Annotated in this window: 435 protein-coding genes, 11 tRNA genes, 2 pseudogenes and 1 riboswitch (2 of these 449 cut by a window edge); of the genes and pseudogenes, 253 read left to right on the top strand and 195 right to left on the bottom strand. The window is 38.9% G+C overall.

Features of this window, described 5'->3' with window-relative positions:
• From TSP02S_RS10385 to TSP02S_RS10365, 5 genes are all read right to left on the bottom strand, one after another.
• A protein-coding gene (locus TSP02S_RS10385; RefSeq protein WP_041084431.1) for an alpha/beta hydrolase family protein crosses the window boundary here: on the bottom strand, positions 1–733 show its 5' portion. The gene continues 170 nt to the left of window position 1, outside the view; 733 of the gene's 903 nt are visible here — the first part of the coding sequence; its start codon is at positions 731–733; its stop codon lies beyond the left edge, outside the window.
• Between the two features lie 25 nt (positions 734–758).
• Positions 759–1,217: an MOSC domain-containing protein gene (locus tag TSP02S_RS10380; protein WP_041083865.1), complete on the bottom strand. Its 459-nt coding sequence runs from the start codon at positions 1,215–1,217 to the stop codon at positions 759–761.
• Positions 1,198–1,677: a cyclic pyranopterin monophosphate synthase MoaC gene (gene moaC, locus TSP02S_RS10375; RefSeq protein WP_041083863.1), complete on the bottom strand. Its 480-nt coding sequence runs from the start codon at positions 1,675–1,677 to the stop codon at positions 1,198–1,200. The genes TSP02S_RS10380 and moaC overlap by 20 nt, the downstream gene beginning before the upstream one ends.
• A 2-nt stretch (positions 1,678–1,679) precedes the next feature.
• Positions 1,680–2,609: a GTP 3',8-cyclase MoaA gene (moaA, locus tag TSP02S_RS10370; RefSeq protein ID WP_041083861.1), complete on the bottom strand. Its 930-nt coding sequence runs from the start codon at positions 2,607–2,609 to the stop codon at positions 1,680–1,682.
• 177 nt (positions 2,610–2,786) lie between these two features.
• Entirely contained in the window at positions 2,787–4,232 is a 1,446-nt protein-coding gene (locus TSP02S_RS10365) for a potassium/proton antiporter (RefSeq protein WP_052465445.1), read from the bottom strand.
• Positions 4,233–4,675: 443 nt separating this feature from the next.
• On the opposite strand from TSP02S_RS10365, the gene TSP02S_RS10360 reads away from it, so the two are divergent.
• Both TSP02S_RS10360 and TSP02S_RS10355 read left to right on the top strand, forming a co-directional pair.
• Complete coding sequence (locus TSP02S_RS10360; protein WP_041083859.1) at positions 4,676–5,818, top strand: MFS transporter; 1,143 nt, start codon at positions 4,676–4,678, stop codon at positions 5,816–5,818.
• 37 nt (positions 5,819–5,855) lie between these two features.
• The gene (locus TSP02S_RS10355; protein ID WP_041083857.1) at positions 5,856–7,778 is read left to right on the top strand and encodes an outer membrane protein assembly factor BamB family protein; all 1,923 of its coding nucleotides are present in this window, start codon (positions 5,856–5,858) and stop codon (positions 7,776–7,778) included.
• On the opposite strand, the gene TSP02S_RS10350 is transcribed toward TSP02S_RS10355, so the two are convergent.
• The 4 genes from TSP02S_RS10350 to TSP02S_RS10335 form a co-directional block, all read right to left on the bottom strand.
• Positions 7,749–9,110, bottom strand: coding sequence for a TrkH family potassium uptake protein (locus TSP02S_RS10350; RefSeq protein ID WP_232503714.1), 1,362 nt, complete (start codon positions 9,108–9,110; stop codon positions 7,749–7,751). The two genes, TSP02S_RS10355 and TSP02S_RS10350, sit on opposite strands and share 30 nt — an antisense overlap.
• A 127-nt stretch (positions 9,111–9,237) precedes the next feature.
• A complete protein-coding gene (locus tag TSP02S_RS10345) occupies positions 9,238–9,897 on the bottom strand; it encodes an NAD-binding protein (protein ID WP_041083853.1) in 660 nt (219 codons plus the stop codon).
• The gene (locus tag TSP02S_RS10340; protein WP_041083851.1) at positions 9,894–10,325 is read right to left on the bottom strand and encodes a potassium channel family protein; all 432 of its coding nucleotides are present in this window, start codon (positions 10,323–10,325) and stop codon (positions 9,894–9,896) included. Before TSP02S_RS10340 ends, TSP02S_RS10345 begins: the two co-directional genes overlap by 4 nt.
• Positions 10,309–10,923, bottom strand: a complete 615-nt coding sequence (locus TSP02S_RS10335) for a response regulator (RefSeq protein WP_041083850.1) — start codon at positions 10,921–10,923, stop codon at positions 10,309–10,311. Before TSP02S_RS10335 ends, TSP02S_RS10340 begins: the two co-directional genes overlap by 17 nt.
• 160 nt (positions 10,924–11,083) lie before the next feature.
• On the opposite strand from TSP02S_RS10335, the gene TSP02S_RS10330 reads away from it, so the two are divergent.
• The 5 genes from TSP02S_RS10330 (at position 11,084) to TSP02S_RS10310 (ending at position 17,414) form a co-directional block, all read left to right on the top strand.
• Positions 11,084–11,782 carry a GntR family transcriptional regulator gene (locus TSP02S_RS10330; protein ID WP_041083848.1) on the top strand — a complete coding sequence of 233 codons (699 nt, stop codon included), beginning with the start codon at positions 11,084–11,086 and terminating at the stop codon, positions 11,780–11,782.
• Positions 11,783–11,905: 123 nt separating this feature from the next.
• Positions 11,906–12,685: a cyclase family protein gene (locus tag TSP02S_RS10325; RefSeq protein ID WP_232503713.1), complete on the top strand. Its 780-nt coding sequence runs from the start codon at positions 11,906–11,908 to the stop codon at positions 12,683–12,685.
• 18 nt (positions 12,686–12,703) lie between these two features.
• The gene (locus TSP02S_RS10320; RefSeq protein ID WP_041083846.1) at positions 12,704–14,644 is read left to right on the top strand and encodes a sodium:solute symporter family transporter; all 1,941 of its coding nucleotides are present in this window, start codon (positions 12,704–12,706) and stop codon (positions 14,642–14,644) included.
• A gap of 5 nt (positions 14,645–14,649) precedes the next feature.
• The gene (locus tag TSP02S_RS10315; protein WP_041083844.1) at positions 14,650–15,897 is read left to right on the top strand and encodes a LeuA family protein; all 1,248 of its coding nucleotides are present in this window, start codon (positions 14,650–14,652) and stop codon (positions 15,895–15,897) included.
• A gap of 266 nt (positions 15,898–16,163) precedes the next feature.
• A complete protein-coding gene (locus TSP02S_RS10310; protein ID WP_041083842.1) occupies positions 16,164–17,414 on the top strand; it encodes a Glu/Leu/Phe/Val family dehydrogenase in 1,251 nt (416 codons plus the stop codon).
• Between the two features lie 24 nt (positions 17,415–17,438).
• Here the strand turns inward: TSP02S_RS10310 and TSP02S_RS10305 are convergent, their stop codons facing one another.
• From TSP02S_RS10305 to TSP02S_RS10285, 5 genes are read right to left on the bottom strand one after another with little or no spacing between them, the layout of a single operon-like run.
• Positions 17,439–17,759, bottom strand: coding sequence for a hypothetical protein (locus TSP02S_RS10305; RefSeq protein WP_041083840.1), 321 nt, complete (start codon positions 17,757–17,759; stop codon positions 17,439–17,441).
• Positions 17,732–18,538 carry a 2-amino-4-hydroxy-6-hydroxymethyldihydropteridine diphosphokinase gene (gene folK / locus TSP02S_RS10300; protein WP_041083838.1) on the bottom strand — a complete coding sequence of 269 codons (807 nt, stop codon included), beginning with the start codon at positions 18,536–18,538 and terminating at the stop codon, positions 17,732–17,734. Before folK ends, TSP02S_RS10305 begins: the two co-directional genes overlap by 28 nt.
• Positions 18,535–19,917 (bottom strand): pyruvate carboxylase subunit B, encoded by a 1,383-nt coding sequence (locus TSP02S_RS10295; RefSeq protein ID WP_041083836.1) that lies wholly within the window; start codon positions 19,915–19,917, stop codon positions 18,535–18,537. Before TSP02S_RS10295 ends, folK begins: the two co-directional genes overlap by 4 nt.
• Before the next feature lie 4 nt (positions 19,918–19,921).
• The gene (locus TSP02S_RS10290; RefSeq protein WP_041083834.1) at positions 19,922–21,001 is read right to left on the bottom strand and encodes a M20/M25/M40 family metallo-hydrolase; all 1,080 of its coding nucleotides are present in this window, start codon (positions 20,999–21,001) and stop codon (positions 19,922–19,924) included.
• 9 nt (positions 21,002–21,010) lie between these two features.
• On the bottom strand, positions 21,011–21,643 hold the full coding sequence (locus TSP02S_RS10285; protein ID WP_144380769.1) for a lactate utilization protein: 633 nt from the start codon (positions 21,641–21,643) through the stop codon (positions 21,011–21,013).
• Between the two features lie 234 nt (positions 21,644–21,877).
• Here TSP02S_RS10285 and TSP02S_RS10280 point away from each other — a divergent pair, with 234 nt between their 5' ends.
• From TSP02S_RS10280 to TSP02S_RS10195, 18 genes are all read left to right on the top strand, one after another.
• Complete coding sequence (locus TSP02S_RS10280) at positions 21,878–22,549, top strand: helix-turn-helix transcriptional regulator (RefSeq protein ID WP_041083832.1); 672 nt, start codon at positions 21,878–21,880, stop codon at positions 22,547–22,549.
• A 7-nt stretch (positions 22,550–22,556) separates the two neighbouring features.
• On the top strand, positions 22,557–22,940 hold the full coding sequence (locus TSP02S_RS10275) for a RidA family protein (RefSeq protein WP_041083830.1): 384 nt from the start codon (positions 22,557–22,559) through the stop codon (positions 22,938–22,940).
• A 6-nt stretch (positions 22,941–22,946) separates the two neighbouring features.
• Positions 22,947–23,381 (top strand): DUF6917 domain-containing protein, encoded by a 435-nt coding sequence (locus tag TSP02S_RS10270; protein ID WP_041083828.1) that lies wholly within the window; start codon positions 22,947–22,949, stop codon positions 23,379–23,381.
• 16 nt (positions 23,382–23,397) lie between these two features.
• On the top strand, positions 23,398–24,852 hold the full coding sequence (locus tag TSP02S_RS10265) for a hypothetical protein (RefSeq protein ID WP_041083826.1): 1,455 nt from the start codon (positions 23,398–23,400) through the stop codon (positions 24,850–24,852).
• A gap of 16 nt (positions 24,853–24,868) precedes the next feature.
• Positions 24,869–26,059, top strand: a complete 1,191-nt coding sequence (locus TSP02S_RS10260) for an NAD(P)/FAD-dependent oxidoreductase (protein ID WP_052465444.1) — start codon at positions 24,869–24,871, stop codon at positions 26,057–26,059.
• A gap of 41 nt (positions 26,060–26,100) precedes the next feature.
• Positions 26,101–27,108, top strand: a complete 1,008-nt coding sequence (locus TSP02S_RS10255) for a TAXI family TRAP transporter solute-binding subunit (RefSeq protein ID WP_041083824.1) — start codon at positions 26,101–26,103, stop codon at positions 27,106–27,108.
• Positions 27,109–27,127: 19 nt separating this feature from the next.
• Positions 27,128–29,014 (top strand): TRAP transporter permease, encoded by a 1,887-nt coding sequence (locus TSP02S_RS10250; protein ID WP_041083822.1) that lies wholly within the window; start codon positions 27,128–27,130, stop codon positions 29,012–29,014.
• 16 nt (positions 29,015–29,030) lie between these two features.
• Positions 29,031–29,753, top strand: coding sequence for an aspartate/glutamate racemase family protein (locus TSP02S_RS10245; RefSeq protein ID WP_041083820.1), 723 nt, complete (start codon positions 29,031–29,033; stop codon positions 29,751–29,753).
• A 5-nt stretch (positions 29,754–29,758) separates the two neighbouring features.
• Positions 29,759–30,091, top strand: coding sequence for a (2Fe-2S)-binding protein (locus tag TSP02S_RS10240; protein WP_041083818.1), 333 nt, complete (start codon positions 29,759–29,761; stop codon positions 30,089–30,091).
• On the top strand, positions 30,081–31,733 hold the full coding sequence (locus TSP02S_RS10235) for an FAD-dependent oxidoreductase (RefSeq protein ID WP_070104629.1): 1,653 nt from the start codon (positions 30,081–30,083) through the stop codon (positions 31,731–31,733). Before TSP02S_RS10240 ends, TSP02S_RS10235 begins: the two co-directional genes overlap by 11 nt.
• Positions 31,726–32,007 (top strand): (2Fe-2S)-binding protein, encoded by a 282-nt coding sequence (locus tag TSP02S_RS11070; RefSeq protein ID WP_041083816.1) that lies wholly within the window; start codon positions 31,726–31,728, stop codon positions 32,005–32,007. Before TSP02S_RS10235 ends, TSP02S_RS11070 begins: the two co-directional genes overlap by 8 nt.
• 4 nt (positions 32,008–32,011) lie before the next feature.
• A complete protein-coding gene (locus TSP02S_RS10225; protein ID WP_041083814.1) occupies positions 32,012–33,304 on the top strand; it encodes an FAD-dependent oxidoreductase in 1,293 nt (430 codons plus the stop codon).
• Positions 33,305–33,319: 15 nt separating this feature from the next.
• Positions 33,320–34,696 (top strand): transporter permease, encoded by a 1,377-nt coding sequence (locus tag TSP02S_RS10220; RefSeq protein WP_041083812.1) that lies wholly within the window; start codon positions 33,320–33,322, stop codon positions 34,694–34,696.
• A 75-nt stretch (positions 34,697–34,771) separates the two neighbouring features.
• Positions 34,772–35,680: a diaminopimelate dehydrogenase gene (locus tag TSP02S_RS10215; protein ID WP_041083810.1), complete on the top strand. Its 909-nt coding sequence runs from the start codon at positions 34,772–34,774 to the stop codon at positions 35,678–35,680.
• A 29-nt stretch (positions 35,681–35,709) separates the two neighbouring features.
• Positions 35,710–36,546 carry a diaminopimelate epimerase gene (gene dapF / locus TSP02S_RS10210; protein WP_041084425.1) on the top strand — a complete coding sequence of 279 codons (837 nt, stop codon included), beginning with the start codon at positions 35,710–35,712 and terminating at the stop codon, positions 36,544–36,546.
• Positions 36,547–36,555: 9 nt separating this feature from the next.
• Positions 36,556–36,786 carry a hypothetical protein gene (locus tag TSP02S_RS10205; RefSeq protein ID WP_041083808.1) on the top strand — a complete coding sequence of 77 codons (231 nt, stop codon included), beginning with the start codon at positions 36,556–36,558 and terminating at the stop codon, positions 36,784–36,786.
• Entirely contained in the window at positions 36,783–38,561 is a 1,779-nt protein-coding gene (locus TSP02S_RS10200; RefSeq protein ID WP_041083805.1) for a cobalamin B12-binding domain-containing protein, read from the top strand. Before TSP02S_RS10205 ends, TSP02S_RS10200 begins: the two co-directional genes overlap by 4 nt.
• Entirely contained in the window at positions 38,555–39,433 is an 879-nt protein-coding gene (locus tag TSP02S_RS10195) for a hypothetical protein (protein ID WP_041083803.1), read from the top strand. Before TSP02S_RS10200 ends, TSP02S_RS10195 begins: the two co-directional genes overlap by 7 nt.
• Before the next feature lie 14 nt (positions 39,434–39,447).
• On the opposite strand, the gene TSP02S_RS10190 is transcribed toward TSP02S_RS10195, so the two are convergent.
• Positions 39,448–40,557: an MFS transporter gene (locus tag TSP02S_RS10190; RefSeq protein WP_041083801.1), complete on the bottom strand. Its 1,110-nt coding sequence runs from the start codon at positions 40,555–40,557 to the stop codon at positions 39,448–39,450.
• 98 nt (positions 40,558–40,655) lie between these two features.
• On the opposite strand from TSP02S_RS10190, the gene TSP02S_RS10185 reads away from it, so the two are divergent.
• The gene (locus tag TSP02S_RS10185; protein ID WP_041083799.1) at positions 40,656–41,111 is read left to right on the top strand and encodes a flavodoxin domain-containing protein; all 456 of its coding nucleotides are present in this window, start codon (positions 40,656–40,658) and stop codon (positions 41,109–41,111) included.
• On the opposite strand, the gene TSP02S_RS11065 is transcribed toward TSP02S_RS10185, so the two are convergent.
• Entirely contained in the window at positions 41,108–41,275 is a 168-nt protein-coding gene (locus TSP02S_RS11065; protein WP_171816344.1) for a hypothetical protein, read from the bottom strand. The two genes, TSP02S_RS10185 and TSP02S_RS11065, sit on opposite strands and share 4 nt — an antisense overlap.
• A 183-nt stretch (positions 41,276–41,458) precedes the next feature.
• On the opposite strand from TSP02S_RS11065, the gene TSP02S_RS10180 reads away from it, so the two are divergent.
• Positions 41,459–42,706 (top strand): hypothetical protein, encoded by a 1,248-nt coding sequence (locus TSP02S_RS10180; protein ID WP_041083797.1) that lies wholly within the window; start codon positions 41,459–41,461, stop codon positions 42,704–42,706.
• 17 nt (positions 42,707–42,723) lie between these two features.
• Here TSP02S_RS10180 and TSP02S_RS10175 read toward each other — a convergent pair whose 3' ends face one another.
• Positions 42,724–43,209: an adenosine-specific kinase gene (locus tag TSP02S_RS10175; RefSeq protein ID WP_041083795.1), complete on the bottom strand. Its 486-nt coding sequence runs from the start codon at positions 43,207–43,209 to the stop codon at positions 42,724–42,726.
• 108 nt (positions 43,210–43,317) lie between these two features.
• Between TSP02S_RS10175 and TSP02S_RS10170 the strand changes: the two genes are divergently transcribed.
• A complete protein-coding gene (locus TSP02S_RS10170) occupies positions 43,318–43,911 on the top strand; it encodes a GNAT family N-acetyltransferase (protein ID WP_052465443.1) in 594 nt (197 codons plus the stop codon).
• Between the two features lie 61 nt (positions 43,912–43,972).
• Here TSP02S_RS10170 and TSP02S_RS10815 read toward each other — a convergent pair whose 3' ends face one another.
• A complete protein-coding gene (locus TSP02S_RS10815) occupies positions 43,973–45,007 on the bottom strand; it encodes an HD-GYP domain-containing protein (RefSeq protein WP_232503712.1) in 1,035 nt (344 codons plus the stop codon).
• Between the two features lie 290 nt (positions 45,008–45,297).
• Here TSP02S_RS10815 and TSP02S_RS10160 point away from each other — a divergent pair, with 290 nt between their 5' ends.
• Entirely contained in the window at positions 45,298–46,125 is an 828-nt protein-coding gene (locus tag TSP02S_RS10160) for a tyrosine-type recombinase/integrase (protein WP_041083792.1), read from the top strand.
• A gap of 9 nt (positions 46,126–46,134) precedes the next feature.
• Here TSP02S_RS10160 and TSP02S_RS10155 read toward each other — a convergent pair whose 3' ends face one another.
• From TSP02S_RS10155 to TSP02S_RS10125, 7 genes are all read right to left on the bottom strand, one after another.
• The gene (locus TSP02S_RS10155; RefSeq protein WP_041083790.1) at positions 46,135–47,040 is read right to left on the bottom strand and encodes a dihydrodipicolinate synthase family protein; all 906 of its coding nucleotides are present in this window, start codon (positions 47,038–47,040) and stop codon (positions 46,135–46,137) included.
• Positions 47,041–47,100: 60 nt separating this feature from the next.
• Positions 47,101–48,267, bottom strand: a complete 1,167-nt coding sequence (locus tag TSP02S_RS10150; RefSeq protein WP_041083788.1) for a pyridoxal phosphate-dependent aminotransferase — start codon at positions 48,265–48,267, stop codon at positions 47,101–47,103.
• A complete protein-coding gene (locus tag TSP02S_RS10145) occupies positions 48,236–48,919 on the bottom strand; it encodes an amino acid ABC transporter permease (protein ID WP_052465441.1) in 684 nt (227 codons plus the stop codon). Before TSP02S_RS10145 ends, TSP02S_RS10150 begins: the two co-directional genes overlap by 32 nt.
• Before the next feature lie 15 nt (positions 48,920–48,934).
• Positions 48,935–49,546, bottom strand: a complete 612-nt coding sequence (locus TSP02S_RS10140) for an amino acid ABC transporter permease (RefSeq protein WP_198407752.1) — start codon at positions 49,544–49,546, stop codon at positions 48,935–48,937.
• A 71-nt stretch (positions 49,547–49,617) separates the two neighbouring features.
• A complete protein-coding gene (locus tag TSP02S_RS10135; RefSeq protein WP_041083785.1) occupies positions 49,618–50,361 on the bottom strand; it encodes an amino acid ABC transporter ATP-binding protein in 744 nt (247 codons plus the stop codon).
• A gap of 46 nt (positions 50,362–50,407) precedes the next feature.
• Positions 50,408–51,199: an ABC transporter substrate-binding protein gene (locus TSP02S_RS10130; RefSeq protein ID WP_041083783.1), complete on the bottom strand. Its 792-nt coding sequence runs from the start codon at positions 51,197–51,199 to the stop codon at positions 50,408–50,410.
• Positions 51,200–51,355: 156 nt separating this feature from the next.
• Positions 51,356–52,780 (bottom strand): L-fucose/L-arabinose isomerase family protein, encoded by a 1,425-nt coding sequence (locus tag TSP02S_RS10125; protein WP_232503711.1) that lies wholly within the window; start codon positions 52,778–52,780, stop codon positions 51,356–51,358.
• 229 nt (positions 52,781–53,009) lie between these two features.
• Between TSP02S_RS10125 and TSP02S_RS10120 the strand changes: the two genes are divergently transcribed.
• Positions 53,010–54,023, top strand: coding sequence for a LacI family DNA-binding transcriptional regulator (locus TSP02S_RS10120; protein ID WP_232503710.1), 1,014 nt, complete (start codon positions 53,010–53,012; stop codon positions 54,021–54,023).
• 6 nt (positions 54,024–54,029) lie between these two features.
• On the opposite strand, the gene TSP02S_RS10115 is transcribed toward TSP02S_RS10120, so the two are convergent.
• Genes TSP02S_RS10115 through dnaK form a run of 3 tightly spaced genes read right to left on the bottom strand, consistent with a single transcriptional unit; the run spans position 54,030 to position 58,546 of the window.
• Positions 54,030–56,258, bottom strand: coding sequence for an ATP-dependent Clp protease ATP-binding subunit (locus tag TSP02S_RS10115; protein ID WP_041083781.1), 2,229 nt, complete (start codon positions 56,256–56,258; stop codon positions 54,030–54,032).
• A 44-nt stretch (positions 56,259–56,302) separates the two neighbouring features.
• The gene (locus TSP02S_RS10110) at positions 56,303–56,746 is read right to left on the bottom strand and encodes an Hsp20/alpha crystallin family protein (protein ID WP_041083779.1); all 444 of its coding nucleotides are present in this window, start codon (positions 56,744–56,746) and stop codon (positions 56,303–56,305) included.
• Positions 56,747–56,770: 24 nt separating this feature from the next.
• Entirely contained in the window at positions 56,771–58,546 is a 1,776-nt protein-coding gene (dnaK, locus tag TSP02S_RS10105; RefSeq protein ID WP_041083777.1) for a molecular chaperone DnaK, read from the bottom strand.
• A gap of 318 nt (positions 58,547–58,864) precedes the next feature.
• Between dnaK and TSP02S_RS10100 the strand changes: the two genes are divergently transcribed.
• The 4 genes from TSP02S_RS10100 to recG are packed head-to-tail and all read left to right on the top strand — an operon-like array spanning position 58,865 to position 62,501.
• Positions 58,865–59,497 (top strand): MBL fold metallo-hydrolase, encoded by a 633-nt coding sequence (locus tag TSP02S_RS10100; protein ID WP_041083775.1) that lies wholly within the window; start codon positions 58,865–58,867, stop codon positions 59,495–59,497.
• Between the two features lie 13 nt (positions 59,498–59,510).
• Complete coding sequence (hpt, locus tag TSP02S_RS10095) at positions 59,511–60,023, top strand: hypoxanthine phosphoribosyltransferase (RefSeq protein ID WP_041083773.1); 513 nt, start codon at positions 59,511–59,513, stop codon at positions 60,021–60,023.
• On the top strand, positions 60,020–60,175 hold the full coding sequence (locus TSP02S_RS11060; RefSeq protein WP_171816343.1) for a hypothetical protein: 156 nt from the start codon (positions 60,020–60,022) through the stop codon (positions 60,173–60,175). The genes hpt and TSP02S_RS11060 overlap by 4 nt, the downstream gene beginning before the upstream one ends.
• Positions 60,156–62,501: an ATP-dependent DNA helicase RecG gene (gene recG, locus TSP02S_RS10090; protein ID WP_041083771.1), complete on the top strand. Its 2,346-nt coding sequence runs from the start codon at positions 60,156–60,158 to the stop codon at positions 62,499–62,501. Before TSP02S_RS11060 ends, recG begins: the two co-directional genes overlap by 20 nt.
• Position 62,502: 1 nt before the next feature.
• Here recG and TSP02S_RS10085 read toward each other — a convergent pair.
• Positions 62,503–62,577: transfer RNA gene (locus TSP02S_RS10085), tRNA-Val, on the bottom strand.
• A 65-nt stretch (positions 62,578–62,642) separates the two neighbouring features.
• Between TSP02S_RS10085 and TSP02S_RS10080 the strand changes: the two genes are divergently transcribed.
• Genes TSP02S_RS10080 through TSP02S_RS10040 form a run of 9 tightly spaced genes read left to right on the top strand, consistent with a single transcriptional unit; the run spans position 62,643 to position 71,608 of the window.
• Positions 62,643–63,653, top strand: a complete 1,011-nt coding sequence (locus tag TSP02S_RS10080) for a glycosyltransferase family 4 protein (RefSeq protein ID WP_041083769.1) — start codon at positions 62,643–62,645, stop codon at positions 63,651–63,653.
• Entirely contained in the window at positions 63,650–64,663 is a 1,014-nt protein-coding gene (locus TSP02S_RS10075) for a lysylphosphatidylglycerol synthase transmembrane domain-containing protein (RefSeq protein ID WP_041083767.1), read from the top strand. The genes TSP02S_RS10080 and TSP02S_RS10075 overlap by 4 nt, the downstream gene beginning before the upstream one ends.
• A gap of 58 nt (positions 64,664–64,721) precedes the next feature.
• Entirely contained in the window at positions 64,722–65,807 is a 1,086-nt protein-coding gene (locus tag TSP02S_RS10070; protein WP_408645539.1) for a tetratricopeptide repeat protein, read from the top strand.
• A complete protein-coding gene (locus tag TSP02S_RS10065) occupies positions 65,792–66,514 on the top strand; it encodes a prepilin peptidase (protein WP_041083763.1) in 723 nt (240 codons plus the stop codon). Before TSP02S_RS10070 ends, TSP02S_RS10065 begins: the two co-directional genes overlap by 16 nt.
• Before the next feature lie 5 nt (positions 66,515–66,519).
• Positions 66,520–66,978, top strand: a complete 459-nt coding sequence (locus TSP02S_RS10060; RefSeq protein WP_041084419.1) for a lytic transglycosylase domain-containing protein — start codon at positions 66,520–66,522, stop codon at positions 66,976–66,978.
• Between the two features lie 4 nt (positions 66,979–66,982).
• The gene (locus TSP02S_RS10055; protein ID WP_041083761.1) at positions 66,983–68,512 is read left to right on the top strand and encodes a bifunctional ADP-dependent NAD(P)H-hydrate dehydratase/NAD(P)H-hydrate epimerase; all 1,530 of its coding nucleotides are present in this window, start codon (positions 66,983–66,985) and stop codon (positions 68,510–68,512) included.
• Positions 68,509–69,645 carry a tetratricopeptide repeat protein gene (locus TSP02S_RS10050; protein ID WP_041083759.1) on the top strand — a complete coding sequence of 379 codons (1,137 nt, stop codon included), beginning with the start codon at positions 68,509–68,511 and terminating at the stop codon, positions 69,643–69,645. The genes TSP02S_RS10055 and TSP02S_RS10050 overlap by 4 nt, the downstream gene beginning before the upstream one ends.
• Before the next feature lie 14 nt (positions 69,646–69,659).
• Positions 69,660–70,589, top strand: a complete 930-nt coding sequence (gene trmB / locus TSP02S_RS10045) for a tRNA (guanosine(46)-N7)-methyltransferase TrmB (protein WP_041083757.1) — start codon at positions 69,660–69,662, stop codon at positions 70,587–70,589.
• A complete protein-coding gene (locus TSP02S_RS10040) occupies positions 70,586–71,608 on the top strand; it encodes an NAD(P)H-dependent glycerol-3-phosphate dehydrogenase (protein ID WP_041083755.1) in 1,023 nt (340 codons plus the stop codon). Before trmB ends, TSP02S_RS10040 begins: the two co-directional genes overlap by 4 nt.
• A 70-nt stretch (positions 71,609–71,678) precedes the next feature.
• On the opposite strand, the gene TSP02S_RS10035 is transcribed toward TSP02S_RS10040, so the two are convergent.
• The 11 genes from TSP02S_RS10035 to TSP02S_RS09985 all read right to left on the bottom strand — a co-directional run bounded on the left by TSP02S_RS10035 (position 71,679) and on the right by TSP02S_RS09985 (position 81,294).
• On the bottom strand, positions 71,679–72,203 hold the full coding sequence (locus TSP02S_RS10035) for a hypothetical protein (RefSeq protein ID WP_041083753.1): 525 nt from the start codon (positions 72,201–72,203) through the stop codon (positions 71,679–71,681).
• Positions 72,204–72,389: 186 nt separating this feature from the next.
• On the bottom strand, positions 72,390–73,214 hold the full coding sequence (locus tag TSP02S_RS10030; RefSeq protein WP_232503709.1) for a MurR/RpiR family transcriptional regulator: 825 nt from the start codon (positions 73,212–73,214) through the stop codon (positions 72,390–72,392).
• Positions 73,215–73,218: 4 nt separating this feature from the next.
• On the bottom strand, positions 73,219–74,100 hold the full coding sequence (locus TSP02S_RS10025; protein ID WP_041083751.1) for an ROK family protein: 882 nt from the start codon (positions 74,098–74,100) through the stop codon (positions 73,219–73,221).
• Entirely contained in the window at positions 74,097–74,876 is a 780-nt protein-coding gene (locus tag TSP02S_RS10020; RefSeq protein WP_171816342.1) for a carbohydrate ABC transporter permease, read from the bottom strand. Before TSP02S_RS10020 ends, TSP02S_RS10025 begins: the two co-directional genes overlap by 4 nt.
• A 41-nt stretch (positions 74,877–74,917) precedes the next feature.
• The gene (locus TSP02S_RS10015) at positions 74,918–75,580 is read right to left on the bottom strand and encodes a carbohydrate ABC transporter permease (protein ID WP_171816341.1); all 663 of its coding nucleotides are present in this window, start codon (positions 75,578–75,580) and stop codon (positions 74,918–74,920) included.
• 267 nt (positions 75,581–75,847) lie between these two features.
• Entirely contained in the window at positions 75,848–77,140 is a 1,293-nt protein-coding gene (locus tag TSP02S_RS10010) for an ABC transporter substrate-binding protein (protein ID WP_041083746.1), read from the bottom strand.
• Positions 77,137–77,820, bottom strand: coding sequence for an N-acetylmannosamine-6-phosphate 2-epimerase (locus TSP02S_RS10005; RefSeq protein ID WP_041083745.1), 684 nt, complete (start codon positions 77,818–77,820; stop codon positions 77,137–77,139). The genes TSP02S_RS10010 and TSP02S_RS10005 overlap by 4 nt, the downstream gene beginning before the upstream one ends.
• A 187-nt stretch (positions 77,821–78,007) precedes the next feature.
• On the bottom strand, positions 78,008–79,264 hold the full coding sequence (locus tag TSP02S_RS10000) for a sensor domain-containing diguanylate cyclase (protein ID WP_041083743.1): 1,257 nt from the start codon (positions 79,262–79,264) through the stop codon (positions 78,008–78,010).
• 121 nt (positions 79,265–79,385) lie between these two features.
• The gene (locus TSP02S_RS09995; RefSeq protein ID WP_052465438.1) at positions 79,386–80,219 is read right to left on the bottom strand and encodes a methyl-accepting chemotaxis protein; all 834 of its coding nucleotides are present in this window, start codon (positions 80,217–80,219) and stop codon (positions 79,386–79,388) included.
• Between the two features lie 4 nt (positions 80,220–80,223).
• Positions 80,224–80,982 carry an oxygen-binding di-iron domain-containing protein gene (locus tag TSP02S_RS09990; protein ID WP_408645550.1) on the bottom strand — a complete coding sequence of 253 codons (759 nt, stop codon included), beginning with the start codon at positions 80,980–80,982 and terminating at the stop codon, positions 80,224–80,226.
• A gap of 236 nt (positions 80,983–81,218) precedes the next feature.
• A tRNA-Met gene (locus tag TSP02S_RS09985) sits at positions 81,219–81,294 on the bottom strand.
• 52 nt (positions 81,295–81,346) lie between these two features.
• Here TSP02S_RS09985 and TSP02S_RS10995 point away from each other — a divergent pair.
• From TSP02S_RS10995 to TSP02S_RS09970, 3 genes are read left to right on the top strand one after another with little or no spacing between them, the layout of a single operon-like run.
• Complete coding sequence (locus TSP02S_RS10995; RefSeq protein ID WP_144380768.1) at positions 81,347–81,535, top strand: hypothetical protein; 189 nt, start codon at positions 81,347–81,349, stop codon at positions 81,533–81,535.
• A 36-nt stretch (positions 81,536–81,571) separates the two neighbouring features.
• Positions 81,572–83,017 (top strand): TldD/PmbA family protein, encoded by a 1,446-nt coding sequence (locus TSP02S_RS09975; protein ID WP_041083737.1) that lies wholly within the window; start codon positions 81,572–81,574, stop codon positions 83,015–83,017.
• Positions 83,014–84,345 carry a TldD/PmbA family protein gene (locus TSP02S_RS09970; RefSeq protein WP_041083735.1) on the top strand — a complete coding sequence of 444 codons (1,332 nt, stop codon included), beginning with the start codon at positions 83,014–83,016 and terminating at the stop codon, positions 84,343–84,345. The genes TSP02S_RS09975 and TSP02S_RS09970 overlap by 4 nt, the downstream gene beginning before the upstream one ends.
• A gap of 30 nt (positions 84,346–84,375) precedes the next feature.
• On the opposite strand, the gene TSP02S_RS09965 is transcribed toward TSP02S_RS09970, so the two are convergent.
• Together TSP02S_RS09965 and TSP02S_RS09960 are read right to left on the bottom strand one after the other, a co-directional pair.
• Positions 84,376–86,130, bottom strand: coding sequence for an NAD+ synthase (locus TSP02S_RS09965; protein ID WP_041083733.1), 1,755 nt, complete (start codon positions 86,128–86,130; stop codon positions 84,376–84,378).
• Positions 86,127–87,380: an iron-containing alcohol dehydrogenase gene (locus TSP02S_RS09960; RefSeq protein ID WP_041084417.1), complete on the bottom strand. Its 1,254-nt coding sequence runs from the start codon at positions 87,378–87,380 to the stop codon at positions 86,127–86,129. The genes TSP02S_RS09965 and TSP02S_RS09960 overlap by 4 nt, the downstream gene beginning before the upstream one ends.
• 118 nt (positions 87,381–87,498) lie before the next feature.
• Between TSP02S_RS09960 and TSP02S_RS09955 the strand changes: the two genes are divergently transcribed.
• From TSP02S_RS09955 to pgsW, 6 genes are read left to right on the top strand one after another with little or no spacing between them, the layout of a single operon-like run.
• The gene (locus TSP02S_RS09955; protein ID WP_041083731.1) at positions 87,499–87,942 is read left to right on the top strand and encodes a MarR family winged helix-turn-helix transcriptional regulator; all 444 of its coding nucleotides are present in this window, start codon (positions 87,499–87,501) and stop codon (positions 87,940–87,942) included.
• Positions 87,935–89,680 carry an ABC transporter ATP-binding protein gene (locus TSP02S_RS09950; RefSeq protein ID WP_041083730.1) on the top strand — a complete coding sequence of 582 codons (1,746 nt, stop codon included), beginning with the start codon at positions 87,935–87,937 and terminating at the stop codon, positions 89,678–89,680. The genes TSP02S_RS09955 and TSP02S_RS09950 overlap by 8 nt, the downstream gene beginning before the upstream one ends.
• Positions 89,670–91,550 carry an ABC transporter ATP-binding protein gene (locus tag TSP02S_RS09945; protein WP_052465437.1) on the top strand — a complete coding sequence of 627 codons (1,881 nt, stop codon included), beginning with the start codon at positions 89,670–89,672 and terminating at the stop codon, positions 91,548–91,550. Before TSP02S_RS09950 ends, TSP02S_RS09945 begins: the two co-directional genes overlap by 11 nt.
• A gap of 44 nt (positions 91,551–91,594) precedes the next feature.
• Complete coding sequence (gene pgsB / locus TSP02S_RS09940; RefSeq protein ID WP_041083728.1) at positions 91,595–92,746, top strand: poly-gamma-glutamate synthase PgsB; 1,152 nt, start codon at positions 91,595–91,597, stop codon at positions 92,744–92,746.
• Positions 92,725–93,150, top strand: a complete 426-nt coding sequence (gene pgsC / locus TSP02S_RS09935; RefSeq protein ID WP_041083726.1) for a poly-gamma-glutamate biosynthesis protein PgsC — start codon at positions 92,725–92,727, stop codon at positions 93,148–93,150. Before pgsB ends, pgsC begins: the two co-directional genes overlap by 22 nt.
• Positions 93,147–94,106, top strand: coding sequence for a poly-gamma-glutamate system protein (gene pgsW, locus TSP02S_RS09930; protein ID WP_041083724.1), 960 nt, complete (start codon positions 93,147–93,149; stop codon positions 94,104–94,106). Before pgsC ends, pgsW begins: the two co-directional genes overlap by 4 nt.
• A gap of 1 nt (position 94,107) precedes the next feature.
• On the opposite strand, the gene TSP02S_RS09925 is transcribed toward pgsW, so the two are convergent.
• The 6 genes from TSP02S_RS09925 to ggt are packed head-to-tail and all read right to left on the bottom strand — an operon-like array spanning position 94,108 to position 100,012.
• Positions 94,108–95,184 (bottom strand): succinylglutamate desuccinylase/aspartoacylase family protein, encoded by a 1,077-nt coding sequence (locus TSP02S_RS09925; RefSeq protein ID WP_041083722.1) that lies wholly within the window; start codon positions 95,182–95,184, stop codon positions 94,108–94,110.
• Between the two features lie 11 nt (positions 95,185–95,195).
• The gene (locus tag TSP02S_RS11055) at positions 95,196–95,342 is read right to left on the bottom strand and encodes a hypothetical protein (protein ID WP_171816288.1); all 147 of its coding nucleotides are present in this window, start codon (positions 95,340–95,342) and stop codon (positions 95,196–95,198) included.
• A 4-nt stretch (positions 95,343–95,346) separates the two neighbouring features.
• Entirely contained in the window at positions 95,347–96,669 is a 1,323-nt protein-coding gene (locus TSP02S_RS09920; protein WP_052465436.1) for a TRAP transporter large permease subunit, read from the bottom strand.
• A 20-nt stretch (positions 96,670–96,689) separates the two neighbouring features.
• Positions 96,690–97,733, bottom strand: a complete 1,044-nt coding sequence (locus TSP02S_RS09915; protein ID WP_232503708.1) for a M14 family metallopeptidase — start codon at positions 97,731–97,733, stop codon at positions 96,690–96,692.
• Positions 97,730–98,281 carry a DUF6305 family protein gene (locus TSP02S_RS09910; protein WP_041083720.1) on the bottom strand — a complete coding sequence of 184 codons (552 nt, stop codon included), beginning with the start codon at positions 98,279–98,281 and terminating at the stop codon, positions 97,730–97,732. Before TSP02S_RS09910 ends, TSP02S_RS09915 begins: the two co-directional genes overlap by 4 nt.
• A 9-nt stretch (positions 98,282–98,290) precedes the next feature.
• Positions 98,291–100,012, bottom strand: coding sequence for a gamma-glutamyltransferase (gene ggt / locus TSP02S_RS09905; RefSeq protein ID WP_052465434.1), 1,722 nt, complete (start codon positions 100,010–100,012; stop codon positions 98,291–98,293).
• A 410-nt stretch (positions 100,013–100,422) separates the two neighbouring features.
• Here ggt and TSP02S_RS09900 point away from each other — a divergent pair, with 410 nt between their 5' ends.
• Genes TSP02S_RS09900 through pyrE form a run of 5 tightly spaced genes read left to right on the top strand, consistent with a single transcriptional unit; the run spans position 100,423 to position 104,151 of the window.
• Entirely contained in the window at positions 100,423–101,553 is a 1,131-nt protein-coding gene (locus TSP02S_RS09900; protein ID WP_041083719.1) for a dihydroorotase, read from the top strand.
• Positions 101,516–102,169 (top strand): iron-sulfur cluster-binding protein, encoded by a 654-nt coding sequence (locus TSP02S_RS09895; RefSeq protein WP_041083717.1) that lies wholly within the window; start codon positions 101,516–101,518, stop codon positions 102,167–102,169. Before TSP02S_RS09900 ends, TSP02S_RS09895 begins: the two co-directional genes overlap by 38 nt.
• Complete coding sequence (locus TSP02S_RS09890) at positions 102,160–102,987, top strand: tRNA-dihydrouridine synthase (protein WP_041083716.1); 828 nt, start codon at positions 102,160–102,162, stop codon at positions 102,985–102,987. The genes TSP02S_RS09895 and TSP02S_RS09890 overlap by 10 nt, the downstream gene beginning before the upstream one ends.
• Positions 102,984–103,592 (top strand): orotidine-5'-phosphate decarboxylase, encoded by a 609-nt coding sequence (gene pyrF, locus TSP02S_RS09885; RefSeq protein WP_041083715.1) that lies wholly within the window; start codon positions 102,984–102,986, stop codon positions 103,590–103,592. Before TSP02S_RS09890 ends, pyrF begins: the two co-directional genes overlap by 4 nt.
• Positions 103,585–104,151 (top strand): orotate phosphoribosyltransferase, encoded by a 567-nt coding sequence (gene pyrE / locus TSP02S_RS09880; RefSeq protein ID WP_041083714.1) that lies wholly within the window; start codon positions 103,585–103,587, stop codon positions 104,149–104,151. The genes pyrF and pyrE overlap by 8 nt, the downstream gene beginning before the upstream one ends.
• A gap of 100 nt (positions 104,152–104,251) precedes the next feature.
• Here pyrE and nadE read toward each other — a convergent pair whose 3' ends face one another.
• Together nadE and TSP02S_RS09870 are read right to left on the bottom strand one after the other, a co-directional pair.
• Positions 104,252–105,103 carry an NAD(+) synthase gene (gene nadE / locus TSP02S_RS09875; RefSeq protein WP_041083713.1) on the bottom strand — a complete coding sequence of 284 codons (852 nt, stop codon included), beginning with the start codon at positions 105,101–105,103 and terminating at the stop codon, positions 104,252–104,254.
• A gap of 31 nt (positions 105,104–105,134) precedes the next feature.
• Entirely contained in the window at positions 105,135–105,992 is an 858-nt protein-coding gene (locus tag TSP02S_RS09870) for a DUF4382 domain-containing protein (RefSeq protein WP_041083712.1), read from the bottom strand.
• A gap of 258 nt (positions 105,993–106,250) precedes the next feature.
• Here TSP02S_RS09870 and TSP02S_RS09865 point away from each other — a divergent pair, with 258 nt between their 5' ends.
• Genes TSP02S_RS09865 through TSP02S_RS09855 form a run of 3 tightly spaced genes read left to right on the top strand, consistent with a single transcriptional unit; the run spans position 106,251 to position 108,705 of the window.
• Positions 106,251–106,769, top strand: coding sequence for a hypothetical protein (locus TSP02S_RS09865; RefSeq protein ID WP_041083711.1), 519 nt, complete (start codon positions 106,251–106,253; stop codon positions 106,767–106,769).
• Complete coding sequence (locus TSP02S_RS09860) at positions 106,766–107,437, top strand: response regulator transcription factor (RefSeq protein WP_041083710.1); 672 nt, start codon at positions 106,766–106,768, stop codon at positions 107,435–107,437. Before TSP02S_RS09865 ends, TSP02S_RS09860 begins: the two co-directional genes overlap by 4 nt.
• A 5-nt stretch (positions 107,438–107,442) precedes the next feature.
• On the top strand, positions 107,443–108,705 hold the full coding sequence (locus TSP02S_RS09855; protein ID WP_041083709.1) for a sensor histidine kinase: 1,263 nt from the start codon (positions 107,443–107,445) through the stop codon (positions 108,703–108,705).
• A 66-nt stretch (positions 108,706–108,771) separates the two neighbouring features.
• Here TSP02S_RS09855 and TSP02S_RS11240 read toward each other — a convergent pair whose 3' ends face one another.
• The 3 genes and pseudogenes from TSP02S_RS11240 to TSP02S_RS10880 all read right to left on the bottom strand — a co-directional run bounded on the left by TSP02S_RS11240 (position 108,772) and on the right by TSP02S_RS10880 (position 113,084).
• Complete coding sequence (locus TSP02S_RS11240) at positions 108,772–109,032, bottom strand: flagellin (RefSeq protein WP_408645549.1); 261 nt, start codon at positions 109,030–109,032, stop codon at positions 108,772–108,774.
• Between the two features lie 810 nt (positions 109,033–109,842).
• Positions 109,843–110,322: pseudogene (locus tag TSP02S_RS11235) on the bottom strand (flagellin N-terminal helical domain-containing protein); the annotation flags it as partial.
• Positions 110,323–110,492: 170 nt separating this feature from the next.
• Positions 110,493–113,084, bottom strand: a complete 2,592-nt coding sequence (locus TSP02S_RS10880) for a glycosyltransferase (RefSeq protein WP_070104627.1) — start codon at positions 113,082–113,084, stop codon at positions 110,493–110,495.
• Between the two features lie 170 nt (positions 113,085–113,254).
• Here TSP02S_RS10880 and TSP02S_RS09840 point away from each other — a divergent pair, with 170 nt between their 5' ends.
• Both TSP02S_RS09840 and abc-f read left to right on the top strand, forming a co-directional pair.
• Positions 113,255–114,436: an ATPase gene (locus TSP02S_RS09840; RefSeq protein ID WP_232503706.1), complete on the top strand. Its 1,182-nt coding sequence runs from the start codon at positions 113,255–113,257 to the stop codon at positions 114,434–114,436.
• A gap of 123 nt (positions 114,437–114,559) precedes the next feature.
• On the top strand, positions 114,560–116,302 hold the full coding sequence (abc-f, locus tag TSP02S_RS09835) for a ribosomal protection-like ABC-F family protein (RefSeq protein ID WP_041083703.1): 1,743 nt from the start codon (positions 114,560–114,562) through the stop codon (positions 116,300–116,302).
• Between the two features lie 4 nt (positions 116,303–116,306).
• Here the strand turns inward: abc-f and TSP02S_RS10810 are convergent, their stop codons facing one another.
• From TSP02S_RS10810 to TSP02S_RS09820, 3 genes are all read right to left on the bottom strand, one after another.
• Positions 116,307–117,260, bottom strand: a complete 954-nt coding sequence (locus TSP02S_RS10810; RefSeq protein WP_052465433.1) for an HD-GYP domain-containing protein — start codon at positions 117,258–117,260, stop codon at positions 116,307–116,309.
• A 258-nt stretch (positions 117,261–117,518) separates the two neighbouring features.
• Positions 117,519–118,706, bottom strand: coding sequence for a dihydropteroate synthase (gene folP / locus TSP02S_RS09825; protein WP_082026021.1), 1,188 nt, complete (start codon positions 118,704–118,706; stop codon positions 117,519–117,521).
• Positions 118,703–119,203, bottom strand: a complete 501-nt coding sequence (locus TSP02S_RS09820; RefSeq protein WP_232503705.1) for an NUDIX hydrolase — start codon at positions 119,201–119,203, stop codon at positions 118,703–118,705. The genes folP and TSP02S_RS09820 overlap by 4 nt, the downstream gene beginning before the upstream one ends.
• Positions 119,204–119,410: 207 nt before the next feature.
• Here TSP02S_RS09820 and TSP02S_RS09815 point away from each other — a divergent pair, with 207 nt between their 5' ends.
• From TSP02S_RS09815 to TSP02S_RS09700, 24 genes are all read left to right on the top strand, one after another.
• Entirely contained in the window at positions 119,411–120,490 is a 1,080-nt protein-coding gene (locus TSP02S_RS09815; RefSeq protein WP_041083699.1) for an NAD/NADP-dependent octopine/nopaline dehydrogenase family protein, read from the top strand.
• Positions 120,487–122,112 carry a cobalamin B12-binding domain-containing protein gene (locus TSP02S_RS09810; RefSeq protein WP_041083697.1) on the top strand — a complete coding sequence of 542 codons (1,626 nt, stop codon included), beginning with the start codon at positions 120,487–120,489 and terminating at the stop codon, positions 122,110–122,112. The genes TSP02S_RS09815 and TSP02S_RS09810 overlap by 4 nt, the downstream gene beginning before the upstream one ends.
• 5 nt (positions 122,113–122,117) lie before the next feature.
• Complete coding sequence (locus TSP02S_RS09805; RefSeq protein ID WP_041083695.1) at positions 122,118–123,032, top strand: D-alanine--D-alanine ligase family protein; 915 nt, start codon at positions 122,118–122,120, stop codon at positions 123,030–123,032.
• Positions 123,022–123,705, top strand: a complete 684-nt coding sequence (locus TSP02S_RS09800; RefSeq protein ID WP_041083694.1) for a ribonuclease HII — start codon at positions 123,022–123,024, stop codon at positions 123,703–123,705. The genes TSP02S_RS09805 and TSP02S_RS09800 overlap by 11 nt, the downstream gene beginning before the upstream one ends.
• A gap of 57 nt (positions 123,706–123,762) precedes the next feature.
• Positions 123,763–123,963 (top strand): 50S ribosomal protein L28, encoded by a 201-nt coding sequence (rpmB, locus tag TSP02S_RS09795; protein WP_041083692.1) that lies wholly within the window; start codon positions 123,763–123,765, stop codon positions 123,961–123,963.
• A 109-nt stretch (positions 123,964–124,072) separates the two neighbouring features.
• On the top strand, positions 124,073–124,585 hold the full coding sequence (locus TSP02S_RS09790) for an adenine phosphoribosyltransferase (protein ID WP_041083690.1): 513 nt from the start codon (positions 124,073–124,075) through the stop codon (positions 124,583–124,585).
• 12 nt (positions 124,586–124,597) lie between these two features.
• A complete protein-coding gene (locus tag TSP02S_RS09785) occupies positions 124,598–125,953 on the top strand; it encodes a glucose-6-phosphate isomerase (RefSeq protein ID WP_144380767.1) in 1,356 nt (451 codons plus the stop codon).
• A gap of 32 nt (positions 125,954–125,985) precedes the next feature.
• Entirely contained in the window at positions 125,986–126,183 is a 198-nt protein-coding gene (locus TSP02S_RS09780) for a hypothetical protein (protein WP_232503704.1), read from the top strand.
• Positions 126,180–126,752 carry a dephospho-CoA kinase gene (gene coaE, locus TSP02S_RS09775; RefSeq protein ID WP_041083684.1) on the top strand — a complete coding sequence of 191 codons (573 nt, stop codon included), beginning with the start codon at positions 126,180–126,182 and terminating at the stop codon, positions 126,750–126,752. The genes TSP02S_RS09780 and coaE overlap by 4 nt, the downstream gene beginning before the upstream one ends.
• Before the next feature lie 23 nt (positions 126,753–126,775).
• Positions 126,776–128,032 (top strand): ABC transporter substrate-binding protein, encoded by a 1,257-nt coding sequence (locus TSP02S_RS09770; protein ID WP_041083683.1) that lies wholly within the window; start codon positions 126,776–126,778, stop codon positions 128,030–128,032.
• Between the two features lie 43 nt (positions 128,033–128,075).
• The gene (kdd, locus tag TSP02S_RS09765; RefSeq protein WP_041083681.1) at positions 128,076–129,107 is read left to right on the top strand and encodes an L-erythro-3,5-diaminohexanoate dehydrogenase; all 1,032 of its coding nucleotides are present in this window, start codon (positions 128,076–128,078) and stop codon (positions 129,105–129,107) included.
• 8 nt (positions 129,108–129,115) lie between these two features.
• Positions 129,116–129,652, top strand: coding sequence for a hypothetical protein (locus TSP02S_RS09760; RefSeq protein WP_041083679.1), 537 nt, complete (start codon positions 129,116–129,118; stop codon positions 129,650–129,652).
• A gap of 33 nt (positions 129,653–129,685) precedes the next feature.
• Positions 129,686–129,775 (top strand) — tRNA-Ser (locus TSP02S_RS09755).
• A 19-nt stretch (positions 129,776–129,794) separates the two neighbouring features.
• Positions 129,795–130,640, top strand: a complete 846-nt coding sequence (panC, locus tag TSP02S_RS09750) for a pantoate--beta-alanine ligase (protein WP_041083677.1) — start codon at positions 129,795–129,797, stop codon at positions 130,638–130,640.
• A gap of 34 nt (positions 130,641–130,674) precedes the next feature.
• Positions 130,675–131,163, top strand: coding sequence for a DUF5317 domain-containing protein (locus tag TSP02S_RS09745; RefSeq protein ID WP_232503703.1), 489 nt, complete (start codon positions 130,675–130,677; stop codon positions 131,161–131,163).
• 143 nt (positions 131,164–131,306) lie between these two features.
• Positions 131,307–132,353 (top strand): sugar ABC transporter substrate-binding protein, encoded by a 1,047-nt coding sequence (locus tag TSP02S_RS09740; RefSeq protein ID WP_052465431.1) that lies wholly within the window; start codon positions 131,307–131,309, stop codon positions 132,351–132,353.
• A gap of 45 nt (positions 132,354–132,398) precedes the next feature.
• Positions 132,399–133,895 (top strand): sugar ABC transporter ATP-binding protein, encoded by a 1,497-nt coding sequence (locus TSP02S_RS09735; protein ID WP_041083676.1) that lies wholly within the window; start codon positions 132,399–132,401, stop codon positions 133,893–133,895.
• Positions 133,892–134,914, top strand: a complete 1,023-nt coding sequence (locus TSP02S_RS09730; protein WP_041083675.1) for an ABC transporter permease — start codon at positions 133,892–133,894, stop codon at positions 134,912–134,914. The genes TSP02S_RS09735 and TSP02S_RS09730 overlap by 4 nt, the downstream gene beginning before the upstream one ends.
• A gap of 16 nt (positions 134,915–134,930) precedes the next feature.
• Positions 134,931–136,133, top strand: coding sequence for an S-methyl-5-thioribose kinase (gene mtnK, locus TSP02S_RS09725; RefSeq protein ID WP_041083674.1), 1,203 nt, complete (start codon positions 134,931–134,933; stop codon positions 136,131–136,133).
• A gap of 14 nt (positions 136,134–136,147) precedes the next feature.
• Positions 136,148–137,185 (top strand): S-methyl-5-thioribose-1-phosphate isomerase, encoded by a 1,038-nt coding sequence (gene mtnA, locus TSP02S_RS09720; RefSeq protein WP_041083673.1) that lies wholly within the window; start codon positions 136,148–136,150, stop codon positions 137,183–137,185.
• A 16-nt stretch (positions 137,186–137,201) separates the two neighbouring features.
• Positions 137,202–138,113 carry a transketolase gene (locus TSP02S_RS09715; protein WP_041083672.1) on the top strand — a complete coding sequence of 304 codons (912 nt, stop codon included), beginning with the start codon at positions 137,202–137,204 and terminating at the stop codon, positions 138,111–138,113.
• Positions 138,110–139,111 (top strand): transketolase family protein, encoded by a 1,002-nt coding sequence (locus tag TSP02S_RS09710; RefSeq protein ID WP_041083671.1) that lies wholly within the window; start codon positions 138,110–138,112, stop codon positions 139,109–139,111. The genes TSP02S_RS09715 and TSP02S_RS09710 overlap by 4 nt, the downstream gene beginning before the upstream one ends.
• A gap of 14 nt (positions 139,112–139,125) precedes the next feature.
• Positions 139,126–140,274, top strand: a complete 1,149-nt coding sequence (locus TSP02S_RS09705; protein WP_041083670.1) for a RuBisCO large subunit C-terminal-like domain-containing protein — start codon at positions 139,126–139,128, stop codon at positions 140,272–140,274.
• A gap of 48 nt (positions 140,275–140,322) precedes the next feature.
• Complete coding sequence (locus TSP02S_RS09700; RefSeq protein WP_041083669.1) at positions 140,323–141,249, top strand: sugar-binding transcriptional regulator; 927 nt, start codon at positions 140,323–140,325, stop codon at positions 141,247–141,249.
• 281 nt (positions 141,250–141,530) lie between these two features.
• Here TSP02S_RS09700 and TSP02S_RS09695 read toward each other — a convergent pair whose 3' ends face one another.
• Genes TSP02S_RS09695 through nagZ form a run of 6 tightly spaced genes read right to left on the bottom strand, consistent with a single transcriptional unit; the run spans position 141,531 to position 148,031 of the window.
• Complete coding sequence (locus TSP02S_RS09695; protein WP_041083668.1) at positions 141,531–142,358, bottom strand: ABC transporter permease; 828 nt, start codon at positions 142,356–142,358, stop codon at positions 141,531–141,533.
• 9 nt (positions 142,359–142,367) lie between these two features.
• A complete protein-coding gene (locus tag TSP02S_RS09690) occupies positions 142,368–143,321 on the bottom strand; it encodes an ABC transporter permease (protein WP_041083667.1) in 954 nt (317 codons plus the stop codon).
• A complete protein-coding gene (locus tag TSP02S_RS09685) occupies positions 143,318–144,811 on the bottom strand; it encodes an ABC transporter substrate-binding protein (protein ID WP_041083666.1) in 1,494 nt (497 codons plus the stop codon). Before TSP02S_RS09685 ends, TSP02S_RS09690 begins: the two co-directional genes overlap by 4 nt.
• A 22-nt stretch (positions 144,812–144,833) precedes the next feature.
• Complete coding sequence (locus TSP02S_RS09680) at positions 144,834–145,583, bottom strand: GntR family transcriptional regulator (RefSeq protein ID WP_041083665.1); 750 nt, start codon at positions 145,581–145,583, stop codon at positions 144,834–144,836.
• A gap of 43 nt (positions 145,584–145,626) precedes the next feature.
• On the bottom strand, positions 145,627–146,529 hold the full coding sequence (gene murQ, locus TSP02S_RS09675) for an N-acetylmuramic acid 6-phosphate etherase (protein WP_041083664.1): 903 nt from the start codon (positions 146,527–146,529) through the stop codon (positions 145,627–145,629).
• On the bottom strand, positions 146,526–148,031 hold the full coding sequence (gene nagZ / locus TSP02S_RS09670; RefSeq protein ID WP_041083663.1) for a beta-N-acetylhexosaminidase: 1,506 nt from the start codon (positions 148,029–148,031) through the stop codon (positions 146,526–146,528). The genes murQ and nagZ overlap by 4 nt, the downstream gene beginning before the upstream one ends.
• Before the next feature lie 112 nt (positions 148,032–148,143).
• Here nagZ and TSP02S_RS09665 point away from each other — a divergent pair, with 112 nt between their 5' ends.
• From TSP02S_RS09665 to TSP02S_RS09655, 3 genes are read left to right on the top strand one after another with little or no spacing between them, the layout of a single operon-like run.
• Positions 148,144–148,944 (top strand): electron transfer flavoprotein subunit beta/FixA family protein, encoded by an 801-nt coding sequence (locus TSP02S_RS09665; RefSeq protein ID WP_041083662.1) that lies wholly within the window; start codon positions 148,144–148,146, stop codon positions 148,942–148,944.
• Positions 148,941–149,891: an electron transfer flavoprotein subunit alpha/FixB family protein gene (locus TSP02S_RS09660; RefSeq protein ID WP_041083661.1), complete on the top strand. Its 951-nt coding sequence runs from the start codon at positions 148,941–148,943 to the stop codon at positions 149,889–149,891. The genes TSP02S_RS09665 and TSP02S_RS09660 overlap by 4 nt, the downstream gene beginning before the upstream one ends.
• Positions 149,884–151,284, top strand: a complete 1,401-nt coding sequence (locus TSP02S_RS09655) for an FAD-binding oxidoreductase (RefSeq protein WP_041083660.1) — start codon at positions 149,884–149,886, stop codon at positions 151,282–151,284. Before TSP02S_RS09660 ends, TSP02S_RS09655 begins: the two co-directional genes overlap by 8 nt.
• Here the strand turns inward: TSP02S_RS09655 and TSP02S_RS09650 are convergent, their stop codons facing one another.
• From TSP02S_RS09650 to TSP02S_RS09595, 12 genes are all read right to left on the bottom strand, one after another.
• The gene (locus TSP02S_RS09650; RefSeq protein ID WP_232503702.1) at positions 151,285–152,130 is read right to left on the bottom strand and encodes a DMT family transporter; all 846 of its coding nucleotides are present in this window, start codon (positions 152,128–152,130) and stop codon (positions 151,285–151,287) included.
• A gap of 180 nt (positions 152,131–152,310) precedes the next feature.
• Positions 152,311–154,314 carry a methyl-accepting chemotaxis protein gene (locus TSP02S_RS09645; RefSeq protein WP_041083658.1) on the bottom strand — a complete coding sequence of 668 codons (2,004 nt, stop codon included), beginning with the start codon at positions 154,312–154,314 and terminating at the stop codon, positions 152,311–152,313.
• 186 nt (positions 154,315–154,500) lie between these two features.
• Complete coding sequence (locus tag TSP02S_RS09640; protein WP_041084399.1) at positions 154,501–155,340, bottom strand: carbohydrate ABC transporter permease; 840 nt, start codon at positions 155,338–155,340, stop codon at positions 154,501–154,503.
• A gap of 13 nt (positions 155,341–155,353) precedes the next feature.
• Positions 155,354–156,223, bottom strand: a complete 870-nt coding sequence (locus TSP02S_RS09635) for a carbohydrate ABC transporter permease (protein WP_041083657.1) — start codon at positions 156,221–156,223, stop codon at positions 155,354–155,356.
• A gap of 47 nt (positions 156,224–156,270) precedes the next feature.
• Positions 156,271–157,569 (bottom strand): ABC transporter substrate-binding protein, encoded by a 1,299-nt coding sequence (locus TSP02S_RS09630; RefSeq protein ID WP_041083656.1) that lies wholly within the window; start codon positions 157,567–157,569, stop codon positions 156,271–156,273.
• Positions 157,570–157,830: 261 nt separating this feature from the next.
• The gene (locus TSP02S_RS09625) at positions 157,831–159,582 is read right to left on the bottom strand and encodes an NADH-dependent [FeFe] hydrogenase, group A6 (protein ID WP_041083655.1); all 1,752 of its coding nucleotides are present in this window, start codon (positions 159,580–159,582) and stop codon (positions 157,831–157,833) included.
• An 84-nt stretch (positions 159,583–159,666) separates the two neighbouring features.
• Positions 159,667–160,038: a 50S ribosomal protein L20 gene (gene rplT / locus TSP02S_RS09620; RefSeq protein ID WP_041083654.1), complete on the bottom strand. Its 372-nt coding sequence runs from the start codon at positions 160,036–160,038 to the stop codon at positions 159,667–159,669.
• 16 nt (positions 160,039–160,054) lie between these two features.
• Entirely contained in the window at positions 160,055–160,252 is a 198-nt protein-coding gene (rpmI, locus tag TSP02S_RS09615) for a 50S ribosomal protein L35 (RefSeq protein WP_041083653.1), read from the bottom strand.
• Positions 160,253–160,264: 12 nt separating this feature from the next.
• Positions 160,265–160,816: a translation initiation factor IF-3 gene (gene infC / locus TSP02S_RS09610; protein WP_082026019.1), complete on the bottom strand. Its 552-nt coding sequence runs from the start codon at positions 160,814–160,816 to the stop codon at positions 160,265–160,267.
• Between the two features lie 82 nt (positions 160,817–160,898).
• Positions 160,899–160,974, bottom strand: a tRNA-Lys gene (locus TSP02S_RS09605).
• A gap of 8 nt (positions 160,975–160,982) precedes the next feature.
• A tRNA-Arg gene (locus TSP02S_RS09600) sits at positions 160,983–161,057 on the bottom strand.
• Positions 161,058–161,180: 123 nt separating this feature from the next.
• Positions 161,181–163,034, bottom strand: a complete 1,854-nt coding sequence (locus TSP02S_RS09595; protein ID WP_041083652.1) for an ABC transporter substrate-binding protein — start codon at positions 163,032–163,034, stop codon at positions 161,181–161,183.
• Positions 163,035–163,157: 123 nt separating this feature from the next.
• Here TSP02S_RS09595 and TSP02S_RS09590 point away from each other — a divergent pair, with 123 nt between their 5' ends.
• Together TSP02S_RS09590 and TSP02S_RS09585 are read left to right on the top strand one after the other, a co-directional pair.
• Positions 163,158–163,943: an SAM hydrolase/SAM-dependent halogenase family protein gene (locus TSP02S_RS09590; RefSeq protein WP_041083651.1), complete on the top strand. Its 786-nt coding sequence runs from the start codon at positions 163,158–163,160 to the stop codon at positions 163,941–163,943.
• Complete coding sequence (locus tag TSP02S_RS09585) at positions 163,940–166,570, top strand: CBS domain-containing protein (protein ID WP_041083650.1); 2,631 nt, start codon at positions 163,940–163,942, stop codon at positions 166,568–166,570. The genes TSP02S_RS09590 and TSP02S_RS09585 overlap by 4 nt, the downstream gene beginning before the upstream one ends.
• Here TSP02S_RS09585 and kamE read toward each other — a convergent pair.
• Both kamE and kamD read right to left on the bottom strand, forming a co-directional pair.
• The gene (gene kamE, locus TSP02S_RS09580) at positions 166,533–167,279 is read right to left on the bottom strand and encodes a lysine 5,6-aminomutase subunit beta (protein ID WP_041083649.1); all 747 of its coding nucleotides are present in this window, start codon (positions 167,277–167,279) and stop codon (positions 166,533–166,535) included. The two genes, TSP02S_RS09585 and kamE, sit on opposite strands and share 38 nt — an antisense overlap.
• Positions 167,276–168,841, bottom strand: a complete 1,566-nt coding sequence (gene kamD / locus TSP02S_RS09575; RefSeq protein WP_041083648.1) for a lysine 5,6-aminomutase subunit alpha — start codon at positions 168,839–168,841, stop codon at positions 167,276–167,278. The genes kamE and kamD overlap by 4 nt, the downstream gene beginning before the upstream one ends.
• Positions 168,842–169,494: 653 nt before the next feature.
• On the opposite strand from kamD, the gene TSP02S_RS09570 reads away from it, so the two are divergent.
• The gene (locus tag TSP02S_RS09570; RefSeq protein WP_041083647.1) at positions 169,495–170,754 is read left to right on the top strand and encodes a metal-dependent hydrolase family protein; all 1,260 of its coding nucleotides are present in this window, start codon (positions 169,495–169,497) and stop codon (positions 170,752–170,754) included.
• On the opposite strand, the gene TSP02S_RS09565 is transcribed toward TSP02S_RS09570, so the two are convergent.
• The 5 genes from TSP02S_RS09565 to TSP02S_RS09545 are packed head-to-tail and all read right to left on the bottom strand — an operon-like array spanning position 170,751 to position 176,621.
• The gene (locus TSP02S_RS09565; protein WP_041083646.1) at positions 170,751–171,386 is read right to left on the bottom strand and encodes a HEAT repeat domain-containing protein; all 636 of its coding nucleotides are present in this window, start codon (positions 171,384–171,386) and stop codon (positions 170,751–170,753) included. The genes TSP02S_RS09570 and TSP02S_RS09565 overlap by 4 nt on opposite strands.
• Positions 171,377–173,932 (bottom strand): AAA family ATPase, encoded by a 2,556-nt coding sequence (locus TSP02S_RS09560; RefSeq protein ID WP_041083645.1) that lies wholly within the window; start codon positions 173,930–173,932, stop codon positions 171,377–171,379. The genes TSP02S_RS09565 and TSP02S_RS09560 overlap by 10 nt, the downstream gene beginning before the upstream one ends.
• The gene (locus TSP02S_RS09555) at positions 173,907–175,025 is read right to left on the bottom strand and encodes a metallophosphoesterase family protein (RefSeq protein WP_041083644.1); all 1,119 of its coding nucleotides are present in this window, start codon (positions 175,023–175,025) and stop codon (positions 173,907–173,909) included. Before TSP02S_RS09555 ends, TSP02S_RS09560 begins: the two co-directional genes overlap by 26 nt.
• The gene (gene panB / locus TSP02S_RS09550; protein WP_041083643.1) at positions 175,022–175,819 is read right to left on the bottom strand and encodes a 3-methyl-2-oxobutanoate hydroxymethyltransferase; all 798 of its coding nucleotides are present in this window, start codon (positions 175,817–175,819) and stop codon (positions 175,022–175,024) included. The genes TSP02S_RS09555 and panB overlap by 4 nt, the downstream gene beginning before the upstream one ends.
• 4 nt (positions 175,820–175,823) lie before the next feature.
• A complete protein-coding gene (locus tag TSP02S_RS09545) occupies positions 175,824–176,621 on the bottom strand; it encodes a Rossmann-like and DUF2520 domain-containing protein (RefSeq protein WP_041083642.1) in 798 nt (265 codons plus the stop codon).
• 76 nt (positions 176,622–176,697) lie between these two features.
• Between TSP02S_RS09545 and TSP02S_RS09540 the strand changes: the two genes are divergently transcribed.
• From TSP02S_RS09540 to TSP02S_RS09515, 6 genes are all read left to right on the top strand, one after another.
• Positions 176,698–177,600: a TIGR00269 family protein gene (locus tag TSP02S_RS09540; protein WP_041083641.1), complete on the top strand. Its 903-nt coding sequence runs from the start codon at positions 176,698–176,700 to the stop codon at positions 177,598–177,600.
• Entirely contained in the window at positions 177,575–178,669 is a 1,095-nt protein-coding gene (locus TSP02S_RS09535) for an FtsW/RodA/SpoVE family cell cycle protein (RefSeq protein WP_052465429.1), read from the top strand. Before TSP02S_RS09540 ends, TSP02S_RS09535 begins: the two co-directional genes overlap by 26 nt.
• Entirely contained in the window at positions 178,663–179,286 is a 624-nt protein-coding gene (locus TSP02S_RS09530) for a hypothetical protein (RefSeq protein WP_082026015.1), read from the top strand. The genes TSP02S_RS09535 and TSP02S_RS09530 overlap by 7 nt, the downstream gene beginning before the upstream one ends.
• Before the next feature lie 258 nt (positions 179,287–179,544).
• Positions 179,545–180,594, top strand: coding sequence for an ROK family transcriptional regulator (locus TSP02S_RS09525; protein WP_041083640.1), 1,050 nt, complete (start codon positions 179,545–179,547; stop codon positions 180,592–180,594).
• Between the two features lie 2 nt (positions 180,595–180,596).
• Positions 180,597–181,151 (top strand): glycoside hydrolase family 3 N-terminal domain-containing protein, encoded by a 555-nt coding sequence (locus tag TSP02S_RS09520; protein ID WP_052465427.1) that lies wholly within the window; start codon positions 180,597–180,599, stop codon positions 181,149–181,151.
• A complete protein-coding gene (locus TSP02S_RS09515) occupies positions 181,123–181,377 on the top strand; it encodes a hypothetical protein (RefSeq protein ID WP_041083639.1) in 255 nt (84 codons plus the stop codon). The genes TSP02S_RS09520 and TSP02S_RS09515 overlap by 29 nt, the downstream gene beginning before the upstream one ends.
• Before the next feature lie 167 nt (positions 181,378–181,544).
• Here the strand turns inward: TSP02S_RS09515 and TSP02S_RS09510 are convergent, their stop codons facing one another.
• Positions 181,545–182,231: an MjaI family restriction endonuclease gene (locus tag TSP02S_RS09510; protein WP_041083638.1), complete on the bottom strand. Its 687-nt coding sequence runs from the start codon at positions 182,229–182,231 to the stop codon at positions 181,545–181,547.
• A gap of 3 nt (positions 182,232–182,234) precedes the next feature.
• The gene (locus TSP02S_RS09505; protein ID WP_232503701.1) at positions 182,235–183,518 is read right to left on the bottom strand and encodes a DNA methyltransferase; all 1,284 of its coding nucleotides are present in this window, start codon (positions 183,516–183,518) and stop codon (positions 182,235–182,237) included.
• 451 nt (positions 183,519–183,969) lie between these two features.
• On the opposite strand from TSP02S_RS09505, the gene TSP02S_RS09500 reads away from it, so the two are divergent.
• The 6 genes from TSP02S_RS09500 to TSP02S_RS09475 all read left to right on the top strand — a co-directional run bounded on the left by TSP02S_RS09500 (position 183,970) and on the right by TSP02S_RS09475 (position 188,433).
• Positions 183,970–184,137 (top strand): hypothetical protein, encoded by a 168-nt coding sequence (locus TSP02S_RS09500; protein ID WP_171816339.1) that lies wholly within the window; start codon positions 183,970–183,972, stop codon positions 184,135–184,137.
• 76 nt (positions 184,138–184,213) lie between these two features.
• Positions 184,214–185,176 carry a cytochrome b5-like heme/steroid binding domain-containing protein gene (locus tag TSP02S_RS11075; protein ID WP_052465426.1) on the top strand — a complete coding sequence of 321 codons (963 nt, stop codon included), beginning with the start codon at positions 184,214–184,216 and terminating at the stop codon, positions 185,174–185,176.
• 62 nt (positions 185,177–185,238) lie between these two features.
• Complete coding sequence (locus TSP02S_RS09490; RefSeq protein WP_232503700.1) at positions 185,239–185,535, top strand: hypothetical protein; 297 nt, start codon at positions 185,239–185,241, stop codon at positions 185,533–185,535.
• 230 nt (positions 185,536–185,765) lie between these two features.
• Positions 185,766–186,605, top strand: coding sequence for a sulfide/dihydroorotate dehydrogenase-like FAD/NAD-binding protein (locus tag TSP02S_RS09485; protein ID WP_041083636.1), 840 nt, complete (start codon positions 185,766–185,768; stop codon positions 186,603–186,605).
• Positions 186,606–186,628: 23 nt separating this feature from the next.
• Entirely contained in the window at positions 186,629–188,011 is a 1,383-nt protein-coding gene (gene gltA / locus TSP02S_RS09480) for an NADPH-dependent glutamate synthase (RefSeq protein ID WP_041084383.1), read from the top strand.
• Between the two features lie 8 nt (positions 188,012–188,019).
• Positions 188,020–188,433 carry a molybdopterin-binding domain-containing protein gene (locus TSP02S_RS09475; RefSeq protein WP_232503699.1) on the top strand — a complete coding sequence of 138 codons (414 nt, stop codon included), beginning with the start codon at positions 188,020–188,022 and terminating at the stop codon, positions 188,431–188,433.
• 16 nt (positions 188,434–188,449) lie between these two features.
• On the opposite strand, the gene TSP02S_RS09470 is transcribed toward TSP02S_RS09475, so the two are convergent.
• A complete protein-coding gene (locus TSP02S_RS09470) occupies positions 188,450–189,607 on the bottom strand; it encodes an amidohydrolase (RefSeq protein WP_041083634.1) in 1,158 nt (385 codons plus the stop codon).
• A gap of 167 nt (positions 189,608–189,774) precedes the next feature.
• Between TSP02S_RS09470 and TSP02S_RS10800 the strand changes: the two genes are divergently transcribed.
• The 5 genes from TSP02S_RS10800 (at position 189,775) to fabD (ending at position 195,280) form a co-directional block, all read left to right on the top strand.
• A complete protein-coding gene (locus TSP02S_RS10800) occupies positions 189,775–191,502 on the top strand; it encodes a sensor domain-containing diguanylate cyclase (protein WP_082026013.1) in 1,728 nt (575 codons plus the stop codon).
• A gap of 296 nt (positions 191,503–191,798) precedes the next feature.
• Positions 191,799–193,025, top strand: a complete 1,227-nt coding sequence (fabF, locus tag TSP02S_RS09460) for a beta-ketoacyl-ACP synthase II (protein ID WP_041083633.1) — start codon at positions 191,799–191,801, stop codon at positions 193,023–193,025.
• Positions 193,022–193,444, top strand: coding sequence for a 3-hydroxyacyl-ACP dehydratase FabZ (fabZ, locus tag TSP02S_RS09455; protein WP_041083632.1), 423 nt, complete (start codon positions 193,022–193,024; stop codon positions 193,442–193,444). Before fabF ends, fabZ begins: the two co-directional genes overlap by 4 nt.
• A complete protein-coding gene (gene fabK, locus TSP02S_RS09450; protein WP_041083631.1) occupies positions 193,434–194,372 on the top strand; it encodes an enoyl-[acyl-carrier-protein] reductase FabK in 939 nt (312 codons plus the stop codon). The genes fabZ and fabK overlap by 11 nt, the downstream gene beginning before the upstream one ends.
• A complete protein-coding gene (fabD, locus tag TSP02S_RS09445) occupies positions 194,369–195,280 on the top strand; it encodes an ACP S-malonyltransferase (protein ID WP_041083630.1) in 912 nt (303 codons plus the stop codon). Before fabK ends, fabD begins: the two co-directional genes overlap by 4 nt.
• Here fabD and TSP02S_RS09440 read toward each other — a convergent pair.
• Positions 195,277–196,536, bottom strand: a complete 1,260-nt coding sequence (locus TSP02S_RS09440) for a ClC family H(+)/Cl(-) exchange transporter (protein WP_171816338.1) — start codon at positions 196,534–196,536, stop codon at positions 195,277–195,279. The genes fabD and TSP02S_RS09440 overlap by 4 nt on opposite strands.
• 474 nt (positions 196,537–197,010) lie before the next feature.
• Between TSP02S_RS09440 and TSP02S_RS09435 the strand changes: the two genes are divergently transcribed.
• From TSP02S_RS09435 to TSP02S_RS09380, 13 genes and pseudogenes are all read left to right on the top strand, one after another.
• On the top strand, positions 197,011–198,027 hold the full coding sequence (locus TSP02S_RS09435) for a sugar ABC transporter substrate-binding protein (RefSeq protein WP_041083629.1): 1,017 nt from the start codon (positions 197,011–197,013) through the stop codon (positions 198,025–198,027).
• A 56-nt stretch (positions 198,028–198,083) separates the two neighbouring features.
• Positions 198,084–199,580: a sugar ABC transporter ATP-binding protein gene (locus tag TSP02S_RS09430; RefSeq protein ID WP_041083628.1), complete on the top strand. Its 1,497-nt coding sequence runs from the start codon at positions 198,084–198,086 to the stop codon at positions 199,578–199,580.
• Positions 199,581–199,598: 18 nt separating this feature from the next.
• The gene (locus tag TSP02S_RS09425) at positions 199,599–200,612 is read left to right on the top strand and encodes an ABC transporter permease (RefSeq protein ID WP_052465422.1); all 1,014 of its coding nucleotides are present in this window, start codon (positions 199,599–199,601) and stop codon (positions 200,610–200,612) included.
• A 2-nt stretch (positions 200,613–200,614) separates the two neighbouring features.
• Positions 200,615–201,484: a sugar phosphate isomerase/epimerase family protein gene (locus TSP02S_RS09420; protein WP_041083627.1), complete on the top strand. Its 870-nt coding sequence runs from the start codon at positions 200,615–200,617 to the stop codon at positions 201,482–201,484.
• A gap of 15 nt (positions 201,485–201,499) precedes the next feature.
• A complete protein-coding gene (locus TSP02S_RS09415; protein WP_041083626.1) occupies positions 201,500–202,477 on the top strand; it encodes a sugar phosphate isomerase/epimerase family protein in 978 nt (325 codons plus the stop codon).
• Positions 202,478–202,501: 24 nt separating this feature from the next.
• Positions 202,502–203,503 (top strand): LacI family DNA-binding transcriptional regulator, encoded by a 1,002-nt coding sequence (locus tag TSP02S_RS09410; protein ID WP_041083625.1) that lies wholly within the window; start codon positions 202,502–202,504, stop codon positions 203,501–203,503.
• Complete coding sequence (locus TSP02S_RS09405) at positions 203,500–204,129, top strand: PIG-L deacetylase family protein (protein WP_041083624.1); 630 nt, start codon at positions 203,500–203,502, stop codon at positions 204,127–204,129. The genes TSP02S_RS09410 and TSP02S_RS09405 overlap by 4 nt, the downstream gene beginning before the upstream one ends.
• A 13-nt stretch (positions 204,130–204,142) precedes the next feature.
• Entirely contained in the window at positions 204,143–205,180 is a 1,038-nt protein-coding gene (locus TSP02S_RS09400) for a Gfo/Idh/MocA family protein (RefSeq protein WP_041083623.1), read from the top strand.
• A pseudogene (locus TSP02S_RS11230) lies at positions 205,173–205,670 on the top strand (ATP-binding cassette domain-containing protein); the annotation flags it as partial. The gene TSP02S_RS09400 and the pseudogene TSP02S_RS11230, both read left to right, overlap by 8 nt.
• Positions 205,665–206,684, top strand: a complete 1,020-nt coding sequence (locus tag TSP02S_RS09395) for a sugar ABC transporter ATP-binding protein (protein ID WP_408645548.1) — start codon at positions 205,665–205,667, stop codon at positions 206,682–206,684. The pseudogene TSP02S_RS11230 and the gene TSP02S_RS09395, both read left to right, overlap by 6 nt.
• A gap of 13 nt (positions 206,685–206,697) precedes the next feature.
• Positions 206,698–207,627 (top strand): ABC transporter permease, encoded by a 930-nt coding sequence (locus tag TSP02S_RS09390; protein WP_041084378.1) that lies wholly within the window; start codon positions 206,698–206,700, stop codon positions 207,625–207,627.
• Positions 207,628–207,663: 36 nt separating this feature from the next.
• Positions 207,664–208,611: a substrate-binding domain-containing protein gene (locus TSP02S_RS09385; protein WP_041083621.1), complete on the top strand. Its 948-nt coding sequence runs from the start codon at positions 207,664–207,666 to the stop codon at positions 208,609–208,611.
• 48 nt (positions 208,612–208,659) lie between these two features.
• A complete protein-coding gene (locus TSP02S_RS09380) occupies positions 208,660–209,577 on the top strand; it encodes a sugar phosphate isomerase/epimerase family protein (protein ID WP_041083620.1) in 918 nt (305 codons plus the stop codon).
• Positions 209,578–209,583: 6 nt separating this feature from the next.
• Here TSP02S_RS09380 and lepA read toward each other — a convergent pair whose 3' ends face one another.
• On the bottom strand, positions 209,584–211,398 hold the full coding sequence (gene lepA / locus TSP02S_RS09375) for a translation elongation factor 4 (protein WP_041083619.1): 1,815 nt from the start codon (positions 211,396–211,398) through the stop codon (positions 209,584–209,586).
• Between the two features lies 1 nt (position 211,399).
• Positions 211,400–212,392 carry a P1 family peptidase gene (locus TSP02S_RS09370; RefSeq protein ID WP_052465421.1) on the bottom strand — a complete coding sequence of 331 codons (993 nt, stop codon included), beginning with the start codon at positions 212,390–212,392 and terminating at the stop codon, positions 211,400–211,402.
• A 43-nt stretch (positions 212,393–212,435) separates the two neighbouring features.
• Between TSP02S_RS09370 and TSP02S_RS09365 the strand changes: the two genes are divergently transcribed.
• Complete coding sequence (locus TSP02S_RS09365; RefSeq protein ID WP_041083618.1) at positions 212,436–212,867, top strand: methylated-DNA--[protein]-cysteine S-methyltransferase; 432 nt, start codon at positions 212,436–212,438, stop codon at positions 212,865–212,867.
• Positions 212,864–214,780, top strand: coding sequence for a transglycosylase domain-containing protein (locus TSP02S_RS09360; protein ID WP_041083617.1), 1,917 nt, complete (start codon positions 212,864–212,866; stop codon positions 214,778–214,780). Before TSP02S_RS09365 ends, TSP02S_RS09360 begins: the two co-directional genes overlap by 4 nt.
• Here TSP02S_RS09360 and TSP02S_RS09355 read toward each other — a convergent pair whose 3' ends face one another.
• The 15 genes from TSP02S_RS09355 to TSP02S_RS09285 all read right to left on the bottom strand — a co-directional run bounded on the left by TSP02S_RS09355 (position 214,781) and on the right by TSP02S_RS09285 (position 229,890).
• Positions 214,781–215,632, bottom strand: coding sequence for an SDH family Clp fold serine proteinase (locus TSP02S_RS09355; RefSeq protein ID WP_041083616.1), 852 nt, complete (start codon positions 215,630–215,632; stop codon positions 214,781–214,783).
• A gap of 4 nt (positions 215,633–215,636) precedes the next feature.
• Positions 215,637–216,752: a M24 family metallopeptidase gene (locus TSP02S_RS09350; protein WP_041083615.1), complete on the bottom strand. Its 1,116-nt coding sequence runs from the start codon at positions 216,750–216,752 to the stop codon at positions 215,637–215,639.
• Positions 216,753–216,794: 42 nt separating this feature from the next.
• Entirely contained in the window at positions 216,795–217,640 is an 846-nt protein-coding gene (locus TSP02S_RS09345; RefSeq protein ID WP_041083614.1) for a carbohydrate ABC transporter permease, read from the bottom strand.
• Complete coding sequence (locus TSP02S_RS09340; RefSeq protein ID WP_052465419.1) at positions 217,633–218,484, bottom strand: carbohydrate ABC transporter permease; 852 nt, start codon at positions 218,482–218,484, stop codon at positions 217,633–217,635. Before TSP02S_RS09340 ends, TSP02S_RS09345 begins: the two co-directional genes overlap by 8 nt.
• A gap of 78 nt (positions 218,485–218,562) precedes the next feature.
• Positions 218,563–219,855 carry an ABC transporter substrate-binding protein gene (locus TSP02S_RS09335; protein ID WP_041083612.1) on the bottom strand — a complete coding sequence of 431 codons (1,293 nt, stop codon included), beginning with the start codon at positions 219,853–219,855 and terminating at the stop codon, positions 218,563–218,565.
• A gap of 29 nt (positions 219,856–219,884) precedes the next feature.
• Positions 219,885–222,038: a beta-galactosidase gene (locus tag TSP02S_RS09330; RefSeq protein ID WP_041083611.1), complete on the bottom strand. Its 2,154-nt coding sequence runs from the start codon at positions 222,036–222,038 to the stop codon at positions 219,885–219,887.
• 5 nt (positions 222,039–222,043) lie between these two features.
• Entirely contained in the window at positions 222,044–222,832 is a 789-nt protein-coding gene (locus TSP02S_RS09325) for a sugar isomerase domain-containing protein (protein ID WP_408645538.1), read from the bottom strand.
• Positions 222,825–223,709, bottom strand: a complete 885-nt coding sequence (locus tag TSP02S_RS09320) for an ROK family protein (protein WP_041083609.1) — start codon at positions 223,707–223,709, stop codon at positions 222,825–222,827. The genes TSP02S_RS09325 and TSP02S_RS09320 overlap by 8 nt, the downstream gene beginning before the upstream one ends.
• Positions 223,710–223,713: 4 nt before the next feature.
• On the bottom strand, positions 223,714–224,436 hold the full coding sequence (locus tag TSP02S_RS09315; protein ID WP_232503808.1) for a GntR family transcriptional regulator: 723 nt from the start codon (positions 224,434–224,436) through the stop codon (positions 223,714–223,716).
• A 380-nt stretch (positions 224,437–224,816) separates the two neighbouring features.
• Entirely contained in the window at positions 224,817–225,020 is a 204-nt protein-coding gene (locus tag TSP02S_RS09310; RefSeq protein ID WP_041083607.1) for a heavy-metal-associated domain-containing protein, read from the bottom strand.
• Between the two features lie 14 nt (positions 225,021–225,034).
• Positions 225,035–227,158, bottom strand: a complete 2,124-nt coding sequence (locus TSP02S_RS09305; RefSeq protein ID WP_041083606.1) for a heavy metal translocating P-type ATPase — start codon at positions 227,156–227,158, stop codon at positions 225,035–225,037.
• Positions 227,159–227,163: 5 nt separating this feature from the next.
• Complete coding sequence (locus tag TSP02S_RS09300; protein WP_052465418.1) at positions 227,164–227,397, bottom strand: DUF1858 domain-containing protein; 234 nt, start codon at positions 227,395–227,397, stop codon at positions 227,164–227,166.
• Positions 227,372–228,568 (bottom strand): DUF438 domain-containing protein, encoded by a 1,197-nt coding sequence (locus TSP02S_RS09295; protein ID WP_041083605.1) that lies wholly within the window; start codon positions 228,566–228,568, stop codon positions 227,372–227,374. Before TSP02S_RS09295 ends, TSP02S_RS09300 begins: the two co-directional genes overlap by 26 nt.
• Before the next feature lie 226 nt (positions 228,569–228,794).
• Positions 228,795–228,869: transfer RNA gene (locus TSP02S_RS09290), tRNA-Glu, on the bottom strand.
• A gap of 67 nt (positions 228,870–228,936) precedes the next feature.
• Complete coding sequence (locus tag TSP02S_RS09285; RefSeq protein WP_041083604.1) at positions 228,937–229,890, bottom strand: hypothetical protein; 954 nt, start codon at positions 229,888–229,890, stop codon at positions 228,937–228,939.
• Between the two features lie 69 nt (positions 229,891–229,959).
• Here TSP02S_RS09285 and TSP02S_RS09280 point away from each other — a divergent pair, with 69 nt between their 5' ends.
• Complete coding sequence (locus TSP02S_RS09280) at positions 229,960–230,853, top strand: D-alanine--D-alanine ligase (protein ID WP_041083603.1); 894 nt, start codon at positions 229,960–229,962, stop codon at positions 230,851–230,853.
• A complete protein-coding gene (locus TSP02S_RS09275) occupies positions 230,854–231,891 on the top strand; it encodes a hypothetical protein (RefSeq protein WP_041083602.1) in 1,038 nt (345 codons plus the stop codon).
• On the opposite strand, the gene TSP02S_RS09270 is transcribed toward TSP02S_RS09275, so the two are convergent.
• Genes TSP02S_RS09270 through TSP02S_RS09260 form a run of 3 tightly spaced genes read right to left on the bottom strand, consistent with a single transcriptional unit; the run spans position 231,875 to position 234,907 of the window.
• Positions 231,875–232,669 (bottom strand): DUF4895 domain-containing protein, encoded by a 795-nt coding sequence (locus TSP02S_RS09270; protein WP_041083601.1) that lies wholly within the window; start codon positions 232,667–232,669, stop codon positions 231,875–231,877. The genes TSP02S_RS09275 and TSP02S_RS09270 overlap by 17 nt on opposite strands.
• Positions 232,666–233,853 carry a vWA domain-containing protein gene (locus TSP02S_RS09265; protein WP_041083600.1) on the bottom strand — a complete coding sequence of 396 codons (1,188 nt, stop codon included), beginning with the start codon at positions 233,851–233,853 and terminating at the stop codon, positions 232,666–232,668. The genes TSP02S_RS09270 and TSP02S_RS09265 overlap by 4 nt, the downstream gene beginning before the upstream one ends.
• A complete protein-coding gene (locus TSP02S_RS09260) occupies positions 233,843–234,907 on the bottom strand; it encodes an AAA family ATPase (protein ID WP_041083599.1) in 1,065 nt (354 codons plus the stop codon). Before TSP02S_RS09260 ends, TSP02S_RS09265 begins: the two co-directional genes overlap by 11 nt.
• A 147-nt stretch (positions 234,908–235,054) precedes the next feature.
• Between TSP02S_RS09260 and rlmN the strand changes: the two genes are divergently transcribed.
• The 11 genes from rlmN (at position 235,055) to TSP02S_RS09205 (ending at position 248,346) form a co-directional block, all read left to right on the top strand.
• Complete coding sequence (gene rlmN, locus TSP02S_RS09255; RefSeq protein WP_041083598.1) at positions 235,055–236,062, top strand: 23S rRNA (adenine(2503)-C(2))-methyltransferase RlmN; 1,008 nt, start codon at positions 235,055–235,057, stop codon at positions 236,060–236,062.
• Positions 236,026–236,556 carry a PASTA domain-containing protein gene (locus TSP02S_RS09250; protein ID WP_041083597.1) on the top strand — a complete coding sequence of 177 codons (531 nt, stop codon included), beginning with the start codon at positions 236,026–236,028 and terminating at the stop codon, positions 236,554–236,556. The genes rlmN and TSP02S_RS09250 overlap by 37 nt, the downstream gene beginning before the upstream one ends.
• Positions 236,546–237,421 carry a ribosome small subunit-dependent GTPase A gene (rsgA, locus tag TSP02S_RS09245; protein ID WP_041084372.1) on the top strand — a complete coding sequence of 292 codons (876 nt, stop codon included), beginning with the start codon at positions 236,546–236,548 and terminating at the stop codon, positions 237,419–237,421. The genes TSP02S_RS09250 and rsgA overlap by 11 nt, the downstream gene beginning before the upstream one ends.
• Complete coding sequence (gene rpe, locus TSP02S_RS09240) at positions 237,415–238,065, top strand: ribulose-phosphate 3-epimerase (protein ID WP_041083596.1); 651 nt, start codon at positions 237,415–237,417, stop codon at positions 238,063–238,065. Before rsgA ends, rpe begins: the two co-directional genes overlap by 7 nt.
• Complete coding sequence (gene rdgB, locus TSP02S_RS09235; RefSeq protein WP_041083595.1) at positions 238,056–238,640, top strand: RdgB/HAM1 family non-canonical purine NTP pyrophosphatase; 585 nt, start codon at positions 238,056–238,058, stop codon at positions 238,638–238,640. Before rpe ends, rdgB begins: the two co-directional genes overlap by 10 nt.
• A gap of 14 nt (positions 238,641–238,654) precedes the next feature.
• Positions 238,655–241,102 (top strand): leucine--tRNA ligase, encoded by a 2,448-nt coding sequence (gene leuS / locus TSP02S_RS09230; protein ID WP_041083594.1) that lies wholly within the window; start codon positions 238,655–238,657, stop codon positions 241,100–241,102.
• A 171-nt stretch (positions 241,103–241,273) separates the two neighbouring features.
• A complete protein-coding gene (locus TSP02S_RS09225) occupies positions 241,274–242,023 on the top strand; it encodes a PDC sensor domain-containing protein (protein ID WP_041083593.1) in 750 nt (249 codons plus the stop codon).
• A 114-nt stretch (positions 242,024–242,137) separates the two neighbouring features.
• Positions 242,138–243,220 carry a methyl-accepting chemotaxis protein gene (locus TSP02S_RS09220; RefSeq protein ID WP_041083592.1) on the top strand — a complete coding sequence of 361 codons (1,083 nt, stop codon included), beginning with the start codon at positions 242,138–242,140 and terminating at the stop codon, positions 243,218–243,220.
• Positions 243,221–243,244: 24 nt separating this feature from the next.
• Positions 243,245–245,821, top strand: a complete 2,577-nt coding sequence (locus TSP02S_RS09215; protein ID WP_232503697.1) for a tetratricopeptide repeat-containing glycosyltransferase family 2 protein — start codon at positions 243,245–243,247, stop codon at positions 245,819–245,821.
• Between the two features lie 132 nt (positions 245,822–245,953).
• Entirely contained in the window at positions 245,954–246,313 is a 360-nt protein-coding gene (locus tag TSP02S_RS09210) for an ArsR/SmtB family transcription factor (protein ID WP_041083591.1), read from the top strand.
• The gene (locus tag TSP02S_RS09205; protein ID WP_041083590.1) at positions 246,310–248,346 is read left to right on the top strand and encodes a heavy metal translocating P-type ATPase; all 2,037 of its coding nucleotides are present in this window, start codon (positions 246,310–246,312) and stop codon (positions 248,344–248,346) included. Before TSP02S_RS09210 ends, TSP02S_RS09205 begins: the two co-directional genes overlap by 4 nt.
• A 9-nt stretch (positions 248,347–248,355) precedes the next feature.
• Here the strand turns inward: TSP02S_RS09205 and bgaS are convergent, their stop codons facing one another.
• The 4 genes from bgaS to TSP02S_RS10875 are packed head-to-tail and all read right to left on the bottom strand — an operon-like array spanning position 248,356 to position 253,924.
• Positions 248,356–249,825 carry a beta-galactosidase BgaS gene (bgaS, locus tag TSP02S_RS09200; RefSeq protein ID WP_041083589.1) on the bottom strand — a complete coding sequence of 490 codons (1,470 nt, stop codon included), beginning with the start codon at positions 249,823–249,825 and terminating at the stop codon, positions 248,356–248,358.
• Between the two features lie 4 nt (positions 249,826–249,829).
• A complete protein-coding gene (locus TSP02S_RS09195; protein ID WP_041084367.1) occupies positions 249,830–251,104 on the bottom strand; it encodes an MFS transporter in 1,275 nt (424 codons plus the stop codon).
• A gap of 37 nt (positions 251,105–251,141) precedes the next feature.
• Positions 251,142–251,972 carry a DMT family transporter gene (locus tag TSP02S_RS09190; RefSeq protein WP_232503696.1) on the bottom strand — a complete coding sequence of 277 codons (831 nt, stop codon included), beginning with the start codon at positions 251,970–251,972 and terminating at the stop codon, positions 251,142–251,144.
• Complete coding sequence (locus TSP02S_RS10875; protein WP_070104626.1) at positions 251,969–253,924, bottom strand: HD domain-containing phosphohydrolase; 1,956 nt, start codon at positions 253,922–253,924, stop codon at positions 251,969–251,971. The genes TSP02S_RS09190 and TSP02S_RS10875 overlap by 4 nt, the downstream gene beginning before the upstream one ends.
• A gap of 118 nt (positions 253,925–254,042) precedes the next feature.
• On the opposite strand from TSP02S_RS10875, the gene TSP02S_RS09180 reads away from it, so the two are divergent.
• A complete protein-coding gene (locus TSP02S_RS09180; RefSeq protein WP_041083587.1) occupies positions 254,043–254,279 on the top strand; it encodes a S4 domain-containing protein in 237 nt (78 codons plus the stop codon).
• Here the strand turns inward: TSP02S_RS09180 and TSP02S_RS09175 are convergent.
• Genes TSP02S_RS09175 through TSP02S_RS09125 form a run of 11 tightly spaced genes read right to left on the bottom strand, consistent with a single transcriptional unit; the run spans position 254,256 to position 265,231 of the window.
• Positions 254,256–254,969, bottom strand: coding sequence for a biotin--[acetyl-CoA-carboxylase] ligase (locus tag TSP02S_RS09175; RefSeq protein ID WP_041084363.1), 714 nt, complete (start codon positions 254,967–254,969; stop codon positions 254,256–254,258). The two genes, TSP02S_RS09180 and TSP02S_RS09175, sit on opposite strands and share 24 nt — an antisense overlap.
• The gene (locus tag TSP02S_RS09170) at positions 254,969–255,598 is read right to left on the bottom strand and encodes a hypothetical protein (RefSeq protein ID WP_041083586.1); all 630 of its coding nucleotides are present in this window, start codon (positions 255,596–255,598) and stop codon (positions 254,969–254,971) included. Before TSP02S_RS09170 ends, TSP02S_RS09175 begins: the two co-directional genes overlap by 1 nt.
• Positions 255,558–256,844, bottom strand: a complete 1,287-nt coding sequence (locus TSP02S_RS09165) for a glycosyltransferase family 4 protein (RefSeq protein ID WP_052465417.1) — start codon at positions 256,842–256,844, stop codon at positions 255,558–255,560. Before TSP02S_RS09165 ends, TSP02S_RS09170 begins: the two co-directional genes overlap by 41 nt.
• Positions 256,822–259,152 (bottom strand): efflux RND transporter permease subunit, encoded by a 2,331-nt coding sequence (locus TSP02S_RS09160; RefSeq protein ID WP_041083585.1) that lies wholly within the window; start codon positions 259,150–259,152, stop codon positions 256,822–256,824. The genes TSP02S_RS09165 and TSP02S_RS09160 overlap by 23 nt, the downstream gene beginning before the upstream one ends.
• On the bottom strand, positions 259,128–259,595 hold the full coding sequence (locus tag TSP02S_RS09155; protein ID WP_041083584.1) for a hypothetical protein: 468 nt from the start codon (positions 259,593–259,595) through the stop codon (positions 259,128–259,130). The genes TSP02S_RS09160 and TSP02S_RS09155 overlap by 25 nt, the downstream gene beginning before the upstream one ends.
• A complete protein-coding gene (locus TSP02S_RS09150) occupies positions 259,592–260,188 on the bottom strand; it encodes a hypothetical protein (RefSeq protein ID WP_041083583.1) in 597 nt (198 codons plus the stop codon). Before TSP02S_RS09150 ends, TSP02S_RS09155 begins: the two co-directional genes overlap by 4 nt.
• Positions 260,185–261,396 carry a S41 family peptidase gene (locus tag TSP02S_RS09145; protein ID WP_041083582.1) on the bottom strand — a complete coding sequence of 404 codons (1,212 nt, stop codon included), beginning with the start codon at positions 261,394–261,396 and terminating at the stop codon, positions 260,185–260,187. Before TSP02S_RS09145 ends, TSP02S_RS09150 begins: the two co-directional genes overlap by 4 nt.
• A 12-nt stretch (positions 261,397–261,408) precedes the next feature.
• Positions 261,409–262,182, bottom strand: a complete 774-nt coding sequence (locus TSP02S_RS09140; RefSeq protein WP_041083581.1) for a tRNA (adenine-N1)-methyltransferase — start codon at positions 262,180–262,182, stop codon at positions 261,409–261,411.
• The gene (locus tag TSP02S_RS09135) at positions 262,179–262,637 is read right to left on the bottom strand and encodes a GerMN domain-containing protein (protein WP_041083580.1); all 459 of its coding nucleotides are present in this window, start codon (positions 262,635–262,637) and stop codon (positions 262,179–262,181) included. Before TSP02S_RS09135 ends, TSP02S_RS09140 begins: the two co-directional genes overlap by 4 nt.
• The gene (locus TSP02S_RS09130) at positions 262,638–263,552 is read right to left on the bottom strand and encodes a DUF4941 domain-containing protein (RefSeq protein ID WP_232503807.1); all 915 of its coding nucleotides are present in this window, start codon (positions 263,550–263,552) and stop codon (positions 262,638–262,640) included.
• A gap of 5 nt (positions 263,553–263,557) precedes the next feature.
• Complete coding sequence (locus tag TSP02S_RS09125) at positions 263,558–265,231, bottom strand: nucleoside kinase (protein ID WP_408645537.1); 1,674 nt, start codon at positions 265,229–265,231, stop codon at positions 263,558–263,560.
• 61 nt (positions 265,232–265,292) lie between these two features.
• Here TSP02S_RS09125 and TSP02S_RS09120 point away from each other — a divergent pair.
• Positions 265,293–265,368, top strand: a tRNA-Gln gene (locus TSP02S_RS09120).
• Between the two features lie 41 nt (positions 265,369–265,409).
• On the opposite strand, the gene TSP02S_RS09115 is transcribed toward TSP02S_RS09120, so the two are convergent.
• The 10 genes from TSP02S_RS09115 to TSP02S_RS09070 are packed head-to-tail and all read right to left on the bottom strand — an operon-like array spanning position 265,410 to position 273,446.
• Positions 265,410–267,011 carry a SurA N-terminal domain-containing protein gene (locus TSP02S_RS09115; protein WP_041083578.1) on the bottom strand — a complete coding sequence of 534 codons (1,602 nt, stop codon included), beginning with the start codon at positions 267,009–267,011 and terminating at the stop codon, positions 265,410–265,412.
• The gene (lysS, locus tag TSP02S_RS09110; protein ID WP_041083577.1) at positions 267,008–268,507 is read right to left on the bottom strand and encodes a lysine--tRNA ligase; all 1,500 of its coding nucleotides are present in this window, start codon (positions 268,505–268,507) and stop codon (positions 267,008–267,010) included. Before lysS ends, TSP02S_RS09115 begins: the two co-directional genes overlap by 4 nt.
• 9 nt (positions 268,508–268,516) lie before the next feature.
• Positions 268,517–269,008 (bottom strand): transcription elongation factor GreA, encoded by a 492-nt coding sequence (gene greA, locus TSP02S_RS09105; protein ID WP_041083576.1) that lies wholly within the window; start codon positions 269,006–269,008, stop codon positions 268,517–268,519.
• Positions 269,005–269,472 carry a transcriptional regulator NrdR gene (nrdR, locus tag TSP02S_RS09100; protein WP_041083575.1) on the bottom strand — a complete coding sequence of 156 codons (468 nt, stop codon included), beginning with the start codon at positions 269,470–269,472 and terminating at the stop codon, positions 269,005–269,007. Before nrdR ends, greA begins: the two co-directional genes overlap by 4 nt.
• On the bottom strand, positions 269,469–270,398 hold the full coding sequence (gene whiA / locus TSP02S_RS09095) for a DNA-binding protein WhiA (RefSeq protein ID WP_041083574.1): 930 nt from the start codon (positions 270,396–270,398) through the stop codon (positions 269,469–269,471). The genes nrdR and whiA overlap by 4 nt, the downstream gene beginning before the upstream one ends.
• Entirely contained in the window at positions 270,395–271,348 is a 954-nt protein-coding gene (locus TSP02S_RS09090; RefSeq protein WP_041083573.1) for a gluconeogenesis factor YvcK family protein, read from the bottom strand. The genes whiA and TSP02S_RS09090 overlap by 4 nt, the downstream gene beginning before the upstream one ends.
• The gene (gene rapZ / locus TSP02S_RS09085; RefSeq protein WP_041083572.1) at positions 271,345–272,181 is read right to left on the bottom strand and encodes an RNase adapter RapZ; all 837 of its coding nucleotides are present in this window, start codon (positions 272,179–272,181) and stop codon (positions 271,345–271,347) included. Before rapZ ends, TSP02S_RS09090 begins: the two co-directional genes overlap by 4 nt.
• On the bottom strand, positions 272,178–272,948 hold the full coding sequence (gene murI, locus TSP02S_RS09080; RefSeq protein ID WP_041083571.1) for a glutamate racemase: 771 nt from the start codon (positions 272,946–272,948) through the stop codon (positions 272,178–272,180). The genes rapZ and murI overlap by 4 nt, the downstream gene beginning before the upstream one ends.
• Complete coding sequence (locus TSP02S_RS09075) at positions 272,945–273,214, bottom strand: hypothetical protein (RefSeq protein WP_171816337.1); 270 nt, start codon at positions 273,212–273,214, stop codon at positions 272,945–272,947. The genes murI and TSP02S_RS09075 overlap by 4 nt, the downstream gene beginning before the upstream one ends.
• Positions 273,192–273,446 carry a hypothetical protein gene (locus TSP02S_RS09070; RefSeq protein ID WP_041083569.1) on the bottom strand — a complete coding sequence of 85 codons (255 nt, stop codon included), beginning with the start codon at positions 273,444–273,446 and terminating at the stop codon, positions 273,192–273,194. Before TSP02S_RS09070 ends, TSP02S_RS09075 begins: the two co-directional genes overlap by 23 nt.
• Before the next feature lie 91 nt (positions 273,447–273,537).
• Here TSP02S_RS09070 and hutH point away from each other — a divergent pair, with 91 nt between their 5' ends.
• From hutH to ispF, 7 genes are all read left to right on the top strand, one after another.
• Positions 273,538–275,052 (top strand): histidine ammonia-lyase, encoded by a 1,515-nt coding sequence (gene hutH, locus TSP02S_RS09065; protein ID WP_052465416.1) that lies wholly within the window; start codon positions 273,538–273,540, stop codon positions 275,050–275,052.
• A complete protein-coding gene (locus TSP02S_RS09060; RefSeq protein WP_041083568.1) occupies positions 275,045–276,277 on the top strand; it encodes a TM0106 family RecB-like putative nuclease in 1,233 nt (410 codons plus the stop codon). Before hutH ends, TSP02S_RS09060 begins: the two co-directional genes overlap by 8 nt.
• Before the next feature lie 75 nt (positions 276,278–276,352).
• Positions 276,353–277,801 (top strand): radical SAM protein, encoded by a 1,449-nt coding sequence (locus tag TSP02S_RS09055; RefSeq protein WP_041083567.1) that lies wholly within the window; start codon positions 276,353–276,355, stop codon positions 277,799–277,801.
• 42 nt (positions 277,802–277,843) lie between these two features.
• The gene (locus TSP02S_RS09050; protein ID WP_041083566.1) at positions 277,844–278,401 is read left to right on the top strand and encodes a TetR/AcrR family transcriptional regulator; all 558 of its coding nucleotides are present in this window, start codon (positions 277,844–277,846) and stop codon (positions 278,399–278,401) included.
• Between the two features lie 34 nt (positions 278,402–278,435).
• A tRNA-Ala gene (locus TSP02S_RS09045) sits at positions 278,436–278,511 on the top strand.
• Between the two features lie 57 nt (positions 278,512–278,568).
• A complete protein-coding gene (dnaB, locus tag TSP02S_RS09040; protein ID WP_144380761.1) occupies positions 278,569–279,924 on the top strand; it encodes a replicative DNA helicase in 1,356 nt (451 codons plus the stop codon).
• Positions 279,921–280,403: a 2-C-methyl-D-erythritol 2,4-cyclodiphosphate synthase gene (ispF, locus tag TSP02S_RS09035; RefSeq protein ID WP_052465415.1), complete on the top strand. Its 483-nt coding sequence runs from the start codon at positions 279,921–279,923 to the stop codon at positions 280,401–280,403. Before dnaB ends, ispF begins: the two co-directional genes overlap by 4 nt.
• On the opposite strand, the gene TSP02S_RS09030 is transcribed toward ispF, so the two are convergent.
• Genes TSP02S_RS09030 through TSP02S_RS09020 form a run of 3 tightly spaced genes read right to left on the bottom strand, consistent with a single transcriptional unit; the run spans position 280,383 to position 282,767 of the window.
• Positions 280,383–281,102: a hypothetical protein gene (locus TSP02S_RS09030; RefSeq protein ID WP_070104625.1), complete on the bottom strand. Its 720-nt coding sequence runs from the start codon at positions 281,100–281,102 to the stop codon at positions 280,383–280,385. The genes ispF and TSP02S_RS09030 overlap by 21 nt on opposite strands.
• Positions 281,086–281,889: a Cof-type HAD-IIB family hydrolase gene (locus TSP02S_RS09025; RefSeq protein ID WP_041083565.1), complete on the bottom strand. Its 804-nt coding sequence runs from the start codon at positions 281,887–281,889 to the stop codon at positions 281,086–281,088. The genes TSP02S_RS09030 and TSP02S_RS09025 overlap by 17 nt, the downstream gene beginning before the upstream one ends.
• A complete protein-coding gene (locus tag TSP02S_RS09020) occupies positions 281,886–282,767 on the bottom strand; it encodes a phospholipase D-like domain-containing protein (RefSeq protein ID WP_041084349.1) in 882 nt (293 codons plus the stop codon). Before TSP02S_RS09020 ends, TSP02S_RS09025 begins: the two co-directional genes overlap by 4 nt.
• A gap of 27 nt (positions 282,768–282,794) precedes the next feature.
• Here TSP02S_RS09020 and TSP02S_RS09015 point away from each other — a divergent pair, with 27 nt between their 5' ends.
• Genes TSP02S_RS09015 through TSP02S_RS08995 form a run of 5 tightly spaced genes read left to right on the top strand, consistent with a single transcriptional unit; the run spans position 282,795 to position 286,947 of the window.
• Positions 282,795–283,409 (top strand): MBL fold metallo-hydrolase, encoded by a 615-nt coding sequence (locus TSP02S_RS09015; protein WP_052465413.1) that lies wholly within the window; start codon positions 282,795–282,797, stop codon positions 283,407–283,409.
• Complete coding sequence (locus TSP02S_RS09010; RefSeq protein ID WP_041083564.1) at positions 283,406–283,882, top strand: DUF3242 domain-containing protein; 477 nt, start codon at positions 283,406–283,408, stop codon at positions 283,880–283,882. Before TSP02S_RS09015 ends, TSP02S_RS09010 begins: the two co-directional genes overlap by 4 nt.
• Positions 283,876–284,583, top strand: a complete 708-nt coding sequence (locus tag TSP02S_RS09005; RefSeq protein WP_041083563.1) for a glycerophosphodiester phosphodiesterase family protein — start codon at positions 283,876–283,878, stop codon at positions 284,581–284,583. Before TSP02S_RS09010 ends, TSP02S_RS09005 begins: the two co-directional genes overlap by 7 nt.
• 33 nt (positions 284,584–284,616) lie before the next feature.
• Complete coding sequence (locus tag TSP02S_RS09000; RefSeq protein ID WP_041083562.1) at positions 284,617–285,867, top strand: hypothetical protein; 1,251 nt, start codon at positions 284,617–284,619, stop codon at positions 285,865–285,867.
• 12 nt (positions 285,868–285,879) lie between these two features.
• Positions 285,880–286,947, top strand: coding sequence for a glucose-1-phosphate thymidylyltransferase (locus TSP02S_RS08995; RefSeq protein WP_041083561.1), 1,068 nt, complete (start codon positions 285,880–285,882; stop codon positions 286,945–286,947).
• A gap of 28 nt (positions 286,948–286,975) precedes the next feature.
• Here the strand turns inward: TSP02S_RS08995 and secF are convergent, their stop codons facing one another.
• The 10 genes from secF to TSP02S_RS08945 all read right to left on the bottom strand — a co-directional run bounded on the left by secF (position 286,976) and on the right by TSP02S_RS08945 (position 299,191).
• A complete protein-coding gene (gene secF / locus TSP02S_RS08990) occupies positions 286,976–287,872 on the bottom strand; it encodes a protein translocase subunit SecF (protein ID WP_041083560.1) in 897 nt (298 codons plus the stop codon).
• Positions 287,869–289,296, bottom strand: a complete 1,428-nt coding sequence (gene secD, locus TSP02S_RS08985; RefSeq protein ID WP_041083559.1) for a protein translocase subunit SecD — start codon at positions 289,294–289,296, stop codon at positions 287,869–287,871. Before secD ends, secF begins: the two co-directional genes overlap by 4 nt.
• A 15-nt stretch (positions 289,297–289,311) precedes the next feature.
• Positions 289,312–289,692, bottom strand: a complete 381-nt coding sequence (yajC, locus tag TSP02S_RS08980; protein ID WP_052465412.1) for a preprotein translocase subunit YajC — start codon at positions 289,690–289,692, stop codon at positions 289,312–289,314.
• 1 nt (position 289,693) lies between these two features.
• Entirely contained in the window at positions 289,694–290,194 is a 501-nt protein-coding gene (locus tag TSP02S_RS08975; protein ID WP_041083558.1) for a hypothetical protein, read from the bottom strand.
• Positions 290,195–290,205: 11 nt separating this feature from the next.
• A complete protein-coding gene (locus tag TSP02S_RS08970; RefSeq protein WP_171816336.1) occupies positions 290,206–291,345 on the bottom strand; it encodes an NAD(P)/FAD-dependent oxidoreductase in 1,140 nt (379 codons plus the stop codon).
• Positions 291,335–293,134, bottom strand: coding sequence for an FAD-dependent oxidoreductase (locus tag TSP02S_RS08965; RefSeq protein ID WP_041083556.1), 1,800 nt, complete (start codon positions 293,132–293,134; stop codon positions 291,335–291,337). The genes TSP02S_RS08970 and TSP02S_RS08965 overlap by 11 nt, the downstream gene beginning before the upstream one ends.
• The gene (locus tag TSP02S_RS08960; protein WP_408645536.1) at positions 293,128–293,436 is read right to left on the bottom strand and encodes a (2Fe-2S)-binding protein; all 309 of its coding nucleotides are present in this window, start codon (positions 293,434–293,436) and stop codon (positions 293,128–293,130) included. The genes TSP02S_RS08965 and TSP02S_RS08960 overlap by 7 nt, the downstream gene beginning before the upstream one ends.
• 47 nt (positions 293,437–293,483) lie before the next feature.
• Positions 293,484–294,839 (bottom strand): dihydrolipoyl dehydrogenase, encoded by a 1,356-nt coding sequence (gene lpdA / locus TSP02S_RS08955; RefSeq protein ID WP_041083554.1) that lies wholly within the window; start codon positions 294,837–294,839, stop codon positions 293,484–293,486.
• Between the two features lie 120 nt (positions 294,840–294,959).
• Positions 294,960–295,310, bottom strand: coding sequence for a zinc ribbon domain-containing protein (locus tag TSP02S_RS11225; RefSeq protein ID WP_041083553.1), 351 nt, complete (start codon positions 295,308–295,310; stop codon positions 294,960–294,962).
• Positions 295,311–295,480: 170 nt separating this feature from the next.
• Positions 295,481–299,191, bottom strand: a complete 3,711-nt coding sequence (locus tag TSP02S_RS08945) for a thrombospondin type 3 repeat-containing protein (RefSeq protein ID WP_041083552.1) — start codon at positions 299,189–299,191, stop codon at positions 295,481–295,483.
• A gap of 166 nt (positions 299,192–299,357) precedes the next feature.
• On the opposite strand from TSP02S_RS08945, the gene TSP02S_RS08940 reads away from it, so the two are divergent.
• Positions 299,358–301,094, top strand: a complete 1,737-nt coding sequence (locus TSP02S_RS08940) for a methyl-accepting chemotaxis protein (RefSeq protein ID WP_052465411.1) — start codon at positions 299,358–299,360, stop codon at positions 301,092–301,094.
• Positions 301,095–301,163: 69 nt separating this feature from the next.
• Here TSP02S_RS08940 and TSP02S_RS08935 read toward each other — a convergent pair whose 3' ends face one another.
• The 3 genes from TSP02S_RS08935 to cobO all read right to left on the bottom strand — a co-directional run bounded on the left by TSP02S_RS08935 (position 301,164) and on the right by cobO (position 305,546).
• Positions 301,164–302,867, bottom strand: coding sequence for a S8 family serine peptidase (locus tag TSP02S_RS08935; protein WP_052465410.1), 1,704 nt, complete (start codon positions 302,865–302,867; stop codon positions 301,164–301,166).
• Positions 302,868–302,884: 17 nt separating this feature from the next.
• Positions 302,885–304,738, bottom strand: coding sequence for a fibronectin type III domain-containing protein (locus TSP02S_RS08930; RefSeq protein ID WP_041083550.1), 1,854 nt, complete (start codon positions 304,736–304,738; stop codon positions 302,885–302,887).
• Between the two features lie 298 nt (positions 304,739–305,036).
• The gene (cobO, locus tag TSP02S_RS08925) at positions 305,037–305,546 is read right to left on the bottom strand and encodes a cob(I)yrinic acid a,c-diamide adenosyltransferase (protein WP_041083549.1); all 510 of its coding nucleotides are present in this window, start codon (positions 305,544–305,546) and stop codon (positions 305,037–305,039) included.
• 91 nt (positions 305,547–305,637) lie between these two features.
• Positions 305,638–305,804, bottom strand: a riboswitch (cobalamin riboswitch).
• 98 nt (positions 305,805–305,902) lie between these two features.
• Between cobO and TSP02S_RS10795 the strand changes: the two genes are divergently transcribed.
• Both TSP02S_RS10795 and TSP02S_RS08905 read left to right on the top strand, forming a co-directional pair.
• Positions 305,903–306,511, top strand: coding sequence for a nucleoside deaminase (locus tag TSP02S_RS10795; RefSeq protein WP_052465409.1), 609 nt, complete (start codon positions 305,903–305,905; stop codon positions 306,509–306,511).
• 531 nt (positions 306,512–307,042) lie between these two features.
• Positions 307,043–307,798: an acyltransferase gene (locus tag TSP02S_RS08905; RefSeq protein ID WP_082025999.1), complete on the top strand. Its 756-nt coding sequence runs from the start codon at positions 307,043–307,045 to the stop codon at positions 307,796–307,798.
• A gap of 126 nt (positions 307,799–307,924) precedes the next feature.
• Here the strand turns inward: TSP02S_RS08905 and TSP02S_RS08900 are convergent, their stop codons facing one another.
• A complete protein-coding gene (locus TSP02S_RS08900; RefSeq protein ID WP_193789908.1) occupies positions 307,925–308,152 on the bottom strand; it encodes an MBL fold metallo-hydrolase in 228 nt (75 codons plus the stop codon).
• Between the two features lie 95 nt (positions 308,153–308,247).
• Between TSP02S_RS08900 and TSP02S_RS08895 the strand changes: the two genes are divergently transcribed.
• From TSP02S_RS08895 to TSP02S_RS08855, 9 genes are all read left to right on the top strand, one after another.
• Positions 308,248–309,273, top strand: a complete 1,026-nt coding sequence (locus tag TSP02S_RS08895; protein WP_041083540.1) for an ABC transporter substrate-binding protein — start codon at positions 308,248–308,250, stop codon at positions 309,271–309,273.
• Position 309,274: 1 nt separating this feature from the next.
• Positions 309,275–310,096: an ABC transporter permease gene (locus TSP02S_RS08890; protein WP_041083538.1), complete on the top strand. Its 822-nt coding sequence runs from the start codon at positions 309,275–309,277 to the stop codon at positions 310,094–310,096.
• A complete protein-coding gene (locus TSP02S_RS08885; RefSeq protein WP_041083536.1) occupies positions 310,093–310,872 on the top strand; it encodes an ABC transporter permease in 780 nt (259 codons plus the stop codon). The genes TSP02S_RS08890 and TSP02S_RS08885 overlap by 4 nt, the downstream gene beginning before the upstream one ends.
• A gap of 9 nt (positions 310,873–310,881) precedes the next feature.
• Positions 310,882–311,955 (top strand): ABC transporter ATP-binding protein, encoded by a 1,074-nt coding sequence (locus tag TSP02S_RS08880; protein WP_041083534.1) that lies wholly within the window; start codon positions 310,882–310,884, stop codon positions 311,953–311,955.
• Entirely contained in the window at positions 311,952–312,701 is a 750-nt protein-coding gene (locus tag TSP02S_RS08875; RefSeq protein ID WP_041083532.1) for a nucleoside phosphorylase, read from the top strand. Before TSP02S_RS08880 ends, TSP02S_RS08875 begins: the two co-directional genes overlap by 4 nt.
• A gap of 52 nt (positions 312,702–312,753) precedes the next feature.
• Positions 312,754–314,337 (top strand): adenine deaminase C-terminal domain-containing protein, encoded by a 1,584-nt coding sequence (locus TSP02S_RS08870; RefSeq protein ID WP_041083530.1) that lies wholly within the window; start codon positions 312,754–312,756, stop codon positions 314,335–314,337.
• Positions 314,338–314,554: 217 nt separating this feature from the next.
• Positions 314,555–315,868, top strand: a complete 1,314-nt coding sequence (locus TSP02S_RS08865) for a transglutaminase-like domain-containing protein (protein WP_041083528.1) — start codon at positions 314,555–314,557, stop codon at positions 315,866–315,868.
• A 15-nt stretch (positions 315,869–315,883) separates the two neighbouring features.
• Positions 315,884–316,918, top strand: a complete 1,035-nt coding sequence (locus TSP02S_RS08860) for an L-Ala-D/L-Glu epimerase (protein WP_041083526.1) — start codon at positions 315,884–315,886, stop codon at positions 316,916–316,918.
• A gap of 4 nt (positions 316,919–316,922) precedes the next feature.
• On the top strand, positions 316,923–318,284 hold the full coding sequence (locus TSP02S_RS08855) for an amidase (RefSeq protein ID WP_041083524.1): 1,362 nt from the start codon (positions 316,923–316,925) through the stop codon (positions 318,282–318,284).
• On the opposite strand, the gene TSP02S_RS08850 is transcribed toward TSP02S_RS08855, so the two are convergent.
• The 6 genes from TSP02S_RS08850 to TSP02S_RS08825 are packed head-to-tail and all read right to left on the bottom strand — an operon-like array spanning position 318,252 to position 325,637.
• A complete protein-coding gene (locus TSP02S_RS08850) occupies positions 318,252–319,223 on the bottom strand; it encodes an ABC transporter ATP-binding protein (RefSeq protein ID WP_041083522.1) in 972 nt (323 codons plus the stop codon). The two genes, TSP02S_RS08855 and TSP02S_RS08850, sit on opposite strands and share 33 nt — an antisense overlap.
• Positions 319,207–320,202, bottom strand: coding sequence for an ABC transporter ATP-binding protein (locus TSP02S_RS08845; protein WP_041083520.1), 996 nt, complete (start codon positions 320,200–320,202; stop codon positions 319,207–319,209). The genes TSP02S_RS08850 and TSP02S_RS08845 overlap by 17 nt, the downstream gene beginning before the upstream one ends.
• A gap of 9 nt (positions 320,203–320,211) precedes the next feature.
• Complete coding sequence (locus tag TSP02S_RS08840) at positions 320,212–321,129, bottom strand: ABC transporter permease (protein WP_041084337.1); 918 nt, start codon at positions 321,127–321,129, stop codon at positions 320,212–320,214.
• Positions 321,130–321,142: 13 nt separating this feature from the next.
• Positions 321,143–322,129, bottom strand: a complete 987-nt coding sequence (locus TSP02S_RS08835; protein WP_041083518.1) for an ABC transporter permease — start codon at positions 322,127–322,129, stop codon at positions 321,143–321,145.
• Between the two features lie 11 nt (positions 322,130–322,140).
• Entirely contained in the window at positions 322,141–323,499 is a 1,359-nt protein-coding gene (locus tag TSP02S_RS08830; RefSeq protein WP_041083516.1) for a M14 family zinc carboxypeptidase, read from the bottom strand.
• Between the two features lie 44 nt (positions 323,500–323,543).
• Complete coding sequence (locus tag TSP02S_RS08825; protein ID WP_041083514.1) at positions 323,544–325,637, bottom strand: peptide ABC transporter substrate-binding protein; 2,094 nt, start codon at positions 325,635–325,637, stop codon at positions 323,544–323,546.
• Between the two features lie 97 nt (positions 325,638–325,734).
• Here TSP02S_RS08825 and TSP02S_RS11190 point away from each other — a divergent pair, with 97 nt between their 5' ends.
• Both TSP02S_RS11190 and speB read left to right on the top strand, forming a co-directional pair.
• The gene (locus TSP02S_RS11190; protein ID WP_041083512.1) at positions 325,735–327,279 is read left to right on the top strand and encodes an AAA family ATPase; all 1,545 of its coding nucleotides are present in this window, start codon (positions 325,735–325,737) and stop codon (positions 327,277–327,279) included.
• Positions 327,276–328,139, top strand: coding sequence for an agmatinase (gene speB, locus TSP02S_RS08815; protein WP_052465408.1), 864 nt, complete (start codon positions 327,276–327,278; stop codon positions 328,137–328,139). The genes TSP02S_RS11190 and speB overlap by 4 nt, the downstream gene beginning before the upstream one ends.
• Here the strand turns inward: speB and TSP02S_RS08810 are convergent, their stop codons facing one another.
• Positions 328,140–329,723, bottom strand: coding sequence for an N-acyl-D-amino-acid deacylase family protein (locus TSP02S_RS08810; protein ID WP_041083510.1), 1,584 nt, complete (start codon positions 329,721–329,723; stop codon positions 328,140–328,142). It lies immediately after the preceding gene.
• A gap of 100 nt (positions 329,724–329,823) precedes the next feature.
• Here TSP02S_RS08810 and TSP02S_RS08805 point away from each other — a divergent pair, with 100 nt between their 5' ends.
• The 8 genes from TSP02S_RS08805 (at position 329,824) to TSP02S_RS08770 (ending at position 338,011) form a co-directional block, all read left to right on the top strand.
• Complete coding sequence (locus tag TSP02S_RS08805; protein WP_041083509.1) at positions 329,824–330,537, top strand: gamma-glutamyl-gamma-aminobutyrate hydrolase family protein; 714 nt, start codon at positions 329,824–329,826, stop codon at positions 330,535–330,537.
• A 6-nt stretch (positions 330,538–330,543) separates the two neighbouring features.
• Positions 330,544–331,359, top strand: a complete 816-nt coding sequence (locus TSP02S_RS08800; protein WP_041083507.1) for a M55 family metallopeptidase — start codon at positions 330,544–330,546, stop codon at positions 331,357–331,359.
• 112 nt (positions 331,360–331,471) lie between these two features.
• A complete protein-coding gene (locus TSP02S_RS08795; protein WP_041083505.1) occupies positions 331,472–332,404 on the top strand; it encodes a TAXI family TRAP transporter solute-binding subunit in 933 nt (310 codons plus the stop codon).
• Positions 332,405–332,410: 6 nt separating this feature from the next.
• Positions 332,411–332,881 (top strand): DUF1850 domain-containing protein, encoded by a 471-nt coding sequence (locus TSP02S_RS08790; protein ID WP_052465407.1) that lies wholly within the window; start codon positions 332,411–332,413, stop codon positions 332,879–332,881.
• A 12-nt stretch (positions 332,882–332,893) separates the two neighbouring features.
• Complete coding sequence (locus TSP02S_RS08785; protein ID WP_232503694.1) at positions 332,894–334,870, top strand: TRAP transporter permease; 1,977 nt, start codon at positions 332,894–332,896, stop codon at positions 334,868–334,870.
• Positions 334,871–334,955: 85 nt separating this feature from the next.
• Positions 334,956–335,918, top strand: a complete 963-nt coding sequence (locus tag TSP02S_RS08780) for a hypothetical protein (protein WP_052465406.1) — start codon at positions 334,956–334,958, stop codon at positions 335,916–335,918.
• 81 nt (positions 335,919–335,999) lie between these two features.
• On the top strand, positions 336,000–336,953 hold the full coding sequence (locus tag TSP02S_RS08775) for an outer membrane protein assembly factor BamD (protein ID WP_041083503.1): 954 nt from the start codon (positions 336,000–336,002) through the stop codon (positions 336,951–336,953).
• Positions 336,953–338,011 carry a hypothetical protein gene (locus TSP02S_RS08770; protein WP_041083501.1) on the top strand — a complete coding sequence of 353 codons (1,059 nt, stop codon included), beginning with the start codon at positions 336,953–336,955 and terminating at the stop codon, positions 338,009–338,011. The genes TSP02S_RS08775 and TSP02S_RS08770 overlap by 1 nt, the downstream gene beginning before the upstream one ends.
• A 34-nt stretch (positions 338,012–338,045) precedes the next feature.
• On the opposite strand, the gene TSP02S_RS08765 is transcribed toward TSP02S_RS08770, so the two are convergent.
• Positions 338,046–339,401, bottom strand: coding sequence for an aminopeptidase (locus tag TSP02S_RS08765; protein ID WP_041083499.1), 1,356 nt, complete (start codon positions 339,399–339,401; stop codon positions 338,046–338,048).
• A 252-nt stretch (positions 339,402–339,653) separates the two neighbouring features.
• Here TSP02S_RS08765 and TSP02S_RS08760 point away from each other — a divergent pair, with 252 nt between their 5' ends.
• On the top strand, positions 339,654–340,952 hold the full coding sequence (locus TSP02S_RS08760; protein WP_041083497.1) for an alkaline phosphatase: 1,299 nt from the start codon (positions 339,654–339,656) through the stop codon (positions 340,950–340,952).
• Positions 340,953–340,975: 23 nt separating this feature from the next.
• On the opposite strand, the gene TSP02S_RS08755 is transcribed toward TSP02S_RS08760, so the two are convergent.
• The 3 genes from TSP02S_RS08755 to TSP02S_RS08745 are packed head-to-tail and all read right to left on the bottom strand — an operon-like array spanning position 340,976 to position 341,926.
• Complete coding sequence (locus TSP02S_RS08755; RefSeq protein WP_041083495.1) at positions 340,976–341,194, bottom strand: DUF5320 domain-containing protein; 219 nt, start codon at positions 341,192–341,194, stop codon at positions 340,976–340,978.
• A 1-nt stretch (position 341,195) separates the two neighbouring features.
• On the bottom strand, positions 341,196–341,555 hold the full coding sequence (locus tag TSP02S_RS08750) for a PadR family transcriptional regulator (RefSeq protein WP_052465405.1): 360 nt from the start codon (positions 341,553–341,555) through the stop codon (positions 341,196–341,198).
• Positions 341,552–341,926 (bottom strand): NifB/NifX family molybdenum-iron cluster-binding protein, encoded by a 375-nt coding sequence (locus tag TSP02S_RS08745; RefSeq protein WP_052465404.1) that lies wholly within the window; start codon positions 341,924–341,926, stop codon positions 341,552–341,554. The genes TSP02S_RS08750 and TSP02S_RS08745 overlap by 4 nt, the downstream gene beginning before the upstream one ends.
• Positions 341,927–342,104: 178 nt before the next feature.
• On the opposite strand from TSP02S_RS08745, the gene TSP02S_RS08740 reads away from it, so the two are divergent.
• From TSP02S_RS08740 to TSP02S_RS11145, 19 genes are all read left to right on the top strand, one after another.
• Complete coding sequence (locus TSP02S_RS08740; protein WP_041083493.1) at positions 342,105–342,911, top strand: flagellin; 807 nt, start codon at positions 342,105–342,107, stop codon at positions 342,909–342,911.
• A gap of 481 nt (positions 342,912–343,392) precedes the next feature.
• A complete protein-coding gene (locus TSP02S_RS08735) occupies positions 343,393–344,652 on the top strand; it encodes an argininosuccinate synthase (protein WP_041083492.1) in 1,260 nt (419 codons plus the stop codon).
• Positions 344,645–345,841: an argininosuccinate lyase gene (gene argH / locus TSP02S_RS08730; RefSeq protein WP_041083490.1), complete on the top strand. Its 1,197-nt coding sequence runs from the start codon at positions 344,645–344,647 to the stop codon at positions 345,839–345,841. Before TSP02S_RS08735 ends, argH begins: the two co-directional genes overlap by 8 nt.
• Positions 345,838–346,863, top strand: a complete 1,026-nt coding sequence (gene argC / locus TSP02S_RS08725) for an N-acetyl-gamma-glutamyl-phosphate reductase (protein ID WP_041083488.1) — start codon at positions 345,838–345,840, stop codon at positions 346,861–346,863. The genes argH and argC overlap by 4 nt, the downstream gene beginning before the upstream one ends.
• A gap of 13 nt (positions 346,864–346,876) precedes the next feature.
• Positions 346,877–348,076: a bifunctional glutamate N-acetyltransferase/amino-acid acetyltransferase ArgJ gene (gene argJ / locus TSP02S_RS08720; RefSeq protein ID WP_144380759.1), complete on the top strand. Its 1,200-nt coding sequence runs from the start codon at positions 346,877–346,879 to the stop codon at positions 348,074–348,076.
• The gene (argB, locus tag TSP02S_RS08715) at positions 348,073–348,912 is read left to right on the top strand and encodes an acetylglutamate kinase (RefSeq protein WP_041083485.1); all 840 of its coding nucleotides are present in this window, start codon (positions 348,073–348,075) and stop codon (positions 348,910–348,912) included. Before argJ ends, argB begins: the two co-directional genes overlap by 4 nt.
• Before the next feature lie 12 nt (positions 348,913–348,924).
• Entirely contained in the window at positions 348,925–350,100 is a 1,176-nt protein-coding gene (locus TSP02S_RS08710; RefSeq protein ID WP_041083483.1) for an acetylornithine transaminase, read from the top strand.
• Entirely contained in the window at positions 350,093–351,265 is a 1,173-nt protein-coding gene (gene carA / locus TSP02S_RS08705; RefSeq protein ID WP_041083481.1) for a glutamine-hydrolyzing carbamoyl-phosphate synthase small subunit, read from the top strand. The genes TSP02S_RS08710 and carA overlap by 8 nt, the downstream gene beginning before the upstream one ends.
• 4 nt (positions 351,266–351,269) lie before the next feature.
• Positions 351,270–354,581, top strand: a complete 3,312-nt coding sequence (gene carB / locus TSP02S_RS08700) for a carbamoyl-phosphate synthase large subunit (RefSeq protein WP_041083480.1) — start codon at positions 351,270–351,272, stop codon at positions 354,579–354,581.
• 88 nt (positions 354,582–354,669) lie between these two features.
• Positions 354,670–357,597, top strand: a complete 2,928-nt coding sequence (gene recJ, locus TSP02S_RS08695; protein WP_041083479.1) for a single-stranded-DNA-specific exonuclease RecJ — start codon at positions 354,670–354,672, stop codon at positions 357,595–357,597.
• Positions 357,597–358,241: a Holliday junction resolvase RuvX gene (gene ruvX, locus TSP02S_RS10870; protein ID WP_070104624.1), complete on the top strand. Its 645-nt coding sequence runs from the start codon at positions 357,597–357,599 to the stop codon at positions 358,239–358,241. Before recJ ends, ruvX begins: the two co-directional genes overlap by 1 nt.
• A tRNA-Arg gene (locus TSP02S_RS08690) sits at positions 358,232–358,308 on the top strand. Before ruvX ends, TSP02S_RS08690 begins: the two co-directional genes overlap by 10 nt.
• A 51-nt stretch (positions 358,309–358,359) precedes the next feature.
• Entirely contained in the window at positions 358,360–359,370 is a 1,011-nt protein-coding gene (gene mreB / locus TSP02S_RS08685) for a rod shape-determining protein (RefSeq protein ID WP_041083477.1), read from the top strand.
• Between the two features lie 4 nt (positions 359,371–359,374).
• Positions 359,375–360,124, top strand: coding sequence for a flagellar hook-basal body protein (locus tag TSP02S_RS08680; protein WP_041083475.1), 750 nt, complete (start codon positions 359,375–359,377; stop codon positions 360,122–360,124).
• Positions 360,125–360,140: 16 nt separating this feature from the next.
• On the top strand, positions 360,141–360,926 hold the full coding sequence (gene flgG / locus TSP02S_RS08675) for a flagellar basal-body rod protein FlgG (protein WP_041083473.1): 786 nt from the start codon (positions 360,141–360,143) through the stop codon (positions 360,924–360,926).
• Positions 360,927–360,986: 60 nt separating this feature from the next.
• Positions 360,987–361,652: a flagellar basal body P-ring formation chaperone FlgA gene (flgA, locus tag TSP02S_RS08670; RefSeq protein WP_041083471.1), complete on the top strand. Its 666-nt coding sequence runs from the start codon at positions 360,987–360,989 to the stop codon at positions 361,650–361,652.
• A gap of 4 nt (positions 361,653–361,656) precedes the next feature.
• The gene (locus tag TSP02S_RS08665) at positions 361,657–362,250 is read left to right on the top strand and encodes a flagellar basal body L-ring protein FlgH (RefSeq protein WP_041083469.1); all 594 of its coding nucleotides are present in this window, start codon (positions 361,657–361,659) and stop codon (positions 362,248–362,250) included.
• A 9-nt stretch (positions 362,251–362,259) separates the two neighbouring features.
• Positions 362,260–363,258 (top strand): flagellar basal body P-ring protein FlgI, encoded by a 999-nt coding sequence (locus TSP02S_RS08660; protein ID WP_041083468.1) that lies wholly within the window; start codon positions 362,260–362,262, stop codon positions 363,256–363,258.
• Positions 363,259–363,519 (top strand): rod-binding protein, encoded by a 261-nt coding sequence (locus TSP02S_RS11145; RefSeq protein WP_232503693.1) that lies wholly within the window; start codon positions 363,259–363,261, stop codon positions 363,517–363,519.
• Here TSP02S_RS11145 and prfA read toward each other — a convergent pair.
• From prfA to TSP02S_RS08625, 6 genes are read right to left on the bottom strand one after another with little or no spacing between them, the layout of a single operon-like run.
• Complete coding sequence (gene prfA / locus TSP02S_RS08650) at positions 363,513–364,577, bottom strand: peptide chain release factor 1 (RefSeq protein ID WP_082025992.1); 1,065 nt, start codon at positions 364,575–364,577, stop codon at positions 363,513–363,515. The two genes, TSP02S_RS11145 and prfA, sit on opposite strands and share 7 nt — an antisense overlap.
• A complete protein-coding gene (locus TSP02S_RS08645; protein WP_041083467.1) occupies positions 364,574–365,632 on the bottom strand; it encodes a type IV pilus twitching motility protein PilT in 1,059 nt (352 codons plus the stop codon). Before TSP02S_RS08645 ends, prfA begins: the two co-directional genes overlap by 4 nt.
• 4 nt (positions 365,633–365,636) lie before the next feature.
• Complete coding sequence (ileS, locus tag TSP02S_RS08640) at positions 365,637–368,372, bottom strand: isoleucine--tRNA ligase (protein WP_041083465.1); 2,736 nt, start codon at positions 368,370–368,372, stop codon at positions 365,637–365,639.
• Between the two features lie 12 nt (positions 368,373–368,384).
• Positions 368,385–368,744 (bottom strand): response regulator, encoded by a 360-nt coding sequence (locus tag TSP02S_RS08635; protein WP_041083463.1) that lies wholly within the window; start codon positions 368,742–368,744, stop codon positions 368,385–368,387.
• Between the two features lie 2 nt (positions 368,745–368,746).
• Entirely contained in the window at positions 368,747–371,386 is a 2,640-nt protein-coding gene (locus TSP02S_RS08630; RefSeq protein ID WP_232503692.1) for a sensor histidine kinase, read from the bottom strand.
• Positions 371,383–371,835 (bottom strand): Mut7-C RNAse domain-containing protein, encoded by a 453-nt coding sequence (locus TSP02S_RS08625; RefSeq protein WP_041083462.1) that lies wholly within the window; start codon positions 371,833–371,835, stop codon positions 371,383–371,385. The genes TSP02S_RS08630 and TSP02S_RS08625 overlap by 4 nt, the downstream gene beginning before the upstream one ends.
• Before the next feature lie 202 nt (positions 371,836–372,037).
• On the opposite strand from TSP02S_RS08625, the gene TSP02S_RS08620 reads away from it, so the two are divergent.
• From TSP02S_RS08620 to TSP02S_RS08600, 5 genes are all read left to right on the top strand, one after another.
• On the top strand, positions 372,038–373,276 hold the full coding sequence (locus TSP02S_RS08620) for an ABC transporter substrate-binding protein (protein ID WP_041083460.1): 1,239 nt from the start codon (positions 372,038–372,040) through the stop codon (positions 373,274–373,276).
• Between the two features lie 46 nt (positions 373,277–373,322).
• Complete coding sequence (locus TSP02S_RS08615; protein WP_041083458.1) at positions 373,323–374,222, top strand: carbohydrate ABC transporter permease; 900 nt, start codon at positions 373,323–373,325, stop codon at positions 374,220–374,222.
• A complete protein-coding gene (locus TSP02S_RS08610) occupies positions 374,219–375,046 on the top strand; it encodes a carbohydrate ABC transporter permease (protein ID WP_041083456.1) in 828 nt (275 codons plus the stop codon). Before TSP02S_RS08615 ends, TSP02S_RS08610 begins: the two co-directional genes overlap by 4 nt.
• A gap of 10 nt (positions 375,047–375,056) precedes the next feature.
• A complete protein-coding gene (locus tag TSP02S_RS08605) occupies positions 375,057–376,211 on the top strand; it encodes an exo-beta-N-acetylmuramidase NamZ family protein (RefSeq protein WP_041083455.1) in 1,155 nt (384 codons plus the stop codon).
• 107 nt (positions 376,212–376,318) lie between these two features.
• Positions 376,319–377,389: a DUF362 domain-containing protein gene (locus TSP02S_RS08600; protein WP_041083453.1), complete on the top strand. Its 1,071-nt coding sequence runs from the start codon at positions 376,319–376,321 to the stop codon at positions 377,387–377,389.
• Positions 377,390–377,394: 5 nt separating this feature from the next.
• On the opposite strand, the gene TSP02S_RS08595 is transcribed toward TSP02S_RS08600, so the two are convergent.
• The 6 genes from TSP02S_RS08595 to TSP02S_RS08570 all read right to left on the bottom strand — a co-directional run bounded on the left by TSP02S_RS08595 (position 377,395) and on the right by TSP02S_RS08570 (position 382,179).
• Entirely contained in the window at positions 377,395–377,613 is a 219-nt protein-coding gene (locus TSP02S_RS08595; RefSeq protein ID WP_041083450.1) for a hypothetical protein, read from the bottom strand.
• Between the two features lie 180 nt (positions 377,614–377,793).
• Positions 377,794–378,945 (bottom strand): beta-aspartyl-peptidase, encoded by a 1,152-nt coding sequence (iadA, locus tag TSP02S_RS08590; RefSeq protein WP_041083449.1) that lies wholly within the window; start codon positions 378,943–378,945, stop codon positions 377,794–377,796.
• A gap of 9 nt (positions 378,946–378,954) precedes the next feature.
• On the bottom strand, positions 378,955–379,167 hold the full coding sequence (locus TSP02S_RS08585) for a hypothetical protein (protein ID WP_041083447.1): 213 nt from the start codon (positions 379,165–379,167) through the stop codon (positions 378,955–378,957).
• A gap of 44 nt (positions 379,168–379,211) precedes the next feature.
• Entirely contained in the window at positions 379,212–380,042 is an 831-nt protein-coding gene (locus TSP02S_RS08580; protein ID WP_041083445.1) for a carbohydrate ABC transporter permease, read from the bottom strand.
• Complete coding sequence (locus tag TSP02S_RS08575) at positions 380,039–380,917, bottom strand: carbohydrate ABC transporter permease (RefSeq protein WP_232503691.1); 879 nt, start codon at positions 380,915–380,917, stop codon at positions 380,039–380,041. Before TSP02S_RS08575 ends, TSP02S_RS08580 begins: the two co-directional genes overlap by 4 nt.
• Positions 380,917–382,179 carry an ABC transporter substrate-binding protein gene (locus TSP02S_RS08570; RefSeq protein ID WP_041083443.1) on the bottom strand — a complete coding sequence of 421 codons (1,263 nt, stop codon included), beginning with the start codon at positions 382,177–382,179 and terminating at the stop codon, positions 380,917–380,919. The genes TSP02S_RS08575 and TSP02S_RS08570 overlap by 1 nt, the downstream gene beginning before the upstream one ends.
• Positions 382,180–382,298: 119 nt before the next feature.
• Between TSP02S_RS08570 and TSP02S_RS10790 the strand changes: the two genes are divergently transcribed.
• Complete coding sequence (locus TSP02S_RS10790; protein WP_082025989.1) at positions 382,299–384,722, top strand: HD domain-containing phosphohydrolase; 2,424 nt, start codon at positions 382,299–382,301, stop codon at positions 384,720–384,722.
• 51 nt (positions 384,723–384,773) lie between these two features.
• The gene (locus TSP02S_RS08560; protein WP_041083441.1) at positions 384,774–385,346 is read left to right on the top strand and encodes a hypothetical protein; all 573 of its coding nucleotides are present in this window, start codon (positions 384,774–384,776) and stop codon (positions 385,344–385,346) included.
• A 23-nt stretch (positions 385,347–385,369) separates the two neighbouring features.
• Here the strand turns inward: TSP02S_RS08560 and TSP02S_RS08555 are convergent, their stop codons facing one another.
• On the bottom strand, positions 385,370–386,251 hold the full coding sequence (locus TSP02S_RS08555; RefSeq protein WP_082025987.1) for a DUF4438 domain-containing protein: 882 nt from the start codon (positions 386,249–386,251) through the stop codon (positions 385,370–385,372).
• Positions 386,252–386,343: 92 nt separating this feature from the next.
• Here TSP02S_RS08555 and TSP02S_RS08550 point away from each other — a divergent pair, with 92 nt between their 5' ends.
• The 7 genes from TSP02S_RS08550 to TSP02S_RS08520 all read left to right on the top strand — a co-directional run bounded on the left by TSP02S_RS08550 (position 386,344) and on the right by TSP02S_RS08520 (position 391,225).
• Positions 386,344–387,000 carry an endonuclease III domain-containing protein gene (locus TSP02S_RS08550; protein ID WP_041083440.1) on the top strand — a complete coding sequence of 219 codons (657 nt, stop codon included), beginning with the start codon at positions 386,344–386,346 and terminating at the stop codon, positions 386,998–387,000.
• Between the two features lie 58 nt (positions 387,001–387,058).
• Positions 387,059–388,225 (top strand): hypothetical protein, encoded by a 1,167-nt coding sequence (locus tag TSP02S_RS10785; protein WP_052465402.1) that lies wholly within the window; start codon positions 387,059–387,061, stop codon positions 388,223–388,225.
• Positions 388,226–388,247: 22 nt separating this feature from the next.
• Positions 388,248–388,658 (top strand): HupA family protein, encoded by a 411-nt coding sequence (locus tag TSP02S_RS08540; protein WP_144380758.1) that lies wholly within the window; start codon positions 388,248–388,250, stop codon positions 388,656–388,658.
• 462 nt (positions 388,659–389,120) lie between these two features.
• Positions 389,121–389,211, top strand: a tRNA-Ser gene (locus tag TSP02S_RS08535).
• A gap of 45 nt (positions 389,212–389,256) precedes the next feature.
• Entirely contained in the window at positions 389,257–389,703 is a 447-nt protein-coding gene (gene rimP, locus TSP02S_RS08530; protein WP_041083436.1) for a ribosome maturation factor RimP, read from the top strand.
• A gap of 12 nt (positions 389,704–389,715) precedes the next feature.
• A complete protein-coding gene (gene nusA / locus TSP02S_RS08525) occupies positions 389,716–390,750 on the top strand; it encodes a transcription termination factor NusA (RefSeq protein ID WP_041083434.1) in 1,035 nt (344 codons plus the stop codon).
• A 16-nt stretch (positions 390,751–390,766) separates the two neighbouring features.
• A complete protein-coding gene (locus TSP02S_RS08520; RefSeq protein ID WP_232503805.1) occupies positions 390,767–391,225 on the top strand; it encodes a Fur family transcriptional regulator in 459 nt (152 codons plus the stop codon).
• Here the strand turns inward: TSP02S_RS08520 and TSP02S_RS08515 are convergent.
• From TSP02S_RS08515 to TSP02S_RS08500, 4 genes are all read right to left on the bottom strand, one after another.
• Complete coding sequence (locus TSP02S_RS08515; protein WP_041083430.1) at positions 391,165–392,451, bottom strand: ComEC/Rec2 family competence protein; 1,287 nt, start codon at positions 392,449–392,451, stop codon at positions 391,165–391,167. The two genes, TSP02S_RS08520 and TSP02S_RS08515, sit on opposite strands and share 61 nt — an antisense overlap.
• Positions 392,448–393,656 (bottom strand): 2,3-bisphosphoglycerate-independent phosphoglycerate mutase, encoded by a 1,209-nt coding sequence (locus tag TSP02S_RS08510; protein ID WP_041083428.1) that lies wholly within the window; start codon positions 393,654–393,656, stop codon positions 392,448–392,450. The genes TSP02S_RS08515 and TSP02S_RS08510 overlap by 4 nt, the downstream gene beginning before the upstream one ends.
• Before the next feature lie 4 nt (positions 393,657–393,660).
• The gene (locus TSP02S_RS08505; protein ID WP_232503689.1) at positions 393,661–395,178 is read right to left on the bottom strand and encodes a tetratricopeptide repeat protein; all 1,518 of its coding nucleotides are present in this window, start codon (positions 395,176–395,178) and stop codon (positions 393,661–393,663) included.
• A 76-nt stretch (positions 395,179–395,254) separates the two neighbouring features.
• Entirely contained in the window at positions 395,255–396,049 is a 795-nt protein-coding gene (locus TSP02S_RS08500; protein ID WP_052465400.1) for a GTPase, read from the bottom strand.
• A gap of 80 nt (positions 396,050–396,129) precedes the next feature.
• Here TSP02S_RS08500 and glgD point away from each other — a divergent pair, with 80 nt between their 5' ends.
• Genes glgD through ackA form a run of 13 tightly spaced genes read left to right on the top strand, consistent with a single transcriptional unit; the run spans position 396,130 to position 407,406 of the window.
• On the top strand, positions 396,130–397,236 hold the full coding sequence (glgD, locus tag TSP02S_RS08495) for a glucose-1-phosphate adenylyltransferase subunit GlgD (RefSeq protein ID WP_041083424.1): 1,107 nt from the start codon (positions 396,130–396,132) through the stop codon (positions 397,234–397,236).
• 10 nt (positions 397,237–397,246) lie between these two features.
• Positions 397,247–398,509 (top strand): glucose-1-phosphate adenylyltransferase, encoded by a 1,263-nt coding sequence (locus TSP02S_RS08490; protein ID WP_041083422.1) that lies wholly within the window; start codon positions 397,247–397,249, stop codon positions 398,507–398,509.
• Positions 398,510–398,554: 45 nt separating this feature from the next.
• Positions 398,555–399,556 carry a DUF4899 domain-containing protein gene (locus TSP02S_RS08485; protein WP_232503688.1) on the top strand — a complete coding sequence of 334 codons (1,002 nt, stop codon included), beginning with the start codon at positions 398,555–398,557 and terminating at the stop codon, positions 399,554–399,556.
• Between the two features lie 6 nt (positions 399,557–399,562).
• Positions 399,563–399,847, top strand: coding sequence for a hypothetical protein (locus TSP02S_RS08480; RefSeq protein WP_144380756.1), 285 nt, complete (start codon positions 399,563–399,565; stop codon positions 399,845–399,847).
• Positions 399,844–400,749 carry a radical SAM protein gene (locus TSP02S_RS08475; RefSeq protein WP_041083417.1) on the top strand — a complete coding sequence of 302 codons (906 nt, stop codon included), beginning with the start codon at positions 399,844–399,846 and terminating at the stop codon, positions 400,747–400,749. Before TSP02S_RS08480 ends, TSP02S_RS08475 begins: the two co-directional genes overlap by 4 nt.
• Positions 400,750–400,751: 2 nt before the next feature.
• Positions 400,752–402,059: an electron transport complex subunit RsxC gene (rsxC, locus tag TSP02S_RS08470; protein ID WP_041084308.1), complete on the top strand. Its 1,308-nt coding sequence runs from the start codon at positions 400,752–400,754 to the stop codon at positions 402,057–402,059.
• Positions 402,056–403,030 carry an RnfABCDGE type electron transport complex subunit D gene (locus TSP02S_RS08465; RefSeq protein ID WP_041083415.1) on the top strand — a complete coding sequence of 325 codons (975 nt, stop codon included), beginning with the start codon at positions 402,056–402,058 and terminating at the stop codon, positions 403,028–403,030. The genes rsxC and TSP02S_RS08465 overlap by 4 nt, the downstream gene beginning before the upstream one ends.
• Positions 403,027–403,695 carry an RnfABCDGE type electron transport complex subunit G gene (locus TSP02S_RS08460; RefSeq protein ID WP_041083413.1) on the top strand — a complete coding sequence of 223 codons (669 nt, stop codon included), beginning with the start codon at positions 403,027–403,029 and terminating at the stop codon, positions 403,693–403,695. Before TSP02S_RS08465 ends, TSP02S_RS08460 begins: the two co-directional genes overlap by 4 nt.
• Positions 403,695–404,303, top strand: a complete 609-nt coding sequence (gene rsxE / locus TSP02S_RS08455; RefSeq protein ID WP_041083411.1) for an electron transport complex subunit RsxE — start codon at positions 403,695–403,697, stop codon at positions 404,301–404,303. The genes TSP02S_RS08460 and rsxE overlap by 1 nt, the downstream gene beginning before the upstream one ends.
• Complete coding sequence (locus tag TSP02S_RS08450; protein ID WP_041083410.1) at positions 404,300–404,875, top strand: electron transport complex protein RnfA; 576 nt, start codon at positions 404,300–404,302, stop codon at positions 404,873–404,875. The genes rsxE and TSP02S_RS08450 overlap by 4 nt, the downstream gene beginning before the upstream one ends.
• Positions 404,876–404,884: 9 nt before the next feature.
• Positions 404,885–405,172, top strand: coding sequence for an RnfABCDGE type electron transport complex subunit B (locus TSP02S_RS08445; protein ID WP_041083408.1), 288 nt, complete (start codon positions 404,885–404,887; stop codon positions 405,170–405,172).
• Positions 405,159–406,175 carry a DNA-processing protein DprA gene (gene dprA, locus TSP02S_RS08440; protein WP_041083406.1) on the top strand — a complete coding sequence of 339 codons (1,017 nt, stop codon included), beginning with the start codon at positions 405,159–405,161 and terminating at the stop codon, positions 406,173–406,175. The genes TSP02S_RS08445 and dprA overlap by 14 nt, the downstream gene beginning before the upstream one ends.
• 13 nt (positions 406,176–406,188) lie before the next feature.
• Entirely contained in the window at positions 406,189–407,406 is a 1,218-nt protein-coding gene (gene ackA, locus TSP02S_RS08435; protein WP_041083404.1) for an acetate kinase, read from the top strand.
• Here the strand turns inward: ackA and TSP02S_RS08430 are convergent.
• From TSP02S_RS08430 to aspC, 4 genes are read right to left on the bottom strand one after another with little or no spacing between them, the layout of a single operon-like run.
• Positions 407,393–408,079: a tRNA1(Val) (adenine(37)-N6)-methyltransferase gene (locus tag TSP02S_RS08430; RefSeq protein WP_041083403.1), complete on the bottom strand. Its 687-nt coding sequence runs from the start codon at positions 408,077–408,079 to the stop codon at positions 407,393–407,395. The genes ackA and TSP02S_RS08430 overlap by 14 nt on opposite strands.
• The gene (locus TSP02S_RS08425; RefSeq protein ID WP_041083401.1) at positions 408,051–409,625 is read right to left on the bottom strand and encodes a hypothetical protein; all 1,575 of its coding nucleotides are present in this window, start codon (positions 409,623–409,625) and stop codon (positions 408,051–408,053) included. Before TSP02S_RS08425 ends, TSP02S_RS08430 begins: the two co-directional genes overlap by 29 nt.
• A complete protein-coding gene (locus TSP02S_RS08420; RefSeq protein ID WP_041083400.1) occupies positions 409,618–411,348 on the bottom strand; it encodes an ABC transporter ATP-binding protein in 1,731 nt (576 codons plus the stop codon). The genes TSP02S_RS08425 and TSP02S_RS08420 overlap by 8 nt, the downstream gene beginning before the upstream one ends.
• A 6-nt stretch (positions 411,349–411,354) precedes the next feature.
• A complete protein-coding gene (gene aspC, locus TSP02S_RS08415; RefSeq protein ID WP_041083398.1) occupies positions 411,355–412,494 on the bottom strand; it encodes an aspartate aminotransferase in 1,140 nt (379 codons plus the stop codon).
• A gap of 57 nt (positions 412,495–412,551) precedes the next feature.
• Between aspC and TSP02S_RS08410 the strand changes: the two genes are divergently transcribed.
• The gene (locus TSP02S_RS08410) at positions 412,552–413,265 is read left to right on the top strand and encodes a hypothetical protein (protein WP_041083396.1); all 714 of its coding nucleotides are present in this window, start codon (positions 412,552–412,554) and stop codon (positions 413,263–413,265) included.
• On the opposite strand, the gene TSP02S_RS08405 is transcribed toward TSP02S_RS08410, so the two are convergent.
• Both TSP02S_RS08405 and TSP02S_RS08400 read right to left on the bottom strand, forming a co-directional pair.
• Positions 413,262–413,930, bottom strand: coding sequence for a thioredoxin family protein (locus TSP02S_RS08405; protein WP_041083394.1), 669 nt, complete (start codon positions 413,928–413,930; stop codon positions 413,262–413,264). The genes TSP02S_RS08410 and TSP02S_RS08405 overlap by 4 nt on opposite strands.
• A 12-nt stretch (positions 413,931–413,942) precedes the next feature.
• Positions 413,943–414,593, bottom strand: a complete 651-nt coding sequence (locus TSP02S_RS08400; protein WP_041083392.1) for a cytochrome c biogenesis CcdA family protein — start codon at positions 414,591–414,593, stop codon at positions 413,943–413,945.
• A gap of 140 nt (positions 414,594–414,733) precedes the next feature.
• On the opposite strand from TSP02S_RS08400, the gene TSP02S_RS08395 reads away from it, so the two are divergent.
• Positions 414,734–415,939 carry an S-layer homology domain-containing protein gene (locus tag TSP02S_RS08395; RefSeq protein ID WP_041083390.1) on the top strand — a complete coding sequence of 402 codons (1,206 nt, stop codon included), beginning with the start codon at positions 414,734–414,736 and terminating at the stop codon, positions 415,937–415,939.
• A gap of 124 nt (positions 415,940–416,063) precedes the next feature.
• Positions 416,064–416,705 (top strand): CBS domain-containing protein, encoded by a 642-nt coding sequence (locus tag TSP02S_RS08390; protein WP_041083388.1) that lies wholly within the window; start codon positions 416,064–416,066, stop codon positions 416,703–416,705.
• Between the two features lie 22 nt (positions 416,706–416,727).
• Here TSP02S_RS08390 and TSP02S_RS08385 read toward each other — a convergent pair whose 3' ends face one another.
• Genes TSP02S_RS08385 through obgE form a run of 6 tightly spaced genes read right to left on the bottom strand, consistent with a single transcriptional unit; the run spans position 416,728 to position 423,468 of the window.
• Complete coding sequence (locus tag TSP02S_RS08385) at positions 416,728–418,554, bottom strand: PEGA domain-containing protein (RefSeq protein WP_052465398.1); 1,827 nt, start codon at positions 418,552–418,554, stop codon at positions 416,728–416,730.
• 12 nt (positions 418,555–418,566) lie between these two features.
• Complete coding sequence (locus TSP02S_RS08380) at positions 418,567–419,214, bottom strand: hypothetical protein (RefSeq protein WP_041083386.1); 648 nt, start codon at positions 419,212–419,214, stop codon at positions 418,567–418,569.
• Positions 419,215–419,252: 38 nt separating this feature from the next.
• Entirely contained in the window at positions 419,253–420,623 is a 1,371-nt protein-coding gene (locus TSP02S_RS08375) for a Do family serine endopeptidase (RefSeq protein WP_041083384.1), read from the bottom strand.
• Entirely contained in the window at positions 420,620–421,555 is a 936-nt protein-coding gene (locus TSP02S_RS08370; protein ID WP_041083383.1) for a tRNA dihydrouridine synthase, read from the bottom strand. Before TSP02S_RS08370 ends, TSP02S_RS08375 begins: the two co-directional genes overlap by 4 nt.
• A gap of 28 nt (positions 421,556–421,583) precedes the next feature.
• Positions 421,584–422,177 carry a nicotinate (nicotinamide) nucleotide adenylyltransferase gene (gene nadD, locus TSP02S_RS08365; protein ID WP_052465500.1) on the bottom strand — a complete coding sequence of 198 codons (594 nt, stop codon included), beginning with the start codon at positions 422,175–422,177 and terminating at the stop codon, positions 421,584–421,586.
• Positions 422,161–423,468 carry a GTPase ObgE gene (obgE, locus tag TSP02S_RS08360; RefSeq protein WP_041084304.1) on the bottom strand — a complete coding sequence of 436 codons (1,308 nt, stop codon included), beginning with the start codon at positions 423,466–423,468 and terminating at the stop codon, positions 422,161–422,163. Before obgE ends, nadD begins: the two co-directional genes overlap by 17 nt.
• 76 nt (positions 423,469–423,544) lie before the next feature.
• Between obgE and murB the strand changes: the two genes are divergently transcribed.
• The 9 genes from murB (at position 423,545) to tsaD (ending at position 435,374) form a co-directional block, all read left to right on the top strand.
• The gene (gene murB / locus TSP02S_RS08355) at positions 423,545–424,399 is read left to right on the top strand and encodes a UDP-N-acetylmuramate dehydrogenase (protein ID WP_041084302.1); all 855 of its coding nucleotides are present in this window, start codon (positions 423,545–423,547) and stop codon (positions 424,397–424,399) included.
• Positions 424,396–424,980, top strand: a complete 585-nt coding sequence (locus TSP02S_RS08350) for an IMPACT family protein (protein ID WP_232503687.1) — start codon at positions 424,396–424,398, stop codon at positions 424,978–424,980. Before murB ends, TSP02S_RS08350 begins: the two co-directional genes overlap by 4 nt.
• Positions 424,977–425,525 carry a tetratricopeptide repeat protein gene (locus TSP02S_RS10780; protein ID WP_052465397.1) on the top strand — a complete coding sequence of 183 codons (549 nt, stop codon included), beginning with the start codon at positions 424,977–424,979 and terminating at the stop codon, positions 425,523–425,525. Before TSP02S_RS08350 ends, TSP02S_RS10780 begins: the two co-directional genes overlap by 4 nt.
• On the top strand, positions 425,522–426,832 hold the full coding sequence (locus TSP02S_RS08340) for a phosphoglucosamine mutase (RefSeq protein ID WP_041083380.1): 1,311 nt from the start codon (positions 425,522–425,524) through the stop codon (positions 426,830–426,832). Before TSP02S_RS10780 ends, TSP02S_RS08340 begins: the two co-directional genes overlap by 4 nt.
• A 6-nt stretch (positions 426,833–426,838) precedes the next feature.
• On the top strand, positions 426,839–430,978 hold the full coding sequence (locus TSP02S_RS08335) for an acyl-CoA dehydratase activase (protein WP_041083378.1): 4,140 nt from the start codon (positions 426,839–426,841) through the stop codon (positions 430,976–430,978).
• Between the two features lie 7 nt (positions 430,979–430,985).
• Positions 430,986–431,936 (top strand): DNA polymerase III subunit delta, encoded by a 951-nt coding sequence (gene holA / locus TSP02S_RS08330; RefSeq protein WP_041083376.1) that lies wholly within the window; start codon positions 430,986–430,988, stop codon positions 431,934–431,936.
• The gene (locus tag TSP02S_RS08325) at positions 431,933–433,087 is read left to right on the top strand and encodes a TIGR04013 family B12-binding domain/radical SAM domain-containing protein (RefSeq protein WP_041083374.1); all 1,155 of its coding nucleotides are present in this window, start codon (positions 431,933–431,935) and stop codon (positions 433,085–433,087) included. The genes holA and TSP02S_RS08325 overlap by 4 nt, the downstream gene beginning before the upstream one ends.
• An 80-nt stretch (positions 433,088–433,167) precedes the next feature.
• Entirely contained in the window at positions 433,168–434,382 is a 1,215-nt protein-coding gene (gene clpX / locus TSP02S_RS08320; protein ID WP_041083372.1) for an ATP-dependent Clp protease ATP-binding subunit ClpX, read from the top strand.
• Positions 434,382–435,374 (top strand): tRNA (adenosine(37)-N6)-threonylcarbamoyltransferase complex transferase subunit TsaD, encoded by a 993-nt coding sequence (tsaD, locus tag TSP02S_RS08315; protein WP_052465396.1) that lies wholly within the window; start codon positions 434,382–434,384, stop codon positions 435,372–435,374. Before clpX ends, tsaD begins: the two co-directional genes overlap by 1 nt.
• On the opposite strand, the gene TSP02S_RS08310 is transcribed toward tsaD, so the two are convergent.
• Both TSP02S_RS08310 and TSP02S_RS08305 read right to left on the bottom strand, forming a co-directional pair.
• Positions 435,340–435,597, bottom strand: a complete 258-nt coding sequence (locus TSP02S_RS08310) for a DUF370 domain-containing protein (RefSeq protein ID WP_041083371.1) — start codon at positions 435,595–435,597, stop codon at positions 435,340–435,342. The genes tsaD and TSP02S_RS08310 overlap by 35 nt on opposite strands.
• Positions 435,598–435,611: 14 nt before the next feature.
• Positions 435,612–436,073 carry a flavin reductase family protein gene (locus TSP02S_RS08305; RefSeq protein ID WP_070104622.1) on the bottom strand — a complete coding sequence of 154 codons (462 nt, stop codon included), beginning with the start codon at positions 436,071–436,073 and terminating at the stop codon, positions 435,612–435,614.
• 49 nt (positions 436,074–436,122) lie between these two features.
• Between TSP02S_RS08305 and TSP02S_RS08300 the strand changes: the two genes are divergently transcribed.
• The 8 genes from TSP02S_RS08300 to TSP02S_RS08265 all read left to right on the top strand — a co-directional run bounded on the left by TSP02S_RS08300 (position 436,123) and on the right by TSP02S_RS08265 (position 442,459).
• Complete coding sequence (locus tag TSP02S_RS08300; RefSeq protein WP_041083369.1) at positions 436,123–437,034, top strand: ABC transporter ATP-binding protein; 912 nt, start codon at positions 436,123–436,125, stop codon at positions 437,032–437,034.
• A gap of 9 nt (positions 437,035–437,043) precedes the next feature.
• Positions 437,044–438,216, top strand: a complete 1,173-nt coding sequence (locus TSP02S_RS08295) for an ABC transporter permease (RefSeq protein WP_041083367.1) — start codon at positions 437,044–437,046, stop codon at positions 438,214–438,216.
• On the top strand, positions 438,209–439,261 hold the full coding sequence (locus TSP02S_RS08290) for an ABC transporter permease (protein WP_041083365.1): 1,053 nt from the start codon (positions 438,209–438,211) through the stop codon (positions 439,259–439,261). Before TSP02S_RS08295 ends, TSP02S_RS08290 begins: the two co-directional genes overlap by 8 nt.
• A gap of 13 nt (positions 439,262–439,274) precedes the next feature.
• Positions 439,275–439,469, top strand: a complete 195-nt coding sequence (locus TSP02S_RS08285) for a DUF6485 family protein (protein WP_082025985.1) — start codon at positions 439,275–439,277, stop codon at positions 439,467–439,469.
• A 50-nt stretch (positions 439,470–439,519) separates the two neighbouring features.
• Complete coding sequence (locus TSP02S_RS10775; RefSeq protein WP_171816334.1) at positions 439,520–440,665, top strand: HD-GYP domain-containing protein; 1,146 nt, start codon at positions 439,520–439,522, stop codon at positions 440,663–440,665.
• 258 nt (positions 440,666–440,923) lie between these two features.
• Positions 440,924–441,001 (top strand) — tRNA-Asp (locus tag TSP02S_RS08275).
• A gap of 52 nt (positions 441,002–441,053) precedes the next feature.
• Positions 441,054–441,596 (top strand): hypothetical protein, encoded by a 543-nt coding sequence (locus TSP02S_RS08270; protein WP_041083361.1) that lies wholly within the window; start codon positions 441,054–441,056, stop codon positions 441,594–441,596.
• Positions 441,597–441,601: 5 nt separating this feature from the next.
• The gene (locus TSP02S_RS08265) at positions 441,602–442,459 is read left to right on the top strand and encodes a hypothetical protein (protein WP_041083359.1); all 858 of its coding nucleotides are present in this window, start codon (positions 441,602–441,604) and stop codon (positions 442,457–442,459) included.
• On the opposite strand, the gene TSP02S_RS08260 is transcribed toward TSP02S_RS08265, so the two are convergent.
• Genes TSP02S_RS08260 through TSP02S_RS08250 form a run of 3 tightly spaced genes read right to left on the bottom strand, consistent with a single transcriptional unit; the run spans position 442,453 to position 445,849 of the window.
• The gene (locus tag TSP02S_RS08260; RefSeq protein WP_041083357.1) at positions 442,453–443,721 is read right to left on the bottom strand and encodes a clostripain-related cysteine peptidase; all 1,269 of its coding nucleotides are present in this window, start codon (positions 443,719–443,721) and stop codon (positions 442,453–442,455) included. The genes TSP02S_RS08265 and TSP02S_RS08260 overlap by 7 nt on opposite strands.
• A complete protein-coding gene (locus TSP02S_RS08255; protein ID WP_041083355.1) occupies positions 443,718–444,740 on the bottom strand; it encodes a D-cysteine desulfhydrase family protein in 1,023 nt (340 codons plus the stop codon). Before TSP02S_RS08255 ends, TSP02S_RS08260 begins: the two co-directional genes overlap by 4 nt.
• Positions 444,740–445,849 carry an alanyl-tRNA editing protein gene (locus tag TSP02S_RS08250; protein WP_041083353.1) on the bottom strand — a complete coding sequence of 370 codons (1,110 nt, stop codon included), beginning with the start codon at positions 445,847–445,849 and terminating at the stop codon, positions 444,740–444,742. Before TSP02S_RS08250 ends, TSP02S_RS08255 begins: the two co-directional genes overlap by 1 nt.
• Positions 445,850–445,909: 60 nt before the next feature.
• On the opposite strand from TSP02S_RS08250, the gene TSP02S_RS08245 reads away from it, so the two are divergent.
• The 3 genes from TSP02S_RS08245 to TSP02S_RS08235 are packed head-to-tail and all read left to right on the top strand — an operon-like array spanning position 445,910 to position 448,976.
• Positions 445,910–447,070 carry a DUF401 family protein gene (locus TSP02S_RS08245; protein ID WP_041083351.1) on the top strand — a complete coding sequence of 387 codons (1,161 nt, stop codon included), beginning with the start codon at positions 445,910–445,912 and terminating at the stop codon, positions 447,068–447,070.
• A gap of 14 nt (positions 447,071–447,084) precedes the next feature.
• Positions 447,085–447,762, top strand: a complete 678-nt coding sequence (locus tag TSP02S_RS08240) for a DUF47 domain-containing protein (RefSeq protein ID WP_041083350.1) — start codon at positions 447,085–447,087, stop codon at positions 447,760–447,762.
• Positions 447,763–447,773: 11 nt separating this feature from the next.
• On the top strand, positions 447,774–448,976 hold the full coding sequence (locus tag TSP02S_RS08235) for an inorganic phosphate transporter (protein ID WP_041083348.1): 1,203 nt from the start codon (positions 447,774–447,776) through the stop codon (positions 448,974–448,976).
• On the opposite strand, the gene TSP02S_RS08230 is transcribed toward TSP02S_RS08235, so the two are convergent.
• Genes TSP02S_RS08230 through TSP02S_RS08220 form a run of 3 tightly spaced genes read right to left on the bottom strand, consistent with a single transcriptional unit; the run spans position 448,969 to position 451,645 of the window.
• A complete protein-coding gene (locus tag TSP02S_RS08230; RefSeq protein WP_041083346.1) occupies positions 448,969–449,289 on the bottom strand; it encodes a hypothetical protein in 321 nt (106 codons plus the stop codon). The two genes, TSP02S_RS08235 and TSP02S_RS08230, sit on opposite strands and share 8 nt — an antisense overlap.
• Positions 449,286–451,214 (bottom strand): ferrous iron transport protein B, encoded by a 1,929-nt coding sequence (gene feoB, locus TSP02S_RS08225; protein WP_041083344.1) that lies wholly within the window; start codon positions 451,212–451,214, stop codon positions 449,286–449,288. The genes TSP02S_RS08230 and feoB overlap by 4 nt, the downstream gene beginning before the upstream one ends.
• Positions 451,214–451,645, bottom strand: a complete 432-nt coding sequence (locus tag TSP02S_RS08220; RefSeq protein ID WP_041083342.1) for a FeoA family protein — start codon at positions 451,643–451,645, stop codon at positions 451,214–451,216. The genes feoB and TSP02S_RS08220 overlap by 1 nt, the downstream gene beginning before the upstream one ends.
• Before the next feature lie 129 nt (positions 451,646–451,774).
• Between TSP02S_RS08220 and uvrC the strand changes: the two genes are divergently transcribed.
• From uvrC to fusA, 10 genes are all read left to right on the top strand, one after another.
• Positions 451,775–453,451, top strand: a complete 1,677-nt coding sequence (gene uvrC / locus TSP02S_RS08215; RefSeq protein WP_052465393.1) for an excinuclease ABC subunit UvrC — start codon at positions 451,775–451,777, stop codon at positions 453,449–453,451.
• Between the two features lie 9 nt (positions 453,452–453,460).
• Positions 453,461–453,913 (top strand): hypothetical protein, encoded by a 453-nt coding sequence (locus TSP02S_RS08210; RefSeq protein ID WP_041083340.1) that lies wholly within the window; start codon positions 453,461–453,463, stop codon positions 453,911–453,913.
• Positions 453,910–455,199: a nucleotidyltransferase gene (locus TSP02S_RS08205; protein ID WP_041083338.1), complete on the top strand. Its 1,290-nt coding sequence runs from the start codon at positions 453,910–453,912 to the stop codon at positions 455,197–455,199. Before TSP02S_RS08210 ends, TSP02S_RS08205 begins: the two co-directional genes overlap by 4 nt.
• A 68-nt stretch (positions 455,200–455,267) precedes the next feature.
• Positions 455,268–456,806, top strand: coding sequence for a LytS/YhcK type 5TM receptor domain-containing protein (locus TSP02S_RS08200; protein WP_144380753.1), 1,539 nt, complete (start codon positions 455,268–455,270; stop codon positions 456,804–456,806).
• Complete coding sequence (locus TSP02S_RS08195) at positions 456,763–457,197, top strand: LytR/AlgR family response regulator transcription factor (protein WP_052465392.1); 435 nt, start codon at positions 456,763–456,765, stop codon at positions 457,195–457,197. The genes TSP02S_RS08200 and TSP02S_RS08195 overlap by 44 nt, the downstream gene beginning before the upstream one ends.
• A 7-nt stretch (positions 457,198–457,204) precedes the next feature.
• A complete protein-coding gene (locus TSP02S_RS11220; protein WP_082025979.1) occupies positions 457,205–457,435 on the top strand; it encodes a LytR/AlgR family response regulator transcription factor in 231 nt (76 codons plus the stop codon).
• 108 nt (positions 457,436–457,543) lie between these two features.
• Entirely contained in the window at positions 457,544–459,289 is a 1,746-nt protein-coding gene (locus TSP02S_RS08190) for a carbon starvation CstA family protein (protein ID WP_041083334.1), read from the top strand.
• A gap of 247 nt (positions 459,290–459,536) precedes the next feature.
• Positions 459,537–459,911: a 30S ribosomal protein S12 gene (gene rpsL / locus TSP02S_RS08185; protein ID WP_041083332.1), complete on the top strand. Its 375-nt coding sequence runs from the start codon at positions 459,537–459,539 to the stop codon at positions 459,909–459,911.
• Between the two features lie 18 nt (positions 459,912–459,929).
• Positions 459,930–460,397, top strand: a complete 468-nt coding sequence (gene rpsG / locus TSP02S_RS08180) for a 30S ribosomal protein S7 (protein WP_041083331.1) — start codon at positions 459,930–459,932, stop codon at positions 460,395–460,397.
• Positions 460,398–460,408: 11 nt separating this feature from the next.
• A protein-coding gene (gene fusA / locus TSP02S_RS08175; RefSeq protein ID WP_041084287.1) for an elongation factor G crosses the window boundary here: on the top strand, positions 460,409–461,373 show its 5' end (the start). It continues 1,120 nt past the right edge of the window; only the first 965 of its 2,085 coding nucleotides appear in the window; the start codon lies at positions 460,409–460,411; its stop codon lies off the right edge, out of view.

Genomic DNA, 461,373 nt, shown 5'->3' with positions numbered 1-461,373 from the left:
AATCTTTCATTCCATGAACCAATAATATTTTGGGACAGGCTGATGTGACGTAGTTTATAGGGGAGAATTTTTCATAGACTTCCTTAGACTTGCTTGGCAATCTTTTGATCGTTGCCATTACAGAAAATCGTGCAAAAATTGATTCAGATTTCCATATATCCATAAGATCACATGGGGTGTAGTACGCAACTATTTTGTCAACAAGGTCCAAATACCTCAAACCAGTCATCAAAGCAAGGTGCCCCCCAGCGGATAATCCCATCAATGAGAATTGTCCGTTGTAGAAATTGCCGATCTTTTTTTTCAAGAATAATACAGCGTTGGTAAGTTCTTCAATCAACTTTTCTATTTCTTGAATATAGCCTCTACTGTATCCTATTGTTGCTACTATGAAGCCTTGTGACACCAAAAATCTATACCATGACATGTTGTTGGGTTGTCTTCTATAACCACTGATCCAGCCTCCACCGTGAGCAAAGACAATAACACCATTTATATTCTCAGTTTTTGGGTAAAACACATCGAGAAACTTTTTAGGCATATATTCGTGTGTTTCAACCTTAGACCAAGGGGTTTTCCTTATATCCAGTGCTAATTTTCCAAAAACTGATTTTCTGATCAAAGGTATGTTTGTTACTAAAACAATCAAGAGTGATAAGCCAAAGTCAAAGAAGGCGAGAAAAAGTGTAGAAACTATCAAAAGATACTTGATGAACAATTTGATTTTTTTCATGGAGGATCTCAATTTAGTTCCCCACCTACGGAGCGACAAAGATCAATATGTCACCAGCTTTTATCTTTCCGCCTTTTATAACTTTTAAAAATATACCCTCTTTTGGCATAACACATTTTCCGACTAATTTTGCTATTGCACATCCGTCGTGACATTCTTTACCTATTTGAGTTAGTTCAAGTTCCACATCGTTTACAAAAACCTTAGTACCAACTGGAAGTTTCCACAATTCGATTCCTTCAACTGTGATATTTTCAGCAAAATCCCCAAAATTGACATCTATGCCCCATTTTCTTGCTTTATCTATGCTCAAAGTAGAAAGCATTGAAACCTGTCTATGCCAGTTGCCAGCATGAGCGTCACCATTGACACCGTAATTTTCAATCAACTCAATCTCTGAAACTGGTGTTTTCTTGACACCTTTCACCTTTGAAAGGTTCACCGAAACAACCTTTGCTTCTAATCTATTTTCTTTTCCAGGCACCAGATTTGCCTCCTGATTTTTCAACAAGATATACCTGCTCTATAATCATTTCTTTGTCCATGGCTTTACACATATCATATATTGTTAGAGCAGCGACACTAACAGCTGTGAGTGCTTCCATCTCTGCCCCAGTTTTTCCAATGCACTTGATGGTTGAAATTATCTGTACACAATTTTCTTCATGATTGATTCTAAAATCAAGTTCTACATTGGTTAAATTTATATTATGACAAAGCGGTATCAACTCGGAAGTTTTCTTAGCAGCCATTATCCCTGCGATTTTTGCCGTTGCAAGAACATTTCCCTTTTTCACATCACCACTTTCTATGGCTTGAAGAGTTTGCTTATTCATTTTAACAACCGCGTGAGCCACAGCAATTCTTTCTGTGTCTTGTTTTTGCGTAATATCTACCATATGAAGGTTTCCATCTTTATCTATATGAGTTAAATTCCAATCCATTCTTATCCTCCCAATCTGTTCATGGTGTTAGGTACCGTTGAATCTTTCATGTTGTGGGATAAAGGTTTGTTGTAAATAGCAATTTTGACAAGTTCAGATAATTGTTCTACTTGCTGTGATCTCAACTTTTCTAAGACATCCACATAGTAAGTTGAGCCAAGGCATGGATAGAGTTTTCCATCACAAGAAAGTCTCAATTTATTACAACTTTTGCAGAAAGATCTACTCATAGCGCTTATTATTCCCACATAATTACCATGCTTTGTAATGAAATATCTTGCCGGTCCTTGACCAATTTTTATTTGCACTGGTTTTAAGTCAAAATCTGAAAGTTTTTCTAATATCTGATCCTCAAAGATGGTCCCTTTGTTTTGTCTTCCAATTGGCATCATTTCGATGAATCTTATGGGGATACCTCTTTTAGATACAAAATCTACAAGCTCTGGCAGCTCGTTTAAATTCAGCTGACTGACAACTGTGTTTATCTTTACGAACAGTCCACATTTTATTGCCGCATCTATGCCTGCAAGAACTGGTTTCAACTGTCCCTTTGTAATTCTAAAGAATACATCTTCTTTTAAACTATTCAAACTTATATTCACTGAGACTAATCCTGCTTCTTTCAAAGATTCTGCAAGTTCTCTGAGTCTACTTCCGTTTGTAGTCATCGAAATGCGAAAGTATTTTGAAAGTTTTCTTGTTATATCTACCACGTCTTCTCTGAGTAAAGGTTCTCCCCCTGTTATTCGAACTTGCTGTATACCGATACCAGAGAATATCTGTGCTAGAATATTTATTTCATCTGTGGTTAGTAAGTTATCAAATGGCAAAAACTTGGTATCTAATGGTATACAGTAAAAACACCTGTGATTACATCTGTCAGTTATGGAAAATCTAAGATAATCTATCTTACGATTGTATTTATCAAGCACGAGTACACCTCATAAAAATTATACACTTTGCAAAGGTTCATGATTACTCCTGTTTCGCGGTATGAGATGGCTTCATTGTAATAATCTAATTTTTGTTGGAGTATTCGTATTTACAAGAATTGTCAAGGCGTATTTCGTTTTGTGTGGCAAAGAAACATCCAAGGCAAACTGTAAATGTTATTTTCTTGGAAACATTCCCAATATTTCATTGATACATTCATGAACTTTTTCTTTGTTCACCAAGACATAGAGAGTATCTCCTGGAAGGATAACAGTTTGACCTGATGGTGCTATGATAGTATCTTCTCTATTTATCATAGTTATGGTAGTTCCAGCAGGCAAAGAAAGATCAGATATCTTGCATTCACCTTGATATATTTCATCATCTATGAAGATCTCGATCATTTCGTAATTTGTATCGTGTACTGTCACTAATTCCATTTTTTGTTTTACTTTGTTCTTGGCCTTAACAGCTAATCCAAACATATCGGCCAATTTAGCAATAGTTGTTCCTTGAATTATTATGGACAAGGTGACGGCGAAGAACACAGTGTTAAATATCTGATGATCATTATCAATCCCAACTGCCATTGGATAAGTGGCCAAGACTACTGGTACAGCTCCTCTGATGCCACTCCAGTTCAAGAATATCTTATCTTTCAAAGACAATTTACCAAAGAAAGTGCACAAGAAAACCGCGATTGGCCTGCCGACAAACGTGATCAGTACAAACAAAAGGATCCCAAATAACCATATTTTGGAGAAACTCCTTGGAAATACTAATAAACCTAAGAGGATAAACAATCCTGTATATGAGATAAAAGACAGTATTTCTATAAAAGATGTGAGCCCATTTTTGTGTGGTAGTTGACTTTTACCCATAATAAGACCTGCAAAGAAAACAGACAACATACCGCTTACACCAATCGAATTTGCCAATCCATAAGTGAATAAAATCACTCCGATCAAAAATAGATAGTAGTAACGAATATCAATATCTCTAATTTTATTAAAAGGATATGTGGCCAAAAACCCTATTAAGATTCCTATACTTGTTCCTCCTACGAATTGCCAAAAAAAGACTATTATTGAAGAAAAAATATTCACTTCAGCGGCAATCATCAACTGGATAATGAATGTTGTGAGAACAACAGCCATAGGATCATTAGAAGCAGATTCTGCTTCTGTTATTAAAGCGATATCCTTATTCAGTTGTTTAGTGCGTAGAATGGAAAAAACGGCAGCAGCATCTGTTGAAGAAATAATCGAGCACAAAAGTATTGATTTTGTCAAATCCCAACCAGAGATAAGCCAAAAAACAAAACCAGAAACAACAGCTGTGATCACAACACCAACTGTACTCAATAACAGAACAGGTTTCATCACTGTCTTTAGATCGGAGTATTTTATGCTAAATCCACCAGAGAATAGCACAAATATCAATGCGATATCAGCAACTCTTTTAGTTAGTTGTGCATCATCAAAATATATTATCCCCGTGACGTCACTACCGAAAATGATTCCTATCAACAGTGATATGAGAATCAATGGTATATTCAGTTTTTTTGTGAAAAAAGCAGTGAAGACAACAAATATAATCATTAAAGATACCACCAGGATCATATATACCTCCTACTTTCACACAAGGTTGATTCATAAAATACACTGATTTAGATTACTTTCACTATCAGTGAACGGTTTCATCAAAAAGATGAATTTTCCTGATAGTCACGCTATATCGTGGAAAGTCTTTTCAATATTGCAGGTGACTTTATTCCTTCTACTATGATCTTATCACTCTTTGAGTAATTCGAGATCAAAACCAAATAATAATTTAGTCTGTTTTGAATCATTTTATTTATCAAGTTACTCATTATTTACATTTTGCTAAAGATTGTTAGGACCGAGGTAGCTCAATCATTGACCAAAAGTCCATGATTGTTATATAAATTGTGGTAAATAAACATGAAATGTTGCCAAAACACAAAGGATTAATCATCGAAATATTCATTCTTAATGAAAAAACTATATAATCCGTATTGCAAACACCAAGGAGTGTTCGATCTGTGTCGTTTTATATATTTACAGCAATAACAAGCTTTGCCGGTCAGATATATGGTGTTGTCTACAATCTATTTCTCAGGCAAAATGGTTTGACGAATCTTGATATAGGCAAGATTACTTCTGCAAATTTGTGGGGTTCAGCCGTTCTTGGTACCTTTTTTGCATTTCTTGTGAACAAGGTTGAAAAAAGGAAATTTTTCGAATATCTGTTACTTATGCAGATATTAATGCAATGTTTGAGAATATTTCTGACAAATCCTCAAGTTCAGGTTGTTCTGAACTTTCTATCTGGTGCCTCATCTTCTGCTATATCAATAATAATATCAGCATCTATGATTATCTCAACTTCATCAAAGGATAGAATCATTCTTTTTGGTTCCAATTTTTCGATTTCAATGATTACCAGTGTTATTGGAAATCTTATTGGTGGAACGATTGCCGATATAGCTGGTTTTAGATTCACAATGCTCATTGCCAATGTGATATACACTAGCAGTTTGTTTGTAGTTAAAAAGTTGCCAATTAGCGGTCAGCAAGTATTTGAAAAGATCGCCTTTACAAAAGTTCAAAAACGCATTTTTTGGTATTACCTTGCCTCCAATCTACTTGTTGGATTTGGAGCAGGATTGTTCATAAGCTTTGGTAATCTCATACTGAGTGATCTTTTTGCTATGTCAACGACTCTCATAGGACTCATAATGGCATTGACTCAAGTGGCTACTGGAATTGGGGGTGCAATGAACCACACACTCGAAAAACGATTTGGTTCTACAAAAGTTTTATTTTTCTGTTATAGCTTGGTTGTTCCGTTAATGATCTTTCTGGCTTTTGTTCGAAGCCCAGTTATCTTTTGTTCACTTTATGTGGTGAGATTCATGTTGATGAATATGGTAAACCCTATCTTTTCAGTTTTTGTTTTTTCTAATCTGCCAGCGCAGTATCTTCCTGTGACAAACGGGATCGGAAATCTTTTGAACAACTCATCTCGAGCTATAGCTGCTTTGCTTTATGGCTATATCGTTACCAACAATTCTGATTACACCAAGTTGCTCTTGATAAGTGCTTTGTTCTATCTTATGAATGCATTTTTGACCTATTCATTGCATAAGAAAATTACTTCTTTTGCAGGACTTGATCGTGTATAATTTTGAAAGAAAAAAGATAAATCTTTGAGGTGTGTGTATGAAAACAATTGTTCTGATTCTATCTATGTTAGCAGTTGTAACCTTTGGCCAGTATTTATTGGTCGCAAGTAATTCAAATCTTGAACTTTACGATATTTCAATACCACTTGTTCCACTAAGAACTGCTTCTACTCAAATAAGTAATCCCGTCAAAGCGGTTTATCAAGCAGACACAATCTATGTTCTATGCCAATCTCAGATAGAATCTTATGATTTTTCTCTTAAGAAAATTAATAATGTCAATTTAGGAGAAAAGGCTTTTGACATGTTGGTGTCTGACAATATATATGTCTTTTCCGAATACAAGATGTCAGTATATAGGAAAGATCTAATCTTTCAGCGTAGTTACACATTTGCTGAAAAGGTCTCCACGGTTGATTTTTATGGAAATTATGTTCTCATACTACATTCAAATGGTAAGGTAGTGTGTTACACAAAGACCATGAACAAAGTATGGGAATTATCTGGTCCTGACCCTTTTTTGGGTATTCAAGTTGTAGATAACTATCTTTTTTCATGGACCAAGAGCAGATTTTATATGATGGGTTTCAACGAGGGGTACCCAGTTTATGAAAAAGAAGGTAATTTTGGTGGCAACTTCAATCAAGTGATTAAGATAAGAGATAGCCTACTCCTATTGGATTCAAATGGGATTTTAAGATTAGTGCCCTTACAAAGCTTCAGAATTGTAGACACACTTAGTGTAAATGCCAAGTCTATCAGCTCCTATGGAGATTATGTCTATGCAACCACGAAGGATGGCAGTATAAGAATAGTAAACGTGTTGTTCTCTACTATGAAATTATTGCATAGTTTTTCATCAAATGTGGTTTTTTCAAAAACGTTGTCTATAGCAACAAAACCAAAACCAATTGAACAAGAAAAAATTCAATCTGTTGAAACTCCAAAAATTGAGAAGAAACAATTTGAGACGATTGGTGAATTTAAGCTTCCTTTGTCTGTAAAAACGTCATGTGTTGTTTGGAAAAAGAATGTTTATTCAACGACCATGACTGGTGAGCTGGTAAACTTTAACATGGATACCAAGAAAACCTCATCACTAAAGGTTTCTTTTATAACCACGAGTGACCCAGTTCTAATGAAAGATGGAACTGTAATAATGAGTTCTTGGGATAAAAGTGTTTACCTGATCAGGGACAAAATCGCCAAACTCAAGACCAATGCAAATATAAGCCTTCCAGCTTCGATCACACCGCAGGGATTTGTAGTCGCAGATGATGATGGTCTACTTTTACACTTTGATTCCGATGGAAATGAAATATGGAGATTTAGTGTAGGAAACTGGCTTGTGTGTTCTCCTGTAGTTCATGAAAGATTTGGGATTCTCACGCTTGATTGGCTTGGTATATTGAGACTGACAGATTTTTCGGGTAACCTGGTCTGGGCAGTCTATCTTGAGTTTTCTAATAATGGTACAATTGCTCTATCCCAGAAAAATGCGTTTGTTGTTAACAACGAGAAATTATACGCTGTCGATCTACTTACAGGAAAGGTGTTGTGGACGTTCTCGCCAGACAATTCACTTGCCAATTACATTGTGTGTAATGATAGATCTGTATTTTGTTATGATCAATCTGGGGTATTGTATTCTTTAGATCACTCAGGGAAGGTAATTTGGACAAAAAAATTTGACGAACTTTGCAGTGTTATTCTCACTGAGAGTAGTAGAATACTTGTCTTTACAAAAAAAGAAATCATATTACTCGATCGGGATTCTAAAACAATCGATACTCAGCCAATCACATATCCGCCGACTGCTCATCCGGTGATGTCGGAAGATGGAACAATCTACATCATATCGAATGATAAATTGATTTTGTATTCTGTTGATGATAGACCAGCAGAATGGGCAATGTATTTGAAAGATCAATTACATAGCAGCTTTTTGCCTTTGAAGTGATGAAATATCTCTCAATATCTTGCCAATGGCATAGATAATCACGAGAAATTCGAGCCTTCCAAGAAACATGCCACTTATTAGAGTCCATAGTACACCATCTGGCATCGAGTAGTTCGTGATCCCGATTGAAAGCCCTACACCGGCGAGTGCCGAAGCAAATTCAAAAACAGCTTCAGAGATTCTATAGCCATACAGGATTAGAATAACAGTACCTATTATAAAAGAAATAACATAAAGACTTGATACGAGAAAAGCTTCCCTGATCAAATTGTCATCAAGGTATCTTTTATTATTTCCTTTCCATATTTCAACCTGAATCACTGCATTCCTTGGTAGTGTGAATTTCTTGACTGAAAGAACGAGTGCTTTCAGTAGTACGGTTATTCTGTATTGCTTTATACCACCTGAAGTTGAATCCATACAACCACCGAGTAACATGAGAATACTCAGAACAAATATTCCTGGTGGAAAGCCAAGCCAGCTTCTAAGATCTGTAGTTGAAAAACCCGTTCCAGTGAGCGCCGAAACGACTTGAAATAGTGAGTGCCTAACACTTTCATGAACATTGGAAAAGATCTTTCCAAAACCAGCGATGGAGATTATTGTAGCTGAAATGACAGTGAAAAAAGCCATTTGTTTTGGTTCTGGGTTTTTCTTCAAGGCTTGCCAGTTTTTTTGCCAAAATGCATAATGAATACCAAACCCTGTCGCTCCAAGCCACATCAAAATCATTGTGACAATTTCAATACCCACGTTATTGAAAAAACCAATGCTGTTGTTTTTCGTTGAGAATCCGCCTGTGGCAAGTGCAGTTAGAGAGTGATTTAAAGCATCGAAGAAGTTCATACCGGCTATTTTCAGGGCGATTGTTCCAACACCAGCGTAAGCCATATAAACCAGCATGATAATTCTTGCTGAATATCTGATGTTTGGTACTATATTGTCTACCCGTCCTTCAGCTTGATACAATCCAAGTCCTGTTGGTCCAATTATTGCCCCCATTACGATAATCGCAAATCCCGCTCCGCCAAGGAACTGAGTGAAACTGCGCCAGAAAAGGATCGTTTTTGGAATGGATTCTACATCGGAAATCACGGTGAGTCCTGTCGTTGTCCAGCCACTTGTTGCTTCGAAAATAGCCCGAGAAAGACTGAGTGTTTTTGCAAAGACATAGGGCAAAGCCGATAAGAAGATGACAAATAACCAGGAAAAGAAGACTATTACAGCGCCTTCCTTTGAAGTTATCACGTCCATCTTTGTTGAGCGATGCTTGGTTCGGAGAATAAAACTAAAGACAAACGAAAGCCCCGAAGCCAATAAAAATGCAGGCATTGGTGAAAATTCACGGTACAGAACTGAAAAAATAAGAGGAATAAGCAAGATTAAAGAAAAAAACTCCAATATACTACTCAGAACCTTCAGGACAACAACATAACTTGCCCATAGATATGAGGACATATTACTCACCTACCAGGTGTTTTATCACCTGCGTTTGCACTTTTGGTTCACATATGATGAAAACACGATCACCTGGCAACAAATCGGTTTCGCCTCTTGGTATCACAACATTGTTCTGCCGTAAAATACCCCCGATGATACATTCATTTGGAAGATTTATATCTCTGAGCTTCTTACCAGCAGAAGGAGATGTTTCAGGTATCTCGAGTCTTAAGAAAACTAATTTACCTTCTTCCACTGGAAAGAATTCTTCCATTTCTTCAACAAGCAGAAGGCTCTGTATCGTTTGGCTTAACAAAGAAGTTGGACTGATCGCCACTTTCACTCCGAGTCTGTTGAAGATGTCTATGTTCTCTGGATCATTTACCAGTGTGACTATTCTCTCCACATGATAATACTTCTTGATCATTTGTGAAATTATCAAACTATCCCTATCGGTATTTGTGAGTATGACAACTATATCATTTGGTGAGAACTCTATTTGATCGAGAATATTTTTCTTGCTCCCATCTCCGTTGATTATGATCGCAGAGAGTTTTTTAGCTAATTCTTGACATACCTGTGGGTCTCTGTTGACAATATAAACATGATACCCCTTAGAAATCATAGATCGAGCCAAATGATATGCGATACGATATCCACCTATTATAACGATTTTCAACTCTGTCCCCCCGCATCAACTCTCTGTATGATCTTTTCTGCCACAAGGGCTGTTGGTGAAACTACTTCTATATCAAATTCTCTAAATATATCCTCATTATCTGGGTCATTTACTCGGGCTATGACCTCTTTCACACCAAAGTATTGCTTTGCAACTGTCGAAACCATGAAATTGGTGTTATCGTCACCTGTGAGTGCAAGAACGACATTTGCCCTTTCAATTTTTGTTTCTCTTAGATGGACTATCTCTGTCGCATCTCCCAGAATTTTGAACCCCGTGAATTCTTCTGAGAGATTATCAAAAGCTGCCTCTCTATTGTCTATAACAACTACGTTGTTACCTGAAGCAGACATGTATGACGCAACTATAGATCCTATCTTTCCGCATCCAACGACAATTATATAAAGCCCTTCAGCTTTCTTTTTCATATCGCAGAATCTCCTTACTTGCCTTTTTATGATCTGGATCTAACGCAAGGGCTGCTTTTAAATGTTTGTATGCAAGCTCGGTGTTTCCCAATTTCTCCATTATCATCGCATAAACAAAATGTGAGTCTGCAGAAGGATGAATCGAGAACAACTCTCTTGCCATGCGTTCTGCAACGTCTAATTTTCCTTGGGAAATCTTTTCTTCAATTCTTCTTTCAAGTTTTTCAAAGGTTATTTCTTCTCTGTTCAGAAGTTCCTCAACCTTCTTCACAAGATCTTGGGCAGGAAATGGTTTAGATAAGTAGTCACTTGCTCCATTTTTCATTGCTTCGACAATGGGTATCGCGTTAGTTATTGCTGATACAACTAAAATTGGCATTTCATATCCTTCTTGTTTCATCCTTTTTAATAGTTCAATGCCAGATATGCCAGGCAATTTTAGATCTAAGGTTATAAGATCGAATAACTGCCGACGAAGCTCTACAAGAGCTTCTTCTGCAGTCGCAACAGCAACGACGGAATGGTCTCGCTCTTCAAGAATTCTCTTTATCAGAGTCCTCACATTTCTTTCGTCATCTACCACGAGAATATTAGCCATATATTTCTCACCATAAACACAAGTTTACCACAGTTCACGTTGTAAAAGAAAGATTTTCAATGTGAGATAGAATTACTTTCAAGCAAATTCAGTCTTTTTGAGGATTCAAGCATGTGAGTTATAATATGTGTGAAAATGATTACTTAGGAGGAAAGATCCTGTGGAAGTCTATCAAAAACCGCCAAAGGTTTCTGAAAGTATAGCACAGCAATTGAAACAAGAAATAATAAAAGGCTTTTACAAACCAGGTGAACGCATGAAGATAATGGATCTTGCTAAAAGATTTGGCGTCAGTCAGACTTCTGTAAGAGAAGCATTGAAGATTTTGGAAAAATCTGACCTTGTGACCGAATTTCCCCGCAGAGGCTATATTGTGACAAAAATCGATCTTCAAGAACTTTTAGATATATGGAAGATAAAAGAGAAACTATGGTCATTAGCGATATCATGGTTCGTCGAAAGAGCCAATGAAGAGCAAATTCAGAGAGCTAAACAATACTTGAGAAAATTTAGAGATGCTTATATAGGACACGATATTGACAAAGCGTTTGAAGCTAATTTCGAATTTACTGATGTGATTTTAGAAGGATGTGGGTCGAAAAAGCTCGTTTCATTACTTGAATCAATCGAAGATCAAGCGAAAAGATATAGATATCTGAGCCTGGAATACGACGATAACCTCAAGATTTCTTCACAATATTTCATGGAAATAGCTTATGCTTTAGAAGCAAGAGATTCGCAAAAGGCTGCTGGGCTTATAGCAGATTACATTCGTTTCAGCGCCGATGTTATCCAAAGATATTACAACGATATGCTGTTGAAATACAAAGAAAAATCAAGAAAGAATAAGATTATGTAAGATCCAAGAAAATCTCGGGGATTCTTTGCTCATTTTCTTAATTTTGCTGCTATGTATTGCTTTTCATTCAGTTTTGTTTTTTGGTGTAATTTTATGTATTATCGATAATCGAAAATATAGGGGGTGATACCATATGGGGTAAGATTAATTGACTTAAGTGAAACCATAGTACCAAATTCTCCATCAGAACCATGGCCAGCCAAAATAACCTACCTTGATCACAGGGCGGGTTCCCAGGAGATGCGAGAACGTTTTGGTGTTGACCCAAAAGATCTTGTCTTTTCAAGTGGTTTAGGTTGGTCTTATGAATTCATCGATGCCATGACACATACTGGCACACATTTGGACGCTCCATGGCATTTTCATCCTATGAGTGAGGGTAAAATATCGAAAACTATTGACGAAATACCTCTGGAGTGGTGTTTTTCCGATGGTGTTGTTCTCGATATGCGTCATAAAAACTACGGTGATTTTATAACAATCGATGATCTTGAAGCTGAACTCAAGAGAATAAACTACAAAATAAAGCCATTTGATATAGTTCTGATAATGACCGGTGCAGACAAAAGAATGGGTACAAAGGATTATTTTCTTCAACCTGGTATGAGTAGAGAAGCAACTTTATGGTTGTTAAAACAAGGTGTGAAAATCACGGGTATTGATGCTTATACATGGGATAGACCATTTTCTAACATGTCAAAAGATTATCAGGAAACTAAGGATGGTTCTTATATTTGGCCTGCTCATTTTGCATCTATTGAAAAAGAATACTGCCACATAGAAAAGCTTGCAAACCTTGATAAGATTCCAAAACCTTTTGGTTTCAAAGTTTCAGTCTTCCCAATAAAGATATTCAAGGCGAGCGCTGGTTGGGTTCGCGCTGTGGCTATCGTTGAAGATTAAAAGAGGAGGGTGGAGCTCATGGGTACTGTTGCCATTTTTACAGTGTTCTTTGTCATCTTTGGTTTTGTGATGGTTCTGGTTGGATGGATAACCAGAAAATGGATTGGAAGAAGTACGGATTATCTAGTAGCAGGAAGACAAATCAATCTCTTGGTGAATATCTTGGGTGTCGCTGCGATAGGTTATGCGGGGACCACATTGACTCTTGCGCCTGCTTTCACGTTGATGGGTGGTCTTACAAAAAGTATATTCATGTTGGGCGTTGCTTATTCATTAACAGGAATCATATCCTACGCCTTTTTGATAGCACCAGTAGCAAGAAGAACAGGAGCACATACACTACCAGAATGGCTCGAAATAAGATATGACAGAAAAGTTAGATTTGTTATAACACTTGTTACAGTAGTTGCTATGCTTGGTATAACAGCAAATAATATTCTCTCTATGGCCACAATCATCACTGGATTTACAAAGTGGTCAATTCCGTCGACAATCTTACTCACATTCCTAATCTTCTTGTTCTTCACAATATTAGGTGGTATGTGGGCAGTAACCTTGACAGATTTTATACAAGGTGTGCTGTGTACATTTGCAATACCGGTTTTGATAGTATTTCTCCTTATCAAATATGGTGGAGCATCTTTTCTAACGCAGAATTGGCCTACTGGAAGTGTATGGGCAAATGGTATAAGTGGTAAAACTTTCCCCTGGTTTTCAATGTTCTATCCGAGCGTTCTTGTTGCGTTCTTTCTATATGGTATGGCACTGGTTTGGGGTTCCAACAGTTACTGGATTAGGGTGAGTTCAGTTAGAAGTGAAAGAGTTGCAAAGCTTTCATATCTGTGGGCTGCTGTGATATTGTTCCTTGCAAATGGATTTATGTATCCACTCCTTGGAGCTTATGTTGGTGCGGCTCATCCCGAGATGTTTGCACCACGTGGTACCGCTGCGCCGGCTGCTGCCTTTGGTATATTTCTGAGAGATACTCCATCTGTTCTTGCCGCTTATTTCTTACTCACGACTATGGCTGCCTCTGTTTCGACAGCAACTACTTATTACATGGCTGGGAGTTCTGTTATAGTTAGGGATATCTATCAAAGGTTTTTCAGACCAAATGCGAAATCAGAACAACTTGTAAAACCATCAATGATTGTGAATGCCTTATTTGGTCTTGCGGCTCTCTTGCTGTGTTTCTTTCCTGGTGGTCCAGTTTATCTGTTTGCATTTTCAACGGCATGGCTTGCACCAACAGCGGTGATCGTGATTCTTGGACTTTATACCAAAAAATTTTCAACAACAGGTGCATTTGTAGGAGGATTAGTTGGTTTGATATTCATGTCCGTTTGGACTTTGTTGGATTTAACAAAAATATATCCTCTGACAAATAAATTTGGACACATGGTAATTCCAGGTGTAGTTGTATCCATTGGAGCTGCCTTAATAGCTAATTTCTTTGGAAAATCAAAATATGATTTTGCAGTACAAAAGAGATCTAATCTAACCGATGAAGAGATCAAAGTTCTTGACTTAATAAGAAAAGGGTACAACACCATGGCTGAGATAACTGACTTGTTGGACATTGATTCATCCAAGAGTAGTGAATTAGTCCTATCGCTTGAAAAAGCAGGAGCAATAGAGAGAGTTTCAAGTGGTGGTTCAGGTTTCTATATGTTCAAGATAACAGATTTTGGTAGAACGTTGCCGACAAAAATCAAGAGCAATGAAATACTCGAAGGTGTTGATGATGTGGGAATCAAGATTCTTGAACATGTACATGGGAAATCAGGAATCTTGGCAGATGAGCTATCTAAAGAGACGGGACTGAATTCCATGGCACTGGCAACTGTAATAAACTCGCTTGTCAGGCGAGGCTATTTGAAAGAGGGTGGAATCTGGAGAAGAACGGTTTCTATTACCGAGAAAGGAAATGAATTACTCTCAAAATATTCAAGGAGATGATAGAAATGCATTTTGATGAGTTAGAAGGTTGTAAGCCGTTTGTTCTAAAGGACAGTTGGGTTTCACCTTTGAATTTTCATCCAGAGGTACGCTCGAAGATGCATCTACCAGATAAGGTTTTGATCCATGATGTAACTCTCAGAGATGGCGAACAGATGGCAGGTGTTGTGTTCACAGAAGACGAAAAGGTTTTCATAGCTCAAGAACTCGATAGAATCGGCGTTCAGATGATTGAGATAGGAACACCTGCAGTTTCTGAAGAAGATCAAAGGGCATTCAAAAGGCTGTCGAAAATGAATCTCAAGGCAAAAAAAATAGCCCTTGCAAGAATCATGGAAGAAGATGTAAAACTTGCCGCAGAGTGTGGTGCTGATGGCCTATTCTATGAAACCGGTATCAATCCGTATTTTGTGAAACATGTTTTAGGTCTTGATTCAAAAGAATTCATCAACAAAATTATTAAAGGGGCAAAACTTGCAAAAGAATTTGGGTTGTTTGTTGAGTTTTGTGGATGGGATACTTTCAGAATCAACAACCTTGAATGGATAAAGACAGTTTATACAGAACTTTTGAAAAATGTAGAGATTGACCAGATAGGTATATCTGATACATTTGGTCAGGCCCATCCTTTCACGGTGAATTTCTTAGTTAGAAAGATGAAAGAATGGTTTCCGAGTGTTCCCCTTGCCATACATGTGCACAACGATTATGGGCTGGCAACAGCCACAGCACTCATGGCGGTGGCATCCGGGGCAGAAGCAGTTGAAACGTCTTTTAATTGTCTTGGTGAAAGAACTGGTAATGCTTCAACGGAAGAAGTAATAGCTGGATTGGAAATGATTCTCGGTTTAGAGACAGGCATTGATTGTACAGAACTTTGGAAGATTTCAAGACTTATTCAAGAGATATCAAAAGTACACGTTGCACCAAATAAACCGATTGTTGGTGAAAAGATATTCTACAGTGAGTCTGGCATAGTGATAGATGCAAACGAAAAAATGAGTAAGGGAACAGGTATTGATTATTCAATGTTTCCATATAATCCAAAGTTTTTTGGAAGGGAACTCAAATACGTGGGTGGTAAAAAAAGTGGCAGGGCTTTTATCAAACTCTATTTACAGAAAAAAGGTTTAAAAGCAACTGATGCGCAGATAGAGGAAATATTGATGAGGGTCAAAAAGCAGAGTATAGTACTCAAAAATCATTTGGATGACGACCAGATTGATAAGATCATTAAACTTGTCCTTGAGTGAATTTCAAATAGTTTCTTAAAGCCCACCTTCTCGGTGGGCTTTTATTTTTCCAGTATGCATAGTCATGCATACTTGTGATTTAGTGTGTATAAACGAGCAAACCATGTTTTTTTGGAATTAGCTGGCTTTTTGGTCCCAAAATCATTGGTTTGTGACGGTTTCTTCCTTAAACAGGAGGTGTTAAAATAAAAAATGTGAAGTAGTTCACTAATTCTTGACTCGATGAGGATTTGAATTTTTCAACCTACGTGAAAGGAGGATTTTTCATGGCTAAATCATTATATCAACAGGCGCTTGAGGTTTTTGGACATGCTGCAGATATCATGAAACTCGATCCAAACATTAGAAAGTTCCTCGAAAGACCCCAGCGCACTTTGATTGTTGAATTTCCAGTTGTGATGGATGATGGTAGAGTGGAAATGTTCACAGGGTATCGCTGCCAGCACAACACAGCCAGAGGTCCAGCAAAGGGTGGTATAAGATATCATCCCGATGTTACACTCGATGAGGTACAAACGTTGGCGTTCTGGATGACATGGAAATGTTCACTCTTGAATCTCCCATACGGTGGAGGAAAAGGTGGAGTAAAGGTAGATCCAGCTAAACTTTCAAAGCATGAATTAGAAAGGCTCTCAAGGAGATTTTTCTATGAAATAGCCAATTTCATAGGCGAGAAAAAAGATATTCCAGCCCCAGATGTGAACACAAATGCCCAGGTTATGGCGTGGTATGTTGACACTTACACAATGCATTCAGGTTATCCTGCATTAGGTGTTGTAACTGGAAAACCTGTGGAAATAGGAGGATCGGTCGGAAGAAATGAAGCCACAGGGCGTGGTGTGGCTGTAACAGCTGCAGAGGCGTGCAAGGTTTTGGGAAAGGATATTTCTAAAGCAACTGTGGCAGTACAAGGTTTTGGAAATGTTGGTTCTTTCTCTGCAAAGGTTTTGCACGATGATTTCAAAGCAAAGATAGTTGCTGTAAGTGATGTATCTGCAGCTTATTATGATCCCAATGGTTTGGATATCAACGATTTGATTGCTTACAGAGACAGTCACAATGGGTTCATCGATGGGTATCCAAAAGGAAAGAAGATAAAACATGAAGAACTTCTCGAACTTGATGTGGATATATTGGTCCCTGCTGCATTGGAAAACGCCATCACGGAAAAGAATGCTGACAAAGTCAAGGCAAAACTCATCGTTGAAGGGGCAAATGGACCAGTAACACCCGAAGCAGATAGGATACTCTTATCAAAAGGCGTTACTATCATTCCAGATATTCTCGCCAATGCAGGCGGAGTGACCGTTTCTTATTTTGAATGGGTCCAAGATTTGCAATCATTCTTCTGGGATCTTGATGATATAAGATCAAAGCTCACAAAAATGATGAAGGCTGCGTTTGCTGAAGTGGCAAAAACAAAGGAAAAATACAATGTAGATTTCAGGACCGCGGCTTATATAGTCGCAATCGATAGAGTAGCTCAAGCAGTAAAACTAAGAGGTATTTATCCATGAAAAAAGGGCGCGAAAGCGCCCTTTCTACATTTTTTTGTCCAGCCTTGTGCCTTGGGCTTGAGTAAAATCCTTGTAGCTTTTTATGGCTATCTGTGATTTTTTCATCTGAATTGCATCATCGGCGAGTTTTTCCATTTGGGATTTAATTTTTTGGATTCTTTTTTTGTCTGCTTCTAATATAGATTGTGCGAGTTTTTGGTCTATCTTTTCAAAAGATCTGATTATTTGTTCACGTTTCTCAAGAAGTGGTAATAGTTTTTCGTATTCTTGATTTTCTATCGAGTTATCTATTTGCTCTTCTATAGAATTTATTTGTTTTACCAATTGCTCGTAATCAATTTGCACCCTTCACCTTCTTTCAAAAATCTTCTCAGATCGACCTCGATTGGATGATCTTGGGCATCTATTTCTAAAAGTGGGAGTATGACAAACTGCCTGTTGGTCATATCGTAATGTGGTACTAATAGATTGTCAGATTCATATACGATATTGCCAAACAAGAGTATATCCAAATCTATTATTCTTGGTCCCCATCTTTTTTCCCTGACTCTACCCATAGTTTGTTCTATTTGCAAAAGTAATTTGAGCAAATTGTGAGGTGTTAGATGTGTATTCACTTCAACAACACAGTTGAGAAATTCTGGTTGATCTGTCACACCGTATGGTTTAGTTTCATAAATTGATGATTTTCTAACAATATCGATGCCAGAGATCTTTAGTAAATCACAAGCCTTTTGAATGTTTTTCAATCTGTTGCCAATATTGGAGCCAATGCCTATATAAACCTTTCCATAACGTCTCTCGAGGATAACTTGTGCGAAAGCTAAATGATCGTGTGCAATGCTCAAATGGGCAAAGTTGAAGGTAAAATCTCTGTGAAAAACCAACACGGGCTTTCCATAGCTGTTGTGAATAATTTCTATGTCTTTGAAAGAAAGATTTCTAATCCCAGTACCAAGGGCTTTTGAAAATGCTTCTTTTGCCGCAAAACGACTGGCAAGGTATGTTTTTTTGTCTTTGATTTGCTCGAATTCCTTCAGTTCCCTTGGTCCCAGGATCTTTTTACTGATATTTTCGTTTATTCTTTCGATCTCTACAACATCTACACCCGTACCGATGATCATACTGGATAAACGGGCGCCTCGAATTCTTTGAGAAGATCAAAATCGATTTTCAATTGATCGACATAGCGTTTTTGTAAGTATTTTTTTCCCACTTCACCGAGTATTATGTATATCAAAACATCTTCATCGTTTTTCGCAAGCAAACCGAGTTCTTCTTTTGACTTTTCCACCTCTGGCGGAATGATTTCTCCAGGTCGAACATCGATTGGTTTTTCATCGCCGAGTATCTTTTTTACCAATTCAGGATCGATTGGTGCTGGGGGTCGACCGTAGAAACCTTTCACGTATTCCTTGACTTCTTTGGTCACCTTCGAATATCTTTCACCTGTCATCACGTTCAAGACGGCTTGGACACCAACTATTTGACTTGTGGGTGTAACGAGTGGTGGATAACCAAGATCTCTCTGAACCTTTGGAATTTCCTCGAGTACTTCCTTCATTTTATGGGACATCTTTTGTTCTTGAAGTTGTTTTACCATATTTGAATACATACCGCCAGGGACTTGTGCATAGAGTATTTTTGGGTCAATGGTGGTCATTTTTACATCAAAGGCTGAATATTTTTCCCTCACTTTTGTGAAATACTCAATCAAAAAGTTGAGTGTTTCCCAGTCTGGAGGTGGTACTATTCCTTGCTTGCTCAAAGAGTAATAAAATGGTTCGAATGGTGGTTGAGAAGTACCGAGTGCGAAAGGCGAGAGAGCTGTATCGATAATATCTGCACCTGCATCAAGAGCAGCTTGATAACTTGCGATTGCGAGTCCACAGGTGCAATGTGAGTGAACATCGATTGGTAAAGAAAATTGCTTTTTCAATGAATTGACAAGTTCAAAGGCTTCTTTTGGTGTTAATAATCCTGCCATGTCCTTTATACAAATTGAATCGACACCAAGCTCTACCAACTTCCTTGCATAATTCAGATAATAATCCAGAGTATGCACAGGACTGACTGTATAAGAAATCGCACCTTGTACATGTGCTTTCATTTTCTTGGCTTCATCGATTGCAATCAATAAATTTCTTTCGTCATTCAGGGCATCGAAGATTCTTATTATATCTATGCCATTTTCCACCATTTTTCTAACAAAGAGTCTTACGGTATCATCTGCATAATGACGATAACCAACCAGGTTTTGCCCACGGAGTAACATTTGGAGTTTTGTGTTCTTGATCTTTTCTCTAATCTTTCTCAATCTTTCCCACGGATCTTCATTTAAGAACCTTACTGCCACGTCAAAAGTGGCTCCACCCCACATTTCCATGGAGTAGAAACCGACTTTGTCCATAGCTTCAAGAACTGGTATCATATCCTTTGTTGACATCCTGGTAGCTATGAGTGATTGATGACCATCTCTCAGGGTTGTATCTACAAATTTCATTTAATCACCTCTTTTGGTCAAAGTACTTTAGGATTTCTAAAGACAACGCAACCCTTGGCTCAAAACTATTCAGAAATGCATATTCTTCTTCCGAATGAAATCTCCCACCTGTTATACCAAGTCCATCGATTGTTGGGACGTTGAATTCGTAGAAAAATGCACTGTCCGCACCGCCGCTTGAATGCTGTAGCTCAAATCTTCTACCAATTTTTTCAAAGGCTTTTTCAAGGGCAGTCCTCATTTGTGGGTGAAAACCCATCGCCGGCCTTCGCTCTTGAAAAGAAAATTCACAAACAGTACCTTCTATTGAAGTGTCTGAACATATTTCTGAGATACTTTTTCTGCAATTCTCGAGATCGTTTTTTGTGGAAAATCTCACATCGAAGTATACGTTGCACAAATCTGGCGTGATATTCGATTTTTCACCTGAATTGATTATCGTGGGGTTTAGCGTCAAATCTCCAAAGGCACCGTTTAGAGAATATATCTTATCTACTTTTCGACATGCTTCCACCAAAGCATTTGCACCTTCGTGGAGTCTTGAGGCATGACCTTTCTTTCCTTTCACAGTCAGATTCATCGAAACGATACCTTTTCTACTCGCAACAATTTCACCATTCACGCCACCGGGTTCAAATGAAAGACAACACACACTCTTGTTTGCATATTTGTAAAAAGTTTCTCTACTTACTTTTGAACCAAGTTCTTCATCAACATTGAGTATCACACAAAGGTTGTTGATTGAATTTTTCCTGGCGGCTTCTACAGTTGCAAGCAGGGTGATTATTCCACCTTTCATATCTGAAACGCCAGGTCCATAGATTAAATTTTCTTTTATTTGAAATGGTCTTGTCTTAGACTCTCCTTCTTTAAAAACAGTGTCCAGATGTCCTATCAGAGTCAAATATGGTTCTTCTCCAGAAAGTGCAACATGTGCTGCCTCTTCTTGATGTACTTCAAAACCATATGTATTTAATATTTCGGCTACAAAAAATGTCCTTTCTAACTTTGTTGAAAGACTGATATCAAAGCCAGTATCGGTGTTGACGAGTTTCTCATACAATCTCAACCATTTTTCTTCCATGGCATTCCCTCACAATCCAAGCTCTTCAAGCACGAAAATGATTTTTATCCTTTTTGGTAAGTTGCGTGAATCGTATACGACGTGAAAATATCTACAGATTCTTTGTGGTGAATCGCAGTCTTGGCAAATTCCTGTAGTTGCACATGGAGTTGAAAGAGAAAGTCTTTTCGCATTCATAGGTGCTATGTATCTAATCCTTTCTCTCGCTGCTTCGAGATTCTCCACGATCTTATTTGCACTCACAATCAAAATGACATTCTTTGGCCCATAAGTCACCGAAGCTACTCTGTTGCCAAAGCCATCCATAAAGGCAAGTTCACCATTCATTGTAATCGCATTTGCACTACAAAGATAGTAATCACTGTTGAAAGCTTCGAGTTCTGTTTTTCTTCTGTCGCTGGAAGTGTAACGATCTAAAAATTTGTACCTTCCACTTCTCAATAAGTCCAGTATCCCAGAGTCACTCAACGTAAGAGACCCACCCGAGCTCACGACTGATCCCTCTGGTATCAGTTTTTCCACCAATTCCTTTGCCTGCTGGACATTCTCAACAATATATACCTCGAATTGCTTTTTTTCGAGAATTGGCTTAACTTTCTCGCACAAGGATTTGTACTTAAATTTGTAAAGCTCTTCTCTCATTGGTATCACTCCTCTAATTTTATTATCTCATAGGAGTAAAATTTGAGTGACGAACAACTATTGTTAACTTTAGACCAAATTCGGCGGTTTTATGGCAGATTTTGCCAAAAAAATTCATTTTTGATGGAAGAGAGATTTTATTCATTGGATTTCTTTATACAAACTATTGTATCTCTATCAAAAAACTATTGTATAAGTATACAAATTTTTGTATAATGAAGGAGGGTTGAAATTATGAAAAAGATTCATCCAATTTTAAAGGCGTTCATACCAGTTACCAAAGGACTTGCACAAATGTTAGGTCCCGACTATGAAATCGTCCTTCATGATATAACAGATCCCGAACGTTCCGTCATAGCAATTGAGAATGGTCATGTTACAGGAAGAAAGGTTGGGGCGCCTCTAACAGATCTTGGACTGTACATACTCAGATCAGAGAAATTCAGAGAAGTCGATATCGTGCCAAATTATATGACTACAACTTCAGATGGTAGGATTTTGCGTTCAACAACTATATTTATACGCGATGAAAATGAGAGAATCATAGGTTTCTTATGTATCAACTTTGACACAACTAAGGTTTCTATGTTCAAGCAAGTGATTGATCAACATCTGTCTTTTCAAAAATTGGAAGATCTCGCCGGAGCAAATCATGAAAAATTCGCAAGCAGAGTGGAAGAACTTTTAAACGAAGCAATTCAAGAGGTCAAATCTTTGACAGGAAAACCTTTGAGATATGCAACCAAAGAAGAAAAAATAAATGTTCTGAAAAAACTCGATGAAAAAGGTTTCTTTTTACTAAAAGGTGCAGTTGATCTGCTTGCAAGAGAAATGGGAAACTCTAAATTCACCATTTATGCATATCTTCGCGAGGCAAGAAATAAATCTGACGCCAATATTGTGTAAAGGAGGAATGACTGTGAAAACAATCAGTACAGATCAAGCGCCAAAGGCGATAGGTCCATATTCTCAAGGAATTGAAGCTAATGGATTTATTTTTGTCTCTGGGCAGATTCCACTCGATCCGGCAACTGGTGAACTGGTGAATGGCGACATTAAAAAACAAACCGCAAGAGTTTTTGAAAATATCAGAGCGATTCTCAAAGCAAGTGGTTGTGATCTCAAAAATGTGGTGAAAGCCACGGTTTTCGTGACAGATTTATCCAACTTTGCGGCAGTCAATGAGATATACAGCCAATATTTTGGCGAACACAAACCAGCGAGATCTTTTGTTCAGGTTGCGGGTTTACCAAAAGGTGCACAAGTTGAAATTGAAGTTATAGCTGCCAAGGAGTGAGTATCAATGATAGATCCTTATGCATCTGGAATGGTTAAAAACGATCCATATGCTAAAAAGACAACTGTTGTAGGAAGGATTGTAGCGGTACTTCGCGGAAAGATGGAAAACAGGAATTTATCTTTGATATCTCCGTGGTCGAGAGCTTTGAAAAATGGTGAAATACACGAATTGATTCTAACAGATGAAAAAGATGCCGCTCCTGGAAAAAATGTGAACAAAATAGCTTATCTTGCTTTTGTGGAGATCATAAACCCTGGTGTGATTGTTTTTAAAGACAAGGTGAAACTCTCTAATGGAAAATGCATTGGTACATTGGCAGGTTTTGATGAGACTCACATGCCAAATCATCAGAATATCGTTATCTTCACAGAACAACTTATATCTGGCGAAGAAATGAATTTGAGTCTAAATGATTTGATCTATTTTACGAGAGACTGAAAGGGAGGGATTTTGTATGTTTAAGAACAAGTATCATCTTTACAGGCATCTGAAGCAATCAATGCCAAAGATCTTTGAAGAAGCCAAAAAGGCGGCGGACGAAATAGGTATACCTCAGGAATGGCGCGGTAAGTTTGGGCTAACTGGTGCAATATCTGGTTGTCATGGGTTGATAACGAAAGAAGTAGATGAGGCCATCAGCAAGGTTGCAAGAGAAGTGATCCCAAACAAAGTTTTTGCAGATGAAATCAGAGATATTGTCAAAGATTACTATGGAGATGATTATGATGCATTGCTTGTGAGTACATGTGAAGCAGCACTGTGGTTAAGTTTTGATGTTCTTGTTTCACCACCATTCACAGGAAGAGGTGACAAGTACAGAAGTAGATACATCATACCATATGAAAGACATCTTCACCACCACGGTGGTTATGGGAGACCTATTCCGCCTCAGTATAAAGACATCTTTGCAGACAGAGGTTGTACCGCCGGGGAACTTGGTTTCTATGGAAAGAGACTTGAAAATGTCGATGTAGTGATCGTCCCAATGGCAGGAGGAAGGTATCCAGTTCACGGCATAAAGTATCACCCTGTTATCTTACTCAGCGGTGTTGATGCACAGGGCACGGCAGATAAAATCAAGGAATACGCCGAAAGATATGCTGATACTTTAGCTGGTTTCTCATCACTTGGATACGACACAGTTGGATACGGATACGGTGAAAAAGACAAAGATGGTACCCCCATACTTCAGAAGAAAATTGGTGAGCTTGCACAGTATTACAATGTTCCATACATCGTTGATAATGCCTGGGGTGTTCCATTTATAGGGACAGATCCAAGAAAGACTGGCGCGTGGGTTATGACTTATAGTATGGATAAAGCGGCAGGAGCACCCACTTGCGGTCTGATAATTGGTCGCGAAGATGTAATGGTTCCTATCAGACGAGCAATGGGGACACACGGTGATCGAAGTGGTACGTGGTCTTCATATGGTAAAGCGGCTTACGTGACCTTTGACCCAGGTAAAGAATCCCTTGCTGGGGCAATAGCGGCATTGAAGGCATTGAGACAAAAGGCAGATAAGTACAAAGCAGGTATTGACAAGTTATATGAAATAACAGTTGAAGAATTCTCTAAACTTGATAGTAAAATAAAACATATATTCAAGATTTCCAAGAGCTACAATTCTGGAGCCGTCGAAATAAACTATGATGATTGTTGGGAAAAAGGTGTACCATTCCCAATTTTCTCGATTGAGGATATGTATGCGGGAACAAATATATTGCAATCTGGTACAGATGTGATGGGAATAATACAGACAGTTGCATATGATGCGAATATATTTGTGTCTCTGGGGCTTGGTACAACCGATGAAAATGGTGATGTAATAGAAGAAAAAGCAAGACTTGCCGTAAGGGGTCTTGTGAGATTGATTGAAATCGTTGCGAAATACTCAGGATTGATTTGATAGAGGGGGAGTTCGGGTGCTCAAAGGTTATGATTGCATCGTCATTGGTGGGGGAATAATAGGCCTTTCTTGTGCATATCATCTTGCAAAATCAAACAAAAGTGTACTTGTACTCGAGCGGGATGATATAGGCAGTGGTACTTCTGGCGCATGTGATCACATGATACTCTTGCAATCTAAGGCACCCGGACTCCCTTTGAAACTTGCCATGTCAAGTCTTGAGATATATCGGGAGTGGCAAAGTGAGTTAGAAGAAGATATCGAGTTTGCAACACGTGGCGGTATGATTTTAATCGATAAACCTGAGCACATACCTGTTATGGAAGATTTCGTCAAAAGACAAAGGTCTATAGGTTTAAATGTAGAAATACTGGATAAGAAACAGATCAAAAAGAAGCAGCCTTGGATAAATGACAACGTGATAGCATCGACATACTCACCGGATGATTCTCAGGTTAATCCATTCCGTGTTTTATTTGCACTTTTAAAAAAATCAGCCAAACTTGGTGTTGAACTCATAAGAAATGCGGAAGTTGTTGAGATTAGAAAAAACTCTTATTTCTGGGAGGTGAGAACTTCTTCAAACCAATCTTATAACTCACACATTGTAGTGAATGCCGCCGGAGTCTGGTCTGGGAAAGTGGCATCTCTTGTGGGATTTAACTTGCCAATACGCCCCAAACGGGGACAGATTGTCGTGACAGAACCCATCGAGGAAATTGGTGAAACAGATGCCTGGGATGCAAACTACATCATTTCAAAACATCTGTCTCATTTTGATCGTGACGAGATTTCAAAAAGACTCGGCCTTGGTTTTGCAATGTCGAGGACTCACAGTGGTAATTACCTCATAGGTAGTACGAGAGAATATGTCGGGTTTAACAAAAGTACAACATACGAAGCCTTGCAAGCCATAATAAGAAGAGCCGTTGAATTGTTTCCCATATTCAGTAAAGTGCGCATTATAAGATCATTTGCTGGTTTAAGACCCGCTTGTGAAGATGGCAAATATATCATAGGAGAAGATCCTTCTAACTCAGGTTTCTTCATTGCAACAGGGCATGAAGGAGATGGAATAGCGCTTGCACCAATAACGGGAAAGTTGGTTTCAGACTTGATTTGCGGTAGAAAACCAGTGTTTGAAATCGATGAAATCAGTCCATCTCGCTTTTATTCTCAGATAACTTCAGGAATCGTTAACAAGTAGAAAATTACTTTGAATTTGGCATCCTAAGGGAGGGATTTCAAGTGAAAAGGGCTAATTTCATTCTGATTCTTGCTTTAAGTATCCTTGTAAGTACAATTGGAATTGCTCAAGAATTGAAACCAGTGACTTTGACGTGGGTTGCTGGTGGTGTTGGTGGTGGATGGTATGCACAGGCAGGAGCAATAGCTGCTCTCATAAATCAGAAAGAACCTAAAATATCGATAAAGGTTGTCCCTGGTGGAGGAGTTGTCAACCCTGTACAGGTGTCGTCCGGTGATGCAGATCTTGGATGGGGGATCACTTTTGTTGATAAGATGGCACTTTTGGGTGTCCCACCACTGTACGAGAAACCAAATCCCAAGGTGAGATCACTGGGTGGTTATTTTGGTTATTATCATATCCACTTTATTGCGAGCGCTGACAAGGGTATATCTACTGTAAAAGAATTGGCAGACATGATAAAAGCTGGTAAACCGGTCAGAATAGCAGTTCCAATGAAAGGGACTTCAGATCTACCAATAATAGAACGCATACTTGGATACTACGGTGTGACTTTAGATAGTATAAAGAAAGCAGGTGGAGAATATTTCCATGCAACTTATGCGGATATGACAAGTTTGTACAAGGACCGTCATGTGGATTTTGTGACTACACACCTTTCACTTCCAGGATCAGCCGTAACAGAGATGTTCATCTCCAGAAAATCTGTATTACTTTCTATTTCGGATGATTGTATCGATGCAATGAGTAGAGAATTAGGAACAGTTCCACGTTCTTCGGGCCTTTGTGTTATTCCAGCTGGTACATACCAAGGTCAGGATAATGCTGTCCCCACTGTTGTTACAGCTGGTGAGTTGTTAATCAACGCAGATGTACCCGAGATAGTTGCCTATACCATTACGAAAATATTATGTGAGAATTTACAAGAATTGTGGAACGTTCATCCTGCCAACAAAACTTTTGTACCAGAGAACGGTGCTAAGAATATCGCAGTACCATTGCATCCTGGTGCAGAGAGGTATTACAGAGAAGCTGGATATTTGAAATGATGGGAAAGTTGGTGCACGGATGAGAGAACTCAGAGGTTGGCAGAGATGGGTTGTGGGTGTGTGGCTTGTTGCCACCGCCCTATTTCATTTGTATACCGCAACAGTGGGAATATTACAGCCACGATTACAAAGAGGAGCACATTTGCTTTTATTACTTCCCATGGCATTTCTTCTTTACCCCGCAACGAAAAAATCACCGAAAGATAGGTTCACTGTTCTTGATATCACTTTAGCGATTTTGTCAACGATACCTTCATTGTATCTAATGATATACAACAATTCTCTGAATATGAGATTTGAGCGTGTAGATCCACTGACAACCACTCAAATAATTCTTGGGATTATTATCATAATTTTGCTTTTGGAAGCTATAAGACGCGCCGTTGTTCCTGCAATGACAATTTTATTGATAGCAATGATGGCCTACGTGTATATTGCCCCTTATTTGCCTGGAATTTTTTACAACAAACCAATGAAACTTGGTAGGTTTGTAGAGATGTTTTACTTGATAACAGATAGCGGTATCTATGGAAGCATCACAGGAATATCTGCAACTGTAGTTGCGATGTTTGTAATCTTTGGTGCCTTTTTGGAATCAACGGGTGTTGGTAATTATTTGACAATGGTAGCGGCACGTATAGCCGGAAAGGGTCCTGGTGGTCCTGCAAAGATTGCGGTTGTAGGAAGTGGATTGTTTGGTTCAATAAGTGGTATAGCGGCGAGTAACGTTTATGCTACTGGAAGTTTTACTATCCCCATGATGAAAAAGATGGGTTATAAACCTGAATTTGCTGGTGCAGTTGAAGCTGTTGCATCCACGGGTGGAATATTCATGCCGCCTGTGATGGGTGCTGCGGCATTTATAATGTCAGAATTGACTAATATTCCTTATGTAAAAATTTGTTTGGCGGCTTTACTTGGTGCTATCTTCTATTATATTGCCTTAGGTATTACTGTACATCTTGTTGCACTTAGAGATGGACTAAAGGGTCTGCCAAAAGAAGAATTGCCATCATGGAAAAAGATTCTCAAAGAAAGTTATCTGCTTGCTCCAGCTGTTGGTTTGGTTTATTTTCTGGTTAAAGGTTATTCTCCATTCATGGCAGCTTATTACTCAATCTGGATTTCAATAGCAATCAGCTTTTTTAAGAAAGAAACAATGATGACACCAAAAAGAATAATCTCGGCATTAGAGACCAGTGGGAAAAATATGATCATTGTTGCTCTTGCCTGTGCTGGCGCGGGTATTGTTGTAAGTGTGCTAACTTACACCGGCCTTGGATTGGGATTGGCTTCTGTTATAACGAGTTTAGCAGGAGGTAAGCTTTTACTTGCATTGATTCTGGTAATGGTAACATGTTTGATATTGGGAATGGGACTACCAACGACACCAGCCTATATCATTGCGGTGACAATAGCTGCGCCTGCCTTATTAAAAATGGGTGTGGATGTTTTAAAAGCCCATCTATTTGCTCTGTATTTTGCAAAATTATCTGAAGTAACCCCGCCTGTATGTGTTGCATCTTACTGTGGTGCATCTATAGCCAAAGCCGATCCTATGAAGGTTGGTTACGAAAGTTGGAAACTTGGTCTGACGGGATATTTGGTTGGTTATATCTTTGTTTACAACGATGCGCTTTTGATGAGAGGTTCAGTTTGGCAGATTTTGACGATTGTCATCCTTATGTCTTTGATTAGTTACCTATTGGCAGTGGGAGTTGCGGGATATTTCAGAAAAAAATTGAACATTTATGAAAGATTTATCGTGTTTTTCGTGCTTGCTTTGGCGGTTTGGGCCACAGCGACGCCAAAATTTCCAAAAGAGATTCTGGCAATAGTTGTTTTTATAGTCGCGGTTGTGTATATGTCCTTGACTAAATTCTTGATCAAGAAAAGAGAAGCATGATGATAGGAGGTCTCAGGTGTCAGTTGTTAAAGGCGGAAAAAACATTTATGGTTTTAAACTTGGTGTGATAATGCTTGAGACACATTTTCCCAGATTACCTGGCGATATAGGTAATGCTTTGACCTGGGACTTCCCCGTTCTTTACGAAGTAATAAAAGGTGCCAACCCCCAGAATATTATCGAAAATAATCCAGAGCCGTTTTTAGGCAGATTCATTGAAGCGGCTAAAGAACTTGAGAACAGTGGAGTCAAAGTTATAGCAACTTCCTGTGGCTTCTTATCGCTTTTTCAAGATGAAATTGCATCAGTTTTGAAAGTACCATTTGTCAGTTCGGCTTTGATTTTGATACCAATTGTAAGCAAGATGATCGGATCAACACGAAAAGTTGGAGTGATAACAGCAAATAGTAAAGCTCTGAGTGAAAAACACTTTAAAGCTGTGGGTGCTTTAGAAAAAAATATTGTCAAAGTTGGGATCGAAGATACAGATTTTGGGAAAGCTTTGTTGTATGACTCATGGGAGATCGACGTGAATTTGGCTCGAAAAGAAATGATAAACAAAGCCAAAATTCTGGCATCTGATCCTTCTGTCGGTGCAATTGTTTTGGAGTGTACCAATATGCCACCATTCGCAGAAGATGTGAGATTGGAGACAGGTTTACCTGTTTTTGATGTTGTGAGTTTAATAAAATTCGTTAGCGCAACCATTAATTTCAATGGTTTTGATATCTTGAGGTGATAACGATGAGGCTAATCCGGCAGCATCCAATTCTGGAATATCGACACGGAAGAAAGGTTAAATTCACGTTCGATGGCCAGGAAATGGAAGGTTTCGAAGGAGAACCCATAGCGGCTGCTTTGCATGCGAACGGTATAAGAATTCTGAGCTATACCGAGAAATACAACAGGCCTAGAGGCTTCTTTTGTGCAATAGGTAAGTGTTCTTCATGTTTTGTAATAGTTGATGGTGTTCCAAATATTCGTTCATGTATTACTCCTCTAAAAGAAGGAATGGTCATAAAAACTCAACGTGGCAAAGGGACTTTCCAGCAGGAGGTGCAAGATCATGAAGACTGAAGTTTTAGTCATAGGAGGTGGTCCAGCGGGTCTCTGCGCAGCAATAGAGGCTGCCTCATATGGGTGCAAGGTTACCTTAGTTGACGAATCACTGACTTTGGGTGGACAACTTGTAAAACAAACACATAAATTTTTCGGTTCAAGCAACGAATTTGCAGGTACTCGCGGAATAGAGATAGCAAAACTCTTGACACAGCAACTGATGAGTAAGGATAATATAGAGTTTTTCTTGAATACAACGGCGGTGGGTTACTATACAGATGAAAAGATCATAACCTGCATGACAGGGGAACAAGAATTTTTCGTAATAAATCCCGAAAAGGTAGTGGTTGCGACTGGTGCCTTGGAAAAACTCATACCATTTCCCGGTAATGATCTACCTGGGATTTATGGCGCTGGAGCTGTTCAAACATTGATGAATGTTTACGGGGTAGTGCCAGGTAATCGCGTTTTAATGATTGGCGCAGGTAACATTGGATTAATAGTCAGCTATCAACTTCTACAGGCCGGTGTTGAAGTGGCTGGTATCGTGGAATTCGCACCAAGAGTTGGTGGATATTGGGTACACGCTGCAAAAATCCGCCGCTTGGGAATACCCATATATTTGCGTCACACAATAAAAAGGGCATTGGGAACATCGTGGGTCGAAGGGGCAATAATTCAGGCAGTAGACCAAAAGGGTGAATGGTGTGGTGAGGAAAAGAGAATAGACTGTGATGTTATATGCTTGGCGGTTGGTTTGAGTCCTACTTGTGAATTGTTATGGCAGGCAGGTTGTGAAATGAATTATGTTCCTGAACTCTCTGGATATGTCCCAAAGAGAGATGAAACAATGCGTACAACACACCCTGACATCTGGGTCGCTGGTGATGCATCTGGGATAGAGGAAGCATCAAGTGCGATGATTGAAGGAAAGATTGCGGGCCTTTCCGTGGCTTATTCACTTGGGAAAATCAACGAGTCTGTCTTTAATCAAAAATTAGTTGAATATTGGAATGAGCTTAATCTTTTGCGTGGAGGTGAGATCGCTTCCAAGATTAGAGATGGTGTAAAAAAAGTATTGTTGCACAAATTGGATAATCCACCAATAAATATTCAGTATTGTGCAGAAACCAAAGTACAGTCACAAACAATATATAATGAAGAATTCTGTAGCGGAATTTTACCAGAAGATATGATTGAATCTGTTCTACCCCCACTTGAACTATGGGACAGAAAAAAAGGCGGACTTGCAATAATCGAGTGTCCACAACCAATACCATGTGATCCGTGCCATACAAATTGTCCAACTGGGGCTATCTTACCATTCGAAAATATAAATGATCTACCACAGATTGATTATTCAAAATGTTCCGGATGTGCGCTTTGTGTTGCGTCTTGTCCCGGGTTGGCGTGTTTTGTGGTTGATTTAACACATATCGAAGAGAATAAGGCAATCATGAAATTACCTTATGAAATGCTTCCGAAACCCAACATAAATGAAGAAGTTCAATGCCTTGACAGGAAAGGTGAAGTAGTGGCAATTGGGAAAGTCATTCGTGTTCAAGAACCAAAAAAAGATAAGACACTTGTTGTCCATGTAGTTGTACCAAGAGATTTGGTAATGCAAATCAGGTCAATCAGGGTGATCAACCATGGATGAAGAGGTCATCGTTTGTAGATGTGAGGAAATAACTCTGAAAGAGATTAGAGAAGCTATAAGATCTGGACATACAACTATCAGTGAGTTAAAAAGATTGCTCAGGGTGGGTATGGGTCCGTGTCAAGGACGTGGGTGTAGAGAGATCATTTTGCGTGAGATATCGCAAATTACTAAAGTATCTATTGATAAACTCAATCCAGGTAGATTTAGACCACCCGTTAAACCCATCCCAATGGGGCTTTTAAGTGAAAGTGATGCAAAAAGAAAGGGGTGATTGAATGCGTGCTCCGAAGATAGTTGTCGTTGGAGGAGGTTGGGGTGGATGTGCTGCAGCCGCATCTGCCCGCAAGGCTGGTGCCGAAGTAATATTGCTCGAGAGAACAGATATGCTTTTGGGAACAGGACTGGTTGGAGGAATCTTCAGAAACAATGGTAGATTCACAGCGGCTGAAGAGATGCTTGAGATGGGTGCAGATATTTTCTCTGTTATGGACAATTGTGTAACTCATACAAACGTTGAGTTTCCAGGGCACAAACATGCCAGTTTGTACAACGTCTATAAAATCGAACCTGCAGTCAAGGAATATCTGAAAGAGCTCGGTGTACAAATTCTCACAAAAGCCAGAGTTATCGATGTGGCAAAGGAAGGTGAAAAAGTTTCTTGTGTTGTTGTTGAAGGACTTGAACCAATTAAAGCAGATGCCTTTGTTGATGCAACAGGGACCTCAGCGGTACCTGCAAATTGCACTAAATATGGTAATGGTTGTGCGATGTGTATACTCAGATGCCACAGCTTTGGACCAAGAATCAGCATAACCACCAAAGTTGGTGTTGAAGAATGGATCGGGAAGAAACCAGATAACAGTAGTATAGGAGCAATGAGCGGCTCTTGCAAGTTGTGTAAGGATTCAGTTGCTCCAGAGATTGTTAGAGAACTTGAAGAAAAAGGTTCCGCACTTGTTCCAGTGCCACTCGAAGTACGTGAGGAAGAAAAACTTCTGAGCATGAAGGCATGCCAGCAGTATGCACTTGAAGAGTTCATTGAAAATTTGGTATTGCTTGACACAGGTCCTGTTAAATTGATGACTCCTTTCTTCCCTCTTGAGAGACTTAGAAAAGTTCCTGGTATGGAGAGAGCAAGGTATGAAGATCCAATAGCTGGTGGCAAAGGTAACTCAATGAGATATTTTGGTTTTGCCAATTGCACACCAGAGCTCCAAGCAATTGGTCCTGTGGATAATCTGTTCTGTGCCGGTGAAAAGGCCGGTGCAATGGTAGGACACACAGAAGCGATTGTCTCTGGAACATTGGCTGGTCATAATGCAGTCAGACGAGTTTTTGGTGAAAAACTCCTCAGGCTTCCAGATGAACTTGCTGTTGGAGATTTTGTAAATCATGTCATAGCTGAAATGAAGAAAGAAGAAGGGCGTCAATACAAATACACCTTCTCTGGTTCTATTTATTTCAAGAGAATGAGTCAAAAAAATTTATACACAACAAATATCACAGTTATAAAGGAAAGAGTGAAAAAAGTTGGATTGAGGTCGATTTTCAACACCAAACTCGTGTGAGGGGGTGCAGGGGTTATGGCGGTAGAGCTTGGATTGGCTCATTGGTTGTACTTGTTGTTCATGATTGCAGTCGTCGTGACCATGTTTTTGAGAAAAGACACTCCACTGATTTGTATCATCGGAGCTCTGTGTGTTGGTTGGGCAGTGACGGGATCTTTCTTAGGAGCTGTTCAATCGGTCTTTAATGCCATTGTAGTCACAGCAAATGAATTGATGGGTATCGTTGTGGTCATCTCCTTGATGGTTGCTCTTTCTAAGCAAATGGAAAAAAGTGGAGCCGCAGCTGTGTTAATAAGGACTCTTGGTAGACCTATTAAAGGACCAAATTCGGCATTCTGGTTTGTTGGTATCATCACGGCAGTTCTTGCTCTCTTTATATGGCCAACACCGGCAGTTGCTTTGATAGGAAGTTTGTTGGTGCCTGTTGCAGTCAGTGCTGGTCTGTCTCCTGTAGGAGCTGGAGTGGCAATAGCCATGTTCGCCTATGGAATATCTTTGACCACAGATTTTGTTATTCAAGGTGCACCAACACTTACAGCTAAGGCAGCAGGATTGTCTGTTGGAACGGTTATGAGTTCAATGGTTCCTTTGATCATTGTCTGGGCTGTAATTGCCATTCCTCTCACTTACTACTTCACGATGAAGGCAAACAAAGGATACGATCCCAAAAAGGATATAGAAATCTTTGGAGAAAGCGTTGTAAAAAGTAAGAGTGTGGAACACAGTAGTTTTGCGAAAACTGAAGCTGTTGTAGTAACATTGGCTTTCTTATTGGATATAGTGCTTATGCTTGTCTTGAAACTTCGTGGTGGAGATGCTACAGCACTACTTGGTGGTACCGCCGCGCTGTTATTGCTGGTATTCACTCTGATGCAATATAAATCAGAAGGTCTTGAACTTGGTGTTGACTTTCTCAGAGAAGGGTTCATGTTTGGTGTAAAGATCTTTGCTCCAGTTTTTGTTATTGCTGCCTTGTTCTATATGGGTGGTGGTCCCGCTACTCAGATATTTGGAAGTGCAGGTAAACCCCTACTTTTTGATTTGAGCAATGCGCTTGCTGCGAAAGTTCCTCTAAACAGATTTGCAGTTGCACCAATGCAGGCTATAATTGGTGCGATAACTGGTCTTGATGGCTCAGGGTTCTCCGGATTACCGCTGATGGGTACTCTTGCAGGTGGTTTGGGGACGGCAGCTAATGTGAAATCGTCTGTTCTTGCAGCCCTTGGACAACTCACAGCAGTCAATACTGGTGGAGGGACCATAGTTCCATGGGCTTTGATCGCAGTAGCAGCCGTTTGTAAGACCAAACCAGAAGAGATTGCGAGAAAGAATTTTATACCTGTTATTCTTGGTTTTATCGGGGCAACGATAGTGGCAATGATACTCATGTAATACAGGGGGGGCTTCGGCCCCCCTTTACAAGGTGGACAAATCTACCTTCGCTTTTTTAGAAGGGAGAATCAATCAATGAACAAAGCGAAAGTTGTAATCGTTGGCATGGGTAATGTTGGACATGCTGTTTTTGACTGTGTTTCTCAAAGTGAAGATATGGAATTAGTTGGCATAGTGGAGATTCCAGAGAGAATTAAATCACTCAGAGAAGAATTTAGGAAAATACCAGTGACTGATAATGTTGAAGACTTAACCAAGCCCGATGTGGCTATCTTAGCGATTGATAGTAGAGCTGTACCAAGTGTTGCATCTCAGTATTTAAAAAGAGGTATAAACACTGTTGATGCCTACGATATCCATGGTGCAGAAGGCGCTTTGAGACTAAAGAAGGATCTTGATAGTATTGCAAAGGAGAGTGGTTCTGTCTCGATCATATCTGCTGGCTGGGATCCAGGTTCTGATTCAATCATAAGAGTAGTTTTTGAGATGATAGCACCAAAAGGTATTACCTGGACAAATTTCGGACCTGGTATGAGTATGGGACATACCGTGGCTGTGAAACGTATTGAAGGTGTCAAAGATGCGATTTCTATTACTTGCCCAAAGGGTATGGGAATGCATTCAAGGCTTGTTTATGTTCAATTAGAAGAAGGATATGATTTTGCAGATGTTGCAAAGAAGATAGCGGAAGATCCTTATTTTTCACATGACGAGCTTCATATAAATCAAGTAGATGACGTAAGTAAATTGGTGGATATGGGGCACTGTGTAAAGATAGAACGTAAAGGAACTTCGGGCAAGGTGTGCAATCAAAGGATGGAATTTCACATGTGGGTGAACAATCCCGCAGCGACTGCACAGGTGATGGTTGGGGCGGCAAGAGCTACTTTGAAACAAAAGCCTGGATGTTATACATTACTCGAAATACCTGTTATTGATTTTCTTTGTGGTGAAAAAGATGATTTACTTTGCAGGTTATTGTAATTTTAGATATTGGAGGTTGAAGAGTTTTGATGAAGATAGAATTTGTGAAAATGAATGGAGCTGGTAATGATTTCATAGTTATAGACAATAGAAAAGGTGTTCTAAAGAATCTGGAGATTTCCACATTTGTGAGACTGGTTTGTCGCAGGAGAAAATCTATAGGCGCAGATGGTTTGATGATTCTCGAAGATTCCGATAAAGTAGATTTTAAAATGAGGTATTTCAATTCAGACGGTAGTGAAGGTGAAATGTGTGGTAATGGCGCTCGATGCATAGCAAAATTTGCATATCTTTTGGGTGTTGCAAAAGAAAAAATGAAGTTTGAAACCATTTCAGGTATACACGAGGCTTTAATAGTTGGGGAAAATGTGCGAGTGATTTTTCCGGATTTGAGCGTAGATGTATTCAAATTGAATCAAAAAAATGATTTTGGTTTTGGCGAAATTGAATATCATTTTGCAATCGTGGGTGTTCCACATGCAGTTATTTATAGAGAAGATGTTGAATCCATGAATGACGACTTGTTAAGGGATCTTGGGAGAAAAGTCAGGTACAATTTGAATGTTTTCCCCAAAGGAACAAATGTGAATTTTGTGAAGATCTCAGATAAGAATGAAATAATCGTAAGAACTTATGAACGTGGTGTCGAGGATGAAACATTCGCTTGTGGAACTGGCTCGATTGCTTCTTGTGTGATATCTCATCTTCTTTCGAAAGTTTATCCACCGGTTTTGGTTAAAGCAAGAGGGGGAAAGTTAAAAGTTGGATTTGAAAAGGTTTCATCTTTTCTGAAGAATGTTTATTTAGAGGGTGATGCAAAATTTGTAGCGCAGGGATATATTTTAGAAGATGCATTGAAGGAGTGAGGTGATTGAATGATTGAGAAACATATTATAGATGCTGTGGATGTTGAAACAACATTGCTCGCAGAATCTGAGCAAAAGGCAAGGGATCTTGGTATTCAGATGATGAAGTCATTCGGCTTTAAGGATGTCGATGTGGTATTCATCGAACACAATGGTTTTGCTGCGAGGATTAGATTGAGAGCGTATGTGTACAGACCTGGTGATAGATATGGTTGGGCAGATGGGGGCGATGAAAAATGAAGATAGTCCTTGTACCGTTAGATCCTGTTCATGATGTTGCTGTGAAAATGCTAAACAGAGAATTTTCCCAAAGAGGTCATCATACTATTTTGTTGCCACCAGATATGAAGATGGAGGAAATAATCGAGATATGTCAAAAAGAAGTGCCAGATTACATAATGGTTAGTAGAACACTCGGTTACAACGCTGCGGAACTTTTGGGAAGGTTCATAGATCTTGTCGATGCAGCTGGATTGAGAAAAAAGTGCAAAGTTGTTGTAGGTGGAAAGGCAATAACCAAAGAATTGGCAGCAGAGCTTGGTTATGATGCTGGTTTTGGAGAAAAAACACGTTGGGAAGAAGTGGTTGCTTATGTCGAAGGTAAAGAATTATCAACAGAAGGAGAGAGAATAAAGAAAATCAAAAAAGATATTACACAAGGATATACTTATCAGATCAAAGATAGTGCATTCATCGATCTTCTTGAGATGATAACTGATCAGATAATTCAATGGGCGTCTGAAAGAACAAGCCCAGGAGTCGAAAGAGCCAAGATCAGAGAAAGAATTCTAAGGGGTGAAAATCTCTGGGATGATTATATAAAGCTGTGTGATGATCTTGTCAGATCTTATTATAGAGAAAAGATCACTCCAAAACATGTGAGGTTAATAACACAAGAAGAAATTGATAAGCTCAACGAATTGATTAAAAAAACTTCTTATGCACCAAAGATACTTCGTCATACTACTGAAAAACCTATGGTCTTTGTGCAGTATGGTACAGGATGTCCATTCATGGATGCAATGCATATAAAAATCAGTGAAGCATGGGGCGCAGACGGAGTTTTACATTTTGATCCATCTTGGGGTGCAAGATGTGAAGGATTACTTGAAGGATTATTGGCGCACGAAGAGGACGGTTCAATAATAACTCTTGAAAATCTCAAACTTATAAAATCTGCCTTGAGTGATTCAACATTATGGTGTGTCAGAGCACATAGAGGTGTGAATACTCCTGAAACAGTTCTACTCGCACATGAAGCTGGAGCTGATCTGACAAAGATCAACATGGTCTATGGTTCACTCAATGGCGGGACAGATCCAGAGAGATTGACTGTAGATGGATTTTATTCTATAAAACTCGCCGCGATGTTCAACATGCCCTTTGATTTGCCGACGAACGAAGAACTCGGGGGGGTTCCTGCACCAAAGGCATTTGCAGGAATGGTTGTCGTGGCATATCTTGGTGTAAAGCTCGGTGCGAAGCCTATCTTAAAACCGCTGTTCTGTTATTCGCCCGATGCCATTATAAATAAGTACATGGAAGATAATTATGTGGATTATAACGTTGGTAAGATATTGGCTTTGAGAGATATCATCGATGCTCCAATATGGCCTGGGGAACCAATTGGTTTTATGACTCATACAGAAGATAGGGTACAATCGGCTATGACAACAGCCCTTCACGCAGCCCTTGGAAAGTCGCTCGAGCTCGACGCGATAACTGTATCTTCAACGGACGAAGCATATGCACGAGGTGCCATAACGACTTCTGCCAGAATAGATAGTTTAAGAGCCATCGCCGATGCATTCAGGTTTTTCGGAAAGACAAGGATAGAGCCAACGAAACAAGCTCTTGAATACGCGAAAATGATAAAAGAAGGTATCTACAATACCTTAAAAAAGGTTGCCGAACGCGGTGATTTTGTGGCTTCATTGTACGAAGGTTTCTTTGGAACTAAAGAAGAAGGAGCAAACCCAGGCAGAGCAGGCAGGGGAACGGTGAAAAAATGTTGACCATTGGAATTCTTGGAACGGCCAAAAACACTGGTAAAACAACGGCATTGAACGCCGTTCTCAAGTGTTTGAACAATAAAAATTTAGCGATAACGAGTATTGGTTTTGATGGTGAAGATCTTGATCATGTTACGGGATTACCCAAGCCCAAGGTCATCGTTGATGAGGGGACTTTGGTGATAACAAGTGAAGAGGCGGCACGTCATTCGACAGCAAAGATGGAATTACTTGAGAGATTGTCCCTTAAAACTCCAATGGGAAGTATATCCGTGTACAGAGTAAAAGAACTTGGGACAGTTGTGCTTGTTGGTCCTAATTCGAGCGACGATCTTTTTAGTGTTTTGAAAAAACTTCAATCTTATGAATTAGATTTTTTGGTGGTTGATGGAGCTATAAACAGAATGGTGCCTTTTCAATATGTGGATTATGTAATTATAGCAACTGGAGCTGCAAGAACTATAAATTTAAATGAACTTGTCGCTGAAGCAAGGTTAATGGTCAAGGCCTTTCTATTACCAAAGGCAGATGACAAAAACAGGGTATCGCTACCAGGCTTTGTCAGTGTTGAAAAACTGCAGTCGAATTCAGATAAATCTTTGTTGGTGGAATCACCAATACATTTAATTCTCGCAGACAATTATAAGAAATTGGAAGAATTGTTAGAAAAGATGGATATTGCTGTAAAAAGAAAACCTGAATTGCTGTGTGTGACAATCAATCCATGTTATCCAGAAAGGCGAGTTGAAGGATATCAGCTTTCGAAAATAGATATATCAGAGGTGGTAACAAAACTAAAAGAGGAACTTGATGTTGTTTGTATAGATGTGAACAAGGAAGAAAATATTTTATGTGATTTTCTTGCAAAACTATGAATCGTTGAAAGAGTTTATGTGTGAAAGTGCGTCTTGAAAAAATAGACTGCATAAATTGCTATACCTATGCATAAGATTCCAAAGAAGAGATATCCATTATTTGTTCCTATGTTTTCTACAACGATTCCACCAACCGTTGAGCCTATTAATGGACCTATGCCTTGAAGGGCTATCCAGAAAAGTGCCTGGGTGGATAAAAGTGCCTGGCCTTTGAGATTTTCTCTCATCAGATGAATGGCTGAATAATAGATCACTATGAAAGTCCATCCATGAAGCATTTGAATGAACACAAGGCTCATTTGCGACCAGCTCAATGGTACAAGAATCAGTCTCAAGCCGACTACAAAGATACCAGTCAGAAAAAGTATCTTACTTGTCAGCTTTTTTCGGATTCTTTCAGCGTTTAAGAGAAATGGTAATTCACTAAGAGCCATTAAGGACAGTGTTGTACCTACTAATGATAGGTCGTACGATCTTTCTTTAACTACAACTGGAAGAAAAACGCTGTTGAACAAATTGAACCCCACGCATGCCGTGATTATAGCAAAGAGTAATAGGAATTTTTTATCCACAGTTCCAAGTTTCGTTTTTTGACGTTCTGTGGTCTTTTGATGAAGTTGCTTGGAGAGGATATTTATCATCAGCAAAATACTTGAAAAGATTACAAAAAGCCATAGAAAACCAGATCTGACAACCCTACCCGCAACGAATGCAGTGATTGTATACCCAATGGTCCCCCAGATTCTTATTTTGTTGTACGATAGAGATGAACTGTGTGAGTATTCAATCATAGCAGATTCGATCAAAGGAAGTAACGCACCTTGAAAAAAGGTGAAGATAGTCATGAAAAGGAATTTCATAGGAAAACCTCTGAATAGAAATACGAACCAGAGAGATACACAACCGAAAAGAGAAAAAAACCTTACAACATTTCTGATAGAAAATTTAGCTGCAACACCAAAATATATGTAATTGGCATATATCGAAGTCAATGGAGACAGAGCCATAATTACACCTAATTGAAGTGGGGAAAACCCCGAAAAGGCAAAATACTGGCTCATAAGTGTGGAGCAAGCCATGACTGAATACACCAATGCTTCAAGAGCGCAGGAAACAAGAAACATCGATAACCCCTCTTTGAGCAACATGTAATCGTAAAGATTATAACATTAACTAATTTGAAGAGTATAATTGCTGTGGAGGTGATTATACGAAAACTCTCATTGTTTATGATTCATACACAGGGACGGTTGAAAAATGTGCGAAATTACTCGCCGAAAAACTCGGAAACGTTGATTTGGTGAATATTTCAAAGCAAAAGTTGCCGAACCTTCAAGACTATGACTGTGTGGTAATAGGTAGTTATGTTCATGCTGGTCATGTGAGCAAAAAGATTAGAAAATTCACCACACAGAATTTAGAAGCACTGAAAAATAAAAAACTTGGCATCTACTTGTGTATGCTCAGTGAACAGTTTGATCGATATTTGAACAGTAATTTTGACAAAGATTTTCTAAACATGGTCAAAGTAAAGGATTTCTTCGGAGGTGAGCTGAACTACCAAAGAATGAATTTTCTATACAGGTTTATACTCAAGAATATTGAAAAAAATACCAAGCCACGGCTTGGTGTGAGAGTTGAAAAAATAGATGAGTTCGCGCGGAATTTGTTGATTTAAACACGAACCTTCGAGCGTTTTGAGTGTTCATCAGCCTTTTGATCCTCTACGTTTGATCCCTTGATAACCTTGATTTGCTTTTTTGCCTGTTTGAGTGTTCTCTCGGCCTCAGCTTCTCTTAGTAGTTCATCAAGCCTTGCCTTTGCTATTAAATACTCCAACATGATTCCCACCTCCGAGAAAAAGTTTATCATGGTATTTAAAAATTGTCAAGTGTCTTTTGAATATTTTTGAGGTTGTGATTTTATATATAAAATATATCTCAATAATAATAAGCTTTATGTAAGGAATTTTGATAAAAGGGTACAAAAATTTTTGGTGAGTTATTATTGTAAAGGGGTGATTTTATGGGAAAGGTTTCTCCACTTTGGACTGCGATAATCACGGGAATATTCGTGATATTGATGATCTTTGCCATTCCATATGAGAGATCTACCAAAAAAGACAGTATCCAATGGCTTGGGTTTATAGGAAAGATCTCAAGGGACATAGCTTACAATATGACTGTACTTTCAGATGGGATCGTTGTTGTTGGATGGACCAGTTCATTGAAAGAATATGGTGATCAAAATGCTCTGGTGATTAAACTGTCAAAAGATGGAAAATTGTTATGGCAAAAGGAACTCGGTGGCAGTGGCACTGATGGCGCGATTTGTGTTAAAGCAACGAAAGATGGGGGTTTTGTTGTGACGATAATCAGTGACTCTCAAGATGGTGACTTTCCCTCACAGTTTGGTGGACAGGATATTTGGCTTTTGAAGTATAACGGCGAAGGAAATCTTGAATGGAAAAAATGTTATGGAACGAAGGGTTATGAGACGGCTTTTGACGTAATCGAAGATGACGGTTATGTTCTTGCAGGATATACAACCGTTAATGGCTCTGAAGATTTTTGGGTCATCAAAACAGACTATCAAGGAAATGTTTTGTGGGATAAGACTTTTGGTGGGAGTGACTGGGACACAGCCTTTGGTTTGACAAAATTACAAGATGGCTATGTTGTTGTTGGTATGACAAAATCTCACGACAGAGATATATTCAACAATGGCTCATCTGATATGTGGTTTGTGAGAATTTCACGAATGGGTGAACTTCTGTGGCAAAAAACTGTTGGAGGAAGTGATTGGGATCAGGCAACTAACATTATTTCAACGAAAGATGGAGGTTTTGCAGTTTGCGGAGTGAGTTGGTCTAAGGAAATAACAGGTGAATCTCGTATGGGTGATTTTGTGCTGACAAAATTCGATATAGATGGCAATCAGGAGTTTTTGAAAACATATGGTGGGAGCTCTGATGATATAGCACAGAAATTAATTGAGACCGACGATGGATATGTCTTAATTGGTACGACGTGGTCTGATGACGGTGATATAGTTCAAAAGCACCGTGGAAGTGATTATTGGTTAATCAAGACAGACAAAAAAGGGAATCTTGTTTGGCAAAAATGTCTTGGCGATGATATGGATGAAATTGCCTATGCCTTGCAGGTCTCTGGTGATGGATATCTTGTTGCAGGTGTGTCTTATTCGTATGTCGCCGGCCTGAGAGCAAGATCACATGGTGGCGGAGATATCTTACTTGTGAAAGTAAGATAATAGCTGGCATTAGCCAGCTATTTTTTGTACTTTGTGATCTGTCTTAAAAAGTTATGTCTCCATTCTCTATCTTTCTCTGATTCTACACCTTTGACTGAAAAGCCATCTACAACACCGAGAACTGCTCTCCCTTGGTCTGTTTGTACAACTACTATTTGAAGTGGATTTGCAGTAGCAGCAAAGATTCTACAGACTTCTTGGGTGTTCTTTATCTGATTGAGTATGTTGATTGGATATCCATCTTTAATCACCAAAACAAATAGATGCCCAGCGCCAATTCTTTTTGCATTCTCAATTGCTGTGTCGATTAGTTTTTGGTCGTTACCTTCGTATCTTATCAAACATGGACCACTTGCCTCATTAAATGCAAGACCAAATTTCATATTTGGATTTGTAGTCACTATTACTTCATATAAATCTTCGACAGTTTTGATGAAATGAGAATGCCCTATTATGACATTCGCACCCTCTGGAATATCAATTTGAACGATTTCCAAATTCATTCAACCACCTCCAAGGCTTCTTTGTTATTTCTATTCTATAACGTACAAAACCTTCGTTGAATCTGTAAACTCTACTAAAAGAGTATACTCTTCACGGGGGAAAATTTCTTGTATACAGAACTTATCAAAGCAGATAGGTTTAATGCCAATGATTTTGTCCAGCTTGTTCTCATGACAGGCAAAGATTTTCTTGAAAATGCCTTTGGGAAACAAGTTAATCAGATGCTCCAAAAGCTCTTTCTTCAGCCAAAAAACCTTTTCAGTCACGAATGTACATGGTTTGGATTGGTTGAGAAAGAGATCTTTGGAGTGATAGTTGGTTACTCTTACGACTACGCAAGAATTTGCAGGATCAACACAGGAAGATTGATATTAAAAGAAATAGGCTTTTGGAGGCTTTTAACCTTGATTAAAATCAACCGTGTCTTGGGTAAACATTCAAAAGGCGAGTTTTATCTGAGCAATATAGCAGTCTATCCAAAGTTTAGATCGATGGGTTTAGGTAGAAAGCTCATTGAGTATACCTTTGAAATTGCAAAACAACAAGGGTGTAAAAAAATAATGCTCGATGTTGAAAAACAAAATGAACCTGCAAAAGCTCTGTATCGCAAAGTGGGTTTTGAAAAGATTGGTGAAGGAAAGATCAAATTTGCTCATAGTGAATTTCATTTTGAGAGGATGTCATTTGAGATTCCCTTGTAAAAATAATCAGAATGATAGAAAAACAGCGTTCATTTCATTTTTGTATACTCCAAGAGATCTTTCACAACTCACTTTCTAATTTCATCTGATAGAATAAATCCGCGTTGTTTAAAAACAAATCGAGTAATTTGGGGTCAAAATGCCCTTTTTCATCGTCTTTCATGATTTGAAAAGCTTTTTCAAATGTGTAAGCGCTTCTGTAATGTCTGTTCGATGTAAGTGCATCAAAGACATCGGCTATCGATACAATTCTGGCTTCTAATGGTATTTGATCACCCTTCAAGCCCTCTGGATAACCAGTGCCATCAAATTTTTCGTGATGATAAAGACACACCTTGGCACACATAGAAAATACTTCTTTTGAAGAGATATCTGAAACCTTTCTGAATAACTCACTGCCCAATTTTGTATGATTTTTCATCATTTTGAATTCTTCGTCGGTTAACCTGGCTGGCTTCTGTAAAATAGATTCAGGAACAAGTATTTTTCCTGTATCGTGTAATAATGCTGCTATCTTCAAATTTCTGTGCCATTCTATATCTTTTTTGGCAAGGGATTGAAGATATAAACTAGCGAGTGCTGAGGAAATCTTTGCTGTACTCCTACAGTGTTCAAAGGTAGGATTGTCCTTGATTTGCATCATATTCACCGCATGCTCTATGATGGCATCTAAATTCAGCGAAAATTGCACATTTTGGAGAAGTAAATTCAATTCCTTTTCATCTGGTAATTGATCATAAATTGCATCAGCGCCAATTTTCAATGCCAAGTTGCTTTTAGTGTTATCTATTATAACTATATAAGGGTTTACAAAGGACGAAGAGTTCTTTCTAATTAGCTGAATTAGTGGAAAATAATCACTATTCAGTGAATTCGAATCGATTACGACTAATCTACAGGATTTTGAGTGTTGGTGGAAAAATTCATAAGCATCCTTAATGTTTTTAATAAGAACAAGGGTATGATTCGCATCACGGTAAGATTTAAGTATCTGCTCAAAATCGTGGTTTTTACCGAGAAAAACGATTTTCATGACTATCTCCTTTCGTCCAAATATAACCATAAAAAGAATGATGATTATTGATATTCTCTTCAAAATGATGTTTTGGAACATAGATATTCATTGGGTAAGGTTACTATCGCAGATTGAAAACAAACCTGGAGTTGAGCTATAATTGAGTATAAAAATCAATCTGATGATAAAAACGCGCCAAGAGCGCATTAAAATTAACAGTATAACTATCAATAATCATCATTATTTAGATACATCATTTTTTCCTTTTTTTAAAGTTAATAGTGAATTTTGTTTTAGAATATTATGCTTGTCTTGAGCAGACATTTTTTACACAGAAAAAAGTTTTCTGCAGGAGGAGGTTATGTCAAAAGATGGACAAATCTGATTTGTTTGAGAGGTTTGAAACGATCTTGAGAACTCAAAAACTAAGCTCACTTACAGTTACTGCTTATTTGTCGGTGATAAAAAAATTACTCCAGGATATAGATGTAATCGATGAAGAGAGTATATTATCCTGGGCACGAAAAGTTGCGGATGGGCACAAACCAGCAACTGTCAATTTGTATTATTCAGCGATCAGGAGATTTCTTGAAGAGACTCATCCTCATCTTTTGTTAAAACTAAAGGATAAACTCAGAATAAAAGGAAGATCCTTTAGTATACCAAAAGCCCTTTCAGAACAAGAATTCTCAAAGTTATGGAAAGTTGCGACAAGGATGTTTGACAAAGATTACAGATTAGTTCTCATAGTTGGACTTGGTGGATTTGCTGGATTGAGGGTGAGCGAACTGATTTCGCTGAAAGTATCTCATATCAATCTAAAAGAAGATTATATATTGATAAATGGCAAAGGACGGAAAATGAGAGTTGTACCTGTACCGAGTAAATTAAAGTCTTACATATTCAGAATCATATCCTGCTTATCGGAAGATGATTATTTGTTGAAAAACAATACTGGTAAACCTCTATCAATTCATGGAGTAGCTTATTTACTCAAACAATTAGCAAAAAAAGCTCACATCAAAAACATTTCACCTCATACCTTACGACATACGGCTGCAACTGTCCTTCTCAAAAAAGGTGTCAATTTGAGAATTGTTCAAGAATTCCTGGGTCATGCAAGCCTTGCTACTACGGAAAGATATCTAAGGGTTACTATCAATGATATGAAAGAAAGTCTCAAAAAAGCGGGCTACTGAGCCCGCTTTTCACCAATTCAGATCTACTTCTTCTAAAATTCTATCCATGGAGTTTTTAAATTGTTCTTGTTCGGATTTCTCCAACAGTTTCAGCGGCGTTCTGCACCCTCCCATTTTCAAGCCACGCCATTTGAGTGCTGTTTTGAGCATTGGGATACTCGCTCCATCTCCTAAAGCAAGTGAAACCTTTGTGAGTTTTCTTTGAGTTTGTCTTGCTCCTTCGACATCGCCTCTTTTAAATTGCTCGTACAGTTTTACAAAAAATTCGGGGAAAACTGCTGCGGGACCTGAAACACAACCTTTTGCACCCATTTGAAGTACAGTCAAAAAAGCTCTATCGCAACCTACAACTACTTCGAAATCTTGAGGAGTATCATTTATCAAAGAAAGTACATGCAATAAATCTCCACTGCTATCTTTGATACCAATGATATTGGGATTTTTCTTGCAAATTTGATTTGCCATCTTTGAAGTTATCCAGTTTCCGGTCAGACCAGGTATATTGTAAAGATATATTGGAAAGTCTTTCACACTCTCCGTGGCTCTTGAGAAAAACTCAATGATCTCATCTGAACGATATTTATAGTAAAAAGGTGATACTATTGCAGCGCCATCTGCACCAGATGATTTTGCATGATCCAATAATTCTTTTACTTCTTCAATCCTAAGAGCACCACAATGCGCTATGAGAATAGCTCTACCATTAACAGCTTTGATGAAGCTCTCCAATGCCGCTTTTCTTTCTTCCACTGTTAAAAGCAAACCTTCACCTGTCGTACCAAGAGCGAAGATGCCATGAACGCCTTTTTGAATGAGAAAATCGACATATTCATTTATTGCTCCATGGTCAACTCGTGTTCCATCTTCTGTCAATGGCGTCAAAGCCGCTACAGTCACACCAGAGAGTTTTTTCATTGTTGAACCTCCTCTTTTCTTATCTTAATATATCGATCTTGATTTCCTTCAAGTTTTTTGTTATTTTGAGAGGTATTTTAAGATACGTTCGCCAGCTTCTTTTAAAATGTCAACTTCTTGAACCAGCCCCAATCTTATTTGATCTTTTCCAGAAGGACCGTAGGCTATACCCGGAACTGTTAAGACACCTGTATTTAGATATAATTTCTCGACAAAAGACCAACAAGTCTCATTCTGAGGTGCTTTGACCCATACATACATTGCACCATCAGGCATATGAAAATTCAATCCAGATTTCTCTAAATAATTGACGATTGTATCCCTTCTAAGTTTATACTCTTTTCGAAGATCTTCATAATATTCTTGTGGTGTGTTATTTAACGCGGAGACCGCAGCTAGTTGGATTGGATAGAAAACATTTGAGTCGATCTTCGATTTAAAAAGTTTGAGAAGATCAATGATTTTTTCATCACCTACAACTGCTCCAATTCTCCATCCAGCCATATTGTAAGTTTTTGAGAAAGCAAAATACTCGATCGCATTTCTAAGGGATAAGTTTCCTTGTAAATAGCTTGGTGCTATAGAATTGTTAAATGTTATCTCATAATAAGGTATATCGCTGATCACAATACAAGAATAATCTTCAGCAACAGCAGACAGTTTTTTGTAGAATTCCAGATTGACTACTGTTCCAACAGGGTTTGAAGGGAAATTAATGACTATTATCTTGACTCTGTTTTTATTCAGTATCGTTACAATATCCTCAAGCATTTTTTGTGAGTTTTTTTTCGAATCATAAGTTAGTATTCTAGCTCCTGCAAAATTTGAAGCATCATAATATGTTGGATAACCTGGATCTGGTAATAAGACAACATCTCCTTGATTTATCAGTGCTTGTAGTGCGTTAAAAACAATCTCCTTGATGCCAACTGTAATCAAAATATTTTTCTCCGGATCTAAATCAACATTAAAACGTTTATTGTACCAGTCGGATATGGCCTTTCTAAGCTCGGGTGAACCATTTTGTGGTGGGTATGTATGGTACGAAGTTTCATTCAATGCGGTTTTCATTGTTTCAATTATCCAAGTGGGTGTTGGACGATTTGGAGCGCCTATAGAAAGATCTATGAGTTCACTTCTAGATGGTTTCTTGCGTAAATCTCTGATAAATGAAAATGGATCGGGATTGAAATATTCAAGCTTTGAACTGCCTAACTGCTGATTCATTCTTTTTCCCTCCCAACATTCTCTGTTCCAGTTTTCTTGAAACTAATATTAGTGGGTAACAAACAACCGCAAAATATCCCGCGACAATAAGAAAGGCAGTAAAAGGATCAAGAGTTATTTGCATTATTTGTCTTGAGGTTCTAACTATCTCTGTCATGCCTATCAGAGAAACTATGGATGTATCTTTTATTGTCAATACTATTTGTCCCACTATTGAAGGAAGAGTTATCCGAATAACTTGTGGTAATATAATTAAAAAGAGTTTGTCTGAAAATGACATTCCAAGTGCATCTGCAGCTTCAAACTGTCCCTTGTCTATTGCCAAAAGACCGCTCCTGAATACTTCTGATAAGTAAGCAGTGCTTGTTATCGTGAGAACCACAATTGCGGTCTCAAAACTTTGTAGTTCAATACCAAAATAAGGTAAAGCAAAATAAATAGCATAGACTAAAAGCAAAAACGGTGAACCTCTGACAACCTCAATTGCGAGAGCAGAAAACTGAGATAATACAGGTATTCTGTAGTATCGAATAAGAGCAATTATAAATCCAAAGACTATTCCCATAATCAGAGTAAATGGTAAGAGTATCAAATTTTGTAAGAATGCACTTCCTAAACGCAATACTTGTTGAATGAGCGGTATACTTTGCATCAGATCATCTCCTGCTCATTTCTTGCCAAATAACTTCTTTTTTAAACCGTTGGACGATAGGCTAAGAACAAGATATATTGCAAAATACATTAGCATTGGTGGGATGAAAGATTCCAAGGGTCTGTAAGTAGTTGCAGCAGCTCTTCTTGCCATATAAGTAAGCTCAGGAATTGTTAAAACAGCAGCTAAACTTGTATCTTTTATAAGATAAGAGAATTGACTAATCAAAGGCGGTAAAACTATCCTAAAGAGTTGTGGAAATATTATCAATCGAATTGTTTGGAATCTAGAAAAACCAAGAGAATATGCAGCTTCGAATTGCCCTATATTTATTGACTGCAAACCTCCTCTTATGATTTCCGAAACATATGCTCCTGTGTTTAAAGAAAATGTTATAACAGCACTTTGGAAGCGTGTAGGCATAACGTTCAAGATAGGAAGTCCGTAATGTACAAAATAAAGTTGTACAAGTAATGGCGTTGACCTAATGAGCCCTGTATAAAATGCAATCAACGTTCTAAAAAACTTATTTCTTGTGTTACTCAAAAATCCAGCTATCGTACCTATTAATATGGCAAAAAAACAACTTATTATTGCTATTTTCAGAGTTTCTATAAGAGCTTCCATGAAATCTGGTAAATACTGAACTAGAGTTCTGAAATCAAAGATCATGGTTTTCTTCTTCCTTTCATTCGGGATCAGAGTATTTTGCTCAAAAATTCTCGCGCTCTTTGACTCGTTGGATTACTAAAGAAAGATTCTTTGGTATTGAACTCGATAATCTCCCCTTTGTCCATGAACGCTATTTTGTTGCTTACCTGTTTCGCGAAACCCATTTCGTGAGTAACTACTATCATGGTCATTCCTCCATTGGCTAAATCTATCATCACGTCGAGAACTTCTTTTATCATTTCCGGATCTAAAGCCGATGTTGGTTCATCAAACATCATGATTTCTGGATCCATTGCGAGAGCTCTTGCAATTGCCACCCTTTGTTTTTCTCCTCCAGAAAGTTGGTCAGGATAAGACATTAGCTTTTCAGACAATCCTACCCTTTGAAGAAGCATTTTGGCTTTTTCAATAGCTTCGTGTTTTGCTACTTTCTTGACATGTATTGGTGCAGTAATTATGTTATCGAGGACTGTCAAATGTGGAAAAAGGTTGAAATGTTGGAAAACCATGCCCGTGTTTCTACGGATGAACATCAAATTCGTGTGTATCTTAACATCTCTTCCTAACACCCTCACTGTTCCTGTTTCAAAATTCTCGAGTCTATTTATACATCTTAATAAAGTGCTCTTCCCGGCCCCACTTGGTCCACAAATAACAAGTACATCGCCTTTTTCAACCCGCAAATTGATATTTTTAAGCACGTGATTTTTTCCATAGAATTTATTTAGATTAATTATTTCGACAACTGATTCCACACGCGACACCTCCATTGGAAAGAAAATGAGGCGGGCAATTAGGCCCGCCTCAGTGAGTGTCTCAATCAATTATGGGAGATGGGGTCCAATCCATTCCAGTATATTTCTTGTAAATTTCTCCATATTCACCAGTTAATTTAACCCATCTGATAAACCAATTGAACCAATTTACCAGGGAATCCGATTCCTGATCTTGTCTGAACGCAAGCCCATAAGTATCTGGACGCACATAGCCCTCGAGAATTTTGAGTTCGGGATTATTTTTCACAAGTTCTATACAAAGCATCTCGTCATCCATAACAGCGTCTATTCTTCCTGTTTTCAAATCGTTAAGCCATTCTGCTAGGTTTTCATACAGGAAAGGTTTTTTCTTAAGTTGTTTCTCGATATAGTCGGCGTGTACTGAACCCATCGTTGCACCTATTTTTACTGAAGGATCTGCAATATCTTTCCAATAAGTCATCTTTGAGTCCTTTCTTGCTAAAACTCTTATACCAGTTAGAAAGAATGGTTCAGAAAACCTTATTGTTTTCAATCTAGTCAAAGTCATAGACATATTTGCAGCTATCATATCGACCTTTTTAGTCAACAATGAAGGGATCAAACTTTCCCAAGCCATGTCCTGCCATTCAATCTGTACTCCCATATATTTGGCAGCAAGCTCCATCAACTCAATTGTGAAGCCGGTTGGTTTACCAGAAGAGTCTCTGTATTGCATGGGTACAGCTGTCATGTCAGTAGCTACAATTATTTTGCCTCTCTTGACTATTTCCTCTAATGTTGTTACTGCAAATAGGAAAACAGGAATCATAATAATACTCAAGATGGCAACCAAACTGATAATCCTTTTCATAGTGTCGTACACCTCCTTAGGTTTTGAATTCATAAATGTTAATTATTCAAACTAGGCAGCGCAAGATATTAAGTCTCATATTTCATAATTTTGCTCGTTTAAGAACATCAAAGTTTTAAACACCTGGAAGACCCTTCTCACCCCCTTTAGGATAAATCAAACATAAGTTCTGATTTTGATTCTGGCCAATTCTGCAAAATGTTTTAGTTCCTCCACATAATCCCCATACACTCCATGAATATGATTAGAACTATATGTTGCCAGAAAATCATCTGCTGAGATTTTGAGTTTTGCAAAGGCGTGTGGCCATTCTATTTGTGTGTTTTTTGCCTTTTCTTCATTTTCTTGTTCACCAAAATCTAAGAATTCTCCTTTTATTACGGTCATGACATATTCGCCATCTTTCCGAGTGAGTCGTCCAAGGGTTACCTCTCCAGGTGCTGCAATGTGTCTAACAGAGGCTCCGCCAGCTGGAAAGTAAAAACTCTCTGGATAAAGCTCTACTTTCGCAAGATTCACGGCAGGATCATAAGATTTTGCTGCAAAAAACGTTGCATGTTCTCCAGAGTTACACAAGTCAAAGAAGTCGTTTCCAGCATCATAATGTCGGACATCTGCGAACAGAACTGGTTGATTTGAAATTAATTTAAATATCTGCATTGTCAAAGCTCCATCTGAATCCGCTTCAGTTGCGCAAACTATTGGTTCTTTTTTACCATCCCAATCGTATGGATCGTTCATAAAGGCTTCCGTCAAATCCATGGTCACAAAATGTTCTGTCAACTCTGGCTGAGCTTTTATACCTGTGAAGTCAAGCTCGAATTCTTCACAGATTTTTTTAACTGCGTAATAGCTTTTGATCTGTAATTCCAATTTTTCTGGAGTGAGTTGTTTTCCATCGTAATGGATCTTTTTTACCATCTTTTCAAGCCATTCTCTTGCGTGTTTTGCATCTTTATCTGAGATTTTTTTACTTTTCTCAATAATTTCGAGTTGATCAATGTGTTCTATGTCTATTCCAAAAAGTTTGTTCCAGAGATCTACATTTGGTACAGCAGTGTACATACCCATCGATCTTCCACCAAAAAGACCGTATCTTTGACCTCTGAGCATATTCTTTGTGGTAGCGGCTCTAACAAAAGAGAGAACTCGTTTAAGAACTCGATCTTGTTTTATATCTCCCCAAACTCTGTGAGTCTGCGTCCCGTCTTGATCAAGTGCTCCAGCTGCGGCAAGCATTCCAACCATACCTGGGTATTTGGGGTTTATATTTCCAAAGAGTAAAAATGGCGATGGGGCAAATTTACTTGCAATCACACTGAAGTGTGGAAAAGCCCAGACCGCGTAATTGAAGATCGTCATCTGGGCGCCTTTGTCTCTCAAAAAGATAGCCTGTTGTTTTGCTATGGATGGTTTATAAACAATCTGGTTTGCTCTTATGACTTCTATTTCACCTGTTGATTCAAGAGCATTTGCAAGATCATCCTCGAATTTTTTGTTAATCTGAACCAGTTCTTTGTGAACATATTCTCTGCCATCTGAGAAGGTGAGAATACCGACTTTTCTTTTCAATATTAACACCCCTTTCAGTACATGGAAACGCATTCGTTTGCGAAATCACAATAAGAGAATATCTCTAACAAAAGAAAAAGTCAACCAAAGAAAAACGACGCAAAAATGAGAAATTGAGAGATTTTCTCAAATACTTGTTTTGAATCACTGAAATTCGATGATATCTACGATTGATTGACTTTGAAGATGTTGTACAATAGAATCGAACAAGTAACTTTATAGATTCTGCGCAAAAGAGGTGTGTTGTCTGAAAGTTACAATCAAAGATATTGCAAAGACTGTTGGTGTTAACGTATCAACTATTTCAAGGGCTTTGAATGGGAAACCTGGAGTAAGTGACGGGTTGCGACAGAAAATACTTCAAGTTGCAAAGCAAATGGGTTATTCACCTGATATGACTGCTACTGGCTTGAAAAAGGGTAGAACCAAAATCATAGGTGTGCTCATACCTGATATATCAAACCCGTTCTTTGCTCAGATTGTGAGGGGAATGGAAAAGGTCTTTAACCCAGTTGGCTATCATTTACTTTTGTGTTCAACCGATGAAGATCCCGAACATGAGGAAGAAAATCTCAGAACTCTTATTGGTCAAAGAGTTGAGGGTATCTTGGCAGCACCTGTTGATTCTGGTGGAAACAAAACTCTCTACGCAAAAGTTTTGGAAAGTAATATACCATTGGTATTTTTTGACAGGATAGTACCTGATATCGACACAAGTTATGTGATAACGGATAACGAGGGTGGTGTCAGAGAACTCGTTGAGTATCTCCACAGAAATGGCCATGAAAGTGTTGGTATCATAACACTTAGATCAAGGTCTTTCACCGGCAGAATGAGGCTCAATGGCGCCCTTAAGGCGTGCAAGGAACTTGGAATAGAAGTAAGGCAGGAATGGATCTTAGATGGTAAATCTACTCAAGAAGGTGCCTATGAAGCCGCTAAAAAACTCTTTTCTTTCAAAGAAAAGCCAACATCATTGATCGTGGGAAATAATTTAATGATGCTCGGAGTTATGAAAGCGATAAAGGATCTAAGACTCAAGGTACCTGAAGACGTATCGATTGTTTGCTTTGATGATTCGTATTGGAATCAAATCTTTGATCCACCAATTACATGTGTCGCGCAAGAACCAGAACAGATGGGTCTAATAGCGGCAACGTTGTTACTGGACAGAATTATGCACAATGGAAAGAACAACAAGACAGTCTTAAAGGCACATTTTATAGAACGTGATTCAGTAGCAAAAATATGAGGGGCTTTATTGCCCCTCTTTAAATATGATTCCATATTCGTCTGCATCGATAGTTATCGTTGAGCCTTCTTTGAATTCCTGAGAGATGATCTTATCTGCCAATGGTGCTTCTACTTCATTTTCTATAACACGTTTCAAAGGTCTTGCACCCAATGCGGGGATATAACCCCGTTTTGCCAAGTATTCCTTAGCTTGTGCTGTAAAGACAACGCTTCTATTTTGTTCTTTGATACGGTTAGCGATCTTCTCAAGTTGAAGTTCTACTATTTGTTTCATGTGTTCAATTGTCAAAGGCTTAAAGACTATTGCTGCATCGATTCTGTTTATGAATTCCGGTTTGAAGTGTTTTCTCATCTCTTCTTCGATGAGTTGAGTTAGATCACTCAAACCATCTTCGAGTGCATCTAATATGTGTTCGCTGGCAATATTACTTGTCATTATTATGATCGTGTTTTTAAAGTCAACGGTGTTTCCTTTTCCATCGGTTAATCTTCCATCATCAAATACTTGCAATAACACATTGAACACTTCTGGGTGTGCCTTTTCGATCTCATCCAGTAAAATAACGCTGTATGGTCTTCTTCTAACCAGTTCGGTCAGTTGACCTCCTTCTTCGTAACCAACATATCCTGGAGGAGCACCGATTAGCCTACTCACTGTGTGTTTTTCTGTGTATTCGCTCATATCGATTCTTATCAGAGCGTCTTCACTTCCAAAAAGGACTTCTGCGAGAGCCTTTGCAAGCTCTGTTTTACCAACACCCGTTGGGCCAAGAAACAAGAATACACCATTTGGCCTTTTTGGATCTTTCAATCCGGCTCTTGCTTTTCTGATTGTTTGTGCAACCATTTTGACTGCATCATCTTGGTCGATAATTCTTTTATGTAATAGTTGTTCAAGGTTCATGAGTTTTTCTCTTTCTGATTCGAGCATTCTTGATACAGGAATGCCAGTCCACAACTCGACTACCTTGGCGATTTCATTTTCATTTACAATTTTGTTATTGCCTTGGAGCCTGATTGCAGATGCTGCTTCATCGATCAAATCTATTGCCTTATCTGGTAGGAATCTATCTGTGATATACCTTGCGCTCAAGCGAGCCGCAGCGATCAGAGCTTCGTCTGTTATTGTAACTTCGTGATGCTTTTCGAATTCTTTTTTGATTCCGCGTAATATTTCTATAGTATCTTCTATCGATGGTTCACCTACAAGAATCGGTTGAAATCTTCGCGCAAGTGCTTTATCTTTCTCAACGTATTTTCTATATTCATTTACAGTAGTTGCACCAATAACTTGCATCTCGCCGCGGGCAAGTTCTGGTTTAAGAAGATTTGCTGCATCGACAGCACCTTCTGCCGCACCTGCACCAACTACAGTGTGAAGTTCGTCTATGAAGAGTATGTATTGACCAACATTTTTTCTGAGGGCGTCGATTAATTTCTTCATTCTTTCTTCGAATTCTCCTCTGAACTTTGTGCCGGCTATGATTCTACCCATATCTAACTTTAGGATTTTCTTGTTTTTGAGAAAACTCGGAACATCACCATTTATTATCTTCTGGGCAAGTCCTTCAACTATAGCCGTCTTTCCAACGCCAGGGTCTCCTATCAAGACAGGGTTGTTTTTGAATTTTCTTCCCAAAATCTGAACAGTTCTGAAAATCTCTTTTTCCCGTCCAACAACCGGTAATAACTTTCCATCTTTTGCCATTTTTGTGAGATCTTCTGTGAATTTGAAAAGCACATCGACATTCTCGTCTTCTGCAGTTTTACCGCTGGTACGAAGCTCTCTTATAGCTTCATATACCTTGTCTGGAGTCACTCCCTGTCTTGACAGCAACCTGTAAGTCATTGAACTTGGCGCGAGTATCATGCCCAGAAGTAAATGGTCTGTTCCTACCTTCTCATCACCCATTCGCCTTGCTTCTTTGCGTGCTTCTTCAAGGACATGTCTTGCATCGGGTGTTATATAAACCTGTGCAACGGCACCCGGTTGAGAAGTAGTTCCCGCCCTCATTCCATACCTTGCCACAAAAGACGATGTTTCATCTTTCAGAGCATCTATGTTCACACCAATCTTTCTCAAGATATCTACAGCTGCATTGTCACCATCTTCAAGAATTGCAAGCAATATATGCTCAGATGACATTTGATTCTGTGAAAATCTGTTCAAGATATCTTGAACAGAAGTGAGAACCCTCTGCGCACTTTCTGTGTAGTCTTTGAAGTCCAGCATCATGTCACCTCCTAAATTAATGGGGCGGTTGCCCGCCCCATCTTTTACTCGATTTTCACATCTACTACTTTAGCCTTTTTCTCTTCGCGTTTGGGCAAAGATATTGTCAAGACACCATTTTCGTATTTTGCTTTGATTTTATCTGCATCGACATAATCGGGCAAAGACAAGGATCTTTCAAATTTTCCGTAGCATCTTTCAACAATTTTGTAGTTTCTGTTTTCCTTTTCGCGCTCGAGCTTCTTTTCTCCGGTGATTCTCAAGATACCGTCTTCAACCTTTACTTCAAAGTCTTTTTTGTCCATTCCTGGAACTTCAACTTCGACTACTACCGAGTCGTCGGTTTCGTAAACATCGATATCTGGTAAATACGAGTAAACTGTACTTCTGCGAGTCATAGGAGTGAAGAAGTCTTCAAAGAGTCTGTCGATTTCACGTTGAAGTTCTCTGAATGGTTTCATGAAATCCTCACGCCTTTCCAACAACATGAAGACCCCTCCTTTCAAAAATTTTTATTGTGAACTCGATTGTTCTTTTCTGACATTTTCATACAGATATTGACCTATCTTCATACTCTCTCTTTGTAGATCATCGAACAGCATTTTTACTTTTGTTATATCGTCTTTGTTTATTGCATCTCTCAAATCATTGACAAGTTGTTCGAGTCTTGATTTGAGATCATTTGGTAGTTTATCTCCATGCTCTTTCAGAGATTTACTCACACTATAAGCAAGATCATCTGCTTTGTTTTTGAGTTCAACTTCTTCGCGTCTTCTTCTATCCTGCTCTTCATATTTTTGAGCCTCTTCCATCATCTTCTTAATATCTTCTTCTCTGAGTTTGTGTCTGCCTGTTACTACCATGGATTGTTCTTTGTTAGATGCGAGATCTTTTGCAGAGACATGGACTATTCCATCACTATCTATATCGAACGTCACTTCTATCTGTGGTACTCCTCTTGGTGCCGGTGGTATATCTACGAGTCTAAAGCTTCCAAGGAATATATTGTCTCTTGCCATAGTTCTTTCACCTTGATAGACCCTTATTTCAACTTCTGTTTGATAATCTTCAGCCGTTGTGAAGATTTTACTCTTTTTGACAGGTATTGTTGTGTTTCTTGGTATGATTGGTTCCATCAATCCACCTTTAACTTCTATTCCAAGAGTCAGAGGTGTGACATCTACCAGGACGATATCTTTTTCTTTCGCTTCTCCACCGAGTATGGCTGCTTGAATTGCCGCACCTATTGCAACTGCTTCGTCTGGGTTGACGCTCTTGTTCGGTTCTTTACCAAAGATGTCTTGTATGATTCTATGTACCATTGGAGAACGAGTCATGCCACCAACTAAGATGACTTCATCTATATCTCTTGGAGACAATTTTGCATCATTCAATGCTTTCTCAACAGGTCCTTTGGTCATATCGAACAGGTCTTTTACCAGAGATTCGTATAGAGATCTTGTCAGTCTCATTTCAAGGTGTAGTGGTCCAGAGGCTGTAGCTGTTATGTACGGAAGACTGATATCGGTCTCGAGTTTGCTCGAAAGCTCTATCTTGGCTTTCTCTGCCGCATCTCTTAGTCTCTGTAAGGCTTGTCTATCTTCTCTGAGATCTACACCATGTTGTTTTTTGAACTCTTCAGCCATCCAGTCAACGATTCTCTGATCAAAATCGTCTCCGCCGAGATGGTTGTTCCCAGATGTTGCGACAACCTGTATGACTCCTTCACCAATTTCGAGTATGGAGACATCAAAAGTTCCTCCACCAAGGTCATACACAAGAACTTTTTGTTCTTTTTTCTTGTCAAGACCGTATGCGAGTGCCGCTGCGGTTGGTTCGTTTATGATTCTCAACACTTCAAATCCTGCTATTTGTCCTGCTTCTTTGGTTGCTTGTCTCTGAGCGTCGTTGAAGTACGCAGGGCATGTGATGACCGCCTTTTTGATTTTTCCATTTAAATATTGTTCTGCATCTTTTTTCATCTTTTGCAAAATATAAGCGCTTATCTGTTGTGGAGTGTATTGTTTGTCGTCGATCTTTACTTTGTAATCGGTACCCATCTTTCTTTTTATCGATTTGACAGTTCTCTCAGAATTGAGAATCATTTGCCTTTTAGCAGGTTCTCCGACAATTATTTCACCTGTCTTGGTAAAGGCAACTATCGATGGTGTTAACCTGCCTCCCTCTGCATTGGGTATGACTTCAATTGATCCATCTGGTTTCATCCAAGCTATTACTGAATTTGTCGTACCCAAATCGATACCGACAACATATTCTCTTTCGCTCATCGTTTCACCTCCTGTGAGTTTCCAACACGATTATATGAACTATCAAGTGGTTTGTCAAGGGTTATGTTAAATTTTCGCTATGTTATGTGTATATCTTTATAACGACATTTTTTTATCATAAATATAAAAGCATATAAATTGTATAGCACTCGTTACTATAAATTGCTATCAAATTCGATCGGAGTATCTTTATGGTTTCAGCACAAGTTACTGGTATAATTTTGCTAAAGATGCCTTAGAAAAATCATGAGAAAAAGATACGCGAAAGATCTTGATAATAGGAGAAGATTTATTTGATAAACCAAGGGGGTGTTCAAAATGAAAATCACGTGGTTTGGTCATGCATGTTTTCTCATTGAGACTGGTGATGTTAAAATACTCACCGATCCTTTTGATAGCGCTGTTGGGTACAAAATACCAAATGTGGTTGTGGACATCATTACTGAAAGCCATCAACATTTTGATCACAACGCACATCACTTGATAAAGGGAAGATTCGAGCTTGTAAAAGACCCAGGTATCCGTCAGCTTAAAGGTGTGAAAATCACAGGAGTCAAGACCTTTCACGATTCGGAATCCGGTACTAAGAGGGGACAGAATATAATTTTCACTTTCGACGTAGAGGACATCAGGATAGCTCATCTTGGTGATCTTGGCCATATTCTGAATCAGGCTCAGCTTGATCAGATCAAGCCTATTGATGTTTTGTTATTACCCGTTGGTGGAACCTTCACAATAGGACCAACCGAAGCAAAAAGGGTACTTGACCAAATCAACCCGCACATAGCGATCCCAATGCATTTTAAAACCAAATACATCAAATTTGATATAGCACCTGTTGAAGAATTCACAAAACTGTGCGAAAATGTAAAATACACGAGTAATAATATTCTTGAGATTGATAAACAGATCAAGAATCAGGAAAAATTAGTTTATGTCCTGACACTTTGAGAGGAGGCATTCTGTGCAGCTAAAAGTTCTATTTGACGAAGAAACCGTTCGCAGGAAAATCAAAGATATGGCAAAACAAATAGAAAATTATTATCGCGGTAAGACAGAATCTTTATGTGCGATTTGTATTCTAAAGGGTTCTGTACATTTTTTCAGTGAGCTTGTTTTGAACATAAATATGAATGTCAATTACTCCTTTGTCCATGTATCGAGTTATGCAGGGACTGAATCTACTGGCAGAATACGTGTGAAGTCATGGGTGGATGAAACTTTGCAGGGAAAATATGTACTTGTTGTGGAGGATATCGTTGACACAGGTAATACACTCAGGTATATACTTTCGTACTTGAGAAAATATAAACCAGCAGATTTGAAAATAGCAGCTTTAATAGAGAAGGAGAAATATCAACACGGTATACCTATCGATTTTGTCGGTTTCAAAGTGGGAGATGTCTTTCTCGTTGGTTATGGCTTAGATTACGAGGAAAGATATCGAAATCTCCCTTATATAGGATACTTAGAATGAAAAAAGGTTCTTTAATAGTGGCTGGTTTAGTAATACTTGTGATTGTATTCGCTATGCTTTTCTCGATTCAGAAACTTCTCGACATGAGAATTTCTGGCTTTGCGCCGCTTGAAAAGGAGAGTATTATTCACGATGCGGCCGGTTCTCGTTGAGGAATTCTTATCTTCCCTTGAAGAGAATGCTTTAAAAGTGATTCAAGGTCAAATGCAGATAAATGAATTTATTGAGATTGTACAAGATAATTATGAGTTGATTTCAGATCCCATCTTAGAAGAAAAGGAAATTGTGGAAAAACTTGAGCAGCTTGTAGAATACATCAAACCTGTTGATACACTTGATCAACAAAGATCTCTCAAAAGGCTCAAGAATTGTATTGGAATGATAGAGCGTTTTAGAGACCAACATTTAATTTCAAAACCGAGTCTTTCAAATAATGTAAAGCAACCAAATTGTGAGATAAAGTATGCAAAAGGCGTTGGACCAAAACGAGAGTCACTTTTGAGAAAACTCGGAATTGTTACACTCCAAGATCTGGTTTTCTACTTTCCCAGAGATTATGAAGATCGAAGGCGTGTTATACCTATTTCAGAGATTCAATCAGAAGAAAAGATCACCACTTTAGGTAAACTCATCAGCGTGGAAACAAAAAAGATGAGTTCAATCACGATAACTGCGGCAGTGCTCTCAGATGGTGTTAATCAAATTTTACTCAAGTGGTTCAATCAGGAATTTCTTCAGAAAATCCTCCAGACCATGAAGAACAAAATGGTATATGTGACCGGCACTGCTAAACGTGGTCAATTCGGTTCGATTGAAATAGTCAACCCAGAAGTTGAATTGAAGGAGAACTCATCTAACCTTGAAATCTTACCTGTATACCCTTTGACTGAAGGTATAAGCCAGAGAGAACTGAGAAAGATAATAAAAGAGAACATATCGTGTGTTTGTCAGTTTGAAAATGAACTACCTACTGAGCTGGTGGAGAAAAGGAAATTAATCGATGTATCTGTGGCATTGCTTGGAATGCATTTTCCAAAGAGTATGTACCATTTAAAAAAATCCATTGAGAGATTGGCATATGAAGAACTCTTTTTAATGCAACTTGCTCTTTTACTTTCAAGAAAAGCTTTTGAAGAAATCGGGGGTATTGAGAAAAATATACAAGGCAAGATCGCAGAAGGATTTTTAAAGAAACTACCTTTCAAATTGACTAAATCACAGATTCTCGCACATCAGCAAATAAGAAGAGACATGATTTCAAACAAACCCATGAGCAGATTGTTACAAGGAGATGTTGGATCTGGAAAAACCGTTGTTGCTCAACTTGCAATAATCGACAATTTTGAGGCTGGTTTTCAATCTGCTGTCATGGCACCAACATCTATACTTGCCATACAGCATTATCGAAGGATGGCACCGGCATTTGAAGATTTAGGTATAAGAACTGTTCTTTTGCTTGGTGAGACAAATCCTAAGGAAAAAGAGAAAATGAAACATCTCATATCTACCGGAGAAGCCTTTGTTGTTATTGGAACACATACTCTCATTCAAGAAGACGTGAGTTTTGCTAACTTGGGATTGGTTGTCATAGATGAACAACACAGATTTGGTGTAAAACAGAGAGAAGCCCTTGTCAGTAAAGGAAAAGCTATTGACACGTTGGTCATGACTGCCACACCTATACCAAGAACCTTGGCTTTGACGATTTATGGTGATCTTGATCTGACGATCATTGATGAGATGCCACCAGGAAGAAAAGAAGTTAAAACATTTCTTGTATCTGTCTCTAAAGTTGATCAGGTCTACGATTTTGTTAAGAGAGAAGTAAAGGAAGGTGGTCAGGCTTTTATAGTATATCCATTGATTGAAGAGTCTGACAAAATCGAAGCCAAAGCTGCAACGCAGATGTACAAACATCTCTCTGAGGAGATCTTCAAGGAATTCAAGGTCGGACTACTTCATGGTAGAATGAGCCAGCAGGAAAAAGATAAAGTAATGGAGAGTTTTGCATTGGGGGAATTTGATATCCTGGTCTCGACAACAGTTATAGAAGTTGGTATAGATATCCCCAGAGCAACGACGATCGTGATAGAAAACCCAGAGAGATTTGGACTTGCACAACTTCATCAACTTCGTGGGAGGGTTGGGCGAAGCGAGAGACAGGGATACTGTTTTCTCGTTGTTGGGAATGTTTCACAAGAAGCTTTAGAAAGATTGAAATATTTTTCAATGACCAGAAATGGATTTGAAGTTGCCGAATACGATATGAAGATTCGTGGTCCTGGAGAATTTCTTGGTTTGAGGCAACATGGATTACCAGAACTTAAAGTGGCAGATCTCGTGAGGGATAAAGATCTTTTGTTTAAAGCACGCGCCGATGCAGAAGTTCTTCTTTCAAAACAGAAAGAATATCCATGGCTTTTCGAAAGAGTTCAGAAAATATATGGCGACAGGTTGAGATTGGTCAAGGTTGGTTAAATGGTGGGTGCGGCAGGAATCGAACCTGCGGCCTCTTCCTCGTGAGGGAAGCGCTCTCCCTCTGAGCTACGCACCCATACGTGATAAAATTCTATCACTGTAAGGAAAGTTTTGCAAGATTTTCTTGTGGAGGCGACACGAGTGAAAGTTTTACTTTACGCTGAAGCTACAAGATTGATATCTAAATCTGGTATAGGTACGGCATATAAACATCAAATGGAAGCTCTAAGGAGAGCTGGTTTAGATTACACATCTGACTGGGAAGATGAATACGATATAGCTCACGTGAATACCGTCGGTCCTGGTGCAAAAACAGTTGTACAACACTGTAAAAGAAAAAATATACCGGTGATTTGGCACGTTCATACTACTGCTGAAGATATTAAGAACAGTTTCATCTTCAGCAATTTTTATGCCAGAGTCTCCCGTAATTCACTCAAGAAAAAATATGCAATGGCAGATCATTTGATCTTTCCAACTCATTATACTGAAACTGTGATCAGGAATTATGGGATACACGTACCTGGTACTGTCATATCAAACGGTGTTGACACGGCGATGTTTAAAAAAGATGTCGACAAAGCCCAGAAGTTTAGAGAGCGTTTTGGTATCAAGGGCCCAATAGTTCTTGGTGTGGGTTTTCCATTTAAAAGAAAGGGTATACATGATTTTGTAAGTGTTGCACGCAGAATGAAAGATCTGACCTTCATCTGGTTTGGGGCCAGGATTACGAGTGTCCTCCCAAGAGAGATACGCCAAATACTGAAAAATCCTCCTGAAAACGTCATATTTCCTGGTTTTATATCTCAGGAAGAGTTGGTAGGAGCCTATTCGGCTGCCGATGTTTTTTTCTTTCCGACCTACGAAGAAAATGAAGGGATAGTTGTTCTTGAAGCACTTTCATGTGAATGCCCCGTTGTTGTCCGGGATATACCTGTGTATGAAAATTGGCTATGGCATGGTACAAACTGCATGAAAGGCCATTCAAATGAAGAATTTGAGAAAATTATCAAGGCACTCGTTGCAGACAAAAGTCTTGGACTTAAGATTGCATCTGAGGGTAGGAAAACGGCTCTCGAGAGGGATCTTTCGGAAATAGGTAAGTTACTTACCAAGACGTATGAATCTGTCTTGAGGCGGTGCAAAGGTTGAGAAGAAATCTTGCAAGATCACTTTTGATTATTGCGATAAGTGTCATCATAATAATATTGATAGCCGGTTTCACCGACATATCTTTAACAATAAGGACTCTGAAAAAAATTTCGACGAAGTGGTTAATATTAGTGGGTCTTCTGTTAATCTGTGACTGGTTTTCAGAAGCATTAACGGTGAAGATTTTTGCTATCTCATACAAAACCAGAGTTAGTCTGAGCTACCTTTTCAAATCAACCTTGATTGGAAGTTTTTTCTCGGCGATTACACCATTCTCCACTGGTGGTCAACCAGCACAGATCGCTTTCATGAATAAACGCGGTGTGGAGTATGGAGAAGCGACAGCGCTTCTTGTTTCAAGATTTATTGTCTATCAAGTGGTCATAACGTTTCTTGGTGTGCTTGGTGTGTACACTGCGTATGATATTCTCTCCAAAAATATCACTAAGTTTGCCCTTCTTGCTTTCTTTGGCTTTGTTTTGAATGGTGCCGTACTTTTCTTTCTGCTTGTTTTTTCGATCAACAGAAATCTCGTGGAATGGTTGGTGAAAGGACTCATAAAACCGTTGGTTTTTTTGAGATTGATAAAAGATCAAGCTCAAGTCATAGAAAAAACACTGAGTCAAATTGAATTGTTCCACAAATGCATGCTTAGATCGATGAGCAATCTATCTCTTCTTTCTTTTGCTTTTCTGTCGACATTGTGTCAGATGGCGGCGAGGGTTTCAGTAACCTATTTTGTGGCGAAAGCTGTACATATTGACTGCTCATATATAAATACCATCATGTTTCAATTAGTTCTCTTCTTGGTGATTTCATTAATTCCAACACCAGGGGCGATGGGAGTTTCTGAAAGTGGGTATGTTCTGTTCTTCAATTTTTTGTTTGGACCACAGACTGTTGCAACTCTATTGTTATGGAGATTTTTCACCTACTATGTGAACATAATCATCGGTGGCTTAACGACTGCCCATGAAATCAGGGTTCTGAGTAAATTTGACCTTGAATGAATTTTTTAAAAAACCATGGTATAATGTAAAGTACAGGTGAAGCAAATATTGCAGGGGAGTGGTATCGTTGGAAAGGGTGATTATCTTGCAGGTACAGGACCGTGAGATCGATATTACGACAGACACTCCATTTGTGATAATTCTGAGAGATTTGATGTACGAGGGAGATTGGCAATTGATGAAGCAAGATTTCGGTGGTAAGAGTCTTCTATCCAAGGAAATTGAGAATTGTGAATACCTTGAAAGCCATGTGACTCTTTTGAATGAAACGGTGTATGACCCGATATGTTTTGATGAACTTCTCGAATGGTTGGAATCCAAAAAAATCACACCAAAGAACTTTGTCCATGCTTCTTTGAACGGTTTGTATGATCTTGCGCTTGATTATGCTGATAAAGATCTCCACGAAGTGTCATTTAGAATCATAAAGTACATACTCGATGTGGACAAAAATTATGCGCCTGCTTACGAACTTTTTGGCTCTTTGTTACTCGAGAAAGGTGAATTTGAACAAGGCATAAAATATTTGGATAAAGCGATAGAGATAGACCCTTGGCTTGTTGAAGCGTATTCATCACTTGGCGAAGCATATTATAACCTTGGAGATTATATAAAAGCAGCATCTTACTGGGAAAGAGAAATAGAATATGCACCAGATAATAAGTTCACTTATTTCATGCTCGCGGAAGCTTACAGGAAGCTGAACCTGTACGATAGAGTATGTAATGTTCTTGAGAGATTTTTGAAGATCGATTCAAACAGTATCTTAGCGATCTACGAGTTGGCAGAAGCATATAAGTTGGCTGGTAAAAGTGATCAAGCAAAGCAGATGGAAGAAAAGATACTCAAGATGAGACCGATTTATGCCAGTGATGTAGAAGTTTGGAGTAGAGTTCAACTCAAACATGGTAACTATTCTGTCGTGGAAGAGGTCGTGAATCAAATGTTAGAAGATAGTACTAAGGCGAAGGCACATCTTAAATTACTTCTTTTCTTGGCATATCTAAAACAGGGAAAGTTAGAGCAAGCAAAGCAATTGATACAAGAGATGAAAGATCAAAATCTTTGGTATCTGTATGGTAAAAAGGAGCTGTTTTCGGAGTTTTTGTCCGAGGAGGAGATGCGCGTTTGTGGCATTTCTTGAGTTTTGTGGTGGGTATAGTGTTTGGAAGCTTTTTGAACGTAGTCATATACAGATTACCAAGGAAGAATTTGAGTGTTGTCAAGCCGACTTATTCCATCTGTCCGTCTTGTGGTGAAGAGATATCTTGGTACGATAATATACCAGTATTGAGTTATATTCTGCTCAAAGGAAAGTGTAGAAAGTGCAAAGCTAAGATCAGCCCAAGGTATCCATTTGTGGAACTTGCTAATGGATTTTGTTATCTGATAAATTCCCATGTAACTAAAAATCCCCTGGAGTTTATTGCTTTGTCTTTGATAATATCATGCTCACTTATCATTGCCTTCATCGATCTTGAGTTCATGTTAATACCCGATGTCACTTTATTTCTCATTGCATTTGGAAGTTTTTTATTGTGGTTTGTAAATGGTATGGATCTCTACAATTTTTTTGGAGTAGGAATTGTTACTGGTCTTTTGTTACTTTTGGGATTTCTCTATAAAGGTGGTCTTGGTGGTGGTGATGTGATTCTCATGGCTGCTCTGAGTCTAAGTCTTGGGATTATTAGTTCATTCTACACTCTGATATTTGCTTCCGTGAGTGCGATTATTTATGCTTTGATAAAGAACAAAGGAAAACTTTTGATGAAGCAAAGGATACCCTTTGGAACTTTTTTGGCTCCAGCAGGATATGTCGTTTTGCTTGTTCAGAGATGTTTACAGATATGATCAAAATGAAGATCATTTTAGTTGTTCTTTTTCTTTTGATAATGGCTTTCTTTTATTCTTATTTTCCTTTGAGATATTATTCTATCGTGAAAGATAACAGTGGGTCTGTTGACCCGCTTTTAATAATGGCATTGATAAAAGTAGAAAGTGATTTTAGAGAACATGCAGTCTCTCGTGCTGGAGCAATTGGTATTATGCAATTGATGCCTGAGACTGCTGCGTGGATTTCAGAAAAATTGAATTTAGTAGTAGATATCAATTCTGTGGTAGATAATATTGTCGTCGGAATTAGATATCTACATTATTTGATAGATCTTTATGATGGCGATCTGGACTTCGCATTGAGGGCTTACAATGCCGGTCCGGCAAGGGTTGCTGCAGATAACAATATTTCCAAGAAATATCTGTCGAAGATCAAGCTTTACTATGTGATATACAAAGTTTTGTATTTCTGGGTGAGGTGAGATCTTGAAAATCGTTACAGAGCAAGAGATGCGAAAGATCGATAAGGCATGTTCCGAACAATTTGGTATCCCACCATCTATACTTATGGAACGCGCGGGGCTTTCTGTGGTGTTGGCTATCGAACAGGAGCTTGGTGATATAACTAACTCTTCATTTCTCGTCTTGTGTGGACCAGGAAACAACGGTGGCGATGGTTTTGTTGTTGCAAGAGATCTGCTTGAATACACAGATTATGTGACTACTGTCTTGGTGGGAGATGAGGCAAAACTCTCAGAAGAATCATTGACTAATCTCTCAAGATTGAGAGCTATAGGTGCCGATGTCAGAAAATTGGGTAATGATGTAACATTGAACGAGCTTGCTGAGCTTGTAAAATCCGCTGATGTAGTTGTTGATGCTCTTTTAGGAGTAGGAATAAAAGGAGAAGTTCGTGATCCCATAGCAGAGGTTATGAAATTGGTGAATTTATATTCCAGATATGTTGTCTCTGTTGATGTACCTTCTGGTCTTGAGACCGACACAGGTGCGATACTTGGGATCGCCATTAAAGCCGATATGACGGTAACTTTTGGCCTTCCCAAGCTCTGTCATGTTCTATATCCAGGCAGAGAATTGTGTGGAAAACTCAAAGTGGCAAGCATAGGAATCCCCAGATTTCTTAGAGAATCAAAGCAGATCACAAGACAAATAATAACAAAGCAAATGGTCAAGAAAATTCTGCCAAGACGTGTTAAAGATTCGCACAAAGGTAGTTATGGAAAAGTTTTGGTGATAGCTGGTTCCAGAGATTATCCTGGAGCTGCAGTTTTAACGAGTATAGCGGCACTGAGAGTTGGTTGTGGTTATCTTCAACTGTTGACTTGTTCTCCTGTTGATGTGATGGCGATTGCAAAAGAACCGGGAATAGTCGCACACGCAGTGAATCACGATCATTTTATCAAGGAGGATTCACAGATAGCTTTGAAGATGATGGAAAATGCCGATGCTATTGTGATTGGACCAGGCATGACTTGTAACTCAGATACATCGGAATTTTTCGAACGAATCATGGCTAACTTGACAAAACCAGTTGTCATAGATGCCGATGGTCTCAACTGTCTTGCGCAGAATCTCCAAATCCTTCGAAAAGTTTCTGTACCAATTGTTCTAACACCACATCCAGGTGAATTCGCAAGGTTAGTTGGAAAAAATATCGATGAAGTGAGGTACAATTACAAATTAGCAGAGGAATTTGCAAACAAATACAATGTCACAGTGGTTTTAAAAAGCGCAACGACTTTGATTTCAACTGTGGATGGAATGTTTTTTAATTTGACTGGTAATACATCTTTATCCAAAGCAGGTACAGGAGATGTGCTTGCTGGTATGATAGTTGGTATGATAGCCCAAGGAGTCGATGCTAAGAATGCTTCAGTTTGCGCAGTGTATTTACATGGATTATCCGCAGAGCATTACAGTTCTTCGGAGGGTACGATGTTGACAAGCGAGTTATTAGATCTGATTCCTTATGCAATAAAGGAGGTGGAAAGTTGAGTGACGTAGTTGAGAGGGTGGTGAGGGATTTAATTAGGAACAACCAACTTTCGAGAGCAAGAGCTGTTTTGAGTCTCTTTCAAGATGAATATCCACATCTCTTGCTCGAGTTGGAAGCATCTTGTGGCAACTGGAAGATGGTCTCGAAAATCTACGAGAAATTGACCGACCAACGCAAGGAAGAGTACAAAACCTTGTACAAAACTGCAACTGAGAGGGTAAAAACTGATTATACCGAAGATGTAAAGGAGGCTTTTGAAGAGATCTCGAAAAACAATTTCGAAGGTGGAATGGCGATCCTTGAAGGCGTTTCAAAGGCTTATCCAGAACTTGCCGAGGCAATAGCTTTGAAACTCGAACTTGCAAGACGTAAGAGAGACAAAGCGAGGGCAAAGATATACGAAGAGGCTCTCAAAAAAATTGATGCGTCTCACCCATTGTTGATATCAAAACCAGAAGAAGCTCCAAAATTCGCCGGGTTGGATATGATCCTACTCATAGCAATTATCGCGACACTCGTTGTGGCATTGACTGGTGTTTTTCTGAATTTCTCTCAATCCAACAGAATATCTGGAATGAAAACCGAGATCGCAGAGCTCAAAGATCGTATCCAAAATCTCGACACTTCTGTTGCTGATGTAAAGAACGTCTTGTCGAATCTTGAGAAACTCTCGATTGTGGAGCAAAAAATAGATCAAACCAGCCAAGAGTTTTCCACTTCCTTCGAAAAGGTATTACAGATGATAGAATCAGTTAAGATCAGTGATTCTCAAGAGCTGAGAGCATTGAAAGATGAGATCACGAAATTATTACTCACTAACACGAGTACATCAAGATCAACACTGACTTTGTCGAAGAATCTGAATTTGGAACTCACGAAATCTCTGTGGTTGTTTGGTTATAGACTATACAAAGCACAGTACTATCAAGATGCATACAACGTTTTGAACAATGTTGTGAGTATCTTGAAAGACACGGATCTGTATTTTAAGGACGATGCGTTTTATTACATGACACTCAGTTTATATGAATCAGGTGATGTCACTACAGCTAAAAAGTTATTTGAAGAGTTCACGAAAAACTATCCAAACAGTGAATATGTTCCACACGCAAAGTATTTCTTGCAGAAATGAATGGGAGATGAAAGATGTCAACTGAGTTTCTTTCGTACTTCATAAAAACTCAGCAATATACGTTGCCCTTAGATTGTGACGAGATCTTCCAAAGACAAGCAAAACTCGCCGTTGAAATAGGATTTGGCAACGGCGAGTTTCTTGTTTCTCTGGCTAAGCAAAAACCAGAATATAATTTCATAGGATTTGAAACATCGATAACATCTCTTGTGAAAATTCAAAGAAAGATACATGCTGAATCACTGAAAAATATAAGAGTAGCGCTTGTGGATGGTAGATTTGCCCTTAGAGAATTTTTCAAAGACAACAGCGTTGAGGAGGTCTACACTAATTTTCCATGTCCGTGGCCTAAGAAATCTCACCAAGATAAGAGATTCACAAACCAGGGTTTTGCAGAGACATTGAGTGCTATTTTGAACTTTGAGGGTATCTTCCAGCTTGTCACAGATGTTAAATGGTATGCAGAGCATATGAAAGATATCCTCTTAAAAACTGAATGCTTCGATTTGATTCAATTCAATGAGAACGATAAGATGATCGTTGGGACCAGATATGAGAAAAAATGGCTATCGGAGGGCAGAAAGACATATATCTTAGTCGCCAAAAAGAAAGGTTACTTGAATATTCAAAGATGGACCTGGGAGGAAGGCTCGATGCCTCATATTCATCTGAATGATGTGAACGAACAGAAAATTTTGCAATTATCAGGGAATGTTTTTAGATACCATAAAGGTGTGTTTGTGGTCAAAAATGTATATGTTCGTGAGAATGAGTATCTTTTGAGAATAGTTTCAAACGAAGAAGGCTTTCAGCAAAGGTATTTTATAAGCATTGAAAAAGAGAAAGATGGCTGGCTTGTAAAGCTCGATCCAGATGCTCCTGCTTATAGAACACCAGTGGTGAAATTTTCTGTGAAAAAAATATCTGAGGTGATTTGTCTTTGAAATTTTCCGTTCTTGGTGCAGGAAGCTGGGGAACTACATTTGCAAAATTACTCATTGAGAATGGTCATGAGGTTTTACTTTGGGCAAGGAGAGAAGAATTAGCAGAACAAATAAACAAAGATCACGTGAATTTGGAATACTTACCTTCGATAGAACTTCCACCTACTTTGATTGCAACATCGAAAATATACGAAATCGAGCAATTCAGTGACAATCTCGTGATAGCCGTCCCAGTAAAGTATCTGCAAGAAACCTTGGAAAAAATAACTACAGTACCAAAAACTGTTATAAATCTTTCAAAAGGCATAGACAGCAAATTGAGAACGGTAAGTTCCATTGTAGCTTCCAAGTGGCAACGTGTGACTTACGCGATACTTTCTGGACCATGCCATGCGCCTGAAGTGGCAAGAAGGCTTCCTACAAGTGTTGTCATTGCATCTGAAGATGAGTACACGGCGAATTTATTTCAATCTGCTCTGAGCAATGAATTTTTCAGAGTGTACACCACTGAAGATGTTTTAGGTGTTGAAATCTGTGGAGCTGTAAAGAATGTGATAGCTATAGCTGCAGGAGTTTTGGATGGCCTTGGTCACTGGCACAATGCGAAGGCTTCTTTGATAACACGTGGTCTACATGAGATAACACGATTCGGATTAGCCATGGGTTGCAAAAGCCCACTTACTTTCATGGGACTCGCAGGCATGGGAGATCTAATAGTTACCTGCACAAGTAATTACAGTAGAAATAGATATGTTGGTGAGATGATAGGTAAAGGGATGGTTCTGGAAGATTTACTTTCAAACATGAAGATGATTGCCGAGGGGGTTCATACTGTCGGGCCACTTTTAGAGCTCGCAAAATCATTAAACGTGGACATGCCCATATCTCAAAAGGTTTATGAGGTACTCTTTTTGGGCAAAAAGCCACATGAAGCCATTTACGAGTTGATGAAAAGACCATTGAAGATCGAAAATGAGTTCAAACAAATTGATCTACAACCTGCTTCAAGGGATATCTAATTCTCACGACAGTCAATAAATAAAAAATAAAGGCGGGGATCACCCGCCCGTAATATGAATCTTTTTGGCATTAACCTGGTACATCATACCAGAACGTTGCATAGAAACCAAATGGAATGCTATCCCACCATGTAATACCAGCGATTGCCCTTTTGTTAGAAACTTTGAGTGTCTGGGTGAATATGTAACCGTCGAACCTTTGATCATCTTGTGTATTATTTGGCGTGTTTGCAAAATCAACCAAGAAAACTATGCGATGTCCAAGTGTACTACCTTTACCGGTATATCCAGGACCCGTCATACCTGAGATATTATCTTGGGGATTTTTCAGTATCGCGTAAGTGAGATTGTATCTGGTTTTGTTTGCATCTTCAATATAACCAGTTCCACCTTTGAAAAAGACTAATGTTCCTTCCCAGCCATCCCAATATATCTTCCAGACAGAGCCATAAGGACCAAGAACATCAACTTCTTGAACCTTGGTAGACAAAAGTGGTACAAAAGGAATACTTGGCTTGACTGGTTGAATCTGCCCCACTTGAGCAAAGATCAAAGTACTGAACAAAACAATCGATACCAGTAAAATTTTGCCCATAATCATCCCTCCTTAGGATGGGTAACTCAATTTTATATCACAAATTATTAGAAATACATTAGAAATTCCTTGGAAGAATTACATAGAAGATGATACAAGTTTCACATGAGCCAATGAAAGAGAAGAATTGTACCTAATTAAGAGAGGGTACAAAAATTCATATTGACAGTTTCTGTATTATAGAGATCAGTATATCCATTTTTCAACTGCTGTTGCTGTTCTCTTAGTAGCTTCTTCTGCTCTATTAAGGATCAAAACCCTTGTTTGCTCAAATAAAACTTCGAGTACATGCAACTGGGCAATTTTAGATCTTATCGCTCCACTTTGAAATGGACTCTCTCTAATGGCAGTCAAGATGACATAGTCTGCGTACTTTGTGAGTGGCGATCTGCTGTAAGCTGTGATAGCAATTACACAGGAATTATTTTTCTTTGCCATTTCAGCCATATCCACTACGAGCGCCGTTGAACCAGTCTGCGAAAAAGCGAGCACACAATCTTGTTCATTACTTTCTGAAAGACTCATTGCTAATATGTGTGTGTCTAAAGAATATCTTACATCTATACCGATTCTCATGAACTTATAAAAGGCATCCATTGCTGTTATTCCAGAAGCACCAACTCCTAATAAAAAGAGTTTTCTGCATGTAGCTATTCTTTTAGAACACTCTTTGATAATTTGCTCATTTAAGCTCAAAAGTTTTGAAGTTTCCTCGATGACTTCTATGTGATTTTGCCGTACTAGTGATATCAAATTGTTTGTTTCTTTTTCCTGTTCACGTTGTCCTACACTTCTGGCAAGTGCGATTTTAAACGGATGAAAACCAGAAAAACCGAGCTTTTGGCAGAATCTAACAATTGTTCCTTGACCTACGTGGAGTTCTTCCGCTAATTCTGTAATGGTCATATACACCAGCTTTTGCGCGTTATTCATCACAAAATTTGCAAGTTCTTGTTCTTTTTTGGTAAAATGAAGCCAATTTATCTTCATAATGGCTTGGACATCTTCCAACGATTCAACACCTCACTAATTTTTCCCGCGCGTGTATTACTGCTCCGATTATACCAGCAGTATTCCCAAGTGTTGATAGTTCTATTTGAGAGAGATTATACAGAGATCTATAAGAGTAAAATTTTATGTTTTTTCTAAGTATTTCAAGTGCATCTGTGCCCAATTCGCAGAAGCCACCGCCAATTACAACAATCTGTGGATCAATTGTAAGAAAGATCTTATCAATCAGTACAGATAGATCCTTACACATTTTTTCAACGGCTAATACAACATTTTGATCTTTTTTCTTGAATCTCTCTATTAATACACTTCTGTTTTTTTCTTTCGCATACTTGTGCAGTACTTTCATTGATATATAAGCTTCAGCACATCCTTTTTTCCCACAATTACATTTTCTGCCATATGGTTTGAGAATGGTATGTCCAATCTCGCCGGCTTCCCAGTGTTCACCAAATATCAATTGATCATTCAGGATAATACCCCCACCCAACCCTGTACCAATCGTTAGAAGGACTAGATTTGATACGTTTCTTTTTCTTGCCTCAGCCAAAGCTGCTGCGCGGGCGTCGTTAATAACGAAACAAGGTATCTTATATCTATCTTTCACCATTTTTGAGAGATATAAACCAGACCAATCGGGAATATTGGGGGAAGCGTAGAGAATAATTCCTTCATTTGAGTCGATTCTCCCAGCTGATGCAATACCTATGACTTCTATTTTCTCTCGATTCTCATTGAGAATTTTGTCAAGTATCTTCCAGAGTGTTTCTAACGGTTTCTTTTTATTTATTAGTTCAAGAATGCTATATTCAATGATATTATTTTCTGTGACTAAAGCACCTTTAATTGCCGTTCCACCGATATCAATCCCTATTGCTATTTTCATTCTTTTAAGCCTCCTGTAAAAGCTTCTACTAAATATTTTTGAACATAGAAAGCAAATACAAAGGGTGGTATAACAGACAAAGTAGTGGCTGCAGCAATTCTTCCCCACTGAACACCCCACGCAGTTATGAACAAACTGGCACCAATAGTAAGAGTTGTGGCTTTCTTTATACTCAGTATGAGAGCAAACAGAAATTCGTTCCAGGAATACATAAAACTCAAAATAAAAGTTGCTACCATTGGTGATGAGATCATTGGGAGTATTATTCTAAGAAGGATTTGCACTCTATTTGCACCATCTAAGTGAGCTGACTCCTCTATCTCTTTTGGTATGTCTTGCATAAAACTGACAAGTAAGGACAATGCAATGGGAATATTAACAAGTATGTGGACCATTATTATACCTGTCCTTGTATCTATCAAATCAAACTGCTTGAACAAAACATAAATTGATGGAGCAAATATTATCAATGGTATCGCTCTCAAGTTAGTTACGAAAGCAAGAAGAAGCGGAGAACCAACCCCAAGCCTGACGATAGCATATGCAGCCAGAAGACAAATTGTGATGGTTATCATTGAAGAAAACAGGGCTATTAAAATACTGTTTGTTAGAAATCGCGAAAAGAGAAATGTTGGACTTGTCAAGATATCATAATAATGTCTCAAAGTGGGTACAAAAAGTAACGGAGGTGGTGACTGAGAAATGGTAGCGTTGTTTTTAAAAGATGTCATTACTACATTTATCAAGGGTAAATTGAAAATAAGAATAACTATCAACAAGACTGCCCAATCTAAAAATCTCCTTTTGGATTTGATTATTACCATCTCCTTTTTGCTAATTTTATTGTCAACAAAACAGGTATCATCATTAATAAAAAGAGTATTATTCCAGCAGCACTTGCTAATCCTTGATCACCCATTGTGAAACCTGTTCTATATATAAATATGCTGATACTTGTCGTTAAATCGCCTGGACCACCACCGGTAAGTACATAAATTGTATCGAAAACTCTGAAAGATTCAAGAAATCTCAAAAATCCACCAGTCGCCAATGCTGGAATTATGTAAGGTAAAATTATATATCGGATTTTGTGAAAGGTTCCTGCACCATCAATACTGGAGGCTTCGATCAATTGAATCGGTATTCCTAACAAAGCCGCATAAATGATTAGAAAAACGAAGGGAGTCCACTGTAATGCGTCAATTCCAACTAAAGTCCATATGATATTTTTGGGGCTAAAGAAATCTAAATCAATACCGAAAAAGAACTTTATATATCCCGGTATGAGCCCGATAAAGTTATTGAATAATATTCTGTTCATCAGTCCAAATAGAGAAGGTGCCATGAACATAGGAGTTATGAGAAGTGTGAATAGAAATCTCATGCCGCGGAATTTCAAATAGAAAAAATATGCTAAGAGAAAACCTAAAAACAGCTCGAAAAATGTGGTTGTCAAGCCAAAAATCAAACTGAACTTCATGGAGTTCCAAAAATTCTTGGAGTGCAACAATCTTGAGTAATTTCCTAAACCAGTGAATGTTGAATCTTCTATAAAGCCGAAATACACGTCTCTAAAACTTATATTAACCGATAATATGAGAAGATATGCGAAAAAAATGACTACTGAGATTAAAGGAAGTAAAAATAATAAGCCAATGACTCGTCTTTTCAGTTCTTGTTTTATTGTTATTCACTCCTTCTTTATAATAAGCCCCGCAAGTTAATGCGGGGCGGTCTTAAATCTTTATCATTTTAGAACAGTTTCACATTCTTTTTGTATCTGGTTTAAAGCATCATCCAGACTAATTTGGCCAGTCCAATATCCTGTTAATTTGTTTGATATGATTTCGAGGATCGTCATAGTTTGAGCGCTTGTACTTTCAACATAACCATACTTTTTTACATGATCTGCTATTATTGGAAATTCAGGACGTTTGTCTCCCATAGCTTTGAGGATTGTTTCGACCGGAGGAATTCCTCCATTTGTGGCATACATTTTCATAGCCTGTTCGGTCGCCAGAAAAGATAGAAATTTTAAAGCTGCATCTTTTTTCTTGCTATACTTACTAAGCGCGACACCAAGCGAATGAACATGAGTAGAAGGTTTAGGCCCTGGTATAGGAGCGAGCGCCACTTTATCGTAGATCAAAGGTGATTGTTCTTTGTCGGTGAGTATGTTATAAGCTGCCGACCATTGAATCATCATAAAAGCTTTGTTAGTCTTAAAGGCTTCGTTAGCTTCGCCAAACTCATATGTCGTTACTCCTGGCGGTACTGTTCCCATGTCGTAAAGTTCCTTAAATAAAGATGCTGCTTTTCTCGCGGCTTCTGTTTTGATATTGAATTTTCCGTCTTCGCTAAACCATGAACCACCCATCGACCAAAGTGTATTGTTCCATATCATCATGTTGTAGACTAAATTTTTCATTTGCAAGACATTTCCATATTCCACGGGTGACTCAGGATTATATTTTCTTGTGAAAAAGATCGCCATTGCCTTGTAATCATCCCAATCCCATTCTTCGGGCTTCTTTGGTGATAGTTTTTGACCTAAATATTTCTGACTCAGTTCCTCATATTTGGTTTTCCACGATGAATCGCTTAGTAATCTTTCCATTAAATCCTTGCGATAATACAAAAAGTGATTGCTAACATCTAATGGCAAACCATAGAGAAATCCTTCATATGACATACTTTCGAGTGCAGATGCTATAAATACTTCTGGATTGAGTTCAAAACCCTCCAGTGGGACCAAATGTGGTGCAAGTCTTCCAATTATATACGTTGCTATAAAAACTATGTCTACAGACGAAGATCTCGCATTGAGCAATGTTTCTTGCTTCTCCCAGAAACCTTCTCTTGAAAAGTTGATGATCTCTACTTCAATACCAAGTTTCTTACCATCTGTGGAATTCCAATAGTCCACTACCTTCTGCATTGCTTCGCTTTCCGGTCCTGGCCAATAAACCATGGATACCTTAGTTGCGGAGAAAGCTAAGACTATGACCACTAACATAAACAGAACCAGTAACTTTCTCATCCTTCATCCCTCCCCTTTATAAAAGCAGTTGAACTCTCTACGAATTTCTTAATCACTAACCACGGTCTTGTTATTGCAGTGCCAATTACAACTGCATGAGCACCCATCTGAAAAGCAAGTTGTACTTGTTCTGGTGTAGAATAACCTCCTTCTGCTATTATGGGTATATCGAACTTTGCGCAAAGCTTTCCAACAAGAGTAATATTTGGTAAAATAACCTTTTCTGTATATGATGTGTAACCACATAGAGTTGTTGCTATATAATCAGGTTTCAAAGGAATGATTAATTCTGCGTCTGTTTCGTCAGCTATGTCGGCGATAATCCCAACATCGGGAAAATTAGACCTTATTTGATCGAAGAGTCGGCTTAACGGGATGGGTCTTTCTCCTCTGGTAGAATCCACCGCAACAAAATCTGCCCCAGCTTCAATTACACTTTTTGCATGATCAAAGGTTGGAGTGATGAAGGTTTCATAACTTCTATCTTTTACCAGACCAATTACAGGGATATCAACAGCCTGTTTAACGGCTCCCACGTGCTCTGCATTATTTGTCCTTATAGCTATTGAACCCCCATAACGTGCTGATTTTGCCATGTTAACAATGAACGACACATCTTGTACCGGATCCCCTGGTTCAAGTTGACAACTTATAATTATTCCTCTTGGTAATCTTTTCATGAAGACACCCCTTGTGAAATAATCTCCAAAAAATATTATATATATGGAGATTATCTCTGTCAAGTATAATGAAACCTATTCCAAAAAAATATGTAATAACAAAAATTAATATAGAGAGGAAATGTAGACGGCTGATAATTTTTACTTAATATTCCACTGTGCATATTTATTAGAAATTTTCAAAATTCTATTGATATATCTGTTTCTTGCTATTCTTCATTTTGTACAAAAGTTCATCGGCTTTTTCAAAAGCAGTTCTGTATTCGTTTGTTGAAGAAAATCTTGCAAAACCATAACTTATGTCTACAGGAAAATCAAACCTATGCTGCTTTAGTTTGCTTCTTATTCTTTCCAAGACATTCATTGCTCCCTCAGATTTTCCCGAGAGCACAATCACAAATTCATCGCCACCATAGCGAGCAGCAATATCTGAAGAGCGAATACTTTGGTTGATACATTCGGCAACGAATTTGAGAACTTCATCACCAACAAGATGCCCATAGCGATCGTTAATCTGTTTGAAGTTATCGATGTCGATGATGATTATTTCAGAAAACAGCTCTTCTCTTTCTGTGATCGCAAGTTGTTTTTTCAGTACCTCTTCAAAAAAGTTTCTACTGTACAAACCCGTCAGTTGGTCATAATAAGCCAATTGCCTTAGGTGTCTTCTTTCATCTTCAAGCTGTGAGATGATAGCGTTTACCGGATTTTTGAGACCTTCGATGACTAACCCAATCAATATAGCCAAGTAAGATAAAAATCTGAAAATATGTCCAAGAAAATTGAAAAAACCATATACATCAGAATACAGTGTAAATGAGAGTTCTCCAGCTATAGTTAAAAGAATACTCAGTACAAAAGTTTTTTGAAAGATCTTTACTGATGAATCTTTGATCTTCAAAACCTTGAAAATAGTTACTGCCAAGAGAATGACAAGAATGTATTCCGTGATCACTTTAAATGGAGTCAAGCCTTTCGTCTCGACAAAACAATCTGGGAATGCCCCGAAAAATACACAAGTAATAGATAAGATTGTAGTCACTACTAAGATCAATGAGAAATATCTTTTCTTCATGTTTGGAGAAAAGAATAAGAGTATAAAACCTAAGGTTTCAAGTGATCTTCCAATGATCCAAAACTGCGTTGGTTGATTTGCGCTCCAATTTGGGAAGATCTTAATACCTTTATAAGATATCGTGTGCAAAAAATCGACGATTGAAACAAAAAGATAGAGTATGCCAAGTTTTGTAAAGATCGGATTCTCAGCGAGTTCTTTTGTTGTGAAAGCGATAAGCATGATTGAAAGACCGGTGAATATAGCAAAAAACTCGATAATTGTGTGGTATAGAAGATAATTGTGTTTTGATAAAAAGAAAAGTAGAGTAAGCGCAATCATTAAGGGTAAGGAATAGAGTAAAACTTTCTTACTTTTTGGGTTTTCCAATGGATTGCCTCCCGATTTTTTAAGTCCCACGACTTGGTTTATTTAGTATTATAACATTATTCAATGTTTTTTCACTAAAAGAGGTTGTCAATTGTTTAGCTTTTTTCTGCGATTGTTGTTTTTAAATTGTTATATCATTCAACTTTTGTTGAGCCTTCACAATTGATTTGATTACCCTGAGCATTGAATTGAATTTTTCTTCTGCCTGTTTCAAAACTGTATGTGTCTGACTTATGTATTCTCTTTGTTGAGAGATATTTGCCTTGGTTTCTTCAAAAGTTTGGCTGGTTTTGTTTATTAATTCGGCATTCTTTTTCAAGAATTCGAGCATCTCTTGCGTGGATTTCTGGAAGACCGTGAAAAGATTTGTCACAATTCTGAGATCTTCTATTGCACTGTGAACCATATCACTCAACTGTTGTACTTTTGTGGTTATCTCTGAGGCAGCTTTGTTAGATTCACCAGCTAATTTCTGTATTTCAGAGGCGACTACCGCAAATCCCCTACCATGTTCACCTGCCCTGGCAGCTTCTATAGAGGCATTCAAGGCTAATAGATTTGTTTGCTTCGCTATTTTTGTTATTCTCTCCACCATTAATTCTGTTTCTTTGAAACTTTCCAGTGTGTGTGATGTTCTCTCGAGTGCGCTGTTGAATTTTTCGTTTACTTGGTCTAAGCTCGATCCAGATTCAGATAACTCAGAATGCATTTTTTGGCTCACTTTTTCTACGGAAGAAAATGTTTCTTTTAATTCTTCACTGTCTTTTGAAAATTTTTCCTGCATCTTTATCAATTGTTCTTCCATCTGTAGAAATCTTTGAGAAGTCGAGTTGATCTGTTCTTGCAGGTTCAGAACACGTGATACCAATGCTTCATCTAATTGATTCATGAAACTGGTCATCAAGTTTTCTGCAAAAAAGGCAGATGAAATTTTTTCAAATGTCTTTTCGTCCATTTTCTCACTTCCCATAGAATTGGTCTATCAGGTCTACTCCGCATTTCAAATCTTTAAGCCACTCGAGAAATCTTTTGGCACATTCTTTTTTCATGACTGCTCCGTGTTGAGGTGTTATCATTTCAATTTGTTTTTTGCCAACGATATCTACCCATTTTCTGCAAGCGATGTTTGAAGTCATATATCTTTTGTGGAATAGTTCTAAATTTTTCACGTGCGAATCAAAGTTTTCAGTATCTCGATATTTCTTTCCTTCCGGGAAAACACAAGCGCCTATATCACCAGAAAAAAGTATCTTCGCTACGGGATCATAAAGCGTGAAATTTCCCGTTGAGTGAAGATAGTGTGCAGGTATCAGTTCAAGTGTATTCCCACTTTTGAACTTTATCGTATCACCGTGATCAGGAATGCCAACAACTCTTCTTTTATCATAAACACCAAAATGTGGCAAGAAACGTGTCCACAGATTTGAGATGTACACTTTGCTGTTTTCAGCTATTGAAAGCCAAAGGATAATACCACTTGTCACATCTGGATCTTGGTGAGTGTAAAAAATGTGGGTTATTTTAGAGGGCTCGATTATCTCAGATACATTTGCCAAAACCCTTGGAAAAACATGTGCTCCACCGGGATCGAGTAAAATGGCTTCATTACCATCGACTATCAAGTATTGGTTTGTCTGGATTATCTCTTCTTGTTTTTCTTCCCAGCCAAGAAAGTAGTATTTGTGTACCCCGTTGTCAAACAACAAAGTGTTTTGAATCACAAAGACACCTCCTTAGAAAATTATACATTCATCTGCGGCAAAATGTTATCAAATGAATTCATTTCAATTATGAGAATGAAAGGAGTTAAGCATAGAAGTAAGATAGATTAATCAAAAAGGTAAGTGTAGTCTATGAAGAAAAACATGTTCATCAGGGTTACGATATTGCAAGGTTACTTAACTTTACAAAATTCAAATTCAATGTTAAAATAAAAGGGAGCATAAGCTCCCTGTGGTGGGCTCGGGTGGACTCGAACCACCGACCGCCCGGTTATGAGCCGGGCGCTCTACCAGTTGAGCTACGAGCCCACAGCAGAAAAGATTATACATCCTGTCCTTGATAGTGTCAAGGACTTTTAGGATGGTGATCACCTTGGAAGTCGATGTGATGAAGCTCGACCCGATTAAGAAGTTGCTCAAGAGATACCCGAGAATCTTAGTGATAAAGGCCGCTCTCATTGTTCTCAGCACAGGTCAGAAAGTCAGTGCAGAAAACATAGAAAAAGCAATAAACGATATAATGGAAACAGATGATGAAAGCAGGGATTGACTCCCTGCTTTCTGATTATCGAAGGGAGGTCAGATTGTGCAGGAAAAATTACAAAAGATTTTGCATTATCTGAGTTCAAAAGGTGTAAGGTATGCAGATGCAAGGTATGAGGAACATCTTCAGCAGGAAATTTCCGTTGAGGATGGTACTCTCAAAACATTGACAAATAACTTCAACTCAGGCACAGGGATCAGGGTTTTAACTGAAAATGGTTGGGGATTTGCTGCGACCGATGAGCGTGGGGAATCTGCTCTTGAAAAGATTGCGGATCGCGCACTTGAAATCGCTCAGGCTTCAAACAAGAGGGCAAAAAAACAGGTAAAACTGGCACCAGAACCAATACATCAAGATAGCTTTAAGTCGCCGTATCAAAAAGATCCATTTGAAATCTCAGAGAGAGAAAAGATAGAAATCTTGAAAGATGCTACGTTGAAGGCAAAAAAAGTTGAAGGAGTCGCTCGATCGACTGGTTCAATGCTTTTTAGAAAGATTAACAAAGTGTTTGTCAGTACCGATGGTTCTGTGATCGAACAGCAGATTGTTGTCTCTGGAGCTGGTATCACAGCTCAGGCAGTCGGAGAAGGTGGATTTCAAACGAGATCTTACCCATCGAGTTTTGGAGGAGATCATTCAACAAAAGGTTGGGAATTCATAGAACAAATGAACTTAATTGAACATGCACCAAAGATTGCGCAGGAAGTTGTAGAGCTTGTGAAGGCACCAGAGATCGAGCCGGGAGAATACGACATAATCATCAGTGGAAATCAGCTTGCGTTGCAAGTTCATGAATCTTGTGGTCATCCAATAGAGCTTGACAGGGTGATGGGATCTGAGTTGAGTTTCGCAGGTGGAAGTTTTCTGAGCTTGGACAAACTCAACAATCTCAAGTACGGTAGTGAGCATGTTACTATCACAGCAGATGCCACAATTCCTGGAGGACTTGGAAGTTTTGGTTATGATGATGAAGGAGTACAAGCACAGAGGACCTTTATAGTCAAAAATGGTTTGTTTGTTGGTTATTTAATGAACAGACAAACTGCAGCGGAATTGGGTCTGAGATCAAATGGTGCAGCAAGGGCAGACAGTTGGTCTCACCTTCCAATAATAAGGATGACGAATATAAATCTTTTACCTGGTAAGTTCACTTTGGATGAACTGATATCCGGTATAGATTATGGTTTCTTACTCGATACAAACAAGAGTTGGTCAATAGACGATCTGAGATTGAATTTCCAGTTTGCCACAGAGATTGCATATGAAATAAAGAATGGGAAATTAACGGGAAAGGTGTTCAAAAATCCGGTATATTTTGACATAACACCAAAATTCTGGAACAAATGTGATGGCATAGCAAATGAAAATTACTGGCATGTGTGGGGTGTTCCAAACTGTGGTAAAGGTCAACCAATGCAGGTGATGTATGTGGGGCATGGTACAGCTCCAGCAAGATTCAGAGGCATAAAGGTAGGTGTTCGAAAGTGAAAGGTGAAAATTTTTATAGAAATCTCTTTAGATTGATGAATGAACATTTCATGGGTATGAAATTCTTAAGTGTGGTCTCGAATAGTGAAGGCGCGTTGACCAGGTTTGCCAACAGCGAAATCCACCAGAACGTCTTTGAGAAAAAGAGTCTTATTAGCGTCCTGGCTACAAGAGATAACAAAATAGCGGTTGCCACGACAAATGATCTGTCTATAAATGGATTAAAAGAAACCAGGAAAAAACTCGAGCAGATGCTTGAAAATTCAACTCCTTTGGATTACGAATTCAAACTCCCAGATGTTTCTGTCGGATATCCCGTTGAAAATATCTGCGATTCTGTGAAAAATGCGTCAGCCGAAGATAGAGCTCAGATTTTTGATAAGATTCTCAAGGCATCTGGTAAGGATGTTCAGGCTTTTGGTTATGTGAGTGACAATATTTCTGAAAATGCAGTTATATCTTCAAATGGTATGTTTGTATATCAAGCATATTCCAGCGCGAGTTTCAATTTCGTGGCACTGAGTGATTCTGGTAGTGGTTATGTTTCTTCAACAGCAAAGGGTTACAAAGATCTGGATGTTGATAAGAAAATCCATAGAGCTATTGAGTTCGCAAAGAAGTCTAACAATCTATTAGAAATCGATCCAGGTTTGTATACAGTGATATTAGGACCAGAGGCAGTCAGTGAGTTGTTCTTTTACTTTTCTTATGTATGCACTAATGGATATATGCATGAACTGAAGATGAGTCCATCGGTGAGATTTCTTGGGCAAAGGATTGGTCCTGACAATCTCAATGTATACGATGATCCAAATCACCAAATGCAGATACCACTGACATATGATGTTTGCGGAAAAAAACGTGAAAAAACACCGATAATAGAAAATGGTGTCTTCAAAAATATTTTCTATTCACATGGTGCCGCTTTGAGATTCGGTAAAAAGCCAACAGGTCACACAATTTCACTTGAAGATCTTGACTTTGCAATACCAGCCAATCTTGTCATTGAAGGTGGAAATACACCCGTTGATAAAATCATCTCAGAGACCAAAAGTGGTATCTACATTAACAGATTTCATTATATGAACGTCGTAGATCCTTACGAAGCGATGTTCACAGGTATGACACGAGATGGCACTTTTCTGATTGAAAATGGACAACTCACAAGAGCTATCAAGAATATGAGGTTCAATGTGAAATTCTTTGAATTCACCAAAAATATCGAAGCAATTTCAAAAGAAACCGAATCAACCAGTGGTGAATATTTTCCAACGGTAGCTCCGTTTATCAAGGTCAAAAATTTCAATTTCACATCTAAGACTGCTTGAGTAAATTGGGCGACAGAGGTCGCCCAATTTTTATTTTTTGTTTTCCCATTCTCTGAAATAATTTGTTATCGGGAGGCGTCTGTCTTTGCCAAAGGCTCGATGAGTTATCTTCGGCCCCGGAGCGAGCTGGCGGCGTTTATATTCACTGCTATCGACCATCCAAGCGACTTTTCGAACGGTTAATTCATCGTATCCCATTGAAATAATATCTGCCACACTGCGATCTTCTTCAACGTAGGCTTTGAGTATACAGTCCAGAAGGGGATATGGTGGTAATTTATCTTGGTCGGTTTGATTTGGTTTGAGTTCAGCACTTGGCGCTTTTTCAAATACTCTGCGTGGTATAATTTCTCTTCCATATTTTTTGTTGACATATTCGCCTAATTCATAAACAAAGGTCTTGTAGACATCTTTTATAACCGCGAATCCCCCTGCAGTATCGCCGTACAGAGTGCAATAACCAGTACTACTTTCACTCTTGTTTCCCGTTGTGAGTACAAGCCAGCCGAATTTGTTTGAAAGAGCCATCAATATCATTCCACGAATACGCGCTTGCAGATTTTCTTCGGTGATATCAAAGGGAAGGTCTTTGAACACAGGCTTCAAACAACTTAAAAAGCTTTGAAAAACATCATTTATGGGAATGATCAGGTATTTTATTCCAAGATTCTCTGCCAATATTCGCGCATCTTCAAGGCTGTGATCTGAAGAATAAGGACCTGGCATTAGAACGCCCGTTACATGTTCTGATCCAAGTGCGTCCACTGCTATGCAACAGACAAGTGAGCTATCCATACCACCACTGAGTCCAATCACAGCATCTGTCATTTTGTTCTTTCGCAAGTAATCACGTGTTCCAACGACCAAAGCTTGGTAAACTTCAGCCACAGAATCAAGGTGTTTCTCCACACGTTTTTCAATATAAGGTTTTGATCTTGTCCTTTCGCAGGTGATATTCACAATCTGTACTTTCTCAAAAATTTCTTGCCCGAGTGCTTTCTTATCCTGTCTTCGGCGAGGATCGCGCAATCTTGATCTTTCGATATTATTCAAATCGAGATCTGCAACTAAAAAATCTTCTTCAAACTGTTTAGCCCTGGCGATCACTTCACCTTGTTCATTCACGATTAAACTCGCTCCATCAAAGACAAGTTCATCTTGTCCACCAACGAGGTTCACATATGCAACGACGGCAAGGTTGTCGTTTGCACGGACAGAAAGCATTCTTTCTCTCCAAGTCAGTTTGCCAGAATGGTATGGTGAAGAAGATATATTTATAAGAACTTGTGCATCACCTATCAGAGTTTCAAGGCGAGCAGGACCACCAGGATACCAGATGTCTTCACAGATTGTGATACCGACACGAACATCATTTGAGACGACTACCAGTGCTTTATCTCCTCGTTGAAAATAACGAAATTCATCAAAGACTCCGTAATTTGGTAGGTAATTTTTATGATATATGGCAACGATCTTCCCGTCGTTGATTACCGCAGCTGCGTTGTATATATCGCTATCTTCATCGACAAAACCGACAACTGCTATCAATGACTTTGTCACATATTTGGCAAGTTCATTCACTGCTTCTTTATTTTTTGCAACAAAGTGAGGTTTAAAAAGTAAGTCCTCAGGTGGATAACCTGTCAATGACAATTCAGGAAATGCAACTATATCTACACCCATTTGTTTTGCCAGTTCGATTTTCTCGATGATTTTTTTTGTATTACCCTCTATATCACCCACAATAGTGTTGATCTGTGCAAGTGCTATTCTCAAAGTATTCACTCTTTCACCTCCGTCATATGTTCCATGAACCAATCGCAGAAGTCTTTAAGGATTCCGAGTTGATCGAACAAATCAAGAATTGTATAACGATCTCTTATTGTGGTCGAGATGATAATCACATTCTTGATGAAATTTTTATCATATTTTGAAAAAAGTTCTCCAACCCCCATATCAAACAAAGATGCTTCCAAGATGGAATGATACTGCAAGTAAATTGGCTCCAGAATTTTTTGAATACTTTTTATATCTACCTTTTCAATTTTTCTTTTGTGTAAATAGATTTTCTGAAGTTCGCTGGTGACTTTCTCTCCAAAGAAATCTATTAACAATTTTTCTTTGTCTTCGAGTGAAATGTGACTTTTTGCAAAATGAATATCTTGAAAAAACGCTTCGTACGCCTTCATGGTTATGTAGGTCCCCATAGCAACCTGAAGCCCATGGAATAATGGTAATTGTCCTCTATGTTCTTGATACATTTCAATCACATGAGAGATTAAATGTTCTGCTCCTGAAGCCGGTCGTGAATTACCAATGATTGTTATGTTTAAACCAGATATCAGCTGAATCTTCATCAAGTTCAATATGCTCGATCTATCTCTTTGGAGAATCTTTCTTGTGTCCGTCAAGACAACCTTTAAGAGTCCTTTCATGTCATCCCAGACAAAATCGCAGATGTACTCATTTGTGAGAAGATTAGACAAAATCCAATCCAATCTTGCAATGATTTTTGATGAAATATCTCCTATACCAGCTCTGATAAGATCAATTGGAGAATTTACAATCACTTCCGGATCGATAATAATCTTTCTCGGGACCTTTGCTGTCAGAGTTTTTTTCACGCCTCTAACGATCAGTGGAGCCACAGATGAAGTATAACCATCTACCGATGGAGCAGTGGGAAAAGCCGAGAACTCTCTGTCTGTCAAGTAAGCTGTGTATTTTGCTATGTCCGTCAGGCTTCCTGAACCCACCGATACAATTTCTCGGCAATCTTTGTTTTTTAAAAAGCTTCGAATCTTTTGAACGTTTTCCATTGTAGCGGTAACTCTTTGTGGATCTCTCAACTTGATGGTTTTTCCTTCAAGACTCCTGACAAGAGAAATTGTATTTTCATCGGCAAGAAAAAAAGCATCTTCAAAGAACTCGGATAGTCTTTGAGAGACTGAGTCCTCACAAATTATCTCTATATTTGGAACTTCATGTAATTTACCACAACTACACTCGATGGTTTTGCCAAGAAAATCTATCATCTGATCACCTGAAATCATTATACAACCATGATGTAGAAATTTCTTAATTGACGTTTGATTTTGTCAGTGATAATATATAGACATCTAATTATTAGACGTCAAATTAAGGAGTGATAGTATGAACGAAGATTACGTTTTTAAGCGGTTTCTCATTGTACAAAGGTTGCATTTTCACCTTGTTCATGAACAATTGGAAGATCTTGGTATACATCCAGGTCAACCGCCCATGCTCATGATCATAGGAAAAAACGAAGGTATTACGCAAAACCAAATTGCGGAGAAGCTCAATTTAAGACCAGCGACAGTTGCCATCATGTTAAGAAGAATGGAAAAAGCAGGCCTTATAGAAAGGCAACAAGATGCGAACGATAGAAGACTTCAGCGAGTTTTTTTGACGAAAAAAGGTAAGGGCTCCCATAAATTTTTACAAGAGCAAATGCAGGAGATAGAAAAGATAGCTATGCAAGGATTCTCCGAAGATGAAAAAAATCAACTCAAACAATTTTTGGACAGGATGATAGTCAATTTAAAAAAACATCTAAGGGGTGATCGCAGTGTTTAAGGTTTTCAGGTATCTCAAGCCTTATTTTTGGTTGGTAATTATAACTGTTGCGCTCGTGATTGTTGATTCTTATGTGACTTTGTATCTGCCAGATCTCATGTCCCAAATTGTAGACAAAGGGATCACAAAAGGTAATATCGATTATATATGGCAAGTCGGTGGAAAGATGTTACTCGTATCATTAGTTCAGGTATTAGCAATAATCTTGATGAGTTTGACATCAGCTAAGGCTGCTATGGCAGCGGGTAGAGATCTGCGGAATGATCTTTACAGGAAGATTCAAAGTTTTTCACTTGCCGAGATTGATAGATTCAGCACAGCATCTCTGATCACAAGAACGACAAATGACATAACTCAAATACAGCAAGCATTAGTTATGATACAGAGAATGGTCATAAGAGCGCCAATAGTTGCCATTGGCAGTATAATCATGGCAATATCAAAAGATGCAAAACTCACAATGATTTTGCTCATAACTGTACCCATAGCTCTGGTTGCGATGTACTTCATATTCAGTAAAACTATGCCATTGTTTAAGAGTATGCAAAAAAAGATAGACAGATTAAATCTCGTGCTCAGAGAGAGAGTCACAGGTATTAGAGTTATCAGAGCTTTTAACAAAGAAGAATATGAGAAAAACAGATTTGAACAAGCAAATGAAGATTTGACACAAACTGCTTTGAAGGTCAACAGGATAGGAGCCATCATTTTTCCAATAATGATGATCGTAATGAATTTCACAGTTATTGCATTGATCTGGTTTGGTGCTAAACAAATAGATCTTGGAAAACTTCAAGTTGGTTCGATGATGGCAGTTATGCAATATGTGATGCAAATTCTCTTTTCCTTTGTCATGATTTCCATGATCTTTGTGTTTTTACCACGTGCTTCTGTTTCTGCACAGAGAGCTGTTGAAGTATTGCAAACAGAACCAACTGTCAAAGAACCAGAGAACCCTGTTATACCAGAAGGCAAAGGTGTAATTGAGTTTGAAAATGTGACATTTCATTATCCAGGGGCCAAGGAAACAGCCCTGCAGGACATTTCTTTTAAGGCTGAACCTGGGAAAGTGACCGCGATCATTGGTAGCACTGGCTCTGGAAAGACAACGATGTTGAATTTGATTTTGAGATTCTACGATGTTACAGAAGGCAGTGTAAAGATAGATGGTGTTGATGTGCGTCGAATTCCACTGGAAAAATTGCGAAATATGATAGGTTATGCTCCACAAAAGGCGATAATTTTTTCTGGGACTATAGCAGACAATATAAGGTTTGGTAGAAATCAATTGACAAACGAAGATATATTCAATGCCGCCGAAATAGCACAGGTAAATGAATTTGCTCAAAAGATGCCAGATGGTTTAAATACAACTATCGCACAAGGTGGAACTAATCTCTCTGGTGGACAAAAACAAAGAATATCTATAGCTCGTGCAATTGCAGCAAAGCCAAAGATTTATCTTTTTGATGATACCTTTTCTGCTCTTGACTTCAAGACGGATGCACGTGTAAGAACAAGATTATTCAAAGAGACGAAAGATGCCACTGTGATCATAGTTGCCCAGAGGGTTGCAACGATCATGCATGCCGACCAGATCATAGTCCTGAAGGATGGAAAAATAAGAGGAATAGGAACTCATAAAGAACTCATGCAGACAAATGAGGTATACAGAGAAATAGTACTCTCACAGATCTCAGAAGAAGAAGCGGTTGGAGGTGAGCTCAATGGCAGATGAAAAAAGAACTACCCCTCAATTCAGACCAATGCCAGACAGAGGACCAAGACCAGGCGGACCGATGTTCGCAAGACCAGCAGAAAAGGCAAAGGATTTCAAAGGAACTTTGAGAAGATTGATCACCTATCTAAAGCCATACTTTGTTCCGATAGTTATTGTTTTGGCTATAACTATTACGGCAACTGTTCTGACGATAATAGCTCCAAAGATATTGGGTAAGGCGACTACAGAGATCTTTCGTGGAATTATGGCAAAGATGCTTCGTTTGCCAAATGCAGGTATAAATTTCTCTTACGTTGCAAGGATCTTGATTCAGGTTAGTATTTTGTACATTATCAGTGCATTGCTCAATTATATTCAACAATATGTAATGGCAGGTGTTTCACAAAAGATTGTCATGAAGATGAGAAAAGATATATCTGAAAAACTATCCAGATTACCATTGAAATTCTACGACTCAAAGACTCATGGAGAGATTCTCAGCCGCGTGATAAACGATGTTGATCTCATAAGTAATACCTTGCAGCAGAGTTTAGTTCAGTTTGTATCAGGTATCATCTCGATCGTTGGTGTTTTGATCATGATGTTAACGATAAGCCCACTTTTAACTGGTGTGACCGCACTCACTCTGCCATTGAGTATAGCTGCAACAGCTTTCATCGCAAAATATTCCCAGAGGTATTTCATCAGACAGCAAAAACGCCTTGGTGAAATCAGTGGACATACCGAAGAGACCTACGGAGGGCATGTAGTTGTCAAGGCTTATCTTAGAGAAAAAGATTCGATCGAAAAATTTGAAGACATCAACAAGCAATTGTATGACGCAAGTTATAAGGCACAGTTTTTGTCTGGTATGATCATGCCATTGATGAGATTCATAGGTAACCTTGGATATGTAATAGTCTCTGTGGTTGGTGGAATCCTTGTCACAAAAAGAGCCATAACGATAGGTGATGTCCAGGCATTTATCCAATATTCACAGCAATTCACACAACCCATCGTGCAGATATCAAATATAGCCAATCTTATTCAATCTACCATTGCCGCTGCCGAGAGAGTTTTTGAGGTATTAGACGAGCCAGAAGAAAGACCCGAGAAACCAGAAGCAGTTAAATTGGAAAGAGTAAAAGGAGAAATCAATTTTGAAAAAGTCTATTTCAGTTATGTTCCAGAAAAACCTTTGATAGAAGATTTAAACATAGAAGTCAAAAGTGGGCAGAGAATAGCGATCGTCGGTCCAACGGGTGCCGGAAAGACTACACTGGTGAATCTATTGATGAGATTCTACGAGATACAAAACGGTAGTATAAAACTCGATGGAATAGATATAAGAGATATTCACAAGAATAATTTGAGAAAATCTTTTGGAATGGTACTTCAAGACACTTGGTTGTTCAATGGCACGATAAGAGAAAATATCGCCTATGGAAAAGAAAATGCCACAGAAGACGAAATAATAAAGGCAGCAAAGATGGCACAAGCACATCATTTCATAATGGCTTTACCTGATGGGTATGAGACGATGATAAATGAGGAGGCAACCAATATATCTTACGGCGAAAAGCAACTGATAACAATAGCAAGGGCATTTTTATCAGATCCCGATATCCTTATCTTGGACGAAGCAACCAGTAATGTAGACACCCTAACAGAGATTTACATTCAAAAAGCGATGGACGATCTCATGAAAGGTCGAACGAGCTTCATCATAGCACATAGACTTTCAACGATAAGGAATGCCGATTTGATTCTGGTAATGAATGAAGGTAAAATCATAGAGAAAGGCACGCACAAAGAATTGCTCGAGAAAAACGGATTCTATGCACAATTGTACAAGAGCCAATTCTTAGGAGCATTGGTCGATGCGTGAGATCCGGGTTTGTAAAGGTGCTTTTATTTGTGAGGAGATCGAATATGATGGTTGTCTTAGCCTGTCTTCTGATATTCGTGACTTTTCTTATGTTTGAAGCAATATACGCTCATTTAAAGCGAAATTCAATAAGATTAAGAATCGCCGTGACGGGTGTACGTGGTAAATCAAGTGTCACAAGGCTTATAACATTTGCTCTTAGACAAAATGGAATGAAGGTTTTGGGGAAAGTTACTGGATCAAAACCTGTACTTATTTATCCTGATGGCGAAGAAAAAATCATCGAAAGAAAAAGAAAACCTTTAGTTACTGAGCAAATCAGAGTGTTCTTGAAGACTGCAAATCGTTTAGCTGTTGAGGGTTTTGTCTGTGAAACGATGAGTGTGAATCCAGAGATTCTTCGGTGTGAGATACAAAATATTTTGAAACCACATATTGTAGTTATAGCCCGCATTACAGTTGATCATGTAGAAGAACTTGGTAATAGTATTAAAGAAGTTAGGAAAAACATTGTTTCAGCATGTAATTATGGTTCAACAGTGATAACCACGAAGGGAAATCTCGATAGATCATCATTAGAAATACTGAGAAAGAAGGAATGTACCGTAATTGAAATTGAACCACATGAACAAATAATCAAGCCAGGTGATTATCTTGAGTTTGACGAGAACCTCATATTAGCTTCTGCTGTTTGTGAATTTATAGGATTACAGAAGGAAAAGATCACAAAGATTTTTACAGATGTACCAGGTGATATAGGAGCACTTAGATGTTGGAGAATTAATAATGGTGTAATCGCTATAAATGGTTTTGCTGCAAATGATCCTGATTCTACCATCAAGGTTTTTGAAAAAGCAAAGCAATTTTTAATACAAAATGGATTGGTAGATCCAAAATTCGTTGGTGTTTTGAATCTTAGACCTGATAGAGTCGATAGAACAGCACAGTGGCTAAGGCAGCTTAAAACATGGTTCCCCTTTGAGAGGCTTTACGTGACAGGACCGGACAATGTATTATTTGTAAGAAGGCTTGGAAACTCAAAGTGCCTGCCTATGAAAATAGAAAGTGTCTTGACCGAAATCAACAAACTTGAATCAGGAACAATTGTTTTTGGATTTGGCAATATTGCAGATACGGGATTGAAGCTAATTGATCAATGGCAGGAGAGTGAAAGATGTTTGAAATCGCAGCTATAGGTATTCTCATTTCAACTTTTTTTGTGGAATTAACAGGTCTTTATCCTGGTGGAATTATTGTGCCGGTCTGGCTCTCTTTTTACGTAGATCAGCCATATAGAATACTGTGTACAACATTGATTTCATTTGCTTGCCTTTTAGTTTACAAAGTACTACGTAGGCATTTATTTTTGTACACAAGAAGGCGTTTCATATTGATGATACTTTTGTCTACCTTCTTTACATTGCTTTTTAGAAAATTTGTTCCTTTAGCTGGTCTACAACCGATTGAACTACAAACTATTGGTTGGGTTATACCAGGATTGTTAGCAAATACTATGGAACGTCAAGGCATTTTCATAACTCTCATTTCTGTGTGTGCGGTCTCTGTAACTATAAGATTGGTGGTCATGCTGGTATTATGAAAAAGGTTCTTATTTGGTTCATTACTGCTGTGATATTATACTTGCTCTGGTTGTTCATACCTTTTGATTTATATTCTCATTTTGATGAACTTTACAGAGCATCATTGATCATGGAGGAAGCAATAGATGCAATAAGTCAAAGAAGATCAAACCAGATTGATCCTTTGATTGATCCGAACAGGACAGGTTTGATAGGTGAAGAACTTACAGAACTTACAACGACAGCAGGTGACCTTGAATCAAAGAGGACTACGACAAATCCCGATATGGCTGTTTTGATCTCTTATTTGTTGATCAAAATCGGTGTTAAAAAAGGAGATTGCGTAGCAGTTGGTGCATCTGGTTCTTTTCCCGGTCTTATAGTTGCTACACTGAGTGCATGCAAAGCAATAGGAGCCAGACCATTGGTGATCTGCTCAATAGGAGCATCACAATGGGGAGCAAATCAAATTGATTTTACCGTTCTTGATCTTTTCAATTGGCTGGTGGAAATTGGATTCGAAAGGCCACTGTTATTCTCCTACGGTGGTTCGGACAACAAAGGAAGTGAATTTTCCGAGGAAATTCGGGATAAATTGAAACGCAAAGCAAGTGAATACGATTTTGTATTTCGCGAAGGAGAATCTTTCGAGCACGATCTTTGGTGGTTTTACCAAGTCTACATAAGCAATTGCGATGAACGGATAGCTGCATTTGTGAATATCGGTGGAAGTTTGATCAATCTCGGTAGATCCGCCACTGCGGCAATGCAAGTTGGTTTGATAACTGATAAGGGAACTCTGGACAATGAATCAATGATAGGATTGATGATTAACAATAATGTACCTGTTTTGAGTTTGCTCAATATGAAAAAATTGACCACAAAATATGGTTTGTTATGGGATCCTATACCTTTGCCAAAGGCTTCAGAAAAAAGATGCAAAAACCTGATAAAGCAATTTGTCAAAGCGCGCTAAGTCAAAATGAGGCTCCTGAAGGGTCGGTCAGTACTATTGAATTTTCGTGGTTATATGTGTTGAAGGTGTCAATGATCATCAAAATTGTTTTCAAATGTCTCTTTATTCTTAAGTTAAGAGGAAGACCTTTCTCATCGTATGGAACGTTGAGTCTACCTGCTTTCGCCGCCTTCAAATAATACTCATCGAATCCTGTTATAACCAGTCTTTCGTTGGTTTTTCCCCTGAGTCTTCCCTGTGATGGGTTAGCAACTTCGAGCAAAAAGGCAAGTGTCTCTGAATTATCTCCCCATTCTCTATGGGATAACCCGTGAAATTCTCTGGGAGATCTTTCGACACTTATATCAATTCCATCCATCTCAAGCATCATGGCAGCTTCTACAGCGATATCGAGTGCACGATCGTGAGCTACTATTGCATTTACTGTAGTATATTCAGGTGCTGCTTCGTGCAGATCAATTGATATTTGAGGTTTTTCTATACGTATAACTTGCATAATTGCGTATGCTATTTTTTCGGTCATTGTTCCTCTTGGATTTCCAGGATATGCCCTATTTAGATTGCGGCGTTCAGAACCACTGAGAATCTGCCCACCAGTTGTTTTGTATAATCTTGGATCTGGCCATTGATGAATTGGATTTGTTAATCTCGAACCTATAGTTATTATCATTTCTTTATTATTCCATGAGAAGTGTATCTTTCCAGGTGTGGCTTCCAGAGGTTGTGTGTGTGAAAAAGCACTGATATTTGCTCTTGGTATGACTATGACTTTTCCTTTCTCTACGTAAAAATTCTCTACAATAATCCTGGCTGTGCAGTAACCTGCAGGTTCATTCGGATGAGTCCCGCCAACGATTAAAACACAACCACCTGATTCCTTACCCTCAAGTACGTAGATATCTGTATCACCAGGTGTTCCACGAAGTTCAGGAAAGTAATCGCTCAATTTCTTTACCTGCGTAACACCTGGTCCAGGACTTATGGTCTCAAGGTCGTCATGAGACTTGAAAGGACCAAGAGAGCCAAGCACCATGAATACAGTAATTGCACAAAACAGAACAATCTTTGTAATTCTCATCTAACTACCTCTCACTTGATCAAGAATATTCTCAATGCCCAGGGTGTCAAGACCATTGCGGCCATTAACCAATTCCAGTTGTCTGGTTTTTTCAAAACCAATTTCACCAAAATCATTGAAAAATAAATAAGTATTGCTATGTAGATATAGGTAATCAAGGCATCACTTCCTCCTTTTGAATATCACATCGTCAAAAATGCAAGCGACAAATATTGCACCAACAATTCCCAAAAACCACCATGGATTACTGAGCACTTTAACAAGTTTGAAAGAATACATTGTTACTATGACAGACACCACACCAATTACTATAATAAATGGAATTGATTTTTTAAGGATCTGGACATAGGAATCTAAACCCACGATCTGAGCACTCACAGTACTTGCCAATGCCGTCGGAGGTAACATGTCACCGAGTCCTGCAAGCAAGGATATCGCAGAGGTTATCAAAATGTCATTACCTCCACGAAATGCCAGAAGAAATGGTATTCCAAGTACAGAAGCAGCACCATAGGATGAAACTGCACCAAACATTGGTACCCCAAGTCCTAATGTCAAGAACAATATGCTATAAGGGAAGAAAAGCATACTTGCGACTATTAATCCTCTAACACCACTGAGGGTCATTACTTGAATCAACATGCCAACACCAACAAGTATTGCCAAGATCGGTAGAGATTGTTCCATAGCATTCAACGAAACTTCAACAAAACTGGATTTTCTTTTTCCACATAAAATAGCTATGATTGCACTCACAAAGAAAATCAATACAAGACCTAACTGAAAAATTTCGAAACTGTCCAAGATCAAAAGAGCTACAAGAACCATTAAAGGAAGATATAGAATGACATCTTTAGTTTTGAATTGCATATTCTCTTTGATTTTTGGTTTTTGGATGTCTTTTCCTGCGATCGTAAGAGACACCAAAAGTGCCGTTGGAACTGTGAGCCAAAGTAGGGGATAGGTGAATCCAACATAAGGCATGTCTACTCCTTCACAAATCACCATAGCTTGGATATTCACCGGTGGTGCGATCATACCAAGTACTGACGATATTGCTATGATAGTTCCTGATTTTTTATTGTTTAAACCTATGGATTTGAGGATTGGGAAGGCCACAGCACCGGTAGTAAGTATACAAGCCGATGATGAACCCGTTATCATTCCTCCACTCATGGCAAGAAGTGTAGTGAACAGTAAGAGCAACTTTGGCTTTGAAGAGAATTTTTTTGTCAAAATATTCGCAAAATGACTTAGCAATCCTGACCTTTCTATTGCGACAACGAATATCATGGCTGATAGTACTGTTATTACGGCATCAAAATAGCCAAAGGCACCTTCTATTAAAACATGAATGTCAAATTTTTTCTCACTCAACAGTAGTACTATCGTTGAAATCAGTAAAAAAGAAACTCCCTTTGGAAATTTCAAAAATGTCAGGATCAAGAAGGCAGTTATAATAATCAAAAAGAGTACAATTTCCAATGTTGAGCCCTCTCCTTTATTCAGTTATAGATCATGAAAAAATTGTTTTCAAATGTATCTCGCTCAGGGAGTCCTTCAAAGATGATACTACGTCCTATAAAGTCGTCCAAGTATTCACATAACATCAGAAAAGTCCTAAAGTGCGTATATACTCTTTTCCAGAGTGGGAATTCAGGGTGGTCCAAAGTATAAGCAGATTTTGCATTTGTGTCCTGAGAAGGATTGGGCGTTTCTATTAAGAAGGCAAGTGCATCTGTATGATCTCCAAATTCCCTGTGGCTCAGTCCTCTGAATTCCTCACTTGATTGCTCAAGTTTTATCTGAAAACCTTCGAATTCAAGATCTAATACAACCATGGCACCCATATCCAGGTTCTTTGGGTTACATATCAACATGTTTGCAAGCCTTGAAGAAGTTCCAGCTTCATGAAGATCGACAACCATGTCTATTTTTTCCTTTCGAACAAGCTCGAATAGAGCAAAACTGATCTGTTCTGTTAAGGTTCCATCGGCTCTGCCTGGATGAACTCTGTCCAGATTTCGTGCTTCATATCCAGGGAATTCCAATCCAGAAAGGTGAGTGTAAGTAGCTGGATCAGTCTCTTGATGAAATGGATTTGTTCTTCTTGAGCCAACAACAACGTTTCTTGGGCCACTGAGTGTTACAAAGTTTATGTAAGCAGGAGAGGTCATAGTTTCTTCTGGTTTATCATATGAAACACTTCCCCAGGTGGCTGCGCTGTTGTTTGCCCAAGGCACAACAAACAGTCTGCCTTTTTTTACCAGAGATTTTTCGATGAAAACTAAGGAAGTGAATATTCCAGCGATTTCATTTGTGTGTGTACCTGAAAGCAACAGTACATTCGCACCAGGTTCCTCACCTTCAAGAATATAAATTCTTGTATCGCCCCAAGTACCTCTCAAAGAAGGATGATAGTCACTCAACCACTTTATTTGGGTTACACCATAGCCTGGTCTCACATCATGGAAAAGAGGTGCTGCGATGCAGAGCATCGCAACACTTACTAAGAGAACAACAGTCAGATTTGTTTTTAGCACGATCACTCACCAGCCTTGAAATATTGCTCCAAGATACTTTGGACAGCACTTGTTGTTTCGACAACGATTAATTTCTTTTGCTGTTTTTCGCAAAGATTTGTGAAGAAGTTGTCTTCGTTTCCGGCTTTTGTGACAATCACAAGATCGGCAAACGGTATAACAAGTTCACTCAATTGGTCGCTTGTTTTTCCACGTCTTGATTGACCTTCAATATGAGCTACTATAACCTTTAAGCCGATTTCTTTGGCTTTGTTCAAAAGTTCTGTCACTCTTTGAATTTCTTGCTCTATATCTATTCCCGCCGCACCAAGTCCTTTAGAACTTGCTCCAACAACTATGATGAGTGATTTAAAATTACCAGTCAATGCCTCTGGCTTAGCAAGTGCATCGAAATTGAATTGGAGTTTAGCTCTGGTTGCCAAGACCTTCATCATTGTGACACCTGCGCTCTGACCAGCAGAAGTTATAAGTACTGGTTGTTGGAAGACCAATTCTTGAGCAAAGGTAATGGATAAGGTCAGCAAAATTAACAATGCCAAAAGATATTTTCTCACGATTATCCCTCACTTTTCTGGTACCGCTGCAGCACCTTGTCTTCTAAATGATCCGACACCTATGTAAATACCATCTTCTTGTTTATAAACACAATTTGGACCACCGAAGAAAAGATCAAGTTCGGGATACAATTCGAGTTTATAACCATAATATTTTTCAAGAATTTTAATCGTTTCTTCGGGGAATCCTCCTTCGATCTTTAAGTCTGTGTAAGTATCATATGAACAGAACTTCGGAAGCTTCATAGCCTGATCAATTGAATAGCCGAAATCTATAACGTTGACTATCATTTGAGATAATGTCGAAAGAATTCTTGATGCGCCAGGGGTGCCAACGACCATTAAAAGATCTCCATTTGGTCTCAAGACGATTGTGGGAGCTATTGTGGTGCGGGGTCTTCTACCTGGAGCAAGTGCATTAGGCCCAGATGTTGAGAAATTCGCCATCTCGTTGTTGAGAATTATACCTGTTCCAGGTACAACGTTACCTGATCCAAAGAAAGAACTGAGTGTTTGAGTAAATGCGACCGCATTTCCCCATTTATCGACTACACTGGCGTGAGTTGTCGATGGACTCTCGATTTTTACTTTCTCTCCAAGGTCTTCCAAGATTTTGTCAAAAAACTTCTTGTTGTCAAGATATTTGAAAGGATCTCCAGCCAGTTTCTGACGTTCGGCGGCACTACTTGATCTTGCTATCGCCTTTGAAAGGGGTATCATTTCAAATCTGCTTTTTGCATATTCTTTGCTGATCAAAGCTTCGACAGGAACATTGGGATCGTCACCACAGTAAATCCTCATATCGATAGTAGCCAGATATAAAGCCTCGGAGAGTAAATGGATGTAAAGTGGATCGTCCCATGAAAGATCAGAGATGTTGAATCTTTCAAGTATGTTGAGTATTTCAACAAGAGTAGTGCCACCAACGGGTTGTGGTGCAGTGATTATTTTGTATCCTCTATAAGTTCCAATAATAGGTTCTTTAACAATTGCATGGTATTGTTCGAGATCTTGTTTGGTTATTGCTCCGCCATTCTCTTGCATAAATTTGACTATCTTATCGGCTATTTCTCCCTTGTAGAAAACATCTCTACCCTCTTTTGCAATCAATTCGAGTGTATCTGCCAAGACGGGATTTTTGAATAAATCTCCTGGATCGTAAAGAAGATTGTCTTTTAAGTATACCAAGGCGCCTTCGCCAGGATCATTTAGAAGTTTTTCATAATTATCAGATAAGACACCAACATAAGTTTCGTTCAAAACAAAACCTTCTCTTGCCAAACGAATTGCGGGTTCCATGACTTCGCTGAGATTCATTGTTCCCCACTCTGAAAGTGCCTTAATCAAACCATCAACTACTCCTGGAACACAAACTGAAAGTGGTCCTGACGAATAATTGCTTGGAGATTTTGTATACTTGGAGAGATCCATTGGAGCGACAGATTTGTAATCAATAGCTATATTTTGACCATCAGATGTATGAATGATCATAACACCTTCTCCACCAAGACCACTTGCATATGGTTCCACAACACCTAATGCAAAAGCAACTGCTACTGCGGCATCTACTGCATTACCACCCTTTTCCAAAATTTCTGCTCCTGCTGCAGCAGCGTAAGGATTTGCGGCGGCAACAACACCATTCTTTGAGAGCATGATCTGGCCTGTTGAAACTGCCAAAATTGAGATGCTGATTCCTAATAAGAAAAGTATTGATACAAACTTCTTCATTACCAATCCCTCCTTGCCAATAAAATCAAATCAGATTATTTTTGGAACATGAAATCAGCAAATTGATCTTCTCTCAATCTCTTGTGATGAAATTTGCCTCACCATACAATAGCCATAGAAAATATCAAAAACATTATTTTGCAATTACATTATATCATAGTCAGTTGTTTTCAGAGATTCGTATGGCGATTTTTTAAAGCAGCAAGTGCGAAACCAAATTTACCTAAAAGAAAAACAAAGGCAAAAAAGATAATGATAAAATCTTAAATTGAAAACCCCAGGAGTGAGGAGAATGGTTATATTATCATGGCAAAAAGATAATACGATCTTCAATAGAGTTCTAACCCATAGGTGTTTTTCAAAGGGGCTTGAAAAAGCCCCTTTTATTTTGGATTTTGGGGGGATGGATGTTGAAGTTCTATGATCCTGTGATTCAAAAATGGCGGGATATAGAGATCGATACACCTATATCCAAAGATGGTCTTGTAGCATGCCCTGCCTTTTTTGATATGCACACCCATGTGAGATTGTGCGGGCAGGAAGATTACGACACACTTGAAAGGGCAGCGATCGCTGGGGGATTCGGAGCTGTTTTGATTCAACCAAACACAAAACCACCGATTGAGACTCAAGATGTCTTTAAAATGCACCTTGACCTTGCAAAAGACAAGATAATTGACTATTACTGGACTTGCTCTTTTTTTGGTGAGTTAGAACCAGACGGCGAGAAAATCCTATGTTATTCAAACGATGGAATAGAATACGATACACAAAAAATTTTAAAAGCTTTCAGATATAAAAAACCAAATCTGCTCTTGGATCACAGTCAATTCTATGAAGTCGGTGGTGTTTTCTATGAAGGCACTTCCTTGGATATACAAAAACGTCCTGTCAACAGCGAAGCCATTAGTATCTTTCGAAATGTGATGTTTGGTTTAGAGTATGGCTTTAGGAAATTTCATATTCAACATGTCACAACAAAATCTTCTATCGAGACGATTCAGTATCTTAAAAGCTATGCGCAGATATCTTGTGAAGTAACACCGCATCATCTTTTCTTTACCATGGAAGACATCAGAAACACGAATTTCAAAGTGAACCCACCATTTGGCACAGAAAAAGATAGACAAGCTTTGCTGAACGCCGTCAGGAAGAATATTATAGACGTCTTTGCAACTGATCATGCGCCTCATGATGAAAAGTCATCTGATTTTGAAAAAGCACCATATGGAACAAGTGGCATTGAGACAGCTTTTAGTGCTTTCTATACGGCGACTGGAGATCTTGAGAAAACTATCGAGAAAATGACTATCGCTCCAAAAAAGGTTTTGGGACTTGGAGCTGTCTTTGATACTGATGACATCACCGTGATCGATCCAAAAGCTGAGTACACAGTTGATGTAAAAATCTTTCACAGCAAGGGCAAGAACAGTGTCTTTGACGGCATCAAATTGAAAGGGAAGGTAATTGGTGTAAAACTGAAGGGAAAGTGGGTGTACTGGGATGGAGAATTTCTCTTTGACAGTCAAAAAAACCTTTGAAGTAACTCGAGATAGTTTCATCATCACTTTCAATGAAAAAATTGATTTTGCTCCAACACAATTCATCATGATCGAGACACCATCAGTTGTGAGAAAACCTTTTGCTTTGGGAAAATGGTTTGACGATCTTGCAATAGGAATTCAGGTAATCGGTAAAGGAACACAGTACATAGTCAAACAAGATGTGCTCTTAGCTCATGGTCCTTTGGGAAGAGGTTTTGTTCCACCTTCTGGAAAAGGTGCGATGATAACAACACCGGCATGTCTCGCCATGGCTTTTGATCTTCACCAAAGATATAGTTGCGATGTCTTCATAGGTTCACTCGAAAGACTTCAGATGGAAATACCATTCAAAACTGTCTTTGGTAATGAAAAATTCGTGAACTTGCTCAAATCTTTGAATGGTTATGATTGGTTTTACGTTGTCGGATCAGATCAGATGGAGAAAGTGGCATTTAACCTGCTACGTGAAAAAGCCCCGGTTTATCTATCTTTCAATGAATACATGGCTTGCGGAATAGGTGCGTGTCGCGGATGCGCGATCCAAACCAAGGAAGGTATAAAGCATGTTTGTATCGATGGTCCTGTTTTCAGGGGTGATCTTGTATGGAATTAAATCCTCCTTTGGTAATAGCATCTGGTGTAGGTGGAATGGGTGAATACTTGAAGTTGATCGATCCAAAATACATAGGTGCTTACACGTTGAAGACTGTTACATTGTTTCCCAAACAGGGGAATCCACCACCGAGACTTTTTGCAACTGAAAGTTATTTGATAAACAACATAGGTCTTGAAAACATCGGGATAGATGCATTTATAGAAAATCTAAATGCAAATCAGTACGAAGAGCTTTTTGAAAAAGTAAAGGTAATCTTCAGTCTTGGTGGGGACAATCCGGAAGAATACAAGTTGGTGGCTCAAAAAATTGCAACATATGAAAAATACTTTGAAGCGATCGAAGTCAATTTTTCCTGTCCAAATGTGAAGAATGGTGGACTAAATATTCTTTCTGATCTTTTTTCTTTCAAGGAGGTGTTGATCTATCTGAGAAAGGTTTTGAAGGGTTTTTTAATAGCCAAGGTTGGTGTTGAAGGTAATTTTGTTGAAAACGTTGCTCAGATTGTGAAAGATCATGGCTGGAATGGAATAGTACTCATCAACACGATCAGGGGACTTGAAGTTGTAGAAGGTAAATTGATCAAAGGTGGTATTTCAGGACCTGTTTTAAAACCCATTGCGCTCAGGGCCGTTTATGAAGTTAAGAACAAAGTTCCTGAACTTTACGTGATTGGTTCTGGTGGGATAACAAATGAGAAAGATGTAGATGATTTTTTCAAAGTCGGTGCCAATGCGATAAGTCTTGGAACGGCTATTTATAAAAATCCACAGATAGTTGAAAAAATCGCAAAGTACATCAGGAGGTGTTGTGAATGATACCTGTGCTGAGTTTGGACATGGAGGACCCATTTGGGTTTATCGAAAAATATGGAAGCTTTGAACATGTCAAAATAGGTCATAATGTGGCGATTTTTGGCAAAGGTGTGTTTGGTGAATTTGAGAAAAGAAATCTCAAGGTCATTGTGGATCTCAAATTTACCGATATTCCATCGACGGTGGTGAGATCTATCAAATCGTGGGATCATCCATGTGTCATAGGTTTCACAGTTCATGCAGTAGCAGGTAAAGATTCAGTTAAAGCGGCAATTGAAAGCACTGATAAGTTCATTTTTTCTGTTATCAAGCTCACATCGATAAAAGGCGAACTTGAAGATTATCTGGATCAAATAAAGATTCTCAAAGATCTGGGAAGTTCTTTTGTCCTACCTGGTATGTGGGCAAAAGCTTTAAGAGAGATGATACCGACAAAGATACTGGTTCCAGGTGTAAGAATGAAAAGAGAGGCAGATGATCAAAAAGATGTGGTGAGTTTAGAAGATATAAAAACAGTTGCTGATTTTGCGGTAATAGGAAGAGAAGTTTATAAAAGTGAAGATCCAAGAGCAACAATGGAACAGATAAGGAGGTTTTTACATGCTTGAGATACTTTACAGAGTTGGTGCGTTACTTGAAGGGCATTTTCTTCTTTCTTCAGGTAAGCATTCTTCGAAATACGTGCAGTGCGCAAAGATTTTCGAGAGACCCGAATATGGTGATAAAGTTGGTGAGATGATTGCACAAAAAATATCACACCATAAACCAGATGTCGTTATAGGACCAGCACTTGGTGGAATTATTGTTGCTTATGCTGTTGCTCGCTATCTTGGTGCACGAGCAATGTTCACTGAGAGAGAAGATGGCATCATGAAATTGAGAAGAGATTTTCACATCAACAAAGATGAAAAAGTGGCTATCGTTGAAGATGTTACAACCACAGGGAAATCGGTTCTTGAAGTTGCAGAAGTCGTCAAAGAATACGGTGGACAGATTTGCTGTATAGCGAGTATCATAGACAGATCAACACAACCATTGCCATTTGATGTACCGTTTTATTCGCTGATGAAGTTGGAATTACCCATCTACGAACCAGATGACTGTCCATTGTGTAGACAAAAGATACAACTTGTAAAACCAGGAAGTAGAACTGAAAAGAAAAACTAAACAGGGAACTTTACACTTAGGTATCGCTGAAAAATCAAAAAATCTTTGAGCAAAAAGCAGATTTTTTTGCTTGCTTTTTGCTTTTATATTCGTCACAAACTCAGGATTCATCGGTGATTTTAATTGTTTTTATCTTTCTTTTTTCTGCTGCTTTGATTATCTTCAAGACTCTCTGCACCTTTTGTGGATCTTCATCATCGAGTTTTGAGTTATTTTCTATTTTCTTTAGAATTCTGTCTAATTTTTCATAACTCATTTCAAAGACAAATTCATCTGTTAGACCTGGTATCAGATCTGGAGATGGTTTTTTCTTGATAATCTTTTCTGGTACCTTCAGTTCTTTTGCCAGTTCATAGATCTCTGTTTTATAAAGATGTGCAATTGGTTCAAAATCCGATGCATCATCGCCCCATTTCACATACAATCCCGTTAAGATCTCTGTCTTGTTAGTCGTTCCTGCGACTGCGTAATTTCTTTTTTCCGCTTCAAAATATAAATTGCACATTCTAACTCTGTGTTTTATTCTATAGTAAGCAAGACCCTTGAGAAATTCTTCGTTCCCTTGATTTAGTAAATCATCTATGAAGGAGTCTTTTGACAATTTTTGCCATTTTCCAAGCACGTATTTTTCCTGGATCGATCTTGGAAAAATAAGAGCGGGAGGAAATAGTTTGTAAATACCGATTTTTCTAAGAATTGGCGTAATAGATTTGATTTTGTAAGGTATTTCCAGGCTTTTGCAAACAAGTACACCGTCTTTTATGGAATCTTTTGAAGAATCCCTTTCAGGTAAGATCAGACCAAAGACTCTGTCTTTTCCAATGGCTTTCACGCAAAGATATGCGACAACTGTGGAATCTATTCCCCCGCTTATACCTATTACAACACCTTTGTAATTATATTTGTTCACAAAAGATGAAATAAAATCACAGATTTTTTCTAAATGATTCATTTCAAATCTCCTTAATATTTGATCTTATTTTCTAAACTCGATTTGAAATAGAAATATCACCTACATCGAGATTTTCATACTCAAGGTTTACAGTTTTTGTGGCGTCTGGTGTGTGTTGCAAAATATATTGATCAATATCTTCATCTTCCCAACATTCGTAGGTTTCTTTTAAGAACACCTTTATTTCATATTCTCCAGGTTCGATTTTTGATAGTTTGAATTCTCCTTTTTGCCATTTATTTGAATCTTCATGACTGAAAGTTGCAGCAACCACTGTTGAATCTTTGGTTAAAGCCACAAGTGCATGAGCTACACCAGAATTATTATCTACTACTTTACCAGTTATATCATACAGTTGACCATGTCTCAGATGAATCACTGGAGTCATGTGAAACTGTGTGTTATTGCTTTGTTGGGTACCTTGTCCTTGGCCCCAGCTACCTGTGACTTTTATAGGTCTTGAGAGATCAAAATCCAGAACCAGGATCGTATCTTGGTTAATCTCTAATGATTCTGTGAATGGGTACTTCAAACTATTGGAAGATACCTTGAGTTCATATTCCGAATTATTAACAGTTATCGTTGCTTGGCCGATCTCTAATCTCAATTGTGTGTAAGTTCCCGAAGTTTGAAGAGTTGGAAAACTTATTTCTGAACCCACCAAATCGAGTAGGTTGACGGTCGTAGCTTCATCTGTCACTACAACCGATGCAGCATCACTCATAAGCAAGATTTTGTTGATTGTCACATCGATTCTCTGTACGTCGCTTATTGGTAGAACAGCATCTGTTAGATAGACTGTCAACATACCTTTTGAAGATGAAAGATTCATACAGCCAGTTATCAAAAGCACAGATAATACAATAACCACTAAGAATAACTGCTTCATCATTTCACCTCCAAGATGTGCTCTACTATCTATTTATTAAAAAAAGATTAGAAATATAAGCTACGAAAAGCCATTTTAAGAAGACAATTTCATATAAGTAGATAACCCATTAGATGATTTTTTAAATATTTTAACTTGTATAGAAGTTAGATATCGTACTTGATCTTTAATGATATACTCTTTTTGGACTAACTCAGATAAGAGAAATCTAATAACTTTTTAACCTTGCTTGGATAAAGTTATATGGATGGTGGTCGAATGAGAAAGACCGTAGTTTTGTTGTTACTAATTGTAGTTAGCATCCTTATTGCGCAAAATGATCTCACCAATGTTATTAAAAGAGTGAACGAACTCAATAATTTATACAATACCTTCGATTTGAATACGTTGAAGATATCTATTCTTGATGCCATAAACAACTCCAAAGAAAAAGACGTGATAGCCACTTATCTTGATTTTGTGAATAATTCACCAATATGGGTTGTCTTGACTACGAAAAACCAGATCAGAATTGATCCATACACTGGAAAGATCTTTTCTTCTCAGCAGGTTACTTACCAGGCACCCACATACACTGTACCGTTGAAAGATGCCATCTCACTTGCTTTTGTTTCAATAGGTAAAGGTATTTATTTTGCCTTTTTGTACGATGAGGGCACATGGCTTGTCGGATCAAAGGAACAACTTGCATATGTCAGCACAAAGACGCCCGCAGTACTCTCGACACAAAAGAGAGAAGGGCAATTGAAGATGTCGGGTGGTGATAAGAAAAGATGAAGATACTTGTTGTTGAGGATAATCAAGATTTACTCAGATCTGTTGTGAGATTTCTAACAAAAGAAGGTTACAGTGTCGATGAATCAACCGATGGTGATGAAGGTCTTGATATGGCTCTTGAAAATCGTTATGATTGCATAGTCTTGGATGTGATGCTTCCAGGTGTTGATGGTTTTGAATTTGTTCAAACACTTAGAGAAAATCAGATTGAAACCCCTGTTTTGATGTTAACTGCCTTGGATGCCGTGGATGATAAAGTCAAAGGACTCTCAAGCGGTGCCGATGATTATCTAACAAAACCCTTTGATTTTCGCGAATTACTTGCAAGGATCAAAAGCCTTATAAGAAGAAGCAATTTAACAAAAGGTGAAGAAGTAGTTTTTAAAGACCTTAGATTGAACAGTAGAACAAGGCAGGTAAAAATCAAAGACGAAATTGTCAAACTGAGTAAGAGAGAATTTGATCTACTTGAACTTTTCTTGAGAAATCCTGATTTGACTTTTTCAAGAGATGAATTAATAGAAAGAGTCTGGGAAAATGAAAAAGAGATAAGAAGTAATGTGGTAGATGTCTATGTGCTCTATTTGAGGAACAAATTAAAACCCTATGGCTATGACAAGCACATAGAAACGGTTGCGGGACTTGGTTACAGATTTCACAGGGAATGATTGAAATGCGGTCTTTAAGGAAGGTAATTGAAAGATATTATCTTTCCATCTTTGTTATTTCGATGTGCACCATGGCAGTGACATTTTTGATCACAGTTGAAAGGCTCACTATGAAGCAGATAGACCAGGAAATTTTGGCGTTCACAAGTGATCTTGTACATTTTTTGGAGAACCCTTCTGGTGAATTGGTCGCGGTCTTTGGAAAAAAAGACTATTCTTTCCAGGTTCTTGAGAAAGATAAAACCTATGCGAGTTTTAATGTCTCAGAAGAGATTCCAGTAGATCACAAAGGTTTTGCATCTATTAAGTACAAAAGAGTTTACGCAACACAAGCTGGAACGTACAAAGTGATAGTTGCAAAAGATATAAAAGATCATTTTGTGGTGGTTGTAATACTCGCGGTAGTGTTGGCGAGTGCGATTGTATCGTTGAGTTTTCTTGTACACCGGTTTGGCTTGAATCTCACAGAGAGAATGATTAAACCAATCGAAGAGATAGGAAAACAAATGGACGATATTTCAAAAGGTTTTGCAAGACAAATACAGATTCAACCAACGAGTCAGGAAGCTCATGTATTGCAACTTCAGATAAACGATGCGCTCAGAAGACTTCACAACACAATGGAAGAACTCAGAGAATTCGCATCGAGCTTATCTCACCAGTTGAGAAATCCACTCGCAAGTGTCAAGGCGCAGATAGAAGTTATGTTAAAAGAAGTCAATAATCAGGAGATAAAAAATGAATTGGTACTGATGTTGAAGAACATCAACACTATGGTTCAGATTACATCATCTTTGTTACTCATAGCTCGAGCTCAGCACCAGCGCGAAGATAGTTTTCAGGAAGAAGATATTTCAGTTGTTGTTTTAGAGAGCGTGGAACAGGTCATGCAAAGATTTCCAAAGACCGACTTCATCTTGGATGTGCCGGCTCAAATCAAGGCAAGGTGTGTTCCGGGACTTCTTTCCCATGCCTTTATCAATTTGATAGAAAATGCATGTAAATACTCTGAAGAAAACAAACCTGTTAAGGTGAGTCTGTCAAAGGACAATGATTTTGTAGTTTTTAGTGTCTCAAACTATGGAGAGCCAATTTGTGAAGAAGACAAAGAAAGGATCTTTGAGAGATTTTACAGATCCAAAAACGCGAAAGCCGATGGCCTTGGACTTGGTCTTGCCGTGGTCAAGGCAATTGCCGATCTACACCATGCAAAGATTGAGTATTCGTACAATACATTAAACAGTTTTACCATGTATTTACCAATATAAGAAAATCGATTTGAACCTACAAAAAAGGCGGGCTCTTGCCCGCCTTTAAATATTGAACCAGGTAGATTATCTCATCAACTGTAATACAGTTTGTGGTTGAGTGTTCGCTTGAGCCAACATCGCCATGCTCGACTGGATCAGTATCTGTTGTTTGGTGAATGCCATCATTTCCTTTGCCATGTCTGCGTCTCTGATACGAGATTCTGCTGCCGTCAAGTTTTCTTCTGCTACTCCAAGGTTGCTTATTGTGTGCTCCAACCTGTTTTGTACAGCACCGAGTTGTGCTCTTGCGCTGCTGACTTTGTGAATTGCTGCATCGATCACCATGATAGTTCTTTCTGCCTTGTTCTGATCTGTGACTACGAGTGACTCTGGTGTGATACCAAGTGCAGCTGCTCTCATATCATCAAGACCAGCGATCATGTTGTGACCTTCGTTAGCACCGATTTGGAAGATCAGCGAGGTGTCTTGATACCACCTTTCTTCAGCTCTCACGGCTCCTGTATCGACGACCTCTTCTTCTGGTAATGCTCCACCAAAGCTGTTGATGTCATACACATTTGTGGACCATGTGAAGATCGTACCTTTTTCACCGGCAGTTATATTGAATACGAAAGTATCATCGGTAGTATTGAAAGTAATGGATCCAGATATTGTTCCATATACAGCTTTTCCTTGTGCAAAATCGACAATTGGTGCAGATGCAAGCCCTGTTTCATTGAAATAGTTGATTCTGACGTCCAGGGCGCTTGTACCCGCTCCGGCGAACTGACCAACCTCGACAACGTAAGAGCCCTCGTTTGCATCGGCAAAATTTATTGCTACAGAGGTTGCCACCGATATCCTTAAAGAATTAACTAAGGCATTAACTACTGTAACTCCAGTGCTGGCATCAGAAACTACAAAATCAAATCTCAAGCCGCTTATTATGGTTGAAAAACTAATGTTGGCGGCATCATCACTTACTGTGAATGAGGCTATTGTTTCTCCACCAGCCAATATTGATACTGTCGGGCCGCTCACATCAATCGAAACACTACCAAGGTTTACTCCATTTATTGATAAATTCACAGCAGCATTGGTAATAGCTCCAGTCTGTGCTAACTGAATTCCACTCAAATCTCCAGACTGTACTGCTTGAAGATTGAAATTTCCACCTGTAACTACTTTTACATCTGCTTGCGGCCTGAAACCTTCAATTTTTCCATCAAGCAGCTTCATGGTGTTGAATTCTGTTGTTCTTGCGATTCTATCGATTTCTTGTCTGAGTTGGTCGAGCTCTGCCTGTATTTGGTTTCTATCGACGTTGGTATTTGTGTCAGATGCTGCTTGAACTGCGAGTTCTCTCATTCTTTGGAGTATTGAATGAACTTCTGTCAATGCACCTTCTGCAGTCTGGATCAGTGATATTGCATCTTGTGCGTTCTTAACAGCCATGTCCAAACCTTTGATCTGGCCGCGCATCTTTTCACTGATTGCCAAACCCGCTGCGTCGTCTCCTGCTCTGTTGATTCTCAGACCTGAAGAGAGTTTCTCAAGTGTTTTGCTCATTGTGTACTGAGTTTCACTCATGCTTCTCCAAGCATTCAACGCACTGATATTGTGATTGATCCTCATTAAACCACACCTCCTTGTTTTTTGTACTGCCTTCCTGGCAGTTACCTTTAACCCACAGGCGCCTATGGGAGTTCATTATTTATATCGACGGATTATTAAAAGGCTTTAGGGAATAAAATAGACTGGTGACTCAAACCTCCGCAAAGGAAAAGTTTTTATCGGAGAATATTTTATTGACGAACATACGAAGTATTTGTGAAAACGACTATTGTTCGTTCATCACCCTGAGGTGTTTTCCATTTACCAAGAGTTTCGTATGGAATAGAAAAATGATCCAACAGTTCTTTTTCGGATGAAAAATATTTTCGTAGTTCGTTTATCCAGTTTTGTCTGTAGATACCTCTTTCTTGAGAATGTCCCGAATCAAAGATCAAGTATTTTGTTTTTGACAATAGCCTGAAAAAGATTTCATCGGCTCTTTTTAATCCATAATTGTATACCAAGTGATGATAAACACTTAAAAAAAGTATCACATCTGCATTGAAAGGAAAATCTTGTTCGGCAATGTTCATTTGAACGAATGGATAGTCACCGGGTAGATTCAATGATTCTCTTGATGATATGTCTATTCCAAGTACTTCGATACCGTATTTCATAAAGTCATAAGATAGTTCGCCCTTATTACATCCAATATCTATAATTTTTCTTGGCTTAACTTTCAAAATGAAATCGGCTACAATTTTCTTTTTCATTGGATCCATGTGTAATTGATAATCAGATTTAAATGAGCCAACATAAGTTGATTCTATCAATTTTTTATATTCTTTTTCTTTTTCCTGGAGATAGTATTTCCAGTAAATTGGAAGAATTGAAAAGATCTCACTTGGACTGCTCTTGAATCTATTTTTTGCAATGTAAGTGGGTACTACTTCAAAACCTAAAAAAACTGCTATGGCTACTCTATACCTGCCACTGACTACCAATAAAGATACATCCTCAGGTATTTCCACAGTTGTTTTCTGACCAGTATGAAAACTTACCCCCTTTAGTCCTTCATTAATAAAAGCGACAACTGGATTGTAGATTTGCTTTGAATTTTTAATAGATTGATAGAGTTTTAGAAATCCATCAATTATTTGTTCTGGAGGTTTTTTGTACAAGGATTTTTCATACATATCTTTCAGAAATGCATAGTAAAGTGTTCTCTGATATGCAAAACCATGTTTTATGAATTTTTCCAGAAAATCGACCATATATTCGATGTTTTCATCTGAAATTAAGAGATTTGGATCAACTTGATTAATGGGTGCTTTAATACGTTTCAAACCAGATTCAAGATCCGTTTCATAAGTTTGCAACCTCACGATTATATCAGTTTCAATTGGATCCACAACTTTAAGTGAAAGATTATCAGTTCTCAAGATGTTACATGAAGCATGTGGTGAAAATTTGTATTCAAGATGAATTCTCTTCTCTTCCAAAATCTCTGCGATTTTCTTTATTTGTCTCTCAAGCGAACTGTTTTTCTCGGTGAATGAGCGATATTTCTCAGAATCGTAGTCCTCGCCTGTTATCATCTGAATAGCTTCGTCTATAGTGTTGAAGATATATTCTTTGGGATAGAACTCTTCTGCAACGTAGAAATTATGTATAACTGGCTTGATACCTTTTGCCATTGATTCAAGAATAGCGACGCCATAACCTTCGTGTATACTTGTTGAAAGAAAAATGTTTTTGTCTTCTAAATAAAGATCTATATCTTTCCGAAAACCGTCAAATTGAAAATTCGATTTTATTCCCATTTTCTCTATTACGTAATTCACGTAATTGAAGGTTCTCTGATCTTGCATTTGACCAGCCCAAAACAATTTATAATTTTTGTCCAGATCACATAATTTTTTCAATATCTGAACTGCTAAAACTGGATTCTTTTTGTAATTGAAATGTCCGACGAAGACCAGATTCGTTCCTTTGTTATACCTTTTAAATTTGAATTTGGTTAGATCAATACCGTTGTATATGATTTGATAGGGTATTTCTCTCAATTTTGGCATGTTTTCATACGCACTCTTTTGTACATTGTCCGCAACGAAAATCATCACATCGATCACACGCCAATTTATAGACTTTAATAAGTCCTCTCTGAGAGATTCGTAACCATGAAGTCGACAAACAATGTACTTGTTTGTCTTTTGTAATTTATTCGTTATCTCCACCGCCATTTCATTTGCCCATTCTAACCAAATGATATCTGCCCAGTTATAAGCTTCAACGATCTGCTTACTGTCTGTTGTTACAACAAGTCTTACTTCATAGATATTTGATAGGATCTCTGGGATATCTCTTATGAAATTGTCCAAGCCAGGAAGACAAAATATGGCGAGTTTTTCATTTCTAAGGCTCTGTTTTTTGATGGACTCGTATTTTTCTTTGAGTTCTTTGATATTGGACATTTCATAGGCTTTTTTATAATAGTGTAATGCCATGGCAGGGTTATTTTGCTTTAGCTGAGTATCACCAAGCATATCGTAAACTTCCCATGTTTTCTTTGATATCCTTGTCAGATATCTCCAGGATTCAAAATATTCTTCCTTCTCGAAAAGCGCTTTTGAATAATTAAAGAGCACATCTGAATGTGTTGGGTCTATTTTCAATGCTTCTTCAAAAAACTTTATAGCATCATCGATATTTCTTTCATAGAAAGATATTATTCCAAGTGTATTTTTTTTATCGACATCAGTTGATATATTCTGAGCTAATTCTCTTGCTTTTGAAAATTCGCTTAGTTGAATCAATTGAAAAATTTTTTCAAATATTTCCACTGTCAACACTCCTAAGATTATTATCGTCTTTATATAAGATTTCTACATTTATTATGAAAATCCTTTTTGAGTTGGTCATCGGGTCTATACCATGGAAAGTGATATAATTTTTTCAGTATTGATCAACTGTCGAGGCTGTCCAAATTTTGTCGGGCTTGTCGACAATGTCGATGAATTATCTGAATGGAGTGAATGATATGCCATTGAGTGAGCTTTTGAACTATTTGATGGACAAACCAATTGATTTTCATGATCAAAGGTATCTTGTCAACAGGGAGAGAGAAATCGAGTCTTTGAACAAGATCGCTTTATACCAGCCTTTTGGCATATATGGTGTTGCAGGAGAAACAGGAATTGGAAAATCGACGGTGTTGAATTTTGTTAGAGCAAAAGATGTTTTTATAAGGATGATTAATATTTCGCTCAGAGAATCCATGGAGAGTATTCTGTACGACCTGGTCTATAATCTTTCAAAATCTTTAGAAGATGAACCCAAGATATCTCAAAAAGCGAAAGAGATAGCAAATCGTTTAAGTGAGGAGGTCTCGATCATCAAAGGTTTTTCCTTGGGATTTTCTATGGTCGCTTCAGCAAATTTTAACATTCAAAAAAATCAGATTCCAAGATTCAATTTCTATGCTGCGAAAGAGAGCCTAAGAGAGTTGATCCAGTTAGTGACTAATGTAAAGGGAAAGTTTGCACTAATTGTTGATGAACTTGATAAGGAGAAAAAAGAGGATGTTTTGAGAATTCTTGACAGCCTTAAAAAGGAATTGATCTTTGATAATTTTGTAGTCATTCTTTCACTGCCGTATAGTATCTATAGAGAATATGGTCTTGATAGACTCAGGTGGAATGAATCTGGGAATCTTGAAAATATCTTCAAGGACATTGTTTTTCTCAGTCCTTTGAACAAAAGTGATATAAAAGAACTTCTTGTAAAAAGACTCTCTAACTATATAGAGATCATTCAGAACGATGTCTTTGATATTGCCGCAGATTTTTCCGATGGAAACCCGAGGGACGCAATATGGATAATGAACAAAACGGTTTTTGAAAATGTAAATGAAACAAAACTGGAGAGAAAGCACATACTCAGTACGATAGATAAGATTATCAAAGAATACTATGCTGATCAATTATTTCTAACTGACAACCAGAAGTTGGCTCTGGATAGACTCAGAAATTTTGAGGGACCCAGGGACAAAGCAGTTGAAGTTCTTAGAGACTCTGGTATGAAAAGAACAACGGCGTATTCCATTATTGAACAATTACTGAATAAGAAGATCTTGATCAAGAGAAACAGCTTGATTATGATGTCTGGAAAGTTCAGGTATATCAAAAATGCTTGATATTCCAACTGTTGAGGCTGTCCAAATTTTGTCGAGCTTGTCGACGATGTCGAGCATGAGGGTTCATTGGACTATCAGATGCTATAATTCTAAATGATTTTGCCATATCAAGGAGCGCTGTAGATGATAACGATAAAAGATCTCTGTGTATCTTTTGCTGATAGAACGTTGTTCTGTGGTTTCAACGCATCTGTGCTTGATAATGATCGGATAGGTCTTATTGGGAAAAATGGTAGTGGTAAGACCACGCTTTTGAGAGCCATAGCTGGGTTGTTTAAAGATTATGATGGGCAGATATCTACGAATGGGAAAATCACCTACCTTGATCAATACAGATCCTTTGATGCACAAACACCTTTTGAATATTATTCACAAGCAGCCGACACACCAGAAAAGCAGAAAAATGTTCGCAGTATATTGAAAGGCTTTGGTTTTTCAGAAGAGGATTGGCACAGATCGATCTCTACTTTCAGTGGAGGAGAGAGGACAAAACTTCAGTTGGGAAGACTTTTCATCGAGGAGCCAGATTTTCTTTTGTTGGATGAACCAACCAATTTCCTTGATATAGAAGGCATAGAACATTTAAAGAATCTTTTGAAAAATTTTAGAGGAGGATATATCGTTATAGCGCATGATAGGGACTTCTTACGCAATGTCTGTGATAAATTCTGGGAAATCAACAATGAACGTATATGGGTATTTGATATGAGCTTTGATAATTATCGCGTGCAAAGAAAATTGATCATTGAGACACAAAAAAAGCAGCTCTCGAATATGCAGAAAGAAATAGAGAGATTGAAAAAGATAATCGACCAGTACAAAAAATGGGGCAGAGATAAGGCAGTTAAGCAAGCAAAAAGTAGGCAAAAGATGCTTGATAGAATGCTTGAAGAACTCGAAAATATGCCAACACAATATTTAGAAGAGCAGGAAAAAACGATACATATACCTTTGCCAGAAAGCACGGGACATGTTGTGCTTGAATGCAAGAATATTTCTTGGAATTCTTTACTCAAAGATGTTACCTTCACGATGTATGCAAAGGACAAAATAGCTCTGATTGGACCCAACGGTTCTGGGAAAACGACATTGTTGAAGATCATAACTGGGCAGATTGATTATCAAGGGACGGTCAAGATTGGTCATAATGTGAAAGTTGTATATGTTGATCAGTTTATTGAACAACTTGATCGAGAAAACAGTGTTTTTGATGAAATATTTGAAGAATTATCTGAACAACCAGATTATGTGATAAGGGCATATCTTGGTAGATTTGGTTTTAAGGGCGAGGATGTTTTTAAAAATGTTTCTGATTTAAGTGGTGGTGAAAGGCAAATGCTCGCGATCGCAAAAATACTCCTTAGAAGACCGAATTTATTGATACTGGATGAGCCAACTAACCACATGGATCTTTCAGCCGTTGAGGCACTTGAACAAGCCCTTAAGGAATATGAGGGAAATGTGCTGATTGTCTCTCATGATATTGAATTGATCAAAAATGTTTGTAATAGATTTTTGACGATAAAAGATGGCTCATTAATAGAAGTTGATGAACCTTTGTTTTTCAAAGTACAGAAAAGTCAAACGATGATCAAAAAAGTCAACAGCGGGTTTGACGAGAAAAAAAGGTTGAGAAATCAGATCAAGGGTATGAGGACGAGATTGCAGGAATTGGAGGCTCTTGAGAGGTCGCTCAGCTGTGAGTTGTCTGAGATTGAAGAAAAACTCTTCACAACCAGCGACTATAACAAGGTCATCAAATTGAATGAACAGAAAGAAAATTTGGAACAGAAAATACTGCAGATACTCGAAGAAATCGAACAACTAAATCAAAAATTGACAGAATTGGAGCACAAAGATCTTTGAAAGACTACACAAATAGATCGGTATTTTTTAGAAAGATTTCAAGAACATTTGGATCAAAATGTCCTTCGTCTTCTTTGATTATTTGAACAGCTTGCTGAGGACTGAGCGCATCGCGATAAGGTCTGGTGGCAATTAGAGCTTCGAAAACGTCGGCAATAGCAACTATTCGTGCAGGAAGGGGTATCTGCTCGCCACTCAAACCACAAGGATAACCTTTGCCATCGTATCTTTCGTGGTGATATTTCGAAACCTGAAATAGCGTGATCAAAAGATTATTTTTGGGATTTGATCGGAGTGCCTTCTCAAACAGATTTGCACCAAGGGTTGTATGCCGCATCATCACTTGAAATTCTTCTTGTGTCAATCTCGATGGTTTGTGCAAAATACTTTCGGGGATGAACATCTTTCCAAGATCATGGAAGAAAGAAGCAAGAACCGTATTTTCATAAGTATCGTGGTCTATGAGATTTTTCTCGTAGCAAAGTCTTGCGATCAATGCTGTGAATGTCTTGACTCTTCTCATATGATCAAACAAAGAATTGTCTTTTGTTTTTACGATATCCATCAAGAATTCTATGAATGCAAGTGTTGGAATTTCAAATAATCGTGGATAGCTTTTCAGGTCAGCAAGGTTCGCATCGAAATTTTGTATGATCTCATCTACTCCAAGTAAAATCAATTCTCTCTCGGGTAGTTTTGCTTTGATAGTTACAATCTTTGGGTGAATCGGGGAAATTCTATCTCGAACCGTTCGTACAAAATCGGAAAGATCTTCGCAGGAAAAACTCGCGCAATCTATCAAGATAGATTCATAACAGGTGCTATTTCTGAGTAATAACCTCATTGCGGTGTCTTTATCTAAGGCGATATCTAAGTTCTGATATTTCTCGGCATTTAGATCATTACAATCACAGTATTTATTTGGATTAGCAGTTATGAACAGGATTTTGTTGTCCATAGAATGATCTCCTGATAAAATATAACTTTTTCCACAGCCTTTGAAAAAATTTCTTACTTATATTAGAACGGTTTTGTATTACATTCAATTTAATTTATATTTTCTTAATATGTTGAAGAAAATAGTAAGTTGGTATTGTAATATTGAATATTGTTATTTTATATACAACAGTAAACAAAATGACATTATTCTTTTGATAAGGGGAATTAATGCATATTTTTGATTATGTATCAGTCAAAAAATCAAAATGTTGATCACTCACTTGGGACAACAAAGCTGTGAAATGACCTTTGTTACATGAAGGTTTGGCGAGATATCGTGTACTCTTATGATATGTACACCCTTCATTGCACAATACGCACTGACAGCCAAGGTACCATATAACCTTTCTTCAGGTGGAATGCCGTCTAAGAGGCTTCCAATGAAGGATTTTCTCGATGCACCAATCAAAATAGGTACTTTAAAAGTTTTGAATTCCTCGATTCTTCTTAAGATTTCAAGATTGTCCTGTAGTCTTTTTCCAAAACCAATACCTGGGTCTATGATCACTCTATCGTCGAGATTCAGTTTTTTCATGAATTGGAGCCTTTCTTGAAAAAATAGGAGCAGTTCTTTTACTACATCTTCGTAATATGGGTTTTGTTGCATCGTCTTTGGTTCACCTTTCATGTGCATCAAGACCACGGCAGGTTTGTATTTTGACACAACTTGTGCCATTCTTTCGTCGAATTTGAGTGCACTTATGTCATTGACTATATCTGCCCCAATCTTCAACGCTTCTTCTGCCACGTTGGCTTTGTAGGTGTCCACCGAGATTATTACATCAAAGTTTTTCTTGATGAGTTCTATCGCTGGAATAACTCTGTCGAGCTCTTCTTGTTCAGTTACTCTTTCAGAACCAGGTCTTGTCGATTCTCCACCTACATCGATGATGTCAACTTTTTCATTGATCATCTTTGAAACTGAATCGATGACTTTGTCTTTATCAACCCTACTTTTTTCATAGAATGAGTCTGGTGTCAAATTCACTATACCCATGATAAGTGTCTTATCAAAAACGAGTTTTTTGCCTGAAGGTAATTCAATTTGTTTGATATGTTCTTTGAACAAACATTCTTCGATCTGTCTCGCAATCTCATTTAAGCCCCAGTAATTCATTTTTGAGAGTTTATCTATCAATTTTTGATGTTGACCCAATGTGCCCATTGTTAATACATCTGTTTTTTCAACCTTGTGCGTAATGGTGTGTTTGTGAACTGCTGCATCCGCTCCTGCCGCAAGCATTTCCTGCTTGATGACATTTGCCGCAATGACAGGTACATCGTATATCAAAAGACTCACAAAGGAACCTTTCCTTGCAAAGATCGGTATCGATGCAGGATCAACTCCAACTTTTTGCAGAAAATTCAAAGGATTCTCGATTTTACAGACAATGAAATCATTCATTTTTTCACCTCTTTTAACATTTGTTCTATTTGTGAGAGTGATTTATTTATGATTCTCGCTGTAGCACCCCAAACGACTAATTCACGCAGAGAGTAACGACAGGTCACATTACCATTCGGCATTACAATCTTGACACATTTTGTGTTTTTAAACAACTCGAGCGATACAAAGTATATCTCTTCAACTTCATCTTTGTTTAGATGAAATTCTCCACAATTGATAACAACCAAAAATGGTGTTATCTCCACAGAAGAGGTTACCGTTACTGTACAGGACAATTTACCAAGGACAACAAAGCAATTGTCTTTTACACCTATTTCTTCTTGCATCTCTCTAACTGCTGCTTGGAGTGCACTTTCGCCTTTTTCGATGAAACCTCCGGGAAAGCTTATTTGTCCCGGATGGCGCCTGAGTTTTCGAGATCTTCTTATGAGAATCAGGTAAGGTTCATTATCAATGAAAAAGATTGGCACGCAAACAGCCGATTTGTGTATCACCTTCACCTCAATTTGAATTATACATATTAAGGGTAGATGATGCCTTATAAAGATAACTATAATTAAGTTATATTAATACAAAACGGTCAGTGTAATGAAGAATCGTGATTTGACATTTTTGAAATATGATGATAAAATAAAAGAAAAGATGTATTCTCAAGCTCTAAAATTCGCGTGAATTTTGATCAACGGATAGGAGGTATTGTAATGAAAATATGCGTAATTGGTGCTGGAAATGGTGGACAAGCATTGGCCGCATATCTCGCTTTAAAGGGTTTTGATGTTTCTTTGTACAATCGTAGCGCGTGGAGAATAGCACCTATCATGAAGACCAATAAAATCAAGGTTGAAGGAGAGATCAATGCGGTTGCACAGATTTCCTTTGCAACTACACAACTTCAAGAAGCGATGAAAGATCGTCAATTGTTGATGGTAGTATTGCCTGCCTTTGCACATAGAGAGATTGCCAAAAAAATGGCACCCTATCTTGAAGACGGACAGATTGTGGTTTTAAATCCTGGTAGAACAGCGGGTGCACTTGAATTCTACAACACATTAAAGGAAGAGAATGTCAAAAAGGATATCGTTATAGCAGAGGCACAAACTTTTGTATTTGCATCACGCGCATCAAACCCAGGAGTTGTACGAATATTCAGAATAAAGAACGCCGTACCAGTAGCCGCGTTACCGTCCAGAAAAAATAGTGATCTTGAAAAAACTCTTTTAAAAGTGATGACAGAATTTGAGATCGCACCAAATACTCTATACACGAGTTTTAACAACATCGGTGCGGTTTTTCATCCGGCAACAATCATATTGAACACAGGATGGGTAGAGTCGACTTTTGGAAAATTTGAATTCTATTTCGAGGGTATCAGTCAGTCTGTGGCAAAAGTACTCGAAGCAATCGACGATGAGCGCTGTCAAGTTGCAAGAAAATTTGGTATAGAACCGATGACGGCCGTTCAGTGGCTTAGTTATGCGTACGATGTGAGAGGTTCAAATCTATACGATGCGATACACAACAACGAAGGATACAGAGGAATTCAAGCGCCCACGAGTTTAGAAAACAGGTATATTCTCGAAGACGTTCCTACAAGTCTTGTCCCAATCTCTGCTTTTGCAAAAGTTGTGAATGTGAAAACTCCTATCATCGATTCAATAATTCAGCTTGCTTCTTTGATGATGGGAACTGATTTTTTCAAAGAAGGTAGAAATTTTGAAAGACTCCACCTTGAAGGAAAATCGGTTGAACAGATAAAACGCATAATGGAGGTGGGTGAATGAAAATCTTAGGTGCCTCCATAGGAAGCTGTGTTCACAACGTTGGTCTGTTGAATTTTTTGAAGATCGCCAAAGAAAATGGTTATGAAGTGGTTTATATTGGTGCAGCAATACCAGTTGAAAGACTCGTTGAACAGATAGAACTAAATGATCCAGATCTAATAGCGATGAGTTACAGATTGGGTGCGGAGTCTCTGAAAAATCTCTTGAACCAATTTGAAGATCTGATCAACAAGCACAAACTCACTGAGAAAACTTATGTGTTTGGTGGAACTGTTGAAACAGCTCAACAAGCAAGGCAATTTTCTTTTATCAAAAGAGCTTTCGATGGAACAGAAGAACTCGATGAGATAGTTATGTTTCTAAGGGGCAAGGTAAGAGAAGAGAAACATCTTCAAAGATTTCCACAGACTCTCAGAGAAAGAATAGAGTTCAAAGCACCATTTCCTCTGGTCAGACATCACATAGGGTTACAGACGCTTGAAGAAACTATTAGAGAAATTGAAAAACTCGCTGAATCAGAACTCCTGGACATTATTTCTATTGCACCAGATCAAAATTGTCAGCAGTATTTTTTTGAACCAGAGAAAATGGATCGTTCACAAGATGGTGCTGGTGGGGTTCCAATAAGAACTCGTGAAGACTTTGTCAGATTGTATCAAGCAACAAGGCGTGGCAATTATCCCTTAGTCAGGTGTTATGCGGGCACAACCCACATGGTAGAATTCTCAAAACTCTTGAAAGAGACTATCAACAATGCCTGGGCAGCCATACCGCTCATGTGGTACAGCGATTTGGACAGGAGATCGAATAGACCATTGCTGGAGGCGATCAAGGAAAATATCGAAGGAATCAAATGGAATGCGCAAAACAGTGTACCAGTTGAAGTCACAGATTCACATCAATGGGCTTTGAGGGTGTGTCATGATGCAGTGGAAGTAGCTACGGCTTATTTGGCAGCCTTCGCAGCAAAAAAGCTTGGAGTGAGCGATTATGTTCAACAGTTCATGCTCGAAACTCCAAATGGACTTTCTCCAAAGGGTGATATTGCAAAGATGATTGCAAAAAAAGAGATAGTTGAGTCACTTCAAGATGACAGCTTTAGAGTCTACAGAATGATCAGAACGGGTTTAATGTCGGTGCCTGCCGATCCCTATGCAGCCATGGGACAACTCAGTGTTTCGATGTTCTATGGCTGGTACATTGAACCGCATATCATTCATGTTGTTGCTTATTGTGAATCGATGAGAAGGGCTACATCAAAAGAAATCATAGAAAGCGTGAAGATGTCAAAACGGTCTATAAATATCGCTATTAGAGGTATGCCGGATCCATTAAAAGATAAATGGGTCAGAGATGAAAAAGACAGAATCAAGGATGAAGCGATGATGATTATAAAGGCGATAAAAGATTTAAAAGATGGTAAAGATGAAGATTTACTCGATCCCGAAGTTTTGTATAAGTCTGTGCAGATTGGTATACTCGATGCACCGGCATTAAAAGGATTCTCTGTAGCAAAAGGACAGGTGAAGACTCAGATCATAGATGGTCTTTGCAGATGTGTTGACGATTATGGAAATATCATTTCAGAGAAAAACAGATTGAAGCATATCTTAGGAGGTTGAATCGATTGAAAGTCGCTGTGGTGTATGACAAATCAAATCTCGATGAAGCAAGAGAACTGATGATTCAATCGGTTTATAATGTACTCTCGAAGAGATATCAAGTGCAACTGATTGCATTTGAGGATAATCTTTTTGAAAAAATAGTTATGTTCGATGCGGTTTTTAATTTGTCAACTGCTTCAAAACAAATTCACGTTCCAGTAATACTCGAACTTCTGAAGATACCGTACACTGGTTCTACTTCACAAGCGCATGCCATCTGTATAGACAAGGTCAAAACAAAGATAATTCTTTCATACTATGGTATACCAACAGCATCGTTTATAAGTGTAGATATCAAAGAACAAGTGCCAGAGATTCAATTTTATCCAGCTATTGTAAAACCATCGTGTGAAGGGAGTGCGAAAGGGTTAGATGCGGATTCCGTTGTTCGAGATTATGATTCATTGGTGAGAAAGGTCAGAGATATACACACACGATTCAAACAACCGGCACTTGTGGAGCAATTCATAGATGGAAGAGAGTTCAGCGTGGGTATACTGGCAGGTGAGGTTCTGCCGATTTTAGAAATAGATTTCTCCACGTTGCCAGATGGGTTGGAAAGGTTCTATTCCTATAGAGTCAAGCACGAATATGGTGATCATACAAGATATGTATGTCCTGCACAAATCGATGAAGATTTAGAGAGAAAGATCAAAGATTATGCTTTAAAGGCATTTGAGGTTTTAGGTCTTAGAAATTATGCGAGAATGGATCTGAGAGTGAAGGAAAACGATATATATTTTCTTGAAGTTAATTCACTTCCCATGTTAACACCGAATTATTCTGATATCATCAAGATGGCGCAGGCAGCGGGATATTCTTATGATGATTTGATCTTAAAAATATTTGAGGACGCTTTGAGGTATCATGAGAGATGAACTTTTTGAATTCGATGATTTCTATAAAAAGACTTTTAAAAACATCATAGGTGTTGATGAGGCAGGAAGAGGTTGTCTTGCGGGTCCTGTTGTAGCTGCTGCAGTTGTGTTGCACGACAAGTTGAATGTCTTTGATTCCAAACAACTCACACCAAAAAAGAGAGAAGAACTTTTTGAACAAATAATGAAGACTTCGCAAGTTGGAATAGGACTTGCCTCAGTCGAAGAGATCGATTTGTACAATATTTTGAATGCCACAAGATTAGCAATGAACAGAGCACTGAAGATGCTCAACGAGGATGGTTTTGTGTTGATTGATGGAAAATCTTTGAAACTTTCCATGCAAGGTACTTGTATTGTTAAGGGTGACACAAAAAGTGCGTCTATAGCTGCCGCATCAATTGTTGCGAAGGTAGTACGTGACAGGATTATGAACGCTTACGACAAAATCTATCCAGGTTATGGATTTTCAAAACACAAAGGTTACGCAACGAAGTGTCATATCGATAGTTTAAAACTACTTGGACCAACAGTTTTTCATCGGCTCACTTTTTCACCTGTTTTGTCATTGCTAAACTTTGAACGCGTTAAAGAGTTTCTTTTGGCATATCCTGATTCTCGAAGATTTAGGATTGTACTTGAAAAGATTGTTTCATCGAGTGTGAAAACTTGAAATTCTTTGAGAGTTCTGATAATATTATTTGGATAGATTTGGAAAGGGGTATGCAAGATGGCAAAGAGATGTGAAATATGTGGTAAAGAGCCCGTAGCTGGTAAGAATGTGAGTCATTCAAACAGACATACTCCAAGGATGTTCAGGCCCAATCTTCAAAAAGTTCGGGTTGTGATGGATGATGGAAGTATTAAAACGATGAAAGTTTGCACAAAGTGCTTAAAGGCAGGTAAGGTTAAAAAAGTAGCAGCAGTATAACGCGCGGAGCCATCCGCGCTTTTTGATTTTCTCCTCTTTTGTTGAAAATCACCCTCTTGTTTGTTAAAATGTACCTGTGTGATTTTTTTCTAAAAAGGACGGTGAAAAGATGGATCTGAGGAATTTCATAAGAGATATCCCAGATTTTCCCATTGAAGGTATCATTTTCAGGGATGTCACGCCTTTACTCAAAAACCCAAAGGCATTTCACACGGCAGTTGATGAGATGGCAAAAACTATTCTCGATTGGGACTTTGATCTGATAGTTTCTCCTGAAGCAAGAGGGTTTATCTTTGGTGCAGCGCTTGCATATAAACTTCAGAAAGGTTTTGTACCAATCAGAAAACCAGGAAAATTGCCTTATGAAACAACCTCTATAGAATATGATCTTGAATACGGTACAGCACAGCTTCAAATGCATTCAGATGCTATTCAAAGTGGACAGAGAGTCATTGTTGTGGATGATGTTTTGGCAACAGGTGGCACAGCCAGTGCGATTGCAAGACTTGTTCAGCGATCTGGTGGAGATGTTGTAGGTATGTGTTTTCTGATAGAATTGACATATCTTGAGCCAAGAAAAAAGCTCACCGAGTATCCAGTTAAGACAGTCATCTCCTATTGAGGGGGGGATATCGTGCTTCGATTCGATCTCAGTTTCATGTTTGAACCGAATACAAAGGGTGGTATAAGTGAAGAAGAATTCGCTTCTGTGAGAGATCAAGTTACAAAATCTGTTGAGAGAGTTGTAAAAAGCAGACCTGGATTTGTCAACGTCATTTTTGACAGGAGTTATATGGATTCAGTTGAAGATATAAGGCAATGGGTATTGTCTTTCAACAATTTAGTCGTTATAGGTATAGGTGGATCGAGCCTGGGGGCTGTAGCGCTTGCAAATGCTTTGACACCACCAGATTGGAATTATTTGACCAAGCAGGAGAGAAGTGGGTATCTGAGAATATTCTTCCTTGAAAATGTCGACCCCGATCAAGCAGCTGCAGTACTTGATGAGATCGATCCACGTGAAACTCTTTTTGATGTGATATCAAAGTCTGGTTCTACAGCGGAATGTCTTGCACATTATCAGGTAATTCGTGGGCTTTTGCAAATCAGAGGCTTGAACCCGGCTGAACATATAATATTCACGACAGATCCAAGAAAAGGGTTGTTGCGTCAAATAGCTAAAAATGAAAAAATACAGGCTTTGGATATCCCCCAAGATCTTGGAGGAAGGTTCAGCGTCCTTTCACCTGTGGGTCTTCTGCCGGCGATGGCGTGTGGTGTAGATATAAAGGCATTGATCGATGGTGCAAAAGATGCGTATCTCAAATGTGCAGATTTGAATATAGAAAAAAATCCAGCGGCTATGATGGCAGCGTGTCATTATTTGCATAAGAAAAAAGGTAGAAATATCAGTGTGATGATGCCTTATTCCAACAGACTCTTTTCGCTCGCCGATTGGTTTAGACAACTTTGGGCAGAGAGTCTGGGAAAGAAATATTCCTTAGATGGGCAAATAGTAAATGAGGGTTTGACACCCATAAAGGCGCTTGGTGTGGTCGATCAACATTCTCAGATTCAACTTTATAATGAGGGACCAGACGATAAAACTATAACATTCCTTGAAGTTGAAAGATTTGATAGAGATATACTCATTCCAACCATTCATGAAAATGATGAAATATCTTATCTCGGTGGAAAGAAACTCGCAGATCTTCTAAAGAGTGAGCTCACAGGAACAGAAAGGGCATTGGCTTCAAATGGAAGACCTAGTATGAGAATTATCTTTCCAACGATAAATGCATATGATATAGGTCAATTCTTCATGTATTATGAATTTGCAACTGCTTTGATGGGGGATCTCTTAATGATCAATCCTTACGATCAACCGGGTGTAGAACTTGGTAAGAGGATTACATATTCTCTAATGGGCAGAAAGGGTTTTGAAGTGCTGAAATTTCCCGAACCTGTTAAGAAGGTTGTGATAGATTGACGGAGCATATCGTGAAATTATTTCAGCCACTAATGGTTTATTTTCTTAAAGAAAGTCCATTTGGGGATGATGTATACGTAGTGGTTATGAATGATACGAAAGATATAAACAAGAAGATGTCTGAGTTATATAAAAAAGCCAACGGAGATATAGCGGTGGTTGTTTTAACAGGAGAGGAATACAAGAGTTTTGAAACTCTCTTGCAGGAAAAAGGAGAAAGACTGTATTGAAGTTAATAATCGGTTTGACCGGTAAAATTGGATCTGGAAAAAGTACCGTTGCTCAGATCTTTAGGGAACTTGGTGCCCATATAATAGATGTCGATAAGATTGGGCATGAAGTATTGCAAAATCAAGAAGTCAAAAATTCATTGAGAGAGATTTTTGGTGAAGTGATTTTTGATGGTGTGAATGTCGATCGCAAGAAATTAGCTTCAATAGTTTTCTCAGATCCCAAGAAACTCTCCATTTTGGAGCGAATTACCCACCCAAAAATGAGGGAAAAGATCACTGAAGAGCTCAACTCGCTCACTGGCTTAATAGTAATAGATGCCGCTATTTTGCACAGACTCAAATTAGAAAAGTTGTGTGATTTTGTCATAACAGTTGTAGCACCTATGGACAAAACCGTTGAAAGGCTCAAACAAAAAGGCATGAACGAAGATGAAATTTACCGTAGATTGGCTTGCCAAGAAGATATAACAGATACAGAATATGTGATCGTCAATGACTCAGATCTTTCATCTTTGCGTGAGAAAATAAAAAGCTTTTACAATCGGGTGATAAAATCAAAGATGTAACAGCTATCAGGGGAGGTGTAGGTATGAAGAAATTTCTTTTGGTTGTATTGCTTAGTGTAGCTATTTTGAGTTTTGCCAAAGTCAAGGTTACCTTCTGGCATGCTATGGGTGGTGGACATGGACAAACACTACAAGAGATAGTCAATTTCTTCAATCAGCAGCATCCTGATATCGAAGTTGAAGCAATCTACATTGGAAACTACAGCACACTTCAACAGAAACTGCTTGCAGCAGCTCAAGCTGGAGGACTTCCAACGATTTCGCAAGCCTATTCGAACTGGACAGCGAAGTTGATATACTCTGGCATTGTTGAACCCTTGAATAAATACATCACAGACCCAAAGATTGGTTTTACATCTGCTGAATGGCTCGATATATGGGAGCCGATGAGGCTCAACTGCACTTGGGACAAAACTGTGTATGCACTACCATTCAATAAGAGTATCTATGTTCTTTATGTGAACACAGATGCTTTGACCTTAGCGGGTTTAAAGATTCCTGAAACGATGGGCGAGCTGAAAAAAGCCGCAATTCTTATGACAGAGGATTTCAACGGAGACGGAACGATTGATCAATATGGTTTTGGTTTTCGCTCTACAGTTGATCATTTCCAAGTATTCCTTGCTTTGAATGGCGGGTCTGTTCTCAAAAAAGATTCAGATGGAAAATGGAAGGTTACAATCAATAGTGAAGAATCAAGAGAGGTTTTGCAATTCATGCTCGATCTGAAAGATAAGTACGCATTGGTGCAAGGAGGATATTTGGACGGTCCATTTGGCGAGGGTAAGATTGCAATGTTTATAGAAACCGTGGCGAGCAAACCATATGTGGCAAGTGGTTCGGCTGGTAAACATGGTTGGAGTTGGGCTCCACTCCCAGTTTGGAAAACGCAGAATGCACTTTTTGCAGGTACTGATGTGATTATGTTCAGCAGTGCCAAGGATGAGGAAAAGAAAGCAGCTTGGGAATTCATGAAATTTTTAATCTCTCCAGATATAACAGCCTATTGGGCAACGAAAACCGGTTATTTACCAGTCAGAAAGAGCGCAACTGAGACTCAACTGTGGAAAAAATTCGTAGCAGAAGATCCTGCTGCCGAAGTCCCACTTCAACAGTTACCAAATGGTGTTTTTGATCCACAACTTGGTGTCTGGGCAGAAATTAGAACGATTGTCGGGAACATGGTTAACGACGTTTTATTCGGCAAGAAGACAATAGACGAAGGACTTAAATGGGCAGAACAAGAAATCACAAGGGAACTTCAGAGAGAAGGCTTATGATAAAAAGGGGCTTTCAGCCCCTTTTTCATCTGGAGGTGGCTTTGTGCGCGGTGATCCTTTTGGACTTCACAGAGTCATAGAGCCTAAGGGTAAATTGCCCCAACCGGCTTGGAAGGTCGACAACGATACCTCAAAAGTATACGATAACGAAATCTTGATCGATGTAATTAAGTTGAATATCGATGCAGCATCATTTACACAAATTAAGAACGAAGTGGGTAAAGATGAGAAAAAAATAGCAGAAAAGATCATGCAAATAGTTAAAGAAAGGGGTAAGATGCACAATCCAGTCACTGGGTCTGGAGGAATGTTGATAGGAAAGATCAAAAAAATTGGAAAGGATCTAAAAATAGATGCAAATGAAGGTGATAAGATTGCAACGCTTGTTTCATTGAGTTTGACACCTTTGAATCTGAAAAAAATTGCAAAAGTTCACATTGATAAAGAACAGGTTGATGTCGAGGCTGAAGCCATATTGTTTGAAACGGGTGTGTTTGCAAAATTACCTGATGATATGCCTGAATCTGTTGCCCTTGCGATTTTAGATGTAGCTGGTGCACCTATACAAACGGCGAGATTGGTTTCACCAGGTGATACTGTGTTGATTATAGGAGCTGGCGGAAAATCTGGTGTGCTTTGTTGTTATGTTGCAAAGAAGTATGCTGGACCAACTGGTACGGTGATTGGCCTCGTACATTCAGAACGTTCTATACAGGAATTAACAGAACTCGGTGTCGTAGATAAGATAATCGTTGCTGATGCACAAGATGCCGTTGGTACTTATGAGAAATTTTTAAAAGTGAATGATGGAAAACTCGCCGATGTTGTGATAAATGTCGTGAATGTACCAGACACAGAGATGACTTCGGTTATGTGCACGAGAGAACGTGGTAAAGTGTATTTCTTTTCAATGGCAACGAGTTTCACAAAAGCAGCCCTTGGCGCAGAAGGAATAGGAAAAGATGTTGACATGATAATAGGAAATGGTTATGCGACAGATCATGCAGAATTCGCGTTAGAAATAGTTAGAGAGAATGAAAAACTCTATAATCTGTTCATGAAAAAATATGGATGAGGTGGAGAATGAACTATCTTGATGAAATGACGATCGAGTATTTTCAAAACACTGAACAGGCACGAAATTTATATGATACCTTGCAGAAGATAGAAAAACAGATGAATAAACCTCTGAAATTTGCAAATAGTGAGTATTTTGGCAAAATACACGCTACTGTTTATGCCTTAAAAGATCAAGAAGAATTTCCTTCGCTATCTGTACTGTTTGTTTTACACGGTGAAGATGTGATCGATCTTCTTGGAAAAACCGGTGCAGATTTTGCGCAGACAGAAAAATTGGGAAATCTTGACTTTGTCAAGGATTTTTCACAGATATACACAAGCTTGGTGGATCTAAATGTTATCGAGTCAGAATTTGCAATCATCGATAAAGGAATAGACGATGTTATTTGTATAACTAAGTTCAGCTATGTCAGTCAGATAAATCAAGAGAAGTTGGCACAGATGATTGTAAAGGAATACTTGACGTCACATTTTGGTACCGATGACCAATATGAGTACACAGTTAAGGTTCAGGAACCATTCGCGGATTTTCTGAGTTGAATATGAACACCTTCTGTTATAATCATCTGTAGTGGAGGCGTGTCCGAATTGGCTAAGGAGCCGGTCTCGAAAATCGGTGGGCTTTTAAAGCCCTTGTGGGTTCGAGTCCCACCGCCTCCGCCATTTTTGTGGGGTGGTCATGGTGCAGATCATAAGAACTGTGTCTGATATGAAAAATCTCGCTGAAAAACTGAGAAAAGAAAAGACCATAGGTTTTGTGCCAACGATGGGTTATCTCCACCAAGGTCATCTTTCCCTGGTGAAGCGCTCGAAAGCGGAAAATGATATCACCGTGGTGAGTATATTTGTAAATCCTACACAATTTGGTCCCAATGAAGATTACACGAGTTATCCAAGGGATTTAAAAAGAGATCTTTCGATGATTGAAAAAGAGGGTGTCGATTTTGTTTTTGTGCCCGAGGTTGAGGAAATGTACCCAAAGGGCTATTCGACTTATGTCAATGAAGAGAGCCTTTCAAAATATCTGTGTGGCAAATCAAGACCAGGGCATTTCAGAGGGGTTTGTACGGTTGTGACCAAGTTGTTCAACATAGTAAAACCCCATCGCGCGTATTTTGGTCAGAAAGATGCACAGCAATTTCGCATAATAAGGAGAATGGTTAGAGATCTCAACATGGATGTCGAAGTTATCGAATGTCCTATTGTGCGTGAACCAGATGGTCTTGCAATGAGTTCAAGAAATGTTTACCTATCGACCCAAGAAAGAGAGCAAGCAGTTGCACTGAATAAATCCCTAAAAATGGCAGAAAGTCTGTACAGATCTGGTGAGAAAAGTGCTTCAAGGATCATTGAGAAGATCTTAGATTATCTTTCATCCTTTGACAAACTCAAAGTGGACTACGTTGAGATAGTCGATGAGGAATCCTTAGAACCTGTGTCACAGATCAATAAAAAAGTTATAGTTGCATTAGCCGTTTGGGTTGGAAAGGCACGATTGATAGATAACATAATTTTGGGAGAAAATTGATTTGATTTTGGATGTATTTGTGATCGCTCTCTTGTTGTCGATCATCTTTAAAAGAAGAATTTATCATCTTGACAAAGTTCATATTAAGATGGTTTATCTATTTGTTGTTCCATTCATAATTCAAATGTTGCCATTCAATCATCGTGGTTTTTTGATGAGTATTTCTTATGGCTTACTGTTTCTGATATTGTTCTTCAATAGAGATCTAATGGGTTTTAAATTAATGGCAATTGGCTCTGTCATGAATGCTTTGGTAATACTTCTGAACAATGGAAAAATGCCTGCCTATGAACCTTTTGCAAAAATTCTTAACTTGAACCTGACGATAAAACATGTTTTTGTGCAAGTATTCAATATGAAACTTCTATTAGGTGATTGGATACCGATAATACTTCCTTGGGGAAGAAAGTTTTTGATAAGCCCCGGTGATATCTTTATCTATATAGGGGTGTTTGTGTTTTTCTTAACAATCACAGAGAAAAGATCACCCACAGTGAAATTATCACGAATAACTGATCAATGAAGGATTTTGTGAGCATTATACCTTCCTTTGTGGTATGAAAATAGTCTGTTGAAATGTGAGTTTTTCATGCTATACTGGTTTTGCACAAAAGTGCACAGTTGCACAAATGTGCACAATCTATTCCTCTGTGGAGGTGTGTTGGTATGAGAAGTCTTAAGGTATTAGTATTTCTCCTGAGTATTCTCATGGTTCTCTCGATCTTTGCACAGACTCAACTTCCGAAAAAATTTGAAAATCCCAAGAATGTGCGAATAGCTCTGGTAAGAGAGGTAGGAGAGGGTAGCTTCTTTGAACGTTACCTTGCAGGTGCCCAATCAATGGCAAGAGAACTTGGTATAACACTCTTAGAGGCAACCGCTCATGGAGATATGGCGAGAATGGTCACCATGGTCGAGAACTTCATTGCACAAAAGGTTGATGCGATCATAATTGATCATGGAAGACCTGATCCACTGATGCCCAAAATCCAAGAGGCTTTGGACAGAGGAATCAAAGTGGTAACTTTTGATCTGGTCGTTGACGACGACAGAGTACCTGAGATTGAACAAGACGATCTATTGATTGGTTATCTCATCAGTAAGCAGTTGGCAGTGGATTTTGCAGGGAAAGCCAATGTCATCTATGTCAATGTAGGAGGATTTGCACCGCTGGATAAAAGAGACAGAATGTGGCAGATAATCAAATGGCGCTTCCCTGGAATAAAAGAAGTTGCCAAGATAGGTGCAGTTACAGGATCAACGGCAGCCGACACTCAAACAAGAATGGAAGCCGCGATGAAAGAAAAACCCGAAGCAAACGCGGTACTTGCCATGTGGGATGAGTTTGCAAAAGGCGCAGTGAGAGCGATAATGCAGGCAGGAAAGAGCAATCAGTTCAAGGTTTATTCGGTTGATGTCACCACCGAAGATATTCAGATGATGATTCAACAAAATAGCCCATGGGTTGCAACTGTTGGAACAGATTCTTATGCAGTTGGTCGACTTGCCGTAAGAGCTGCAGCAGCTCTTGTCGGTGGTGAAAAATTGCCTAAATATTTGTTGGTTGAACCACAGCTGATTACAAGACAGTTCCTTGTTGACAACAATATAACTAACATGGATGAACTTGTAAAAGCATTACCAGGTCTCGGTGAAAGCAATTTAGTGTGGCCCGATTGGATAAAGGCTTTGGTTGAAAGGAACAAAAAATAAGAAAGGGGGAGTTGGGCAGGGCACATCGCCCTGCCTTTTGAATCTATGACAGTACTCAAGGCAAGAAATTTGAGCAAGAAATTTCCCGGTGTTTTAGCCCTTGATAATGTCGATATAGAAATAAAATCAGGTAAGGTACATGCACTTGTGGGGGCAAACGGTGCAGGTAAAAGTACGTTGGTCAAGATATTAACTGGATATTATGACAATTACGATGGCGTTGTAATGATAGATGATCAACAAATCACTTTAAAAGCACCATTTGATGCATTTCATAATGCAATTGAAGTAGTTCATCAAGAAGTCGATACTCAGTTGGTCTCGAATCTCACCGTTGCTGAGAACCTTTATTTAGAAAATTTTGCTACAGGTGAGTTTGGCACAGTTATTTCCACAAAAGACCTGAGAGGGCGCGCAGAAAAAGATCTAAATGATATTGGTTTTCCCATGTCAACTTCTGCCAAGGTTGAGAACCTGTCTCTACACGAAAAGCAACAACTTGTGATAGCAAGAGCTTTACTGCACAAAGTCAAATTTCTCATACTCGATGAACCTACGTCTTCACTGAGTTTGATAGAGGCTGAAAAACTCTTTGATCTTGTAAAAAGGTTAAAACAACGCAATGTTGGAATTTTGTATATAAGTCAGCGATTGGACGAGATTCAGATCGTGGCAGATGAAATTACTGTTCTCAGAAATGGGAGAAAGGCAGCATATTTTGATCATGTACCTCCTCTTTCAAAGATAGTCGAGGCGATGCTTGATTCACCTCAGGAGGATCTTTTCCCCAAAAAAGATACAAGACAACTTGGACAAGAAATTTTGAGAGTGGAAGATTTAAAGTGGCGTAACAGAGTAAACGGAGTGAGTTTTGGTGTCAGAAAGGGTGAAATATTGGCAATAACAGGCCTTACAGGTGCTGGAAAAACAGAAACGCTGAAGTTGATCTTTGGTGCTTTGCGTGCCGATCAAGGGAGAATTTTCGTAGATGGAAAACAAATAAGAATAAACAGTCCAGTTGATGGAATAGCAAATGGCATATATCTTGTGCCAGAAGAAAGAAGAAAAGAAGGATTGATCCTCGACAAATCTGCAAGAGAGAATATAACTGTGCCCTTCTTAAAAGATTTCTGTGGTTTTATGGGTAAGGTACTCAAAAAAAGTGAATGTAACCACGCCAAAAATTTAGCCGAAAAGGTTCGATTAGTGCCTTTCGATATTGAACGTCAAGCACAGTATTTTTCTGGTGGAAACCAGCAGAAGATAGTTGTCAGCAGATGGCTTGGAGGTAAACCAAAGGTACTTTTGCTTGATGAGCCCACTCAAGGTGTTGATGTCGGAGCAAAAAGAGAGATATATCAATTGATCGTTCAGATTGCGAAAGAATCTGCTGTAATCCTTGCCACCAGTGAGATAAATGAAGCCGTCGGAATAGCCGACAGAATATTGGTCATGAGAGATGGTAAGGTTGTGGCTGAGCTGAATTCTGAAAATGCAGATTCAAAGGCGATAATGAGTTATGCAGCGGGGGTGAAACAGTGAAAAGGAATTTCGCAGATCAAATGACCAACTTCATGCTGAAATACGGAGTGATAACTGCTCTGGTTGTACTAATAGTCTTTTTTTCATTGACTACGAGATCTTTTTTCAGTTTAGACAACTTTTTCGACATCCTTAGAGCTGTCTCTATTTTGACTATTGTGGCGATTGGTGTGACTTTTTCGGTTGTTGTAAATGGTATGGATGTATCTGTTGGTGCCGTGACAGGATTTGCAGTGATATTTTCTACAGCCTTAATGGTTATTTGGCAAATTCCTTGGTATATTGCAATAGTCGGTGCTCTGTTGGTTGGAGCTGGTATCGGATTGCTCAATTCTTTCTTGATACTGAAACTTCGGATACCTGATTTGCTGGCTACACTTGGGACACTTTATCTCGCTCAAGGTTTGCAAATGTGGATCACAAAGGGTGATGCTGTATATAGAGGAATGACAAATCCATGGGATCCGATGCGCCAAGTAACAAAGGGATTCATACCAAAAGAATTCTTGGTGATTGGACAAGGTTTTTTGTTCAAAACCGAGAATTTTCGCGGTATACCTGTACCGGTCATCATAATGCTCTGCGTAGTATTGGTAACTTGGTTCTTTCTTGAATTTACAAGATTTGGCAGGGCTTTCTATGCAGTTGGTGGAAACATCGAGGCTGCAAGGTTAGCAGGTATACCAGTGAAAAAATATAGAACAGCTGCTTACGTAATAAGCGCTTTACTTGCAACCCTTGCGGGCCTTGTACTCGCTTCACGCATAGGTTCAGGTGCAGTTAAAGCAGGAGATCCTTACCTTTTGGATGCGGTTGCGTCGACATATTTTGGTTTTGCAGTGCTTGGTGTGAGAAGACCAAACGTATGGGGGACATTTCTGGGTGCAGTTTTTGTTGGGGTGATGTTGAATGGTCTTACCATGCTCAACACACCTTGGTACATACAGGATTTTGTCAAAGGGCTTGTTCTGGTTTCAGCTCTGGGAATCAGTTTTGCCATACGCAAAGAATCGCGTTAATAGGGAGGTTGAATGAATGACCCAGTTCAATGAAAAAACCGTTCTGGAATATGTGGAAAAGACCGATCTGAGGGAAACTATTCTGGGTAAAGGAGAGTTATCGTCTGAGTTGATTTCCGAGGGAAATGTGAATTTGATATTTCGCATTCGCAATGTCGATAGTGGGAATTCTGTGATATTGAAACAAGCTCTGCCATATGCATGGCGTTATCCAGACTTCAAAATGCCGGTTGACAGACAGAGAATAGAATACGAAACTCTTAGCATAGAATCGCAGTATGCACCAGATTATGTCCCAAAGATATATTTCTACGATAATAAAACGCACGTCTTGGTGATAGAAGATCTCAAAGAATTGAGAGTTATGCGTGAAGCTTTAATAGATGGAGAGATCTTTCCAAAAGTTGCCAAACACATAGGAATTTTTATGGCAAGAACCCTATTTTACACTTCTGACCTTTATCTGTCATCGCAGAAAAAAAAGGAAATGGTGATCAATTTTTCAAATCCTGTACTTTGTAAAGTTCAGGAAGATTTGGTATTCACACAACCATATATTGACCATCCCAATAACAGGTGGAGTAAACCACTTGATAACATAGTAAAACAAATTCATCAAGACGACAAAATCAGAGGAGAAATATTCTATTTCAAAGAGCTTTATATGACCAAAGCACAGGCTCTGATTCACAACGATCTTCACACAGGATCGATAATGCTGGATCAAAATAAAACAAAGGTCATTGACCCAGAATTTGCGTTCTATGGTCCAATGGCACATGATATAGGGACCTATTTTGCAAACCTTGCAATTGCCTATGCTGCACAAGAAGCACATAGAACAGAACCGAGTACGAGGAATGCATACCGACAATGGATAGTTGAATCTTTCGAAGAAACCTGGGATGTTTTTCAGCAAGAGTTTTTACGTATTTGGGAAAATGATTCAAATGGTGAATGGCCTTCAGAAAACTATAGAGAAAATTACATGCGCAGACTTCTTAAAGAATCAGCAGGATTTGGCGCGGCAGAGATATTCAGAAGAACAATAGGAATGGCGCATGTTCATGATTTTTGGACAATAAAAGATGAAAACCTTCGAGCTAAGGCAGAAAGTATTGCTTTGGATATCGCTATCAAATGGATCAATTCGTGGAAATATTTTGAAAAAATTGTAGATCTATCGCGTGCTCTCAAAGAATCGAAACCTCTCATCTGAAAGGAGGAAGTAATTTGAGTACATTCAGGTCTATAGAGTGGAAAAAAGATAAGCTCGTACTTTTAGATCAAAGATATCTGCCAGAGAAAACTCTCTATCTTGAATTGAAAACCGTTGATAAAGTCGCCAAAGCCATTAAGGAAATGATAGTGAGAGGTGCTCCTGCGATTGGAGTGGCGGCCGCTTATGGGATAGTTCTTTGCGTGCAAAAACTCTCGAAGAATGATGATCCAATCAAAGCACTTGAGAAAGCCGACGATCTTTTAAGATCCTCAAGACCTACTGCCGTAAATCTCTTTTGGGCATTGGACAGAATGAAAAAAATCTGGCGAGAATTTAATGGTTCAGTTGAAGATTTAAAAGCAATTCTGGAAAAAGAAGCAATCGATATTGAGCATGAAGATGTTGAAATAAATAAAAAAATAGCCAGAAATGGTGTTGAGTTGGTACCTTTTGGGGCAAAGATAATTCATCACTGCAATACAGGATCTTTGGCAACAGTTGATTACGGTACAGCCTTAGGAGTAATAAGATATGCACATGAAATGGGTAAGAATATACATGTTTTTTTGGATGAAACAAGACCAAGATTACAAGGAGCTCGTCTATCTGCTTGGGAGATGAAAGAGCTTGGTATACCACATACTGTGATCGTAGATGGAGCAAGTGGATTGGTGATGAGAAGATTCAAAATCGATCTCGTGCTTGTTGGAGCAGACAGAATAGCAGCCAACGGTGACACCGCAAACAAAATAGGAACTTATAATCTCGCTGTGGTTGCTAAATATCATAAGGTTCCATTTTATATCGTTGCACCAACCAGCACGATTGATCTCAAAACACCCACAGGCCAAGATATACCAATAGAGGAAAGAAGTGCCGATGAAATTCGTCGTGTAGGGAATACTTGGGTTGCACCACAAGAAAGTCCGGTTTTCAATCCGGCCTTTGATGTGACTCCTGCAGAACTAATTTCAGGCATTATCACAGAGAAAGGGATTGTTTATCCACCTTTCAAAGAAAACCTCAAAAAACTTTTTGAAACGACATGATCAGGAGGTGATACGAATGAATGTTGATGATATAAAGAAAATAGCAAATGGGATAAGACGCAGGGTTCTTGAATTCACAATAAAAAATGGTGGTGGATATCTCTCTCAAGCATGTTCAAGTGCAGAAATTCTCGCCACACTTTATGGTGAAATTTTAAACATTGGTCCTTCGATAGCTCCGAAGATTCCTCCTGTTTTTACTGGTGTGCCATCGAAAGACAACAAAGAATATTTTTCCGGTTATGGTTACAACGGGCCAAAAGAGCCTCATCTTGATAGATTTTTTCTCAGTCCGGTGCACTATGCTTTGGTACTATATGCTACTCTCGTTGAAACAAATCGCATGCTCGCCGAGGGTTTAGAGATGTTCAACAAGGATGGTTTTACAGTCGAAATGATAGGTGCCGATCATTCTCCTGGCCATGAATTGATGTCTGGTTCACTTGGTCAGACAATCTCACAGGTACTGGGAATAGCACTGGCAAGAAAAAGAAAGGGCGAAACTGGGAAAAACTGGGTTGTCATGTCAGATGGTGAATTCATGATTGGTCAGACATGGGAAGCCATTGAAACACTTTCTTTTTACAAAGTAGATACTGTCAATGTGATAATCGATGCAAATGGACAATCAGCAGATGGAAAGATCGATACGGTAAATCAAATTGAACCGTTGAAAAAAAGATTGGAATCCTTTGGAGCGGTGGCGGTTGAAGTAAATGGGCACGATATACAACAACTCATTGATGCAGCAAATACTCCTCATGAATCAAAACCTTTATTTGTTATCGCAAGAACTATTCCATATCAGGGTATTGAAATACTCAAAAAAAGAGCGCCAAAATTTCATTACATAAGAATAACGAATGAACAGGAAAAAGAGGAGCTACAACAATTTCTAAAAGAAAGATTCGGGGGTGATAATCGATGAAATTAGAAGCGAGAGTTCATGAAAGGAATCTTGTCAAATGGGCAGCTGATAAACCAGAAGTCGTTGTTTTCTCAGCCGATTTAACCAACTCCACAGAGATAGGCTTGTTCAAAGAGACCTATCCAGATAGATTCTATTCTTTCGGAATGACTGAACAAAACATGATGAGTGCAGCAGGAGGTATGGCAAGGGAAGGTTTCACACCATTCGTACACACTTTTGCCGTTTTCATGTACAGAAGAGCGTTAGATCAAATAGAAATGAGTATAGCCTATCCAAATCTGAGAGTGAGGATATTTGGCTTTTTACCGGGAATAACCACCCCAGGTGGAGCGTCGCACCAGGCGATAAATGATGTTGGGATTTTAAGGACAGTTCCAAACATGACTATATTGGAAACAGGTGATGCGACAGAGGTAGAGAGTGTCCTTGATGTGGCCCAATCAATCGATGGACCTGTTTACATCAGGCAACTGAGGGGACAAATACCAAGATTGTTTAGAGAGCCAATGAAACTTGGGAAAAGTCGTGTTTTGAGTAAAGGAAATGATATTACTCTGATAACAAGCGGCATCATGACTGAAGAAGCTTTGAAAGCCACCACGATATTGAAAAAGGATGGTGTCTCTATAGAACATCTTCACATCTCAACTCACAAACCATTTGGTGATGACGCAATATTTAATGCAATTGAGAAAGCAAAGTATGGTGTGATTACCATGGAAAATCACACAATCATTGGCGGGCTCGGTAGTTCGGTATCAGAACTCATGGCTGAAAATGGGATTGGTAAGCGCCTTGTGAGAATAGGCTTGAAAGATACCTATGCCCATGGAGGTAGCAAAGAATATTTGATGAAATATTATGGGTTGGATGCAATGAATCTTGTAAAAGCCGTTGAAAATCTCATAGGTCAAAAATTGGATATCGAAGAAGACGATCTTGCAGAGCCACAGATAGATGAGATAGAACAAATGATAAAAGCTGAGGACTTATAAGAAGGTGAATCGGTGTGATCAAATACGAAACTGAATATCTTTTCAGCGGCGAACGATTCAAAGTGATATATCAGATATTTGAGAAATTCAACAAAGCCAAAGAGGTTGCTGAAGCGATTTGCGTTGAACAAACCATCGAATTTCCTGTGGAACTCACTGGAAAATCGATAAAGAACCATGTGATTGGAAAGATTGAGCAAATTCAGGAATACCAAAATTCTGTGGTTGCGACAATAAGTTACCCAGTTGAAGTTGTAGGAAATGAACCGACACAATTTTTCAACGTCATCATGGGAAATTGCAGTTTGTTTCCCAATCTGAAGATAATCGATCTACAACTTTCTATGTCTGTAGAGAGTATATTTCCTGGTCCACGTTATGGAATCTCTGGATTAAGAGAGAGACTTTCAATACATAATAGACCTTTTCTTGCAACGGCTATCAAACCAATGAGTCTTTCTTCTGATGAACTCGCTGAGATGGCTTACCGTTTGGCACTTGGTGGTATAGATATCATCAAAGATGATCATGGCCTTGCCGATCAACCGTTCTCAAAATTCGAAGAACGTGTCGTTAAAGTGACAGAGGCAGTTCACAGGGCAAATCGTGAAACTGGTTTTCACACGATCTATGCACCAAACATAACTGCGAGTGAACAGGTCATGATAAAAAGAGCAGAGTTTGTCAAAAAGATTGGGAGTGGTGCACTACTTGTATCTGTGGCTCTCTGTGGTTTTGGAAGTTTTATAACCCTGAGGCGGGAAGTCGATCTTCCAATTTTGAGCCACCCAGCTTTTTTGGGTGGGTATCTGTCTGTTATGGATTTTGGAGTTTTGTTTGGGAATATACAACGTATGATTGGCGCAGATGTGGTGATATTTCCAAACTACGGTGGTCGCTTTACTTTCTCAAAAGAAGATTGTCGAAAAATAGATCGAGGGCTCAAAGATCCTTTTGGATCTTTCAAAGAGGCTTTTCCATCTCCTGCAGGAGGTATGAACGTCAGTGCCACTGGTGATATGATTTCTTTTTATGGCAAGGATGTTGTATTGTTAATTGGTGGAGCCCTTCACAAGATGGGTATGGATCTTACGGAGAATGTCAAGGTTTTTAGAAATCAGATCGAAAAAATCTGTCAACTTTCTTCATTGGAAAATGATTAAACTAAAAGTGAGAAGTTCAAAGATGTCAGTTGAAGGAGAGAGTCTTTGATGCTTGGCTTTCAGAACTATGAAGATCTTTTAACCATAGTTGCCTGGATGTACTACATGGATGAATACACCCAGCAACAGATAGCTGAAGAACTTGGTATAACAAGAACAAAGGTCAGCAGATTACTCTCGGCAGCTAAGAGTCAGGGGATTGTTCAGATTCGAATAACTCATTCTCTACCTGAATATTATGTTCTCGAAAAAGAACTCAAGAGACGTTTTGGACTGAAAATAGCAGTTGTTGCTCCTGAAGATAGAAACCTACTTGGCCAATTTGGTGCCGAGTCTCTTTTGAGATTCATAAGTGAACACAGACCATGTAGAGTTGGTCTTGGATGGAGTACTACTGTCAGTTCGATGGCACCACATTTGATTCGAAGAAATATACAACTTTCTCATAAATGTTCTGTTTATGATCTAACGGGTAGCTTCATTGGGCAAAGAAATCCTTATAGTATAAGCTGGATTTTAGCTGAAGCAACAGGTGCTCAATACATTCCCTTAGCTGTACCTGTGCTCGTAGAAAATCCTTCTATAAAAGAAGAGCCTTCTATAAAAAGAGCTTTAAAAGAAGCTTCTGAAGTTGATATAGCGTTTGTTGGCATGGGATGTGTGGGTCAGGAAAGTACTCTTTTAAAGACAAGATTAGTTTCAAAGGAAACGATGGAACAACTTGAGAAATTGAATTGTGTTGGAGAAGTCCTTATGCGATTTTTTGACGAAAATGGAAAACCGGTGCGAACTCCTCTTGATGACAGAATAGTGTCTATTGATTGGGATGCCATTCAAAGGATACCGATATTTGTAGTAATGGCTGTTGGAAAAGAAAAGGTTTCACCACTCAAAGCCGCTTTGAAGGGTGGATGGGTTTCAGGATTGATAACAGATGTATATACAGCAAAAAGCTTACTTGGCAAGGCACAATAATATCTATCAAACCCAAAAGATTAGACCTATGGCAATATACGAAGGGGGTATTTTATCCACCGGTGGATCAGCGCTGTCCATTATATAGTATACGATTTTTTGTTTGTAACAATTTCTTGTTTTTGCCTTTCTGATGATACTTTGGTATAGAAAACTCATTTTGTTTCACTATTCATCGCTATAACATAACTTTGTTGAGACTAACTTTTGAGAGTTTACTATCGTTGGTTTTTGAATAACTATTTTCATCCTATTTGTTTTGATTTAAGGTATAAACTATTCTATTTATTCTTGGGGTCTAAAACATCCCTCAATCCATCTCCTAAGATATTCAAACTCAGCACAACAACGGCGATGACAAGACCAGGGAAAAGTGTTATCCAAGGTGCACTCAGCAAAAAGGCGGTACCTTGTCCTACCAAACCACCGAGGGTTGGTTCTGGTGGTGGAACACTCAATCCAAGAAAGCCAAGCGATGCTTCGGTGAGAAAAGCCGTGGAGAGATTTGTTGTGAAGGTTACTATGAGAACCGACGAAAGGTTTAGCAATACATCGTTGAGCATTATTTTTAAATCGCTTTTTCCTATAACCTTTGATGCCTTCACGAACAAACTTTCTCTTATAGATAAAGCAGCTCCTCGCACCGTTCTTGCGAAGATTGGTACATAAACTACACCTATAGCGATTATCAAATTGACAAGGCTTGATCCAAAAAGGGCTACTATGAACAGAGCCAATATCAATGAAGGAAAGGCAAAAAATCCATCACAGATTCTCATTATGACCAAATCGTATCCTCCACCGTAATAGCCAGCTATGAGCCCAAAGATCGTCCCGATAAAAGATGCGAGCAAAATCGAGCTGAATGCTATTATCACACTTTTCTGAAGGCCAAAAATGCATCTTGAAAAAATATCTCTGCCAAATTGATCTGTTCCAAAAAAATGTTTCAAAGAAGGTGGTTCGAGTATGGCATCGTAATCCATCGAATAGGGACCATACCGAGCAAAAAAGTCTGGGAAAATAGCTATTATAAGAATCAAGATCAAGATCACTGAGAAAATTAAATTCAAAGGATTTCTAAAAAGTCTTTTCAGAGTTCTATTCATCTGAGATCCTCACCTTAATTCAACACGTGGATCAACAAGAGTGTAAATGAAGTCAACGATTATGTTCAAGACGACAATAACTAAAGCTATGAACATCACCACAAATTGAATAACTGGATAATCTCTCTCGTTAACTGCCTGTAAAAGTAATCTTCCCAATCCAGGTAATGCAAACATATTTTCTATGACGATCGTCCCTGCCAAGAGATATCCAAGTTGAATACCAGAAAGTGTTATGATTGGTATCAATGCATTTTTAAGGGCATGTTTCCCTATGAGTTTTGAATAACTCACGCCTTTTGCTTTAGCAGTCTTCATGTATTCCTGCTGCAAAACATCGAGCATCGATGATCTTGTCATTCTCATGATTTGAGCTGAAAGCATCAAGCCAAGTGTTAAAGATGGTAAAAACATCACCTGCAAATTCTTCAAGATATCTTCCTTCATGTGTACATAACCAAATATATTGAATCCTTGGAATAGTCCCGCAAAGATCACGATCAAAATCGCCCCCACCCAGAAAGATGGGGACGAAAGACCTATCAATCCGATAACTCTGACCAATCCATCAACAAAAGAGTTTTTCTTGATAGCGGCGATAATGCCAAGTGGAATTCCTATGATAGTTGCGAAGAACATCGATAAAACAGACAATTCCAGGGTCACCGGAAATCTGTCGAATATCAGATCTATAACTTTTTTTCCTGTTCTAAGTGATGTACCAAAATCTAATGTTGCCAGATTTTTCAACCATATGCCAAATTGAACGATCAAAGGTTTATCGAGACCATATTGCTTGTACAACTGGTTTATCTGTTCTTTTGTGAGATAATTCTGTGTTCCTAAAATCATATCTACGACATCACCTGGAACAAGGTGTATCATTATAAAAACTACAAAAGCAACAAACAAAACCGTTGGAATCGATGTAATGATACGTCTTATGAGATAACCAAGGCTCACTTCTTATATGTCTCCCTTAAGAACACAAGACTCTCGTTTGCAAGAAGTTTAAAGCCTTCAACAGATGCATTACTCACAAAAATCTGGTTTGCACTGTACAAGAATATGACGGGTGATTCTTTTACAATGATTCTTTGTAATTCATCGTAAATAGCTTTTCTCTTCGATATATCGACTTCGCTTCTTCCAAGATCGAGTAGCTCATCAACTTTTGGATTTGAATACAAGAAAACATTTGTTGATCCACCTGTATGGAATGTTCTGTAAAATTGGACATCAGGTTCTATTGATCCACTGTTCATGGAAATAAACGCGTCAAAATCACTCTCACGCCATCTTTTGATGAATATACCCCATTCGACCAAGGCGATCTTCACCTTAACGCCAATTTCAGCAAGTTGAGCTTGAATCACCTGTGCAACTTTATCGAAATTGTATCTCTGGGAAGTCACAATTTCAAACTCAAAACCATTTGGATAACCAGCTTGTGCCAAAAGTTCTTTTGCCTTTGCAGGGTTGTATGTGTATTCATCAAAAGCCTTTGGTTGAAGTGCCCATGGTTGAACGGCAGGGTTCAGTGGTCCTGTAACAACACCCTCGGAAAAGACCACTGCCTTTATAATTGCCTCTCTGTTGATGGCGTAATTAAGCGCATTTCTTACCCTTGGGTCGTTCAAGGGTTTTCTTGTAGTGTTGATACCTATGAGATAGTAACTGAGTACAGGTGATCGATAGATTTTAAATTTACCTTCTGGAAATTGTTTGAGATTCAATGGTTCGTTGATTTTCGCTATGTCCACATCGCCATTCTTCAAAGCTGCTACTCTGGAAACTTCTTCTGGCATGAACACGATCTTAATCTCATCAAGTTGAGGTTGGTCCTTCACAAAGTAGTAAGGATTTTTCTTCAAGATCATGTAATTGCCAGGCACATATTCAGCCAGATAGAACGGACCTGTTCCGTTGGTTTCAAGTTGCATATTTTTCCCTGACTCAACAAATTTTTTCGAGACTATCGAGCTGTTCACACCTGCAAAGTTAGGTAGAAGGGCACTTGCCATGGGTTTTTTCAGTTTGAACTCGATTTTGTTATCACCTATGGCTTTGATAGATTCGACATCTTGATAAAATGCGGCAGCAGGTGATTTTGTATCTGGATTCAGTATCCTTTGAAAACTGAAAAGTACATCTTCAACGGTCAAGGGAGTTCCATCGTGAAATTTCACACCTTCTCTGATCTTAAAGACAATCGTGTAAGGATCTACCGCCTGAGCTTCTTCGGCGAGATTTGGCAATAATTTCATACCATCACCATACTTGAGTAAACTGTCATAGATATTTTCCAAAACTCTGTGTGATGCAAAGGCTGTCACAAGATGCGGGTCTAAGCCGACTGGTTCTGTTTCCATTGCAATGACTAACTTTCCACCAACTGCAAAAGCTCCAACTACTGCAAAAACTGCCAAAATAGCCACCAAAAACTTTTTCATGAAAGCACCCCCTTTATGGTTTTCATTTTTCAAAGACACCAGTTGTTTTTAATTCGATTTTGAATCTGTATTTGTCTCCTCTGTAGATAGATCTGACAAATTCAACACACCGATTATTAGATGTGTATGTATAACGCTTTCTCAGCAGTGAGCAAGTACCAACTGGAACACTCAAATGCTTTGCATCAAGTCCAGAAACCTCGGTTACCTCGAGAATCTCATAAGCACGTACCAGTGGAAGTTTTAGTTCATTTCTCAAAAAGTCATACAAAGATTCTTTTGACATGTCTTTCTTCAAAATATTCAAAAGTCTTATATCCACAGCTGTGTTTAGATATGCACTTTCGATGGCAACTGGATCTTCGTTCATGTATCTTATGCGTTTGAGCAATATCACCATTGTACCGTGTTCAATTTGGAATATCTCTTCAAGTTCTGGAGGAACTTCGACTAACTTGTTCTCGAGTACTACAGATTTGACGGAAAACCCCTCTTCCTTTGCCTTGTCCGTAAAACCCTTGAGTACATTCATTTGTTCTTCTTCTTTTCTACCGGTGATGAATGTCCCTTTGCCTTTGGCCCTGTTTATAAATCCTTCAGATCTGAGTTCTTCGAGTGCTCTTCTTACCGTCAACCTACTTACATTGTAAATCTGTACCAATTCGGACTCAGGCGGTATGCGATCCCCTGGTTTGTAGATCCCATCGAGAATCTTCTGCTTGAGATTCTGATAAACTCGATAATAAAGTGGTATTGGGTATTCCTTATCCATCTCTATCCCCTCTTTCAAAAAATTAGATTAAAAGCATCATACATCATTTTTTACCGACCATGTACAGCGCTTCCCTTAAACTTGGATGATCCTTTAAAACTCTTCGACATTCTTCGAGTGTTTTACCCGACATGATCATGAGGATTGCTTGTTTTACATTGTAATCAGATTTAGCCAGATATTCTGCAGCTGTTTTTTTATCGACTTTTGTTATTTGCATAATCATATTGCAAGCTCTTTCTTTTAGTTTTTCATTTAGGACCATCACATCAACCATCAGGTTATCGAAGACCTTGCCCATCTTGACCATGATTGTAGTACTTATCATATTCAAGATCATCTTTTGTGCAGAGCCTGCTTTCATTCTTGTGCTACCAGCAACAACTTCTGGTCCTGTTTCAGCACTTACTACAATATCAGCCAGTGGTCCGAGTTCTGGATTTTTCACATTGCATATCAAGGCAGTATGACAACCACATTTCTTGGCATAATTGAGTGCTCCTGCAACATAAGGAGTCCGTCCACTTGCCGCTATGCCAATGACAACGTCTTTCGACTCTAATCGATGTTTCTCAAGGTCTTTCACTGCGCCTTCTTCATCGTCTTCGACACCTTCTAATGATCTTCCAAGTGCTTCATGACCACCTGCTATTATCGGTATGAAGACATTTTCTGGTAAGCTGTAAGTTGGTATGAGTTCAACGGCATCGATGAAAGCCACCCTACCACTTGTACCTGCTCCGACATAAAAAACACGTCCACCTGTTTTCAATGCTTTTAAGCACATGTGAACAACTTCGTTTATTTGAGGTAAGACTTCGCGCACTGCCAAGGTTACAACGGCATCTTCTTCGTTGATGATTTTAAGTATCTCAATGGTGTCTTTTGTGTCGAGATCTTTTGATTTTGGATTTGGCAATTCTGTGGGTAATTTAGACAGACTCATTTTCGCACCTCCACAGGTAGTTGTCCGACTGGTTTGATTTCTCCCAACAGTACTTTTAGAAGTGCTTCTTGAGAAACTATTTCATAGCTATAAGAACAAATTGACGAAGATTCAACCAAGAAACAATCATATGGATTTCTCAATGCGACTATTAATAGTTTTTTGAAATTCTCTCGAACGTTCTCAATGGCAAGTTTCTGCCAATCTGAGAGATGTGCATTTTCAGTGAAAAAGACACACCTATTTCCTGATATATCGATTGGTTTGTCTTTTTCGATCACGAGAAATTTTGTAGAAAATCTCTTTGACAATTCTTTTGCGATCCATGGTACACCGGGTTCTGTTTCTTGCACTTGAACGAGTCTACTTGTCTTCACAGTTACTACAAAGTCATCTTTTGAAAGTTGAACAGGTATCATCTGATCTGAGTCACTCACAAGTGTTATAGATTGATCTGCTATTTTTTGCATTATTTTCTGATCTTGTGAAAAATCCAAATCGATTTTGTTTGAGAAAGTTGGTGCGAATTTTTCTTTGAATTTTCGAATCCTTGCCAAAGATTCTCTCAATCTGCTCTCGAGTACTGGGTCATCGTTTATTTTTCTTGCCAGGGATCTCACGGCTGATAACTGTACTGTCGGTTCATGACAGACAGTGAGTACATCCATACCGGCTTTGAAAGACTCTAATACAGCATCTTCAACAGACATATTCTTTGTGATGCCACCCATGAGTAGATCATCAGCGACAGCTATACCATCATATCTCAATTTCTTTCTTAAGAGATCTGTGACTATTTCTTTGCTAACTGTTGCTGGCATTCTGTTTTTTTGCAATTTTGGGAGATATATGTGAGATGGCATAACAGACTCTATACCCATATTCATCAATTCTTTGAATGGTAACAATTCCCATCTTTCAAGTTCTCTCAAGTCTTTATCCAAGGTTGGCATATCTAAATGTGCATCTACATTCACACTGCCCTTGCCTGGAAAATGTTTTGCACAAGCCGCAACACCGATCTCCTTCAAACCAGAATAAAATGCCGAAGAAAAGATCGCAACTTTTTCAGGAGTGTCTCCAAAACTTCTGACACCGATTCCTGGGTTATTGGGATTGTCGTTTATATCAACGACCGGGGCAAGATTCCATGTTATGCCAATTGATTTCATCTCTTTTGCCAGAATCTTTCCAGCAAGATATGCATTTGTCTTGTCACCAGTTGCTGCAAGTGCCATGGCACCACAAGAAACGGCAAAACCTTCTCTGAGTCGTGTTACAATTCCACCCTCCTGATCTATAGCAAAGACAACGGGTTTCTTCACAACTTGTGTGATCTGTACTATTAGATTGTTGATTTGAGATGCAGATTCGATATTCCTTGCAAAAAGGATCACAAAACCTGGTCTGATTTCTTCAAGGGCCTTAATTGTTTGATCGTCAAGCTCTTTTCCTGGTATTCCAATCATGAAGAGTTCGCCAATCATCTGTTCAAAGTTCATGTTTCATCCTCCTTTTTTATAGTATTATAACAAATCTCAAGGCAATATGTCTTTACATTATAGTCATTTATGGTATAAGATATGTACAGCTAAGAGAAGGGGAGAGAAATTCATGAAAATCTTAGTTTTGGTAAAACAGGTCCCAGATACAGATAAAGTGAAGATCGATCCAGTGACTGGTACGATGATTCGAGAAGGACTCGATGTTGTTATCAATCCATTGGATCTGCATGCACTTGAGCTCGCTTTGTTTTTGAAAGAGACTCATCAAGCCCGAATCACAGTTTTGAGTATGGGACCTATGAGTACAGAAATGGTATTACGTGACACACTTGCGCTTGGTGCTGATAGGGCAATTTTGCTCTCGGATTCAGCTTTTGCCGGATCTGATACTTGGGCAACCAGTTATACGCTCTCGGAAGCTGTGAAGAGATTGAATATAGAATATGATCTTGTCATCTGTGGAGAAAAGGCAACCGATGGTGAAACAGGACAGGTTGGTATTGAGTTTGCTGTTCTTTTGAATCTGCCAGTTGTGACTTATGTATCGAAGTTTATATCACTCGAGAACGATTCTGTTGTCGTTGAAAAAACAACCGAAGATGCTTACGAAAGATGGAGAATCAAACTTCCTGCTTTGATATCGGTCCTAAGGAGTGTTAGTGAACCAAGATTGCCTACCCTATCTGGTAAGAAACTGGCTTTGTCCAAGAGAGTGGAGATTTACAGTGCCAAAGACCTGAGACTGGAAAGCAACGAAGTAGGGTTGGTTGGTTCTCCAACAAGAGTTGTGAAGGTCTATAATACAAAATTATCAAGGGACTGTCGCTTTTTTGAAGGAAAGGATTTGAATGAAGGTATTCAGGAAGTAGTGCGAATTTTGAGAAAATACAAAGGAAGTGTTCAAAAATGATCGGGATCATAAATAATCAGATAGATAGAAATACAATTGAACTCTTGGGCAAGGCAAATCAAATGGCACACAAGATTCAAAGTGAAGTTTATCTTTTCATAGTTGGTCCAAAGTCTTTGAAAATAGACGATGTAAAAGATTATGCCGATGCAACTGTTTTACTGTTATCGGAAAAATTTGAACATTTCTCGCTTTATCCATTTCTGATAAATCTCGAAAACGTTGTGCTCAAATACAAACCATCTATTCTCTTAGCGCCTGCGACCACTTTTGGAAGAACGATCATGCCAGCACTTGCTGCAAAGCTTAAAACAGGTCTGACAGCAGATTGTACCGATCTCGATGTAGATGAAAACGGAAATCTCTTACAAACAAGACCTGCTATAGGTGGTAATGTCATGGCAACGATCATCACACCAAAGCACCGTCCGCAGATGGCTACTGTACGTCCAAAATCGTTTTCAATTCAACCAAAGAAGAGAAAAGGAATAGTCCAATTAGAACAAATAATCGATGTAAAAGATCGTTGCGAGTTCATAAGTGCCGAAAAAAGAGAGTCGAGCGCACAGATTGATCAGGCAGAGGTTGTTGTGTCGGTCGGGAAGGGTTTGAGAAGGAAAGAGAACACGGAAATCGCAGAAAGACTTGCCAGAGTTGTCAACGGTGGAGTTGGTGCGACAAGAGCAGTTGTAGACGCAAAATGGTTTTCACACGATCATCAGGTGGGTTTGAGCGGAAAAACGGTGAAACCGAAGGTATATATCGCGGCAGGTATTTCTGGAGCAGTACAGCACATAGCGGGTATGCAAACATCTGAGATCGTGATTGCAATTAACAAAGACAAATATGCACCGATATTCAAGGTAGCAGATATAGGCTTAGTTGCTGATGCTTACAGTACACTTGAACAGATTGTAAGAATACTGGAAGGTGAAGAAAATGAATAAAATTATAGAAAAACTCAAGTCCATCGTTGGACGAGAAAATGTGAAGACTGAATACGATGAAATCGAAAAATATTCTAAGGATGAAACGAGTTCTGTTGAACCTTCTTTACCCATGGCTGTAGTCTTTGCAAACAATACCGAACAGGTAAGTGAAATATTGAAGATCGCGAACGAGTATAAAATACCAGTTACGCCAAGAGGAGCCGGCACAGGGCTTTCTGGAGGTGCGATACCAAAGAGCGGTGGAATAGTACTTTCACTTGAAAAGATGAATCATATTTTAGAGCTGGATCTTGAAAATATGGCAGTTGTTGTGGAACCTGGTGTGATAACTGATGAGATACAAAAATTGGCTGAAGAGCATGGTTTATTCTATGCCGGAGATCCAGCAAGTAGTGAAAGTTCTTCCATAGGCGGTAATGTTGCGGAGAATGCAGGTGGTGTTAAGGTACTCAAATATGGCCCTACTGCCTTTCATGTCTTGGGACTCGAAGTAGTCTTGCCAACCGGAGAAATTGTCAACTTCGGTGGAAAGATGATGAAAAATGTTATGGGTTATGACATGATCAGGTTGTTTGTAGGTAGCGAAGGTACACTGGGAATAATCACAAAGATCATTCTCAGACTGATACCAAAGCCAAAGTATTCCGCAGTACTACTGACACCTTTTAAAGATATGGAAACTGCTGTATCTTGTGTACCGAAAGTTTTGAGTCAATCTGGCATATTACCAACTTCTATCGAGTTGATGGATAAATATTCTGTGGAAATCTCTTCTAAATTTTTGAATGAAAATATTCCACAACAAGGCGTCGATTGCCATTTAATTTTTGAAATAGAAGGTCTTGATAAAGAGAGTCTCACAAAAGCATATATCTCCTTAGGAGAAAAACTTCAGCAGATGGGTGCATTGGAGGTCTACATTGCAGACAATAGACATCAAAAAATGAAGATCTGGAAATTCAGAAAGGCTATAGCTGAAGGAATCATAGCTTTTAGACCAAAGCATTGTATGGAAGATGTTGGAGTACCTATAAAGTCCATCCCAACGCTTATAAATTCAACTTATGACATAGCTCAAAGGAATGGCGTAGAGGTATTGAATTTTGGTCATGTGGGAGATGGGAATGTTCATGTGACCTTTCTCAAACCAGAAAACATGGCGGAAAAACAGTGGGATGAGGCTATGCACAAATGCTTGGAAGAATTATACTGCGTTACGGCAGACCTTGGTGGTACTATGACAGGTGAACATGGAATAGGGGTCAAAAGGAAAGATTATCTGAGAATCTTTTTGACTCAGACAGAGATCGAGATCATGAAAAAGATCAAACAAGCAATCGATCCAAATGATATACTCAATCCAGATAAAATCTTTCCGAATGAGTTCTGATCAAGCGTTAGATTTCACGGATTTATTTTTCAACGCTGGCAAAGCATATCTCAAAGTGACTGAGGTTAATATAATAGTGCCACCAAAGAACGCCCATGTAGATGGTTTTTCACCAGCAAATAAAAAGACCCAGATGGGATTCAGTATGGGTTCAATAACAGAAATCAGTATCGCTTCAAGCGCAGTCACATATTTTATAGCAGTTGAATAGAGTATGTAAGACAAACCAAGCTGGAAAACACCTAAGAGGATTATTCCAACCCAGCTAATCGCATTAGGAACACTTCTGAACATGAATGGCAAGCCTATTAATGCCGTTAAAATGTTGCCCATCAACGTCGATTCAATAGGTGAAGCATCTTTCTGTTTCCGCAAAAAAATTATCAAGAACGCAAACGCAACGCCACTCAGCACACCCATGATGTTTCCTGCAAAGCTGCTTGGTCCAAGTTTATCAAGAAAGAAAAGAAACATACCAAAAATAACAAGGCCAATCGTTACCCAGTCGCTGATTTTTGTTTTTTCTTTTAAGATTAAAGAGCCGAAGATAGCTACATACACAGGTGAACCATATTGAAGTAAGATCGCGTTAGCTGCTGTTGTGAATTTGTTTGCGCAAACGAACAACAAAACAGTTGCCATGTAAAACAAAGCCGCCAGAATTTGATCTGATTTCCACGTGAACTTTGGTTTTCTAATATATGCCCATATAATCAGTGCAGAGATCGCACTCCTTGCACCTGCGATTGCCAATGGATTCCATTGAACAAGTTTTATCAAAATACCAGCCAAACTCCACAAAGAAGCAGCAAGTGCCAGATAAAAAATGGCGTTGGATCTCTTCACTTTCATCCCTTCTTTCCGCGAAATCAAATCGATTGTACAGGATCATCAACTATTATGTTCATTAGCTCATTTTTATCACAACTTCATAAAAGAAGTGTTGCTTTCAAGCAAATCTAAGGAGTGAAAAAATAAGGAGCAGTAATGCCCCTTATTTGGTTGGGTGAATTTTCCGATTTATTCTTAAATCTTAAACTTTCTAACCTGTTCAACAAGAGTTTCAGCGATAGAAGATAACTCTTCAGAAGCACTTGAAACACTTTGACTTGAATCAGCTTGTTGTTTTACTGCTTGAGTCATCTCTTCTATCTGTTGTGCTATGGATGTTATTGACTTTGTTGCACTGTCCATTGCACTACTCATCTCTTGTGCCGCTGCACTCTGTTCCTGTGCACTCGCTGCTAAACTCTCTATCTGACTACTTATCGTCTCTACTTGTTTTAGAATATTCATTAACCTTTCTCTTACTACCTCAGATTGTTCTGTTGCCTTCTCTACTACCTTCACCGTCTCAGTTGTAACTATACTCGCTTGTTGTGCTCCTTGTTGGATCTGATTCAATATCTGTCCTATCTTGTCTGTCGCTTTCTTACTCTCTTCTGCAAGTTTTCTTATCTCATCTGCTACTACTGCAAATCCCCTACCTGCTTCTCCTGCCCTCGCTGCTTCTATCGCTGCATTCAATGCCAATAAGTTTGTCTGTTCTGCTATTGAGTTTATTGTTTGTACTATCTCTTGTATGTTCTTTGCCCTTTCACTTAATTCATTCACTGCCTTCTCTGTTTGTGTTGATTTCTCTTTGGTCTGGTTTATTATCTGTACTATACTCTGTACTGCTTTCTCTCCTTCTTTGGCTGCATTGTTCACCTCTGATGCTTTTTCTGTTAATCCTTGAGCTGATTTAGATACGTTCTGTGCACTGGCTGCTACTTCTTCTATACCACTTGTCACTTCTTGTATCGATGCACTTGCATTCTGTGCTGATTTATTTACTTCTTCCATCTGTGAGGATAATTCTTCACTGGTTGCACTCACTTCTTGAGCTGTGCTTGCTAAATTCTCTGAAGATGCATGTATTTGGTTTGATCCTTCTTGGATTGTTCTCATAGATTCTTTCAATGATTCTGCCATTTGTTCTAAGGCTTGTGCCATCTGTGATACTTCATCTTTGCCCTTTGCTTCAAATTTCACTGTTAGATCTCCTTTACCAAATTCAGTTGCTTTATTCGCCAATGCTTTAATGGGTTTTGATATCGACGTGGAAACAAAGAGTATGAGTATTGCTGCTATACCAATCAAGATAGCAAAGATGATTATGATAATCATGAGTAGGTTGTTGACCTGTGCGAGTACTTGTTTTTCAGGTATACTCACTGCAAAAGACCAACCTTTTACTATGTCTATGGGTGCGTAGAAGGCATAATCAACAGATCCATCTGGATGGGTGAATTTACCAAATCCTTCTTCTGAATTGAGCATCTTTTTGGCTATCTCTTCTATTCCTTTATATCCTTCTTTTGATGCCTGGGTGATGTTGAGTTTCATCACTACGTCTTTGCTTGGATGAGCAAGTACTAAACCGGTAGAATCTACCACCCAACCATAACCAGCTTTACCTATTTTGATTTTTGATGCTATATCACTTATTGTGTCAAGTAATATTGTTGCTCCAAATAACCCTATTGTTTTGTTGTTTTCATCCTTTACTGCAGATGCTATGACAAAGACTGGTTTGCCTGTTGCCTTTGAAATCAATGCGTCGCTTATCGCTATGTCTTTACCCTGTTTCATGATTTGTATAAAGTAAGATCTGTCTGCAACATTGGTAACACTTCCAAGGGTTGTTGGGGCATTACCATCTGGATATGCTATGAATGCCATTTCAAAATATGGTTTTTGTTTCATTCTCGGTGGTAGATAGTTTTTCATCAAATCGTCCCAACTTCCACTTTTTAGAGCGTTGTTAACGGCATTTGTCCCAGCGAGCCATTCCACTTCTTTCACAAGTCCATTGATCCATTCATTCACTATATCTGATGCTTTGTTTGCCACTTCAAATGCCATTTCTTCGATGTTGGATGTGACTGTCTTACTAATTTGAAAATAGGCGATAAAGGCTACTGCTGTGACAAGTGCTAAAATTGGTAGCAAAATCAACATTAACATTTTTCCTCGCAATGTTTTCATAGCGAACAATCCTCCTTTTATGACTGTTAAAATATTGAACTAAGTTATATGTTGCTTACAAATATGTTTAATATGTTTAGAAACACTGAATCAAATTATATACCTGCTGGATACATTAGTCAATATGCAAAAAATATACACATGCATTCAAAAGAATTTCGCACTGAAAAAAACAGGTGGGACTTTTTATCCTTTTATCCCGCTTCCAACAAGTGATTTGACAAAAAGATCTTGGAGGGCAAAAAACAGGATTAACGTGGGAGCTAACGCAATAACAGTACCAGCCATGATTATACCCCAGTTGTTGGAAGATTCTGCATTTATGATCATATTTATTGCGACCTGTACTGTCTTCATTTTATCTTCCATTGCGACGATCAAGGGCCAAAGGTACATATTCCAGGCATACGTGAAATTTATGATCGCTGCACCGGCTATGATTGGTCTTGAGAGTGGGAGAATGATTTTTGTGAAGTACTGTATCTTGGTAGCACCATCTATTATTGCAGCGTCTTCGAATTCCTTTGGTATTGTTTTGAAGTGCTGTTGCATTAAAAAAGTATTTGTTGCACTTGCCATGAAAGGTATTGTCATTGCCCAGTAGGTATTTGTCCAACCAAATTTACTCACTATTTTAAACAGGGGAACTATCAAAACTATCTCGGCTGGAATGAACAGAGTGGCAAAAAGAATGTAGAAAGTTATTTTATCTCCTTTAAAACGAAAATTTGCGTATGCATAACCAGAGAGCGAACCAGTCACTAACTTACCAAGGGTGATCAAAATAGCTATTATTAAGCTATTTAACATCATTCTTGCAAATGGGACTATTTTGAATGCATCTAAATAATTTTTTGTGAAAAAACCTTGTGGTAGAAATTTTGGTGGATAAGCAAAGACAAATTCAGGTGGTTGGATGCTCATTACCAGAGCAAGAAATATAGGAGCAAAGATGATCAAGCTCGAAATCAATAAGAGTATTTCGACAACTATTATTTTCACGAGTTTTCTTTTTGACTTTTTCATCATAAAGTCACCCCTATTGATAGTGAACTCTCTTTTGACCAAAGGCGAAGTAAATAATTGTTACAATCATCATGATGCCAAACAAAATAACATTCTCGGCGGCTGCTAACCCTGTTTTTTGAAATCTAAAGCCATCCATGAACAATTTGTAGATCATGTTCGTTGTATAACCTCCTGGACCACCTTTTGTCATAACATCTATGATGGCAAATGACTGGAACATCGATGAAATCAAGCTCATTATCACAAGATAGAATGTAATTGGAGAAACTAAGGGAAAAATGACTTTCCATACTCGAACCCACGAACTTGCACCATCTATGACACTTGCTTCTATGACTTCACTTGAGATACTCTGAAGTGCAGCAAGATAAAAGATCACGTTGAATGGTAGAGTTTTCCAAATCGAGGCAAAAATCAAAGAATACGCAGCATAGGGTCTTGTAGTTAACCATTGGGTTTGTATACCAAACAAGATTCTTGAAAGATAATTGACATGTCCAACTACGGGATTTAATAGAAAGCCCCAAAGAGCTCCTGATACAGCGTGTGAAACGGCATAAGGAGCAAAAATCAGCGTTCTGTATATTCTCGCACCTGGTACTTTCTGATCGAGTAAGAGTGCGAGGAAAAAAGACAAAAAGATCGAAGATAAAACTGTCACGGCGGTGTAGATCAATGTGAAATTAACAGATGCCAAATAATCTTTGTCTTGAAACAGATTCAAATAATTCTGAAAATCAACAAAGATTTTCCTGTTGCCAAAGACAGAAACGCGGTAAAAACTCGAACTGAAAGATTCATAGGCAGGAAAATATATGAACAGAACAATCACAACATAAGTTGGTATCAAAAGTAGATAAGGTAGAAATTTCTTTCTCACCAAGGCACCTCCAAGAAAAGACGGCTGGCGAAAGCCAGCCATCACAATCAGAAGTATTCTTTGATAGCCTTGTTTGCGTTCTTTTCTGCTTCGTCAAGTGCCTGCTTTGGAGTTAAAGTTCCGGAGATCATTTTCTCTACAGCTGTTTCAATTGCATCTCTTACCTCAGGGAATGCGCCGATAATAGCTCCGTTTGTGTTGTAATTTTGCACACTTGTCAAAAGTTGTAAGATGGCGGTTAGATGGTGTGGGTTGTCTTTGTAGTATCCTTGAACTTGTAATTTTTGTATTGCATCAACCCTTATCGGGAAATAACCTGTTGCTTGATGCCACATAATTTGAGGTCCTGGTTCAGCAAGATATTTCACGAGTTTCCATGCCGCTTCTATTTCTGCTTGATTTTTCTGTTTTATGATCCACAGACTTCCACCACCGATAATCACTCCACCACGCGGTGCATCATCGGGGACTGGTAAGAAGGCTGTACCAAGTTCAAAACCTTGTTTTACAGATTCTGTCATAAGAAGTGCGACATCTGATGTCGATGAAATGAGCATACCAACCGTCTGGGAGATGAACAATTGCCGCGCAGCCGTCCAGTCAGCACGCTTGGTATTGATCATCAATCCTTCTTTTGTCAAGGTATTCCACAGATTCATGAAGTTGAGACCAGCTTGATTGTTGAAAACCACCTTTGTCGCCTTTGCAGTTCTTCCGTTGTTGTTATCCACCAGCGGCTGGTTTTGTAGAGCCATGTACTCTTCGAAGAACCAAGAATAGAGTGGCCAGGTGATTCCAGTTCTAACGATATTGCCTTTTTCATCTTTTTTGATGAGTTTTCTACATGCTGTGATTAATTCACTGTATGTGCGTGGGGGGTTATTTGGGTCCAATCCAACTTCCTTAAAAAGGTTTTTGTTGTAATAAAGCAGTGGAGTAGAGCTATTCCACGGCATTGAATAAAGCTTTCCACCAACTTTGTAGTAATTCAAAACCTGTGGAAGGAACAAACCGACATCAAATGATGGATCTTTGTCAACCAAATCTTGTACTGGTACAATAACACCGCTGTCAACCATCTTCTGTGTACTTATTTCGTTGAGTTGAACAACATGTGGTGGTGTACCTGCTTGAACTGATGCAACGGTTTTCGCAAGTATTTCTTCATAACTTCCTACATACTGTACTTCGACTTCGATATCTGGATTCAGTTTCATGAATTCATTCACCATATTTTGAATGACTTCAATGCGCCAACCACCCATTGCATGCCAGAACTGGATTTTGGTTTTTGCAAGTGAAAAGACAGCAAAAACAATCAGAATAAATACAAAAACCTTTTTCACCTTCAACACCTCCCCTTAGATGGTAGTTTAGATTTCTTAAGTGATTACAAAAATTATTGAAGAAATTTAAAAGACCATACCCCACCTTGGGACATGGTCTTCTCCTCGTCTCCGCCACATCCTTTTTAATTAGTTCTGTTTTGTACAAAATATATCATACATTAATCTATAAGTCAATATTATCTTGATGTGTTAACATATGTGATCTTATAGAAAAAGGGCGGTTTTTCCGCCCTTTTTTGTTGAATTGAAAAAATCCTTTTATGCCATTGCGTGATTATAAGTTTTGGTCTTTTTTGATCTGTCAACGTACGTTGTATGTAATAATTCATGTGAAACATGACTCAATGGATGCTCGAGAAATTCCTCGTAAAGCTTTTTAATCGATGGATTCTCATGGGATTTTCTTATGGTACTTCTTTCATCTATCGTGTATATAGCTTCCATCCTTTTTACAAGCACGTTCTTATCGAGACTCTTTGGTTGGCCTCCACCACCTATACAACCAGTTGGACACGCCATTATTTCTATAAAGTCATAGTAAGCTTCGCCTGCCACGATCTTGTCGAGTAACTTTCGAACATTCGCACCTCCATGAGCCACTGCTACCTTCAATTTCTTGCCATCAAAATCTATTGTTGCTTCTTTGATACCTTCAAAGCCACGGACACTTGTGAATTCAACCTTTGGCAAAGGTTTACCAAGACCAAGTTCGTAAGCAGTTCTGAGAGCAGCTTCCATCACACCACCGGTGACGCCAAAGATCGCAGCAGCACCCGTTGATTCACCAAGTGGGTTGTCATACTCTTCATCAGGCAAAGATGCATAAGGAATCTTTTTGATCTTTATGAGTTTTCCAAGTTCTCTTGTTGTCAAGACTATGTCTACGCCAGGCATATCTTCGATTTTGTGTTGTGGCCGTGTTATATCGTCTTTCTTTGCTGTACATGGCATGATGGAGACGACCAATATCTTTTCTGGATCGATTCCCTTTTTCTTTGCAAAATATGTTTTTACAAGTGGTCCTAACATCTGGTGTGGTGATTTACAAGAGGAAAGATTCTTTAAAAACTGTGGGTAGATTTTTTCAGCCATGTTTATCCACGCTGGACAGCAAGAGGTGAACATCGGGAATGGTCCACCATTCTTGAGTCTTTCAAGAAACTCAGAGCCTTCCTCCATGATTGTGAGGTCAGCAGCAAAATTGGTGTCAAAGACATAATCAAAACCCAGTCTTCTCAATGCTGCGACCATCTTTCCCGTTGAAATACTACCCGGTTCAAGCCCAAATTCTTCACCTATAGCAACTCTTGTCGCTGGTGCCGTCTGAACTACAAGTACCTTGTCATGTCTTTCGAGTTCTTCAAGGACCCTTCTAACATTGCTGTTTTCCGTGATTGCACCGACTGGACAGAAAGCCGAGCATTGTCCACAACTGATACATTCGGTCTCATAAACGGGCATTTCAAAGGCAGTTTGAGGAAGTGTTTCAAAGCCTCTTTCAACCATTGAATAAATATCCATTCCTTGGAGTTCTGAACAGGCCCTAACGCATCTGCCGCATACGACACATTTTTCAAGATCTCTGACTATTGCAGGAGAGCTGTCATCATAGACAGCACTGACCTTTTCTTCGGCTGGGAATAAGTCCTTGACTTCGTAACGATAGATGAGATCTTGAAATTCACAACGTCCATTTGATTCGCAGGTCATACAATCTTTGGGATGTCTTGAAAGTAATAATGAAAGGTTGAATTTCACAGCTTTTTGAACTCTGTCGGTTTTGGTTTTGATTTTCATACCATCTTGAACCTTCGTAGCACAGGCAGGTTGAAGATTCCTCGCGCCTTCCACTTCCACAACGCATACACGACAAGCGCCAGTTGGCTCAAGTCTTGGGTGGTTACAGAGAGTGGGTACATAGACTCCGGCGATGTTACAGGCTTCTACGATCGAAACATTTGAAGGAACTTCATACTTTTTCCCGTTAATCTCTATAAGCACATTAGCCACCATGAACCCTCCTCGCGAGAAGTTTGTTAAAGGATTCACATAGATTATAACACATAAAGGCATCCATTGGGATGCCTTTATTACTTAAACGGTAGCATGTTTTTCAAGGTGTTCCTTAGCTATCTTTACATATTCACTGAACGATGATGGATCATTTACGGCAAGTTCGGCGAGCATTTTCCTGTTGATAGCAACGTTCGCAAGCTTTAATCCATGCATGAGTTGGCTGTATTTTAAGCCATTTTGTCTTGCTGCAATATTGATTCTTGTAATCCACAAACTCCTGTAATCTCTCTTTTTAATTTTTCTGCCAACGTATGCATACCACTTTGCTCTGTAATAATGTTGTTTTGCGAGTTTATACCTTCTACTAATCGCACCTCTATATCCTTTAGCAGCTTTTAAAAATCTTTCTCTTCTTTTTTTCTTGGCGTGCAACGATCTTTTGATTCTCATAGTTTATTTCCTCCTCTCATCTCAAGGCGAGTAATTTCTTGATTCTTTTTTCGTCGCCTTTTCTCAGAGTATCTTTTTTCCTTAGGACCCTGAGTGCAGATCTTTTTCTTTTACCAGTTGTATGTCGTGTGCGAGCGTGATTGTAAAGCACTTTACCGTTCTTTGTGACTCTGAACCTCTTGGCTGCTGTTTTACTAACTTTCATCTTACTCATGATTGAACCTCCTCATCCATTTTTTGGCTTTAGCTGCATCCACATATCTCTGCCTTCGAGTTTTGCATCGGCTTCAACTACTGCTATATCATTGAGATCATTCGCTATTCGATCCAAGATCTGTTTTCCTCTGTCGGCAAAGGCGATTTCTCTGCCTCGGAACATAATTGTGACCTTGACTTTATCACCATCTTCAAGAAACCTTCTTATGTGTTTGAGCTTTGTTTGATAATCGTGTTCATCGATTTTGAGTCTGAACTTCATCTGTTTTGTCTCTTGAATTTTTTGTTTTTTCTTTGCTTCTTTCTGCCTTTTGGAGATCTGATACATGTACTTTCCAAAGTCCATGATCTTTGCAACGGGTGGATCACTATTCGGTGAAACCAGTACCAAATCGAGTCCTTTTCTCCTTGCTAATTCAATAGCTTCCTTTGTAGATATAACCCCAATTTGTTTACCGTCTGAGTCGATTACTCGAACTTTTGGGTGCCTGATTTGTTCATTTTTCAACAGTACTTGTTCCTTTTCTATGCTCCCGACCTCCCTATAAAAAATAGCGGGCAAAAGCCCGCCTCCCAATTGGATTCTATCAATCTCAAACCCCTTCGACTTTGTCTTGGGGTGGGAAGCATGGCTTCCGCTTTCCTGGTGGGCCGTGCAGGATTCGAACCTGCGACCCCCTGATTAAGAGTCAGGTGCTCTACCTGCTGAGCTAACGGCCCCTTCTTTCTGGTGCCCCTGGGAGGAATCGAACCTCCATTTACGGATTAGGAATCCGCCGTTCTATCCTTTGAACTACAGGGGCACCGCTTTTTCATTTTATCATTTTGCATTTTGAATGTCAACATTGCTTGAAACTGTTTAGAACACTGAAAATGAAAATAAAAAACCTGGGGCATAGAGCCCCAGGTTCAAGGAAATAATTTGATTATTCCTCTTTCCACAGATAGTAATAATCGTGTCCGGGTCTCATTGGATTGTTGAACCATCCTTTTACCCAGCTTCTTCCTACGAAGAAGGTTTGTGTTTCATACAAAGGTACACCAAGAACGTTGTTTATAGCAACAATTTGAACTTGTTCATACAGTTTTTGTCTCACAGCGGGATCTGGATTTGTCGCGGCTTCTTCGATGATCTGATTAACACTCTTGCCACCGAGTTCTGGTCTTGGAGTTGATACAAATTTCTTGAAGTTTTCACCCTGTGCAAAACCGTATGTTCCCGCTGAGTGATAGTATGTCTGAATGAAGTTATGTGGATCTGGATAGTCAGCAACCCAACCTATTATGAAGGCTGGTAGATAGCCATTTTTGTATGAAGTCAAATATGTAGGCCATTGCTCACCACGAACTTCGATTTTGAATTTCGGGTTGATCATTTCAACGTAAGTCTTGATCATTTCTGCTATGGTTCTTCTGACTTCGTTTCCTGTGTTGTACAGTAATGTCAGCTTGAACCCTTTCTTCCAAACTTCACCGTTCCACGCCTTCTTGAACTCTTCTGTTGCCTTGGTGATACTGAATTGATACAACGGTAATTTTGGATTGTAACCTAACAATGTGCTTGGCAAGTCTGCAGGCACTCTGCTTCCAAGTCCTCTCAAGACATCTTTTATAACTGCATCATAATTTATTACATATGCAAAAGCCCTTCTCAAATGTTCGTCGCTGAAGAAATCAGGTGGTATACCTTCGCCGTCAAGTTTACCAGAACCTATGTATTTACTATCTGGTCTGACATTCCAATTGAAGTGTAAGGACGTTACCGAAACATATGGTAAAGGTTTTATAACTGTTATACCAGGTGTGTTCTCGATCTGGGGTAGGTATATAGTTGGAACTGCAGCAATGTCTGCATCGCCTTTTTCAAGCATTGCTTTCATTGTTGACCATTCGCCCACATTCCATATAATTACTTTCTTTATCTTTGCTGGACCTCTCCAATATCCATCAAATCTTTCAAGTGTAACCCTTTGCTGTGCTCTATCCCATTCGACTACTTTAAATGGACCTGTACCATTTGTTTTTGCATAGAGCGGAGATTTTTCTTTTGCCAGATCGTGATATCTCCACCATGTATCTGCTTTGCCATCCCAACAACCTTGAGCGATTGACCATTCTTTGTTGAGAATCATACTCCAGTTTGCATAGCCACAGAGTATTGATAGGAATGGTCCAAAAGGTCTCTTAAGATGGAAGACGACATTATCTCCTTCGACTTCGATAGCTGGATCGATATAATCTGTGTAAATTTTAACCAAGGTATCTTTATACTCTGGCAATGGTTCTCCTGTGTTGGAATCAATCATCTCTGAATATGGTTTTCCAGCAACTGCTTCCACGAGTTCTTCGAGTGCATAGACTTCGAACATCGCTTCCCAGAGCATCCACATTGGACCACCGGCTGGATCGAATAAAAGGCCTCTTTCGAAGCTGTATTCGACATCTTCAGGTTTAAGTTCGGCACCATTGTGGAATTTGACACCTTTTCTGATAGGAAATACATAAGTTTTTCCATCGTCTTTGATGAGACCATTCTGAACAGTTGGTACTTGAGTGGCAAGCCTTGGAGCCATTTCTGTAACACTCGATCCGACGTACTCAATGAGACATTCATAAACCTCGCTCAAAACCTCGCCGCTTGCCGTATCGTAAGCAAAATGTGGGTCAAAGGTGTCCGGTTCCCCTGCAAGATTTAGTCGCACAATTGTGTCAGGGTTCTTAACTTCAGCAAATACCAAGAAAGTAGCCAAGACCAAAAAAACTACGAGAAATTTTCTCATCTTCATACCCCCTTGCGATAAAATTTTGACACCATAAAGTATACACCACGCAAATGATAAATTTCAAGACAATCGTTTTTTTGAAAGCTGTAGTATTCTATATTTGAAAAGGGAGGTTGAAAGATGATAGCCTTTCTGACAGATTGGTCTTTGAAGAGTTATTATGTTGGCGTGGCAAAAGCGGTTATGAAAAGGATAAATCCAGATGCAACCATCATTGACATTACTCATGAAATCAAGCCATTCGATGTTAGAATGGCAGCTCATATCCTTCTGAGGGCTTCGATTGACTTTCCACAGGGTACTGTCTTTGTGGCGGTTGTTGATTATGGTGTGGGTACAAGCCGCAAAGCGATTTGTATGAGGACAAAGAACGAACAGTTTTATGTGGGACCAGATAATGGAATTTTCACATATGTAGCACTCAACTATGGTGTCAAACAAGTTCGAGAATTGGACAACAAATCGCTGCATTACGGTTCTTCTTATACATTTCATGGAAGGGATATCTTTGCTTCTGTGGCAGGTCATTTGTCGAAAGGTGTTCGGTTTGAAGATGTTGGTAGTGTATTGCCAAATTATATAGTTTTACCAGTGAAGGTAGCTCAAGTGCAGTCAGATAATGTGATTGGAGAAGTTGTTTACTGTGATGGCTTTGGAAATATTGAAACGAATATATCTGCATCGTATGTGGAAAGACTCGGATGGGATATAGACGATATCATTCTTTTGAATGATAAATTCGAACTTGTATATGTCAAAGCATATGGCGATGTGGAAAAAGGAAAGGGTCTTGTTCATATCGATAGTTCTGGTTTTTTGGAGATAGCGGTTAATCAGGGTTGTGCAGAAGAATTTTTCAAACTGAACCAAGGGCAACAAATAACCCTTAGGAGGAAAAGGTCTTGAAGATTATTGTTGGCCATAGAAACCCCGATTTTGATTGTTTTGCATCGTGTGTTGCGGCTCGTAAGATTTATCCAGATTACACAATTGTGTTGAGTGGGACACCCCAGCAGAATCTCGCTCAATATCTTGGAATATATGAAGAAAAGTACCCTTTTATCACCGAGAAGGATTTGATCGATCAATCTGTAGAATCAATGATTGTGGTTGATACCGCTTCAAAAGAAAGGTTAGGCACACAGATTCAGGCAATTGTTGAAAATGTGTCAGATATTCTTGTTTTTGATCACCATCCAGATATAAAAGAAATATCTATTAAGGGTGAAAAGAGATTAGAAAGCGTCGGGGCAACGATTACAATGTTGCTCGAAGAAATAAGAAAGAGAAACATAAACATCGATTCTATCGACGCAACTCTTTTTGCAATAGCAATATATGAAGATACTGGAAATCTACTTTATACAACGACCACGGTGCGTGATATCGATGCGATTAAATATTTGATGCAAAAAGGGGCAAATCTGATCGAGGTATCTGACTTCATAAAATACGATCTTAACTATGATCAAAAATTGATTTTTGAATCTCTTCTGTCTAACTTAGAGACAATTCAAATCGATGGAGTTACGGTTAGTATCAGTATTGCTGAGACAGATAAATTCGTTGGTGGTTTGAATGCTGTGACGAGTAAATTGTGGTATTTGGAAGGAACAGAGACGCTCATATGTATCGTAAGAACAGGTAAAAAAATCAGTGTTATCGGTAGGACGTCATCAAACGACGTTGATATCGGAAGTATGATAGCAGAATTGGGTGGTGGTGGTCATCGTAAGGCCGCAAGTTGCACACTGAATACTGCCGATGTTTTGGAGGTTAAAAGGATCATTCTGGAAACGCTCAAAAAATATCTGAACAAAGGTCTGCGTGCGAAAGATATTATGTCTTTTCCAGTAAGGGTTGCCTATGCCGAGATGACCATCGGTGAAGTCAATAAGATTATGGAAAGGACGGGACACAATGGATTGCCGATAATCGAAGGAAATAAATTGGTTGGTATTGTCACAAAGAAAGCAGTTGATAAAGCGATGAATCATGGTTTACACAATGCACCGATCAAATCTATTATGTCAAGTAAATTGATAGTAGTCACACCAGAAACTCCATTGAATAAAATCAGGCAAATAATGGTTGAAAACGACATTGGCAGAATACCCGTCGTTGAGCATGGCATATTAGTTGGAATAATCACGCGAACAGATGTGATGAGATCAAGTTTTTCTGATGCAGTAACTCGTCCAATGAGAAAGGCAATTCATGAAACTGTTCAAATGGCCTTTGTTGACGTTCGTGATCTACTAATAACAAATTTGCCCAAGAAAATCATTGATTTACTCAAGCAACTTGGTCAATATGGTGATGAGCTCAATCTTCCTGTATACATAGTGGGTGGATTTGTGAGAGATCTGCTCATGGGCAACCCGAACTATGATATGGATATAGTCGTTGAGAGAGATGGTCTTGCCTTTGCCGACTATGCTGCTGAGGAATTAAAGGCGAAGTTAGTGAAATACGAAAAATTTCTAACTGCCTCGATATTCATAAAGAATGGTTTTAGGATAGATATAGCAACGGCTCGAACTGAATATTATCAAGCCCCTACGGAGTTACCACAGGTTGAAGTTAGTACGATAAAGAAAGATCTCTACAGAAGAGACTTCACTATAAATGCGATGGCGATAAAACTCAATTCAAAGGATTTCGGCACATTGATAGATTTCTTTGGTGCTAAAAAAGACTTGGAGAATAAACTCATAAGATGCCTTCACACGCTGAGTTTCATAGAGGATCCTACCAGAATCTTGAGAGCAGTGAGATTTGAAACGCGTTTTGGTTTCAAAATCGAATTACAGACAACTCAACTCATGTTGCAGGCAGTACAACAAGGTTATTTAGAAAAGGTTACCGGGCAGAGGCTCAGACAGGAATTCGAAAAAATCCTTGAAGAGAAAGATCCTGTGGCTGCTCTAAAAAGGCTCTCTGATTTTGAGATCCTCAAGCACATGTTTCCCGGTGTCTTTTATACAGCAACCATGGAGGAAAAGTTAAAATCGCTTTTTAGTTTTCTCACTTGGGCTGAAGAATTTTTTGGAAAGATCAACAAATTTTATTGTGTGATGTTTGTCTTTCTTGAGTATCATGGAGATACGGCATTAGACCAAATAAAAGAAAGATATGGCCTGGCATCTAAATTCATCGATGAGCTGAAAATAGTGAGAAAGATGATCGTTCCACTTTCAAAGATTGTCTCTATGAGATTGAACTTTTCTGATATATACAAAGTTACTCAAGGTTTCTCGCCTGAAGCATATTGTTATCTGGCATCTTATTTGGATATTGATTCTCAAGGATATCTCAAACAATATCTGGAAAAATCAAGACAAACTAAGATTAAGGTCAATGGACATTTTCTGACGAAGAATTTTGGTATCAATCCAGGAAGGATCGTCGGTGCCATGCTTGAGAAAGTTTACTGTGCAAAACTCGATGGAATGATCACCGACGATCAAGAGGAAGAATTTGTAAAAAGATTACTCAACGAGAGTATTTCTTCAAAAGCTCTTGAACAATGAAATTGGCGACGTCACTTGGAACTGTACCAGCACCAAAACCTGCATCATAGCCCAGTTCTAAGGCGAGTTCGTGGGTAATTCTTGGCCCACCTACTATCACCAAAAGGTCTTCTCTTAACCCTTCGGCGTACAGAAGGTCCATGAGTTCCGTCAGATGTCTTATGTGAACATTTCTCTGTGTAACCACCTGAGAAACAAGAATCACATCGGCATCAACTTCACGTACCTTTTTGACCAGTTCAACAGGTGAAACTTGAGCTCCCATGTTATATACTTTGAAAGCGTGATATCTTTCCAATCCATAATCACCGTGAAATCCCTTCATATTGAGTATTGAATCAAGACCAACTGTGTGTGCATCTGTTCCTATGGTCGCTCCAACCACCACTATTTTTCTGTTGAATTCTTTCTTCACAAGCTCATCGAGTTGTTCACGTGTCATTCTCCTGAATTTTGGAGCAACAACTTTTATAGTAGAAGCATCGATGGACACAGATGCCTTAGCATAAATTACGAAGAAGGTGAAGTTCTCTCCTATATCTTCCATAGTTGCTATGACAATATCTTGAAAACCAAGGGTTTCGCAAAATTTTTTGGCTGTTTCACGTGCAAGTGGACCGTATTCTATTGGTAAAGTGAATGAAAGTTGCACAGCCCCGTCACCCAATTGATCCCCGTAGGGTCTTATATTTTTCAGATCTATATTCATCTTCTCACCCCCAGACGCCTTTCCAATTCGTCCTGTATGGGATTTACGTAGTTTTCTGATTTTTTGAAAACACCATCTAATCCTTTTCCTCCATCCCTTGCACGAGGAATATCTGCGAACTGCCCTTCTTCTATTGCCCTGAGTAAACCAACATCTCTTGTGTGCTCGAGCAAATTCACCGCTTCTCTGAGTACCTCATTTGCACGTTTCTCGACGAAACCGTCTTTTTTGAAAATAACCTCTCGACCAAGATGGCGAGCGTTGTTGAAAACATAATTAGCATTGATCAATGCAAGGTATCTATCGTGTAAGTATGGGGTATGTATCGCCTCGGTGAGAATTCCAAGAAGTTGTATACTCTGTCCAGTCATCACTGAAACAAGATTGAACAATGTCTCCATTGCATATCCCTTGAAAATATTTCCAGTCATGAATTTTGTAGGTGGCATATATTTGATTGGATAATTTGCAAAAAGTTCTCTTGCCAACATTGCGTGGGCTATTTCATACAAAAGTCCATCTTCGATCTCAGGATTTATTTCAAAGGCATGTCCTAACCCCATCAATCGTGGCTTCATACCGGCTTTGAGTGCAAATTGTTCGTTGATCAATTGTGATGCAGTTACAGTGTGAGCCTTTTCTATGGCATCTGCGGTAGTGAGATAGTTATCTTCACCAGTGTTGATCGTTATACCTGAAAAGGCACACAAGAGTCTTGAGATATATTGATCTGTAAAGGTCCTTATCATATTTATGTCTCTGAACAAAATACCATACATCGCATCATTCAGGAGTATATCAAGTCCTTCAAGGGCGGCAAGTGCAGCGATTTCTGGCATGCAGAGGCCCGACGCGTAATTAACCTGTCTGATATATCTACCTACCTTTTTCGCTATATCATCAAGGGCTTGTCTCATGATTCTGAAATTTTCTTGAGTTGCGTAGGTTCCACCATATCCTTCAGTTGTTGCACCATATGGAACATAATCGAGCAAACTTTGAGCAGTCGATCTGATAACAGCAATGATATCTGCTCCTTGTTTTACAGCGGCTCTCGCTTGTATGACATCCTCGTAAATGTTTCCCGTTGCGACGATCAAATATTTATACGGTTGAGGTGGATCGCCCAATTCCTTTAAGAGATTTTCCCGATACTGACTTGTTTTTTCTATTTTCTCAAGTGAACGGCTTGATAGTTCTCGCATTTTCAAATCGATTTTTTCATCTGGTACATGAGGTAGAGATCTAAGATCCAGACCATCAACTATTGCTTCTGCTATCTCCTGTGCGCTCTTGTCGAGAACAATCATGGCATTGACAATTGGTCTTGTGACACCATCCTGGAGCATTTCCCATTCTTTGATCTTATCTACTACCACATTTACCAAAGGAATCTGATCATCTGTGACTCCATCGATTCCAAAGAGTCTGAGGACAGCTCTTTCGACTGAAACTGTAGAATGTTGATCGATCACTTGCTGAATCTGGTCCGTTATTTCTTTTGCCAATTTTCTTGCATAATCGACTAATTTCTTATCAAGCCTGATCTTTGGGCGATCCACATCATCACCTCCGCAAGAATCCTATCACATTTGTATTGAAACTAAAAAGTCACACAGAATTGAGGGAAAATAAAATAACCATCTTTGCCTGTGCAAGCTCTTTCGAAAAAATCAGTAAAAAAACAGGAGAAATAACCTCTCCTGTGGGGGAATAATCATATTTTTATCCAAGAACATCTTGAAAAAGATCTAAAGATGGCATATTTGTTTGATCTTTTGCATATAGTTTTTTAAACGAGTATTTTCATAAAATCATTTGATTGGAAAACAAAAAACATCTGTCTTTTTCATATTCAGTTTTATCAATCCAAGCAAAGATGACCCAAAAGATTAGACCCATGGCAATATACGAAGGGGTATTTTCCCAGGATCCTGGTTGGCGCCTTCCATTATATAGTATACGATTTTTTGTTTGTAACAATTTCTTGTTTTTGCTTTTCTGATGACACTTTGGTGTAGAAAACTCAATGTACTTTGCTATTCATCGCTATAACAGAACTTTGTTGAGTATAACTTCAAGTCACTTTTGTCTTATTCACTAAAACTGGGTTTTTGTTATGAGAGAGTTTTATTTTTGGACAGCTTTTGGTTATTGACAATTGATAGCATTTGTTCTATGATACATGAAACAAACTCAAGATGGGGGTGTTTGAATGTCTAATCTCATCGCTCTGACTAATGCAAAGATCTTAGACGGCACAGGGGAAAAACCATTTGATGGAACGGTATTGATTCAAGGCAAATCCATTCAAGAAGTTGGTCCAAAAGGCTCTGTAAATATTCCCAAGGATGCTGAAGTTTTCGATCTGAGTGGAAAATATCTTCTGCCTGGTTTGATCGATGCTCATTTACATCTCACTGGTTTCAGATCAGGGGATACGGTGAAGGAATCTTTGCTGGTACCATACGAAGTTCTTGTTGCAAGGGTTGTCAAAGATCTTGAGGCATTACTAAAAGCTGGTTTTACAACCATAGGAGATGCGGGAGGGGCAATCGCAGTTGGTATAAAGAAGGCAGTTGAGGAGGGAACGATACTTGGACCAAGGATATCGGCAGCAGGTTACACACTTTCCCAAACCTTCGGTCACGGCGATGAACATTATCTACCAATCGATTATGTTGATCCAAGAGAGTCAAAATTTAAAACATCTCTGGGCTCATTAATCTGTGACGGTGTCGAAGAGTGTCAAAAAGCAGCACGTTACGCACTCAGGTGTGGGGCTGATTTCATAAAAGTTTCAGCAACAGGTGGTGTTTTGTCTGAAAGGGACAGACCTGAATATACACAGTTTACTATAGAAGAACTGAGGGCAATCGTTCAAGAGGCTCAACATGCCAAGAGATTTGTTCATGCACATGCACAAGGGACTGAGGGGATCAAAAACGCACTTTTGGCAGGTGTTAAGGTGATTGCTCATGCAATTTTCATAGATGAAGAATGTTGTAGATTAGCCAAAGAAAAAGACGCCATAGTAGTACCAACGCTTTCAATCGTCGAACACATTATGGTTTACGGCCAAGCGATTGGTATACCAGAATGGGGTCTGAAAAAATGTGAACAAGTCTACGAAGCACATGTGGAAAACATAAAATTGGCGTATAAACATGGAGTGAAACTCGCAACTGGTACCGATTTTCTCGGTGGTGCAAAAGCTTTTAAGCATGGTGATAATGCATTGGAAATGATTCTTTTGGTGGAAAAGGTTGGCATGACTCCGATCGAAGCGATAGTCGCAGCAACCAAAAATGCTGCCGAAGCTGTCGGATTGTCTAATATAACAGGAACGATTGAACCAGGAAAATTGGCAGACCTAATCGTTGTAAAAGAAGATCCATTAGAGAATATAAGAGTACTTGCTGATAAGAACAATATCATGATGATCTTCAAAGAAGGTGTTTTGATAAAAGATTAATTTTCAAGATATTTTTGAACATCTTCTATTAGTTGATTTTCCGCGATTTTGTTCAGATAATCCCACAATTTTTGATCTTTTATCGTTATCATAGCGAGTGCTTTTATGATGAACGGCTTCACCTCAGAGTGAAGCCGTTCGTCTTTATATGCTTTCACAAGAGAATCAACGGCTTTAGGATTGGCAATATGTGCTAAAACCATAACTGCTTGTTCTGCAAGTTCATCTCTGTATTCATCTTCTAACAGAAAATAACTCACAATGTCTATGATTTTCTCTCCGTCACCGAGTTTTGCAAGAGCTTCGTAAATAACAAGTTGTGCACTTTCTTGATCGTATCTATTGAGGAGTTGGTATAGATCTTTTTTGATACTCATTTCCTGCAAATCTGAAAGGATATCCACCAAATACAGAATAAGAATGTCGTTCTTGGTTTGTTCGTGGATTTTTTGCTTGAATTTATCGATCAATATTGGTATTGCTTGATCACCAAATCTTTGAATGGTTTGTAAAACGATTTCTCTGACTTCCTCATTTTCGTCTGTTAAGAGCTCTAAAAGTTTTGGTATTGCCTGAGTGCCTTTCTCGTTCACAATCCTGTCTATAAGAGATCGATATTGCTCTAAATCCATTTGACTACACCACCCTTTTCAACTATGAGTTTCCTGTCAAAATACTCGGCAAATTGTGGATCATGCGTGACAAAGCCAATCACTTTATTCAGCTTTTCCATTTGCTTCAGAGCGCTTGCTATGCGTGATTTATTCTCTTCATCTAAGGCAGAAAATCCTTCATCTATAAAAAAGAGTTCCATTTGTCCAGTAGCTGTTTCGGCGATTGCAATTGCTAACGCAAGTGAAACTATTGTCTTTTCACCACCAGAAAGACCATCAGCACTTCTATCAGTATTCCCGTCTACGATCGAAAACCCCATTTCATTGATCTTTATCTTGAATCTTCCATCGGTCAGAGTATCCAGCATGTTGTTTGTTCTCGCTATTATTTCATCAAGGACCATGTTAGTGACAAACGATTGAAATTCTCTGGCTGATAAAGTATCTTTTACTGAACTTGCAATTTGATATTCTCTATGAATCGTTTCAAATTCCTTTTGCAAATTCTCTTTTTGTTCTTCGATATTTTTCAACTCTTCCAGCAAGTGTTCGATTATCGCCTTTTGTCTGATGTATTCATCTCTGTGTTTTTTGATGGCTTCAAGTTCATTTATCAATTTCCTGTAATTATTCTCACACACCTCATATTCGAGTGAGACAGAATTCTTGAGTTTGTCGAGTTCTTCATGATTTTTTTCAATCTGTAGTTCGATTCTTTGAAGCATCTCAAGGTTACTGCGACTGGGCAGTTCTTTCTTACTGTAAATTTCGAATTCCTTGAACGTCAACCCAGTTTTACCCAATTTCTCTGAGAATATTTTTTCGCTTTCGTGTAGTTCAATTTGTAGTTTTTCAATTTGTGAAGAAAGAGATTGAAGATCTTTACTTAATTCATCAATTCTCTTATTCAATTGTTCTTTTGACTCTGCCAGTTTTGAAATACTCGATTGAACCTGACCTTTCTTCCCGAGTAGGTATTCGATTTCTTTTGAAAATTCATTTATCTTTTGCTTGATAGAACTATCATAACCCATGATCTGAAGTTCGTTCTCAATTTTGCCTATTTTATCTACACAATCATCGAGATCTTTACTGATCTGATTCATCCTCTCATTTGTACTATCTCTTTCTTGGGATAGAGATTTGATCTCAAAGATCAATCGTTCGATTTGTCTTTGCTCTTCTTCAATTGATTGTTTAAGTTCGTGATATCTCTGTACATCGGCTTTTTGTCGTGTAACCGTGATTTTGTGAAAAACGTTTCCACATACAGGACACGTGTCACCATCTTGCAGATTTTGTGCTATTTCTTGGGACATCCATATAACGGTTTGTTGCTTTATTTCGTCAAATTCTTTTTGCAGAAGTTGAAGTGAATTAGTGATTCCCATCAGAGCACTTTGTTTCTCAGATATTTGCTTTTCAATCTTGGAAATATTACTTTTTAAATTTAATTTCTCTTTTTCCAGGAATGACTTCATAGTTTTTAATTGATTCAAATTGTTCAAAAAAGGCTCGCTCTGTAAATCGATTTTTTGAAGCTTTTCTCTTTCGGTGTTAAGTTTATTTATATTCTGTTCGATCTCGCTTCTATTCCTTTCGAGGTTTTCCAAGTCCCGTTTGGCTTTTAGAATATCATTTTCATATTTTTTAATCTGTTCCTGTATACTATTTTGCTGTTTTTGCGATAACTCGAATTTTTCACGAATAGCCGAAAGAATTTGATAATCTCCTCCAATAGATTTTGCAAGGTTTATCTTTCTTTCTTCCTCAGCTTCAAAGATCAACCTATTTTTCTCATATACCAAGTCTTTTAGGTTTTTTTCAATCTGTCTTATTTGCTGCCAGAAAATTCTCTCTTGTTCAATTGATTTCAATTTCTGCTCTGTAGATTCAATTTGTTCTTGAAGATCTTTCAATTTTCTGTTACACAAATCTATTTTTTCTGGATTTGCCGTGCCAAGAATTTGTTCAGATCTTATTCTCAGATCACCAAGACGAGCTTGCATCTTTTCGTGCTCCATCTGAAGGTTTTTAACGATTTCACTGACCTTTTCCTGTACAGATCTGAGAATTTTCTTGGGAAAGAGCACATCAAATACTATGTCGTTGATCTCAGATCTTTTTGCTGTGAGTAAATATGTTGCCCTTCCTTGAGGCAGGAAAAAGGTACTTATGAAACTCTCGTATGTTGTATCCAAAATCCTTTGGAGTTCCCTATCCACGTGAGTTCTCTGTGTGGCTATTATTGCGTCATTTTCCGTGAGCAAAGCCTCAGTGCCCGACGATCTTATTCGCCTGAATACTTCGTATTTCTTTCCGTTTTTCAAAAAAGAGAGTTTTACTTGGCAGGTGGAAGTCGATGAGCGCATATAATCTTGAGGACTTTTTTTTCCATACCTGATACCTGTTCCATACAGCGCAAAGACAATTGCTTCGAGCAAGGAAGACTTCCCAGCACCATTCTGCCCAAGAATCAAAAACACACCTTCCTTGAAATCCACTTTACACTTTTCTATCCCAAGAAAATTGCTCACTTCAAGACTGAGTGGTCTGATCCTCACCAACCTCCTTGAACAATTTCTCGACCAATCTCACCATGGACTCTTCCAATTCACCAAATCTTCCCTTTACATAATTACGATATAGATCTATCACATCGATTTTCTGACGAGTTGCAAAGGAAAGATCTTTTTCTTTTATATCTGTTCTGAACTCAACCTTTGTTACACATTCGAAATTTTCCATCAGATACTTCCTAACTTCATTTGAAGCAAGATTCTCAAATATCACCCTTGCATATCCATCGAAATCTCTCAATTGCTTTGCCAAGATTTCCAGTGATGATTCTGAATAATCAGGCATCCTGAAGGTCTTGAGCCTTTTGTAAGGTGTACTGACATGACGAATGTGAGCTTTGTGCCGATCGAACTCGACTATAAAGGCACCCTTTATGTCATGTTCCTCGCCAAAATCAAGCGTAATTGGTGAGCCCGCATAACATGTAATTGGAGATTGTTGAACTATTGAATTGTTATGTATATGTCCAAGAGCAACATAATCTAATCCGGTTGGGATAACCGATTTTTTAATCTGTACACCCAGGGCGATTTCCTTATCTGATTCAATCAGGCCTTCGATCAATAAATGCCCAGCCAATATATTTATCTTCTTTTCATCTATCTGATTGCGTACCTTTACCAAAAAATCATTCAAGTATTCTCCAACTAAGGCTGTCGAATCTTCCGTTGTACCGAGCAATCTCTGTGGATCTGTATAGGGTAGAAAAAAGATTTTGAAATGTTCTGTGGTTATCTGTTCTGGATAATCGACAATTGTCAGATTTCTTATAGGTAGATTCTTCCAAGCTTTAAGACCTTGCCAATCGTGATTGCCAAGCACAAGAAATGTGTGTGCGATCTCTGAAAATTTTGCAAGAATATCACTGAGTACATTAAGGGCTTCTATTTTCGGCGATACTCTACTGTGCAAAACATCTCCTGTTATCAATACCAGTTCAACTTTTTCCTGTTCTGCAATCTGCACAAGATGTAGCAAAGCCTTTTTGGTCTCATCTAATCTGTCGACTGATTTAGAACCAGTCCAAGATTCCAAACCAAGGTGCCAGTCTGAAGTATGAAGAATCTTCAAGATCATCCACCAACCTTGAAAACGTTATCTTCTGATGGAAAAGCACGATTTCGAACATCAAAAGCATATCTTTGGACTGCTTCTAAAGATTCTTGGTAGAGGTTTGCATATCTTTTGGCAAATTTTGGAAGAAAAGATGGATTCAAACCGAGTAAATCGTGAAGTACCAGAATTTGTCCATCGCAATATCTACCAGACCCAATACCGATTGTCGGTATTGAAAGGCTTTCAGTGATCATTTTGGCTGTTTCTTCCACGACCATTTCGAGAACTATTGAAAAAACTCCCGCTTTTTCAATGGCTTTTGCTTCTTCAAGAAGATATTTGGCACTCTTTTCATCTTTGCCTTGTACTTTGTATCCACCGAAGACGTTTACAGATTGTGGTGTCAAGCCAAGATGTCCCATTACTGGTATACCTGCTTTCACAAGTCTTTCTATTAAAGGGACATAGAATGAACCTCCTTCAAGTTTTATTGCATTTGCACCTGCTTCCTTTAGAAATCTTCCTGCGTTCCTAACGGCTTCATCCATCGAACATTGATAAGACAAAAATGGCATATCTGCTATTATAAACGCCTCTGGGGCACCCCTCCTTACGGCTTGGGTGTGGCGAATCATATCTTCCATCGTTGCTGGCAGGGTGTCAGAATAACCAAGAACATTGTTCGCAACTGAATCACCAACCAAGATGGCATCAACACCTGCTTGATGGACTATATTTGCAAATGGTGCATCATAGGCAGTGATCATTACAATCGGTTGTTTGCCTTTCATAGATACGAGTTTTTGAACATTCATCTTCTCACCTCTCTTTAATCTCTTTCAACACTTCTATCATTAACATATATAGATCTTTGTACTTTGGAAAACAATTTTCGAAAAGCTTTCCTTCGTTTTCAACGACATCCCAGTCACCTCTGGCAACTGGTCCTGTTAATGAAGATTCAACACCAAGAGTTGAGATATTCTTTGAGGTACTCATCATTAAAGATGGTATGATCTTTTCAAAACCATTTATACCATATAGATCGTATAACTTCTTGGCAAGATAAGCAAGTCCAACATTGAAATTCGATGCCAACACGGCAGCTAAATGGTAAGCCACCTTTGCTTGTGGGGTTATCTCTACCCAATAATTGGATATCTGTTGAACTATCTTTCTTGCAAGATCAAGTCCTTTTTCATTTCCCTCGATTCCAAAACAACACTTTTCAATCAGTTTGAAAGCGATTTTTTCGTCGGCAAATGAAAGATTTGGGTGGATCGATCCTCTTCCCCATCCACGTTCATCGGCATCTTCAAAGATATCTGAAGATAAGAAACCACTGAAATGGTAGATGTTTACATCTGCACTCAATTTTTCCTTCAGGTTTGAATAAACCGAACTTATCACACTGTCTGGTACAGATATGAAAACAATGTCTCTCAAGAGAAAATCTTCATCATAACTGATCGGGTTTCCCTGACCGATTTTTCTCACAAATGCCGAAGCTCTTTCTCTTGAACGTGAAATGACATAACCTATCGAGAAATCTTTTTTTGCGAGTACCTTGCACATGACTAAACTAACCTTACTGGTTCCCACGACATTGATAAACATGATCCTCTCACCGTAATTAATTAAACCACACGATGATAGAATTATTTTATGAGAAAGACTCATAGGAGGTTGGCCAATGAAATGTAAAAAATGTTCTGACGTTGCAATAATACATCTTCGACAGCACAATGCATCCTACTGCAGCAAACATTTTGTTGATTATTTTGAAAGACGTGTTGAGAATACGATAAATGAATACTCGATGTTTGGGAAAAATAGCAGGGTACTCGTAGCAGTTTCGGGCGGTAAGGACAGCATGACCTTGTGGTATGTTTTGACCAAACTCGGATACAAAGCCGATGGTTTGATCATCGATGTTGGTACCACGAATATTCAATTGGATTCGCTCTCAGAATTTGCAAAGAAAATGGGTTCGCAATTGAAGTTTGTGGACATAAAGGAATTTTTTGAAGGCCTAACTGTGCCTCAAATTGCACGCTTACTCAAAAGACCAACTTGCTCAATCTGTGGAAGTGTCAGAAGGTATTTAATGAACAAGATAGCACTTGAGAATGGATATGATGTTTTAGTGACAGGTCACAATCTTGATGATGAGGTATCTTTTTTGTTGGGGAATCTTTTGAGCTGGAATACAGGATATCTACAAAGACAGGCTCCTTTCATGCCAAAAACTCATCAAAAGCTTGTGGCGAAAGCAAAACCATTGGTTTGGCTGACAGAAAAGGAGATATACACATATGCTCTTTTGAACAACATACCCTTCCAGGATGAGAAATGCCCCTTCTCTAAGGATGCAAGTTCCTTGAGATACAAAAGTGTTCTCAATAATCTTGAAGTCAGTCAACCCGGGACAAAACTCAGGTTCTATAAACAATTTCAAAGATCACAGTTATTCAAAAATGATAACGTTGAACTCAAAGAATGCTGTTTATGTGGTTATCCAACAACTTCGGAGAAGTGTAGTTTTTGCAGGATGAGAGAGAGGGTAAAGGATGCCTTGGGAAAACAGAAGGATTGACATTTTCATACCCATAATAGTGGCTCTCCTAATGATAATAGGTCTTTTTGCGATATACAGTGCCACCAGAGATTATGGAATTATGTTTGTGAGAAAGCAGATACTTTGGGATATACTGGGTCTGGCTGCATTATTTTTGACGATGTTACTCAGAGAAAGGGATTTACACAGACTCTCTTGGGTTTTATACGTACTCTGTATCTTCAGTCTTGTGCTTGTTCTTCTCTTTGGTACAGTTTCCGGAGGTGCTCGGCGTTGGTTCGATTTGAGAATTGGTTATTTTCAGCCATCAGAGCTCGCGAAGATGTGTGTAATTCTTGTTACTGCAACACTGTTGGTGAATGCTTCAACAAAACATATGTTTTTTTCACTATTGACTACTGGTACACTTGCTTTACTTGTGGCGATTGAACCAGATCTTGGTACGGCGATCTTGATCACCATGTTGTGGTTTGTTATTGTCTTTTGTTCACGGATTCCGTTGAAAATTATACTCATAATCTTGATTTTTTTTATCGCGCTGATGCCTTTATTGTATTTCTTTGGGCTTAAAGATTATCAGAGAGAAAGGATCATCTCATTTCTATCTCCATCGATGTACAAGCAGAGTAGTGCTTACAACGTCACTCAATCACTCCACACGATTGGTTCTGGTGGTTTATTGGGAAGAGGTTATTTAAAAGGCCTTTCGACGAACTGGGGATATGTGCCAAAAAATCACACAGATTTCATAGTATCAGTCATAGGAGAAGAATTTGGTTTCTTGGGTATCGGTATCTGTGTCGTTCTCTATGCTCTACTGACTTTTAGAATAGCCAACGCGATAAGACTCGCAAAGAATGAATTTTGGCAGCTCGTAAATGTTGGTATCATGGCGATGTTTGTTTTACAAGTTTTTGTAAACATGGGCATGGCAATGGGATTGACACCGGTGACTGGTGTTCCATTACCTTTCGTGAGTTATGGTGGTTCTTCGACACTATTCTTTTGCGTACAACTTGGGGTTGTTGAAAAATCTTACGCGGTGGGTAGAGCCGGTAAGGAGATGGAAGGAGGTCAATTGTGGTAAGGAAAAAAAGTGAATTTTTAGTGAGCTTTCTCGTTTTTTTGTTCATAATTGCTTTGATCAGTGGCCTTGCTCTATCTACATTTTCATTTTTTTATTATGTCAAACAAAGAAAAAACCAAGAAGCGATGGTTGGAAGCTTGAACAAGAAGATAAGTGAATTGAGTGAAAGAATATCGAGACTTGAAACTTCCATGGGTCCTAATTCGGTGATTGACAAATATATTTCTGCTGCAAATTTTCTTTCCAACACATCTACAGATCTGGAAAGGATTATTGAAGAATTGTATGATGATCCAACAACAGGATACATAAGAATCTTTGTGATGGGTCAGGAAAATGTCTGGGTTACTTTTAGAAAGGGAGATGCGGTTTATTTTTCAAGAGAATTGAAACCTGGATTAGCACCATACAAATTTTATTACTTCAAGGGCCCTTCTATTCAAACGCAGTATGCTGTTCAAATACCAAGAGATTGTACAGTCATTCTTGGAAAACCCATGGTGTGTTTCCTGGTCTATGGAGTTGGAACAAAACAACACCCAACAAAGATAATCACTTGGAAGGATTCAAAGGTGAACAACTTGGAGTCAGACTTTTCCTTGTATATACCAAAATAATGATTTTGAATCTCGGAAAAACCGCTTGAAACCTACATCAAGCATATGAAGAAGTAAAAAGATAGTTTTCGTATCATTCATACTTTTTCACCAAATGATGAGAAATTACGAGCAATAATAAGAAAAGATAAGAAATTCGATGATAAAAAGGATATATCGCATTCTTTGGGTTGATATGGCCATTGATGTTCTTTGACTTTGTGGTTTTGATTTGGTAAGTTAGTTGCAGGATGCAATCAACCAAATGGAGGTGTAATTTTGATCAACTCAATTCAGCATAAAATACTCAAGTCCCTCAGTATGAAGCCTTCTACTGCGCAGAATATTGGAACCGAACTCGGTGTGGATGAGTCAACAATTTCAAGAAATCTTAGATTTCTCCTAAATTGTGGAATTATCCTTGTCAAGGACTATTTACCCGCAAGTAGTTCAGGTGGTAGAAAGTCGCGATTGTTATCACTGAATCCAGAGTGGTTGAAAATAGTTGGTCTGTCTGTAGAACAGGGAGAAATTTGCACAGTTCAGGTTGATTTTGTTGCCAATCGATATTCGACTCAGAAAAAAACTGTAAATATCAATTCTGATAATTTTGAAAAAATACTCTGCGAAATAATAAACACGAACAAGGATTCAAATGCCATTTCCATTGCAGTACCTGGAATTATAAATTCATCGAAAGGACGAATAATCTTCTCTCAGGCACTGTGCCTTAAAGACTTTTCCGTTAATAGCATCACAGGAATGCCATTCATGATCTTGAACGATGCAAATGCTGCAGCTGCATGTTATTTGAATGATGCGAGGAATGTTGTGTATTTTCTCTTTGCGATACCATATGATCTTTCAAAACCAGTCGGTCTCGGTGCAGGAATAGTGATCAATGGATCTTTGTACGAAGGAAGTAACAGTTCTGCAGGTGAACTCGGCGAAGGCGTACCGTTGACCAGTTTACGTGGACTAACTATTGAAGACTTAGAAAAAAACAGAGAGGTGCTTTTGAGAGATCAGAGAAGTCTTGACGAGTTTAAACAACATATATCTTTCAAAATAGCTACCGCAGTGAATCTCGTTGATCCAGAACTCTTTATTCTTGGTGGAGATTTCTACCTACTTGACGACACGATTATTCGGGACATTATCAACAAGGTCGAAGAACAGGTCACTTTGAGGAAAATCAAAAAGATCAACTGGAAACTTGATACAAATGGCTCAAAGACAGTTGCGTTTGGTTCTGTAATAGCCTTTCTTAAAAAATTTTTTGATGATCTTGATTTTGCCAATTTTGTTATACAAAACAGAGGGTGTTGACGATGAAAAATTTTGAAAGATTATTCTTTTGTGGTGTATCAAACCTTGAAGAGTACCAGTATTTAGTCAACAAAGATGTTGGTGGCATACTTTTGTATCCAAAGATCTTCGAAGATCAATCTGAGTTTTTTGAGATGATCTATAAGATTAAAGGACGAAATATTCTGCTATCGACAGACCACGAAGGTGGGCAAATCGAAGTAATTCCATTTGTTCCACCATCTCCCGGCAATCTTTTGTTTGGTAGAGTTGAGCCATCTTATGTGCAGAATTATTGTGCCATGGCTGGAAAATTCATGAAAGATCTTGGAATGAACATGGTCTTCGCACCGGTTTTGGACTTGTTGTTTTCCAAAACAAATCCAGTGATTGGCTACAGAAGTTATGGAAATGATCCTGAAATAGTGGCACAAATGGGAAAAGCAGCGATTCATGGATACAAAATAGCTGGTTTGTACTCCTGCGCAAAACACTTTCCTGGTCATGGCAGAAGTTGTCAAGATAGCCACGAGGATTTGAGCGTGATCGATGTACTTTGTCTCTTTCAGAAAACTTGAGATAGGTTATGGTTCAAAGTTTGATTTGGAAGTCTACGTGTTCATGGTTAAGGTCAGCTATAATCAAAAAACTTTCAAAAAGGTGCTTATGGAAATCTTCGACGATAACTTCACAACAAGTCCAAATAATATCACAAAGATAGGGAAGAAATTACAAGAGAATCATCTTGGAAACTTGGATATTGTCATTTCAACTGTTGTGATTATGGTTATGGTGCCGGATTAACACCGTTCTTGAAGATGTACACGCTTGATAAGGGTTTCGTACCTCCCGTAATACATGCAGGCAGTCTAAGGTATCATAGTGCTTTGTCTATAAAAAATCATTGCGTGAAAGGTTGATAGAAGCTGACAGCTTTCCTCATACGAGGACCGGTTACATGCCAGCGTTTATTATTCCTTCGAAATTCTAATATTTTTCTTCAACCTGTTGATTTCGTTTTTTATTTCTTCAATAATCTCTTTATTGTAGATTTCTTTCTTGCCATTCTCCACGCTGCATGAAAAAACAACAAATACTTTTCCTCCAAATCTTTCTTCGAACTTTCTGTGACTTTCTGCCAACCATTCTTTCCATCTATATAATTCAGGAGTTTGGTTATAAGTTATTGGTTTCACCTGAATTCCTATGTATTTTTTGTTAACATTGATAAAAAAATCAACGTTGTAAAGTCTGTCCCATTCATCGGGAGCTGGCTCTATTTTGACTTCCAATACTTTTTGTAGCTTCCCGTATATAGTTTTGATCTCAGTTTGGTAACCCATAAATGTTCTTTCTATAACAAGATTCCGAATATATTCAATGCAATCTTCTTCGGTTACTTCATCGATTTCTGATTGAATTACCTCTGATATTTTCACAAAAAGCTTTTTTCCAAGATCTTGAAGGTATTGTTCAGGAGTTAATTTGATTCCCTTGTTTTGAAGGAATTCCGAAAGTTTTCCAAAGTAGAATTTCTCCCAATCCTCAGTATTTTTTGGATTACAGGTTCGTATCCACTCAGATAATGGTCCAACGGAGTCTTTTTTGTTTAACCCCCATCTGTTGGTTGCCATATTCAGTATCCATTCTCTTGCCATAGACTATCCTTCTCTCAAAGTTTGTGCACTTACCTGTAATTTTTCAAAAGTCATCTTGTATTTGTATTCCTTTGAAGAGTCTGCAATTGCCAGACCAGATCGAATGAGGTAAGCGTTTATAAAGATCCTATTTTTTAGATAAACGTAAGCTTCGATAGTTTTCTCGCTTCTAATTCCGTTGTTGTCAAATTTGAGAAACACTTCCTTTCTCAAAACATACTCTTTTAAATACCTAATTGTCTCTTCCTTTTTCGTTACCTTAACACCTAAAAACATCACAACCAAGCCTGTATCTAACTTTATAGTGTTTTCTCCAAGGATCTCTGTAACCCTGTATAACCTATCGCCAGCAAATTTAAATTTGGCTGGATCGATTTGTGGTTTGCTGTCTTTTATTCTTGGTATATAGTACACACTATCAACTGTAACTTGATTTTCCCTTTTAATTACTTCCACCGTCTTTCTTTTGAACAAATCATCATTGACATTGATTTTTCTCAGTATAAAATCCAAGAAGTTCTCATTTATTTCATAGCCAATTGAATTTCTTTCTAAATCTAAAGCGGCCTTCGCAGTTGTTCCGCTTCCCAAAAATGGATCAAGGACAGTATCACCTACAAATGTGTACATTTTAATTAATCTCTTAGGCAATTCTTCAGGAAACATAGCTTCGTGGTCTATCTGCTTTACCCCACCAAAATACCAATGTCCGTAAAAATACTCTTTCCATTCTTCTTCTGATAGCTTGGATTCTTCCTTTATCTCTTTAGAAGGTTTAGAGTATTCCCCGGGTTTCTTAAAGATTAATATGAACTCGTAATCTATTTCAACCATTCCGTTTGGTGGATAAGGATATGAGCCCATAATATTTGCCCCACCAGTTGTATTCATAGTCGTTTTTTTCTGCCATATTACTGCCCCCATATAATCGAAACCAATATCTTCACACTGAGCTATAACCTCTGCATGCAGCGGGATTACCTTGTACCTTCCATAAACTACGGAGCGTGCAAATTGGTCGCCAATGTTAATACACAGTCTTCTCCCGGGTTTAAGAACCCTGTAACATTCTTTCCATACTCTGTATAAATCTATCAGATATTCGTGCAAAGACTGTCCATATCCTATCTGACCTGGAATTCCGTAGTCCTTGATGTGCCAATACGGAGGTGATGTTACAATAAAATCTATGCTTTCTGTGCCGACTTCTATCATTTTTCTGCTATCGCCTATGATTATTGTTGATCTATTTATATTCCTGTTGTGTGAAAAATCTGAATTATTCATGACTGGGCTTATTAATACCTCCTCTAAGTTGACACCACTCAAACTTGAAGTTCTTCTCTTTCATTACAACTTTATTGTAACACACTATGGAAAATTTCTTGATCATTCCGATTATTTGAACCATAGATTCGGAAGCAATGCGCTAAAAAGCTTCTTCTACGTGGTAGGATAATCGAAACTTCTGGGCATTTTGATGGTACTATTTGAAATTTACCAGTTTTTCTGTCCTCAAAAGATATGGTACTTGGGGTGGGCAAGCCTTATTAATTAATTATTCGTTCCATAGAACTTTGGCTACTGGTCCCAGATAGGATCTTTCCGTTAAAGAAAATCATTGTCCTTTAACATTATAATGACAATAATGGCAGGAAGTCTCCATACTCTGTAGATGGAGATGAATTGCCTGTTGACAAAATTAAGTTGTAGTTCACTATTGACAACTTCTCGTGAGATGAGAACTGTACAAATAGGCTTGGCACTGTATCAAAAATTGAATGTTTTCACTTGGCCAACTTTGATGGCTGCTTCAACGGTTGCTGGTATTCCTATAATCGTTGTTTTCCTGATCTTCGAGAAGAAGATCATCTCAGGTATCCTTGAGGGTGCAATAAAGAGTTGAGTATAGTCCATCCTTTGTTGAAATAACTACAATTTTTCACACTTTATGCTACAATAAGAAACAAGGAGGTATCTGAATGAATAAGATTGCGCTTATCGCCCTTGTTCTTCCTGCTTTGTTGGTTATTGCTCAGGTAGATCTACGTACTTTTGATGTGACAAAATTCAATGGCAATATAACACTTGTAAGCCTTCAGAGATTTCTCCAAACCGATGAGTATGTTTCGATTGAAGGCAATGTATTTAGGATCAATGCAAACAAGAAATTTTTGACAAAATCTGAAATCAAACCAGAACTTTTAACTGAGGACAGATTTGTGGGTATTTTGGCACTGACAATTGATGATCTAATCGCCTATGATGGTAAAAAACAACCCGCTTTGGTTGCAGTAAGGGGTGTAGTCTATGATGTTTCTAACTCTGCACGCTGGAAAAGTGGCGTTCATCAGAATAGACACAATGCGGGTGCAGAATTGACTTACGATATTCTTAAATTGTCGCCTCATGGTGCGAAGTTACTCGAACGAGTTACACCGTTTGCGATTCTTGTATTCACTCCTGATCAATTAGCGAAATTCGATGGGAAGAACAAAAACAAGGCTTATGTCTCTGCCTTTGGTGTTGTTTATGATATGACTCAGTCAAAAACCTTGAAGGATGGTTCACATTATGGCTATCCTGCTGGCAGTGAACTTACTTTTGAAATAAGACAACAACCAGGTCATGAAGCCATGCTGTCGAGAATTTATCCAATAGGTCTTTTGGTTTTTGATGAGAAAGATCTTGCTAAATTCGATGGAAAATCAATTCGTGCAACGAGTAGGATTGAAACGTACAAAGCCTTCATCATGGTCGGGAATATCGTTTATGATGTTACAAATATTAATTGGCAAAAAAGCTTGGGAGTAGATTCAGATGCACTGGCAGGAAAAGATTACACTTCTCAATTTGAATGTGAATTAGAAGGATCTTGCTCACATGATCATGTCAGTACTGATGTGCTCAAAGAATTTGTTAAAGTGGGTTTTAGTATCCTATGATGTACAAAATTTTTGCATGGATAAGCGTTGTACTGCTTTTTTATAATTTTTCACTTTTTCCAATGCGCAGAATTTTCAAGAATTTCAGAACAATGAGAAAGTTTTTACAATACGGGTCAAAGATACACAGATTTACGGGTTTTACTTTAGTGGCAACTGGTATCCTGCATGGTTATTTGGCACTCGGCAGAATAACATTCCACACGGGATTTATTCTCTGGCTTGGGATAGTGTTACTTTTTGTGTATTATCTTCTGAGAAAGTTCTTAAAGAAACGATGGATGATCTTTCACAGATACACGGACTTTGTAGTCATAGTACTTTTCTTTATCCACTTTTTTGTTCCATGGCTTTTTTGATATAGTGGAAAAGCATCACGATTGAATAAGTCAGCTGTGAACGCTGACTTTTCTTTATGAAAAAGGAAAAGAGGAGCCCGTCTTGTGCAGGCTCCTCAGGCAGCTTGGTTCCATCCAAGGGGGGATAGGGGGGTCGCTGTCCAATAAAAATATTAACCCTAAAGTTGTTACATGTCAATGTCTATAATTAAATAGACAGGGACAGAGAAGTTTAGAGGAGGTGAAAGATTTTGGAAAACAGGATTATAAGAAAATCAAAACTCGCACCCCAGGTATATGATTTTGTTGTAGAGAATCACCAAATATCCAGTAAGGCAAGGGCAGGACAATTTGTTGTAGTGAGAACCACTGAGAAAGGTGAACGGATACCTTTGACGATAGCTGATATCTATGAAGACAGCTTTCGCATGGTTGTGAGAGCAGTTGGAAAGACCACATACGAGTTGTGTATGAAAAATGAGAACGATTTTTTGGCAGATGTTATAGGACCTTTGGGTAATCCAAGCGAGATAGAACATTTTGGAAATGTTATGTTGGTTGGTGGTGGAGTTGGTATAGCAACGTTACTGCCAATCGCAAAGGAGCTCAAGAAACACAACAACAAGTTGTTTGTCGTACTGGGAGGGCGTAGTAAAGAATATGTGATAATGCTCGAAGAATTTGAAAAATTCGCTGACGAATTGATTGTCACAACAGATGATGGTTCAATGGGTTTGAAAGGTGTTGTCACAGATGGTATGGATTTAGTCATGAGCAAAGCGAGAATAGATATCGCTTGGGCCGTCGGACCGACTATCATGATGAAGTTCTGTAGTCTCAAAGCCAAGGAAATTGGATTGAAGATTTGGGTGTCTTTGAACCCAATCATGGTAGATGGAACGGGTATGTGTGGTGCTTGCAGAGTTACAGTGGATGGCCAGATGAAATTTGCATGCGTTGATGGCCCGGAATTCGATGGAACAAAGGTTGATTGGGATGAATTGCTCATGAGATTGACTCAATATCGAGAGGAAGAAGAGTTGAGTTTGAAAAAATTCAAAGAAAGTGTGGGTGATCTTTCGTGGCTGTAAGACCACCAGCGAGAAAAACACCAATGCCAGAGCAGGAACCCCATGAGAGAATTAAGAATTTCTCTGAAGTTGCACTTGGTTACTCTGAAGAACAAGCAGTTCTCGAGGCAAGAAGATGCTTACAATGTCCAGCACATCCATGTGTGAGTGGTTGTCCAGTGGGTATAGATATACCGGGTTTCATAAGAAAAATCAAAGAAGGAAACTTTGAAGAATCTGCAAAGATTCTCAAAAAATACAACAATCTTCCTGCGATATGTGGGAGAGTTTGCCCACAGGAGGTTCAATGTGAGGAAAAATGTGTTGTCGGTAAAATACCTGGTTCAGAGCCAGTTGCAATTGGTAGACTTGAACGATTTGTGGCAGACTGGGAAGCAGCCAATATTAAAGATTTAAAAGTGGATCCACAACCTCCGAGAGAAAAGAAGATCGCAGTAATCGGCTCTGGCCCAGCCGGACTAACTGTTGCGGCAGATCTTGCAAAGATGGGATATTCAGTTGATATTTTTGAAACCTTACACAAACCTGGTGGGGTATTGGTTTATGGTATACCAGAGTTTAGATTGCCAAAATCAATAGTTGAAAGAGAAGTCAGGTATATTGAATCATTATCGGTGAAAATTCATTTGAACACACCTGTTGGTAAGGCAATACCAGTTGAAGAGCTTTTGGACAAATATGATGCAATCTTTATAGGTGTTGGTGCAGGTACACCAAAGTTTATGAAAATACCAGGTACAAATCTCAATGGAGTTTATTCTGCCAATGAATTTTTGACCAGGGTTAATCTCATGAAGGCATATCTATTCCCAGAGTACGATACACCTGTGAAAAAAGGGAAAAATGTTGTGATAGTTGGTGGTGGAAATGTTGCAATGGATGCGGCAAGGAGTGCCTTGAGATTGGGAGCAAAGGATGTAGTAGTTGTCTACAGAAGAACGGAACAAGAAATGCCTGCTCGAAGAGAGGAATATCTCCATGCTGTTGAAGAGGGTATAAAATTCAAATGGTTGACTCAACCACTCAGATACATAGGAGATGAGAAAGGTAGAGTAACTGGAGTTGAGTGCATAAGTATGGAACTTGGTGAGCCAGACGAATCTGGAAGGAGAAGACCTATTCCGATCGAAGATAGTAGATTTATAATAGAAACCGATATGGTTGTGGAGGCTATAGGTACAGATGCAAATAGATTTTTGCTGAGTCAGTTCAAAGGCTTGACACTCAACAAATATGGTTATGTAATTGCCGATAGTGAAACTGGTGCAACCAGCCTTAGGAAAGTTTTTGCCGGTGGAGATATAGTAACGGGAGCAGCAACCGTTATTGAAGCGATGGGCGCAGGTAAGAGGGCAGCTTATTGGATAGATAAATTTCTCTCGGGTGAATATGATCCTTGGAGATGATTTTGGATATGAATTTCACTTGTCTGATTGTTGATGGAGATGATTCATTCGTTGAAAAATTGGAAAAGACACTGGTTCTTTTACCAGTACAGGTGAAGATCAAAAGAGTACCACAAGATGTTGATCAAATAGCAGAGTTAATCTTTGAGGAGGCGGAAAGATCGGTTGATCTCTTACTCATCTTGGGTGGTGTGGATGTAAGAAGTGCGGCAGTTTCCAGTACGGCGGTGAAAAGAATCTGTGATGAAAGAGTTTATACACTTGAAACTTATTTGTGTGAATTACTCGCACAACACAAAGAATGTATATTGACATCTCCGACTGCTGGAATGAGGAAAAAAACATTAATTGTATCACTACCCCAACATGAAGCAATCCTAAAAGTATTACATTTAATATTTGAGGCACTAAAAGGCGGTTGATACCGCCTTTTAGTCTTTATCGAGAGTATATCAATTCACCTTCGATGAATACTTTTTCAACGATGGCTTTCATATCAAATGGATGTCCAGACCACACGACAAGATCGGCATCTTTTCCTGGTTCGATTGATCCTATCCTGTCAGATAAACCCAGAATTTTGGCGGGGTTTATCGTGAGCATTTTGAGGAGATCCTCTTCTTTCATTCCATATCTCATGGCTGTTGCAGCCTGAACGGTTGCATACTCAAGTGGTATAACAGGGTGATCACACATAAGAGCAGTCAATACGCCCTTTTCAGTGAGAATCTTCAAGGCTTCCATTGTCATATCTCTCAATTCGAGTTTTGTCGCAAAAGTTAGTAATGGTCCGGCGACAACGGGTACATTTTTTGCTGCCAAGATATCTGCCACTTTATATCCCTCTGTACAATGTTCTATAACAAATTTGATATTAAATTCTTCTGCTATCCTTATGGCTGTGAGTATATCATCTGCTCTGTGTGCATGCATTCTCGCAACCAATTCACCTTTCAGCAATTTTTCCCCCACCTCGTACTTAGGATCTGTATCGGTGAATTCTTTATTCTCTTTTTTAGCGAGCTCTTTCTTTTTCATGTAGTCACGCGATTTGAGTAAGAAAGTCCTTATAACTGCTGCAGTACCCATTCTTGTGTTTGGAAGAACTTTCTTTTCAGAATAAACGCGCTTTGGATTTTCACCAAAGGCCATCTTCACACCAACGGGATTCATGACACACATTTGGGTTGCTGTTTTTCCGCTGAATTTGGCGACAAATCCCTGTCCCCCAACGGGATTTGCACTACCCATGACTACGAATGCAGTTGTCACACCGCCAGAGAGAGCCTTTTTTATTGCGGAATCATCAGGATAAAAGGCGTCGAGCGCATACAAATGTGCCGTAACTGGATCTGTCATCTCATTTCCTTCACTTTCAGTTGATCCAAGTCCTTCAGGGTAAAGGCCGATATGAGAATGTGCATCGATGAAGCCTGGGAAGAGATACTTGTTGGTTAGATCGATGGTTTCAACACCTTTGCTCGATCTGATTTGATCACCGACCTGTTTGATCTTTCCGTTCTCAACCAGTACATCTCCTTTGAATGGCTTTTTTGTGATTGGAAAAACCGTGGCATTCTTAAAAAGAATCTTCATCAAATCACCTCCATATGTTAGCAATACGTACTTTAAGTTTATCATACGAGATCTAATTTCTGGTCGAAATAATTTCTACTCAACATACTGACTATCAAAAGAGTATTGTGAATTTTCATCATCTATTCATCCTTTAGCACGATTTTTATAATGATTTTTTAATCTGAATGAATATTATTGGTTATGCAATTGAAAGCTCGAGGGGGATCTTATTGAAAAAGGTTGTATTGTTATCTGTCTTGTCTGTCATAACTTTTTGTGTTTGTGTATGGATTTTCTATTCATTGAACTTAGAGCGCTTCGAGGAAAAGATCAAGATAGCTCGAGGTACGCTTCGTAGTGCCGTTGATTTTATTGCGAAAACACTTGATAATGATTTCGGACAAAGTTCAATCTATAGAGCTATTTTAAATAACGATCAGATTTATATTGACAAAAAATTTAATGAAATCAAGACAAGATATCCAGTTATTGATCAGATCTACTTTGAAAGTCTTGATGTTGAAAAACTGATTTCAGAACAGTATGTCGTTGTTTTTCAAGATAAAATTAGGCTTTTGTTCAAAATACACGATGCATCTGATTATCTCCCGAATGAAGCAATAGTTGTGTTGATAGATACAAAATTATTACTTGAATTACTGGGCTTGGTAGATATCGTAGTTTGTGAGGAAGGAAAATTTGTACTCATAGATAGTATTAAATGTAATCCAAAGAAAGATTTTCTTTCGCTGAGTGAATTTGTCATTTCGGGTATCTTTTCGGTTCTTGCCACTGTTTTATTCGAGCTGGTCACTACGATTAGAATGGTGAGAGTCGAGAGAATCTTGAGAAATGAATTGCTGAAAAAAAACACCTTTCAGGATGCATTGCTTGAATTCACAAAACTTGTGTTAAATGGACGGATCCATGATGCATCACAATATATTTTGCAAAAAGCCGTTGAACTCGTTCCAGGTGCTCAAGCGGGAAGCCTGTTGATGAAAAAAGGCGATGTTTTTGTCTTTACAAATGTCTATGGATATGATCAAAAGATTGTTGGAAATCTATTCTTCAGGCCAGAGGAACTTGCACAAGGACAGGATGGTAAGGTGAAGATCATCAAGAATTTGCACAAAATCAACGAGGAACTCTTGAACAGTGAAAAAAGAGATTTTCTGTACTCGGAAGGTCGCGTGAATCAGATAAAAGTTCTCTTGTCAATACCTGTCATAGTGAAAAATGACACGATAGCGTTCTTCAATCTGGATAATTTCGAAGATGAAAATGCATTTACACAAGAGTCAATAGAAGTTGCAGAACTCTTTGCGGGTCAGGTTGGATTACTCTTTGAGAGGATCAAACTTGAGGAAGAGCTTGAAGAACAAAGACGCATCATGGAATATTACTCATATCACGATCCTTTAACTGGTTTGGCGAATAGAAGATTACTCGAAGAATTTGCCGAGAAGATCTTTTCACTTGCCAGAAGAACGAACAGATCTGCATGTTTGCTTTTCATGGATCTTCACAAATTCAAGCAAGTCAACGATAAATTTGGTCATTCAGTTGGCGATCAGTTGCTCAAGATGATTGCTCTAAGAATTCAAAAGAGCATTCGCGAAAATGACATTGTAGCGAGGTTGGGTGGAGACGAATTTGTATTTCTCTTGTCGAATTTTTCTACTGAAGAGATCACCACATTCACAAAGCGATTACTGAAGGTAATTCAAGAACCATTGGTTGTTGAAAACAATGTTTTTTCGATCTCTGCGAATTTTGGTATAGCCTTCTATCCAACCGATGGAGACAATCTCGAGACTCTTCTCAGAAACGCGGACATGGCTCTATATTTCTCCAAAAAGAGAAGTGAATCATTTGCCTTCTACTCACGGTTGTCGAGAGATCAGATGTGACATTAATATTACTTATTTGTGAATTCAAGGCGGCTTGAAGATGTCAAAATTGTTTTTAATTCAACTATTGCCACCGATGCAATCTGTAGCTGAAGATCATCTTACCTGGTTAATTCATCCGATTTCGGTTAAATAATATTTTTACTAATAATTCTTTATCACTCATAAAGACAGATATTTCTGTTAAGGGGATTTTCAATGTTAAAAAAATAAAACCACATTTTTCACTGAGTAAACTGGCGGTTTGACCGCCTTTTTCTTTGATGGGTATAATGAACGCAAAGGAGGTAGATTGAGTGCGCCGAGTTGTTGTCACTGGAATGGGAATAATTTCACCAATTGGTATAGGAAAAGAAGAAGTACTTCAATCCTTGAAAGATTCAAAAATAGCAGCTGATACAATCACGAGTTTTGATGCAAGTAATTTACCAGTGAAAATAGCAGCAGAGATAAAAGATTTCGATCCTGAAAAATTCATCGACAAAAAACTTGCACGTAGAACAGACAGGTTTGTTCACTTTGCACTCGTTGCAGTCAAAGAGGCGTTGGATCAGGCAAAGATTAATTTACCAGATTTCTCAGAGAGAACTGCAGTTCTCATAGCTTCGGGTATGGGTGGTTTTATAACTCTGGATACAGAGAACAATAAATTCTTATCGGCTGGAGCTTCAAAGGTCAGTCCATTTCTAATACCAATGCTCTTAATAAATATGGCTTCAGGAATTGTAGCGATAGAGCATGGATTGAAAGGGATCAATTTCGCCCCAGTAAGTGCTTGTGCAGCATCAGGTCATGCCGTGGCAATGGGTAGTATGCTCATAAGACATGGATATGCAGATGTTGCAATCGTTGGTGGAGCAGAAGCCACAATTGCTCCACTACCAATAGCTGGATTTGCAAACATGAAAGCTCTATCAACCAGGAATGATGAGCCGAAAAAAGCATCGAGACCCTTTGATGTTGATAGAGATGGCTTTGTCATGGGTGAAGGTGGAGCAGTGTTGATTATCGAAGCTGAGGAAATTGCAAAAAAAAGAAATGCTCAAATTCTTGCCGAAATAAAGGGCTTTGGCATGAATGACGATGCATACCACATGAGTGCACCAGATCCAGAAGGGTCAGGTGCAGAAAAGGCAATGAGAATGGCACTGGAAGATGCGAAGATCAACCCAGATGATATTCAATATGTCAGCTGCCATGCTACCAGTACACCTGCAGGAGATGTAGCAGAGGCAAAAGCTATAGAAAGAATTTTTGGAAAACATGTTTTTGTCAATAGCTCAAAAGCTCTCATGGGACACTTGCTCGGAGCTGCGGCTGCGGCAGAGCTCGTCATAGCAATCCTTCAAATGCACAGTAACTTTTTACATGCAATGCCAAATCTCGATAATCTGGATCCACAGATTGGCATCAATGTTGTTGGTAAAAAGACTATTGAAACTGAGATAAGGAATTTCATGAAAAATTCCTTTGGATTTGGCGGACACAATGTTTCGCTCGTGGTTGGGAGGTATCAAGGTTGAATATTGATCAAATAATGAAAATATTACCTCATCGTTTTCCAATGCTTCTGGTCGACAGAGTTATTGAAAAAAGTAAAGATCATGTGATTGCAGCAAAGAACGTAACTGCTGGTGAGATATTCTTCATGGGTCATTTTCCAGATTATCCTATTTACCCTGGTGTGTTGATAATTGAAGGCCTTGCTCAGGCGGCGGGGATTATGTTGCTCGAACCCGATCAAAATGTAATACCACTATTTCTTGGAATTGATGAAGCGAGGTTCAAGTCAGAGGTAAGACCCGGTGACACTCTTACCTACGAAGTCAGTTTGAAAGAATCAAAATTGGGAGTTTTCAAAGTCAATGGCATCGCCAAAGTTCAAGGGAAAGTAGTAGCGACAGCAACACTTTTAGTGGGAGTGAAAAAGAATGAAAAATAGACTGACCGAGTTGCTGAAAATAGAATATCCAATTCTCATGGGTGGCATGGCTTGGGCCGGCACTCCAAAACTCGTAGCTGCTGTTTCAAATGCCGGGGGTTTGGGAGTAATAGGTTCAGGTGCCATGAATCCAGAACAGCTAACAAACGCAATTCATTCCACGAGACATCTGACAGATAAGCCTTTTGGTGTGAATATCATGCTTGCTTCGCCATATGCAGATGAACTTGTCAAAATCGTTTTGAAAGAGTGTGTACCAGTTGTAACCTTTGGTGCGGGAAATCCTGCAAAGTATGTGTCAACATTAAAGCAACATGGTATAACGGTAATTCCAGTGGTTGCCTCTGATTCACTGGCAAAATTGCTTGAAAGATCAGGAGTAGATGCTGTGGTTGCGGAAGGTATGGAATCTGGTGGTCACATCGGAGAGGTAACAACAATTGTGTTGGTGAACAAGGTGGCAAGATCCGTGAAGGTACCAGTCATTGCGGCGGGCGGTATTGCCGATGGTAGAGCGATGGCTGCGGCTTTCGCTTTAGGCGCAGAGGGTGTTCAAATTGGTACAAGATTTTTAGCATCGTTCGAAGCGGAAATTCATGAAAATTATAAAAAGAAGATTCTGAGTGCTTCAATAAGAGATACCGTTGTGACTGGTATGAAACTTGGTCATCCGGCAAGGGTCTTGAAGACACCATTTGCAAAACAAATTTGTGAACTTGAAGCACAAAGCCCTCTTGAGGCAGAACAAGTCTTGGTTGGCAGCTTAAGAAGAGCAGTTCTGGAGGGAGACATCGATTCTGGTTCCTTTATGGCAGGGCAGGTGACGGGATTGATAGATGAAATATTACCTGTCAACGAAATCATTTGTAGGATTTTTCAGGAGTTTAAACAGACAATTAAAAGGCTTTATGAGGAGGTGTTGCCATGAAAGCGTTCCTCTTTCCAGGTCAAGGTTCTCAATATTCTGGGATGGGAAAAGACTTCTCAATTTATCCAAGGGCGTATTTTTTCTTTGAAAGAGCGAAGGATGTACTTGGAATTGATATGTACCGGTTGATGAACGAGGATGAAGAGGTTCTCAAATTAACAGAGAATGCACAACCAGCGATTTATCTTGCAAGCTATATAGCTTTTGATGAATTAATGCGAAATGGTCATGTCCCTTCAATACTGGCTGGTCATAGTTTGGGTGAGTATACTGCTCTTGCAGCTGCTGATGTTTATGACTTCGAACTTGGGATCTATTTGGTCAGAAAAAGGGGTGAATATATCTCACAGGCAGTCCTTCCAGGGGAAGGTACTATGGCAGCAATCATAGGTCTCAAATTCAAGGAAGTTGAAGAAAAGATATCCACCTTGGAAGGAGTATGGATTGCGAACCACAACGCCGAAGATCAAGTTGTGATAAGTGGTCTCAAGAGCAGTGTTAAAACAGCTATGGAGTTGTTGAAAACGAAGGCAAAAAGAGTTGTTGAACTCAAAGTTAGTGGACCATTCCACACACCTTTACTCGAAAGTGCAAAAGAAAAAATGGCACGAGAACTCAGAGATGTCAAATTCAGAAAACCACGCTGGCCAATCGTAATGAATTGCACTGGTCAAGAAACGACAGATCCAGAGGAGATAAAAAAATATGTATTAGAGCAAATAACTTCACCAGTACTCTGGTACGATTCAATTTGCAACATCATGAGAAAAACAAATGTTTCAGACTTTGTCGAAGTAGGACCTAATAAAGTCTTATCAAATCTCTTGAAAAGATCTACACCTTTGTCCTGTCATCATTTCACAGAGCTTGTAATACAAGAGAGCAAACTTGAAGTTGTACAAGTTTAGGCGAGATTGTCTTCGCTCGCCTTTTTGATATCTGCGATCATTTCTTTTTGAGGTAAATCACATGATTTATCACAAGTGCCTTGCAAAATTTTGTTCAAAAGATCATCGTATATGGGATTTGTGTTGAAGAATCTGGATACTACATAAGCTACGATCGATACAAGCATTAAAGACATGAAATGATTGAGTGAACCAACCAACTCTGTTGTTAAAATAATACTGGTCAATGGAGCCTTTACAACTGCTGTGAGAAAACCTGATATACCAAGAATCACGAAGTTTGGTAGATAGAAGCTATCAATACCATTCATGAGTGCAACTGTCTTTGAGTACGATGCACCTATCATCGCACCGATTGCAACCATTGGCAGAAACAAACCGCCTGGTGCCTTTGAGCTATAACTTATCATTGTGAATAAGAGTTTTGTAACCAATAAAATTAAAATAGTTTTCAGAGAAAATAACCCCAACGAACTGTGTGTTATTAGTTCATGACCACCACCAAGTATTTGCGGTAGGTTATACATTAAGATCCATGCGAGAGCCGTCGGGATCAGGATACGGAATTTTTTAAATCTCCCGAAGATATCTACAAAGTATAGAAGCAATCTTTCAAAGAACGAGCCTACTATTCCAAGAACTACCCCGAGGATGATCACCAGCAAATAGTGTTTCAAAGGCAAAACCTTTTCAAGTTGAATGTGAAGAGCAGGAGTCATACCAAAGAATGATCTGGAGACAAAATCAGCGCTGATGGCAGCAATTGCGCAATCAACAACGGAGAATACTGAAAAATCCATCTGTAGCTCTTCGATCGAGAAAGTTATTGCTGCCAACGGGGCATTAAAAGCCGCGGCTAAACCTGCGCTTGCACTTATTATTATGAATCTTTTTCTCTCCAGTACACTTTTAGAGTTTTTGTAAAACAGATATCCTACGGTAGATCCTATCTGTATAGAGGGACCTTCTCTTCCAAGTGACAAACCATTGAATATCGCCAGAACTCCACCTATGAATTTACAAATTAAGACCTTCAGTGGTTCATAGTCGATTTTCCCTGAGACAAGGGCTTTAACCTGAGGTATGCCACTTCCACTGATCGATGGTAATCTTCGCACAATTGATTCCAAAATAAATACAACTAATATCGTGAGTATGATCCATGAAAAACCACCCCAGTTTGTTACCACGTATCCTCTTAAGGTATCTACCTTGGCGATGCAGAATCTGTACGAAGCTACGAGGATACCAGCCATAAAACCAATTGATACACTTTGAAAAGCTGAATATAACCAATTCCAACGATGAAACATCATCTCACCCACTTGAATTTATTCAAATTCATCAGAAGAATAACATCGATTTTTTTCAGCCAATTGACGTTTTGTTTGAACTCAAAGTGATTTTAAAAGAAAAAACAAGAAAAAGTTAGCTCAAGGGCGAATCTGATCCCCAAAGCTGTGTAGTCGAGAATATTGATTGTATTTTTGCAAATATAGAGAAAGAACATATTTGACTCATTGGTTGATTTTTGGTATTTTTAAGATGAAATTGTTGGTCAAACGATTGACTTCACGCAAATACTTAATAAACACTCTAATCGTAACGGGTCATTAAAGAAAATAAATTGACTTTCCCTAAAGATTTTTGCTTGGTTTCTTGGGAGGCATGGTTGAGAAACTTTCTTTTCGGTTCGCATCAAGCGAACCCCACATAGAGGAGGTGTGCATATGAAGGGCTTTAAGGTATTAGTTTTAGCAGTATTTCTGATCACTGTCTTTGCATCTCTTGGTATGGCAAAGAAACTGGTTTATGGTTATGTTACTCCTGGACCAGACACATGGTACAGGAAGGATGTAGAAGGATTTGTCTATGCAGCAAACCTTGCTGGAGTTGAAGTTGTAGTCCTGAATTCAGATTATGATGTGGAAAAAGAAATCTCAAACATCCAGACATTGGTGAACATGAAAGTGGACGGAATGTGTATATTCTCCTTCAATCCAAATGGTGCTTTCATTGCGGCAAGAGAATGTGCAAAAGCAGGTATACCACTCGTTGTAACAGACAATGTTGGTGAAGTCTTAAAATCAAAAGATCCCGTTGTTGCTTGTATTGACTTCAACTGGGATGCCATGGGAAAGGATATCGCACAGTATGTTGCAACTAATTATCCAGGAGAGAATATCGCAGTCATTATGGGAAGATTAGAGCATGTACCAGTACAGATGTTTTTGAAATCTTTTGAACCTGCCGTAAAAGAGCTGGGTAAAAACAAAATAGTTGCCATCAGAGATGGACAGTATATACCAGATGAAGCCGTGAAACAAGCACAGGATTTGATTGAATCTGGTTATAAATTTTCAGTTTTGTTTGTCTTCAATGAAGAAATGGGTGCCGCTGTTGTTCGTATGCTTAAGTCAAGAGGTTTATTGAACAACCCGATAAAGGTTATTACGACTAATGGCGCTCCATATGGAATCGAATTGATCAAAGAAGGTGGAATCAAGTATTCAATCTCAAGTTCACCTGGATGGGAAGGTTTTGTTTCATTCTTGGCTCTGCATTCTTATGTCACAGGTAAGATCAAAGCATTAAGACAATGGATTTTCCTACCCATAACACCTATCACTCCTGAAACTATAGACGACAAGACCAAGGTTGTACCTTGGGATATAGATCCAGTGTGGATTCAGCTCACAAAGGAATATTTCCCAGAATATAAAGGTCTATTGGATGTTTTGAACTGAAAAAATAGTGGGGATGGGTCATTCCCATCCCCTTAATTTGTAGGAGCTGATCATTGATGATTGAGAAAGATCTTCTTGTCGAGCTCAAGAACATAGTAAAGATATACGGCGAACACACCGTTTTGAAGAACGTTGATTTTGATTTAAGAGCAGGAGAGATACACTGTCTTGTTGGTGAAAATGGTGCCGGTAAGTCGACTTTGATAAAAATCTTATCGGGTGCAGTTTCACCAGAATCAGGGGAGATATTCATTCTCGGTAAAAAAGTAAAAACCTTGACTCCCAGATTGGCTATTGAACTTGGTATTACGACAGTTTATCAAGATGCTGAAATAGTTGACTCGCTAACCATCGCCGAGAACATATTTTTGGGTAATGAATTGAATTCAAAAGTACCTTTCAAGATAGACAGGCAGAAACAAGTTCAGGAGACTCAAAAAATACTTGAGAAACTTGGAATCAACCTGGATGCCAATGAGATCGCAGGAAATTTATCTACAGCAGAAAAACAAATGGTTCAGATAGCAAAGGCACTACATAGAAAAGCCGGAGTAATAATAATGGATGAACCAACCAGTTCATTAGGTCTCGAAGAAACAAAAGCACTGCTTTCTCTGCTGAAAAGCCTCAAATCAGAAGGATTGGGTATTATATATATCTCTCACTATTTGAACGAAGTGTTTGAGATAGCAGACAGGGTGACCATCTTGAAAGATGGAGAAAAGATGGGCACATATCCTTTAGAACAAATCGATTTGAACACAGTTGTCAAGAAAATGGTTGGAAGAGATACCGCATTATTTTTCCAGCGCAGACGAGTTCCAATTGGTGACGTTCGCCTTCGAGTACGCGATCTTAGTAAAGAAGGTGTCGTAGAAGATATCAATTTTGATGTGAGAGCAGGTGAAATTTTTGGTATAGGGGGTTTGGTTGGGTCTGGAAGGACAGAATTGGTGAGTTTGATATATGGTGCTGAAAGACCTGATAAAGGTGAAATCTTCATAGATGGGGAGAAAGTCGTATTGAAATCACCGACAGACGCTATGAAAAAAGGCATCTGCTTTGTTTCGGAGGATCGAAAGAGGTATGGAATGTTTTTGGGAAGAAATGTGGTAGAAAATTTGGTAAGCGTCAAAAATAAGTTATCACGCAGATTTTTACTCAATTTGAATGAAGAACTGAGACTTTCCACCCAGACTGTCAAAAGACTTTCAATTGTGGTTTCAGACAGAGACCAATTGATTGAGGAACTATCTGGAGGTAACCAGCAAAAAGTTATTATTGGTAGATGGTTGTTGAATTCTAACGCAACACTTTATATTTTTGATGAACCCACAAAAGGTGTTGATATAGGTGCGAGGGAACAGATATATCAAATCATGTTGGAACTCGCAGAAAATGGTAAGAGTATAATAATGGTTTCTTCAGATATGCCTGAACTTTTGTCTATGAGTGATCGCATTGGCGTCATGAGAAATGGAAGACTAACTCATATTTTGGAAAATAAGAATTTGAAAGAAGAAGATTTAATGAGACTCTTCATAGGTGTTTGATTTTGGGAGGGACATGACATGCAGCAGAAGAATTCAAATCAAGTCTTACCCAAGGGTAAAAGGCCAGTGTACAAGAATCAATGGTTTTTTCTACTTTTGGCAGAAGTAGTTCTCGCAGCTATTACTGGAACCATAAACCCAAGGTTTTTCAGTCTGAGTAACATCACGAATATTCTGGAGCAAATCGCTGTTTTAGGAATACTCGCATCGGGTATGACCATGTTGATAATCTCTGGAGAGATAGATATATCCGTTGGTGCCAACATTGGGTTGGTTACATGTGTAATTGCTATGATGATCAAGAATGATGTCAGTTATTTCTGGGTGATCGTGGTAGCATTGGCTTTAGCATCTTTTGATAGTTTACTTGTTGGATCATCATCTTTGGTTTTCAGAGCGCCTTCTTTTATCACTTCCTTGGGATTCTTGAGTGTTTTCAGAGGAACTGCATATGCCATAACAAAAGGAGTCTTTCAAACCATATATGGCAAATTCGAAGCTTTGGGATTAACCAGAATTTGGGGAATACTTCCTTTGGGTTTTTTGATAGGAATCTCTATATATTTTTTGGTGCATTTCATTCTGAAATATTCAAAACTCGGTAGACACTTTTATGCAGTGGGAAGTAACCCTGCAGCTGCTTATCTCTCTGGAATCTCGATTTTCAAGACCAAAATGCTTGCCTTTTTGGCAAACGGACTGTTAGTGGGTTTGGCTTCGATGATACTCTTATCAAGAGTTGGCGCAGCTCAGCCAACTACAGGTTCTGGATTGGAATTAAGAGCAATAGGTGCCGTTGTCATTGGAGGTACTCCACTGTCTGGAGGAAAAGGTAACATATTGGGTACATTTTTTGGTGTTTTATTGATGGGAATAATTTCCAATACATTGAACATGCTTAGAGTGAACCCATATTTTCAAGAAGTTGTCTTTGGAATCTTCATAGTGGCTTCGCTCGCCGTTAGCGCTTTCAGTGCATATGCAGGGAAGGGGATCTTTAAGAAATCCGTCAAGCAAAGTAAGGAGGGGTAGGCATGAAAATAGGTTTTCATACAGATGCTTTTAACTCTGCTGTCTTTAGTTTTGAGAAAGCTTTGCAGTGGGCTAAGGAACATGATGTCCACTACATTGAATGTGGTGTCATCGATGGTCTTACCTGGATACATGGCTTGGGATACTTTCCTCACATTTCTTTATCAGAGGATCCAATCAGGATGAAGGAGAAAATGGCAAAGTACGGGGTGAAATTCTCTCAACTCGATGCCGCATACCCTCTTTCCGGTAAAGATGGGATGTACTTTGGGGTCCAATATGTTTGTAAAACACTGCCTTGGGCAAAATTGGTTGGATGTGATAATATTGCCACTACCGATGGATTGCACAAACCCGAGGGACTGTCAGACCAAGAAGCTATGGAGTTGATGAAAAGATCTTATTCATACATCGTTGAACTTGCAGAGCTTTATGGGATCAACATCAACATAGAAATTCATGGTTATTTCACGACAAAACCAGAAATGCTTGAGAAGATGCTTGACTTTGTTAAGAGTGATAGATTAGGTCTCAATTTTGATACAGGTAATACCTTCATAGCCGGACAAGATCCCATTGAATTTTGCAGGAGATTTATAAAGAAAATAAAACATGTCCACATAAAAGATGTTTCGGAAAGTTTGGCGATGAGTTTGAGGGGGAAAGATACCGGCATAGGAATCAGTCATTGTGCAGTTGGTGAAGGTGTGAATGCAGGTAACATTAAGAAGGTTCTTGAAATGCTGAGAGACAATGGCTACGCAGGTACCTTGAGTATAGAGTGTGAAGGCAAAGGTGGGATTCTGCTTGAAAAATCTTTGAAATGGTTGAGAGATACTCTAAAAGAATTGGGTATTAACGAGGAAAGATAAAAGGTGTGGTGACGAATGAGATTACAGAACTTCCAGTTGAAAAAACTTGAGATGGTAAAAAAATTCTTGGAGTTCAAAACCAAATACCCAGAAAAAATGGTTAGAAGGTTTGATCTATCCTGGAGTGTGTGGATGTTTGGACGAGAGTCTTTGGAAAAGTCATTGTATAGGTTGAAAAGCAACGGAATAAATTTTGTTGAATTGAAAGGTGATAGCTATTCCGATGAGATTTCTCCCAAGGTAGATAGGGTACGTGAAACACTAAAGGCAGTGGATGTAAAGGTTTCTGGAGTGTGTGGTCTTTATTCACAAAACAATGATCTTTCAAGCTCAAATCCATACATAAGGCAAAATGCCATCGATTATGTGAAAAGACAGATAAATTTTGCAGAATCCGTTGGTGGAAGATATTTAATAGTTGTTCCAAGTGCTGTTGGAAAAACCAAGCCTGAAGATGATTATGATCTGAGCCGAAGTGTGGAAACTTTGAGAATCTGTGCAAAATATTTTGAAAGATCAACAGTCAAAGCTGCCATCGAACCAATAAGGTCTGCCGAGGTCAGTTTGATACACACGGTTGATCAGGCTATTTCATACATCAAAGCCGTAGATCATCCAGCGATATACTATATAAATGGTGATATCTATCACATGTTGTGTGAAGAGAATGATATTGCAAGTGCAATAATCAAATGTTCAGATCGGCTAATAAATCTTCATATTGCAGACAGTAATCGCGATGGTCCTGGTAAAGGCATGATAGATCTGGATTTAGTTATAATGGCTGCATATTTGGTTGGTATGAATCAAGAAGGAAGATTCATCACCTTTGAACCGCTTGGTCCATATGCTGATCCGTATGTTTTGGCAAATTCTTCACCCGATGAATCAGTTATGAACAATCTGGTCAGAGAATCAGTGACCTATTTTCGTCAAAGAGAAGAGGCTGTGAGAGAGATGACCGAATCTGATATTGAATTTGCTATTTTGTGATATACATTGTTGGGAGGTCTGTGAGTGGCAAAATTGAGGCAAATAGCTGACCTAACAAAGGTTTCAGTTTCTACAGTCTCAAAAGTATTAAATGGTAAAGGACGGGTTAGTGAAAAAAAGCGTAAAGAGATTTTGAAAGTAGCTAAAGAACTTGGGTATACACCGGATTTTCACGCCAGAAATATGGCGAAAAAGACGAAAATCACAACTGTCGGACTCATAGTACCAGACATAATAAACCCGTTCTTTGCCCGACTCACTCGCGGTGTTGAAAAAGCCTGCGGTGAGGATTCCTTAGTTATTTTGATGGATTCTTTCAGAGATCTACACAGAGAAGAGATGCTTATAAGAAACGCGAGATTTTTCGGTGTCGATGGAATCATCATAGGTAATTCACGTGTCAACGATGACTTGGTCTTGGAGGTTTCTTCATATATTCCCGTTGTCGTATTTGATAAAGATTATGACCATGAGAATGTTGTTTCACTTGTATTGGATAACTTTTATGGTGCATATTCTGCGACAAAACATTTAATCGAGAATGGCTGTTACAATGTGATCCACCTTGGCGGAACGCATGAACTGTATGTCTCACTCCAAAGACTTGAAGGATATCAGGCCGCAATGAAAGAATTCAATCTAAAGCCACTTGCATATCCAGTGGGATATGATGAAAGCAAAGGTTATGAGTACATGAAAAGGATACTCTCTTTGGGTCAGAAGGTAGATGGTGTTTTTTGTATGAATGACCTTGTGGCAATAGGTGCTCTGAGAGCTGCTAAAGAATTTTCTTTGAAGGTACCTGAAGATATCGCAATCGTTGGATTCGATGACGATGAACAATTGTGTGAAGTCATATCACCATCTCTATCTTCTGTTCATCAACCAGTTGAAGAAATGGGCGAGGTATCAGCAAAGCTTCTCTTTGAATTAATCAAAGGAAACAAAAAGATCAAAAGGTATATCTTTTCGCCTCGGTTGGTTATAAGACAGTCGAGTTCAAGAAAAAGGGGAGAGAATGTGTGAAAAAGGTCCTTGTTGCTTCAGCACATAGTGACGACCCAATTATCGGAATGGGAGGAACGATAAAACAGTTAATTCTCAATGGATATCATGTATGTGTTCTCAGTGCTTGCGGTGATAGAATCTTGGGTTTTAACGATGCCATTGAGATGCTTGGAGCACAACCTGTTTACTTCGAATATCGCTATGGACAGATAGACGAAGAAAAATTATTCGATGATTTGAAAAAACTACTTGAAGAATTCAATCCAGATGTTGTGTTCACACACTGGCATACGGAGATATTGTACGATCATGAAATTGTATCTCAACAAATTGTGAAACTGGCAAGAAGATTTGAAAAAGAGATTTATTTTTTTGAAATACCAGCATCAAGTATCGGTTTTGATTTTGATGTAGCTGTTGATATAACAGATTCATTTAATTACAAAAAGACGGCAATCGAGCTCATGAAAGATGCCTTTGATGAGCGTGTTTTTCTGAAAGAAATCATGCCGTCGATCATCTATCCGGCTGGTTTCAGGGGAATTCAAGTTGGTTGTGAATTTGCAGAGGTTTTTAAGCATTACGGATCCAGGTTTCCACTGTCTCCATTCAGAAAGAAAGTTATCGACATAAAACAGATCTAAGGAGGTATCACAGATGGCAGAGAAGATCAAATTGGGTATCATAGGAGCCGGGAAGATTTCTGAGGTATTGCACATTCCAAATGCACGTCTTTCTGAATATGTTCAACTTGTGGCAATCTCAGACAAAAATGAGGAGAGATTGAACTTTTTCAAAAACAAACTCAATGATGAGACAATACATTTTTACACGGAATATTCAGAGATGCTCTATAGAGAGAACATCGATGCAGTAATAGTTGCCCTACCAAATTTTCTCCATGCAAAGGTATCACTCGATGCTCTGAGAATGGGGAAACACGTACTCGTTGAAAAACCAATGGCGACTAACTCTCAAGAGGCTTTGCAAATGGTTCAAGTAGCAAGAGAAAAGAAGAAAATATTGATGACCAATCACTCTCAAAGATTTTTTCCCCATCATCAGAAAGCGAAAGAAATTATCGATTCGGGCATGATTGGTGAAATAAGACTCGTAAAAACGATGTTCGGGCACTCAGGTCCTGAGAATTGGTCTCCCAACGCCGCGTGGTTTTTCCAGAAAGATTCTGCAATGTTCGGTGCCCTTGGAGATCTTGGGGTGCACAAAGTGGACCTTATAAGATATCTAACGGGTTTGGAAGTAACCGAATGCACGGCAATGATTGGAACTCTGGAAAAACAAGGTAGTGTTGAGGATATCGCAAGTGCTGTTTTAAAACTGTCAAATGGTGGGTTTGCAACGATCGATGCCAATTGGATTACAAAAGGATTGGAAGAGAACTATTTTGTTATATACGGTGAAAAAGGTACCTTGAAGATAGGACAGACCGATCCCTCAAGGATCGACATATATCTCTCAAAGCCAGTTGGCTTTCACGGACAAATAGCTCTCAAGCCTTTGTTTACCAATGAAGATCCATATTGGAAGATGCCTGTCATAGATCATTTTGCGAAGGTGTGTTTGGGTCTTGAAAAGCCAATTGTTCAACCAGAGGATGGAATGATAGCTGTAAAGATCGTTGAAAAGATCTTTGAATCATCCAGAAAAGGAGGAATTGTGAAAGTAGATGGCTGATGAAGTAGTTCTCTCTGCCAAAAATATATGCATGGACTTTTCATCTGTGAGGGTATTGCATGACGTTGATGTGCAGTTTCAAAAAGCACGAGTTTATGGTGTAGTTGGTGAAAATGGTGCTGGCAAATCAACATTGATGAGGATATTGTCGGGTTTCCTACAACCAACCAAGGGGGAGATCTTTGTTGATGGTCATATGGTTCGCCTAAACCCACTCAAGGCTAAAGCATTGGGTATCGTATTGATTCCTCAAGAACTGAATTTGGTTGATACTCTTAGAGTCTATGAAAATGTTTTTCTGGGGGATGAAGTTAAAAACAACCTTCTTCTGAACAAAAAGTTCATGATCGAGAAGACCAAAGAATACTTGGATCAGTTTGGATTGAAGATCGATCCAAAATCCTATGTATCTCAGCTTTCACCAGCACAGAAGCAAATGGTAGAAATTGTAAAAGCGATATCAAAGCAGGCAAAGATTCTGATCATGGATGAACCAACTTCTTCCTTAAGTGAGGAAGAAATCTCGAAACTCTTTGAAGTTGTCAGAAACATGAAAAATTCAGGAATGACAGTCATTTTTATTTCTCATAAATTGAAAGAAGTCAAAGCGATTGCAGATGATTTAATCGTTCTTAGAGATGGTAGAAAGGTTTATGAAGGTTCAGCACGACAGCTTACTGAAAAACAGATAGCAGAATCCATGATAGGTAGAAAATTGGACGAAATGTATCCACCAAAATCTCTACCGTTAGAAGAAGTCGTCCTGGAGGTGAGAAATCTCAGTTCGAAAGATGGTACCTTCAAGGAGATCAATTTCAAGGTTTTTAAAAGAGAAATACTTGGATTCTATGGTCTTGTTGGTTCTGGTCGTACAGAATTGATGGAGGCATTAATAGGTCTTAGAAAGTTGCAAACTGGCCAAATTCTGTTGAATACGCAAAAGGTTAATATCGATTCTCCTAAAGATGCAAAAAAACTTGGAATAGTTTATCTTCCAGAAGACAGGAAAACTGCCGGGATAATTCTATCTCTTCAAGTTTTTATGAATACTACAATCATGTCGTTGGAAAAATTCTCAAGAGTATTGCTCGGCAAAAAGAGAGAAATAGAAACTTTCAAAAGCTACCAAGAAAGATTCGATATAAAGGCAAGAACACCATTTCAGATTGCCAAGACGTTGAGTGGTGGGAATCAGCAAAAGGTGGTTATCTCTAAGCTTGTGCAGACAGGTGCCAAAATATTCATCTTTGATGAACCAACACGCGGTGTTGATGTCAATGCAAAGCATCAGATATATGAAATTATGCATCAAATGATTAAAGATTTTGATGTGACTTTCATCGTGGTTTCTTCAGAATTACCAGAGATAATTGGACTTTGCAACAGAGTGATTGTCATGAGAAATGGGAAGATAGTTGGGTCTGTATCTGGTGAAAATATCAATGAGAGAAATCTCATTTACCTTGCAACAGGCTTAGAGGAAGGTGATTCTTATAAAGATTAAAGAAGCTTTCAGCATGAACCTTTCTAAATACCTTATAGTGCTTATCTTAATTGGCTTGATGGTTTTTTCTGGTATACTGAGCCCAGCTTTTCTAAAACCGAGAAATATCCTGAATATATTCTGGCAAACATCATACGTTGGAATCATTGCAATTGGTATCACCTTTGTGATGATAGCAGGTGGAATAGATTTGTCAGTAGGCTCGATGCTCGCTCTGTTGGGTTCTGTAGCAATTCAAATTGTGAACAAACTCGGTGATAAAACGTCTTCTGTGATACTCTCCTTTTTATTCACCTATGGTTTGGCGGTACTTTTGGGTTTCGGTGTAGGACTTTTAACAACAAAGGGCAAGATACCTGCTTTTGTTACAACGCTTGGTGGAATGGCAATCTACAGATCTTTGGTTCTGAATTTTGCAAACGGTGGAGTCTATATGACTATGTCTCAAAAATACACGAGCATAGGTATGAAGTTTGTTTTAGGACTTCCATTACCAATGATTGTGTTCATAGTTTATGCTATATTGGCTTACATACTACTCGATAAAACAAGATTCGGTAGATATGTCTACGCCGTTGGAGCAAATGAAACAGCCGCACTTTATTCGGCGATCAAAGTCGATATGGTTAGAACCTGGACTTACGTAGTCAGTGGTATATCCGTTGCCACATCGGCGATTTTGTTGTCTTCTATGATGAGTGCGGTAAGTTCATCTTCAACAGGTAATGGTTTTGAACTCGATGCAATAGCTGCTGCAGTAATAGGTGGAACAAGTCTCAGCGGCGGTAAAGGTAGTGTCTTTGGTACATTTTTTGGTGCACTGATACTGGGGGTTATAAATAACATGCTTGTTATGCTCAACGTTGCAGTCTATTTGCAAGGTATGGTGAAAGGTTTGATCATTATCGCTGCGGTGTTGTTACAAAATTTGAGAAAAGAATGAGACCCCTGGTGGGGTAATTTCAAGGGAGGTGTTTGTATGAGAAAGTTTCTTGTAATTCTTTTTGTAGCTGTGGTGGTATTTAGTTTTGCCGAAAAAATCAGAGTTGGAGTAGCAATTCCGGCAGCAGATCATGGTTGGACAGGTGGAATGGTTTGGTGGGCACAGTACGCAATTAAGCAGTACCAGAATGATCCGAATGTTGAATTCTACTTAGTGACAGCAAAAGAACCGAGCGAGCAAATTGCACAGGTACAGGCACTCTTGGCGAAGGGTATTGATGCTCTTGTGATCAATCCTTACGAATCGGCTCCACTTACACCAATTTGTGTCCAAGCATTCAGGCAGGGTGTCTTCACGGTCATAGTGGATAGGGGTATAAATTCCGAGGAGTACAACACCTACATTGCTGGAGATAATTATATGTACGGCTATCTCGCAGGAAAGTATATTGCTGAAAAACTCAAAGGGAAGGGAAATATCGTCGTCATAAGGGGTATACCGTGCAGTATTGATGATGAAAGAGTTAAGGCCTTTAAAGATGCAATAAGCCTTTATCCAGACCTGAAGATCATAGCTGAACAACCAGGATATTGGAGCAGGGAAAAGGCCTTCGAAGTCATGCAAACATTGCTCACCAAATTTCCAACAATTGACGCAGTCTGGACAGGTGATGACGACATGCTCCATGGTGTCCTCTTGGCACTCAAGCAAGCTGGTAGAGACAAAAACATAGTCTTGGTTGGTGGAGCTTGTGAGAAAAACATCGTCAAGATGATTATGGATGGTAACCCGCTCATTGGAGTCAATTTCACCTATCCACCAAATATGATTTCTACAGCAATCAACCTTGCCGTGATGGCTCTGAGAAAACAAGATCTCAATGGATTCTATCAAAGGGGCATTCCAAGAAAAATCATTCTGGCAACAGAGACAGTGACAAAAGAAAATGCCAAAGACTATTACTTCCCAGAATCGGTCTTTTAGAACCAGGGTCAGGCAGAAAGCCTGACCCTTTTTGAAGGAGGTAGAAAGATGAAAATCGGATTTCTCACAGTTGCCCTTGGAAACACAAAGCTCGAAGAAATTGCAAAATGGTCTTCTGAGAATAGCTTTGAATCTTTGGAAATTGCTGCCTGGCCTCTTGTGAACGAGAGGGATTTTTCTTCAACGACGATAGATGTTCGGGATTTCAATAAAAAGAAGGCTGAAGAGATCAGAAAAGTACTCGACAAATGTGGTTTGATCATATCTTCGTTGGCTTATTATGATAATAACTTGGATTCAAATCCAGAAAAGCGAAAGAACATCAATGAACATCTCAAAAAGGTCATAGACGCCGCACATCTTTTGAAGGTGGAACTGGTTGGAACATTTATCGGTAGAGATATTAAAAAATCTGTCGAAGAGAACATAAAAGAATTCGAAAAAGTATTCAAACCATTGATAACTTATGGAGAAAAGAAAAATGTGAAATTGATGATTGAGAATTGTCCAATGGTTGGTTGGCAGGAGCCTGAAAAGATAGGTAATATTTTTTACTCACCCCAACTATGGAAAGAGATACTGAGAATAACACCAGACTCTTTTGGAATAAACTTTGACCCATCACATCTTTATTGGCTCGGTATTGATTACATAAAAGCACTTGAAGAATTCAAAGACAGGATCTTTCATGTTCATGCAAAAGATGTTGAAATAGATGACAATGTGTTAGATCAACAAGGTATCTTCGGACATTTTGGTAGTAATTTGCATGGTAAAAGCTGGTGGATATACAGATTGCCGGGCTTAGGAGAAATAGATTGGGAGGAATTCACAAGGTCTCTCAAAAGAATTGGTTATGATTTTGTTATAAGTATAGAACACGAAGACCCAGTTTGGACTGGTACTATCGAAAAATCCAAAATTGGTTTGAAGATGGGTCTCGAGCACCTAAGGAGATTCGTATAGACTTTTTCAGTTGTTCTCTTCCTCGCCTATTCTCAAAAGGGCGAGGAAGGCTTCTTGTGGGATGGTTACTTGCCCTATTTCTCTGAGTTTTTTCTTTCCCTCTTTTTGCTTCTCTAATAATTTCATCTTTCTTGTGACGTCTCCACCATAACATTTTGCGAGTACATCTTTTCGTAACGCTTTTATATCAGCTCGTGCGATGATTCTCCCGTGTGCTTTTGCTTGAACAGGGATCTCAAATTGGTGGCGCGGTATCAATTCAGAGAGTTTGTCAACCAATTTCTTCGCTATCGCATATTCTTTACTTTTATGAGCTATTGTTGCCAAAGCATCAACTGGCTCTTTGTTTACCAATATCGATATTTTGACGACTTCAGATTCCTCATAACCCATGAACTCGTAATCCATAGAGGCATAACCTCTGCTTATGGCTTTCAATTTATCGAAGAAATCTGTTATGATCTCGGCGAGTGGTACTTTGAATTCCATGACTACTCTGTTTTTTCCGGCGTTCTCTGTATGAAGTAAACTTGCCCTTCTTTCATTTTGAAGATTTGTGAAGATATCACCAACATAATCTGTGGGTGTGATCACGGACAGTTTTACGAATGGTTCATAGACTTTTTGAATCTGATCTTCATCTGGAAACTTGGCAGGATCGTTCACCAAAATAGTTTCGCCATTGTTCAAAAGAACTTTGTATTCAACATTTGGTGCTGTGAGAATAACAGCCATCTCGTACTCTCTTTCGAGTCTTTCTCTCACTATATCCATGTGTAACAAACCAAGAAAACCACAGCGAAAACCAAAACCGAGTGCAGGTGAGTGGGTTGGTTCAAAACTGAGTGCCCAGTCGTTCAGTTTGAGTTTTTCGAGTGACTTCTTGAGTTCTTCATAATATTCTGGCAGTCCTGGAAACATTCCTGCGTATACCATTGGTTTTACTTCCCGATAACCAGGTAATGGAGAGTCTATGGGGTTATTTGCACTGGTTATCGTATCTCCCACCTTGGCTTGCGATACTTCTTTGATACCGGCTACGATATAACCTACTTCACCAGGACCGAGTTCATCGGTCGGCTTCATATCTGGAGAAAAGATGCCTACTTCGACGACTTCGTATTCTTCATTTGTTGACATGATAATTATCTTATCGTTTTTCTTGATGATACCATCGAAAATTCTCACATAGACTATAACTCCACGATATTTATCGTACTTTGCATCAAAAATCAATGCCTTAAGGGATCTTTTTGAATCGCCCTTTGGAGGTCTGATTCTTTGTATTATCGCATCCAATACCTCTTTAACTCCCTCACCTGTTTTTGCACTCATTTTTAGAATCTCTGATTGTCCTATTCCAATAAGGCTAACCAATTCGTTCGTTGATTCTTCAATATTGGCGTTGGGCAGATCGATCTTGTTCAAAACCGGAACGAGATCAAGATCATTGTCAATCGCCAGATATGTATGTGCCACAGTCTGCGCTTCAACACCTTGAGAAGCATCAACGATTAATACTGCGCCTTCACATGCCGCCATACTTCGACTGACCTCATAAGAGAAATCAACGTGTCCTGGAGTATCTATGATATTTATCTCGTATTCTTTTCCATCGTATTCATAAAGCACTTTCACAGGCTGTGCCTTGATAGTTATTCCGCGCTCTCTTTCAATATCCATTTGATCCAGGAATTGTTCGTGCATAAGCCTTGGATCGACACTTTTTGTGATCTCAAGTATTCGATCAACGAAAGTGGTCTTACCATGATCTATGTGAGCGATGATACATATGTTCCTTATGAGTTCAATATCCTTCAATTCAATCCCTCCTGGTTGATTCTATCACCCATTCCACTGGCATGGCTTTTGCTTTACCAAGAAAGCCTTCAATGTCTTCCGCACAAAACAAGGCGTCGCATATTGCTTCATATGTACATTCTACAGCTGCTCTGAAAAGTAGATCGAAATTTTCTTTTGTTTCTTCTACATAACCCTTTGTAGTTGAAAAGGCTATACACACATCTCCACTTGAGTGATATCCAGGTGCACCGAGCATACCCAAGGCAAGGAAAGAATGCCTTGCTATTCTTTTGAGTTGCCTTGAGTCAAGTGGCAGATTTGTTGCAATCAATATGATAATAGATCCAAATTCCTGTTTTTTCTCCACACCTGGTTTGACAAAATCTGACGCTTTCTTACCTAAGATGCATAGATCTTCATAGCTACCAAAATTGGCAAGCACTAAGGAACCCATTACAAAATTATCTTTCAAGATCCTTGAAGAACTTCCAATTCCACCTTTGAAGCCAAAACAAGTCATTCCTGTACCAGCACCGACACTTCCAAGTTCGAAACTTTCAGATGCCAAATCTATAGCCTGTGCCACGTGTTCTACCCTCACTGCCGGATAGAGTATGTCGTTTAGGAAACCGTCGTTGCATTCACAAACTACGGGATTTAAGGTTCTAAAACTGTATTTTTTGCTCATATAATTAACCAGACCTTGAAATCCAGCACCAACACTCAGAGTGTTTGTCAAGATTATAGGAGTCTGTATTTGTCCTAATTCCTCTATCTGCATTAATCCAACGGATTTTCCAAAACCATTTAGCACCGCACAAGCAGCAGTCACTGGTTTTTCAAAAACATTCTCTGGTATTATTGCAGTAACACCGGTTCTGATTATCGATGGTTTATCATAGTAAAGTGTCACATGCCCGACTTTGATTTGTTCAACATCTGTGATAAGATTCTTTTCTGCGGGAAATAATTTGCCAAAAGTCAAATTCAGTTCGCGGAATCTTTTTCTCACTTGATCACCTCAAAGATATTATGACAGAAGGGAGATATGAATCATGAATTGTCAATCTTTTGAAACAAAATGTGGTTACATCTGTGTTTGTGAAGAAGATGGTTATGTTGTTGAAATAAAATTCAACAAAAGATGTGACGGGAAAATTGAACGAAATATAGCAACTCAATTTGAAGAGTACCTTCAGGGTAAAAGACAGAATTTCGATTTTCCCGTGAAATTTTCAGGTACAGAATTTCAAAAAAGCATTTGGACATCGTTGAGAGATATACCCTATGGGCAAGCCGTGACTTATAAACAGCTCTCTGAAAAGTTCAGAACTTCTCCCAGAGCAATAGGACAAGCTTTGAAGAAAAATCCTTTGCCAATATATTTTCCATGTCACAGAGTTGTAGCGAAAAATTCGATCGGTGGGTTTACCGGTGGTATAGAATGGAAAAAGATGTTGCTTGAGATTGAGGGGTGCAAATTTTGAAAAGATTCGCATTTTTTATAGGAATGGCAATCTCTTTGGTGGGATTATTTTTATGCTATTTTCTGGTCACAAAAGATCTCGACGCACCAGAATCTCACCTGCCAACTGGTTTGATCATGTTTTACAAAGATGGGTCACCCATAATGTTATCAAGGACTTTCTGGAAGAATTTGTCTGAGACACCTTCAGTATTGATCAATGCGCTTATCTCTTCTGAAGATAAAAATTTTACGTCACACATCGGTGTTGATCTTGAAGGAATAGTGAGAGCACTTATCAGAAATCTTTCTACATTTTCAATAAACGAAGGGGCAAGTACGATCACTCAACAACTTGCAAGGACACTTTATCTGTCTCTGGAACGAACCTGGGAGAGAAAGATCAAAGAGGCTTTTATTGCATTATGGCTTGAGAGAATACGCACGAAAGATGAGATTTTGCAGATGTATTTGAATTCCGTGTATATGGGGAATGGTTTATATGGACTTGCCAGTGCTTGTAATTATTACTTTGGGAAGGACCTTTCCAATGTGAATCTTCAGGAGAGTGCTATTCTTGTTGGTACAATAAGATCCCCCGAAAACTACAATCCGTTCAGAAATCCCGAGCTTTCCAAGAAGAAAGCAAAAACAGTCCTCATGGCGATGTTGAGAGAAGGGTATCTGACTCAAGAACAGTACGATAATGAATTGTCAATGATAGATAAACTTGTCTTTGTCAACAAACCAAGCAGGAACCTTGATGAAGAAGTTTTCTGGAGGGTTGTTAGAGAGCTGAAGACGATCGGTTTTGGCTTAGATGAGGTTAGACAAGGCTATCGTATCTATACAACACTCGATCCATTATTGGTCAAAAACTCTGTTCAATTGGAACAAAATACCGTAATAGAAGCCATAGATCCTTTTACTGGAGCCGTGCTTGCATATAGAGGCGTTGGACTAACATATCCAGAAGGTAGAAGGCAACTTGGTTCTGCCATAAAACCTTTGTATTACTATTTGGCGTTGCTTGAAGGCTGGGGCTTGGAAAATCAATTGACTGATTTACCCATCAAAATCGGTGATTGGACACCTGAAAATTTTGATAAACAATACAAAGGATCTGTCACCATGGCACAGGCACTAATAGAATCGAGAAATATACCTTCGGTGAATTTATTTATGCAATTGGGAAAGGACAAGGTAGTTGAATTTCTTCAAAAAGAGATGAAACTCAATGGATATTATCCCAACGACTTGACAATTTCTCTCGGTACGATCGAGAGTGCTCCCGAAGAAATTTTAAAATGTTATGCAGCTATCTTTAATGGTGGGGTAGTTCTTCAACCGTACATAATAGATTCTATACAAGATCCATATGGTAGGGTTATCTACAAAGCTTCACCGAAAGTCATGAGTATTATCAAGGATAGAAAAAACAGTAAGATAGTCGCGAGTGCACTGCTTTTGAACGTCATGAAACGCGTTGTCGATCAAGGTACAGGTGTTTATGCAAGGCAAAAAGTGCCCGTCGCGGGTAAAACGGGCACCTCTGAAAAAACAGCGTGGTTTATCGGAGGAGATAGCCAGATCATTCTTGCGGTAGCCGTAGATGGGAAGGACCTAACAGGTGGGGTTAATGCAGCACCAATATGGGCTGAAATCATCGCATCTTACCCATACAAAGGCATCTTACCAAATTGGGAAATCCAGCCATCGAAGGCTGAAAAAAACATTTATGTGATGCCAACACTCGATGTCGATAGAATATTACAATGGATCGATGAAGGAAAACTGACACTTGACTCTCTTTTGAAATTGACTGAACAAATGAGTAATTCTATGGTATTGGATTTACTAAGCGCGCTTCATCAAAGTTCGCCAGAACTTGCGAGAGATCTTTGGGAGAGACTCAAAAATACCCGTTCTTGGTGATCAGAATTTCAGCGACTTGTTATTCTGTTCGCTACTCTTATAAGGCGCAGGTATGTACTGTACGGATGGTCTTCTCTGCTCAGCTTGTTTGTACAAATTCATGAGTTGATATACTTCTTCTGGCATCTGATCAGAGACAGGAAGTCCCATATTCTTAAGGGTTTCGATTGTTATTGGATAATCATGAGTCCACTTTCCACTTGAGAGAGTTTGTGCAAGCTCTTTTGCTTTCTCTTCTCCTACTTTTTCTTTGAGTAAACAGCTGATGAAATCTCTCACTTGGTCTATGGCTTTCTTGGCAACATCGGCGAGTATTAATGTTTCATCGTCTATTTCATTGATGTTCTTTTTCTCAAGAACACTCAAAATAGATGGCGCAGGATAACTACCTATTTGCGGATCGAGTGGACCAAGTACTGCATTGGGATCCATGACTATTTCATCTGCCGCAAGCGCTATGAGTGTTCCACCAGACATCGCATAATGTGGTACAAAGACCGTCACCTTCCCTTTATGCCTTACCAAAGCCCTTGCGATTTGCTCAGCTGCGAGTACCAATCCACCGGGGGTGTGGAGAATTATATCTATTGGCATATCCACTGGCGTCAATTTGATTGCCCTGAGTACTTCTTCTGAATCTTCTATATTTATATATCTTCCAAAAGTTAAACCAAAAAAGCTCATCGATTCCTGTCTATGTATCAAAGTAATAACTCGACTTTTTCTTTTCATCTCAAGCTGCTTTATAAGTGCCTCTCTGGTAGATTTCTGGACATTTGCACGAATAAAAGGTATGAAAAAACTTAAAATCAAAACCATCCAGAATATTTCAAATATAAGTGAAGACCACATTTTGTCACCTTCTTTCGATGACGAGTAAATCTGGTCTTTTAATTGATGTACCGTCTATTTTGAATTCAATGCATGGCCAGTCACTGTCGTCAAAATAACTAATGATCTTCATTCCATCTTCTGTCAATGCGATTGTATCTTCAGATTTTGTACCTGTAATCGTTGGGTTCCAGGCGAGCACGTTACCGATTTTCAACTCATATTCTGTAGATTCATTTGCTATAATCTCTCTTGCGTTGTAGCCAGCAAGACCACCTTGATGGTGTAACATCCATTCATAAGGCTTACCTACTTCGGCATAGGCGTGTTTAATCTTTTCAAAGACATGGTTCAATGTAATACCAATTTTTGATTTCGAAATTGCTACTGCGTCGATATAACAGTTCTGTTTGTGTTGCTCGATCAAATTTTGATCTTTTTCAAACAAAACAGATCTTGTAGCGGAAACAACCAATCCTCTCTTGCGTGCACAGATACTCACAAATACTTTCTTGCCTAAACTAACATTTCTTGGTAAATTATGTCTATAAAGTTTTGCACTTTCTTCACCACTTACCATGACAAAAATTGGCTCGATGCCTTCCTTTGCCAAAGATTTGTATATAATACCTTGAACTTCGAGTTCTGTCATCTCGGGTTTCAGTTCTTTCATTTCCTTATTCAAAACATAATCACATGTTTTCCCTAAATCTGAGTATGTTTTCAATTCAAAATCGCTCATTACATAGCGAAGTTGATCGATCTGTTGTTTGATATCGGTTGTTTGAAGCATACCTGTATCGGAAGCGATTTTCTTGGTGCTGATAAATGGTTTTAAAACATCTACCATGTTTTTTGACCAGATATATTCAGCGAACTCAACTTCAGATGAAATATCTTCGTGAAGTTCTTCTTTCTCAATACGCTTTCTCTCTATATTGTTTGTAAGGATGTAAACACTTTCTTCATTTACAAGAATGTGAGCCGCACCGACTTCTGTATTCAACGTGATGTGATTTCGAGCGCCAAAGGTAAACCAAGAAAAGTTATCACATCTACTCAGAAGTATTCCGTCAAAACCTCTTTGCTTAGCAAAATCTCTGAGCAGTTGAACTCTTGCCTTAAACAAAGTTCTCAACATCATGATCACCCAAAAATAAATTATACACTTTTTCAGGAAAGATCAAAGATTTGAAAATCCACTGAGCACAAAACCTTTCACATAATATCTTTGTAGATACAGGAACAAAATCACCATTGGTACAACCTGATAGACAAGAGCAGTTATTATCAAATGCTGTGTTTCAGCGGTCGAAAATGCAAGAGAAAGTCTCGATATACCTACGGGTAGTGTCATGAATTTTTGAGCAGTGGAAGTGACTATCAAAGGCCAGAGAAAGGAGTTCCATTGTCCTATGAATGTGAGTATTGCTAAAGTAGCCAGAGCCGGCTTTATCAATGGAAGAATTATCACAGAATAGACTTTGAACTGACTTGCCCCATCTAATCTCGCCGAATCTAAAAGTTCATCGGGTATGGTCATGACGAATTGCCTCATTAAAAATATGCCATACCCACTAACTGCGAATGGGACGATCAAAGCCAGGTAACTGTTAAGCCAGCCGAATAATTTCATAAGGTAATAGACTGGTATCAGAAATATGAAGACAGGAAACATCATAGTAGATAAGACGAAGCTAAAAAGAATCTTTCTACCGAAAAATCTGAGTTTAGCGAAGGCAAAACCAGCCATCGAACTTGTCAAAATCACAAGTACAGTAACGGAACCCGCTACTATGATACTGTTCTTATAATAAGTGAAAATGGGTACCCTTTTTAGAACTTGCAAATAATTGTTCCATTGGGGTTTTTCAGGCAGCCATTTTGGAGTATCAGACATCAGTTCTTGTGGTGTCATCAAAGATGCCGAAAAAAGCCAGAAGAAAGGCAAGATCATCCAAAATGCACCGAAAATTATGATTGTGTACCTTACTATCTCGAAAATTATCTTTATCACTTTTTTATTCATACCCCTTGATACCTCCACGTTTGAAAATCCAGAGAATAAACAAGGTGAAAGCAAAAATTATGCAGAACAACAAAAAGGCTCCAGCGGATGCTCTGCCCATTCTTAAGGACTGAAAAGCTGTTTCATAGACATACCATGAAACAGTCATGACACTCCTTGCTGGTGCATTTCTACCCATTATAAATGGAAGATCAAATACCTGCCATGCACCTATGAAACCAGTTGCAGTCAGAAAAAGTAACGTTGGGGAAAGCAGCGGTACTGTAATATAGAAAAATTGTCTGAATGGCCCCGCCCCATCGATCTTGGCAGCATCGTAATAATCTTGAGGAATGTTTTTCAGACCAGCGGTGATAATGAGCATGGATCCTCCCAAACCAGCCCAGACTGCCGTGATAATTATCGAAAATAAAGCAACTCTTGCATCTGTTAACCAATAGACGGGTTTGAATCCGAATACCTTTATTATGGAATTGAGCAAACCATTGTTCGGTCTATACAAATAACCCCAGATGGTGCCTATAGCAACCTGCGGTGTCACGACTGGTGCAAAATATATGAATCTCCACAAAATCGATAGTCTTGCGTTATTTATCAAAACAGCGAGTATCAAAGCAATTGTAATTGTAAGTGAAACTGTTATCAAAGCGTATAAAAGAGTATTTCTCAATACTCCTAAGAATATATCATCTTTGAGCAGATATGAATACTCTGAAAATCCTACACTTCTTGCCCTCGACAAAGGGACTAACATGTTCCATCTCTTCGTAGATACAATGAAGGAAAAGATAACTGGGTATACAAAAAACAGTGAATAAAAAGTCAAAGCAGGGGCAAGGAACAAATACCCTGCCCCCGTATTTTTCTCTAAGGATTTATAGTGTTTGGAATGAGGTTTGCTAATCAAGACTGAAAACTCCTTTCATTTATAGAACTCAGCCAAGATCTTGTCGATTTGTGCTTTTGCATCACTTAAAGCCTTTTCGGCAGTTTTTCGACCATTCCAAGCTTCAATGATTTCTCTCATCAATATCGTCTTGATTTCTTGTCCTTGAGCAACATTGGGCTCCTGGTACGTGTTTTCTAATTCTTTGACAAAGACGGATGTGTAGAGATCATCGAGTTCGCCTTTGAAAAAGCCAATGTCCATTTTGTTTGGTGGAATCGCACCTATATTCTTTGCCATTAATTCTCCCATTCTTGTGAAACCACCGGCATCTTGTAGTGTCATCCATCTTATGAAATCCCAGGCCGCCTTTTTATTCTTCGAAGCACCATCAACAGCTATGAACCAGGTATATCCTGTTGTCGCTGGATTTTTCAAATAAGGCATTGGTGCTACTCCAACTGTTTGTTCATATTGATCCTTTAGTCCCAGTTTTAAAGATGTTTCGTACCAAGGAGCCATTACCATCATGGCAACTTTACCAGATGGGAAATTCCACACACTTGCTGCTGGGTCGGTGGAACCGTTTTTGAAAAGCTTCAACTCGGCTTCCAATGCTTCAATTGCTTCTTTTGATGTAAGCAAACATTCGGTGAAATCATCTTTGAAGGGTTTCCCACCGTTGCTATACAAAAGTGCGAGATATGGATGAACGACTGCCGAGTCCCAACCAGATAGAAAGGCAAAACCGTATTGAGCAATTGTGCCATCTGGATTTCTCTTTGTGAGTTTTGGTGCCATTTCGACCAATTCGTTCCATGTCTTTGGTGGTTGATTGAATCCCGCTTCTTGCAACAATTTTTTGTTGTAAATGAGAGCGTAATTGTCTACTTCAACAGGTACTCCCCATATAGCCTTATCGATAGTTGCACCATCGACAGCGGCTTTGACAAAATTACTCTTGATCTTGTCCACAATATCTTTTGGAACCTGATCCAGTATTCCTGAGTCAACGAGCTGAACTCCCCAGAGTGAATACAAAACATAGACATCTGCTATCACACCAGAGGTATGACTAATTAGTATGCGTTTGAGGTAGTCATCAAATGGTACAGATTGGATCTCGATTTCAACATCTGGATTCAGTTTTTGATACTCCTCAACATACTGCCTGAGTCCCTTCACTTTTACATTTTCATTTTCGTCTTTAACTCCTTCGATTTGATAATCTGACCAGTGAACGGCAAAGATCAACTTAGTTTTTGCAACACCACTAATACTCAGAAGGCTCAAAATCACGACAAATAACAAAACCAATGACTTTTTCATCCTTCACCCCTCCTATCAAAAAGTGACTATTATTTCGCTAAAAAAACCAGTGTTTGATATGCGTTCAGTGTTAGATCTTTCATGGTTAAAAATTCATCCTCGTGTTTGATCGAGATCGAAATTGATTCGTTCAAGCAACTGACTTTACTGACATTGCCAAAAAGATCTTTTTGGATAGATAGATCGAAACTGCAGTTACTATTTCCGTGATTGAAAAGATAAACCAAGACTCCCTCTGGAGAGATTGCCAATTTCACTTCCAAATCATCTGTATTGCCTTCTTTTTTCTTGAGAGAATATTTTTTCTGGATGCCGCATTGCGATGCAATCTCTCTTATGAAATCGAGGTTGTTAATATTCCCGGTTTCTTCATAACCAATTCCAACTAAGGTACCTACAATGATTGCCTTTCCAGAGAAATAAGCATTTTCTACTATCAAAGGTTGATTATCAAATGACGCCAAGGCTTTCCCGGTTCCAACTTTGTAAGCTGAAATATACCTACAAGCTGAAAGAGTCTTTCCATTTAGTTGAAAGGTCTTTGGTTCTCTCAGTTCCTTCATATAAAGTTCTTCACAACCAAATAATTTATCAAGACCCAAGCCTGGTATCTTTTCACATAGAGTTCCATCTTCTTTCATCCAAGCTATCCGACCATCTGCTAAAATGGTCCCACCATTGGCAACATATCTTTCTATAGCTTTGACAGCTTCTGCATTCATGGATATCGAAAATGGAAGGATTATCAATTTGTACTCAGATAGATCTTTGGTGAGATCTGTTAGATGCAAAAAATCGATTGTAATACCAAAATCCATGAGTGCTTTGTATATTCCGAAGATGTCCTTGCGGATTAGTTCAGCGCTTTCTGCTCTCAGGCAAGCCAGGGCTTTATGAGCTTCTATGTTGTAGAGTATCGCCACCTCAGATTTCAGAGGCTTTGAATCCAAAAATAATTTCATATTCTGAGTGATTATCTTAGAGACATTGCCAGCAGCAATTGCTCTTTCGTTTACTGAGCCATCGTAATTTGCTAAGCCAAAACCAGAGATTTCATAGCCACAACTCATTGGTAGCCAAGCGTAATAATTCAAACCTTTTGCATTCCTTGAAACCGCTAACCACGCCCATCTTTCTACGTCGAATTTGTCAACAGATTCACCAAATCTCATTCCGGTAACGCCATGACCGGTTTGGAGTTCTCCTATCCAAAACGGCTTTCCACGACTCTCACAAGAAGATCTGCTTGCATCCAGAGCGACTCCCATGTGATGAGATTTTAAAGGCATCCATGAACCTGTGTGTTTTGGATAGAACGAAGTACCCCATATATCTACTTTCTCAGCAAGTCTCCAATCGTCTGATGCGCCGTAACTGATACCCGGTATCCCATAAACACTTGATATCGCTGCATGGCTTGACACAAAATGATCTTTATCGACTTCACGTAGAGCATCTGTTTTCCACTTGAGATCGTCTGCTATCTTTTCGATGTTGAATTGAATCCAATCCAATAAATCTCTAAAACTTGACAGAGAGACATATCTTGGGGCAACTATCTCTTCCCAATCTTTATGAGTTCTGTACCATGCTTCGTTCAGTGCATCAATCGTTTTGTATTTTTTCTTGAGCCATTCGATGAATCTATTTTGAGAATTTCTGCAGTAACAAAACCAAGGATCTTTAATATAATCTATCCAAGACCATTGGACAATGTGTGGCTCTGACCAAATATCCCAAGCATAGAAAGACTCGTGTGAAGATACGATCTGAGCGAGTTTTGTAAGGAATTTTTCTATGTGTTTTCGCACTACTGGATGGTCTGAACAGTAACCCGGAGATGCTTGTGAATGTATAACTAATCCAGATCTATCCACAAATAGTGAATCTGGATGATCTCGTTCAACCCAATTTGGTGCAGAATCTGTGTAAACTTGAACTATGGCTTTTATTCTTTGCTCATCCGCGATTGATAAAAGTGTATCTATTGTTGAAAAATCCCAAGTATCTGGTCTCGGTTCTGCGGCTGCCCAATCGTACCAAAATCTAACGGAGTTAAAACCGAGTGATTTTATCCTGTGGATATCTTCTTTTACTTCTTTCAAAGATTTAATCTTTGTTACCATGGGTGCTCTTGATCTTTCAGGACCATACCACACCGATACAGGAAAGAAATCCTTCAAAATCCTCACTCCTTTTGAATCTTTTTTTGATGATTACAGATCATTTTTTGATGTTCATCGAAGATTTTTATGTTGTAATTCACACCAAATCCAGCAACATTTGGAGAGACAAAGATCTTTAAATCTTTTCCTTTTTCATTCAAAATTGTTCCTGTTTCTGCTACCAAGCACATCGTCACAGCTATTGCAGCTATTGTTGAAGAAGCTGCGATTTTTTCGCTTCTGCCTTCAAGGGGAACTACAGCATCTTCAGGTGGTACACAGTTATCGATAACTATGTCAGCGATATCTGACAATTTCTTACCAGTACTATGAGTTGGTTTGGCAAAAGTTTGATTTTCCATTGATAGAATAGCTATGACGGTTGCTCCGATCTTTTTGCCATAAATGGCGGCTTCCACAGGTGCGGCATTGATTCCTCCATGCGAATAAACAATAAGTACATCTCCCTTACCTATTGGTTGATATCTCAAAAAACCATCCACGACATAACCTTCTTTTCTCTCAATAAGCAAAAGCCCAGGTGCACTTGCAGGGCCTGTGGGACTGAACCACATCAATCTGGGATCGGTCAATGGATTAAAACCAAGAAAGCTTCCGTATCTTGGAAAGGCATCCAGAACCGGAAGAACTGAATGGCCACTACCAAATAAATGAACGATACCACCATTTTCGATGCAATTCGCCATGACTTCGGATGCCTTGAGAATGTTTTCTTTTTGCTCATTCTTGATTTTGTTCAAAATATTGTTGATTTTCTCAAGATACGTCTCAAATGCAAACAACTCAGTCACTCCTTTCTTGCGATATCAGAATGTATTTCACGCACCCGATTAACTGAGCATCTTCCCCAAGAGATGTTGGTTGGACAGTGGGTTGCTGAATGAATGGACTAATATGATCCTTCAATACCCTGAGTACATTTTCTTTTAACACACTCCATTGTAAAGATAGACTTCCAGCAAGGATGATCAAATCTGGATTAAAAGTATTAGTGAGGACACTCAGAAGATAACCTATCAGCTGCGAGGTACTCACAATTATCTTTTCTGCACACTCGTTTTTGTTTGAATGTAGTCTGAAGACATCTTCTGGAGAGTCCACTTGCACTTTGCAGATCTCCTTGCATCGCTTCACAATCGCTGGACCAGAGATGAGATCTTCAATATTTTTGAATTCGCTCGTCAAAGGGTCACAAGCTTTAATCCATCCAACAGAACCAGATAGATTCTGAGTACCAGATATTAGAACACCATTTGCAAATATTCCAAGTCCTACACCCGTTCCTATAACGAGATAAAGTGCATCCTTCCTTCCTACGGCACACCCCTTCCAGAGTTCTCCCAGCAATCCAGATACTCGATCATCTATCATAAAAACACTTGATTTACTAAACAAATCTCTTAGATCGTCTGACATGTTGAATCTGTTCAAACCAAACACATTTGGAAGCCATACACTACCATCGTTGAAGATAGCTCCAGCTATAGAAAAACAGCATCCCAATATCTGGTATTTTTCTGCGTTCTCATCAAACTCGGTTTTTAATAAACGCAAGAGTTGTCCATAATCTCTTGGTGTATTTCGCTTTGATTTGCACAAAACTGTTCCATTTTCATCAACGATTGCTGTTCTAAGATTTGTACCCCCAATATCGGCTACAAAATACATCTGGTCACTTCCTCAAATTTACCTGTACGGAGTATTTATCGCTTCTGATAACGGACTCTGTGTATTCAACAGGGCTACCAGTTGGATCGAAGGTAACACGTTCAACTATGAAACCTGCAAAAGGCCATTTAACTTTTAGTAATTTACATTCGTACTTGTCGAGTATTGTGGCAAAATATTTTTCCTGTGCTGAGACGATTCGGACACCGTATTTTGTTTCCAGCAATTTATAAAGGGATTGAGATAAATCATTCTCGAGGAAATCAGGAGCTAAGTATTCAGGAATATAAAATGTTTGTATACCAAGAGGTTCATTGTTGGCAAGCCTGAGCCTTCTGACCATTATTACATTGGCTTTTGATTCTAATCTCAGAGTATTACAAATCTTCTCGTCTGCTTGTTTTACAAACTTTTCCAAGACAATCGAAGACGGTTTAAGCCCCATGGACGACATTTCTTCGGTAAAGCTGGTGAGCTTTCTTGGGCCCTGCCTGACTCTTGTATCGACTACAAAGGTTCCCTTACCCTGTCGTTTGACAAGAAATCCTTCCTCAACAAGAAGAGATACAGCCTGTCTGACAACTGCTATACTGACATGAAAATTTTCTGAAAGCTGCTTTTCTGTGGGGATTTTTTCACCTGACTTCCATATCCCCGCGAGTATGTTCTTTCTCAAGATCTCTTTAAGTTGATAGTATAAGGGCTCTGTTGAATATGGGTCAATCATCGAAGGCAAACATACACCCCCATTCACTATAATCATTATAATGATTATAATCAATTGTGTCAAGTAAAAAATCTGTCCAAAAATTAAAATACCCACATTGAAAATGTATGACCAAAGGCTTATAAAATCACTCTCAAAAGTTAGTCTCAACAAAGTTCTGTTATAGCGATGAATAGTGAAACAAAATGAGTTTTCTATACTAAAGTATCATCAGAAAGGCAAAAACAAGAAATTGTTACAAACAAAAAATCGTATACTATATAATGGACAGCGCTGATCCACCGGTGGATAATATACCCCCTTCGTATATTGCCATAGGTCTAATCTTTTGGGGTTTTTAGATATCTAATCATGTTTAGCTATCTTTGGAGTAGTCCTTGTTAGAGTTTTTCGTATCTCTCAACTGGGTAATCTATCTTTGCAAGTTCATCGATTATTTTCTCTATGTTCTCTGTTCCAACCACAACTGTTTTATTTACTACATCGATCTGATAATCTTTCACACCTATTTCTTCGAGTCTTTTTGAAATCCTCATTTTACAGTGATTGCAAGAAATATCTGGAACGTGTAATAAATACCTCATCAAGACTCCTCCTTCTATTTGACTCTCATGGAATTCAATGTGACTGTGATAGAACTCATAATCATGGCGATTTCTGCTATTAAAGGATGTAATAAACCAATCATCGCTGCTGGTATTGCTATGATGTTATAGAAAAATGCCCAAAAGAGATTTTGCTTTATGATCTTAAAAGTGTGTTTTGAAATGTCTATAACATCAACAACCTTTGATATCCCGCCTTTTGTAATGATTATATCTGCACTATCGATTGCAAGGTCTGTACCAGAACCTATTGCTATTCCAATATCCGCTCCTTTCAAAGCAGCAGCATCATTCATACCATCACCAACCATCACTACTTTAACACCTCTTGATTGATATTGTCTCATGATACGAAGCTTCTCATCTGGTTTCACGTTTGAATGTACTTCTTTTATTCCTACCTTCTTTGCCAATGAAATAGCTGTTTTTTCACTATCTCCTGTCACCATGACAGTTTCAATCCCCATTTTTTTGAGTCTTTCAGCTGCCTGGATCGAATCCTCTCTCAATGGATCCTCGATCGCCATAAATCCCAAAACTTTTCCATCTTTTCTAACTTCAACGATACTGATCATATCTTTCAAGTGATCATCGTAATCTCTGAGATTTTTTGGTTTTCCTATAAAATATTCCGAGCCGTTGTAGGTTGCTTTCACGCCTTCACCCACAATCTCTTCAATTTGCTCTATCAAAAAAGGATCATCGATCGTCTGAGCAATTGCCTTTGCCAATGGGTGATTGGAGTTTTTTTCAATCCCCGCAACGATCTTCAGGGTTTGTTGATCAAGATTGTGCTCGACAACCACAGGTTTTCCCAAAGTCAAGGTGCCTGTTTTATCTAAAAGAACTACCTTAACATCTCTCGCAGTTTGGATCGCCTCAGCGTTTCTTATTAAAAGCCCTTTCTTTGCTGCAAGGGTTGTTCCTCTCATTAAAGCCATTGGTGTTGCAAGGCCAAGTGCACATGGACAGGCTATAACGATCGTTGCAACAAATACAAAGATCGCAAAGTTTAAATTGTTCAATCCCATTGTCCATGGAATTTTCTCAAAAAAAGATGCAAACCTATCGTAACTGAGGTACCAAAAAACAGATGATCCAACGGCCAGAAAGAATATGACAGGTACAAACCATTTTGTTATGGTGTCTGCGAGAGCTTGTATTGGAACTTTCGAGCCTTGAGCTTCTTTGATCAACTCTATCATCTTAGATAGAAAACTATCTTTTCCAACGCCTGTTGCCTCTATTTTAAGTAAACCCGTGAGATTGAATGAACCACCAGTTACTTGATCACCAGTGTTTTTTTGGACGGGTGTTGGTTCGCCGGTTATCATTGATTCGTCAACAGAAGAACTACCACTTATGATTATTCCATCCACAGGTATTCTCTCTGATGGCTTGACAAGAACTATGAAGCCTTCCTTGATTGCCTCTATCGGCATCAATATTTGACCTTCCTGTGTCAAAACCACAGCTTCTTTTGCCTGTATCTTTAAAAGCTCTTTGATCTCCTTGGTCGCTCTGTCTCTCAAATACGACTCTATGAACCTACCCACTAAGTGAAAGGTGATTATCATGGCACCAATCGTGGCAAAGGACATAAAACCCCTATTCGTCAAGGCAAGAAAACCCGTCAACCAAGAAACAACAGCTCCAAGGAAAATCAATGTATCCATATTTGCATGTTTGTGAAAAATCGCTATAAGTGCGCCTTTAATCGTCTTTCTTCCACAATAAAAGACAACAAAACCTGCCAACAGAACTTCAAGCACTGAAGAATGCATATGCTGATTTTTAAGCATTTGATAGAACATCGATATCATCAGTGGAATTGAGATGAAAAGCGCAATTAAAAGATCGTTTCTTGTTTGAATATATCTTTTTTTCTCTATATCTTCTGATCGTTCGAGCGAGATATCATAACCGACTGATTGAACTGCTTTTCTTATCTCGTCAAATGGTATTTCTCTTTGTGCGACGATAAAACCCGTTGAAGTCGCAAGATTCACCGCCGCAAACTTCACACCGTCGACTTTCTTCAAAGCTTTTTCCACAATTCGTGCACAATTGACACAAGTCATTCCGATCACAGCAAAATCTTTCTTGAATTCTTCCAATCTTTCTAAACTCCTTTCACCGTAAAACCGTTCTTTCTCAACTCCTCAACTACTTGTTTTAAATCTTTGCCTTGTTTTTTACAACCTTCTCTTAGAGTCGTCTTTCGCCCAAGTGTATTTCTTATCAATGGGTTTTTCACACCTAAAAAACCCATCTGTGCGAGAATTTCTATCAATTCTGGGTACTGATCTGTGAGTTCGAAAATCGTTTTATCAAGATCTATCTCCTTGGTCTGCAAGTCTTTTCTCTCCTTCCAAATCCTTTATCTGAGTGATATCTTGTGTTACTTCAAGGGTACCAAGATAATTACCTTTTTTATCCCTCACCGCGAAGTATCTTATGTAAATAAATCTTCCCTTGAAGTTAATCCAAAAATCCACGAAATCCTTTTCGCCTTTCTTGAACCACTCGATTATCTGCATTACCTTGTCCACACTTTGCGGTGGATGACAATTTTGAACATCTCTTTTTATGACACTCTTTGTTCTCAGAAAGATTCTGTCTTTTGATTTTGAAAAATACTTGACTTTGTTGTCTTTATCGACAAAGGTAATATCAACAGGAAGTGTGTTCAGTATTGATTCCAATTCATTCAGTGCCAATGTTCCTGTCTCAAAGACGATCTGTCCATCCTCAATTTTTGGATCTTGTGATAGATTCGCTTCAAATTCTTCTATGAGTTTATCCAGTGTGGCTGGAAGTTTTATAAAGGCAAAACCAGTTTCTTTGGTCTCTTTCAAGATCTGTACCCATTCTTCTGCTGAAAGCATCTCGAGTGATGAAGGAAAGAGTATATTTTCTTCTTTAAAGATCATGCCATCGATTTCCTCGATCAATGGGTTTAGGTATTTTTCCAAATATTCATCAAATGATATTTTACCCAACATGTCGATAGCATCTTTCATCATGGCTCTGATATCATTGTGTTTTCCCCACATGACCTTTGAGGGTCCCATGAAGCCATGTTTTTCAAGATAGGGAAAGAGTAGTTGTTCTTTAGCACTATAGTGTGCATCGATCTTTCTGAGTTCACTTAGAAGTTCTTTTAATGGTCCAAAATCCTTTTTGTGTGATACTTCCCTGATCTTTTCAAGTAACTTTTTGATCTGCTGGTTTTCTTGTTTGAAGAGATTTACAGGATGAACTGGATACTCAGGGTTTTTAAAACTCTCAGAGAGTATACTCTCGAAGAGTAAGGCATGTACATTACAAAATCGTTTTATCTCATCTGGAGAAACACCTTCGTTGATCAACTCTTGTTCTATTTGAGCTATTTCAAAAGAGGTTATCGAACCTACTTCTTTTTCAAACTTCTCTTTTGCTTGTTGTGGTGTCATTCCTTTGTGGAGCTCTTTTATGATGTTTTTTACCAGTTCCTTTTTTCCTTGCTTGCCAACACCCTGACTCACAAAGTCACCCCCTAATTTGGAGTATTTCACTCTAATTTTATCATTAATCGTGATCATTCACAAATATGAGTTGATTACGAATGTTTGTCTATTTTTTCTCAATGTTGAGATTTTGAAAAAGTAATTGCTTTGCTGTGGCTTGAATGACCAAAAAGTGGCTTTTGAGTCTTCAAAACAAAAAACGGGGAGTTAAAAGTTCCCCGTTTTTTTGTAAGACAAAGTTTTCTGGCAGCCCCACGGGGAATCGAACCCCGACCTTCGGACTGAGAATCCGATGGACTAGCCATTATCCTATGGGGCCGTGCAATTGATATTGTACCACGAGTTGAAAAATTCTTCAAGAGGACAAAAAATAGATCTCTTAGGCTTCAAAGATCTTTCAAAATCTCAGACAATCTTTGGTATATCAAGCCAAGCTGTATCGCACAGACAAGGAAATTACCTTTTATCTGCAATAGATCTATCTCATTGAATGTATTTTTCTTGCCATAGTCATTGCCAAGATAGTAGTAACCTATCAATTCAAAGGTTCTCATATCCACTACTTGGTTGCCTATATCTGGAATTTCAAGGGTATCTGCATCAACCAAAATATGACACAATCCCATTGAAATTGCCTGTATTTTGTCTTGGTAGATCTCCGCTCTAAAAGATCCAGGGAAGAATCTCGACTCTTTGTAAGCGATTGCAAGCAATAGTTCAGCTGGAATTTCTGATAAATCGACGTAATCTTTGTAAAATGTCGAAGACGTATTTTGAAGTCTTCTCATTGTAAAAGAATAACTACATGCCGATTTCGCCAACAGATTGGCATATTCTTTCAGTTGATCGATATTGACTTCATCATTATAAAAACTTTTATACCAACTTTTGAACAAACCTTCATTTTGCCAATCTCTATATAAAAGACTATAGAGCCTTTCGGAAAGAATATTCTCTGACTCTGTATTTTTGAACAAGATCTGTACTGGTGGTGGGTCATCAAAGTTGTCTATGAAGACATAGTTGTTTGAATTGTTCATGGGTAAATGTTGTTTGATGTAGTCTTTTATTCTTTGGTCATATATTTGTGGCTTTTCGTGGAGTTTTACATCCTTGAGCTTTATTTTCCCACAGAAGTAGTGATAATATTCAAGGACATCATCGTCATAACTACTTTGCTCGGCGAATGTCTTGATCTCATCAATGGTATACGAAGGACCATAGTTGTACATGATCGCCATATAACTGACTAAGAGATCGTCTAATACATCCTTTGATTCGTTTTTCACACAACTATAGATTGCACAACAGATTATCAGAATGAAGATAACCTTTTTCACGATGTTCATCACATTGTTGATTGTACAATATTTGATCGTTGTAAAATATCTTAGAAAGGAGCATCTGTCATGAAAATTGCCGTACTCTTTGGTGGAATATCTCGCGAAAGACCAATTTCTCTGAAAAGTGGTCAGAATGTCTTGGAAGCGCTGAAAAAACTCGGGCATGAAGCTTATCCCATCGATGTGAACGGTGATTTTCTTTCTATCGCACCTAAGTTGAAGGAATTCGACCTTGTTTTTAACGCGCTCCATGGTAAATTTGGTGAAGACGGTGTGGTTCAAGCCATTCTCGATTGGCTTGGTATAAAATACACGGGTTCGAAAGTGCTTTCAAGCGCGATATGTTTTGACAAGGTCATGACATACCGTACACTCAACGGAAATGTTAAATACCCCGAATACATCTTGGTTAAACAGCCTATTAGGGAATCGCCGTTTGGATTCCCCTGTGTCATCAAACCAAGAAAGGAAGGTTCGAGCATAGGTGTTCATATCTGTGACAATCCAGAACAACTCTATCAAGCGCTCTTACAAGAATTCTCAAACTACGATGAGATGATCGTACAAAGATATATACCAGGAAGAGAACTGACTATCTCCATATTGAAATTGAATGGAAAACCACAGGTTTTACCTATTCTTGAACTCAAACCTAAAAGGAGATTCTACGATTACATAGCAAAATACACCCCGAACATGACTGAATTCATCCTACCGGCACCGCTGTCAGAACAAGAACACACAGAAGTCACCCAATCTGCACTGAAGGCTTTCGAAGTCTGTGAATGCGATGGATTTGCAAGGGTTGATGGCATACTCAAAGATGGTATTTTCTATGTACTTGAGTTGAATACCATACCTGGTCTCACAGACTTGAGTGATCTACCAGCCTCTGCAAAAGCTGCGGGAATGAGTTTTGAACAGTTAATCGATGCTATAATTCGCACGGTGGTGGAATGATTGAAGACGGTTATCAAGACGAGTTCATTAATTCACTGGCTCAGGTTTTGTGACAAAATAATTGGGTCTTCTGAATACAGTTTTGGGAATGTTTTTTTGTCTTATAAAGATGGCTTGGTGATGAGAGCCACAGATGGTTGTTTAACCTGTTGGATGAAGATCGCTGAATGTGATCAGTTCTATGGTGAGATACCTATTGGACTGAAGCTTTTAAAAGGTTTTTTGACAGGAGAAAAATCACAGGAAATCCAAATCACAATTCTGCAGGATCAGATAATCCTTCAAGGGTATCAAGAAACTCTGAGAATAAGAACATCTCAACCCAAGGAAAGAGAACACATGAAGTCATTCAAAGAAATAGGAAAGACGAGACTCACAAAGTTCATGAATTTTCTGGATTTTGCTACAGCCGCGCTTGAAGAAGGAGACATGACATATCTTTCTTCCTTTGAAAGTTCTTTGATAATGATTTCTCCATCAAAAACGATTGTCAGTCTTTGCAAGGTCGATGATCATATCAACGAATTTTTTTCTTTCTCGATCCCATATATGAGTAGTAGACACATCGTGAAAGCCTTGAAAACTTATGAGAAAGATTGTTCGCTGACTCTGGCAATTGGTGAAGCATGGTTCAGTATGATCAGTGACGATTTTGCCATGCAAGTTTGTGGTGAAAGAGACTCTCAGCAAGGCAGGATCGAGCAGATTTTTGTTCGTGGAGAGCCATATCAGCTCTACACGGCTTTCGCAAAATTCGTTTCTAAAGCTGCCTGGCTTTTGCCAAAAGATACACCTTTAACGATCATCGGGACTGAAAAAAAGATACATTTTTATGGATCATACGGCACGGTACAGTACAAAGCAGACTTGGATATAGGTCTTCAAAAGCCATTTGAAATAGAGGTCTCTCCACATAGATTAAGATCGGCTCTGTCGAGAATGGGTACAAGGATTTTTTTAACGGTTTTCGATGAATTTGTGAGAATAGAAGACCAAAAAGGTAGGTATGTCATTATTAAAGTTAAGCGAGATCAATGACATACTTGTAAGCCTTTTTGATCTTTTCACACAATTCAAGACAACTCTTTTCAACATCAAAACCTTTTAGAAAGTCTTCGTAAGATACGACAAAGGCACTCAAGACCGATGAGAGTTTTTTTATTTTGTCCACATTACCTTGATATGCTGCTCCATATTTTTTTCTGTAAATGCGTGAAATTTCAGAAAGTAAAGAAGCATGGTCTTTGTTCATATATTCGGGCATCGTTAAAATACAGACAATGTACTCATCCAAAGGATAGATCATCGCAAAATCTATTTTTTTCTCATTCAGTCTACAGAGTTTTTCAAAGTATTGTTGATTGATTTTTTGGCAAAAAGACAGGTTTTCCACGCCATAGATTTTCTCTTTTAACATCTCTTTTTGTAGAAAATCATCATCACCAAAAACTGATAGGATTTTGTATTGAAGGGGTAATTTTGTGATTCCACTCTTGAAAAATTCTGCCTTTATGTTGAAAAGTTCACGGTAGATCTTTTGAAGAACTTCAAATTCGAAAGTTGAATTGTATATCATCAAATTTTTTTCAAATGGATCAGTGATAGAAACACCTATGATCTGCCTTTTTTCGGTGTCAATAGCCGAGAAAACACAAAAACCACCCTGGGTATATACCGTGGAAAGAAAGACATGCCTGTGATATTGATCGAGTTTATCTTTGTGTTTTTCGAGCTCGGAAACAGCAATCTCAGTTGGCAAAGAAGTCACGTATCTTTGTAGTATTTCAACGACCAAACTCGGTCCATATCCAATCATTGTAGTACCACCACACTCGAGCGACCATAGATCTTTCTCGCCTGTGTTTTGAACTCTTCATTGTGATGCTTTGACAGTACAAATAAAACACGTCTTTTAACGATAGGAAGATCTGTATAGCCGTCGGTGAAGACTATTATTCCTTCTGGGTGATGTTTGTTTTGAAGGTAATCGACAGCTGGTTGCAAATCCGTCTCACCACCACCGATTATCTCCATATTTCTGTAAGTGCCTTTTGAATATCTTATTTCTAAATTAACGGCACGATCTACTTGAACAAGCACGAAATTGGTGTCCATATATCTTGAAAGTGCCTCTATTTCGGAGAAAAAGTCATCCAATTCTTCTTCTATTATGCTCCCACTCGTGTCAACGATAACACCAAGTCTTGCCATGTGGGATGTCCTCCAACCTGGTTGTTGTTCATATCTTCTGTTTGGTCTAAGAACAGTTGTATATCTTTCACCGTATTCAGATACTCCGGCAAAGTGCCTTATTTTATCTCTCCAGTTCAAAAGGGGTCTTGATATAGAGAGTTCAACCAATCTCTTGATACCAGATTCAAGTTCAGAGCCATACAGATTGAAAGCCTTTTTCAACTGGCTTTTGGTTAGTTCCAAAACCATGTCTATGTCCTGTATTTGATGCATCTTAGTGTGTGAATCGCAGGAATTTTCTCTTGCCTGTGCGATTATGGCTATATCGTATCTACCAAGTTCTCTCATTTTTTGCAAAATCCATTTGTGGTATTCTTCTGCACTCTTGTCCGGCATCCAATCTGGCGGGAGCACAAACAATCTTTCGTTATCCACACCGTGACCTTCTTCGATCAAAAGATTCAAAGGAATCCCGAATGCTGAAAGTTGAGGGATATACTGATTAATCGCCGCGTCCATCGCAAGATCCCATATCATTCTGTCTTTATTGTCTTTTGGTTTTATGAGAAAGTGTAAGTTTATCAAATGCATCAAATGATGAAGAATCAAACCTTCTACGAATTCTGGATGTTTGTTTGAAACCCAATCTGGATTGTAATAAAGCGTTATCTTCGAATTTGACGTAAAAGAGAGTTCAATATTTTTCACTTCTTTTGAAGGTACGCGTGAGATATTAAGTAGAAGATATAGGTAAAAAGGAGATCTTCTACCAAGATTCAGTATGATTTTTTCGATATCAGATTTCATCGAGTATCGATCTCACTTGATCAAAGGCTGCAAGGTTTTCGATCAGTTTATCGAAAAATTGCGAGTTTTTCTCTCCATTCGATGCCCTGTCAGTGATGTATCTGATCAAGGCATAAAAGGAGTCTCTGGGGAGGATAAAGGCAAGGTCGCTTATGTTTTTTGCAACTCTTGAAATATTCGCCTGGAGTAACTCGATCGTCTGATCATCGAGTTTGGAAAAATAGTCTATAAGCCGAAGTGTTAATGAATTAGCACGATCTGTATCGTCTTTAAGAGTTTTCTCAATACCTTGTAGTAAAACAAGTTGTGGCATAGGAATCGATTCATTGTAACCAGACTCAACAAAGACCTTTGCGGCTTCCGGCCCAAGTATCCCACATGCCAAGGAATATCCATATTTCTTTTTCTCGTTTTCATCCATTATCTTCAAGACATTGCTCAATTTGTACCAACTTCTGGGGCTGGGTCTTAATTCGACTCTCAGGGACATGGGAGAATGCGTGTAAAGAAATTCAGGGAATTTTTCAATGAACTGAATTATAGTTTCATCGACATTGTTTTGCTGTGCCCATAGTTTCCACTCTTCGATTGATGGTGATATCTCAATTATGAAAAAGCGTGAGATGAATGCAGGATCTGTTATCAAATCGGCTTGATCGTATTCATCATCTGGTGGGTTCATCGTTGCCATGATCCATGTACCTTCTGGCAATACGTGATTGTGGATTCTTTTATCTATTACAAGTTGCATGATCGCATTTCTTATCGATCTGTGCGCTCGATTTATCTCGTCTAATAAAATTATCGCATTGCCATCTTCGGGCCACCAGTCTGGTCTTAGAAAGACCGTCTGTTCATTTTGTTTTGATGGAAGGCCTATGAGATCTCCAGGCTCCATCTGAGAAAGAATCAGAATCACGAGTTTTCTGTTGGTTTCTTTGGCGATTTGTCTTGCCACATCTGTTTTCCCAACTCCAAAATGTCCAACCAATAATGGAACTTCTCCGGCTTCCATGATCTTTTTACTCAAAAACCGCGCTTCATCTACTGTCAAACCAAGACACCTCCTTTTGGATTATATCACCAGGCTCAATGACTCCTTTTTGGTCTCATTAATTTTAAGAACTTGAAAAGATAGTAGAACTATGATATATCGCTTTATAATAATTTTGTGAGGTGAATTGCTCTGAATATTCTTGGAATGAGCTATGATGAATTTTTAACGGCAATTAAAGAACTTGGACTTGAAAGATATCGAGCCGATCAGGTGCTTGATTGGGTTTACAAAAAGCACGTCTTTGTTTTTGAGAAAATGACAAATCTTTCCAAAGAGCATAGAAATATGCTCACTGAAAAATTCTCCATTGATCTACCAGAGATAGTGGAAAAAAGAGTTTCTTCACTGGATAAGACAACAAAGTATCTTTATAAATTGCAAGATGGCAATACTATAGAGTCTGTACTTTTATTCCATGAAGGTTATGCCACTGCTTGCATATCTACACAAGTGGGTTGTCCAGTCAAATGCAGTTTCTGTGCAACGGGTCAGAGTGGTTTTGTAAGAAATCTTTCAACTGGTGAAATCGTTTCACAGATTCTCGCTATCGAGAAAGATTCAAACCAAACGATAAGAAACATAGTTTACATGGGAATGGGAGAACCATTACTCAATTATGATAATGTTCTCAAGAGTGTGAGAATACTCATACATGAAAAGACGAAGAATGTCGGTATAAGACGTATAACTATAAGCACAGTGGGTATACCTGAAAAGATTTTGAAACTCTCCGACGAAGGACTTGATCTGAACCTTGCAATATCACTGCATGCATCAACTGATGAGAAAAGAGATCAGATAATTCCAATGAACAAAAGATATTCCATAGAAGAAGTACTCCACGCAGCAAGAATTTACCAAGAAAAATCAGACCGCAGAGTAACGATAGAATATATACTCATAAGAGAATTCAATGATTTCGATGAAGACGCAAGAAGACTTGCAAAATTACTTAAAGGTATGAAAGTTTTTGTAAACTTAATTCCGATAAATCCCGTTGTTTCTAATATGGAAAGACCGACTCAATGGAAGATCAATAGATTCAAAGAAATCTTGATCGAATCAGGTGTGGAAGCAGAAATAAGATATGAGAAGGGAGCGGACATAGAAGCAGCATGCGGACAGCTAAGAATCAGAAATCTTCAGCGCTGAGGACAGTCTTCATCTTTTTGCTTTACATGTTTCTTGGTATGGTAGTAGGTGGTGTGATCTTTCTGAGTTATTTTTTGATTCGTCCTCAGACAGTTGAGATACCCGATGTAAAAGGTTTTGAGATCGACCGAGCCATTGAGGAATTGAAAAGATCCGGCGTAAAACCAGGACAGATATTTGGAACAGGGCTGGTAGACCATACCTATCCAAATGCTGGACAGAAAGTACGAAAAAACAGAACGGTCATTATTTTTCTCAGAGAACCTCAGCAGATGACTATTCCAGATCTTGTCGGTGCTCCTAAGGAAACTGCCGTGAAGGTCCTAACTGAGATGGGTTTCCAAATAAGGATTGTACAGATGCCATTCAAAGGAACAGATGGCAGAGTCATGGGGATCTATCCCCCAGCAGGGAGTTCTTTGAAACAAAACGGTGAGGTGTCGATTCTGGTTGATTCTGGTGAACCAGGGGAGGGGTCAGGTTCTGAGAAGTAGAGGAATTGTGGTAAAATTCATGTCCAATGTTTTAATTGTTGAAGATTCGAAAACCTATGAAAGGATAAGATGTTATCTGAGGGGTCGTTTTAAACTTCAAGGATTAAGGCCAATAGTGGGAGATGTTGTTGAATATGTCAAGGTGAGCGATGCGGGAGTTGTCGAATCTGTTCTGAAAAGAAAGAATGAATTGCCAAAACCAAGGGTGGCGAATATAGATCAAGTGGTTTGTGTTCACACCATCAAGAAACCCGAGGTTCCTCTTTTGATGCTTGATAAACTACTTGTTTTAGTTGAAGAGGCAAAGCTCAATGCCGTGCTCGTACTCAACAAAATAGATTTACTTGATGAGACAGATCAAGATAGGAAAAAATCTTTCATCGATACGTATTCAAAAATCTACCCTGTCGTATGTACAAGCACAAAAACTGGTGAAGGTATCGAGGAGTTGAAAAATCATTTCAAAGATAGATTATCTGTTTTTGCAGGGCCTTCTGGTGTAGGAAAGAGTAGTCTTTTGAACAGTATCTGTCCTGGGATAAATCTCAGAACACAGGAGATCTCTGAAAAAATCGAAAGAGGAAAACACACAACTACGGCAGCCGAATTGATACGTTTGCCATTTGGAGGCTTTGTTGCCGATACGCCTGGATTTTCGCTCATAGAAATGGACCACATCAAACCAGAGAATCTGAAGTTGTATTTTCCAGAAATACTCGAGAATAATAAATGCTTGTTCAAAGATTGCACTCACATCGATGAGCCAGGATGTAAGATCAAAGAACTTGTTAAAAAAGGTGAGATCGCCGTGAGTAGGTACGAGAATTATCTTGAAATATACAGGGAAGTGAGTAAGCAATGGTGATGATTTCTGCATCGATATTGGCAAGTGATCTGTCAAGACTTGGTGAGGAGATCAAAAGAGTCGAGCCATATATAGATATGGTCCATCTGGATGTGATGGATGGCGTCTTTGTACCAAATATAACCTTTGGATTACCATTACTTGAGGCCGTGAAAAGATGTACCAGTTTGCCGATAGATGCACATTTGATGATCGTTCAACCAGAAAAATACGTCGAGAGATTTGTCGATGCAGGCGCTTCGATAGTCACTGTACATTATGAAACGTGTTTGCACCTGCACAGAACTATTTACCAGATCAAAGATAAAGGCGCACAAGCCTACGTGGCACTCAATCCACACACTCCAGTGGAAATGCTTTCAGATATTCTAAACGATATTGACGGTATTTTGATCATGACAGTTAATCCCGGGTTTTCTGGCCAAAAATTCATAAAAAACACCACTGAAAAAATCAAAAGACTTTCGAAAATAATTCAACAAAAGGATTTGAAGATCAAGATAATGGTCGATGGTGGAATAAATGAAGACACAGTGACTGACGTAGTGTGTAGTGGCGCACAGATATTGGTAATGGGATATGGAATTTTTAGGTATGATCCTGCTTCTTTCAGAAAGAAACTGGAGGAGATAAAATGCTCCTGATCGCGACCAGAAACAAACACAAAATTGAAGAAATAAAAAGGTTTGTACCGCGAGAAATAGAAGTTGTATCGCTTGACGATTTAGGTGTGAAATTACAAGCCCCTGAAGACGGTAATAGCTTTGTCGAAAATTCCATCAAAAAGGCCATTTTCTATGGAAATATCACAAAGCAGAGGACCATAGCCGATGACTCGGGACTTGTCATAGATGCACTTGATGGCTTTCCCGGTGTTCATTCGGCAAGGTTCATGGAAGATTATTCATATGAGCAGAAGATGCTATTCATCTTGGAAATGCTCAAAAACAAACAAAACAGAGCGGCGAGATTTGTTTGTGCAGCCGCTTACTACGATCCTATCGAGAAAATAGTATTGTCTTGTGAGAGAGATGTCAAAGGCAAGATTAGTGACAGCATAAGGGGTACAGGTGGGTTTGGCTATGATCCAATCTTCATACCAGATGGATATGAAACCACCTTTGGTGAGATGATAGAAGAAAAACATAAATTGAGTCACAGATATAAAGCTTTCAGTGATCTTTTTGAAAAACTCGATGATATAATCTTTTTCAAGTAGTTGGAGGTGATCCTGTGTCGAAATATGAGCCCAAGGAAATAGAAACGAAATGGCAAAGGTATTGGGAAGAAAATGGCATGTTCAAAACTGCTCAATATTCTGATCTTCCAAAATACTATATGCTCGTGATGTTTCCATATCCATCTGGCACACTACACGTTGGGCATGTAAAAAACTACGTGATAGGAGATGCAGTGGCACGATATAAAAGGATGTGTGGTTATAATGTCTTACATCCTTTTGGTTATGATGCCTTTGGTCTGCCAGCCGAAAACGCCGCAATTGAAAGAAAGATACACCCACATGACTGGACCATGAAAAATATCAACACAATAAGAGGTCAAATAAAAAAACTCGGTATAAGTTACGATTGGGATAGAGAGGTCATAACCTGCATTGAACCATACTACAAATGGACTGAATGGGTCTTTCTAAAGCTTTACGAAGCAGGACTTGCCTATAAGAAAAAGGCAGCCGTCAATTGGTGCCCAAAATGTATGACATCACTGGCAAATGAACAAGTGAAAGATGGTAGATGCGAGAGATGTGATACACCTGTGACTATAAAACATCTGGAGCAGTGGTTTTTCAAGATAACAAACTACGCGGAAAGACTTCTGAAGGACTTGGATAAACTCACCGGTTGGCCCGAACATGTCAAGACAATGCAAAGAAATTGGATTGGAGAAAGTAAAGGAGCAAGAATAAAGTTCAAAGTGGATGGTTTAGATACAGAAATCGAGGTTTTCACCACAAGACCAGATACACTCTGGGGAGTAACCTTCATGGCGTTGGCACCAGAATCACCACTCGTTGAACAATTGGTGCTGCCACAGCTACACAAAGACCTTGAGGATTTTCTGAAATACGTTGGCCAACAAGATAGATTCAAAAGAGGGGCAGTCGATACCGAAAAAGAAGGTTTCTTCACAGGAAGATATGCAGTTAACCCTGTCAATGGTGAAAAGATACCCATATATGTTGCCAATTACGTTCTCATGGAATATGGCACGGGTGCAGTGATGGGTGTTCCTGCTCATGATCAGCGAGATTATGAATTTGCAATGAAATACAACATACCCATAAGACAGGTTATAAAACCGCTGGAAGACGTTACTGTGAACAAGGCGTACGACGGACCTGGAGTGATGATCAACAGTGGATTGCTCAGCGGCACGCCAGTTCCCGAAGGTATCGACAAGGTCATATCGTGGTTGGAAGAAAAAGGATTGGGGAAAAAGGCTGTACAGTATAAATTGAGAGATTGGTTGATTTCTCGACAACGCTATTGGGGAGCACCGATACCAATAATCTACTGCGATCACTGTGGAATAGTTCCAGTACCGGAGAAAGATCTACCGGTTAGGCTCCCATACAATGTAGAATTTCTGCCAACTGGTCAGTCACCGTTGATGCTAAACGATGAATTCAGAAAAACAACTTGTCCAAAATGTGGTAGACCAGCACTCAGAGAAGCTGACACAATGGATACGTTTGTTGATTCTTCGTGGTATTTTTTGAGGTATGTCAATCCTAAATTGGATAACGCCCCATTCAAAAAAGAAGATGTTGATCATTGGTTGCCTGTCGATCAATATGTGGGTGGAGTGGAACATGCCATATTGCACCTACTCTATTCGAGATTCATAACAAAAGTACTACACGATTTGGGATATCTCAGTTTTGATGAACCATTCGAAAATCTTTTCACTCAGGGAATGATCTATAAAGATGGTGCAAAGATGTCAAAGAGCAAAGGCAATGTTGTTTCACCAGACGATATGATTGAAAAATATGGAGCCGACACACTCAGAATGTACATCCTTTTCATGGGACCACCTGAAAGAGATGCCGAATGGAACGATGCTGGTATCGAAGGTGTTAACAGATTCATAAGAAAAGCGTGGACTGTGGTTGACCAAATAATCTCTATTTCAAATCATGACAAATCTGAATTCACAGAAAAAGAAAGAGAGCTCAGAAGAAAATTGCATTCTTCTTTGAAAAAGATCACACAAGATATGGAAGGCGGTTTCAAATTCAACACAGCCATAAGTGGATTAATGGAATTGGTAAATGCCGTCTCTGATTACATGGAAGATATACCACAGGAAAAGTGGAATACCGAGATTTTGAGAGAGTTTGCCGAGAATTTCTTGCTCATGATCTCCCCATTTGCTCCTCATTTTGCCGAAGAACTCTGGCACAAAATGGGAAAGGCCACTTCAATAATGAAAGAAAGATGGCCTCAGTACGACTCACAAGCACTGATTGTTCAGGAAATTGAGATAGCCGTACAGATAAATGGTAAGGTCAGAGACAGAATAAAAGTTCCAATCGATGCCAATCAAGACGAAGTATTGAAACTTGCCCTTTTGAGTGATAAAGTCAAAAAATTTCTCGATGGCGAACCAAAGAAGGTGCTCTATGTACAAGGAAGACTCCTCAATATAGTTGTTTAACAAAAAATTGAGCAATCTTAGATTCAAAAATCAGCCAAGGTTTTCAAACCTTGGCTTTTTTAAATAATGATGGAAAAACACTCAAGGAGATGTGCAAAAACAATAGAGTGTCGCGTCGATTAATTTTTAAAACACAAAATTTTTATGTAAAATAACTCTGGAGGTGCTCCAGTGAAAAAACTTCGTTCAAAGATGCTTGTGTGGTTTTTGATACCGGTCATCCTACTCGCAACGGGTATAGCTTTTGTTGTCTACACAAATGTTTCTAAATCATCGATCCTCATGGCAGAAACAGCTGCACAAAAGATTGTTAGCCTCGGTAGCAGAACTGTAACCGAATGGCTTTTAAGGATCATTGATAGAATTAAGGTTTTAGCTGAGAAAAAAGTAATAGCACAGGTCACACTTGAAGGGTCAGAAGATCTGTTCATATCTTGGTCAGAAGGTATTGCACGTTCAACCAAAGCACAAGAAGCGGACATAACTCAAAAATCATATTTCAAGCAGATCTTTGAAGGAAAGGATTTGATAATCAGTGAACCTGAACGATCGGTTTTCTCAAGCAATCCCGTCTTTGTTGTGGCTGCTGCTTTTAAGGACTATCAAGGACAGGTAATGGGATTGTATGGAGCCACTATTCCACTTGAGACACTCGCAAAAATGGTGAAAGATATTCAACTTGGAGAGACGAGTTTTCCATTGGTTGTTACCTCCAAAGGTACGGTCATGGTTCATTCCGACCAATCACAGGTCATGAATCTTGATATTACCAGTGCAGATGAAAAACTGGGTTATAAAGGTTTGAGTGAGATTGGAAAGAGAATGATTAAAGGTGAGATTGGTTATGGAAAATACTCAGATGATAAAGGTGTTGTCAGATATGTATTTTTCGCACCTGTTGAATCATCACCGGGTTGGTAACTTGGTATAGTTGTCCCAGTAGATGAGATCTTAAAGGATGCAAAGAGGACTAATTACGTAGTCATTTCTCTCTTTGTTCTTTTAGTTGTAATAATTGCAGCTGTTGTTTTCATTGTGGCCACCTCTATCTCAAAACCGATAAAGGATCTGGCTGTCAAGGTGAATGAGTTTGACAAAGGCGATCTGACGACAAAGTTTGAAACCAGAGGAAAAGATGAAGTTGCTCAAATAGCGAACGCACTGAATGGTATGGCACAGAGTTTGAGAACAACTGTAGGCGATATCTTGAATGTCTCAAGAAGCATAGACGACTCTGCTGATGGCTTGAGAGATGTTTCTGAACAGTTGAAAACATCCAGCTCAGACTTGCACAAAAGCATGATAGAGATCGAACAAGCAGTGCAGAATGCATCACAATCATCAAAAGAATTCACTACAGGTGTTAGTGAGATCGCAGCAAGCACGCAGAATATCGCAAAGGCTTCGCAAGATCTTGCTGATAAATCAGAACAAGCGAGTAATGCCGCAAAAGAAGGAGAGAAAGCACTTGACATGATCTATCAAGTAGTTGAAGACTCCAAACAAAAGGCGGTATTCACTGCATCGGTGGTGAGTGAATTGTCTGAGAATGCTCAAAACATAAGTGAAATAGTCAATACAATCAATTCAATAGCCGAACAAACGAATTTGCTCGCATTGAATGCCGCAATAGAAGCCGCAAGAGCGGGTGAAGCTGGTAGAGGTTTTGCAGTTGTTGCAGATGAGATAAGAAAGCTCGCTGAACAGAGTAAAAATGCCACTGAAAAAATAAATCAAATACTTAACAATATCAGACAAGGAGCAGATAGAGCAAGTTCTGTCACTCAAGAAACTGTCAGTGCCGTTGAGAGAGTTGCAGAACAATCTTATACTGTGAGAAATTCTCTGACCAATGTATTAAAGCAAATAAAAGAGATTGCCAGTATGACAGATGGGTTAGCTGCAAGTTCAGAACAACAGAGTGCTGCAGCACAGGAAATGAGTGCTGCAGTTAATTCACTGAACTCTTCAATTTCGAATATCTCAACCAGAGTAGATGAATTGAGTAAAATTGTCGAACAACAAGTCCAAATAAACCAAGAGGTGAGTTCAGAAAGCTCTAAGTTGATAGAACTTTCAAAGAAGCTGAATGAGTTGACGGATAAATTCAAAGTGTGAGTTATACAGTCAGGGGGCGTTGATGTGAAAGAAAATTCTTGCTTATTGTCTGTTGCGATGATCGTCAAAGATGAAGAACACAATATTCGAAGGGCTTTGGAAAGTATAAAAGATGTGGCAGATGAGATTGTTGTTGTCGATACGGGTTCGAGTGATAACACTCCAAATATCGTGCGAGAATATACAGACAAACTCTATTTTCATCCATGGAAAAACGATTTCTCTGAAGCACGAAACAACTCTTTGAAATATCCAACCTGCGAGTGGGTATTCATATTCGATGCCGACGAAGAAGTCTCAGAGGATTTTAAAAATGGAATAAGAGAATTTTTGAGATCCCTTTCAAAGGATGTAAACACAGTTTATCTTCCGACTCTGAGCTACCTTGATTGGGACTTCAAACGCACAGAAACAGCCTCGACACCACGTATTTTCAGAAACGGAACAGTTCATTATGAAAACATCGTACACAACCAGGCAATTTACAAACCAAAGGTTGTGAATGCAAATTTTTTGATCTACCATTATGGTTACATCTGGACGAGAAAACTCAAGAAGCAAAAATACGAGCGAACCGCAACACTAATAAGAAAACACTTGGAACAATGCAAGAACGATCAGGAAAGACTGTATTATCTCATTCAACTGTATAAAACAGAGAAGACCGGTGGTAAACCGCACCAAGCTGCTGAAGCGGGTTGGCAGGCTTTGCAACTCATGAGGAGATCGACTTCTATCCCCGCGATTGGTTTGGAATTCTTGTATATCTTCTCAATCGACTTAGTCAATGCTGGTCTGGATGATCTTGCGATACAGCTTGCTCAAACTGCCATAAATGCAACCCCAGAGTATCCTGATCCATATTTAGCCATGCTGAATGCCTATCTCAAAAAACAGGAGTGGAAAAAGGTAATTGAATATCATGAAAAATTCAAAAAAGCCGTTGAAAATGCTTCAAAGAATATCGAGAAATTCGGATGGACGATCATGTCTTTCAAGGATATTCCAATGGCAGATCTTGGAGCGATGATCGCCTATACCGTGCTTGAAAAATATGAAGAGCTCAACAAACTCGCTCAGGAAAGGTTTTCGAAGAATGACGATCTTTCTGTAAATATGATTCAATATCTGATCAACAAGATCGCAGAAAAAGATATCGAAAAATCTCTACCAACTTTGAAGTATTTGACAGATTTTGTAAAGAGAAAACAACTTAGAGTGAATATGCAACCTGTATACGAGAAAATCGTTGAGAAGAGAATTCCTGTAAACCTTTCAGATGTCATCGTTAAAGATGTCACCTCATTCAGCTATGCACTTTTGAAGAGGATTGACACTAAGCAAGATCTCATGCTGGAATTGTTGTGTTCCGGGAATTTAGAGAATGTCGTAAAAGAAAATGGCGTGGGTGGTCTACTCTTGGTATACTCACTGCTCGATCACTCTCAGAAAAAATCATTCATAGAGAAATTTGTAGAAGATGAGGATCTTGTTGTGCGTGGTGTTGCCAAAGCAATCTTAGCAGATCATTTTCTCAAAGAATCAAAATTCCTGGAAGCGGTGAGATTATACAGAGACGCCATACAACTTGTACCTGAACTATCGCAATTCATCAAACCAATAGTAGAAGATTTGAAAACCAGATTAGACTCAACAATAGGTGGGGTCTATGAAGAGTTGTACAATTTTTATTCAAAACAAAAGGAATTTTTAGTTGATTTTAAGAAGTACTTGGGGAATGAAGTGAATAAACTCTATTTGCTCTCCGATAATGACATCGCTTTATATGTTTCTGCCGTTAACACTAAGGATGAAAGTAAGGCAATAGAATTACTTGATAGAATAAAGGAACCTTCAAGATTTCCCATGTATTACTACAGGCTCGCAAAACTCTATTCTAAAAAAGACAAAAAGAAATCGTTATCTTATCACATAAAAGCTGTAGAAGAAAATGAAAAACTCGCAGACATATCTGTTGGAAGATTTGTTTACACGGGTTTGTACCCAAACACGGAACTTAATTGGTTCAACGGTGAAGACGAAATTCTGTGGGTTGGTAACATATCAGAAAAATTCACCACCTTCGGCGTCATTCATCCTATCAGGGCATGGTTTAAAGCAAAAAATGGTTTGATCTATGCGAAACCTTATCCAATCGATGAGTCACTCAAGGCTTATGAAAATTTTGAAAAAGAATCTTATAAACAACTCCCATTGAGAGTTCAATCGACCGAGCTTTACGAAACGCTTTCGAAGGTTGATTGGCATGACGTGAGAATGAATGAGCAGTTAGAGAATTTCAAAGATATTTTCTCAGATCTTGGCATCGAATTGAATGAGAAATCAGAAAATATTCTCATAATATCTGGCATTGAACAGGCTGTGGAATTGAAAAACCTGGTTTCTAATGCTAAACGGATCATCCTGTTTCATCATGTGCCTAATCTTTCAGATGAAAACGACACGGTCTGGTATTATCCTGGTTTCCGCATTCTCAGGACAACAACTAAAATCAAAGAAGAATTGATGTCGCTTGGTTTTAAGATTAAGGCTATAGAATCTTTCACAAATGGTTTGAAAGCTGTTATTGCAGAACATTAAATATGAAAGGCTGTTAAGCTGTCTTATCTTTACTCTTGTGAAAATGTTTTGCTTTTTCGAAAACTCTGGACAGATCGATAGTTTTTGGTATATAATATAGTTGAATAGTTGTTCAACTGTTGAGGTGATAGTGTGAATAAATATCTCTGTTCAATCGACCAAGTACACAAAGATCGGGTCAAAAAAGTCATCGAGAAACTCGAAGATATTCAGTCAATAAACGATATGTCAGTTTTGTTCTCAACCTTTTCAGATCCTACGAGACTGAAAATTTTACTTGCCCTTGAAAAAATGGAGTTGTGTGGCTGTGATCTATGTGCCATTACGAATGCCACAAAATCTGCGATATCTCACCAAATGAGGATTTTGAAGATGACAAAACTGGTTAAGAGTAAAAGACAGGGAAAACAAGTTTTTTACTCACTCGCCGATCAACATGTAATAGAACTTTTGAAGGCTGCTCTTGAGCATGTGAAGGAGGAACAAAGATGAGAAAACGTTACCAATTGGAGAATTTACATTGCCCCGACTGCGCGGCAAAGATCGAAAAAGTTTTATCAAAAACAGAAGGTGTGAGAAAAGTGAATTTGAATTTTTCCTTAGGTGTGTTGGATGTCGATTCTGAATATGATATTGATGTTGAAAAGATAATCCACTCCGTTGAAGATGACATCAAGATAGTCGAGAGTAACAAAAGAAAATACGTAGAATTTCTTCCTTTGCTGTTTGCAGTTGTTTTACTTATCTTGTCTATTACTCTCAATATTTGGTATTTGCTTATTCTGACATACCTTTTGGCAGGTTATGATGTTTTGTTAAGGGCATTCAAAAATATTAAAAAAGGTTTTGTTCTTGATGAGAATTTCTTAATGAGTATAGCCACAATCGGAGCCATCTTCTTGAAACAGTATGAAGAGGCTGTTGCGGTGATGATTTTATACAAAATCGGTGAGTTATTGCAACAAATGGCTGTCAATCGCTCACGGAGATCTATAAAATCTCTCGTTGAAGCCATGCCAAAACAAGCTTGGCTTGTTCAAAACTCTCAACTCCAACGAGTTGACCCAAAAGATCTCGAAGTGGGACAGATGATTTTGGTAAAACCAGGTGAAAAGGTACCGGTAGATGGAATCGTTGTAGAAGGCAGTAGTTATCTTGATGTTTCACCAATAACGGGTGAATCTACACCGAGATATGTGACTATCTCGGACAAGGTCCCCGCAGGAGTAATAGTAAAAGAAAAGTCTATAAAACTGCAGGTACTGAAAAAATATGAAGATTCTTCAATGACAAATATCATCAAATTAGTAGAGGACGCAGCCGAGAGAAAGGCGAAGACCGAGAAATTCATCACCGTCTTTGCCCGTTATTATACACCCGTTGTTGTATCATTGGCGATCTTCACATCTTTTGTAATACCTCTGTTGACAGGGCAAAGTGTGAAACCATGGATCAATCGTGGATTGATCTTGCTTGTTATTTCGTGTCCATGTGCGCTTGTGTTGGCAATACCTCTGGCTTATTTTGCTGCGATAGGAAAGTTATCAAAGAACGGTGTTTTGGTAAAGGGTGCGACTTTTTTGGATGTTCTGGCTAATATTAAAAATGTTGTCTTCGACAAGACTGGTACTTTGACACATGGAGATTTTGAGATATCAAAGATAAATGGCATGAACGGTTTTTCACAAGATGAGATACTGATGTACTCGGCTCATGCTGAGGTTAATTCAAACCATCCTGTTGCCAGATCGATAGTTAAGGCATTTCCATATATCGATCATTCTGCCGTCAAGGACTTTCATGAAATAAACGGGTTAGGAGTTAGATGTTCTGTAAACGGTAAGGTAATTCACGTTGGAAATGATAAACTCTTACATTTAGAACAAATTCCACACCCACAAGATGTGTGCGATCTGGGTAAAGAATCTGCTGTGCACGTCGCTATCGATAAAGAATATGCAGGTAACATTTATCTAAATGAGAGGCTTAAGAAAACCTCTGAAAAGGCTGTGAAGTTGCTCCAAGAAAGGGGTATAAATGTACATATTCTCACAGGTGATGGCAAGGAAAAGACATCGACTATATCAGAAAGACTCTATGGGATTAATTACCATGCACAACTACTCCCAGAAAATAAACTCGAAATACTTGAAAACAAAATAATGAAAACAGGAAAAACCGCGTTTGTAGGAGATGGAATAAATGATACGCCCGCATTGGCAAGGGCAGATGTTGGCATGGCAATGAATGGATTTGGTAATGATGCAGCTATCGAAGTGGCAGATGTTGTCGTAATGAGTGGAGAACCTATAAAGGTTGTTGAATCAATAGACACTGCCAGGTTCACAAAGAAGATTGTCCTGCAGAATATAATTTTTGCGATTGCAATGAAATCTTTTTTCATAATTCTTGCAATAGCCGGTAAGGCAACCATGTGGGAAGGCGTTTTCGCAGATACTGGTGTGGCACTTTTGTGTACCATCAATTCAATGAGAATATTGCTTTCGAGAAAAAAGGTGGGTTAACACCCACCTTCAGATTCTCCATATTTCATAAGGTGATTTTAAGTACCTATAAAATTTCTCACAACTGCCATTTCTTACAACCTCTCTGAAAATGAACATCGATGGTCTTGGAGCGAATTGTTTTGTTTCATAATCTGTTTCTGCAAGACCAAAACGCATGTGATATCCCCTTGCCCACTCATAGTTATCGACAATTGACCAATGTAAATATCCAAGCACCTTCACACCTTCCTGGATGGCTTTCTCTGTGGCATAGAGATGTCCTATTAAATAGTATGGTCTGAGCCAGTCTCTAAAATCTGCAACACCATTCTCACTCACAATGATAGGCAGTTTATATCTACCGTAAATTGATCTGAGAACCTTGAGTAAACCCTCTGGATATGTCTCCCAACCAAAGTCACTCACCGGTCTTGAATCTCTCGACATGCCACCAGCTGGACAGTTGTACCCATAACCATCTACAATAGTCCAATCGAGTGACAACAAACCAAAATCAACCGACTTCATCCGGTCTATTACCGTTCTTGTATAGTAATTCACCCCGATGAAATCAACTTTGTTCTTCAAATCTTGACGCTCCTGGAAGAAGATCTTACCGTTGGTGATAACATCCAAGAAAAGATAGTTCATCAAATAAGTGGCATTTTCTTCAATCTCTCTGTCCTGATTCATAGATTCATAAACTGAAGTGGCATAAATTATTCCAACTGGTTTGTTGCTAAATGACTTGATACAATCGTATGCACGTGCATGAGCTTGAGCTTGATTCAAAAGACTCTTCATGTACATTTCTGGGTTGAAATAGGAAGGTGGAAAGCCAAATCTACTCATTATGTACCCCATCTGACTCACAACATTTGGCTCATTCATTGTCGAGTACATGTCCACAAGATCATCGAATTTCCAGGCGATATATGCAGCGAATTTTGCAAATTCTACTACAGTTTGATCGTTCACCCATCCTGTTTTTTCCGTTTGTTGACCTTTGTGAACAGATATTGGATCGTGGATCCACAATGGAAGTGTAAAGTGAGACAGATTGACTATGACCTTCAATCCACGATTTTTCATATCTTTGAAAATCTGTCTGTAGTGTTCAACGGCTTTTTTATTTGCCAACTTGTCGAGTTTTTCAAGGTGCTCTTTTTTTACTTCTACTTTTGTTATTCCATCCTGAGTTTCTGCAATAACCTGAACTTCAGCGGTCGAGTTTGGAAAGATCCTGGACCATTCAATATTGGTTCTAAGCGCATTCATTCCAAAATCTACGGCAAGTTGATGCAAAACAGGATAATTATTCCAGTATCCAACGCCGTATTCTGGTAGATGTCCACTGACAGCACCTGTTAAAAGATTCTCTGGCTCTCTAACCCAAACAAACCAATCCGTGTTTGGATCAGTATCTTCGCCTGCATATCCCATTTCAACTTGAAAACCCGCCATTGATGCACCAAAGAGAAAATCCTTCGGAAACATGATATTACCCCCTTTCCTGCCCAAGTGCAATCATTTTCTGTTCAAGCGATTGCACATCTTTTGCGAAATAGAAGGTCAGCAGAAACAAAAAGATTGAACAACCAAACCAAAAATATGCCGAGACCTTCATAGCCGCTCCGAGAGAACCCAACAGTACAGAGAATGATCCACCGATCCATCTACCAACTCCTGTTCCAAGTGAGTCAGTCAGGTTGAAGATCGAAAAGATCCTTCCACGGTCCTGTGGCTCATTCACATTCAAAAGCATAAATTTCACATTTGCACCTGTAAGGCTGTCCATCAAAGCCGCGAACAACCCAAGCATTCCAAGGATGAAAAGACCTCTGTATCCCACGGCAGAATAGTCTATTGTGAGAACCGTGAGCCAGACGCCAAGCGCTGTGGTGACTGCGCAAAAGATAGGTACCGATGGTTTGGATATCTTGTACAACCTTGAGCCAATCCATCCCCCAATGATCGTACCGAGAATACTCCCCAACCCAAAGACCAAGAAAACAAACGTCGCAGTCTCGACCGATAGATTTCTCTCTCTACGAAAATATTCAACCAGAAAATACGGTATGGCACCCCAGGGAACTGTACCGAGTATACCCTGGAAAAACAAAAAGAGGTTGGTTTTAACTGTTATCAATTTAGCATAATCTTGCATCTTCGGTAACTTTGGATACGTATAACCCGCCTGTACCAATTCACCAATTCCCTTTTCAAAAGCACCACGCTTTGGTTCTTTGAGTACAAACAACGCAATCAAAGCAAGTACTATATTTGGAAGAGAAACCAGTATAAATGGAATTCTCCAGCCAAATGTCGGTCCAACAAAGCCACCAACGATCATACCCAAGATCCCACCTATGGACATCGCAGATGCCAAGATAGCCACGATCTTTCCCCTGCTGACTTCATCAAACATATCTCCAACCAGCGAATAGACTATTGGAAAACTCGCTCCCACGCCGATCCCAGTTAATACACGCCAGAAAAATAGCTGACCAAAAGATGTAGAGAACGCCGTCATAAAACATGGAATTTCTCCAACAAGGATGGAATAAATCAATAAATTTTTTCGATTGTACTTATCTGACAAATAACCCCATACCAGACTTATCAGCGCACCTATGATCGTGAAAACAGCTCCAACAAGACCTATATGCGCATCGGTTACGTGAAATTCATCCTCGATCATGCCAATAGTCGGAGACATCACCATTTGATCGGCATTCAAGAGTACTAACAATACCACCAGAAAAAAGACAGACAAAAAGGTTTTCACAATGCCACCTCCCACAGCAATAATCTCATTTGAGCAATAATGCAAACACTATGATACCAGTACCCAGTAACTTGAATAGACCAATTGGTTCTGAAAGAAGCCAGAAAGCCAAGAAACTCGCAACGGCTGGTTTGAGATAGAAAACCAAACTCGTTAAGGATGGACCAAGTCTTTCCATGGCTTTGAAATAGGTAACATATGCAAGACCTGTTACAAAGACACCGGCATAGATCAAAATCAGCCATTGAGAAATCCCAATATGAGGTATCTTCAAATTACCTGTGAAAATCAAAAGAACACCGTATATAAGTCCTGCCGAGAAAATAGAAATAGCCGTGGCATTCAGTGAACCATATTTCAATGTAAAATCTCTCATTAACACTGCGTAGAGAGCAAAAGTCACTGCAGCGCCTATGCCACACAACAAACCAACTATACTATCACCTTCAATTCTTCCATAAGAAAGAATCAAGATTCCCACTAATCCAACTCCCACACTCAGAAATCTCTTCGTGCTGAATCTTTCTTTACCGAGTAATAATGATAATACTGTCACAAATAAGGGATTTGTTGCTACAAGTGTCGCTGCAGTCGATGCATTTGAGAATTTGACAGCCAGTTGCAAAAGCGACATCGACAATACGCCGTTGATTGAGCCTATTAAAACCAGTAAAATCACATCTTTGAAAGGTATCTTTTTACGAATGAAAATCAGCAGAAAAATACCTCCAAAGAGAAATCTGAAGAAAGTGAGAAAGAAAGGATCAACTTGATTCATCATAGGTTTGGTGAGAACTTCCATGGAAGACCAAAATAAGAGTGTGGCTGCTAAGTAAAGATAGACCAAACTGCTCACTCCTTTTTCAAAAGCTCAATGAATATCTCCACGATCAGTGGATCAAATTGGCTGCCAGCATTTGCCTTCAACTCTTCAATCGCTTTTTCACTTGACATTGCTTTTCTATAAGGTCTATCACTGATCATTGCGTCGTATGCATCAACCACCGCTATGATTCTCGATTCAATTGGTATCTGTTCTGCTTTAAGACCATCTGGATAACCATTTCCATCAAATCTTTCGTGGTGGTGGCGTACTATCTTTGCGATATCTCTCAATCCCGCCTTTTCAAGTAGATCGGCTGCTACAACTGGATGAATTTTGATTGCTTCGAATTCCTCAGGTGACAACTTTGAACTCTTGCACAATATTTCTCTTGGTATTGCAATTTTTCCAATATCATGAATAAGACTTGCCCAATAGACTCTTGCAATTGCTTCGTCATTCAAAAATAAATTCTGCGCAATTTTCACAGCGTAATCACTCGACCGAGTTGAATGTACAGCCGTATAAGGTTCATGATAGTTCAAAATCGTTATCAAAACATCGTTGATCCTTCTGTAAAACTGTTTTTCATTCTCTTCATAAGATTTTATTCTCAAAAAGACCCTTACTATATTTAAAAGACTTTTGGCCATCTCAATTTCACTTGAAATTTTCTTCTCTGAATGGTTCAAAAGAATCAGATATAGATCATTTGATCTAATACTAATCGCTTCATAAACTTTTTGATGTTGATCAAAAGTATATGGAAGTTGAAGGGGTAAGCCTTCGAATCGCCCTTCAGGTAAATTATAACTATCTATAGATGAAACAACTTGAACTCCATCTTTCGTTTGAAGATAGCATAGATTCATATATGAAAGGGCAGCCGAGCAATTTGGAGCCACAGATCTCACCATTTTTAAAAATTCCCAGCAGAATTCTTCATCTTTTGAAAAAGTTGCAAGTTGACCAAATAGATTCAATGATTGGGTAAATCTTTGAATAGCATTTTCTAAATCCTTAAGAGTTTTTTCGAGTTCCTCATTCAGGGTTTCTAATTCCTCACTCTGTGCTCTGATTTCCTCGTTTGCTGCGATTAATTCTTCGTTTTTGTGGATGAGTTCTCGCAAAGCCTTGTTCAATTCATCTGTACGAGTTGCCACAACCCTTTTCAACGAATTTGTCCACAGAACGAACAATCCCGCCACTACTATCGCCAAAACCAAGGCTGTTTCAACCCACTTTGGGATCACACGCTTTTCCATGTAAGTACCAAGATAGCGGCTGAGTAATTGATTGTAACTCTCCTGGTTTGATTTGATCTTGTACAAAAAATCATCTATAGCTTGAATTACTATCTGATTCTTCTGTGTATTCTTAGGCAAGGCAAATCTGAGTTCAATTGGTGAGAAGACTATTCCACTTATGTTGAGTGAATATCGCTGTACATTATTTTGGGCAAAGATTCGGCTGACGATACATGCATCTGCCAATCCCTTTTTGACGGCTTCGAGGGCTTTTTCATAATCCTGAACATAGAAATATCTCACTTTCATTTTAAAATCGTCGATTTGCTTTTTCAGGTATTCTGCATAGACGTCGTTATTGACAATCGCTATGATTTTATCTTGAAGATCCAGTAAGCTGCTGAGTGTCCCCTTTACACAAATTACTCCCCAGTTGAGTATAACCGCTTGATTGTTGAAATCGAACATTTCAGAACGTTGTGGTGTATATGCGATCGCCGTCATGAGATCGATCTGCCCATTTCGAAGTTTATCAAGTAGTGTGCTGAATTCATCAAAAACGTACTCGATATCCCAGTTGTTTGTCGATGCTAATTGCTCGAGTATTTCAGCATACAGACCAGATGCCCTTCCTTCTGAGAACTCGATCAGTGGCGGGTTATGATAGACTCCCACTTTTAATGAAGTTGAAAAGCAAAGACAGATCAACGTAGTACATAAAAAAACCAGCCACTTCATTGTTCCTTACCCCCACAGACGTTGTTAAAATTATAACATGCTTCATTAAGCAATTGTGTTGATGATAAGAGTCTATATTTCAAATGATTGCATTATAATAAAAATGGGGGGCACGATATTGAGGATAGATAAATACTTGAAGTTGACTGGATTGATAAAAAGAAGAACGGTTGCTCAACAGATGCTCTTACATGGAAAGGTTCTGGTGAACAACAGGGTGGTTAAACCATCTTATGAGATCAAGTCTGAAGATATTTTGAAGATCATTCACCCTTTCAAGGAAGTAGTTGTCCGCGTGGTTTCAGAAACAGAATATGAAATCATAAGTCAATCAAGGCTCCAGGATCTCCAATGAACTCACCTGTATTTGTTGATCATCAACGGTCAGAATCATCTTTTCATCTTCTATTTTGAAAATCTTTCCTGTTTTAATATCATCCCCCAACTTAAAAGTTATTTGTTGACCTTCCTTTTGAATCAACAAACCTTTCCAAACTCTTGTCAGAGCCTCGGGTTTATTCAAATATCGCCTCAATAGTTGATTGATATATTTGAGAATAATTTTGAGAGTTGTCTTGAGATCATAGTCTTTGGTAGAGATTTCACGAAGGCTCGTGGCTTTGTCTTTCAGCTCTTTTGGAATATCGTTGTTCACATTCAAGCCGATACCCACAACGACTACTTTCAACGTACTTTCTTCAAAGACAGATTCACTTAAAATACCAGCCAATTTTTTATCTTTGTAGTAGACATCATTTGGCCATTTGATCTTTGTGTCTATCTCAAAAAAAGATAGGGCTTTGACTATTGCAACACAACAAATTTTGGTGAAAAATGTCGGTTTAATCTGTTTTCTTGGCTTGAAAAGAATTGAAAACCACAGACCTCCTTCTGGTGAATACCAGTATCTGTTGTACCTACCTCTGCCAGATGTTTGAGACTCAGCAACCACGATTGTACCGTGGGGTAGTCTGTGCCAATTTTCTTTTAGAAAATCATTTGTAGATGGTAAGGTCGCAACCCAAATGATTTTTTCACCAATCATCAATAAATGATCCACTTCCATATAAAACTCAAAATGACTCCACTTACAGGGCTGATCCACCAAGTGTGATTCACCTTTTTGACAAATAAGAGTCTGTAGAGTAGTCCAATACCTATACTTGCGATGGCAAGTAACGGTTTTGAAGCCAGGATAAAGACAAAGATGGCCAATCTCTCAGATATGCCATCCACGTCGGGTAAAAATTCATCTGCTGGATAATAGTTACGAAAGATATAGGTTATGGCTACTGAAACAACACTCATCCCCATGAGATATAACACGAATTCTGGTGATAAGTAGGAATTTCGAAGCAATGGGGCAAAGATCAGGTTAACTACTAATGCCACAGCGATTCCAGTTAATTCAATGATATCGACGATTCTTTTGTTTTTTCGATACCATTTCACACGTAAAACATCGAGAACGGCATGAACAAGTGAAAAAATCAAGATTATCGCAATCCCTATGGTAGATTTTAAGAGTGTATCAAATGTAAATGCCAAGATTGCCAGTATTGACCAGGCGATATGGCCAACTAATTTACTTCCTGAATAAGTTCTGATCTTTGCATTGTTAGTAAAAGCATGGTCAGCTACGACGTGACCGAGTAAGATATTTAGTGGTAACACGTTTCACACCTCCGCTGTTTATGGTCTCAAAGATTTTCGTGGGAATATTTTTCATCTTTTCTACCATGATCTCGATCCAAACATTATCACGAAAATCATGTTGACACGCGCCTTCCTCGATAGCTTTTGAATAAGAGCTCTCTAACAAAAGTGCTTTGGCATCTATGGACCAATTTTTGACAACATACTCTTTCCCTATTTTACTCATTTGTTCATGGAGATTCTCGTTACAGAGCAACTGTTCGACCTTTTCAACAAACTCAGAAAGAACGGGTTCTTTAACTAAAAGTGCACCTTGTCCATCTACCAACACATCAGCCACGCCCATCTTTGCCACTGCCACTACAGGTGTGCCCGCCGCGAGAGATTCGAGTACCACTAAACCCTGAGTTTCGCTCTCAGATGCGAAGATAAACAGATCAGCCTGTCTGTAGTAATTGGCAAGTGCTTTTCTTGGCATATAACCGGTGAATGTCACGTGCGATTGTACATTGAGTTCCACAGTCAATCTCTCGAAAGAAGCCCTTTCAGGACCATCGCCGACGATTATCAAATGAGTGTCGTAGTTTTTCCGGAGTAGTTCTTTCAAGGTCTGAATTACAAAGACTACATTTTTCTCCTTCGCAAGCCTGCCAACAAAGAGAAGAATTTTTGATCTATCATCGATGTTGTGAATTTTTCTTATGTTGAACTCGTTTACGTTGTCAAACAGTTCTACATCGATCCCTGTTGGAATGACATCTACAGGTTTGATCACGCCGTATCTGAGTAACTCACTTCTTATCTTCTCAGTAGGTGCAATTACCCGATTTACCATGTTGCAAAACCACGCAGAAAATTCTTCTACACTCTTTGCCGAAGGAGTAAGTGGTTTTGGAATGTAATGTCTGTATTCCACCAGCAAAGTGTGATAAGTGTGAACATGCGGTATTTGTAAACGTCTCTGAACTGTCAAAGCCCTAAAACCAAGTGCGAAAGGAGCATGGCTGTGAATTACTTCTATTTTCTTCTGTTTGACGAAATTCAGTAGAGGCAACAATCTTCCACTGTTGGGTATCACATGATTCTTTTCCCATTTGAATTGAATTCCACCTATGGCAAAGACTCTATCATCCTCAGGTCCTATAGGAGCTACTACATAAACCTCATGTCCAAGCTTCTCAAGGGCTCGTTTGTAGAGACTAACAGATGTCGCAACCCCATTGACTTGCGGCATGTATGTATCAGTGAACATCGCGATTTTCAACAACATCACCACCTTTGAAAAAATATTCCGTTACAAAGATCGTTACCAACCAAGTTACCGAAAGACCTATACCCATCAAAATCCCAAACTCTTTCAAAAGTTTTCCTTCAGCCAGTGAGAAACTGCCAAAAGCAACGACGGTTGTGAAAGTGCAAAAGGTGACTGATTTCAACGTTCTAACAAGTCCATCCAAATCTCCGATTTTTGAGGCATGTCGCATATGAATCAAACCATCGACACCTGTTCCCACCAATATTGGTATCAAAAGTAAAGTCATGAAAGTAGCATGAATCCCCATGATTGAACCAATACCAAAGGCAATTACTATTGAAATCATCACCGAAGCAAGTATCAGCAAACTTGCTCTCAATGATCTTGTGTCTATCAACAACATGACAAAAACACCCAAAGAAACAAAAAGGGAAAGCCAATAAATCGTACCTTTCATATCATTCATCACGTTATAAAGTATCGCTGGGTAGCCATAGGATTTGACATTGTTTTTCTGGAAAAAGTTGTAGACTTCTTTTATTCTGTTTTGTTTGTAAAGATCTTGAGCGGTGTCCGTGTACAATACGAATTTCGTTTTTCCATCTTTTTCATAGAACAACATTGGAACATCTTTTTTCAGTTCATTCAGTATATCCTGCATATTTTTCGAGTTTCGCACCATTGAGAGCATTTCAAGGATCTGACCATACATACCAACTCTTTTGAAAACGGCAACCAATACGGGGTTATTCACCACCTGGAAAAGTTCAGAATACATATTCGGTAATGTTTTTACGACGTCATCAGACGCGTATTCCAAGATGTTCAAAACAGATAGAGGAGGAATCAAAATGCCAGAATTTTTTATGATCGAATCTATTCTTTTGAGATCTTCAAGATCGTCAGCCAGAACACAAATTTCTCCAAAACCAACCTTTTGAAAACTCCTTTTCACTTCTTCAAAAGCTATTGAAGATTCTGCCTTTTCTGAAACTAATCCCGAAGGGGTGTACCAATAATTCTTGAGATTCATTATTCCTAAGGGTGTAAAGATGACTACAATCGCTATGGTCATGATTCTAATCAATTTCTTTGTTTTTCCTTTGAAGAAAAACGAGAAATCTTGTTTTCTCCTGCTTTCTTTTATTCTCGGCTTGAATACCAGCAAAAGTGATGGGAGAAATAAAAACATTGTGATGAAAAACACGGATACACCGATGATGGCAAATAAACCCATTTGCACAAAAGGCTTTGAGAGTCCAAAAAACATTGAAGAAAAAGCACCGATCGTTGTTAAAAGTGCAGCACAAGCTGGACGAACAAATTCAGAGATGCTAATCGATACAGCATCAGATTCCACTCTTCCTTCCTTTGCGTGAGAAGTCACCTTTGTGATCATATGGATCCCATAATCGATACCAAGTCCAAGAACCATTGCATTGACAAAAGAAGTTACTATGTTTATCTCACCTAAGAAGAATTTCGTGATGCCAAGTGTCATACACATGGCTACAATCATCGAGATCAGTAAAAGCCCTAAGGTGGAAATACTCCCATAACCAAGGTAGATCACAAGACAGATACCTGTAAAAGATATGGCCGTTGTCAAGAGAAAATCTTTTCTCACTTGTTCATTTGACTCAAAGATTCCAACTGCAGTCCCTGTAAAGAGAAATCTCACATTGGTTTCTTTCGTGATCTGCTGAGCGATCTTTTTTAGATCCATTATTGCTCGACTCACACGATTGACATCTATGATGTTGTCTTTCAAGACAAAATTGATTATGACAACACGTTGATCTGGCGAAACCATTGTGTATTGTTCTATTCCTTTTCTTTTTTCATATTCTTCCAACAATTGCTCAACGGTGATGAATGACTGTGCAAGTTTTCTGTACTCTGAAAAATCCAGCAAGTTATTGGTATTTAAACTAAAAGAACTACCCATACCTTTGAGAGTATTGGAGTCTATCGCTAAAAATCCGTACTTAACAAAGACTTCTGGATTATCGAGTTTCATTGTCTCGACAATATAATCGGTCTGCTCAAACTTTTCTTTCAGCTTTTCTAAAGCCATCTTGGTTTTTTCCACATCGCCATTTGTATAGGCAATTATGGTAAGGGTATTTGATGAGAGTTTTTCAGCTAAGAAATCAATCTGATCGACATAAAAGTCTGCACCCTTTGGTGCAAGACTGGCTAAGTCAGAATTGATAGTAAGGTTTGCGATTCCATAATAACCAAGTACCACCGAAAGAACGATAAAGACTATTAAGATCAACAATCGATATTTCACAACAAAGTTACCGAAAACCAACGTCTCACCACCAATATAACCAGTATGCAGACCACCGTTCGAATTATATGAACCGACAATCTATAGCAATTGAAGGAAAACAGCAATGAATGAACAAAACCTATAGAGATAGAAAATATAGGTGGTAAATCAAGAATTTCAAGGATTCTGAGATATATGGGAACAAAAAAATACGGAATGAAAAATAAGGGCAGAGAGAAGATTTTTTTGAAATTTCTTTCAAGTAGTGCAACAACCCCACAGAGAATAGCAATATAAATGAAGACGATCAGATTAAACTCAATGTAATAGGAAAAATAATTCGTGTTTAAAAGCACATATCGTATTTTATCTGACAATGAAAACCACAGTGTGTTGACGAGTATAAAAGGTATCAACAATGTCCAATAACCAGCAACTTTCATGATCTTCTTTGGTGAATACAAAAGCTCCAGACAATTCATTGGGCTTTAACCACCTCTATACCGTATTTGTAAGACATCGATACAAGAGATCCGATTAATTGATCTTGACTTTTTTGCAAATCGACATCTGGTCCTTCACCATTCAAAGCCATCAAAATCACCTTTGCCACATCAATATGATCGCTTAGGACATATCCATCGTTGGTTAAAGTCACCCTCGGTTTATAAATAAACTGCACATCTTTGAATACAAATGATGAATAAATCAGATATTCATAATTTTGAATTTTCAAGATGATTTTCTTTTCTACAGGCTTCATTCCAGCTTTTTTTTCGACTTCATTTATCATCTCTTGATAAGCAGAAAACGATCTCGCCCGAACAACTGAATTTCTAAATGATAAATTCAAAGTTATCTTTTGTCCCATTGAAAGAGCCTTTTTGTAAAAAAAAATCTGTTCCGCAACGGTTTTCAATCTACTGAACAAAGAGATAAAAGGTGAAGACATTACAACACGTGGGAATGGGTTTATGGTGAAAGATTCTCCCTGTTTGTTCACCGGAAAATAAATGATCGTGAAAACGACGAAACAAACCAGGAAAACCACCACAGCCATTCCCACTGATGTCATTTGACCATCTCCAGAAGAACCTCCAGACCTTTGATTATATAAGGATCGTTCATGTCAAGCTCGATTATTTTTTTCGTATAATCAACTGCAGCTGATTGACGTGCGGTACTCGTCGCTTCTTCAACAAAAACATCCGGATCGATTCCTATTTTGTGAATATCCTTTCCAGATGGAGTCATGTAATGTGCCGTGGTCAAATAGAGTGTACCGCCATTACTCAATGGAAATCCTGTTTGTACCGATCCTTTTCCAAAGGTTTTCTGTCCGACGACTTTTGCAATCTGGTAATCTTTTAATGCTCCAGTCAATATCTCAGACGCTGAGGCAGAACCTTTATTAACCAAGACAACGATAGGTACATTTGGATAGTTATTGCCCTTCGATTCATATACCTCCTCTATTCCGTAACCATTCTTCGTTTTGACAACAACGCCTTTGTCTATGAAGTAGCTGGCGACCTCTATAGCACTATTCAAATAACCTCCTGGATTGTCTCTCAAGTCTATGATCAAACCCTTAACACCCTTTTGAAAGATCTCATTCAGTGCCTCTGCCATTTCTTCAGATGTCTTTGCGCCAAATCTCGTTATGAGTGTGTACCCAATACGCCCTTTGGATGTCTCGACGAATGTATGCTTCACTGGAATTATCTGTATCTTCTCTCTCACGAGTTCAAAAGTCAACAATGAATCGACACCTTCTCTTAGGATTTTTATCCTAACTGTCGATCCCGGTTGACCACGTAGCCTTCTGACTGCTTCCATGTATTCCATTTCGCTAACGGGTTGATCATCTATGGTGACTATCCTGTCACCAGCCTTCAGACCGGCTCTCCACGCAGGTGTACCATACATGGGTGAGACAACCTTCACGGCTTTGTACTCACTGTCATATGTAACCTCAATACCAAGACCACCATATTCTCCTTCGAGTTCTATTTGTTTTTCTTCCATCTCTTCTGGGTTTTCATAGTAAGAGAAATCATCACCCAGTCCTTTGACTAAACCATCTATTGCCGAGTCCATCAGTTTATTCAAGTTAATTTCATCTTTCTGATAATATGCGTTCAATATATAAGACAGGGTCTGATAGAAAGGTTCAAGCGCTTTGTTCACATCTTTTGGTGTAACAGCTGCTGAAAGAATCCAACTTGCGAGTACCACAGAGACTGAGAGAATAATGACAAACAGCAGAGAATTTCTTTTCATTTTCATCCCTCCTCAAAATTCACTGACTTTCCTGGCAAATATCATGAAAGCCGTGTGAGCAACCATTCTATCAAATGGTCTAAGCCTTTCATGAACGGGCTTGTATTGTCTGAATAAACTTTCCCACACTTCTACACCGACAAAACCGTATTTTTCAAGTTCGGCAAGAACCATTTGTACTTGGTTGGTTGTCGGACAAACGATACCTATATTTCCCGATCCAATCAACGCATTATAGCAATTTTGAATGTAATTCCAAGGATCAGGCACATCCAAGAAAATAGCATCCACGATTTCGTCAAAACCTTCTTTTATATCCTTGAGTTTGATAACAACCCTTTCCAATAGACCCCATTTCGATAGATTGGACTGTGCAAGGTTTTTAAAATCCTCTCTCTTTTCATATGCAAAAACTTTTCCAGAAGGTCCAACGCATCTTGCAAGTGCTGCACACATTGCACCACTACCAATCCCAGCGTCTATTACGAGATCACCCTCTTTAATATCCAACATCAGTAATATATAACCTATGTCCTTTGGGTAAACAATTTGTGTTCTCCTATTCATTTTGAAGATTTCATCGACAAATCTGGGACGCATTATCCTGAAATGATTTCCATTTCTCGACTCACATTTACTGCCATATGGCTTGCCAATTAGATTCCCCAAATCAATAACACCTTTGTGAGTTCCAAGAGTTGTATCTTGAACTTGTACAATAAAACTCGAACCATCTTCAAACTCAAGGATTACTCTATCATCTGGCTTCACAAGATTCTCTCTCATGATCCTCCCTCAACTGGCCAAGTAGACCATATCTGCCTTGGAAATCCATAACGTATGTCGACGTAATTGACAAGTTTATCGGCTCTTTTACCGTCGATTGTAATATAGACAGAATCTATTGCTTTGAAATTTTCAAAAATAGTCCTCAAGATCTGATGAATCAGATACCGCTCTTGTTGGAAATCAATGCCCAAAAGGACAGCCGATCTGAAATCAATGACTAAGGATTTCTCGACAAAAAAATATGCCCTTAGAATATTTTTTGGAACAAAACTCGTCATACCTGACACAGGCTCTGCGAGTTTATCAAACAAGAAATTCAATACATCATCCTTATCATAACTCACATTCACACTCATTGGCAACAAATTTTCATTCAGATAAAACAGAGTATAATTTCTGCATAGAATAACTACCGGCAATAAGACAAGAAAAATCAAAAATTGCTTTCTCATTTATTGAAGCAACTCCTTTATATAATCTTCTATTTGAGATATCTTGGTATCATCCGAAAGCAATAAAACCATGGATATTCTTCCAACGGGCAAGCTGTACAGTGGACATATTTCTAATTTGAGATTAAAACGTGTTGCTATTTGTTGAGCTATTTTTCTGTTCTGTGCGTAAATCGGCCAATCGGAACCTTCAAAATCTGGTGAATAAGGTCTGATAATTATTCTGTCATCGCCATTTGAATAAAAAAGAAGAACGCCATCTTCGGGGATTTCAGAAGCTTGATCGAAATTCAAGAGAACGATCTCGCCAGTTGAAAAAGTTTCTTTCATGAGAATGATACGAATGAGCCCCGGCATTTCAATCTTTTGCTCGATCTTTTTGTCAGTCCGCACAGTCTTTATCAATTGACCTGGTTTATAAATTTGACCATTGATCGCGACGAATCCATCACTAACAATATCTATTTGATTTTGTCTCTGTGTGAACACAAGTCTATTTGAACCGCTATATGTTATATCGATTATGTCATCTGTTTGGATTATCTTGTTTATTATCATATCGGCTAATACAATCCCAGATTCTTCTTTAATGAATGGCAATTGAAAGGCTGTCAAAATGCTATCCATAGGGACTGCCTTACTCTTGACTGTAATTCCATCTACCACAAAGACATTAGAACCAGCGGCAAATCCCACCGTGTGTCCATTCCACACAAGATATTGAAAATCCCCGATCTCTCCGATAGATAGACTATCAATACCGATCATTCTTGCATAGTTTTCCATAAAAGAAACAAAAGAAGCCCAATTCATGGTATTCTCAAGATCCGCCGATGAATACATGAGTTTTTTACCGATGTATAGATCAAATGAAAAACAACTCAGAGCGATAGCAACTACAACGAAAAATACCACTCTTTTCAATATTTGAAAACACTCCTTCCAACAAATTCTCTGAGAATAGAACTTCTTGGGATATCTTCGATGTTCGTGATTGGTAAGAAATAATCTAAAAGCTTTGTCAATCTCAATGCCTCTGAATATTCCGGTTCATCTGGAGAAATCTGGACTAAAAGCTGTTCTGCAAAGATCTTGAGTACTGCGAGTTCATATACAATAGCCGAATTGAACATGACATCTGCCTCTTCTTGAAATGGGAAGATATTTCTCTCTTCTCCTCTTCTGACATTCGGCCACATTCTGAGTGTGGTGAGTGCAGAATGACCTCTGAATTTGTAATCCCGTACAATTCTTCTCAACAACCTGGTATCGGTCGTCGTTATCCGATTGTGTGCATCGAGATTGAGTTGAGTCAAAGCACTTACATATATTTTGAATTTATACGATCTGTCGATCGAAGATGTCAATCTCTCGTTTAAACCATGGATACCTTCAACGACAATTGGCTGATTTTTATCCAACTTAACAGGCTTATCTGTCCAGATTCTTTTACCAACTTTGAAATCAAAACGAGGTAGTCGTACTTCTTTTCCTTCAAGTAGATCTATCAAATTTTGATTGAATAGTTCTAAATCTATCGCTTCAATCGACTCGAAATCGAAGTTTCCCGATTCATCACGCGGCGTCTTTTCTCTGTCTACAAAATAGTCGTCAAGAGAGATGCTCAAAGGCTTGAAACCAAAAACCTTCAACTGAATCAATAAACGTTTTGCGAAGGTAGTTTTACCAGAAGACGATGGGCCAGCTATGAGAATCACGCGAGCACCGCTATTGGCGAATTGCTCAGCGATTTGGGCGATTCTTTTCTCATGCAATGCCTCGCTGAGAAGCATCAAATCAATCACTGCGCGTTCACCACTGGCTATGAGTTCGTTCAGATCAGCCACAGTGTTTATTCCTATGACATCAAGCCAGCGAGCATATTCCAGGAAAACCGACGACAACTTCGGCAATGGGTTTGGTTTTTTGACATTCTTAGGATCAGATTGATTCGGCAAAATCAACAAAAGACCGTCGTTTTGCTTATCAATGTCAAAATACTTCAGATAACCCGTACTTGGTGGCATATAACCGTAATAATAGTCATAGTAATCCAGACATTTATACAATTTCACCGTCTTCTTTTTTCTGAATTTGAATAGTCTGATTCTGTCTGCATCACCTTGATTTGAAAAAATCTCGAAGGCTTCATTTTTGTAAAATTCATGTTTTTCAAATTTTATGTCTTGCTGGATTAGTTGCTGCATTCTATCTTTGATCCTTGATATATCTTCATTGGTGAAATTTTTTCTCTCGCCGTTTCTTCTCAACTCGCAATACAACGCATTTCCAATGGAATGCAATACCCACAACTGATAGTCTTTGTACAATTCTTTCAAAACCATGTGTAATAAGAACAACACACCTCTCTGATAGATCCTCAAACCATCTAACGTGGAAAGATCTATGAAATCAACTGTTCCACCCCTATCAAGTGGTTTATTCAGTTCTACTATCGCATTGTCAATTCTTGCTGCAACAATTGGTGTTGAATGGTATTTACTGTACTTTGAAACATAATCTATCAATCTTTCGCCTTGATCGATCATTAATTCTTCTTTAGTATCGTTGATCTTGAGTTTGAGCTTCTCCAAAAATATCACCTCTTTTGAAATGTTGACGTTGTTCCCTGACAATGGTAAAATTATATCACGGTGGGGCGTCGCCAAGCTGGTAAGGCATCGGACTTTGGATCCGACATTCGGAGGTTCGAATCCTCCCGCCCCAGCCAAATAAAAGCGGGCTTTTGCCCGCTTTTGTTTTTTGACGACTTCACTTGAGTTCGTTCAGGGCTGCTTCAAAATCGATATAACTTGGGTCGATTTTCTTGAGCTCCTCTAAATAAAACCTGGCACTTGTCGCATCTTCGAGTGATTTGCTCAGGTCGTACAGATTGTAATAAGAACTGGCACGCATCTCTGTTGAAGCCTTTGTATCCAATGCTATACTCGAAAAGCCTGACTCGATTTCTATAATACTCTGGAGCAGATACTGAAGATACTCAGGGTATAGATAAGGCTTTATCTCTGAGTATAGTAATGAAAAGTAATTGTACTTCACGTCCAAATTCTGATTATCGATGTCATACATTCTCCTGGCTACTTCTAATGAACTGGGATACTGCTCGTACAAATTTTTCACGAGTAATGTTTTCTCATTCTGGAGTTGCTGCCATTTTTCTTTGGTTTCGGTGGTATCTGAACTCAAAGAATCTTGAATCTTTTCAATCAAGACCACATAGGCACTCTTTAATGTATCGGGTGCATCGGGCAAGATCGTACCATCTTCAGAAAAGATCTTTTTCTTTAGATCCTGCTGAATCTGTTCAAGTTCAGTAGATGTTGAAGTCTCGCTTATCTTTCTCCAAGAATCGTAGATCTCGTTTGCAAAAACTAACTCTACATTGTTCTGTTTGACATAGCTATCATACCATTCTTGCATTTTTTGCGACTGCAGTGAATTTTTCTCCGTTTCATAGGCATCCGAGAGGGTAAAGGAATTGAAATCTTTGACTACTGTAGCATCTTCTACTTCTAAGATATACCAAGAATTACCCAATGCAATTGGTCCGACGACTGTCCCCGTTGCACCAGAGAATATGTCATTCTCGTATTTTTCATCGAAGATACCCCTGGTCAAACCGGGATAATCCATCACGCTCAGATTCATCTCACTCGCGGCAGAATCAAAGTCGAGTTCCAAAAGTTTTTTCATGAATGTTTTTGCTTGATTTTCATCAGAGAAAGATACCAACTTAGCATCGACTTTGTCGTAATTTTTCTTTATCTGATCAAGATTCTCTTCAAAGTGTTTTTTCATCTCATCGGTATCTACTTTGGCAACGCTATTCATTACCTTTTCTTGGGTCAAAGATTTTTCAATAGAAGGTTTTAAAACCTTTGTTAAGTAGACATCTACACTCCCATATTGTTGTTTGAAATATTGGGATAAGGATTGATCCTTCTCTATTTGCTTTTTGTATTCGTTCAGTTTTGCCTCTATCTCTTTTTTAGTGACAGTCAATTTATTCTGTTTGGCGTAATGAATTATTACTTTTTCTCTCAACAACTGTGCGAGTAAATTGGCTTTTTGTTGTGGCTCTTGGAACAATGGATCAAGCGAATTGATGCCGTATCTGCTTAGAAGGTTACTGTACTCGCTGTCGAGTTCTGCTGGCAAAACCCACGTTGCAGAATCTGAAATTGATGAGCCGTTGATTTTGATATAACCTACTGCTTGGTCGATAGAAGAACTTCCACTTGAAGTCCTTGTGGAAAGATAACTGGCAACTGACCACCAAGCGATTCCTGCAATGAAAGAAGCCGCTATAATCCAGACTATGACCTTTTGCCATTTCTTGAACCATTCTCTCATTCTGCCGCACTCCCTTCGAACACGTCCTCATCATCACTTTGAGTGACAAGTGGAAAAGCTATGACATCTCTAATAGATGGTGAATCTGTCAAAAGCATCATCAATCTGTCAATACCTATACCAAGACCTCCCGTTGGTGGTAATCCATATTCCAGAGCTCTTATGAAATCTAAATCCATCCTGTGTGCTTCCTCATCACCGGCGTCTCTGAGTTTCAACTGAGATTTGAACCTCTCAAACTGATCGTCTGGATCGTTCAACTCACTGAATGCATTGCCCAGTTCCATTCCAAAAATAATGGGTTCAAATCGTTCAGTCAATCTTGGATCTTCTCTGTGTCTCTTAGCTAAGGGAGAGATTTCCACCGGATGGTCCATCAAGAAAGTTGGCTGAACGACCTGATCTTCAACCAAATCCCAAAGTTTCTCTATCATTCTGGCTCTTGTGTTTGTATCGAGTTCAACACCTCGATCTTTCAAAACCTTTTCAAGTAGTCTTTCGTCGTCTCCGAGTATATCAACACCGAGTTTATCTTTTATAAACTCTCTCATTTTGAGTCTCCTCCAAGGGGGAGTGAAGTCAAGCTCGGTGCCTTGATAATTTACTTTGTAAGAACCGTATAAGTGGAAAACAAGGCTTGAGATAAGTGTTTCAGTCAATTCCATCATATCGTGATAATCCGCATAAGCTTGATAAATCTCTATCGATGTGAATTCTGGACTATGTTTATACGATATGCCTTCATTTCTAAAATTCTTACCAAGCTCGAACACCCTTTCAAACCCACCAACGATATACCTTTTCAAATGAAGTTCCGGTGCTATTCTCAAATACATTTCACAATCAAGCGCCTCGAGCTTCGTGACAAAAGGCTTTGCTGCACCACCACCAGGTATGAAATTCAGTATTGGGGTTTCGACTTCGACAAAGCCTCTTTTGATCAAAAACTCTCTTATAAAGGATATGGCTTTGTAACGAATTTTGAATCTCTCTAAAGTCGAATCGTTGGCTATCATATCGACATATCGCTGTCGGTATGCTACTTCTTTATCCTTCAAACCATGCCATTTTTCTGGCAATGGTCTTCTCGATTTGCTCAACAATTGGTATTCTTTGACATATATAGTCAATTCCCCTGTCTTGCTTTTGAATGGAAAACCAATTATTCCTACAAAATCACCTGGTGCAACATATTTCTTGAACAGGTCGTATTTTTGCTCCGAAACCTCTTCTTGCCTGATGTAAGCCTGTATTTTCCCATCAAAATCGCGCAATGTGAAAAAACACGATTTGCCATGAAGTCTGATCGTCATAACACGACCAGCAGTTATGATTTTTTCATTTTCCAGTACCTGTCCTGGCTGCAAAAAATCATAAGATTGGTGAATAATCTTCGTAGTGTGCTTTTTTTCAAATTTGTATGGATATGGGTTAATTCCAAGAGATCTAAGTTCCTCAATTTCTTTCGCACGTTGTTTGCGAATTTCTTCTATCACATGATCACCTCATTCTTGTTCCATGGATCTTGTACTTATACCAACTATTTCATACCTGACTGAACCTGAAGGTGCCTTCAACTTCACAATTTCACCAACTTTTCTTCCCACAAGTGCCCTTCCCACAGGTGAATCGACACTGATTTTATTTGAGAAAACATCGGCCTCCTGTGGGCTGACAAGTCTCACTGAACGTTCTTCACCTGTGTTCAGATTCTTTATCAAAACCCATGAACCTACGGAAATCTGACTTGAGTCCATATTTTCAATGATCTCGGAGTTGTTCAAAATTTGTTCGAGTTCTGCTATTCTGCTTCCTATCCTTCCTTGTTCGTTCTTGGCTTCATCATATTCGGCGTTCTCAGAAAGATCGCCCAGTTCACGTGCTTCCTTTATCCTCTGTGAAATCTCATACATGAGCTTTTGCTTGAGTGAGTCCAGTTCTTGCTTGAGTTCTTCATACCCTTCCTTTGTTAATTGAATCACATTTTTCTTGTTCATTTTTCCACCTCCTGATCTTTTTTCAGTTCTTTCACTATTTCAAGAAATTGGTCTATTTCACGAAAATCTTTATAAACAGATGCAAATCTCACATAAGCAACTTGGTCTATCTGTCTAAGCTTTGTCATGACTAATTCACCTATGAGCTTTGATGGTATCTCAGTGGTACCCTGCCTTTGCAGAGTCAATTCAACTTCCTCGACGAGTCTCTCGAGAGTTTCGTAAGAGATTGGTCTTTTCTCACAAGCCTTTAAGACTCCATTCAAAAGCTTTGAGCGATCGAATACCTCTCTTCGACCATCTTTTTTTACCACTATCAAAGGCAATAGTTCGTATCTTTCATATGTTGTAAATCTCGCACCACATTCAGGGCATTCTCTCCTTCTTCTGATAGCCGTTCCATCGAGTGTGGGCCTTGAATCCAAGACCCTACTATCCGGAAAACCGCAAAAGGGGCATTTCATTTGATCTGCCCTCTTTCTATTTTATCTGCAAGTTGCATGATTTTTCTCATTCTCGAGTAAATCATCGATTTACTCATCTTTGGCTCCATCATCTCTCCAAGTTCTCTCAGGCTAAGATCTTCGTTTTCGATCCGTAATTTAGCCAGTTTTTTCAGATCGTCTTCCAATGAATCTATTCCAATGCTCTGGTCAATTATCTCAATAGCTCGTACCTGCTTTACGGTACTAATTCCTATTCTATCAGCATTTGCAGACAAAAAGTTCATACTTCTGTTAACATCAGATGCCACAGAACGCCTTTGTACTATCTGCTCAACCAATGTAGCAGATTCTATGGCTCCAATCAAGTTGAGAGTCTCAATCAAATCATTCGCTCTTCTGATAGAAAGTTTGTAATTGTGACGTGATTGCCAGACTCTCGATTCTATACCAAATTTGTCCTTTAAAGAGATACGAATCTGTTCCAGAAATTCTTGAGAACCACTGGCAATTTCCAAATGGTATGAAACAATAGGATCAATTATCGAACCCGATGCCAAGTAAAGACCCCTTAAAAAATCCCCAAAAAGCGCCGCATCATCTGATATCTTTTTTGGAATCTTTTCGCTGAAAAGTTCTTGCTGAAGATTTTCCAGGAATAAAACGGGTAGATTGAACTGAACTCCTTTTTGTTTCCACAATTGCCTGGTTTGTATAACCACCGTTTCGTGTTCTGCAATCGACAATTGATCCATGAGTTTCAAAAACCTTCTTGCAGTTTGTATATTCGGTAATGTCACAGAAATAGTCTTATCGTCTTTTGACAATCTCAGAACACCTTTGGCTTTTATAAAGCCCATCAATTCAGCTTCGGCTTCTGCAAGATTTGAAATTTCCATCGAACACAATTCGTATCTCACTTTCTCAGAAAAACTCGTCTTTCTCATTTTGTTCCTCTCCAGCAAATTTCAAGAACGGTTTTAGCGAGCAAGTCACTATCATGCCTTGCTTTGAGTCGAGGATCACTTGGTTCATAAACTGTTTTGAGCAAGGGTTTCAAAATATACCTATCGTCAATCGCACCCTTAGGAATCACGGGTTCGGCTCCCTGAAGTGAGTACGAATCAATGATCTCTTTTGGAAAATTCGAACTGTTAGCGATAATGAAATCCACAGAGCTTTGTAAATACTTTTCTACCTCGCTGACGTGATCTTGTAGGTTCATATTCAATGTTTCACCTGGTTGAGTCATTATGTTTGCAATGTAAATCTTTATGGCTTTTTTGTTGTGATTTATTGCCTGTGAAACGCCATCAACAAGGAAATTTGTTATCACACTTGTATAGAGACTTCCAGGACCAATGAGTATCACGTCTGATGTCTCTAAAGTCTCGATAACTTCATCAAGTGCCTTGGCTGGTTTGTCGAGTTCCACAGAGATTATTCTCGCGCGTTTTTGAATGATCTGAGTTTCGCCAATCACCGTTGCGCCGTCATCATAATGGGCAACAAGTCTTATCAACTGCTCACATACAGGTAGTACCTTTCCTTTGATAGCAAGAATATTCGAAGCCAACTTGACAGCCATATTGAAACTACCCGTCATTCTTGTGAGCGCAGCTAAGATGATGTTTCCCACACTGTGGTTTGAAAGCGTACCATTGCTCTGAAATCTGTAAGAGAAAATACGGCTCATTAAACTCTCATCTTGTGCGAGCGCTATGATATTGTTCCTAACATCACCAGGAGGAGGAATCTCCAATTCTTGCCTGATCTTACCTGAACTTCCTCCTTCATCCGTCACTGCCACAATCGCGGTTAGATCTAAATCATAATTTTTCAAACCTCTCAACAACACCGAGAGACCTGTTCCTCCACCAATAGCAACAACCTTCATTTATCCACATCCCTGTGTTCTACATGGACAACAAAACTGTCTTTGAGCGTCTCGAAAAGTCTTTCGACTATGTAAACAGATCTATGCCTTCCACCAGTACATCCTATGGAAACAGTCATGACCGCTCTTCCTTCTTTTACGTATCCGTGTGCCGCCAGAGTTATCATCTTTGCAGTGTATTCTATAAATTGTTCTACAACATCATGCCTTTTGAAAAATTCCCTTACTCTCTCGTTTCTACCATCAAGCGCCGCCAGTTCTCTTTCATAAAAAGGATTTGGTAAAAAACGAGTGTCTATTACAAAATCTGTATCAAGCGGTATACCATATTTGAATCCAAAACTTCTGATTCTGATCATAAAACGCTCTTCTTCTCTCAACAAAGAACCTATCTTCTCGCGCAGTGAATGTATATCAAGATCCGTTGTATCTATTACTATTGAAATTTCTCTCATTTCTCTGAGCATTTCTTTCTCTTTCAAAATAGCCTGTTCAAGGTTCAAAACTCCTTCTAAAGGATGACGTCTACGTGTTGTTGCAAATCTTCTGAGCAGTTCCTCAACGGAGGCTTCAAGAAAGATCACAGTGACTATGCCATTGTAGCTTTCAATCAGTTTATTGACTGCTTGGACAGCATCTCCTAACTGAGCGCTTCTCACATCTATAACCAGTGCAACTTTTTCAACAGAAGAACTGGCTAAAAGTGCCATGAAATCGTTAAGCAAAACAGGCGGGAGATTGTCTATACAGAAAAAACCTATGTCTTCGAGAACTTTAATCGCCGTGCTCTTACCGGCACCAGATAATCCTGAGACAATTAAGACTCTTTTCACCTTTCTGAATCCCCCAAATCAATTTTTTGGATAGTGAAAGGCAATGAGAAAAACCGCTGATTTCTCAATATTTTCTTGGAGAAATTTGAAAGATCACTCGTGGTAAAAAAATTCACTTTCCCTTGGCTGTTGCTGGTCTTTGGAAATTTTTGCGAAACTTTTTCTGCAACTGTTTGTGCAGGATCAAAAATATTGATCTGCGGAAAATGTGACTTTATGCGATCGGATAAAAATGGAAAGTGAGTACAACCTAATATTAAAGTGGAAATATCGGTGTTTCTGAGTATACTCAAACAGCTTTCAATCTCCTGATCAGCCACCGGCGAATCTATTAAATCATCTTCAACTATCTTTACAAAACCTTGGCACGGTATCTCAAGCACTTCCTTAACACCTTTAGATTTCAAGATCTTTGAGTAAATCTTACTTTCAGCGGTGAACTTCGTAGCAATCACAGCCACCTTTTCAAGATTTTCAGGAATCTCGAAATCGAGTATTCCAAAATACGGTATCTGAAACTCTATTTTTGAAAATCTAATCGATGCGTCAGCTGTATTACACGCCGTTACCACACAATCAACGCCATTTTTTTGGAGAAAATTGATAATTCTAACCGATATTTTCAGTATTTGATCCTGTGTCTTGGTTCCAAAAGGGGCATTCAAGGTATCTGCAACGTAAAAATACTCGGCATCCGGAATATATCTTCCAAGTTGAGCTAAAACAGTCAAGCCTCCGATACCTGAGTCGAAAAGTCCTATTCTCAACTTGTCTTCCCCTCTTTCCTATCAACAAACTGACTGAGTTTTGTAACCAATTGTGAGATAGTCTTTTCATATCTCACTTGATCCAATAAAGCATTCGCAAGCATTACGAGTAGAATTTCATCTATTTCGGCGTCTTGTACACTATTTTTGAGTTGAGAATACTGAGTCTGAAGACGATTCAGAATATTTATAAGTTCTTCCTCATTTGCATCAGTCATGAGATCATACGTTCTCTCACCGAGTCTAATTGTGATACTTTTCCTCATATGCATTCTCCGTAACTCCTATTATTTTCTGCAATCTTTCGACCAGTGACGTCAAAGAATTGCGATAATTTTCTACAAGTGTCTCGAGTTCTCTTTTTTCCTTATCCAGTCTTTCAATTCTACTCAATGCTTCGTTCATCTGATTCCAAAGTTGTTCATTCTCCTCTTTTAATCTTTTGTAATCTTGTAAAACTCTATCAACGAGAACCTCAAGTTCGTTGAGTTTGTCCAACGTTTTCACCCCTTGGAAATAAAGTATATCACAATTAAATCATGTTTTTTCGCTATACTATGAATGGTAAACATAGTTTGGGGGCGATCGAGTGGTTGTAATTGGTGAGTTTATGACGATACAAGATGTTGTCAAGGTTGCCAGGTATTTTGAGCAGGTCTCGCTTTCACCAAAATCGATCGAAAAAATGCAAAAAAGTAGGCAAGTTGTAGAACAGATCCTCCAAAGCGAAAAAACCGTTTATGGTGTTAACACAGGTTTTGGTGCTCTTGCAACAACAAAGATCTCAAATGATGATTTAATCAAGATTCAGCACAATATTCTACTTTCACATGCTTGTGGGATTGGTGAACCATTCAACGAAGAAGTCGTTCGAGCAATGATGCTAATAAGGGCAAACTCTTTGGCTCTTGGTTTTTCTGGGGTTAGACCCATTGTGGTTGAAAAGATTTGTGAACTCCTCAACAAAGGAATCACTCCCTTTGTCCCGGCAAAGGGATCTGTGGGTGCCAGCGGCGATCTATCTCCACTTGCGCACATGGCTTTGGTGATCATTGGTGAAGGCTATGTGTTGGAGAATGGCAAAAAGGTGCCATCAGATAAAGTTTTAAAAGAAAAACATGTAGAGCCTATACGTTTAGCCGAAAAAGAAGGACTGAGTCTTGTGAACGGCACACAAGCGATGTCGGCAAATTTATGCATAGCAATTAATGATGCTTTAAATTTAATACATCTTGCAACTCAAATTGCTTCCTTGTCGGCTGATGTTCTTTTTGCCTCTCCTGATGCTTATGAAGATGTTGTTTGGCTTGCAAGGCCGCATGAAGGTCAGAAAATAATTGCAAAGTTGATGAAAAAACTCCTTGAGAATAGTCAGATAAGAGAATCCCATAGAAATTGTTCTCGAGTACAAGATGCCTATTCATTGAGATGTGTGCCACAGGTCTATGGAGCAGTTTTAGATACGATAAATTATGTCAAAAATATCGTGCAAACAGAGATCAATTCCGCAACAGATAACCCCTTAGTCTTTGATGACCAAGTTATATCCCAGGGTAATTTCCATGGAGAACCTCTGGCATTTGCCGCGGACTTTCTTTCAATAGCACTTGCAGATCTTGGAAATATGATTGAAAGAAGAATCGATAGACTTTTAAATCCAAAGGTGAATGAGGGTCTACCGCCTTTCTTAGCACAAAGAGGCGGTCTCAACTCCGGTTATATGATCTGGCAGTACACAGCCGCTGCTCTGTGCAATGAGAACAAGATTTTGTCACATCCGGCATCAGTCGATTCGATTCCAACAAGTGCCTATCAAGAAGATCATGTGAGTATGGGAATGAATGCATGTCTCAAAGTTTTAAAGATTTTAGAAAACATCGTTGCGTTAGCTTCCATCGAATTAATGTGTGCTGTGAAAGCCCTTGAATTTCGCCGTCCAATGAAATCTTCGATTCAAAACGAGTCATTGGCTGACCAAGTCAGACCACTTTTAGAAAACAATCTTGATGATACCTTTCTCAATGATCAATTTCTCAGAGTTCATTCCTTCGTTAAGGAAAAAGTCAAACTGGTCGCACATGATTGGTGGAATGAGTATGGATGAAGAAATCTGGTTCGAGGATGTAGAACAATTTTTGATATGTCCAAGAAGATATTGTTTAGAAAAAGAGTATAAAAACAAGCGGGGTATTATTTCTGAACAGGAAACCAGAGAAATGATGAAACTCGGTTTTTCAGTTGAAAAACCTATTTTGAGTACAGAATTGTTTGGATTGAATCTTGTATCTGATCCACAAGCAGTTGTTCCAGATGGCGATAAATGGAAGATAATACTCAACAAAAGCGCCAAAACTTTTAAGAATAAATACATAACAGAAGCCGCTTTCCATGGTTATATTTTTTCAAGCGTAGGATACATCGTCTCAGAGGTGATTATAGTTTCACCATATTTCACAAAACGAATCGATTGGAGAGATGGTTTGACACGCTTGTTTGCCTTGATCGAAAATCTCGCAGAGTTGAGAATGCAAGATTTACCAGAACCTAAACCTGTCTCACAGTGTAAAACTTGTCCCCATGTTTTAGACTGTACTGGTGTTTTAGTAGAAAAACAAGACTTGTTGGCAATTCATGGGTTGAGTGATAAAACAAGAATCAAATTGATTGAAGAAGGCGTCAATAATTTATCGGCGATCATTCAAATTCAAGAACTGAAGGATATTTCCAAAGAAAGCCTTGAAAAACTCAAGAAAAAAGCATTAGCTCTTATCGAAAAAAAGGAAGTAGTCCTCTCCCAATATCAAGAGCTCCCAGATGGCATTTTTCTTGACATTGAGTCACACACCAGCAGAAATTTTGATTATCTATTTGGTGTACTTGTGAATGATAAATATATTCCATTCTTGTGCGAGAACGAAGAACAAGAATACAGAGTTTTTGCAGATACCATCGATTTTCTTGATCAAACCGATGGTCCGATTTATCATTATTGTGCTTATGAACCATCGAGATTTTCCAGCCTATCAGAAAGATGGTCAGACCTGAAACCTGTATTCTCAAAAATCAAAAAAAGATTCGCTGATATTTACCAGATTCTCTCTAAACACGTTGCTCTCCCACTTTTCACCTATTCTCTGAAGAGTGTGGCCCGTTTGTATGGCTTTCATTGGAGAACGAACCTCGATGGTTTAAGGGCAAGTAGATATTTCCAACTCTGGTTGAACACACACGATGAACTCTATTTGAAAACGGTCTTGGACTACAATGAAGACGATACCCGCGCCGCAAAAGTGGTGTGGGAGAGGTTGAATCTGCTGCGCAACAATTAAGTTACCTTATGTTAATTCAAAAGTCATTTACATCCTTCATAATTTGACCGACCAGTCAGTAAAGGAGGTATGATTATGCCTGTGGTGGGAGGAATTAAAGGTGCGATTTACAGGCAAGCGGGAAAGCTTGTCTCAGCAGTTCTTCATCACACCGATGAAGATGGTCTTTACAGACTTTTTTCGACACTCAGCGCGTTCACAAGGGAACCATCAAAGAGCGCTTTGAAGAAATTGGCGATCATGGCAAAGGAAAAGCACCCGATGATAACAAGCTGGGTGAATGTTTTTAGAAGATCGAGTCCAAAGTGTGTGGAGAAAATAATAAACAACCTCATCATCAACGAATTTGCAATTGGTGAACCATTAAGACAGCAGAAAATGCATGAACACAAAGTTGTTCTGCCAAAACTCGGTGTTATAAGTCCAACTTATGCTTGCAATTTGAACTGCGTGGGTTGTTATGCGGGAATGTATGGTCGAAAGTATGAGCTCACAAAAGAAGAGGTTGAAAAAGTTATAAGAGAAGCCAACGAATTGGGAATCTACTTCTGGGTTATCACTGGTGGAGAACCATTCTATTGGCCTCATCTATTGGAAATATTTGAAGAATTCGATGACAATTATTTCCTCATTTACACAAACGGTACGTTGATAACCGATGAAGTTGCTGAGAAACTTTCGAAACTCGGGAACGCAACCCCGGCGATATCCGTTGAAGGCTTTGAACTCGATACAGACTGGAGACGTGGTAGAGGCGTTTTCAAGAGCATTATGGAAACTTGGGAAAGACTCAGAAAATATGGTGTGCCTTTTGGAGCTTCAATAACTGCAACCAGAATGAATCACGACACGTTGATGAAAGACGAATTTTGGAAATTTCTCGAAGAACAACAGGTTGTCTATGCCTGGGTCTTCCAGTACATGCCTGTGGGAATTAACGCGTCGATGGACCTTGTCCCAACAGCTCAGCAAAGATACGAGAGATTCTTCAAAACAGACGAAGTCAGGCTTGGAGGAAAGTTTGCATTTGTGGCAGACTTCTGGAATCATGGCTTTTTGACCCATGGTTGTCTCGCAGCCGGTGCGAAATACTTCCACGTCAACGCTAAGGGATACGTTGAACCCTGTGTCTTCCAGCAGTTTGCAGTTGACAGTATCAGAGAAAAATCAGTTTTGGAAATACTCAAATCACCATTCTTTGAGTCCTATAAACGAATGGTACCGTATTCAAATAACTTGTTCAGACCATGTCCTATTATCGACAATCCAAAAGTCTACAGAGCCATGGTTAAACATTTCAATGCGATACCACAACACGAAGGTTCAGAAAGGGTTGTAGAAGATCTGGCAGAGGAACTCGACAAATTAGCTGAAGAATGGAAGACCTATGCCGACAAGTTATGGTATGAACATGGATATGTTGATAGATATCCCGTCAACAGAGGAATATACAACTACGAAACTCGCATGAAACGATACATGAACAAGGAGGAAGCTCTTGCCGTAGATAAGAAATTGAAGTGAGGGAGATTCCCTCACTTCCTTGTACTGGCAAGGAGTGAAAAAATGTCAGATACACGTGAAAGGATTCTTGAGGCTGCGAGAACTGCTTTCTCTGAAAAAGGTTTTGATGGTGTGAGTGTTGAGGAAATAGCACAACGCGCTGGTGTGCGTAAAGCGTTAATATACTATTACTTTCCCAGCAAAGAAATTCTTTTTGAAGAGATCTGGAATAATGCACTTGAAGAACTCGAAAAACACATCTTCAAAGAAATAGAAAATGAAAATTATTATGTGAAAAAGATCAAGCGATTCTTGAAGGCTTACATAGATTTCGTCACAAGCAGAAAGGTCTTGTCCAGAGTCATAGAAAGAGAAAGACCAGCTGTTCTCAGCAGCAACATCGACAATCCTGAAGCAACCTGGTCGCGACTGAAAGAACGATATGATGTTTTTGTTGACAGAGTTGCAAAACTCATCGAAGAAGGCAAAGAAAATCAAATTGTTCATCCAGATGTAGATCCAAAAGCCGCTGCGAAGTTAATTGCTCAGGTCATGAGTGGATCTTCTGCGACTGAAGCCATACAAACTCTAATCCTGCGTGGTTTGATGAAAGAAAGTTGAAAGTTTCAAAAGATGAGATTATAATTTGTGTGTCGGGGCCGTAGCTCAGCTGGGAGAGCGCTACCTTCGCAAGGTAGAAGCCGTGGGTTCGAGTCCCATCGGCTCCACCAGGACGGAGCTTCTTTGGCTCCGTTTTTTGTGTTAAATTTTCTATTGGGAGTGATTACATGACCCAGATGATCCCACCTAATAACCTTGAAGCGGAAGAAGCGGTACTGGGAAGTATTTTGATAGATCCAAGTGTTGTCAACGATGTGATGGAAATACTCAGAAATGGGGATTTCTATTCAAAAAAACATCAAGCCATTTTTTCAGTGATGGAAAGACTCTATGAAAAAGGAGATCCTATCGACATACTCTCTGTCTGCGAAGAGTTGAAAAAAAACGGGCAGATGAAGTTTGTAGGTAGTGATTTGGACGTGGCAAAACTGGCAGAGGCTGTACCCACTTCGGCTCATGTGATGCACTATGCGAAGATAGTCAGAGATAAATCTATCTTACGAAGTCTCATAGAAGCAGGGAGAAATATCGTCGAGTCAGCTTATGGAGAAAAAGAAGTCGATGATATCCTTGATGAAGCCGAAAGAGTTGTTTTTGATATCGCAGAGTCTCGAACCACAAAGACTTATGAACATATTGGCGTGATTATGCATCAGGTGTTTGAAAACCTTGAAGAATTAAGGGCAAGGAGTTCAAATGTTTTGGAGCCGGGGGCAGTTGTAAGTGGTTTACCGACAGGTCTAAAATCCCTTGATAGGCAAACGACAGGCTTTCACAAATCCGATCTTGTAATCGTTGCAGCTCGCCCTTCAGTTGGAAAAACCGCCTTCGCACTGACAATAGCACGAAATATGGCTGTTAAATTCAATCTTTCTGTTGGTCTTTTCAGTCTGGAGATGTCAAAAGAACAACTCGCCCAGAGATTACTCTGTACAGAGTCAAGGGTTGATTTGCACAAACTTCGAACGGGTTTTTTGTCCAACGAAGAATGGGAAAGATTGACTGTGGGTGCATCAGTACTTTACAAAGCGAATTTAATCGTTGACGATGAACCTTCATTAGATCCAAGGACATTGCGTGCAAAAGCTCGAAGAATGAAGAGAGAGTACAATATAGACGCTATTTTCATCGATTATCTACAACTAATGCACGTACGTGGTGGTTTTTCTGAAAGCCGTCAACAAGAGATTTCGGAGATATCAAGATCTCTAAAACTTCTATCCAGGGAATTAAACATAGTTGTCGTGGCACTTTCGCAACTTTCTCGTGCCGTTGAAGCTCGAGAGGACAAAAGACCTCGCTTGAGTGACCTGAGAGAATCTGGCGCGATTGAACAAGATGCAGATACCGTCCTTTTCATATACAGAGACGAATATTACAAGAAGAGCGACCGCATCCACGAACCACATGAAGCTGAAATAATCATAGGCAAGCAGAGAAATGGACCAATCGGTACGGTGATATTGATGTTCGAACCTAAAACCGCTTCCTTTTACGAAGTAGAACAGGTGGAAAGAGAATGAATCTGAGAGTCGGATTAGGAACTGACAGGCATCCTTTCAAAAAGGATAGAAAATTCATTCTGGGTGGCGTTCAAATAGATTTTCCACTTGGTCTTGATGGTCATTCAGATGCAGATGTGCTGTGCCATGCAGTGATCGATTCTCTGCTCGGTGCAGCATCTTTACAAGATATAGGAGTACATTTTCCAGAAATAGACGAATGGAAGAACGCATCAAGCCTACAAATGCTTGTGAAAATTACTGAATTGTTGAGAAAAGAAAATTGGCAGATAGTCAATCTCGATACAACTGTAGTTTGTGGTGCTGTTAGACTTTCAGAATACAGAGATCAAATGATTGCCAATCTATCGAAAGCCATGCAAATACCAAAAGAATGTGTTTCGATCAAATTCAAGAGTTCGAATCATCTTGGTTTTGAATCGAATGAAGGAGTTTCAGCAATAGCAGTATGTCTGATCTCAAGGAGTTCTGCCAGTTGAAGGTCTGTCTCCATCGAGAACCTGCTTTGCCAGGGTGAGTAACCATTCTTCGTTGGAAAAGATCAAGACACCTGTCTTGGCAAAGGGTTCATTTACATTGATGATCTTTTCTGATCTATTGAGTACCACTATAGCACCTTCGAGTACCTGTCTACGAACATTTTCAACTATTGAAAGATCTACACTCAAATCTACTTTATTTTTTGGTAATTTACCACTCGCTGTGCCATCCATGAAAACACACACCGCATCATACCCGAGCTGTCTAAGTCTGTCTATCTTTGCTTCATTCTCCACGAAAACAGGATATATCACTTTTCTATTTATCAAAGCTCTTACCACATTGGGATCTATTTTATCTAAACCATTCAAAATCGGTGTGACACCACTGTTGAACAAACCTTCACCCAGATAAGTGAGTACCTGTGCCGTGATGAATGCAGAACGAGAAATTCTATCGAGTGGATTTGAATCAAATTCATCAAGTGTATCAAGTGTTCCAAAGACGACATACTCAAAGCCATAAGAACGTGCAACCATGCCTGCTGCAAAACCCACTTCTCGCGCAATTTCAAGGTTTTGATTACATCCAAGCGAGAGTAAACTGACGTCTTTTACGATTCTTTGAATTGGTACCACCAAGATCGATTCCTCAGTCACGCTCTTCAGTTCAAAGGAAACTTCAATTGATAAGACCACGCTGGAGCATATCAAGAATGAAAATACCAGGGCCACCCTCTGTATTCTCCTCAACAACGACATCTGCGACCTCCTTCAACGCCTTGGTACCGTTCTTGACTGCGATTTTCAAACCAACTGCTCTGAGTAATGCGATATCGTTATCGTTGTCTCCAAATGCAACGGCATCTTTCAAGTCCCATTTTTTGTAGTTTGCGATCAACTGAAGTGCTCGACCTTTATCAACTTGAGCAGGGACAAAATCCAGGTAATTGATAAAAGATTTGAAAATAGCAAGGTTTGGAAAAATCTTTCTCAAGTGAATTATCACAGAATCGAGTTTTTGTGGTTCGTCTATTGCGAGCAGTTTTGTCGCGCCCTTCTCTCTGACAACTTGAACCAGATCTGGTACAACTGTTAATTCTATCTGCGAATGATCGCTGTATGCCTTTGCATGATCGTTTTCTTCTTCGACAACGAGCTTGTCTTCGACATAAGCCTGCCTGTGAATCTTCATCTCTCTGAGAATTTCTATTACTTTTACCGCTGTCTGAGGATCTATTTTGACATCCAAAATCTTTCCAACTTCAGGCAGCCAGGCAACAGAACCATTGTATGCTATCAATGGAAATTGTTGCGAAAAGTACCTTTTGAGTAACTTTACCATAGACGGCAACATCCGACCACTTGCAAAAACAATTTCTTTTTCAAGTTCTATGAGTTTTTCAATGGCTTCAAGATTCTTTGGATGAATATCATGAGTATCTTGTAAGATCGTCCCATCTAAATCAAAGACAAATATCTTCAAGGTATCTCTCCTTCCATCCAGATATCTTCAAAGTACTTTACATATCTCTGACACAACTGTCTATCTTGTAAAATGACAATCATCTCTGCGTTGCTCACATATCCACTCTTAGTCGCATTTGCAGATCCAGTTATAACTGTTCGTCCATCGATTATAAACAACTTACTGTGCAAAGTAAAGTCGCGTATTACCCTTAATTCGATACCTCCAAAGGGTAGTTTTGACAGATTCGAATTCTTGAAAAACCATTCATCCAGTAAAATTCTCACTCGGACTCCTCTGCTTGAAAGTATCTTAACCAGTGCCCATACTTGCGGGTGTGTGAATGCGTACATAGCCACATCAAGTGTTTTGGTTGCTTTACTCAGCTGTTCGAGTATCGTCTGTTCTATATGAAAATTCTTAAAGTAGATCTTTGGTGTTTTTGCTTCGATTCTTTTTTCGTAACCTTCCCACAGATCGTCGAAAAATTGCTCAAATACAGTTGCTACACTCATATCTTCGATGACAAGAATATCGTTGTATGAATTAAACAGACTATGAGTGGTGAAATTTGCAGAACCGATGATCAGCACTTTTGAATCGACTATCATCACTTTCATGTGAAAAAGAGAATTCTCGGCATCTATTTTCGTAGGGATACAGCAACTCGTGAATGGTGTTTCAGAGATCACTCTAACCTTTACACCTCTTTTGACGGCATTCTCGAGTGCAAGAACTATCTTTGGTTCATCTATAGAAAAGGTACATATCGATACTTCAAATTCAGCACAATCGATTAAACCTGCAATTATAGCAGAAGAATTCAACGGAGTAAATAAAACCTGTTGTGCCAAGACTGTACATGATATTATTAAGAACAGAACTGTGTATCTCATCAAAATGATTATACAGGAGTGGTATCTATGACATCAAAAATCAATGCTCACATAACACACACTTTAACAGGACCAATAGGTACAAATACCTACGTTCTGGAAAATAATCCACCAATAGTGATAGACCCAGGATACGGTGTGGGAAAGATCGTTGATCAAGAGTGTATTGTTCTTTTGACACACATGCATTTTGACCATATCTGTGGTTTGACCGAACTCAAGCCATTGAAGGTGTATATTTCAAAATCTGATCTGAAAGGTCTTTCAGATGCAATGCTGAACAAGTCTCATTTTTTCGGTACCAGTTATCGTTACATGAATCAATGCGAAATATTCGCTAACGAGCTGAAGATAGGAGATTGGCACTTTCAGATAATTGAAACGCCAGGTCACACACCAGGTTCTGTTGTTTTCGTGACAGACAAGGTATTCTTCACAGGTGATACAATCTTTATTGACAGTATAGGTAGGACTGATTTTCCTGAATCCGATGAAAATTCTATGTTGGAAAGTCTGAAAAAACTATCGATCATTTTCAAAAAAACCGATCCAAATTCTTTGATATTACCAGGGCATATGGAATATGGTACTGTTGCAGATGTACTTGAGAAGAATCTTTTTCTCAGGGAGGCTTTAAGATGAAAAAAATAATTGTTACTTTCTTTGCCTTACTTTTAACTGGTTGCATGTTAAGACCTGTTTATGTTCCTCCAAATGCGTATTCTCTCACTTCGGCTCTCAGATCCGTTCAAGATGGATATACATTGATCTTTTCTGAAGAAATAGATGGATATGGAACTGTCAAACAAAAAGGTGCTGTGGCGAGTTATTTGAAAGACGGGGCAAACTATCTTTTCTATGGCTTCAAATTCTACAATGGATCTGCAAAAGATGGTTGGAAAGAGATAGTTAAGAATTTCGGTATTTGGAGTTCGAGGACGTATTTGGACTTCCCGACCAGTGGTTTGTACAGTACAAAGAAAGATGGGAAGTACATCGTTGCGTGGTGGAAAGACACTTGGCTATTTGTCGTTGAATCTTCTTCAAATGCTGAAGTCTTTGCAAATTACGTGATGGACAATTTTGCTCGAATAGGAGGATTAAGAAGATGGTGATTTTTGCACACAGAGGATATTCTGCAAAGTTCCCCGAGAATACTTTAAAGGCTTTCAAAAAAGGTTTTGAATACGGTGCAGATGGTCTTGAATTGGATTTGAGAATGACGGCAGATGGAAAGATCGTGGTAATTCACGATGAAGATCTGCAAAGACTCTTCGGTGTCCAGCTTAAAGTCGCCGAATTGACTTTGAATGAGCTTAAAAAATACAATCGGGATGGTGAATCCATTCCAACTTTTGAAGAGGTACTTTCGATCATTCCAAAAGAAAAGTTGTTGAACGCCGAATTCAAAGAACACAGGGTAGCCGAGAATGCCATAGAGTTGATCAGAAAATATTCGTTGGTCGAAAACAGCGTTATCTCATCATTTCATCATGATCTCATAGCTGATTTGATAAAGAAATACCCGCAGATGAAATTTGGTTTTTTGGTTGGTGAAGAATTGAAAGATGACCCAATTAAACTTGTAGAAAGTTTGCTCGAGCATAAACCATATTCGATGCATCTGCCTCATCAATTGATTGATTATCCTGATTATTTCAATATTATATGCAATCTGATCAAAAAGCACAACGTGAAGATCTTTATATGGACATTGGATGATTTACAAAAATATGAAAAGGTCAAGAACAGTATAGATGGTGTCATAACAAACGATGTCGATAGTTTTGTGAAGTATTTGAGAGCGAAAAATTGATTTGATCAAATCACTCGTGGGGTGGTTTATCACATGAAAAATCTGGTTTTTATCTTGACCATTCTTGGTGTTTTTTATTTTGGTTTTACCTTTAAATTTGATGGATGGATCGAATACGATTTTGATCAGCCAACTGACCTTACCAAATTCTCTGTGATAGTACCTTTCATGGGAACTTCCTTTACAGCGAGCGGTGGTTTCAAAAGGGACAATCAGGTAATTCCACCGTACGCAGATGATCTTTGGTGCAATTATTGGTATTGGGATGAAGGCTTTTTTGAATGGAAAAACGATATCTTTTTGATCCAAGTAGGTGTAAAAGGACATTCAATAGGACCTGGGAATATTTACAAACTCTTTGTCGATGAAAGTGATTTTTCATATCCATCGATCTACTACGGATCTTTTGGGAAGTTCAGAGTTGAAACCCTGTGGGGCGGTCTTAGATTTGTGGAAAACGATAGCAAGCCAATCAAGGGTTTTAATTACAGATCCATCATTTACTCGCCTTTAGATGGCCTTGAAATAGCCTATGAAGAGAGCGTTCTATATTTAAAAAGATTTTTCGATCCATATTATTTTTTCATTCCAATTCCAGCGCCTGGTATACAGGAATTCTGGCATTTAAACGCACCTTGGGAATATCCCACATCTGAATTAGACGACAATTCAATGATTGGTGGCTGGGTAAGGTATACTGGTAAAAATTATTCTGTTTATTCAGAAATTCTCATAGATGACATCAACATGAACAGATTTCTCAATCCACAAGGCTTCCAAAATCCAGATAAGATGGCTTTCCTGTTTGGCTTTTCCGGAAAAAGTGGACCATACAGGTTGACATTCGAAGTAGCAGGTGCCACTGCATTTACTTTTCAAAGAACGACTTCCAGTAGACCATACGAATATGTCTATTTCGAAGGCTCAAATCTTCCCATCGAAGAGAATATGATCGGTTATAAACACGGTGAAAACAACATAGCTTGTTCTATTTCTCTGGAATATTCGAATGAAGGATGGTCGATCAGCGCAATTTACGAAGGGTTGATATATGGTACAAGAACGCCGGATAAACCTTGGCATGGTGGAACGATACCCTCAGGTACTCACTGGCTCATCGGTGATGTGAAATCGCAGTATTCGCTTGCTGCCAGAGTTGCTTATACCTTCGAGAACCTTCTACCACAGTTTGAAGAATTGACGGCTGGCTTGAGATTTGGTTTTGAAAGTGAAAAACCCTTTATCGGTTTTGATCTTTCTTCTGTCTTTCTGATAAATCAATGAGGAGGTGATTCAGTGAAGGGACTTGTATTGTGTGCTGGAAAGGGTACCAGACTCAGACCCTTGACCTATACCACGGCAAAGCACTTGATACCCGTGGCGAACAGACCTGTTATTCAGTACACGCTCGATTTTATGAAAAATGCCGGCGTCACACAAATAGCAATAGTCGTGAGTCCAGAGAATAGAGATCTGTTTGTGAATGTTCTGAAAGATGGTCATGAATTTGGACTTTCAATCGAGTATGTTGTTCAGGAACAACCAAGAGGAATCGCTCATGCGGTATATCAGGCGAAAGATTTCATAAAAGACGACCCATTCTTAATGGTTCTTGGAGATAATCTGATTTTTGAAGATATAAGTCCCGTTATTGAGAATTTCATGAAAACTGAGACCGACGCCATTGTTTTGCTCGCACACGTTCAAGATCCAAGGGCTTATGGAGTGGCTGTTCTGGAAAATGAGAGAATAAAATACGTTGTTGAAAAGCCAAAGGAACCACCCAGTGATCTTGCAATAGTTGGTGTGTATATGTTTCGAGAGAATGTCTTCACTGCAATAGAAAACATCAAACCATCTTGGAGGGGTGAACTTGAAATAACAGATGCTATTGATTATCTTGTAAAGAATGGACATTCTGTAAAAGCGCATGTAATAACAGGCTGGTGGAAAGACACGGGAAAACCCGAAGATTTACTCGAAGCAAACAGAAAGATCTTAGACAATGTGAAAAAAGAATATCTTTTAGGTAAGTTGGACGAGACCAGTACAATTCAGGGTAGGGTATGTGTTGGAAACGGCTCTATTATAGTAGGTTCACTCATTCGCGGACCTGTCATCATAGGGGGAAATTGCAAAATCATAAACAGCTATATTGGACCATACACAGCTGTTGGTAACAATGTATCTTTAGAAAATTGTGAGATAGAAAATTCTATTCTCATGGATCAAAGTAGCATCACAAATGTCACAACTCGTATTGATTCTTCTATACTCGGTAAAGGTGCCAGAGTTTTCCAAAATGGTGGGATTCCAAAGGCAGCTCGATTAGTTGTGGGAGATCTAAGCTCGATTCAACTTTGAAAAAAGCCCCCTTTACAGGGGGCTTTGATCACCTATTTTTGACCCAACGTATCACCAATGGACTTGCGATGTAAATCGATGAATATGTTCCAACAACTGTACCGATTGTCATACCAAATGCAAAAGGTTTAATGGCATTACCGGCAAAGAGTAAAAGAACAAAGACCACAAAAAATGTAGTCAAGGAAGTGTTTATGGTTCTTCTAAAAACTTGGTTTATACTGTCATTCACAACAAATGATATTTCCTTACCTTTGAATTTCTTCATGTTTTCCCTTATTCTGTCGTATACGATTATTGTGTTGTTCAATGAATAACCGATTAATGTCAAAAACGCTGCTACAGCCGGAACATTCAACTCATAACTGAAAATCGAGAAGAACCCCATCGTCACAACAACATCATGTACCAGAGCAAGGGTTGCACCAACACCGAAGACGAAGTTGAATCTCAATGTGATATAAACGAGTATCGCAACAAGTGTTATTATTACCGCACGCCATGTGAGTCTTCTGACTTCTTCTGCGGCAGAACCACCTGTTTCATTAAATGAAACCACTTGACCCTTTATATTTCTCTCAGATACCTTTGATTCTATTTTTGCTTGAAGATCTGCCTTTTCCTCTGCGCTAAAGGTTTTTGTCAAAGTTATTGAGAACTTAACTATATCCTCTGGATCTCCGACAGATCTCACTCTTGTTACACGTGCCGATGAAAATTCAGTTGATATATCGCTTAAAATCTTTCTCACATCAGCTTCTGTGAAATTGGAAGATTCAACTCTCAATATCAACTCTGAGCCGCCCAAGAATTCCACGCCGAAATTAAAACCCTTTGTGAAAATGAAAACCAAACTCAATGCTACCAATATAACAGAGATTGATATGAAAATTCTTCTTTTACCTACAAAATCAAAGTGTTTCATGACTGAGCTCCCCCTTCTTCAACGACTGCTGGTTTACGAATTAGAGAGCTAAAAGCCTCAGTCAGGAGTCGTGAAAGGACTATGTTCACAAAGAAACTTCCAAGCACACCTATGATCAGTGTTATAGCAAATCCCTTGACTGTTCCAGTACCAAAATAATACAGTGCCAAACCAGCGATAATGGTAGTGAGATTGGCATCAAACAATGTGATAAAGCATCTGCCAAAACCAGAGTTTATTGCCGCTTTTATCGATTTTCCAGCTCTCAACTCCTCTTTAATTCTCTCGGCAATGATGATGTTTCCATCAACGGTTGTTCCAATTGTGAAGATTATACCGGCGATACCTGGGAGTGTCAGTATCGAACCAGTCGCGGCGAGCACACCGAGCAACAATATGGTGTTGTAAATTAACGCTATGTCAGCTATGATTCCTTGTATTCCATAGACTAAAATCATGTAAATAAATACTATTATCAATCCCACTATTCCTGCCCAAAGAGATGTTCTCACGATATCCGAACCGAGCAGTGGAGCTACCCATCCCGCAGAGACTTTTTCAAGTCTTGCCGGCAGAGCTCCACTTCTGAGTATCGCTGCAAGTTGCTTTGCTTCTTCGATGGAGAAATTGCCAGTTATCTCAGCCTTTCCATCTGGAATAACAGAGATGACATAACCAGCGAATTGTACCACGTTGTCCAAAACAATGGCAAGGCGTTTTTCCTTTGCCGTGGCACTGCCAATAGAAGCTTCCGGCACAACCAATTGTTGTGTAATCTTCTTGAACATCTCTGCATCTTTGCTGGCTAATTCAAAGGTCACTTTGTACCCAAATCTTCCCGCACGGGTCTCGGGCACTGGGCTGGCTGAAACTATTTGAGGTGAAACCAATTTCAAATCTTTCACAAGCATTATTTCCTGTCTTACGAGATACCAAATCTTTTGATCTCTTGCAGGTAACCATTCGGCTCTTTTTATCTTAGCCAGATCTCTGAGTCTTGGGTCTGTTTGGGGATCAATTTGGCTTTCTTCCAAGACCTGTCCAAAATACATCACACCAGTAGAGCCGAGTAACTTTTCAGCCTTCGTCGTGTCTGTTGCCGCGGGAATTTCTATTACTATGAAAGAATTATTTTCTCTAAAGGCTTTCCTCACCGTTGCCTCGGTATATCCCGCTGCATCGAGCCTATTTCTCAAAACTGTCCAGACATTGTCAACAACTTCGCTTGGATTCTCAACTCCCGCCTCTACATCTACCCTGTATTCCAGACGCGCTCCGCCTTTGATATCGAGTCCCAAAGGTATGCGCTGAAAGATCGCTGCCAGGCCTTTATAACTTTGACCCTTACTGGGCCACAACAAAGCAAGGAAGGCAGCAAAGATGACAGCAATTACAACTATGAGCCTCACTCTGTTTGCTCTCATGGTCATGTTCCCTCCTCAATTTTGTTCCTTGTCTTTTTCCTCCTGTTCCTTTGTTTCCTCTTTCTCTTTGACTTCTTCCTTTAAAACAGTTGCTATTGCCCTTTTTGTAACTTCAAGTTCTGTCGTCATGGCTGTCTTGATTTTGATTGTATCTTTCTTGATGTCTATGACTTTCCCCACGATTCCGCCAACAGTCACAACCGTATCGCCACGCTTCATATTTGAAATCATATCGCGGAACTGTTTCTCTCTTCTTCTCTGTGGCAAAATCATGAGAAAATAAAACATCGCAAAGAGTATAATCAAAAGAAAGATGAAACTGAAACCTGATCCTGTAGCAGTTGTACTTGGAGCGCTGCTTGTCGCTCCCGGCGCCGCACTGTAGATTATTTCCACCTTAAATACCTCCTTTTTGTTTTTCGATCTTAAATGATTTTACCAGAATTTTTTGAATCATCGGAATAAAAATCATCTGTAAACTCAAACCAACCAGTCCTAATAGAATGTCGGTTTGTATCTTCATATCTACTCTGAACAAATATGCAGTTACTGCTACGACCATTTTCGCTAAAACGAAATCAATTGCTATTGTTAGATACAATTTTTTCACCTTTGCGTATAAAAAGCACGTCAACAGACCAATTATCACTGGCTCAAGAATCATCAGCACGAGAAAGTCTATCTGTGGGAAACCAGTAGCAAGAAAGCCCGCCAAAGGAGCAAAGAATCCAACCAACGTTGCAATCAATGTACCATGAATAAGAGCAACAACAATCGATATGAAATTCACTGGTAAAAAGACTCTCGTAAGCGCTTGTGAATTATTCAATTGCAAAAAGTACAACACAGCCACTGTCAGAGATATCCAAAGTAAGAGAAACGTTATTTTTTTGATCAAATTATTTCCTCCTAAACTACATTTTTCTCACGTACCACGCCTTTTTCAAATCTATCGAGATTCAACTCGCTTATATCTACGTGCAATGTTTTGCCATACAATATCATCTGTGCCAGTGCTTCACCAACTGCTGGTGCGAGCATGAAACCATGACCACTGAAACCCACTGCGTAATAGAAATTGGGAACCTTTGGGGACTCTCCTATGATCGGTTGAGCATCGGGTGACATGTTATAGTGACCAGACCAGTGACGCACTATTCTCAACTTTGATAAGAAAGGAAAAATTTTGCTCATTTTTTTTGCCATCTCTTTCTCAAATTTATAGGTGACATCGTTGTTTATACCGGGTTTTTCATCTATATCACCTTGGCCCATGATGAACTGCCCATGTTTTGTTTGTCTCATATAAAAATTACCAGAAAAACTTATAGCCATGGGATCAAAGAAATTCTTCACAGCCTCTGTAACCATTATTTGATGTCTATAACTCTCTGTTGGAAGATCCACACCAACCATTTTTCCAATCTCTCTCGAATAAGGCCCAGCTGCATTTATCAATATTTGAGATCTTACTATACCTTTGTTTGTGAACAATTCAAACCCATCTTTGAGCACCTCAACTGCGATGACTTCAGTATGTGTCAAAATATCTACACCCAGTCTTCGTGCGGCTTTTGCATATGCGAAGTTTGCAAGATGTGGATTTGCATGACCATCTTTCTGACAGAAGGTTGCCAATCTAACTCCATCGACATCGATATATGGGTATCTCTCTTTGACTTGCTTTGGTGTGAGAATTTGAACATCTAATCCGAGTCCCCTTTGCATTTCAACGTTTTTCTCAAATTGTGCGGCTTCTTGATCATCGTAGGAAAGAACTAAATATCCTCCTTGCTCGTACTCTATATCAACACCTGTCTCTTGTGAGAGTTTTTCGAAGAGTGAAACACTTCTCATGGCTAATATCACGTTATTTGGTGAGCTCCATTGTTGCCTTATCCCACCTGCACATCGTCCCGTTGAACCTGAACTTAAATAACTTTTTTCAAAGACCACTACATCACTCTCACCGAATTTTGCAAGGTGGTAAGCTATCGAACAACCAACTATTCCTCCACCTATGATAGCTACTTTATATTCATTTTTCATGTTCAATCTCTCCCTTGATGATCGAATCAAATTTCACCGGCATCGAAGGTGGTCTGAATGTGCCGCAACTTATCTCCTTTAAGCTCTTTCCTGTCTTTTTTGAAAGTATTCCGAGCGTGATTGTTCTACAAGTTCTCCCACCGCATGGTCCCATTCCGATCCTCAGGTATCTTTTGAGTTCTTCATAGTCTGTGTAACCTTCATCTATTGCCTTTTCAATTTCTTCAACAGTTATCTCTTCGCATCTACAAACAAGTGAATCAGCTTTTTGTGGGATGCGAAAACTTCTGACTTTCTGCGCTAAACCAGCTGGCACCACAATATGAATTAAATTAGTTTTGTTGGCTGATTTGATAACCTTTAAAACCTCTGCCTGTGCAACATCTTTCCCATCTCGATCGAGTGCGATGACCTTTTGACCTTTCTCCGGTAAAGGTAAGAATTCGTAAGGTAAGACAACCAAGTCTTTACCAGGTTGGAAATTTTCCTGAACCATAAAGATGGCAAGGCCTGGGCATTTCATCACGCATATTCCACAACCAGTACATTTTGAATAATCAACGATTGGCAAACTGTTTATATTGCCAGGTACATCAATTGCACCAGAAGGACAAGATGTTTGGCATGGGTTACACGGTATATTTTCATAACACTCTATTATGGGTCTTAGTTTTCCAGTTGGTCCCAAATCTTTTTGTCCATCTTTAGAATAACTCACTATTTGTTGTGAGAAAAATCTTTCCAATCCCTTTCGAACTTTATCTGAAAATGGTCCAGATCTAAATTCAATCAGCTCTTGTTGCATCCTTTCAAGATCTGGCTGATCTGTACCTGTCAATTCTCTTGCAACAACAAGTCCTGCTATTCTACCTTCTATCATGGCAGTTGTTGCCTCTTCGATTCCCGCAAGATCTCCTGCAACAAAGATGTTTTTAATATTAGTCCTCATTTCTCTATCCCTATAGGGTACATATCCTCCAAGCTCTGGAATGTATTCGATCTTCACACCAGCCATTTGAGCAAGTTCAACTGACGGTACAAGTCCTACTGCCACACATATCACATCGACGGCGAATTCTCTCTCAGTACCAGGGATTATGTTGAACCTGTCATCGACTTGTCCTATCACGGCACCTTCGACTTTTTCTTCTCCGATTGCTTTTTTGATCGTGTGCCTGAGCAGTATAGGAACACCAAATCTTTTCACCTTTGCCGCATGAACTTGATAACCTCCAACTTTGTCTGCTATCTCGACAATCGCCTTAACCTGTGCACCTGCTTGTAGAAGTTGATATGAAACGATCAAACCGATATTTCCAGAACCGATCATTAAGATTCTCTTGCCAGGTAGGACTCTGAACTGATTCATCAGTGTCTGTACCGCTCCAGCGCCGTACACACCAGGAAGATGGTTATTTTCAAATGGAATGAAACGTTCACTTGCACCAACAGAGATGAGAATATACTTTGGTTCTATTTCAATAACACTATCTTTCTCTCTATCGTAGGCGGTAATGACATCTTCATATATACCAGTTACAGTTGTTTGTTTCATAATCACAACATTTTCATTCAGCTGTGAAACCAGTTTTTTTGCTATTTCAAAACCTCTAACTGATGCATAGAATCCCTCGTGTCCAAAAAATTTATGTGTCTGTTTAACCAACTGCCCACCGAGTTCTACACCTTCATCAATAACCAGTGTCTTTATATTTCTTTTACCTGTTTCAATTGCAGCACTTAAACCAGCAGGTCCACCTCCAATTATCAAGAAATCTGTTTTCACCATGTTATTTCACCTCTACCAATCTGCCGTTTCACCTGCATGCCTTCCTTCACAAGCGTGATACAACTCCTCACATTGGATACACCGTCGACAATCATCAAGCATGATGAACATTTACCTATGGCACAGTAGAATCCTCTTGGTCTTGAATGTTCCGTCCGTCCAAAGACATCTACACCATTTGCGACAAGTGCTGCAGCTATCGTTTCGCCTTCAAAAGCTTCAAGCTCCTTGCCTTCAAAGAAAAACTTCACAACCTTTGGCTTTTCGACATCCAAGATTGGATGAGCCAATATTCTGCGCAAAATCACCACCTCCATAGATGTATAAAGGGGGCATAGCCCCCTTTTTATTATAGATGTATTGGCATCTCAACGATACCTTCCATGGCACCGAGAATCGTCTCCGTCAAAGTTGGATGTGGGTGGATAGATTCCTCTAATTCTTTTGCATTCAGTCCATTTTTGATGGCTATCACACCTTCCATTATCATATCAGTCGCGGATGGTCCCACGATTGTCATACCCAAAATCTTTTTCGTCTCTTTTTCTGCTATGACTTTGACAAATCCTTCTCTTTCAAGTATCGTTCTTGCCCTACCATTTGCACTCAACGGGAATGAAAAGATTTTGACCTTTGAAGGATCTGCATCTTTCTCACGGATTCCTACGCTTGCGACCTCCGGATTTGAGAATATAACGCTCGGTACGGCAGAATAATCCATATATGCCTCTTCACCGCAGATATTTTTCGCGGCAACGACACCCTCATACATCGCGACATGAGCCAGCATTATTTGACCTCTCACATCACCGATTGCATAGATATTCGGAATATTAGTTTGCATCTTTTGGTTTGTTTTAATGCCCCTTTGTATCTCAATACCAAGTTTCTTCACATCTTCACCAATCTTTGGTCTTCTTCCAACAGAGACAAGGACTTTCTGCACAGTCTTTTCTATGGTCCCTTCCTTGGTCTCTATCAAACATTTAAAACCTTCATCTGTTGCTTGAACATCAATAACCTTCGAAGATTCATATATCTGAACTTCCTTTTTTCTAAGTGATTTGGCGATGATCTCCGCTACATCTTTATCTTCTGTTGGAAGTATGTGTTCCATGAGTTCAACGATGGTAACTGGTACTTTCAGGGTGGAGAAAAAGGTTGCAAACTCAACACCTATCACCCCTCCACCGACTATTAAAATACTCTCTGGTAATTTTTCCATTTTGAAAACATCATCACTCGTCCAGATATTCGGCACTTTATCAAAAGGCGGTATAAGTGCCGGATAAGAACCCGTCGCGATAACAATATTTTTTGCTTCAAGTTTTGTATCTGCTACCTTAACAAGATTAGGAGATTCGATCGTCGCTTCGCCATTTATCAATTCCACATTGTATTTTTTCAATAGATACTCGATGCCTTTTCTGGACATCGTGACGACCTTGTTCATGTGGTTTTTCATCGTGGAAAAATCGTATTGCACATTTTCTACATTCACACCCAATTGTTTTGATTTTTCTGTGATTTCCAGATAAAGATGAGTGCTGCTCAAAAGCGCTTTTGTCGGTATACATCCCCAATTTGTACATGTACCACCGACAAAGGATTTTTCCACCAAGGCGACCTTTTTACCTTTCTGCGAAAGTTTTATCGCGGCGACATAACCACCTGGTCCAGCACCAATAATAACTGCATCGTACAACACAATCACCTCCTATGACATGACAAAGAAATTGTACCATTTGTGTCCAATTTATTCAAAACTTCGAGCTAACTCCACCGTGACCTCCTCCCATCCTCTGAAGGAGATGGGCTTCCTGCTTCATCGAAGGAAACTTATCAGGACATTTGGATTTTCTCCAAATATCCTGACAGTGGTCTCCTTCTCCACAGGCGTTACTTCGGGCCGGTCCAGCCCTACGAATCTCAACATGTTATAGGCTGAGTTTAAATCACGATCAATACTTAATCTACAGTTTGGACAATTAAACGTTCTTTCGCTGAGTGCAATATCGATTTTTGTCCCACAGTTACTACATGTCTTGGTTGTTGGCTGAAATCTGTCCAGTACGTGGACTTGGGTTCGAAGATTGTAGCCCAATCTCCTTTTGATTGACCCAATACCACTGTACTGGACAGACTTTGAGAACTTGCCTTGATGCCATTGCTTCATGGCATCTTCTTGATGGTTTCAAGTCTCGATTGCCTGATTTTTTCGGCTTTTGTCACATAACCAGCTCCTTATAGTACTTTATACCACAGCTTGTGTTTTAAATTTCTTACAGCCATTCATCACAATCCTATGAATGTGATGTGCTTTCTGGCTTGTTTCTGTAAATTATCTCACAATTGCGGATCAACGAAGATCGCTATACTACCCACCTTGGCTTCATTGTGCCTTTGAATTAACTCCATCAATGAACCTTTCGCTGCTTCATAAGCCTCTTCAGCAAATTGCGAAGGTACAGCAGTCACAAAATACTCCCACATGAACACCAAAGCCGTGCCAGGAGACTTGGCAACCTTGTATGCAAGGTCTTCTCCGAAAAACCACGAATATATTTCTATCTCAACAGACCAGACTATTTGTGCGGCCTTCAAAGGCGGATATAACTCTGCAAATACCGATATCGCCGTGTCAATGGTATCGGCGGCTATCCTTTCACCATAAGCGGTTTTCATGATTGGATCATCGGTAGTTGAGAAATTGTAAATATCATAACCAACTTCGATTGCACCAGTTGCAATGGCAAGTGCGACTTGGCCTTTCTTTGTAGCGATTACACCGAGTTTTGTTGCCTTACCAGCGTAACCAAGATTTGATTTGGCAAGGTTGACCAATTCGGGCGCTGCTCCAACTGCTGAAGACACTGACTTGAGTGCATAATATCCGACTTTTACATAATCACCCTCTTTGAATGCAACCCATGCTTGATAACCATTTGTCACAATAGAGACAGCACCGGTCACGACCTCGAGCCCTGATTTTATGTTCGAAAATTTATTGGATTTCGCCCAATGATCGCCTGGTAATTTATCAAGATCATCGATTTTATAAACTGACTTAACACTTGCTTCAGTCAAAGAACAGACCTTCTTACCAAATTCAGCGGATTTTGTTGTAATCATTCCAACCGTCTGAAACACTTCCATAGCGGTGATACTGTTTTTTTCAGAACTGGGATCTTTTTGCAAGATTCCAAACCATTCAGAACTCGTCTTGACATCACCTGAAGCTGCAAAGTCCCGCTGAGACATAATTCCGCTGGCAAGCGCTTCGAAACTATCAAATTCCTCACGCATTACCCTGCTATTACCAAAACTGTCCTGCAAATAGATCGTTTCACGGACAATACCAGTTATATTCCATTTTGGAAACATGGGGATGTATGAAACCGAACTTCCATTTTTTTCCACCCAGATAGGCGTGATTTTCAAATAACTAAAGCCATGCACGGCTTTGTCAGCTGGAATCTCTATGACAAAATGAAAGATCCCAGGTTTCTCAATCAATGCTATAGTCAGACCTTGGTGATAAGGCAGATTTTTATCATCATCGAAATTGTTCGAAGCATAGAATGAATAGAGAAACCCTGGTATTTTGTAGTGAGAATCATCAAGATAATTCAAATCACTGTACATCGAGAAATCTGCGAACTGGACAGAGAGTTTTGCCCTATAACCTGGGACTAACCTGATGGGATAGAGTATATAGCGATAGAACTGATATGGATCTGGATATCTAATTTCTTTGTTGTTTTTCATGCATACAATTCTAAAATCTTGCAGAAAATCGTAATAAAACCTGTACTCGTTGTGATGAAGAATATCGGCAAGGTAGAAATACTGAAATTCAGATCTGTAATCTGGTTTGGAAGACCATGATAGTTGAAATATATTGCTCTTTTTTAAATCGTATACTGTGAAATTCTCCGACTCAAAGAGATGATCTAAATTTTTTCTATAACTATCTTCATTCATCTTGCTGTGCCTGACACCATCTGATTCAGATCGCCTTAGGTAGACTAAATCCATAGAAGATAGATCCATGGTATAAATATCCACCCAACCGTGTAATCCATAAAAAACAACAGGCTGTTCAACACGAACCATGCCTGGCTCCTGGAGTTCTTTAAGCACTGGTTCTGATGGATCAATACTCGGTGAAAGATCATCTGCATCAGACAGAATATCCCAATCTGTATTTGAATTGTTGATATCTGTACCTTGAAGATATTCCACCCAGTCGTTTATACCATCACCATCTGTGTCCTTTGGCAATACATTCACTGTGAATTCACGGCTTGTTCTTTCAGTTTTCAAGGTCAGAACATAGACCCCTGGTTCAAAAGGTGTCTTCCAGGTATTTTTTCCAACGATTGTGCCTGCGTTTGCTGTTAATTGAGCTATATCTGGAGTACATGAAATTTCGATGGTACTGTCGGTGTACACAAACTCTGGAATGTTTAGAGTAAAGTCATACTCCGAAACCTTTACTACGAAATCTTGTTTCAATTGTCCCATTGTCAATGTGAGAATATATGTTCCTGGATCATGCGGTGTCGTCCAGAGGTTATTCTGTGAGATTATACCAGCATTTGCGGAAAGAGTTGCCAAAGTCGGTGAATAAATCACTTCAACGGTCGAATCGGGGTAGATTGGTTCAGAAACCTTCAACGTGGCATTCCACCAGCCTTTGTTTTCTAATGGTATGCGAAAGACCGTCACCTTCTCCTGTGATTCGAATGAAACAAATAAATGCGAAGAATTTATACCGCCATTTCTAAAATATCCCAATTCTTCTGAGAAAGGATAAAAAGCAGTTATCTGTCCATTGTATCTATCGATTCCAACAACTGTATTCGCACCTTTTTCACCTTCACCCATTTTGCAAAAAGTCCACATGTATAGATCTCTATCCTTTTGTACACTGATATCATTTGCGACCAAAGAAGAACTGTAGTCTTTTTCAAAAATCAAATTCAAAGTGGCATCAAAACTTTTAACACGAAAATCATCTTGATAATCACCATATACCATGGTCAGTCTATTCGATTGATCTAATCCTATGTAATGAAGATTCACGTACCCAAAATCCCTGTATGCCAAAAGATTGCCATTTGAATCAAAACTTAAAAGCATCATTCTATCAGCGATCGATGGTGTATCTGGACGAAGTCCAACTACAAGAATGGAGTTTCTCCCAGATCCAATGGCATCTTGGAAAATTATCCTCCACTTTTCTCTTGTCAACATCAAATTCTGAGTTTCAAAGATTTTACACGTTCCGTCTTCTTTGAGTAAGAGAAAGCGTGTAGGTGTGGTTTTAAGACCTTTTTTCGAAGCCAATAAAATTGGAAAGGCTTTCAAAGAGATGTTATCTTGGTACAAAGGCTCATTTGAAAGAAAATCAATTACTTCTTGAGAAAACCTTTGGTTTGTCCATTCAATTGAACCATCTTTCAATGAAAAAAGTAAGGGCTTTTTGTTTTTCTTATCTACGAAAACTATTTTCTCGCCAACTAAAGCTACAAAGGATTTTCCTCTTATCAGATCATCTTTGAACCAGTTTTTCGTATTTAGATCAAGAACATAGAAATCGGCTGCGCCTTTCAAGACAAGTCGATTATCAAAATATCCCACGACAGGTTCCATACGCCTCAAGAAGTCTTGATTGTAATTTGAATAAGGATCTTCACCAGTATATAGATCAAGTACATAGGTTCGCTCAAAATCTGATGACTTCTCTTTCCCATAAAAAACCAGCCATTGTCCAATAATTCTTACTGGCTGAATATTTGTGTATATCTCACTATAGGATTTTTGCCACAACAAAGTTCCTTCGGGCTCCTTGATAACTTGAAGAATATAATCTTGTTCTGAATGAAAAAGTAGTACCAACGTACTGTTAGAAACCACTAAATCCAGCAATGAACCCAGACTAACCTGAAGATGTGTGAAGGATTCAAAAGAATTACCAAATGTCAACACAGGTGTCATAAGAAAAATCAACAAGAAAATCAAGCATCTTGCTGAAATTTGCTTTTTATTCATACCGACCCCTCCTTACAACCAACATGAAAACCCCTTGGATGTTTCTGAGTGTATTCTAATACAAATCATTACAGAGAAATGACTCACCTTCGACACATTGACAAAACAACTGTTCGTGCTTATGATATATTTTTGATTTCTCATAAAGCAACAAGGAGGTATTGTTGTGAAACTATCTTTGAAATTCTACGGCATAGTACTTGTTCTGGTGATCCTTGCCGTTAGTTTAGTTCCATTTATTGTATTATCGACAGGTCAAAATCAGAAAGTCACATCTGATCTCTCAAATCAGATGTACAGAAATATGCTAAACGGTGCACTTGAAGTTCTCAGAGAATATGTGAGAGACGAATATGGTACATTGAGATTACAGAATTCAGAACTTGTCGATAAAGACGGAATAGCTATCAAAAATAGGTTTGAAGTCGTAGACAAAATCAGCAAGCAGATGAACATCGTTGCCACGATCTTTCAAGCCAAAGACGACGATTTCTTGAGAGTTGCCACTTCTATTAGAAAAGACGACAGTACAAGAGCAGTTGGAACCTTTCTTGGCAAAGACAGTGCGGCATACAGGCCAATCGTTCAAAAACAAAGATATATTGGACAAGCCAAGATTCTATCTAAAGATTATGCAACAGGTTATGATCCAATATTAGATGAAAGCGGAAACGTCATAGGCATTCTCTTTGTTGGTGTACCTCAAGAACAGATAAACAAGATCATCAACAAGGCAAAGAGCGATTTTGTCAAAAACAATATTATCCTTACCGCAATACTCGTTGTTGTAGCAATAATCATTGGAATGTTTTTCGTCAATGCTATTTTGATAAAACCATTCTCTGTCATATCAACTGCCATTGCCAATATAGCTCAAGGAGATCTTACTTACAAAATTTCTTCAAAATTTCGAAGTAAAGAATTCGAGGGGCTTTCAAGAGCACTTGCAAAGATGCAAAAAGATTTATCCACAATGGTATCAGATATCTCCCACAGTTCACAGAAAATCTCATCTTCAAGTCAAGTTTTGGCATCGACTTCTCAAGAACTTGGCGCAACCAGTGAAGAATTATCCTCACAGATGGAAGAAGTAAATAAATCAGCACAGAATGCAAGTGCATCGATACAAGAAGTGACAAGTGGTATAGAAGAAGTAGCAGCCAGTGCACAGAACGTATCTAAATCAGCTCAAGGATTAACAGAAAAAGCATCAGAGGTGAACAATGCAGCCAAAGAAGGAGAGAAAGCAGTACAGAGTATAGTACAGATAATAAACCAGACCAAAGAGAAATCAACACAAACAGAGAAGGCAGTGAATGAATTAAGTGAAAGGGCAAAGAACATACAAGAGATAGTACAAACAATAAACTCAATAGCAGAACAGACAAACTTATTGGCATTGAATGCAGCGATAGAAGCAGCGAGGGCAGGAGAAGCAGGTAGGGGATTTGCAGTAGTAGCAGATGAGATAAGAAAACTTGCAGAAGAGAGTAAGAAAGCGACAGACAAGATAGGACAGATATTGAATCAGATCCAACAAGGAGCACAACAAGCGAGTATAGTTACAACTGAGACGGTGAAGGTAGTAGAGAAGGCAACAGAACAATCTGAGGTAGTAAGAGAAAGGTTAATGAATATTCTAAAACAAGTAGAGACGATAAGTAGTCAGATAGAGAGTTTAGCAGCGAGTGCACAGGAACAGAGTGCAGCAGCACAAGAGATGAGTAGTGCAATGGACAGTGCAACAAAGTCAATAACATCCATAGCACAACAGATAGAAGAGATGACTCAAGCAGTAAAACAACAAGCTGATTCAAGTCAAAGTGTTTCAAGTGCTTCTGAAGAGTTATCTTCTATCGCTGAAACTCTTGTTGAACAGGTTAGAAAGTTTAGATTGAGTTGAGAACACAGTTAATAAAAAGAGGGGCTTGAGCCCCTCTTTGGAGTAATTAATGTTTTATAAGGAGCGATATCAACCACCAATCAATCCAGGAAATTCGAACATCTCAATAAATTCATTATATCCATCCATAACGGTGATCTTTCTGTACCTTGGAATTTGCATGGATACAGGTAAACCTAAATAGGCAGCATCTCCAAAGGCCATGTAAACATCATAGACACCTGGCTCAATACCGCTCATTTGTAAAAAGCCGTATATGTCAGATTTTCCATAATACACTGGTACAGTATCGTTTTGTGGATACATGGTTACATAAACTTCTGGTGCGTAATAGATTCCACCTTCCTGATCCTGCAAATAGAAACTGAAAATTACATTTGCTCCTTTTTCATCATCTAATGGGTGTGTAAGTGCTTTGTACGCATTTACTCGTCCCCATCCGCTGTCATGGTCAAATCCTATAGCCATTATGTCATCCGCTGTCGACGCAATGTGTTTTCTAATCTGATATACCGTATAATCAGAATTTTCTTCATCGAGTTTTTGCAATAACAAGGCTATTACACCACTGACATGTGGCGTTGCCATGCTTGTACCACCATAAAGTGCATATGGATTTTCTGAGTCGAAAAATTCAGTAGTATCCCAGAGTGGCACGGAAGATAGTATCGTAAAGTCACCAGGAGCGGCAATTGTTATCCATCTACCACGAGTTGAAAAATTAGTTATTCCATCTACAGCAGTACTCGCAGCAACATTTATCACACCAGGATAACATGAAGGATAGTGAATCTCATCTGTGTGACTATTTCCAGCAGATGCTACGACAACCCCACCGCTCTCAATCACTGCACTTATAACATTGGCAAGTGTAATTGAATAACCTTTTCCACCCCAGCTGTTTGAAAAGATCCTTGCACCATTATGAAGTGCCCAGATAAAACCTACAGCGACAAGATCATCACCTATATAATCTCCATCTCCACCTGGCTCAGGATCACCTGTATCAAATATCACTATCGGCATGATTTTTGCATTAGGTGCAACCCCAACAACGCCTGTACCATCCATCTTTGCGGCAATGGTACCTGCAACATGAGTTCCGTGTGCGCCACCAAAAGAACTATCTGAAGCTGCTGGTAAAATCTCATCTGTCAAAGGTCTATAACCTTCAACAAGTTGACCTTGTAGATCGGGATGGGTGCCATCGACGCCTGTATCAATCACAGCAACGATTATTCCTTCACCGGTGTGACCAAGTTCCCACGCTTCAGGTGCTTTGACCTTTCTTATACCCCAGAGCCATTCCCAATATTCTTCTTCTTCGGGTTCAAATTGCTTCGTCTTGGCAACTGTCCTTTCAAGCAAATCTTTTGCGTTGTCGTTCTTGACAGGTTCGATCAAATATCTTTTGTAACTTGGCTCAACATATTTGATCTTTTCTCTGAGGCTGATGTTGTTTTTCAACTCTTGCATGATCTTTTCTCTCATTTCTTTATAAGAAACAGATGTTTTAAAACTTATTGCATTGATCTTTTCAAGATCTGCTCTGATCTCTGCATTCTCATCAATCGATTTTATAAGATCTATTGCATCTTGTTTGTTTTCTTTATATCCAATTATGATTATTCCTTCCATGATTTCCGCATCTTTATCTATGGCAACAACGATATTTTCAATATTATCAACTGTATTGGAGCTTTTGCTATTGGTCATACAGCCAGCAAGCAATAAAACCAAAATTAAACTGAGAAAAACGATGATTTTTTTCATCTTCGCTCACCCCCTTTTCACTCTTCGCCTGTGGTGAATCTGTTGAAGTAGTCAGCTTCGTTAGTCCATCTGTCAAAACCATATCCATAGTCTATCGTTGTTGAAATCCAAAGTCCGTCATCTGTTTCATAATAAGCTGACGCTGCATCAAGCCCCCATTCATAGGTCTTGAATTTCTCAAGGGGTTCAGTTTGATAGTCTTCTTCACCATTAGGATATATTCTGATCCAATATCCACTAGTTGGATCAAATGGAATACTTATTTGGCTGGGTCCGTTTGTTCCAGTTAGGGGTCCATAATAGATATGCTGATCACTCACCGCTTGGTCATAGATCCATGGACCGTAGTATACAAAAATTATATTTTCATCGTCTATGAGATCTCCACCGATGTGTGGTGTTGAAGTGTTATCTCTCCAGTCAACAGGTTCCCATATGAACGTCGGAGTTCTTGAAACATTGGTTTGGTTATCGGCAGGTGAGATCAATTTTACCTTGAAAAGATCAAGTGGTATGACTTCTATTATATTACTATTTCCAGATTCAGAACCATCTCTGTAGACTGTTCTGACGGTATAATAATATCTTTGACCTGGTACTAAATCAACAGCCTTATCAAAAGTGTAATAAGTGGTTGTAAAGGCGATCTTTTCCCAGTTTTCTTGATCTGTTGATCTATAGACATTATAACCAGCTCTGTTCGTACTTGGCGCATGTGTCCAGGCAAGTTGTACTAAAATGTTCGAATTTGTTATGTTGTGTTCTGGTTTGTAATTTTCAAGCTCCTTTTGCATCTCTTTTGGCATATTTTTGGATAGAAATTCTCTAAAAGGCTTTGGCAAGCTATAATATTCAAGATCAACATCACTTGTCCATCCATAATACCATAAACCTGTTGGAGCAATTCTTTCGGTAACTTCTGGAACGGTTCTGTTGATTGTTAAATAAATCAATTTATCAACACGTGTATCATTTGGTGTATATGCAACTACGTGAACTGGAATCGTCACATCTTGAAAACGTCTTATATCGAGTAGACCTGTGGTGAATTCATAAGTATTGAGTGCTCTACTATCACGAGCTACCGCACTTGGAGTATAATCAAGCCCAATGTATAATACGCCGATAACTACATCACTTGTCACATGCACTTTGATGTAATCAAATGTGATGGTCGTTGCCTCTGGATCTGGTATGACATTGTTATTCTGATCGAGTATTTCTACTTCTAAATTGGGTATTTGATCGTTATCAGTCATCTGTCTTCTTGAGAGTGTTTCAATTTTTTCGACAATCTGTGGATCGTAATTGTAGATCATGCTTGTGGCTTTTCCTTCACCTGTGATTTTGATATCATATCTGCCATCTGGTAGGTAAAATTCCGCATGGCCTTCGCTGTTGGTGAGATCAGAAATCACAACAGAGTCATTTTGAAGGATCTCCACCTTTGCACCTACCGTCGCAGGACCGGTGGTAAAATCAGCCACTTTAATCAACGAGTGATTCCCACCAACTGTGAAACTCCACACAGGACTTGGTACGGAATTTGTTCCGTCTGAAACGACGACTTTCCAGTAGTAAGTCTGTCCTGGCGTTAAGTCACTAACAGTGTACTCAGGTTCATCAACAGTTGCGATCTTTGAAAGATTTGAAGCACTCGTTCCCAAATAAACATCAAAGGTTAGAGAGAGTCCTTCGGGATCTGAAGCAGTGGATTTGAGCGTCACAGCCTTCGTTGAAGCAAGGACTGCAACTTGTGCACCATCTTCTGGATAGATCAGAGAAACTTGCGGATTACGATTAGCAGGTCCAAGGCATCCATACAATGCCAAAACAACAACGGCAATCAGTAATAACCACTTTTTACTCATTAATACACCCCCTTTATGAAGTTGTGAGAAATCGGTGTTTTAGTTATGATAAATTCCAGAAATTTATAATAAATTTATACGATTATATAAATTTAATTATCGCTATGAGTATATCACCCACTCTTATCCAAGTCAAATGAAAGATAGGTTTAATCAAAGAACGTTCACAAGATAAAAAAATAAATTAATAAATCAAAAAAATCATCTGGTGGGAGATAATCGAGAATGATTTTTTAATTTGGTTCTCAATTTTACTGATAATAGCCAAATCTTATCACATTTCAACAAATATGTATCCTTAAAACTCTATTCCCTTTCTTGCCTGTACACCTTTTTGGTAATAGTGTTTCACTTCTACTATCTCTGAAACCAGATCTGCATAATCGATAAACTCTCTTGGTGCATATCGACCCGTGAGAACTATTTCGGATCGTTCGCTTCTGTTTTTCAACACTTGAAGCACTTCATCTGTTGTGAGAAGTTTAAGATATACCGCGATATTGATTTCGTCCAGTATAATGAGATCGAAAGTACCATCTAAGATATACTTTGAAACCTTCTCAAACCCATTCTTAGCGGCATCAATGTCTTCCTGAGCAGGAGCGCCTTTGATGAAACAACCTCTACCAAATTGTTCAACGATGATATTTGGTATGTATTTTGGTACATCAAGTTCACTGTATTTCATCCCCTTTATGAATTGACCTATATAAACACTCTTACCCGCACATGCCGCCCTGAGTGCAAGGCCAAATGCCGCCGTTGTTTTCCCCTTGCCATTACCTGTGTAGACATGAACATAGCCCATTGAGATCACTCCCTTTACAAATCTTGTGAATGACACTCTCAGATAGTTTACACTAAACAAAATTTTTCCCGAAAAATCCCAAGTTTTCGGGAAAAACAATCTGCTCAAAGCAGGTCTCCCGGCTTGTGGATCAATCTACTCGCCACGCCTTCCCAGCTTCAACCAGTGGCAATTGTGTGGCTTTCGTCCCCACTCACGGTTGCTGGACAGCCCCGGACTTTCACCGGTGTTCCCTTAGCTTTCAGCATTTATCTATTTACTTTTTACTTTTTTCATTGTACCACGACCGTGAAATCTATTAAGATGTCTCTATGGACACAATGGTATAAAATCATAGTGCAGAAAGGAGTGCTCAGATGAACGATTTGGAGTTATCCGTTGTGGAAATGTGTGTGGAATCTTTGAGAAAAGGGTGTTTGCCGATAGGCTCAATCGTAGTTGATGAGATGGGAAAGATAATCTCTCGGGGCAGGAATATGATCAACGAGGATTCTGGTAGACACAGGGAAATCTACGGCAATGCGATCGCTCATGCTGAACTGAATGCACTTGCAAAGCTCGACGGAGAACATATAAACAAATACACAATTTATTGTTCCATGGAACCATGCGTGATGTGTGCCGGCGCCATATACATGTCTGGTATTAGAAATATCGTCTATGGGATGAAAGATTATTTGGCAGGTGGGCTCAATCTTTATGGATCAACGGAATACTACAGCCGAAAGAAAATGAAGATACAACATAATCAAGATCTTCAAATTGTTCAAGCGGTGTTGATAGGTTTTCTTGAGGACAAAGAATATATACACAGGGGTGGTTTTTGGGAAATGTACTTAAAATATTATGAAAAGGAATATCTAACGGCAAGAAAATTACTTTTAGAAGGTATCTTCACTTTGCTCGTAAATTCAATAATTGATGTAAATGAGTTCATAGAAGTGGTTCACAAAAATTACTGTTGATATGAATTTTCAAAATCTTTTGAGCAACAAAAAAGCGGTCACTCAAGGACCGCTTTTATAGTTATTCTTTTTAGATACTCTCATTGAGTTGATTTTAAAACATATTTTTCTCGCATCATCGATCAAAAAGGTTTTTCCTGTAGATTTTTTTGAACTCTTTTCTAAATACATAATTTGATACAAGTTTTCATAATCATCTGAGTGTTTTTTATTTTTTCCAATGGTATTGTTTTGTGGAAAGTTTTCTTTGTCTTGAATTGACCAACAAATCTCCAACAGCTTAGACCTATCCCGATGTACACTTTACCGTGTGCACACAGCTGCCCAGGCATTACTCTCCATTATATAATATACGAAGTTACATACCCCAAAAATTAAAAAAATTCCTCATCATTAATGATTTTTTTGATGTTTATCGTCATCTTTTTAGGTCCATATGAGTCTTTCGCTTGTTTATCGAATATTGTTACGTTGAGTTAATCATAACGTTTCAATGCAATCTATGCTATCATCTTGTCAGGAGTGATGTGCGTGTATATTTCATCAAATGCGAAAATCGGTGAAAATGTAATCCTTGGACACAATGTGGTAATTGAAGATGGTGTAGTTATAAATAGCAATGTGACCGTTGGACACAACGTGGTGATCAAAAAAGATACCGTGGTTGGTGAAGGCTGTATAATTGGAGATAATACCATCTTGGGCAAGGAACCCTTCAAAGCTACTATATCAGCAACTACTGAAAAGAAAACTCTTCCAGCTTTAATCATAGGAAAATATGTGACGATAGGTGCAAATTGTGTTATCTATCGAGGCGCATCTTTGAAGGACTATGTTTTCGTTGGAGATCTTGCCAGCATTCGAGAAGATGTGGTGATTGGAGAATATACAGTAATAGGTAGAGGAGTAGCCGTTGAAAATAAAACAACGATAGGAAGATATGTAAAGATAGAAACAGAAGCATATATCACTGCCATGTCAACAATCGAAGATTACTGTTTCATAGCCCCTGAGGTCACTTTTACAAACGACAACTTTCTTGGACGAACAGAAGAAAGAAAGAAATATTTCAAAGGTCCAACAATTCGAAAAGGTGCAAGAATAGGAGCGAATGCAACTATTTTACCTGGTATAGAAATTGGTGAAGATGCCCTTATCGCTGCAGGTGCTGTTGTAACAAGAAATGTGCCTCCTAAAAAAGTGTATGCTGGAATCCCAGCAAGAGAATTGAAAGACGTTCCACAGGAACAACTCTTAGAAAATCAAAGTTATTATAAAGATAATTAATGATTTCATGCCTTATTTGATAATCTCTTTTGCCTGGTCTCCTGTGCAATAATAGGGTATGATTTTTTCACACCAAGTTTTTTCAAGGCGTCTGTTACTCTTTTTTGTTCTTCTTTCAAAGGTATTTCAAACCACGCTTTTGTAATGACCATGGCTTATTATCTTTTCAACTTTTGTCGAATCTTTTCTCAGGATACTGGCATTTTTCATGAAAACATCACTGTTACCAATATCAAAAAGAATTGGTGATTGATCATCTTTCTCTATGAAAACTGAAAAGCCGTGTTCGGTAAAAAGTGGTGATGTGAGTTTATCATCACATAAAACAGTCAATTTGGTTTTGGATATACTCACCTTAAAAAGTTTCGAATTTTTGAGATCTTGCCTGTTTTATTCACTTTTGCTACAATATTTGTAGTGAAGCTAAATTCCCATGGGAGGGATCAAAGATGAAAAAGATTTTTCTTGGCATTATCATGTCTTTGATTGCTGTAACAGCCTTCTGTGCCGCAAAGTTGAATGTTTCAACATGGGGTTTTAACCTTGATCTTCTGGATAAGAACATCTCTAAACCGTTTTTGGAAAAATATGGCGTTGAAATTGTCAGAGAAGTTGGAAATAATTCTGTAAGGTTGACCAAGTTAATCTCTCAAAAAAGTAATCCTGTAATCGATGTAGTTCATTTTGTTGATTATTATGCCATGCTTGCTGTTAAAGAAGGTCTTTTGCAACCCATTGACGTGAGTAAATTGAAAAATTACACAGAAATCTATGATTTTGCCAAGGATCCAATTGGAGGAAATTACGGCATTGGCTATACAGTTTATAGCATGGGTATCGTGTATCGAACGGATAAGATCAAAGGACCAATCACTTCATGGAAAGATTTTTGGAATAAGGAAGTAGCCGGACATATAAGTCTACCAGATATAACGACGACACAAGGACCGGCATTGATGATGCTTTTTAATGAAATCTATGGTGGAAATGCTTATGATCCTGAATTGAAAGCGGCATTTGAAAAGCTCAACCAACTCAAGAAAAATGTCGTCACTTTTTATAAGACTTCATCGGAACTCATCAATCTCTTCAAGATGGGTGAAGTCTGGATGGCTCCAGTTCAGAGGTTTTCATGGGGTCAATTTCTTGATACTGGTTTACCCCTTGCGTGGGTAACACCTAAGGAAGGTATGCCAGGTTTTCTGAATGTAATCAGTATAGTGAAAGGCGCAAAGAATCTCGAGGAAGCCTACAAGTACATAGATTTCATGATAAGTCAAGAAGTGCAGTATGCAGAAGCAATGGATCTTGTGGATTCGCCAGTGAATGTCAATGTCACAGTTCCCCAAGATATAGCAGAGAAATTGACTTATGGTGTTGATCATATAAAATCTCTCATTTTCTACAAAACAGATTTCATCGTAGAAAATTACGATAAATGGATCAACAAATGGAACGAGTTGATAGCACAATAAGATGAAAAAGTACGTCATAATCTTGCCAACATTGCTGTTTTTGCTCGTGTTTTTTCTTCTACCCATCTTTTTGATAATGGTTGAAAGTGTCTATCAACCTCAAAAAGGATGGGTGATTAATAAATATGTCCAGTTCTTCACTCAAAGAGTTTCGCGTGTGGCTTATACAAGAAGTCTTACGATAAGTCTTCTTGTGACTGTTGTTTCACTGGCAATTGGATATCCATCTGCCTTAGCCATCGTGAATATAGCAAATGATTCGCTAAAGAGTTTGTTAATGACCTTAGTGGTATTTCCATTGATGACAAATTCTGTGGCGAGGACCTTTTCGTGGCTTGCCGTACTTGGTCGAGAGGGTTTGATCAACAATCTATTGATCTCGCTTAAACTCATAGACAGCCCTAAAAGACTTCTTTACACACCTGGGGCTGTCTTTTTTGGACTTTTGCAGTTGTTTCTCCCTTTGATGGTTATTTCCCTTGTGAGTGCCCTTGAAAACCTTCCAAAGGAAGTACCCTTGGCAGCAAAAAGTCTTGGTGCAAACGCTCTTAATCTTTTTACAAAGATTTATATTCCACTCACAGTCGAAGGTATTGTTGCAGGATCCACACTGGTTTTCACTGGTTGCATAACTGCGTATGTCACACCAGCGGTACTCGGTGGAAGTCGCGTCTTGATGTTGAGTACTTTGCTTTATCAAAAGACATCGGTGACCTTAGATTGGAGCATGGCGACTGTAATCGCTGTGGTGATGTTCGTAACGACCCTTGCTGTGAATTACCTTTCCAGAAAGATCAGTAGCTTGGGAGTGAGTAAGCAATGAAGATCAATAGATGGCTTGTTTTTTGCTTAATAATTGTATTTGCTATATTACTCGGTCCATTTTTGGTGATCTTCTTTGCTTCTTTTGAACCATCTTCTACACTGAGATTTCCACCAACGGGGTTCACGTTATCATGGTTCAAGAAAGTTATCGCAATGCCCATGTTTCAAAAGAGTTTTATCTTCAGCTTGCAGTTAGCTTTGTATTCATCTTTTCTCTCTTTATTGCTGGGTGTACCTGTGGCTTATATCACAGCGAGATATAATTTCAAAGGCAAGCGCCTGATAGAACTTGTCACAACTCTGCCTGTGATAATACCTGGGATGGTCGCTGGGCTCGCTTTGCTCAGATTTTTTGTCTTGTTGAATATTTTTTCAGTTCAGGCAACTTTGTTAATTGGCCATACAGCTATTGTTTTGCCTTACGTGGTCAGATCCACTCTGGCAAGTCTGGTGAATTTACCTTTTTCAATTGAAGAAGCAGCGCAGAGCCTTGGGGCACATCCATTGAAAAGTTTTTTCTTAGTTGTTCTTCCAAACATCAGAGTTGGCATAATCTCAGCTTTCATAATGACATTCATCACATCTTTTAACAATGTACCGATCTCTCTTTTTCTCACCGGTCCTGGTGTGAGTACCTTGCCAATAGTGATGATGACATATATGGAGTATTACTATAATCCAAGCATTGCAGCCCTTTCGACGTTGTTGATAGGTGCGACACTGGTAGTTGTTTTGTTGGTTCAGAAAATCTTTGGTATATCCAAACTTTTGTGAGGGATGAAAATGGCCTTTCTTGAAATTGTGGATGTATCCGTTGCTTACCAAAATAATGTTGTTGTGTTGAAAAATCTCAGTTTAAGTGTTGAAAAAGGCTCGTTTTTGTCACTGCTTGGCCCGTCGGGATGTGGAAAAACTACGACACTGAGAACTTTGGCTGGTTTTATATCACCAATGAATGGGAAGATCATTGTGAATGGTAAAGATTATACGAGAGTGCCACCACATAAGAGAAATATGGGGATTGTATTTCAAAGCTATGCCTTATTTCCACATCTGAATGTCTTTGAAAATATCGCGTTTGGGTTGAAAATGAGAAAATTGAATAAATCAGAGATAGATCAGAGAGTTAAAAGAGCGATAGATTTAGTTGGGCTTTCAGGACTTGAATATAGACTGCCATCTCAACTTTCGGGAGGACAGCAGCAAAGAGTTGGGATTGCGAGGGCTATCGTAATAGAGCCAGATGTTCTTCTCATGGACGAGCCATTGTCAAATTTGGATGCAAATTTGAGAATTGAAATGAGAAATGAAATAAGAAGAATTCAACAAAAATTGGGAATAACTACTATCTATGTCACACATGACCAATCTGAAGCCGTGGCATTGTCAGACCAAATTGCCGTCATGAACAATGGTAAGATCGTGCAACTTGACACTCCAAAAGAAGTGTTTTCAAACCCAAAAACAAGGTTTGTAGCAAATTTCATGGGTTTTCAAGAAATCGCCAAGGGTGTTGTGGAAAAAGTAGAAGGTGATTTTGCAACCATAAAGACTGTAGAAAAATCGCTCAAAGCCCGTACAACCACCAGCATGAAAGAAAATGAAAAGGTTGTACTTTGCGCCAGAGCAAGAAGGATGATGGTCGACGTTCATGACGGTGAGAATAAACTATCATCTCTGGTTGCATCGAAGATTTTTCAAGGTGAGAGCGTCTCTCTGATTTTGAAGATGTCAGATGGCAATCTTGTAGGTGTCGAAACGGAATTATCTCAGTTGGAAAATATCACCGAAGGTGACAGAGTGTTTTTACACATACCTGCAGAGCATCTTTTGGCAATTAAGGAGGAAGAAGAATGAGTGTTCAAAAACATATCAGGTGCAAAGAGGGAGATGTGGGAAGATATGTGTTCATACCGGGTGATGAAGCAAGGGCAGCTAAAATAGCCAAGCGGCTTGAGAGTGTAAGTCAGATCTCAATGAATAGGGCATATCATGTTTATACTGGAAAATTGCTCGGTGAGACTGTCAGCGTTTGCTCAACTGGTATCGGTGGTCCATCGGCTTCGATAGCAATTGAAGAATTGGCAAGAGTTGGAGCAAAAACATTGATAAGAGTTGGTTCAGCCGGAGGTAGACAACCAAATATGCCAATTGGTAGTTTGGTAATAGCCACAGCGGCGTATAGGGGTGAAGGCACTTCACACGCCTATGCTCCTGCTCCATTTCCCGCAGTTGCCGATCTAAAAGTCACACTTGCCTTGATGAAAGCTGCAGAAGAATTGAATTACCAATATTACCATGGTATTGTGTTTACAAGAGATGCATATTACGTTCAAGATGAGCATTTAAATAAATTTCTGACCGACTGTGGTGTTGTGGCAGCTGAACAAGAGTGTTCGATTGCCTTTGTTCTTGGATCTTTGAGACATCTTTCTGTAGGCGCTATACTCGCAACGGATTCAAATATCTGGCTTAATCCACAACCAACTTTGGAAGAAAAAGAGAGACTATTCTATGAAGCCGAAAAGAAGATGATAGATGTTGCCATAAGAGCAGTCGAAATATTGATAGAGAGGGATCGTTCTGGAGAGAAGACTTTTTAAAAATGCAAAGATCGTAGATGTTTTCAGACAACGTATCTTTCAAGGATGGTTTTTGGTAAAAGATGGTGTTTTCGAATTTGTCGAAGAAGGAGAAATCACGGAAAACGAACCAGTTGAAATTGTCGATCTAAAAAACATGTATGTAGTACCAGGACTGATAGATGCTCATATGCATGTTGAAAGTTCTCTTGTCACATGTAGTGGATTTGCAGAAGTTGCCTTAAAACATGGGACGATCGCAGTGTTACAAGACCCCCATGAGATGGCCAATGTCTTTGGAATAGATGGAGTAAGGTTCATGATTGAAAATGGAAAAGATCAACCTTTGAAGTTTTATACCGCTATTCCAAGTTGTGTTCCAACAACCAATAAGAATCTGGAAACACCAAATGCATCTATCGAACCTGAAGATGTAGAAAAACTTGCAAAGATAGAGAATGTGATAGCACTTGGAGAGGTTATGGATTACATAGGAGTATTGAATGACAACGAAAAACTCCTTGAAATTATCGAAATAGCAAAAAAGCACAATTTGTTGATCGAAGGGCACTGTCCTACCTTGAAAGGGAAAGATCTATCGAAATACATATCAACTGGTATTGGTTCAGACCATACCTTAACAAACCCACAGAAACTTTCAGAACAACTTTCAAAAGGTATGTGCGTGATGATTCAAGAAAAATCCCTTACCGAGGAAAATATCCAGGCAATTTCAAAATTGAAAGATAAGTCTCAGATACTCCTTGTTACCGATGACACACCAACCACAAAATTGCTAAAAGGTCATCTGAACAAAGTTGTGTCCCTGGCAGCGAAAAAGGGATGGGACCTTCTTGATGCAATCGCATCTGCAACTATCAAGCCTGCAAGATATTTGAAGTTACCAAATCTTGGAGCGATAGCTCCAGCGAAATATGCGAACTTCTTTGTTACTGAGAATCTTGAAGAATTAGAACCTATCAATACTTTTTGCAAAGGTGTTGAATATGAAAGACTTCTACCACAGAAATTTGAGGGAAGATTGACCTTGAGATTTGATAAAAAAACTTTTAGTGAAAGAGAATTTCACTTGTCGAATGTCGGCGATGGTATTAAAAAATTGAATGTAGTTATATGTAACGATCGAAACAGTTTCACGGAACTAATCCAAGAATCGATTAGTATCAAAAACGGTTTTGCGATTGGTGATTATGTCAATGTAGCTGTGTTTCACAGAAAGTCTTTGAAAGGACACGTCGGATTGTTGAAAGGTTTTGGAATGCATAAAGGAGCCTTTGCTTCAAGTTTCTCACACGATTCGCACAATATTGTTGTGGTGGGAAAGTGTTCAAGATGCATGAAAATGGCTGTTGAGGAGCTCTTGAATATTGGTGGTGGTATGGTGTATCATGACTGTTCAGATTCTGTGAGTTTACCACTTGAGATAGGTGGGATAATAAGCACACAAAAGGTTGAAACAGTCGCTCGAAGGCTCGAGAAAATAGAAAATGCACTCAGGGAAGCTGGTGTTAGGCACAAAAATCCTGTGATCTTTCTCTCTGTTCTGGCTTTGACAGTCAGTCCACTCTATAAATTCTCCGATCTTGGCATAGTTGATACAGAAAGAGCGAAAGTTCTTGCAAATTATTCTTCTTGAATTGATACCAGAATTTGAGAAATCGACCAAAAAAGGGTTTATAATTATTCATTCACAAATTGATACTTGATATATTTTCTCTCTTCGATGACTCAAGAGATTTTTCAAGCAAATGGTCCTATTGTTATGTCATTCTTTAAAAATTCATTTTTTCTTATATTGAAAAAACAAAACCAATCCAACAGTTGATACAATAGATCTGAAAAGGGGTGATAAAGTGGAATTTTTGATGTGTGATCTTCCTGAGGATGTGCAACGAGAGGAAAAGATCGGTAACTTCACCTTGGCATTCAGATTGATTGACAAATGGCTCAAAGATGAAAGAATCACACAGATTCAAAGACAGAGACTTTTATACGAGAGAGAAAGAATCAACATGCTTTTAGAGAATTATCCATTTGATGAAGAAGAAGCATTAAAAAAAGCCAAGGAAAAGATCACAGATTTTACCTACGACGAGTTTTATGAACTTCTTGAAAATGGATATATCGATTACATACTCGTAGATGGTAAGAGAAAATTTCAGGAAAGATTCATCCCCAACATTGGTTTTGCTTTACCAAAATACAAAGAAAGAATGCAGAAAGATAAAGATTCAGAAAGGGCAAAAGAGCTTTTACACAAAAGATTAGATGAGCTTTTAAGTGGCAATTTACCAAGAGAGTACAAGGTTCGCATAAAGATGAATGCAAAGATAAAAGGAGATGGTAAATCATTCCGTGTTTGGCTTCCATTTCCAAAAGAAGAACTTCAAGTCAGAGATGTGAAGTTGATATCCGCAAGTCATGAGAACTACTTCATCGCACCGAATGATACGCCACAAAGAACGATATATTTCGAATCAAAAGACAAAGAGTACTTCATCGAGTTTGAATACACGGTGAGCGAATGGATCAATAAAGTAGACCCCAGCAAAGTTGAAAGACCAGATATCGATGAACATTTGAATGAAGATCCACCGCATATAGTCTTCAGTCCATATTTGAAAAGATTGACAAATGAGATATTACAAGGTGAATCAAATGATTATCTCAAAGCAATGAAAATCTATGACTGGATCACAAATCATGTCAGGTATTCTTATGTCAGACCTTATGCAACCTTTGAGAATATATCAAAATACGTATCAGAAAATCTGAAGGGTGATTGTGGATTTCAAGCAATCTTGTTTATAACCATGTGTAGAATAGCTGGTATACCTGCAAGATGGCAATCTGGTTGGTACGCAAATCCCGTATTTGCTTCTTCACATGACTGGGCACTGTTTTATGTAAAACCATACGGTTGGCTTCCAGTCGATCCTTCTTTTGGTGGTGCAAGAAGAGATAATGAGCCATACCGAAGATTTTATTTTGGCAATCTCGATGGTTTTAGAATGGTCGCTAATTCAGATTTTATGAAGGATTTTGAACCAAAGACCGTGTTTTACAGAGAAGATCCAACGGACAATCAAACAGGAGAAGCCGAGTCAGAGGGCAAGAAAGTCAAATTGCAAACAAAGATCGAGGTAATTTCATTTCAGCAATTATAAAGGAGGGAAATACAAGTGAGTAAGATAAAGAATATAGAATTTTCTTTGAAAACATATGAGTATGAAAAACCTTTTCATATAACAGGAAGTATTGCATCTTGTGCAACAAATATTGAGGTGAAAATAACACTGGAAAATGGCATACAAGGTTACGGAGAGGCATCGCCTTCTTTCAGAGTGAATGGCGAAAAACCAGAGATGATCATGGCACTTGAGGATTTTGTAAAGGAAATGCTCTTGGAAATGGATGTCAAAGAATACAAAAGGATCTTTCAAGCTACAGATAAACTTTTTGCAACACCAAGTTTAAAAGCAGCAATTCAATTTGCCGTTTTGGATGCGCTCAGTGAAGAGACGGGATTAGAGGTTTATCAGCTGTTGGGTGGAGCAACAAAACAAATAGAGACGGACAAGACCGTTGGTATTGATACACTGGAAAACAGAGTAAAGGATGCAAAAAAGATATTCGATGCAGGTTTTAGAACTATTAAGATAAAGGTAGGAGAGAATTTAAAAGAAGATATCGAAGCGATGTATGAAATCTACAAAGTCAGCAAAGGTGCAAAGTACATAGTCGACGCAAATATGGGTTACACACCAAAGCAAGCAGTTGAATTTGCAAATCAGTTATATCAAGCCGGAATAGATATCGCTGTCTATGAACAACCTGTGCATATGAGTGATATCGATGGACTCAGATTTGTCAGATTCAACGTGTCATTTCCAGTTGCAGCAGATGAATCGGCGAAGACAAAATTTGATGTTTTGAGATTGATAAAAGAAGAAGCCGTTGATTATGTGAATATAAAATTGATGAAATCAGGCATAAGCGATGCACTTTCAATAGTTGAGCTCGCAAAGAGTGCAAACATAAAACTGATGATCGGTTGTATGGGTGAATCGAGCGTGGGTATAAATCAAAGTGTGCATTTTGCGATGGGAACCGGTGCATTCGATTTTTGTGATCTTGACAGTCATTTGATGTTGAAAGAAGATAAATTCAGAGGCAAATTCCTTCAAGATGGTCCAAGGATGATTGCAAGGAAGTGATAAGATGTACATTTACGAAGCACAGAAATTATTAAGGCAAAAAAAGATAACTCCAACAACGATCTTAAAACAGTGCATAGAAAAAATAGAACAGCACAAAGATTTGAATGCCTTTATAACTTTAACGATTGATCAAGCTTTAGAACAAGCAAAGGAACAAGATCAGATATTAAAAACTGCAGATGTGGATAACTTGCCACCACTTTTCGGAATACCTATAGCTTTGAAGGATCTTGTTCATACCAAAGGGGTAAGAACAACGGCAGGAAGTCTTTTTTGGAAGGATTTCATTCCCGATGAAGACGCAACTGTAGTGAAAAAATTGAAAAAAGCCGGGGCTATAATCGTTGGAAAAACCAATCTGCATGAAATAGCACTTGGTGTGACAAACAACAATATCCATTTTGGTGCTTGTAAAAATCCATATGATCCTGCAAAGATCTCCGGTGGTTCGTCTGGAGGCTCTGCCGTTGCAGTAGCCACAGGTATGGTACTGGCGGCAATTGGGACTGATACAGGTGGTTCAATAAGAATCCCATCAGCACTCTGTGGTGTTGTGGGCTTAAAACCAACCTATGCAAGGGTGAGTACTAAAGGAGTCATACCACTTGCATGGCATTTAGACCATGTTGGACCAATAACAAATTGTGTGAAAGATGCATGGATTGTTCTGAGTGTGATAGAAGGTTATGACTCAGAAGATCCATTTTCTTTAAGGCATAGAAAAACAAACACTCCAGATTTCGATAACTTCTTAAGTGGTATTAAAATGATAAAAGCAGTTGGAGAGTTTTTTGAAAAAACTGATCCAAGGATCTTAGAAAGATTAAACATCGTGGCACAATTATCCGAAAAACTCGGTATGATTGTAGATTCACAAAATATGGATTGGCTCAAGGAAGCTGCAGCAGCAAATGGCTTGATGACGCAAACCGAAGCTGCAACCTTTCACAGACAGAGATTGAAAGAAAAGCCAGAATGGTTTTCAGAAGATGTGAGGCAAAGACTAACTGAAGGTTTACAGACAACCGGTAGTGATTACGCCTTTGCAAGATACACACAAAGTCTTGTCAAACACAGATTTAAAAAATTATTTCAGAAATACGATATTCTACTACTCCCAACAGTCCCTATAACTGCACCACCTATTTCTGGAGAAGGTGCAGTTGAAATGGCAAGAAGGCTCACAAGATTTACAGCATCTTTTAATATCGCTGGTCTGCCAGCTATCTCATTACCCGTTGGAAAAATAGATGGTCTACCCATAGGTGTACAACTGGTATCTGATGTATGGAATGAAACTCTTTTACTCAAGGTAGCTCATAAATTGGAATCAATGATACAAAAAACAAGCTACTTGGTGTGAGTCTTCAACGATTTTGAGTTCAGGTACATTTTCATGACATATCTTCATGGCGTAAGGGCATCTTGAAGCAAATAAGCATGCTCTGGGTGGATCTATTGGAGATGTGATCTCACCTTGGATTGGCTGTATCTTTGCCAATTTTCGTACCTTTGGATCTGCAACTGGTACAGATGCTATTAAAGCTTGAGTGTAAGGATGTAGTGGATGATTGAATAGATCTTTTGAAGTCGAAAGCTCTACTAATTTTCCAAGATACATCACAGCAATCCTGTCACTGATGTATTTGACAACTGCCAAATCATGCGCAATAAAGATATAGGTGAGATTGTATTTTTCTTTAAGAGATATCAGTAAATTAATCACCTGAGCCTGGACAGAGACATCAAGCGCAGAGACAGGTTCATCACAGATCAAAAGCTCTGGTTGCATTATGAGTGCACGAGCGATGCCAATTCTTTGCCTTTGACCTCCAGAGAATTCATGAGGATACCTGTAAAGATATTCCGATCTGAGACCAACACTCTCCAAAGTTTGTGATGCCAAATGTCTTTTGTCAGAAATCGATAGACTTGGAGATGACAAACCTTCGGTTACTATTTGTAGAACGGTCAATCTTGGATTGAGAGAACTGTATGGGTCTTGGAAGATCATTTGAATCTTCGCACGATATTTTTGAAAACTTTTTTCATTGAGTGAAAAAAGATCAACCGAATTATTATCGTGATAAACAGCCTTACCAGAGGTTGGTTGATACAGTCTGACAATCAACCTACCAAGGGTAGTCTTGCCACAACCAGATTCTCCAACCAATCCAAAGGTTTCACCACGATTCACAAAAAAATGAACACTATCGACAGCCTTCAAATATGATCTTTTACCAAAATGCCTTTTTATAGGAAACCACTTACTGACGTTTTCAAGTTCAAGGATTTTCTCCATCTGTCTTTCCCTCACTGTAAAGCCAGCATTTGACCATGTGATTCAAACTAACAGAGACGTTCTGTGGTTTTTGTCGTGAACAGATATCTTTTTTGAAAACACATCTTGGATGAAATCTACAACCAGCTGGATATCTTGCTGGATGCGGAACTACTCCTTCGATCGATGCGAGTTTTTCTCTGCGTGATTCATCTTGATGTATCTTTGGAACGGAATTCAGAAGGGCTTTTGTATATGGATGTAGTGGATTTTCAAAGATCTCGTAAACATCGGCTTTTTCTATCACTTGGCCCGCATACATGACAACAACTCTGTCACACATTTCAGCAACGACCGCAAGATTGTGTGTTATCAATAAAACTGCTGTGTTGAATTTTTCCTTAAGATCAAGCATCAGCTTCAATACCTGGGCTTGTATTGTAACATCAAGTGCGGTAGTTGGTTCATCGGCTATCAGGAGTTTTGGGCTACATGCCAAAGCCATTGCTATCATTACACGTTGTCTCATTCCACCAGACAATTGGTTAGGATAGTGACTATATCTACTATTTGGTTCCGGTATCTTCACACCTGTCAGCATTTGTATGGCTTTGGTTTTCCTCTCTTCCTTACTCATTTTCTCATGAAGTTCGTAAACTTCCTCTATTTGCCAACCCACTGTGTAAACGGGATTCAAGGAAGACATTGGTTCTTGAAAGATCATCGAGATTTCTTTACCTCTGATCTTGTACAATTCATCTCTATGTAAAGCTAAAAGATCAGTACCATTGAACCATATATGTGAATCTTCTGAGATGAAGGCATTCTTTGGCAAAAGTCTTGTGATCGCATATGCCGTGACAGTTTTACCACAACCAGACTCACCTACAATACCCAGTATTTCACCATTGTCTATCTCAAAAGAAACATCGTCTACAGGAACAATCTTTCCCATATTCGTCTTAAACCCAACTTTTAGGTTTTCTACCTTTAAAAGCATTCAATCACCTCAAGTTTCGCTGACAAATCTCGGATCAAGGGCATCACGAAGTCCATCACCCAGAAAGTTAACACTCAAAACTGTTATGAAAATCATAAAACCCGGAAAGAATACCAGCCACCATGGCACAGTGTTTGAGTGACCTGTAGATAGAATGTAATTCATTGACCTTTGAAGCATATTACCCCAAGATGGAGTGGGAGGCTGTATACCAAGACCAAGATAGCTCAGAGAAGACTCTGAAAGTATCGCATAAGAGAGATTGAGTGTCATTGAAACAATCGTTATAGGCATGGCATTTGGTAAGATGTGTTTGAACAAAACCTTTAACCTATTTGTGCCAAGAACACGTGCCGCCATTATGTATTCATTTTCCCTTATTGACAGAACGACTCCTCTAACAAGTCTTGATATACCCATCCAGCCAAAGACAGATAATACAAGTATTGTATTTGTTAAACCCGAACCAAAGACCATTGTGAGAATGAGAAGTATCGGAAAAAGAGGTATTGAAAGCATTACATCGACAAATCTCATGAGTAATCTGTCAACAATCCCACCGAAATACCCGGAAATCAATCCAATCAATAAACCAATCGCCGTTGTAATTAAAGACGATACAAACCCAACAAAAAGCGATATTCTCCCACCGTACATAACCCTTACAAGTACATCTCTTCCGAGTTCATCTGTACCAAAAAGATGATTCTGTGAAAAAGGTGGTGCAAAGATAGCAGAAAGATCGAATTCGTCATAAGTGGTTTTTATAAATAACGGTCCAATGAGACTGAACATAGTTACAAAAACAAGAATTACCAGTCCAAAGAGTGCCAAGCGATGCTTTAGAAATCTTTTTCTCACCAATTGCCAGTAAGTACCAATTGGTATAAAAGAACTATCTTGCAATTGCTCGATCTTTTTTTTCATTAAAAACACCTTATCACACCGCCTTCGCACCAAGTCTTATTCTTGGATCTACTACGGCATAGAGAATATCCGCAAGTAAATTCGACAGTAAAGTGATAACAGCAATGAACATCAAACAATTCACAGCAAGATTGTAATCACTTGCTAAAACTGCTTCGTACATCAATCTTCCCATGCCAGGCCATGAAAAGACCGTCTCAACGATCAACGCACCACCAAAGAAATATGGTATGTCAAGCGCTATTATGGTGATTATCGGTATCATGGCATTTCTCAAAGCATGCTTTAGGATTACCCTTCTTTCTTTTGCACCTTTTGAGTAGGCAGTTCTTATATATTCTTGATCGAGAACTTCCAGTAGTGATGTCCTTATGTATCTCACCCAATAGGCAACTTGAACTAAACCAAGAACCAAGGCTGGTAAAGTCAGGTGTCTGAGTTTATCTACAAAGATATTCCAGGAACCTGTGACACCATAAGTCTGAACACCAGATATAGGGAACCAACCAAGTATTACAGAAAACACGATTATTGCCATCAGTGCAAACCAAAAAGTTGGCAGAGAGATACCAATGAAAGCCAAAACGGTGAAAAAGTAGTCGAAAAATGAATATTTCTTAACAGCAGAATAAATTCCTATTGGAAAAGCCACTACAAGCCCTATAATCCAAGCAGTTATCGTCAAGGTGAGCGTATTTGGAAGTCTTTTGACAATAATGTCCAGCACAGGTTGTTTATACATCGAAGAAAAGCCAAGATCACCCTTTAGAAAACTCGTAAGCCAAAAACCATATCTGACTATCAAAGGATCATCGAGATGATAATATCTTCTGAGTTCAGCGATCTTGGCTGGATCTCTGACAAGTGCACGTGGATTTTCCAGACGACTCGTTAGTAATGGATCTCCCGGCATCGCATTTAGAATGACAAAAATGATCAAGGAGATGAGAAAAAATATGGGAATCAATTCGATGAAACGAAAGATCAAATATCTCTTCAAAATGCTACCTCCTACAACGATTGTACATATTCGGCTGTTTTTAATCCTGCCAACAATTGTATGGCGACCAAATCTCTTATCGGTATTGCTCTGTAGTTGAGATTCTTTTCAAGATATTCTATCTTTTTCTTAAACTGATTGTCGACTTTCTTTTTGACTTCAGATATTTTCTCGTCTTTGTAATTTTCAAGAATATCACCGACAAACCTTTTTAGCATACCGAGCATTAGAGATTGGTAGAACTGTGTGACACAGGTATTATCAAAAACTTCAGCAACGGTAGCCTTTCTTTGAAGTTGTGGATCGGTTTCGATCCAGTTTTTCTCTGCGTTAAGATGTTCTGGCATAATCTCAACGTAATTTTTGAGTACCTCGTAAAATGGAGAATGTTCATTTGAGTAATCTTTGCATATTTCAAAGACTTCTTTGACAAAGTCATATTGTTTTGTTGAACTCTCCCAGGATATGAGTCTTGCTTCCTTTCTTGTCATCTGAGCTTGTGAGATATCTTCTATCCTTGGATCATAGTAATACGGGACTTCACAGACAAGAGAATAGGTATTCGCTACACGTTGAGCATATTCATCTGAGCTTGCACCAGCTCTTATGATTTGAGCAGGATCGACCTTTGCGTGTTTTTCAAGATAATCGTATTCCTCGGTTATCGGAGAAAGTTTGTATATGGCCTTTGAGAGCATCTTCAGATATGGAACTTCTGGTTCACCAAGTGCTAATGGCACTTTAAATCTATGAGGGATGGTGTGGAAATCTTCATAGAGTTTTGGTGAATCGTTAGATATGTAATAATAAACACCGCCAAAGCCGGCGTTGTGTAAAGAGTACATGAAAACTGGTTTTTTCTCCTCCATGATCTTCATCAAGGCTTGTGTTTCTGGTAATGGATCATGAAAATGCAGGGTTTTATAATCCACAGGGAAGGTCCACTCAACTTGCTTGTGTCCCGGTGGTCTGTAAAAATTACTCGCATAAGACTTTATGGACTGTGGATTTGAAAACCAACCCTCGTTCAACTTTGTACCATCTGGATCTATGACTTTTATTAAATACCAGGTGTAATCAAAATATGATCTCAGTTGCTCATCTTGTGCAAGTTTCTCACAAAGAAAATCTAACATCATCGCACCTATTGGTTCGTTAGGGTGAGGGCAGCCAAACATCAATGCATTCTTAGAACCGTTACCTATCTTGACCACTTTTATCGAATGACCATTTCTCGATTTGCCAATCTCATGAACTTGTACCACCTTAGGAAATTTTTTGGCGAGTTCTCGTGTTCTTTTGTCAAATTCATCGACATAGAAAAATCTTTTGTAATCTGGTATCTGATCGACCAAATAGTCAAAATTCATCTCAAAGCCCCCTTAAAGGTGAAGCTGGGGGCAACCCCCAGCTATTAATGCTGCTCTGTATCTATATACCAGTTGTAGATAATCCAACCAAGACCACTGTCATAGGTCGAGTTGAAACTTTTTATGTATTTCTTTGCAAAATGAGGTGTTGGATCTGAGATCAAAGGTAGAACCGGTAGGTCATTGGTCCAAAGTGCGAAATGTTGTTTATATAACTCGACTCTCTTTGCAAAATCAACTTCTGTTGCCATTTTTGCGAGTATCTCATCGTTCTTTGGATTAGACCAACCTGTGTAATTTGTACCACCCCAGTTGTTTTCCTGTGATGGTATCATGTCGCTACCCCAGTAATTCAAAGCCTCATCACTAACACCATAACCCCAGCCAGTCAGCCATGCATCGAATTTACCCATAGGGGCTTCATCCCATATCACAATGGCAGGTTTCATTTCTATCTTTACAGATATTCCAACCTTTTTGAGCATACCTTGTATCAACTGAGTTATTAATTCATTCTGACTGCTTCCCGCACCTGCGATTAATGTAAACTCAAAAACCTTACCATCTTTCTCAAGCAATCCTTGTTTATTCTTTTTCCAGCCAGCTTGAGCAAGTAATTCTTCTGCTTTTTTCAGATCATATGAATATCTCTTTATATGGTCTCCTTTCAAGGCATCTCTCATCATATGAACTTCTGTGATCCATGTATCTACAATCTGACCTTTTCCGAAAAATACAACGTTGTTTATTTGTTGGCGGTCGATTGCATATAAAATGGCTTGTCTGACCCTTACATCAGAGAACAATGGATGTGGTTTTGAAAGATCATTTGGATCTCTGAAATTCAAATCAATCGTCCATAGAGCCACGTTGGGAGTGAAGTAAACATTAAATATGTCTCCTTTGTCTTTCTCAAGTTGCAAACTTTGCTTAAGATCGAGTGTGTAACGTCCAAAATCTATTTCACCTTTGAGAACTGATGCAAAAACGACATCGCTATCCGGGATGATTCTCATAACTATTTGATCGATATTCGGTCGACCCATGTAATAATCATCAAACGCTTCCAAGACAATATACTGTCCTTCGACGTACTCTTTGAATTTGTAAGGTCCTGTCATGATCGGATTGAAGGTGACCTTCTGAACGAATTGATCCCAGTTCCCTGTTTTCTTGGCTTCCTCAAAATCCTTTCTATAGAGATGTTCAGGAAGCTGAAACCAACCATAGTAATAGGCATAAACCGATGAGCCAAGTTCAGCACCCGGTACTGGATTGGGGAAGTGAACTGTGAATGTATAATCATCTATTACATCGACTCGATCTGCCATCTTCTCAAAGTAGTTTGATGTCACAGGGGCTTCAGAAACCATGACTTCCCATTGGAATTTTGCATCATGTGCCGTGACTGGTTGACCATCGTGCCATTTCATACCTTTTCTGAGTTCAAAGGTTACACTCATCGAACCATCTTGATTGATTTTCACAAGGCCGTTTTCAATTGTAGGTATTCTTTTTATCATCCTTGGATGGTAAAAACCATTGTCATCGGTTCCCGTATTTCCATCACCAATGATGTTGCAAATCGTCCAAGTGAGACCTGAAGAAGTGAACAGAGTGTTGAATCCCTTGGGATCTGCTCCAACTGCTGTTACGATTGTTCCACCACGTTTTGGTGGATAAAGTGCCATGTAAAAAGATCTCGCCGCTTCTGCTTTTGTTATTGGTGACAGTGGCTCAAGCAAATGACCATAACGATAATCTAAAAGTTGTCTGTCGCTTCTAAATGCAAGTGTGAATGCACCTATGGCTTCCTTTGGGACTTTATCTTCATCGTTTGCGAGAGTACAAATCTCCACGAATTTTGCAGCTTCTTTTTCAAGTCCAAGTACCTTTACAAGTGTCATGATAAAGTCTTTTCTCAGAACTTGGTCTGTTCCTTTCTTTATTAGTGATTCTTTTCCGGGGAAGGCTTTTGCTACTGCAGAATAGAATTCGTCATAGGTTAGAGCTGAATCATCGACTGTTTTTAAGATACCAAGTTTTTGGATAACTGGAGCGGCTTCTTGCAAACTAATCTGACCAAAACAAAAAACGAGTAGTGAAAAAATGCCAAATGAAACAAGAAACTTTCTCATTTTACTATACCCCCTTTGTTTAGAATGATTATACGCATAAAAGTCGGCATCGTCAATTTACAAAATTTCATAGTTAGCATGTCATAATAAATCAGATATGAGCAAAATAGAATTGAATGAACAATTTTTGAATGCATTAGAGTTAATGGAAAAATCAGATAAGAACATTTTTATAACTGGCAGGGCTGGGACTGGTAAATCTACGTTGCTCATGTATTTTCGTAGCAAAACAAAGAAAAAGGTTGTAGTTCTCGCCCCAACAGGTGTTGCAGCATTGAATGTTAATGGTGAGACGATCCATTCATTTTTCAAATTCAAACCCGGCGTGACCATCGAGAATATTGATGTAATGGATGATGAACTTTACAAAGAAATAGATACTATCATCATTGATGAGATCTCTATGGTTAGAGCTGATTTGTTTGATTGTGTCGATAGATTCTTGCGTTTAAATGCTCGAGATTCTAATAAACCTTTCGGCGGTGTTCAGATGATCTTGATTGGAGATCTATATCAATTACCACCCGTAGTCGCAAGGAAAGAAAAGGAATTCTTCAAAGAACGATACAAAAGCGAATATTTTTTCGACTCAGACGCCTTCAAAAACGTTGACTGGGAATTCATAGAACTTGAAAAGGTTTACAGGCAAAATGATGAATTATTCGTGAGAATCCTCAATGAAGTTAGAAATGGAACCGTAAGTGAGAAAAGTCTATCTATTCTCAACAGCAGGGTGAATGTGCACCCTATTAATACTAAATATACCATCTATCTGACGGGTTACAACCAAACTGCGAATAGTGTGAATCAGGAAAAACTCAGACAGATCAAAGGTAAACTGTACAAACTCGAAGCCAAGATACAAGGAGACTTTGACGAAAGCTCTTTTCCCGCAGATTATATACTCACGCTAAAAAAAGGTGCACAAGTAATGATGTTGAATAACGATAGTGATGATAGATGGGTGAATGGTTCTATTGGAAAAGTCGTAAATATTCATCAAGATGAAGATACCGTCGAAGTTCTTTTTTCTGATAATAGAATTGAAGAAGTGACGCGCTACACTTGGGATATATTTCATTATAGATACAACAAACGAAAAAAGATAATCGAGACGGAAACAGTAGGTACATTCAGTCAATTTCCAATGAGATTGGCATGGGCTGTCACGATACACAAGAGCCAGGGCAAAACTTTTGATAGTGTGATCATCGATCTTTCAAAACATCTTTTTGCTCCAGGACAACTGTATGTGGCATTGAGTAGATGTACTCGCCTGAATGGGATTTCACTTACAAGAGCTGTAACGAAAAAAGACATAATGCTCGATAGAAGAATTTTCAGATTTTTGAGAGATCTTCAGTGTAAAAATAGTGAAAAAAAGCTATCTCTGGGCGAAAAAATAGCACTCATAAACAAGGCTATTGAATTGAAAAAATGCCTTTTGATCGTCTATGTGAGGTCTGATAATGAGAAATCAAGGAGAGTTGTTGAGCCAAGGAGAGTGGGAGAATTTTCTTACTCTGGAAAAAAGTTTTTAGGTCTTCAGGGTTACTGTTTTGAAAGAAAAGATCTGAGAACATTCAGAGTAGATAGAATCATTGATATCAAAATGATTGAAGATAAGGAGGTAATAAAATGAAGAGATTTGAAGGTTTGGTGAGCCAATATACTTTTTTAAGATCAAAAGATGACTACGAATCGAGCAAGGCAGTTATCGTAGGTGCGCCACTGGATCAGACGACGAGTTTCAGACCCGGGACACGTGTGGCACCTAAGAGAATCAGAGAGCTTTCCTATGGCTTAGAAGACTACAGTCCATATTTAGATGATTCCTTGAATAACAAATTTTTTTATGACGCCGGTGATATCGAGATGCCATTGGGAAATCTTCAAAAGAGCCTCGAGCTAATTGAGAAGATCTCGAGTAAAATCATTCAGGATGAAAAAATACCGATTTTCATCGGTGGAGAACATTTGATAACACTTCCCATAGTCAAACAAGTTGTACTGAAGTACCCGGAGTTGAAAGTCATTCACTTTGATGCACACGCAGACTTGAGAGATACTCTTTTTGGTGAAAAGCTCTCTCATGGTACAGTTCTGAGAAGGGTGTGCGAATATATCAAAGACAGACATTTATATCAATTTGGCATCAGATCTGGCTTAAAGGAAGAATTCGATTTTGCAAAAGATCACACAAGAACTTTTCTGTATGACGTGAAAGAACCTTTTATGAAAATACTTGATGAATTGAAAGATTTTCCAGTGTACATAACTTTTGATATAGACGTATTTGATCCCGCCTTCGCGCCTGGTACTGGAACTCCTGAGCCAGGTGGATGTACTCCAAAGGAAATCTTTGAAATAATCCAAAGATTTAAAGAACTGAAAATAGTTGGCTTTGACTTAGTTGAAGTTTCTCCACTGGCAGATCTCTCAGAAAGAACAAGCATTTTAGCAGCAAAGATTTTAAGAGAAATCTTGATGTGTGTCTGTTGATCAACTCTTTCTGAGAATCTTCCCAGCACGAGCTTTTGTATGTTCAGTCTCAAAAATAGTGGGTTCGCCATTTACTATCACATGAATTATGCCCTGAGGGTAGTGCTTTGGATTTTCATAGGTAGCCAAGTCTTGAATTTTATCAAAATCAAAGATTACTATATCAGCAGCCATCTTTGGTCGAATGATACCCCTATTGAATATACCCACCCTTCGTGCTGGGAACGATGTCATTTTGTAGATGGCTTGTTCTAAGGTTATCACCTTGAATTCTTTTACATAACGTGCAATCACCCTTGGAAAGGTACCAAAATTTCTTGGATGTGGATGTCCATGTGAAAGAACACCATCGACTGAAAGGGCACTACCATCAGATCCAATCATTGAAAATGGACTTGAGATTACTTTTTTCACATCTTCTTCGTCCATTGCAAATCTCATCATGCCAACCTTTGACTTTTCTTCAACAATCAAATCAAAGGCAGTGTCCAGTGGATCTTTGTTCAAAATCTTGGAGATTTCAGCGATACTTTTTCCTTGAAATTGCTTATTTTTCTCGGTAAACGTATAAGTTATATAGAGATTTTCATATCCACTCATGGCTTTTTGAACAGGATCAATTTGTTTTTTGATCTTCTCTCTTATGTTCTTATCTTTGAGTCTTTCGATGAGTTTCTGAATGCCACCTTCGTGTACCCAATCTGGCAATATCGCATCGAGATCTGTCGCCGTAGCAGTGTATGGATAAACATCACAGGTCACATCTATACCTCTTGATCTTGCCTCTTTAATCATCTCAAGCGTTTTATTGACCTTACCAAAATATTTTCTACCACAGGCTTTATGGTGCGATATCTGTACCGAAACCTTGGATTTTTCACCTATCTCAATAGATTCAAGGACCGACTCTTCTAAATATTCACTCTCGCTTCTCATGTGAGTTGTGTAAATACCATTTCTTTTTGCGACAACTTTACACAATTCTATTATTTCACCTGTCTTTGCAAATGAACCAGGTGAATAAATTAGACCCGTACTCATTCCAAAAGCACCTTGTTTCATCGCTTGGTCGAGTAGTTTTTTCATTCTTGATAATTCTTCTTCGGTTGGATCTCTTTTTTCATAACCCATCACAGATTTTCTAATTGCTCCATGACCAACCAACATGGCGTAATTCACAGATGGTCTTGATCTTTCCAATGCTTGGAGATATTCTTCAACAGTCTGCCATCCAGCTTCTATACCGTACAATTCAAAATGAGATTTCCTACTTTCTTCAAGCGCTTCACCGAGTAATGGAGCAAGAGAGTATCCACAATTTCCGATGACTTCTGTAGTGACACCTTGCCTTATCTTGCTTTCACACTTGTTATCCACAAGTGTGTGAAAGTCTGAATGACTGTGAATATCCACAAAACCAGGACAGGCAAATAAACCTTTGACATCTATGATCTTTCTTGCTTTACATCTCTTTAAGTCGCCTATCGCTGAGATTTTTTCTCCGACTATGCCAATATCTCCATAAAACCAAGGTGATGAAGTACCATCGATTATCATTGCGTTCAAAATCAGTAGATCGTACAAGAAGTATCATCTCCTTTTTACTTATTCTACCAAACCGTCTTTTTGAATCAACAAGAAAAACCTTGATTTTTGAACCAGGAAAGGTAGTATAATTCAAATTATGAAGCCCAAGATAGGAATAACCTGCTCAATCGACGAAAACTCTATAAAATTGAACGAAGCTTATTACAAAGCATTAGAGAAGGCTGGAGCCATTCCGCTTTTGATCCCCATTTACGAAGATTCAGCTATTGTAAATGAATTGGCAGGATCACTCGATGGAGTACTTTTTTCTGGTGGTGTTGACATTGATCCTCATCATTATGGTGAGGAACCAAAAAAGGGTCTGGGACAAATTGCACCAGAGAGAGATGAACTTGAGATCAATTTGTGTCAAGTGCTTTTCAAGATGAAGAAGCCTATCTTCGGTATTTGCAGAGGAATACAACTCATCAATGTTGCACTGGGAGGAAGTCTTTACCAAGATATCTACACTCAGCATGAACATGTGTTGAAGCATTCACAAGATGCTCCAAGTTATCACCCCACCCATAAAGTACGTTTGATCCAAGGCAGTTTCATACAAAAATTATTCGGAAAATTTGAAATAGCAGTGAATAGTTTCCACCACCAAGCAATAAAAGAAACTGCACCCGTACTGAAATCTGTAGCGTATTCAGAAGATGGCATAATCGAAGCCGTTGAGAATGTCGATGAAAACAATTTCATTTTGGCAGTGCAATGGCATCCTGAGAGGATGTTTGAGAAATACCAAGAACAAATGAGATTATTTGAAGTCTTTGTCGAATGGTGTACAAACCACAGAAGGAGGTAATTGAATATGAAGATTTTCATCTCAGCAGATATGGAGGGTATCTCTGGGGTAGTATCTTTTTCTCACGTTGAGCCTGACACAAAAGAATACGAAAGATTCAGAAAAATCATGACAAAAGAAGTAAATGTAGTGGTAGAAGCCGCATATCAATTTGGTGCAACTGAGGTTGTTGTCAACGATTCGCACAACAACATGGACAACATTCTCATCGAAGAATTGCATCCAAAGGCTGTTCTGATAAGTGGTAGTCCCAAACCGTGGAGTATGATGCAAGGTATAGATGAAAGCTTTGATGCAGTCTTTTTTGTTGGATACCATGCAAGGGCTGGTAGTGAAGAAGCCGTGATGGATCATACATATACTGGCAGAATTTTCACTGCAAAAATCAATGGAAGACCGATGAGTGAAGCAGGCTTGAACGGTAGATTGGCTGGAGCTTTTGGGGTACCAATTGCATTGATCACGGGAGATCAAAACACAATAAGATGTGCAAAAGAGGAGTTGAATGATTTTGTTGGTGTAATTGTCAAGGAGGCGTATGGTAGGTATTCTGCAAAACTTTATCCGTTTGAAGTGGTAAAGGATCGCTTAACAGAAGGTGTTAAACAAGCTATGAAAAACTTAAAAAACTTCAAGCCAACAATTGAAAAAGAACCCGTTGAGTTAGAAATATCCTTCATAAGATCTGCAATGACGGAAATGATATCACTCATACCAAATGTGATCAAAAAGGATGCAAGGACAATTGTTTACAAAGCATCCACGTATGTAGAGGCTTATAAAGTCTTCAGACTGTGTGCTACCTTGAGCAATATCAATTGAATAGATGCTTTTCAGCAACACTTTTCAGATGGGTTGTATCAGGTAACTTAGCAGTTATTAACGTGATATAATTTTTCGTGAACTTCACATCTTTCAAGGGGAGGGATAACAAGTGAAAAGATTTGTTGTAGGTTTTCTTTTGGCTGTCCTGGCAATCTCAACCTTCGCTGTGACCTTTTTGACGATCGCGACCGGTGGTACTGCAGGTGTTTACTACCCACTTGGGGCGGCAATGGCAGATATCTGGACGAGAAATTTGAAAAACGTCAACGCTTCGGCTCAGTCAACGGGTGCTTCCGTTGCTAACGTAAATCTTCTGAAAAACAAAGAAGTCGACGTGATCTTTGTGCAAAACGATGTGGTTTACTACGCGTACGCTGGAATAGAACTCTTCAAAGATCAACCATTTAAGGGATTACGTGGATTGGCTACTCTCTATCCAGAAACAATTCAGATCGTCGCTCTTGCTGACAAAGGTATCAACAGTGTTTATGATTTAAAAGGCAAGAGAGTAGCAGTTGGTGCGGCTGGAAGTGGAACGGAAGTGAATGCAAGACATATTTTATTAGCTGCAGGTATCACTTATAACGACATAAAGGTGCAATATCTGAGTTTTGCCGAAGCCGCAGAAAATCTGAAAAATGAAAACATCGATGCAGCTTTTGTGACGGCAGGACATCCAACGGCTGCTATAATCGATGTGTCTGCAGTCAAGAAAATAACCATCGTGCCAGTTGACGAGAAAATCGTTCAGATTTTGCAAAAAAACTACCCATTCTATACAAAGATAATAATCCCTGCAAATACCTATAAAGGTGTTGATAAAGACGTCGAAACAGTAGCAGTTAAGGCTATGTTAGCTGTGAGAGAAGATCTCCCAGCAGATCTTGTTTATGAAATGCTCAAGACATTGTATGCAAATCAAAAAAGACTGATCGAAGCTCATGCAAAAGGTGAAATGATACTCCCAGAAACAGGCAAGGAAGGAATGTCCATACCACTTCACCCAGGGGCCGAAAAGTTCTTTGCGGAAATGGGAATCTAATTTTCGATGCGCTTTTGGTTTATTATTTTGGTATTATTTGCAGCATTTTTGGTGACATTCCGTTTTGAGAAAATACCAGTATTGATCTTGAGTAAAGAAGGAAAGGTGGTTTACACTAAGAAACTTGAAGACGGAAAATTCATATTGACTTTTGTACACTCAGTAGAAAAAACACCTGTTTATGAATTTTACGAAATATTAGGTGATGATACTCTATATCTTTATAAAACTCGTTACAGCTCAATGGGGGCTGGCTTGCCTTTTCAAGCCGAGGGGAGATTTGAAACAAAAAACGGTTTTTTCGAAGCAGAAATCTCCCGAAGATTTAAAGAGATCTCCCTTCGGGTTTCTCCTTTAGATGGTCATGGATTGTTGTTCAAAGACGATAAAGTTATGTTCAAAGATATAGCAAATTCAAATGATTTACTCGTGCTTTCTTGCAAACACTCGATAAATGTAGATTTTAGATTCAAATAAGGGGTGAAGACTTTGGACGAAGAGAAAACTCCAAAGCAGGAAATTCTGGAGGAAAAAGTCTCGGAGGAAGAAGTTCAAAAAGTTTTGGAAAGATACGATAGAGAATCTACTTACAGAAAATACAGAGGTTTTCTTGCAAAAGTCGTTACAGCTATAGCCATAACATTTTCCATTTTTCAGCTTTACACAGCGGCCTTTGGCGTTCTGGATGCAATGATACAGAGATCTATACACCTTACCTTTGGTTTGACATTGATTTATCTACTCTACCCCACAAGAAAAAAATGGCCTAAGGACAAAATTCATTCAGTGGATTTGGCACTCGCCGTATTGGCTCCGATGACAACACTGTACATCGTTTTCAACTACAAAGAACTCGTTTTAAGAGCCGGAACTGTTACAAAACTCGATCTTGTCGTGGGTATCATTGGTATACTTTTGATTCTCGAAGCCGTGAGACGAATCATCGGTTTACCTATGGTAATCGTAGCGAGTGTTTTCATTGTTTATGCGTTATTTGGTCGATATATGCCAGGAATCTTAGCACATAGAGGCACATCTATACAGAGACTGGTTGGCCATCTATTTTATACAACCGAAGGAATCTTTGGAATACCACTTGGTGTTTCAGCAACTTTTGTATTTTTGTTCATACTTTTGGCAGCTTTTCTCGAGAAAACTGGCCTTGGGCAATTGTTCATCGATCTTTCCAATGCATTGGTTGGATGGGCTTCCGGTGGACCTGCGAAGGTTGCTGTCTTTACAAGTGCTCTGGAGGGAACCATTGGCGGTAGCTCGGTTGCTAACACGGTGGGGTCTGGAAGTTTTACGATACCAATGATGAAAAAATTAGGATACAAGCCGGAATTTGCCGCTGCAGTCGAAGCGACTGCCTCGACTGGTGGTCAGATCATGCCGCCTGTCATGGGAGCGGCTGCTTTTCTGATGGCAGAGTTCACAGGTATACCATATGGAAAAATCATTATTGCCGCGATGATCCCTGCCATCTTTTATTTCTTCGCTGTTTGGATGGCCGTTCATTGGGAAGCAAGAAAAATAGGATTAAAGGGTATGTCAAAGGAACAATTGCCAAAGATCGGTAAAGTTCTTCTGGAAAGAGGACATTTGTTGTTGCCATTGATAATCGTATTGTATCTTCTTGTGACTGGTTTTACGCCAGTTCGGGCTGCTTTTTATGCGATAGTGGTATCTGTGATAACCTCGATGATTCGAAAAGGAACCAGGATGAAACTTTCTGATATACCAGCTGCACTTGAAGCTGGTGCAAGAGGTGCTTTGAGTGTTGTCGCAGCCACGGCATGTGCTGGCATAATCATAGGTGTTGTCACAGTAACTGGTATGGGTCTGAAACTCGGGACAGCGCTCGTTGACCTTGCTCAGGGAAATCTCCTGATAACCCTGATTTTCACGATGTTCACGAGTTTAATCTTGGGTATGGGCGTACCAACAACGGCAAATTACGTCATCACATCTACAATTGCAGCACCCGCTCTGTTAAGGCTTGGTGTCTGGGTACTATCTGCACACATGTTCGCCTTTTATTTTGGTGTCATTGCAGATATCACACCCCCTGTTGCACTTGCCGCAATGGCTGGAGCAGGTATAGCAAGATCAGATCCATTCAAGACAGGACTGACCGCAACGAGACTTGGTATAGCTGCGTTTTTGGTCCCCTATGTCTTTGTATATTATCCACAGATATTACTCATCGGTATGAAAAATCCATTATCACTTGTCTGGCCCTTAGCAACTACAGCCTTGGGATTGATAATCTTATCTGGTGGTTTAACTGGTTATTTCTTTGGACGATTGAAAAACTTTGAATCTGTTCTTTACAGTATAGGTGGCATCATGATAGTCTTCCCTGGCCTTGTAACCGACCTAACCGGATTTGTTCTGGTAGGACTGGCTGCTCTGCTACAGACCTTGAGAAAAGGTTGGGTGTCAAGAAAAAATTTGTACACATAGTTTTTTCATGTATAACTACTCAGGGTGACGTGAGTCACCCTTTTATTTTTTGATTTTCTGTCGATATATAGGTCGAGGTGGAAAGATGAAAATAGAAAGTTATTCAATCGACTCGAAGAGCTACTATAGTTTTGAAAAAATTTATGAAAAGAGCGAAAAGTTGCAGGTCTGGTACAACCCACAACAGAGTAACGTACAATCTATCGAACAGCAAAATAGTGAGCCTGTACTAAAACTTTCCGACGAAGAAAAGGCAAAGTTAAGATTAATAAAGTACTTACTTGAAAAACTAACTGGCAAAAAGATCAGATTGTTAGCTTTGGAGCTTTCAGAGAAAAGCGAAAATCTTCAAACTCAAGAAACCCAAAACCTTTCAAATCAACAGGGTTTTGGCTTGATCTACGAAAGCAATGAAAGGTATTCTGAGTCTGAAAAGATGGTTTTTTCAACAAATGGCACTGTCAAAACAAAGGATGGAAGAACGATTGAATTCAGTCTTTCGCTGAAGATGGAAAGATCTCTGTACTTTGAAAAGAACTTCCAGTTGAGATTGGGCGATGCCTTAAAAGATCCACTTGTACTCAACTTTGATAATTTACCGATTAATCTTTCTACAAAGAAGATAAAGTTAGACCTTGATTTGGACGGCGTTTTAGATGAATTCAATGCCCCATCATCAAATCTTGGCTTTTTGGTTTTAGATTTGAATGAAAATGGAAAGGTAGATAGTGGAAGGGAATTGTTCGGACCAAAAACTGGAAATGGTTTCAAAGAACTTTCGAGATACGATGTAGATGGCAATAAGTGGATCGATGAATCAGACCCGATTTTTGCAAAGCTAAAAATTTGGTTCATTGATGAAAATGGAAATGAAAAATTATTCTCACTCAGAGGCATGAATGTCGGTGCCATATATTTGGGATTTGTTCCAACTAAGTTCAACATGTACGATGGCCAAGAAATATCTGGTCAACTTGCATCGAGCAGTGTTTATCTGACAGAGGATGGCCAACCAAAATCGATTCACCAGATCAATTTGAAGGTATAAATCAAAAATCTCAAAAACTGCGGTGATTTCAATCACCGCAGTTTTTGTTATATAATCATAGCAAAGAAAGGGGTGGTTTTCGTGCGGGGAAAGAATTTATTACTGACTTGGATCGTTGTGGTTGTTGGGCTCTTTTTGTCTTCATGTGCTTTCAATTTATTCGCAGATCTTGAACTTCAAAATCTCCTGTCTTCTGGTACAACAGATCAAAAGTTAAGTGCGGCAGAAGGTGCTTTGAGTAGTAAGAACTACGACAAAGCAATAGCGTTGGCAGGTTCTGTTTTGAATGATGAACTTGATTTAGAACTAACCAATGAACAATTGATGAAATTACTCGACTCAACAAGTACACTTTATGATTTTGCCAAAGCTTTGTATGATAAAAAAGATGAACTAACCGATCAAGCGATAGAAGCTGTTAAGATATTGATTCAAGCTGCCGCAGAAAAATCTGGTAAGAGCCTGACAGATGTCATCTCTGATTTGGAGGATATCGCCCAAGAATTAGGGTTGGATCTATCAAAGATCATGCCGAAGTCTAAAAATGGCAATGGAGAAGATTTCTGGCAGATAGTTGAAACCAATGCAGGAACAGTTGTTTCAATTCTCGCATCTTTCATAGACAATACTGAACTTCTCAAACTCTTGACCAGTGGTTATTACATACTCGCCACAGCTACACAGACTGAAGATTCAAGTCCAATGTACGCTGGTTTCTGTATGTGGTACGATCTATGTTACATGCTCAACTTGGTATTTGACATAAATAACGACGGAAAGGTCACAGATGAGAATTTAGTCAAAGCGGCAATAACAAATCCAGCATCTTTCACAGAACTTGCTTCTGACACAACAAGCGGTTTGTATCAAGATGAAAAAGCATGTGATGAATTCATCTGGGCTTATGAAATCATGCAAGATGTATTTGAAATATTGAATATAGAGATGAGCTTACCAACTACACCAGCAACCAATGATTTGTATAATGCTGAAAAATTACAAGATCTGTTTGATATTCTGGGCGGTGGTGCATGATGAAGAAATTTGCCATCTTTATACTTTTGATAGTCACTTTTGTAGGATTTTCATACCAATGGGAGGTTTTCCCGGGGTTTTTCAAGCCCATTGACAGTTTAGCAATGGGCAGCATTTACACGACAACTGCAGAAGGTATTAATGCTTTGATACTCAATCCGGCTTTGTATACACCTGGTTTTGAGTTGATTGTCTCCCCTGGACTTTCAAACAACATCGCCGAGATCTCAAAATTGTTTCCCTATATTTCTAATCCAGCTTCTATAACAGATCTTGCCACAGATACTGAACTTTTGACGGCGATTCAAGGTGTTCACAACTACGATTTAAATTTAGCTGCTGGATACGGCGCAAAGATAGGTAATTTTGTGGTTGGTGGTATGGGAGCTTTTCAAGCAACAGCATTTTGGAATCTTTCTTTGATGAATCTTAACAAAGTAGAACTTGGAGCATGGATGGATTATTTTGGTGTTGTTGGTGGGGCAATGAAGTTTGAAAATCTCAGAGTAGGTGCTTCTGTTGGAGGAGGTATGGCCGGTTTTATCATACCTGCGACCGGCACGGAATTTCCTGCCACTGTTAATTTAATGGGTTCAGATCCATTCGAAGGTATATTGCCAGATGATCTTTCTAAGATTTTCACCAATATAAATCAACCATTCTTCATAACAAGCGCTGGTATAGCTTATGATATAAACAATTTCAGACTCGGTTTGAGCTTTTTTGCGAACTTCAATGATGTTCTCACAGGTGGTCCAAGGTATGTCCTTTCAACCGGTGCATCCTACACCTGGCAATTCTTGACAGTAGCTGCAGAGCTTGAAGATCTTTTGAATCAAGAAAAAACAATTTTGAGAAAAATCAACCTTGGTTTGAGAACTGATTTTGGTTTTGTCAAATTGTATGGTGGTCTACACGCAGGATGGCTCACAGGTGGTGTAAAACTCGATATACCTTTTGTAAAGATAGGTTTTGCGGCATATGTTTGTGAATATTCAGCATACGCAGGTTTAATGGGTGAACCAAGGTTTGTTCTAAGTTTCGATACCAAGTTCTGAAAGATCAAAAAAGGGGACCGAAAGGTCCCCTTTTTCAACTGAGCTTTTCAAGTAATGTCTTGTAGGCTTTATAGGTTTCAAATAAATCTGCTTTTGAAACCAATTCGAAAGGTGAGTGCATTCCAAGCAAGGCAGGCCCCATGTCTAAAACACAAGCTCCTTTTTCCGCCAGGAATTTTGCCACCGTTCCTCCTCCACCACGATCGACCTTACCCATCGTCGCAACTTGCCAGACAATGCCCTCTTGGTTCAAAACCTTTCTAACTTTGGCAACAAACTCTGCGTGTGCTTCATTCGAACCAGATTTTCCGCCACTACCTGTATATCTAACAAGTCCTATACCATACCCAACCCTTGCTGCATTCTCAAGATCGTGGACTTCTTTAAACATTGGATCTACTGCAGGGCATACATCTGCAGAGATAATAGAAGTTTTTGCAAAAAGTTCATCTATACCAAGAGATGTATCTGTACAACCTTGTAATTTGAGTAGTTTTTTCAGAAATGCCACATAGAAATTGGCTTTTGCTCCGGCATTACCTTCGCTACCGATCTCTTCTCTGTCAAAAAGCATCACGCCACATGAACGCACGGGGTTTTTAACATCTATCAACCCCCTTAGAGCTGTATAACCACATATTCTGTCGTCATGACCATAAGCACCCAAAAGACTTTCATCAAGACCGACACTTCTTGTTTTCAAAGCCGGTACGAGTTCAAATTCGCCACTGACAAAGTCTTCTTCTGTCAGATCATATTTATCTTTTAAGATTTTGAGGATATGGGTTTTAACTGCTTCTTTTTCTTGACCAGAAAGAGGTATTGTACCGAGTACAATTGATAGTTTTTCTGCGTCGAATTTTTTGCTAACAAGTGCATCTTCTTTGTCAAGGTGTGGTAATAAATCTGGTGCAACAAAAACTGGATCGTCTTTGCACTGACCAAGGTGGATCTCTACAACCTCACCGGTATCTTTCACAACATAGCCATGCAACTCCAAGGGTAAACTGAACCATTGATATTTCTTTACGCCGCCATAGTAATGTGTCCTTGCAAGGGCAATCTTTTCTTCTTCAAAAATAGGTTGTGGTTTGAAATCAAGCCTGGGTGCATCAATGTGTGCCGCAACCAGGTTTAACCCGTTTTCGAGTTTCCCGACTAATCTAACAGCTATCAAAGATTTGCCACGGTTGACTGCATAAACTTTGTCCGTTGTTCCATCAAAACGTTCCATAGGTACAAAACCAGCTTCTTGAAGCATCAAAACAGATTCTTTGATAGCCATTCTCTCAGTTCTTGCCAGATCCATGAATTTTGCATAGTCTTTACTGAAGGACTCGATTTGATTTCGATCTCTGACAGACCACAGATTTTTCGGTGAAAATTTCACGATTCCAGCACCTCCCTTTCTTAACTATAATGAATGTTATCACAAAGAAAGAGAAAAACCATTAGTACAAATGTCTCAAAATTTAGTCATCATTAATAACAAAACTTCTTCAATCACCACAGTGAATACAAAATTCAATGAAGATTTCTTTATATTTCTTCACAGATCTTAGAAATCACGAAGTTATAAATAAAACAGACCAAGAGATACAGGCAGATGGTCAAACCAATTCATAATTAAGGAGGTGTATGTATGAAGAAGGTTCTTGTTGTACTGGTGATTCTCATTTCCAGTATCTACACTCTTGCCATTAACGTGATATTTCTCATCGGCGATGGTATGTCAATGAATCAATTGGCTCTTGCAAGTATGCTCGAAAACAAGGTCTTAGAGATCATGAAGTTTTCCCACACTGGTATAACATTAACTTATTCGGCAGATTCTTGGGTGACAGATTCTGCACCAGCTGGAACTGCGCTGGCATCAGGATTCAAAACCCTGAATGGAGCTATAGGAATTCTTCCAAACAAAGAGATCGTTTATTCTATGATGGAGTTAGCAAAAGGACTTGGTTACAAAACAGGAATTGTTGTCACCTGTAGGGTGACTCACGCAACACCCGCGGCTTTTTATGGTCATGTGATGAACAGGGATGATGAACTCGTTCTGGCAAAACAACTATCAGAAGCAGATATCGATGTAATCTTTGGTGGAGGTTATTCCTATTTTTTACCAGAATCTAAGGGTGGTAGAAGGAAAGATGGTGAAGATTTGATCGAAAAGATGGTCAAACAAGGCTATCGATATTTAACAAAAAAGAGCGAGCTCGACAGTATCAAAGACGAAAAGGTACTTGGTCTTTTTGCACCATCTCATCTTGAGCCAGTGACAGACAGACCTGCCGAACAACCTACTTTGGATATCATGACGAAAAAGGCAATTGAGATCCTCTCTAAATCTGGTGAAGATTTCATATTGATGGTTGAGGGATCGCAAATAGATTGGGAAGCTCATGCCAATGATTTTTATGGGGTTTGGAAAGAAGTAATCGAATTCGACAAAGCAGTTAAGGTTGCCATTGATTTTGCCGGACAAAATGGTAACACACTCGTAGTTGTTACAGGAGATCATGAAACAGGAGGGCTCTCGCTCTCAAAAGGTGATTACTCTATCCTTGTTGACCAAGCCAGAAAGGCAAAGGGAACTACAACTATGTTCTTGAAAAAATTCAAGATTGAAGAAAAAGAAAAATTCATAGCTGGATTGAAGGAATGGTATGGAATAGATATCTCAGATCAAGAATATGAATCTCTGAGAAAAACCACAACAGGTGAATTAAGGCGTGAGCTCGCGAGATTTGTAAGTAGCAAAGTGGGTTTTGGTTGGACGACTTTTGATCATACAGCAGCTCCAGTTCCAGTGTATGCCTTTGGACCTGGCGCGAATTATTTCACTGGAGTGATGGACAACACAGATGTTGCAAAACTGATAATGAAAATCTCTGGCATTACAACAGCTACATTCCCTAAGATCGGTATCACTGGTAAATAAAAAGCCCCCAAAGTGGGGGCTTTTCAATTCTGAGTCTCCAATGTCTTGATTCTTTCCTCGATCCATTTTAATTCTTCTTTGAGCATCTCAGATCTTTCCTTGAGATAACTGAGTTCGTCTTGTTTTGTTGGGACACAAAAGCCAAAGGAACCCAGATAAAGACACTTTGGTCTTCCTTTACCTACATATGGCCATGGTGGAACTTCACCTACAAAACATCTTCTAAAGCCATAACCATACATATTACTCACCTCCTCTGGCTATATCGATAATCTTTTGTATTAATTGGATATTCTCTGTCACAGTTGAACACCAGTTTTTCAAGAAATCTTCACCAATTTTTGTGATCGAGTAAACTCTTCTTGCCGGTCCATTTGTTTGTACATCCCAATTTGAACTCACCAAACCTTGTATTTCCATAGCCCTCAGCGTTCTATATAGAATACTGGGATGAAAAAAAGAGAGATTCAAACCAATTTCGGAAAATTTTTCGAGCAATGAATAGCCATGAGTTGGTTCTTTCTTTAAAATAGCCAATATCGCAGGTATCAAAAGATCCGTACCAATAAAACCATGCATACACCTTCTGAATCTTCCCTTCATTCGTGATGCCCTCCATGTGATGAGTGGGTACAACCACGGTCGAGTTTCTGAAGTTCGTTGTTTTTGTAATCTCGAATGGCTCCTTCTACATTGTCAGCGTATGTTCTGAAAACCGATACCCCCGCTTGCTCAAAAGCTTGTAAAGCACCCGGACCAATCTCTTGAACTATGAGTACAGTTGGGTTCAAAGCAAGCAAGAAATCTTTGGGTTTTCCACTGCCACCAAAGTGATCGCTTGTGTTTTGCATTCTTTCAATGGTTATAACATTCCCATGTTCGTCCAACTCAACAACAGCAAAATACGGTGCTCTACCAAAATGTGATGAAATAATCGAGCCATCGACGGTAGGTATAACTATTTTTTTGTTCATTCAATCACCTTCCCTTGTGGAATTTCTATAAAAAATTTTAGCATATATGTGCAAATTATCAATAGATACTATTGTAAAATATAAACCACCTTTGATTCACGTGATTTTAGGTATTTTTTCAATAACTTCTTGCACTTTGTTGAAATTTTGGTATAATTAGAATTAGGGGCGATGGTTCATGAGAATAAATGACGTGACAGGTATGTGGGCAGCGAGGTATTTAGAATTTCTCCAAAATCAACAGAGAATCTTTTCTCAGCAAATATCACAAGCTCAGATACCTTTCAGCACAAATATATCTGCATCTGTGATCTCTGAAAAACTCCGTGCACAATTGAAGGGTTATGAAAGATCGATGTACGATGTATATAACGCTATAGGCATGATGAATGTCGCAGAAGGTGGACTGAATTCAATAACTGCGAATCTTCAGAGAATGAGAGAGTTAGCGGTTCAGGCATCAAATTCTACACTGAACGAATCCGATCGAAGTGCCTTACAAAGAGAATTCGAACAACTCCAACAACAGATAAATAAAACATCTCAACAAACACAATACAACAACATCTCCGTATTAGCAGGAGAAGTAAAAAACTTTCAAGTACAGACCGGTCCGAACGAAGGACAGAATATGTCCATCACAATAGGTACAATCAATACCCAAACTCTTGGCGTAGAAAGATTGAATCTGAACACTGTACAAGATGCGCAGAATACCATAAAGCAAATCGATAAAGCACTTGAACAGGTCAGTAACACCAGAAACTACATAGGTGCAACAACTAACAGACTTACTTCTGCAGCAAGAGAACTTTCAAACACCATGGTTAACGTCACCTCGAGTGTGAGCACCTTGACAGATACAGATATGGCAAGAACTATGATGGAGTTCATAAAATCACAGTTACTGACACAATCTACAACGAGTATGCTGAGCCATTCTAACTTATCCCGTTTAGCAGTGCTCAGAATACTCGGTGCCTGAAAATTTTGTTGCAATCAACACGGGGGGCAACCAAAAGGTTGCCCCTTTTTGTTCATATCTATAGGTATTGTGAATGGATATGTTTTGCTATATGTGTTCACAGGCTCTGAACAATGAAGCATGTACAAAAATAGAATTTTGCGGCAAAAATCCAACAGTAACAGGGCTTCAAGACAATCTCATGTGTATATTAACGGTATATTGGTATATTATTCTTGAAATTCTATCAAAATCTATTGACAAGGTTGACTTTTGTTGGTATCATACTTGCAAAGAATTTTGTGGAGGTTTGTCTGTGAGATCGATCGAGATTCAACTGTGGGCAAAAAAATTCAATGAGCAAGTTGTTTTGAGTATAGTCAGACGGACCAAGTGCCGGTGGGTGCTAAATGGCGCTTAGTCCGTTTTTGGTTTTATAGCACCCACACGGCCATATCAGAAATGATATGGCCGTTTTTTTAGCAGAAAGGGGGAAATGATCATGGGAGAAAAATTGGTACTTGCTTACAGTGGTGGTTTGGATACTTCAGTGATACTCAAATGGCTTTGTGAAAAAGGTTTTGAAGTAATTGCTTATGTGGCGAATGTCGGACAACAAGATGACTTTGACCAGATAAAAAAGAAGGCTTTACTAACAGGTGCGAAAAAGGTTTACATTGAAGATCTCAGAAAAGAATTTGTCACCGATTTTATCTTCATGGCGCTCATGGGAAATGCAATTTACGAAGGAAGGTATTTACTTGGTACATCGCTTGCAAGACCTTTAATAGCCAAAAGGCAAGTTGAGATAGCCAATATAGAAAACGCTCAATACGTTGCCCACGGTGCCACGGGAAAGGGTAACGACCAAGTGAGATTTGAACTGACTTATGCTGCACTTGCTCCACATCTGAAAATCATCTCTCCTTGGAAAGACCCAGAATTTCTTACGCAGTTCAAAGGAAGGACAGATTTGATAAATTACGCAAAACAAAAGGGTATACCAATTAAAGCGAGTATTGAAAAACCTTATAGTGAAGATGAAAATCTCATGCACATATCTCATGAAGCGGGAATGCTTGAGGATCCTTCAAAAAGAACTGATGAATCTGTTTTCAACAGAACGGTTTCACCAAAAGATGCACCAGATCGCGAGACGCTTTTAGAGATTCATTTCAAAAATGGATTACCGGTAAAGGTAGTCAATCTTGAAGATGGTACACAAAAACAAGATCCACTTGAACTCTTTGAGTATTTGAACAAAATAGGCGCACAAAACGGTGTTGGAAGAGTGGATATGGTTGAAAACAGATTCATTGGCATAAAATCACGTGGAGTTTATGAGACACCGGGTGCGACAATTCTTTGGATTGCTCATAGAGATCTCGAAGGCATAGCAATGGATAAAGAAGTTATGCATTTGAGAGATATGTTGATCCCAAAATTTTCTGAGTTGATATACAACGGTTTTTGGTTTTCTCCAGAGATGGACTTTTTACTCGCTGCGTTCAAAAAATCTCAAGAAGCAATCGATGGGGTTGTGACCGTTTCTATCTACAAAGGTAATGTGATGCCGATAAGTAGATACTCACCTACATCGCTTTACGATCAGAATCTCTCCAGCATGGATGTCGAAGGTGGATTTGATTCGACAGATTCGAAAGGCTTCATAAATATTCATTCGATTAGACTGAAGGCTCACAATCTTGTGCTCAAAGAAAAAGATCCCTTTGCATGGAGAAAGGAGATAAAAAATGTCTGAGAAGTTATGGCAAAAGGGATATGAGCTGGACAGATTTGTTGAAAAATTCACCGTTGGTAAGGACTATATAGTGGATGTGAAACTGATCAATTACGATATAGTGGCTTCCATCGTTCATGCAAAAATGCTTTCGAAGATGGGATATATCACACATGAAGAATTTAAGCAAATAGAAAGTGTATTAAAAGAACTGGCGGATCTTGTTAAAAAAGGAAGTTTTCAGATAAAACAGGAAGATGAAGATTGTCACACTGCGATCGAGAATTTCTTGATTCAAAAACTTGGCGATACTGGGAAGAAGATCCATACTGCAAGATCAAGAAACGACCAGATTCTGACAGCATTGAGACTCTTTTACAAAGATCAACTGAAAGAGATTCAGGAGTTAACAGAAAAACTCATCAAAGCCACTGAGAATTTTTCAAAAAAATATGGAAAAGTGAGTTTTGCTGGATTTACCCACACGAGAAAAGCGATGCCAACTGATTTTCACACTTGGTCGATGGCGCTACACGATGCACTCAAGGACGATCTGAGTATTCTCAAAATGACCTATAGGTTGATCGATCAATCACCTCTGGGTACAGGTGCAGGATATGGAATACCAATTTTGGTAGACAGAGAATTCATTGCAAGAGAACTTGGGTTCAAAAAAATTCAACAGAACCCTATATACACACAACTCAGCAGGGGAAAATTTGAATATCTCATACTGCATAGCCTTTCACAAATCAGTTATGATCTGAACAGATTTGCGAGTGAGATCGTCTTCTTTTCCCTGCCAGAGATTGGATATATTGTCTTACCAAAAGAACTGTGCACGGGAAGTTCTATAATGCCTCAAAAACTCAATCCCGATCCTTTGGAGCTTGTCAGAGCTTACCACAACAGAATTGTCTCGAAGATGATCGAATGTGTGACGATTCCATCTAACTTGATAACAGGCTATCACAGAGATCTTCAGTTACTCAAAGAAACAATGATAGAAGGCTTCCAGATTGTGAAAGACATCATCGTTGTAATGCAAATAGTCTTTGAAAAACTACAAGTAGACGAAAACAGATGTTCCAAAAGTTTGACTGATGATGTCATGGCAACACACAAAGTCTACGAGCTTGTGAAACAAGGTGTGCCATTCAGAGATGCTTATAAGAAGATCGCACAAAAATTCGGTGGTGATGAAAAATGAGAAGAGTAAGAGTTGGGATAATTGGAGCGACTGGCTATACTGGATTAGAGCTTGTCAGGATCCTGAAGGGTCACCCATACGTCGATATAACCTACCTTGCTTCGAAGAATTTTGCTGGAAAATCGATGGATCAAGTTTATCCATTCACGATGGAAAAAATTTTGCTTGAAGAAATCAACACTGATAAGATCAAGAGCAACTGTGATGTTCTTTTCACTGTATTGCCTTCAGGTGCGAGCTATGAACTCACCAAGGAAGTTGGTGCGGTTAAAGTTATCGATCTTGGTGCAGATTTGAGATTTGACGATCCGTCCATTTACGAAAAGTGGTATTCGAAGAAGCTCATAGGTTACGAAAAAAATAATAGAGCATATGGATTAGTTGAACTGTACAGGAATGAAATCAAACGAGTTAGTTTTGTAGGAAATCCTGGGTGCTATCCAACATGTGTCTTACTATCCTTGGCTCCTATTTTAAAAGAAGGCTTTCTGTGTGAAAGTGAAATCTTTGTAGATGCCAAATCGGGTGTTTCAGGGGCTGGCAGAAGGGAAGAAGCTGAATACTCTTTTTGTGAAATCGATGAATCTTTAAAAGCCTATAACCCAGTTACTCACAGACATGTACCTGAGATGGAAGAACAGATGAAAAGACTGTCTAATAAAGATATCGCCGTAACCTTTGTGCCTCACTTAGTTCCGATGATCAGGGGTATTTTGAGTACTGTTTATGTCAAATCAAATTTGAGTACAGAGGAAGCATATGCACTCTACTGTGAATTTTACAAAGAAGAGAAATTCATTCACGTACTCAAGCCAGGTATATATCCATCAACCAAGTGGAGTTATGGTTCAAACCATTTCTTTGTTTCTTTTGCAAAAGATGAACGTACAAATACTTTGATCCTGATAGGTGTTCTGGACAATCTTGTTAAAGGTGCATCTGGTCAAGCGGTACAAAATATGAATCTTCTTTTTTCTTTGCCAGAAGATAGTGGGCTTGAATTTAATCCAATCTATCCATGAAAGGAGGTAGATGATGGTTTTAAATGTTCCAAGAGGCTTCAAGTTTGTGGGGATAAACTGTGGAATAAAAAAGTGTAAAAAAGATCTTGCCATAGCTTATTCAGAAAAAGAATGCACAGCCTATGGCATGTTCACAACTAATGTAGTCAAAGCCGCACCAGTGATATACGACAAAGAATTGCTCGCCAGAAATCCTAAAGGCATAAGAGCGATTGTGGTAAACAGTGGAAATGCCAATGCTTGTACAGGCGAAGGTGGGATGAAAAACACACTAAAGATGGCAAAAAAGGTGGCAGAAAAACTCGGATTTACCCAAGACAGTGTTCTTGTTTCATCTACAGGTGTGATCGGTGTACAGCTTCCTATTGAAAAAATAGAGAGTGGTATAGAAAGAGCCGTTAATTTACTAACAGATGATCCAATACAGTTTGCAGAGGCAATAATGACGACGGATACGGCGATCAAGTTGAGTTACAGAGAGATAGAAATAGGTGGTAAAAACGTCAGAATTCTTGGGATTGCCAAAGGATCTGGAATGATCCATCCAAATCTTGCTACGATGCTCTCGTTTATCTTCACCGATGCAAAGATTTCATACAATGCTTTGAAGATGTCGTTGAGAAATTCTGTAGACAAAAGTTACAACATGATCGATGTGGATAGAGATACCAGTACCAACGACAGTGTAATAATACTTGCCAATGGGCTTGCGGAAAACAAGGAGATCGTTGAAAACACGAAAGAGTATGAAGATTTTTGTAAGACACTCGATGAAGTCAACATCGAACTCGCTAAAAAAATCGTTGAGGATGGTGAAGGTGCGACAAAACTCATTCAAGTCGAGGTAATTAACGCGCCGAGTGAAGAGATAGCAAGAAAGATTGCAAGGAGTATTATTTCATCGAATCTCGTAAAGACGGCTATCTATGGCGAAGACGCAAATTGGGGAAGGATCATAGCAGCAGCGGGATATTCCGGAGCAGTCTTCGATGTTTCAATGGTAGATTTACGTCTATCGAATGAACAGGAAGATTTGATGGTTTTTGAGAAAGGTCAGGGTGTTCTATTCGATGAAAACGTTGCAAAGCGAATCTTGTGTTCCACCAAAGTTTTCTTGGTGTTTGATATGAATTGCGGAAATGCCCAGGCAGTTGCCTGGGGGTGTGATTTGACTGAAAAATATGTACAGATCAATGGGAGGTATCGAACATGAAAAAAGAAAAAATGCAGGTTCTTTTTGATATTCTGCCTTATTTGAAAGAATTCCATGGAAAGATCTTCGTGGTAAAAGTCGGTGGTAATGTGGTTGAAAATGAAGATTCAAGAAAATCCTTTGCTCAGAGCATTGCCATTTTGAAATATATGGGAATAAAGCCTGTTGTGGTGCATGGCGGAGGACCGGAGATAACTCAGATGATGAATCAACTTGGAATGAAGGTTGCTTTCAGTAACGGCTATAGGGTCACAGACGATAAAACTATGCATGTGGTAGAAATGGTGCTTGGAAAGATAAACAAAGATATAGTGATGAGTATAAACATGCAAGGGACAATGGCAGTTGGTATATCTGGCAAAGATGCAAATTTGCTATTTACTCGGAAAGATTTGAGCAATGGTGACATAGGTTATGTTGGAAAAATAGAAAGAGTCAACGCAGAACTTATACAAACTTTTCTTGAAAAGAATTACACACCGGTGATAGCACCAATAGGCTTTGGTGAAGACGGAAAATCGTACAACATCAATGCCGATATCGCGGCTTCCGAGATCGCAAAAAGTCTTTGTGCGGAGAAACTCATACTTCTCACAGACGTAGATGGTGTTTTCAAAGATGGTAAATTAATCAGCTATCTCACAAAAAAAGATGCGCAGAATTTGATAGACAGCAAAGTTGTAGAGGGTGGCATGATACCAAAGATTCAATGCGCAATCAATGCCATAGAAGCTGGGATTAAAAGTGTCCACATAATAAATGGAAATTGCCAATTTTCGTTATTATCAGAGATTTTTACGTTGGAAGGCGTCGGAACGATGATCAAAAACGATTAAAGAGGTGAGAAAATGACTAAAGATTATTTAATGAACACATACAGTAGATTTGAGATCGTGCTTGATCATGGGAAAGGTGCATTGGTTTGGGATAAAGATGGCAAATCCTATCTTGATTTTGCTGCCGGCATTGCCGTGAACGTTCTTGGACACTCACATCCAAAATTAGTTTCAACCATCAGAGAACAGGCAAAAAAATTGATTCATTGTTCAAATCTCTATTGGACAGAACCTCAGATGAAACTCGCTGAAATCTTGTCTAAGAATTCCATGGGTGGCAGGGTCTTTTTTGTAAATAGTGGTACAGAAGCAAACGAAGCCGCGATAAAATTGGCGAGAAAATATGGGAAAAAATTTTCTCCTGATAAATACAAGATCTTATCTGCATTTGATTCTTTTCATGGAAGAACATATGGTTCTTTGAGCGCAACGGCTCAACCAAAATATCAAAAGGATTTCACACCTCTTGTCGATGGATTTGAATACTTTGAGTACAACAATATCGATTCTCTGAATTCAAAGATCTCTGAACAATTTTGTGCAGTAATTATTGAACCCATTCAAGGTGAGAGTGGAATCATTCCTGCTAATAAGAATTTTCTCAAAGCGATTAGAAAGATTTGTGATGAGTACAATGCATTATTGATCTTTGATGAAGTCCAGTGTGGTATGGGAAGAACTGGAAAATTGTTTGCTTACCAACATTACGATGTAGAGCCAGACATTCTCACGGTGGCAAAAGGTCTTGGTGGTGGCATACCGATTGGTGCGGTTGTCGCAAACGAAAAGGCCGATGTCTTTGAACCATCAGACCACGGTTCAACCTTTGGAGGTAATCCACTCGCCTGTAGTGCTGGAATAACTGTGATGAATGAGCTTTTAAATGAGGGTTTTCTTGAAAAAGTAGATGAACTTGGAGATTTTTTGAAAAAAGAACTTGAGAAGATGAGAAGAAGTTATCCACAGAAGATAAAGGACATAAGAGGTATCGGATTGATGATCGGGATAGAACTGAACAAAATCAAGGCAAAAGATTTTGCAAATAAATGTGTCGAGAGTGGGCTGTTGGTAGCCGTAGCCGGTAATAATACGATCAGGTTATTACCTCCTTTAATAATCAAGAAAAAACAGATCAATGAAGCTGTTCAGATCATTGGAAAAGTTCTGGAGGAGTTTAAAGATGAATAAAGCCCTATTGGTTCTTGAGGATGGGAGTTATTTCTATGGGAATAGTTTTGCAAGCGACGGAGAAACCTTTGGAGAACTCGTCTTTAATACCGCGATGACGGGATATCAGGAGGTATTGACAGATCCATCTTATAATGGCCAGATCGTCGTGATGTCTTATCCTGAAATTGGAATCTATGGGATAAACGATGAAGATTTTGAATCAAATGGAATCAAGGTTGCGGGATTTGTTGTCTATCGAAGCGTTAAAGATCCATCAAACTACAGATCGACTAAATCCTTTGTTGATTACTTAAAAGAAAACAATATAGTCGCTATCGAAGGTGTTGATACAAGAATGCTCATAAAAAAAATCAGAGATAGGGGAGTTGTAAAAGGAGCGATATCCACAAAAGATTTGAGTGTAGATTCATTATTCAAGAGATTAAAACAACAAAATGATCTGGACAGTATAGACCTTGTCAAAGGAGTTTCAGTCGATACAGTTAAAAATTCTCAAAATAACTCCGAATGGCGTGTAGCGCTGGTAGATTGTGGTTCCAAGGAGGGGATAATAAGAGAATTAAAAAAATTAAATGCCGATGTAATCACAGTACCATATACTATAGACTTTGAAGATCTTAAGAAACTCAACGTTGATGGTGTTTTTATCTCGAATGGTCCTGGAAATCCAGCGATCCTTAAGAAAACGATTCTTCTGGTGAGAAATGTTCTTGAAAACAGGATACCACTTGCTGGGATATGTCTTGGGCATCAGTTAATAGCACTTGCAATTGGTGGAAAAACCTACAAAATGAAGTTTGGCCACAGAGGAATCAATCATCCTGTGAAAGATCTTGAGACACAAAAGATTTTGATCACCACTCATAACCATGGCTTTGCTGTCGATCCAGAGAGTATTGGAATATATGGAATGACCAACAAAGAACAAAACCCTGATTTTGTTTTCAATAACATAGACAAATTCAAGGATCTTATCGGTATGACTTCAGAAGGTTTTAGAGTGAAAATCACTCACATTTCATTGAATGATGGTACGATCGAGGGCATAAAATTATTAGACTATCCAGTATTATGCGTGCAGTATCATCCAGAAGCATCTCCAGGTCCTCATGATGCAAAAGAATTTTTCAGAGATTTTCTGAAGACAGTTTTTTCGAGGTGATTAGATGCCAAAAAGGGATGATATACATAAGATACTCGTAATAGGTTCAGGCCCAATCACAATAGGACAAGCTGCGGAATTTGATTACTCAGGCACTCAGGCTTTGAAGGCTCTCAAAAAACTTGGTTATGAGATCGTGGTTGTCAATTCAAACTCCGCGACGATAATGACAGATCCTGAATTTTCGGATGCAGTTTATATAGAACCATTGACTGTTGAATACATAGAAAAAATAATTGAGAATGAGAAACCAGATGCTTTGCTTGCAACACTCGGTGGTCAGACTGCTTTGAATCTCGCTGTTGAGCTTTACCAAAAGGGTGTTTTGGAAAAACACAATATTCGACTTATTGGCGTTGAGATAGAGACAATACGCAAAGCAGAAGACAGAGAATTGTTCAAGGAAACCATGAAAAAAGAAGGGTTAGAAGTGCTCAAAAGTAAAGTTGTCTCAAAGGTTACCGAAGCACTTGAAGTTGCAGAAGAACTTGGTTATCCAGTTGTCATCAGACCAAGTTTCACTCTCGGTGGGACAGGAGGTGGTATAGCCTACAATGCGCAAGAGCTCAAGACAATTGTTGCAAGTGGATTGATTGAAAGTCCTGTGCATACCGTTTTGGTTGAAGAATCTGTGATAGGTTGGAAAGAATTTGAACTTGAAGTGATGAAAGATTGTGCAGACAATTTCATAGTAGTTTGTTCTATAGAAAACTTAGATCCCATGGGTATTCACACGGGTGATTCTATTACTGTTGCTCCCGCACAAACTTTGAGTGATGTTGAATACCAACAAATGAGAGATGCAGCGAAAAAGGCTTTGGATGCAATAGGAATAAAGACTGGAGGATGTAATATCCAGTTTGCAGTGGACCCCAAAACCGGGAGAATGGTTGTTATCGAAATGAATCCAAGGGTTTCAAGATCTTCAGCACTTGCTTCTAAGGCTACGGGATATCCAATAGCAAAGATAGCTGCTCTCACTGCAGTGGGGTTGAGATTAGATGAGATCCCAAATTACATCACCGCAAAAACTACAGCTGCTTTTGAGCCGTCCATCGATTATGTCGTTGTGAAAATACCGAGATTTCAAATGGAAAAATTTCCTGGAGCAGATCCGAGATTGAATACGCAAATGAAATCAGTAGGAGAGATAATGGCGATCGGCAGAACTTTTAAAGAGGCACTTGGAAAAGCCATAAGATCGCTCGAATTAGATATAACGCCAAAACTCGACTTGGATCACTTGAAAGAATACCTGGCTAATCCGACTCCAGAGAGAATTTCATATATCTTTGCAGCCTTTCGAAATGGAATCTCCGTTGAAGAAGTCTATCGAGTAACGTACATTGACAGATGGTTTTTGAATGAAATAAAACAGATTATGGACTTTGAAAAAGAACTCAGAAAGAATGGAATGAAAGACTCATTGTTGAGAAAGGCAAAACAATGGGGATTTTCAGATAGAGAACTCGCTGAGATATTTGAGGTTACCGAGAAGGATGTCAGAGAATTCAGGAGAAAGCACAACATCAGACCAGTTTACAAAATGGTTGATACCTGTGCTGGTGAATTTGAAGCGACTACTGCCTATTTCTACTCAACATACAACGGTATTGAAAATGAAGCGTTGCCATCACAAAAAAAGAAGATAGTCATTCTCGGTTCGGGACCAAACAGGATCGGCCAAGGAATAGAATTTGACTATGCCAATGTTCATGCGGTATGGGCATTTCAACAAGAAGGTTATGAAGTAATAATGGTCAACTCCAATCCAGAAACTGTATCGACGGATTATGATGTGTCGAACAGACTCTATTTTGAACCATTGACCATTGAAGATGTTTTGGAAATAATCGAAAATGAAAAACCCGAGGGTGTCGTTATTTCATTTGGGGGACAGACGCCTTTGAAAATAGCTGGCGATTTAGCAAAAGAGGGAGTCAGGCTTATAGGAACCAATCTGGAAGTTATCGAAATAGCAGAGAACAGAGAAAAATTTGCTCAGTTGCTTGAAAAACTTCATTTGAAGACTCCTCCTTTTGCTATTGCTACATCTGTTGAAAATGTCCTGAGAGAAGCAAAAAATCTGGATTTTCCTGTCCTTGTCAGGCCGAGTTATGTACTTGGCGGCAGAGCAATGGCAATTGTCGATTCTGAGCAGGAACTTGTAAAGTATGTTTTTCAAGCCGCATTGGTTTCACCGGGTTATCCTCTAATAATAGACAAATTTTTAGAAGATGCAATTGAATTAGATGTGGATGTGCTGTGTGATGGTGAAAATGTTTGGGTGGCTGGTTTAATGGAGCAAATTGAAGAAGCTGGCATACACTCAGGGGATTCAGCCTGTGTCTTACCGCCTATAAGTCTGTCAGATGATATGATTACGAGAATAGAATCCACGATCTATTTATTGATAAAAGAACTCAAATTGATTGGTCCAGCTAATGTTCAGTTGGCTATCAAGGATGAACAGATTTACATACTCGAATTGAACCCAAGAGCTTCGAGAACCTTTCCTTTCGTCAGTAAGGCAATAGGAATACCGATTGCGAAATTGGCTGCAAAAATACTTGTTGGTAGAAAACTCACCGAATTGTTGGCTGAATATTGGCCATATCCAACAAGATACGATGTTTCAGATTTCTTAAACATCAAGGGAATTCTTCCAACACCATGGCCGCGATTTTATTCTGTTAAAGAGGTGGTTATTCCATTCAATAGATTTCACGGCACTGACTCATTACTTGGCCCAGAGATGCGTTCCACAGGTGAAGTTATGGGAATTGGTGAAGATTTCGCTGAAGCCTTTGCAAAAGCGCAAATAGCCGCTTCGAATCCTCTACCGAAGAAGTCAATCCTTGTTACTGTGAGAGACAAAGACAAAAGAGATGTAATACCGCTTGTATCTCATTTGTTTGACTTAGGATTTGATATTTACGCGACTAACGGCACAGCAAGAACACTGAATTCCGTTGGCATACCGGCAAAACACGTGCCAAAAGTGGGAGAGGGTAGGCCAGATGTCATTGATTTGATAGAACAAGGCAAGGTAGATTTGGTTGTGATAACTCAATCTCCAGATACAATTAAAGGTATTATAAGTGACAGAATTGGGATGAAAGCACCATTGAATTTTGAAGATAAACGTACTGTAGGCTACAGGATAAGAGCTGCAGCGGTGAAAAACAGAGTACCTTACATCACGACAATAGAAGCCTTTAGAGCGACAACATCAGCTATCAGAAGATCGAAAACAAATAACATGTTGATTGTGAGAAATTTGAAGAAGCTCTGCTCACCAAAGTTGGAGAAATGAGCGGCTAACTGCCACTATTTTCTAACGTTCACAAAATAAAAAAATGTGGTTTAATATAATTAATACTACAAGAAGGCAGTTGGCGATTGTGAGGTGGATAGTAAAGCAGGTTGATCAGCAACAGATTCAGTTGCTGTGTGATCAGTTACAGATAAGTTCTTTTCTTGCAAAATTACTGATAAACAGAGGTTTGAAAGAACCACAGGTTGTTTGTAAATTTCTAAATCCAACCGTGGAAGATCTTCACGATCCGATGTACTTGGCTGATATGGATCGAGCAGTTGCTTTGCTGTTCGAAGCTAAGATGCACCGTCTTCCTGTTTTAATTTACGGAGACTACGATGTTGATGGGATAACTGGCGTTGCTGTGCTCAAAGAATTTTTAGACAGATATGGATGGATCACAGAATACTACATACCCAAGAGAATGGATGAAGGATATGGCATTCAACCTTCCGTAATTGAGCAATTCTGTAAGAAGTCAAAAGGAATAATACTAACCGTAGATTGTGGCGTCACTGCCTTTGAAGCAATCGAATTTGCTAATTCTTTTAATTGTTCTGTGATAGTTACAGATCATCACGAAGTAGGAGAAAAACTTCCCAAAGCCGCGGCTGTTATTGATCCAAAAAGACCAGATGATACTTATCCATTTAAAGATCTGGCAGGAGTTGGAGTCGCCTTCAAGCTTGTCTCTGCCATTGCCAAGCAGATGAAAATTGAATCAAAGGAGTTCTTCGATCTTCTTGAGTTTGTAGCCCTTGGTACAATTGCTGATATGGTTAAATTGACCGGTGAAAATCGTTTTCTGGTGAAAGAAGGTTTACAGAGATTGAGAGAGACCAACAGACCGGGATTATCGATGTTATTCTCGCGACTTTGCATAACCGAGCCAGATTCTCGAGAGATTGGCTATAGGGTTGCACCAAAATTGAATGCAGCGGGAAGACTTGATTGCGCTGATGATGCGTTTCAACTTTTGGTTGCTAAGGATAGAGCTTATGCCGAAAGGCTTGTAGAACTTCTCTTTGAATATAACACAACAAGGCAAGAAATCGAATCTGACATCTTTGCCCATGCAGTTGAACAGATTGAAGAGTACGGATTACACAAAGATCCTGTTATTGTTGTTAAGGGACGAGATTGGCATGTTGGTGTGATAGGTATTGTTGCTACTCGATTGGTTCATAGATATGGAAGACCTGTGATGGTTATTTCAGAAACGGAAGAGATTGCGAGGGGTTCTGCACGAAGTGTGCCTGAAGTTAATCTCATAGAACTTTTACAACCTCTGTCATCGTATTTCAAGGAATTTGGTGGTCATCCATTAGCCGTTGGATTCAGTTTGAACCCAGATGGAATCAGTGCTTTCATTGATTCTTTGAGAAGTTGTAAGATTCCCGTGAAGGATTCTTTTGATGTTATAGAAATCGACGATGAAATTCAATTAGAACAGATCGATGATCAAGTGATAAGAGATCTACAATTACTTGAGCCATTTGGTCATGGCAATCCCGAACCTGTTTTTCTTTCAAGAAATGTACCCGTGGAGTTTGTTAGAACTTTTGGGCAAAATCACGCGAATGTCAAGATGTTGATTCGTGTAAATGGTAAAAGAATAGAAGCGCTTGGCTTTGGATTGGGTTACTTGTTGGAAAAACCAAATTACGAGTCCACCAATGTTGATATTGTTTTCAGTGTGAGAAATCACAAGGGACCTATTTCGTTTAACATCTTAGATTTATCCTTGCCTGAAGAAGTCTATGAAATCAATGAGAGCAGTGAGATGTCACAGAAAATGTTTCATCTCGATCAACTGTTAACTCAAGTGAAAGGAAAGCGTTTGTATGTACTTGATCTTAGGACGAGAAACGCATTTTTATACTGGCTTAAAGAGAAAACCAATCTGAGATGTGCTGTAATCTCCATGAATAATATCATTTCTTCCCATCTACACCAGAGCCTTCTGAGACATACCCATAACAGAATATCATATGTGAATTCCTTGAATAGAAACACTTCCGATAGATTTACTTTTATAACTCTCTCTTGTTTTCTAAACGAGAAGGAGAAGATATTCAATCAGTACGATATTTTTCTGATCAACGAACTTTCACTTTTCAAGACCTTTGAAGATCAACCGCAAGTTGCTGATTTTCTGGAGTTTGTGAGATGGAACATTCACAAATTCATGGCAATAAGTGTGAAAAATCCTGATGATTTGTTCAGTTTCGCTACGAAACTTGGTTTTGAAATATCGTATGAAAGATCTTTTAAACTCAATTATGGTTTAGCAGATATATCTGGCGATATAGATTCAGTTTTGAGTGATGCCACATGTTTTTTATTCTCTGATCAGCGTAAATTGTCTGATTTTTATAAGAGATTTAAAGACAAGTGGAGCAACAGAGAGATTCTCATATATTCGCACACGCTCAAGCCGAGTCAGAGATTGAGTGTGGTTAGCAGTGTGAAAAAGAAAAAAATTACCAAATTGATAAGCTCCACAAACACCGATGGGTTACCGACACTTTTGGGGCAAGATATAGAAATCGCCATCCTTGATGCGCCTTTGAGCTTGTTTGAATTGTTGGATGCCGTTTCCTCTGATGGAAACAGTCAACTCTTTGATCTGTGTTTTGGCAATGAGAGTGTTTATGAAAGGCAAAGTGAACTTGAAGAATTGTTTCCTTCTCAGGAATTAGTGGCTGAGGTAATATCAGCTATCGGTACGAATGAAGTGAGTCAAGAAGAGTTTTTAAAGATGCTTGTGCAGTATGGACATTTCAAGAATCAGGCATATGCCAAGGTGATGTTGAATATTCTCAAAGATCTTGGAGCAATTATCAGTCCCGAGAAGATTTCTCTTGTTCGAATAGATTTTTCACGTACACCAGTGAGAATTATGGAGAGAGAATTGGAACTTGTTTATTTCAATAACATAACAAAACCACTTTTGATGCAAAAAGTGAAAGGTATATACAAGGCACTTGCAAATGTGAAAATGGTGATTTGATGATTCTCGCGATAGATTATGGTGAAGTAAGATGTGGATTGGCTTTAGGTGAGAAACTCGCAACAAAATTGTGGACGGTGGGCAGGCAAGAAGTGTTCTCTGAAATCTCCAAGCTCGAGAATGTTGACTGTTTTGTGATTGGATTACCTCTTTCAATGAGTGGTAGATATTCACAGCAAACCTTCAAGGCAATAAAATTCGCAGAAAAACTTCATATCAAATTTGATAAAGAAGTTTACATGGTCGATGAAAGGCTCTCAAGTACACCGTTCAAAGGAAGAAAAGATATAGATAAATTGAGTGCAGCAGAGATTTTCGATAGATTTGTCTCGTCAAATACTAACTGTTACAGAATAAGTCCTCCCTTAAGATTGAAAGACGAACAATTGATAAAATTGAAAGATATAGAGGGTAAGGTCCTCATCGTGAATCTTTCTGACACAAGGGTTTTAAAGGATAAAAGCTGGATTGTCTTTCAAAAAGATCCATATTACGCTTATCTGTTTCACAAGATGGGATGTCATGTCGAGAGAGATCAAAAAAAATTGGAAAACTTCGCGCCTTTTGATATTATCATTGCTGAGGGTATGTGTGAAGAATTAAAGTATTTGTTAAACCCAAATGGTAGAATCTTGTGCCTGTAGCTCAAACGGATAGAGCGCTGGACTCCGGATCCAGAGGTTGCGGGTTCAACTCCCGCCAGGCACACCAGATTGTCTCCTAAGGTTATACAGGATAGGAGAGTTCAGGGAGGTTAAGCAAATGCCAAAAGGTGACTTGGGTATAGATCTTGGTACAGCCAGTTTTATTGTTTATCAAAGAGGAAAGGGTATTGTGATCTTTGAGCCTTCCGTTGTCGCGATTTCTGAAAAAACAGGTGAAATAGTTGCGATTGGCGAAGAAGCCAAGAAGATGCTCGGCAAGACACCTGATTACTACAAAGCGGTTAAGCCTATGAAGGATGGGGTGATTGCAGATTACAAGACCATTGAAGCCGTGATCAAAGAATTCATAAACCGCACCGTGAAAAAATCTTTCTTGTTCAAACCAGAACTTGTCATAGGTATTCCCACAAAGGCTACAAGTGTAGAGAAAAGGGCAGTCTTTGAAGCTGCATTAAATGCCGGTGCGAGAAAAGTTCATGTTATCTCTGAGCCGCTTGCAGCAGCAATAGGTGCTGGTATAGAAGTGACGAAATCCGAAGGAAATATGGTTGTGGATATAGGCGGTGGAACAACGGACATCGCTGTGATAAGTCTTGGTGGAGTTGTGATAGGTGATTCGATAAAGATCGCTGGTGATGCAATGGATGAGGCTATCGTGAGATTTGTAAGGCGAAAATACGGACTTGTGATAGGAGAACCAACAGCAGAGCAGGTGAAGATAAAAATAGGAAAAGTTCACCCTTCTATGGAAACATATCAAATGGAAATAAAAGGCAGAGATGCGGTGACAGGGTTACCCAGAACAGACCAAATAAATTCCGATGACGTTTTAGAAACATTGAAACCATTAATTGAAACAATAATAGGCAGGATCAAAATGGTTCTTGAGAAGACTCCACCAGAACTCGCAGCAGATATTATCAATCAAGGCATAGTCCTAACCGGTGGAGGAGCGTTAACAAGAGGGCTCGATCTACTCATGTCTGAGGAACTTGGAGTGAAAGTCATCGTAGCAGAAGATCCTATAACCTGTGTGGCAAAAGGTACTGGTATCTTGTTGGAAGACCAGGAGCTTTTGAAGGTAGTTGCGACTTCTTATTCGAGGTGATATTGTGATAAGAGGTATCTACACAGCAGCGATGGGGATGCTGCTGGATACGAGTAAAGTTGACACTACAGCAAACAACCTTGCAAATATCGAAACGGTGGGGTACAAAAAAGATAAATTGATCTTCAGAGCCTATCAAGATCGAGCAATTTATGCCTTGCCAAACAGAAAACATCCAATTGGTAATCTGACATACAGTGCAGTTCTTGATGATGTCTATCTGGATACCTCACATGGCACTTTTTTAAAAACAGATAATCCACTCGATCTTGCGATAGAATCCGATGGTTATTTTGCTTTGCAGGGAGAAAATAGTGTTTATTACACTAAGGCGGGTAATTTTAAGTTGGATGCAGAGGGTTATATAGTAAATGCCGATGGATTGAGATTGCTGGATGAAAATGGTGAGGCTATACAATTCTTAGATGGTTACAGTGTAGATCAGGATGGGTATATCAAAGACAGATTCAACAATATCGTCACAAGAATTGGTGTGTACACTTTTGAGAATCAATCACAGCTGAGAAAAATAGGCTACACACTCTTACAGCCCACTCCTCAAAGTGGTGAGGCAGTTGCCGAGGAAGATTTTAGGATTTTACCAGGCTATGTTGAATTATCTAATGTAAATGCACTCTTAGAAATGACAAAATTGATAGAAGCTCAAAGACATTTTGAGATATCACAAAAAGTCGTTGTTGTCGAAGATGAATTATTGGCAAAATTAACGAGCCAAGTTGGTTCGTTGAGATAGTAGGAGGTGTACCAAGATGATGGTCTCTTTGTATTCTGCGGCAACTGGTATGTGGGCTCAACAATATAAGCTCGATACGGTTTCAAACAACCTCGCAAATGTTGATACAACGAGTTACAAGAAAGTTCGAGCAGAATTTCAAGATCTTGTGTACCAATATTACAAAAATGCCGGCACACCTACCGCAGTCAATTCAACGATACCCACAGGTATATATTTTGGTCATGGAGCACGGTTAGCTGCTACAACGAAGATCTTTTCATTGGGTAATATGGAACACACGGGAAATGCACTTGATGTAGCCATTACAGGAGATGGTTTCTTTCAAATACAGCTCCAAGATGGTAGAACTGCTTATACGAGAGATGGATCTTTCAAAATAGACAGTAATGGCACAGTTGTGACTGCAAACGGGCTTGCTCTAATTCCAAATATAGTTGTTCCCGCCGATGCAGTTGCGATAAATATCTCACCCGATGGTATCTTTTCTGTTGAAATGCAGGATGGTACAATACAGAATCTTGGCACTGTGACGCTTGTAAGATTCGTAAACCCCGCTGGTTTGAAGTCGATTGGTGATAATCTATATCTTGAAACGACGGCCTCAGGAGCACCGATAGAGGGCACACCCAATCAAGATGGTTTTGGAGCGTTGCAACAGGGATATCTGGAAAAATCCAATGTTGATGTAGTAAAAGAGATGGTCGACATGATCACTGCGCAAAGAGCATATGAATTAAATGCACGAACAATTCAAACCGCTGATAGTATGCTCCAAACTGTTTCCACACTCAAGAGATAATTTTCTTTTCTCATTGCGGATGCGCATCCGCCTTTCTCTGATTGAGAAGGGATGGAAAAGGTGAAAAAATTAATATCGATACTATTGTTCCTCCAAGTCTTTTTATGGGGTAGTAATTTATTAGAACGAGTTCAGGACTCTGTTATAGAGTATTTGTTGCTGAAATTTGGTGATGAGGCAACGATCACTAACCTTCAATTTAAACAACAAATTCCTCAAGCAGATGATTTTGAGATACTCTCCTTCAATATTTCCAGTGGAAAAGTGAATGTCTTGACCAAATTTCTTCAGAATAATACCTTCTCTGGATATGTACAAGCTACTGCAGATATTTCTATCTTAAGGAATGTTTTAGTAGTATGTAGAACTATCAAGAGCGGGGAAATAATAAGAAAAGAAGATCTCTTAATCGTTCAAATGAATGTTTTTGGGAAAAACGGACAATTCACGGACAAAATCGATGATGTGGTAGGCAAGATGAGTAGAAAAATGTTCAAAGAGGGTGAGCCAATAGATCTTATGTATTTGAGTAAGCCACCCGATGTTAAGGCAGGACAAGTTTTACCAGCGACGATTCAAATCGGTTCGGTAGTAGTTACAACCTTTGTAAGGGTTGTGCAGGATGGGAATTTTGGAGAAATCATCAAGGCAAGGAATCTCTCGACGGGTTTTCTAATACACGGGGTACTCAAAGAAGATTATTCGATATGTGTCATGGGGAGTTGAAATAATGAAGAGATTGTTCATCGTGTTGATTTTGGTTCAGGCGTTGATCATCTATAGCGCATCGTTATGGAATAGCTCGACAAATAATCAATTCAAAAATATAGTAGGTGATCGTAAGGCAAATAAAGTAGGAGATATTGTGACCATTGTCGTAAAAGAAACACCAAAGATCAATGCCACAAGCGAAAACACTGCTTTTGAAAATGCGTTGTTGAATCTCTTCACGGGTGCTGTGAAAAACATCACGCAGTTTGATCTATCACAATTCATACCCATAAATAACAACTCGACACAGCAAAGATCAGCACAATTGAGTTCTACTGTTACCCTTACCGTTTCAGCTGTGGTAGTTGATGTACAGAACGGGAATTTGATCGTTGAAGGCAATAAAAAGCTCAAAGTAGGCGAGCAACTCAGTGAAATAATAATACGTGGAACTGTGAGACCCGATGATATAGCTTCAGATAATACAGTTGATTCGTCGAAGATCGCGAATTGTCAAATATGGGTGAATGGTCAACTCGTCTTCAGACAAAATCCCGATCAAGAGTCTTGGCTTGATTATATTCTCTCGGCGATCGCAAAGTGGTTCTTGTGAGGTGACAATATGAAAAAAGTGTTGTTTGTTCTGTTTTTGGTTATTCTGATCACACAGATATTCTCCATTACACGCATAAAAGATATCGCAATTTTCAGAGGAGCAAGAGACAATCAACTCTTTGGACTTGGTGTCGTTGTTGGTTTGAACGGCACAGGTGATTCTGGAAAGATCAATTCGACTCTGTTGTCAAATATGGCAAAAGTGTTTAACATAAGTATAGATGCCGCAGATCTCAAGACAAGAAATAGTGCTCTGGTGATGGTTCTGGCTGATATCCCTCCATTTTACAAAGAGGGTATGAGACTCGATGTGACAGTTGCATCAATAGGAGATGCGAAATCTCTACAAGGTGGTTTGCTGATACAGACTCCATTATATGGTGCAGATGGCAATGTATATGCAGTTGCACAGGGGAATATCAGTGTTGGTGGCAACGAAGTGAAGGTTTCGGCGAATTTGCAGAGCAAATACAAAATAGTCGGGTACATTCCAAATGGTGCGATCGTCGAAAAAGAAATTCCATCTGAATTCGTTGAATCGAACAATGTCACGATTCTTTTGAGAACGCCTGATTTTACAACAGCAGCAAGGGTTGCACAAGCGATAAATACAACCTTTGATAGAAAAATAGCAAAAGCAGTTGATGCATCTTCGATAAAGACGCAGATTCCCTCAGCTTTTGAAGACGATGTGGTTACATTCCTTTCTTTGGTGGAAGAAATAGAGGTTTCTGTTGACCAACCTGCGAAAATCGTGGTCAATGAGAAGACGGGAACAGTTGTATTTGGAGGGAATGTGAGGGTTTTGGACTTCACTCTTTCATACGGAGTATTCAATATAAGTGTTAAGAATGGAAGAGTTTTGTCTGACAAACAAGTAGATGCAACGGTTTCAGAATTGGTGACAGCCCTAAAAAGTCTCGGTGCAACTCCTCAAGATATCATAGCGATTTTGCAGACAATGCACAGTGCTGGTGTTTTGCTTGCAGATCTGGTGGTGATGTGATTGATCTCATCTATTTCAAGTGTCGGACAACAAGATAAATTATGGAATGCTTGCTCTGAATTTGTGGGTTCTCTCTTTTATGATATTTTCAAAAAGATGTATGAATCCATTCCTCAATCTGATCTCATACCAAAGAGTTCTGGTGAGAAATGGTTTACCAACATGCTATTGTATGAATATTCAAAGCAAGCGGCAAAAGATGACTTGAAACCTCTTGTTGATATGATATACAAAAAGCTCGCTACAAAGACATATCAATGAGTGGAGATGGCATTCTTTTCTTTGAGTAATTTGACAAGTTCATCTTCGAGGAGCTTGGTTATTAATTCATCCAGATCGCCATCCAGAACATCTTTGAGTCTATAAGTGGTGTAGTTAATTCTGTGATCCGTCACGCGGTTTTGAGGAAAGTTGTACGTTCTAATTTTCTCGCTTCTTTCCGCTGTACCTATCTGACTTTTTCTCTGTTGTGAAAGTTCTGCTGAGATTCTCTCTTGTTCCATTTCATATAATTTGGCGCGTAGTATTGAAAGAGCTCTCTCACGGTTTTGATGTTGTGATCTCTCACTCTGACAAGATACAATCGTTCCTGTGGGTAGATGTGTTATTCTCACAGCAGATTCAGTTTTATTCACGTATTGTCCGCCGTGTCCAGATGCTTTGAAGGTGTCGATTTTTATGTCTTTTGGATCTATGTATATTTCTACATCAGAAACTTCTGGTAACACTGCAACTGTAGCCGTTGATGTGTGTATTCTTCCTGAAGATTCAGTCACGGGGATTCTTTGAACTCTGTGAACGCCGCTTTCGAGTCGTAAGAATTTGTATGCCGATTTACCTTTTATGAGAAAAACGATTTCTTTGAAACCGCCGAGACCTGTGTCGTGAAAGTCATAGAGTTCCACCTGCCAGTTTTTTCGTTCTGCATACCTTGTGTACATACGATAGAGATCTGCTGCAAATAGGGCTGCTTCTTCGCCACCTGTACCTGCTCTGATTTCGATAATGACATTATTGTACTCCTTAACTGGAAGGAGTTGCGATATCAATTGAGTCATTTTTCGCTCGTATTCTTTTTTTGACTTTTCAATTTCGATTTCCGCAGAAGGATCTTCTTGTAAAATTTGTTGCCAAAAATCGATTTCTTCTTCTATAATTTTTAACTGTTCATATGTCTCGAGAATTTCTTTCAAATTAGAATACTCAACGGACAATGATTTAATCTTTTCGGGGTCAAGATTAGAATCTGTCAAATTGATTTCTAACTCACTGACTCGCTCACTGATTTTTTGAACCACAGATTCTATAACGTCCTTCATCCTACTTTTCGCCTCATTTCTTCAGGATTTCTTGCATATTCGTAAACCTGTGACTTGTCTATATAGCCGTTGGCATAGGCTTTGAACAAAGCATCGTCGAAGAGCACCATACCTTGCTTTGCGCTTGTTTGCATGATTGATTCCACCTGATGCAACTTGTTTTCTCGTATTAAGTTCTTGATAGCAGCTGTACCAATTAATATTTCAAGAATCGGTACCATACCTTTTTGATCACAACGCGGTAACAATCTCTGGTAAATTATCGCGACAAGTGTATTCGCAAGTTGCAATGCGATTTGTTTTTGCTGATGGGCTGGAAAAACGTCTATAACCCTTTCTGGTGCACTTGCAGCGCTGTTTGTATGTATGGTACTGAAAACCAGGTGCCCTGTTTCAGCGGCAGTGAGTGCCAATGCCATGGTTTCAAGATCCCTCATTTCGCCCACTAATATCACATCTGGGTCTTGTCTCAAAGCATACTTGAGACCATCGTAAAAACTCTTGGTGTCCTGTCCAAGTTCTCTTTGGTGTATTATAGATTTTTTGTTCGTGAAAATGTATTCTATTGGATCTTCGATTGTGATAATGTGATAAGGGTGATTCTCGTTTATGTAGTCTATCATCGCAGCAAGGGTTGTTGATTTTCCGCTTCCAGTTGGACCCGCGACGAGTATCAGACCTGAATCTCTTTCTGTGAAATCTTTGAGTATCTGTGGAAGACCAAGTTCATCAAAAGTTCTGATTTTTCGAGTTATTAGCCTCAGTGCAAGAGCTGGTTTTCTTCTCTCATAATACAAGTTACCACGGACTCTCACCTGATCTCCAACACTGAAGGCAAAATCTACCTCTTTTTTGTTTGAGTCTACTGTTAAGCCTATATGATTGAACAAAATCTCTATGGCTCCCATTAGATCATTTTCGGTAACAAGTCCGAGATCTTTTTGAACGACCAACAAACCATTTATTCTGTAAATGGGTGGTGTATCAACACAAAGATGAATGTCAGATGCTTTTTTATTGAAAGCATCTGACACAAGTCCCGATAACTCTATCATTTTATCAACCTTCCTGTTCTCTCAAAACTCTCGCACATCTTGGACAAGTATTTGGGAATTGTTGATCACTTCCAGTCAGAGGATGATATTTCCAACATCTATCACATTTCTCACCATCAGCCTTTTGAACCTCGATTTCTAATTCTTTATCAGAATCATGGATTTCGATTTGTGAGACGATGAAAAACTCCTCAAGGTGTTCACTGTATTTATTCAGTAAATTCAAGGTCTGTTGTGAATTCGATCTTATTATCAGTTTTGCATCAAGAGAGTGACCAATCAAACCTCCTTGTCTGATCTCTTCAAGAGATTTCAGAGCAAGATCTCTAATTTGCATTAGACTGTCAAAATCGGCCATTATTTGTTTATCTATCCATTCTTCGTGATATTCAGGCCAGTGTTCCACCTGAACAGATTGGTATTTCACTCTCTGAGATTTGAAATGTTCATAGGCCTCTTCACATGTGAAGGCGAGTATAGGAGACAACATCACAAGTAATGATTTGAGTATGTGATACAGGACAGTCTGAGCAGATCTACGTTGGATAGAATTCTTCCCTTCGACATACAATCTGTCTTTCACAATGTCAAGGTAAACTGCACTCAATTCAACAGAACAATACTTTACAAGAATATTGTACACTTTGGAAAACTCATAACTTTCATAGGCTTCTGTGACCGATTTGATGATTTGTTGCAGTCTTCCTAAAGCCCATTTATCGACGGGTAGGAGTTTTTCAAACGGTATTATGTTATCTTCTGAAAAATCGTTGAGATTTCCCAATAGATATCTAAATGTATTTCTGATCTTTTTGTAGACCTCCACTTGTTGAAGTATTATATTCTGCGAGATTCTTATGTCGTTGAAATAGTCACTACTTGCAAGCCAAAGTCTTAGCACATCTGCGCCGTATTTTGAGCAAACTTCAAGTGGATCCACGACATTTCCAAGAGATTTGCTCATTTTCTTGCCTTCCTCATCTTTTATAAATCCGTGAGTCAGAACCGTTTTGTAAGGTGCCATGTCGTGCTTTACGACCGAAAGTACTATTGATGAATTGAACCACCCTCTATGTTGGTCACTCCCTTCCAAATACATATCTGCTGGGAAGGTAAGATCAGGTCTTGTTGTCAAAACTGCTTCAAAGGAGGCACCAGAATCGATCCAGACATCAAGTGTGTCATACATTTTACTGAGGTTCTTAGAACCACATTTTTTACAGGCATAGTCATTTGGTAGTAATTCTTTTTCAGACATCTCAAACCAAGCATTGGTACCCTTTTCTTTGACTATTTGGGCAAAATGGTGAATAACTATGGGATCGAGTATTGCCTCCTGACAGTCATTGCACTTGAAAGCCGGTATTGGTGTACCCCAGACGCGCTGCCTTGAGATGCACCAATCGGGTCTTTCTTGGATCATCGCACTGATTCTGTTCTTTCCCCAAGAAGGAATCCATGTAACGTTGTCTATGTGTTTAAGGACTCTATTTCTTAAATCCTTTTTCTCAACAGAGACAAACCACTGCTCTGTGGCTCTGAAGATGACTGGTTTTTTACATCTCCAACAGTGTGGATAAGAATGCGATATCTTACCTTCCTTCAAGAGGGCTCCCATTGCCTTTAGATCATCCATGATCAACCTATTAGCTTTATCTATATGCATTCCTGCATATTTTCCAGCCTGTCCGGTGAAAACCCCTTCTTCGTTCACAGGGGAGATGACCTCAAGACCATGAACAAGATGACCATATTCGTAATCCTCTTCACCGTGACCTGGTGCGATGTGAACACAACCCGATCCCGTTTCCATATCGACAAAATCGGCAACTATAATACGAGATTCTCTTTCAAACAGAGGGTGAAGTGCTATCTTTCCCTCAAGCAGCTTACCGTTGAAAGTTTCCAGAATTTCGTATTGATCGATTTTAAGTTCATTCATGGTACTGGCAAGCAATTTTTCCGCCAAAATCCATGTTTCACCTTTTACTCTGACTTTGACATATTGATGATCTGGATGTACGGCTATACCGGTATTACCTGGTAAAGTCCACGGGGTGGTCGTCCATATTATTATGTGTTCATCGGCATCTTTCATCTTGAATTTGACATATATAGAGGGAGATACATGATCGTGGTATTCTATTTCTGCTTGTGCGAGCGCCGTGCGGCAGTTGTGACACCATAAAACGGGTTTCTTTGCTCTGTAAACATATCCATCTTCTACGAGTTTTTCAAAGACCTCATAAATTTTGTATTCGTATTCCGGTTTAAGGGTGGCATAGAAGTTTTCCCAGTCTCCCACTACTCCAAGCCTTTGAAATTGTTTTTTTTGTACTTCTATTTGTTGTTTTGCAAAATCTTCACAGACTTTTCTTATCTCCATCTGGCTCATCGATTTTACCTTCGTTCCAAGCATTGTAGTGACTTTGTGTTCTATTGGTAAACCATGTGTATCCCAACCGGGAACATACGGAGATCTATAACCACGCAAAACTTTGTACCTCACAACGGTGTCTTTCAAAATTTTATTCATCGCGGTACCTATGTGTATATCACCATTGGCATAAGGTGGACCATCATGAAGGATAAAGGTTGGACGATTGATTCTTTGTTCCTGTACATATTTGTAGATGTCGATCTCTTTCCACTTTTCAAGAATACGTGGTTCTTTTTCAACCAGATTTGCACGCATCGCAAAATCGGTGTTTGGAAGATTCAGAGTCTTTCTGTATTCCAAAATAGCACCTCCTCACATCTGCAACAGTTTTTTTATTGTATCTTTTAGTTCTGTCAAATCAGCAGATTTCACTATATAGGCATCGGCAGCCCATGAAGCAAGATCATATTTATAGTGAGAATACGCAGTTAGAAGAACTATCCTCAGACCGGGATATTTTTGTCTCAAAATACCTGCGAGCTCAATTCCGTTCTTACCAGGCATTTCGATATCGATTGTTACCAAGTCAAAGCTCATTCGCTCAAATTTTTCAAGGGCTTCATCTGCATTTGATGCGGTTTCGACTTCGTATCCCAAGTCTTTCAGTTCTTCGCTTATGAGTAGTCTTATGTTGTGTTCATCATCTACGACAAGAATTTTGATTTTCTTCATCTTCAATTCCTCCTTTTAACTGATAATTCGAAACTGAATTGAGTTCCATCTGATTTTGGTTCAGCCCATATTCTTCCTCCGTGCTCATCTTCTATTATTTTCTTACATATTGGGAGTCCAAGTCCAGTGCCATACGTTTTTGTTGTATAAAACGGTATAAAAATGCCTCTCATCACGTCTTCACTTATAGGTTCACCGGTATTAAAGACTGATACGATTACCCTGTCATTATCATACTGTGTCTTGATAACAATCTTACCATTTTGTGGTGTCGCTTCTATGGCATTTTGAACAAGATTTATTAGAACTCGCTTTATCCTGTTTCTATCAGCTTCCACTTGCGGAATGGGAGCCAGGATGATTTCTATTTTGATTCCTGCCTTGTTGGCTTTGTCCTGCATTAGAAAAACAACTTCTTCAACCAAATCGTTTAACTGGAAATCGGTCAAGTCGAGTTTTCTTATGTTCTTGCTGAATTCGAGAATCTCCGAAACTATATTCTGTAGGTTCTCGACTTCGTTTGAGAGTATGGTTAAATATTTCTCCCGAGCCTCTGGATCGGAAATATTTTTTTTCAGTCTATTCAAAAAGCCACCTATAACTGTGATTGGATTGCGCAATTCATGAGCTACTCGGGCCGACATTTCACCAAGTACCGCCAATTTCTCTTTGTCCTTTCTTTCTTGTTCGAGTTTATACTGTTGCGTGACATCCTCAAGCGTCACTATAACTCCATTCATAGTAGAACCAGTTAGATCCCATAAAGGTGAGTACTTTGTATCAAAGAACCTCTCACCCTGAGGTGTCTCTATTCTATACCTGGATAAAGTTATTGTCTCTCCTTTTTCGAAAACTTTCATTGCAACTTCAAAGATGTTTTCAAATGTCTCTCCAAAATCAAAGTATGAACTTCCAAGAACTCTTTCTTTTGGTAACCCAAGTAATTGTTCGACTCTTCTGTTACATTCTATTACCTTCCCCGATCTATCAATCACGATAACGGCTGTAGTGAGATTTTGGAGAATACTATCACTGAACTTGCGTAGGTAATCTACCATATTCTTTTGTTGCTCGAGACTCTCGGTTTTCTTCCTTAATTCTTCATAGTTCATGGCATTTTCTATGGCAAGTCCAGCACTATCGGCTATAATTCTCAAGACCTCGATGTCTGCTTCTGTGATCGATGTCTTTGTGAATTTGTTATCCAAGATGAGTACACCGATCGTATCCCATCTTCCAACCAGCGGTATCACGACGAATTCTTCAACTTCAAGTAGATTCAAAAGGTCTCTTATAGAATCCTCCATGCTCTTTGCCAAGGATGGAGTGATGTGAATTACTCTCCTTCTGAGAACAACCCTTTCGAAAACTGGATGATCTTTGTAAGCGAATATCCGACCTTCGATCTTTCCTGTCAGACCTTTGTTTACGTCGAGCATCAGGGCTTCTTCTCTCAAAAACTGCGAAAAATCACCGTAACTCATAGCCCTTCTCTCTGCTTCTCTCCAAATCTCGGTGATGTTATCACTGCTCTGCGGTCCTAACCACATTTTGCCCACAAGTGACTCGGTTTTCTTATCTCGTATCAACAATAGAGCTCTGTTAAAGCCAAGTCCTCTACCCGATGTCAGTCCAAGTAAGAGTGTTTTGTACACATTATTTGGATCATAACTTGCTCTCATAGCATTGCTTATGCTGTGAACAAGATCCATTTTTTTCAGATACAGTTGTTGTTGCTGTATCAATTCTTGATAGTTCTTTGTATAATTTCTCAATTTTTCTATTTCTCTTTTCAATCCTTCTTGATATTCAAGCCTGGTGTATCCAAGTGAAATGCGTCTTGAAATTTCATATAAGATCGATAGATCAAATTCATCAAAACTATGTAGGGTTCTGTACCCTTCTGGCGAAATCTTATTTGCCACGAGAACTACACCGATTGTGCGTTCTTGTAATTTTAGAGGAGTTGCCATGTAAGATTTGATCGAAATGCCAATGAAATCTATTTGATTTTTTATATCGAGTATTCCGTTCTCTGTCTTCTCAACTCGGTTGAAGAAAGGATGAGTATGTTTGATTCTTTCAAAGAGTAATTGATCTTTTGTAATTCCAAATGCCGAAGAGAAAACGTATTCCTCATTGTTTTTTTCGAAAAATATCACAATGTCTGCATTCAAGACCCTTGCAATTGCTTTGACCATTTCAGTTTTGAATTGCTCTTTGTCTAAGGAGTTATAAAAAACATTTGTCAGTTCATTCATTTTGTGATACTTTTCTGCGATATTCTGAAGTTCTATGAATTTGTTTACCCACCATAAAGAAAAACTGAGCTCATCTATTGTTTGTTGCAAATTCAGATTGTGGGGTTCTTCTAAAATCAACGCACCCCAGAGTTGATCATTGTAGATTAATTTCACAACATATAGGTGATTTTGCAGGGATTTTGAGCCGATCTTCGAACCTATTTTTTCCTTTTCACCACTTGTTCCAACGACCCGAAATTGGTCCTTGTGCCTTTCATAGAGCAAGATATCGCAATATTTAGCCTTTGCGATCGAACTGATCAGCTGTGCAATGTCGTTCATAACATTTGATTTGTAACCTTTCGAAAAAAATTCAAACACCATTTCAAAGAGTTTCAAATCCTCAGCCTCCTAAATTCTTCAATGGCATGTTGAACATGTGATCCTGCCCAATAAACTCTGTTACAAACTGGACAGATGAAAAAATCATTCTGTGTATTTTGAACATACAACGGTACCCTGTCCTTGATCTTTTCGACAGGTATCTTTTCAAGTTCTGCATTACATAAACTACACCTCGTCATTCTATTGGTATTTTTTAGATCAAAACGCGATGAGAGTTCGACAAGTTGATCTCTCCAATTATCTGAATGAATTAAATGACTCCTCAGTCCATTTTTCAAAGCACGCATGTGCAAGAGTCTATCTCTTGTTATCAAAATTCTATTGTTCTGTTTGCACAGTTGTATGATTTGTTCCTCCTGGGCGTGTGGAAGATAGATTGTGTCAAAACCAAGCAATCTCAGTTTTTTTGCAAGTTTTCCAAGCATTCTATCAACAAGGAACATCTTTCCATCTCCTTGTCTTCAAATAATTATACCTGAAAATATTTCAACAGCCGTTTTGTTGAGCACAATAAGGTTTGACTATATTATGATTAGTTGTATAGCCATTTGAATTGCTTCATCAATCGCGTTTTTTAATTGGTTGATTTTGAATCAATTCATATTGTATAATCAATCAGACTCTTTCTAAGGGGAGGGAAGCTTTATGAAAATCAAAGCCTTGTTGGTTGTATTGGTGTTATTCGCATTCTTAGCTTTAGCAGGGGAAGTCACCATTTGGAGTTGGCGTGCTCAAGATGCCGATGTCTGGAAACAAGTCGAGGCAGAACTCAAGAAGGCTGGATACGATATCAAGATCAACTACGTGGCATTTGCTCCAACTGAATATGATGCTAAGGTGAATCTCTCACTCCAAACGAACACTGGTCCTGATATAGTTTATTCGCGAAGGATTACCCCAGGTGGTACATATCCATTGATTGACAATGGACTGTACCTTCCATTGGATGAATACGTTGATTTTTCTAATTTTCCATCCGAGGTGCTGAAATTTGTGACTTACAATGGAAAAAAATACGGTGTTCCATTTGCAGTACAGGTCGTAGGAATTTTCTACAACAAGGAATACTACGAAAAATTCAAACTCAAAGAACCAGAAACTTGGGATGAACTTGTTGAAAATGCTAAAGTCTTGAAAAAGAACGGTATAACTCCATTCTTCATTCCTGGTAAAGAAGCATGGACATTGGCAATGCAACACGCTATGTGTGGTGTGAGTGTTTTGGGACCTGAATGGATAAAGAAACTCACAGATGGAGAAACGAATTTCTTGGATCCAAAGTTCACAGACTTAAACAGAAGGTTGAATGAGTTGAAGGTGTACTATCAGGATGGTTTTCTTGCTAACTCTACGACAGATCAAGATGCCGCATTTGCTTTTGGCCAAGCGGCGATGGTGTTCTATGGAATCTGGGGATACCAAAACTGGAAACAACTGAATCCCGATATTCAAGTTGGATATTTCATGGTGCCACCACTTTCCAAAGATCAGAAACCATACGCCTATGTTTATATGGATGGTGCTATAACACTCACTTCGAATGTTAAGAACAAAAAGGATGCCATAGAAGTTCTCAAATTCTGTGCAACACCGAAGTTTGGTACTATCTTTGCAAATGTTACGAAGAATATACCTGGTGTATCTGGTGCTACGTTGCCAAAAGACCCATTGTTTGAAGAAATAATGGATGTATATGTCAATCATGCTTCGCCATATGTATATTGGGTTGGATCTGTTTTCATAACAAAGAAACCCGATTTGTACAATGACGTACTCAGTCCTGGAATGCAAGAACTCTATGCCGGTAAAATCACACCAGAAGAACTTTCAAAGAGGGCCCAAGATGCAATCTCGCAATGGTATCCACCACTGATGAAAAAGTGATTCTATGCCCCAGCTCTTGCTGGGGCATTTTCAAGGGGTGTCAAGGATGAAGATCAAGCCAAGATATGTACTGATGTTTGTATTACCTGCCATGTTCTTGTACACACTTTTTGTGATTTATCCACTCTTTGACAGCTTGAGATTGAGTTTTTACAGTTGGCGTGGTGTTGGTGAAAAAATATTCGTTGGATTGAGAAATTACAAGGACATGTTCAGTGGTGGTTTTTCAAAAGAGGTTTTCAACGCCTTGTCACACAATGTCTATTTTTTTATTTTGGTTTCTGCTTTTGAGCTTGGACTTGGTTTTCTGATAGCTTTACTTTTAGCAAGTAAGATCAAAGGGGCAAAGATCTTCAGAACAGTTGTTTATCTGCCAAATATGATTCCCCTTGTGATGGTTGGCTTCATGTGGAGTTTGTTTTTGCATCCACAGATAGGACTTGTAAACCAATTCTTAAAGGCAATCGGTTTAGGTAGCCTTGCAAGACCGTGGCTTGGTGATCCAAATCTCGCATTGACAACTATAATCATGGTCAACGTATGGAGAAATTTAGGTTTCTATGTTCTTGTGATACTCGCTTCTATTCTCAATATATCACCTGATCTGATTGAAGCGGCTTATATAGATGGTGCTAATAATTGGAAGATAAGCTGGAAAATAATCTTTCCGCTTACCATACCGACTTTCAGGACCCTTTTGATCCTTCTTTTTATAGGAAGCTTCAATGTCTTTGACATGATCTATGCGCTCGAAGGCGTTCAGGCAGGACCATTCAGGTCAACCGATGTACTCGGCACGGTTTTTTACAGAACAGCCTTCGGTGGTCTTGGTAGTGCATATACCGACATGGGACTTGGTGCCGCAGTGACGGTCTTTATATTCATGATCGTAATGCCTATGTCGATCCTATACGTTTACTTAGTTGAAAGAAGGGATCGAAGATGATGAGGTTTTCAAAATACTACAAACTACTTGCATATTTCGTACTATCTATCTATGCGTTCATAATAGCTGGACCATTTTTCATGATGATAATGAATTCCTTTAAATCAATGCGTGAGCTTTTTTTGAAACCTTTTTCGCTACCATCGAAGTTCATGTATCAAAACTACGTACAAGCATGGCAAAAGGCATCTATTGCAAGAGGATATATCAACAGCGCTATGATAGCAGCCGCTTCAGTTGTGACAGTTGTCGTTCTGGCTTCTATGTTTGCCTACATGATCTCCAAATATGAATTCAAGGGTAGAAGGTACTTATTCCTCTACTCAATGCTTGGATTGGCATTACCTGCAAGGTTAGCGGTGATCCCGATATTTTTACTTTTGAGAACCTTAAATCTCACAAATTCTTTGATTGGTCTTATCATCGTGTACAGTTCAGTTAATATTCCTTTTTCTGCGTTTATATTGAAAAACTTCATAGATTCGGTCCCAAATGAATTGTGTGAAGCAGCAAAAATTGATGGTGCATCTGTTGCAACTATCTATCGCAGGGTTATTCTTCCTTTGATAAAACCGGCTTTATCAATAGTTGCAATAGTTACCTTTGTCAATGTATGGAATGACTTTTTCTTTCCGCTTATACTCATAAATGATAAATCAAAAGCCACTATAACACTTGCTGTTTCGATCTTTTTCGGCGAGTATTCAACACAGTGGCAATTGTTGTTTTCCGGATTGACGCTCTCGATTGCGCCGACTGTCATTTTGTTCTTGATTTTCTCACAGTATTTCATAGCAGGAATGACTCAGGGTGCAATAAAATGAGGTGAGAAATATGGAGACGGGATTGGATGTATTTCTTGATAGAAGCATTTCAAAGTTCAAGGATGCAAACATAGGTCTTGTCACGAACTCAACTGGTATTAATCGCGAGTTGAGGATGAATATAGACCTTTTTCTCGAGAAAGGTTTGAAGGTCACAAAGCTTTTTGGGCCAGAACATGGCGTCTTTGGAGCAGCGCCAGATGGTGCGAAAGTCACAGATTTTATTGACCCAAGGTACAAAATACCTGTTTATTCACTTTATGGTGACAATCTAAGACCAACCAAAGAAATGCTCGAAGGAATCGATGTGATGATCTATGATATTCAAGATGTTGGTCTGAGATTCTACACATATATTTACACAATGGCTTATTGTATGGAAGAGTGTGCAAAGTACGGCATCAAATTTGTGGTGCTCGATAGACCAAATCCACTCTGCGCTGAGATCGTTGAGGGACCAACGATAAAGAAAGATTTTGAAAGTTTTGTCGGTGGATACGGTTTAGCGCTTAGATATGGACTGACCATAGGTGAACTCGCACTTTATTTGAACAACGAATACAACATGGGAGTTAACTTGACTGTCATACCTATGAGAAACTACAAAAGATCCTTTTTCTATGACGAAACTGAATTGTTGTGGAACACACCATCACCGAATCTTCCTTCATTGGAGCACACAATCTTGTACATTGGTATGTGTTTATTTGAGGGTGTGAATGTATCCGTTGGAAGAGGAACGGTTCATCCATTTAGGTATATCGGTGCGCCATGGATTGATTCGAAAAAGTTGTATGAAGAACTCAAGAAATTCAATCATCAAGGTGTCACTTTCAGAGAAAGGATCTTCGTACCCGCTGCCTTCAAATTGCAAAATCAGGTGTGTAATGGTCTTGAATTCTTTGTGACAGACAAAAAAAAGATCAAACCTTTAGATCTCGCGATAGATGTAATTGCTACATTGAGAAAGATTCATTCTGAAAGTTTTCAGTGGAATGATTATTTTCATGATCAAAGTCCAAGGTACTATTTTGATCTGTTGATTGGTAGTGACTATTACAGAAAGGCAATCGAAGAAGGTGCCACATCAAAGGACTTTGAATCAATCTGGCAAGAAGAGTCGGAAGAATTTTTGAAAATATCCAAAAAATACTGGCTTTATTGAGATATAAACTCTGTATGCCGTTTTAAGATAGTGCGTCATACGAACAGCTGTGTTATAATAAAAATTGTCTATACCTATCTGAACAAATTGCGCGGGAGGGTATACTGATGTCTGTTGTTTATTTTACCGATCTATCTACGAATGGAGCCATGAATCTTCTCAAAAAATTGGAGATTCTCTTAGACAAAGTTGAGCTTGGCAAAATCATTGGCAAGGACAATTTTGTTGCAATCAAAATTCACTTTGGTGAATATGGAAATCTTGCCTTCATAAGACCACAGTATGTCAAAGTGGTCGTTGATCAGGTAAAAAAATATGGTGGTAAACCTTTTCTAACGGATTCAAATACACTTTACAGGGGTCATAGATCAAATGCCGTGGATCATCTTTTAAACGCATATCTAAATGGATTTGGCTATGAAGTCACAGGTGCTCCTGTCGTTATCGCAGACGGTCTGAGGGGTTCAGATGAAGTGAAAATAAAAATAAACAAGACCTATGTCAAAGAGGCAAAGATCGGTTCAGCAATAGCATTAGCAGATGTTTTAGTTGCTATGACTCACTTCAAAGGACATGAACAGACTGGTTTTGGTGGTACTTTGAAAAATATTGGGATGGGTAGTGCTTCAAGGGCAGGAAAGCTTGAGCAACATTCAGAGTCAAAACCATATGTTGTGGTGGAGAATTGCATTGCTTGTAGAATGTGCGAAAGAAATTGTCCTGCCAATGCGATAACTGTAACAAAATTTGCGGTGATCGACTATGCAAAGTGTATAGGTTGTGGTCAGTGTATCGCAATGTGTAACTACGGTGCGATGTCACCAAAATGGGGAGATTCTTCGGAGTTGCTGAGCAAAAAGATGGTGGAATACACCTTGGCAGTTTTAAAGAATAAGAAGGCAGTTTTCATATCTTTCTTGACAGATATCTCACCAGATTGCGATTGTTGGCATACTAATAGACCACCAGTAGCTCCAAATATCGGTATACTGGCGAGTACAGATCCAGTTGCACTTGATCAGGCATGCATAGATCTTGTGAGAGAAACTCAAGGTAAAGATCCATTCCTTGAAGTTCATCCAAAGGTTACATGGGAAACTCAGCTCAGTTATGCTGAAGAGATAGGGCTTGGTTCGAGAAAATATGAGTTGGTAAAAGTTGCATGTGACTTGGTCTGAGTAGCTCAACTACCTTTGGTAGCCTTTTTGACTATCCAGACGATACCCAGGATTATCAAGATGACAATGAGTATAGGTATAGCAACGATTACAAGACCAATGAAAAGCAAAGCAAGTATTGTTCCAGCAAGGATTAACCCACCAATACCTGCAAAGAGTGGAAAAACTTTAAAAAAGAGATAGATCAAAAATATCACACCAAGGATTGCAAAGAAATACAGCATCTATTGGCCTCCTTGTCTTTCTTTATTTTGGTGATTTTTCACAATTTCTTCAATGGATACAGCCACAACTTTTGTGCCACATTTTTCGCAGAGTAATTTGTCTTCAGATAACTCAGCGGCAGAATAATAAATCTGCCCACAATTTGGGCACTTATAATAGAAAATACATACCCCCTTGAATTACTCAAAAGTTCCCTTTACAATTATCTCATAATTTGACATTAATATTCTACCTTGTGCGATGACGTCGGTGATTTTCAGGTCTTTATCCAGTAAAATTATATCTGCATCCTTTCCTTTGGCGATGATTCCTTTATTGGTGAGTTTGAGGATTCTTGCGGGATTTTGAGTGACTGCCTTCAGCGCTTTTTCAAGTGTTATTCCATTTTCTACAGCGATTTTGAATTGTTCATAAACAGAAGTCACTTTACCCACATCAAGCCCTATGAATTCCTTTTTCTCATTGAATCTTGGCAGACTTCCCTGACCATCGGAACTGAACGTAATGTGGTTTTCAAAGCCATTTTCAACATACAATTTCAACGATTTCCAGGCTTGGAGATCTTCCTCCAAAAGACTTCCAGTACTGGTTGTAAAATCAATAAAACCACCCATTCTTGCATAGTTCAATCCCTCATTCAAGAGTTCTTTGTTTCTGTTTATATGTGTCGGCAAGAATTGAGTGATGGGGATCTCTGTTTTGTTAACAATTTCATAGATCATGTTTAATTTATCATCTCCATCGCCAAGATGAAGATTCACAATCCCTGCCTTGCCGGAGAGTATTCCTCCCACTCTTGCATCGGCTGCGATCCTTTTGAGTTCCTCCAAAGTTGGTTGGGAAGATCGATGATCGGAAATTGCTATCTCTCCAGCCCCAATTACTTTGTCTATCAGTATCAAATCTTGCAATAAGCTACCTGTGAATGTGATGATCGGAACCCTATACGAACCAGAATAAATATAACAAGTCACACCTTCCTCATCGAGTGCCTTTGCCTTTGCATATAAAGAATTGAGATTTCTTGTCACACCGTCTGTACCAAGGCAACCAACGACTGTGGTTATACCACCTTTGACAAGGTCTGAAAAGATGAGTTCCGGTGTTCGTGTTTTAAATCCACCTTCTCCCCCGCCACCGATTATGTGGACATGAGAATCTATAAAACCCGGTACGGCGATTTTACTTGAACCATCGATTATTTGAACATGACGACTGTTTAAAACGATGTTTTCTTCTATTGCCAATATCTTATCGTTGGCAATGAGAATGTCTTTCCTGCTGAGTGGTTGTGGTGAAAAAATTTCCACATTCTTTATAATCTTTATCATTTATATCACCTAAGCCAATTGATTCATCTGTGCCTTGACATAATTTTCTGTGGTAATTCTAACCATTTTCATGGCAAGGCCATTTTGTTGGTAGATCATGAAGTTGAGAATTTGCATCATCTGATCTTTGTTGAGTATTTGTGGTGTTTGTGCAGTAGAAGTATTTTCCGTTTTTGAATAAGTATATGGATTGTAAACATATCCTATACCTTCGATTCTCATGAAATTCACCTCGTGTTATATTATCGTCCAAAATGAAAATTTTATCATCCCTTCAAAGCCCCTTGCGTCAAACCTTGAACAATGTATTTTTGTGCTATGGCAAAGACAAATACCGTAGGTAAAAGGGCAACGACAATTCCGGCAGCCATCACGTTCCATTGAATCCCCGCTTTTGAAACGAATGAATATAGTGCCACTGGTACAGTCATCTTGTGATCGCTGTGCAAAAACAAAACCGCCGTGAAAACTTCATTCCAACTGTTGACAAAACAGAAGCTGAATATCGCACCCACATTTGGTAAAAAGACTGGGAGAACAACCTTAAAAAGTGCTCTTAACCTTGTACAACCATCTATCCATGCGGCTTCTTCTATTTCTTTTGGCAGAGATTTCAGAAATGCTCGAGTCATAATTGTACCGAATGCCACACCAAGCCCGGTGTATATGATGACGATACTCAACAAGGAATTGGTCAATTTCAACTTGGAGAACATCGTGAATTGTGGGATCATCAAAAGATAAGCTGGTATCATTTGAACAAAAAACAAGGTCAGTAAAAGAAGGTGTCTGGTTTTAAATCTGAATCTTGAAAGAACGTAGCCGCTCATTAGAGAAAATATGGTTGATAACAAAGCAGAACACGTGGCGGCTAAGATGCTGTTCTTGAAATAGATGTGAAATCTCGCAAAACTAAAAAGATATCTGTATGCCTCAAAAGTGATTCGACTTGGGAGATACTTTACAGGAAATGTGTAAACTTCAGTTGCTGGCTTGAGTGAAGTCAACACAATCCAGATCAATGGAAAAACAGCAAAGATGAAATATATGATCAAACCAACAGTCTTTGTGATTGACATGATTCGATGTTTTTTCATATCTCAAAATCACCTTTTTCGAAGATCTGTAAATAGAGAACGGTGAACAGAAGTAATATCATAGTTATTACCATTCCCAGAGCAGAAGCCTTTCCAAAATTATTTTGGTAGTAAACTATATTTATCATCTGAACAGAGAGAATATTCGTCGCTCCGGCTGGTCCTCCCCTTGTGGTCCCATAGATTATGTCTGGAAAATTCATGACCCAGATAATTCTCAAAAGGACCGTGCTGAGTATAGTTGGTTTAATATAGGGTATCGTCACCTTTATCAATTTACTCCACACACCCGCGCCATCTATTTCCGCTGCTTCATAGAGTTCTTTTGGTATCGACTGCAAAGCTGCAAGGAGCATTATTGCAAAAAAAGGTATCCCGTACCAAACGTTGATCATTATTACAGAAAACATCGCAAAGCTCGGGTCTGAAAGAAAACTAATGGGTTTACTTATCAGATGAAGCTTCATCAAAAGATCATTGAGCACACCAAACTGTCCATTCAATATCCATGACCAGAGTAGACCTATTGCAAAACCAGATAAAGCCCATGGATAAAAGACAATACCCATGTAAAAGCCTCTTCCTTTGAAAGGCTTTGTTAAAAGCAGTGCGAGGATAAAACCAAAGACAAGTTGGAAAAAAACAGAAAAGAAAATCCAAATACATGTGTTAAAAAATATGTTCCAAAAACCAGGATCGTTCAAAACGGCCCTGTAATTATCAAAACCGATGAATCTTGGTTTGTTCAGATTGAAAACAGTTAATCTTTGAAATGAAATTACCCCCCCACGTACGAGGGGGTAAAGGTTTATGAACAAGATCAAAATAAAAGTTGGCAGGAGCATCAAAAAGATCCAAAATCTCAATTTATTCACTACTTACCAAGACCTGCCTTTTTCCAGAAATCGGCCCATGTCTTCAGAGCTGTTTCTGGTTTTATTTTACCAAGTAAAACCTGTTGCATGGTCGTTTCGTGAAGGTCATTCCATTCACTCCAAGCTTCATTGTCTAATGGGTATTTCGTGAATTGATAGTGTTGTGGATCGTCGAACATTGCCTTCCAACCATTGAATGTATCACTCTTGAAATATGGATCGATATCATAGACTCTCATATCGACTGGCAGGGCTCCATAATCTCTGCACCAAAAAGCATTGATCTGGGGTGAATTGAAGAATTCTAAGAATTTCCATGCGATGTCCTTGTATTTTGAATAACTGGTGATACCCCACCCAGCAAAACCAATCGTAGGATAGGCTTTACCGCCTTTTCCAATTGGGAGGGGGGCAGTTCGATATTTGTCTTGACCCAAAAGTTCATTTAAAAGTCCAACTGTATCTGGGTCTTGGAATAAGTATGGAGTGATACCTGAAACAAAAGAATTCACCTGTTCATCAAAACCCCAGTTTATAGAATCTTTTGGTGCCGTTTTGAAAAGTTCAAGATAAAAATTAATTCCATCAAGTGCACGTTTATCTTCGAAGATGAGTTTTCCATCTTTTTTCAAATACATGCAATTTGGATCTATGTCGTCGAAGAAGGAAGTCATCACAATGTCGATGAATGCTGTTGGATATCCTTTGCCACGAAAGTCAAAACCAAACTGATTTTGCTCTGGCTTGGTCAAAGCTCTGCAAAATTCGAGGAGTTTGTCCATTGTTTTTGGAACCTCGGTTATATTGTACTTAGAGATGATATCGGGTCTGAAGAAGAGTGTCTTTACATAAATGGCATTTGGCAAGAGATAGGCGGTGTTTTTGTAAGTTCTTGCGGCTTCAAGAACTCCAGGTGCAAGATGATTTATCAGATCAGATTTTGCGAGATATGGTTCCAAAGAGAGCAATTTACCCATACTCGCCAGTGCGCTCAAAGACCAATCTCCGACTTCGACGATATCAAGTGGCTCTTCTGCACTGACCATTAAGTAGATTTTTTGATAGGCTGTCTCGTATGGTGGTGAGATGAGTTCCACCTTGACGTCGGGATTTTGTGCCTCGAATTTTGAGATAATCTCTTCAAGAACCTTTGTTCTCAACGGGCTTGTGAAAACTTGAATGACTCTCAATGTCACAACTTCGGCAAATACAAAAGAAAGACTCACCAGACCAATCAAAATCATCACCACAAATCTGCGCAATGGTTCCACCTCCTCACAAGTTATAATTATAAAGCACATTGTGAGTATGTGAATCAATCGTGTAAAAATACCCTGTGAGTTCTTGGACTTCATATTTTCTGTGGTACAATATTCAAAAAATGGTTTCAAAGAAAAGGAGTGCAATTTTGTCCATGAATGGTTTTTTCAGTAATATAAAAAAGTTAAAATCTTCTATTTTGATGATATTGATCATAACAGCTATCTACATTGTGACATTATTACTCACATTTCTGGTACAAAGATCAGCGATAATTCAAATTCTATTGCTTGTCCTGAATTTTGTATTGTCTTTTCTGTATTGGAAAATAAAAGGTGCCGTGATCGCTTTGAATATAGGCACGATCATCTTCACAGTTGGAGCTTACAACAAAATGCCGTTAGAATATCTGGTGGCTGGAATCTCTCTACTTTTTTGTTTGATGATCATGCTTGTCGTAGTTTTCAGAAAAATCGAAAATCAAAGAAAAGTACAGCAGCAGAATGAAATCAAATACAGAGAATTATTTGAACGATTCAAACGCTATTTTGATCTTGTGCAGGTGATGATCGTAGGATTAGACGTGGATGGAAATATCATTTTAGCAAACAAGAAAACTTGTGATGTACTTGGTTATGAATACAATGAACTCATAGGCAAGAACTGGTTTAAAGATTTTGTACCAAACGGCATTAGAAATGGTTTGAGTGGATACTTTGATCAAGTGAAGAAATTACCAAATGGAGCTTTTGATTATCACGAAAATCCAGTGCGTTCAAAAAATGGTATTGAGAGAATAATTGCCTGGCAGAATACCATTATCAAAGACGATTTTGGAAATGTTGCAGGTTCATTGAGCGCAGGCCTTGATATAACAGAATTAAGGCAAATGCAAGAAAAACTCGCTCAACAGTTAAAACTGTCTGAGAGTTTGTATTCAATCGCCGAAAAACTTGTCTTAGAAAAATTAAACGTTCATGAAAGGGCTAATACTCTATCGAAGATGTGTGTCGAGCTACTTGATGTTTCATTAGTGTGGGTTGGTTATGCGGCACCAGACAAAAGTGTGAAGATAGTTGGATCTTATCCTCAAAATCATCCATATGTGAAAGATCTAATCGTCAGATGGGATGACAGTCCATATGCGCAAGGTGCCGTGGGAAGGTCTATTAAGACGGGTGAGTATCAAATCATTGAAGATGTCCTCAATGATGAGAGATTCATTGCATGGAAAGATAAGATAGCCCCATATAATCTTAAAACAGTTCTTTCCTTTCCGTTGATTAGTCCGAGTGGTGTTTTTGGGGCGCTTGTTTTGTACAGTGACAAATATGGGTTTTTCAGTAAAGAAAAAGTTGAACAGATTAAAATTATTTCGCACATGGCTGCTGCAGCACTTGAAAATGCGAGATTGTTTGAGGAACTTGAGAAAAAACTTGGAAGAATTGAGGCATTACATCAGATCGATAGAGCAATAAGTGCAAGTACTGATTTGAAGGTTGTCATGAGTGTGTTGTTAGATCAGGTGATACACCAACTCAATGTGCACGCTGCAGATATATTCTTATTCAATGAGTATTCTATGAATTTTGAGTATGCCGCTGGAAGGGGTTTTCGTACACGTAGGATAAATCCAAAACCGATTAAACTTGGTACAGGTTTAATTGGAAAAATCGGAATGGATAAAAGTTCTATGAAAATCAGTGGTAATATCTGTGAATATTGTAAGGAATTTGAAAATCGTCATTGTGAAAGAAGCGAGATCTTTGCTCAAGAAGGTTTTGTGTTTTATGCCGCGGTTCCTCTAATGGCAAAAGGGAGATTGTTAGGAATCTTAGAAGTCTTCAATCGCTCGGATATACAGGAAAATGGAGAGTGGTTTGAATTTTTGCAAGTACTTGGTCAACAAACCGCGATAGCAATAGACAATGCCAAGTTGTTTGAAGATCTTCAAAGGAAGAATATCGAATTACTACAGGCTTATGATGCAACAATAGAGGGTTGGGCATATGCACTTGATTTGAGAGATAGAGAAACGGAAGGTCATAGTGAAAGGGTAACTGAGCTTACATTAAAGATAGCAAAAAAGATGGGTATGAAAGATGAAGAGTTGCTCCATGTAAAGCGAGGTGCATTGCTACACGATATAGGTAAGATGGGTATACCCGATCAGATACTTTTAAAACCAGGGAAGTTAACAGATCAAGAGTGGGAGATAATGAAAAAGCATCCTGTTTATGCGTATCAAATGCTGTCAAGAATAGAATATCTCAGGCCAGCTTTGGATATTCCTTACTATCACCATGAAAAATGGGACGGGACAGGATATCCTATGGGTTTGAAAGGACAAGAGATACCATTATCTGCAAGGATATTTGCCGTTGTAGATGTATACGATGCACTAACAAGTGATAGGCCTTACAGAAAGGCTTGGAGCAAAGAAGAAGCCATAGAGTACATTAAAAATCAAAGTGGAAAACACTTTGATCCAAAAGTGGTGGAAGTGTTTTTGTCGGTGTTAGAAGAAATGACCGCTATAGATTGAAAACCCATTTTCTTAAACGACGTGGTATTATTCTCTTTGGGGGCGATGTGAATGAGAAGGACCATTTCTGCTATTTTGCTGATACTCTCATCGATGATCTTTGCAGAAGTCTTTGTTTCCTTCAATTCGTCTTTGGGATTTTCCTGGTACAGTGAAGTCTACGCAACCGACAAAAAACAAATCAGGGCAATTACAGATTATGGTATGGATATTAAATTCGAGTACGGCCTTTTGAGAGGTTTGAGAATGGGTGTAGACTTTTCTCTTCTGAATATGAGTATTGCAACCGAAATAGACTCGGTCAATACCAATTTAATTTGCATGGGATTGTCACCGAGTTTTACCTTTGATCTTCTTGACATCACCTCTCAGGTAAGTGGTGGTGTGTCATTTGTCTTATTTGGACCAACAGGTAGCTTGGCTGGCTTTGGTCTCTCTGGGACCGGTAATTTTCAGGGATGGGTTTATCACGGACAAGTAGATTTTTTGTGGGAATTGAGCGACCAATTTTCTGTTGGTTTTGGCTTTGGTGTGAGATTTCATGATCTGAGTATCCCAGCAAGAAATGTGTCTGTGAGATCTCTCAGCGTGCCGGTTTCCTTGAAGCTGGGCTATAAGTTCTAAAAAGCGCGGCCATAGGGCCACGCTCATTTTCGAAACCGTCCTATACCTAATATCTTGGCAATATTCGCATCGGGATCGATGATGGGTTTAAGTTTTGGCTTTGCACATGTCATTACCGTTGTCACACCAGGTCCATGACCTGCGTATTTGCAATCGCTGTGAATAACAACACCTATGGTTGCCGCTCCTTTTCGATAACATCTCCCAAAGGCATTATCGTGATCTTGAATGTAAACGATATCACCGAATCTGAGTTTGTCTAACCCGTATTTTTTCAAAGTTTTTTCGTCGGCAGTCATTATGTCGTAATCACCTGTACCCATACTCGTTGAACCAATACCAGAACCCATCAGGAAAGAAGGTACAATTGCCACAACTGGTATGTGAAGTTTGCCGTCTTTTTCTTCTATTGAAAGTTTTTCAAGCAGATTTGGGTCGATGTTGTACACATAGACGTCGGGGTAATCTAAAAGCTTCAGCCCTTGACCAAAACTTTTGATCAATATCTTATCATCCAAAGTGAGTTTTTCGAGTACATCATCGGAAAAATCGATCAAAACGTGTTCTGCCCCACCATGGTGACCCGTAACAACACCTTTTGCACCCTTTGCGTCTCCGGTAACAACCTTTGCCTCATTTCCAATACATGCGTAGAAGTTATAACCTCTGTTTGGTCCAGATTCTCTTTTTTCCTGATCAAGGATTGTGGAGACTCCTGGTTCAACGTGATCCACTTCCCAACCAAAGGCACAATCTCCCACTTTCACATTGTAGGTTATTCCCCCGGTTCCAGGTAACATGAAAGGTCTTCCATCGTGAGAAACACTGTGTCTACCGGAATGCTCTGGTTTGACGATAGTACCCTGAACGGAAATCATGACGAGTCTATCTTTGTTTGTCCTCATTATTACACCTCCGATGTATATCCTATCAAATCTGTTCGAAAAACGAATTTCCATTTTATGAGATATGATCTTTTCATAGGAGGTATATATCAATGGATGTACGACAACTTTTAATAGAGGTGTATGAGATTTTATATGAAAAATATGGTCCACAGGGTTGGTGGCCTGCAGATAGTTGGTTTGAAATAGTTATTGGAACTATTTTGACTCAAAACACATCTTGGAGAAATGTTGAAAAAGCGATATCAAACCTGAAGGTTAATGGATTGTTAGAACCTAAGAGGCTCTATGAACTCTCAAATGAACAACTTGCGGCGTTGATAAAACCCGCTGGTTTTTTCAATTTGAAAGCTATGAGATTGAAAAATCTACTTGATTTTCTCAAAGAGTATGATTTTGATTTTCATAAACTTTCTAAATCTATAACCCGAGAAAAACTCTTAGGCATAAAAGGTGTGGGAAAAGAGACAGCAGATTCGATCTTACTTTATGCCTTCAACATTCCCGTTTTTGTCGTGGATAACTATACCAAGCGAATTTTACAAAGGCTGGGTGCAATTTCACAAAAAGATGATTACGACGATATTCAAAGACTTTTTAATCTAATTCCACCGAATGTACAAATATATCAAGAATACCACGCATTGATAGTCAAACATGCGAAGGATATTTGCACAAAACATAAACCCAATTGCCATCATTGTCCTATCAAAAATTACTGTGAATATCCTTTGCTTCTGAGTTCTTAACACATTTGGTGGTATGATTCAACTGAGGGCACAACGGTGCTCCAAGGGGGGATGCTGGATGAAAAGTAAAATCCTGATACTTCTTATGTTGTTCTTGGTTGTCGCCGTTTTCAGTTTTCAGATAACAAAGCTTAACACTATAAAGATCTACGCCAATGGTGCTATTGATGAAAAAGGTAATATGAGCCTTTCCTTCAAATGGGTCTTTCCAACCAATGCGTTGTACCTTCAGGTGAAAAATGCTTATCCAAATCCATATGTACTGGTTAGAAACATGACCACGTTCAGTAGCGTCTTTGAACTATCTGATGTGAAGATAAACTATGACGATGCGAAAAATTCCATTTTGCTCGATGCAAAAGTGATTGGAGCGTGTACGAACAAGCGGCAAAGATGGGAATTCAACCTTGGAAAGGGTGCGGAGTTGATTTATTCTGACAACAAACAAGCGATTTTTGTTCTGGTAGAGCCTTTATCGGCTGAAGAAGTTGCCTTCATGACCATGACATTGACTTTCCCAAAGGACTGTTCGGATTTCAAATGCGATTCATCAACAGGCTTTTTCTATTATTCAATGAAAAGAAGGAATCTTTCAGGAAAGGTCAGTGCAGAGGTAAATGTGAAGGTCAAACCACGAATAATGTCTTCTTTGTACAAAGTGTACGGCATGCCTGAAGTGATGGATGGTGCTTATTGGGTTGCAAAAACGATCTTTCTGAATACTGGTCAAGGTGATATTTTGGATTTGAGAATCTCATACAAATTGGGTGATTATACTTCCTGGTCTCCTGAAGCAGTCTATGATGTTGTAACACCAGGTGGTGCCGTCGTCGATCTGTATTATCCCATTATATCTTCCACGATAGCGCAATTAAAATCACAGACTCCGTGTGATCTACAAATAAAATATACTTACAAAGATCGTTCAAATAAAGTTTATACCGATACAATCACAAAGAGAATACAAGTATTGGGCATAAATCAATTTGAATTTTCGAATGTTCCCGAAGAAGAAAGAACGGGTACCTGGATCGACAATTTTTCAAATACTCCGTTAATCGCAGCTTATGTTACACATCTGGATGATCCTGTCAAGGCTTTTGCTGGTATGGTCAGTCAATTATCTGGTGGAGTTGCTGCGTCTACAAAAGATCAGGATGCGATAGAGTTTTGTAAATCATTGTACAATCTGGCTATTCACAACAAACACGGAAGAACTGAATAAATTGGAGTTTGGAAAATTTTTTGTGGTCAATGTAGCAGAATTTCAAAGACAAGGAGTTCTTTCTCCTGAATTACCTTCTCTACCAACGACGATTCTGAAAGACTGGGGTTATACACTACCGCAGCAAACTACTGGTCAACAGACTCAACCAAGTGGTACTTCAACAGGAACAATCGTGAATCTTTCGGGTAATTTCTCAGGGACTTACAGAAATTCTGCAACAGGGCAACAAGGTACTATTGAGTTCAACATCCAGCAGTCTGCCAATAGATTGCAAGGTGAGGTCTATATTGATGACTCTGATTATGGTGAATTCACTGGTACCATTTCTGGGAATACTGTAAAGATTACCGCAACTGTGATGTCGACATACTATCAAACACAGTATGTTTTGACCTACTCCCAATCCCCTAAAGGAGATGGGATTCTTTAAGTCAGTACGTAGCTATCGCTACTCTGACCAGGCGGGTCAAGTGCCTTCTATTCCTATCCAGCATTAACTGGATTCAGAGATACCCTTACGTTGCTATTTCCTTTACTCCATTGAGCGATAGACTGTTCATGAAGTCTATCCATAGGTTGTTGGACTCAATGGAGTATTTGACATGTCTCTCAGTATACTTTAAGAGTGTGTATTCATTCCCTTTTATGTACATTATAATACATCATTGTTTATGATTTGTCAAAGCCATTCATCACAATCCCATAAATGGAATGTGCTTTCTGGATAATTTTCTGTAATCTTCACAGGCACTCTTCAAGGTAATGCGATTCAGGGCAGTTACACCATACAGAATGCAAATGTCGGAGGGACTTTTCAAGTCAAAAAATCACAATGATACTTGCGAATCTTTCTCATTTATGATATAAATAATTTTGCAAGTGTTCAGATTCAGGAGAGGTGGCCGAGCGGTCTAAGGCGCACGCCTGGAGAGCGTGTGGTGGGCAAAACCCACCCGTGGGTTCAAATCCCACCCTCTCCGCCAAAGTACCGGGACAAATGTCCCGGTTTTTCAGTAGGGGTGATTCGTATGCAAGAGGTCATTGAAAAATTGAAGCCTGTTGTTGTTGACATATTGAAAAACCTCGGACTCGAATTATTTGATCTTTCATTTAAACGTGAAAAGGGTAATTGGGTCTTGAGAGTTGTGATCGATGATCCAAACGGATATGTTGGTATCAAACAGTGTGAAAAGGTTTCAAACGAATTGGGTCAATATCTTGACGTGAACAATCTCATTGAGCATAGCTACGTTCTTGAGGTATCTTCTCCGGGGCTTGATAGACCCATGAGAGGTGTTCAAGATTACAAAAGATTTGTCGGAAGACTGGCGAAATTTTGGCTCATAGATGGTCGGTTCATAATGGGACACATAAGACACGCCGATGAAGTGAAAGTTGTAGTTGAAACAGAGTCAGGAATGGTAGACTTTTCACCCGAGCAGGTGAATAAAAGTAAACTCGAGGTTGAATTTTAAGGAGGTGGGCTCATGAACCTCGGTCTTTTGGATGCACTTGATCAACTCGAAGAAGAAAAAGGTATATCAAAAGATGAGATTATACAAATACTCGAAAAAGCCCTTGTGAGCGCCTATAAAAAAAATTTCGGTACGGCGAAAAATGTCGATGTGAAGATAGACCGAATGACTGGTGATATACAGCTTTTCCAGGTTTTTGACGTGGTCCAAGACGTTCAGGATCAATTAACGCAGATTAGTTTAGAAGAAGCCAAGAAGATCGATCCATTAGTTGATATCGGAAAGAAAGTTTACAAGAAAATGAGTGTGAAGAATTTTGGCAGAATAGCGGCACAAACCGCAAAACAAGTGTTGATACAGAGAATACGTGAGCTCGAAAAAGAAAGACAGTACGAACATTACTCAGGTCTCGCTGGGAGCGTTATAACTGCCGAGGTCATAAGAGTCACTTCTGATTGGGCAGATATTAGGATTGGAAAAATAGAAACCAGATTACCTAAGAAGGAATGGATAGGTAACGAAACGATAAAGCCAGGAGATTTGATAAAGGTCTATGTTGAAAACGTCCTCAAAGACAAGAAGGGTCCCAAGATTATTGTGAGCAGAGCAGCACCGGAATTCGTTTCGGGTTTGTTAAGACTTGAAGTTCCAGAGGTTGAAAATGGTATAGTACAGATTAAGGCTATTGCGAGAGAACCCGGTGTTAGGACCAAAATAGCAGTTATATCGACGAATCCTCAAGTTGACCCGGTTGGTGCATGTATTGGTGAAGGAGGAAGTCGCATAGTAGCAATACTTAGGGAATTAAAAGGGGAAAAAGTCGATATCTTCAGATGGTCTGAGGACCCAAGACAATTGATAGCCAATGCACTTGCACCTGCTTCTGCAACAAATGTTGAAATATTGGATTTCGAGAGAAAGGCCGCGCGTGTTTTGGTACCACCTACTCAGCTCTCGCTTGCAATAGGTAAAGGTGGCCAAAATGCCAGACTCGCTGCTAAGCTGACAGGTTGGAAGATAGATATCAAACCTGTGATGAATCTGTGAAAGGAGGATATTCGTGATCTACGAGTCTTTGAGAAAAGAACTTCGCTCAAAAAAGTATAGGATGACCGCCCAAAGAGAGATCGTTTTGAAAATCTTTGCTGAATCTGGAGAAAAACATCTTGGTGCTGAAGATGTTTACAGAAGATTGATTGAAAAGAGGTACAGAATCAGCAAAGCAACAGTATACAGGACAGTAGAATTACTCTCAAAACTCGGTTTTCTGAGAAGATTGGAGTTTGGTGAAGGTGTTTATAGGTACGAGTTGGCAACTCCTGAATCAGAGACACTTCATCAACATGTGATCTGTAAGACATGCGGTGAGCTCATAGAGATAGACGAGAAAACAGTAAAGGATTTGGTAAAAAGCGTTGAAACAAAAACAGGATATTTGATAAACGATTACGACATAAAATTCTATGGTTTGTGCCCAAGATGCCAAAGTAGGAGAAGTGCCAATACAGAAAAAAGGATATAGCCAGTCAATCCAAGTGATAAATTTGGGAAGATTGAGGAAAATTCAACTATCTTTTTAAGAAGATATACAAAAGGCGTTGCACCCAATAATAAGATTTGTGCTATTTTGTCCAGATTGATTATTTTTAAAATATTTGAAAGAAAGCCAATCCAAATTATTGGTGTGGCAAGAAGTGTTGCTGGATAACTGATGGCTATGGTTAGAAGATTTAAAGATGAGAAGATACTCAAAAAAGGTGCAACGCCAATAAATGCAGCAGTTGATACAACAAAATTTTTAATTAGAAAATTTGATTTCTTGATCTTTTCTTGAACGACTAATATTGCACCTGTTGCAGAATAGCTCATCAAGAAAGATGGAGATAGAATCGAATATGGCTCAATCAAAAGATTTATTGTGCCCACAAACCCCAGTACATTGAAAGATTCTATTGGATAATCTACGATCTTGAAAAAATTCCACATGATCAACATAATTGCTGCTCTAAAAGCCGATGCCGTTGGACCTGTGCTGAATGCAAAAAGCAGTGCTATCAGGCAGCTGATAATCCTTCTCAAAAAAAATCTGTAGGTGAAGAAGCTCACTACTATATCTGAAAGAGCGTATATCACTCCAACGTGAAGACCCGAGACGGCAAATAGATGTGCTAAACCACTTTGTCTTAATTGTATAGATTCAGACCTGTCGAATTCCCCCTCACTGAATAACAACCCATTTATTATCTTTCCCAGATCCCCAAGTGTATTTTGAATGAATTCCTTGCTCTGTTCTTTCATCTTTTGAAGCATTGTGAGAATTTGCGAAAAACCTTTTACAGCTTGTGTAAGTCCAGCACAAAAAGTCGGCTCAAGGACATAATGTGGGTATGAAAAAGAACTCGATATAACACCATAGGCATATATCTGTTCACCAAGATTGAGATCTTTTGTTACTATCTTCACTTGATGGTTTAAACTCTTCCAATGGTTTGTTGTATAAATCTTGGCATTGGTCACGATGACATAATTTGACTTCTTAGACACAACTAATCCAACGAGTTCCACCTTTTTTGAACCAACTTTTGGTAGGGCAATCAAAAACCCTATGATGACGCACATCGTGTAGATTTTGATCGGAACCCCTTTGAAAAAAAACAACACACTGAAAAGTGGAACAATTAAAAAGACTGGGGAAAGCAAGACCCCAGTCGATAATCCCAAAAGCGCGATCAACCAGAAATATTTCATGCACCGAATTTCTCAAGTCTCAAAGCATGTGCGAGCATCAATGACATTGCATCTACGGCATATATGGTTCCAAGACTACCTTTAGCGCATTCGAATTCATCGAAGAATTTACTCAAACCTTTTCTGGTATAAGGTGACCAGATCATGAATGGCACGGGGTGCCAACTGTGAGACTTCAAGATAGTTGGTGTTGAATGATCACCTGTAACTACCAGGACATCTGGTTTGAGTGAGAGAAGCTGTGGAATCAATCCATCAACCTCTTCAATAACATGGACCTTTGAATCAAAATCCCCATCTTCTCCGTAAGAATCGGTCTTTTTAACGTGGAAATAGAAGAAATCATAGTTATTCCAAACTTCTTTAAGTGTGTTCACTTCATCTTGAACTGTAGAACCAGTTTCGACGACATCCATACCGACGAGTTTGGCTATGCCTTTGTACATTGGATAGGTTGCGATAGCACAGGCTTTCATTTTATACACTTGTGGGAATTGAGGGAGTTTGGGGTATTTTGAAAAACCTCTGATCAGAGCAAAGTTCATCTTTGGTTCATCAGAGAGAATTTCACCAATCTTTTTCATCAGCTCATTGACTATTTCTGAAGTCTTCTTTGCATCATCACGCAATGGTTCTGTGAAAAGAATTGGCTTACCCTCTTTTTGGGGGTCGGCATCGGTCAGTTTATCATCGAGACCTTCACCAGTTAGCTTAACAACGAATCGGTGTTCTTTACCGGGATAAAAGGTTACCTTAACACCCTTTATATCCTTGATAGATTTAGAGAGTTTTTCTACTACTTTTGAACTTTCTTCTGTTGTTGGTCTGCCGGCTCTTCTGTCGATAATAATACCATCTTTAACAGTTGCGAAATTGGCTCGTGCGACTACGTCCTTCTCGCCCACCGGTACATTTGAACCAAGTGCCTCCAAGATACCCCTACCTATCTGATACTTCACAGGATCATAACCAAACAATGCCAAATGACCTGGTCCACTACCAGGTGTGATACCCATCAAAACAGGTATCGTTTGACCTAAATCAGATTCAGTTGCCAGTTTGTCCAAATTTGGTGTCTTAGCTGTTTGCAATGGTGTTTTACCATTCTTGGGTAGATCTCCTATTCCATCCATGACAAGTAAAACGATCTTGGTTTGTGCTGGCTGAATAACTTCACTTAGAATCTGCTGTCTGTCGTAATGCATCTAATCACCTCCACTGCATTCGAAAGATTGAATATATATCTTTGAAGAATTTGTTGTTGATACCTTCGGTGATTTCTGTGGACAGTGCCTTTAGAAGCTCTATAAAAAAGTCACTTCCTTTATCAACATTAAAGTTGATGTCTTCAAAGGAAAAGCTTTCTTCCTCAAGTCGAGAGACTCTCTTGGCAAAGCTCCAATGATATTCCTGGAGATCTGGTACAACATCATTTATAAAACCTGAGAGATCGAATTTCTCGTTTATTTTTACGTGGAAAAAGAGTCTTATCAACCCAATAGCAACGGCAAGCATTATGCCACTTCCATATATTGCGACGGCTGTTTTTGTAATGTTCTTCTCCATTTCAAATGGATCTTTCGAGCTCGCCAATATGATTGCTACGATTATATCAAGCCACTTTACAGTATCTACAACCATATCTTGAAATGGGAAAAATCCATCTCTAAGCGCCTCGATTCTATCTCCATCTTCGAGAAAATGTGCTAATTTGCGTATATCAAAACTTGATCCACTCATACAGGATCTTACCATCTTCACTTTCTGACTTATGAAATCTGGAATGATCACAGAACCATCCCATTCATTTAAGAAAAAGACCAGTTCGTCGATTTTTTCTCTGTAATCTTTTGAGAGACTATTGAGTAATGAATGAGCTCCGTTTTTATCAATAAAAAATGTCAACAACACTTGATTGTACATTATCATTTGATCATCGCTGATCTGTCTGGCTTTGTCTATTACCTGTTTTGCTTGCTCATAAAATCCCAATCGTCTCAATGTCAAGGCGTATTCATTCAAAAAAGAAATGTTCTCAGGTTCTTTATCAGCGAGTTGCTTGAGAATATTCATGGCTTCAAAGTGTTTTCCTGATCTGGAAAGAGTATGTGCAAGGTTAAATGCAGTGTCTGAGTCATCAGGCTCAAGTTCAAGTGCCTTTTTCAATGATTTTTCAGCATATTCATATCTTTGAAGCATATTACAAGCCACACCCAATCTCGAGTAGGCTTGAGAAAATTCAGGGTCGAGTTGTGTCAGTGTTTGATAGAAATCACAGGCTTGTCGTATTTCACCGAGTTCCATATAACAATCACCTATTCTCAAAAGAGGAAGTAAAAAATTTCTGTCCAGTTCAAAGGCTTTTTGATATTCTAAGATCGCATCTTCGAGTTCCTTCTTCGCCCTGAGGATATTTCCAAGTTCATAATGTCCCAACACGAATTTTTCATTTTTTGATACGCTTGATCTGAGGAAAACTTCCGCTAACTCGTAATCTTTTAATTTTGATGCGATCAATCCTTTGAAAAAATCATATCTGTAATCCTTACCAAATTCCGAGGCCTTTTCCAACCAACTCTCGGCAGATCTTAAATCCTCGTTGTTGAGTGAAATTTTAACCTTTTCGTAGTAGAAATATGCAAGGTAAGATCCATAATATGGATCTTTTGACAATCCATACTGCGCTTCGAGACCACGAATCACTATATCAATTGGTATTTGATTCATATCCACTATCGTTGGAAAATCCTCAACCAATATAGGTAATTTTATTGGAAGGTTTGATTTCTTTGCCTTTTCGGGATCAAGTGGTAGATAGACGATCGCTTTGATAATCTATCGCCTCCTGTGGGTATTCAAATATGAATTTTCCGATTTTTCCCTGAGCGATTGAATTAAAGAAGTTTACTAAAGCCCTCTTCTTGTCTGGTTGACCTCCCTTGATGATCATCTTTTTTTCCAATGCATATTTTTCAAGATAATTTTCCAAATCCACATCTGTAACTCCAACAGCTTTGGCGTATATCTCGAAGGCTCTCTGTAAAACCTTTGGTGGTACCATATCTACAGTGAGACTCCCAACCAACAAGAGTTTAGCAGCCAGATCGACGCTCCAAAGATTTGGCAGGAGTAGTCCAGGTGTATCCAATACTCTGAATTTATCAGCAACAGAAAACCACTGCAAGCCTTTTGTTATACCAGGCATTGCACCAACCTGAGCCGATCTGGTCCCTTTCAATTTGTTTATGAAGGTTGATTTTCCAACATTTGGAACCCCTACGACTATGACAAAACCATTTCTTTGGACGTGTTTTGCTATGAATTCGACAACTTTCTCTCTATTAGTGTTTTTATTGAAAACAAATACAGGCTCATCTGATTTTTCAAAGAATTCTTTCCAACGAACCACTTCGCCATCTGGAGCCAAATCGGATTTCGTGAGGACTATAACGCTCTTTTTCGCTTTGATCGGGTTCCGGCTATAAGCGCGAGTTGCAACTGGAGCTCTCACATCCAATAGCTCAACGACTAAATCAATGTACTTTTTGAGATTTTCAATAACTCTCGAAGCTTTTGCCATGTGTCCTGGATACCACACGAAGAGAACCTCCTTTAAGATTGTATACCAACATGTGTTTTTCTATACTCAAATGATAAAATTAACGCGGAGGGATTTTTTTGAGAGTCCTTGGTTTAATACTTGCTGGAGGGCAAAGTGAATCGCTCGGTTCACTTGTTGCAAAACGAGCAAGTGCAGCTTTACCTGTTTTTGGCAAATACCGTGCTATTGATTTCACCTTGAGCAACATGGTTAATGCAGGGATTAAGAAAGTGGGGGTTTTAACCCAATATAACCCACGCAGCTTGATGGATCATCTTGGCTCTGGTAAAGAGTGGGATTTGGATAGGAAGAATGGTGGATTGTTCTTATTACAACCCTATGTCAGCCAAGAAGGGTATTATTGGTACAAAGGAACTGCCGATGCCATATTTCAAAATATGACGTTGCTCAGAAGAGGAGAAGAAGATTACGTTTTAATTGGTTCAGGCGATCACATATATAAAATAGACTTTTCTCGAGTCTTTGAGTTTCATTTTTCAAGTGGAGCTGATATAACTCTATTGATTAAAGAACTCGATGAGACTTATAATTTATCACAGTATGGAATAGTCGAATTGTCTGGGAATCGCATAGTAGAAATTGAAGAAAAACCTCAAAAACCTAAAACGAACATAGGCTTTCTCGGAATTTATTTCATGAACAAGTACCTCCTCATGGAGCTCTTGTACAATTACGCTGCAAAGGGCGAGACAGATCTTTTGAATATTGTGATATCTCAGCTGGATAGACTGAAAGTCTGTGGATATCTTTTCAATGGTTACTGGAGAAACGTGAAGAAGGGAATAGCAGAATATTTTCGTATAAACATGGATGGTTTGAAAAAGGATGTACGTGAAGAACTTTTCTACAGATATGGCAAGATTTATACAAAATTGAAGGATCTACCACCACCAAAGATCGGTGGTACTGCGTTTGTGAGAAATTCTATAGTCTCCGATGGTTGTATCGTCAATGGAAGTGTGGAAAACTCCGTATTGTTCAGAGGTGTTTATGTAAAAGCAGGTGCTATAGTCGAAAATTCCGTTGTCATGCAGGATACTGTTATTGAGGAAGGTGCGGTTGTGAAAAACGCTGTCCTTGACAAAGAAGTTCTCATAAGGCAAGAGGCACGACTCGTTGGCAAAGACTCCATAGCCGTTCTGGAGAAAAGAGCAGTTCTATGAGGTGGTTCAGATGAGAAGTGTTCTTGCACTTATTTTAGCTGGAGGTCATGGTAAGAGATTGGGTGTACTCACAGAGAAGATAGCAAAACCGGCGGTACCGTTTGGTGGTAAATACAGATTGATCGATTTCACTTTGAGCAACTGTGTGAATTCTGGGATTTATCAAGTGGGTGTTCTCACTCAGTATCGCCCTCATTTGCTCAACAATCACATCAATATTGGTAGACCTTGGGATTTGGATAGAAAAAAAGGTGGAGTTACTATATTACCTCCATACCTTGGTGGTGTCTCGGGTTGGTACAAGGGTACGGCAAATGCGGTTTATCAGAATATTGAATATATAGAATCACACAATCCTGATTTTGTGATCATCCTGTCTGGTGATCATGTATACGCAATGGATTACAATGACATAATTGACTTTCATATATCAAAAGGGGCAGATGGCACGATTGCTTGTATGGAAGTACCCATAGAAGAAGCCAGTAGGTTTGGTATTATGGTAGCGAATTTGGAACATAGGATAATCGATTTTGAAGAAAAACCCGCCAAACCTCGCTCAAATCTTGCATCACTTGGGATTTATGTCTTTAATTGGAAGTTTCTCAAGGAATACTTGATCAAGGATGAAATGGACCAGTCAAGCACGCATGATTTTGGACATGATTTGATACCGAAAATGATTCAGGATGATAGGCAGGTATACGCTTACAAATTCAGTGGTTATTGGCGAGATGTTGGAACTATTAAATCATATTGGGAAAGCAATTTAGAATTAACAAGACCCATTCCACCACTTAATCTATATGACCGTCATTGGCGTTTTTACACCCAAACCGAAGAAATGCCACCTGCCTACTGTGCACCATCTTCTAAAATTATCAATTCAATTATCAGTGAAGGATGTGAAATTCATGGCACTGTTGAAAACAGTGTAATCTTTCAAGGAGTATATATTGGTGAGAATACCGTTATCAGAAACAGTGTTATTATGACAGGAACTTGTATTGAAAAGGATTGCTTGATTTCAGATACCATTGTGGCAGAACGTGTAGTTGTAAGGGAACGGGTAATAATAGGTCAAGGTGAACCTGCATTTAGCCGATTAGATAAAGAGGTGTATAGTGATCATATAAGTGTGATAGGTATGTATTCAAAAATACCATCTGATGTTGTCATTGGTAAGAATTGTGTAATTGGAATAGGTGTTACAGAAAGGGATTTCGAATCTGTAACTTTGGAATCAGGTGATTACATACTGCACAAGGAGTGAGGAATTTTGGATTTTTATTTTGTCAAATATCACTTGAAAAGTCGCGTGACTGCAGAGGAGGGTGTGGGGTTTTTCTTTGGAAAGGCTAATGAGCAACCTGAGTATGACTTAGTGGTTATACCAAGTAGGTATTCAAGCTATTTGAATATAGACCTTTCTTCTGATTATGCTGGTTTCATAAAAGCTTTTAATGAGATGAAAAACAAAATATTCGCTCAAATTCCAGAGAGTACAGATCTGTCACGTGAATTTTTGAATTATCTTTCAAGTTATATTTCCAGAAAAGGCTCTCAAATCTTTGGTGCTGAGATCACTGCAGCCGTTCAAGATAAGGATGAAGAACTTGTTCAGTACATCGTTTCAGAAATTTTCAAAGAATGGGCACCAAAGATCGAGATTAGTGTTGATTTCAAGCAGGTAAATTATGAAGAGATCTCTGCCGAGAATTTCATGCAGTTATGGGAGCAGTTTGATGACGAAGGATTGGCTGAGATTCTCAAAAGACCTGATATATCAAATCTTCCAGAAATCTTTCCACTTGTAGACCCAATAAGGGGAAGGACTCTTGCCGAATTCGATTTGTCTGAACCGTTGTTCTTCGTTGTTCTCAATGTTAGAAATCCAGAGAACCTTGAAAAACTGAAAAGCCTTTATCCAAAACATTTTTCAGATAAGGGAAATGTCATGCCATTGGCAGGAACTCTTGTTGGTAAAGAAATTCTGAAAGGAAAAAAGCAAGAATATTTTCTCATAAAGGTTGATATGGGTGAAGGGATTATAGCCAGAGGAATTGTTCCAAAATCTGTGAAGATCATGTCAGAGAAAAATAGGTTTGAAGAAAAAATCAGTTCCATGCAACAGCAAAAATGGGAAGATAAGATATCTGAGATGATACAAGAAGATTCATCAAAGATCTCAAAGACACAACCACATCGTACCAAGCCTTCTCATGAATCCAGTGGGTCTGATTTTCTCATGGCTTTTTTGATGACTTTAATGATTTTAGGAATAATATTGATAGCATCGTATTTCTTCATGCAATTTTGATAACTTATGAGAGGATTTCTGATTTTAGACGTAATTGTCGGTTTATTGCTCATAAGTCTAATAGCGGCAATTGTATTTTCCACAGTTTCACATCAAAGAACTCTCGCTCATAGGGCGTACGAATTAGATTTGTCGAAACGTACAGCTGTTAACATCTTAGTCAGAAAGGCTGTGAACGCTGAGATCCCAGAACAACTGAATGGCTTTGATATACACTATTCAAGTGGTAAGATTGACTTGGAGTCTGATGAAAAAATATACATCTATCAAGTCGGAGATGATAAAAATTGATACTCAGAGCATCAGTTGGAACACTTTACAAATTGGGACTGCGCAGAGGGGTAACTCTGGATCTTGAGACAGCGTATTTGATGCTCGATGGGAAGTGTCAATTTAATTGTTTGTATTGTACACATGCTTTGACATCCAAGACAAACCACAGATTTTTGAGTCGTGTAGTTTGGGAAGAGGTCAACTTCGATCAGATCATCGAGCCGATAAAATCAAGTGATCTGAAGAGAATCTGTATTCAAACTGTTTCATATAAAGGCTATCGTAAAGATCTGAGACATCTTTTGACCAAAATCAAACAAACAAATAGGGCTATCTCTATTTCTGTTCGAGCAGAAAACATAGATGAAGTCAACGAATATTTTGAATTAGGTGTCGATAGAGTCAGTATTGCTTTGGATGTTGCCAGCGAAAGATTTTTCACAAAAATCAGGGGTGGAAGTTTTCAACAAACAATGAAACTACTTGAAGACTCTTCACGTTCCTTCCCTAAAAAAATCTCAACTCATATAATCGTTGGTTTAGGTGAAACAGACAGAGAACTCTTTGAAGTGATGAACAAGATGCGTGAACTTGAAATTCAAGTGGCTTTGTTTGCCTTTATGCCAATCAAAGGGACGGTACTGTCAAGTACTAAAAGACCTTCAATCGAAAGATATAGAAGGATTCAGTTGGCACGTTATTTGATCTTCACCAACAGGGCAGATCTCATCGTTCTGGAAGGAAATGACATAGTTGGTTTTAAACGAATTCCTGCTGATGCCGGCAGTGCTTTACTGACGAGTGGCTGTCCAGATTGCTCAAGACCCTATTACAACGAAAAACCTGGCGAGCCACTTTACAACATACATTCAAAAGAACTTCTCAAGAATATCGATCTGATGCGGGAGGTGAAACAGTGAGGTTGCTGAGTTTTAGAGGAGGAATTCATCCACCTGAAAAAAAGGAACTGGCGAAAGAATCACAGTTACTTTACCTTAATCCACCAGAAGTTGTTTATGTCTTTCTCTCTAATCATGCCGGAGCACCAGCAAAATGCATTGTAAAGGAGAATGATCAAGTAAAGACCGGACAAGTGATAGGAGAGCCTGGTGGTTTTATTTCGGCTTATGTTCACTCGCCAATTACAGGTGTTGTGAAAAAGATAGACAAGATCTATCACCCGATACAGGGTAGACCAATGGAGGCAGTGGTCATACAGAAGACTTCAGACGATGAATGGCAGTATTTAGAGCACGCCGATTGGGAAAATCTTACGAAAGAACAACTTCTCGAGACTATCAAAAAAGCCGGAATAGTCGGTCTTGGTGGTGCAATGTTTCCAACACATGTAAAGCTCTCCCCTCCTGCCGACAAAAAAATAGACACATTCATAGTTAACGCAGCCGAATGTGAACCATATTTGACAATCGATCACAAGTTAATGCTTCAAAAGGCTCAGGATTTAATTTTAGGTATAAAGATAGTCATGAAAACACTACAAGTTCAAAAGGCATACATCGGCATTGAATCCAATAAGATCGATGCCTATGAACATTTGAAAACTCTTCTGAATTCAGATCAAATTGAATTGAAGCTTTTGAAGACTAAATACCCACAGGGGGCAGAAAAGCAACTCATATATGCCATTACAGGTAGAAAAGTCCCAGTTGGTGGTCTTCCAATGGATGTGGGTGTTGTCGTGCAGAATGTACAAACGGTCATTGCGATAAAGGAAGCTGTTGTTGATCGAAAACCTCTTGTTCAAAGAGGTTTGACGATAAGTGGAGAAGGGGTTAACAAACCTATCAACGTTGTAGCAAGGATAGGTACCGTTGTAGAAGAGATCTTGAAGTACGCAGGAGGGATAAAAGAAGAAGCAGAAAGGGTAATTCTCGGTGGCCCGATGACTGGTATAGCCATAAATAGGCTTGATATACCTATCATGAAAGGTACAAGTGGAATAACAGTTCTTTTGAAGGAAAAAGAATATGTTCAAAAGGCATGTATCAGATGTACAAAATGTGTTTTTGCATGTCCGATGGGATTGCAACCTTACTTGTTGTATCTTCTTGCAAATAAGAGAAAATACGACGATGCAGTTGAAGAAGGTCTTTTGGCATGTGTAGAATGTGGTTCATGTGCCTATGTATGTCCTTCAAAGATAGACCATGTGCGAGCGATTAAACTCGCTAAGAAGGTCTATCAGGCTCTGAGGGGTGGTAAAAAATGAAGTTAATCACAAAAGATGCACCACATATAAGAAGTGAAGATACTGTGAGAAATATAATGATTGATGTTTTGATCGCACTCGGTCCAGCAGTTGCAGGAGCGGCTTTGTTTTTTGGTTGGTATGCACTTTTTCTATGTATCTTTGGAGCGGTTGCGGCTGAGATGATCGAGTGGTTTATAGTCAAGGTTTTGAGAAAGCAGAAAGAATTTGTACCTGATTTTAGCGCCGCAGTGACAGGATTGTTACTTGCCATGAACCTCCCACCAACTGCTCCGTGGTGGCTCTTATTGATTGGAATAATAATAGCAATAGGTATCGCAAAACAGGCTTTTGGTGGTATAGGTCAAAATATATTCAACCCTGCGCTTGTTGGAAGGGTCTTTCTCTTAATATCATTTCCTACACTCATGACAAGATGGATCAATCCGTTGATGGCTTTTTCAAAATCTCCTTGGGATGTTTTGACGTCGGCTACACCACTTGGAGTTCTAAAGCAACAGGGATTGAAAGAAGCTTTGAGCAGTTTTAGTTATACCGATCTTTTCTTTGGCAACGTGGGTGGATGCATAGGTGAGACGAGTGTACTTTTGTTGGTGATTGGATTTGTCTATTTATTGTACAAGCAAAGAGTCAGTCCGATTATTCCATTGTCTTACATAGGTACAGTTTTCCTATTTTCGAGTTTATTTTATTTCATAAATCCTGGTAGATTCGGTACACCTTTGTTTCATATATTGAGTGGTGGACTCTTTCTCGGGGCTTTGTTCATGGCTACAGATATGGTTACAAGCCCTATGACTTTCAAAGGTCAAGCGGTTTTTGGTTTGGGATGTGGTCTTGTCACTATGACAATAAGATATTTTGCAGGTTATCCAGAAGGTGTATCTTTGGCGATACTTTTGATGAACGCTCTAACTCCTTTGATAGATCGTGTTTTCAAGCCAAGGATTTTCGGTGAGGTGAAATCATGAAAGAATATGTGAAGATGGGATTCATCCTACTAATATACTGTGCCGTTGCTGGTTTCGCACTCGGTTTGGTGTATACCATTACAAAGGATCGTATTGCGATAGTAGAGCTCGGAAAAAAGTTTGAAGCCATAGAAGCGGTGTTAAAAGATGAAAGCGGACAATACGTAGTGCCTTTGGACAAAATCAAGACAACCGTTGCGCAGGTGAAAGATGAAACAAAAGTAATCTTTGAAGAAAACAATGGCAAGGTTTATTCTCCGGTTTATCAATTTGATTCAGATATGGGAATTGTCTATGTACTGAGTGGATCGGCTATAGGATATGGAGGAGCGGTTTCCGTTGTTGCGAGTTTTGTTAGAAAATCAGATGGTTTCATGCTTTTATCGATTCGCGTGACAGATTACTCTCAAGAAACACCTGGCCTTGGTGCAAAAATAGGGGAAGAAGATATTCAAAAAAGATTTTATCCGATAGAGCCATCTGCATTGGAAAATGGTCTTCGTGTGGATAAAGATGCGAATATGTCAAATTTATCGCCCCAAGAAGCTAAGACAAAAGGGGTTGTAAAGGTCAGTGATGTGATGACCGGTGCAACTATAACACCCAGAGCGGTTGTTAATGCAATCAATGCCATGCTTTCTTATTTGAAATCGGGGGTGAAATGATGAGTTCTTTGAAAGAATTCACAAAGGGATTTTTCAAAGAGAACCCCACCTACGTTCAAGTACTTGGTATGTGTCCGACCCTTGCAGTTACTACGAGTGCTATCAATGGCCTTGGTATGGGGCTTGCTGCAACAAGTGTATTGGCTTTGTCCAATGTGGTGATTTCTTCAATAAGAAAGAATGTCCCCAAAAATCTCAGAATACCTATCTTTATAACTGTTATAGCAACTTTTGTTACAATCCTTGACTTATTGATGCACGCTTTCATCTATGATCTGTGGAAAACACTTGGACTTTTCATACCATTGATTGTAGTGAATTGTATAATCATGGGACGTGCCGAAGCCTTTGCTTCAAAAAATGGTATCTGGGCTTCTTTCTTAGATGGGCTTGGTGTTGGCTTTGGATTCACCGGATCTCTGGTCCTTCTGGGTAGTATCAGAGAGCTTTTGGGAAATGGGACTGTTTTTGGTTTGCATATTTGGGGTAAGGCTTTCAACGTCTTTGCCATGATACTGCCTCCTGGTGGTTATATGACCCTTGGTCTTTTGGCTGCACTTTTTGCATTCATTGGAATGAAGCGTAAACAAAGAGGTGAACAGAAATGAGAGTTTTTCTGATACTCTTCTCTGCCCTTTTAGTTAACAACTATGTCTTTATAAGATTTTTGGGAATCTGTCCATTTCTCGGTGTTTCGAAGAAAATGGACACAGCCGTTGGCATGGGGTTTGCAGCTACGTTTGTACTTGTGATGTCGTCGGTCATAACATGGTTTGTGAACAAATTACTTGTCACAATGGGATTGGGATTTTTGCAGATTGTGGTGTTTATACTTGTGATAGCAACTTTTGTGCAATTTGTCGAGTTCTTTTTGAAGAAGAACAGTCCAGGACTTTATGAAGCTCTTGGGATTTATTTGCCATTAATCACTACAAACTGTATCATACTTGGAGTTGCGATTTTGAACGCACAGGCAAATTATTCATTACTCGAGGCGGCTTCTCATGCACTTGGTGCTGGGCTGGGATTTTTATTGGCTTTGGTAATTTTCGCTGGTATCAGAGAGAGACTTGAACTCTACGATTTACCAAAATCATTTGAAGGGTTACCAATAGCTTTGATACTTGCTTCTATAATCTCGATGGCTTTCATGGGTTTCCAAGGCTTGATAAAGCTGTGAGGTGATAAGATGACTGTACTTTATTCGACTTTGTTGTTAACAGTTCTTGGTTTTGCTTTTGGTACTTTTTTGGCGTATTCTGCGAAAAAATTTGAAGTAAAAGAAGATCCAAGAGTTGAGATGATCAAGCAGGTCCTTTCTGGTGCCAATTGTGGTGCTTGTGGTTATGCCGGTTGTGAAGCCTATGCAAAGGCTGTGGTTGCTGGTAAGGCATCTTACGACATGTGCATACCAGGTAAACCATCTGGAGTGGCCGATAAAATAAAGGAGATTATGCAAAAAAATGAAACCAATTGAGATCTTTGCACTCTCTTATTTTGGAAGGTTTTCAATTGAAGAACTTGAGCGCATCGTTTCAAGATTTGATTCTATTGAAGAAATTCTGAAGGCAGACTTCATGGATGGTTTTGAGAGATTCAAAGCACATTATGATGAAAAGTTCATGAATGATCAAGAAAGAAGAGCCAAAGAAATCGGTACAGAGATAATTAGTTTTTGGGATGAAGATTATCCCGAACTTTTAAGGCAAACGATCTCTCCACCAGCTGTTTTATTCTGCCTTGGTAATAAAAAACTGCTCAATGAGAAATGTATAGCGGTTGTTGGTACAAGGCGTATCACTGATTATGGAAGGTTGGTAATAAAGAAAATATTACCTGAACTGGTTCATGCAGATCTTGCGATAGTGAGTGGTATGGCATTTGGAGTCGACAGTCTTGCTCACCAAATTTCGATTGAAAACAACGGAAAAACAATAGCCGTACTTGGGACGGGAGTCGATGTATGTTATCCAGCCTCTAATAGAAGGTTGTACGAGAGAATCGTTGAAAACGGTTGCATCGTGAGTGAGTACCCTTTTGGTACGAAAGCGGCAAAACAGAATTTTCCCGCCAGAAATAGGATCATTGCAGGCCTTTGCAGAGCAACGATCGTCATTGAAGCACCTATGGATAGTGGTGCCTTGATTACCGCTCGAATGTCTGCTGAGATAGGGCGTGATGTTTTCGCTGTACCTGCAGATATAGACAAAAAAATGAGCGAGGGTTGTAACTGGCTTTTAAAAATGGGCGCAATACCACTAACAGATTCAACTCAGATACTTGAATACTATGGAATAACTTTGGTAAAAGATGAGAGACAAGATGATTTTTTGAAAATTTTTGATGAAGGTCCGCTGTTGGCAGAGGAAATTGTGAGCAAGCTGAATTTGGGACTTCCCGAGGTTTTATCAAAATTGACGGAATATGAATTAAAGGGTTTGGTCATGAAATTTCCAACGGGGCATTACAATAGAGTTTAGAGGAGGGAATCTTGTGAAGATATTGGTTGTCAACTGTGGCAGTTCATCGGTGAAGTATCAGTTTATCGATATGGAAGGTGAAAAAGTCTTGTGCAAAGGACTTGCCGAGAGAGTTGGTATCGAGGGTAGCCGACTTGTTCATCGTGTCAATGCCGACAAACATGTGATCGAAAAACCCATGAAAGATCATGAAGAAGCCCTGAAATTGATATTGGAAGTATTGCTCGATCCAGAGATAGGTGTTATAAAAGATCTGTCCGAAATCAGCGCAGTTGGCCACAGGGTTGTACATGGTGCAGAGCGATTTGCAAGCTCGGTTTTGATTGACGATGAAGTGATGAAGGTCTTAGAAGAAAATGTTCATCTTGCTCCCTTACACAATCCACCGAACATCATGGGAATTCGCGCCGTTCAGAAATTACTACCAAATGTTCCAAACGTAGGTGTTTTTGACACTGCTTTTCATCAATCGATGCCCAAGAAGGCTTTTCTTTATCCTATACCATACGAATTCTACGAAAAATACAGGATCAGAAGATATGGTTTCCATGGTACGAGTCATAGATATGTTTCTAAAAGAGCGGCTGAAATACTTGGAAGAGATTATTATGATTTCAAAGTAATAACTTGTCACCTTGGTAATGGGGCATCGATAGCTGCTGTGAGACATGGAAAGTCTGTGGACACATCGATGGGATTCACTTCACTTGAAGGAGTCGTCATGGGCACAAGATCTGGTGATATCGATCCAGCAATAGTTATCTACATGCAACAAAACCTTGGAATGTCTGTTGATAAAGTCTACGATATACTCAACAAAAAAAGTGGTGTGCTTGGTTTATCACAACTGAGTTCTGACATGAGAGATATCGAAGATGCAGCTCATTCAGGAAATGAAATGGCTCAGCTTGCCCTTGATATCTATGTCTATAGAATAGCAAAATACATCGGCGCTTATGCTGCAGCGATGAATGGTGTTGATGCAATAGTTTTCACCGCAGGTGTAGGAGAAAACTCACCTTATGTGCGTGAAAAGGTTTGTGAGTACCTTGGATTTCTTGGAATAAAAATAGATAAAAATCTAAATCAAGTAAAAGGAGTGGAAAGAATTATCAGTACGCCAGACTCAAAGGTAGCCGTCTTGATAGTTCCAACCGATGAAGAAATGGTCATAGCGAGAGACACAAAGCAGATAGTCGAAAGTGGAATAAAGGAACTCAAGCTCTTTTGAGAAATAACGGGGGCTCGATTATGAGTCCGATGCCCCCATTTTTCACACCCTTCAGAAGAAAAAATTGTGCATTACCTTTTGGACTTCCATAGACTGGCAGCGCCTTTTTTGGTTGGAGTTTTCTTTTTGTAAACTCCACCACCCAGAAACTCAAATGCGTTGGTGGTAGTATGTAAACAAAGACTCCTTTGTTTTTGAGAAGGTAACTCGTTGCCTCGATGAATTCAATGGCACTTTGAAAATCAGCCGTTCTGGTGGTCCTCCTCAGGGAATCTGGACTTGGTATATTTGTCAAGTGGTGTGGAGGATTTGCCACGACCATATCGAAAGATTCCGCCTGAAAAAAATCACGTACCTGCGAACAAGAGATGTTGTGAACCGTCATATTTGACAAATTGTTCATTTCAATTGTTTTCTGTGCAGATTTGAATAAAAATTCATCCTTTTCTATGGCAGTGACGATTATTTTATATCTCAAGGCAAGATATGCACATACAGCTCCAGTAGCACAACCGAGCTCGATCAATCTTCTCTGAGATTTACTGGGTTTTGAGTACCATGCCAACAATGTGGTTGCATGTGTTGGACGATAAGACTTGCCCACATCGGGTAACTTGAGAATTCTTAGAAGATCTTCATCGAATTCACATACTGATGATCTCTGATTTTCCAACCTTGACAACCTCTCCAAGGATCTTTGTTTTGAAGAGCCTAACTCTTGAGTCCTTGGCATAGAGTGCTGTTGAAGAAGAAATGTCATTGGCAAAACTGTCAAAGACAGAGTAACCAGAAAGAGTGATGGCAACATCACCATTTATTTGTGTACTTCTCAATCTTAGAACAGAGTAATCTTGTACCTGAGCACATTTGTTTGCAGAGATCCAGCTATCGACAAATTCCACGACCGAGAAGTTACTGATTGAAATAGTGATATCGTTGGAATAAAGTGATGTTGAATAAAGTCTTCCCGAAGAGAAATTCGAAACGTTCAGGTGATTTATCTTTGAGTCGGTAACAAAAAACTTACCAACGTTCTTTATAATGAGTTTGCCCATTTCACAAGAATTAAACCAGGCTTTCTTGATATTTGTCAGTTCGAGTTCCTTTGCTTTCACATTTTTGAATGAAATGGCAGCTGCACGGGTTACTGAAAAGTTTGATTTTGAAAGATCAAGATCTGAAAACCAGACTATACAAGAGCCAGAAATCGATAGGTTAATTTCTAACTTTGCATTAACTGCTGCAAAACGTCCTTCGTCTGCTATGATTAATTTACCTTGTCCGATGATCTTTGTCCCTGCTTCAGCTATGAGTGTACCCTTCACAGTTATTTCACAGCCCTGTGGAATCTTCAAAACGGCATTTTGTCTCAAAACGACCGTTTCCGATGAGGGTATCACCAATTTACCAAAAACAGTGTATTCCGATGATGTGAGTAAACCGCTATTCAAGGTGATCAAATTTGTGGTCGCGATTCTCTCAAGATTTTTAAGTGAGTAATTCAAAACAGGAAAACTCTCGTTTCCCGCACCATCGACATCACAGACAAAATAAAAGTCTTTCTCGAATGTATTCTGCTTGAAATCATCTTTTTTCAACTCACTGCTTTCTATATAGTAAGCACGATGGGTCCTGTTTGAGACGATCTTACCAAGGTTGATCGAAGGAGCAACTGGAATCTGTGGAACCACTATGAATTTATAGGTTTTGTCGACGACATTTGAGGCACTGTCTTTACAAACCACTCTGAGTCGATGTTCCCCAGAATGAAGCAAAAAGGCGTCAACAACGATGGAACCATTTTTAAAACCGTCGAAAAACTTGCCATCAAGATAAGTTCTGATGGTCAATTTATTATTTTCATCCCAGTCATCCAATATCGATACGGGAAATTCTATTTTTTGGGCTGGAACATAAGTTGGGACGTCGATAGTGATCTTTGGAGCAAGGTCCTTAGTTGCATTGACTTTCAATGTCACAGGTTCTTTCTCCTGATTATCCTTTACTGGTATGAGTTTGATAGTTGCATCGGAATTTTTCTGCCAAGGTATCTTGATATCTTTTGCATTTACGGTGAAATTGATCTGATCCACAATGATTTTTACAGAATCATAGCTTTCCAAACCTTTTATAACCAGATTGGCACTCTCAAAATAATAACTAACAGCAGCAAAGAGCGAAGAATAGATTATTAAAAAGACAACGACTAATTTATTCACACTCGAGTTCCTCCTCGATCATTTGCTTTTTGAACATTCTTGCGTACATTCCGTCGAAGTCCATCAATTGTTCATGATTTCCCTTTTCAACTATCTCGCCTTCATCAAGGACTATAATGACATCTGCATCTTTGAGTACTTTTAATCTGTGAGTGATCACGATCATAGTTTTTTCCCTGTAGTTTTTTCTCAACGCACCGATGATCTTTTCTTCTGTCTCAGGATCTACTGCAGATAGACAATCGTCGAATATGAGAAGATCTCTCTGAGTGTAGAGTGCCCTTGCTATTGTCACTCTCTGTTTCTGCCCACCCGAAAGTGTCACACCTCTTTCACCAACGACTGTCTCATAGCCGTGGGAGAATTTTTCTATTTCATCATGAACTGATGCAAGCTTTGCGTAATGTACCACTTTTTCATGATCGATTTTTTCCTGTGCAAAGGCGATATTTTTCTGAATTTGATCTGAAAAAAGAAAAGATTCCTGTGGCACAAAAGCGATGAGTTCTCTTATATTTTTTGATGAAATATCGTTTATATCGACACCGTTAATGAATATTTTGCCCCTTTCAACTGGATACAATTTCGTGAGGAGTCTAACCAATGTGGATTTACCACTCCCCACAGTTCCAACTATACCAACCATGTCACCCTTTTTGAAAGAGAAGCTCACATTCTTGAGAACATCTCTTTCTGTGTTCGGATAGCGATAGGTCAGGTTTTTGAATTCGACATATTCGATCTTCTCTATTTTTGTAGGATTTTCTGGCTCTGTTACCTGAGGCTTTTCATTGACTATTTGCATCAATCTTTGATAGGACGCCCTACCCCTTTGAATCATGTTCAACACCCAGCCAAGAGCCATCATAGGCCAAGTGAGCATACCAAGATAAGAATTGAATGCGACAAACTCACCAAGCGTCACTGTGTTATTTATAACCATCTTTCCACCAAAACCCAGTGCGAGTATTTGTGATGAAGCTGCAAAAAATGTCATCAATGGGAAGAACAAAGAAGAGACTTTTGCAAGAGACATTCCCGCCTGGTAATTTCTTTGTGATCTTTCGTTGAACAGTTGGTGTATTCTATCATTTGCGGAAAAAGACTTTACAATTCTCACACCCGAGATGGTTTCTTCGGTTAGTTCACTCAAAGAAGAATATTCTCTCTGAACTTCCATGAATCTTTTATGAATCATCCTACCGAAGAACAAGGCAACAAAGGCAAGTCCAGGTAAAGGAATACAAGAAAGCCAGGTCAGGCGCCAGCTGACCATTGAACCCATAAAAAACAAGGTCATAACAGCCATGAAAGTTGCATCAACTGACATCACAACTCCCTGTGCCAAAGCCATTCTCACGGCTTGCAAATCGTTGGTGAGCTTTGCCATCAGATCGCCACTACGATTTTGGTCGAAATATCCAGGTGTCAAAGACATGAGCTTTTCAAACAAAAAATTTCTCGAGACATATTCAAATCTTCTTGAAGCGCCTATGATGAAATATCTCCAAAAGAACCTCAAAATAGCCATTCCAAGAGCTATACCCATTATCCAACTTATCATGAGCCATATGTATCTCTGATTTGGATTGGGCAGTTTCAAATGATCAACAACCTGACCAACGAGTTTGGGAACAAAAAGTTGAGATAGATCTACCAAAACGAGCACCAAGATACCCAGCAGATATCTGTACCAATGCTTTTTCAAAAATTCTTTGATCACTTATCTTCACCTTCTTATGAATTTTCCTATCCTATCAATACCCTTTTTGAGTAGATCTTCAGAAGTCGCGAAAGAGAGTCTCACAAAGCCTTGTGCATTAAAAGCCGATCCAGGTACAAGTGCAACGTGTTGATCGTTCAAAAGTTTCATACAAAATTGCACATCGTCTTGTTCAAATTCCCTGACATCTATCAAAACATAAAACGCGCCTTTTGGTCTTAGATAATTCAATTTCAATTCAGAGAGCATAGAACAAACCAGATCTCTCCTCTTTCTAAATCTGTCCTTCATATAGGTCGTATCGACTTCGAAGGCTTTTAAGGCAGCGTACTGGGTAATGCTGTTTATGTTAGAAGTCAAATGTCCTTGGATCTTTGCTGCAGCTCTGGCTATTTCTATTGGAGCTACTAAGTAACCTATTCTCCAACCTGTCATGGAATGAGATTTTGAAAAGGCATTCACAAGAACTGTCCTGTCACCCTTGGATATGCTGAACAGAGAAATATGATCTGTATCATAAACCAAAGGTTCATAAACCTCATCGCTTATGATCAAAAGATCATACTTTTTTGCAATTTCATATATTTCATAAAGGGTTTTTTCATCATAGACTGTACCAGTTGGGTTGTTCGGGCTATTGACAATTATAACCTTTGTTGCAGGACTGATGGATTTCTCTATCTCTTCTGGATTTGGAATGAATTCTTTTTCAAACTGGGTTTTCACATGGACGGCCTTTGCGCCAAGTAATAGAACCATTGGTTCGTAACTAACCCAGCATGGATCGATTATGATCACTTCATCGTTCTGGCTTATCACACTTGCAAGTGCATTGAAAATCGCTTGCTTTCCACCATTACTCACGACGACTTGGTTGGCTGTGCATGGAACTTTGAATTTCTTTGAGACATGCTTGGCTATCATTTCTCTCAATTCGGGGATTCCAGAAGAATCTGTGTATTTTGTGAATCCCATTTTGAGAGCCTCTATCGCGGCATCTACTATGGGAGAGGGTGTGGGAAAATCAGGCTCACCCGCCGTCAGATTTACAACATCGACACCCTTTTTCTTGAGTTCCTGCGCAAGTGCATTCACCTCAAGTGTCTTTGATGCGGGTATAGAAGAAACATTCATCGATATTTGCATGGGCAAGACCTCCTTGTTATCATGACAAGTGTTATTATACTATGGGGGTGAGTTATTTTGCTATCCTTTGAGCAATTGGTGGAAAATGCAAATCAATACCTATGGCTTTTGATGCAAAGTTGGTACGTAGTTATACCAATCTGTGTGTTTTTGATCTTTGCGGCAAGGTTTGTGGAAAAGATTTCTGTAAGCCTGTTCGGTTTTCTCTTGGGAGGATTTGTGGTTTATCCCATGCTCTACGACAGATTCGAAAAATTTCGCGAATGGGTAACTGGATCGGAATTGACCCAATATGTGGCTTTCTTTGTTCTTGGAATAATATGTGCAATAGCGTTGTATGTACTTTTCAAGGTTTTTGTCTTCTTAGTTGGTTTCTTTGTGGGTGGTGGCGTGGTCTATTATCTTTTAGACTTTTTGATAAAGAGATTCGATGTTTTGTCAAAGACAAATCAGTTCATTCAACAAAATTGGTTTGTAATAATGCTTGGAATCTGTGCAGTCTTCGGAATCATTACTGGACTTCTTGCCGTGAGAAAGAGTTCTTCAGTTATAGCGATACTCAGCCTTTTAGCTGCATCTGTGATTCTTTCAATTGAGGCTATTGGATGGATTTATTTTTTCCTGTCAAAAGATCAAGAAAAGACCACCGCACTCTTTTCGAGCACGGTGGGTCTTGTGGCTTTATTAGTACTTTCGTTGGTTGTGTTTGCCCTGGGAATCTATTTTAATTTCTCAAAAAGAAAGAGACAACAAAAGGCTCAAACTGACTAATCTTGTTCGACGAGGAGTACTCTGAATACACCTGCATTTGAGAGCTGTTGAGCCAAGGTCTCTTCTTGCACAACATACACCTTGTATGGATCGATTTTCTGTGGCAATTTATCTATTTGTATTGAATATGGATCGTTTTTCAGGACGTATTTGGCTTGCTCTTCATTCACTGGAATGATTTTTCTCTCTCCTTGAAAATCGTCTTTTCTTTTCATGTATTGTTGGAAATCTTCAGTCAATTCCTGATACACATACTTGAGAACTTGTGCAAAGGTCTGTGCAGGAGCATAACCCGGTAGATAGACCAATGGCGTAGCTTCGCTTGTGAAAAACCACGTGACAGGTACACTGTTCACCTGGAAGGCAGAGAAGAGTTCGGGATAACTCATCGGTTTGCCAAATGCCGCTGTTTTCTTGTTGTAATCAAACAAAGCCTCAGCGAAGATGTAATTGGCAAGTACTAACTCTTTCACAGTTTTGTCAGTCAGTGTTTCATTTTTCAACTTTGCACAGTAAGGACAAGTTTGTGTGGTAAAAACTATTGCGAGTTTCTTTTGTTCTATCCTTGCCAAATTCACTGCGATCTCAAGATCGGTAAAAAGAATCGATTGAGCCATGATCAAGGTACTGAAAATCAAGATCGTGAAAATCATGGATTTTTTCATTCAATCACCTCTCTATCCAAAGAGTCTTCCCGTGAAGACCAGTATGCCTATGGCAAAGAGTAAGACAGCCGAGATGTACTTGAGCACCTTTTCAAATACCGGTTTTTTGAAACTCACTCGTGTGAAGATTCTCGAGACAATTCCACCGATCGACAAAAACGGTATAGATATTCCCAGAGAATACACAAAAAGCATCAACAAGCCTTTCAAAACATTTCCTTTCGTGGAAGCAATTACCAATATCGATGCGAGAACAGGACTCGCGCACGGAATCCACACAAGACCTATACCAATGCCTATGATTATTCCTGAAAAAAGACCACCTGACTTGAAACGATAAAAGTTAAAAGATCTGACTTTGAAGATCTGAATCTGGAACAAAAAAAGAATTGCCATCAATAGAATTAAAGAACCAGCTATGTATCTCATTGTTAGTCTATCAATTAGAACGCCAATCGAGCCTGACAAAGCTCCCAAGATTGAAAAGGTAGCTGAAAGTCCGATGAAAAATCCAAGAATCCTCCAAAGGGATTTGATATTTTTTTCTGAGATTAACAGCGCTATGAATGAAGGAATCAAAGGTATCGCACATGGGCTGAAAAAAGATATAATGCCATGTAAAAAGGCTGTGAGAATATCGACTTGGGTTAGTGAAATTGCCATAGAAAACCTCCAAATTCAGACTGTATTTGTCTACATTATATCACATCTTCGTTTTTTAAACAACTGCACATTCTTGAATGTCTAATGATTAGTTGCTATGGTAATATAGTAAAAGAAAACGTCAGATGGAGGTGGAATTCATGAAGAAAGTTCTTCTGGTAGTTGTATTAACTGTTGCTGCCTTTGTTTATGCGCAGAGTTTTTCAGATGTTCCAGTCAATCACTGGGCTTATGAAGCCGTGACGACACTTTCTAAATTGGGGATAGTTTCAGGAATGCCTGATGGTACTTTTCAAGGTAACAACCCAATGACGCGCTACCAAGTTGCAGTCGCAATGAAAAAACTCATGGATTATCTGACTCAGCAAATTGAGAAGGGTATGGCTTCAGGTGATTTACAGAACGTGATCAAAAGACTTTCTACAGTTGAAGATTTGATCAGCACAACTTTGACAAGAGTTCAAAGGAACAGCGAGCAAATCTCCGCAAGTGATCAAACCTTGCAAACAGTACTTGCAGAGATTTCAAACTTAAAATCAACGATTGTGGACATCGCCCAGGTAAAAAAGGATATGCCGACAATGATTGCCGCATCGGAGAACAAAATGATGACCATGTACAACCAACTTTCTGCAAAGGTCTCAGCTGTTGAAAAAACTGTATCAGATCTTCAAGCTCAGATTTCTTCACAGATCCTTTCACAACTCAAGGGTAATATAGACGCTATCAACGCGAATATTTCATCTGTTTCAAGTAAGGTTGATTCATTATCTGCAAAGGTCGATGCGATATCAAAATCTGTAGACCAGGTTAAAGTAGATGTCACTACCTTGAGTAAGAGAGTTGACGCAGTTGAAAGCAATATACAAACACTTCTCACACTCAGAAAAAGCTTTGCAGACCTTGAGGCAAGAGTAGCCACACTTGAATCAAAACTTGCCACTGATGTCGATTCTTTGAAAAAAGCACTCACCACAACTTCAAACCAACTGGATGCAAGACTCTCATTGGTCGAAGGTCAGGTTGCTTCTCTTGCAACAGATGTCGAAAAACTCAAGAAAGATATGGCAGATGCAACACAGGCTGCGAAAAAAGTTTCAGTTCTTGAAGGAAATGTTGGTACACTTGCCGGACAAGTCGTCTCTTTGAACCAAAAGGTGTCTCAAAATGAACAGGATATAGCAGCAGTTAAAAAGACCGTAGATGGCAAACCATGGAAGACGGACATAGAGGCTGCCACAGTTCAATTCTCAAAGAAAATCGACGAAGTATACAACATGGCTCTGATAGGTATCATAGTTGGTGCGGCAGGTGCCGTGATCGGGTTACTTGGAATGCTCTTCTAAAAAGTTGATCAAGCATAATAAGGACCCCTTGTGGGTCCTTTTTTTATTTAGATTGTGTCTCTTGCTGTGATAATGAAGCAGATGATTCACAGATGTAGTAAGATAATTGTCAGGGGGTGTTTATGTGTTTGTCAAGGATGTTATGACCAAAGAAGTGATAACCGTCTCGCCAGAGACAACCTTTTCCGAAGCGATGGATATCATAAGGAAAAAAGGCATAAGGAGATTACCTGTGGTTAAAAATGAAAAGGTTGTTGGAATCATCACAGAAAAAGATTTACTCTCTGCTTCACCTTCTCAAGCAACCACTCTTGATGTCTGGGAGCTCACAAGCCTTTTGAGCAAATTGAAGATAAAACAAATTATGAGAAAGGACGTCGTTCATGTTCATCCGAACACACCTATAGAAGATGCAGCAAAGATCATGTCAGACAAGAAAATAGGTTCACTCATAGTCCTTGAAGAAGAAAGATTAATTGGCATAATCACCGAATCCGATATCTTCAAAGTCTTTATAAATATGCTGGGTGCAAGAGAAGAAGGTACAAGGTATGTCTTTCGCATACAAAATGTCCCAGGTATTTTATCAAAGATACTGTATCTGATGTATCAATGTGGTGGAGATTTGATCTCTGTTACCACTTATGAAAAATCAGAAGAAGAATACAACGTCGTAGTCAAAGTCAGAAATCTCAAAAGGCAGGAATTTGAAAGAAAATTTCTCGAGGGTATCCCTTCTGCTTCAATTGTCGATGTAAAAGAATAAAGGGGGCAAAAGCCCCCTTTAATTATTGAATAGGCTTCAACGTGGTGTTGACAGACACGTTCTTCCTGTCTACTTTCAAAGTTATTAATTCCGCGTAATAGCCACCTTTGATCAATACCAATTGATATGTTCCATAATCAAGGTCGATCTTGAGCGGTGTGACACCTTTTAGATAACCATTGACGTAGACAAGCGCGTTACTTGGCGACGTGTTGATGCTCACCGTTCCTGTCTTCTGTATTGGCTGAAGTGTCAAGGTAATGGTTTTTGTCTCGTTTGGTGCTACTTGAACATCCACTGTGGCATCTTCATAATCTGGCATAGATGCCGAGATTCTGTATAAGACATTTGCATCGAGTTCTATACTCATTCCTCCCGAAGGAGCTTGACCCCAAGAATTGCCATTGACATAAACTGTGGCTCCTACAGGGTTGGTGTATACCCTGACGACACCTTTTTTGACTACAGGTATGAGTGTTATGTCAACTCTTCTTGTTTCTCCAGATGAGATATTCACACTGATACTCGATTCTTGATAATCTGCAAGCTGTGCTATGATCGTGTGGACGCCTGGATCGACCTGTACACTCAATCCACCGGTGCGTGATACTCCCACGTAATTACCGTCTACATATATCGTGGCACCAGTGGGATTTGTGAAAATATTCAATGTACCCTTTCTCACTATTGGAATGAGTGTTAGGTCTATTCTTCTCACTTCACCTGGATCGACTGTAACTGTAAAAGATGCATCTTGATAATTTGTCAGCCTTGCCGTGATGGTGTATGTACCAGGAGCAACATTGAGACTCAATCCAGACGATGGTGCTATTCCTCTGTACTGGTTGTTCACGTATATAGAAGCACCACTTGGAACTGTGAAGATATTCAAAGTCGCTTGTTCAGGATTGAGATTTAATGTAATTGTCCTGGTTTCACCCGGTGAGATTGTAAAACTCTGTTGAGCGGGTGCATACCCGGCCTTTGTCGCTAAAACGGTGTGCTGGCCTGGTTGTACTTCTACCTGAATTGGACTGACACCTACGTAATTACCATCCAGAAAGATCTGTGCACTCGATGGATTTGTTCTTATATCGAGCATCGACTTTCTGACGAAGTTGCCTGTTACAACAACGGTTTGTCCCGCTGTGATGAAGAAGGTCTCTGTATCCACTTCATTCTGCCAATAGAAGGTTGCAAAATGTTGGCCTTCATCGAGTTCAACCCGTGCAGGAGTTCTTCCAATGTACTTTCCATCTACATACACATAGGCACCTGTTGGATTGGATTCAAGTTGAGCGATACCGGTCCTCGCACCTCTACCGACATAGAAGTAGGTGATATCGCTTGCCCATTCACCAGATAGATATGGAATAATCTGTTTTTGCACGTAATTCTCTGCGTCTTCAGACAAAATTGGGAAAGATTGGGTTGTGCCAAGGTTTTTGAGTTGTTGAATTATTGGGATGAAACTTGTTGAAGCGATGATTTGAATGTACTCCTTACCTTCAGGTGGAGACACTTTGAACGAATACAGATTCGATATGGGGAGCTTATAGTTCACATTGGGTGCGATGTAGTTGTTTGAATCGTATTTGTTTGGAAACAAAAGCGTGATCTTGCCATCGGTTCTGATATCATAGATCAAAACATAACAACTCTTGTTCGCTTTGAAATAGATGTTCAAAGACTCGTTGACTTGGTAGACAGCACCTTCAGGTTTATTGAGCCAGACTTTCACTTCAAGTTCACTCGGTTTTGGAACTATGATCACATTCTTTAACTGCATCTCTGCAAAACTCAATACCGAGATCGTTAGAGCAAGTACCACCAGTAAGGTTTTTTTCATTCATATCCCCCCTTATGGATATATTACCCGTGCATCTACAACTTTATCATTGTCAATTCTAAAGAACGCAAAACCTTTGTTTGCAAGGTCTGACACAGGAATGTTCTTTGGCACAGTAAAATTCTCCCATTCGCCGCTTACCTGTACCTTAGTTACTTTGTAGACATTAGATTCAATCTCTGTAAATTCGACAAGTACGTACGTGGTGATTTCAGCTTTATTCTTTTCGGGATCATTTATTATCAAATCGTATGTGGTTCCAAGTATATCTGTGGCTCTGAGTAAGAGAGTCAATGTACCACTTAGATTTTCTGCAAGACTATTTATTTGAATTTCAATTTGATCTAAAGAAGTTGTACCATAGTTACCCGCATACTGATTGTTTGCATAGACATTTTTATCAGCTGCTGCTTGTTCGAAAACTGTTTTTCGATCATCAAATCCAGTTGGCTGATCGTCAAAATCATACCAAAGCATTAGAAAATCGTTATCATCACACCAATCGGCAAGATCTTCTAAATCACTATCTGTAATGTTTGCAGTTACTTCTACTATGTTATGAGCAACGCTTGGTTTTATTGGATATCCAGGCGCACATCCTACAATAGCCAAAATCACCACAACTGCTATTCCAAGTAGCCAAAGTTTCACACCTTTCATTCAATCACCCCCTCGAGTATTTTCAGAAAATCGAGTCCTCAGCGGTATGTAAAGCTGTAGATCATCTTTGCTCCTTTACGATAGACGAAGAGCGCTACAAAATCTCCTTGTTTGATCTTTGACACGACATTGTTCCAGTCACTAACAGACTTGATGATATTGTTTTTTCCATTCACTGCGATTTGGTATATCACATCTCCTTTTTGAATTTGTACCGAGTTTTTCACCTGTCTTACTATCACGCCATCGAGTGAAGCTGGAAGTGAATAGCTTTCCCTATCTGAACCTGTGATTTCATCCACAACTATTCCCAAAAATTCCTGAGCAGCCTGTGTTGTCTCGACACCTTCTTCAATTGAAGAGCCGAGTTTAACCGTCAAAGTGATCTCTTTTCCAGATCTGTTCACCAAAAGTGTCACAACATCGCCAGGTACATGGCTGTGGATCAAAGACACGAGCTCTGCATCGCTTGTGACGGAAACATTGTCAAATTTTAAGATAACGTCGTTTTCTTGAAGCTTTGCCTTTTCAGCAGGAGAGTTCTCCATCACTTGAACGACCAATACACCTTGGTTGACCTTCAAACCCATTGCCTTTACAAGGTCTTCTGTAACGGTCATGACTCTCACACCAAGGTATGCCTTCTGTGCCTTCCCGGTTGTTATCAGTTGGTCGATGAATCTTTTAACGGTGTTGATTGGAATGGCAAATCCCAGGTTCACCGCTTCCTGTGGGTTGATGATTGCAGTGTTTATTCCTATAACCTGTCCGTGGATGTTCAAAAGTGGACCACCACTGTTTCCGGGGTTGATTGCCGCATCGGTTTGAATTAGATTGGTGTAATAGCCTGAGCCATCTGGTTTTGAAATCCTTCTTCCAGTCGCACTGACAACACCAATCGTTACTGTATGTTGAAATCCAAGTGGATTTCCTATTGCTATTGCCCATTCACCAATCTTCAAATTATCTGAGTCACCAAATTCCACTACGGGAAGATCCTTCTCTGGCTTGATTTTCAACACGGCTATATCCAGTTCGCTATCTCCACCTACGTACTCTGCTTTGTAAGTTGTACCGTCGAGTAATGTGACTGTTATATCCTTTGATCCACTTACTACATGTTCATTGGTCAGTATATATCCTTGTTTGTCAAAAATGAAACCCGATCCAAGACTTGTTGACTGTTGTGTCCCACCGAATGGATTGTAACCAAACCAACGTTTGAAAAATTCTTCCATGAATGGATCGAAGTAAGGCGATGTTGTGTACTTGACCGCTTCTACCTTCACCACAGCAGGTGCACACTGCTCGACAACTGCCACTACTGGGCTCTGGTAGTCTGGGTTTACATAACCAAAAATGGCTACACTAACAATTAACACCGATACAACCAAGAGAAGCTTTTTCATGTGCAACACCTCCTGTCAAGACTCTCTTCAATCCATTCGACTACTTTATCGTTACATTCGTTCATTAGAAAACTATTAAAAAACTCTTCTGTGAACTTTTCCATATCTTCCAGTTTATTCAGTTTCATAAATCTCTCTCTGAACTCCCTTGCACCTCTCATACCATGGGTATATCCCGCTATGTATTGACGCATTTTGTAGATGGAGTTTTCACCTTCATCTTCGATTTGCATCTTCAAGTGTTTTGTGAATATCTCTTTGATTTCTTCGATTCGTGGCGTTCTTTTTTGAGTGATCTGTGCAAAGATCCATGGTTTTCTCAAAGCTCCACGGGCTATAAGAGCTGAATGAGCACCAGATATTTCAAGTGCTTTATGAAAATCTTCGATCTCGAAGATATCTCCACTCACGGCAATGGGAATACCATACTGTGAGAGTTTTAAGTCCCATAAAGCTTTGCCACTGTATTGTTGGACAACGGTTCTCCCATGAACTTCTATTCCATCGGCACCTGCTTTTATACATCTGTGTATAATCTGATCCAGAATATTTTTTTCAAAACCGATTCTTATCTTCACAGTCACAGGTTTTTGAACAGATGATTTGACAGATTCTATGATCTTTCCGAGTCTTTCAAGATCATTGAGCAAGGCTCCACCAGAATTTTTCTTTATCACCTTCTTCACAGGGCATGCAGCGTTTATGTCGAGCCATGCCGCATAAGATTCAACGAGCTTTGCGGCTTGAGCCAATGTTTTTGGTTCATTTCCAAAGAGTTGAATTGCGACATTTGACTCGTCTTTTGGAAGCATTTTTTCAACTACCTTGAAGTTTCTGATGACACTCTCTGCACTTATCATCTCGGTGAATGAAAATTGTGCACCCCAATTGGTGCAAATCTTTCTGAAAGCCCTATTTGTGATACCTGCCATTGGTGCGAGCCCAACAACACCTGGATACTCAAAGTGAATAATATTCTATCACCTGCTCTTCTATTTGGGGATGAACCATGCCTTTGATTGATTTTCTTTCTTTGATTCTTTTTCTTATATCGCTTGCCGATATCTGAATCAAAGGGGCTTGTAAGAAGATGATGTTATCGTATAGTTCTTTAAGCACATTTTTTGCTTGTTCTTCGTATGGTTTGTTACAATACCTTGGATAGACTACAAAATGACAATTTTCCAAAAGATCTCTGTACCTGTACCAGTTTTGAATATATGACAGAGAATCTTCGCCGGTTATGAAATAAGGTTTCGTATGGTGAAGTTGGCTAAAATACAAAACAGTATACAGAGAATAAGAGATACCCTGACGAGTTTTTTCATAGTCACTGATCGATACGTTTGGATTTTCAAAGGTTATTTTACACCATTCGAATCTGAGTTCAAAGGGTGCAAGGTCATTTGGTTTATGTGGTGGGATATACGTTGGTACGATGTACAACAAATCAAGCGATAAGATATCCACTACATATTGGGACACGATCAGATGCCCAACGTGTGGTGGATTGAAAGAACCACCAAAGATACCTATTCTATTCTTTGAATTCAAAACTGTGTTGTCCAATCCACACTGTGTCTCCATCTTGAGCCCCCATTTGCTTGAGTTTTTCACTCAGTCCGTTTCTCTCTAAGATATCGAGAAATCTTTCAAGCGCATCTCTTTGTTCGAGTGAATATCTACTCAACCATTTATCTATCTGTTCACCACAGATTTCAAATCCATCTTGAGTTTTCTTTATCTCAAAATCGAATTTTTCTTCGATCTTTCTTCGAATAGGCTTGGGTTTTTCAAAAACTGGGACTGGTTGTTTTTGCATCAGTAACTTACTCTTTCCAACCGTTTCATAGATTTTTTGTTTCAGAACATCTATATTTATTCTCAAAAGTGCAGAAACTGGGTAAACTTTTTGATTTGTGTGTTTTTCAAGAATTTCCAATCGTTTTTCGAGTTCTTCTTTTTCGAGCAAATCAATTTTATTTGCGACGATTATCTGTGGTTTTCTTGAAAGCTGTTCGCTGTATTTACGAAGCTCTTGGATGATGATTTCGTAATCTTTTATAAAATCTCTACCTTCAGAGCCAGAGATATCTATTACGTGGACGAGTACACTGCATCTTTCGATATGTCTTAGAAAGAGATTTCCAAGTCCAGCGCCTTCACTTGCTTTTTCTATCAATCCAGGTATATCTGCCAAAACAAATTCGTTGTTTTCGTCTATTTTCACGACGCCGAGATTTGGTATCAAAGTGGTGAATGGATAATCTGCGATCTTTGGTCTTGCGTTGCTCATTACAGAGATCAGAGACGATTTTCCAACGTTGGGAAAGCCAATCAGTCCTGCGTCTGCGAGTAATTTCAATTCAAGTTCAAGCCATCTCTCTTCTCCTTCATCACCTTTTTCGGCTATGCGTGGTGCTCTAAAGATACTTGTAGTGAAATGTATATTTCCACGCCCACCTTTCCCGCCACGTGCAACACAAACCATCATCCATGGTCTATCAAGATCTGCCAATATCTCACCAGTGTCTACATCTTTTACAAGTGTACCCACAGGAACATCTATGACGAGATCTTCCCCACTTTTTCCCGATTGCTTCTTACCCTTTCCGTGTTGACCATTTTGAGCAATGAATCTTCTTTGGTATTTGAAATTCAACAAAGTCGATAAGCCAGGATTTGCACGCAAAATGACAAAACCACCATCTCCGCCATCTCCACCATCTGGCCCACCTTTTGGAACGTATTTTTCTCTTCTAAAACTCACCGCACCATTTCCACCATCACCGGCTTTGACGAAGATCTTGACTTTATCAACGAAATCCTCTTTTTGCAAAAAAATCACCTCTTTGTACAGTTTGATTTTACTATAGACCACAAGTTTCGTTTCCTGAACAATGATATAATTCTCTGTGATGATGGATAAAAAACTTTGCGAATACAGATTTGATGAATTGTTAAATAAACATACGAGTTTCAAGATTGGTGGTTGTGCGAGAATTTTTGTCAGACCAAAGTCAATAGAAGCTTTGATTTGTACACTTGAAAGATTTCAATACGCGAAAATTCTTGCAAAGGGCACCAATGTTCTTGCACCAGACGAAGGTGTTGATATCGTCATAAACACCCTTGGGTTGAACAAGTATCAAATAAAAAACGATCTAATCATAAGCGAAGCTGGTGTATTGTTATCTACTCTGTGTAAGAAAGCGGCAGACCATGGATTATCTGGCTTGGAATTTGCCTACGGTATACCTGGTACCATAGGTGGAGCTGTCTATATGAATGCAGGTGCATACGATGGAGAAATATGCGACATTGTTGAATATGTTGAGATTTATGATCGAAAAAACATTATCAAGCTCGATAAATCTCAAATGAATTTTTCTTATAGATCGAGTATTTTGAAGGAAACTGATTGGGTCGTTCTAAGAGTGGCACTGAGATTAAAACCATCTAACAGTCAAGCCGTCAGAGATCGTATGGAACAAATCATGAGAAAAAGAATCCAAACCCAACCACTCGATCTACCAAGTGCCGGAAGTGTTTTCAAAAGACCAAGAAAGGATTTTTATGTTGGTAAAGCGATCGAACAGATCGGTTTAAAAGGATTGCGCGTAGGAGATGCTCAAATTTCCACAAAACACGCTGGTTTCATAGTGAATCTTGGTAATGCAAGGGCAAGTGACGTCAAAGAATTGATCAAGATCATTCAACAAGAGGTGTATAAAAACTATGGAATACACCTTGAGCCAGAGGTGGAGATTTGGTGACAGATTTTTCAGCGATTTTGCATGAATCTTTTGCAGAGCTCAATGTACAACGTTCGAAGTTCTATTCGCATGTCTTTGAAATAGACAGTGTATCACAGGCAAGAGAAAGGATTAAAGCCCTTTCAAGATCTTACAATGACGCGACGCATCTTTGTTGGGCTTTAAGGGTAATAGAAACAGAACTCATCGAACTATCTTCAGATGGGGGTGAACCGAGCGGGACGGCGGGTTTTCCGATCTTGAACGTCTTGAAAGAGAATAATTTGGTAAATCTCTGTTGTGTCGTTATCAGATATTTCGGCGATGTAAAACTTGGAATCAGGGGTTTGATAGACGCTTATTCGCAGGCAGCTCGACTTGCACTTGCGAAAACAGAGATCGTCGAGATCAAGAAAGTCTTTGAACATGTTTTTGAATGCAAATACGAAGAACTTGGAATATTGCTTGGTATAATCAGGAAACTTGGTGGGAAAATAGAGAAAATCGAGCAGAGTGATCGTGTGACTGTGAGGGCTTTGTTACCACAAAAAATCGATCAATTCCATGCTCAGGTGAAGGAAAAGTTGGTGAAGGTGATATGAAACGAGATAAGTTTTTCTTAGTTTTGATGAGTGTCTTTGCTTTACTCTTCTTGATCACTTTTCAGGCATATCGCTGGACAAAGCAATCTCAGGAAAGGTATCAAAAGATCGTCAAAGCCTATGAGCTATATTGTTATGGTAAATACGACGAATTTTCGAAATACGTTGATCAATACAAATTAAAAGAATTGTCTTATCTGAACGTCACTATAAAAGAGCAAAGGTTTCAGCAATTTTATATGGCTGCCGTGAAAGATTTCAATCTGGGTAATTTCGCCTCCGCTGTGGAGTTTTTCAAGAAGGCTTTACAACAACTCGATGAGAGAGATCCTCGAAAAGATGAACTTTTGTATTATCTTTCGATTTCTCTTGTCAATTCCAATAGACTTCAAGAAGCAAAGTTGGAATTATCAACCTTTGTGAACCTTGAAAACTCACCTTACAGAAATAAGGCTTTGCAGTTGTTGATCGATATCTACAGAAAAACCGGTGAGATAGTTAAAGCTCAGGAAATTGAGAAACTACTTTTGGAGGTGAAAAAATGAGAGAGCTATTTGGAACCGATGGGATAAGGGGGGTATACAACCAAGATTTGACTGAAGATCTTGCGTACAAAGTTGGATTGACGATAGGAAGTATGCATCCAGATGGGAAATTTTTAATTGTACGTGACACACGTGAATCTGGGTTGGCTTTGGAGAAAGCTATAGCGAGTGGTCTTGTTAAGAGCGGTGCGACGGTTTATTTAGGTGGGATACTTCCAACACCAGCGGCAGCGCTGATAACGAAAATGAAGAATTGGTTTGGCGTGGTGATTTCTGCTTCACACAATCCATATTATTACAACGGCATAAAATTGATGAAGTCTGGGTTCAAACTCGCCGATGAAGAAGAAATAGAGATTGAAAAAAGGCTTGAAGTAAAAGATCATTCTTTTTCTAAGCATGATACTGGAAAAATCATTGACTTTTCAGAAGCAGAGAAAATCTACATAGAAACGATCTCGAATATGTTCTCAGATGTTGATTTTCATGGAATATCCGTCGTTGTTGATACTTCGAATGGTGCTGCGTATAGAACTACTCCGATGGTCTTAGAGAAACTTGGTATAAAAGTGACCTGCTACTACAATCAGCCGGATGGGAAAAACATAAACGATAATTGCGGTTCATTGTATCCACAATATCTGGCACAGAAAATCTCTGGCTTTGATTTGGGGGTATTACACGATGGTGATGCAGATAGATGTATACTTTTGAGCAAAAAAGGTGGAGAAATAAATGGCGACAAAATCATGGGGATCCTTGCCCTTTCGATGAAAAGGGAAAAAAGATTGAAAAACAATCTCGTAGTTGCAACGATCATGAGCAACTTCGGATTGGAGATTTTTTTGAAGGAAAATCAAATCGATATGATTCGAACCAAGGTTGGCGATCGATATGTACTTGAGCAAATGCTGAAATCCGATGCCAATATAGGCGGTGAGAGATCTGGACACATAATCTTTTTAGATAGATCAACGACAGGAGATGGTTTGATAACGGCTTTGGAATTTCTACGGGTTATGGTATTGAGCCAAAGAGATTCGTCTGAACTCGAAAAACAAGTGAATGATCTACCACAATACATGGTCAATGTCGAGGTGAAGAACAAAGCTATCGTCGATCATCCACATTTAAAAGAAAAAGTTTCACAGTTGCAAAAAAACGGTTTTAGAATCGTTGTAAGGGCATCGGGAACAGAGCCAGTTATACGTGTCATGGCAGAAGGTCAAGATGAATCAAAGATAAAGGCAGCCGTGGAAGAAATAGCAGATCTTGTTAGAACCTTAGGAGAATTTCAGAGAAGGTGAATTCACGTGAAGGTTGGTGTTTGTGTTGGTTCAAGTAGTGTATCGGTCTATTCAGATACGAATTCACCACTTTGGATCCAACACAATGGAGATCCAATCAACACTGTACGACAAATTCTCAAAGATTTCCCAGATTCCATGCAAATCGCATTTACCGGTAGAAAACTCAGAAGGTACTTCAATGCACCTTCAATTTCTGAATCCGAAGCATGTGAGATTGCATATTCTCATCTAAAGGAAAAATACAAAGAATGTCAAGCCATCGTATCGGCTGGTGGGGAGAATTTCGTTCTGTACAAACTCGACAGAGATGGCCGAATAAATGGTATCTATACGGGTAACAAATGTGCTTCTGGAACAGGTGAATTTTTCCTGCAACAGATCAAGAGAATGGGTATAGATCTGTCTGAAATAGCTTATTTCAGTTTTGATGGAATCTACAAACTTTCCTCAAGGTGTACGGTGTTTTGTAAAAGTGATTGTACCCATGCGTTGAACAAAGGGATTCCAAAACAAATGGTTTTAAATGGTCTTGGAAAGGTGATGGCAGACAAAATACTACAACTTGCACATTCTGCTCACGTGAACAAGATACTACTCATAGGAGGTACTACCAAAAATGAATTGATGCTCAAAAACCTTGAAGGTCAAATAGAATTCGTTATACCTCAGGAATCGACATATTTTGAAGCTTTGGGGGCATACATTTGGCTCGACAGGCATCCTATGTGGTTCATCGACAAATCGAGTATACTCTCTGGCAAATTGCCATCGGCATTTTCAAGGCATCAACCACTGCTCAATTTTTCATCAATGGTTGAATTCAAGCAAATGGAAAGAGGAGCAGCTCAAAAAGACGACGAATGTGTTCTGGGTGTGGATGTTGGTTCGACAACTACCAAAGCAGTTTTGGTGAGAATAAAGGATAAGAAAATTCTCGCAAGTAGTTACTTACGAACACTTGGAGATCCTATCAACGCTTCCAAAAAGTGTTATGAAGAGATACTCCGGCAAATCGACGTACCTATCAAGATAATCGCAGTTGGTGTAACAGGTTCTGGCAGAAAGATAGTTGGATTGCATGTTGGTACAAATGCAGTTTACAATGAAATCATGGCTCATGCCAAAGCTGCGGCTTTTTTTGATCCAGATGTAGACACGATCTTTGAAATAGGAGGACAAGACGCCAAGTACACCTATTTGAATGAAGGTATACCTTATGATTATGCAATGAACGAGGCTTGTTCTGCTGGCACAGGATCCTTTCTTGAAGAAGCAGCACGTGAATCACTCGGGATAGATTATACACAGATAGCAGACTTTGCTTTAAAAGGACCAAATCCTCCAAATTTCAGTGATCAATGCGCCGCTTTTATAAACAGCGATATAAAAACAGCCATTCAGGAACAAATCTCTGCCGAAGATATATGTGCCGGCCTTGTTTACTCCATTTGTATGAATTACATCAATCGAGTGAAGGGAAACAGACCTGTAGGTAAAAAACTGTTTGTCCAAGGTGGTACCTGTTACAACAAGGCAATTCCATATGCGATGGCGGCATTAACGGGGAAAAAGGTGATAGTACCACCAGAGCCAGGACTCATGGGTGCATATGGAGTCGCTCTGATGACGATGGAAAACTTGGAAAAAGGTATTGTACAAAGAAAATCATATGATTTGAGAGAACTGGTAGACCGGCAGGTGAATTATCTCAAACCATTTGTGTGTTCTGGTGGCAAAAACAAGTGCGATAGGAAATGCACCATAAGTGTCATACAAATAGACGGTAAGAAACTCTTTTTTGGTGGTTCGTGCAATATGTACGAAAATATCCGGGAAAATCGTGAAGACACTGAGAGCCTTGATTTTTTGAGAAAAAGGGAACTTCGTTTGTACACGTTACCTGAAGGAAGTGCTGGCAGCAAGAAAATTGGTTTGAGTCGATCCTTTGCCATGAATACTCTGTTTCCATTTTTCTCAAGGTTTTTTTCCGAGCTTGGTTTTGAAATTGTTCTTCCAGATGACCCTGATGAAGAAGGCAAAGACAAAATGGGTGCGGAGTTTTGTTTTCCTGTCGAACAATCCCACGGTTTTATGATCTCTTTGTTGAAGAAAAAACCAGATTTTATTTTCGTACCAAGGATCAGGGCGATAAAAGTCAAGCATTCACAGACCAATGGGGTCTTTTGCCCCTTTGTTCAAAGTGAAATCGACTGGTTAAGGGCTGACATTAAAGAACTCAAGAATACTGATTTATTGACATGTAATATCGACTTCACCGAGCCTGAAGAAAAAATCATAGATTCACTCGACAGAATGCTAAAACCACTGAAAATAAGCGATAAAGATGTCAGAAATGCCTTCTATTCTGCCAAAAGAGTACAGCAAGAATTCGAGCACAACTTGAAAGAAATTGGCAGGGATTTTCTTGATGAAGTTGAGAAAAGAGGCATTGGAATAGTGATCTTTGGAAGGTCTTATAACGCCTTTCTGAGTTACGCTAACCTTGGTGTTCCCAGGAAGATATCCAGTTATGGTTATCCTGTCACGAGCTTTGATACACTGCCCTTTGATGACAAACCTGGCTATGAGAACATGTATTGGGCTTGGGGTGAGATGATATTAAAGGCAGCAAATTATGTCAAAGATCATCCGAATCTCTATCCAGTTTACATAACGAATTTCAGTTGTGGTCCCGATTCTTTCGTACTTTCCTATTTCAAAGACGTAATGAAAGACAAACCAGTTTTGATACTCGAACTCGACAGTCATACGGCAGATGCCGGTATCGAAACACGAATCGAAGCTTTCTTCGATGTGATAAGGTATAGAAAAAATAAACAGCAGATTCAAAGAGAATATAAACCATTAGATATTACTATAAACAAAAGTGGAGTATTCATACGCAGCGGTTCTAAAATAATACCTTGGACCGATAAACGTGTACGTCTTGTTTTTCCAACGATGGGTGCATTTGGTGCATCTTGTTTGGCGGCAGCCATCAGACATTTTGGTGTGAATACCTATGTTTGTCCACCAATGGGAGAACTCGAATACAAATTGGGTAGAGGCAATTCTCTATCAAAGGAATGTCTTCCCTTACAATTAACCCTTGGAAGTTTGATCAGGTACCTGTCTGAAGAAAGATCAAATGATGAGATTACACTCTATTTCATGCCGCAAACCTCAGGACCTTGTCGATTTGGCCAATACAATATTTACATGAAACTATGGCTAAGACAGAACAACATCGACAATGTAGCTCTACTGTCGCTGAGCTCAGAAAATGCCTATGGTGGTTTGGGTATCGCCTTTACATTGAGAGCTTGGATCGCAATTTTGATATCTGACTTATATTCGAACATTGAAAGATCCCTAATGGCACTTCACCAAGACAAGTCTTTGGCGAAAAAGATGATCAAGAGACATCAACAACAGATAATCAAATCGCTCGAATCAGATAATTTGACCGGTGTCTTCAATACTATTAGAGAAATATCACAAGAATTAGCATCTTTAAAATTGCATGAGAGATATTCGCAATCACCAAAGGTTTTGCTCACAGGTGAGATCTATGTCAGGTGGGATGACTTCAGCAGAAGGAAGATGGAAGAACTCTTTGCATCAGAAGGAATAATTCTCCAAATATCTCCGATTCATGAATGGATGTATTACACAGATTACATATTCCTAAAGAAATTAACGAGTAAGAATTCAACGTTTCTACAACGTGCTAAAAAACTCCCAGAGCTACTCGTGAAAAGGTATTTTGAAAAAAAGGTCAAAGAGATCTTCGCAAAAGCGAGATTGTGTGACACGAGAATGTTGAACATAGAACATGTGATAAAGTGTGCTTCTTCATCACTCGATCCAGTCCTAACAGGAGAAGCGATCTTGACCATAGGGAGCACTTTAGCCGAGATTGGTGGGTATTATGATGGAGTGATATCTATTGGACCATTCGGGTGCATGCCCAGTAGAATTGCGGAGTCTATAATAAAGAGTGAGTTGGAAAAAAGAAAAGCAGATACCTCAAAAAGATTACCTTTTGTTTCCATAGAAGTTGATGGAAATCCTTTCACACCTTCTGTCGAAGCAAAGATAGATTCATTTATAGCTCAAATAAAAACTAAGGATAAAATATGAATTGTAGGTGATCGAACTGAATGTACTTGTACTTTCAGGTGATGCAAGGGTTTTGAAAGATGAATATGTAAAAAATATCGCTTTGGAAAAAAATCTGACGAGAATAAAAATCGATGTTGATGATGCTCAAAGAATCTCTGAGATCTTGTCTCAAAATAATCTTTTTGCGTCGTTTCTCATAGATGTGGTTGATTACAGTAGTTGGAAGAAAGAAGACCAGAAACAGTTTTTAGAAAAGATTGAGGCGGCATCTATACCTGTTGTTGTGAGAACTTCCACCCCGATTAAAGATCTTGAATCAATGGATTTTTCCCTGCCTAAGCCTTGGGAACGTGAAAAATGGCTTGAATACATACAGGAAAGATTGAAAAAACATTCATTATCTTTTGACACAGCTGCCTTAGAGACGTTCTTTGATATGGTTGGTCCCGATGATCTTCTCATAGAAAGAGAGATAGAAAAACTCGTTTGTGTTGGTAAAAAGATCACATCTGAATTGGTGAAAGAATTTGTCTTCAACCACTCTAAATTACAAATCGACGAATTGTGTTTTTCTATATCATCGGGCAATCAAGAGCAATCTCACAAGATCCTGTCAATGGTCCTTTCCTATGCTGAGCCAGTACTCATCGTGAATGCCCTCTGTAAACATTTTATCGATCTGTATAAAATCTTGTCTGTTGCTGACAGACGTGAGAGTTATTCATGGGTTTATATAAAAGATATCTCACAGAAACTTGATATACCAATTGTGAGAGCCGCGAGGATAATGGGATTCACTTTTAAAGGTCAGCCTCGCACTATTAATCATTTAAAGATTTATGATTTTGAGAAATTAGAATCGATATTAAATCAACTTCAATCGCTCGATAGGGAGATAAAATCTTCTGAGAACAAAACGATTCCCATTCATCTTTTTATAGAATCCGTCTGTCAAACTATAGGTGATAAGCCTTGAAACTCATCTTCAGAATGCAGAAAAACAACCGTTATAGCCTCATACCATTGATAAGCGCTGTACACAGTAGAGTAAAAGATGTACAGATATTTCTTGCAAATGATGTACGGGAGATTTTGAAAATAGAGCCACCCGCTGTCGTTGCGTATTCTTTCATGAGTTTTGATCTTGATCAGATTTCTAAAGAGATACAAAAACTGAAGGTCTTGGGTTATACATTGATAGCCGGTGGACCACATGTCACAGCAAGACCATTTAAATCTTTAGAACTTGGTTTTCATCACATCTTCATAGGAGATGGTGAGGAGAATCTCATAAGATTCTTGAATGGCGAACAAGACGTTATCTTCGATGGACTTAAAAATCGAATCAATCTCGATGATTATCCTCCATTTTGTGTTGATTTAGATCTTTTCATGCCTCTTGAAATAACAAGAGGCTGTGTCTTTGATTGCGCTTATTGCGAGACATCGCTAATTGGAGGTAGAAAGCCAAGGCACAGAAGTATCGAATCGATAATCCATTACTGTGAATTGGGTTTGAAGAAGAACAAATACATAGCCAGGTTTATATCACCCAATTCTTTTGGATATGGTTCGATCGATGGTATCAAACCCAATGTAAATGCTATAGACACAATGTTGTTTGAATTGAAAAAAATCGGTATGAGAGAGATATACTTTGGTACCTTTCCGTCTGATGTCAGACCGGAATCGGTTAGTGACGATTTGCTAAAGGCGATCAAAAAATACGTCAACAACAGATCAATCACTATAGGTGCTCAAAGTGGAAGTGAGCGAGTACTTAAAAAGATCAAAAGGACTCATTCTGTCGAGAATCTGCTGAAAGCCATCGATCTGATCCTTTCCAATGATTTTACACCGTATGTCGATTTCATCTTTGGATTTCCCTTTGAAACAGATGAAGATAGATACGAGACACTCAATTTGATCGACAAACTCGTTCGTATTGGCTGCAAAATACACGCGCATACTTTCATGCCTTTACCTGGTACAGAATTAGAACAGATAGGTAGTGCAGTTATTCCAGAATGGTTTAGGAAGAGAATAGCACAACTTTCATCGCAAGGTAAGCTCGATGGATATTGGGAAAAGCAAAGGATTCTGTCACAGAAACTGGCTGGTCGTTGATTTTTCTGATCATAATTTTGTGAACTCTTATTAACTATGAAAACCATTCATTGTGTTACAATGACACCGGAGGGAGATATTTGGCAGAAAAATTCTGTTCATTTTGTGGAAGACCTGCGAGTCAGGTAAACAAATTGATAGCCGGTCCGAGCGCATACATATGTGATGAGTGTGTTGAGTTGTTTCATGATCTTCTTGTTACCGACAAGCGTGTCAAAAGAGAAAAAAAGCGGCAGTTACCAAAACCCGCTGAGATAAAAGCCGAGCTTGACAAATATGTAGTTGGTCAGGAAAGAGCAAAAAAGATAATATCAGTTGCCGTTTATAATCATTACAAGAGAGTTTTCTATGGTACCGATAACGATGATGTTGAAATAGAAAAATCCAACATAATGATGGTAGGGCCGACGGGCTGTGGGAAAACCTTGATAGCCAGGGTTCTTGCGAAGATACTGGATGTACCCTTTGCAATAGCTGACGCAACGCCATTGACAGAAGCCGGTTATGTGGGAGAAGATGTTGAAAATGTCATTCTGAGGCTCTTAGAGGTTGCACATTTTGATATAGAGAGAACTCAATATGGCATCATTTACATCGATGAGATTGATAAAATCGCCCGTAAGTCTCCCAACCCTTCTATTACAAGGGATGTTTCGGGAGAAGGTGTACAGCAGGCATTACTAAAGATCGTAGAGGGAACCATAGCAAACGTGCCGCCCCAAGGAGGCAGAAAGCATCCATATCAAGAATTCATAAAGGTTGATACGACTAATATTCTGTTCATCGTTGGTGGTGCCTTCGACGGACTCGAGGAAATTGTGAAAAGAAGAATTCAAGATTCTACGATGGGTTTCGGGGCAGACGTGAAGAGTAAAAAACAAATGAGACTCGGTGAGATCTTATCTTATGTGACACCAGATGATCTTGTCCAGTATGGAATGATACCGGAATTCGTCGGACGATTTCCCGTGATAGCCACATTAGACGATCTTAGCGAGGAGGATTTGGTCAGAATACTCAACGAGCCAAAGAATGCGATCATAAAACAGTACAAAAAATTACTCCAGCTTGATAACATAGAACTCGAGATAACGACCGATGCGCTCTATGCCATTGCCCGCAAAGCACTCAAAAAAGGAACTGGCGCAAGAGCACTTAAGAGTGTATTTGAAGAAATCATGATAGATATCATGTTTGAGATTCCTTCTTCAAAAGATATTGAGAAAGTTATCGTAACTCGTGAAGCAGTTGAAGGAACTGAGAAACCAAGAATGGTAATGAGGGAGATAGCGTAGTGCCTTTGGTATTGGCAATTGAAACGTCTTGTGACGAGACGTCGGTTGCGGTAGTCGAGGACAAAAAGGTCTTGTCCAACATAGTCTTATCGCAAATAGAAATTCATGGAAAATTCGGAGGAGTCGTACCAGAGATAGCAGCAAGACAACACCTGAAAAATTTGCCTGTGATATACAAAGAGGCAGTTTATCAGTCTAATATAAATCTTTCAGAAATAGACGCGATCGCTGTTACCATAGGTCCAGGACTCATAGGTGCTCTGCTTGTAGGGCTTTCCTTTGCCAAGGGAGTATCAGTCTCACTGAATAAACCATTAATAGGAGTCAATCATCTACTTGGTCATGTCTGTGCAGCGCATTTGGCTTTTGATCACTTGACACTTCCATATGTTGCTTTACTGGTTTCTGGTGGACACACCGAGCTCTTGGTTTTTGAAAATTCCACAACAAAGCCAAAGGTACTTGGTAGAACTTTGGATGACGCTGCTGGAGAGGCTTTTGATAAGGTGGCAAGATTACTCAACATTGGGTATCCCGGTGGACCTGCTATAGAAAAGATTTCAAAAGATGGTGATCCACACAAATATAACTTTCCAAGGGCGATGATTGAAAAAGAAAACCTCGATTTCAGTTTCTCCGGTTTGAAAACTTCTGTATTGTATCTTTTACAAAAGGAAAGAGATTTTTGTGTCGCAGATGTCGCTGCCTCTTTTCAAGAAGCCGTTATCGATGTTCTTGTTGAAAAAGCTGCGAGTGCACTGCAAATGACTGGTTTGAAAAAACTCGTGGTCAGTGGAGGAGTGGCTTCGAACACGAGATTACGGGAAAAACTAAGTCAAACAGCGAAAAAGATGGATTTTGAACTTTACATTCCCCCAAAATCCCTTTGCACTGACAATGCAGCAATGATAGCGCAGGCTGCCACTGAGATACTCAATGAAGGAGTGAATTTTTCACTCAGCGTGACTGCTGATCCTGCTCTTTCTTTTTGAAAAGTCTCTGTTTAACTCTGTTTGCCTTTTCACCAAGGAGCAATACATGACCACTGTCTGTGACAATGACACTTTTTGCCTGTGCACCATAGGTTAAATTCAACATCTTATTTGAAAAACTGGCTGTTTCGCGCATCTGTTTTGCAGTGATGTTATTGATCGATATGACAGCTCTGACACGATCTCTGTTAACATAAACCCCTCTGGTCACTTGTATAAACATCGATATCCCTCTTTTCAAAACCAGTCTCTCATGAGAAAGATCATTGGTTTACCATTTTGTCTAAATACTTTGTGGTTGACAATTCTACCATTGTAGATGAAATGATCTCCTGATACAAACTTACCTTCTAACTCACACTCAAAATAACCAAGTACTCCTTCGATTATTGGTAATCCCAACTTTTCACTCTTTGACCATTTGACCTTTGAAAATTTGTCGAAATTTCTACTTGAATAATAACCGAAAAGTTCTGCCAATTGGCGTTGACTCTCGTCCAAGATCTGAATAGCGAATTTTCCACTTTTTTCAATGAGTTCTGCTGTTCGTCTCGTTGGACCAAGTGATACTGCAAGCATAGCTGGTTTAAAAGAAGATTGCATAACCCACGCGGCAGTTAAGCCAGACAACTGGTTTTCAAACTCTGTTGACACAATGTAAACTCCTTGTACCAAATAATCAAATGCATCCTTAACCATAACATCACCTATTTACTATACTATCATAAGTACACGAGGGGGTATTTCAATGAATGCAATAATGGTCAAGAATCTTAAAAAATATTACGGTAGTACAAAGGCAGTCGATGGTGTCAGTTTTGAAGTATTTGAAGGAGAAATCGTGGCACTCCTTGGACCAAATGGTGCAGGAAAGACGACAACCGTTGAAATCATAGAAGGGTTAAGAAAAAAAGACGAAGGAGAGATCTATTATTTTGGAAGAAAGGTTGACCAAATTGATAAGGACGTGAAATCTCAAATAGGGGTTCAACTTCAGAAAACGGCCTTTTTTGAACATCTAACTGTTTATGAGACAATTGAACTTTTCGCGGGTTTGTACAATATTCAAGCCAAGAAGAATGATATAGAAAACCTGATAAATCTTGTTGCACTTCAAGAAAAGACTAAGAGTAGGGTGAAAAATCTTTCAGGGGGACAACTTCAAAGGTTGGCTCTTGCTGTGGCACTTGTCAACGACCCAAAGATTCTTTTTCTCGATGAACCCACAACTGGACTCGATCCACAAGCTCGTAGACATGTCTGGGAAATCATAGAACAGCTAAAGCAGAAAGGAAAGACAATCTTTTTAACTACCCATTATATGGAAGAGGCTGAAAAACTCGCCGACAGAGTTTTTATAATGGATCATGGTAAGATCATAGCTTCTGGTACAGTACAGGAACTTGTGAAGTCGATTGGTATGGATAGTTATATCGAATTTTCTGCTGACAACTCACAGGTACTTCTCAAAGAAATCGTCAATTTGAGAACTGCCGACCATGATAAACTGATCCTACCAGTGAGTGATGTTGAAGAATCGATCCACATGCTTTTGAACAAGGCAAAACAACTCGAAATTAATATCGATAACATCGTGATAAGAAGACCAAATCTCGAAGATGTCTTTCTGAATCTAACCGGCCATTCCCTCAGAGATTGAGGTGGGAAAATGCGAATTTTCAAACTATCAAAGGCTTTCTTTTTGAACGATGTTCGTGAATTCAGTGGTTTCTTCTGGCCATTCATTTTTCCATTGATCTTGTTTTTCATACTCGTTTCAGTTTTTTCAGGCACTTCATCGAATGACAGTGGAATAATTTTCAGGCTTGGAATTGTAAAGGAAGAAGATTTCGCGGGTTTTGGAAAGATCCTGGAACAAGTTATCGAAAAGATTCAGCCAGAACCATTTCAGATCACAATGTTTGAAGATTTAGATGAAGCACAAAAAAATCTTCAGTTGAAAAAGATAGATCTCGTGCTCAGAATACCAAAAGGGTTGAACATATCAATGGCGAGAGTCATGCTTTTTTCAGGTAGTCCGGCAAAGATTGAGCTCTATACACTTGCAAATTCTTATGAATCACAGATAGCGAGCAAAATACTTCAATCCATTCTCCAACAAGTTGATCTTGAGATGTCAAAACAGGCGATTTTAAGATCTGGTGGAGAGTACAAGGTTGTTGATTTTATTGTAAAGCCTATTGAAGGGCAAAGACATTCGAATCAATTTCACTATCCAACATATGTTTTTCCAGCCATATTGCTTATGTCTATCATGTCTGGAGCGTTGTTCAGCCTTCCGCTTGGACTGATCTACAACCGAGAGCAAGCGGTAAACAAGAGATTGTATACAACTCCAACTAATTCTTTTGATTATCTTTTATCACTGGGTATGAGTCTTTTCACAAGTATGGTACTCTCTTGCGTATTGATCTATGTAATGGGATTGGCAGTTTACAAAATAAGTACTCTTTGTTTGTCTATTGAATTCATATTGAAGCTTTTGTATTCAATAGCTGTTTGTTTCAGTTTGGGAATAGTGGTTGCATCTTTCTGCAGAAAGTTCACTACCGCTCTGGTTATTACTCAGATTGCCTATCAGATATTGATGTTCCTTGGAGGATTCTATTTTCCAGTTTTGAATTTCAACATGCCTCAGCTTATTAAAATCGTGGTGCGAATATTACCGACAACCTATTTGGTTGAAAATTTGAGATATTCCCTTGGACTACATCTATATAGTTTTTCTCAAATGGAATTTTGGGTCATTCCGGGATTGTGGATCATAGGTTCAATTGTTGCTTTCTCTCTGAACTTCAAGAGGGTGATGGGTTATGAATAGGCAATTCTTTGTTTTCATGAAGGCTTATTCATTGGAATCTGTGAGAAATTCAGTTGGTCTTTTCTTCACAGTCTTTTTCCCTGTGGTGTTCCTTCTGATCTTCGGATTTGTGTTCAGTGGTGAGAGTTCTTACAGAAGAACGATTGGAATATATACAGACGATGCAAAGATCATCTCAGCACTGGAAGAGTTGGGTAGTTGGGATGTAAAGATTTATCATGATGATAAAGATCTCTTGAGTGATGTGCAAGAATCAAAGATTCCAATCGGAGTAACAACCTTCGGAACAAGTGTTAGTTTATATTATCAAAACAACCCGTCGCTTATCGGTGAAGTAAAGATTTTAGAGCTTTCCTTGAAGGGAATTATTGAAAAAACCATCAATTCACCCAGAAAGTACATAGATATCGACAGTAAACAAATTCAACAAACCACTACGGAAATCTCGGATTTTGACTATATGATGATGGGCGTTATAGCATTGTCTTTGTTCTCGAATGGGATGTTTTCTATAATAACGGTTTTTGGAAATTACAGGAAAAAGGGTACCCTTAGAAGATTGACTTTGACTGGTGTTGAGCCAATCAAGATTATTTCGAGTGTCTCTTTTGTGAGATTGATTCTCAGTTTTTTGTCTCTTGTAGTTGTTTTGATGCTGTGTAGCGTGATCTTTAAGAGTAATATACAGTTCAATTGGTTTTTGTTGGTGCCAACCGTCGTTTTCGTCACGATTGGAATGATGGCGATAGGAGTCTTACTTTTATCTGTATTTAAAAACACGAATGCGGCGTCGAACGCCGCTTCAATTCTCAACACAGTTATGGTCTTTTTCTCGGGAGTATATTTTCCAATCAACTTCATGCCCAGTTATATAAGATGGATCGCCTATATTCTTCCAGTCAAATATGCCGCAGATCTTGTTCGTTACAGTGCGAATGCACAGGCTATGAGCACGATATATTTTGTAACGACAAATATCATCTTCCTTGTTTGTGGGGTTGTGGCTTTGTGGTTTTCTGCTAAAATCTTCATGAAGGCTGATTGAGGAGGTAGATTCTGTGAACTGTGTTAACAGAGAAAGAAACCTCAAAAGCTGCAACTGTTCATACCCAGGATGTCCACGAAAGGGTATTTGCTGTGAGTGCCTTGCTTATCATAGATCTCATGGAGAACTTCCTGCGTGTTATTTTTCAAAGGAAGATGAGAAAAGTTGGGATAGATCGATTGAAAACTTCATCTCAAAGCACAAGTAGGTGAAAGTAATATAATTTTCAGAAAACAATTTCTACTTCATCCAATTATTTTGACAGTTGCCTTTGTTTTATCGGCATTGTTTTTTATAAATATCAATCACCAGAAAGCCTCACAGGTGGAGCAATTAGCTCTACAGGTTTTTGTTGCACATTTGCAATACACCGCAAAGGGGTTGAGCGAAGGATATTTTCATTGGGATGATATGTTCAAGGCAATTTTAAGAGGTGATGAAGGGTTTCTAAGTCGGCAAGTTGAGGAGATGAAAAGCCTTTATCCAAATTTGATTAAGGTTGATTTGATAGATGAAAATATAGAGAAAGAGTACGAAATTGGCTATGAAAATGGTTTTGTCAGAATGAAATTTGGTATTTACGATGATGAAGGGCAGTTAAGGGTAAAAGATAAATCGATTTATGCCCTTTTTGATTCCGGTGGTATTCTCACAGAGACTGGATTGAAGAATGTCGTTCGTATATCTTATAAAAACGGTGACTTTAAACTCGTTTATTCTGGGAGAATTTTCAGTTTCTACAGTTTCATCATTTCTCTTCTTATAGCATTCATGACAGTCATATCCTTTGAGAGTCTAAGGAGATTTCTAATAAGGCAGCATTATGAGTACGAAGGTCTTGAAGCAATCATAGAGATTCTTTCCAAAAAGGACAGTTATACAGCAAATCATTCGAAAATGGTTGCTCGTATTTCATTGGAACTCGGAAAGATTTCAAGACTCTCAAAAAGAGATTTGAAACTCCTATATAAAGCAGCAATACTCCATGATATAGGGAAAATCGCTGTACCAGAGAGTATTCTCAACAAGCTTGGAAAACTTTCGACACAGGAATACGAAATTATTCAAATTCATCCCGAAATAGGTGCGCAAATCGTTGAAAAATTTCCAGGGTTACGAGAGACAGCAAAAATCATTCGGTATCATCACGAACGTCTTGACGGTTCTGGTTATCCAGAAAGATTACAAGGTGAACAAATACCATTACTTGCTCGAATTCTTGCTGTGGCAGATGTTTACAGCGCTTTGATAGATGACAGACCTTATAGAAAAGCTTATACAGAGTTAGAAGCAATACAGATAATGAAAGATATGCCATTGGATCAGAAATTTGTCGATTTGTTGGAAGAATGTGTAAGGTTAAAACAACACAACATTGCGACAGAGTTTTCTCTGAAAGATTAGACCTATGCCAATATACGTTTCTGTGTGCACACCAGCCGGCTGAATTTCCTTCCATTATATATTATACGATTTTCTAAACCCATGAAAATGAAAGAAATCAACATGTAAAGCTGATAAGCTTTTAATAAACCAAATCAAACTCAGGAGTGATGAACGAAATACTTACTTTCGATATGATTTTACCTTGAATTTAGAATAAAGTAACTTCAAAAGCCCACTTGACTTTCTTCGGATTTTCTGTCAAAATACAAAAGTGTTGGGGACGTGGTGCAGTCTGGTTAGCATGCCGGTCTGTCACACCGGTGGCCGCGGGTTCAAGTCCCGTCGTCCCCGCCAGAGGGAGGCGTGAGCCTCCCTTTTGTGTTATAATATCTTCAGAGGTGAATGCGTGAGGCTTCTGCTTGGAAGGCAGATTGTTTTGAAGGAATTTTACCATACCGATTTGGCTGTTTCGTGGATTGAAGAACCCATTGCTGGTGCTTATGCTTATCTAATAGGTAACGATAAAGGTTATATGTATGTTGCCACCAATTCAGATGAGATCCACTATGGCAGTGATTTTGATTACCTGAACACCCCGTTTGGAAAAATGGTGATTATTTGTTCTTCAAAGGTGATTAATTGGGAATTGATACACAAATCCAGAGAATCTGACACACTTTTAACGATTGTATTTCAGCGTGTCACGAATATTTCTGATCTACTCTTGACAAAGGCGATTTGTTGGGGTGCGAGCAAAGAGTTCAATGTACCTGTAGCTTTGTTGATAAATCACGCAGACAACTTGCAATACCAATTTTGTGTACCGGGTCAGGGAAGAGAAAAATCCGGGATAGTATATGATTCCACTACAAGTTGCATGATTGATATGGATGTTTCAAAAACTGAAAGTGGTGTCTTTTTCAGCGTGAGAAGTTTCGCTGAAGGTTGAGTGTCATGGGTTTGACTCGATTTTTACTCTCTACCTCACTCTCAAGGAATAAGCTTCAACGTTGGCTCAGGACTTTGGTGCAACCATTCCCACAGAAAAGAATTAAAGGAGTAGTTAAAGTTGCAGTTGTTCAGATGGATTATATTTCTATCTCTGGATTTGGTGGGTTTGTGACATTGATTAATCATTTTCTTGTGAAAATGAGAGATTTTTCACCGCAAATAATAGTTTTTCCACACTTGACGGACACGATTTTCTATGGTACCTTTCCTTTACTTTTGCTCTCACCAGGTAAGAGATATGTCAAGACGCTTAATCAATCTTCTGTGATAACAAGTCGAGCATGTGAGAATGTCATGGCTGAGCTTTCAAGGATCTGGAATTGTTCCGTGATTTTCGGCACAACGCAAGGACTAATGGCATATCATGAAGGTACAAAGCAGAATATGATCTTTGAAACGCAAGATTATAAGATAGCGGTTGTACCAAAAAGATCACTTACAAATAGTTTGAAATTGAAACAGTTCGTAGATAATGGTGTGAGAATACTTTCAACTCCAGGATTTGGTTTAACTGATTACAAAGAATGGGATGATCGATTTTATATGTGGGCTCATTCACAGATGGTTGGATTTTATGGATTGTGGTCGGCAATGTCTGGAAAGTTTTTTGGAAAAGATCTGAAAGCCAGGGCTTCTGTCACAGCCCCGATTCCGATTACCAGCTCTTTTGACGGGTACATAGTCAAGAACAATTCTACTAATGGTGATACCGTTCTTTTGGCTGAGCTTGATATGCACAAACTTGAATCCTTTATCCAATCAAGAAAAACATCAATTATCTATAACTTCAAAGATCAATGACCTAAAAGAAATTCATCCCATACTGTGTCTATGGCAAATCTTGTTGAGTCATAATTCATTTTTTCTATGTCTTTACACACAAAGATACTTGTAGCAAGACTCTTTGGTCTGGAATTTGACAAATACTTGTATACAACAACTTGACTAAACCCATTCCAAACTTGTGTCGCTTGAAGACTCTCAAGAACTTCACCAAGATCGTACAAACAATAACTTGAACTGTAAGTCGTCCAGGAACTTTTTTGCAGTTCTGTGTTGGTTGTTGAAAGAAATTCATTAAACAAATCTACGGCGCCACTTATATATTTTGTTTCATAAACTGCAAGAGAGATATTTTGGAAATTACTGTAAAAATCTCTGTAAGAATCGACTATTTTTTCACACATCTCTAAGGGTATACTTTGACTTATCGATCCTGTGAAGTTGTAATCCCAACCAGTTCCTGGAATATTATGTGCTGAAGCTAAGATGTAATCGGCAACATCCTTTAAAGCGTAAACTACTTCTATAGAACCCATTAAACAAGCATCCATTCCAAATACATCCCAGTTACCTGTTACATTATCTGAGATTTCTTGAATGGTGAAAAAATCATTGCTTTGATCGTCGTAAGAAATACCCTTGGTTTTGTAAACATTTCGATCGTCCCAGGCCAAGCCATGATTCCATATTATTAGGGCTTTGTAGTTTGAATCGATTTTACTAAACCTTTCAGTATAATATTTAAGAAGATTACCATCTCCACTGTTGATCTCACCGGTTTCTTCTATTCTAATTGGAGTCGAACCATCCATTACGTATATTCCATCTTTCGATTCATCTGAACTATCCCATAGAATGATCAGAGAGACATCCCGTGCAGCGTTTTTCATTTCTTCTAAATCACGTATCGCTTGATAATCGAGATTGTTATCGGAGGCAAGCCATAAAAAGATGAGCCATGATGGTTTTTTCACATCGATTTCTAATGTTTTATGAATGGATTCTTTCTCGATCTTGAGCTCTTTGATACCGGCTTTCTCGTAATAAAGTTGGATCACAGCATAGCCAAAGTCATCTGTTTTGTATTCAACTCCATTGACCTTGATTGTTGTACCAGCCATTAAAAAACCCAAAGCATTTTTAACGCCCACTTTTAGGTGATAAACTCGTGCAGTATAAAGATCACCAGTGAGCTCATAGACGATGTCCTTTGGTTCAATGATATAGACACATCCACAAAGTAGTGGAATAATTCCAATTAAAAAGATTAATCTTCTCATTTCCAGATGAATTTATCTGCCTGAGCAAACAATCCAAAAAGTCCACCTGTGTGTATGAACAAAATTTTCTGTCCTTTTTTGGATGTCTCTATCATTCCCCGAAAAGTCTTTGCGGTATAGACAGGGTCGAGTATGATCCCTTCATTTGAAGCGACATGTTTTATATAATCCAGATCGGATTCTGTTGGGATTGCGTAAGCTGGCCCACTGAAATCATCGATTATCTCTATTTCTTTCTTTTCTATACGTACATCTATACCGAAATCTTTCATCCCTTTGACTATCTGTTCTATCTTTTCAACGAATCGTTGTGATGAAGTTTTTGTTACATTGATTCCTATGACCTTTGTTTTATAACCCATGTATCTCAGTCCGGCTATCAATCCGGCATAAGTACCACCACTTCCAACGGCACAATATATTGCATCGAATTCATCCAAATCCACTTGTGATATTATCTCCGCAGCGGCATAAACATATCCCATCGCACCTAAGGAGTTAGAGCCACCTTCTGGTATTGTGTAAACTTTCAAACCCTTTCTTTCATAGTCCTTTTTATGTTCTTCATAAACTTGGTCTATATTTTCATATTGATCTACTGTTACAGTGATCAATTCAGCACCAAGAAGTTTGTCGATTAATAAATTCCCGTTATCTTGATTGTAAGCTCCCATTGGTTCGTTACCTTTGAGAGTTTTAACCTCAACTTTGGGGACCTGTGAATTTTTATCCATTGCCTGGGGTTGTCTTAGGAACAAAACGGGTTTGAGACCTAATTTAATCGACAGATGAGCAGTTGCCCTTGCGTGATTTGATTGTATGCCACCACAGGTAAAGACAATGTCACATCTTTTTCTTAAGGCATCGGCGAGCAAAAATTCAAGTTTTCTTATCTTATTACCACTTGATACGAGCTCTGTCATATCGTCTCTTTTCACATATATTTCTTTGTTGTATTCTCGACTCAATCTTGATAAATACTCAATAGGTGTTGGAATTTTTGCCAAAGTCAATTTCATTACATCACCCCCAAGGCTTCTTCAACGAGTAATAACAATTCTTGCCAACCAATCTCGGTTTTCAATGAACCTCGCTTTGCTCCTCCTCCACCAACACCAGAAACTCGCTCTTTTAAATAGCTTATCAATCTTGAACAATCAAGATCCTTTGAGATAAATTGATATCCTCCCGTTGTTTTACATATCAACAAATCTGATTTGAAATATTTTGGCAAGACATTGGCTACGTCATCAAAGCCTTCGTAAGTTGTGATTTTGTATTTTCCGATCGATCTTTCGGGTAAATTGTCGGCAATGATCTTTGCCGTCTCCTCGGCTAAGCGATTGATCAAAGATGTTTGATCTCTTATCTTATTCAGTAAAGTTTCAACTCGGATTGTCATTTCATCTACAGAACTTGTGAGTAGTTTTGACAGTTGTCTCAGAACGAGTACTCTTTTGCTGTAGTCACGTAATGCTCTATTTCCTGCCACAAAATAGACCCTTGTGAGTGCACCTTTGGTCTTTTCCCATGAAATTACCTTGATAATACCTATTTCACCTGTATTTTTAACGTGAAATCCAGCACAGGCTGATGCATCGAAATCGTCTATTTTGACAACTCTAACAATTTGCCCGACTTTTTCGCTCAGTGATTTTCGAAGGTTCATACTTTCCGCTTCATTCCTTTCTACTTCTACTATCTGAACATTCAGACAATTTCTCACAACTTGGTTTGCGACTGATTCTACATCTTCGAGAGCTTCAAGTGTGAGTTGTGGTATGTCAAGATCTATCGTTGAGAATTCCTCACCCATGTGAAAGCTCATAGTTTTTGCTTGAATAGTTTTCAAGAATGAAGCGGATAATATATGTTGTGCCGTATGTTGCACAGCTATGTCAAACCGTCTTGATTCATCTATGGCGTAGTTGTGCTCACCAGGTTCGATAAACTTATCTAATACATGAATTATCTCGTTTTGGATTTCTTCCACTCCAAGCACATTAGCCGTTCCAATCTTACCACGATCTCCTAATTGACCACCTTTTCCATCGGGATAAAACGGGCTTTGATCACTCACACCGAAGAACTTACCATTTTCTTCATAAACTCTTTTGATCTTGATCACACTTTAAACCTCCTTCACTTGTAAAATAGACTCAGAGTCTGAGCAAGAGGGGGTCATCGGGTGACAACTCTATCGGTCCTTGTGTCTCTTGCGTCGGTGATTGTTTTTCAAAGAATAACCAAAAAACTGATCATCTCTATGATAGCAGGTTTTGCGATTTTTGCAGCAATCAACCGACAGATCATATTTGGATTTTCAAAATTATTTTTGGCTTCTATCAGTGATATTTCTTTTATAACACTCCTTCCGAGTATTTTCTTAATATATTTTCTTGGGGAACTCATGAATGTTTCAAGAGACGCTGATCATTTCTCAAGCTCTGTTCAAAAATTGTTTCAAGATACGCGATCTGCGGCTGTGTTGATGCCTGCAATAGTAGGACTCATGCCAATGCCTGCAGGAGCAATGTTCACTGCCCCTATGGTTGATCAAATAGGCTTAGGTATGGATAATCTACAAAAAACCACCGTCAATTATTGGTTCCGCCATTGTCTTGAATTCTTCTGGCCTGTTTATCCTGCGATGTATCTTCTGTCAAGCCTTGTGAATATACCATTGGGGATAATTTCTCTTAAATTATCACCTCTTTTTGTGATTTCTTTTCTAATTGGTTGGATTTATCTGAATGGCTTTACATTACCAAAGATGAGACGTATACAAAAAGAAGATTTGAAGAAAATGTGGCCTTTATTGATAATCCTTTCAACGGGTTTCATGATACTAATTTTCAAAATAGATGGTTGGTTAGCATTGTCGATTGCGAGCTCTTTTTATGCGATACTCAGGAGCAAATTCGTCTGGAAGCCTTTAATCAATTCATTTAAAAAAATGGATATCGTACCTATTTTAATTGTAGTCTTTCTTTACAAGCATTCGATGATAGATCTTGGAATTGGTCAGAAAATGAACTCCGAACTTTCAAAGGCTGGTTTTGGGATGCTTGTGATATCAATAGTTCTTCCACTTGTAATAGGTATGTCGACTGGCTTGACGAGTGGAGCGGTAGGAGTATATCTACCAATTGTTATTGGAATGGGCGCGAGTAATTTAGCAATAATTGTCTATGTTTTCTCGGTGATTGGTGTTTTATTATCGCCAGTTCATTTGTGCTTGGTGCTGACTTGTCAGTATTTTAAAGTGGATTTTCTAAAAGTTTTGAAAAGAGTTTTTGTACCGATAATCATAGTCGCGATTTCTGCGATTTTGTTGTACTCTTGGTGAATGGAGGGATGAATTTGACACGCTTTGTTGGAAAGATGTTTCCAAAGCAATCGCCATTGAGATTACTCTATGAACATGCACTTGTGACAGAAAATGCCGCACAGTTCATAATGCCAGCTTTGAAAAATTATTTTGACAATCAACCGATCGATCAAATGTGTTCTGAGGTAGATATGCTTGAGGATAAAGCTGATGAACTCAAAGTAATGATCAGAGAGAGCTATTCAAAGCTCAAATTTGTTTACTTTGACAGAGTTGATGTCCTCACAATTCTCCATGAAGAAGACGCTGTGATAGATGCTGTAGATGATTTTCTCAAGTCATTGACTCTGAATAAACTCGAAAAGCCTCTCAATAAAGAAATAAGAGATCTGATCTTTGAACTTGCAGAAGACAGTCTTGACTCGGTACACATGATGGCCATGGCAATAGGTGATTTGCTCACATTGGTAGAATCTTCTTTTTCTCGTTCAATAGCTTCTGAAGAGGACAAGCTTGCAACCAAGGTGGAAACAAACGAATCCCAAACAGATAGAATATCCCTTGAGCTGGGTAAGAAGATCTATTCCATGAAGAACACCATACACCCTGTTGATCTATATTTCCTTGAGAAGCTGGTCAGATTACTCACAAGGATAGCGGATCATGCCGAAAATGTCGCGGAAAGGATACGAATGATAACTCACATTTGAGGAGGTAAGATATGCTGATTTTACTTGCTTTTGCAAGTGGTTTTGCCATGGCTTTTGCGATTGGAGCCAATGACGTTGCAAATTCTATGGCTACTGCAGTTGGTGCTAAGGCTATAACCCCAAAACAAGCCGTGATAATAGCCTCTTTTTTGGAATTTTCTGGAGCAGTTCTTTTTGGATCGCACGTCACATCAACAATAACCAAAGGCATCCTAAAACCAAACATCATAACACAACCAGATGTGTTGATTACTGGAGCATTTGCGGCACTTATTTCTTCTTCGATCTGGATCTTGGTTGCAACCATTTGGGGAATGCCTGTCTCGACTACACACTCTATTGTTGGCAGTATGGCTGGTTTCGGAATAGCTGCAGTTGGTTGGAATGCGGTGAACTGGAAAGTTATGATTTCAATAATATCGAGCTGGATACTTTCACCACTCGCAGGTGGTGTGCTCGCTTACTCAGTCTTCAAATTGATATCTATTTTTATTCTTAGAAGATCTTCACCGGCAAAAGCTGTAAAAAAAGCCGGACCAGTTATAATATGGATCACGTTCTTCGTCATTGTGTATCTTCTTGGAATAAAGACGCTCAAGATAGGTCAATCGAATTCCGTATGGCTTGCTGTGTTCATTGCCAGCATCGCAGCATTTACGGGATATTTACTTTTAAGAAGGTACTACGAAATAAGAACGAAAGACTATGAAATAGTCGAAAATGTTTTCAGACGTCTTCAGATCATGACAAGTTGTTATGTGAGTTTTTCACATGGTGCGAACGATGTCGCAAATGCAATCGGTCCTCTTGCTGTGATATATTGGGTGATCGGGACTGGTACAATTTCTTCAAGCGTGGAAGTTCCAATTTGGATCTTAATGCTCGGTGGATTAGGTATTTCTTTGGGTGTTCTATTACTCGGTTATAGAGTGATGAAAACAATAGGTGGAGATATAACTCAACTTAATAACACCAGAGGATTCTGTATAGACTTTTCCACCGCTTCGACTGTTTTGATATCTTCCGTGCTTGGACTACCTGTTTCAACAACTCATATAGTTGTCGGATCAGTTGTGGGCGTTGGTATGGCGCGTGGGGTAGAAGTAGTCAACGTGGGAGTACTGAAAAACATTGTTCTTTCGTGGCTTGCTACCGTTCCTCTTGCTGCGGGATTGTCGGCGTTTCTGTTCAAGTTTCTCATAAAAATTATTTGAACTTAGATCTGAAGATCAACATTTGAACAATACCTATTGAGCCCATAATAATCATTAACAGTCGAGAAGCTGATAACTCGAAATCAGAAAGATCATCGAGAATCATGAAGCACATTGCGATGAAAAACATTGCCCCACCTACCATCAAATGGGCATCAATCCTTTGGGGATTTTTTCTAAAATCCACTATTCCAAAAAGATAGATCAAACTAAAAACCAATGTACATAATGCGAACATCACATCGATTTTCAAAAAGAATAAAAAACAAATGAAGCCAGCAACTGTCTCGATAATCAAGAGAAATTTTTTCATATCAGTAGACCTCCCAAGATTCTAACCAGATAAGCCAAAAGATAGGCAACGGCTAAGCTGTAGATCACAGAGACTATAAGGTATTTTCTTCCTATCTCAGAAATTATTGAGCCAAGTGTGGCAAAACAAGGTATGTAAGACATCACAAAAAAGAGAAAAGACAAGGCTGTAACAGAATCATAAGAATTAACCAATGCATGCTTCAAAGATTCTCCCTCGCCAAAGCCAAAGAGCATACTGAGTGTAGAAACAATGACTTCTTTTGCCATTGTTCCAAAAACCAGTGCTGTGCTCAATCTCCAATCAAATCTTAATGGTTTAAGTGCAATTGATATAACCTTTCCTATATAAGCTGCAAAGGACTTTGTAGGATCACCACTTGCTGGAAAGTAAGACAAAAACCAAAGAACAACCGAAGCCACAAAGATTATAGTGCCAGCCTTCACCAAAAAGTGTTTACCTCTGTGCCAGACATAAAGCATGAGGTTTTTAATCTTCGGTATACGATACCTTGGAAGTTCAAGTACTAAGAATCCTGGTTCTCCTTTAAAGAGAACTTTGTTCAACAAAACCGCACTCAAAAGTGCTACAACTATACTCAGCAGATATACAGAAAAGACAACCAATCCCTTTTGTTTTTCAAAGAAAATACTTGCAATTAACAGATAAACCGGTAATCTCGCACTACATGAAATAAATGGAACTGAAAGAACTGTGATGGTTCTCTCGCGTGAATCTGATATTCCCCTCGTTGACATGATCGCTGGCACAGTACATCCAAAACCAAGCAAAAACGACATGAAAGATCTGCCAGACAACTTGAGACTGTACATGATTCTGTCTACTACAAAGGCTGCCCTTGGGAGATAACCAGATTCTTCCATGATTCCAAGCACTAAGAAAAGAGCAAAGATATTCGGCACAAAGACCAAAATCGATCCAACACCAGAAATGATACCATCCGCAATGAGTGAAGAGACTATTTCATTTTTAAACGATGCTCTCACAAAATTCGATAGAGTTTCAAACAGTAATTCAATGGCATCGGAGATGGGCTGAATTGTTTGAAAAGCAAAGGTAAAGGTCATATACATTAATGCAAGAAAGATCGGTATTCCTATATATTTATGTGTGAGAACATGGTCTAATGCATCGCTTATCGTCAAATTTGTGCTTGATGACTTAAGCACTTCTTTGAGGATTAAATCTATGTGTTTGTATCTTTCCTGTGCTATTTTCTCCTTGAATGTACCTGGGATAACTTCAGTTTGTCCTATGAGATTCACAGTTTCTGGATCACCTTCAAGATATTTAGTTACAATCCATCGAATGGGGAAACCTTTTAAAGGTGGTTTTGACATAATATCTGTTTCTAACGTTTTTATCATTTTCTCTATTTCTTCACCAAAAATGAACTGAAGATTTTTCTTTTCAGACGAAGAGACCTTCAAAATTGTGTCTAATAACTCGTCAATTCCTTCTCCTGTCACAGCACTTGTTAGAACAATTGGAACACCTGTATGCTTTGCCAGTTCTTGTTTATCAATGTACAGCCCTTGTTTTCGCGCTTCGTCTATGGCATTCACCACCAAAATTGTCTTTGTATCAAGTTCTGCAGCTTCAAGAAACAAATAAAGTCCTTGTTTCATCGATAGAGCATCAATGACGATGATCAGTATATCTGGCGTTTTATATAAAAGATAATCTCTCGCAATTTTTTCATCAGTACTGAAAGATGACAAACTGTATGTTCCTGGTAAATCAACGAAATCTATTTTCGCACCCCGCCAATTTCTGATACCTTCCTTGACTTCAACGGTAACGCCCGCCCAATTTGCAACATACTGTCTCATACCTGTGAGTGCGTTGAAAAGACTTGTTTTGCCTACATTTGGATTTCCACAGAGTGCTACGCGTAGAGCCATCATATCCTCCTCAACAAAATACGATTTGCAATTCTAAAACCGACTTTGAAAATGCCCTTTTCTGTTTTGATTGTCATTGGTCCCAAGATTTGAAGATCTTTTCCTTTTTGTATACCCATTCTATGCATTTTTTGCTGAAATCCAATGCCGCCAAATAATTCAACGACTGTGTAAAAACCTTCCGGCGCAGACGAAAGAACCATCAAATCGTTATCAAGAGTAACCTCTATCTGCGTGGCATCATCGTTGCGCAAAGTGATGAGTTTGTCCATGACAAGGTAGACTCTTGGGTCTCCGAGTGGGGCGCTTCTGACAACTTTCACATAGGTACCCGGAATAAAACCAAGTGATATGAGACGTGAGCCCAGAAGGGAGTTGGGGATAGATTTGACTTTAGCTGAAAATCCAACTGGAACTTCTGACAAAGACACAAATTCACCCCCTTATTGAGATTCATTCTCAATAATATCACTTCATTGCAAAAATTCAAGTGCCATGCATGTTAAAAGTGTACTTACTTGGAGAGATCACATTGTACAATTATTCTTGGAGGTAACGGTGTGGATCTCTTAATGAAGGCAAAACTGGCGCCAAATAGTCCTGGTGTGTATATTTTTTATGGGCCACAAGGTGAGTACTTGTACATTGGTAAAGCTCGTAGACTTCGAAACAGACTACTTTCTTATTTCAGAGAATCAACACACAAACAAAATAGGAAGGTTGTGAATATCATTCAAGAGGCTTCTGGAATTGATTTTATAGTCGTTTCGAATGAGAGAGAGGCTTTGCTGTTAGAAGCCAGTCTAATTTTTGAGCACAAACCAAAGTACAATGTTTTACTCAAAGATACAGAGTTCTATCCATACATAGAGATAACACACGAGCCTTTCCCAACGGTAAAGATAGTACGCAGAAGATCACAAGATGGCTTGTATTTTGGGCCATATACCGATATGAAGTTCGTTAAAGGCCTTGTTGATTTTCTACAACAAGTTTATCACTTCAGAGCCTGCCAAAAGGGATTGGAAAAAGCCACTAAACCATGTATGGATTTTTATATGCACAGATGCGAAGGACCATGTACTCACCAGATCAGTGAAACTGAGTATAACGAAAAATGTATAGCTCCAGTCAAGAAATTCCTTTCTGGCGATATTTCTCCGACCCTCAGCCTAATCGAAACTAAGATGAAAAAGTTCGCGCAAATGATGGATTTTGAGAGTGCCGCAAAGTATAGAGATCTTCTTCTCAAATTCGAAAGAGTCATGGAAAAACAAAGAGTTGTGCTTGATCAATACAGAAATTTGGACGTTATAGGAAGGTCAAAGAACCTTTATGTTCTTTTGAGAATTCGTGGGGGTCATTTACTTGCAAAGCTTGTTTATGAATTAGACTCAACAAACGTTGAAGATTTTGTTTTTAATTACTATATGGTGCATAGAAATGAGATACCTGAAGCGGTGATTTTGGAAAAAAACATCAATTTAGATGTACCCGGATATTTTGGTAGACCAAGAGATGAAGTTGAAGAAGATTTATTGAAGAAGGCCATAGAAAATGCGAAAAATGAGTTAGGCATAAAAGGTCTAAGAAAGGAGACTTTGATTTCTCTCAAAGATTTTCTATCTCTTTCAAAATATCCACAAAAAATCGAAGGTTTCGACGTTGCTCACTTGCACGGTAGTTTCACAGTGGCATCTGTTGTGGTTTTTATAGATGGTCTTCCTTTCAAAGAAGGTTATAGACATTATAGATTTCAAAGTGGAAAGATTGACGATTTTGCTACAATGAAGGAATTGGTTAAGAGAAGGTACTTGAAGCACACACTACCAGATCTCATATTGGTGGATGGTGGTGTAGGGCAGGTCAGAGCCGTTAAAAAAGCACTTGAGGAGATCAATAAAAATTGCGACGTGATAGGTCTTGCTAAGGAACATGAAACGGTTTGTACTGAGCAGGGTGAACTCTTTTTGGAATTGAACAGTCCTATCCTAAGGATGTTGGTTGCAATAAGAGATGAAGCACATAGGTTTGCGAATACTTTTCACAGAAGACTTAGAACAAAAGAGACGATTGTTTCAATTCTAAATGAGATTCCCGGTCTGGGTCCCAAGAGGAGAAAAAAACTCATCGAGGAATTCAAAAGTATAGATGAACTGAGAAAAGCAGATCTTGACAAAGTAGCCAAAATCATAGGTAGCAAGAAACTTGCGAGTGTGATTTTATCAAAGATATGAGGTGATGACATGAGAGTAACGCTTTATTTGATGTTGTTACTTGGTATTTTTTGTACAGCAATAGGTTTATTGATGATCTTGGCATATGGTTTGTTCATTTACATTTCCCCAGCCTTCAGAGATGCATTCAATTTGAGTTTTCAAAGTTCAAGGTGGCTTTTCTTCGTTGTCATACTCACCATTTGTTCTGGAATATGCATTAGTTTTTATAGCCTTGCAAAGGCAAATGACGACAATTATATGATATTTTTATCTTTTGCATTGATATCGAATGGTTTTTCACTTTTTGTTCAAATATTCAGAATGATTGTCCATGGATTTGCGTGGATAGGGGTGGAACTTCTCGGTAAATCAGGTGACGTAAAGTTGATTGAATATCTTTCTGCTGGATTTCTCATTTTCACACTTTTGAATTTTGTTTTATGTCTGAGTGTTCTCAGAGAGGAGAGATTGTCTCGTTGAAAGTTCTTGGAATAATTGTGGAATACAACCCTTTTCATAATGGACATCTCTACCATCTGAACAACGCAAAGGAGATTGTGAAACCAGATTACACCATAGCCGTTATGAGTGGGAGTTTCTGCCAAAGAGGAGAACCTGCAATCATAGACAAGTTTTCAAGAGCACAGATAGCACTTTTGAATGGTGTAGATATTGTTTTCGAGCTGCCGTTTGTTTATGCCACTCAAGATGCTGGGGGTTTTGCAAAAGGAGCCGTCTGGTTGCTGGAACGAACCAATGTGGTAACAGATATCGTTTTTGGCAGTGAATCAGCTAATATTGATTTTCTCACAAAAATTGCTACTGTGATGATTGATCAACCAGAGCCATTTCCAAGGTTGATGAAAGAAGAATTGAAAAAAGGTCATTCTTTTCCGAATGCAAGAAAATATGCATTACTGAGATACTTTGAATTGACAAGGGAGATGGATCCCAAGGAAGTCTTGAAAATAGAAAAATCCAACGACATTCTCGGAGTTGAATACATAAAATCGTTAAAAGAATTAAAAAGCAACATAAAAGCACATCTTATAAAGAGAATTGGTGCAGAAGATACAGATAAAAATTTCAAAGGTAAATTCTCAAGTGCAACGGCAATAAGAAAGATGATACTCGACGGTCAGTGGGATAAAGTGACGCAAGCCGTTCCTGAAAAGAGCTTAGAGATAATTTCACGAGAACTGAACGAAGGTAGAGGTCCTGTGACTTTACAACAACTTGAGCAGATAGTACTTGCAAAAATCAGGCTCATGTCTCGAGAAGATTTGCAAAGGCTCTATGGATTCAGTGAGGGTATAGATTTGAGATTCATACAATGCGCTTCGAAATTCGGCGAGTTTGATCAGTTTTTAAGTTGTATAAAGACCAAGCGATTTACAATGAGTAAGATTAGAAGGCTTTTATTATACACTTTGTTCAACGTTTCTCAGGAGTTTTTGTCTCGATGTAATGAACTTGGCCCACAATATCTCAGAGTTCTTGGTTTTAACAACAAAGGAAGACAACTTTTGTCGATGATTAAAAGAAGATCTGCTATACCTGTTTTGTCGGTGTGCTCTCTTTATAGGAAGGTGCTTGAAAAAGTTTTGAAAGACAAAACCGGAAGATTTATCGTCGATCCAGAACTTTTTGAGAAACAGTTACTTTTTGATGTTCAATCTACATCCATACACTCTCTTTTGTTTCCGAGTAAATCTGAAAGATCAGCCGACAGAGATTTTCATATACCACCGGTGATCATCAGTTGATGGTGCAATAGGTTGCTCACCAAACTCCAAAAAATCAGAATGGTATAATTTCATTTAGGTGGGGGAATGTGTATTTAGTTATTACTTTATTCAGTAGGATGACGCTGCTCGGTGTTATCATCTTTTTCTTTCTTCAGTTTTACAAGACCAAAAAATCCTTCGTCAAGCTTTTCGAAGGTAACAAACCACTGACTTTGGGTTTTTTTGGTGGCATCTTTGGCATCATTGGTACGATACTGGGATTACCTTACAAAGGTACGATAATAAATTACCGTGATATGGGTGTAATTGTTGCTTCTTTATATGGTGGATTACCTGCTACTCTTTTGAGTTGTTCGATTGCTTCGACACACAGATTTTTGCTTGGTGGACCTTCGGGATTAGCTTGTTCTATAGGTACATTGTGCGCAGGTGTCTTCTCAAGTTTCTTTAGAAAATCGTTTATGAGATCAAATGAAAAAGTCATTTTTGGTTGTTTATTATCTGCTGTTTCGGAACTTGTTCATTTGTTCGTTGCTTATTTGATTATCACACCGCGTTCTTTAGCTGTCGACATAGTTTCAAATGCGCTTATGCCTATGGTGATAACCAATGCTTTTGGTGTTGCACTCATATTAGCACTCACCAAATATACAGAACAAGCCATTAAAATTGCATCATCGCAAGTATTCGCAGCCACTCTTGGGATTGTGGAAGATGCAATAAGAGTCGTTGAAGATCCAAAATCAGAAAACTTAGTCAGATTTGCACATAAAATATCTCTTGTCCTTGACGTTGATGAAGTTGTGATTGATCTGAATAGTTGTCCAGCGGTGAATGAAAATAATATAACAAAAATCTGTGTGCCATTGATGGCAAAGAATGGAGCATTAGGGAATTTAATCGTCATTAATAATGCGCGATTTCAAGAAGAACAAATAATGATGATAAAAGAAATCGCAAAATTTGTGGAGATAGTCATGCTTGCTGCAAAAGCCGTTAGGGAAGCGATACTTGCGCGTGAAGCACAAATGAGAGATTTCATGTCAAAACTTGGACCACATTTTCTGTTTAATACTCTGGCAAGCATAAGGTATCTTGTGAAAACAGATCAAAATAGCGCTGTGAAAATGATTGATGAGTTGTCAGAATTGCTGAGATATTACTTTAAGAAAAAAGAACCATTGGTGACACTTGATGAAGAGATTAGAATCATAGAGTGCTATCTTTCAATAATGAAACTTAGATATGGAGAAGCGTTGATATACCAAATCGATGTACCAGAAGATCTTAAATACCACTGTATCCCGCCGATGATTCTACAACCGATTGTTGAAAATGCTATTGAGCATGGTGAAAAAGACGGCAGGATCATCGTGAAGATTGAAGCAGCTCAAAAAGATGAGAACCTAATTTTGAAGGTATGTGATAAAGGTAACGGCATGAAATCTGACTCAAAGAAAGGTATAGGTATGATGCTTGTTGAAGCAAGACTTAAGAATATTTATTCAGATAGAGCAAAGATAGAATACAAGAGTAAAAATGGTTTGAATGTTATTATCAGCATTCCGATGGAGGGAATTCATGATAAGGGTAGCTGTTTTAGAAGACGAGCAACTTGCACGTGAAGATATTGTTCGCATGATATCAAGATATCCTGAACTCAAACTCACCGGTGTTTTCCGAACTGCGAAAGAATTCTCAAAACATATAAAGGAATTTGATGTAGCTTTCATCGACATAAGGTTACCATTTGAATCTGGCTTGAATGTTGCAAAGAAATTGAGGGGAATCGGGATAGTTTTTGTCACAGCTTATGAGCAGTATGCTGCGCGGGCATTCGAGATTGGAGCAATAGACTATTTGGTAAAACCTGTTAGTGAAGAAAGATTTGATATATGCGTAGAGAGGCTTATTCAAGCATATTCTAAACCTCTTATAAAACTACCTGTAAAAGAAGGAGAAAATATTTTAATGCTCAGTTTTGATAAAGTATTCTATATAGAGGCTTTTTGGTAAAAGATGTATCGCTAATACAACTGATGGGGAATACGAAATTTACCACTGGGGTATCAGTGAACTCGAAAAGAGATTACCAAAGAACTTTCTTAGAGTTCACAAATCGTATATATGTAATTTGGAGCGAGTTAAGAAAGTAATTCGAGTTCCCAGCATGCAAGTAGAACTTGAGAACTCGAGTTTAATACCTGTTTCAAGACAGTATCAAAAACTTGTCAAGTCTTCTCTATTCGTTTGAAGTACATTTTTCTACTTCTTATTCCTCAAAAACTACCTTTTGATCTTCACCGTAATTTTTAGTAAGACACAATAAAATATGAATCTAAATAACAAGGGGTGGTGAAGTGTGAATTCGCTCGTTTTGGCATTGGTTGCCTTTTTTGGCTACATTGTGGCATACAACACATATGGCAAATGGCTCTCGAGAAAACTTTTTGGTTTGAGAGAGGATAATCCAGTTCCATCTAAAAAATTCAAAGATGGAGTTGATTATGTACCAACCAAAAGGCATATCTTGCTTGGGCATCACTTTACAACTATCGCCGGTACAGGGCCAATAGTTGGTCCGGCAATAGGAGTTGTTTGGGGTTGGTTACCTGCTTTTCTTTGGGTTTTCTTGGGTCCCATCTTTGCCGGAGGGGTGCATGACTTCGCATCATTGGTGATTTCATCAAGACACGGTGGTAAAACTATTGGAGAAATGACAAGGGGTATAGTGTCCAATCGTGTTGGAGTAATATTCTTGATTCTAATTCAATTCTTGCTCTGGCTTGTTTTGGCAGTTTTTGCGATGATAATGGGTATTTTGTTTGATATGTATCCTCAAAGTGTCTTGTCTATATGGATGGAAATACCAATAGCAATCTGGATAGGTTACATGGTTTACAAAAAGGGTAAGAAAGACACTGTTTATTCCATAATAGGCTTGATTTTGCTGTATGTTTTTGCGGTAATAGGAATTTACCTTCCTTTGAGAATACCCAAGATTGGTGGTATTTCACCTGTTGTGAGTTGGATAATAATCCTATTGATTTATTCTTACTTTGCATCCGTTCTTCCCGTACAGACACTTTTACAACCGCGAGATTACATAAATTCGCATGAACTCTTGGTTTTGATGGGAGCCCTATTCTTGGGTACACTTGTTGCAAGGCCCGAAATCGTCGCACCTGCTTATCAAAGAGTATCCGGTGCACCAAGCATGTGGCCACTTCTGTTTGTCACGATTGCTTGTGGTGCAATCAGTGGTTTTCACAGTTTAGCATCTTCTGGAACTACAGTCAAACAACTCGATAAAGAAACAGATGCGCAGTTCGTAGGATATGGTGGGATGTTACTTGAAGGATCGCTTTCAACTCTTGTAATCGTTGCAGTGACGGCAGGAATAGGTATGTTTGGAGCCGGAAGTGCTGGCTATCTAAAATATTATTCAACATGGTCTACTACTGCTGGTGCAGGTCTTGCCGCCCAACTCAAGGCAATAGTTGAAGGAGCTTCAAATCTAATGAAAGCAATAGGTATTCCGAAGGATCTGGGTGCGACACTGATGGCAATTTTCGTAGTTTCTTTTGCTGGAACGACTCTCGATTCTGCAACGAGGATTCAGCGTTTTGGAATGGAAGAATTGTTCAAGGGGGCAGATGGTAAACCAATTGGACCATTTAAAAACAGATATTTCACCACATTTGTTGTAGTTGCTGCCGCATTTGCGTTGTGCATGGTATCACCAGATGGTCGAGGTGCTATGAAGTTATGGCCAGTTTTTGGAGCTTTAAATCAACTTTTGGCTGGACTTGCACTGATGATAGCAACTGTCTACCTTGCAAAGAAAAGAAAGCCTGTGTGGCCAACATTATTCCCAATGATTTTCATGCTCACAATGACTATCTGGGCAACGATTTTGAATGTGAAAAACTATTACAATGCAAAGAATTGGCTCTTGGTTTTCATTGCTCTTGTTACATTAATCATAGCGATATGGATGATAATCGAAGCTTTCATTTCGACGATCAATGCTTACAGAAAAAAACAAGTTTACCAGGAGGAATTTTCCAAAAGCACAACCGCGGCTGAGCATATTCATGTAGATTGATTTGTTGTTCGTCATTTTTTCTTAGGCAGGTCTTGAGCCTGCCTTTTATTTTGAAAATATCTCTGGTGTGGAATGTAAGTGATTTATTTTAAAAACCGAAATGATAATTTCAATTCATTGTTGCGAGAATAGTTGAAATTGTGTAGTATAATGAATCTTGCTGAGTTTTAAATCTAATTACAAGTTGACAAAATATCGTTTATGTAATACAATCGGCATTTGGTATGATGCTGAAGGGAGGATACAGATGCCGACTATAAATCAATTGATTAGACTTGGAAGAGGACAGAAAATTGAAAAATCTAAAGCACCTGCTTTGGAAGGGAATCCACAGAAGCGTGGTGTGTGCATTCGTGTTACAACCATGACACCAAAAAAACCAAACTCTGCCTTGAGAAAAATTGCAAGGGTAAGGTTGTCAAATGGTACTGAAGTCACGGCATACATACCAGGTATAGGGCACAATTTACAGGAACATTCTGTTGTGCTTGTCAGAGGTGGAAGAGTCAAAGATCTGCCAGGTATAAGGTATAAGATTATACGCGGTACCCTTGACACCGCTGGAGTGGAAAACAGAAAACAATCTCGCAGCAAATATGGTGCAAAAAGATCCAAGAAGTAGTTTTAGGAGGATGGTTGTATGAGAAGAAGAAGAGCAGAAGTAAGAGAAGTATCTCCTGATCCAGTATATCAAGATGTATTAGTGGCAAAACTAATAAACAGAATCATGTGGGATGGTAAAAAGTCAGTGGCACAACAGGTTGTCTACGATGCTCTTGAGTATGTGAGAGAGAAATCTGGTAAAGATCCGTTAGAGGTTTTCCAAAAAGCTGTGGATAATGTTAGGCCAGTTCTGGAGGTCAGACCAAGACGTGTGGGAGGAGCTACATACCAAGTACCCGTTGAAGTTCAAGAGCCAAGAAAAACATCACTCGCTCTCAGATGGATTGTAACAGCAGCACGCTCTAAGAAAGGAAAACCCATGTACATAAAACTTGGTGAAGAAATCCTTGCCTCCTATCAAGGTACTGGTGCATCAGTTAAGAAAAGAGAAGATGTTCACAAAATGGCGGAGGCGAACAGGGCATTTGCCCATCTACGGTGGTGAAAGGAAATATCATGATAGAGATCGAAGCGCTTTATGTCCCGCTTGATAGGTTGCGCAATATTGGAATAATGGCTCATATAGATGCCGGTAAGACAACAACGACTGAACGTATATTGTATTATACCGGTCGTAAACACGTGCTTGGAAGTGTCGATGAAGGAACAGCAACAATGGATTGGATGGAGCAGGAAAAGGAACGCGGCATAACTATAACGGCAGCAGCAACAACGTGTTTTTGGAAGGACCATCGCATTAATATAATTGATACGCCCGGCCATGTGGATTTTACGATAGAGGTTGAGAGGGCCTTAAGGGTGCTCGATGGTGCGGTAGCGGTCTTTGACGCAACGGCTGGCGTTGAACCACAGACGGAAACCGTTTGGAGACAAGCACAAAAATATGGTGTACCAAGAATAGCTTTTATGAACAAAATGGATAAAACAGGTGCAGACTTTTTCATGGCAATGAAGACTATGGTGGATAGGCTTCATGCAAGACCAGTTGCTGTACAGATTCCTATTGGTGTGGAGAAAGATTTTGTCGGTGTAATAGATTTGGTGGAAATGAAGGCGATAAAATGGGTCACGGAAGATGGTAGTGAGTTTTTGAAAAGTGATATTCCAGAAGATTTACTTGACCTGGCTGAAGAAATGCGAGAAGAAATGATATCAATGCTTGCCGAAGAAGATGAAGAACTCATGGAACTTTATTTGGAAGAAAAAGAAATACCTGTAGAGAAGATCAAAAGTGCTCTTAGAAAGGCTACTATAACCAATAAATTAGTCCCTGTTCTCTGTGGTGCAGCGGCAAGAAACAAAGGAGTACAACCTTTGCTTGATGCTATCATCGATTATCTACCTTCACCCTTAGACATACCACCTGTTAAGGGGCTAACATTAGACGAAGAACAAGTGGAAATTGTTCCTTCATCTGAAGGTAATTTTGCAGCTCTTGCATTTAAGATACAAACAGATCC

The sequence above is a fragment of the Thermotoga profunda AZM34c06 genome (genome assembly GCF_000828675.1).
Taxonomy (GTDB): domain Bacteria; phylum Thermotogota; class Thermotogae; order Thermotogales; family DSM-5069; genus Pseudothermotoga_B; species Pseudothermotoga_B profunda.
The sequence above is the reverse complement of the archived record's forward strand: the minus strand, read 5'-3'. Positions and strand labels throughout refer to the sequence as shown.

Excerpts from the sequence above, each read along its gene's own strand:
- TSP02S_RS08710 (WP_041083483.1), top strand. The coding sequence starts at position 348,925 with ATGACTAAAGATTATTTAATGAACACATACAGTAGATTTGAGATCGTG.
- iadA (WP_041083449.1), bottom strand. The coding sequence starts at position 378,945 with ATGATAAAGATTATAAAGAATGTGGAAATTTTTTCACCACAACCACTC.
- TSP02S_RS08400 (WP_041083392.1), bottom strand. The coding sequence starts at position 414,593 with ATGGCAATTTCACTAACCCAAGTCGATATTCTCACAGCCTTTTTACAT.
- TSP02S_RS09475 (WP_232503699.1), top strand. The coding sequence starts at position 188,020 with ATGAATTTCACTTGTCTGATTGTTGATGGAGATGATTCATTCGTTGAA.
- TSP02S_RS10270 (WP_041083828.1), top strand. The coding sequence starts at position 22,947 with ATGATAGATCCTTATGCATCTGGAATGGTTAAAAACGATCCATATGCT.
- TSP02S_RS09505 (WP_232503701.1), bottom strand. The coding sequence starts at position 183,518 with ATGAATAATTCAGATTTTTCACACAACAGGAATATAAATAGATCAACA.
- rsxE (WP_041083411.1), top strand. The coding sequence starts at position 403,695 with ATGAGTTCTTTGAAAGAATTCACAAAGGGATTTTTCAAAGAGAACCCC.
- TSP02S_RS09780 (WP_232503704.1), top strand. The coding sequence starts at position 125,986 with ATGGTTTATTTTCTTAAAGAAAGTCCATTTGGGGATGATGTATACGTA.
- bgaS (WP_041083589.1), bottom strand. The coding sequence starts at position 249,825 with ATGTTTCCGAAGGATTTTCTCTTTGGTGCATCAATGGCGGGTTTTCAA.
- pgsW (WP_041083724.1), top strand. The coding sequence starts at position 93,147 with ATGAAAAAGGTTCTTATTTGGTTCATTACTGCTGTGATATTATACTTG.
- TSP02S_RS11190 (WP_041083512.1), top strand. The coding sequence starts at position 325,735 with ATGAGCAAAATAGAATTGAATGAACAATTTTTGAATGCATTAGAGTTA.
- TSP02S_RS09945 (WP_052465437.1), top strand. The coding sequence starts at position 89,670 with ATGGCAGATGAAAAAAGAACTACCCCTCAATTCAGACCAATGCCAGAC.
- ruvX (WP_070104624.1), top strand. The coding sequence starts at position 357,597 with ATGATTCTCGCGATAGATTATGGTGAAGTAAGATGTGGATTGGCTTTA.
- TSP02S_RS08635 (WP_041083463.1), bottom strand. The coding sequence starts at position 368,744 with ATGAAGAAAATCAAAATTCTTGTCGTAGATGATGAACACAACATAAGA.
- TSP02S_RS09770 (WP_041083683.1), top strand. The coding sequence starts at position 126,776 with ATGAAGAAATTTCTTTTGGTTGTATTGCTTAGTGTAGCTATTTTGAGT.
- TSP02S_RS10250 (WP_041083822.1), top strand. The coding sequence starts at position 27,128 with ATGAGAGAACTCAGAGGTTGGCAGAGATGGGTTGTGGGTGTGTGGCTT.
- TSP02S_RS10365 (WP_052465445.1), bottom strand. The coding sequence starts at position 4,232 with ATGATCCTGGTGGTATCTTTAATGATTATATTTGTTGTCTTCACTGCT.
- fabK (WP_041083631.1), top strand. The coding sequence starts at position 193,434 with ATGAAAAATAGACTGACCGAGTTGCTGAAAATAGAATATCCAATTCTC.
- TSP02S_RS09570 (WP_041083647.1), top strand. The coding sequence starts at position 169,495 with ATGTCTAATCTCATCGCTCTGACTAATGCAAAGATCTTAGACGGCACA.
- TSP02S_RS10190 (WP_041083801.1), bottom strand. The coding sequence starts at position 40,557 with ATGTTTCTTGTTTCCTGCGCTCTTGAAGCATTGGTGTATTCAGTCATG.
- TSP02S_RS10235 (WP_070104629.1), top strand. The coding sequence starts at position 30,081 with ATGAAGACTGAAGTTTTAGTCATAGGAGGTGGTCCAGCGGGTCTCTGC.
- TSP02S_RS09355 (WP_041083616.1), bottom strand. The coding sequence starts at position 215,632 with ATGTGGTCTTCACTTATATTTGAAATATTCTGGATGGTTTTGATTTTA.
- TSP02S_RS09540 (WP_041083641.1), top strand. The coding sequence starts at position 176,698 with ATGAAATGTAAAAAATGTTCTGACGTTGCAATAATACATCTTCGACAG.
- TSP02S_RS10060 (WP_041084419.1), top strand. The coding sequence starts at position 66,520 with ATGAAGATCATTTTAGTTGTTCTTTTTCTTTTGATAATGGCTTTCTTT.
- TSP02S_RS09280 (WP_041083603.1), top strand. The coding sequence starts at position 229,960 with ATGAAAATTGCCGTACTCTTTGGTGGAATATCTCGCGAAAGACCAATT.
- TSP02S_RS10265 (WP_041083826.1), top strand. The coding sequence starts at position 23,398 with ATGTTTAAGAACAAGTATCATCTTTACAGGCATCTGAAGCAATCAATG.
- TSP02S_RS08935 (WP_052465410.1), bottom strand. The coding sequence starts at position 302,867 with ATGAAAAAAATCATCGTTTTTCTCAGTTTAATTTTGGTTTTATTGCTT.
- TSP02S_RS09700 (WP_041083669.1), top strand. The coding sequence starts at position 140,323 with ATGCTTGGCTTTCAGAACTATGAAGATCTTTTAACCATAGTTGCCTGG.
- TSP02S_RS09425 (WP_052465422.1), top strand. The coding sequence starts at position 199,599 with ATGCAGCAGAAGAATTCAAATCAAGTCTTACCCAAGGGTAAAAGGCCA.
- TSP02S_RS11075 (WP_052465426.1), top strand. The coding sequence starts at position 184,214 with ATGAATAAGATTGCGCTTATCGCCCTTGTTCTTCCTGCTTTGTTGGTT.
- TSP02S_RS08505 (WP_232503689.1), bottom strand. The coding sequence starts at position 395,178 with ATGAATCAAATACCAATTGATATAGTGATTCGTGGTCTCGAAGCGCAG.
- TSP02S_RS08620 (WP_041083460.1), top strand. The coding sequence starts at position 372,038 with ATGAAAATCAAAGCCTTGTTGGTTGTATTGGTGTTATTCGCATTCTTA.
- TSP02S_RS10875 (WP_070104626.1), bottom strand. The coding sequence starts at position 253,924 with ATGAAGTGGCTGGTTTTTTTATGTACTACGTTGATCTGTCTTTGCTTT.
- TSP02S_RS11060 (WP_171816343.1), top strand. The coding sequence starts at position 60,020 with ATGAAAAAAGGTTCTTTAATAGTGGCTGGTTTAGTAATACTTGTGATT.
- rdgB (WP_041083595.1), top strand. The coding sequence starts at position 238,056 with ATGCTCCTGATCGCGACCAGAAACAAACACAAAATTGAAGAAATAAAA.
- TSP02S_RS09695 (WP_041083668.1), bottom strand. The coding sequence starts at position 142,358 with ATGAATAGAACTCTGAAAAGACTTTTTAGAAATCCTTTGAATTTAATT.
- TSP02S_RS09815 (WP_041083699.1), top strand. The coding sequence starts at position 119,411 with ATGAAAATATGCGTAATTGGTGCTGGAAATGGTGGACAAGCATTGGCC.
- TSP02S_RS08645 (WP_041083467.1), bottom strand. The coding sequence starts at position 365,632 with ATGATAGAGTTATCGGGACTTGTGTCAGATGCTTTCAATAAAAAAGCA.
- TSP02S_RS10780 (WP_052465397.1), top strand. The coding sequence starts at position 424,977 with ATGAAACGAGATAAGTTTTTCTTAGTTTTGATGAGTGTCTTTGCTTTA.
- TSP02S_RS08825 (WP_041083514.1), bottom strand. The coding sequence starts at position 325,637 with ATGAGAAAGTTTCTTGTTTCATTTGGCATTTTTTCACTACTCGTTTTT.
- TSP02S_RS09545 (WP_041083642.1), bottom strand. The coding sequence starts at position 176,621 with ATGTTTATCAATGTCGTGGGAACCAGTAAGGTTAGTTTAGTCATGTGC.
- argH (WP_041083490.1), top strand. The coding sequence starts at position 344,645 with ATGTCTGAGAAGTTATGGCAAAAGGGATATGAGCTGGACAGATTTGTT.
- TSP02S_RS08550 (WP_041083440.1), top strand. The coding sequence starts at position 386,344 with ATGGATGTACGACAACTTTTAATAGAGGTGTATGAGATTTTATATGAA.
- pyrF (WP_041083715.1), top strand. The coding sequence starts at position 102,984 with ATGATACCTGTGCTGAGTTTGGACATGGAGGACCCATTTGGGTTTATC.
- TSP02S_RS09335 (WP_041083612.1), bottom strand. The coding sequence starts at position 219,855 with ATGAAAAAGTCATTGGTTTTGTTATTTGTCGTGATTTTGAGCCTTCTG.
- ggt (WP_052465434.1), bottom strand. The coding sequence starts at position 100,012 with ATGAAGAAGTTTGTATCAATACTTTTCTTATTAGGAATCAGCATCTCA.
- pyrE (WP_041083714.1), top strand. The coding sequence starts at position 103,585 with ATGCTTGAGATACTTTACAGAGTTGGTGCGTTACTTGAAGGGCATTTT.
- secF (WP_041083560.1), bottom strand. The coding sequence starts at position 287,872 with ATGAAACACTTTGATTTTGTAGGTAAAAGAAGAATTTTCATATCAATC.
- TSP02S_RS08265 (WP_041083359.1), top strand. The coding sequence starts at position 441,602 with ATGGGTTTGACTCGATTTTTACTCTCTACCTCACTCTCAAGGAATAAG.
- TSP02S_RS09020 (WP_041084349.1), bottom strand. The coding sequence starts at position 282,767 with ATGAGATACACAGTTCTGTTCTTAATAATATCATGTACAGTCTTGGCA.
- TSP02S_RS09395 (WP_408645548.1), top strand. The coding sequence starts at position 205,665 with ATGGATGAACCAACTTCTTCCTTAAGTGAGGAAGAAATCTCGAAACTC.
- TSP02S_RS08615 (WP_041083458.1), top strand. The coding sequence starts at position 373,323 with ATGAAGATCAAGCCAAGATATGTACTGATGTTTGTATTACCTGCCATG.
- TSP02S_RS08585 (WP_041083447.1), bottom strand. The coding sequence starts at position 379,167 with ATGAGAATCGAAGGTATAGGATATGTTTACAATCCATATACTTATTCA.
- cobO (WP_041083549.1), bottom strand. The coding sequence starts at position 305,546 with ATGGGCTATGTTCATGTCTACACAGGTAATGGCAAGGGGAAAACAACG.
- TSP02S_RS10275 (WP_041083830.1), top strand. The coding sequence starts at position 22,557 with ATGACTGTGAAAACAATCAGTACAGATCAAGCGCCAAAGGCGATAGGT.
- TSP02S_RS08850 (WP_041083522.1), bottom strand. The coding sequence starts at position 319,223 with ATGGAGAAAATCCTTGAACTTGAAAACGTCAGTAAGTGGTTTCCTATA.
- TSP02S_RS09310 (WP_041083607.1), bottom strand. The coding sequence starts at position 225,020 with ATGAGGTATTTATTACACGTTCCAGATATTTCTTGCAATCACTGTAAA.
- TSP02S_RS10025 (WP_041083751.1), bottom strand. The coding sequence starts at position 74,100 with ATGAAAATAGCAATAGGGATTGATATCGGTGGAACGGCAATTAAAGGT.
- rpmI (WP_041083653.1), bottom strand. The coding sequence starts at position 160,252 with ATGAGTAAGATGAAAGTTAGTAAAACAGCAGCCAAGAGGTTCAGAGTC.
- TSP02S_RS09925 (WP_041083722.1), bottom strand. The coding sequence starts at position 95,184 with ATGAGAATTACAAAGATTGTTCTGTTTTGTGCAATTACTGTATTCATG.
- TSP02S_RS10295 (WP_041083836.1), bottom strand. The coding sequence starts at position 19,917 with ATGAAATTTGTAGATACAACCCTGAGAGATGGTCATCAATCACTCATA.
- secD (WP_041083559.1), bottom strand. The coding sequence starts at position 289,296 with ATGAGAGCAAACAGAGTGAGGCTCATAGTTGTAATTGCTGTCATCTTT.
- TSP02S_RS10215 (WP_041083810.1), top strand. The coding sequence starts at position 34,772 with ATGAACAAAGCGAAAGTTGTAATCGTTGGCATGGGTAATGTTGGACAT.
- TSP02S_RS09385 (WP_041083621.1), top strand. The coding sequence starts at position 207,664 with ATGAGAAAGTTTCTTGTAATTCTTTTTGTAGCTGTGGTGGTATTTAGT.
- TSP02S_RS08375 (WP_041083384.1), bottom strand. The coding sequence starts at position 420,623 with ATGAAAAAGCTTCTCTTGGTTGTATCGGTGTTAATTGTTAGTGTAGCC.
- TSP02S_RS09855 (WP_041083709.1), top strand. The coding sequence starts at position 107,443 with ATGCGGTCTTTAAGGAAGGTAATTGAAAGATATTATCTTTCCATCTTT.
- TSP02S_RS10145 (WP_052465441.1), bottom strand. The coding sequence starts at position 48,919 with ATGCAAAGTATACCGCTCATTCAACAAGTATTGCGTTTAGGAAGTGCA.
- TSP02S_RS09420 (WP_041083627.1), top strand. The coding sequence starts at position 200,615 with ATGAAAATAGGTTTTCATACAGATGCTTTTAACTCTGCTGTCTTTAGT.
- TSP02S_RS09415 (WP_041083626.1), top strand. The coding sequence starts at position 201,500 with ATGAGATTACAGAACTTCCAGTTGAAAAAACTTGAGATGGTAAAAAAA.
- TSP02S_RS08300 (WP_041083369.1), top strand. The coding sequence starts at position 436,123 with ATGAATGCAATAATGGTCAAGAATCTTAAAAAATATTACGGTAGTACA.
- TSP02S_RS09315 (WP_232503808.1), bottom strand. The coding sequence starts at position 224,436 with ATGATTGACCCATATTCAACAGAGCCCTTATACTATCAACTTAAAGAG.
- rplT (WP_041083654.1), bottom strand. The coding sequence starts at position 160,038 with ATGAGAATCAAAAGATCGTTGCACGCCAAGAAAAAAAGAAGAGAAAGA.
- TSP02S_RS10110 (WP_041083779.1), bottom strand. The coding sequence starts at position 56,746 with ATGTTGTTGGAAAGGCGTGAGGATTTCATGAAACCATTCAGAGAACTT.
- TSP02S_RS10150 (WP_041083788.1), bottom strand. The coding sequence starts at position 48,267 with ATGAATCAGCAGTTAGGCAGTTCAAAGCTTGAATATTTCAATCCCGAT.
- TSP02S_RS10790 (WP_082025989.1), top strand. The coding sequence starts at position 382,299 with ATGGTTTCAAAGAAAAGGAGTGCAATTTTGTCCATGAATGGTTTTTTC.
- TSP02S_RS08605 (WP_041083455.1), top strand. The coding sequence starts at position 375,057 with ATGGAGACGGGATTGGATGTATTTCTTGATAGAAGCATTTCAAAGTTC.
- TSP02S_RS09380 (WP_041083620.1), top strand. The coding sequence starts at position 208,660 with ATGAAAATCGGATTTCTCACAGTTGCCCTTGGAAACACAAAGCTCGAA.
- murB (WP_041084302.1), top strand. The coding sequence starts at position 423,545 with ATGGATAAAAAACTTTGCGAATACAGATTTGATGAATTGTTAAATAAA.
- moaC (WP_041083863.1), bottom strand. The coding sequence starts at position 1,677 with ATGGATTGGAATTTAACTCATATAGATAAAGATGGAAACCTTCATATG.
- dnaK (WP_041083777.1), bottom strand. The coding sequence starts at position 58,546 with ATGAGCGAAAGAGAATATGTTGTCGGTATCGATTTGGGTACGACAAAT.
- TSP02S_RS08965 (WP_041083556.1), bottom strand. The coding sequence starts at position 293,134 with ATGGTGAAAACAGATTTCTTGATAATTGGAGGTGGACCTGCTGGTTTA.
- TSP02S_RS09595 (WP_041083652.1), bottom strand. The coding sequence starts at position 163,034 with ATGAGAAAATTTCTCGTAGTTTTTTTGGTCTTGGCTACTTTCTTGGTA.
- recG (WP_041083771.1), top strand. The coding sequence starts at position 60,156 with ATGCGGCCGGTTCTCGTTGAGGAATTCTTATCTTCCCTTGAAGAGAAT.
- TSP02S_RS08465 (WP_041083415.1), top strand. The coding sequence starts at position 402,056 with ATGAAGTTAATCACAAAAGATGCACCACATATAAGAAGTGAAGATACT.
- TSP02S_RS09430 (WP_041083628.1), top strand. The coding sequence starts at position 198,084 with ATGATTGAGAAAGATCTTCTTGTCGAGCTCAAGAACATAGTAAAGATA.
- TSP02S_RS09870 (WP_041083712.1), bottom strand. The coding sequence starts at position 105,992 with ATGAAGCAGTTATTCTTAGTGGTTATTGTATTATCTGTGCTTTTGATA.
- TSP02S_RS09145 (WP_041083582.1), bottom strand. The coding sequence starts at position 261,396 with ATGAAAAGAAATTCTCTGCTGTTTGTCATTATTCTCTCAGTCTCTGTG.
- TSP02S_RS09655 (WP_041083660.1), top strand. The coding sequence starts at position 149,884 with ATGAATAAAATTATAGAAAAACTCAAGTCCATCGTTGGACGAGAAAAT.
- TSP02S_RS10180 (WP_041083797.1), top strand. The coding sequence starts at position 41,459 with ATGGGAAAGGTTTCTCCACTTTGGACTGCGATAATCACGGGAATATTC.
- TSP02S_RS09590 (WP_041083651.1), top strand. The coding sequence starts at position 163,158 with ATGATAGCCTTTCTGACAGATTGGTCTTTGAAGAGTTATTATGTTGGC.
- TSP02S_RS08340 (WP_041083380.1), top strand. The coding sequence starts at position 425,522 with ATGAGAGAGCTATTTGGAACCGATGGGATAAGGGGGGTATACAACCAA.
- TSP02S_RS08665 (WP_041083469.1), top strand. The coding sequence starts at position 361,657 with ATGAAGAGATTGTTCATCGTGTTGATTTTGGTTCAGGCGTTGATCATC.
- TSP02S_RS10175 (WP_041083795.1), bottom strand. The coding sequence starts at position 43,209 with ATGAATTTGGAAATCGTTCAAATTGATATTCCAGAGGGTGCGAATGTC.
- TSP02S_RS09735 (WP_041083676.1), top strand. The coding sequence starts at position 132,399 with ATGACAGTACTCAAGGCAAGAAATTTGAGCAAGAAATTTCCCGGTGTT.
- TSP02S_RS08195 (WP_052465392.1), top strand. The coding sequence starts at position 456,763 with ATGATAAGGGTAGCTGTTTTAGAAGACGAGCAACTTGCACGTGAAGAT.
- TSP02S_RS10130 (WP_041083783.1), bottom strand. The coding sequence starts at position 51,199 with ATGAAAAGGATTATCAGTTTGGTTGCCATCTTGAGTATTATTATGATT.
- TSP02S_RS08515 (WP_041083430.1), bottom strand. The coding sequence starts at position 392,451 with ATGAAATATTTCTGGTTGATCGCGCTTTTGGGATTATCGACTGGGGTC.
- greA (WP_041083576.1), bottom strand. The coding sequence starts at position 269,008 with ATGAACAAGAAAAATGTGATTCAATTAACAAAGGAAGGGTATGAAGAA.
- TSP02S_RS11065 (WP_171816344.1), bottom strand. The coding sequence starts at position 41,275 with ATGTTGGAGTATTTAATAGCAAAGGCAAGGCTTGATGAACTACTAAGA.
- TSP02S_RS10225 (WP_041083814.1), top strand. The coding sequence starts at position 32,012 with ATGCGTGCTCCGAAGATAGTTGTCGTTGGAGGAGGTTGGGGTGGATGT.
- TSP02S_RS08305 (WP_070104622.1), bottom strand. The coding sequence starts at position 436,073 with ATGGTTAAGGATGCATTTGATTATTTGGTACAAGGAGTTTACATTGTG.
- TSP02S_RS08370 (WP_041083383.1), bottom strand. The coding sequence starts at position 421,555 with ATGGCAGGTATCACAAATAGGGCTTTCAGAAAGATTTGCACCAATTGG.
- TSP02S_RS09205 (WP_041083590.1), top strand. The coding sequence starts at position 246,310 with ATGAGAAAACGTTACCAATTGGAGAATTTACATTGCCCCGACTGCGCG.
- TSP02S_RS09470 (WP_041083634.1), bottom strand. The coding sequence starts at position 189,607 with ATGAAGATTCTTTTTAAGAATGCCACGGTTTTTCCAATCACAAAAAAG.
- TSP02S_RS11240 (WP_408645549.1), bottom strand. The coding sequence starts at position 109,032 with ATGGTGATCGATGCAGCAATTCACAAAGTCAGCAGCGCAAGAGCACAA.
- gltA (WP_041084383.1), top strand. The coding sequence starts at position 186,629 with ATGCCAGAGCAGGAACCCCATGAGAGAATTAAGAATTTCTCTGAAGTT.
- TSP02S_RS08890 (WP_041083538.1), top strand. The coding sequence starts at position 309,275 with ATGAAAAAGTACGTCATAATCTTGCCAACATTGCTGTTTTTGCTCGTG.
- TSP02S_RS10350 (WP_232503714.1), bottom strand. The coding sequence starts at position 9,110 with ATGCCTGCATTTTTATTGGCTTCGGGGCTTTCGTTTGTCTTTAGTTTT.
- TSP02S_RS09535 (WP_052465429.1), top strand. The coding sequence starts at position 177,575 with ATGCCTTGGGAAAACAGAAGGATTGACATTTTCATACCCATAATAGTG.
- TSP02S_RS09680 (WP_041083665.1), bottom strand. The coding sequence starts at position 145,583 with ATGGATAAGGAATACCCAATACCACTTTATTATCGAGTTTATCAGAAT.
- TSP02S_RS10340 (WP_041083851.1), bottom strand. The coding sequence starts at position 10,325 with ATGAAAAAGAAAGCTGAAGGGCTTTATATAATTGTCGTTGGATGCGGA.
- TSP02S_RS09175 (WP_041084363.1), bottom strand. The coding sequence starts at position 254,969 with ATGATTGGTGAAAAAATCATTTGGGTTGCGACCTTACCATCTACAAAT.
- TSP02S_RS09685 (WP_041083666.1), bottom strand. The coding sequence starts at position 144,811 with ATGAAAAAGTTTTTGGTGGCTATTTTGGCAGTTTTTGCAGTAGTTGGA.
- rpe (WP_041083596.1), top strand. The coding sequence starts at position 237,415 with ATGGTGATGATTTCTGCATCGATATTGGCAAGTGATCTGTCAAGACTT.
- TSP02S_RS10785 (WP_052465402.1), top strand. The coding sequence starts at position 387,059 with ATGAAAAGTAAAATCCTGATACTTCTTATGTTGTTCTTGGTTGTCGCC.
- TSP02S_RS09995 (WP_052465438.1), bottom strand. The coding sequence starts at position 80,219 with ATGGACGAAAAGACATTTGAAAAAATTTCATCTGCCTTTTTTGCAGAA.
- TSP02S_RS09520 (WP_052465427.1), top strand. The coding sequence starts at position 180,597 with ATGAAAAATTTTGAAAGATTATTCTTTTGTGGTGTATCAAACCTTGAA.
- TSP02S_RS08405 (WP_041083394.1), bottom strand. The coding sequence starts at position 413,930 with ATGAAAAAATCCATGATTTTCACGATCTTGATTTTCAGTACCTTGATC.
- TSP02S_RS08840 (WP_041084337.1), bottom strand. The coding sequence starts at position 321,129 with ATGAAAAAAAAGATCGAGCAATTGCAAGATAGTTCTTTTATACCAATT.
- TSP02S_RS08770 (WP_041083501.1), top strand. The coding sequence starts at position 336,953 with ATGAAGAAATTTGCCATCTTTATACTTTTGATAGTCACTTTTGTAGGA.
- TSP02S_RS08750 (WP_052465405.1), bottom strand. The coding sequence starts at position 341,555 with ATGAAGGGAAGATTCAGAAGGTGTATGCATGGTTTTATTGGTACGGAT.
- ispF (WP_052465415.1), top strand. The coding sequence starts at position 279,921 with ATGAATCTGAGAGTCGGATTAGGAACTGACAGGCATCCTTTCAAAAAG.
- TSP02S_RS10035 (WP_041083753.1), bottom strand. The coding sequence starts at position 72,203 with ATGGGCAAAATTTTACTGGTATCGATTGTTTTGTTCAGTACTTTGATC.
- TSP02S_RS09960 (WP_041084417.1), bottom strand. The coding sequence starts at position 87,380 with ATGATAGATTTTCTTGGCAAAACCATCGAGTGTAGTTGTGGTAAATTA.
- TSP02S_RS09150 (WP_041083583.1), bottom strand. The coding sequence starts at position 260,188 with ATGACATCAGTGGGAATGGCTGTGGTGGTTTTCCTGGTTTGTTTCGTC.
- TSP02S_RS08740 (WP_041083493.1), top strand. The coding sequence starts at position 342,105 with ATGAGAATAAATGACGTGACAGGTATGTGGGCAGCGAGGTATTTAGAA.
- prfA (WP_082025992.1), bottom strand. The coding sequence starts at position 364,577 with ATGAAGGACGTTATAGAATCTGTGGTTCAAAAAATCAGTGAGCGAGTC.
- TSP02S_RS09400 (WP_041083623.1), top strand. The coding sequence starts at position 204,143 with ATGGCAGAGAAGATCAAATTGGGTATCATAGGAGCCGGGAAGATTTCT.
- TSP02S_RS10160 (WP_041083792.1), top strand. The coding sequence starts at position 45,298 with ATGGACAAATCTGATTTGTTTGAGAGGTTTGAAACGATCTTGAGAACT.
- fabD (WP_041083630.1), top strand. The coding sequence starts at position 194,369 with ATGAAAGCGTTCCTCTTTCCAGGTCAAGGTTCTCAATATTCTGGGATG.
- TSP02S_RS08510 (WP_041083428.1), bottom strand. The coding sequence starts at position 393,656 with ATGCATTACGACAGACAGCAGATTCTAAGTGAAGTTATTCAGCCAGCA.
- nagZ (WP_041083663.1), bottom strand. The coding sequence starts at position 148,031 with ATGAACTTTGAACAGATGATTGGCGAACTCTTCATGATTGGAATACCA.
- TSP02S_RS09060 (WP_041083568.1), top strand. The coding sequence starts at position 275,045 with ATGGATGAAGAAATCTGGTTCGAGGATGTAGAACAATTTTTGATATGT.
- TSP02S_RS09135 (WP_041083580.1), bottom strand. The coding sequence starts at position 262,637 with ATGAGAAAGCAATTTTTGATTTTTCTTGTCTTATTGCCGGTAGTTATT.
- dprA (WP_041083406.1), top strand. The coding sequence starts at position 405,159 with ATGAAACCAATTGAGATCTTTGCACTCTCTTATTTTGGAAGGTTTTCA.
- TSP02S_RS08855 (WP_041083524.1), top strand. The coding sequence starts at position 316,923 with ATGTACATTTACGAAGCACAGAAATTATTAAGGCAAAAAAAGATAACT.
- TSP02S_RS10100 (WP_041083775.1), top strand. The coding sequence starts at position 58,865 with ATGAAAATCACGTGGTTTGGTCATGCATGTTTTCTCATTGAGACTGGT.
- TSP02S_RS10995 (WP_144380768.1), top strand. The coding sequence starts at position 81,347 with ATGGTGATCACCTTGGAAGTCGATGTGATGAAGCTCGACCCGATTAAG.
- TSP02S_RS09955 (WP_041083731.1), top strand. The coding sequence starts at position 87,499 with ATGAACGAAGATTACGTTTTTAAGCGGTTTCTCATTGTACAAAGGTTG.
- TSP02S_RS10205 (WP_041083808.1), top strand. The coding sequence starts at position 36,556 with ATGATTGAGAAACATATTATAGATGCTGTGGATGTTGAAACAACATTG.
- TSP02S_RS08445 (WP_041083408.1), top strand. The coding sequence starts at position 404,885 with ATGACTGTACTTTATTCGACTTTGTTGTTAACAGTTCTTGGTTTTGCT.
- TSP02S_RS09140 (WP_041083581.1), bottom strand. The coding sequence starts at position 262,182 with ATGAGAGAGAATCTTGTGAAGCCAGATGATAGAGTAATCCTTGAGTTT.
- TSP02S_RS08385 (WP_052465398.1), bottom strand. The coding sequence starts at position 418,554 with ATGAAAAAAACCTTACTGGTGGTACTTGCTCTAACGATCTCGGTATTG.
- TSP02S_RS08610 (WP_041083456.1), top strand. The coding sequence starts at position 374,219 with ATGATGAGGTTTTCAAAATACTACAAACTACTTGCATATTTCGTACTA.
- TSP02S_RS09500 (WP_171816339.1), top strand. The coding sequence starts at position 183,970 with ATGAGAACTGTACAAATAGGCTTGGCACTGTATCAAAAATTGAATGTT.
- TSP02S_RS08450 (WP_041083410.1), top strand. The coding sequence starts at position 404,300 with ATGAGAGTTTTTCTGATACTCTTCTCTGCCCTTTTAGTTAACAACTAT.
- TSP02S_RS08395 (WP_041083390.1), top strand. The coding sequence starts at position 414,734 with ATGAAGAAAGTTCTTCTGGTAGTTGTATTAACTGTTGCTGCCTTTGTT.
- TSP02S_RS09345 (WP_041083614.1), bottom strand. The coding sequence starts at position 217,640 with ATGAATAAAAAAGTGATAAAGATAATTTTCGAGATAGTAAGGTACACA.
- TSP02S_RS08625 (WP_041083462.1), bottom strand. The coding sequence starts at position 371,835 with ATGTTCCTTGTTGATAGAATGCTTGGAAAACTTGCAAAAAAACTGAGA.
- whiA (WP_041083574.1), bottom strand. The coding sequence starts at position 270,398 with ATGAGAAAGACGAGTTTTTCTGAGAAAGTGAGATACGAATTGTGTTCG.
- TSP02S_RS08845 (WP_041083520.1), bottom strand. The coding sequence starts at position 320,202 with ATGCTTTTAAAGGTAGAAAACCTAAAAGTTGGGTTTAAGACGAATATG.
- speB (WP_052465408.1), top strand. The coding sequence starts at position 327,276 with ATGAAGAGATTTGAAGGTTTGGTGAGCCAATATACTTTTTTAAGATCA.
- TSP02S_RS08735 (WP_041083492.1), top strand. The coding sequence starts at position 343,393 with ATGGGAGAAAAATTGGTACTTGCTTACAGTGGTGGTTTGGATACTTCA.
- TSP02S_RS10140 (WP_198407752.1), bottom strand. The coding sequence starts at position 49,546 with ATGGAAGCTCTTATAGAAACTCTGAAAATAGCAATAATAAGTTGTTTT.
- TSP02S_RS09800 (WP_041083694.1), top strand. The coding sequence starts at position 123,022 with ATGAGAGATGAACTTTTTGAATTCGATGATTTCTATAAAAAGACTTTT.
- kamE (WP_041083649.1), bottom strand. The coding sequence starts at position 167,279 with ATGAATATAGATCTGAAAAATATAAGACCCTACGGGGATCAATTGGGT.
- TSP02S_RS08260 (WP_041083357.1), bottom strand. The coding sequence starts at position 443,721 with ATGAGAAGATTAATCTTTTTAATTGGAATTATTCCACTACTTTGTGGA.
- rpsG (WP_041083331.1), top strand. The coding sequence starts at position 459,930 with ATGAGAAGAAGAAGAGCAGAAGTAAGAGAAGTATCTCCTGATCCAGTA.
- rpsL (WP_041083332.1), top strand. The coding sequence starts at position 459,537 with ATGCCGACTATAAATCAATTGATTAGACTTGGAAGAGGACAGAAAATT.
- TSP02S_RS08895 (WP_041083540.1), top strand. The coding sequence starts at position 308,248 with ATGAAAAAGATTTTTCTTGGCATTATCATGTCTTTGATTGCTGTAACA.
- TSP02S_RS10135 (WP_041083785.1), bottom strand. The coding sequence starts at position 50,361 with ATGGAGGTGTCGCGTGTGGAATCAGTTGTCGAAATAATTAATCTAAAT.
- TSP02S_RS09050 (WP_041083566.1), top strand. The coding sequence starts at position 277,844 with ATGTCAGATACACGTGAAAGGATTCTTGAGGCTGCGAGAACTGCTTTC.
- TSP02S_RS09840 (WP_232503706.1), top strand. The coding sequence starts at position 113,255 with ATGAATTATCTGAATGGAGTGAATGATATGCCATTGAGTGAGCTTTTG.
- TSP02S_RS10315 (WP_041083844.1), top strand. The coding sequence starts at position 14,650 with ATGCATTTTGATGAGTTAGAAGGTTGTAAGCCGTTTGTTCTAAAGGAC.
- TSP02S_RS08460 (WP_041083413.1), top strand. The coding sequence starts at position 403,027 with ATGAAAGAATATGTGAAGATGGGATTCATCCTACTAATATACTGTGCC.
- TSP02S_RS11070 (WP_041083816.1), top strand. The coding sequence starts at position 31,726 with ATGGATGAAGAGGTCATCGTTTGTAGATGTGAGGAAATAACTCTGAAA.
- TSP02S_RS10355 (WP_041083857.1), top strand. The coding sequence starts at position 5,856 with ATGAAAACAATTGTTCTGATTCTATCTATGTTAGCAGTTGTAACCTTT.
- rlmN (WP_041083598.1), top strand. The coding sequence starts at position 235,055 with ATGAGCTATGATGAATTTTTAACGGCAATTAAAGAACTTGGACTTGAA.
- TSP02S_RS09660 (WP_041083661.1), top strand. The coding sequence starts at position 148,941 with ATGATCGGGATCATAAATAATCAGATAGATAGAAATACAATTGAACTC.
- TSP02S_RS08210 (WP_041083340.1), top strand. The coding sequence starts at position 453,461 with ATGAGAGTAACGCTTTATTTGATGTTGTTACTTGGTATTTTTTGTACA.
- TSP02S_RS10155 (WP_041083790.1), bottom strand. The coding sequence starts at position 47,040 with ATGAAAAAACTCTCTGGTGTGACTGTAGCGGCTTTGACGCCATTGACA.
- abc-f (WP_041083703.1), top strand. The coding sequence starts at position 114,560 with ATGATAACGATAAAAGATCTCTGTGTATCTTTTGCTGATAGAACGTTG.
- TSP02S_RS08600 (WP_041083453.1), top strand. The coding sequence starts at position 376,319 with ATGTCTGTTGTTTATTTTACCGATCTATCTACGAATGGAGCCATGAAT.
- TSP02S_RS08930 (WP_041083550.1), bottom strand. The coding sequence starts at position 304,738 with ATGAGTAAAAAGTGGTTATTACTGATTGCCGTTGTTGTTTTGGCATTG.
- TSP02S_RS08760 (WP_041083497.1), top strand. The coding sequence starts at position 339,654 with ATGAAGAAGGTTCTTGTTGTACTGGTGATTCTCATTTCCAGTATCTAC.
- pgsB (WP_041083728.1), top strand. The coding sequence starts at position 91,595 with ATGATGGTTGTCTTAGCCTGTCTTCTGATATTCGTGACTTTTCTTATG.
- TSP02S_RS09350 (WP_041083615.1), bottom strand. The coding sequence starts at position 216,752 with ATGTTGAGAACTTTGTTTAAGGCAAGAGTTCAACTGCTCAGAGATTTT.
- TSP02S_RS08970 (WP_171816336.1), bottom strand. The coding sequence starts at position 291,345 with ATGAAAAATGAATATAAAGTAGCTATCATAGGTGGAGGAATAGTTGGT.
- mtnK (WP_041083674.1), top strand. The coding sequence starts at position 134,931 with ATGACCCAGTTCAATGAAAAAACCGTTCTGGAATATGTGGAAAAGACC.
- TSP02S_RS08290 (WP_041083365.1), top strand. The coding sequence starts at position 438,209 with ATGAATAGGCAATTCTTTGTTTTCATGAAGGCTTATTCATTGGAATCT.
- nusA (WP_041083434.1), top strand. The coding sequence starts at position 389,716 with ATGAACCTCGGTCTTTTGGATGCACTTGATCAACTCGAAGAAGAAAAA.
- nrdR (WP_041083575.1), bottom strand. The coding sequence starts at position 269,472 with ATGAAATGCCCCTTTTGCGGTTTTCCGGATAGTAGGGTCTTGGATTCA.
- TSP02S_RS08805 (WP_041083509.1), top strand. The coding sequence starts at position 329,824 with ATGAAGCCCAAGATAGGAATAACCTGCTCAATCGACGAAAACTCTATA.
- TSP02S_RS09440 (WP_171816338.1), bottom strand. The coding sequence starts at position 196,536 with ATGGCTGGTATCCTCGTAGCTTCGTACAGATTCTGCATCGCCAAGGTA.
- TSP02S_RS08880 (WP_041083534.1), top strand. The coding sequence starts at position 310,882 with ATGGCCTTTCTTGAAATTGTGGATGTATCCGTTGCTTACCAAAATAAT.
- TSP02S_RS08830 (WP_041083516.1), bottom strand. The coding sequence starts at position 323,499 with ATGAATTTTGACTATTTGGTCGATCAGATACCAGATTACAAAAGATTT.
- TSP02S_RS09265 (WP_041083600.1), bottom strand. The coding sequence starts at position 233,853 with ATGAAATCTGATATCGAAAAAATCATACTGAATCTTGGTAGAAGATCT.
- TSP02S_RS08580 (WP_041083445.1), bottom strand. The coding sequence starts at position 380,042 with ATGAAAAAACATCGAATCATGTCAATCACAAAGACTGTTGGTTTGATC.
- TSP02S_RS09565 (WP_041083646.1), bottom strand. The coding sequence starts at position 171,386 with ATGGATTTAGAGCAATATCGATCTCTTATAGACAGGATTGTGAACGAG.
- TSP02S_RS10290 (WP_041083834.1), bottom strand. The coding sequence starts at position 21,001 with ATGGAAGAAAAATGGTTGAGATTGTATGAGAAACTCGTCAACACCGAT.
- TSP02S_RS08790 (WP_052465407.1), top strand. The coding sequence starts at position 332,411 with ATGCGCTTTTGGTTTATTATTTTGGTATTATTTGCAGCATTTTTGGTG.
- dapF (WP_041084425.1), top strand. The coding sequence starts at position 35,710 with ATGAAGATAGAATTTGTGAAAATGAATGGAGCTGGTAATGATTTCATA.
- TSP02S_RS09865 (WP_041083711.1), top strand. The coding sequence starts at position 106,251 with ATGAGAAAGACCGTAGTTTTGTTGTTACTAATTGTAGTTAGCATCCTT.
- TSP02S_RS08295 (WP_041083367.1), top strand. The coding sequence starts at position 437,044 with ATGCGAATTTTCAAACTATCAAAGGCTTTCTTTTTGAACGATGTTCGT.
- TSP02S_RS08875 (WP_041083532.1), top strand. The coding sequence starts at position 311,952 with ATGAGTGTTCAAAAACATATCAGGTGCAAAGAGGGAGATGTGGGAAGA.
- TSP02S_RS10115 (WP_041083781.1), bottom strand. The coding sequence starts at position 56,258 with ATGCTGGACTTCAAAGACTACACAGAAAGTGCGCAGAGGGTTCTCACT.
- TSP02S_RS09760 (WP_041083679.1), top strand. The coding sequence starts at position 129,116 with ATGAACTATCTTGATGAAATGACGATCGAGTATTTTCAAAACACTGAA.
- TSP02S_RS08235 (WP_041083348.1), top strand. The coding sequence starts at position 447,774 with ATGCTGATTTTACTTGCTTTTGCAAGTGGTTTTGCCATGGCTTTTGCG.
- TSP02S_RS09640 (WP_041084399.1), bottom strand. The coding sequence starts at position 155,340 with ATGAAAAAGTCAAAAAGAAAACTCGTGAAAATAATAGTTGTCGAAATA.
- TSP02S_RS10810 (WP_052465433.1), bottom strand. The coding sequence starts at position 117,260 with ATGGACAACAAAATCCTGTTCATAACTGCTAATCCAAATAAATACTGT.
- TSP02S_RS10240 (WP_041083818.1), top strand. The coding sequence starts at position 29,759 with ATGAGGCTAATCCGGCAGCATCCAATTCTGGAATATCGACACGGAAGA.
- trmB (WP_041083757.1), top strand. The coding sequence starts at position 69,660 with ATGTCAACTGAGTTTCTTTCGTACTTCATAAAAACTCAGCAATATACG.
- pgsC (WP_041083726.1), top strand. The coding sequence starts at position 92,725 with ATGTTTGAAATCGCAGCTATAGGTATTCTCATTTCAACTTTTTTTGTG.
- mreB (WP_041083477.1), top strand. The coding sequence starts at position 358,360 with ATGCCAAAAGGTGACTTGGGTATAGATCTTGGTACAGCCAGTTTTATT.
- TSP02S_RS10795 (WP_052465409.1), top strand. The coding sequence starts at position 305,903 with ATGAACGATTTGGAGTTATCCGTTGTGGAAATGTGTGTGGAATCTTTG.
- TSP02S_RS10005 (WP_041083745.1), bottom strand. The coding sequence starts at position 77,820 with ATGAAAAGATTACCAAGAGGAATAATTATAAGTTGTCAACTTGAACCA.
- nadE (WP_041083713.1), bottom strand. The coding sequence starts at position 105,103 with ATGAATCATTTAGAAAAAATCTGTGATTTTATTTCATCTTTTGTGAAC.
- aspC (WP_041083398.1), bottom strand. The coding sequence starts at position 412,494 with ATGCAAATATCGATGAATGTTTCTTCTATACCCGCATCAAAGACACTT.
- TSP02S_RS08490 (WP_041083422.1), top strand. The coding sequence starts at position 397,247 with ATGAGAAGTGTTCTTGCACTTATTTTAGCTGGAGGTCATGGTAAGAGA.
- TSP02S_RS09490 (WP_232503700.1), top strand. The coding sequence starts at position 185,239 with ATGCGCAGAATTTTCAAGAATTTCAGAACAATGAGAAAGTTTTTACAA.
- TSP02S_RS08560 (WP_041083441.1), top strand. The coding sequence starts at position 384,774 with ATGAGAAGGACCATTTCTGCTATTTTGCTGATACTCTCATCGATGATC.
- TSP02S_RS10320 (WP_041083846.1), top strand. The coding sequence starts at position 12,704 with ATGGGTACTGTTGCCATTTTTACAGTGTTCTTTGTCATCTTTGGTTTT.
- murQ (WP_041083664.1), bottom strand. The coding sequence starts at position 146,529 with ATGAGTCTGTCTAAATTACCCACAGAATTGCCAAATCCAAAATCAAAA.
- folP (WP_082026021.1), bottom strand. The coding sequence starts at position 118,706 with ATGAATGATTTCATTGTCTGTAAAATCGAGAATCCTTTGAATTTTCTG.
- TSP02S_RS08780 (WP_052465406.1), top strand. The coding sequence starts at position 334,956 with ATGAAAATAGAAAGTTATTCAATCGACTCGAAGAGCTACTATAGTTTT.
- TSP02S_RS09320 (WP_041083609.1), bottom strand. The coding sequence starts at position 223,709 with ATGTATTTTGTAGCCGATATTGGGGGTACAAATCTTAGAACAGCAATC.
- TSP02S_RS10200 (WP_041083805.1), top strand. The coding sequence starts at position 36,783 with ATGAAGATAGTCCTTGTACCGTTAGATCCTGTTCATGATGTTGCTGTG.
- TSP02S_RS10335 (WP_041083850.1), bottom strand. The coding sequence starts at position 10,923 with ATGGCTAATATTCTCGTGGTAGATGACGAAAGAAATGTGAGGACTCTG.
- feoB (WP_041083344.1), bottom strand. The coding sequence starts at position 451,214 with ATGGCTCTACGCGTAGCACTCTGTGGAAATCCAAATGTAGGCAAAACA.
- TSP02S_RS08480 (WP_144380756.1), top strand. The coding sequence starts at position 399,563 with ATGAGAGGATTTCTGATTTTAGACGTAATTGTCGGTTTATTGCTCATA.
- TSP02S_RS09710 (WP_041083671.1), top strand. The coding sequence starts at position 138,110 with ATGAAATTAGAAGCGAGAGTTCATGAAAGGAATCTTGTCAAATGGGCA.
- panB (WP_041083643.1), bottom strand. The coding sequence starts at position 175,819 with ATGAATGTTCAAAAACTCGTATCTATGAAAGGCAAACAACCGATTGTA.
- TSP02S_RS09715 (WP_041083672.1), top strand. The coding sequence starts at position 137,202 with ATGAATGTTGATGATATAAAGAAAATAGCAAATGGGATAAGACGCAGG.
- TSP02S_RS09155 (WP_041083584.1), bottom strand. The coding sequence starts at position 259,595 with ATGAATTGTCTGGAGCTTTTGTATTCACCAAAGAAGATCATGAAAGTT.
- TSP02S_RS09390 (WP_041084378.1), top strand. The coding sequence starts at position 206,698 with ATGAACCTTTCTAAATACCTTATAGTGCTTATCTTAATTGGCTTGATG.
- folK (WP_041083838.1), bottom strand. The coding sequence starts at position 18,538 with ATGATCATCGGTACGGGTGTAGATGTTGTAGAGATCGAAAGAATAAAC.
- TSP02S_RS08660 (WP_041083468.1), top strand. The coding sequence starts at position 362,260 with ATGAAAAAAGTGTTGTTTGTTCTGTTTTTGGTTATTCTGATCACACAG.
- TSP02S_RS09510 (WP_041083638.1), bottom strand. The coding sequence starts at position 182,231 with ATGGCAAGAGAATGGATACTGAATATGGCAACCAACAGATGGGGGTTA.
- argJ (WP_144380759.1), top strand. The coding sequence starts at position 346,877 with ATGGTTTTAAATGTTCCAAGAGGCTTCAAGTTTGTGGGGATAAACTGT.
- TSP02S_RS09270 (WP_041083601.1), bottom strand. The coding sequence starts at position 232,669 with ATGATTGGATATGGACCGAGTTTGGTCGTTGAAATACTACAAAGATAC.
- TSP02S_RS09810 (WP_041083697.1), top strand. The coding sequence starts at position 120,487 with ATGAAAATCTTAGGTGCCTCCATAGGAAGCTGTGTTCACAACGTTGGT.
- TSP02S_RS10800 (WP_082026013.1), top strand. The coding sequence starts at position 189,775 with ATGAATATTATTGGTTATGCAATTGAAAGCTCGAGGGGGATCTTATTG.
- TSP02S_RS09645 (WP_041083658.1), bottom strand. The coding sequence starts at position 154,314 with ATGAAAACATTGCGAGGAAAAATGTTAATGTTGATTTTGCTACCAATT.
- TSP02S_RS09250 (WP_041083597.1), top strand. The coding sequence starts at position 236,026 with ATGCGGACAGCTAAGAATCAGAAATCTTCAGCGCTGAGGACAGTCTTC.
- TSP02S_RS08945 (WP_041083552.1), bottom strand. The coding sequence starts at position 299,191 with ATGAATAAAAAGCAAATTTCAGCAAGATGCTTGATTTTCTTGTTGATT.
- TSP02S_RS08230 (WP_041083346.1), bottom strand. The coding sequence starts at position 449,289 with ATGAAAAAATTTCTCTTGATTATCGAGACAGTTGCTGGCTTCATTTGT.
- TSP02S_RS08555 (WP_082025987.1), bottom strand. The coding sequence starts at position 386,251 with ATGAGGACAAACAAAGATAGACTCGTCATGATTTCCGTTCAGGGTACT.
- TSP02S_RS09075 (WP_171816337.1), bottom strand. The coding sequence starts at position 273,214 with ATGAGGAAAAGTATCACAATTAGACTCGGTGAGAGAACGTATGATCTC.
- TSP02S_RS09000 (WP_041083562.1), top strand. The coding sequence starts at position 284,617 with ATGAAAAATCTGGTTTTTATCTTGACCATTCTTGGTGTTTTTTATTTT.
- TSP02S_RS08755 (WP_041083495.1), bottom strand. The coding sequence starts at position 341,194 with ATGTATGGTTATGGCTTTAGAAGATGTTTTGTAGGTGAAGTTCCACCA.
- TSP02S_RS11225 (WP_041083553.1), bottom strand. The coding sequence starts at position 295,310 with ATGAAGCAATGGCATCAAGGCAAGTTCTCAAAGTCTGTCCAGTACAGT.
- TSP02S_RS10280 (WP_041083832.1), top strand. The coding sequence starts at position 21,878 with ATGAAAAAGATTCATCCAATTTTAAAGGCGTTCATACCAGTTACCAAA.
- TSP02S_RS09115 (WP_041083578.1), bottom strand. The coding sequence starts at position 267,011 with ATGAGAGAATGGTTCAAGAAATGGCAAAAGGTCATAGTCTGGATTATA.
- argC (WP_041083488.1), top strand. The coding sequence starts at position 345,838 with ATGAGAAGAGTAAGAGTTGGGATAATTGGAGCGACTGGCTATACTGGA.
- TSP02S_RS09665 (WP_041083662.1), top strand. The coding sequence starts at position 148,144 with ATGAAAATCTTAGTTTTGGTAAAACAGGTCCCAGATACAGATAAAGTG.
- TSP02S_RS09790 (WP_041083690.1), top strand. The coding sequence starts at position 124,073 with ATGGATCTGAGGAATTTCATAAGAGATATCCCAGATTTTCCCATTGAA.
- flgG (WP_041083473.1), top strand. The coding sequence starts at position 360,141 with ATGATGGTCTCTTTGTATTCTGCGGCAACTGGTATGTGGGCTCAACAA.
- TSP02S_RS09005 (WP_041083563.1), top strand. The coding sequence starts at position 283,876 with ATGGTGATTTTTGCACACAGAGGATATTCTGCAAAGTTCCCCGAGAAT.
- TSP02S_RS09435 (WP_041083629.1), top strand. The coding sequence starts at position 197,011 with ATGAAGGGCTTTAAGGTATTAGTTTTAGCAGTATTTCTGATCACTGTC.
- TSP02S_RS09555 (WP_041083644.1), bottom strand. The coding sequence starts at position 175,025 with ATGATCTTGAAGATTCTTCATACTTCAGACTGGCACCTTGGTTTGGAA.
- TSP02S_RS08380 (WP_041083386.1), bottom strand. The coding sequence starts at position 419,214 with ATGAAAGGTGTGAAACTTTGGCTACTTGGAATAGCAGTTGTGGTGATT.
- TSP02S_RS10220 (WP_041083812.1), top strand. The coding sequence starts at position 33,320 with ATGGCGGTAGAGCTTGGATTGGCTCATTGGTTGTACTTGTTGTTCATG.
- TSP02S_RS10285 (WP_144380769.1), bottom strand. The coding sequence starts at position 21,643 with ATGAGAGAAGAGCTTTACAAATTTAAGTACAAATCCTTGTGCGAGAAA.
- TSP02S_RS09090 (WP_041083573.1), bottom strand. The coding sequence starts at position 271,348 with ATGAAGGTTGTTGCTATTGGTGGAGGAACAGGTCTCTCGGTGTTGTTG.
- TSP02S_RS09890 (WP_041083716.1), top strand. The coding sequence starts at position 102,160 with ATGGAATTAAATCCTCCTTTGGTAATAGCATCTGGTGTAGGTGGAATG.
- TSP02S_RS08745 (WP_052465404.1), bottom strand. The coding sequence starts at position 341,926 with ATGAACAAAAAAATAGTTATACCTACCGTCGATGGCTCGATTATTTCA.
- TSP02S_RS09015 (WP_052465413.1), top strand. The coding sequence starts at position 282,795 with ATGACATCAAAAATCAATGCTCACATAACACACACTTTAACAGGACCA.
- TSP02S_RS08255 (WP_041083355.1), bottom strand. The coding sequence starts at position 444,740 with ATGAAATTGACTTTGGCAAAAATTCCAACACCTATTGAGTATTTATCA.
- TSP02S_RS10310 (WP_041083842.1), top strand. The coding sequence starts at position 16,164 with ATGGCTAAATCATTATATCAACAGGCGCTTGAGGTTTTTGGACATGCT.
- carB (WP_041083480.1), top strand. The coding sequence starts at position 351,270 with ATGCCAAAAAGGGATGATATACATAAGATACTCGTAATAGGTTCAGGC.
- TSP02S_RS09895 (WP_041083717.1), top strand. The coding sequence starts at position 101,516 with ATGGAGAATTTCTCTTTGACAGTCAAAAAAACCTTTGAAGTAACTCGA.
- TSP02S_RS09055 (WP_041083567.1), top strand. The coding sequence starts at position 276,353 with ATGCCTGTGGTGGGAGGAATTAAAGGTGCGATTTACAGGCAAGCGGGA.
- TSP02S_RS09740 (WP_052465431.1), top strand. The coding sequence starts at position 131,307 with ATGAGAAGTCTTAAGGTATTAGTATTTCTCCTGAGTATTCTCATGGTT.
- TSP02S_RS08885 (WP_041083536.1), top strand. The coding sequence starts at position 310,093 with ATGAAGATCAATAGATGGCTTGTTTTTTGCTTAATAATTGTATTTGCT.
- carA (WP_041083481.1), top strand. The coding sequence starts at position 350,093 with ATGAATAAAGCCCTATTGGTTCTTGAGGATGGGAGTTATTTCTATGGG.
- TSP02S_RS08595 (WP_041083450.1), bottom strand. The coding sequence starts at position 377,613 with ATGCTGTATTTCTTTGCAATCCTTGGTGTGATATTTTTGATCTATCTC.
- TSP02S_RS09010 (WP_041083564.1), top strand. The coding sequence starts at position 283,406 with ATGAAAAAAATAATTGTTACTTTCTTTGCCTTACTTTTAACTGGTTGC.
- TSP02S_RS09365 (WP_041083618.1), top strand. The coding sequence starts at position 212,436 with ATGAATTGTCAATCTTTTGAAACAAAATGTGGTTACATCTGTGTTTGT.
- TSP02S_RS10010 (WP_041083746.1), bottom strand. The coding sequence starts at position 77,140 with ATGAGAAAGTTACTGGTTCTGTTTATGTTAGTGGTCATAGTCTTAGCT.
- dnaB (WP_144380761.1), top strand. The coding sequence starts at position 278,569 with ATGACCCAGATGATCCCACCTAATAACCTTGAAGCGGAAGAAGCGGTA.
- TSP02S_RS10195 (WP_041083803.1), top strand. The coding sequence starts at position 38,555 with ATGTTGACCATTGGAATTCTTGGAACGGCCAAAAACACTGGTAAAACA.
- TSP02S_RS10015 (WP_171816341.1), bottom strand. The coding sequence starts at position 75,580 with ATGAAGTTCAGTTTGATTTTTGGCTTGACAACCACATTTTTCGAGCTG.
- TSP02S_RS09515 (WP_041083639.1), top strand. The coding sequence starts at position 181,123 with ATGTACTTTGTCTCTTTCAGAAAACTTGAGATAGGTTATGGTTCAAAG.
- TSP02S_RS08310 (WP_041083371.1), bottom strand. The coding sequence starts at position 435,597 with ATGTTTATACAAGTGACCAGAGGGGTTTATGTTAACAGAGATCGTGTC.
- rimP (WP_041083436.1), top strand. The coding sequence starts at position 389,257 with ATGCAAGAGGTCATTGAAAAATTGAAGCCTGTTGTTGTTGACATATTG.
- rpmB (WP_041083692.1), top strand. The coding sequence starts at position 123,763 with ATGGCAAAGAGATGTGAAATATGTGGTAAAGAGCCCGTAGCTGGTAAG.
- argB (WP_041083485.1), top strand. The coding sequence starts at position 348,073 with ATGAAAAAAGAAAAAATGCAGGTTCTTTTTGATATTCTGCCTTATTTG.
- TSP02S_RS08800 (WP_041083507.1), top strand. The coding sequence starts at position 330,544 with ATGAAGATTTTCATCTCAGCAGATATGGAGGGTATCTCTGGGGTAGTA.
- TSP02S_RS09860 (WP_041083710.1), top strand. The coding sequence starts at position 106,766 with ATGAAGATACTTGTTGTTGAGGATAATCAAGATTTACTCAGATCTGTT.